Here is a 450,695-nt window from a genome sequence, read left to right as displayed (position 1 = left end):
CACGTTCTCCAAGGAGATGATCGCCGTCTACGCGGCGCTGGCCACCCGCGACATCCTGGAGAAGCCCGTCGGCGACTCGCCGGAGGGCTGGACCGAGCTCGGCCGGATCGGCACGCAGGTGGCCGCCGCCTTCACCGCGGCCGCCGCGGACGCCGGGGTCGAGGCCCTGGTGGGCGCCCGTCCGGTGCTCGGTGGCGGCATGTTCGAGCTCGTCTACCACGACGTGGGGCTGCTGGGTGACAAGGAGCGGCGCGAGTCGCTGCTGGCCGAGCTGGCCGGGGTCGGCATCCTGCTGCTCGAAGGGCATCCGTCCTTCGTGTGCCTGGCCCACCGCGACATCGACTGGGGTGACCTGCGCGACCGGGTGCGGCAGGCGTTCGAGGCGTGGAGCGCGCCCGCGGGGGCCGGCCGTGGCTGACCTCCTGCGCCTCGCCCTGGTCGGCTGCGGCCGCCAGATGCAGCAGAACCTGTTCCCGTTCCTGCAACGCATCCGCGGCCACCAGGTCGTGGCCTGCGTCGACCCCGACCTGTCGCTGGCCGCCGACGTGCAGTCGCTGGCCGGCGGCGCGACCTGCGTCTCCTCGGTGGACGAGCTCGACCTGGAGATGGTGGACGCCGCCGTGCTGGCGGTCCCGCCGGAGCCGTCCTACCTGCTGGTCCGGCAGCTCGCCGAGCGCGGGGTGGACTGCTTCGTCGAGAAGCCGGCCGGGCCGTCCACACCCGCGCTCCAGGACCTGGAGCACGTGGTGCGGCGCAGCGGGCGGCACGTCCAGGTGGGCTTCAACTTCCGCTACGCCGAGACCCTGCAGCGGCTGCACGAGCTGAGCGAGGAGATCCGGGCCACGCCGTGCTCGGTGACCATCGACTTCTACAGCCGCCACCCGTCCGCGCCGCAGTGGGGGGTGGACACCACCCTGGAGGCGTGGATCCGGCACAACGGGGTGCACGCCATCGACCTGGCCCGCTGGTTCGTGCCGTCGCCGGTCGTCCAGGTGGACGCGCACGCCATCGCCGGCGACGCCGACCGGTTCCAGATCAACCTGTTCCTGCGGCACCACGACGGCTCGCTGTCCACGCTGCGCATGGGCAACCACGTCAAGCGGTTCATGGTGGGCGTCACCGTCCAGGGCATGGACGGCAGCCGGTACAGCGCGCCGTCGCTGGAACGGGTGACGCTCGAACTGTCCGACGGCGTGCCGTACGGCCAGGAGCTGCACGCCACCCGCAACCTGGACCACGGGTGGGGGCGCAGCGGCTTCGGGCCGGAGCTCCAGGCGTTCGTGGACGCCTGCGCGCAGCGGTCGGCCGAGCCCCAGACGGGTGGCCGTCCTCCGGTCAAGGGCGTGCCGTCGGTCTCCGACGCGCTGGCCGCCTCCGCCCTGTGCGACCGGGTGATGGCCGAGCTCAACACCGCCGCGACGAACGGCCTCGGCCTGCTGACCGGGTCCGTCCGGGCCTCGGCCTAGGCCGGGCCGCCGACGAGGAGGGGGAGGAATGACCGAGCGGGCGCGACCGGCCGCGGGCGGGCGGCCGGTCGCGTCGCGGGATCCGGCCGGGTCACCTGATCCGGCCGCCGCACGGGATCCGGCCGGGTCGCGGGGGGTGGGCCGGTGGATCGCCGGTCACCTGCGCCGGCACCGGCCGTCGCTGCTGCTGTTCACCGTGGCCGCCGCGGCGGCGAGCCTGTGCTCCACGCTCGTCCCCGTGCAGATCGGCGCGGCGTTCGCCGAGGCCACCGGCCCCCGCCACGACCTCGGCGCGGTCGGGGTGGCGGCGCTGGCGGCCGCGCTGCTGGCGGCCGGCCGGTTCGTCGCCGACCTGCTGTCGAACGGCTCGATGGAGGTCGTCGCCCAGCGCGTCAAGCGGGACGTGCGCGACGAGCTGTACCGCAGCCTGCTGACCAAGCGCATGGCCTTCCACGACCAGCAGCGCATCGGCGACATCCTGGCCCGCGCCATCAACGACGCCAGACTCGTCGACTACATGCTCAGCCCCGGTGCCGCCACCGCCGCCAACGGCGTGCTGGCCCTGCTGGTGCCGATCCTGTTCATCGCCTCGCTGGACCCGCGGCTGCTGCTGGCCCCCGGCGTGCTGGTCCTGGTGTTCGCCTACGCGCTGCGCTACCACCTGCGCCGGCTCTACCCGCTGGTCATGCGCACCCGCGAGACCTTCGCCGACCTCAACGAGCGCTTCTCCACCACGCTGTCGGGCATCGCCACCGTCAAGGCCGCCACGCAGGAGGACCTCGAGCGGCACGCCCTGAGATCGGCCGCCGCCGCCTACCGGGACGCCTTCGTCCGGCGCGGCCGGGCGCAGGCGGTCTACCTGCCCGCGCTGAGCTTCGCCCTCGCCATGGTGACCGGCTCCCTGCACTCGCTCTACCTCTACTCGCAGGGGGAGCTGGCGCTGTCCCAGGTGGTGACCTACCTCGGCTGGCTGCTGCTGTTCGCGCAGCCCGTCACCATGTCCGAGCAGGCCGTGCCGGTCATCCAGGAGGGCTTCGCGGCCGCCGCCCGCATGCGGCAGATCATCGACGGCGCCCCCGGCGAGCGCGAGGACACCCGCGGTGGCACGGCCGCCGTCGATGGCACGATCACCTTCGACCGGGTGTCGCTGCGCCACGAGGGCCGCGACATCCTGCGCGAGGTCTCCTTCCACCTGCCCGCCGGCCGCACCCTCGCCGTCGTCGGCCCCACCGGCAGCGGCAAGAGCATGCTGATCAAACTGGTCAACCGCATGTACGACGCCACCGAGGGCCGGGTGCTGATCGACGGACGTGACGTGCGCGAGTGGGAGCCCGGCGCGCTGCGCCGCCAGATCGGCCACGTGGACCAGGAGATCTTCCTGTTCTCCAAGAGCGTGCTGGACAACATCGCCTTCGGCGCCCCGCACGCCGCCGGGTACGAGGACGTCCTGCGCGTCGCCAAGCAGGCGTGCGCGGACGAGTTCGTCCAGGGGATGGCCGACGGCTACGCCACCGTGCTCAACGAGGGCGGCACGACGTTGTCCGGCGGGCAGCGGCAGCGGCTGGCCATCGCCAGGGCCCTGCTGACCGAGCCGCGCATCCTCACCCTCGACGACGCGACCAGCGCCGTGGACGCCCGTACCGAATCGGCGATCACCGAGGCGATCGAGCGCGCGACGGCGGGCCGCACGACGGTGCTGGTCTCGCACCGCCCCGGCCAGATCCGCCGCGCCGACCTCATCCTGCTGCTGGACGGCGGCCGGGTCGTCGACCAGGGCTCGCACGACGAACTGATGGCGCGCTGCGCGCTCTACCGGGAGATCTACAGTGGCTGACGCCCAGGATCGGCGGCGCCCGTGAGCGACCTGTTCGCGGGCCTGCACGCCGACGCCTACGACCGCGTGTACGGCAACCGCCGCCTGCTGGCCCGCATCCTGCGGCAGCTGCGCGCCCACCGCGCCGGCATGATCGGCTCGGCCCTGCTCGTCGCGGGCTCGGTGCTGCTGACCGCCTCCGTGCCGATCGTCGTCTCCCGCCTGATCGACCAGGCCGGCGGCGGCAGCGGCCCCGGCCTGCTGCTGTGCCTGTTCGTGGTCGCGGCGGCGGTGCTGGCCTGGGCGATGAACTGGGCCCGCCAGGCGATCACCGCGCGGCTGGTGGGCGGCATGGTCTACCGGCTGCAGTGCGAGGCCGCCGACGCCGCGCTCGCCAAGGACGTCGCCTTCTACGACGAGAACTCGGTCGGCAAGGTGCTCAGCCGGGTCACCGGCGACACCGAGGGCTTCGGCTCGGTGCTCACCCTCACCCTCAACCTGATCAGCCAGCTCTTCCTGGTGGTGCTGCTCGGCGGCGTGGTGTTCTGGATCGACCCCGGCCTCGGCCTGGTCATCCTGGCGGCGCTGCCGTTCCTGCTGGGCACCGCCCTGGCCTTCCGCCGGGTGGCCCGCACGGCGGCGGCGGCCACGCGGCGGGTGATGGCCAAGGTCAACGCGAACGTGCACGAGACCATGCTGGGCATCGCGGTCGCCAAGAGCTTCGGCCGCGAGCGGGCCGTCCACGACGACTTCGACGACGTCAACCGGCTGTCCTACCGGGTCTACGTCCGGCAGGGCCTCATCTACGCGGTCATCCTGCCGGTGCTGACGCTGCTGGCGGGCCTGGCCACGGCGGTCGTGCTGTACCAGGGCGGGCGGTTCGCCGCGATCGGCAGGCTCTCGGCGGGCGAGTGGTACTTCGCCCTCCAGGCGCTCGGCATGCTCTGGCAGCCGGTCACCCAGGCCGCCTCGTTCTGGAGCCTGTTCCAGCAGGGGCTGGCCGCCGCCGAGCGGGTGTTCGCGCTGATCGACAGCGACCACGCCGTCGTCCAGAGCGGCAATGAGCCGGTGACCGAGCTGACCGGCGCGATCGAGGCGCGCGGCCTGCACTTCAGGTACGGCTCGGGCGCCGCCGTGTTCCGCGACTTCGACGTGCGCCTCGCCGCCCGCGAGACGGTGGCGGTCGTCGGCCACACCGGCGGCGGCAAGTCCACGCTGGCCAAGCTGATCGCCCGCGCCTACGACTTCCAGGGCGGCGAGCTGCTGGTGGACGGCCGCGACATCCGCACCCTGGACCTGCGGGCCTACCGGCGGCGGGTGGGCGTCGTCCCGCAGCACCCGTTCGTCTTCGCCGGCACGCTCGCCGAGAACATCGCCTACGGCCGCCCCGGTGCCGGCCGTGACGACGTCGTCCGGGCCGTCGAGCGGATCGGCCACCGCGTGTGGGACCGCAGCATGCCGATGTCCCTGGACGACCGCCTGGCCGCCGGCGGGCAGGGCGTGTCGGTCGGGCAGCGGCAGCTCATCGCCCTGGCCAGGATGTTCGTCCGCGAGCCGGACATCCTGCTGCTGGACGAGCCGACCGCCAGCGTCGACCCGCTGACCGAACGCGGCATCCAGGACGCGCTGGCCCGGCTGTGCGCGGGCCGCACGGTCGTGGTGATCGCCCACCGGCTGTCCACCATCCGGCGCGCCGACCGCGTCCTCGTGCTGCACGGCGGCGAGATCGCCGAGCAGGGCCGGTTCGACGAGCTGCTGCGCCGCGACGGCCCGTTCGCCGCGCTCTACGCCACCTACTACGCGCACCAGGAGACCGCATGACCTGCGCCCCCCATCCGGCGGAGTTCGAGCCGATCCAGCGGGAGGCGTCCGCCACGGGCGTGCGCTGCGTGGTCGGCGCCGTGCTGATCAACCCGCTCGGCGAGGTGTTCCTGCAACGGCGGGCGGCCCACGTGCGGCTCTTCCCCGGCTGCTGGGACATCGTCGGCGGGCACGTCGAGCGGGGTGAGACGCTGTGCGCGGCGCTGGCCAGGGAGATCGCGGAGGAGACCGGCTGGCGGCTGCTGCGGGTGGGCGGCCTGGTGGACGTCTTCGACTGGACCGGCGGCGACGGCGGCCTGCGCCGCGAGATCGACGTGCTGGCCACGGTCGAGGGCGACCTGACCCGGCCCGCGATCGAGCAGGACAAGTTCGACGAGGCCCGCTGGCTGGACGGCGACGCCCTGCGCCGCCTGGCCGCCGAGTCGCCCGGCTCGGGCATGGTCGAGCTGGCCCTGCGCGCGCTGGCCATGCGGCCGGTCTAGAGCTCCGGTTTGCGTACCGCGTCCAGGGCCTGTCGCAGGGTGAACCGGCCGGCGTACAGCGCCTTGCCCACGACCACGCCCTCGACGCCCAGCGGGGTCAGGGAGGAGACGGCGCGCAGGTCGTCCAGGCTGGAGATGCCGCCGGAGGCCACGACGGGCCGGCCGGTGGCGGCGCAGACGTCGCGCAGCAGCTTCAGGTTGGGGCCGCCGAGGGTGCCGTCCCTGGCGATGTCGGTGACGACGTACCGGGCGCAGCCGGCCGCGTCGAGGCGGGCCAGGGTCTCGTACAGCTCGCCGGCGTCGCGGGTCCAGCCGTGGCTGCGTACGGTGGTGCCCCAGACGTCCAGCTCGACGGCCACCCGGTCGCCGTGCCGGGCGATGACCTCCGCCACCCACGCCGGACGCTCCAGCGCGCCGGTGCCGAGCACCACCCGGCCGCAGCCGGTGGCCAGCGCCGCCGCCAGGCTCGCGTCGTCGCGCACGCCGCCGCACAGCTCGACCGGGATGTCCAGGGCGCCGACGACCTCGGCGATCCGCGCCCGGTTCGAGCCGGTGCCGAAGGCGGCGTCCAGGTCCACCAGGTGCACCCAGTCGGCGCCCGCGTCCTGCCAGGCCAGCGCCGCGTCGAGCGGGTCGCCGTACCAGGTCTCGGATCCGGACTCGCCGCGCAGCAGGCGGACGGCCCGTCCGCCGCGCACGTCGACGGCGGGCAGGAGGGTCAGGCATGTGGACACTCGTCGTTTCCTCTCCCGTGAACCCCCCTTTTCCATCATCGCGAACACTGGTCAGGAATCGAAGTCAACCTTCGGCCACCACCATCGTTCACTTGCCCCCGCCCGGCCGGACGGGAACGCTTGCCGGTGCGCGCCGCACGCCCAGTCGCCGGGGGCCGGTCCCCCTGTTCCGAGGAGGACTGCATGGTCTCGCTCGCGCTGCCCAAGGGCACGTTCCTGGAGCGTCCCGTCCTCGACCTGTTCGCCGCGGCCGGGCTGGAGGTGCGCCGGCCGTCCGAGCGCAGCTACCGGGCGAGCATCGCCTACGACGGCGGCGTCGAGGTGGCCTTCCACAAGCCGCGCGAGATCCCGCTCGCCGTGGAGAGAGGCGTCTTCGACTTCGGCGTGACCGGCACCGACTGGATCGAGGAGACCGGCGCGAAGGTCGAGCTGGTCGAGGCGAGCGGGTGCGTGCCGCCCTGGCGGCTGGTGCTCGCCGTCCCCTCCGGGCATCCCGTCGTGGACGCCGCCGGCCTGCCCGCCGGGGCCCGGATCGCGACCGGCTTCCCGAAGATCTCCCGGCAGTTCTTCCAGAGCGTGCCGCTGCCGGTGCGGATCGTCCCGTCGTTCGGCGCCACGGAGGCCAAGGTCCCCGAGCTGGCCGACGCCGTCATCGAGACCGACGGCCCCGGCTCCGCCCTGGACGAGCACGACCTGCGGGTCGTCGCCACGCTGCGCACCTGCTTCCCGCAGGTCGTCGCGAGCCCCGCCGCCTGGCGGGACGCCCGCAGGCGCGCCGCGATCCAGCGGGTCGCGCGGCTGCTGACCTCGGTCGACGGGGGAGCGGCCCACGTGCTGCTGACCGTGCGCACCACCGCGCGCGACCTGCCGCGGGTGGCCGGGGCGATGCCGGAGCGGTCCTGGCGGGCCGGCACCGGCCTGACGGAGAGCCTGGTGGTCGTGCAGGGGCTGGCGGCCCGGCGCGGCCTGGCCGAGACCATCGGCGGCATCCTGGCCGCCGGGGCGCTCGACGTCATCGAGTCGCGCGTCGGGAAGGACGTCACGCCGTGAGCCGCCGGATGATCGTGTGCGACCTCGACGGGACGCTCCTGGACTCCCGCGGCCAGGTCTCCGAGCGCACCAGGACCGCCGTGCGCCGGGCCCGCGCCGCCGGGCACGTGTTCGTCATCGCGACCGCGCGGCCGGTCCGCGACACCCGTCCGGTGGCCGCGGCCCTGGACCACGCGGCCGTCGCCGTCTGCGGGAACGGCTCGATCACCTACGACTTCGGCGGCGAGGAGGTGGTCGACTACCGCCCGCTGGACCGGCAGCCGCTCGCCGCGACGCTGGCGCTGCTGCGCGACCGGTTCCCCGGCGTGCGCCTGGGCGCCGAGTGCCGCCTCGAACTGCTCCTGGAGGACGCCTTCCACCTGCCCGAGCCGCTGGCCCGCGACGCGCGCCGGGTGCCCCGCCTGGAGCACGAGATCGACCGGCACGACGTCGGCAAGCTCATGGTCCAGCTCGAAGGCGCCGCCCGCCAGTACTACGAGACCGTGCGCGGGCTGCTGACCGGCTGCGAGGTCACCATCTCGGCCGACGTGTTCTGCGAGGTCATGCGCTCCGGCGTGACCAAGGCCGCGGCCCTGGAGTCGATGGCGTCCAGGCTCGGCCTGGGCAGCGCCGACGTGATCGCCTTCGGCGACATGCCGAACGACCTCCCCATGCTGACCTGGGCCGGAACCGCGGTGGCGGTGGCCAACGCCCATCCCGCCGTGCTCGGCGCGGTGGGCGAGGTGACCGCCTCCAACGACGACGACGGGGTGGCCGCGTGGCTGGAACGGCACGCCACGGCCGATTTCTCAGAGAAGTATTGACGCTTGTCTGACGACTATTCATGATGGTCGCTGGAGCCGGGAACGCACCGGCCAGGATCGGCCTGCGGAGGCAGGCCGCCAGGGCCCGCGCCGGGCGCGGGCGTCCCGTCTGAGAGGTGCCCCAGTGCCCCGATTAGCCGTTGCCCCTGTGCTCGTCCGCGTCCTCGCAGTCCTCGCGGTGTTGTGCTCGCTGGCCGCCTGCGGCGCCGTCGGTCCCGCCGCCGGGAAGAAGGGCGCCACCTCGGTCGGCGTGGCCTTCAGCCGCGGCGGGCGCGGTGACAGATCCTTCAACGACTCGGTGGGGGCCGGCGTCGACCGCGCGAAGGCCGAGCTGGGCGTCTCGGCCAAGGAGCTCAGCCCCAACGCCGCCGGGTCCGACCTGGAGGAGATCCTGCGGCTGCTGGCCCAGACCGGTCACAACCCGGTGCTGGCCGTCGGCTTCTTCTACGCCCAGCCGCTGGCCAAGGTCGCCCCCGCCTTCCCCCGCACCCAGTTCGTCATCATCGACGACGCCACCGTGAAGCTGCCCAACGTCACCAACGTGGTGTTCCGCGAGGAGCAGGCCAGCTACCTGGTCGGGGCGGCGGCCGCGCTCAAGTCCGCCAGCGGGAAGATCGGCTTCGTCGGCGGGGTGCAGACGCCGCCGCAGGAGAAGTTCCTCGCCGGGTACGCGGCCGGCGCCCGCGCGGTGAAACCCGGCATCCAGCTCTCCAGCGTGTTCATGTCCCAGCCGCCCGACTTCAGCGGCTTCTCCGCCCCCGACAAGGCCCAGGAGGCGGCCCGCGGCATGTACGACGGCGGCGCCGACGTCGTCTACCACGCCGCCGGGGCGTCCGGGCTCGGCGTCTTCCAGGCGGCCAAGGCGGCCGGCAAGTGGGCGATCGGCGTCGACGTCGACCAGCGCAAGACGGTCGATCCCGGGCTCGCCGGGGTGATCCTGACCAGCGCCACCAAGCAGCTCGACGTCGCGGTGCTGAGCATCGTCCGGGACGCGGTGGCGGGGCGGCCGATCGCCGGGGTGCGCGAGTTCGGGCTCAAGGAGGGCGGGGTCGGCTACGCCACCAGCGGCGGCGAGCTGGCCGACATCCAGCCGCGGCTGGAGGAGCTGCGCAAGCGGATCGTCTCGGGCGAGATCAAGGTGCCCGCCAGGCCGGCGGAGAGCCGGTGAGCCGGGCGCGGGCGGCGGGCCGGGAAGCGCTGGGCGTGCTCGCCGTCCCGGCGCTCGCGCTGCTGATCGCGCTCACGGTCGCCACCGCGCTGCTGGCCGCGGTGGGGGCCGCGCCGGGGCGGACGTACCTGACGATGCTGGAGTTCGGGGTCCGGCCGGACTCGCTCGTCTCCGCGGTGAACCGGGCGGCCGTCTACTTCTTCGCCGCCCTCGCCGTGGCCGTCACCTTCCGGATGAAGCTGTTCAACATCGGGGTCGAGGGCCAGTACCACGTGGCCGCGCTGTTCGCGGCGGTCGCCGGGGCGGCCGTGTCGCTGCCCGGCCCGCTGCACCTGGCGTTCGTCTGCCTGGTCGCCGTGCTGGCCGGAGCCCTGTGGGCGGGGATCGCCGCGGTGCTCAAGGTGTGGCGCGGGGTCTCCGAGGTGCTGTCCACGCTGCTGCTGAACTACGTCGCCACCGCCGTCGTCGCCTACCTGCTGGCCGAGGTCTTCGCCGCCGGCAGCACCTCGGGCTCGACGCGGGAGCTGCCGCCGTCGGCCCGGCTGCCGCAGCTCACGCTGCCGTCGGGCGACCAGCTCGGCTCGGCCACGCTGGGCGCGGTCGTGCTCGGGGTGGCGGTGCACGTGCTGCTCACCCGCACCCGCTACGGCTACGAGCTGAGGGCCGGCGGCCTGAACCCGGTGGCGGCGCGCGTCCAGGGCATCGACCCGCGCCGGATGATCCTCGTCACGATGGTGCTGTCCGGCGGCCTGGCGGGCCTGGCCGGGCTGCCCGACCTGCTGGGCCAGACCTACCGGTACGGCATGGACTTCCCCTCCGGCGCGGGCTTCACCGGGATCGCCGTGGCCCTGCTCGGCCGCAACACGCCCGCGGGCATCGCGCTGGCCGCCCTGCTCTTCGGGTTCCTGGAACGGTCGGCGCTGATCCTCGACATCGAAGGCATCCCCAAGGAGATCGTCACGATCATGCAGGGCGTCATCGTGCTCAGCGTCGTGGTGGCCTACGAGGTGGCGCGGCGGATGGAACGCCGGCGGGCCGAGCGGCTCGTACGGGAGAAGGCGTCCCCGGCGCTGGAGCCGTCCGCATGAGCGCGGGACGGTACCGGTGGTGGCGGGCCGCGCTCGTCCTGCTGCTGGCGATGTCGGTGGTCAGGGTGTTCACCGGCGCCGACGAGCTCACCGGGTCGGGCGTCGTGGGGGCGGCGCTGCGGCTGGCGGTCCCGATCGGGCTCGCCGGGCTGAGCGGCCTGTGGAGCGAGCGCGCGGGCGTCGCCAACCTCGGCATCGAGGGCATGATGATCATCGGCACGGTCTGCGGAGCCTGGGCCGGGTACGGGTTCGGCGTCTGGGCCGGGGTGCTGGCCGGCACGCTCGGCGGGGTCGCGGCCGGGCTGCTGCACGCGGTCGTCACCGTCACCTTCGGGGTCGACCAGGTGGTGTGCGGCATCGCGATCAACATCCTGGCGGTGGGCGTGGCCCGGTTCATGTCGGTCATCGCCTTCAGCGGCCTGCCGGGGGCGGGGGCCACCCAGTCGCCGCCGGTGAGCGGGGCGATCGGCACGGTCAGCGTGCCCGTGCTGGCGGGCGGCGGGGGCACGGCCGACCTGCTCGGCGCGCTGGAGCGCGGCCGGTTCTTCCTGGTGTCCGACCTCGCCGGGATCGTGCGGGGCTTCCTGCACGAGGTCTCGCTGCTCACCGTGGTCGCCGTCGCGCTGGTACCGCTGAGCTTCGTGCTGCTGTGGCGTACCGCGTTCGGGCTGCGGCTGCGGTCGGCGGGCGAGCACCCGGCGGCGGCGGACTCGCTCGGGGTCCCGGTGCTGCGGATGCGGTACTACGGCGTGCTGGTCTCCGGCGGGCTGGCCGGGCTCGGCGGGGCCTACCTGGTCACCGTCTCCTCGACGGTCTACCGCGAGGGCCAGACCGGCGGCCGGGGCTTCATCGGGCTGGCCGCCATGATCTTCGGCAACTGGCGGCCGTCCGGCACGGCGGCGGGGGCGCTGCTGTTCGGCTACGCCGACGCGCTGCAACTGCGCCAGGCGAGCGCGGTGCACGTGCTGCTGCTGCTCGGGGCCGTGCTGGCCTGGGTCGCGGCGGTCGCGCTCGCCCGCACGCGGCTGCGCCCGGCCGCGACGCTGGCGCTGCTCGGCGCCGCCGCCTTCGCGGTCTTCCAGGGCACCGACTCGGTCCCCACCCAGCTCGTGTACGCCACGCCGTACCTCACCACGCTGCTGGTGCTGGTCACGGTCGCCCAACGGCTCCGCATGCCGGCCTACGTCGGCATCCCCTACCGGCGAGGAGACGCGTGATGGCCGTCGACCGGGAACCCCGCCTGATGGGGTACGCCGACCGCTGGTCCGCGGCGCCCGGGGAGCCGCTGGCCGTGTACGCCTCCGGCCCGGACGGGGACGCCGACGTCACCCTCGTGGACCTCGTCCGGGAGAGCGACCTGACCCCGGCCGTGCCGGTGACGATCGCGCCGCGGCCCCTGCGGCCCGGCTCCCGGCTGGAGGCGGCCTCGGTGCCGACGCCCGCCAGGGGCGGCCTCGTCCTCTGGATCCGGCCGAAGCGGCTCGGGCCGCGCCAGGTCGTGGCCCGGCTGGGCGCCGCCGGATGGCGGCTGCTGCTCGCGCTCGACGAGGAGGGCCGGCCAGAGGCGACCGTGCTGACGCCGTCGGGGAGCATGGGCTGCCGGCTGCGCTCGGCCGTCCCGGCGGGGGAGTGGTCGCTGCTGGCCGTGGCGTGGGAGGCGGCGCCGCTGATGACCGTGCTGCATCTGAACGACTTCCGCACCACGGGGGTGAGCGCCGGGCGGGCCCGCCTGCCGCTGCCGTCCCCGTCGGGCGAGCTGCTGATCGGGGCGGGCGACGAGCATCCGTACGCGGGCCGGATCGCCCTGCCCATGCTGACCGAAGGCCCGCTCGCCATGCCCGGCCGCGTTCCGCTGACCGACCTGACCACTGGCCCCGAGCTGGTCAAACACCTCGGTCCCGAGCTGCTGGCCCTGTGGGACCCGTCCGCCGGCCCCGGCGCGCCCGTCGTCCCGGACGTCAGCGGCAACGGGCACCACGCGAGCGCCGTCAACCGGCCGCTGGCCGGGCTCCTCGGGCCGGGCGGCGACGCCCGCACCGCGCTCCAGGTCAGCCCGGAGGACCTCGACGACGCCCGCTGGCCGGTGACGTGCGAGCTGACCGTCCCGCCGGACGCCCGTTCCACCGTGCTCGGCGTCCGCCTGCGGACCCGGGGGCAGTCGTGCGTGCTGCCGGTGGTGGCGCGCCCGGACGCGGCGCGCAGGAGCCCCGTCGCGGTCGTCCTGCCCACCTTCACCTACCTCGCCTACGCCAACCACCGGCAGTCCAGCGAGGCCGAGTACTTCGGCGACTACCGGCAGGTCACCGACCGTGTGATCACGCTCTCCCCGGTGGACGCCTACCTCAACGAGCACCGCGAACTCGGCCTGTCCCTGTACGACCAGCGGCGCGAGGGCGGCCACGTCACCCACTCCTCCAGACGCCGCCCGGTGCTCAACCTCACCCCCGACTACCGCTGGTGGATGACCGGCGCGCCGCGCCACTTCGCCGCCGACCTGCTGCTGCTGCGCTGGCTGCGCGCGGCGGGCTTCGCCTTCGACGTGCTGGCCGACGAGGACGTGCACGAAGGCGGCGCCGACCTGCTGTCCGCCTACCGCGTCGTCCTGACCGGCAGCCACCCCGAGTACGTCACCGCCCCCGAACGCGCGGCCTTCGCCGCGTACGTGTCCGGCGGCGGCCGGCTCATGTACCTGGGCGGCAACGGGTTCTACTGGGTGACCGGCGTCGACCCGAGGCACCCGCACGCCATCGAGGTCCGCCGCGGCCACGTCGGCGACTGGTGGGACGACGAGCCCGGCGAGGACGTGCTGACCTCCACCGGCGAGCCCGGCGGTCTCTGGCGGCACCGCGGCCTGGCGCCGCAGGAGCTGCTCGGCGTCGGCTTCGCCGCCCAGGGCTGGGGGCCCGCCCCCGGCTACACCCGCCTGCCCGACAGCCACCGGGAGGAGGCGTCCTGGGTGTTCGAGGGCGTCGGGACCGACCCGGTGGGCTGCTGCGGTCTCGCGCTCGGCGGGGCGGCGGGGGACGAGATCGACCGGGCCGCGCCCGAGCTCGGCACCCCGCCGGACACCCTGGTGCTCGCGACCTCCGCGGGCGGCCACGGCCACCACTACCGGCCCCCCACCGAGGAGGCCGGTTCGGGCGCGCAGGCCGTACGCGCCGACATGACCCTGCGACTGCTCGGATCCGGCGGCGCGGTGTTCGCCGCCGGATCCGTCAACTGGGTGACCAGCCTCGCCTGCTGTGACGGTGACATCAGGCGAATCACCCGGAACGTCCTGTCCCGATTCCTGCAACCCGCAGCTTGTGAGGAGGAGTGACGTGACCACCGCGAGCGCGAGGCACCTCGACTACCCCTATCCCCGCACGTCGGCCGAGCTGACCGACGAGATGTTGTCCATGCCGGCCGAGGAACTGGCGGCCATCGCCCGCCACCCGCTGACCGTCTACCCCGACACCACCGAGCTCTACTACCGGCTGGCCCGGGAGATGGCCGACGAGTTACGCGCCCGCAACATGCGCGGCGAGCCCACCCGCTGGATCCTGCCCGTGGGCCCGAAGGCGCAGTACCCGATCCTGGCGCGCATCTGCAACGAGGAGCGCATCAGCTGGGCCGACGTGTTCGCCTTCCACATGGACGAGTTCCTCGACTGGCAGGGCCGGCCGGTGGACCCCTCGCACCCCTTCAGCTTCCGCGGCTACTGCGATCGCAACCTCTACCAGCTCCTCGACCCCGACCTGCGGCCCCACCCGGGGAACGTCGTCTTCCCCGACGTGTTCGACCCCGACGCGTTCGGCGCGCGCCTGCGCGGCGAGGGCGGGGCCGACACCTGCTACGCGGGCTTCGGCTACCGGGGGCACCTGGCCTTCAACGAGCCGCCGTCCACGCGCTGGCACCAGTACACCGCCGCGGAGTTCGCCGCCTCGACCACGCGCGTCGTCCCGCTGCTCGACGACACGATCGTGGCGCACTCCCACCGGGTGACCGGCGGCTACACGCAGGCGATCCCGCGGATGGCGATCACCGTCGGCATGTCGGAGATCCTCTCCGCCCGCCGGCTGCACCTGATCACCGACGGCGGCGCCTGGAAGCGGTACATCGTCCGGGTGCTGCTGCTCACCACCGAGCCGGACGTGCTGCTCCCGGTGACCTTCGCGCACCACCACCCCGACGTGCGGGTGACCGTCGACGCCGACAGCATCGCGCCCTGCGCCCTGGGGCTGGGCTCGTGACCGTCGTCGCGATCGGGGCCTACATCGTCGACCTCTACATGTTCGGCGACCGCCTGCCGGAGCCGGGCGAGAGCGTCAACGCCGCCGACTACGCCACCGCGCACGGCGGCAAGGCCGCGAACGTGGCGGTCGCCGCGGCCCGGCTGGGCGCCGCCGCCCGCTTCGTCGGCTGCCTCGGCGACGACGCCGCCCGGCCGGTGGCGCTGGCCGAGCTGCGCGCCGAGGGCATCGAGGTCGGCGAGTGCACCACGGCCGTCGGCGTCGCGACCGGGCGCAGCTTCGTCTACGTCGACGCGGCCGGCGGGCAGCTGGTCATGACCTGGCCGGGGGCCGCCGACCTGCTGCCGCCCGCCCAGGCGGCCGCCGTCGCCGCCGGCCTGCCCACCGGGTCCGTGCTCGTGCTGCAGGGGGAGATCCCGCTGGAGATCTCGTACGCCGCCGCGACGGCGGCCCCGCCGGGCGTGCGCGTCCTGCTCAATCCGAGCCCGGCGGGACCGTTCCTGGAGGGCACCGGGAAGGAGCTGCTGGCCCGCGCCGACGTGCTGGTGCTCAACGAGGGCGAGCTGGCCGCGCTGGCCGGCGAGACCCCCGGCGACCTGGACGACCTGCGCGGCAGGACCAGGGGACGCACCGTCGTCGTCACCCGCGGCGAGCACGGCGCCGAGATCGCCGACGACGGCGGCACTATGCTGATCGACGTCCCCAGCGTGCGCGTTGTGGACACCACCGGCGCGGGTGACGCCTTCACCGGCGCCCTGGCGGCCGCCCTCTGCGCCGGCACGGGCCTGGTGCGCGGCGTCCGGCTCGCCTGCCAGGTGGCGACCGTCTCGGTCACGCGCCGGTTCTGTGCCCCCAGCTACCCATCGGCCGCCGAGCTCGGCATCGCCCCGCTCCGCGGTCCGTCCGTGCAGGAGAGAACCGCGTGACACGACGTCATCCCACCCTGGCCATCCAGATCCGTGACCGGCTGCACGCCCTGATCGTCGAGCAGGGGCTGCGCCCCGGTGACAGGCTGCCGTCCGAGAACGAGCTCATGACCCTGTTCGACGTCGGGCGCACCAGCATCAGGGAGGCGTTCAAGCTCCTGGAGCAGGAAGGGCTCATCCAGGCCAGGCACGGCGACGGCCGCTACCTCACCTCGCAGCCGAGCCTGGACCGGCCGCTGACCCGCCTCGAAGGCGTCACCGAGATGCTGGCCAGCCGCGGGTTCACGGCCGACAACACCGTCCTCGACGTCGTGGCCACCGAGCCGGACCGCCACCAGCGCGAGCTGCTGCAACTGCCGCCCGGCGAGGCCATCGTCCGGCTGGAACGCCTGCGCCGGCACCGGGACGACGCGCTGCTGTACTCCATCGACCTGTTCCCGCGCTCGCTCATCGGCCGCCCCATGGACGAGGTGGACTGGACCGGCTCGCTGTTCCAGCTCCTCACCGAGCACGGCCACACCATCGCCTACGCCGTCGCCCAGGTCCGGGCGGTGACCCTCAGCCACGCCCAGGCCGAGCGCATCGGCACCCACGAGGACGGCGGCGCCTGGCTGCTGCTCCTCCAGACCCACCACGACAGCGCCGGACGGCCGGTGCTGTATTCGCAGGACTACCACAGGGGCACCGACTTCTCCTTCCACCTGGTGAGACGCCGCGACTGAGTGAGCCGCCGCCGCGTACCGACCGACCGCCGTTCGCCGACGCAGAGAGGATCATGCGATGAGTGCCATCACGCTGGAGGCCGCCCAGCCGATCCCGGCCTCCCCTTCCAGCCTCCGGGCGAGGTGCACCAGGCTGTCCGTCTTCTGGCTCGCCGAGGACGAGGTCTCCTTCTACGGGCTCCCGCCGCTGCTGATGAAGGTGTCGAACGTGGCCGGGGTCGCGGTCGTGCGCAGCTGCGCGGAGGCCCGGCTGCTGCTGGCCGGGGAGGACTTCGACGTGGCGGTGATCCCGCTCGCCGTCCTGCCGGACGTGCTCGGCGGGCGCCCCCGCCGGGCCCGCCCGCAGATCCTGGCCATGGTGCGTCAGGGGGAGGAGCTCGCCCCCTGCGTCGCCCAGCGGTACGGGCTGGCCGGTTGCCTGCTGTGGGACGAGATCAATGTCGCCGGCTTGTCGGGCACCTTCGATCGGCTGCTGCGCGGCGACGCGCCCGTCCCGTCCAGGGGCGGACCCGACCTGCCCGGCCGCCTGACCGAGCGCGAGCACATGGTGCTGGCGCTGCTGCTGCGCGGCATGAGCAACCACCAGATCGCCCGCTCGATGGGCATCTCCATCCACGGCGTCAAGCGCCACATCTCGAACCTGCTCGTCAAGTTCAACTGCTCCAACCGCACCGAGGTCGCCCTGGTCGCCCAGCGTCTCGGCCTCGACCCCGCCGCCCGCACCCCGCGCCACCTGAGCAGCACCGGCACGTAGCACGTACGACGAACCATCCCCGAACGGTCATCGAGAAACGGAGTGACAATGGACGTCCCTCTCATGGAACTCAGCGGCCGCGCCCCCGTCGTCAGGCTGCATGACATCGAGGCCGACATGGCCGCCGCCACCGACGCCATCAGGTCGCAGCTGACCGGATGGGGTTTCATGGCCGCGGAGGTGCCCGGCATCGGCGAGCGCGTCGAGGCCATGATGAACGAGTTCGCCGCGGCCTGCCGGGCGACCGGGCCGAGCCTGTCCGACTACGCCTACGACGTCGTCCCGCAGCTCGCCGTCGGCGGCACGCACGGGTTCTTCCCGTACAACTCGGAGATCCCGCGCCTGGCCAACGGCGTGCCCGACCCGAAGGAGTTCATCCACGTCAGCGGGGCCATGATCGGCGACCAGCCGCCCGGGGCGGGTGACGTGCTGCGGGCCTTCCCGGCGTTCGGCACCCGCGCCGCCGAGGTGTTCGACATCGCCTTCCGGCTGATCTCGCTCTTCGGCGAGGTCGTCCGGGGCATGATGCCGCCCGGCACGCCCGAGCTGGACCTCTCGCACGACGCGACGAACCTGCGAGTGATCCACTACCGGGACGTCGGCGACCGCGAGGTGCTGGCCCACGAGCACTCCGGCATCCAGATGCTCGGCCTCCAGCTGCCCCCGTCCGACCAGGGCCTGCAGTACGTGCTGCACGACGGCACCTGGGTCGAGCCGGTGATCGCCGGGACCGACGTCGTGCTGTGCAACATCGGCCGGATGCTCACCAGCGCCTCCGACGGGCGGTTCCGGCCGTCCACGCACCGGGTGCACACCAAGCCGATGCCCGCCGGCTACGAACGCCTGTCGTCGGTGCTCTTCGCCTACCCGCAGCACAAGGCCCGCCAGTGGAAGATGGTGGACGGCGAGCTGATGTCGCTGAACGCCACCTGGGGCGACTTCATCGACAGCCGCTTCCAGGGGCTCGGCAAGCAGTCCTGACCGCCCGGCCTCCTGGCGGCCGGGCGGGCCGTCAGGAGGCGATCAGGAGGCACTGGCCCGGACGGCCGCCCGGATCACGTCGGCGACCTCCTTCGGCCGCGACACCGCGACCGCGTGCGAGGCGCCGGCGACCTCCACGGCGGTCGCGCCGGCCCGCTCGGCCCCGAACCGCTGCACGTCGGGGTTGATGGCCTGGTCGGCGTCGGCGATGACGGCCCACGACGGCTTGGCCCGCCAGGCCGCCGTGGCCGCGCCCTCGGTGAACGCCCCGGCCGCCAGCGGCCGCTGCGCCACGGCGAGGACCCGGGTGACCTCGGCCGGCACGTCGGCGGCGAAGACCTGGGGGAAGGCGTCGGCGGCGATGGTGAACTCGACGGCGGCGCCGCCGTCCGCCAGCGGGTAGGACGCCTGCCGCAGGCTCGCGCCGAGCGGCGGCTCGGGGAAGCGGCCCTGGAGCTCGCCCAGGCTCTCGCCCTCGTCCGGGACGTACGCGGCGACGTAGACGAGGCCGACGACGTTGTCCGCCGCGCCGGCCACGGTGATGATCGCGCCGCCGTACGAGTGGCCTGCCAGCACGACCGGGCCGTCGATCTGGGCCGCGACGGAGGCGACGTACGCCGCGTCCGAGGCCAGGCCGCGCAGCGGGTTCGGCGGGGCCACCACGGGGACGCCGTCCCGCTGCAGCTCGGCGATGACGCCGGACCAGCTCGCCGCGTCGGCGAACGCGCCGTGCACGAGGACGACCGTCGGGGTGGTGCTCTCCGTCATGGGAAAAACTCCTTCTCGGGGCGAAAGGGACCGGTCGGCCCCGGTAGCGATCCAACAGCCGGGCCGCTCGCGCGCACGAGGCGGAAACGTACTTCTGCCTGTGGTTCCGCCTCGTCTTTCGGGCAGGCCGGTCGCTTGGATGGGTGACGGCCCCCCTGCTTCCAACCCCTTCTTCCTGGAGCGATCATGATCAAGCCCGTCCTGGAACCAGCCGCTCAGGCGTTCGCCGAGGCCACCGCCGAGCCGCCGTACCTCTTCCAGCTCCCGCCGGAGGAGGGACGCAAGGCCGTGAACGAGGTGCAGTCCGGCCCGGCCGAGCTGCCCGCCGTGGACGAGGAGTGGGTGACGGTCCCCGGCGGACCCACCGGCGAGGTCAGGGCCCGCATCGTGCGGCCCGCCGGCAGCACCGGCGACCTGCCCGTGATCATCTACATCCACGGCGCCGGCTGGGTCTTCGGCAACGCCCACACCCACGACCGGCTGGTCCGCGAGCTGGCGACCGGCGCCGGCGCCGCGGTGGTCTTCCCCGAGTACGACCTGTCGCCCGAGCACCGCTACCCGGTCGCCATCGAGCAGAACTGGACGGTCGCACGCTGGATCGTCACCGACGGCGCCGCCAAGGGCCTGGACGCCACGCGCGTCGCGGTGGCCGGCGACTCCGTGGGCGGCAACATGACCGCCGCGCTGACCATCATGGCCAAGCAGCGCGGCGGGCTGTCGCTGCGCCGCCAGGTGCTGTTCTACCCGGTGACCGACGCGTCCTTCGACACCGAGTCCTACCGGCAGTTCGCCGAGGGCTACTTCCTGCGCCGGGACGGCATGCAGTGGTTCTGGGACCAGTACACGACCTCGGAGGCCGAACGCGCCGAGATCACCGCGTCCCCGCTGCGGGCCACCGTCGAGGAGCTGGCCGGCCTGCCGCCGGCGCTGGTCATCACCGGCGAGGCGGACGTGCTGCGCGACGAGGGCGAGGCGTACGCCGCCAAGCTGCGCGCCGCCGGGGTGCCGGTGACCGCCGTGCGCTACCAGGGCATCATCCACGACTTCGTCATGCTCAACGCGCTGCGCGGCACGTACGCGGCCGAGTCGGCGATCGAGCTGGCGGCCGGCACGCTGCGCCGGGCCCTGCACGAGAGCTGACCTGCCGCGCCATGCCCTCCGCCTACGACCTCGACCAGGTGCGGCACGCCAACGCCACCGGGCGGGTCCCGGTCGTCTTCGTCCACGACCCGTGGTTGCTGGCCGAGAGCTGGGAGCCCTGGGCCGAGGTGTTCGGGCAGGCGGGGTTCGTCCCCGTCATCCCGGCCTGGCCCGAGGACGGCGAGCCCGCCGGGCACTTCGCCGCGTTGATCGGCGGGCTGGTGCGCCGGCCCGCCCTGGTCGGCCACGCGGCCGGCGGCCTGGTCGCGCAGATCCTGGCCGGGCGCGGGCTGGCCTGTGCCTGCGTGGCGATCAGCCCGGCGCCGTTCCGCGGGGCGCTCACGTACGGGCGCTTCCGGCACGCCGTGGCCAACGCCGTCGGCGAGGAGGAGGCCAGGCGGCTGTACGAGACGTACGCCGTCCGGGCGGCGGAGGCGGGCGAGCCCACGGGCCTCGACGGCACCGCGCCGGACCGTGGGCCGCTGCTGCTGGTCGCCGGCGAGTCGGACCGCACGGTCCCGTGGGCCGCCGCGCACGCCGCCTACCTGTGGCAGGCCCGCAACCGGCACCATCTGACCGAGATCGTCGAGCTGCCGGGGCGCGGGCACTCGATGACCGTGGACAGCGGCTGGCGCGAGGTCTGCGGCACCGCTCTCACCTTCGTCGAACGGTTCGTGGACCCCTGACCGGCCCGCTCAACCGGTGGCTCCATGCGTTGTCACAGGGGCCAGCCGGGTGAGTTCAGCGGTCACGCGGGCCGCCCGGACGGCGTCGGCGGAGGCTTCGTACAGCTCCAGGGCCTCCTGGAACGCCTCGCGCGCCTCCTTCCGCCGTCCCAGCTCGACCAGCGCCCGGCCCAGGTTCGTCAGCGTCTGGGCCGTGGCCCGGTTGATCGGGCGCTTACGCAGCTCGACCAGCGCCTCACGGTAGTGGTCGGCGGCCTCCTGCCAGCGGCCGAGCGCGAAGTAGCCGTCGCTCAGCAGGTCCAGCGCCGCCCCGACGGCGTGGGCGACGATGACCGGCGTGCCGCCGAACGCCGGGTCGCGCAGCCGTTCCAGCAGCTCCAGCCCGTGCCGTACGGTCTCCTCGATCCGGCCCAGCCGGCGCAGGCCGTTGCCGACGCTGAGCATGGCCTGGGCGTAGCCCTCGGGGTCGCCGGCCTGCCGGAAGCACTCCGCCGCCCGCCGCGCGTGCTCCAGGCCGGTCTCCGTGGCGCGCCGGTCGTCGCGCCCCCACAGCGCCCAGGTGGCGTAGGTCAGGGCCCAGCCCTGCTGGCGCACGTCCCCGGCCTCGCGGGCCAGCTCCAGCGCGCGCAGCGCGGTCCGCTCGCCCTCGTCGTGGCGGCCCTGGCAGTACGTGCGCGCCCAGGACAGGTAGTTGAGGTGCACCGCCTCCTGCACGCGGTCGCCCGTCTCGCGGGCCGCGCCGGACGACAGCTCGAACACCTCGGGCCAGTGCCCCCAGTGCATCCACAGGTCGGAGAACCAGTGCATGGCCTCGGCCACCTCGACGACCCGCGCGTGCTCGCCGGCGCGGGCCGCCTGCCGCAGCGCGGCCAGCCACGCCGCGCCCTCGGCCTGGAGCCATTCCTGCGCCTGCCGCGCGCTGTCCAGCTCGACCAGCGAGCTCCACCCGGACGGCGGCGCGCCGTAGTCCGGCTCGAACCAGCGCCCGGCGACGGTCGCGACCTCCAGCAGCCAGTCGTCCATCCGCCGCCGCGCCTGCCGCTGCGCCGTCATGGGCTCCTCGTCGGACAGCCGGGCGCGGGCGAACAGCCGGACCAGGTCGTGGAAGCGGTAACGGCCGGGGTACGGCGACTGCAGCAGCCCGAGATCGACCAGCTCCTCCAGGGCGTCCTCGGCCTCGTCCGGGCCGAGCTCGGCGAGGACGGCCGTCATCGGCACCCCGAAGTCCGGCGCGGCGGCCAGCGCCAGCCGCCGGAAGCCGCGCCGCGCGGACGCCGACAGCTGCCGGTACGACAGCGCGAAGGCCGCCGCCACCGACAGGTCGCCGGCGGCCAGCGACTCCACCCGGCGTCCCTCGTCGCCCAGGCGGGCGGCCAGGTGCCCGGCGGTCCAGCCGGGCCTGCTCTGCAGCCGGTTCCCGGCGATGCGCAGCGCCAGCGGCAGGTTCCCGCACAGGTCGGCGACCTGCGCGACCCCGTCCGGGTCGGCGTCGGCGCGCTCGGCGCCGACGATCGCGCGCAGCAGCGCGGCCGACTCCCCGGCCGCCAGGTGCGCCAGCGGCACCTGGTGCACGCCCTCCAGCCCGGCCAGCGGGCGGCGGCTGGTGACCAGCGTCATCGACGGGCCCTCGGCGGGCAGCAGCGGGCGCACCTGGGCCTCGTGCGCGGCGTTGTCCAGGATGACCAGGCAGCGCCGGCCGCGCAGCAGGGCGCGGTACTGGCCGGCGCGGTCCTCCTCGTCGGCCGGGATGCGCCGCTCGGCCACGCCCAGGGCGTTGAGCAGCCGGGACAGCGCCGTGCCGGGGTCCAGCGGGACCGGGTCCATGCCGCGCAGGTCCAGGTAGAAGCGGCCGTCGGGGAACAGGTCGGCCAGGTGGGCGGCGGCGCGCACGGCCAGGGCGGTCTTGCCGATGCCGGCGGCCCCGGAGACGGCGGCGACGACGGCGGGCGCGTCCTCGGCCCCGGAGGCGGCGACGACGGCGGGCGCGTCCTCGGCCGTGCGGGCGGCCAGGTCGCGCAGCAGGCGCAGCTCCCGTTCGCGGCCGGTGAAGTCGCCCACGCCGCGGGGCGGCTCGCAGGCGCCGGGCGCGGCGTCCTGGCGCGGGCGGCCGGCGCGGGCGGCGTCGGACAGCGCCGTGCGCCGCGGCTCGTCCAGCCGCAGCGCCTCGGCCAGGGCCTCGACGGTGCGCCGCTGCGGGCCCCGGCTGGCTCCGCGTTCCATGTCGCCGATGGCGCGCACGCTGACGCCGGAGGCGTGGGAGAGCTCCTCGATGGTCAGCCCGGCGGCGTGTCTCAGGCTCCGCAGCATCGTGCCGAACGACTCCGCCACCCGTCCCCCTCAGCATTGTGAGCGGCGAAATCCCCCGAAGCGCCGCATACCCACCTTATCTGCCGGAAAACGGGGTGAGGTGCTGGTCGATCGAGGTGTAGGTCACGGTCCAGAAGTCCTCGAAGACCTTGGGCGCCACCGGCGACGTCATCGCCACCTGGGTGAACAGCACGCCCACCAGCCCCTCCGACGGATCGGCGTAGGCCGTGGTGCCGAGCCCGCCGGTCCAGCCGAACCGGCCCGGCCGGGTGTAGAGGCGATCGGCCCGGGTGTCCACCTGCATCCCGAACCCCCAGCCGCCCGACCCGAGGAACGTCTCGGCGCCCGCCTTCTGGGCCGGCGACAGATGGTCGGCCGTCATCAGCTCGACCGAGGCCCGCGACAGGACCCGGCCGCCGTCGTGCCGCCCCTTCTCCAGCAGCATCCGGAGGAACGCGGCGTAGTCGGGGGCGGTCGAGAGCAGGCCGGGGCCGCCGCCGCCGGACGGGAAGGCCGGCGGCTCGTGCCACACGCGCGGGTCGGGCCTCGGCGTCACGCCGCCCGAGCCGTCCGGCCGGTAGGAGCCGGCCAGGCGGTGGAGCTTGCCCGCGGGCAGGTGGTAGCCGGTGTCGCGCATGCCCAGGGGCTCGAAGATGCGCTCGGTCATGAAGTCGTGCAGCGGTTTCCCGGCGGCCCGCGCGACCAGCACGCCCAGGACGTCGGCGCTCGTGTGGTAGGTCCACCGCTCGCCCGGCTGGAACATCAGCGGCAGCGCGCCCAGCCGGGCGAGCCACTCGTCAGGGCCGCTGCCGGGGCCGTCGGGGCCGCGGTCGATCCGCGGGTCGCGCATCGCGCGCACGATGGGCAGGTCGTCGCCCTCCACCAGGAGCTGTCCCGTGCCCAGCCGGAAGGTCAGCAGGTCGCGTACGGTGATCGGCCGCGTGGCGGGCACCGTGTTGTCCAGCGGCGCGTCCAGGGCGCGCACCACCCGGCGACCGGCCAGCTCGGGGACGAGGTCGTCGATCGGGTCGTCGATCCGCAGGACGCACTCCTCCACCAGGATCATCGCCGCCGCCGCGGTGACGGCCTTCGTCAGCGACGCGATCCGGAAGATCGAGTCCGCCTCGACGGCCGCCCCGCCGCCGCGCTCCAGCGTGCCCATCGGCACGACGTGCGTCTCGCCCCGACGATGGACGAGCCCGACCAGCCCCGGCACCTCGCCCCGTGCCACGAACCCGCCCAGCACGCCCCGCATCCGCTGTTCCAGTACGCTCATCGGTCCTCCTGAAGTGACGTGTCGTGACAATGACCGGACGGCCCCGGAAAACTCATCGTCATGGCGTGTCCATCCGGGCGGGTCCCGTTCGTGGTGAAGGCGTACGGCGGCCCCGCCGTACGCCGACCGCGAAGGGGAACACCGATGAAGTACATGCTGCTGATCAACGCCGGCACCTCCGACGAGCAGGAGCCGGGCGACTTCCAGGAGTGGATGGCCTACGACAAGTCCGTCCGGGAGGCGGGCATCCTGGTCTCCGGGGAGTCGCTGGCCGACCTGGTGACCGCCACCACCGTACGGGTGAGCGCCGACGGCACGCCCACCGTCACCGACGGCCCGTACGCCGAGACGCGCGAGGTCCTGGGCGGCTTCTACGTGATCGACGTGCCGGACCTCGACGCCGCCCTCGACTGGGCCGTGCGCTGCCCGGGTGCGCGCGGCGGCGGCTCGGTGGTGGTGCGCCCGGTCGCCGACTTCGATGCGTGAGATCGAGGCCGTCTTCCGTGAGGAGCGTGGCCGGCTGCTGGCCGCGCTCGTCCGCCGCTTCGGCGACCTCGACCTCGCCGAGGAGGTCACCTCCGACGCCGTCGAGGCGGCACTGAGGCACTGGCCCGCCGAGGGCGTGCCGCCCAATCCGGGCGCGTGGCTGATGACCACCGCGCGGCGCAAGGCGGTCGACCGGCTCAGGCGCGAGCAGGCACTGGCCACCCGGCTGGCCGTCCTGGCGGCCGAGGCCGAGCGGGCCGCCCCCGAAGCGCCCCCCGGCGAGGACGGCGGCCTGCCCGACGAACGGCTGCGGCTCTTCTTCACCTGCGCCCACCCTGCGTTGCCGGCCGAGGACCGCGGGGCGCTGACGTTGCGCTGCCTGGCCGGCCTGACCACCCCCGAGGTGGCGCGGGCCTACCTGGTGCCGGCCCAGACGATGGCCAAGCGCATCGTCCGGGCCAAGAAGAAGATCAGGGAGGCGCGTGTCCCGTTCCGCGTGCCCGAGGCCCACGAGCTGCCGGAACGGGTGCCCGGCGTGCTCCAGGTGATCTACTCGATCTTCACCGAGGGTTACGCGGCCAGCTCCGGACCCTTCCTCCAGCGGCTCGACCTGGCCGAGGAGGCGATCAGGCTGGCCCGGATCCTGCGCCGGCTGCTGCCCGCCGAGCGGGAGGTCGCCGGACTGCTGGCGCTGTTGCTGCTGGTGCACGCGCGGCGCGACGCCCGTGCCGGGCCTGAGGGGGAGCCGGTGCTGCTCGGCGAGCAGGACCGCGGCCTCTGGGACCGGGCCATGATCGAGGAGGGCTCGGCGCTGGTGGTGACCGCGCTCAGCGGCGGCCCGCCCGGCCCGTACGCCGTCCAGGCCGCGATCGCGGCGCTGCACGACGAGGCCCGGACCTGGCCACGACCGACTGGCCGCAGGTCGTGGCCCTGTACGACGTGCTGCTCGCGCTCGACCCCTCTCCGGTGGTGGCGCTGAACCGGGCGGCGGCCGTGGCCATGCGCGACGGGCCCGAGGCCGGGCTGGCGCTGCTGGAGGAGCTGGCCGGGGCGCGGCGGCTGCGCGACTACCACCCGTACCTGCTGGCCCGCGCCGACCTGCTGCACCGGCTCGGCCGGCTGCCCGAGGCCGCCGAGGCGTACCGCGCCGCGCTCGCAGCGGCCGGGAGCGAGCCGGAGCGCACCCACCTCCGCCGCCGCCTGGCCGCGCTGGCGGAGGCCGGGCACGAGGTTTGAGCACCGCCCTGACCAGGGAGAACTGCTGAGATGGGTGGAGCAGACGGTGACCGCTACCTGCCGATCGCCGAGCACGGCCTCATCGGCGATCTGCGCAGCGTGGCCCTGGTCGGCACCGACGGCACCATCGACTGGTACTGCTGCCCGGCCTTCGACTCGCCCAGCGTGTTCGCCTCGATCCTCGACGCCGACCGGGGCGGGGCGTTCGAGCTGGGCACCGACGTGCCGGCGCGGACCAAGCAGTTCTACTTCCCCGACACCAACGTGCTCATCACCCGCTTCTTCACCGAGGGCGGGGTGGGCGAGATCCAGGACTTCATGCCGATCATCGGCGAGCCGGGCGGCCGCGGCCGGCAGCGGCTGATCCGCCGGGTGCTCTGCGTGCGCGGCTCGCTGCCGTTCCACGCGCGGGTGGCCCCCCGCTTCGGCTACGGGGCCGACCCGCACGTCGTGCGCGAGGTCGACGGCCTGACCGTCTTCGAGTCCGCCCGGCTGACGCTCGGGCTGAGCGCCACCGTGCCGGTCGAGTGCGACGGACGCGACGTGCGGGCGTGCTTCACCCTCGTGGAGGGCGAGTCGGAGGTGTTCGCGCTGGACCGGATCGAGGCCGAGATCCCGCCCCTCGGCTGCCCGCACGTCGAGGCGGAGGAGGCGCTGACCGCCACGGTCGCGTTCTGGCGCAGATGGCTGTCGGCCTCCCGCTACCGGGGCAGGTGGCGGGAGATGGTCCACCGCTCGGCCCTGACGCTCAAGCTGCTGACGTACGCGCCGACCGGCGCGATCGTCGCCGCCCCGACCACCAGCCTGCCCGAGCTGATCGGCGGCGAGCGCAACTGGGACTACCGCTACCTCTGGGTCCGCGACGCCGCCTTCTGCGTCTACGCCCTGCTCCGGCTGGGCTTCACCGGCGAGGCCGAGGCGTTCATGTCGTTCCTGACCCGGCACGTCAGCCTGCGCCCCGCCGGCCCCAATGGCCCCCTCCAGATCATGTACGGCATCGACGGCCGCACCGACCTGCCCGAACGGCAGCTCGACCACCTGGAGGGCTACCGCGGCTCGGCCCCGGTACGCGTCGGCAACGCCGCCGCCGGCCAGCTCCAGCTCGACATCTACGGCGCCCTGCTCGACTCCGTCTACCTCTACGACAAATGGGGCAAGCCCATCTCCAGCGACCACTGGGACGCCGTCTGCGCCCTGGTCGACTGGGTCTGCGACAACTGGGACCAGCCCGACGAGGGCGTCTGGGAGACCAGGGGCGGACGCAAGAAGTTCCTGTACTCCCGGCTGATGTGCTGGGTCGCCATCGAACGCGCCATGCGCATGGCCGCCCGCCGCGGCCTGCCCGCCGACATCCCCCACTGGCGCGGGGCGCGCGACGACCTCTACCGGCAGATCATGGCCCACGGCTGGTCCGACGTGCGGCAGGCGTTCGTCCAGCACGAGGACGGCGACGTGCTCGACGCGGCGCTGCTGATGATGCCGCTGGCCAAGTTCGTCTCGCCCACCGACCCGAAGTGGCTGTCCACGCTCGACGCGCTCACCGCCGACCTGGTGTCCGACTCGCTGGTCTACCGCTACGACCCGGACGCCAGCCCCGACGGCCTGCGCGGCCAGGAGGGCACGTTCTCCATCTGCTCCTTCTGGTACGTCGAGGCGCTGGTCCGCGCCGGCCGGGTGGAGGAGGCCCGCCTGGCCTTCGAGAAGATGCTGACCTACGCCAACCACCTCGGCCTGTACGCGGAGGAGATCGGCCGGACGGGCGAGCAGCAGGGCAACTTCCCGCAGGCGTTCACCCACCTGGCCCTGATCAGCGCCGCCTTCAACCTCGACCGCGCCCTCGGCTGACCGCGGGAATCCCCGCGCGCGTGAGCGTTCAGGACTCGCCGGACAGCACGGCCGTCCCCAGGGACGCGCCGGAGATCACCCTCGCCGCGGTCGTCGTGGACGAACCGGAGCCCAGCTCGGTCAGGGCGGCCCGGTCGAGGGCGTGCACGGTGAACCGGTAGGTGTTGACCGACCAGGGGGAGCACGGCCCCTGGTAGCCGTACAGGCTGGCGCTGCCGCGGTAGTAGATCTGCCGGGCCCCGGCGGGGGCCGTCGGACGGTAGGCGTGCTCGACGTTCTGCGGCAGCGAGGTCACGTCCGCCGGGATGTCGTAGATCACCCAGTGGATGAGGTTGTTGTTGTCCAGGTCCCGCATCACCAGGGCGTAGCCGCGGGTACCGGCCGGGCCGCCGCTCCAGGTCAGGGGCGGTGACTCGTTGCGCCGGCCGGGGTCGGTCTGGCCGCCGCTGGTGCACTCGTGCACCTTCGGGATGATGCCGCCCTGGGTGAAGGCGGTGCTGGTGAGGGCGAAGGCGGTGGCGTTCGCCGGCGCCGCGGCGGCCACGGCGGCGGCCGTCGCCTCCGCCACCACCGCGAACGGCACACCCGCATGGAACCTGTCCGCCATGAACCGATATCAGGCTGAGTGGTCCGGTTTCTTTGTGATGCTGCTGGGAAGCAATGGCGCTGTCAGGCCGGGGGCACTCCTCCCCCCCACGAGGGGTGGCGACACCCGGCGCGGCAGAACGGGAGTGTGAAGCGTGGAAGTCACCGGCATCATCTCCGCCCTCATCATCGGGCTTGTCATCGGCGTCATCGGCCGGCTGGTCGTGCCGGGCCGTCAGAGCATCCCCATCTGGCTCACCATCGTGATCGGCATCGTCGCGGCCCTCATCGGCACCGCGATCGCCGCCGCGGTCGGCGTCGCGGACACCCGTGGCATCGACTGGATAGAACTGGTCATCCAGGTGGTGCTCGCCGGCCTGGGGGTCGCCCTGGCGGCGGGCCTCTACGGCAGACGCAGCGTCCGGTAGAGGGGAACGCGCCGGGATCCCGGGGTGCGGCGAACGCGCCGCACCCCGGGATCCCGCCGTTCCAGCCCCCTTTGGACGGCAGACGTTTTCGGCATGGCCGGAACCGGGGCCGGACGGAGATCGTTGTGCGGGTCGGCTGCACACATTCGATCTTCGACAGGGAGAACAAGCCGTGGTCTTCAAACGCATGCTGGGTGCCTTCGGCGTCGGCGCGCCCTCGGTGGACACCGTTCTGGCAACCCCGCGCGTCCAGCCGGGCGGCACGCTGTCCGGCGAGGTGCGGCTCAAGGGCGGCGACTTCGACGCCGAGATCGAGCACGTCACCCTCGGCCTGGTCGCCCGCGTGGAGTTCGAGCACGGCGACGGCGAGCACGCGGGGGCGGGGGAGTTCTCCCGCGTCCAGGTGTCGGGGCCGTTCGTGCTGCGCCAGGGCGAGGAGCGCACGATCCCGTTCCAGATCGGCGTGCCGTGGGAGGCGCCGATCAGCCAGATCGGCGGGCAGCCGCTGCACGGCATGGCGCTGGGCGTGCGCACCGAGCTGGCCATCGCCAAGGCGGTCGACAAGGGCGACCTCGACGAGGTCGCGGTCGAGCCGCTGCCCTCGCAGCTGCGCATCCTGGAGGCGCTGCTGCAGCTCGGCTTCGCGTTCAAGTCCGCCGACCTGGAGGCCGGCCGCCTGTACGGCGTGCGCCACGAGCTGCCGTTCTACCAGGAGATCGAGTTCTACCCGGCCGGCCGGTACGCCGGCGTGCTCGGCGAGCTCGAAGTGACCTTCGTGGCCGACCCGGCGGGGCTTGAAGTGGTCCTGGAGGCCGACAAGCGTGCCGGGCGCTACTCCGGCGACGCGATCGGCCGCTTCACCGTCAGCCACGCCGACGCCCTGCAGACCGACTGGGCCGCCGAGCTCGACCGCTGGCTGTCCGGCCTGGCCGCGCACGCCCACGGGGGCTTCGGGCACGGCGACCACCACGGCCACGGCGACCACGGGTACGGTGACCACCACGGTCACCCCGGTCACCACGGCCACGGCCATCACGAGCAGCACCACGGCGGGCCGGGCTGGGGCGCGGTGGCCGCGGCCGGCGCCGCCGGTGTGGTCGGCGGCCTGGTGGCGGGGGAGATCGTCGAGGAGATCTTCGAAGGCGACGACGACGAGGGCGGCGACGGCGACTGGTGACCCTCGACCGGTGATCCGCCCGTCACGGGCGGGTCACCCCGGTTCCGCCGCACCTTGACGTGAGGTCTGTCGCGCGGGGCGAGGTCTGTGCTGCGGAGCAAAGTGGCAGAAAAAGGAGCTTCTACTCCTTTCCACTCTTAACGTATAGCGCACCGGGGGGCTTGCGGCAAGACCCCCGTCGTGCCGCAGAATCGTCCGCCGAGGCCAGAAGCCTTGCCACGCGAAGACCGACCTCGTAGCGGAGCCACATACATGAATCCCCTGACCACCGGCGTGTTCGACCTGCCCGGCAACCTCGCCGCCAAGGCCGACCCGGCGTTGATCGCCGTCGACGAGCGACACTTCGCGGCCCTCGCCGAGAGCCTGGAGCAGTCGATCGCCGACCTGTCCGCCCGCCTCGACGCCGAACGCATGGCCCCCGGCGGCAAGGGCCGGCAGGCGCTCGACCGCGACCTGGAGATCCACCGCCTGTCCGCCCGCCTGCGGACGCTGCGCCGCTTCGGCCTCGACCTGTGCCTCGGCCACATGGTCACCGCCGACCATCCCGAACCGGTGTACATCGGACGGCTCGGCCTCACCGACAGCGACGGCCGCCGCCTGCTGCTCGACTGGCGTTCGCCCGCGGCCGAGCCGTTCTTCGGCGCCACCCACGCCAACCCCATGGGCCTGGCCAGCCGCCGCCGGTACCGCTGGACCCGCGGCCGGATCAGCGACTACTGGGACGAGGTGTTCACCGCCGACGGCTTCGAAGGCCACGCCGCGCTCGACGACCAGTCCGCCTTCATCGCCAGCCTGGGCGGCAACCGTTCGTCCAGGATGCGCGACGTGCTCGGCACGATCCAGGCCGACCAGGACGCCATCATCCGGGCCGGCTCCCGCGGCGCCCTCGTCGTGGACGGCGGCCCCGGCACCGGCAAGACCGTCGTCGCCCTCCACCGCTCGGCCTACCTGCTCTACTCCGACCCCCGGCTCGGCCACAACAAGGGCGGCGTGCTGTTCGTCGGCCCGCACCAGCCCTACCTGGCCTACGTCGCCGACGTGCTGCCCAGCCTGGGGGAGGACGGCGTGCGCACCTGCACCCTGCGCGACCTCGTGCCCGAGGGGGCGGCGGCGGCCCCCGAGCGGGACCCGGAGGTGGCGCGGCTGAAGGCGTCCGCGGACATGGTGAAGGCGATCGAGCCGGCCGTCAGGTTCTACGAGAACCCGCCCGCCAAGGGCATGACGGTCACCACGCACTGGTCGGACGTCTGGCTGAGCGCCGAGGACTGGGCCGAGGCGTTCCAGGCCGCCGACCCCGGCACCCCGCACAACGAGGCCCGCGACCAGATCTGGGAGGAACTGCTCACGATCCTCATCGACAAGCACGACCCGCATGACCGGCACGGCGATCACGAGGTGTCGCCGGAGCTGCTGCGCAGGTCGCTGCGCGCGAACCGGGAGCTGCTGGCCGCCTTCAACCGCGCCTGGCCGCTGATCGAGCCCACCGACCTCGTCGGCGACCTGTGGACGGTCCCCGCCTACCTGCGGCTGTGCGCCCCCTGGCTCGGCCCGGACGAGATCCGGCGGCTCCAGCGCGCGGACGCCCAGTCCTGGACGGTCTCCGACCTGCCGCTCCTCGACGCGGCCCGCCAGCGCCTCGGCGACCCGGAGGCGTCCCGCCGGCAGCGCAGGCAGCAGGCCGCCCTGGCCGTCCAGCGCGAGCGCATGGCCCAGGTCGTGGACAACCTGATCGAGGCCGACGACGACGGCGAGGGCCTGGTGACCCAGCTTCGCCGGGCGGACCTCCAGCGCAACCTGGTGGACGAGTCGGAGCTGCCCACCGTGGAGCCGGACCTGCTCGCCGGGCCGTTCGCGCACGTCGTCGTGGACGAGGCCCAGGAGCTGACCGACGCCGAATGGCAGATGTTGCTGCTGCGCTGCCCGTCCAGGAGCTTCACCATCGTCGGGGACCGCGCCCAGGCCAGGCACGGGTTCACCGAGTCGTGGGCGGAACGGCTGGGCCGGGTCGGCATCGACCGCGTCGAGCTGGCCGGCCTGAGCGTCAACTACCGGACCCCGGCGGAGATCATGGCCGAGGCCGAGCCGGTCATCAGGGCCGCCCTGCCGGACGCCAACGTGCCGGTCTCCATCCGGGAGAGCGGCGTCCCGGTCACCCGCGGGCCGGTCGCCGAACTGGATGCGATCCTCGACGCCTGGCTCGCCGCGAACCCCGAGGGGATCGCCTGCGTGATCGGGGACCCGGCCTTCCGGGAGCGGCCCCGGGTCCGGTCGCTGACGCCGGAGCTGTCGAAGGGGCTGGAGTTCGACCTGGTCGTCCTCGTCGACCCGGACCGGTTCGGCGACGGCGGCGACGGCGTCGAGGGCGCGGTCGACCGTTACGTGGCGATGACCCGGGCGACCCGGCAGCTCGTCGTCCTCACGACCCCCTGACGGGGGCCCGCCGCCGGGTGCGCCACGCCGTCCGCCGTCATGCACGCGCCCTGGCGGCGGCGGGGCCGGCCGGGGCGTTCGGGCGGGTGACGCGGCGGCGGCGGGCCGGCAGGCCCAGCATCGGGTTGGCGACGCCCCAGGCGGCGCTCTTGCAGACCAGCTCCTTGTAGACGGCGGCGACCCGCCCGGTCAGCACCTTGGGCACGGCCCGGTCGTCGGCGGTGACGAACTGGATCAGGCCGTCGCCCCGGCCCAGCGAGACGCACTGGTTGAAGTAGCGCAGCGGCGTGTTCGGCAGTTTCCCGCCGGTCAGCCGCGCCGCGATCGAGTCGGCGGCCTGCCAGGCGGTCGGGATGCCCGAGGCGCACGACATGCGCAGCGGCTTGCCGCCGGGGCCCATCGCCATGGCGGCGTCGCCGACGGCGTACACGTTCGGGTGCGAGACCGAGCGCATGGTCCCGTCGACCACGATCTGGCCGGTGCCGGTGACCTCCAGGGTGGTCGCCCGCGCGATCGGGTGCACGGCGAAGCCTGCCGTCCAGACGGTCACCTCGGCCGGGATGGGCTCGCCGTCGGTGGTGACGCGGCCGGCCTCGACGCCGGTGACGGCCGTGTGCTCGTGCACGCTCACCCCGAGCCCGGCGAGGACCTTGCGCACGTGCGCGCGGCCCTTCGGCGAGAGCCAGTCGCCGAGACCGCCGCGGGCGGCGAGGGCGACGTCGAGGTCGGGACGGGCCTCGGCGATCTCGGCCGCGGCCTCCAGCCCGGTGAGCCCGCCGCCGACGACGACCACGCGCTGACCGGCGTCGAGCCGGGCCAGCCGCTCGCGCAGCCGCAGCGCCCCCGGACGTCCGGCGACGTCGTAGGCGTGCTCGGCGGTCCCGGGCACGCCCTCGGCGTTCCAGCCGCTGCCGAGCGCGTAGACCAGCGTGTCGTAGGCCAGCTCCTCGGCGCCGCCCGCGCCGGTGACGGTGACGGTCCCGCGGTCGGCGTCGAGGCCGGTGACCGTCCCGAGCCGCAGCTCGACGCCGGTGCCGGCGAACATCTCGCGGAACGGCCGGGGCCTGAGGTCCTGCCCGGTCGCCACCTGGTGCAGGCGGACGCGCTCCACGAAGTCGGGCTCGGCGTTGACGAGGGTGATGGCGACGTCCTCGCGGCTCAGCCGCCTGGCCAGGCGGCCGGCGACGACGGCTCCGGTGTAGCCGGCTCCGAGGACCATGATGCGGTGCTGCATTTCCTCGCTCCTGTCTGACGCGGGTTCGCCACCTGAACCGGACGGCCCGCGTTTTCCTGACAGGATCACGGTGTGAAGCGCGTCACACCGTGTCTCAGAAGGCTGTGAACACCGGCTCCCCGTGCTCGGCGGCCGCCCAGCGCGCGGTCGCCCGGCCGAGCTTGTCGGGGTTGACCTGGTTGCGGAACGCGGCGATGCCCTCGGTGGTGACCTCTATGCACATGACGCCGACGACCCGGCCGTCGACGACCGCCACGACGGCCGGCTCCCCGTTGGCGGTCCAGGGGTAGATCTCGGGCGAGCCGCCGACTATGGCGCGCTTGGCCTTGCCGGGCTTGACCAGGCCCCACAGGAACTTCGCGACCGCGACGGCGCCCACGAACGCCTTGGCGCGGGCCGGGACCTTCCCGCCGCCGTCGCCGACCGCGATGGCGTCCTGGGTGAGCAGGCGGACGAGCGGCTCGGTCTGCCCGCTGGTGGCGGCGGCCAGGAACTCCTCGACGATCCGCCGGGCGGCGGCCTCGTCGACCTCGGTACGGGCCCGGCCGTCGGCGACGTGCTTCTTGGCGCGGTGGAAGATCTGCTGGCTGGCCGACTCGGTGATGTCGAGGATCTCGGCGATCTCCCGGTGGGAGTGGTCGAAGGCGGCCCGCAGCACGTAGACCGCCCGCTCGTTGGGGGACAGGCGTTCCATCAGCGTGAGGACGGCGTACGAGACCGACTCGCGCTGCTCGGCGGTCTCGGCCGGGCCGAGCATCGGGTCGCCGGCGAGCAGCGGCTCGGGCAGCCACTCCCCGACGTACGTCTCGCGGCGGGCCCGCGCGGAGCCGAGCTGGTTGAGGCACAGGTTGGTGAGCACCTTCGTCAGCCACGCCTCGGGCACCTCGACGCGGCCCGCGTCGGCGGACTGCCAGCGCAGGAACGTCTCCTGCACGGCGTCCTCGGCCTCCGCGGCGGAGCCGAGCAGGCGGTAGGCGATGGCCTCCAGGCGGGGTCTGGCGGCCACGAACCGGTCGACGTCGTCCGCGGTCAAAGGCATGGCCCGATCCTAGAACGTCCCCTTATGCGGTGGAACGCCCTGGCTCGACGTGTGCGTTGATCGGCGGCGGTCCCGGGTAGAAGCGGCCGATGTTCGACGACTTCGCGACCGGCGTGATCGACGTCGGCGAGACCGAGCTGTTCGTCCGGTACGGCGGTTCCGGCACGCCCCTCCTGCTGCTCCACGGCCACCCCCGCACCCACGCGACCTGGCACCGCGTCGCGCCCCTCCTGGCCCCCCACCACACGGTGGTCTGCCCCGATCTGCGCGGGTACGGCCGCTCGGGCAAACCGCCCACCACCCCCGACCACGCCCCCTACTCCAAGCGGGCCATGGCCCGCGACATGGTCGCCCTCATGCGCTCGCTGGGCCACGAACGGTTCGCCGTCGCCGGCCACGACCGCGGCGCCTACGTCGCCCACCGCCTGGCCGCCGACCACCCGGCCGCCGTCACCCGCCTGGTCGCGATGGACGGCATCCCCATCGGCGAGGCGCTGGCCAGGGCCGACGCCCGCTTCGCGGCCTCCTGGTGGCACTGGTTCTTCCTCGGCCAGACCGCCAAACCCGCCGAACGCGTCATCAACGCCGACCCTGACGCCTGGTACAACGGCAGCGCCGAGCAGATGGGCGAGGAGGCGTACGAGGACTACCGCCGGGCCATCCACGACCCGGACACCGTCCACGCGATGTGCGAGGACTACCGCGCCGGCCTGACCGTGGACCGCGCGGCCGACGACGCCGACCGCGCCGCCTCCCGCCGCCTCACCTGCCCCACCCTGTTCCTCTGGACGTCCAAGGACGACATGGAGGACCTGTACGGCGACCCGCTGGCGATCTGGCGCACCTGGGCCGACGACGTGACCGGCCACCCGATCGACAGCGGCCACCACGTGGCCGAAGAGGCCCCGGACGATCTCGCCGCCTCCCTGCTGGCCTTCCTGCGCGAATGACGCCCTGACGGGGGCGGCCGTCCCGGACACGTGATTCATGCCGTTTTCCGCGTTCACCTACATCGCCGGGCCCCTTCCGTGAGGATGGGGCTTCTGCACAGCGTGGCGAGTGCGTCACAGAACGCGATGTGGAGAGGGGCGTCATGAGTCCTGGAGCGGCTTCGCCATGCGGCGGCGGTCCTGCGAGCAGGGCGGCGACGACCAGGGTCCGCGACGTCGTGCGCGACGTGGTGGCGGCGACCGCGCCGGACGAGCTCCTGCTCGTGGACGGGCTGGCCGGGCTCGACGACGACGTCGTGATCCGGCGGCTGGGCCGGCGGGGCGCCAGGCGTGAGCCGTTGGGGTTCGGCCTGGGCGAGATCGCGGCCCTGGTGACGCCGGTGGTGTGGCTCATGGTCGACGAGGCCGCACGGCGGGTGGGGACCGCCGCCGTGGACGGCGCGGCGGCGCGAACGAAGGCCGTGCTGCGCAGGGTCTTCCGGAGGCCGGCGGCGGCCGTCTTCGTCCCTGACCTGACCCGTGACGAGCTCGCCGAGGTCCACCGGCGGGTGCTGGAGACCGCTGTGGAGCACGGGCTCGGCGACAGTCGCGCCCGGCTCATCGCCGACGCCGTGGTGGGCCGGCTCGCACTGGCCGCACCGGAACTCGACGCGCGGGAACCGGACGGCCCGGCCGACGGCGCCCCCCTGACGAAGAACCAGTGATGACGGCCACGGCCTCCGCCCCGCGGATCGACGAGCGCGCGATGGGCGCGGGCACGACCGTGCGCTTCGTGCTGCTGCTGACTCTGCTGCTGGTGAGCAGCGGTTCGATGATGCAGGTCGTGGCCCGCGGATATTTCGGCGGGTACGGATACGGCTGCCTGCTCGCCGCCGGCGGCGATCCCACCCAGGGCACCGACCGGGGCGTCTCCGCGCGGATCATCGCCAACCACGACGCCTACTGGGCCTGCGTCGATCGCTACGAGCCCGCGGCGCCCTGGTGGCTGCCCCTCCTGGGGCTCGTCCTGGTGGCGGCGGTGGCCGTGGCGCTGTTCCTGGCCCTGCCGCACTGGAAGATCCGGCGGGACCGCCTCGTGCCGCTGGACGTGATCGACCACGACGGCGAGATCGGGCGCAGGATGGCGGAGCTCGCCGCCGTGGCCGGGCTGGCCCGCGTGCCCAGGATCGTCGTGGACCTGACGGCGGTCACGACCGACGCCGTGGTGTTCGGCAGCGACCGCCGCCCCATCGTGTGCCTGCACGGTGGGCTGGTCGCCCGCAGGACCGCCGATCCCGACGGCTTTCGCGCGCGGGCGATGCACGAGTTCGCCCACATCCGCAACCGCGACCTCACCATCACCTACGCCACCGTCGTCGTGTGGCGGGTGTTCGTCGTCCTCGTGCTCCTCCCGTACGTCGTCTGGTACCTCACCGCGATCCCCACCTCCGCGCGGTCGCCGTTCTGGCCCGGCGAGACGGCGTTCACCACACGGGGCCTGCTGCTTCCGATCTGCATGATCCTCCTGGTCTATCTCGCCCGCTCGGACGTCCTGCGCAGCCGGGAGATCCACGCCGACCTCGCCGCGACGCGCTGGGGCGCCGACCTGCGCTCTCTGGCGTTCACGACGCCCGCCCCGGTCACGGGCCGGCTGCGGCGGGCTCTCGGCTCCTTCGTCGAGCTGTGGCGCATGCACCCGCGCTGGACGCTGCGCCGGGACGCCGTCACCGACCCGGCGGCGCTGTTCGGCGTGCAGGCGCTGCCCATGTTCCTGACCGGGGCCGCCGCTCCGCTCATCGACGTCCAGGTGGCGGACTACCTGCCTCCCGTCGCGAGCGGCGCCTGGCTGGGCCGGCTGCCGGCCCTGCTGGTGGCGGGTCTGGTCACCGGCGTGGCCGGGATCGCGCTGTGGCGTGCCGTGGTCCACGCGGTGCTGACCGGACGTCGGGCGCCGTCCGGTGTGCGCGCGGGGTTGTGGCTGGGCGCCGGCGCAGTGGCCGGCGAGCTGGTGCTGAACCGGGTGACGGTCCTGCGGTGGTTCCCGGACCACCCGGTGGTGCTGGCGCTGGTGCTGTTCGCCGGGGTGGCCTTCGCCTGGTGGACCGCGCAGTGCGCCGAACTGTGGGTCAGGGCCTGGCCGGGACGTACGATCCGGCCGGCCATGCTGCTGGGGCTCACGGCCGCGTGGCTGGTGCTGTTTGCGTGGTTCGTGTGGTGGCAGAGCGAAGGCGCGCTGCTGGCGAGCAGTGGAACGGTCGACCCCGCCGGGATGCGCCTGATCCTGCGGGAACTGTACGGCGCCTCGCCGGAGGAGCATCCGGCCATGCAGTCCGCGATCGGCGCGGTGTGGCCGTTCCTGACCAGCCTCGACACGCCGCTCGTCCTCTCCGCGGTCATGGCCCTGTGGGTGGTGCCCCTGCTCACCTGGACGTTCCGCCCGACCACCGCTCCGCCCTCGTGGACGCTCGGCTCGTTGACCGAGCCCGGCCGATGGGAGGCCCCGGACAAGGGGGTGCCGCTGCAGCGGCGGGTGCTGCCGGTCGTGCTGCTGGGGATACCGGCGAGCTGGGCCGCCGTCGCCGTCGTGATGGGCTACATGCACACCTGGCAGCCCCCACCCGCGGATCGAGGAGGCCTCTACGCCCTGATCTACCAGGCGTGGACGCTCGTGGCCCTGGTGGCGGCGGCCGCGGCGGCAGCCGCCGTCGCGAGCGTGCCGGCGAGCCGTCACCGGCTGCTCGTCGCGCTGATCACCGCCGAGGTCGTGGCGTTGGGCGGCCTGGCCGGCCGCTTCGTGTTCGCCGCCGCGGACGGGTGCTTCCAGCCGCTCAACACCTTGGCGGTTCGCTGCCACTGGCTGCCGGATCCGGCTTGGACGCTCGTGCAGAGCATCATGGGCTACGTTCTCGTGCTCGCCGCGGTCGCCGCCGTCATGGCGGCCGGCATCGTGTCGGCGGCCCGGAGGCTGCGGCCCAAGACCCGGCGCGCGACCCGCGACCTCCCCCCTGACCCGCGGCCGAACGGCCGGCTCGCCGCGCGGCGGGCCGCCACGGCCGTGCTCTGCGCGGCGGCGGTCGCGGCCCCCCTCGTGGCGGCCGCACAGCAGGAATCGCCCGGACCCGCCACCCTCTCCCAGGTCCAGCAGGTGGTGGGCCTCGACGATGCGGTGGTGTCCGCCGAGATCAGGCAACTGCAGGTGAAGGCCTGGTGGGCACACGGCGGCTGGGATCTGCGCGAGCGCTACAGGACCGATGTCGTACGTCTGTCCAAGAGCCTGAACGACGCCGCGCAGGCCGGGCGCGGCTCCGTCGAGCCGACGATCTTCGGCCCCCTGTGCAGCCACATGGGGGAGATCGCCCGAGACGCGGGCCGCTACTTCGATGCCCCCGACCAGGAGACCCAGGCCTTCTGGCGGACGTTCATCACCCAGGCCGGCAACGGAGGCCGAAACTGCCGGAAAAGCCTGGACGACGAGAACGGCGACCTCTTCATCACGTCCATGCACGAGCTCATCGAGGCCGGGAAGGCGCTCCAGGCGGTCACCGCCAGGATGCCGAGGTGACATCCGCCTCTCCGACCTCCGGGCGTGTTCCTGCGGGCCGAGGTCAGGGCAGGCGGTTGCGGTAGATCTGCCTGGCTTGCTCGTACAGGGCCAGGTGGTCGTCCACCTGGGCGGGGGTGTCGAAGCGGCCGGACTCGCGCAGGATCGATTCCAGCCGGTCCAGCCAGGCCAGGCACCAGCGCACGTCCGCCTCCCTGGCCACGTGGCCGCCCGCGACGTCGAGGTACACAGGGCTGGTGTGGGCGTAGGCGCCGCGCCGGTGCTGCGAGCGCGGATGCGGCCCGCCGGTCGCCACGGCCACCACGTACGTCGGTTCGTCCGCCGTCATCCTGGCCACCAGCCGCCCGGGAGGCCCCTGCGCGAGCACGCCCGCAGCGGTACGGATCTCCAGTTCCTCGACCTCCGGCCCGATCGTGGAGACCACGATCTCCAGCTCCTGGCCCGGCAGCAGCTCCAGCGTGTCGCCGGGACCGTGCCCGTTCACCGTGAGCTCCAGCCACGGCCCGGTGGTGGCGAACGTACGACCGTGCAGGATCGCCTCGGCGTAGGACTCGGCGGTGAGGGGGCCGGCGACGTTGGCGTACACACGCTCCCAGCCGGGCGGGGCGGAGGCGGTGCCGCGGCGGCAGAACGACAGCACGGCGTCGGTCCCCGCCGTCACCGCCAGCCTGTTGCCCGCGCCGATGAGCCGGCGGTACACGGCCGCCGTGGCCAGGACGGAGGAGTGGTTGAGCACATCGAGCGAGTCGATCAGGCCCAGTGCGGCGTCGGCCACGATCTCCCTGGCCGCGCAGGACCGTCCCCGATCGAGTACGACGTCCGGCGGGTCGTCGTCGCCGAACGCGGTGTGGAACGGGTGACCGTAGGAGACGATCCCGCCGAGTGCCCTCAGCTCCTCGCACGCCGCCGCGTTGGGCGGCCAGTCCGCCGTGCCGCCGAAGCCCGTGTGGTAGCGGCTCGGCAGCCCGCGCAGCCCGAACGCCGTGCAGTGGCCGAGCACGTCGTTGCGGAACTCGACGCCGATCCTGGCCAGGTGCCGGTCGTCGGACCACGGCAGGTCCTTGCCCACCCACTGCTCCAGCGCCTCCGCGTCGTAGACGCGCTCGCTCGCCACGTTGCCCGCCACCAGGTTGAGCACGTGGAGGTCCTCGCCGTGCTGCGCGGCGGCGGCCAGCTCGGGCGCGGCGGGCTCCTCGCCCATCCAGTTGAGGTGGACGTGCAGGTCGCCGCCGTACCAGCCGCTGGCGGCCGCGTCGTACAGCCGTTCGGGCGCCAGCTCCACCAGCGTCTCCGCGCCGACCTGCGGCGTGACGGTCACTTCGGCGGTGCCGTACTCCATCCCCCTGGCCACGGTCACGGTGACGGGCTCGGCGGGGACGCGGACCACGAGGTCGTCGCCGTGGAAGAACGGCCGGCGGTGCGCGTCCAGCTTGGGCGGCGCGCCTTCGGGGTACCAGCCTTGGCCGTTCGCGCTCGTCACGCTCCACCGGCACGGGAACCCCGCGCGCAACCGCACGCCGGCCGCCGCCACCCGCCTGCTCAGCGGCGTCAGGTCGACCGGCTGCCCGTCGACGACGACGGACTCGGCGACCTCGACCACCCTGGCCCCGCGCGCCTCCACCGGGTAAGGGGTGCCGTCCACGAGCACGGTGACCGGTTCGTCCCTGCTGGAGTCGAGCAGCAGCGCCGTACGAAACGGCTCGCCCTCCAGCACGATTCGCGTCACGGCCGCCACCGCGTGACCGCCGGGCGTCAGGCGCAGCACGGGCAGGTTGTCCACGACGTCGCCGGCGAGCGCGTCACGTACCACCCGGTCGGGGTCCACCTCGCCGAGGTGATCCTCCAGCTCGGCGGCGGGCAGGTCGGGGTGGCGCTCGGCCAGTTGGCGCAGTCCGGTGTTGTAGAAGTTGTAACGGCGGTCGAGGAAGACGGTCGCCCATGCCTGGACGACGTAGGACAGAGACGGTTCGCCCCAACAGGGGCCGTGCGCGTCACGGAGCGCACGGTAATCGGCCAGGGCAGCGGATACGGGACCAGGAAGTAACACATCGTCACACATCGGACACTCCTCGGAGGGGACCCACCGTCATACTGACAGGGATCTCCCTCTGTGTCCCGCTTCGCGGCGAAGAGCACGACCTCCATCCGATCGACGCGCCGGCATGTCCAGGGGCTCGCAAGGTGCTGCGCCGCATCCTCGGCCAATCCCGGCCGCCCTCAGGACGGCAGCCAGCCCGGCCACCAGGGCGGCACGTTGCCCACGCCGCAATTGAGCCCTGCCGCGCCGGTAGGGGTTCCGGTCGTCGCGAAATCGTAAAGAATCAGGCCGGCCGGGACGACCACCAAAAGCGCGGCGGTGACCCAGAAGCCCACCCGGAAAGCCGCGACGGCGGCTCTGCCGTCGGCTCGCCTCCCGAGCGCGCGGAACCCGGCGAGGAGAAGCGCGCCGCACAGGAAGACGGCCATGAAAAGCAGCCACCTGCCGCCGAGAAAACCAGGCCGGCCAGCGCCTCGCCCGCGTCGAGATCGCCGAAACAATACGAGAGCGCGCTGTCGACGAGCCGGCTGTCCGCCCACGCGACGGCTGCGGCGAGCAGCACGATCGCCACCAGAACACCCGCGCAGCCGAGGGTCCGGCGAAAATGCGCCCGCGCCTCCGTCACACCGGTCTCGGCGTACCGCATGGACCCCCTTTTCCGTACCTCATTGTCAGGCCGTGTCTTCGGTCGCTGGGAAGACTTCGCCGCGCCCGTCGCGGAGTTTTCCGGGTTCGCGAGGGGCATGAATTTCGCGGCAAACGTGATCAACTGTAGCCCGCGTCGGACGCCTGCTAGCCGCCGCCCACGCCCATGGCTCCGATCAGCCCGATTCCGCGGACCGCAGCCCGGCGAGCGTCAACATGCTTCCCGGCTGTGGCAGGCTGCACAATATTCGTCAATAGCGAGAGCGAACCCTACATACCACTGTTCCAAGAGGCCAGTGCTCTCCACTGTCTTGCGTGCACTGTCAAAGGCAGTTTGCCACCTTCCATGCGCCGATGAACCACACACAATTCCTCTGCCGACGCCGATCTGCAGGGCCCACGCGTTCACAACCGTAGCTCGGTATGGTGGAGGGCGTGCTGCACCCTGATGCGGTCCGTCTCGGTCGTGAAGCCGCTCGGCGGTTGGCATTGTCCGGGATCTGTGAGGTCAAGCCGGGTTTAACCGACAGGGAGTTCGCCTGGATCGAGATTGAGTACGGCATCGAGTTCGCCGACGATCACCGCGCGTTTCTTGCCGCCGGACTTCCCATCAACTCCGCTCGGCCGGAGGAGGGTGCCACGTGGGAGCGACCCTGGCCGGACTGGCGCGACGGTGAGGAGGAGGAACTCCGCCTTCATTTGGAATGGCCTGTGCGTGAGGTGCTGAATGATGTGCAGCGCGGTGCTTGGCTGAGGTCATGGGGAGCCCCGCCGGAGAACAGTGCGGAGGCGTTACGGATCGCGGGACAAGAGCTGGGGAGGGCGCCGAAGCTCATTCCGCTCTATGGACACCGCTTCCTGCCCGGTGGCCGCGGCACGTACGGCAGTCAGGTGCTGTCGATATGGGGAACGGACATCATCAGCTACGGCCGAGACCTTCCCGAATACGTCACCAACGACTTCTACCCGCTCGACGACGATGCAGGACTTTGGGACAAGGGAGCCGCCGTCCCAGTATGGGGCGAATTCCTTCAGGAGAAGTCCACGGAAAGCGGGCTGGAATTCTTCGACTTCCGCGGCAGGAGGGAGTGAACGACACACGTCGTAACCAGGACACGTTGCCTCACGTCGCAGCCCCGAGAAACGGCATGGCCGAGAAGAACACCGCCGAACTCGCGGTTCTCATCGATACCGGCAAAACTCACCCAGGAACCATTGTGTGGTGCCGGCGGAGGCCGCCAAGTACGGAACTCTTTCCGAATTGATGAAGCCGGCCACTAGGGGTATGTGCAGGGCGGAGGAGGCTCCTGGTAGGACAGCAGTCACCGTAATCCGATGCCCCAACCAAGAACCTCGTTGCTGTCCTGTCGTGCCGCGATTCCGCTGTCCAACCACACCCTCATCCGCTTGGCCGAACTCATCCGCACCCAGCGTGCCGCACGCGGCTCCCGGCGGCGTCGGTCGGACCCGGCCCAACAGGCCCTGCTCGTCCTGGCCCACCCGCGCAACGGCGACACCCGCGCCTGATCGGCCAACGGATTCGCCAGTTTTGCGCCATGTTTGCGAAAGCGTGGACCTGCTGGCCCGTTAGCCGACTACGTGGACGCCGCCGCAGAGCGCGCTGCCCGACGTACATTGCCGTTCGGAGAGCATGATCCAACGCCGGTGAGCGGCGGGCCGTCGTGCCATCTCATGATCGGTACACGCCCGGTACGTGCTCATGCTCGCCCTCGGTGGCAGCGGGTGGCACACCTGGAACGCAGAAGGACCTGCGTTTCCGCAGGTCCTTGGCCGTCTCGCGATGGAGATCGTGTGTGCCCCCTGTAGGATTCGAACCTACGCACCCGGCTCCGGAGGCCGGTGCTCTATCCCCTGAGCTAAGGGGGCGACGAGTGATAAGGCTATCAGCATCCGGGGACCACTCGGCACCAGATAACGCTCCTTGAACGCATCCCGCGAAAACCCCACGTGACCGGCCCGCTACGGGCTAGCTTTGCGCCCGTGAGCGACGTTCTTGGCAAAGTACTGGTCGTGGATGACGACGAGGTCATCCGGCAGCTCATCGCGGTCAACCTGAATCTTGAGGGGTTCGAGGTGTCGACCGCCACCGATGGGCAGGACTGTCTGGATCGCGTGATGGACGTCATGCCGGATGTGATCACGCTGGACGTGATGATGCCCTGCCTCGACGGGTGGGCGACGGCGGAGAAGTTGCGTACGGAGGAGGCGACCAGTCACATCAAGGTCGTCCTGATCACGGCGCGGGCGCAGGACGACGACCGGAGGCGGGGGCTGGGGATCGGGGTCGACGCGTACCTGACCAAGCCGTTCGATCCGGCCGAGCTCATTCAGGTGGTGCGGGAACTCGCGTCCGGGGCGCCGAGTTGATGGGGTTGTAGAACGGCGCCGGAGTGGTGTGCCGGAGGTGGTGGGAGCGGCGGAGATGACGCCGCTCGGGCCGGCTCCGGATGCACGTCGGCGGCGACGACCATCGACGTGAGAGGCGCGACGTGCGTAGTTCGATCTTCGGCAACCTGGCCGGCCAGCCGCTTCCCGGCGGGTTCGCGCTGGAGAACAGCAAGATGCTGCGGGTCCAGTTGCCGCACGAGGTGCTTGCCAAGCAGGGGTCCATGGTCGCCTTCCAGGGGCAGATGGACTTCGACTACGAGGGTGGCGGGCTCGGCAGGCTGCTGAAGAAGGCCGTGACGGGGGAGGGGGCCTCCCTGATGCGGGTGCGCGGCCAGGGGCAGCTCTATCTGGCCGACAACGCCGACGACATCCACCTCTTCTACCTGGAGAACGAGGGGCTGACGGTCAACGGGCGGAACCTGCTGGCGTTCGGGCCGGAGCTCAGGTGGGACATCCAGCGTGTTCAGGGGGCCGGGGTCGCGGCCGGTGGGCTGTTCAACACCACGGTGACGGGCACGGGGTGGGTGGCGGTGACCACGCACGGCACGCCGGTGTTGCTGGACGTGGCGCGGATGCCGACGTTCGTGGACGGGCAGGCGGCGGTGTGCTGGAGCACGGGGCTGCAGGTCGGGGTCAACCGCACGATGAAGGTCGGGGCGTTGATCGGGCGCGGGAGCGGCGAGGCCATGCAGCTGGCGTTCCGGGGGCAGGGGTTCGTCCTGGTGCAGGCCAGCGAAGGTGCGCCGGTGGTGCAGGCGTCCTGAGGTCGTACGGCTCAGGGGCTTGCTGGGTGTGGACAGGTAATTAGCTTATTGCCATACTGGCTCGGTGGATGTGGATCTGGTCAAGGCGCTGGCCAGTGACAAACGGCTGCTCATCCTTGAGTGGCTGCGCGACCCCGAGCGGCACTTCGGCCCGCAGCGCGACGGCGATCTCGTACGCGACGGCGTCTGTTCGTTGTTCATCGCCGAGAAGCTGGGCGTGAGCCGGCCCACGTGCGGCGAGCATCTCAAGGTGCTGGCCCAGGCGGGGCTGATCCGGGGCACGAAGATCAAGCAGTGGGTGTTCTACCAGCGCGACGAGGGCCGGATCGCCAAGGCCAAGGAGATGTTGAGCAGTGACTGGTGACCCGGCTGACGCCTACGAACGTCCCGACGCCTATGAACGTCCCGACGCCGACGAAGGCCCTGACGCCGACCGGCGGACGGATGCCTATGAGCGGCTGATCGCCGATCTCGATGCCGGCGGGGCGCGGTACCGGGTGATCGACCATCCGGCGGAGGGGCGTACCGAGCAGGTGAGCGCCCTGCGCGGGCACGGCGTCGAGCAGGCGGCCAAGTGCCTGATCGTGATGGTCAAGATCGGCAAGAAGCGCACCCGGCACGTGCTGGCCGTCGTGCCGGGCGACGCGCGGCTGGATCTGCAGGCGGTCAAGGGGCTGCTGGAGGGCACGTACGTCGCCTTCGCCGACAAGGACCGGGCGGAGGAACTGGCGGGCAGCGTCAGCGGGACGGTGTTGCCGTTCAGCCATGACCCCCGCCTTGAGCTGGTGGTCGATCCTTCGCTGCTGGAACTGCCGGAGATCTACTTCAACGCCGCGCGCCTCGACCGCTCCCTGGCGCTCGCCACCGACGACTACGTACGGCTGGCCGCGCCCCGGGTGGCCGGCATAGTGGCGGCGGCGGCGCCGGCCGCCGGTTAGCCACCGGCGGGCGTCCGGGGCAGGGCGGCCGGAGGCAGGAGGGGGCGGCGAAGGCGGTGGCCTGCGGGAACGTCGCCTAGGCGGAGGTGGCTTTCACGATCGCGAGCGGCCCGGGCGCGTGGTGCAGCATGGCCTGGCTGACCGAGCCGATGAGCATGCCCTTCAGCGTGCCGTGGCCCCGGCTGCCGACGACCAGCAGGTCGGCCCCGGCCGCCACCTCGCGCAGCACCTCGACGGGATGGCCGTGCACGACGTCCTCGATCACCTCCACGCCGGGATGGCATTGCCGGGGTATGGCGAGGAAGGTCCGCAGGGCCTCGCGGGTCTCGCGTTCGGCCTCCGGATCGGCGGGCCCGAAGCCCGAGGGACGCGGCCAGGCGAACGCCTCCACCGCGCGCAGCCGGGCCCCGCGCAGCTCGGCCTCGGCGAAGGCGAACTTCAGCGCGCGGAGGCTGCCCTCGGAACGGTCGACGCCGACCACCAGCTCACCGCGCGGAACGGCGGGCGGATCGCGGACCAGGACGACGTCAGTCCGGGCATGCGCGGCCACCCCATGGGCGACCGAGCCGAGCAGCAGCCCGCGTACGCCGCCCAGGCCACGACTGCCGACGACGAGCAGGTCGGCCTGCTCGGCGGTCTTGATCAGCGCGGCGCGGGGATCGCCGGGCACGAGTTCCGTGGTCACCTCGGCCCCCAGTTCGCGGGCCCGCCGTTCGGCGGCCGCGAGCACCTCCTTGGCGCCGTCGCGCATCCACTTGCCCACCTCCGCGTACCGGCCGGAGATCGGGCGGCAGACCCAGTCGGGCACCACGTGGGCCACGGTCAGCGACACCCCGCGCAGCACTGCCTCCTTGGCGGCCCAGTCGACGGACAGCAGTCCGGTCGGCGAGCCGTCGACACCTGCGACGATCATGGTCAGGCCACGTAACATTCCACTTCGGCGCGGCGATAGGCCAAGCCCTGTCTGGTGGACTCGTCGATGCACGCGCGCTCGGTCTTGCTGAGGAGCAGTTCGCCGCAGACCGTCACGCCGGAGTACGTCCGGCAGTCGAGTGAACGGTTGCGCCGGCCGATACGGTAGTTGTCCTTGACCGCCTGCCTGCATTTCTGGCGCAGGGCCTGTGTGTCGGCGTAGCGGCACTGGGCGGTCAGCGTCCGGTATTGCTGCTTGCTCACTTCCTGCTGCTCGATGCCGTCCCCAGAGGCGGCAGCCGGTCCGATCGTGGCGAGAGCCACGATCGCGGCCACAGCGGCGATCTTCATCATAGTTCCCCTGAGGGAGTCCGTACCGCCAGGGGCGATCGCCAAACCTGAGGCTGATCGCCATGCTGACGCTCCGGTACGACGAGCCCGCCCCCAGTTGGGAAGGACACGTCCTGCCGATCGGCAACGGAGCGCTCGGCGCCTGCGTGTTCGGGACGCTTGCGACCGAGCGCGTCCAGCTCAACGAGAAATCGTTGTGGACCGGCGGTCCGGGCAGCGCGGAGCCCGGTGGATCCGGCAACTGGCCGGCGGACCGTCCCGGCGCTCTGGACGCGGTGCGGCGGGTCATCGACGAGCGGGGTTCGATGGCGCCGGAGGACGTGGCCGCGATCCTGGGGAACCCGTCCTACAGCATGGTGGGGCACATTCCCGGCTTCGGGGCGTTCCAGAACTTCGGCGAGCTGCTGCTCGACGTGACCGGCGGCTTCTCCGGCGGCTACCGGCGCATGCTCGACCTGGAGACGGCGGTGGCCGCCGTGACCTACGAGGACGCCGACGGCGTGGTCCTCACCAGGGAATATTTCGCCTCGTACCCGGCGCACGTCATCGTCGGGAGGCTGTCGGCGGGGCCTCCGGGACGGGTGGGGTTCACGTTACGCTTCGGCACCGCACATGACGGCGGGGAGGAAGTGACCGCCGAGTCCGGACGGCTGCGCGTCCGGGGCGTGCTCGCCGACAACGGCCGCGGCCGCGCGCACGCTCGGCGTGGACGTCGAGTTCGCCGGACGGCTGCGCGCGGCGGCCGACCGGCTCGATCCGGGGCTGCGGGTCGGCTCCTGGGGGCAGCTCCAGGAGTGGAAGGCCGGCCTCGACGACCCGTCCGACCGGCACCGGCACGTCTCCCAGCTCTACGCCCTGCACCCCGGGACGCAGCTCACCGCCCCCGAGCACCTGGCCGCGGCGCGCACCACCCTCGAAGCCCGCGGCGACGGCGGCACGGGCTGGAGCATGGCCTGGAAGGTCAACTTCTGGGCCCGGCTCAAGGACGGCGACCGTGCCCTGAGCATGCTGAGCGGGCAACTGCGCGCCAGCACGCTGCCCAACCTGTGGGACACCCATCCGCCGTTCCAGATCGACGGGAACCTCGGCGCGACCGCCGGGGTGGCCGAGATGCTGCTCCAGAGCCACGCCGGCGTCATCGAGCTGCTGCCCGCGCTGCCGGCCGCCTGGCCCGCGGGCTCGTTCGACGGGCTGCGCGCCCGCGCGCTCGACCTGGAGACTAGGGCCGGGGAGAGCTGCGCGCTGTCGCCAGCACGCTGAACCACGTGCGGTGGGTGACGTTCGTCTCGTGCCAGGCGACCGCGAACCCGGCCGCGTCCAGCACCGCGAGCAGGTCGCCCGCGTCGCGGTGGACGAACCAGCGCTCGTACTCCGTCCGGTACGGCACCGGCTCCCAGCCCTCGCTGTCGCCCAGGGCGGTGGTCAGCGCGAGCACCCCGCCGGGGCGCAGCGCCGCGTGCCAGGCGCGCAGCGTGGGCTCGGTCTGCTCGGACGGCACGTGCACGAGGGCCGCGGCCGACCAGACGCCGTCCAGGGACGCCGGCGACAACGGCGGGCGTCGCAGATCGCCCAGAACGGTGGGCACGCCGTGCCCGGCGGCGAGCCTGGCCATCTCGATCGACAGGTCCACGCCCACGGTGGTCAGGCCGCGTCCGGCGAACCAGGCCGACTCGCGCCCCGGGCCGCATCCCAGGTCGGCGACCGTGGCTCCGGCCGGCAGGGCTGCGGCGAACCGGTCGCGGAAGGCCGCGAACGAGGGCGGCGGTTCGGTGAACTGCTCGTCGAACTGGCGCGCGATGCGGTCGTAGGTGGCGGTCGTGTGCGCAATGGGATCAGACATCCCCTTGATCCTGCCACGCGCGGGGTTATGATCGCGATGACCAACGCGGGAGCCCGGTGCGGACCGGGCTGAGAGGACGGCTGTCAGCCGCCGACCGCCAGAACCTGCTCCGGATAATGCCGGCGAAGGGAGTTTGCGCGATGAGCGACGCGCGCTTTTCCAAGATCTACATCGGTGACCTTCAGGTGCCGATGCGCGAGGTCAGGCTGTCGAACGGCACGTCGGTGCGGCTCTACGACACCTCGGGGCCGTCGCGTACCGACCGCTCGGCGTGGGGGTCGCCGGTCACCCAGCTCGGCGCCGCGCGGCGCGGCGTGGTGACCAAGGAGATGGAGTTCGTGGCCGTCCGGGAGGGGATGACGCCCGAGTTCGTCCGGCAGGAGGTCGCGGCCGGGCGGGCGGTCATCCCCGCCAACGTCAACCATCCGGAGTCCGAGCCGATGGCGATCGGCCGGAACTTCCTGGTCAAGATCAACGCCAACATCGGCAACTCCGCCGTCACCTCCTCGATCGGGGAGGAGGTCGAGAAGATGACGTGGGCCACCCGGTGGGGCGCCGACACCGTCATGGACCTGTCCACCGGGCCGAACATCCACGAGACCCGCGAGCAGATCATCCGCAGCTCGCCCGTACCGGTCGGGACCGTGCCCATCTACCAGGCGCTGGAGAAGGTGGGCGGGCGGCCCGAGGCGCTGTCGTGGGAGGTCTACCGCGACACCCTGATCGAGCAGTGCGAGCAGGGTGTCGACTACGTGACGGTGCACGCGGGCGTGCGGCTGGCGCACGTCCCGCTGACCGCGCGACGCAAGACCGGGATCGTCTCGCGCGGGGGCTCGATCATGGCCGCCTGGTGCCTGGCCCACCACCGCGAGAGCTTCCTGTACGAGCACTTCGACGAGATGTGCGCCCTGCTGGCCCGCTACGACGTGACGTTCTCGCTGGGCGACGGGCTGCGCCCCGGCTCGATCGCGGACGCCAACGACGAGGCCCAGTTCGTCGAGCTGCGCACCCTGGGCGAGCTGACCAAGATCGCGCACGCGCACGACGTGCAGGTGATGATCGAGGGCCCCGGCCACGTGCCCATGCACAAGATCAAGGAGAACGTCGACCTGCAGCGCGAGCTCTGCGACGACGTGCCCTTCTACACCCTCGGCCCGCTCGTCACCGACATTGCCCCCGGCTACGACCACATCACCTCGGGCATCGGCGCCGCCATGATCGCCTGGTACGGCACCGCCATGCTCTGCTACGTGACCCCCAAGGAGCACCTCGGCCTGCCCAACCGCGACGACGTCAAGACCGGCGTGATCACGTACAAGATCGCGGCGCACGCGGCGGACCTGGCCAAGGGTCACCCGCAGGCCCAGGCGTGGGACGACGCCCTGTCGGACGCCCGGTTCGAGTTCCGCTGGGAGGACCAGTTCGACTTGTCGCTCGACCCGGACACCGCCCGCGCCTTCCACGACGAGACCCTGCCGGCCGCGCCCGCCAAGACCGCGCACTTCTGCTCGATGTGCGGCCCGAAGTTCTGCTCGATGAAGCTCAGCCACGAGGTGCGGGCGGGCATGGCCGACAAGGCGGCCGAATTCCTCGGGAAGGGCGGCTCGATCTACCTCTGACCTGCGCGGTCAGCCCGGGAGCGTCTCGCCGCCGATCGGGGCCAGCACCTCGCCCGTGTAGTACGAGGACAGCCGGTCGGCGGCGAAGAACACGTACGAAGGGGCGATCTCGTCGGGGTCGGCGGCCCGCTTCATGGGCACCTGCGCGCCGAACTTCGCCACCTTCTCCTCCGGCATCGTGGCCGGGATCAGCGGCGTCCAGACCGGGCCGGGGGCGACGGCGTTGATCCTGATGCCGCGCTCGACCAGGTTCTGGGCCATCGAGTAGGTGAAGGCGTTGATCGCGCCCTTCGTCGCGGCGTAGTCGATGAGGGTCTTGTTGCCGCGCAGGCCGTTGATCGAGGAGGTGTTCACGATCGCGCTGCCCTCCCGCAGGTGCGGCAGCGCGGCCTTGGTGACGCGGTAGTAGCTGTGGATGTTGACCGCGAACGTGTGCTCCCACTGCTCGTCCGTCAGCTCCTCCAGGGAGTCGACCGGCGCCTGGTAGGCCACGTTGTTGACCAGGACGTCCAGGCCGCCCAGCTCGGAGACCGCCTGCTCCACGACCGTCGCGCAGTGGTCGCGGTCGCCCAGGTCGCCGGGCAGCAGCACGCACCGCCGTCCCTCCTGCTCGACCAGGCCGCGGGTGTGGTTGGCGTCGTCGTGCTCGTCGAGGTAGGCGATGGCGACGTCCGCGCCCTCCTTGGCGAACGCCACCGCCACCGCCCGGCCGATGCCCGAGTCACCGCCGGTGATCAGCGCCTTCTTGCCCGCCAGCAGGTCCCTGCCTTCGTAACCGCGCATCTCGTCGCGCGGCTCGGGGGACATCTCGTCCGTACGGCCCGGGTACGGCTGGCTCTGGGGTGGTGGTGTCTCCGACATGTCCGGCGATCTTCCCCTGGCGGGGTATCGGTAACGTCATGCTTCGCCCAGATCAGCGGTTGTCTCCTCGTCCGGCCCGCAGCTGACGGCCCTCGGGAAGGAACCGGGGCGCAGGTGATCAGGTGAGCTTGAGGAGGCCGGCGTCCACCACTCGGCGGCCGAAGGGGCGGGCGAGGTCGGCGAGGCGTTCGCAGTCGGGTTCGCCCAAGGCGCCGTAGGCGGGCATGGCCAGGGTGTCGGTGCGGGTTTCGAGGTGGTGGCGCAGGGACTTGCCTTCGGGGGTCAGGTCGTTGTCGGCGGTCAGGAGGCCGCGGGTGCGGAGGGTGGTCTCGGCGTGGGCCCACTGGTCGGGGGGCCAGGCGCGGCTCATGGTGAGGAACGGCTTGGCGACCTCGCCGCTGGCCGCGTGCAGGACGAGGGCTTCGAGGCCGGTGATGCCCTCGGCCAGCAGTGTCGCCACGTGGCCGTCGCCGCGGAACTCGCGCAGGAGGGTCTGGGCGTGCCAGAGCTGGAGGAGGGGGTCGTCGGGCCAGGGGAGGGCGGCGTGGGCGGCGAACAGGGGGCGGCCCTGGGGGTGGTCGCAGGCGGCCTCGGCGGCGCGCCTGGCCAGGGCGAGTACGGGGACGAGGTCGGGCAGTTCGTGGACGGCGGCCCGGCGGAGGGCTTCGGCGGCGGCTTCGTGGCGGGCTTGCAGGACCTGGGCGGGAGTGACCTGGTCCCAGGGGAGGGAGCGGCGTACGAGGTCGGGGTTGAAGTTGTAGAACGTGGCGATGACGAGGTCGGCGGGGGCGGGGCCCAAGGGGGCGGAGCGTGAGGTGAAATATCCGGACATGCCGGTGAGGCCGAGGGCGGCGTAGCGGGTGGTGGCCTCGGGAACGAAGTAGATCATTCCGTGGACGGGTTCCAGGCGGCGCCAGGCTTGGCGGGCGGTCCGGGTGAGCTGCTGGTCCATGGTCAGGTCGGGCCTTTCGCGAACGGCGACGGCGAGGGGAGTGCCTTGCGGGGACGCTTGTGGGGTGTGGAGGAGGCGGCTCGTGGTCAGGCGGTCGGAGGGGATTGGAGGGTGGTGATGAAGTTGGACATTCCGGCTAGCCATCTGTCCGGGGCTTCGGCCTTGCGGCGGTAGAAGTCGGCCACCTCGGGATGGGGCAGGATGTGGAACCGTTCGGCGGCCAGGCCGTCGATCACGGCGGTCGCCACGTCGGCGGGGTCGAGGATCGCGCCCGCCGCCCCCACCGCGCGCGCCGTCAGATGGTCCTCCTCGACGCCGCGTTCCAGCATCCCGGTACGCACGCCCTGCGGGCACAGCACGCTGACCTTGATGCCCTGCGCGGCGTAGTGGATGGCCACCCACTCGGCGAAGGCGATGGCCGCGGCCTTGGTGACGGCGTACGGCGCGTCGCCGGGGCAGCTCACCAGCCCGGCCGCCGAGCAGGTGTTCAGCAGGTAGCCGCCGCCGCGGGCGACCATGCCGGGGATGACGGCGCGGGCGGCGTGCACGTGGGCCAGGACGTTGACCGCGTACAGGGAGGTCCATTCCTGGAGGGGGGCGTCGAGGCCGGAGCCGCCGATGATGCCGGCGTTGGAGCAGAACACGTCCACCGGGCCGAAGGGGGTGGGCTCGGCCAGCGCGGCCACGTCGGACTCGACGGAGACGTCCGCGCGGACGGCCACCGCCCGCTCGCCGATCTCGTCGGCCACGGCCCTCGCGCCGGGCTCGTCCAGGTCGGCCAGCACGATCCCGGCGGCGCCTTCGGCGGCGAAGCGCAGGGCCATCGCCCGTCCGATGCCGCCGGCCGCGCCCGTCACGACGATCACCTTGTCCCGCACCCTCATGAAGACCTCCTGACCGACCAGCCGGTATCAGAACATGATTCTAATGACGACGGGCCGGATGGGAAGGGATGAGAGGTTCCTCATCCTGGCCTCAGGATGGTCTCCTCGGCGAGGCAGACGCTCTACCTCATGAAACGCGTGATGCTCATTCTCGTGGCGCTGACGGCGGCGGGGTTCCTCTCGGCCGGCTGGGTGCGGGCGGCCGGCGACGGGCCCGATCTGGGGGAGTCCGTCACGGTCTCGACCTCGCCGGGGACGCCGGTCGGCGACGTACGGCCGTTCACGTCGCCGGGAACCGAGGCGGAACCCGTCAAGCCGCCCGCGCCGAAGCCCGGAGGCGGCGATGATGATGGCGACGACGACCACCATCGCGCCTGGACCGGCGGAGACGACGATGACGACCGCGAAGACGATGACGACGAAGACGATGACGATGGCGATGGCGACGACTGAGCGGGGGGCCGGATGCGGGTGAGTGCCCGCGCCCGGATCGTGGGCTGGATGCTCGCCGTCGTCGGCCTGGCCCTGGCGGTCTCGATCTTCGCGACCTGGACCGTCCTGCTCGCCCGCCTCGACGACCGGATGAACCTGGAGTTCACCAACGAGGCCGAGAAACTGCGCAGGTACGCCGCCACCGCCCACGACCCCCGTACCGGCCGGCCGGTCTCCGACGTGCGGGAACTGCTCACCGGCTACCTGGCGATCAACGCGCCCGACCGCTGGGAGACCTTCTTCACCATGGTGGGCGGCAGGGCCGACCGGATCACCGCCGTCACGCCGCCGGCCCGGCTCGACACCGACGAGAAGCTGGTCAAGGCGCTGGCCGCGGCCACCAGGCCCGCCTACGGCGACACCGAGAGCGTCGCGGGCACGGTCAGGTACGCCGTCATCCCGGTCAGGGTGGCGGCCGACCCCCGTCCCGGCCATTTCGTCGCCGCCGTCTTCTACGACCGCCATCGGGGCGAGATCGTGGACGCGGTCGGCGTGCTCGGGCTGTCGGCGCTGGCCGCGCTGGCTCTGGCGGGGGCGGCGGGCTGGTTCGTGGCGGGGCGGGTGCTGGCCCCGGTGCGGCTGGTGAGCCAGACGGCCGAGCAGATCAGCGACTCGGCCGACCTCACCCGCAGGCTCAAGGTGACCGGCGACGACGACGTGGCCGCGCTGGCCGCCACGTTCAACCACATGCTCGACCGTCTGGAACGTTCCTTCGCCGTCCAGCGCACGTTCGTGGACGACGCGGGGCACGAGCTGCGTACCCCCATCACGGTCATCCGCGGGCATCTGGAGCTGATGGGGGACGACCCGGCCGAACGGGCCGAGACCCTCGCCCTGGTCACCGACGAGCTGGACCGGATGAACCGGATCGTGGACGACCTGCTCACCCTGGCCAAGGCCGAGCAGCCCGGCTTCCTCGCGGTCGAGGAGGTCGAGCTGGCCGACCTGACGGTGAGCGTGGTGGCCAAGGCCCGGCCGCTGGGCGACCGGCGGTGGCGGGTCGACCAGGTGGCCGAGGCGCGGATCCCGGCCGACCGGCAGCGGCTCACGCAGGCGCTCATGCAGCTGGTGGTGAACGCCGTCCGCCACACCATGGACGACGATCTCATCGCGGTCGGGTCGGCCGTGCGGGACGGGCGGGCCGAGCTGTGGGTGCGCGACAGCGGCCCGGGCGTCGCGCCCGCCGACCGGGAGCGCATCTTCCGCCGGTTCGTCAGGGGCGCGGGACGTACGGGCGGGCACGACGGGGCAGGACTGGGGCTGGCGATCGTCAGGTCGATCGCCGAGGCGCACGGAGGCGGTGTGAGAGTGGCGGACGTCCCGGCGGGGGGCGCTTGTTTCGTGATGACGTTGCCGCTGGCCAGGGCATGAACCGGATCCTGATCGCCGAGGACGAGAGCAGGATCGCGGCCTTCCTGGAGAAGGGTCTGCGCGGCAACGGCTTCGTCACGGCCGTGGTCACGGACGGCGTCGCGGCCTACGACCTGGCCGGTTCGGGCGGGTTCGACCTGTTACTGCTCGACATCGGGCTGCCGCTCAGCGACGGGTTCACCGTGCTGCGGCGGCTGCGGGAGGCGAAGGTGGCCATCCCGGTGATCATCCTGACCGCCCGGGGCGGCGTGACCGACACGGTCGCCGGGCTCGAAGGGGGCGCCGACGACTACATCGCCAAGCCCTTCGCCTTCGAGGAGCTGCTGGCCCGGGTCAGGCTGCGGCTGCGGGCCGACCGCACGCCCGAGCCGACCGTGCTGCGCGTCGGCGACCTGGCGCTCGACCTGCGGACCCGGCGGGCGCACGTCGGCGACCGCGTGGTGGACCTGTCCACCAGGGAGTTCGCGCTGGCGGAGATCTTCTGCCGGCATCCCGACCAGGTGCTGACCCGCGAGCAGCTGCTCAGCCACGTCTGGGGCTTCGACTTCGACCCCGGCTCCAACGTCGTGGACGTCTACGTCCGTTACCTGCGCAGGAAGATCGGGCCCGACCGCATCGAGACCGTGCGCGGCACCGGCTACCGGATGAGAGCCGCCTAATGGGCGCCTCACGGCTCCCTCACCGGCGAGCCGCAGGCTGGTGGACATGAGAACGAGGGGCAAGACACCGTGACGGCCGGACTGGCGATGGACCTGGCGGCGATCACCGTCCTCGCCTACGGCCTGTACTACCGGCGACACCATCGGCGCGACCTGCTGTTCGCCTACGTGGCGCTGAACGTGGGCATCTTCGCGGTGGTCTCCCTGCTGCTGGTCCAGCGGGTGGACCTGGCGGTCGGGTTCGGGCTGTTCGGGGTGTTGTCGATCATCCGGCTGCGGTCCAGCGAGATCACCCAGCAGGAGATCGCCTACTACTTCGTGGCGATCGTCCTCGGGCTGGTGAACGGCATCGCCTCCCAGCTCCCGCTGACCGCGCTGCTGCTGGACGGCGTGCTGCTGGCCGTCGTGCACGTCGCCGACCACCCCCGCCTGCTGGGCCGCACCAGGCAGCAGGTCGTGACACTCGACGTCGTGCACGCCGACCCCGAGCTGCTCAGGGCCGACCTGGAGAGCCGGTTGCGGGGCCGCGTCCTGCACTGCGTCGTCACCCAGGTGGACTACGTGCGCGACGTGACCGTGGTGGACGTGCGCTTCCAGATCGCCGAGGTGGCCCGATGAGGGACGCGGGCGCGCTGATGGCGGGCGTCGCGGCCGGGTTGCCGCCGGTCGGGCTGGACGACGTGCCGGAGCTGATGAGCCGGGTGGACCGCAAGTACGTGGTCAGCGTCCCGGCCATGGCCGAGCTGGTGGCCGAGCTGGGCGACCGGCTCTCGGTGCTGCGGATCGGGGCGTTGCGCCAGTTCCGCTACACCTCGACCTACTTCGACACGCCCGATCTGCTGACCTTCCGCCAGCACCGGCAGGACCGGCGGCGCCGCTTCAAGCTGCGCACCCGTACGTACCTGGACGGGGGCGGCCGATGGCTGGAGCTGAAGCTGAACGGCACCCGCGGCAACACCGACAAACACCGCATCCCGTACGACGCCGCGGCGGCCGGCGAGCTGACCAGCGAGGCCATGGAGTTCGTCGGCGACACGCTGAGCAGCGAGCTGAGCGTCGTCGTGCCCGACGCGCTCGGGCCCGTGCTGTCCACCGACTACCGGCGGGTCACGCTCGTCGACCGGACCGGGCAGGCCCGGCTGACCTGCGACACCGGCCTGCTCTGCCACGACGGCGGCCGCCGGGTGCCCGCCCGCCGCGACCGGGTGCTGCTGGAGTCGAAGTCGGCCGACGGGCGGGCGCTGGTGGACCGGGTGCTGCGCGGGCTGGGGGTGCGGCCGGTCAGCGTCAGCAAGTACTGCCTGGCGGTGGCCGCGCTCCGGGGCGTCCCGGCCAACCGCTGGCAACCCGTCATGCGGGGATATCTTGCGCTATAGCGGCAGGCCGCCGGTCGCTGCGCTCGTCGAACCGGTCGCCTGGTAGGCCGCGATCGTGCGCTCGGCGATGCGCATCTGGTGGATCTCGTCGGCGCCGTCGGCGAAGCGGGCCCAGCGGGCGTGCTGGAACATGCTCGCCAGCGGCGTGTCGGTGGAGTAGCCGAGCGCGCCGTGCACCTGGATCGCCCGGTCGACGATGCGGTTGAGGCTGTTCGCCACGAAATGCTTGGCCATCGACACCTCCGTACGGAAGTCCTCGCCCCGGTCGATCTTGGAGGCGGCGTGCAGCACCATGAGCTTGCACTGGTAGAGCTCCATGGCCGAGTCGGCGATCAGCCACTGCACGCCCTGCTTCTCGGCCAGCAGCGAGCCGTGGCTGTAGCGGTTGAGCGCCCGGTCCACCATCATGTCCAGCGCCGTCTCGGCCTGCGAGATCCACCGCATGCAGTGGGCGAGCCGCGCCGGGCCCAGCCGGTACTGGCCCAGCCGGTGGCCGTTGCCCCGGCCGCCGAGGACCGCGCTGTCGGGCACCCGCAGGTCCTCGATCACGATCTCGCTGTGGCCGGTCGAGCCGTGCATGGTCTCGACCTCGCGCACGTCCTTCCAGCCGGGGTTGGGCAGGTCCACCAGGAAGGCCGTGTTCGCGCCGCGCGAGCCCTCGGGCACGTCCTGCTCGGTGCGCGCGATGAGGATGGCGAAGCTCGCCCGGCGGGCGTTGGAGATGAACCACTTGTGGCCGTTGATCACCCACTCGTCGCCGTCCTTGACCGCCTCGGTGCGGATCAGGGTGGGGTCGGACCCGGCGACCTCGGGCTCGGTCATCGCGAAGCACGACATCTGGACGCCGTCCAGCAGCGGCCGCAGGTACTTCTCCTTCTGCTCGTCGTCCGCCCAGTGGAGGAGTGTGTGCATGTTGCCCTCGTCGGGGGCCTGGCAGTTGAGCACCCACGGGCCGATGCGGGTCTTGGCCGCCTCCGACTGCACCATGGCCAGCTCGACGTGGCCGAGGCCCATGCCGCCCCACGCCTTCGGCATGTGCGGCAGCCACAGGCCCTCGGCCCTGGCCCGGCGGCGGAGCTCGAAGATCGTGCGGAGGTAGGCGTCCCGGTCGCCCTCCTCCACGCCGGACATCGCGGGGATCACGGTCTCCTGGACGAAGGACCTGACCCGCTTGCGGATCTCCTCGTGCTCGGGGGCGAGAGTGAAATCGATGGCCATGACTCTCCTTCGGCAATTTCACCGATAGTACTATCGGTGAAATCAGACACAAGTCCCGTGAGGCGATCGTGACCAGCACACCGCTCAGCAGGAGCGAGGCGAAGGACCTGACCCGGCGCAGGCTGATCGAGGCCGCCCTGACCATCCTCGACGCGGAGGGCGAGACCGGCCTGACGACAGGCAAGGTCGCCAAGGCCGCCGGCATCGCGCAGTCCAGCTTCTACGTGCACTTCAAGGACATGCAGGAGCTGCTGCTGGTGCTCGCCGAGGAGGGCGGCGACCGGCTGCGCGGCGCGATGCGGGAGGCCCGGCGCCGGGCCCGTGAGGCGCCCGGCGACCTCGAACGCCACCGCGACACCTTCCGCATCCCGCTGGAGGCGATCTGCCGCCACCCCGAGCTGCTGCGCATCCAGCTGCGCGCACGGCACGACCCGTCCTCCTCGCTGCGCGACTTCGCCGCCCGTACGGCCGCGGCCTACCGCGAGCACCACGCGGCCGACCTGGCCGCGCTCGGCTACACGGCCGGCGACGAACGGGACCGGCGCCGCCTGGAGATGATCGCCGAGGGCGTCAACGCGGCCACGAACGCCCTGGCCATGGGCCATCTGGAAGGCCGCTACCCCGACCTGGACGAGTGCGCCGACATCCTGGTCGCGCTGTCCAGGGGCGCGCTGCGGCTGCTCAGGCACGAGTCAGGCGGGACGGCGGAGCGGGGTGAAGGCCCAGGTCATGCGGGGCTCGACGGCCCAGCGGAACAGCCCGCGCACCCAGGGCGTGCACAGCAGGGTGGCGGTCAGGACGCCCAGCAGGAGTGACAGCGGCAGCCCCAGCCCGAGCCGCTCGGCGCCCTTCACCACGAACCCGTGCAGCAGGTACGCGTACATGGTGGCCGAGCCCAGCCCGCTGAACCAGGTGCGCCGGGCCGGGGTGACCGCCAGGAACGCGGCCACCAGCACCGCCCCCGCCGCCAGCAGCCCCAGCCTGATCGCGGTGCCGGTGAGGTCGTCCACGCCGATGGCCGCGTTGGAGTGCCGCCACCTGATCCACTCGGTCGGCACCCGCTCGTGCACCAGCAGCGCGACCGCGAGCCCCAGCCCCAGTACGCAGAACCCGGTCAGCCGCATGGAGGGCCGCCGCAGCAGGGCGAAGTGCTCGGGCCGCACCATCAGACCGAGCACGTAGAACGGCAGCAGCGCGAACGTGCGGTTCATGGCCAGCTCGCCGGGCAACCGGTCGAGCCCGGTCAGCAGGGACAGCGCGACCGCGACCGCGAGCGGCCATCTGAGCTGCTGCCACACCGGAGTGGACAGCCGCCACAGGAACAGCGAGAGCAGGAACCAGGTGAGGTAGTACGGGTCGAGCAGGCTCAGCTCGAACGTGCCGTACAGGATCGGGCGGGGGAGCGAGTAGGCCAGCTCGAAGATCAGGTAGGGGACGGCGAGGGTGGAGAGGAGTTTGCGCGCCTTGCCCCCCGAAAACGTGAAATTTCGGGACAAATAGCCGCTAAGTACGATGAACAGCGGCATGTGGAAGACGTACACGTAGAAGTACAGGGCGTGGGCGAGCGGCGCGTCGCGCTGGTCCTCGATCAGGTGACCGCACACGACCAGCACGATGGCCAGGTACTTCGCGTTGTCGAAGAACGGGTCCCTGGCGGTGGCGGGCCGGGCGATGACGGGTGCGTTCACAGACTCCGCACCCTAGCCGCGGCCCGCCGAACCGCCGGGAAACCGGGAATGAGGGCTTACCGAAGAGCGGGTGTCACGCGCGCTCCCCGATCGCCGCCTCCCCGATCGCCGCCTCCACCGTGGCGGCCAGCGCCGAGACCGCCGGCCCGTCGAGCCGCCCGTCGGCCACGACCGTCACGACCCGCCTGGTCAGCGTGTCCTCGACGACGAGCGGACGGTCCCACGCGAGCGACTGCCCGACCCCGGGATACTCCGCCACCCGCACGAACCAGGGATCGTCGTGGGCCTGCACGAACACCAGCGTCCAGTCCCGCCCGTCCGGGCCGGTCCCGGCCATGGCCACCCAGCGGCCCCGGCTGCCGTGCACGGCCTCCTCGTCCCCTGGGAAGGTCACCCGGCCGGTCGAGGCGCCGGGCGCGCGCCAGAAGAACCCGCCGTAGCCCGCCCCGGGACGCCCCTTGGTGGCCGAGCTGTTGACCTCCAGCGGCGAGCCGGTGACGTTGGTCAGCGTGAACGCGAGATCGAGCGCCCACGCGTCGCCGACCGGCCGGGCGGTGACCGTGCGCCGCTCGCGGGCGATCAGCCGGTCGCCGGGGCCGATCCACTCCAGCTCCTCGGTGAAGCCGTCGTCGGCCAGCCGGGTGAACGCGACGTGCCGTTGCCTGCCGTGGTCGTCCAGCCAGGCCGGTCCCCGGCCCTTGACGTAGGTGCGGCCGCCCCAGAAGTTCGCGCCGCCCAGGTCGGCGATCGCCACGCCGGCGCCGAGGTGGTGCACGTGGTCGTCGGGCCGCACCTCGGTGACGGTGACGCCGCCCAGCGTGCGCACCGGATGCAGGTACGGCCGCGGCGAGTCGGTGGCGGGCAGGTCGGGCCGCCACTCGTAGGCCGCGACCGGCGCGCCCGCCACCCGCAGCTCCACCTTCGTCCACGGCGCGCCGAGCTCGGAGTAGAGCGCCAGCTCCGCGGCGCTGCGCGCGGTCAGCTCGGCGATGCCGGGCAGATACCGGTGGGTGACCGCGCCGCCGCCGTCGCGCTCCACGACCTGGTGCCGTTCGGCGATGGGCAGCGGCTCGGGGGCGAGTCGCACGGCGTCCAGGACCTGGGTGAACGTCTCGGTGCGGGAGAGGGGGACGAGCAGCTCGGCCCCCGTGCGGATGTGCGCGACGAGGTTCTCCAGCAGCCCGTCGCGCTCGTGCACGGTGGTCTCCACCGAGCCGTCCGCCCGCTCGACGCGCAGCTCGTCCAGCGTGTACGTGAGCGTCGCCCGCCCCGCCTCCCCGTGCACCACCAGGTACGGCTCGCTGCGGCCGGTCGCGCACAGCGACACCGCGATCGTGATCACCGGCCCGCCCGCGATCCGGACGCGCAGGCAGGAGGTGTCGTCGGCCTCGATCGGATGGGCGTGGTACAGCTCGGTCTCGACCGCCTCGACCGGGCCGTCCACCAGGGCCAGCGCGGTCGCGACGGCGTGCGCGAAGGGGTTGGTGAGCGCGCCGTCCACCACGTCCGCGCCGTGCAGCCTGCGCCGTCCGGCCCAGGACGAGCGGGTGAAGTACGACGAGGGCCGCTCCCACGCGCCCGCGCCGCCGATGCCGCGGACGCGGCCGAGCGCGCCGCTCGCCATCAGTTCCCGCAGCGCCGGGACCGCCCGCGAGCCGAGGCTCTGGAAGCCGACCTGGCAGGCCAGCCCGGTCTCGGCCGCCGCCGCGGCGATCCGCGCGTGCGCCTCGGGACTCGCCGCGGGCGGCTTCTCCAGCAGCACGTGCGACCCGGCGCGCAACGCCGTGACCGCGAGGTCGGCGTGCGTGTGGATCGGCGTGCAGACGATCGTGATCTCCGCGCCGGTGGCGGCGATGAGCTCGCCCAGGTCCGCCGACTGCGGCAGGGGGCCGCCGTCGAGCTCCACCGGCCGCACGTCGCAGATCCCGGCCGGCTCGACCAGCCCGGTGGCCGCGAGCCTGCGCAGGTTGTCCAGGTGATGCCGTCCGTGCCCGGTCGCCCCCGCCAGGACGACCTTCACGGGGCCCGTGCTCACGCCCATCGCAACCCCAGTCCCGCGTGGCCGCCCACGCGCAGCACGCCGTCCTCGATCCGCACCGGGTACGGCTCGGCCAGCAGCCCCAGGCGGGCGAACGAGGCGTCCTCGACGTCCTCGGCCAGCGGCGGCAGCGGCAGCGCCAGGGCGAGCTGCCCGGACACCTCGCCCAGCAGGTGCGGATGGACCGGTACGTCGAACGCCCTGGCCAGCTCGGCGATCCGCAGGAACGGCGTGACGCCGCCGACGCGCACCACGTTCGGCTGGACGACGTCGCAGGCCCCCGCGGTGAGCAGGTCGCGGAAGCCGTAGACGGTGTAGACGTTCTCGCCCACCGCGACCGGCACGTCGGTCGAGCGGCGCAGCTCGACGTGCGCGGCCACGTCGTCGGCGGGCAGCGGCTCCTCGATCCAGTGGAGGTCGAACTCGCGCAGCGCGGACAGGGCGCGCCGGGCCCGGTGCAGGTCCCACCGCTGGTTCGCGTCGATCATCAGCAGCCGGTCGGGCCCGATCGCCTCGCGGACGGCCGCCACCCGGGCCACGTCGTCGGCCAGGTCGGGACGGCCGACCTTGATCTTGACGCCGCGGTACCCGGCGGCCACCCAGCGCCGCGCCTGATCGGTCAGCTCCTCCAGGGAGTAGTGCAGGTTGACGCCGCTGCCGTAGGCCGGGACCTGCTCCCGGCGCCGGCCCAGCACGTCGGCCAGGCCGGCCGCGCCGCAGCGCAGGTCCCACAGCGCCAGGTCGATCCCGGCCAGCGCGACCGTGGTGATCCCGCCGGGGCCGGCCTCGCGCAGGTGCCGCCACAACCGGTCCCACACCAGCTCGGGATGGGCGGGCAGGCCGATCAGCGCCGCGCGCAGGTCGTGCTCCAGCAGGGCGTGCACGGCGTGCGCGCCGATCTGCGGCGTCCAGGAGAACCCGGTGCCGGTGCGGCCGTCCGCCAGCGTCACGTGGCAGACGATCACGTGGTTGGCCGGCACGTCCGGGCCCCACGGGCGGGGCAGGGGGACCGTGCGCAGCTCGGTCCGCAGGCCGGTGATCACGAGGCCGCCAGGGCGAGCCCGGACCTGATCAGCGCGTCGAGCTCGGCCAGGTGGTCCTCGGCCACGTCGACCAGCGGCGGGCGCACCGGGCCGACGTCGAGGCCGCGCAGCCGTACGCCGGCCTTGACCAGGGCCACCGGGTAGCCGGGCGCCTTGTCGCGCAGGCGGACCAGCGGCGCGTAGAACTCGGTCAGCAGCCGCTCGTCGCCGTTCAGGTACGCCACGGCGATCTCGGGGGCGAAGGCGAAGACCGCGCTGGAGTACAGGTCGACGCCGATGCCGCGGTAGGCGGGCATGGTCAGCTCGGCGGTCGGCAGGCCGTTGAAGAACAGGAAGTCCGGGTGCTTCTCGCGGACCGCGAGGACGGTCCGCTGCATCCGGTCGATGTCGCCGAGCCCGTCCTTGAGCCCGATCACGCCGGGCACGCCGGCCAGCTCGACCACGGCGTCCGGGGCGAGCACGACCGGGCCGCGCTGGTAGACGATCAGCGGCAGCTCGGCGGCGACGGCGGCCACGTACGCGGCGAAGCCGCTCGCCGGACCCTGCGTCAGGTAGGGCGGCATGAGCAGCAGGCCGTCGGCGCCCGCCGCGCGGGCCGCCCGCGCATGGTTCAGCGCCGCGCCGATCGGGCCGCCCGCCCCGGCGAACACCGGCACCCGCCCGCCCACCACCTCGGCCGCCACCCGGACGGCCCGCGCGTGCTCCGCCTCCGACAGCGCGGAGAACTCGCCGGTGCCGCAGGCCACGAACACGCCGCCGGGGCCGTGCGCCATGCCGCGCCGGATGTGCTCGGCCAGCACCTGCTCGGCGAGCGCGCCGCCGGCGTCGAAGGGGGTGACGGGGAAGAACAGCACACCGCTGAGATTCATTCGGATTCCTTGAGTTCGGTTCGCCAGCTTCGCTTGGGCTCCCAGCCGAGCAGGCGGCGGGCCTTGTCCGTGGAGAAGGCGGGAGCGGTGCCGGTGAGGGCCGCCGCCAGCTCCTCGGTGCCCGGCACGGCCTGCGGGAGCAGGTCGGCCAGCGGCTCCCTGGCCAGGGCGTCGGCCGCGCCGGCGAAGAAGACCTCGCCGCCCGGCAGCTCGGGCAGCGCCGCGACCAGCACGGCGAACAGCTCGCCCGCGTCACGCGCGTCGAGGTAGTTGAACAGCGAGACGCCGCCGATCTCCGGCTGGTCGAGCCGCTCCCTGACGGTGTGCCCCGACTGCGTGGGCGCGCCCGCCCACTCCTCGGGCGGGATGACGAAGCACGGCCGGACGGCCGCCAACCTCGTCCGGCCCGCCCGCGCGAACGTCCGCATGGTCTGCTCGGCCACGAGTTTGGACAGGTTGTAGGCGTTCCAGGGCAGCGCCGGGTGCTCCTCGTCGATCGGCAGGTACGACGGCCGCCAGCCGCCGGGCGCGCCGTACCCGATCACCGTGGGGCTGCTGGCCACCACCACGCCGGACACGCCCAGCTCCACCGAGGCCGCGCAGACGTTGAACGCGAGCCGGGTGTTCACCTGGAAGATCACTGACTCCGGCCGGCTGAACGGCGTCGCGATGGCCGCCAGATGGATCACCGACTCCGGCCGGAACCGGGCGACGACCTCGTACGCCTGGCCGGTGTCGGTGAGGTCGGCCGGTGACGTCGCGGCGGCCTCGACCGGCGTGCCGGGGGCCTGGTCCACGCCGATCACCTCGTGCCCGGCGGCGGCGAGCGTGGTGACGACGCTGCGGCCGAGGCGTCCGGCGCTGCCGGTGACGAGCACTCTGCTCACCGTGGGGGACTCCTTCAGGACTGCAAACAGTTGCACCAAACCTATGGGCCAGGCAGGGCGAGGCGTCAAGAGCTGATTTTTGACCATGGCTTCTAGCTGGGGAAACGTGGGGCCGCCCGATGGTCGGTTGGTCGGCAAGCGCTTTCATCGTGGCCATGGTGTCTGCAAGCGGTTGCGTTAGGGTGGGTGGCTGTGACTGTGACGATTCGTGATGTGGCCCGCGCATCCGGTGTGCACGTATCGACCGTGTCGCGGACGTTCTCCGCGCCGCACATGGTGAACGCCGCGACCCGGACCAGAGTGCTGACGGTGGCCGAGGAGCTGGGATACCGGCCCAACAGGGCGGCCAGGGCGCTCACGACCGGGCGCACCCACAACCTGGGCCTGATCGTGGCCGACATCGCCAACCCGTTCTTCCCGCCGCTGATCAAGGCCGCGCACGCCGCGGCCCGGCAGCGCGACTACCACCTGTTCGTGGCCGACACCGACGAGGAGCCGGCCGCCGAGGAGGAGCTGATCCAGGCGTTCTCCAAGCAGGTGGACGGCGTGGTGCTGTGCAGCCCGCGCTCGTCGAACAAGACGCTGGAGCGGCTGGCCGAGCGGGTGCCGTTCGTGGTGGTCAACCGGCGGCTGCGCGGCGCCGCCACGGTGCTGATGGACGTCGGGCACGGCGCGCGGCTGGCGGTCGAGCACCTGGCCGGGCTCGGGCACCGCCGCGTGGCGCTGCTGTCCGGCCCGCCGGGCTCCTGGACGAGCGGCGAGATCCGGACGGCCGCCGAGCGGGTGCCGGGCGTCGAGCTGGTCGTCCTCGGGCCGAACGCGCCCACCGAGCAGGGCGGCCTGGCCGCCGCCTCCGCGGTGCGCGAGGCCGGGGTGACCGGGGTGCTCGCCTACAACGACCTCATGGCGATCGGGCTGGTCGAGGGGCTGGGCGAGCTCGGGCTGAGCGTGCCGGAGGACGTCAGCGTGGTGGGCATCGACGACATCGTCCCGGGGCGGCTGAACCGTCCCAAGCTCACCACGGTCGCGATGCCCACCGCGGCGGCCGGGCGGCTGGCGGTCGACCTGCTGATCCAGGAGGTGAGCGCCACGACCTCGCTGGAGACCCGGCTGGTGGTGCGGGAGTCGACGGCACCGCCCAGATGACCTGCAAACGGTTGTACTAAATCGCAGCAATATTCGTCCTACCTCTCTGCGGTAAGCGCTTGTCACCAGGGAAAATACGGTGTCGATATATCGATAACGGCGATGTAACGCCTGCAAAGGGTTGACGGAACTTTCCCGGCAGCTATAGGAAAGCGCTATCCATTCACATCTCGCCGGAAGGTCCGTGATGACGAATGAGTTCCGTCATGGCTGACTCGGTGGCGGTGAGACTCCCGGACGCCGCGACCCCGCCCGAGCGGGGAGACCGTCGCGCGTCCAGACGTTCCCGCCGCGAGGCGCGGGCCGCCTACCTGTTCCTGGCGCCCTGGTTCGCCGGTCTGCTCGTCATCACGATCGGTCCCATCGTCGCCTCGCTCTACCTGTCGTTCACCGACTACAACCTCCTGGAGGAGGCCAAGTGGGTCGGGTTCGACAACTACGTCAAGATGTTCACCGAGGATCCCCGTTACCTGAACTCGCTGAAGGTGACGACGATCTACGTGGTCGTCTCCGTGCCGCTGCAACTGGCCTTCGCGCTCGCGCTGGCCCTGGTGCTCGACCGCGGGCTGCGCGGCCTGCCGCTCTACCGGTCGATCTTCTACCTGCCCTCGCTGCTGGGCGGCAGCGTGGCGATCGCGATCCTGTGGCGCAAGGTCTTCGGAGCCGAGGGCCTGGTCAACGCCGTGCTGGCGGTCTTCGGGATCCAGGGGCCCGGCTGGGTCAGCGACCCCGACACCGCCCTCGGCACGCTGATCATCCTGCACGTCTGGACGTTCGGCGCCCCGATGATCATCTTCCTGGCCGGGCTGCGGCAGATCCCCGCCAGCTACTACGAGGCCGCCGCGGTGGACGGCGCCGGCAGGTTCCGCCAGTTCCGGTCGATCACGCTGCCGCTGCTGACGCCGATCATCTTCTTCAACCTGGTGCTGGAGATCATCAAGTCGTTCCAGTCGTTCACGCAGTCGTTCATCGTGAGCGGCGGCTCGGGCGGGCCGGCCGACTCCACGATGTTCAACACGCTCTACCTCTACCTCAAGGGCTTCAAGAGCTTCGACATGGGCTACGCGGCCGCCATGGCGTGGGTCCTGCTGCTCATCATCGCCGGTCTCACCGGGGTGAACTTCCTCGCGTCCAAGTATTGGGTCTTCTATGGCGACACCAAGTAGGCCGCTGCCCGTCCTGTTCCGCCCGCTCAGGGGCGGCCGGGTGGTCAAGCACGTGCTGCTGATCGGGTTCGGCCTGGTCATGCTCTATCCACTGCTGTGGATGATCTCCAGCTCGCTCAAGCCCGAGGAGCTGATCTTCCGGCAGCCCGGCCTGTGGCCGAGCGAGGTCACGCTGGAGAACTACACCGAGGGCTGGACCGCGCTGAAGCACCCCTTCGGCTACTACCTGTGGAACTCCGCGGTGATCACCGTGCTGTCGGTGGTGGCGAACCTGGTGGCCTGCTCGCTGGCCGCCTACGCCTTCGCCCGGCTGAACTTCCCGCTCAAGAAGCTGTGGTTCACCCTCATGCTGGGCACGATCATGCTGCCGCACCACGTGCTGATCGTGCCGCAGTACGTCATGTTCTCCAAGCTCGGGCTGATCAACACGATCTGGCCGCTGGTCATGCCGAAGGTGCTGGCCACGGACGCGTTCTTCGTGTTCCTGATGGTGCAGTTCATCCGCTCGCTCCCCAGGGAGCTGGACGAGGCCGCCGAGATCGACGGCGCCGGCTACTGGCGCACGTTCATCAGGGTGATCATCCCGCTCTGCACCCCGGCGCTGGCCACGACGGCGATCTTCACGTTCATCTGGACGTGGAACGACTTCCTCAGCCAGCTCCTCTACCTCAACAACCCGGACAACTTCACCGCTCCGGTGGCGCTGCGCACCTTCCTCGACGCCAGCAGCGACTCGTCGTGGGGCCCGATGTTCGCCATGTCGATCGTCGCGCTCGGGCCCATCTTCGGCTTCTTCCTGGCCGGCCAGAAGTACCTGATCCGTGGTGTGGCCACCACGGGACTGAAGTAGTTCCCCCACCCCCCGACACAGACGAATCCCACAGGAGGTAGAGCCGTGAGCTCTGGCAAGAAGACGTGGTCGGCGGCCCTGCTCGCCACCGCCGTGCTGGCGGTCACCGCGGCCTGCGGCAGCGGCGGCGACGACGGCGGGAAGGTCAAGCTGCGCTTCTCCTACTGGGGCAGCGACGCGCGGCAGAAGATGACCGAGGAGGCCATCAAGAAGTTCGAGGCCAAGAACCCGGGCATCGACGTCGAGGGCGAGTTCTCCGACTTCGCCAGCTACTACGAGACGCTGTCCACGAAGGTCGCCGCCGGCGACGCCCCGGACGTCATCACCCTGGAGATCCGCGGCCTTCGCGAGTACGCCGACCGCGGCACGCTGGCCGACCTGACCGGCAAGGTCCAGACCGCCGACATCGACCCCAAGCTGCTCGGCACCGGCGGCATCGACGGCAAGCAGTTCGCCGTCCCCACCGGCGCGAACGTCTTCTCGGTGGTGCTCAACCCGGCCCTGGTGGAGTCGGCCGGGCAGAAGGTGCCCGACGACACGAAGTGGACGTGGAAGGACTACGTCGACCTCAGCTCGAAGATCACCGCCAAGGGCGGCGGCACGGTCTACGGCACCCAGCTCAACTGGAACCCCGCCTTCCTGCAGATCTTCGCCGCACAGCGCGGCGAGCCCTTCTACCAGGGCAACAAGATCGCCGTCACGCCCGAGACGATCGTGGCCTGGTGGCAGGTCATGCTGGACACGATCAAGGCCAAGGGCAGCCCCGACGCCGCCAAGACCGCCGAGGTCGGCGCGACCAGCGTGGACCAGTCGCTGCTGGCCACCAACACCGGCGCGTCCGGCATGTGGTGGAGCAACCAGCTCGGCGCGGTCGCCAAGGCGTCGGGCAAGGAGATGAGCCTGCTGCGCCTGCCCAAGGCGGAGGGCGCCACCAGCGGCGGCATGTTCCTCCAGCCGGCGATGTTCTACACCGCCTCCGCCAAGAGCGAGCACGCCGCCGAGGCCGCCAAGTTCATCGACTTCATGATCAACGACGCCGAGGTCGGCGGGATCATCCTCAGCGACCGCGGCCTGCCCGCCAGCTCGAAGGTCCTGGCCGCCGTCAAGGACAAGCTGCCGCCCGCGGACCAGAAGACGCTGCAGTTCGTCGACTCCATCAAGGGCGAGCTGGCCGACCCGCCCGCCGCGCCGCCGAAGGGCGCCAGCGCCCTGGAGGACATGCTCAAGCGGTACACCGAGGAGGTCATCTTCGGCCGGATGGCTCCCGACGCCGCCGCCCAGAAGTTCCTGACCGAGGCCAACGCCGCCCTCGGCGGCTGAGAGGACGACCATGAGGTACGCGTTCGTCGGGCTCGGGCACCGCGCGCAGCTGTACGTCGACGCGCTGCTCGGCGAGTGGCGCGACACCGGCACCGTCGTCGCCCTGTGCGACACCAACCGGACCCGCATGGACTACTACGCCGAGCGGATCGGCCACGAGGTGCCGTGCTTCGCCCCCGCCGAGTTCGGCAAGGTGCTCGAACTCGCCGACGCGGTCGTGGTCGCGACCGTGGACGCCGCGCACGCCCGCTACGTGTGCGCGGCCCTGGACGCGGGCCGCGACGTCATCGTGGAGAAACCGCTCACCGTGGACGCCGGGAGCTGCGCGGCCATCGCCGAGTCGGCCCGGCGGAGCACCGGCAGGCTGATCGTCACCTTCAACTACCGGTACTCGCCGCGCAACTCGGCCGTGCGCCGCCTGCTCATGGACGGCGCGATCGGCGAGGTGACGTCCGCGCACTTCGAGTGGACGCTCGACACCATCCACGGCGCGGACTACTTCCGCCGCTGGCACCGCGACCGGGCCAGCTCCGGCGGCCTGCTCGTGCACAAGTCCACCCACCACTTCGACCTGGTCAACTGGTGGCTCGGGGCGGCGCCGGAGACCGTCTTCGCGCAGACCTCGCTGCGCTTCTACGGCTCGGCCAACGCGCGGTCGCGGGGGCTGGCCGACCGTCCAGAACGCGGCCGGGGCGCGCCCGGCCTCGGCAGCGACCCGTTCATCCTGGACATCGCCGCCGATCCCCGGCTCAAGCGCCTCTACCTGGACGCCGAGCACGAGGACGGCTACGTCCGGGACCAGGACGTCTTCGGCGACGGCGTGACCATCGACGACAACATGGCGGTCCTGGTCCGGTACGACAGCGGGGCGCTGCTGACGTACTCGCTGAACGCCCACGCGCCCTTCGAGGGCTACCGGGTGGCCTTCAACGGGACGGCGGGACGGCTGGAGCTGGAGGTGGTCGAGCGGGCCTGGACGCCGCCGCACGCGGCGATCGACCCGAGCGCCGCGTCCAAGGAGCACGCCGCCGGGGCGTGGGAGCGGCTCACCCTGCGCCCCCACTGGGCCGAGCCGCGCGAGGTGCCGATCGAGGCGGGCGCGGGCGGCCACGGCGGCGGCGACCGGCTGCTGCTGGACGACGTGTTCCGCGGCCCGACCGGCGACCCGCTGGCCCGGCAGGCGGGCTACCTGGACGGCATCCGCAGCGTCCTGACCGGCGTCGCGGCCAACCTGTCGGCCGCCTCGGGCGCCCCCGTGCGCCTGGCGGACACCGGCACCCGCCTTGCCTGACGGGTCCGCCCCGGCGGTGTTCGGGGAGCTGGCCGAGGTCGTCGGCGGGCAGTGGGAGCTGTTCCCGTCCCTGCCGGGGCCGCAGTTGCGGGCCGCGGCCCGGCAGGCGATCGGGGTGCCCGCCCTGACCGCCGCGGACGTGCGGGTCGAGCGCACCTGGACCGACGGCGACCTGCACGGCGAGGAACTGTCGTGGACGGTCGGGTTCGGGCCGCGTACCCGGGCGTACCTGCTGAGACCGCGCGACCACAGCGGCCCACTGCCCGGCGTGGTGGCGCTGCACTGCCACGCGGGCATGAAGTGGGCGGGCAAGGAGAAGATCGCCGACGGCCCGGAAGGGCCGTCGGCCGAGGTCCGGCGGCTGCGGCGGGACGTCTACGGCGGCCGCGCCTTCGCCGGCGAGCTGGCCCGCCGCGGCTTCGCCGTGCTCGCCCACGACGTGCTGACCTGGGGCAGCCGCCGCTTCGCGCTCGACGTCCCGGAGGGGGAGGGCGGCCTCCCCGACCGGTACGACCGCGCGGCGGCCCGGCACGAGCACGTCGTGGCCAAGCACTGCGCCCTGCTGGGCACCTCGTTCGCCGGGGTGGTGGCGGGCGAGGACCTGGCCGCCGCGGCGTACCTGAGCTCCAGGCCGGACGTCGGCGAGGTCGGCTGCGCCGGCGTGTCGGGCGGCGGACTGCGGGCCGCGCTGCTCGGCGCCTTCGACCCGCGGGTGCGGGCGGTCGTGGTCGCCGCGATGGTCTCGACCTACCCGGACCTGCTGGCCGGCGGCCACGTCGAGCGGCACACCTGGATGTTCTACCCGCCGGGCCTGTCGCGGCTGGGCGACTGGCCCGACCTGGTGGCCGCCCGCGCCCCCGCCCCCCTCATGGTCCAGTACGCCCTGCGCGACGACCTGTTCCCGCAGGCCGGGATGCGCCGCGCGCACGCCCGCATCGGCGAGCGCTACCGCGACGCCCCCGGCCGCTACGAGGCCGTGTTCGCGCCGTCCCCGCACTGCTTCGACGTGCCCATGCAGGAGCGCGCCTTCGACTGGCTGGCGCGGGAGCTGGTCAGCCGCCCGCCTTCCACCGGGCGATGAGCTTGTCGTAGTCGAGCGTGGCCGGCTCGCCACGCTCGTCGGCCAGCTTCGGCGCGGGCGCGCCCGGCTGGTCGAACCAGTACTGGGCCGGACGCTCGGGGTTCAGTTTGGGCGCGCACTGGCCGCCGTAGCCCTGGCGTTCGCGCGACAGGCGTTCCAGCCGGGCCAGGATCTCGTCCTGCTGCCTGGCCAGGTTGTCCATCGACTGCTGCGGGGTGGTCTCGCCGGTGACGGCGGTGGCCACGTTCTGCCACCAGAGCTGGGCCAGCTTGGGGTAGTCGGGCACGTTCGTGCCGGTCGGCGTCCACTGCTTGCGGGCGGGGGAGTTGTAGAACTCGATCAGGCCGCCGTACTTGGCGGCGTTGTCCTTGAAGTAGTCGCTCTTGATGTCGGAGTCGCGGATGAAGGTCAGCCCGGTGATCGACTTCTTCAGCGACACCGTCTTGGACGTGACGAACTGGGCGTAGAGCCAGGCCGCGGCCCTGCGGTCCTTCGGGGTGTTGTTGAGCAGCGTCCACGAGCCGGCGTCCTGGTAGCCGAGCTTGTTGCCGTCCTTCCAGTAGACGCCGTGCGGGCTGGGCGCGATGCGCCACTTGGGGGTGCCGTCGTCGTTGACGACCGGCAGGCCCTTCTTGGTCATGTCGGCCGTGAACGTGGTGTACCAGAAGATCTGCTGGGCGATGTTGCCCTGCGCCGGGACCGGGCCCGCCTCGCTGAAGTTCATGCCGGCGGCCTCGCGGGGCGCGTACTTCTTCAGCCAGTCCACGTACTTGGTGAGCGCGTACACCGAGGCCGGGCCGTTGGTGTCGCCGCCGCGGGTGACCGACGAGCCCACCGGACGGCAGTTCTCCACCCGGATGCCCCAGTCGTCCACCGGCAGGCCGTTGGGGATGCCGGGGTCGCCGTTGCCCGCCATGGACAACCAGGCGTCGGTGAAGCGCCAGCCCAGCGAGGGGTCCTTGCGGCCGTAGTCCATGTGGCCGTAGACCTTCCGGCCGTCGACGGTCCCGTTGCCGTTGACCTTGTTGCTGAAGAAGTCGGCGATGTCCTCGTAGGCCGCCCAGTTGACCGGCACGCCCAGGTCGTAGCCGTAGGCGTCCTTGAACTGCTTCTTGATCGCCGGGTCGGTGAACCAGTCGTAGCGGAACCAGTAGAGGTTCGCGAACTGCTGGTCGGGGAGCTGGTAGATCTTCTTGTCGGGGCCGGTGGTGAAGCTGATGCCGATGAAGTCGTCCAGGTCGAGGGTGGGGGAGGTGACGTTCCTGCCCTCTCCGGCCATGTAGTCCGACAGCGGGAACACGTACGTGCCGCGCGAGTGGGTGCCGATGAGGTCGGAGTCGTTGACGTAGGCGTCGTAGATGTTCTGGTCGCCCTGGATCTGCGTCTGGAGCTTCTCGATGACGTCGCCCTCCTGGATCAGGTCGTGCTTGACCCTGATCCCGGTGATCTCGGTGAACGCCCTGGCCAGCTTCTGCGACTCGTACTCGTGCGTGGTGATCGTCTCGGACACCACGTTGATCTGCATGCCCCGGTACGGCGCCGCCGCCTTGATGAACCAGTCCATCTCCGCCAGTTGCCGGTCCTTGGACAGGGTGCTCGGGGTGAACTCCGCCGACACCCACCGCTGCGCCGCGGCCCTGCCGTCGGCCTCCTTGAAGTCGCTTTTCGGCTTCTCCTCGCCGCCGCCCGTGCAACCGGCCGCCACCAGGGCCAGCGCCGCCACGACCGCCGCCGCCACACCCACCGCATGCCTCATCGCCTGGCTCCTCTTCCTCTCAGCCCCATATCCCGATCACGACCATGACCAGCAGCGCGACGCCGAGCGCCGCCCACATGGACAGGTCGGTGACTGCAATCCACAGGGCCAGCACGACGGCCGCGCTGATCAGGCCGATGTACAGCCGGTCGCCCCGGTCGGTCTCGATCCGCAGGAACCCGCGCCTGGCCACGGGCGGCGAGATCCGCGCCCAGACGGCCATCACGCACAGGAGCAGCGCCAGCCCGGCGAACACCAGGGCCGTGGGGGCCGTCCACACCATCCACTGCACGGTCAGACCCTCCCCAGGGCGAACCCCTTGGCTATGTAGTTGCGCACGAACCAGATGACGACGGCCCCCGGGACGATGGTCAGCACGCCGGCCGCGGCCAGCAGCCCCCAGTCCACGCCCGCCGCGCTCACCGTCCGCGTCATGGTGGCCGCGATGGGCTTGGCGTCCACCGACGTGATCGTCCTGGCGATCAGCAGCTCCACCCAGCTGAACATGAAGCAGAAGAACGCGGTGACGCCGAGCGCGGACCGGATCATCGGCAGGAAGATCCGGACGAAGAAGCGCGGCAGCGAATATCCGTCGATCGCCGCGGTCTCGTCGATCTCCCGGGGGATCCCCGACATGAAGCCTTCCAGGATCCAGACCGCCAGCGGCACGTTGAACAGCATGTGCGCGATCGCCACGCCCAGATGCGTGTCGAACAGCCCGACCGCCTGGTAGATCTGGAAGAACGGCAGCAGGAACACCGCCGGCGGCGCCATCCGGTTCGTCAGCAGCCAGAAGAACAGGTGCTTGTCCCCGGCGAAGCGGAACCGCGAGAACGCGTACGCCGCCGGCAGCGCCACGACGAGCGACATGACCGCGTTCATCGAGGTGTAGACGATGGAGTTGAGGTAGCTCGAATACCACGACGGGTCGGTGAAGAACGTGACGTAGTTGTCGAAGGTCACCCGCTGCGGGATCAGCGAGAAGCTGCCCAGGATGTCCTCGTTCGGGCGGATCGACATGCCGAACATCCACAGCAGCGGCAACATCAGCGTGGCGGCGTACAGCCAGAAGACCGTGCGCGCCCACGGCAGCCGGTGGCGCGTGGGACTCACCTCCCCGACCTGGTCAGCACGGTGAAGAAGACGTAACAGGCGATCTGCACGAGCAGGAAGTACAGCAGCGAGAACGCGCCCGCCGGGCCCAGGTCGAACTGGCCGACGGCGATCTTCGACAGCAGGATGCTCAGGAACGAGGTCGCGTTCCCCGGCCCGCCGCCGGTCACCACGAACGGCTCGGTGTAGATCATGAAGCTGTCCATGAACCGCAGCAGGATCGCGATCGTCAGCACCCCGCGCAGCCTCGGCAGCTGGATGTGCCGGAACGTCGCCCACGCCGACGCGCCGTCGATCTGCGCCGCCTGGAAGTACGGCTCCGGGATCGACCGCAGCCCGGCGTAGGCCAGCAGCGCCACCAGCGGCGTCCAGTGCCACACGTCCATGACCAGGACGGTGATCCAGGCGTCGGCCGAGTCGAGCGTGTAGTTGAAGTTGACGCGCAGCACGTTGTTGACCACCCAGCCGCCGAGCCCGATGTCGCCGCGGGCGAAGATCTGCCAGATCGTGCCCACGACGTTCCACGGGATGAGCAGCGGCAGCGCCACCAGCACCAGCGCCACCGACACCCAGAACCCGCGGCGCGGCATGCAGACCGCGATGGCCACCCCGAGCGGGACCTCCACCAGCAGCACCTGCGCGGAGAACAGCAGCGTGCGCACGAGCGCGGCGCGCACCTCGGGGTCGCGGGCGATCTGCCGGAACCAGTCCAGGCCGACGAACACCCGGTCCACCGGGCTGAAGACGTCCTGGACGGAGAAGTTCACGACGGTCATCAGCGGGATCACCGCGGTGAAGGCCACCGACACCACGACCGGCAGCACCAGCAGCCAGGCCCGGTTGTTCCGCGGACGGGGATCGGCGCGCGGCCCGGCGGCCCCGGCGGCCTCTGCGGCGGCGGGCGCGGCGGCGGCCGGTACGACCTCGCCATCGGCCTGGCTGCCCGCGACGGCGGTCCGGTCGGTCACGCCTGCCCCCTTCCGTCCAGGGGTGCGAGCGAGCCGCACCTGACCTCGTCGCGGAACAGGAACGTCCGGTCCGCGGGGAAATGCAGGAACTCGACCGCGCCCGGCGTCCAGGACGAGCCCGCCTCGGTCCTGGCGATCACCGGATGGCCGCCGACCTCGGCGCGCACCAGGTCGTGCGAGCCCATGCGGTCGATCCGGGTCACCCTGGCCGCCACGCCGGGCCCGGCGGGCGGCCCGCCGACCCGGACGAACTCGGGCCGCACGCCGATCCGCACCGGCCCCGGCGGCAGCGCGCCGGCCACTGCGCCGACCACTGCGCCGGCCTTCGAGTCCCCGATCCTGACCACGTCGCCGTCGATCTCGGCGGGCAGCACGTTCATGCCGGGGGAGCCGATGAAGTGGCCGACGAACTCGTGCGCGGGCGACAGGAACAGCTCGGCCGGCTCCCCGGCCTGTACGATCTCGCCGTGGTTGAGCACGACCACCTCGTCGGCGAAGGTCAGCGCCTCGGTCTGGTCGTGGGTGACGTAGACCAGGGTGTGGCCGGTGTCGCGGTGGATCTCCTTGAGCTTGCTGCGCAACGTCCACTTCAGCGCCGGGTCCACCACGGTCAGCGGCTCGTCGAGCAGCACGGCCGCCACCTGCTCGCGCACCAGGCCGCGGCCCAGGCTGACGATCTGCTTGCGGCCCGGGTCGAGCCGGCGCGCCCGGCGGCGCAGCACGTCGTCCAGGCCCAGCATGGCCGAGACGCGCAGCACGCGCCGGCGGACCTCCTCGGCCGGGACCTTCCTGTTGCGCAGCGGGAAGGCCAGGTTGTCGTAGACGGACATCTCCTCGTACAGGACGGGGAACTGGAAGACCTGCGCGATGTCGCGGCCGGCCGTGGGGACCCCGGTGACCTCGCGGTCGTCGAACCAGATCCGGCCCACTGTGGGCGTGAGCAGCCCCGAGACGATGTTCAGCAGCGTCGTCTTGCCGCAGCCGCTCGGGCCGAGCAGGGCGTAGGCCCGGCCGCCGCGCCAGGTCCAGGTCGTCGGCCGGAGCGCCCACGTGCGGCCGCCGTCGTAGCTGTGGCCCACGCCTTCCAGGCGGATGTCAGCCATGCCGTCCCGCCCCCGCCGCCGGGGCGACCGGTAATCGGCCGCCGGCCTCGTCGAACACGAAGACGTGCCGCGGGTCCACGTACGCGGTGGCCGCCTGGCCCGGCGTGAACGGGCGGGTGCCCGGCAGGTGGGCCACCAGGTGCCGGCGTCCCGCCAGCAGCAGGTGCAGGAACGTCGCGCCGCCGGTCACCTCGGCCAGCCTGATCTCGGCGGGCAGCTCCAGCAGGCCGGGGCCGGTCCTGGCGATCGTCACCTGGTGGGGGCGGATGCCCAGCACGACCCCTTGGCCGGAGGCGGCGGCGCCCGGCGCGGGGAAGGAGGCGCCCATGACCTCGATGCGGCCGTCCCTGACCGTGCCGGGCAGCAGGTTCAGCGGCGGGTCGCTGAGTGTGGCCGCGACGGCGAGCGTGGGCGGCTCGGCGTACATGGTGGCCGGGTCGCCGACGTGCCGCACCCGGCCCTCGCCGAGCACCACGGCGGGCGCGGCGAAGGTCAGGGCCTCGTTCGGGTCGGCGGTCGAGTACAGGACGACGCCCGGCGAGCCGGTGAACATGCGCCTGAGGTCCTCGCGCAACTGCTCGCGGAGCTTGAAGTCGAGGTTGGCCAGCGGCTCGTCGAGCAGCAGCACGTCCACGGGCCTGGCCAGCGCGCGGGCGATCGCCGTGCGCTGCTGCTGGCCGCCCGACAGCTCCGCGGGCCTGCGGCCCAGCAGGTCGCCGAGGCCCATGACCGCGGCCACCTCCCGCACCCGCCGGTCGATGCCGTCCTTGCGGTACGACCGGTCCAGCCGCAACGGCGAGGCGATGTTCTCGTAAACGGTGAGGGACGGGTAATTGATGAATTGCTGATAGACGAAGGCGATCGAGCGCTTTCGCACGGAAATCGAGGTGACGTCATTTCCGTTGACCAGCACCCGCCCCGAATCGGGCGGCTGCAACCCGGCGGCGACCCGCATGAGCGTGGTCTTTCCCGAGTTCATCGGGCCGACGAGGGTGGTCAGTCCATGAGGTAGTTCCAGGTGGATGTCGTCGAGCCAGGTCTCCCCGCGCTGCCGTACGCGGACGCCATCGAGGATCAGCGTCACAATGCCCGGTCCTCTCTCCCGGAGCTTGCCCTCCATCTAACATGATCTGATTCTTTGTGCAAAGAGGGCAGTTGTTGTGACAGTTGTTCGTCAGTTGACGTGAGTTATGGGATTTGTCAGGGTGAGAAAAGTTTCATCACCAGGCTGTGGAGGTCGCGGCGCTCGGCGTCCGTCAGCGGGGCGAGCGTCTCGCGTTCGACGTCCGCGACCACCGCGCGGGCCCGTTCCAGGGCGTCCCGGCCGGCGGCGGTCAGCGAGATCCGGTAGCGGCGGCGGTCGGCGGGGTCGCGCTCCCGGGCGGCCAGCCCTTCGGCCATGAGGCCGTCCATCAGGCGGACCATGTCGCTCGGGTCGAGGCCCAGCCGGTCGCCGACCTCCCGCTGGGCGGCCGGGCCGAAGTCGTCGAGCGTGGCCAGCGCCGCGAACTCCCACAGGCTCAGCCCCGTGTCGGCGGTGAGCCGCGCGGCCAGGGCGCGCCGGTTGGCGACGCCGACCTTGTGCAGCACGAAGGTGGTCGTCCCGAGCAGGGTGGGTGGCAGTTCCATCTCGTCGAGAAGTGTAGGTTGTTCCCAATAGTTGGTGACTACCCACTAATTTCGGAGGATCAGGATGGACGCTCTCTACCCTCGGCTGCTGGTGCGCGACTTCCCGGCGAGCGTCGCCTTCTACCGGGCCGCCCTCGGGCTGGAGCCGGTGAAGGTGCTGACGGAGGCCGCCTACGCCAACTGGGACATCGACGGCCAGGCCGGACTCGTGCTCTTCGGCCGCGACCGCGTCGCCGAGGTCGTCGGCACGTCCGGGCTGCCGGCGGCGGGCGCCCAGGACGCGGTGATGCTGGTGATGCGGGTCGACGACGTCGACGGCGAGGCCGACCGGCTCGTCGGACTGGGCGCCACCGTCGCCGCGCCGCCGCAGGACCGGCCCGCCTGGGGGCCCGGCCTGCGCACCGCACATCTGCGCGACCCGGAGGGCAACCTGATCGAGCTCCAGTCGTACTGAGCGCGGGCGGGCGGTCAGGGCAGGATGGCGTCCACGTAGCCGCCGTCCACGCGCAGGGCGCCGCCGGTGGTCGCCGAGGCGAGCGGCGAGCTGAGATAGACGACCATGTTGGCGATCTCCTCGGGCTCGATCAGCCGCTGGAGCAGTGACTGCGGACGGTGCTCGCGCATGAACGCCCGCTGCGCCTCCTCCCACGGCAGCTCCCGGTCCACGAGCTGGTAGACGAACTCCTCCACGCCGCCGGTGTGCGTGGGCCCGGCGATCACCGAGTTGACCGTCACCCCGCTGCCGGCGGCCTCCTTGGCGAACCCGCGCGAGACGGCCAGCAGCGCCGTCTTGCTCATGCCGTAGTGGATCATCTCGGTGGGCGTGACGATGGCCGAGTCGCTGGCGATGTACTGGATCCGGCCCCAGCCGCGCTCGATCATGCCGGGCAGGTAGGCGCGCGTGAGGCGCACCGCCGACAGGACGTTGACCTCGAAGAAGCGCCGCCACTCCGCGTCGTCGATCTCCAGCGCCGGCCTGGCCTCGAAGATGCCCAGGTTGTTGACGAGAATGTCCACCTGCGGCAGCGAGCCGAGCACCCGCTGGAGCCCTTCGTCGGTGGCGACGTCGCCGGGCGCGGCGACCAGGCCGCGGTGGTCCATGCGCTCGATGGCCGCGGCCACCGAGCGTTCGCTGCGGCCGTTGACGCCGACGCGCGCGCCCGCCCGTGCCAGGCCGGTCGCGATGGCCGCCCCGATGCCCTGGGTCGAGCCCGTGACCAGCGCCGTCCTGCCGCTGAGGTCGATGCTCACCATGACCCCATTGTCCGTGCCGCCCCGCGGCCGACCGGCGCCGGGGCACTACCGGCCGCGGATCGGGTAGATGCCTACTCTGGTCGGTACGTCGAGGGGAGCAAGGGTGCGCCGGTTACGGTGGCTGGTCGTGATGGCGGTTCTCGCCGTCCTCGTCGTGGTCCCGGCCGGGCCCGGCGCCGGCGACGACGGGTGCCCGTCCAGGGACACGCGGGTGACCTCGCCGTACGCGATCACCGGCTACTGGGTCATGCCGCGGGCCGACGTGTGCGTCACGCGGCGGACGGTGGAGGCGATCCACTCGCTCGGCGGCGACACGCTCGTCACGTTCGGGCCGCGGTTCGACGCCGGGCCGATGGAGCCGGAGTTCGCCGCCTGCCGGGTGGACGGACGGCCCTGCGCGCGGGTGCCCGGCAAACGCGTCCGGCACGTCTACACGTACGTGACCAGCGAGGAGTTCGGGCGTTCCGTGCTGCGCTGCCCGGGCCTCGACCGGCGGATCGACAGCGGCGGGCGGGTCTTCTACCGCGTGTCGCTGGCCGCGTCGTGCGCCGCGCGCGTCCAGGACCTGGTGCTGGTCTCCACCGACGGCGACGGGCTGGGCAACCTGGTCGAGGAGGCGGCGGCGTACGGGATGCGGGTGTTCCCCGGGCTGCCCGCCGCGCCGCAGCGGCGGGGCAAGCCGTGGGAGCCCGACCTCGCGCACCTCGCCGCGCTGAACGCCTTCACCGCGCGGGTGCTGGCCGGCTACCGCGAGCGGTTCGGCGGGTCGGCCGCCTTCGGCGGGGTCTACCAGTCGTTCGAGCTGGCCATGCGCGAACGGGGGCCGCGCGACCCCGTCCTCGCCCTGTACGCGGCCCAGCACGCGGCGGTCGCAGCCGCGCTGCCCGGCCGGAAGATCCTGGTCAGCCCCTACATCGACGCCCGCAGGGGCCGCGGTTTCCCGCCCGGCCAGGTGCCCGGCGGGCTGGCCGGCATCGCCGCCACCCGCGCCGGCGCGCCCATGGCCGTCGCCGTGCAGGACGGGCGGGGCACGGGCAAGGTCCCCGTGCACGGGATCGAGGAGGGCGGGTCCATGGTCGCCCCCCGGCTCGTCCCGGTGGTCGGGCGGGTGCGCAACGCCGACGGGTACTACGGGCCCACCAGGGACTACATCGAGGCGGCGGCCGGCAGCGTGCCCGCCGGGGTCGAGCTGTGGGTCAACGTCGAGGGCTTCGAGCCAGCCCCTGCGGACGGCGAGTGCGGGCGGGTCGAGCCGCTGCCGTTGCGGGGGCGTACCAGCAAGGCCCGGCTCGACCAGCAGATCATGGCGACGGGCGGGCACGCCGCGAAGATCATCTCCTATGGCTGGGAGCCCTTCTTCACCTGCCAGGCGAGCCCGTCCACCCCGTCGCTGGCCGACGACATCGCGAACGGTGGCCGGGAGCCGATCATCGTGAACGCCTACCGCGAGGAACGGGACGGACGGCCCGGGATCACCGTCGAGGGCTACAACCTGCGCGGCGGCACCCTGCGTTTCGCCTCGCCCGGCGGCCGTGAGGTCGGCGTGGCACAGCGGTGGCACGGGCCGGGCCGCCCAGAGTCGGCGTGGGCCCCCTACGTCCCGCCCGGCCCGTGGACCTCGGTCACCGCCACGAACGCCGCCGGCCGCACCAGCACGAGCGGGTACGTCTTCCGCTAGGGTTCGCCGCGTCCGTCAGGGTTCGCCGCTTTCGCCGGGTTCGCCGCCGAAGCCGCGGAGCATGGCTTCGAGCGCGAAGACGAAGCGGCGGTCGGTCCCCGAGGACGGCTGGGCGCGCCGCGCCCGGGTGGCCTCGGCCAGCAGCGGGGTCTCCACCAGATCCGGCTCGGGGATGTCGCGCATCGCGGGCGCGGCCCGTTCGGTCCCACCGGCGACCTCACCGGCGGCCAGGACGGCGACGTGGCCGACGACGAAACCGGTCACGGCGTAGAGCATGTCCAGCGCGCGGTCCGGCGGCAGCCCCGCCGCGCGCAGCACCCGCAGCCCCTCCTCCATCAGGCGCAGGTTCCCGGGCGTGATCGCGGGACGGCTGACCACCAGGGGGACGACGTTCGGATGCGCGAGCAGCGCCCGCAGCAGCGCGTGGGCGTACTCGCGCAGGGCCTCCTGCCATGAGGCGGCCTCGGCCAGCAGCGGCGCGGCCTGCGTGACGACCTGCTCGACCAGGCCGTCGAGCAGCGCGTCCTTGCTGGCGACGTGCTGGTAGAGGGACATGGCCTCGACCCCGAGCTCCTGGCCGATGCGGCGCATGGACAGCGCCTTCAGCCCTTCGCGGTCGGCCAGCGCCAGCGCCGCCCGCAGGATGGCCTGCCGGGTCAGGCCGGCGTTCTGGCCGCGGGTGCGCTTCGGGGACATGGTGCCCTTTCTCGATTCTTACGTGGTAAGTATAGTCAAAACATACTTTGTAAGAATGTCGTCCAGAAGGGACCCATGTCATGACAGGGAAGCCGCGCGGAGCCTCCGCCCTGCTGTACGGCGGCGCCGCGCTCACGGTGCTCGTCACCCTCTTCGCCTTCGCCTACCGCTCCGGGCTGGCCGAGTACCTCAGGGCGGGCTATCCGGAGCTGGGGCCGGGGAAGATCGACGAGGGGGTCACCACGTACACGGTGATCCTCTCGGTCGTGGGGGCGCTCGGGCTGGCCGGCTGGCTCGTCACCGTCCGGGCGGCCGGGGCGGGCAGAGGGTGGGCCCGGTGGCTGGGGGCCGGGCTGTTCGTGGTGGCGTCGTGCTTCGCGCTCGCGGGCCTGACCGTCCGGGACACCAACGGCGAGGTCGGCCTGGCGCCGCTGCTCGGCTGGCTGCAGGTCCTTCCGCTGCTCCCGGGGCTGGTGGCGGTCGTGCTGCTGTGGAGGAGGGCGCGGTGATCCACGTCGCCCGGTGGCCGGGGGCGCTCAAGCGCCTGATGTACCGGGGCGGGCGGCCCGACGCGCTCATGCGGGCGATGAACCGGCTCGACGCGCTGACCTACGCCTCCCGGTGGCTGCCGCTGCCCCAGGGGGCGGTGCTCCAGGTGGTGGGACGCCGCAGCGGGGCGCTCACGTCGGTGCCCGTCGCGGTCGCCCGGCACGAGGGCGGCGAGTACCTGGTCTCCATGCTCGGGCCGGAGGCGAACTGGGTGCTCAACGTCCGGGCCGCCGGCGGCCGGGCCGTGCTGCGGCGTCGCGGGCGGGCGGCGCCGATCAGGCTGGCGGAGGTCCCGGTCGGGCGCCGCGCCGAGATCCTGCGCCGCTACGCCGCCGTGGCGCCCGGCGCGCGGCCCCACCTCGGCCTCGGCCCGAAGGCGCCGCTGGACCGTTTCCGCCGGATCGCCGCTGGTCATCCCGTCTTCCGCATCCTGTGGGCGGACGGCTCCGCCCCGGACGGCCAAGGGTCAGGTCAGGGCTGAGACGAGGATGTCGGTCAGGGTGGCCGCCTGGCTGCCGTCCTCGTCGAGGTCGGGGTCGAAGATGGTGAACTGGATCCCGGCCGCCCCGGGCAGCGCGAGCAGCCCGCGGAGCAGGCCGGCGAGCTGGTCGCCGGTCAGGCCGCCGGGGGTGGGCGAGTCGACGGCCGACAGCACGGACGGGTCGAGCACGTCGGCGTCCACGTGGATCCAGAAGCCGTCCAGGTCGTCGCGCACGAGCATGCGTTCGGCGGCCTCCAGGGGGATGTCGGTCCCGGCGACGAAGGCGATGCCGTCGGCGGCGAGCTCCTGGACGTCGTCGTCGTCCCGGACGCCGAGCACGATGACGTCCTCGTCCCGGACGTACGGGCGCAGGCCGTCGATGTCGGTCAGGTAGTCGTCGCCGCGGCCGGTCACCAGGGCCAGGTCCTCGCCGGCCGCCGCGCCGACGTGGGGCGAGTTGCCGAGGTGGCGGAAGTCGGTGTGGGCGTCGAGGTAGGCCACCCCGTAGCGGCCCGTCCTGCGCAGGGCGAGCGCGGGGCCGAGCAGGATCGAGCAGTCGCCGCCGAGCAGGACGGGGAAGCCGCCGTCCGCTCTGATCCCGGCCACGCGGTCGGCCAGCCGCCGGGTGTAGGCGGCGATGGCCGCGCCGTTGCGCACGCCGTCGCCGGGCTTCCAGGTGGCCACGTAGCGGGGCGGGACCAGCGCGCCCGCGTCGGCCGCGCCGATCCGGGCGACCAGCCCGTTGTCCCGCAACGCCCAGGGAGCCTTGTAGCAGCCGGGGATGACATCCTCGGCGAGTGGACGCAGGCCGAGGTTGGACGGCGCGTCCAGAACGGTCAGTTTTCTGTCAGGGGTTATAGTGCTCATAGTCGTGACGGTAGCAGGAGGGTGAGGGATGCGCCAGTTCATCGAGACGGGTCTCGTGGCCGTCGATCTGGCCAACACGTGGGACGAGTACCTGGACGATCCCGAGCGGCTGCCCGACGTGGCGGAGCTGCGCCGTTTCTGCCGCGAACTGGGCGAACCGCTTGAGAACGACCATGGGCTCGGCGAGGAGGACCTGCGGGAGGTCAGAGAGGTGCGCGAGCGGCTGCGGGCGGTGCTGGCCGCCGAGCCCGGCGGCCGGGCGGGGGCGCTGGCGGAGTGGGTGGCCCGGCTGCCGGCGCGGGCGGCGGTGGAGCACGCGGGCGGCGTGCCCCGGCTGCGGCTGGTCGCGCCGGACGGGGCGACGGCGGCGGGCCGGCTCGCCGTGCGGGCCGTCACCGAGCTGCTGGAGCTGGCCGCGGCCGGCGACTGGGAACGGCTGCGCCAGTGCGCGGCCACGCCGTGCACCGACGCCTTCGTCGACCGCAGCCGGCCGGGCAAGCGGCAGTTCTGCTCGACCCGCTGCGCCAACCGCGCCCACGCCCAGGCCTCGCGCGCCCGCCACCGCTGACGGCGGGCGCCGAGCAGGGTCAGGCGAACAGGGTGCGGCCCCAGTAGTCGCCCGCGTCCTGGACGCCGGGCGGGCAGGCGAACAGGCCGCTGGAGACGTGCTTGATGTACTCGTTGAGCGCGTCGTGCCGGGCCAGGTTCATCTGCACGGGCACGAACTGCTTGCGCGGGTCGCGCTGGTAGGCGATGAAGAACAGCCCGGCGTCCAGGCGGCCGAGGCCGTCGGAGCCGTCGACGAAGTTGTAGCCGCGGCGCAGCAGGTGGGCGTTGCCGTTGTTGCTCGGGTGCGCCAGCTTGACGTGCGAGTCGTCCTTGATCATCGGCTGCCCGTCGGGGCCCTTGGCGGCGAAGTCCACGGGGTCGAACTCGGCCTTCCCGCCCAGCGGCGCGCCCTCGCCCTTGTCCCGGCCGAAGATCTGCTCCTGCTCGGCGAGTGAGGCGCGGTCCCAGGTCTCGATCGTCATGCGGATCTTCCTGGTGACCATGTACGTGCCGCCCGCCATCCAGGCGGGGCCGTCCGAGCCGCTCGCCCACAGGTGGTCGCGCAGCAGGTCGGCGTCCTCCAGCTTCATGTTGTTGGTGCCGTCCTTGAAGCCCAGGAGGTTGCGCGGCGTGGCCTGGGCCCGCGACGTGGACGACGTACGGCCGAAACCGAGCTGCGACCAGCGCACCGAGACCTTGCCGAAGCCGATCCTGGCCAGGTTGCGGATGGCGTGCACGGCCACCTGGGGGTCGTGCGCGCACGCCTGGACGCAGATGTCCCCGCCCGAGATCTCCGGGATGAGCTGTTCGCCGGGGAACTTCGGCAGGTCGGCCAGCGCGGCCGGTCGTTTGCCCGCCAGCCCGAACCGGTCGTCGAACAGCGACGGCCCGAACCCGATCGTCAGCGTCAGCCCCGAGGCGGGCAGCCCCAGCGCCTCGCCGGTGTCGTCGGGCGCCGCCTCGGCCGCCCCGCCCACCGCGCCGAACGCCCCGGCCTCCTTGCCCTGCGTCAGCCGGGCCGCCGCGGCCGTCCACTCCTGGAGCAGATCGACCAGCTCGGCCTTCTTGTCGGTGATGACGTCGAAGGCGACGAAGTGCAGCCGGTCCTGGGCGGGCGTGACGACGCCCGCCTGGTGCTGCCCGTAGAACGGGAACGGATCGGACGTCGATGCGGCGTGCGCGACCGGCGGCTCCTCCAGCAGCGACCTGGTCGTCACCGCCCCCGCCCCGAGCACGGCCGCGCCCGCGGCGCCCAGCCCGAACAGCTTGCGGCGGCTCATCCGCCCGCCGGCCTGCGACAACGCCCCCACCTCCCGTTACTTGGCGATGACCGGTGCGATCTTACTGATCGGCTCGGCCAGCGCATTGATCGCGTCGGACAGGGCCTTCAGCTCGGCCTTGGACAGCTCGTCGTGCAGCTTCCAGCCGTCGCCCTTCTGGTGCGCGCCCAGCGCGGCCTCCGCGGCGGCGAACTTCTCGTCCAGCGTCTTGACCAGGTCGGGGGAGCGCTGCTCCAGCACCGGGCGCAGCGACTGCACGGCGGCCTTGGAGCCCTGGAGGTTGGCGTCGAAGTCCCACAGGTCGGTGTGCGACCAGATGTCCTCCTCGCCGGTGATCTTCCCGGAGGCCACCTCGTCGAGCAGTTCCTTGGCGCCGTTGGCCAGGTTGAGCGGGGTCAGCTCGGCGGCGTTGGACTTCTGGACGATGGTCTTGACGTCGGCGATCAGCTTGTCGGCGACCGGGCCGTCCTTGCTGATGTCCTTCTTGATCCACAGATCCTTCTCGATCCGGTGGAACCCGGTCCACTCCTCGCCGTCGGCCAGGTCGGCCTCGCGGGCGTCGATGGCCGGGTCGAGGTCGCCGAAGATCTCCGCGACCGGCTCGATGCGCTCCCAGTACGTCCGCGAGACCGGGTACAGCTCCTTGGCCTTGTCGATCTCGCCGGCCTTGACGGCGTCCACGAACTCCTGCGTCTTGACCAGCAGCGTGTCGCTCTGCGCCTTGATGTAGCGCTTGTAGCTGGCGACGGCGTCGGCGAGCTGGGCGTCGGAGGTGAGCGCCTTGTGCTCGCCGGTCACCTTCAGCGCGTTGCGGATGCCCTTGCCCACCATGCCGGGCTTGCAGACGGTCTCGTACGCGCCGGCCGGCAGCTCGGCGACCAGCTCCCTGGTCAGGCCGGGCACGATGTTCTCGACCTCGGCCATCACCCGGTCACCGGGGGCGTACACGTAGAACTCGGTCACCTTGGAGCCGCCGTTGGTGATCGTGAACGTGCTCGTGCCCGCCGCGATCTCGGAGGTCGCGACCTTGCACTCGGTGTCGGACGCGGCCACGGTGATCTTGCCGGGCGCGGCGGCCGGACCCTTGGCGGCCTCCGTGGCGGTGGTGCCCGAGCCGCACGCGGTCAGGCCCGCGAGGGCGAGCGCGCCGAAGGACAGGCTGATGGCGGTACGCATGATGCTCCTGTTCAGGCCGCGGGTGCGGTGGAGGCGGGAGTGGTCTTCACCCGCTGTGGCAGCAGGAAGAGGAAGAGGGTGGGCGCGAGGTAGACGATCCAGGCCACGGCCTCGGCGATGCTCGGCTGCGGCGTGATGTTGAGCATGCCGGAAAGCAGCGCGCCGTACCAGGAATCGGCAGGCAGGACGGCGCTGATGTCGAAGGCGTAGGAGCTCAGGCCGGGCAGGATGTTGGCTTCCTGGAGGTCGTGCACGCCGTACTTGAAGATGCCGGCGGCGACCAGGATGAGCAGCAGGCCCGTCCAGGTGAAGAACTTGGTGAGGTTGATCTTCAGCGCGCTCCTGTACAGCCCCCAGCCGATGACCACCGACGTGAGCAGGCCGAGCGCGATGCCCAGCAGGGGGTCCATGGTGGCGGTCGCGCCCTGGACGGCGGCGAAGAACAGCAACGCCGTCTCAAGCCCCTCGCGGGCCACGGCCAGGAAGGCCATCACGACCACCGCGAGGGAGCCCATCTGCAGCGCGTCGGAGAGCTTGCCCCGCAGCTCGCCGGAGAGCGCGCGGGCGGTGCGCCGCATCCAGAAGATCATCCAGGTGACGAACGCGACGGCGAGCAGCGAGGTGATCGCGTCGAACAGCTCCTGACCCATGTGCCCGAGGTTGGCGGCGGTGAAGGTCAGCAGCGCGCCGAAGCCGACGGACAGCGCGACCGCCGCGGCGACGCCCGTCCAGACCTGGGGAAGCTTGTCCTTCCTGTCGCTCTTGACGAGGAAGGCGATGAGGACGGAGACGACGAGCGTCGCCTCCAGTCCCTCGCGCAGTCCGATGAGGTAGCTGGCGAACACCGTCACTCCTGCTGGCTGAGGAAAGGCTTACCTAAATTAGGGCAGCCGAAGCATACCTAGCGCAAGCAGTGATGGCGATAGTTTGCCCGGTGGTGTGACGCACCCGACTGTATGAGCGGTTTGTCACCCGGTGAGATTGGCGGCCAGCAGGTCGAGCAGCGGCTCACGCCGTACGCACTGCTCCAGCGTGAACGAGTCGGCCAGGGCCAGCAGGTCGTCGTCGCCGAGCCCCCTGAACAGCCCGGCGTACTCGGGCAGCAGGGCCTGGGCGATGAGGATGTGCCTGATCAGGTCGTCGGTCTGGTAGCGGGCGCCCCACGGGTAGGGCGCCCAGTCCGGGAACTCGGTCTCGACCAGCCGGTGCAGCGGGGCGAGCACGTCGGCGCACTCCTCCATGGTCGAGCCCCACCGGTCCGCGCCGAGCCGCCGCTTCTTGCCGATGAACGCGCCGAACCTGTCCAGGTACGCCCCCGACGCGTGCACCAGGCCCTGGAGGCCCACGTCCTTGTACGTCCAGAGCGACCAGCCCGCGTCGTGGGCGTCGTAGATGTCGAGCTGGTCGCGCAGGACCTGGTAGCGCTGGGCGTCCCGGTCCGGGTCGCCGGTGTAGACCGGGCCGAACTCGCCCACCCACAACGGCGTGCCGGTCTCGCGCTGGAACCGGGACCGCCGGGCGAAGGTCTCCTCCAACTGGCCGCGGTCGCACCACTCGCCTCTGGTGAGCCCCGGGTACGGGCCGCCGTGGGCGAACCCGGCCAGGGCATAGTCATGCATGACGAACACCGTGTTCTCGTACATCTCCCGGAACATCGAGAAGTCGGTGGCGTAGGTGTTGCCGTCCAGGAACAGGACGTGGTCCGGGTCGGCGGCCCGTACGGCCTTGACCAGCCGGTCGTAGAACGGGCCGACCACCTTGCCCGAGACGTCGCCCGGCTCGTTCACCACGTTGTACCCGGCCACCCACGGATGACCGCGGTAGTGGTCGGCCAGCGCCTCCCACAGGTGCACGGCCCGGTCCTGGAAGTGCCGGTGCTGCCAGAACGCCGCCACGTGCGTCGGGTTGTCGCTGTGCCAGTGCTGGTTCTGGGAGCCGGGCAGGGCGTGCAGATCGATCACGCTGTAGAGGCCGTGCTCGCCCAGCAGGCCGATCACCCGGTCGAGGTGCCGGAAGCCCCTCGGGTCGATCTCCATGGGCCGGTCGTCGGACTCCCAGTGGTGGTAGTTGACCGGGATGCGCACGCAGTTCATGCCGAGCCCGGCCAGCAGCCCGGCGTCGCTGCCGGTGAAGAACGAGGTGAGCAGCCGGTCGAAGAAGAGCTCGGCCCGCTCCTCGCCCAGCACGCCGGTCACCGCCGCGCGCATCGAGGTCTCGTTGGCGGGATAGCCGGTGATGAAGTTCTCCATGTTCATCCAGCCCCCGAGGCCCACCCCCCTGAGCCGGACGGGCGTGCCTTCGGGGGTGAGGAGCCGGCTTCCTGAGACGTGGAGCATGTTCACCCTTTCGTCGCACCCGCGGTGAGCCCACCGACCAGGTGACGTTCAGCGATGGCGTAGAACCCGAGCGCCGGCACCATGGCCAGGATCAGGTAGGCGAGGACGCGGGCGGTGTCGGTGGCGTACTGGCCCTGGAACTGCTGGATGCCGAGCGGCAGCGTCCAGCTCGACTCGTCGCTGAAGACCACCAGGGGCAGCATGAAGTTGTTCCAGCTCCCCACGACGGCCAGCACGGAGACCGTCGCCATGGCCGGGCGGGCCATCGGCAGCAGGATCCGCCAGAAGAACCCGAACGGCGAGCAGCCGTCGATGATCGCGGCCTCCTCGATCTCGCCCGGGATGCTCCGGAAGAACCCCCGCAGGATGATGATCGTCAGCGGCAGCCCGAAGGCGGCCTGCGTCAGGATGACGCCGAGCGGGTCGTCCAGCAGCCCGAACGTGCGCAGCAGCACGAAGATCGGCAGGATGGCCACCGCGAACGGGAACATCAGCCCCGCGGTGAACAGCGTGAACAGCGCCTCCCTGCCCCGGAAGGCGAACCTGGCGAAGACGAACGCGGCCAGCGCCGCCAGCCCGACCATCACCACGGTCGTGGCGACCGCGATGAACGTGCTGTTCCACACCTGCCGCCAGAACGACCCCGAGCCCAGCACGTCGGTGTAGTTCTCGCTCACCCAGGGATCGGGCAGGCCGAAGGGGTTGCCGGAGAGCTGGCTGTTGCTCTTGAACCCGCCGAGCAGCGCGTACACGATCGGCGCCAGGATGAACGCGCCGACGATCCAGGCGATCGCGTGCAGGGGCAGGGTGGGACGGCGCCGCCGCGCGGGCGGCCTTCCGTGGTTCATCGGCGGCCTCCCATGGACGTCGTCGCGCCCGCCAGGTCCCGGCGCATCACCACGCGCTGGTAGACGAGGGCGAAGACGAGGCTGAGCGCGAACATCACGACGCTGATCGCGTTGGCGTAACCCACCTGGGAGCGCTTGAAGCCGAACTCCATCATGGTGACGGCCATCGTCTCCGAGGAGTGCGACGGGCCGCCGCCGGTGAGGATCCAGACCAGGTCGAACAGCTGGATGGTGTAGATGACCGACAGGAACACGCTGATCCTGATCGTCGGCCCGAGCAGCGGCAGCGTGATGTGCCGGAACGTCTTCCAGGGCGTCGCGCCGTCGATCTGCGCGGCCTCGATCAGCTCGTTCGGGATGCCCTGCCGTCCGGCCAGGTAGACCATCATGTGGAAGCCGAAGTACTTCCACGTCATGACCAGGAAGAGCGCGGGCATCACGGTGTCCGGATCGGCCAGGAACTCCGACTCCAGCCCGAACACCGACAGCAGCTGGTTCGCCATCCCGCCGTCCGGCGCGAGGATCAGCGAGAACAGCACGCCGGTGATCACCTCGGACAGCACGTACGGGGCGAAGAACACCAGCCGGTAGACCGCCCGCCCCCGGATGCGCTGGTTCAGCAGCATCGCCACGGCCAGCGAGAACGGCAGCTGGACCAGCACCGACAGCAGCACCAGGACCACCAGGTGCCACAGGTCGGTGGCGAAGATGCCGGACGACAGCAGCCTGGTGAAGTTGTCCAGCCCGACGAACTCGGTGGGCAGCCCGCCGAACCCGTTCCACTTGAACGCGCTGGCGTAGACCGCCACCAGGATCGGCGCCACCACCAGCAGGACGAAGAGCACCAGCGCGGGCAGCAGGAACAGCGCGATCGTCACCGCGCGCCCGCGCCGCCGGCCCGGCGGGGCGGGGGCCGGCGGCGCGACCGCCGCCGGCCCCCGGGTCAGCGTCGTCATTCGCTCTTGGCCACTTCGCTGATGTCCTGGCCGATCTGCTCCGGCGTCTTGGTCCCGGCGATCAGCTCGGCCACGCTGTCGTTGACCTGCTGGCCGACGGCCGGCGGGTAGGCCTGGTCCAGGTAGAGCTGGTAGCCGGAGGCCCCGGCCAGCAGGGTCGCGACCTGCTTGAGGTTGGCGTCCTTGACCGCGCTCTCCTCGCCCTTGAGCACCGGCAGCACGCCGCCCGCCGCCACGGCCTTGGTGTGCTGGTCCAGCTGCGTCATGAACTCCACGAACTCCACGGCCTGCGGGGGCGCGTCCGCGCCCACCGACAGGCCGTTGCCGCCGCCGAAGGCGTCGCCGATCGAGCCCTTGCCGCCCTCGACCGCGGGGAAGGGGAAGAAGCCCAGGTCGTCGCCGAGGCCCTTGCCGGAGTCCTTCTGCACGGCGGGCGCCCACTGGCCCATCAGCTCCATGGCGGCCTTGCCGTTGGAGACCGTGGCCGCCTGCCCGTCGGGGGTGCCGTAGCCCGCGCCGAGGAAGCCCTTCTGGAACGGCTGGAGCTCGGCCAGCGCCTTGACCTGCTGACCGGCGGCCACGAAGTCGGGCTTGGTGAAGTCGTGGTCCACGCCCGCCTGCGTGAGCGCGGGCAGGCCGGCGATGCGCATCGCCAGATAGGCCCAGTAGTAGTGGCCCGGCCACTTCTCCTTGCCGGCCAGCGCGATCGGGGTGGTGCCGGACGCCTTCAGCTTCTTGACGTCGTCGAGGAACTCCGCCCAGGTGGCGGGCGGGGCCGAGATGCCGGCCTTGGCGAAGAGTTTCTTGTTGTACCAGAAGCCGACCAGCCCGATGTCCGTCGGCAGCCCGTACGTCCTGCCGTCGAACTGGTACGCGCTCAGCGCCGCGGGGGTGAACGTGTCCAGCACGGGGGCGACGTCGGCGGAGACGTCCTTGACCAGGCCGGCGTCGATCTGCTGCTTGAGCACGCCGCCGCCCCACGTGACGAAGACGTCGGGGGCCTTGCCCGACTGGGTGATCGTGGTCAGCTTGGCCTTGTAGGCGTCGTTCTCCAGCACCGTCGCCTTGATGGTGACGTCGGGGTGCGCGGCCTCGAAGTCCTTGGCCCGCTGCGCCCACAGGGACTTCAGCGGTTCGGCGGTGGACAGGTGCCACCATTCCAGCGTCACCTTGGCGGGCTTCTGGCCGGGCTGCGAGCCGCCGGGCTGCCCGCCGCTCTCGCCACTCCCGCCGCTGCCGCATCCGGCGACGAGCACGGCGGTGGCCATGAGGATCAGACCGCGTTTCATCCAGGGGTCCCTTCATCGGGCACGAGCGGTATGAAAGTTTCGTATAGCCCCCGATAATTTCGTTGGTCGGAGCATAGGTATGTGCTGCGCGGGGCGTCAATAGCTGCCTTGGGAGCGATCCCGGTCCGAAACTTTCGGATACACTCCCGAACGTGTCAGCTAAGAGGCGCGTGACGATCGCACTGATCGCAGAAGAGGCCGGGGTCTCCATCCCCACGGTCTCCAAAGTCATCAACGGCCGGCCCGAGGTGGCGCCGGCGACCCGTCACAAGGTCGAACGGCTGCTCCAGGAACACGGCTACCAGCGGCGCGTCAGCCAGGACGACACCCCCGCCGGCCTGATCGACCTGGTGTTCGCCGAGATCGAGTCGCCGTGGGCCATGGAGATCGTGCGCGGCGCGGAGAGCGCGGCCCACGAGGCCGGGGCCAGCGTCGTCATCTCGGTGCTGCACACCCACGCCGGTCCCGGCCGCGACTGGCTCGAACGCCTGGCCGCCCGCCGCACCGACGGCGTGGTGATCGTCGCCTCGCGCCTGTCCACCGGCGTGCAGGCCCAGCTCAGCGCGCGGTCGCTGCCGTTCGTGGTGGTCGACCCCGAGGGCGAGCCGGCCCCCGGCATCGTCTCGGTCGGCGCCACCAACTGGAACGGCGGCCTGGCCGCCACCCGCCACCTGCTCGAACTCGGCCACCGCCGGATCGGCATGATCAGCGGCCCCGCCGACATGCTGTGCAGCCAGGCCCGCGTCGACGGCTACCGCGCAGCCCTGGAGACGGCCGGCGTGCCGCTCGCCCCCGAACTCGTCCGGCGCGGCACCTTCCTCGTCGACTCCGGCCACGACCAGGGCCACGAACTCCTGTCACTGGACGAGCCGCCCACGGCCATCTTCGCCGGGTGCGACCTGATGGCGTTCGGCGTGTTCGAGGCCGCCCGGCAGCGGGGGTTGCGCGTTCCGGAGGATCTGAGCGTCGTGGGGTTCGACGACCTGCCGCTGTCGAAGTCGGCCTGGCCGCCGCTGACGACCGTGCGCCAGCCGTTGCAGGAGATGGCGGCGCTGGCCACCCGTACGGTGCTGGGGATGGGGAAGGGCGAGGTGCCGGAGACGAAACGGGTGGAACTGGCCACGGAACTGATCGTCCGCGAGAGCACGGCCGCCGTGGAGTGACGGGCGCTTCAAGGGTCTTCGCCCTCCGGGCTCAGGCGCCCTTCCTCCGGCGCCTCCGGCGCACCCCCGCGCCTCCGGCGCCCTGGCGCCTCGCCCTCGACCTGCGAGGCAGCGGGCACTCACATGCCAGACGCCTGCGTGGCCGGGTGAATCCCCGCTCACTCTCCAGGAATCCGCGCACGTCTGGCCATGCGGACTGTGAACGCCACCACATGACGCGGTCGCACAGGCGAAAAGTCGCGTCGATCAATGGGTGATGGAGAGCCGCTCGGCGATCGCGACAACGGATGCGTCTGTTGATCGCGGTCGACCACCGCGATCAACGGGTCCGTATCCAGGAGAACAGCGGTCACACTGTGCGGTTGAACCGCTCGGCCGGCAGATCTTCGACACGTTCCGAAAGATTGCCCTCACCGGAGGCGCCGATCCCGGCGATCGAGAGCCGACGACGTACCGGTTTGTCGTCTTCGCCTGACATGTCGGCGTGCCGCGCATGGTCGGACGACAGCCGATCGACCAGGTGATGCAGCTCCTCGTGCGCATGTCCGGCGCTCATACCTGCGAATGTACGTCGGCGGAAGCGCCGACAGCCAACTCCTCGCCCAACAGGTCCGCAGGCAGGAGACGGCCCGTTCGACCAGCCGGCCGGCGAGCATGCGGGGCACCGGCGCTCGGACGTCAGACGATCAGAGGAACAGGTTGTCGGGGTCGTGGGTGGGTTTGAGGGAGGTGAGTCTGGTCCAGGTGGATGGGGTGTATGCCTCGGCGGCCAGGGCGGGGGCCTGTGGGCCGGCCAGGAAGTTGCGGAAGCGGAGGCCCGTGCTGGACGGGTCGGCGGGGTCCAGGGGTGGCTTCGGGTTCGTGCCCGCGAAGGCGATCGTGGTCAGGCTGTAGGCGGCCGTACGGTGGTCGATCGCGTTCGGGACGTCCGGGGCGGCGGCCAACGCGCCGCCGAGACGGCGGATCTCGACCATCGCGAAGTCCGGGTCGGCGCGGTCGAACAGATCGGGGTCGAGGGTGTGCAGCATCAGGGAGAGCTCGCGGTAGGCGGCGGGTTCCGTGGGGTCCTCGTGGACGGCGGCGATCTCGGTGTAGGGGCGGTCCCTGACGGTGTCCTCGGCCGGGTTCAGGGCGCGGAGAGGGGCGATCAGTTCCTGGGGCGTGCGGTCCGAGGGGGTGGGGGCGGGTGAAGGGGAGGAGTTGGCGTGGGCGAGGCGGACGGCGGTGAGGTGGGCGTTCGGGAGGCGGAGGAGGGCGATGGAGGTGTTCATCGTGTCCGGCAGGTCGCGGCTCCAGCGCAGCCAGGCGGTCAGCAGCTCGGACGCCCGTTCGGCCGGGAAGCGCAGCATGCCGCCGTGGATGCGGGGGACGGCGGCCAGCTCCAGCTCCATCGCGGTCACCACGCCGACGCCCGGCCGGCCGCCGCGCAGGGCCCAGAAGAGGTCCTGGTTCTCGTACGGGCTCACCGTGCGCAGGGTTCCGTCGGCCGTGACCAGTTCCAGGGACCTGACCCGGTCGGCGGCCCAGCCGAACGTGCGGCCGAGCACGGGCAGGCCGCCGCCCAGCGTGTAGCCGACCGCGCCGACCAGGGGGGAGGAGCCGTTCGGCGGGGCGAGGCCGTGTCCGGCGGCGGCGTCGATGACCTGGCCCCAGCGCACCCCGGCTGCGACGCGGGCCGTGCGGGTGGCGGGCTCGACGGACAGGCCGGTCATCCGGCGGGTGTTGATCAGCAGGGTCCCGTCCACGGGGGCGGACAGGCCGTGGCCGGTCGCCTGGACCGCCACCCGCAGCCCCGCCGACCGGGCGTGGTCGATCGCCTTCCGGACGTCGTCCGCGTCCCGGGCGCCGACGACCACGGCGGGGCGGACGGGGCCGGCGACGGTGTTGAAGCGGGCCGTCTCGTCGTCGTACCCGGGGTCGCCGGGGACGAGGACAGGGCCGTTGAAGTGGGAGAACACGCAAGCCAGTCGATCGCGGAAGCGACCGGGGAACCAGACGGGGTTCGCCCGGACTGTCATCACCGGTCGTGATGAATCGCCCGGCGGGCCAGTAGGGTCGGGTGGCGTGAGCGAGGAGCTGGAAGGGCTGGCCGTACGGCTGCGGGAGTTCGCGCGGGCCCGCGACTGGGAGAGGTTCCACACGCCGAAGAACCTGGCGATGGCGCTGGCGGGGGAGGCGGGCGAGCTGGTCGCGGAGTTCCAGTGGCTGACCGCCGAGGAGTCCGCGAGCCCCGACCCCGACACGCTCGCCCGCATCCGCGCCGAGCTCGGCGACGTGACCCTGTACCTGGTCCGGCTGGCCGACGTCCTGGGCGTCGATCTGGTGGCGGCGGCGACCGCCAAGCTGGCCGACAACGAACGCCGCTACGACGCGGCCGGCTACCGCGGCTCGGCGAGGAAGGCGCCGCCGTCCGCCTGATCGCGCGGACGAACAGCATGGCCGGAAGGCGCCGCCGTCCGCCTGACCCGGCGTACGAACGGCATGCCCCGAAAACCTCGGCGATGGCGAAGGACCGCCGGCCGGGCCGGCGGTCAAGGGACAAGGGGGCGAGCGGGCAGGAGGGGTCAGGGCGTCGGGCGGTGGTGGCGGAGGGTGAGGAGGGCGAAGACGGCCAGCCCCGCGAAGGCCACCGCGCTCACGGCCCCCACCGTGTTCAGCCCCGCCGTGAACGCCGCCCGCGCCACCTCCAGCAGGTCGGGCAGGTCCTTGGCGGCGGTCACCGCCGCGCCGATGCTCTCCCGCACCGCCTCCACCGGCAGGTGCTCGGGGAGCCGCCCGCGGTAGACGGCCGTGCCGAGGCTGCCGAGCGCGGCCACCCCGACCGCCACCCCGAACTCGCCGCTCGTCTCGGTCAGCGACGCCGCCGACCCGGCCTTCTCGGCGGGCGCGGCCGTCATGATCACGCTGTTGCCCGCGCCCATCGGCAGCGCGATGCCCGCCGAGGCCAGCACCAGCCCGGTGACGACCAGCCCGGTCCCGCCCACGCTGGGGACCTGGGTGTGCAGGAACAGCCCGACGGCGCCCAGCGCGAGCCCGGCGGCCATCACGTACGCGGTGCCGATCCGGGCGGCGAGCCGCGGCGCGACCGACAGGGCCACGATCATCGCCACGTTCTGCGGCACCAGCCACAACCCGGCGGCCAGCGGCGACAACGACTCCACGGTCTGCAGGTACTGGGTGGTCATGAGCGTGGTCCCGGCCATGACGATCCCGCCGAGCGACATGATCCCCAGCGTCGCCGCGAACGCGCGGTCGCCGAACAGCCGCAGGTCCAGCAGCGGGTTGGCGAGGGTGCGCTGCCGCCTGACGAACACCACGCCGAAGGCCGTCCCGGCGGCGACCGCGATCAGGGGGACGGGCTGCCAGCCGCCGCGCGCGACCTCCTTGAGCCCGTAGACGACCGGCAGGATGGTCGCCAGGGACAGGGCCACGCTGGCCGGGTCGAGGCGGCCGGCGTGCGGGTCGCGGTACTCGGGGAGCAGCAGCCGTCCGGCGACCAGCACGGCCGCCATGAACGGCACGCCCATCAGGAACGCCGACCCCCACCAGAAGTGCTCCAGCAGCAGCCCGCCCACCAGCGGGCCGACCGCCATGCCGAGCATGAAGCAGCCGTACCAGAGGCCGATCGCGGTGCCCATCTGGCGGCCGTCGGTGAACATCGTGCGGATCAGCGCCAGCGACGACGGCAGCAGCGTCGCCCCCGAGACGCCGAGCAGCGCCCGGGACACGATGAGCATCTCCGCGTTCACCGAGTACGCGGCGGCCACCGAGGCCGCGGCGAAGGCCACCGAGCCGATCAGCAGCAGCCTGCGCCGCCCGATCCGGTCGCCCAGCGTCCCCATCGTCACCAGGAACCCGGCCAGCATGAACGAGTAGATGTCCAGGATCCACAGCTGCTGCGGCGCGGAGGCGCCGAGTCCGGCGCTCAGGTGCGGCAGCGCCAGGTAGAGCACGCTCAGGTCGATGGAGAGCAGCAGGGCCACCGAGGCGAGGACCGCGAGGCCCGTCCATTCACGCCGTCCAGCGAGGGTGCCGGTCTTCATGTCGTTTCCCCTTTCGTCGCTCTCACCGTGCCGGAGGGCGCTTCCGGTGCGCTTCTCGTGGGCTTACGACGCCGCATAAGGTGACGGACATGCGTTTTGGGGTGCTGGGCTCGCTGGCCGTGTGGACCGACGCGGGGGAGCCCGTGACGATTCCCGGGCTCAAGGTCCGGGCGCTGCTCGCCGACCTGCTCGTCCACGAGGGCCATCCGGTCTCGGCCGACCGGCTGGTGGAGGACCTGTGGGGCGAGGAGCCGCCGGGCAACCCGGCGGGCGCGCTCCAGGTGCGGGTCTCCCAGTTGCGCAAGGCGCTGGAGGACGCCGAGCCGGGCGGCAAGAACCTGGTGGTCTCGCGGGCGCCCGGCTACCTGCTGCGCACAGATCCCGGCACGCTCGACGCGGACCGCTTCGCCGGCCTGCTGGCCCGCGCCGAGGCCGCCGACAGCCCGCGGACCAGGGCGGGGCTGCTGGCCGACGCCCTGGCGCTGTGGCGGGGGGCGGCGTACGCCGACTTCGCCGACGAGGAGTACACCAGGTCGGCGATCGTCCGGCTGGAGGAGCAGCGGCTCACGGCGCTGGAGCAGCGCGCCGAGGCCCGGCTCGAACTGGGCGAGCACGGGCTGCTGGTGGGCGAGCTGGGCGACCTGGTGGCCCGGCATCCGCTGCGGGAGCGGCTGCGCGCCGTGCACATGCGCGCCCTGTACCGGGCGGGACGGCAGAGCGACGCCCTGGCGAGCTTCGCCGAGCTGCGCGAGCGCCTGGCCGACGAGCTGGGCCTCGACCCCGGCCCCGAGCTGGTCGCGCTGCACCAGGCGATCCTGGCCCAGGATCCGGCGCTGAGCCTGCCCGCCGAGCGGCCCACCACGAACCTGCCCGCGTCCGTCAGCAAGCTCGTCGGCAGGGACGAGGCGCTGGCCGAGGTCTGCTCGCTGGTCACCGCCGAGCGGCTGGTGACGCTCACCGGCACCGGCGGCGTCGGCAAGACCAGGCTGGCGCTGGAGGCGGCGCACCGGCTGCTGGACGGCTTCGCCGACGGCGCCTGGCTGGTCGCGCTCGACGGCGCCACTCACTCGCCCGCCGAGGCGATCATGGCCGCCCTGGACATCCGGGAGGACCCGTCGGGCGGCGACGTGCGCGAGCGGCTGGCCGCGGCGTTGCGGCCGAGGCGCGTGCTGCTCGTGCTGGACAACTGCGAGCACGTGGTCGAGCAGGTCGCCGAGGTGGTCGACGCGCTGCTGGCCGCGGCGCCGGGCCTGACCGTCCTGGCCACCAGCCGGGAGCCGCTCGGCGTGGACGGCGAGGTGTTGTGGAGCGTCCCGCCGCTCGACCTGCCGGCGGGCACGGACCTGACGGAGATGGCACGTTCGGACGCCGTCCGGCTGTTCGTCGCCAGGGCCGCCGCCTCGGCCCGCGGGTTCGCCCTGGAGGCGGGCAACGCGCAGGCGGTGGCCCAGCTCTGCCGGCGGCTCGACGGCATCCCGCTGGCCCTGGAGCTGGCCGCGACGCGGGTGCGGGCGCTGGGCGTCCAGGGGGTGGTGGACCGGCTGGACGACCGGTTCAGGCTGCTGGCGTCCGGGCGAAGGGGCGCGCCCGCCCGGCAGCAGACGCTCACCGCCGTGATCGACTGGAGCTGGGACCTGCTGTCGGACGAGGAACGGGTGGTGCTGCGCCGCCTGGCCGTGCACGCCGACGGCTGCACCCTGGAGTCGGCCGAGGCGGTGTGCGCCGAGCCGGGGCTCGACGTGCTCGACCTGCTGGCCCGGCTGGTCGACCGCTCGCTCGTGGTGGTCGCCGAGGGCACGACGGGGGTCAGGTACCGGCTGCTGGAGTCGGTGTCGGAGTACTGCGTGGGCCGCCTGGCCGACGCCGGCGAGCTCGCCGACGTGCGCCGCGCCCACCTGCGCCACTACCTGGAGCTGGCCGTGGCGGCCGAACCCGGCCTGTACGGCGGCGAACAGCGGGACCGCCTGCTGCGCCTGGACGCCGAGTCGGCCAACATGCGGGCCGCGCTGGACATCGCGATCGCCGAGGGCGCCGCCGACACCGCCGCGCGCCTGGTCAACGCGCTGGCCTGGTACTGGTTCCTGCGCGGCCGGCTGGCCGAGGGCAGGCGCTCGCTGGGCGCGGCGCTGGCCGTCGCGGGGCCGGACGGCCCGGCGAGGCAGCGGGCGGCGGCCTGGCACGCCGGGTTCGCGCTCCTGCTGGGCGAGCAGGTCGCGTGGGAGCCGCTGCTGGAGCGCGTCGCCGACCCGGGCGAGCGGGCCAGGGCCGAGCTGTTCGCCGGCATGAGCGTGCCCGACATGGTCACCGGCCAGGAGCTGACCGGACGGGCGCTGGCCGCCTGCCGCGCCCTCGGCGACACGTGGGGCGTCGCCGTCGCGCTGGCCAGGCGGGCGCGCGACGCGTTCACCACGCGCGACACCGAGGCGCTGGAGCGCGACGCGGGGGAGAGCGCGCGGCTGTTCGGCGAGCTGGGCGACCGCTGGGGCATGTTGCAGGCCACCGAATGGCTGGCGGGCGCGGCCGAGATGGCCGGCGACCACGAGCGGGCGCGCCGGCTGTTCGCCGAGGGGCTGCGCATGGCCGAGGAGCTCGGCCTGTGGCCCGAGGTGGCCGGGCGCATCGCCTGGCTGGGCTGGACGGCCCTGCACGACGGCGCCTACGACCAGGCCATGGAGCTGTGCGGACGGGCGCTGAAGCTGGCGCTCGGCCAGGGTTACAAGATGGGCGAGACCATGGCCGAGATGGGCCTGGCCTTCGCCGCGCGCCGCGCCGGGCTGCTCGACCTGGCCGAGTCGCACCTGCACCACCTGCTGGCGGGCCTGCCGCGCGACCCCGCCGTCGAGCCGCCGCTGCACCTGCCGGACCTGCTGGTCGAGCTGGGCCACGTCACCGAGTTGCGCGGCGACCCGGCCGCGGCCCTGGAGCTGCACCGGGAGGCGCTGGCCGCGGCGGTCAGGGTCGGCGACCCGCGCACGGCGGCGGCGTGCGTCGCGGGCGCGGCGTCGGCGGCCGGGCCGACCGAGCGCGCGGCGGTGCTGCTGGGGCTGGCCGCCGCGGTCCGCGAGCAGATCCGGACCCCGGCCAACTCCGCCGAACGCGAGGAGGAGGAGCGGGTCACGGCCAGGGTCCGGGACGCGCTCGGTGAGCACGCCTTCGCCGCGGCGTACGAGCGGGGTGGCACGTACAAGCTGGACGACGCCCTCGGCCTGTTCTGAGGGTCGGCGTGTCGGGGGGCGGCGTGTCGGGGGTCGGCGTGGCGGGGGTCAGCGTGCGACATGCTCGGCCAGGCGGTCGAAGAACTCGTCCCAGCCGGCCCTGGCCTGCTCGGCGTGCTCCTGGTCGGTGTTGACGCCGAACTGGTGGAAGCGCATCTCGGTGCCGCCGTCCCGGTCGAGCAGGTCGAGCGTCACGACCGAGGCCGGGCCGTCGCCGGGGTTGTCGGGGTCGCCGGTGGTGAACACCAGCCGGGCGGGCTCCCGCACCTCGCGGTAGGAGCCCTCCAGCGTCGCCTCGAACCCCTCCTCGCCGACGAGCGTCGCGCGCCACCGGCCGCCGGGACGGGCGTCGAGGGTGATCCGGCCGACCGGCGTGGCCAGCATGCGGGGGCCGAACCAGCGGGAGAAGCGCTCGGGCTCGGTCCAGGCGGCGTAGACGTCCTCGCGGGGGGCGTCGAAGGTGCGGACGATCTCGTACTGTGCGGTCTGCGTCGTTGTCATGCCTCTACGATGCGGGAGCGGCCTTACGGTCCTCTTCCCGTGGCCTTAAGGTGATCTGCCGCACCGGCCGCAGGGACAGCAGCGCCAGGCAGCCGGCGACCGCGACCAGCGCGGAGAAGCCCAGCACCTCGCGGGAGCCCACCAGCGTGGCCACCGGCCCGGCCAGCGCCTGGCCGATCGGGAGCGACATGGTCGAGCCGCCGATCTCGTACGCGCTGACCCGGTTCAGCGCCTCGGCCGGCACCAGCGTCTGCACGCTCGTCGCCCACATCACCGACCAGAACGCCCACCCCGCCCCGCCCACCACGTGGCAGGCCATGATCACGCCGAGCGGCACGCCGGCCGCGAAGCTCAGCGGCTCCAGCGCGAACAGGAACATGCCGATCCCGCCCGCGACCAGCGGCCTGGCCGGCCTGATCCGCAGCGCCACCAGGCCGCCCACGATCGTCCCGGCCCCGCTCGCCGACATGACCAGCCCGTACGCGGTCTGCCCGTACGCGTCGGTCACCAGCACCGAGCCCAGCGGGATCAGCGGCCCGAACAGGGTGATCCCGAAGACCACCCAGATCAGGATGACGCTCCACATCCACGTGCGCGACCGGAACTCCCGCCAGCCCTCCCGCAGCCGCACCAGCACCGGCTCCTCGCCGGAGCCCGCCACCCGCACCCGCATGAGCAGCAGGCACGCCGCGCTGATCGCGAACCCGGCCGAGTCGGCGGCGAACACCACGCCCACCCCGGCCAGTCCGACCAGCGCCCCCGCCAGCCCCGGCCCGAGCAACTGCATGATCGCCTCGGACATGCGCAGGGTGGCGTTGGCCCGCTGCACGTCGGCCGCGATCCGCGAGATGGTGCCCGCGACGCCCGGCGTGTACATGGCGGCCGCCGCCCCGGCGACCGCCGACAGCGCCACGACCTGCCACAACTCCGGCCGGCCCAGCCCGAACAGGGCCGCCGTGCCCGCCTGCGTCGCCGTCCTGGCCAGGTCGGCGGCGACCATCATGCGGCGGGGCGTGAACCGGTCCATGAGCACGCCGCCGAACAGGATGAGCCCGGCCATCGGCACCATCCAGGCGGCCAGCGCCAGGCCGACGCCCGTGGCGCCGTAACCGGCGTCGTGCATGCCGAGCGCGGTGGCCACCGGCATCATCGCCGAGCCCAGCATCGACACCGTGCGGGCGGTGAAGAAGAGCACGAAGTCGCGCGTCCACATGGACGGCCATCATGCCGTAATAAGTAAACCTTCCTATCAATTGGGGGGTCGTGTTCCCGGCGCCCGGCGGGGCGGGCGTGCCGGGGCCGCGTGTGGCACTGTGGAGGCATGCGGATCATCCGTGCCGGCACGGTGCTCACCGGGCGTCCCGGAGAGGTCATCACGAACGGCGAGGTGCTGATCGACGGCTCGCGCATCGTCTCGGTGGGCCCCCGCGGCAGCGCGGGCCAGGCCGCGGAGACGCTCGACCTGCCCGGCCACACTTTGCTGCCCGGCCTCGTCGACGCGCACGTGCACCTCGGGTTCGACGGCACGGTCGATCCGGTGACCGGGCGCAGCGCCGTGAGCGACGGCCATCTGCTGCTGCGCATGGCCGAGAACGCCCGCAAGCTCGTCTCCGCGGGCGTCACCACGGCCCGCGACCTCGGCGGGCGCGGCTTCCTCGACCTCACCCTGCGCGACGCGATCGAGGGCGGCCTCGCCGTCGGCCCCCACCTGATCGCCGCGACCCGGCCGATCACGGTCACCGGCGGCCACTGTTGGTACATGGGCGGCGAGGCCGACGACGAGCCGTCCGTCCGCCGGGTGGCCAGGGAGAACCTGCGGGCCGGCGCCGACTGCCTCAAGGTGATGGCCTCGGGCGGCGAGATGTCGCCCGGCTCGGTGCCGAGCTGGCGGGCCCAGTACCCGGCCGCGCTGATCAGGGCCGCCGTGGAGGAGGCCGCGACGCGCGGCAGGACCGTCGCGGCCCACGCCCACGCCCCCGAGTCGATCGGCAACGCGCTGGAGGCCGGGGTCACCACGATCGAGCACTGCACGTTCCACACCCCGGCGGGCCCGGCCTACGACGCGCGGCTGGCCGACCGCATCGCGGCAAGCGGCACGTACGTGTGCCCGACCGTGCACGGCCAGTTCTGGAACCTGCGGGCGCTCGTCGGCGCCGAGCCGATGGACCGCTGGCTGGGCAACCTCGCCGCCATGCGCGGGGCCGGGATCAGGCTCGTCGCCGGGACCGACACCGGGTTCGCCATCGCCGGGCTGGACAAGCGCACCGACGACTACGTGTCAGGGTTGGAGGTGTTCGCCGAGGCCGGGTTCGGCAACGCCGAGATCGTCGAGCTGGCCACCGTACGCGCCGCCGAGGCGTGCGGGGTCGGGGCCGAGACCGGCAGTCTGGAGGGCGGGAAGCGCGCCGACGTCATCGCGGTCCGCGGCAACCCGCTCGACCGCCTGGCCGACCTGCGCGCGCTCGACCTCGTGCTGGTGTCGGGGCGTTCGGTCAGCCAGAAGCACGTGGACACCGTGACCTCGTCCGTCGGCTGAGCCGGAGGGGGAGGCCCGGCCGCTCCGGTTCCTGGCGTGGCTCGCCCGCGGCCTGTCCGCCTGACGGGACGCCGGGCGCTAGGCTGCCGCGTGTGGAGTTGAAGGATCAGGTACGCGAGCTGCGCGCCCAGGGCAGGTCTCCCAAGGAGATCGCGCGGGCGCTCAAGGTGTCGCCGTCGGTCGTCGCGCCCCTCGTGCGCGCCATCGCCGCCGAGAACGTGACGTCGGCCGAGCCCGAGGTGGTCGGCTGCTGGATGAACGTCGGCTGGAGCGCAGGGCTGGGCGTCGACCCGTCCAAGGGCTGGGTCGACGAGGCCCCGGAGTCGGGCGCCGGCGGCATGGTGTGCGTGCTTGTCGCCCGGCGCCACACCTGGGACCGGATGACCGTCTGCGGCTACCTCGCCGACGTCCACTGCCTCGGCCTCAAGAACACCATCGGCCCCGACGTGCTCGACGAGCGCGACCTGCGCAGGTTCCGCGAATACTTCTTCGGCGAGTACGCGGGCTACCAGGAGGTGCCGATCGAGCTGGCCCAGCACCTGGTCTTCGGCTCGATCGACTACGCGCGCACCCTCGGCTTCGAGCCTCACGAGGACTTCTCGCCCGTCAGCGACCTGCTGGGCAAGTGGGAGGGCGGCTCGGCCATCACCTTCGGCCGCGACGGCAAGCCCTTCTACACCCCGGGCCCGCACGACGACCCGGGCAAGGTCCTGCGCATCCTGCGCCGCACCCTCACCGACGACCAGTTCGACTACTTCATCGAAGACCCGTCACCCGCATCGTCACGTTGAGGCGCCCGGCGGCCAGGCCCGTGGCCGGGTCGCCGGTGCCCGGGTAGACCTTCGGCACGCCGTGATAGGCGAAGCGGGACGCGCCGCCGAACACGAACAGATCACCCGAGGCCAGCTCGACGTCCGTGTACGGCTTCCCGCGCGTCTCGGTGTTGCCGAAGCGGAACAGGCACGTGTCGCCGACGCTCAGGGACACCACCGGGGCGTCGGAGCGCTCGTCCTTGTCCTGGTGCATGCCCATCCTGGCCTGGCCGTTGTAGAAGTTGACCAGCGCGGTGTCGGGGTCGTAGCCGTCGTCCGGGCGGCCGTAGGCGTCGGCCAGGGCGCGGCGGCCGAGGTCGCCGAGCCACGTGGGGAACGCGGCGACCCGCTGCCCGTTCACGTCGTGGGCCAGGCGCGTGTACCGGTACGGCTGCCAGTGCCAGCCGACGCACCCCGTCCGTACCGACATCACGCCGCCGCCGGGCAGCACGGTGTGCCGGATCGGCACCGGGCCGGTCGCCCACGCGCGGCAGGCGCGCACCAGGTACTGCTGCTCGGCGAGGGTCAGCCAGCCGGGGACGTGCACCGCGCCCGGGGCGATCTCCCGCATGGGCAGGGGGATCACGATGATTCCCGATAAATCAGGTTTCGTCCTATTCGCCATGTCGTGCCGTCGGTGTCGGCTCCGCGCATGCCTTCCAGTGTCCCAGGAGCGGCCAGGGCGACCGCGCGGGCCGTGGCCGCCGAACCGTACGTCCGGCGCGGATCCCAGTCGGTGCTGCGGCGCAGGCGCTCGCTCATCCCGGCCCATCCCGCCGGCGCGCCCGCGACCACCCAGGCGTCCGGTTCGCCCGCCGTGAACCGTCTGGCCTGGCGCGACCACGACGCCGCCGTCTCCGGCCAGGCGACCACCGCGAGCACCGTCCCGTCCCAGGCGTCGGCGAACGCCTCGGCCAGGCGGGCGCCGTCCCGGCCGTGGCCGACGACGACGGCCCGCGCCCGTGGGCGCTGTGCCCGGACGAGGGTGAGCAGCGCGTCCAGCTCGGCCGTTCGCACGCCGGTCATGTCGCGTCGTGCAGGACCAGGCCGAGGGTGTGCCGCAGCCCTGAACGCACGGTGCTGACCCCGTGCCGCACCGGCGAGGCCGACCAGCCGCGCGAGGAGCGCACCGGCCGGTCGCGGGTGGTGAAGACCAGCCCGTGACCCTGCGGCAGCGCGGTCACCGTGCCCCGCGACTGGGCCCTCGGCCGCTGCTCCACCAGCAGGAACTCGCCCCCGGTGTAGTCCTCGCCGGGCCGGTCGAGCCCGATGACGACCTGCAGCGGGAAGACGAGGTCGCCGTACAGGTCGCGGTGGAGCGCGTTCCAGTCGTTCTCCCGGTAGCGCAGCAGGATGGGGGTCGGCTTGGTCTGTCCCGCCGCGTGGCACATGTCCAGCCACTCGGCGAAGTCGTCCGGCCAGGGGGCGGGCTGCCCCAGCCGGGCCGCCCAGTCGCGGGCGATCGGCAGCAGACGCGGATAGAACGCCGCCCGCAACTCCTCGACCAGCGGCGGGAACGGCCGGCGGAAGTACCGGTACTGGCCGGAGCCGAACCGGTGGCGGGCCATGTCGACCGTCGAGCGGAACCGGCCGGGCTCGTCGTACAGGCCGGAGATCTCCGCGCACTCCGCGGGCGAGAGCAGCCGCGGCGTCAGCGCGCAGCCGTGGGCGTCGAGCTCCCCGGCCAGCCGCTGCCAGTCGGCCCCTTCGACCTGCGGCGTCATGACGACACGCTCCAGAGCTGCGGCTGCAGGACGCCTTCGAGGGTGAGCAGGTCGCACTTGCGTTCCAGGCCGCCCGCGTAGCCGGTCAGCGCGCCGTCCGCGGCGACCACCCGGTGGCAGGGGACCACGACGAGCAGCGGGTTCGCGCCGATCGCCGCGCCGACCGCGCGGACCCGGTCCCGCGCCACGCCGGCGCGGGCGGTCAGCTCGCCGTAGCTCGTCGTCGTCCCGTACGGCAGCGCCGCCACCTCCGCCCACACCCGCTGCTGGAACGCCGTCCCGCGGGCGGCCAGGGGCAGGTCGAACGAGGTACGCTCGCCCGCGAAGTACTCGCCGAGCTGCCGTTCCGCCTCCCCGAAGGCGGCCGGCTCCCGGCGTCCGGGCGGCGCGCCCACGTCGAACGACACGCGGGTCAGCCGTCCCGCGTCGTCGCCGACGAGGAGAATCTCGCCCAGCGGACTGTCGATGATGGTGTGGATGTCCATACTCTCTACAACACCGGCGTGCCCGCGGAAGTCAGCGGTTTTCGGACGTCGTGGCTGGATGGGAGAGGAAGTTCATGGCCGAGTCGAGAGAGCACACCTTCACCGGCACGCAGGGGCTGAACGTCGTCCGCGAATGGCCGCACGACCGGCCCCGCTACCTCGCCCTCCTGGTCCACGGATACGGCGAGCACATCGGCCGTTACGAGTACGTCGCCGACCGTCTCGTCCGGCACGGCGCCGCCGTCTACGGACTCGACCACATGGGCCACGGCAGGTCGGCGGGCGAACGCGTGCTCGTCGAGGACTTCGAGGACGTCGTCACCGACGTGCACACCGTCGAGGAGCGCGCCAGGGCCGACCATCCCGGCGTCCCGGTCGTGCTGATCGGCCACTCCATGGGCGGCATGATCGCCGTCCGGTATGCCCAGCGCCACGCCGAGGGCCTGACCGCGCTGGTGCTGTCGGGCCCGGTGATCGGCGAGTGGGCGGTCATCCCCGCGCTGATGGCGCTCGACGAGCTGCCCGACATCCCCATCGACCCGGCCACGCTCTCCCGCGACCCGTCGGTGGGGGCGGCGTACGCGGACGACCCGCTGGTCTGGCACGGGCCGTTCAAGCGGGCCACGGTGGAGGCGTTCGCCGCGATGCTGGACACGATCGCCAAGGGCGGCACGTTCGGCGCCCTGCCCACGTTGTGGGTGCACGGCGACGACGACCAGCTCGTACCGCTGGCCGGCAGCCGGGTCGGGGTGGAGGCCGTCAAGGGCACCGACCTGACCGAACGCATCTACGCCGGCGCCCGCCACGAAGTCTTCAACGAAACCAACCGCGACGAGGTCCTCACCGACCTCCAAACCTTCGTAGACCGAGCCCTGAGCAACCGGTAACGGGGGCTGCAGCGTCCGGTGGGCCCCTGACTGCTGGGCCACCGGCAGCCAGGGGGGCTTGCTGGGCGCTGACCGGCCGGTAGAGCCACGCCTGGCTACCAGCCGCCCAGCAGAAAATGGCCCATGCACAGACCACCCCCGGCGTGCGGTGGGTTGCTGGGCGGCTGGAAGTCGGTGGTGGGTGCGTGCAGTGGGTTGTCGGGGACTGTCAGGCGACCGGTAGCCAGAGGTGGCCCTTGCCGTGGGTGCGGCTGAGCTCGATCTTCCAGCAGCCGGGCTTGGGGAAGACGAACCCGGTGCCCCATTCGTCCCCCGGCCGGTGCCAGGACGACCCGCCGTGCTCCTCGGGCCCCCAGGCGAGGCGGGCGGCGGTGCCGTCAGGAAGGGACGCCCTGACCGTCAGCGGCCCGTCCCCGGTCATCCGCCACACGATCTTGGTGGTCACCTTCCGGCGAAGCGGCAGCTTGGACACGAACAACAACCCCCACACCTCGGCGTCCGCCGACACCCCCCGCACCTCCGGAAACCCACCCCCGCCAACCACCAACGCCCCCCGACACCCCACCCGCTCACCAAACCCCACCCCAGCTCCAGGGCTCGGGCGGCCGCCGGTGCTCTGGGCGTGGGCGGGGCTCAGGCTGGGGCCGGGAAGGGCGCTGGCATCGGTGCTCAGTCCAGGGCCCGAGTCCGGAGCCGGGTCGGCCTCGGTGCTCACGTTGGGGACGGAGGTCGGCCCGGAGTGGGCGCCTGTGCTGGTGTCGGGCGCCGGGGCGGCATCGGCGGTCGGGCTTGGGCTCCCACTCCCATCTCCGCTCGGTGTGATCCCCGAAGCCTTGCTCACCGAGGAATCCGCCTCGCTTCCCGCACCTTCGAACGAGGCCCCGGTACCAGCGCTCGCACCCACCCCCGGTCCAGAACCGCCACCTCCTGCACATCCAACCCCTGCCAGCAGCACCACCACCGAAATCACCGCCATCTTCCTCATGCCCTCACCTACCCCCCACCCGCCCAAAAGGTTCCGATGGGACCCGCGTCACCCGCCTCACCCCCGCCCGCCCAAAGGGTTCCGATGGGACCCGCGCCGCCCGCCTCACCCCCGCCCGCCCAAAGGGTTCCGATGGGACCCGCGTCACCCGCCCACCCCTATCGGGCCAGAAGTTTCGATGGGACACGCGCCGCCCGCCTCCCCCCACCCGCCCAAAGGTTGGCAATTCGGGAGTAGGTGGGGAGGTCGGTGGTGGGGCGATGATTTTGGGTCTTCTGTGCGGTCTGTATGAGTCGAGGAGGCGACATGGACGAACGGGCGCGGGCGTTGACGGCAGGGGTGGCGTTGCTGGAGAGGGCCATCCATTACACCTTGGGCAGCCTGCGCGTGGTGAGCCCACGCGTTCTGTGCCGGCCCACCCCGTGCTCCGGCTGGAACCTCCAGGAGCTCCTGGACCACATGCAGGACTCCTTCGAGGCCCTGAACGAGGCCGCGCTCGGCCGCATCGCCCCCGCCCGCAGACCCGTGCCGGTCGGCGGGCCGGTGTGCGGGAACCCGGCGCTGCTGCTCAGGGACGGCGCGACGGAGGTGCTCGGCACGTGGACCGGCACGATCCAGGCCGGGATGATCGCGGTGGGGGACGTGCCCATGACGACGCCGATGGTGGCCGCGGCGGGCGCCATCGAGATCACCGTGCACGGCTGGGACATCGCGCGGGCCTGCGGTGAACACCGTCCGATCCCGCACGCCCTCGCCGAAGAGCTGCTGGACCTGGCCCATCTCTTCGTCACCGACGAGGACCGTCCGGTCCGGTTCGGCGCCCGATTGCGGCCGCCCCCGCTGGGCACCGCCCAGGACCACCTCCTCGCCTACCTCGGCCGCCGGCCGAACTGACGGCATGACCGGCCCCCCACCGGGCGGCGGCACCCCGTACGATCAAAGAGGGACACCGGGGCCCGGCATCCGTCCGGCCGGTCGCGGGCCACGCGCCTCGACCAGGTCGGCCAGCGTGATGGCGACGACCGTTCTTCGTGCGGCCGTCGCCATCACCCCGAACCGTGGCCCTCCCGGAGCTGAGCGGGACGGCCTCAGGCGTCTTCGGTGGCCGCCGATCCGACGACCTCCAGGACCTGGTCCCCGTATTTGGCGAGTTTGTTCTCCCCGACCCCGTTGACCCTGCTCAGCTCCGCCAGCGAGGACGGCGACAACGTGGCGATCTCCCGCAGCGTGGCGTCGTGGAAGATGACGTACGCGGGCACGCCCTGCTCCTTGGCGACCGCGCCCCGCCAGGCCCGCAGCCGTTCGAACAGCGGCGCCGCCTCGGCGGGCAGCTCGGCGGCCGGCTGGCCCTTCGCCCCGGACGACCCGGACGACGACCTGGACGACCGGGACGCCGGACGGGCCGTGTCGCGGCGCAACGGCACCTCCCGCTGCCCGCGCAGCACGTCGGCGCTGGCGTCGGTGAGCACCAGCGTGCCGTGGTCGGACTCCACCGCGAGCAGGCCCTGCGCGAGCAGTTGCCGGGCCACGCCGTGCCACTCGGCGTTGCCCAGGTCGGTGCCCACGCCGAAGACGGTCAGCGAGTCGTGGCCGTGCTGGAGCACCTTGGCCGTCTTCTTGCCGAGCAGGATGTCGACCACCTGCCCGACGCCGAACTTCTGGCCGCGCTCCCGCTTCAGCCGCAGCACGGTGGACAGCAGCTTCTGGGCGGCGATCGTGCCGTCCCAGGACTCGGGCGGGCTCTGGCAGGTGTCGCAGTTGCCGCAGGGCTCGGCGCCCTTCTGCCCGAAGTAGTCGAGCAGCATGACCCGGCGGCAGCCGGCCGTCTCGCACAGCGCCAGCATGGCGTCGAGGTGCAGGACCTGGCGGCGGCGATGGGCCTCGTCGCCCTCCAGGGCCATGCGCCGGTGCTGGACGACGTCTTGCAGGCCGTAGGCCATCCAGGCGGTCGCGGGCAGGCCGTCGCGCCCGGCGCGGCCGGTCTCCTGGTAGTAGCCCTCGACCGACTTGGGCAGGTCGAGGTGGGCGACGAAACGCACGTCGGGCTTGTCGATGCCCATGCCGAACGCGATGGTGGCCACCACGATCAGCCCGTCTTCCCGCAGGAAGCGGGACTGGTGGGCGGCGCGGGTGCGGGCGTCGAGCCCCGCGTGGTAGGGCACGGCCGCGATGCCGTGGTCGGCCAGGAACGTGGCGATCTTCTCCACCGACGAGCGCGACAGGCAGTAGACGATGCCGGAGTCGCCGGGGTGCTCGGTGCGCAGGAAGTCGAGGAGCTGCCGTTTGGGGTCGCTCTTGGACGTGATGCGGTAGTGGATGTTGGGCCGGTCGAAGCCGGCCACGAAATGGCGGGCCTGGTCGAGGCCGAGCCGGGTGGAGATCTCGGCGTGGGTGGCCGGGGTGGCGGTGGCGGTCAGCGCGATGCGCGGCACCTGGGGCCAGCGCTCGCGCAGCTCCGACAGGGCGAGGTAGTCGGGGCGGAAGTCGTGGCCCCACTGGGCCACGCAGTGGGCCTCGTCGATGGCGAACAACGAGATCTCGCCCTTGGCCAGCAGCCGCATCGTGGCCTCGACGCGCAGCCGCTCGGGGGCGAGGTAGAGCAGGTCGAGCTCGCCGGCCAGGAACTCGGCCTCCACGAGCTGGCGCTCGTCGAAGTCCTGGGTGGAGTTGAGGAAACCGGCCCGCACGCCGAGCGCGCGCAGCGCGTCGACCTGGTCCTGCATGAGCGCGATCAGCGGCGAGACGACGACCCCCACCCCCGGGCGCACGAGCGCCGGGATCTGGTAGCACAGCGACTTGCCGCCGCCGGTGGGCATGAGCACCAGCGCGTCGCCGCCGCCGACGACGTGGTCGATGATCTCCTGCTGACCCGCCCTGAACGAGTCGTAACCGAAGACGCGGTGGAGAGCCTCGGTGGGGGTATCCATGCGGCTACCTTACGTGGTCGTCGGCCGACGTTCCGTCAGTTCCGCCGACGGCGGACCGCGGGTCTCAGGTCGGCTCGGCGGGCAGCGCGGCCTGTCGCTCCGGCGCCCGCCCGTACCGATCGTAGGCCACCAGCGAGAGCGCTCCGAGCATGCAGGCCGCCGCCACCGAGGCCATCACCGCCGGGTATCCGGCGACCTGCGCCACCGCCGCCGACAGCAGCGGGGCCACGGCCTTGGACACCGTGACGGGCAGGGCGAGCGCGCCGCTCAGCGTCGCGTACGCGGCCGTGCCGTACCGGTCGGCCAGCAGGGCGGGACGGGCGATCGTGGCCACCCCGAACCCCAGCCCGAACAGCACCACCCCCGCGATAGCCCCCGCCACGCTGTCGCCCGCCAGCGGCAGCAGCAGCGCCGCCACCCCCTGGACGGCGAACATCGCCGCCGTGACCAGCGCCACCGGCCACCGGCTCTGCAGCCCCGTCGTGACCAGCCGCCCGGTCACCGACAACACGCCGAGCAGCCCGGCCACGCTCGCCGCGAACAACGGCGGATGCCCGAGCGCGATCAGGTACGTCACCAGCAGCACCCCCATGACCGCCACCGCGCCCGTCTGGGCCAGGAAGGCGGCCACCAGCAGCCAGAACGGCCGTTCGCGCAGCGCGGAGCCGACGATCGCGCGACGCCGGGCCGGCGGCGCGGACGCCCCCCGCCCCCGCACGGCCAGCGCGTGCAGCGGCACGGCCGTCAGCGCGTACCCGGCGGCCAGGACGACCAGCGCCTGCCGCCAGCCGTACCGGTCCACGAGGAACCCCGTCAGCGGCAGGAAGATGCTGGAGGCGAACCCGGCCACCACCGTCACGGCGAGCAGCGCGCGCGCCCGCCGGGCCGGGTCGAAACAGGCGACGATCACCGCGAAGGCGGCCTCGTAGAGCACCATGGCCGAGGCGATCCCGAGCGCCGCGCACACCAGGTAGAGCTGCGTCACGGTGCGCACCTGCGACCAGGCGAGCACCGCGAGCCCGCCCAGCAGCGACCCGGCCGTCATCAGCGCGCGCCCGCCGTGCCGGTCGAGCCAGCGCCCGACGAAGGGGGCCACCAGCGCGGACACCAGCACCGACACCGTGATCGCGCCGGTGAGCTGGGCGACCCCGGTCCGCAGGTCACGCGCCATCGGCGGGATGAACACCGAGAACGCGTAGTAGAGCACGCCGTAGCCGGCCGTCTGCGTGATCGCGAGCGCACCGACCACGCGGGCCGGCGACCTCGGACCGGGTACGGCGATCACGCCCTGGTTCGTTCCCGTTCACCAGCCGGAAATACGGTGACAAGGGTCACTCCGGGACGGAGTAGCGTCGGACGCATGAGTCTTTCCTACGTGGTGACCGGCGGCGGGCGTGGCATCGGGAAGGCCGTGGTCCAGCGGCTCCTGGGGGAGAAGGACACCGTCGTCGTCATCGATCGCGACGGCGGCTCGCTGTCCTGGACGGGCCCCCGCGTCATCCCCGTGGTGGGCGACGCGGCCGACGAGGAACTGGTCTCCTGGGCCGCCGACCGGGCCGAGGAGGCCGGCACGCTGGCGGGCTGGGTCAACAACGCGGCGATCTTCCGTGACGCCTCCGTGCACGACGCCCCGATCGCCGAGGTCAGGCAGCTGATCGCGGCCAACCTGGACCTGGCGCTGGTGGGCTGCGCGGTCGCCGTCCGCCGTTTCCTCGCGGCGGGCACGCCGGGCGCGATCGTCAACGTCACCTCCCACCAGGCCACGCGGGCGGTGCCCGGCAGCCTGCCCTACGCCACCGCGAAGGCCGCGACCGAGGGCCTGACCAGGTCGCTGGCCGTCGAGTACGGCCGGTACGGCATCAGGGTCAACGCCGTCGCGCCCGGCTCGGTGGCCACCGAACGCTACGAGGACTTCCTGGCCTCCAGGACCGCCGACGAGGTGGTGGACGTCGAGCGCCAGATGGCCAGGGTGCACCCCCTGGGCCGGGTCGCCTTCCCCGGCGAGGTGGCCTCGGTCGTGGCGCACCTGCTCTCGCCGGACGCCTCGTTCGTCAACGGGGCGACGATCCCCGTGGACGGCGGCCGGACCGTCCTCGGGATGGACCCCGAAGCGAGGGAATGAAAACCATTGCCATCCGGTTGAGAGGGGCATGAAGAAGAACCTGCACCCCTCGTACCGTCCGGTCGTCTTCCGCGACCCGAGCGCCGGCTTCGCCCTCCTCACCCGCTCGACCCTGACGAGCAGCAGGACCGTCGAGTGGGAGGACGGCAGGACCTACCCGGTCGTGGACGTCGACGTGTCGTCGGCCAGCCACCCGTTCTACACCGGCCGCAGCCGCGTCCTCGACACCGAGGGCCGCGTCGAGCGCTTCAACCAGCGCTACGGCAAGAAATGACAGCCAAGGCTTGACCCGCCCCCGTCCGTTCCGCGCCTTCCGGCCGGAACGGCCGGGGGTTTCGGCATGTCACGCCAAGGAGGCGCCGGGCGGGCATGCTGGGGCTACTGGTGGGTACAAGGCTTTCACCGGCGTGGGAGCAATGGTGATCGCGATGGGTCTCTCTGGAAGGGAACGCCGCATCCTCGCTGAGATCGAGCAGGGCCTCGAACGGGACGATCCCGAACTGGCCCGGCGCGTGGCGGCGATCAACAGGATCGAGTCCGACGGTATCGACTACCCGCAGGCCTACGGCGACCGGCTACGGGTGTGGGCGCTGACCCATGTCTGGATCATCTTCGGGGTGGCCGCCGCGGTGATCCTGCTGCTCCTGCTGGCCGTGCTCACCACCTGACCCGCCGTGCTCACCACCTGACCCGCCGTGCCCGCCACCTGACCCGCCGTGCTCCCCGGCTGACCGGGCGTGCCCGCCGCCTGACGGCCCGGCGCGCCGGCGCCTGAGCACCGCCAGGTCCACGGCGGCCACCACGGCCACCGCGGCGGCCAGGGCGGCCTCCCAGACCCACACCTGCTGACCCGTGGCCATCGCGCGGGTCACGAAGAAGACCGCCGCGGCCGCGGCGACGACCAGGGCGATCCACGACAGGACCCGCCTCGCGCGCAGCGGGCTGCGCGCCGTCACCGGCTCGGTGCCCGCGCGGTTGCGCAGCCACATCCCGCTCTCCTCTCAGGCCAGGCACCGCAGCGCGGCGGCGACCCGCGGGTCGAGCCCGTCGGTCGGCAGCCGCCCCACGGTGGCCTCCACGAACTCCGGGTACGACAGCGACGCGCTGCCCTGGTCGACGCTCACCCAGATCTGCTCGGCCGTCTGCTCCACCTGCGCCCTCGACTCCTGCTCGGCCAGCACGAAGCGCCCGACGGCGACCCGCCAGAACGTCCGGTCGTCGATCTCCTCCTGCGCCACCGGCGCGCCGACGTCGTCGGCGTGGGTGGCGTACTCGGAGTCGTAGTGGAAGGTCTGCAACCCCACCGGGTACGGGCCCGCCGCCGTGTCGATCAGCGCGTCGGGGCCGAGGGCACGCATGCGCTCGCGCGTCTCGCCGTTCTTGGTGCGCCACTCCTGGAGCACCTCCTCGACGGGCACGTCGCGGCGCTGCCGTACGGACCACTCGTTGAAGTCGTTGAACCCGGTCACCCCCTCGGCGGCCACCCGGGTCAGCAGCTCCTGCACGGTGCCGTCGAGACAGGCGTGGTTGTACGCCTCCTCACCCGCCAGATGGGCCAGCACGTCGCGCACCGACCACCCGGCGCAGCGGGACGGACGCGCCCAGCCCGCCTCGTCGAGCCCGTCGAAGAACCGGTCGAGCCGGGCCGCCTCGGTGTCGAAGATGTCGAACGGGTCGAAGTCTCTGAGCAGCTCCTCAGCCATACATCCGGACGTACCCCTCAGGCCCCGACTTTCACTGCCAGTGACCCCAGTTCCGTCCTGGCCCGCTCGTACTCGGCGCGGCACGACGGGACCCGCTCGGCCGGCACCCAGCCGCCCTTGGCGATGCGGGCGTACTTGACGGGGTCGGCGCCGTACAGGAGGCAGGCGAACGTGGCGGAGGCGGCCGTGCCCGACAGATGGTCGGCGTGGGTGTGGGCGGCCAGCAGGTGGCGGGCCTCGGCGGCGGCCACCACGTGGCCGCCGTCGCGCGCCGCGAGCGTCAGCGCGGCGAACCGGTCGGCCTGCGGCTCGTCGGCGGGCAGGCCGTTGAGCGCGGCCAGGGCGTGGCCGAGCTGGTGGTGGTAGAGGGCGGCCAGGGCGCCGTCCACGCGGGCGGCGGTGGTGCGCCGGTCGGCCTCCTCCGTCTCGGAGATGCCGGTGAGCGTGCGGTCGATCTTGGCGACCAGTGAGTAGCAGATCGTGATCCGCCGCCGGTCGCCGTTCCAGGTGGCGCGGGGTGCGTCGCAGCCGCGGGCGACGACCTGGACGCCGCCGAGCCGGGTGCGCAGCACGCCGCTGTCCTTCAGGAGCTTCCTGGCGTGCTGCTCGCGGGCCGTGCCGGCGGGCTCGTAACGGACCGAAGGGGCCGCCCCCAACGTGCTCGTCAGGCTCAGGACGAGGGCGATCAGGGGGTGGGGCATATGGGGGCTCCTGTCGGATCGACGCGGTGTCCGCGAGGCGGCGGGCCGCCTCCTTTGCAAATGGGACAGTCCATGCGGCGATCCGCTGATCGATAAACCTCTCCGGCGGCAAAAGAATCCGGAAAAGCCGGAGGCCCGGCTCCCTTCAGGGGAACCGGGCCTCGGCGATCAATCAGCGGTGGTGCCAGGAGCGGTAGACCTTGACGTAGTCGCGACGGCTCTCGGAGCTGTTGAGCTCGTCGTCACCCTCGAAGACGGCCTTGAACGTGCCGCTCTTCCAGGCGCGGGTCTTGGTCGCGAACTTGCCGCCCCAGGAGGTCTTGGCCGAGGCGACCCACTTCCAGCCGCTGGAGCCGTTGGCGCGGTAGTAGACGCTCACCTTCTCGCCGCGCAGCCCCTCCCAGCCTTCGTCATCGACCTGAAGGCGACCGGAGAAGTAGATCGAGCGGCCCTGACGGACCTTGTAGGGGTCGGCCGTGAAGCGCGTGATGCGGGTGTCGGCCTTGCCCTTCTGGATCTCGACGTTGAAGAACGCGGAGTCGGTGGCGACCTGCTTGTTGTCCTTGTCGAAGGCCACGGCGGTGGCCTTCCACTTGCCGGCGAAGTCGCCCTCGTTGAACGGGACGGCGAAGCGCCAGCCCTCGAGGTCCTTGACGTCCTTGGCACGGAAGGTGCGGACGTCGCTCTCCGGCGACACGCTCAGCGTGACCTTCTGGACGTCGGAGCTGGCCCCGATGTCGAAGTACGCGGTGGTCTCGCTGCCGGCCTTCACCACGACCGGGTTGGGGGTGATGTCACGGATCTTGAGTTCCGTGGCGTGCCTGGTAGCGGTGGCGGAGGCGGCGCCCGCGCCGGAAACCAACATGGCCCCGCCGACGAAGGCGGTGATGATTCCTACTGCGATCTTTCTCATGAGGGTGCTGATTCCTCTCCCCGTATCGACTCGAAGCCGGCGCCGGGGCGCGCCGGCTTCCTCTACTACTTTGAGGCACGAGTTGGGGAAAAGGTTCGCTAAAGATACAGAAAATATTTGATCACGGTCCTAACCAGGACTTATGCGAAAAAATCATTCGGCGTAGTCGTGACCAACTACAGTCTGGCTCATGACGGACGTCTACGCGCTGGGAGAGCCGCTCGGAGTGGTCTCCAGCGGCCGGGTGCGGCACGAGAACGAGGCCAGGCTGGACGTCTGCGGCCCCGAGTTCACCCTGGTGATCGCCCTGTCCAGGCTGGGCCACCGATGCGCGTACGCCGCCCGGGTGGGGGACGACGAGCTGGGCGCCAGGGCGCTGACCGTGCTCAGGGGCGAGGGCGTGGACGTCGAGGACGTGCGGGTGGTCGAAGGGGCGCGGACCGGGATGGTGCTCAGGGAGGCGCGCGTCGGCCGCGAGCCGGTGACCGCCCAGTACCGCACCCGCTCGGCCGGGTCCCGGCTGTCGCCCGGCAACGTGCCGATGGACCGGGTGGGCGCCGCCAAGATGCTGCACGTGACCGGCGTCACGGCGGCCCTGAGCAGGGACGCGCTCGACGCCGTGCACGCCGCCATGAGCGCGGCGCGGACGGCCGGGGTGATGATCTCGTTCTCCGTCGACTACGTGCCCGAGCTGTGGCCCTCGGTCCGGGAGGCCGAGGAGGTGCTCGGCGAGCTGGCCTGCCGGTCCCACCTGCTCTTCCTCGCCCAGGACGAGCTGGACCTGGTCAAGCCCGCGCTCACCCCCGAGCGCGAGGTCGTGGTGGACCGGGGCGCCAAGGGCGCCAGCGTGCGCGCCGACCGCATGCGTTACGACGTGGCCGTCCCGCAGGTGCCCGTCGTGGACATGGCGGGCGCGGGCGAGGCGTTCGCCGCCGGTTACATCAGCGCCGCGCTCGACGGCCTGACGCCGCAGGAACGGCTGCACCGGGGCGCGCTGCTGAGCGCGGCGGCGATGACGAGTGTGAGCGACTGGCAAGGCTTGCCGTCCAGGGCGGAGCTGTAACGCAGAATTTCGCAACGGCTTGACGTGATTGCGCAAACATTTGACTGACTATTGTCGTGCGGCGCCCCGCATTTCCTCCGTCCAATGCGTCGAAATTGCCGGAAAGCCCGTCCTGGGCGGGAGCGGGAAGGGGCGGCGGGGGTTACGTAAGTGATCGCAAGCGCTTGCGCGGTAGGCCGTATAGTTTGCGCATGACGCGACGACTCGCAGAGGTGGCGAAGAAGGTCGGGGTGAGCGAGGCGACGGTCAGCCGCGTGCTCAACGGCAAGCCGGGGGTCTCCGACGCCACCCGCGAGGCCGTGCTGACCGCGCTCGACGTGCTCGGCTACGAGCGTCCCACCCAGTTGCGCGGCGACCGGGCCCGCCTGGTCGGCCTGGTGCTCCCCGAGCTGCAGAACCCGATCTTCCCCGCCTTCGCCGAGGTCGTCGGCGGCGCGCTGGCCCAGCAGGGCTTCACCTCCGTGCTCTGCACCCGCACGGTCGGCGGCGTCTCCGAGGCCGACTACGTCGATCTGCTGCTCCAGCAGCAGGTCAGCGGGGTGGTCTTCGCCGGCGGCCTCTACGCCCAGGCCGACGCCTCGCACGACCACTACGAGCTGCTGCACGAGCGCAAGCTGCCGACCGTTCTGGTCAACGCGGCCGTCGAGCGGCTGGACTTCCCGCAGGTCTCCTGCGACGACGTGGTGGCCGCCGAGATGGCCCTGTCCCACCTGCGCGCGCTCGGCCACGAACGCGTCGGCATGGTGCTCGGCCCGAAGGACCACATGCCCTCCCGGCGCAAGCTGGAGACGTTCCAGGCCCGGGGCGGCGACCCGGGGCTCGTCGAGCACACGATGTTCTCCCTGGAGGGCGGGCACGCGGCCGCGTCCAGGCTGGTCAAGCAGGGCGTGACCGGCGTGATCTGCGCCAGCGACCTGCTCGCGCTCGGCACGGTCAGGGCGGCCAGACGGGCCGGCCTGACCGTGCCGGGGGACGTCTCGGTCATCGGCTTCGACGACTCGGCGCTGATGAACTGCACCGAGCCGCCCCTGACCACGGTCCGCCAGCCGATCGACGCGATGGGCCGGGCCGCCGTCGACCTGCTGGTGGCCCAGATCGACAAGGCCGTGGTGCCCGCCGACGAGCTGCTGTTCGAGCCGGAGCTGGTGGTCAGGGCCTCGACGGCGCGGGCTCGCGGCTGACCTCGCCCTCACGTGCGCCCGGCCCCTCCTTCCCGTACATTCGGGCAAATGTGGATCGAGCGGGCCAGGGGGCTCTACGAACGCGGGATCTACGCAGGGGACGACGCCGCGCTCACCGCGTCCGACCGTGAACTGGATGCGGTCGAGGCCGCGTTGTGCCTGGCCAGGGGCCGGGTCCTGCACGTGCGCTTCGTGCAGGATGGCGAGGCCGACCCGCGCGAGCTGTCGCTGTTCGAACGGGCCGGCGCGCTGTTCAAAGCGGTCGGCGACCGGCGCGGCGAGGGGGAGTCGGCGTTCTGGGAGGGCTGTTACCACCAGGTCGTCGCAGGCGATCTCGACCGCGCGCTGCCCCTCTTCCAGCGTGCCGGGGAACTGGCCGCCGGGACGGGCGACCTGGTCACGCTCGCGGAGGTGCTCAGGCACCAGGGGATCGCGGCCCACCGGTCCGGGCGGCTCGACGAGGCACGCGAGAAGCTGACGGAGTCGTCGCGGCTGCGCCGGGAGCTCGGGTCGCCGGCCGGGGTCGCGTCCAACCAGGTCGGCCTGATCCACATCGCGGTCGCCCAGGGGCGGCACGACGAGGCCCTGGCGCTCGCCGACGAGGCCCGCGCGCTGGCCGGGTCGTGCGGCGCCGACCGCGTCGCCGCCCACGTCGAGGAGGCCCGCGCCACCATCCCGGCCTGACCCGGCCTGACCCGGGGGCCGTGTCACGGGCACAGGCAGCGGACGAACTCCCGTACCAGCGCCGGGCCGGTGCGCCGGTCGGCGGCCAGCCAGAAGTCCCGCATCGGCCCCGCCGTGCGCGGCAGCGCGACGAACGGCTCACCGGCCAGCTCGGCCAGCCCGACCTCCGCCCGCCCGGCCAGCCGGTGCCCGGCGGGCAGCGCCACCCACCGCTCCTCGGTGCTCACCACCGTCCAGTCGTAGACGCCGTCGCCGGGGACGGGCAGCCAGGCGACCGCGACGTCCACCTGCCCGTCGCCCAGCCCCACGGTCGGGTCGGCCCAGGTGATCTGGCGGAAACGCAGCTCCCATCCCGGCAGCGCCTCCACGATGGACGGCACCAGCCCCCGCCCGATCCGCGTCTGGAACCCCACGGTCAGCGTGCGCTCCTCGCGCGCCGAGGCCACCGCGCGCCGCGCGTCCTCCCACTGCTCGATGATCCGCCGGGCCAGCGGCAGCAGCGCGGCCCCGGCGTCGGTCAGCGCGACGGTCCGCCGGTCGCGGTCGAACAGCCTGGCCCGCATGGTCAGCTCAAGCTGCCTGATCTGCCTGCTCAGCGAGGGCTGGGAGATGAACAGCCGCTCGGTGGCCGCCCGCGTGAAGCTCAACTCCTCCGCGACCGCCACGAAATACCGCAGATCCCGGATATGGGCATCCATAGCAAGAAGCTATAACAGCCGGTCTTGGACGCCCGCGACGTCCCCGCCGCACGATGGAGCTCCACCCATGAAGGAGCACGCAATGAGTGAGTTCGCAGGCAGGACCGCGCTGGTCACGGGGGCCTCGCGCGGCATCGGACGGGCCGTGGCGCGCCGCCTGGCCGCCGGCGGCGCCCGTGTGATCGTCCATTACGCCACCAACGACGACCTGGCCAGGGAGACGGTTGCCGAGATCGAGAGCGCCGGCGGACAGGCGTACGCGGTCAAGGCCGCCTTCGAGGACGGCGTGGACGCCCTGTTCGACGGCCTGCGCGACGACCGGCTGGACATCGTGGTGAACAACGCCGCCATCCTGGGCGGAGTGCTGAACTCGGTCACGCCCGAGCAGTTCGACCGGGTGTTCGCGGTGAACGTGCGGGCGCCGTACTTCGTCATCGAACGGGCGCTGCCGCTGCTGAACGACGGCGGCCGGATCATCAACGTGTCCTCGGCGGTCGTGCGCATCGCGCTGCCCGACGTCGTGTACTCCATGACCAAGGGCGCGCTGGACACGCTCGGCTTCACCCTGGCCCCGCTGCTCGGCCCGCGCGGCATCACCGTGAACACCGTCTCCCCGGGCGTCACCGAGACCGACATGAACGCCTGGCTGCGCGAGGACCACGACGGCGTCGCCGAGCGGCGCGTCACCGAGGTCACCGCGCTCGGCCGCATCGGCCGTCCGGAGGACATCGCCGACGCCGTGGCCCTGCTGGCCCGGCCGGACGCCCGGTGGATCACCGGCCACGCGCTAGACGCCACCGGCGGCTACTTCCTCGGCCCGGCGCAGGGCGTCGTGCCAGTCTGAGAACGGGCCTGAGAACGGGCCTGAGAACGGGCCCGGTCAGCGGGCGCCGGGGTCGCGCAGCCAGCCGTCGAGGACGGCGCGGGCGGCGGCCCGCTCCTCGGGGAAGCGCCGCGCCCGGACCAGCGTCCACAGGACGGCCTGCAGGGCCCGCGCCTCGGCGAACACCGCCAGGGCCGGGTCGCCGGGGTCGGCGCCGTAGGCGCGCACGGCCGCGCGGCCGTCGAGCCGCACGGTCCCGAGCAGGCAGGCCAGGTCCCAGCCCACGGGCCCGTACGTGGTCTCCTCGAAGTCGTTCCACAGCAGGCCGGTGGGCGTGACCAGCAGGTTGCCCGGATGGGCGTCGCCGTGCACGGCCTGCCCGCCGTCCGGCAGCCGGGCCGCCAGCCCGGCGCGGGCCTCGGCGAGCCGGGCCGCCACCGCCGGCTCCAGGTCGGCGGAGAGCACCCGGAGCAGGTGCCCGGTCTCGTCGAGGACCGGCCCGAGGCGCGGCAGCGCGCCGGGATAGCCGCGCAGCGCCTCGTGCAGCTCGCGCAGCGCCTGCCCGAACACCTCGGGCGTCACCGGCCGCGACCCGTCGTGCTCGACGTGCCGCCAGAACGACACCAGCGCCCCGCCGCGCTCATGCACCCGCGCGGGCAGCAGGTCGCTCGGCGGCACGACCGGCGCCCCCAGCTCGTGCAGGAACGACACGACCGCCAGCTCCCGCCGCATCGCCTCCTCGGGCCGGCGCCGGGCCAGCGCGGTGACCGTGGGCACCCGCGCCACGACCGGCGCCGGCCGCAGGTGGATCCGCAGGTTGTAGGAGTCCTTCAGCACGACGGGCTCGCGCACCGTGACGCCGTGCTGCTCGGCCACCGCGACGGCGGCGGCCACGGCCTCGCCGGCGGAGATCACCCGGGCGGCTCCGGCGGGCTCAGGCCGACTCACGGACCACCAGCTCGGTCGGCAGGATCACCGGCTCCCGCGAGCCGCCCTCGAACAGGCCGAGCAGCAGCCGGACCATGGCCGCCGCCTGCTCGGCGATCGGATGGCGCAGCGTGGTCAGCGGCGGCTCGGTGTACTTGGCCGCCTCGATGTCGTCGAACCCCACCACCGCGACGTCGTCGGGCACCCGCCGCCCGGCCTGGCGCAGCGCCTGCAGCGCGCCGACCGCCATCAGGTCGTTGCCCACGAACACCGCGTCGAGCGCGGGGTCGTCGCCGAGGAGCTGGCGCATCGCGATCGCGCCCGACTCCCGGGTGAAGTCGCCCACGGCCACGATCGAGCGGCGGTCGGAGTCGCGCAGCACGTTGCGGTAGCCGGTCAGGCGGTCCTGGCCGGCGATCATGTCCTGCGGGCCGGCGATGGTGGCGATCCTGCGCCGCCCGGACTCGACCAGGTGCCGGACGCCCGCCTCGGCCCCGCCCACGTTGTCGTTGTCGACGAACGGGATGTCGACCGGCACGGCCGGCCGCCCGTAGGAGACCACGGGCACGCGCAGGCGCGACAGCGCGGCCGGCAGCGGGTCGGCGCCGTGCATGGAGATCAGCATGACGCCGTCGACGTGACCGCCCGAGATGTACCGCTCCACCCGGGCGTGGCTCTTGGGCGAGGAGGCCAGCATCAGCACGACCTGCTTGTTGACCGCCTCCAGCTCGTAGCTGGCCGACCTGATCGCCGTGGAGAACATCGGGTCCTCGGAGAAGACCCGGGTGCCCGGCTCGCTGACGACCAGCGCGACCGAGTCGGTGCGCTGGGTGACCAGGCTGCGCGCCGCCGAGTTGGGGATGTAGCCCAGCTCGTCGATCGCGCGCTGCACGGCGTCGCGGATGTGCGGCGCGACGGTCGTCTGGTTGTTGACGACCCTGGAGGCGGTCGCGCGGGAGACGCCCGCGCGGGCGGCGACCGCCTCCAGCGTCGGGCGTCTCATGACTGCACCAAGAGGGAGAGCACGGAAAAAATCTACAGGCCGTTCCTGCTGATCACGTCGCGGTACCACAGGGCGCTGTCCTTGGGCACCCGGGTCTGCGTCGCGTAGTCCACGTGCACGATGCCGAACCTGCGCCGGTAGCCCTCGGCCCACTCGAAGTTGTCCAGCAACGACCACACCAGGTAACCGCGCAGGTCGGCGCCCGCCTCGACGGCCCGGTGCAGCTCGCGCAGATGCCCGTCCAGGTACGCCACGCGCTCGTCGTCGTGCACCCGGCCGTCCTCGACCAGGTCCTCGAAGGCCGCGCCGTTCTCGGTGACCATGAGCCCGACCTGCGGATAGTCCTTCGAGAGCCGGACGAGCAGCCGGGACAGGCCGTCGGGCACGATCGGCCAGCCCATCGCGGTGACCGGGGCGTCCGCCGTGGTGAAGCGCACGCCGTCGGAGCCGGGCCAGGCGGCGTCGGCGGGCAGCCCCGGGCCGGACTCGACCACGCACGGGTTGTAGTAGTTGACGCCGACCAGGTCGATCGGCGCGTTGATCAGCTCCAGGTCGCCGTCGTGGACGTGCGCGGTCCCGCCGTTGCGCGCCGCCGCCGCCAGGACCTCCTCCGGGTACCTGCCGTGCACCGCCGGGTCGAGGAACTGCCTGGTCAGCAGGGCGTGGACGCGTTCGGCGGCGGCCGCGTCCGCCTCGCCGGCCACCGCCGTGGGGTCGTTGACCTGGGCCGGGGTGAGCACCGGCGCGGAGTTGACCACGAGCATGATGCTGCGCGCCCCCGCCGCCCGCAGCCGGCTCGCCGCCAGGCCGTGGCCGAGCATCAGGTGGTGGGCCGCGCGCATGGCCTGGCCCGGGTCGCGGCGGCCGGGCGCGTGCACGCCGTTGCCGTAGCCGAGGAAGGCCGACACCCAGGGCTCGTTGAGCGTCGTCCAGTGGGTCACCCGGTCGCCGAGCCGGTCGTGCACGGCCTGGGCGTAGTCGGCGAAACGGTAGGCCGTGTCGCGGTTCGTCCAGCCGCCGTGGTCTTCGAGGGCTTGGGGAAGGTCCCAGTGATAAAGCGTGACGTAGGGCGAAATTTCGGCGGCTAGTAGTTCATCTACGAGCTTGTCGTAGAAGGCGAGGCCGCGCGGGTTGATCGCCCCCGCCCCCTCCGGCTGCACGCGCGGCCACGCCACCGAGAACCGGTAGGCCCGCAGCCGCAGCTCGCGCATCAGCGCGACGTCGTCCTGGTAGCGGTGGTAGTGGTCGCAGGCCACGTCACCGGTGTCGCCGTCGGCGACCTTCCCGGGGGTGTGGGAGAAGGTGTCCCAGATCGAGCGGCCGCGCCCGTCCTCCTTGACCGCCCCCTCGATCTGGTAAGAGGCCGTGGCGGCTCCCCAGACGAATTCCTCGGGAAACTTCATCCCTTAACAGCTCCTTGCATGATTCCGCCGATGATTTGCCTGCCGAACAGGGCGAAGACCGCCACGAGCGGCAGGACGCCGACCGCCGTGCCCGCCAGGCCCAGCACGTAGTCGTTGACGTAACCGCTGGCCAGCGTGGACAGAGCCACCTGGACGGTCGGGTTGTCCGGGTTCAGCACGACCAGCGGCCAGAAGTAGTCGTTCCACGCCGACATGAACGTCAGCATGCCGAGCACGGCCGCCGCCGGCCGCGCGGCAGGCAGCACGACGTGCCAGAACAGGCCCCACGTCGTGCACCCGTCCACCCGCCCGGCCTCCAGCAGCTCGTCCGGCAGCGCCCGGGTCAGGTACTGGGTCATGAAGAACACCCCGAACGCGTTGACCAGCGCCGGCACGATGAGCGCGTAGTCCGTGCCGGTCCACTCCAGTTTCACCATGAGCAGGTAGAGCGGGATGATGCCGAGCTGGGCCGGGACCATCATGGTGGCCACGGTGATCACCAGCATGGCGTTCCTGCCCCGGAACCTCAGCTTGGCGAAGGCGAACCCGGCCAGCGTCGAGAAGAACATCACCGCGACCGCGATGGAGCCCGCCACGATGACCGAGTTCAGCAGCGCAAGCCCGAAGGGCACGGTGTCGAACACGCGGGCGACGTTGGCGAGGAAGTTCCCGCCGGGCAGCAGCGGCGGCGGGACCTCGGCCAGCGCCGAGTTGTGCCGCGAGGCCACCACGACGCTGTAGTAGAGCGGGAAGGCGGAGAAGAAGGCGACCGCGATGAGGGTCAGGTAGCGCAGTCTCATGTCGTGCCGCCCTTCACCCGGCGGCTGATCAGGAAGTTGATCCCGGCGGCGACCACCACGACCAGGAACATCAGCCAGGACGCCGCCGAGGCGTACCCGAAGTCGAACTTGGTGAAGCCCTGCTCGTAGACGAACAGCGCGAGCGTCTGGTACTGGCGGTCCGGGCCGCCGCTGGCCGCGCCGCCGCCCGCGCCGCTGCTCTGGCCGAACAGCAGGGGCTCGGCGATGATCTGCATCGCGCCGATCGTGGAGACGATGACGACGAAGATGATCGTGGGCCGGATCATCGGGATGGTGATCCGGCGCAGCTGGGTGAAGCTGCTCGCGCCGTCGAGGGTGGCGGCCTCGTACAGCTCGCGCGGTACGGCCTGCATGGCGGCCAGGAAGATGAGCGCGTTGTAGCCGGTCCAGCGCCACATGATCATCACGGAGAGGGCGATGTGCGAGGTCGCGGTGCCGGCCGCCCAGTCGATCTTCCCGATGCCGACCCACGACAGCACCCAGTTGATCAGCCCGAAGTCGCGGCCGAAGAGCTGGCTGAAGATCACCACCACGGCCACCACGCTGGTGACGTTGGGCAGCAGCATCGAGATGCGCAGCAACGTCTGGAAGCGCAGCCGCCGGTTCAGCAGATGGGCCAGCCAGACGGCCAGCAGCAGCTGCGGCACGGTGGACAGCGCGCCGATGGACAGCGTGTTGAAGGTGGCGTTCCAGAAGTAGCCGTCGGCCAGCAGCGTCTGGAAGTTCTTCGCGCCGACGAACGTGTGCTCCTCCGACAGCAGGGTCCAGTCGTGCAGGCTGACCCAGGCCGTGTAGATCAGCGGGAACAGCCCGAAGGCGCAGAAGAGCAGGAAGAAGGGGGCGACGTAGGCGTACGGCGACACCCTCACGTCGAGGGTGTGCCGCACGCCACGCCGCCGGTGCCGGGTCGGCGCCGACAGCGGGAGCGTACTCATTTGATCTTCTGGACGTCCTGGAGGACCTGTGCCCACGCCTCGTCGGGCGTCTGCTTGCCCTGCTCGACCCGGCCCAGCCCGTTGCCGATCGCCACCCGGACGTCGGCCTCCTTGGGGCCGAGGTGCTGCGGCTTGAGCGCCTTGGCGGCGTCGGAGTAGATCTTGCCGATGGGGGCGTCACCGAAGAACGGCTTGGTGAAGTTCTGGATCGAGGGGTCGTCGTACAGCGCCGGGATCGACGGGAACGTGCCCTCCTCCTTGAACACCTTGGCCTGGTTCTCCTTGGAGGTCAGGAAGTCGATCAGCTCGGCCGCCTCCTTCGGGTGCTTGCTCTGCTTGGGCACCATCAGGTGCGAGCCGCCGCTGTTGCCCGAACCGCCCGGCACGGTCGCGATGTCCCACTTGCCGGAGGCGTCCTTGGCCTGCTCCTGGATGAACCCGGTCATCCAGGCCGGGCAGATGATCGTGGCGAACGAGCCCTTGGCGAAGCCGGTGTTCCACGGCGGGGTGAAGGCGGCCAGCTTGGCGGTCAGGCCCTCCTGGGTGAGCTGGTTGGACAGGTCCCACGCCTTCTTCACGTCGGGGTTGCTGTCCACGATGATCTGGTCCTGGGCGTCGTACAGGCCGACCGGGGCCTGGTTGACCATGGCGCGGAAGATCTCGCCGGGGGAGTCGACGAACTTGGCGCCGGCGACGTTCGCGGCGCCGAACTTCTTGCCGGTCTCGATGTACTGCTCCCAGGTCGGCCAGAGGGCGCTCACCGCGGCCCGGTCGCTCGGCAGCCCGGCCTTCTTGAACAGGTCCTTGCGGTAGCACATGGCCAGGCCGCCGACGTCGGTGCCGAGGCCGAGGAGCTGCTGCCCGTCCTTGCTGAGGCCCTGCTGCCACTTCCAGTCGAGGTAGTCGCCCTGGCGTTTGTCCAGCCCGTACTGCTTGAGGTCGACGAACTTGCCGGGCTGGGAGGTGAACGTGCTGATGTAGCCCACCTCGACGGCCTCGACGTCACCCGCGCCGGCGTTCGTGGCCAGGCGCTTGACCAGGTTGTTGTGGTGGTCGTTGAACTGGGTGACGGCCTCGGTGATCTCGATGTTCGGGTGGGTCTTCTTGTACTCCTCGTAGAGCGGCTTGAAGCCGAAGTCGCCGAAGAGGCCGATGGACAGCTTGATCTTCTCGCCGGGCTTGGCGCTCGCCTCGGTGGTGGGGCCGCCGCCGCCACCGCAGGCCGTCGCCAGCGCGAGCAGGGACGCGGTGAGCACGGGCAGGGCGAGCCGCCGGACACGAGGGGTCATGGAAACCCTCCTGGGGGAGAACGGGGGATGTGAGAGAGCGCTCTCTCGCCAGATTCGCGGCCGTTACGCCGCCCTGTCAACGGGGTCCGCATAACGATCGGTGTTACCAAGAGAGCGCGTTCAGAGCCGGTCGAGGGCGAGTGGGGTAGGGTGCTGCAACGTCCCGACCGGATCGAGGAGCAGCCCGCCTTGACGAGCGATCTTCCGCCCGAGACCCTGCCGGTTCCGCGCCCCGGCGCGACCGTCACGCCCGTCGTCACCCGGCTCGACGACGAGCACGACACGGTCACGTTCCTGTGGCACGGCCCCGCCCGCGAGGTGCGCGTCCTGGCCGGCAGGCTGCGTCCCGACGGCGACGACGCCCTGCTGGAGCGCGGGCCGGGCCTGTGGAGCCGCACGTTCCGGGTGCGGCGCGGCTGGCGTGCCTCCTACCAGCTCCAGGTGGACGGCGCGCAGGTCGCCGACCCGCTCAACCCTCGCCTGTGGCGGGGCTTCTCGATCGCCGAGACGACCCCGTCCTCACCGTGGCTGGTCCCCGGCCGGCGCCGCCACCGGCTCGTCCGCGAGCCCGCCGGGTTCCGGTACGAGCCCGCGCTCCCGCCGGTCGGCTCGCTGGTCGCGCTCGACGGCGAGGAGTGGACCGAGGACCTGCCCGTCATCCTCGACAACCTCATCGCGGCCGGCCGCATCCCGCCGGTGCGGGCCTGGCTGGTCGAGTCGGGCGCCGAGCGCACGGCCCGGCTCACCTGCGACCCCGGTTTCGTGGACGCCCTGCCCCACGACGGCTTCACCGTGATCGCCGGTCAGAGCCTCGGCGGGCTCACCGCCGTCTACGCCGCCCACCGGCATCCCGGCAGGTTCGCGGCGGCGGTGTCGCAGTCGGGCTCGTTCTGGTGGCCGGACGGCCCCGAGCCCGAATGGCTGACGGGCGAGCTGGCCAGGGGCCCGATGCCGCGCGTGCACCTCCAGCTCGGCAGCCTGGAGGACGACGACATGCATGGCCCGACCGAGCGGCTGCGGGCCGTCCTGGGCGCGGCGGCGGACTACCGCGAGTTCGACGGCGGCCACGACCGCTACTGCTGGCGCGACCGCCTGGGGGACGCCCTGATCGCCGCCTTCGCCGGGCTCCGGGGCGCTACGTCCGGCGGCTGAGCACGCGGCCCACCATGCGGGCGTACATGCGGCCGGGGCTCGGGGCCTCGGTCAGGAAACCGGGGAGCATCGGCAGCTCGACGGCGAAGGGGGCCAGCCGCTCGTACAGCTCGTCGGCGTCGGCCGGACGGTTCTCCGGCTGCTTCTCCAGCAGCTCGGCCAGGAGCGCGCCCAGCTCGTCGGGAAGCCCGGGGATGGCCGGCGGACGCTCCTTGACCTGCTGCTCGAACACCACGTAGTCGGTCGGCCCGGTGAAGAGCTGCCGCCCGGTCAGCATCTCGTGCAGAACGCAGCCGAGCGAGTAAAGGTCGCTGCGCGGCTCGGCCACGCCGTGCTGGATCTGCTCGGGGGCCATGTACGCCGGCGTGCCGAGGATCTGGCCGATGCGGGTGAACGTGGTGACGTCGGCGTCCCGCAGCAGCGCCAGCCCGAAGTCGAGCACCTTGACGCTGCCGTCGGGGCAGAGCATGAGGTTGGTCGGCTTGAGGTCGCGGTGGCAGATCGCCAGGGCGTGGGCCGCCGACAACACCGCGCACGCCTGGGCCGCGATGGCCGCCGCCCACGGCACCGGCAGCGGGCCGTGCTCGCTGACCACGTCGGCCACGGTGACGCCCTCGATGAACTGCATCACCTGGTAGAGCCGCTGCTCGTGGGTGCCGAAGTCGTAGAGCACGGGCGCGCCCGGATGCTCCAGCCTGGCCAGGATGCGCGCCTCGCGGATGAAGCGGCGTTCCAGCTCGTGGTCGGGGCCGCTCGGCAGCCTGAGCAGCTTCACCGCCACCCTGCGGTCGAGGTGGCGGTCGTGGCCCGCGTAGACGGCGCCCATCCCGCCCTGCCCGAGGGGGAGGTCGTCGAGCTCATAGCGGTCGCCGATGACCATTCGCCCCTCCACGCAGCCTTTCGGGAAAAACTACACCGTCAGGACTGCGGGTGCAGATGGCCGTCGGCCAGCCCGTCGAGGCCGAGCCTGATCAGCGTGCGGCCGAGGGTCGAGGTCTCGCGCAGCGCGTCCTCCAGCACGGCCAGTTGCCTGAACGCCTCCCCGTACGCCTTCTGCTCCTTCAGCGACAACCGTGGCACGCGGGTGCGGCGCACGTCGAACCTGCTGGACCCGGTGGTCACCCGGCCGCCCGCGGCCCGCAGGAAGCCGGCCAGGAAGTCGGGGTCGAGCCGACGGGCGTCGACCCGGTAGAGGGTCAGGTGGGGGCCGAGCACCGCGCCGCCCTCGGCGATCACCCGCACCCCGGAGTAGGAGGCCACCACGTCGCCCGGACGGATCACGACCAGGCCGGGCTGCATGGTGGTCAGGCCGGAGGGCGCGCCGCCGCTCAGCACGTCGTCGGCCGTGAGCACGGCCACGTCGCCCCCGTCGGCGGCCATCTTGGGCGGCGCCTGGGACGTGCTCACCAGGCCCTCCTTGATCAGGTCGCCCAGCGTCGTGGACGGCTGGTCGAGCGGCTGGTCGAGCACCTTCAGGTCGGGCGGGACGGCCGCGGCGGCCAGGAACCGGTCGCGGGCCTGCGCGAAGGCCCGGCCGACGTCGTCGCGGCGCTGGTGGCGGGCCGGGGTCATGTCGACCTCGTCGGCCAGCAGGTCGATGATGCGCACGGTCTGGTCGGAGCGGTCGTCGAGGTAGGCCAGCCAGGCGGCCTCGACCGGCGCCAGGTCGGCCGTCGCGTCGAGGATGAGCACCTCCGACGGCGGCCGCTCGCCCGCCCTCGGCCGGCGCAGCAGCCACAGGTCGGAGCCGGGCAGCGCCACCACCGCGCGCAGCGCTCCGGCGCGCAGCAGGTTGGCCCTGATCCGGCGGCCCGCCTTGCGGCTCGCGGCGGCCGGCGGCATGAGCACGGCGACCAGGCCGCCGGGCCGGACGTGGGTGAGGCAGTGCTGGACCCAGGCCAGCTCGGGCTCGCCGCGCGGCGGCAGGCCGTGCTCCCAGCGGGGGTCGCCGGTCAGCTCCTCGTAACCCCAGGCCCGCTCGTTGAACGGCGGATCGCACACCACGGCGTCGGCCTTGAGCTCGGGGAAGCCGTCGAGCCGCATGGAGTCGCCGGCCACGATGTCGGCCTGGATGCCGCGCAGCCGCAGGCGGGCGGCTGTGATGGCGGCCGAGGTCTCGCTGAGCTCCTGCCCGAGCACCCGGGCGGGCCGGCCCGGCGGCGGGTCGTCGCCCGCGGCGGGCGCGGGGTCGCCGGGAACGGCTCCGGATCGTTCCGCCCCGCCGGGAAGCGCGGCGGGAAGCGCGGCGGCCGGCGGCAGGAGCAGGGTGCCGACCCCGCAGGCCGGGTCGAGGACGGTGGCGCCCTCGACGCGGACCAGCCGCAGCATCAGTTCGGCCACGTCGTGGCGGGTGACCGAGAGCTGGCGGGAGTGGGCCTCCAGGTAACGCTCGCAGAGGAACTCGTAGGCCGTCAGCGCGCCGTGGCGCTCGGCCAGCTCCGACACGAGCCCGGCGAGCTCGGGCTCCAGCTCGCTCTTCCCGCTGGTCAGCAACGTTCCAGCCTGGGCGACCAGATGGCCCAGCCGCAGATCGCCGGCGGCTTTCAGGCGTTGCCACACCCGATCTCCCAGCGAGACCTGGTAGGACTTCCCATAGCGGCGCAGCCAGGACTCGACCTGCCGCAGCGAGAACAGCGGCTGGTTCGCGGTTCCGCCGATCGGCTGGGGGAAGTCGTCGTGGCGGCGGCGCCAGTTGCTCACCGCGGCACGCCCGACACCGGCGAGCCGGGCGATGTCCCCGGCGTTCACGGTCGGGTCGTGGCTCATGAAGGCCACAGTAGTTCACAAGAGTCTTCAGCGCATCTGCTTGTGAAGTCTTTCAACCAATGATTTACTGCTGGGTATGAAGCACAACATCCGCTATGCCGCCGGATCAGACGTGGGCCGTCGCAGGGAGCAGAACGAGGATTCCGGCTATGCCAGTGGCCGGTTGCTCGTGGTTGCCGACGGCATGGGCGGGCACGCGGCCGGCGAGCTGGCGAGCTCGGCGGCGATCGCCGTCATGCGCGAGCTGGATGCCACGCTTCCCGAGACCGGCTCGGACCTGGAGGCGGCCCTGGAGGGCGCCGTGCACGAGGCGGCCCGCAGGCTGGTCGAACTGGCCGACATCGACCCCGCCCGCCGGGGGATGGGGACCACGGTGACCGCCATGCTGTGGGACGGCTACCAGTTCGCCCTTGCTCATCTGGGTGACTCCCGCGGATACCTGCTTCGTGATGGTGCGCTCTATCAGATGACCAAGGATCACACACTTGTGCAGTCGATGGTGGACGAAGGGCGGATAACGGAGGATCAAGCCGCCGTGCACCCCCGGCGTTCCATGGTGCTGCGTGTCCTGGGCAGCGAGGGCAGGGCCGAACCGGACATGGCGCTGCGCGAGGCCGAGCCTGACGATCGTTACCTCCTCTGCTCCGACGGGCTCACCACCGTGCTCGGGCCCGAGGTCCTGCACGAGGTGCTGACCACGGTGGCAGACCCTGCGGCGGCCGTCCAGCGGCTCATCGACCTGGCGAACGAAGGCGGCTCGCCCGACAACGTCACCGTGATCGTGGCCGACGTGGTGGCGCCGGGCGCGGGCGAGGTGAGCGTCTACCGCGTGGGCGCCGGAGCCTGACGAGGGACGCACCACCCGTCACATGCGTCCCAATGCCGAAATATGGGCCCATAAATAGACACTTTCTGAATGATTCGAGCAATTTCGCGATGGCGCTACTACAGTCCATCGTGATTTGTCGGTTTTTCGGGGAGGAGTCACCCTGGACCCGATCGCGGACGCGCTGCTGAAGCAGGTACGGCAGGAACTCGGTTACAAGGAGAAGAGCGGCCAGAGCACCAAATTCGGCCAGTGGTACGCGGATCGCGTCCAGGACACCCAATACCGCAACGCGCCCTGGTGCGACATGTTCATCGCCTGGGCGGCCGACAAGACCGGCCTCGGCCCGTACGTCGGGCAGTTCGCCTGGACGCCCTCCCATGCCGCCTGGTTCATCAAGCAGAAGGCCTGGGCGCAGCGGCCCGAGCCCGGCGCGCTGGTCTTCTTCGACTGGGGCGGCGGGAAGAGCTACAAGGGCGTCGACCACGTCGGGATCGTGGAACGGGTCGAGGGCAAGAAGATCCACACCATCGAGGCCAACGTCGACCGCGTCTGGCTCAAGCGCAAGGTCAGGGACACCGACAAGGTCGTCGGCTACGGCCTTCCCCGGGTGGTCAAGGCCGCGGCCGACCAGGCGACCGAGATCCGGTCGACCGAGCGGCCGTTCGTGCCCGCGCCGCGCACGGACGCGGGCCGGTCCTCGCCGCTCGACGTCCTGGGCACGCCGCCCGCGTTGCTGGTCGCGATGGTGCTGGTGACCGTCGTGCTCTCCTTACGCGTGACCGGCCGCCGTCGTGGCGTCCACCGCCGCTTCGGCTGGCTGCGGTTCTGGAACGCGCCAGAGGGCCGCGGCGCCGGCCGGACGCGGGACGACGAGGAATGGGCGCCGCGCGTGACCGTGCTCACCCCCGCGCCGCCGCCGCGCGAGGCCGCCGGGATCCGCGTGGGCACCGCCCCCGCCGCGCCGGCCGGCCCTCCCGCGCAGGCCGGGCCGTCCTCCTCCGCCGCGCTCCGGCCCCGTGCCGTGCGGGCGGCGGCGCCCGAGGTGCCCGCCCCGCGCGACGGCCGGACGGGCGCGGGCCGTGTACCCGCCAACCGCCGCAGGCCCTACACCCCGAAGAGCTGAGGCCGCGGGGGTCAGGAGGTGAGGTCGAGGACCACCTTGACGTCGCCCGGTTCGTGGCTGAAGGCGTCCTTCGCCTGGGTGAGGGGGACGCGCCGGGTGACCAGGCGTTCGAGCCAGCTGCGGTCCGCCTGGGCCAGGGCGGTCGCGGCGTCCCGGAAGTGGCGGAGGTTGGCGTTGACGGTGCCGAAGATCGCGTCGTTCTCGAGGACGATGTCCCGGTTGATCTCGCTGACGTCCAGCCGGTGGGTGCGCCCTCCGGCCCCGAGCCCGGCCAGGCAGACGATCCCCGCCGCGGACGTGCAGGTCAGCGCCTCCATGACGAGCTGCCCCACCCCGGTGCCCTCGATGATGATGTCCGGTTTGGCGTCGGTGAAGGCCTCCAGGCCGCTGCCCACGTGGTACGTCGCCCCCAGATCGGCCACCAGCGCGGGCTTGGCCCCGCCCGCCGTCCGGTCCAGGACGTGCACCTCCAGCCCGCGCTGCCGGCCCAGCAGCGCCGCCAGCAGCCCGATCGGCCCCGCGCCGGTCACCAGCACCGTGCGCGGCTCGAACCAGGCGCGCGAGCCGATGCGCTCGATGTGCTCCCACGCCTTGGCCACCACGGACGCCGGCTCGACGAGCATGCCCACGCTCTCCAGCGACGGGTCCAGGCGCACGGCGTACCCGGCCTTGACCGTCCACTGCTCGCTGGCGTAGCCGTCGATCTCCTTGATGCCGCGCTCGGTGTAGCGGCCGTTGCGGCACATGTCGAACTCGCCCCGCGCGCAGGCCCCGCACGGCTCGGGATCAGGCCGGCGCACCACGCCCACGACCAGGTCGCCGGGGGAGAAGGCGGACCCGTCGGGCACCTGGAGCACCCGGCCGAGCGACTCGTGGCCGATGACCATGCGGCTTCTGCCGGGCGGCGCCCAGCCGTACTCGGCCGCCGCCAGTTCCCTGTCGGTGCCGCAGATCCCCAGGGCCAGCCCCTGCACGAGTAGCTCCCCTGGCCCCGGCTCCGGCTCGGGCACCTCTTCCACCTCTAGCGTCCCCTGCCGGCCCGGCTCGAACGTCAACGCGCGCATCGGCGTCACCCCCTGGGGCAGTCCTTACCCAGACCGGAAGGAGCTACGAGGACGTCCTACTATCGAAATAGTTGGACGTCCTAGTATCTTTCGCAGGAGGGTCCCCTCACAAAGGAGTGATCAGGCGTGCACGTTCCGGCGTACCCTGTTCGTTTCGTGACCGCCGCGGCGCTGTTCGACGGCCATGACGCGGCGATCAACATCATGCGGCGCATCCTCCAGACGCAGGGGGCCGAGGTGATCCATCTCGGCCACAACCGGTCCGTGGACGAGATCGTCACGGCCGCCGTCCAGGAGGACGTCCAGGGCGTGGCCATCAGCTCCTACCAGGGCGGCCACGTCGAGTTCTTCACCTACCTGGTCGAGCTGCTGCGCGAACGCGGCGCGGGCCACGTCAAGGTGTACGGCGGCGGTGGCGGCGTGATCGTCCCCGAGGAGATCGAGCTGCTGCACGAGCGGGGCGTCACGCGCATCTTCTCGCCCGAGGACGGCCAGCGGTACGGCCTGCCCGGCATGATCAACAAGCTGATCGAGGAGTGCGACCACGAGCTCGGCGACCCGCCGTCGGTCGAGGCCGTGCTCTCGGGCGACCAGGCGGCGCTGGCCCGCGCGATCACCTTCATGGAGTCCGGCCGCGCCCCCGCCGAGCTGGCCGAGGGGCTGAAGGCGGCGGTCGCCGTCCAGGAGCGTCCGGCGCGGGTGCTCGGCATCACCGGCACGGGCGGTTCGGGCAAGTCCTCGCTCACCGACGAGCTGGTCCGCCGGTTCCGGGTGGACAACGACGACAAGCTGCGCATCGCCATCCTCGCCATCGACCCCACCCGCCGGCGCGGCGGCGGCGCGCTGCTCGGCGATCGCATCAGGATGAACAGCCTGGGCCCCCAGACCTACTTCCGCTCGCTGGCCACCCGCGGGGCCGCCAACGAGGTCCCGGCCTGCCTCGACGACGTGGTCACCGCGTGCCGCGCGGCCGGCTACGACCTGGTGATCGTGGAGACCCCCGGCATCGGCCAGGGCGACGCCGGCATCGTCCCGCACGTCGACGTGCCCATCTACGTGATGACCCCCGAGTTCGGCGCCGCCTCCCAGCTGGAGAAGATCGACATGCTCGACTTCGCCGAGGCCGTCGTCATCAACAAGTACGAGCGCCGCGGCGCCGAGGACGCCCTGCGCGACGTGCGCCGCCAGCTCGTGCGCAACCGGGAGGCGTTCGGTCAGTCGCCCGAGGACATGCCGGTCTTCGGCACGATCGCCGCCCGCTACAACGACGCCGGCGTCACCGCCCTCTACCAGCACCTCAAGGGCCTGCTGCTGGAGGACGTCGGGCCGGGGCTGCTGCCCGTGGTGACCGAGCGCACCTCCAAGGCGGCCGCGGCCATCGTCCCGCCCGCCCGCGCCCGCTACCTGTCCGACATCGCCGACTCCGTCCGGACTTACCACGCCGAGACGCTGGCCCAGGCGGAGGTCGCGCGCCGCCGTCAGCAGCTCGCCGCCGTGCGGGAGCTCCTGGGCGGCGAGGACGCCCGGCTGGCCGGGCTCGCCGAGCAGGCCGAGGGCGAGCTGAGCGAGGAGACCCGCCGCCTGCTCGACGGCTGGCCCGCGATCAAGGAGGCGTACCGCAGCGACGAGCTGGTCGTGAAGATCCGCGACCGGGAGATCCACACCCCGCTCTGGCGCGAGACGTTGTCCGGCAACCGCATCCCGCGCGTGGCCCTGCCGCGCTTCAGCGACCACGGCGACCTGCTGCGTTTCCTGCGCTCGGAGAACCTGCCCGGGTCGTTCCCGTTCACCGCCGGGGTGTTCCCGTTCAAACGGGACGACGAGGACCCGACCAGGATGTTCGCCGGCGAGGGCGACCCGTTCCGCACCAACCGGCGCTTCAAGCTGCTGTCGGAGGGCCAGCCCGCCACCCGGCTGTCCACCGCCTTCGACTCGGTCACCCTGTACGGCCACGACCCCGACCTGCGTCCCGACATCTACGGAAAGGTCGGCACCTCGGGCGTGTCCATCGCCACGCTCGACGACATGAAGGTGCTCTACGACGGGTTCGACCTGGCCGCGCCCAACACGTCGGTGTCCATGACGATCAACGGCCCGGCGCCCACGATCCTGGCCTTCTTCCTCAACGCCGCGCTCGACCAGGCCCTCGACCGCTTCCGCGCCGAACAGGGCCGCGAGCCCGACGAGCAGGAGGCCCGCGACCTGCGCGCCCGTACGCTGGCCACGGTCAGGGGCACGGTCCAGGCCGACATCCTGAAGGAGGACCAGGGGCAGAACACCTGCATCTTCTCCACCGAGTTCTCGTTGCGGATGATGGCCGACATCCAGGAATGGTTCATCCAGAACGGGGTCAGGAACTTCTACTCGGTCTCCATCTCCGGCTACCACATCGCCGAGGCGGGGGCCAACCCGATCAGCCAGCTCGCGTTCACGCTGGCCAACGGGTTCACGTACGTGGAGGCGTACCTGGCCAGGGGGATGCGGATCGACGACTTCGCGCCGAACCTGTCGTTCTTCTTCTCCAACGGCATGGACCCCGAGTACAGCGTGCTCGGCCGGGTGGCGCGCCGGATCTGGGCGGTGGCCATGCGCGAGCGTTACGGCGCGGCCGAGCGCTCCCAGAAGCTCAAGTACCACATCCAGACCTCGGGCCGGTCGCTGCACGCCCAGGAGATGTCCTTCAACGACATCCGCACCACCCTGCAGGCCCTGATCGCCATCTACGACAACTGCAACAGCCTGCACACCAACGCCTTCGACGAGGCCGTCACCACCCCGTCGGCCGACTCGGTGCGCCGGGCGATGGCGATCCAGCTCATCATCAACCGCGAGTGGGGCCTGGCCAGGAACGAGAACCCGCTGCAGGGCTCGTTCATCATCGACGAGCTGACCGACCTGGTCGAGGAGGCCGTGCTGACCGAGTTCGAGCGGCTGTCGGACCGGGGCGGCGTGCTCGGCGCGATGGAGACCGGCTACCAGCGCGGCAAGATCCAGGACGAGTCGATGCTGTACGAGATGCGCAAGCACGACGGATCCCTGCCGATCATCGGCGTCAACACCTTCCGCAACCCCGGCGCCGAGCAGTCCGACCCGCACAAGCTGGAGCTGGCCAGGGGCACCGAGGAGGAGAAGCAGTCGCAGCTCGACCGCCTGCACGCCTTCCACGAGCGCAACCGGTCGCAGGCGCCCGCGGAGCTGTCCCGGCTGCGCGAGGTCGCGATGTCCGACGGCAACGCGTTCGCGGTGCTGATGGACGCGGCCCGGGTCTGCTCGCTCGGCCAGATCACCGAGGCCCTGTTCGAGGCGGGCGGCCAGTACCGCCGCAACGTCTAAGGGAGATCGCGCCGCTAGGATCGCTGGTCGGGGAACATCGCTATCAGGAGGCTTTCATGTCCGACGTCACTTTCAAGGGCAACCCGATCACCGTGGGCGGCGCCTTCCCGAAGCCCGGCGACGCCGCGCCCGCCTTCAAGCTGGTCGGCACCGACCTGTCCGAGCGCACGCTGGCCGACTTCGCCGGCAAGACCAAGGTGCTCAACATCTTCCCGAGCGTCGACACCGGCGTCTGCGCGGCCTCCGTGCGCCGCTTCAACCAGGTCGCGTCCGAGCACCCCGACGCGGTCGTGCTCTGCGTCTCGGCCGACCTGCCCTTCGCCCAGAACCGGTTCTGCGGCGCCGAGGGCCTGGACAAGGTGACCATGCTGTCGCTCATGCGCGGGCGCGAGTTCCTCGCCGACTACGGCGTGGCCCAGGAGTCGGGCCCGCTGGCCGGCCTGGCCGCACGCGCGGTCGTCGTGATCGACGCCGACGACAACGTGGTCTACTCCGAGCTGGTGCCCGAGATCACCCAGGAGCCCGACTACGAGGGCGCGCTCTCCGCGCTCAAGTAACCCGCGTTCAACCGACCCGCGCCAAGCGGCCCCGCTCAGGTGGCGCGAAGGCGCTCACGGAAATCGGCGGCCAGCTCCAGCAGGTGGTCGTCGTCGGCGGCGGTGTGCTGGAGGTCCAGGATGACCTCGTGGACCCCGGCCTCCGCCGCCTGCGACAGGTACGCCGCGATCTCGGCCACCGTGCCGCTCCGCGGCGGGGCGCCGTCGGCGGTGATCACCGGGTTGGAGCGCAGGATCATGCGCAGGGCGTCCGGGTCGCGTCCGGCCTGCTCGGCGGCGTCCCTGACCGTCTCCCACATCGACAGGAGCACGGGCACGGGCAGCGCGGCCGTCAGCCAGCCGTCGCCCCTGCGCCCGATCCGGCGCAACGCCTCCGGGGCGAACCCGGCCAGCAGCAGCGGCGGGCGGCGGGCCGGCTTGGGGTCGATGTGGCTGGGCGCGATCGTCCACAGCTCGTGCTCGAACGTCACGGGGTCCGCGCCCCAGATCGCCTCCAGGGCGTCGAGGGTGGCCTCGTAACGTTCGGCCCGGCCCTTCCACGGCACGCCCACGGCGGCGTACTCGTCGGAGGACCAGCCGAGGCCGAGGCCCGCCGCCAGCCGGCCGCCGCTCAGGTGGTCGATCGTGGCGAGCGAGCGGGCCAGCACCGGCGGCGGGTACCAGCAGGCGTTGAGCGCACTGGTCCCGAGCCGGACCGACGAGGTCACGGACGCGGCCACCGCCAGCACCGCGAACGGGTCGAGGAACACCCGATGGGCCTGCGGCACGCTGCCGTCGCCCCCGGGATAGCGGTCCTTGGGCCGCAGCGGCGTCAGCAGCCGGTCGCCCGCCCACAGGCCGGCGAACCCCATCGCCTCGGCCTCCCGGGCCACCCGCGTCACGCTGCCCAGCGCGGCGAACCTGCCGTACTGCGGGACGGCGAGGCCGAGGTCCATGGGCGCGTCCTAGACCTTCCTGGCCACGCCGCACACGATGAGCGACGACTCGGGGCGGTCCATGAAGTCGATCGTGTCCGCCTGGTCGGGATGCCACTCGGGCAGCCACACCAGACCGGGCTCCACCAGCTCGAACCCCTCGAACAGCTCCCTGATCCTGGCCCGGCTGCGCAGCGCCAGCCGCGCGGTGGCGTTGCGGTAGACCTCGGTGCCCGCGCTGACCGCGTCGGGACGGGCGTCGCTGGTGCCGTGGGACATGACCAGGTAACTACCCGGCGCCATGGCCTCACGCAGGGTCTTCAGGATCCGCTCCGGGTCGTCGGACTCCTCGATGAAGTGCATGATCGCCACCAGCAGCACGGCGACCGGCCGGCTGAAGTCGATGGTCCGCAGCACCTCCGGGTCGCGCAGGATGTCGCCCGGGTTGCGCAGGTCGCCCTCGACCACCGTGGTGTCCTCGCCGTGGCCGGTGAGCAGCGCCCTGGCGTGCACCAGCACCACGGGGTCACGGTCGACGTAGACGACGCGGGAGCCCGGGGCGACCTTGGCGGCCACCTCGTGCACGTTCCCCTGGGTCGGCAGCCCCGTGCCGATGTCGAGGAACTGCCTGATCCCGGACTCGGCGAGGTGGCGTACGGCGCGGCCGAGGAAGGCGCGGTTGGCCCGCGCCGCCGCCCGTACCTCGGGCGCCACCGTGAGGATGCGCTCGGCCGCCTCGCGGTCGACCGGGAAGTGATCCTTGCCGCCGAGGTAGTAGTCGTAGAGCCGTGCCACGTTCGGCGTGTTCGGATCGAAATCCGATGCCTCGTGCTCCAACCGTCGAGCCCCCGATCACAGAGTTTTAACGATCTTTACCGGGATTCTACGGATCTATACCGACATAAGAGTGGTGCTACGCATATTTCAGGAAAACGCAACCTAAGGTGGTGCCGTGGTCCACGATGACACAGGGGTCCCTGTGGAGGTAGCCCAGACCGTCCGGCGGATCGTGTCGCTGGTGCCGTCGCTGACCGAGTCCGTGGCGGCGACCGTCCCGGAGGCGCTGGTCGGGGCGACGGACTGGTGCACGCATCCGGCCGACCTGGACGTGGCCCGGGTCAGGGGCACCAAGAACCCCGACCTCGACGCCGTCCTGCGCCTGCGCCCGGACGTCGTCCTGGCCAACGCCGAGGAGAACCGCGCGCCCGACGTCGAGGCCCTGCGCGAGGCGGGCGTGGCGGTGTGGGTGACCAGGATCGAGACGCTGGAGCAGGCGTTCGCCTCATTGGAGCGCATGTTCGCGCACGCCTGCCGGACGGACCGCCCGGACTGGCTGGCGGAGGCCCGCCAGGCGTGGGGAGTCCCCGCGGACGGCCCGCGCCGCACCGCGATCGTCCCGATCTGGCGCCGCCCCTGGATGGTCGTGGGCCGCGACACCTTCACCGGGGACGTGCTGCGCCACCTCGGCGTGGACAACCTGTACGCCGCCCACCCCGACCGCTACCCGAAGATCCCCCTGCCCGAGCTGACCGGCAACCATCCCGACCTGGTCGTGCTGCCCGACGAGCCCTACGCCTTCAGCGCGGACGACGGCCCCGAGGCGTTCCCCGGCCTGGACTGCGCGCTGGTCAGCGGCCGCCTGCTGACCTGGTACGGCCCCTCGCTCACCGAGGCCGCCACCGCCCTGCCGCGCGCGCTGGCCTGATCAGCCGACGGCGGCCAGCGCGGCGTCCACGGCCGCGGGGGAGAGCACGTGCTCCATCACGATCACCGCCATGCCCACGATCCCGGCCCGGTCGCCGAGCCTGCTGGTGACGATCTCCAGGTTGCGCGTCGTGTACGGCAGGCTCCGCCGGTAGACGATCTCCCTGATCCCGGTCAGGTAGTGCTCCTCGGTCTGGGCCATGTCCCCGGCCAGCACCAGCACGCCGGGGTTGAGCAGGCTGACCGCGGTGGCCAGCACCACGCCCAGCGTGCGGCCCGCCTCCTGGACGCGCGCGATCGCCGCCGGGTCACCGGCCTGCACCAGGCGCACGACGTCGCGGCTGGTCTCCCGGCCCAGGTCGGCCGCGATCGCGTGCCCGCTGGCCAGGGAGGCCACGCAGCCGCGCGAGCCGCAGGTGCACACCCGGTCGTCGCTCTCCCGGATGCGGACGTGCCCGATGTTGCCCGCGGCCTCCTCGACGCCCCGGTAGATCCGCCCGTCGAGGACGATGCCGGTGCCGATGCCGGTGGACACCTTGACCAGGATCAGCGAGTCGGTCTCCCGCCAGGACGACCACCACTCGCCGAGGGCCATCGCGTTGGCGTCGTTCTCCACCAGGACGGGCACGTCGTACGTGCGCCCGACGGCCTCCCTGATCGGGTGGTCGTCCCAGCCCGGCATCAGGAACGACCTGATCACCCGTCCGCCGGTGTGGTCGACCGAGCCGGGCAGGTCGAGCCCGATGCCGCACACGTCGCCCGCCGGCCGCCCGGTCCTGTCCAGCAGGCGCTGGAACGCCTCGCGCACCCACGTCAGCACGGGCTCGGGCCCGCGGTCGATGCGCATCTCGGCGCGTTCCTCGGCCATCGGACGGGCGGCGAGGTCGGTGAGCGCCACCCTGGCGTGGGTGGCGCCCAGGTCGGCCACGAGGATCAGCCGCCGGGCGGCGTCGACGTCGAGCACCGAGGGCGGCCGGCCGCCGCCCGAGGCGCCGACGCCGGACTCGTGCAGGTAGCCGGCGGCGATGAGCCGGTCGACCCGGTCGGTGACGGTCGACCGGGACAGGCCGGTGAACTCGATCAGGTCTTTGCGGGTACGGCAGGAGCCATCGCGGATGAGCTGGAGGACCTGCCCTGCCGTCAGCATGTCTATCCCTTCTCCGCTCCTGCCGTGAGGCCCTCCGTCAGCAGGCGTTCACTGGCGAAGAACACGATCACGATGGGCAGCGTCAGCACCACGGATCCTGCCATCAGCACCGTCGTGGGGATCTCTATGCTCCCCGCCAGCTGAGAGAGCCCCAGGGAGACCGTCCAGCTCTCCCGCCGCTCCACGAGGAACAGCAGGGCGAACAGGAACTCGTTCCACGCGATCATGAACGCGTAGAGGCCGGTTGCCATGAGCGCGGGCTTGGACAGTGGCAGCACCACCCGCCAGATGGTCGACAGCCGCGAGCAGCCGTCGATCGCGGCCGCCTCCTCCACGCTCTGCGGCACGGTCTCGAAGTAGTTGCGCAGCATGTATACCGTGACGGGCACGGTCTGCGCGATATAAACCAGGATCAGTCCGACCAGAGATCCCCTGAGGCCCAGCATGGTGAACAGCACGAACAGGGGGATGGCCAGCACGATCGCCGGGAACAGGTAGACGGCGAGGAACAGGAAGTGCACCTGCCGCCGGCCGAAGAAGCGCAGCCGCGCGACGGCGTAGGCGCCCGGGATCGAGATCAGCAGCGTGGCGGCCACCGAGGCGACCGCCACGACCGCGCTGTTCCTGATGAACGTGAGGAACCCCTGCGTGGTCAGCACGTTCACGTACGTGTCCAGGGTGAAGTGCCGCGGCCACAGCGAGCCGGGCTCCAGAATGAGCTCCTGGATGTCCCGTACGGAAAGCGTCACCATGTACAGGAACGGCAGCCCGGTGACGGCGAAGAGGAACACGATGACCACGGGCCGCAGCGCCGCGAACAGCGCGCGCTCGAACCTATCCCTGCTCACGGTCGCCTCCCGAGAAGAAGCGCAGGTACACGGCCAGCAGGACGACGAGGACGACGGCCAGCACGATCGCCTGCGCGGCCGAGGCCCCGATGTCGTCGCGGGCGGTCAGGAAGTTGTAGACGCGCACGCTGACCACCTCGGTGCCGGCGCCGCCGCCGGTCAGCAGGTAGACGTCGTCGAACTTGGTGAAGGTGAACACGAACCGCAGCACCGCCAGCAGCGCCACGATGCGCCACAGCTGCGGCATGATCACGTGCCGGAAGCGCTGGGTGGGAGTGGCGCCGTCCACGACCGCGGCCTCCTCCAGCTCGGCCGGCAGCGCCTGCAGCCGGGCCAGGATGAACAGGAACGCGAACGGGAAGTACCGCCACGCCTCGAACGCGATCACCGTGAGCAGCGCGACCGGCACCTTCAGCCCCAGGAAGTCGCCCTGGGCCTGGGTGAGGAAGGCGATCGGCTCCTTCAGCCAGGTGTTCACGATGCCGTACTGGGGGTTCAGCATGGTCTCCCACAGGAAGGCCACGGCCACCACCGGCGCCACGTACGGGATCAGGATCGAGGCCCTGACCAGGGTGCGGCCGGGGAACCGGTCGCGCAGGGCGAGCGCGGTCACCAGGCCGATCGCGATCGACAACGCCGTGCCGGCCACCGTGTAGATGAGGGTGTTGACCAGCGACGCCCAGAAGCCCGGCTCGGAGATCACGTACGTGAAGTTCTCCAGCGTGTAGTGCCCGAAGACGCCGGCCCGGCGGATGTTGATCAGCCGTACGTCCTGGAAGGCCAGCATGATCGCCCACAGCAGCGGCAGCACCACCACGACCAGCGTGATGACCAGCGTGGGCGAGATCAACGCCAGCCCGGCCCGCCCTTCCCGCTGCCGCAGGGTGCGGGGTGCGCTCATTGCCGGATCCCGCGCTTGATGGTCTCCACGTCCTTCTTGGCCTGGACGGCGGCGGCCTGCGGGGTCAGCGAGCCGTCGGCCACCTGGCTGAGGGCCTTGGGGACGGGCAGCTCGCCCATCGTGGCGCCGACCAGCTTGCCCTGGCCCTGCGGGATGCCCCAGCGGGCGAAGGTGTCGGGGCTGCGGCGCAGCGCGTCGAGCACGTCGGCGGGGTAGACCTCCGACAGCGGCTTCTTGGTGTCCACGCCCGCGGGCAGCTTCTTCCACTTGTCCGCGAAGCCCTTACGGGTGGGGAACTTGCCCTCGGGCGCCATCCCGATCCAGCGCTCGTAGCCCTCGTCCATCATGTACCTGACGAACGTGGCGGCCGGATCGGCGGCGGCGCCGCGCAGCACCGCCCAGGAGACGATCTCGCCGTACTGGGCGGGCGCGCTCGCGCCGGGGCCCTTCAGCGCCGTGACCACGCCGGTGTTCTTCGCCAGCCACTCGGGGTCGGCGCGGCACTCGGCGCAGCTCGGCAGCGCGTCCTTACGCAGCCCCGCCAGCTCGTCGAGGATGAACGACGACCAGATCATCATGGCCGCCTTCCCGGAGAAGTACGTGGCCCTGGTGGAGTCGACGTCCTGTTTGCCCTTGACTGAGTAGTTCTTCGCCAGTTTTGCGTAGAAATCGAAGGCTTTCACGCACTGTGGGCTGTCTAGCGTGACATTTCCGGAATTGTCGACCAGTTGGCAGCCGTTCGCCAGCGCCACGTGCTCGAAGCTCTGCGCGGTGAAGGAGTCCTTGGGCGCGATCGCCAGCGTGATGCCCGCCACCCCACCCGCGTTCAGCTTCGCCGCCGCCGCCTCCAGCGCCTCGTAGGTGTCCGGCGGCGCCAGCCCGGCCTTGTCGAACAGGTCCTTGCGGTAGAGCAGGAGCTGGGCCCATCCGTCGCTGGGCACGGCCAGCAGCCTGCCGCCCGAGGAGTCCAGTTCGAGCGCGCGCGGCGAGAAGGAGTCTCTGCCGAGCCCGTCCACGATCCGGCCCGGCGTCTCGGTGTCCAGCAGGTCGTTGGCCTCCAGCTCGCGGACGGAGGCCAGCGGCAGCGCGCCGATGACGTCGGGGAGGTCGTCCGCGGCGGCGGCGGCCGTCACGGTCTGGCTGAACTGGTCCTCCCCGACGCCGACCAGCTTCACCTTGATCCCGGTCTTCCTGGTGAACTCGGCGATGATCTGGTTCTGCACGGCCATCCGGTCGCCGAGGTTCTCCTCGGTCCAGACGGTGATCTGGTTCGCGCCGGACTGCTGCTCGCCGCCGTCGCCGCAGGCCGTGAGGGCGGCCGAGGCCAGCAGTGCGACGGAGAGGACGGCGGTGACCCTGTTCGGCATGGCACGCTCCTCTGGTTGGGGATATGCCGCACTTACCCGTAGAAAAGGGGCAGGCACCTGGCGTAGGCGAGAACGAGACCGGTCCGTTCTCTCGCCGTGCCGCCGCCGCACGTCACCAGGGCCTTCGGTAAAAGGTTGCTCGGCGTTGCGGCAAATCTCTCCCATAACCGATCACGGACGCCCACCTCGAAACGATCTGGTCTGATGTCATTTCGGTCATCCGGCTGCTGCCCGGGCAAGCACTTCTGGCGCTTCCGGATCAGGCGGACAGACGGGGCGTGACATGTCGGTAAGGTCTCTTTCCAGAACGCGCCCTACTGGAAACCTGGATTCCATCGGCCGCGATCGACGGAAGTCGTAGACTTACGAGTGTTTCGAGCGCAACTATGGTGTGCAAACAAACACTAAATCTCTGACTTTTGTATGATCAAAAAGCGTAAGTGTGGGGTATGCGCGTCATCACCTTCCAAGAGCCAGGCCGTGTCAGCGTGAGCCTGGAGTCGCCCGCCGAACTCGTGCCGGGCTCCGTCCGGGTGCGGACCCTCTATTCCGGGGTCTCCGCGGGCACCGAGCTGACCGCATATCGCGGCACCAATCCCTACCTCACCCGTAAGTGGGACACCGAGCGCCGGCTCTTCCTCGAAGGCCAGACGCACGCCTACCCCCTGTCCGGCTGGGGCTACCAGGAGGTCGGCGAGGTCGTGGAGGCGGCTCCCGACGTCGCCGAGCCGCCCGTCGGCAGCCTCGTGTGGGGCATCTGGGGCCACCGCGCCGAGGCCGTCGTCCCCGCCGAGAAGCTGGCCGGGCACATCCTGCCGCCGGGGGCCGACCCCGTCGCGGGCGTCTTCGCCCGGGTCGGCGCCATCGCGCTCAACGCCGTCCACGCCGCCGACGTGCACCTGGGCGACCAGGTCGCGATCTTCGGCCAGGGCGTCATCGGCCTGCTCGCCACCCGCATGGCGGTGCTCAGCGGCGCCCGGGTGGTGGCCGCCGACGCCATTCCCGACCGGCTCGAACTCGCCAGGAAGTTCGGCGCCGCCGAGACGTTCGACGTGCGGTCGGGCTCGGTCGCCGAGTTCCTGCGCAAGCGCATCGAGGGCGCCGACACCGCGATCGAGCTCAGCGGCAACCACCTGGGCCTCCAGGAGGCCATCAGGAGCGTGCGCAAGGGCGGCCGGGTCGTGGCGGCCGGCTTCTACCAGGGCGACGGCATCGGGCTGCGGCTGGGCGAGGAGTTCCACCACAACCAGGTGCAGCTCGTCTCCTCCCAGATCGGCGGCGTCGCCTCCTGGCTGGCCCACCGCTGGGACGTCGAACGCCTCCAGCGCACGTTCATGGAGCTCGTGCACCGGGGCGAGGTCGAGGTCGGCGACCTGGTCACCCACCTCGTGCCGGTCGAGCAGGCGGCCGAGGCGTTCGACCTGATCGACAAGCACCAGTCCGAGGTGCTCCAGCTCGTCTTCACCTTCGAGGAGTCACGATGAAGCTCGCCGCCCAGGAGCAGCTTCTGCCCGGCCGCAGCCTGCAGGAGAAGTTCGCGTTCGCGGTGGAGGCCGGGTTCGACGCGATCGAGCTGAGGGGGAAGGGCGACTTCCACTTCGCCGGCCGGCTGACCGAGCTCAAGCGGGCGCTGGCCGACGGCGTCGTGATGCCGACGGTGTGCGTCGAGATGCCGCACTTCATCGGCGACTTCGATCCGGCCAGGCGCAAGGACGCCATCCAGCAGCTCAGGTCGCAGCTCACGGTGATCGCCGAGCTGGGCGGCATCGGCGTCATGACCCCGGCCTCGTGGGGCCAGTTCTCGCTCCGGCTGCCGCCGTTCGAGCCGCCGCGCACCGCCGCGGACGACCGCGAGGTGCTGGCCGAGGCGCTCGGCATCCTCGGCGAGCACGCCCAGCGCAACGGCGTGCTGATCATGCTCGAACCGCTCAACCGGTACGAGAACCACATGGTCAACACGCTGGCCGACGCGGTCTCGTACTGCTCGATGGACTCGATCAGGATCGTCGGCGACACCTACCACATGAACATCGAGGAGGACGACCCCTGCCGGGCCCTGGCGGAGGCGGCCCCCTACCTCGCGCACATGCAGATCAGCGAGTCCAACAGGAACCAGCCAGGCACCGGTCACCTCGACTGGGGCGCGCAGCTCGCCACGCTCGACGCCGTCGGCTTCGACGGCTACCTCGCCCTCGAATGCCGGCTGCGGGGCGAGCCCGAGATCGTGCTCCCGCAGACGGCGGCCTTCATCAGGAAATTCCTATGATCCTCCGCGACGCCGTACGCGTGCTCGTCGCCAACTGGGACGGCAGCCACACGGTTCCCTCCCGTCGTCTGTACCCCCACCAGTGGAGCTGGGACTCCGCCTTCATCGCGATCGGCAACGCCCGCTGGTCGCCGCGGCGGGCCAGGGCGGAGCTGCTGTCGCTGTTCGGCGCCCAGTGGGCCGACGGCCGGGTGCCGCACATCGTGTTCAACCCCGTCGTGCCCGAGGGCGCCTACTTCCCCGGCCCGCAGTTCTGGGGCGCCCGCGCGCCGTCCGGCTCGGCGACCTCCGGCATCGTGCAGCCGCCCGTGCACGCGCTGGCCGCCTGGAAGGTGCACCAGGCCGAGCCCGACCCGGCGTTCCTGGCCAGGATCTACCCCAAGCTCGTCGCCCAGCAGGAGTTCCTGCGCGCCTCCCGCCGCTCGCCCGAGGGCCTGATCTCGATCGTCCACCCGTGGGAGTCGGGCATGGACAACAGCCCGGCCTGGGACCTTCCGCTGCGGGCGGTCGAGACCGGCGCGACGGGCTTCGTCCGCCGGGACCTCAACACCGTCAGCGCCGACGAGCGCCCCACCGACCGCGACTACGAGCGGTACGTCGCCCTCGCCGGCGCCTACCGCGACAGCGGCTACCAGCGGCCCGGCTCATTCGAGATCGAGGACCCGCTGTTCAACGCCGCGTACGGCATGGCCGAGTCGGCGCTCGCCGAGATCGCGCAGGTGTGCGGCCACGACCCCGGGCCCCACCGGCGCGAGGCCGCCGCCGTCACCGCCGCCATGGTCGACCACCTCTACCAGGACGGCCACTTCCGCCCCCGCGACCTGCGCACCGGCCGGCTCATCCGCTCGGGCAGCGCCGCCGGCCTGGTGCCGCTCATGCTCCCAGGGCTGCCGCCGGAGATCGCCGAGGCGCTGATCGGCACGGCCCTCGACAAGTTCTCGCTCAAGGACGGCGTGCTGCCCAGCCACGCCCCGGCCACGGCCGAGTTCGACCCGGCCCGCTACTGGCGCGGGCCGAGCTGGATCAATTTGACCTGGCTGGTCTGGCAGGGGCTCCGGGACCGCCGTCCCGACCTGGCCGACCTGCTCGCCGAGGGCATGATCCACGCAGTCGCCCACTCCGGCTTCCGCGAGTACTTCAACCCGTTCACGCTGCGCGGTCACGGGTGCCGGGACTTCAGCTGGTCAGCGGCCCTCATCCTCGACGTCGTGGCTGAGCACGGCCTGGACGGCCTGCCGCCGTCGGGCCGCGAGATCGGTCAGAAGTTCGGGAGCCTCCCCGAAGCCGACGACGTCGGTGACCAGGTGCTCGCGTAGCAGCCTCCCGCGCTCCCTGAGCAGGCCGATCGTCTCGTGCGACAGGCGTTCCCGGTCCCAGGCGTGCGCGAGGCCGCGCGGCACCCGGCCGATCTGGGCGCAGCGCAGCGCCAGCCCGTTGTGGTGGAACTCCTCGCCGAGCCGCACCTCGTCGGCGCCCTGGGTGTAGAACGCGAGGTCGATCAGCGTGCCCTGCGGGCGCAGCAGCCGCAGGCCCAGGGCCAGCGCCCGCGGTTGACCGCGGCACTGGAAGACCAGGTCCGCGCCGCGGTCGCCCGGGGCGTGCCGCCAGCGGCGCTTCAGCGTCACCGCCGGGTCGTCGTCGGGGGCGGCCAGGACCTGCGCGCCGATCGCCTCGGCCACCGCGAGCCTGGCCCGGGTCTCGTCCACGACCACCACCTCGGCGGCCCCGCAGGACAGGGCGAAGGACGCGGTCAGCAGCCCCACCACGCCCGCCCCGACCACCGCGACGCGGCGGCCGCGCACGCCGTCCCCCAGGTGCTGGACGGCCGGGCCGTGCAGGTCGGCGGCCGCGTGCAGCAGGCCGTTGGCGCAGATCGGGCCCATGTGGGCGACGTAGATGCCGAGCAGCGGGTCGAGGTCGCCGGGCAGCACGACGAACCGGTCGGCCATCGGGTCGGCCACGTACGCCGTGCGGTGGCCGTAGGCCATGGCGACCCGCGCGCCCTCGGCCACGGCCCGCGTGCGGGTCTCGGCGACCACGCCCACCTGCATGTAGCCGATGCCGCGCACCGGGTACGCCACCGACGGCGTGCCCGGCAGGAACAGCCCGAGCGCCGGGTCCCAGGCCGAGGTGAGGTAGGGGTTGGCGCCCTTGAGATAGGTCAGCTCGGTGCCCGCCGAGACGCCGCTGTGCGTGGTGGCGACCATGAACCCGCCGTCGGGCAGGCCGGCCAGCTTCTCCTCGACCAGGCGCACCTCGCCGGGCGCCTCGATGCTCAGGATCGTGCTCGTCGCCTCAGTCATCCAGCATCACCGGCCTCCGTTCCGCCGCGGAGCGCGCCAGCGCGACGGCCAGGCGGTGGGTTCGCAGGGCTTCGCCGTACGGCGCGCGCACGTCGGCGTCCTTCCCGCGCACCGCGTCGATGAACGTGCGGTCCACGAGGGTCTTGGCGTGCCCGCCGTCCTCGACGGCCTCCTCGCCGTCCACGAGCAGCCGGGTCTCGCTGAGCTCCAGCGCGATGCCGTCGGCGCACACCTCCAGCCCCACCCGGTGCTTGCGGCGCAGCAGGCAGGAGGTGGCCAGCAGGCCGGTCGCGCCGCCCGCGAAGCTCATGACGGCCGACGTGGCCCGGTCGATCTCGCCGTCCACCGCGCTCCCGGCCGGTACGGCGTGCACCATCGACACCTCGCCCACCAGCAGCCGAGCCAGGTCCAGGACGTGGACCGCCTGCTCCAGGATCTGGCCGCCCGACATGCTCGCCTTCAGCCACCAGCCGACCGGCGGCACCTTGTCCAGCCAGTGCCCGAGCGCGAGCTGCACGGGACGGCCGTCGAGCCGTTCCCTGGCCCGGTCGAGGATGTCGAGGTAGCGCCAGTGGTGGCCGACGGCGGACGGCAGCCCGCGCCGGTCGATTTCGGCTGCGATGTTTTCTGCGGTTTTGAGATCGAGAGAAAGGGGTTTTTCCACAAAAATCGGGAGATTACACGACAAGACGTCGTTTTCAGGGTTACCGTGCGCGAAAGGAGGCACACAGACGTAGACAGCGTCGAGACCGCCGGCCTCCAGCAGGCCGGCATGGTCGCCGTAGGCGGGGGCGCCGTGCGCGGAGGCCAACGCCTCAGCCTTGTGGAGATCGGTGTCGGCCACCCCGGCAATCGTCACATCGGGGAAGCCGGACAGGACATCTGCGTGGCGAGCGGCGACATTTCCGGCACCAATGATGCCGACACGGGTAATTGGGGACACAACCCGACATATGCCACGTCTAGGGGTTAACAAACAAGGATGTTCGAAGGCGCATAGATCGGGCAGGGGTCGTGCCCCTATGAGATGGGGCTGACTGCATGGAGACAGATGTGCGAGCCTTGGCCAGGGCCCAGGAGTGGTGCGGCCCGCATTCCAGTACGGCCGCGGAATGGCCGGTGGATGCCTTAATCGAGGCCAAGGGCAACACAACGGTGAGCGTCGTCCTGCCGGCGCGCGACGAAGAGCGCACGGTCGGGGACATCGTCACCGTGATCAGACGTGAACTGGTGGAGCAGGCGCCACTCGTCGACGAGATCCTCGTCGTCGACTCCAACTCCACCGACGCGACGGCGGAACGGGCCCGCGCGGCGGGCGCGCGCGTCGTGGCGCAGAACGAGGTGCTGCCCCACCTGCCGCGCCTGTCGGGCAAGGGGGAGGCGCTGTGGAAGGGCCTGGCCGCCTCCCACGGCGACATCGTCGCGTTCGTCGACTCGGACCTGCTCAACTTCGGCGCGCACTTCGTGTCGGGGCTGGTCGGTCCGCTGCTGGTGAACCCGGGCACCCATTTCGTCAAGGCCACGTACGAACGGCCCTTCACGGGCGAGGACGGCGTGCCCCGGCGCGGCGCGGGCGGCCGGGTCACCGAGCTGGTGGCCAGGCCCCTGCTCAACCTGTTCTGGCCGGAGCTGGCGGGCTTTCGCCAACCCCTCGGCGGCGAGTACGCCGCCCGGCGCGACGTGCTGGAACAGGTCCCCTTCGTCACCGAGTACGGCGTGGAGTTCGGCCTCCTCGTCGACCTCCTCCAACTCGTGGGACTGGACGCGATGGCCCAGGTGGACCTGGGCTCCCGCGCGCACGGCCACCAGTCCGTGCACGCGCTCGGCCGGATGGCCGGCCAGATCATGCTCACCGCGTGGTCCCGGCTGGAACGCCAGGGCCGCGTGGTGTCCTCGGTACCCCCGGCTCACATGCTGCTGCAGTTCGGTCTCGACGGGCGGGCCGGCCTGGTGGACGTGGGAGTGGCGGAACGGCCGCCGCTCGCCTCGCTCATGCTGGAGGAGGACGTCGCGTGAAGGTGCTGATCAACGCGGGACCGTGGCTGGCGGTCCCGCCGCCCGGCTACGGCGGCATCGAGAACGTGGTCGCCACCCTGGTCCCCCCGCTGCGCGAACGCGGCGTCGAGGTCGTGCTGGCCTCCGTGGCGTCGAGCACGCTGGAGGCCGACGAGCTGATCGCCGTCTACGACGAGGGCCAGTTCGCGGAGTTGCAGAAGCCGTACAACCAGGTCATGGGGATCGCGCACGCACACCAGGCGCGGGTGGCCGCCGAGCTGCGCGGCCGCGACGACATCGACCTCGTGCACGACCACGTGGAGGTCGTCGGGCCGGCGGTGCTGGCCGCGCTGGGCGGGCCGCCGGTCCTCCACACCCTCCACTGGGACCTGCGCAAACACCCGGCGTTCTACGGCGCCTTCCCGCGCTCGATCGCGGTCAACGGGGTGTCGGACTCGCAGCTCGCCCGCGCCCCGGAGGCCCTGCGCGCGGCCTCGCTGGGCTCCGTCCATCTGGCCACGCCGCTGGCCGGCCAGGACGTCCGCGCCGAGCGCGGCGAGCACCTGGTGATCATGGGCCGGATCTGCGGGCTCAAGGGCCAGCACGTGGCCGCCCGGATCTGCCAGAAGCTCGGCCTGCCGCTGGTCGTGGCCGGCCCGGTCTGCGGCCGGGACAGCCAGGCCGAGCTGGACGTCGTCCTGCAGGACCCCTACCACCCGCTGCACAGCCACCCCGACGTGCGCTACCACCTCGACCAGGTGTCCCGCTACCTCGACGGCGACCTGGTCAGGTGGATCGGCGCGGTCGGCGGCCAGGAAAGGGACGAGCTGTACGCCTCGGCCCGCGCCGCACTCTTCCCCATCCAGTGGGACGAGCCGGGCGGCACGGCGGTCGTCGAGGCCCTGGCGCTCGGGGTGCCGCCGGTGGGCCTGCGCCGCGGCTGCCTGCCCGAGATCATCGACCACGGCCGCACCGGCTTCCTCGCCGACACCGAGGAGGAGCTGGCCGAATACGTCCAGCGGGTGGACGAGATCGACCCCGAGGAGTGCCGCCGCGAGGCCCGGCGCCGCTTCTCGCCCGGCGTGATGGCCGACCGCTACCTGGACCTGTACGACCGGGTGCTGCGCGCCGACTGATAGACATGTCCGATGATTCGCGTACTTCTGGCCGAGGACCAGGCCGTGATCAGGCACGCGCTCGCGACCCTGCTCGGCCTGGAGGCCGACTTCGAGATCGTGGCCGCGGTCGAGTCCGGTGACGCCGCCCTGGCGTCGGCCGCCGCGCACCGGCCGGACGTGGCCGTGCTGGACATCGACATGCCCGGCACCCTCGACGGGCTGGCCGCCGCGGCGGAGATCCGGGCCAGGGTGCCCTCGTGCCGCACGCTCATGCTCACCGCCTACGGCAAACCCGGCCATCTCAAGCGGGCCCTGACCGCCCAGGTGGACGGCTTCCTGCTGAAGACGGCGCCACCGGAGGACCTGGTCGCGGCGATCAGGGAGGTCACCCGGGGCGGCCGGGTGCTCGACCCGTCGCTCGCGGTCACCGCCTGGGACCTGGCCGACAACCCGCTCACGCCGCGCGAGGCCGACGTGCTGCGGCTGGTGGCGGGCGGCGCCGAGGCCCCCGACATCGCCCGGCGACTGCACCTGACCGCCGGGACCGTGCGCAACTACCTGACGGCCATCGTGGCCAAGCTAAACGCGCGCAACCGCACCGACGCCGTGCGCATCGCCAGCGAGGCCGGCTGGATCTAGCGGGGCGCGCGCGTCGAGCCGGAACCAGCCGTCCGCGGCGGCGGTCGTGAGCCGGCCGCCCAGCGTGGCCAGGCGGGTGGTGAGGTTGCCCAGCCCGGACGAGCCGCGACGGGCGGCCGCCGTGCCCGCGCCGTCGTTGCGGACGAGCAGCCCGACCTCGCCGCCGGCCACGGAGGTGGAGATCACGCAGGCGCGCGCGGCGCTGTGACGCAGGACGTTGGTCACGGCCTCGCGCAGCACGGTGCTGAGCACGGTCTCGACCTCGGCCGGCAGCTCGGGGTGCGCGAGCCGCAGGGTGACCTCGACCCCGGCCGCCGCCAGCACCTTCCCGGCCGACTCGGCCTCGGCGGCGAAGGACAGCTCGCGCTGCTCGCCGGTGACCGAGCGCAGGTCGTGTTCGGCGTGCTCGGCCATGGTGACGACGTTCTCCAGCTCCCGGACGGGGTCGGGCAGGCGGCGGGCCAGCTCGCAGGTGAGCAGGATGGCGGCCAGGCTGTGGCCGAGCAGATCGTGCAGGTCGCGGGCGGCCCGCAGGCGCTCCTCGACGACGGCCGAGCGCGCCAGGCTCTCCCTGGCCGCGTGCAGCTCCTTGGCCAGCTGGGCCAGGCGCAGGAGGCTGTAGACCACCACGCCGGTGGTGAGCGTGCTCACCGTGACGTTGACGCGGCCGGGCAGCTCGTAGAGGGAGGCGACCGTCCAGACCGCGGCCAGGATCGCGGCCGTCAGGGGCCAGGCCGTCCGCGGGCGGAAGGCGAGCAGCACCGGACCGGCGAGGAAGCCCGCCGCCCCCAGCCAGATCGGCCCGAACACCGGGATCGGGGCGAAGGTGAGCGCCGCCATCACCCCCAGCGCCACCATGTGGCGGCCGGTGACCGAGCGCAGCTGCATGACGACGATCACGGCCAGCGCCGCGACCGCGGGCGCCAGCAGCCCGGCCGGGATCTGCAGCAACGCCTTGACGCTGAACCCGACCAGCACGGCGGCCAGCAGGACCACCGAGACGTCGGGCGGCTCGCGCCGGGCCGCCGTGGGCGGGCGCGTGGCGGGCAGCACGGCCTCCACCGTGTACCGGCCCCGGCCGGACAGGCCGCGGGTGAGCGTGCCGCCCGCCGCCGCCACCTGGCGGGTGAGCCCCGCCGGGTCGGCGAGCCCGCCGGTGACGTCGTCCTCGGCCGTGCGGCGGCCGTCGTCGGCCACGCGCAGGCGCACCTGGGCCCGTTCCGGCTCCTCCCAGGTCTCGATCACGCACACCGTGGCGGTGCCGCGGCGGGCGACGTCCGTGACCGCCTCGCGCAGCACCGAGGCGAGCAGCGCGCCCGCCGGGCCCAGCGGCTCGGTGTGGGCGGCGCGCACCTCCACGCCGATGCCGGCCGCCTCCAGCAGGGCGCGGGCGGTGGTCAGCTCGGGAGCCAGGGACATCGCGCGGTAGCCGGCCGCCGCGGCGCGCGCGTCCGCCAGCGACAGCCGCGCTGTCGCGACCACCTCGCCGAGCGTCCCGGCCGCGTCCCGCGGGGCGGCCAGCGCCCGCCGCACGCCCGCGCCGATCGTGGCCAGGCCGCGGCCGAGGCCGTCGCTCAGCTCCGCGGCGATGCGCAGCCGCTCCTCGGCCACCGCCGCGGCGGCCAGCGCGGGACGGGTGGCCTCCATCTCGGCCACCCGCTCGACCAGCCGGATCAGGCCGAACACGACCAGCGACACCAGCACCGTGGTGATCGCGAGGTCCGTCGTGGAGACCGCGTCCCCGGCATTGCGCCAGTGGTGGATCACGACGCCGCTGAAGGCCACCGCGGGCGCCAGCGCCCACCAGCGCGTCACCAGCAGCGACCCGGCGAGGAAGCCCAGAATCGCGACGGACGCGCCCTGCCCCAACGTCACCGCGTAGACCAGTACGCCCTGGACGGCGAGCAGCCACCCCCACCTGGCCCGCAGCGTGAAGGCGCACTGCACGGCCAGCACCGGCAGCGCCCCCCAGGCGCCGGCCACCACGTAGACGCCGGCCAGCGAGGCCAGCACCACGACGACGATCAATCGGGCGACACGCACGCCCAGAAGCTTAGGAGAACCCCCGTGGCAGCACGGTGACCGGGCAGGACGACGACCGCAGCACCTTCATCGCCAGCTCGCCCAGGAACACCCGATGAGGCTGGGCGTCCTCGCCGGCGGCGCAGACCAGCAGCTCGCCGGGCAGCCACTCGACGTCCTTGAGCGCGGCCTGGACGTCGTGGCCCTCGGCCACCTCCGACTCGGCCTCGATGCCGGTGCTCTCCCAGGCCAGCCGTACGGCCAGGGCGAGGTCGTCGCGCAGCTTGCCCTGGTTCTCGGTGCGCAGGTCGAGGGTGATCAGCCGGAGCGGCACGTCGAGCCGGAGCGCCGCCTGGGCCACCCGCTCGACCGCCGCGTCGCACTGCGGCCGGTGGACGTAGGCCAGGGTGAGCCGGGCGGGCTCGTCGGGCGGCACGTAGCCCGAGGGCGCCAGCATCACCGCCTCCGGCGACAGGTGCAGCAGGTGGTCGGCGGTGCTGCCGACGGCGATGCGGCCGTACTGGCCGCCGCTCGCCGAGCCGACCACGATCAGGTCGGCCCTGATCCTGCTGGCCAGCACCGACAGCCCGCGGCCGGTGCCCCGGCTCTCGAACGCCATGTACTCGGCCGGGACGACGCCCAGCTCCTCACCCGCGTGCGCCAGGTTGGCCTGGGCCTCGACGGCCAGCCCCGGGCTGCCCGGGGGATAGATCGACGCCACCGTGAGCTCGCCCCCGGTCAGCCGGGTGATGGCGGCCCCGAGTGCGAGGGCGTCCCGCCCACCGGGGTCGTTGCTGTAGCCGACGATCACGTGCTCTCCGATCACGTTTGCCTCCTTACCCGCTCTGAGCTGGGAATACGCGGTCTCTGTCGATGCGTTTGCAACGGTTGGAGGCGTAAAAACAGTGAAGATCACCCTTGACACCCGTTTCAACGGGTCCCTCGGCCCGGTCACCCTTCGTGAAGCGGTTCAGCACCTCAAGGCGCACGACCTGACGTGCACGGTCCCCGCCGGCGTCGTCGAGCAGAAGGTCACCGTCTTCTCCGACTGCGTGGAGCGCGGTTTCACCCCGCTGCGCAGCGAGATCATGGCCGCGTACTACATGGCCGAGTGGGACGCCACCGCCGAGGCGTTCGACCGCGGGCTCATCACCGAAGGCGAGCTGGAGCAGAGGCGCGCCCTCCTCGTGCGCCAGTATCTTGGGTAAGGACCAGAATCGCCCTTTCGGTCGAAGCATTTGACGATCAAAGTTCATAAGGTCGTGTCCACTACCCGTTCACGGATTGGACACCTGTGTACCGCGACATCGTCGACTTCGCTCTGACCACGCCCGGGTGGCTGCACGCCCTCGCCGAGTTCGGCACGGACGCCGGCCTGTTCATCTTCGCGGCGCTGTTCCTCGTGTGCTGGTGGCGGGCCCGCCAGGCCCCCGCCCGCGACCTCGCGCTCGCCATCGCCGGGCCGGCCGGGGTGGTGGGCGCGTACATCGTGAGCGAGGGCGTGAAGCTGCTGGTCCGGGAGGACCGGCCGTGCCGCGGCGGCATCGCCACGATCGCGGCCTGCCCGCCCTCCACGGACTGGTCCTTCCCCAGCAACCACACCGTGATCGCCGCCGGGGCGGCGGGCACGCTCATCCTGGTCTGGCGCGCCCTGGCCTGGGTGGTGCTGCCGCTGGCCGCCCTGATGGGCTTCTCCCGGGTGTTCGTCGGCGTGCACTACCCGCACGACGTGGCCGGCGGCTTCCTGCTCGGCCTGGTGCTCGCGCCGCTGTTCGCGTTGCTGCTGGTCGGCGCGGTCACCCCCGCGGTCAGGCTCGCGCGAAGCCGTCTGTCGCCGCGATGAGCCGGTCGACGATGCCGGGCTCGGTCGCCGCGTGCCCGGCGTCGTGCACCACCTGGAAGTCGGCCTCGGGCCAGGCCTTGTGCAGGTCCCAGGCGGTGGCCATGGGCGTGCAGGCGTCGTAGCGGCCCTGGATGATCACGGCCGGGATGTGCCGGACGCGGTCGACGTCCCTGATGAGCTGCTCGGGCTCGAACCAGCCGCCGTGGTGGAAGTAGTGGTTCTCGATCCTGGCGAACGACACCGCCATCTTGTCCTCGCCGAACTCCGCCACCAGGCTCGGGTCGGGCAGCAGCGTGATCGTGGCGCCCTCCCACTGGGACCACGCCTTGGCCGCCGCGAGCCGGACCGCGTCGTCGTCGCCTTCGAGCCGGGCGCGGTAGGCGGCCATGAGGTCGCCGCGCTCCTCGACCGGGATCGGCGCCAGGTACGACTCCCACAGGTCGGGGAACAGGTAGCTCGCGCCTTCCTGATAGAACCAGCGCAGCTCGTGCGGGCGCAGCGTGAAGATGCCGCGCAGCACCAGCTCGGTCGTACGGTCGGGGTGCGTCTGGGCGTAGGCCAGCGACAGCGCGCTGCCCCACGACCCGCCGAACACCTGCCACCGCTCGATGCCCAGGTGCTCGCGCAGCCGTTCCATGTCGGCCACCAGGTTCCAGGTGGTGTTGGCGGCCAGCGACGTGCCCGGCGTGCTGGCGTGCGGCAGGCTGCGCCCGCAGTTGCGCTGGTCGAACAGGACGATGCGGTACAGCTCGGGGTTCCACTGCCGGCGGTGGTTGGCGCTGCACCCGGCGCCCGGCCCGCCGTGCAGCATGACGGCCGGCTTTCCGTCGGGGTTGCCGCAGACCTCCCAGTAGATCTGGTTGCCTTCACCCACGTCGAGCAGGCCGGACTCGTAGGGTTCGATGGGCGGGTACAGAGTTCTCATGTCTCGCGATCCTGCCATGGAGCAGGAGTAAGCCGAATTGTGCCGGTCCGCGCCTAGAGTGACCGTATGGACCTGGTGACGATCGACGACATCCGCGCGGCGGCCGGGCGGATCAACGGAACCGCGGTGCGCACGCCGCTCCTGAGGATGGGCGAGGCGTGGCTGAAGCCAGAGAGCCTCCAGCCGGTCGGGTCGTTCAAGATCCGCGGCGCCTACAACGCGCTGGCCGCGCTGCGTCCGGCCGGCGTCGTCACGCACTCCTCCGGCAACCACGGCCAGGCGCTGGCGTTCGCGGCGGCGCAGTTCGGCGTGCCGTGCGTGGTCGTCGTGCCCGAGGGCACCCCGGCGGTCAAGGCGGCGGCGATCGAGGGATGGGGCGCCGAGCTGGTGGTCGTGCCGCCCGACCAGCGCGAGGTGACGGCCGAGCGGCTGGCCGGCGAGCGCGGCCTGACGCTGGTGCCGCCCTACGACCACCGCGCGATCATCGCCGGGCAGGGCACGATCGGGTTGGAGATCGTCGAGGACCTGCCGGACGTCGAGGCGGTGCTCGTGCCGGTCAGCGGCGGCGGGCTGGCCGCCGGCGTGGCGGCGGCGGTCAAGGCGCTGCGGCCCGACGTCCGCGTGTACGGCGTGGAGCCCGAGCTGGCCGCCGACGCCGCCGAGAGCCTGGCGGCCGGGCACGTGGTGGCCTGGGAGACCACCCGCACGTTCCGGACCATCGCCGACGGGCTGCGCGTGAACCAGGTGTCCGAGCTGACCTTCGCCCACCTGCGCGAACACCTCGAAGGCATCGTCACCGTGTCGGAGGACGAGCTGCGGGCGGCCATGCGGCACATCGCGCGCACGGCCCGGCTGGTGGCCGAGCCCAGCGGCGCGGCGACCACGGCCGCCCTGCTGTCGGGCCGCGTCCCCGCCGGGCGCACGGTGGCCGTGCTGTCCGGGGGGAACGTCGATCCGGAGCTGTTCGCCCAGGTCTACGCCTGAGCCCAGGCGTGGCGGGTGAGGAACCCGCGCTCGCCGGTGGCGTACTCGTGGAAGGCCTGCTGCACCTCGGCCAGCTCGGGCACCACCGCGCGGACCATCGCGCCCTCCTTGTACTCCAGCTCGTAACCGGGGGAGACCTGGAGGAAGTGCCGGCCGAAGTTCACCAGGGCGACGAACGGGTTCTGCGGCGACAGGGTGGCCAGGACGTCCTGGACCAGCCCGAGGTCGGGGTCGTGCACGACCATCCCGTCGCCGGTGTGGAGCTGCATGCCCTCGTACACGCCGAGCGGGGCCACGTTGTGCACCAGGTCGCGCTGGGGGTCGTAGCAGACCAGGCCGTGCGCGCGGGCGGTGGTGAACACCTGGGCCGAGCTCTCGTCCATCGTGTCCAGGTCCATCGTCACCAGGACGTGCCCGGGGTACAGGGTGACCTGCCCGGGCAGCTCCTTCGCGACGTCGGGCACGTCCCCCTCGACGGGGTCGCTCCGCTTCACCGCCAGATACGTGGTCCGGGCCTGATCCCTGCTGATCGGCACGGGCTCGTCCCAGACCATCAACTCAACGCTCATCGGTCCATCTTGCCGAACGACCACCGTGCCGGCGCGCCACTGGGGTCAAGAGTCCGTGATGTACGGTTCAGCGCGGTTTCTCGGACTGGGGCACCAGCTCCACCGTGCAATGGGCGCACCGGCTGGCCTCGGCGGGGATGTCGGACAGGCACTCGGGGCACTCCTTGGTCGTCGCGGCCTTGTCGCGGTCGAACAGGTGGATCAGCCGCGTCATCGGGGCCACGACCAGCCAGTAGACGACCGCCGCGATGACCAGGAAGGTCAGCAGGTGGTTGAGGAAGTCGCCGTACTTGAACTGGCTGCCGTTGATCGTGAAGGAGTATTCGGCGAAGTTCGGCTGCCGGCCGCCGGTCACCGCGCCGATGAGCGGGGTGATGAGATCGGTGACCAGTGCCTGGACGAGCCCGCTGAAGGTCGCGCCGACGATGACGGCGACGGCCAGCTCGACGATGTTGCCTCGGAGTAAGAACTTCTTGAAACCGCCCATGGAGTCGGCATATTGCCGGGGGCCGCGGCCTGAAACCCCGATGGCCCCCGACAGAGCCCGATGGAGAACGTCGTGGCCGGTCAGGCCTGGGGCGCGAGCCGTTCGAGATCGAAGTGGCCGCGCCGCACGCCGTCGAGGAACGCGGCCCACTCGTCGGTGGTGAACGACAGGACGGCACCGCTGGCGTCCTGACTTCCCCGCACCCAGACCCGGTCGGCGAGCATGGTGACCTCGACGCAGTCGCCATTGTTGCACCGTTGCCAGCGTGCCTGGTCAAGGGCAGGTGGGCGTTTCATCCATTACCTCCTGAAGGCGGCTGTAGAGGTATTGAGCCGAAGGTGATTTTACCTTGACAGCCGAGGATGACCAGGCGACAAAAGGGGCAGTGCACCCGCAGGTGCCGACAAAACAAAAGGCGGGCGTCCGTGAGGACGACCGCCGGAAAAAAGCGCCGCGCGCTCAGTCGGACTGACGTATTCCATGCAGGAACGCGTCCCATTCCCGGGCGCTGAACGTGAGGACAGGGCCGGCCGGGTTCTTGTTGTCCCGCACGCCGATCTCGCCGGGTGACAGCAACGCGACCTCGACGCATTCTCCGTTGTTGCAGCGCGACGCGGCCCGCCACCGCGGACCCGCCTGGACGTCAGGGTGGTGGGACGTCATTGTCTCCCCCTCGTGCATCGACAATGGGCGCGGCGGCGGTCGGACCTCGCCGGGCGCGCTGGAACGGTGTTGTTCGGACACCGGCGATCTCACGTGGAGAGCGAAAGTGTCCCAATGGATGAACAGTAGCACCTGGCACTTGCCACGGAAGCGAGGTCCCGATGTGTCGGAGGCATCATGCCAGGTGACCGGAAAAAAGAGATGATCTTGTGATGAAGTGCTAAGCGAAGTTTGTGGCCATCTCGATAATTCGCCGCTTCGATTCCTGGATGCCCAGGGCCTCGGCCCGCAGATGGTCGATGATCTCACGAAACCGCCGGACCACCTTATCGGCCTCCAGGTAGAAAAGGCCCATTTGATGTTCCACGAAAATGGTGTCGGCGATGCCGGAGTCATGGTCGAACTCCATGAGCCGGAAGGTGCTGTCGAAACCCACGTGCGCCCCCGCCGTGAACGGGATCACCTGGATGGTGACGTGCGGCAGCTCGCTCAGCTCGATGAGCCGGTCGAGCTGTTCACGCATGGTCTGCCGGCTGCTCACGTGCCGATAGAGCACCGACTCGTCCAGCAGGACCCAGTAGCGCAGGGTGTCGGGCCGGTGCAGCCACTCCTGGCGTTTCATCCGCACCCTGACCCGGTCGTCGAGCACGTCGGGCGCGATGCGGGGCAGCCAGCCGCGGATCACGGCGCGGGCGTAGTCCTCGGTCTGGAGCAGGCCGGGCACGGTGGTGATCTCGTACTCGGTGATGGCGCTGGCCTCCGCCTCCAGGCCGAGCATCTGCCGCAGCTCGCGGTTGTCGTAGAACTGCCACCACTCCTTCTGCCTGGCGTCCTTGGCCAGCGTCATGAGCTGGGCGGACTCGGCGGAGGAGACGTCGTACAGGCGGCACAGGTCGCGCACGTCGCGCAGGCTGACGCCGCGCTGGGCGGTCTCGATCCGGCTGATCTTGGCCGGGGAGCACAGGAGGAGCTGGGCGACCTCGGCGATGCTGAGGTTCTTCTCGTTGCGCAGCTCGCGTAGGCGCATCGCCAGTTGCCGCTGCCGGAGCGTCGGGTTGGGGATGGTCATCGCCGCACACTCCCTTTCCGCGCGGTGGCCGGTCGCCCCGGAGCGTACCCCCGGGTTCGGTTTCGAAGGCATGTGCGGTAGGTAATCGTCACCGGCACGTTCCTATGGCAAGTGCCAATTCGGGGTGGGTTTCCGGTGTCGGAGGGTAAAAGTCAGCCAAGCCGTAAGAGAGGGGGATGCCCTGGGGCTGATTTGATCAAACCACCAGAGATCGAAATGCCGCGTTCATTCCCTGACGTGATGGCTCACCAGAGGCCGTCCGTCACTTAAGGCTGGGCCGACGGGGGCTCGTCGGCCCGGCTGCGACGATCGTTCGCTCCTGCCAGAGCGAGGATCGACCGTCCTGATCGCGGGGGATCGGGGACGCAGCGTCGCGTCGCCCGATCGCGGGTGCGGATCCGGTGCGCGGGGGCCGCGCACCGGATCCGTGAACCTCGCCGCACTCCCCACCGGGCCGAACACGTGAGCCGCCTTCGACACCGCGCCGTCGGAGGCGGCTCACTCGATTTTTCGGAGTATTCCGGACGGACGCGTGGGAAGGAACAGGGTGGCCTTGTCCGCCGGAGCGGGGGAACGGAACATGGGGAGAGACCGCAAGGGAGCCTCGATGATCGAGATCTGGCCTGGAGACCCCTATCCTCTCGGGGCGACGTACGACGGCGCGGGCACGAACTTCTCGCTCTACACCGAGGTCGCCCAGGCGGTGGAGCTGTGCCTGTTCGACGAGGACAACGTCGAGTCGCGGGTGCCGCTCACGGAGGTCGACGGGTTCATCTGGCACGGATACCTGCCGGGCATCGGCCCCGGCCAGCGTTACGGCTACCGCGTGCACGGGCCGTACGAGCCGGCGCGCGGGCTGCGCTGCAACCCCAACAAGCTGCTGCTCGACCCGTACGCGATGGCGATCGAGGGCGGCGTCGACTGGCACGAGGCGGTCTACGGCTACCGGTTCGGCCAGCCGGACACGCGCAACGACGCCGACTCCTCCCCGTACGTGCCGCGGTCCATCGTGATCAACCCGTTCTTCGGGTGGGGGCACGACCGGCCGCCGGCGACGCCGTACCACGACACGGTGATCTACGAGGCCCACGTGCGCGGGCTGACGATAAGCCATCCCAAGATCCCCAAGCACCTGCGCGGCACGTACGCGGCGCTCGGCCACCCCGAGATCCTCGACCACCTCACCAAGCTCGGCGTGACGGCGCTGGAGCTGATGCCGGTGCACCAGTTCGTCACCGACCACATCCTGGAGCAGCGCGGCCTGTCCAACTACTGGGGCTACAACTCCATCGGCTTCTTCGCCCCGCACAACCGCTACTCCAGCACCGGGCAGCGCGGCGGGCAGGTGCTGGAGTTCAAGGCGATGGTGCGCAGCCTGCACGAGGCGGGCATCGAGGTCATCCTCGACGTGGTCTACAACCACACCGCCGAGGGCAACCACCTCGGGCCGACGCTGGGGTTCAGGGGCATCGACAACAGCAACTACTACCGCCTGGTCGAGAACGACAAGCGCTACTACGTCGACACCACCGGCACCGGCAACAGCCTGCTCATGCGCTCGCCGCACGTCCTGCAGATGATCATGGACTCGCTCCGCTACTGGGTCATCGAGATGCACGTCGACGGGTTCCGCTTCGACCTCGCCTCCACCCTCGCCCGCGAGCTGCACGAGGTCGACCGGCTGAGCGCGTTCTTCGACCTGGTGCAGCAGGACCCGGTGTTGTCGCAGGTCAAGCTCATCGCCGAGCCCTGGGACGTCGGCCCCGGCGGCTACCAGGTCGGCAACTTCCCCTCGCGCTGGACCGAGTGGAACGGCCGCTACCGCGACACGATCCGCGACCTGTGGCGCGGGCAGGCCGCCACGCTGCCCGAGTTCGGCTCCCGCCTCACCGGGTCCAGCGACCTGTACAAGGACGACAGCCGCCGCCCGGCCGCCTCCATCAACTTCGTGACCTGCCACGACGGCTTCACCCTGCAGGATCTCGTCGCGTACAACGACAAGCACAACGAGGCGAACAAAGAGGGCAACCGCGACGGCACCGACGACAACCGGTCGTGGAACTGCGGCGAGGAGGGCCCGGCGAGCCTGGCCATCGAGTCGCTGCGTGAGCAGCAGAAACGCAACTTCCTCACCACGTTGTTCCTGTCGCAGGGCGTGCCGATGCTCTCGCACGGCGACGAGCTGGGCCGCACCCAGAAGGGCAACAACAACGGCTACTGCCAGGACAACGAGCTGACCTGGGTCGACTGGTCCGACATCAGGGAGAACTGGCTGCTGCTGGAGTTCACCCAGGAGCTCGCGGCGCTGCGGAAGAAACATCCGGTCTTCCGGCGCAGGAGGTTCTTCTACGGCAGGCCGGTCCGCGGGCTGAGCGACATCGCCTGGCTCACCCCGTCCGGGGAGGAGATGACCGACAGCGACTGGAACGTCGGCTACGCCAAGTCGCTGGCCGTCTTCCTCAACGGCGACGCCATCACCGAGCCCGACCGGCGCGGCCGCCCGATCCGGGACGACTCCTTCCTGCTGCTGTTCAACGCCCACCACGACACGATCAAGTTCACGATCCCCCAGGACTACGGCGAGATGTGGCACACCGAGATCGACACCGCGATGCCCATCAGGCTCGACGTGCGGATGGTGCGCGCGGGCGAGGCGATCGAGGTGCCCGGACGGAGTGTGCGGGTGCTGCGCCGTGTCTAGGCCGGCCTCGACGTACCGGGTGCAGCTCACCCCCGACTTCGGTTTCGCCCAGGTCGCCGAGATCGCCGGCTACCTGCGCGACCTCGGCGTCAGCCACGTCTACCTGTCGCCGGTGTTGCAGGCCACGCCCGGGTCGCGGCACGGCTACGACGTCGTCGACCACTCCAGGATCAGGGAGGAGTTCGGCGGGGCCACCGGCTTCCGCGAGATGGCCCAGGAACTGGCCGCGCACGACCTGGGCATCGTCATCGACATCGTGCCCAACCACATGAACACGATGAACGCCCAGTTCTGGTCGGTGCTCAAGGACGGGCCCGCCTCGCCGTACGCGAACTGGTTCGACATCGAGTGGGTGGACGGGAAAGTGGCGCTGCCGGTGCTCGGCGACGACACCGAGCCCGTGGTCGACGGCGACGTCCTGCGCTACCACGAGCACGCCTTCCCCCACCCGGGCCACTACCGGCTGGTCGACTGGCGCGAGGGCCCCGGCTACCGGCGCTTCTTCGACGTCTCCTCGCTGATCGGGCTGCGCGTGGAGGACCCGGCGGTGTTGTTCGCCACGCACGAGGTGATCTTCTGGCTGCTCGACGAGGGCCTGGTCGACGGGTTGCGCATCGACCATCCCGACGGCCTGGCCGACCCCCGCGGCTACCTCGACCGGCTGCGCGAGCGGACCGGCGGCCCCTGGACGGTCGTGGAGAAGATCCTCATCGGCCCGGAGCGGCTGCAGCCCGACTGGGCCTGCGACGGCACGACCGGCTACGAGGTGCTCAACCGGGTCAACGGCCTGTTCGTCGACCCCTCGGGCAAGGAACCGCTGGTCCGGCTGTTCAGCGAGCTGACCGGGCAGCCCGACGAGTACCGTCCGGTCATGACGCAGGCCAAGCGCGAGGTGCTCGACCTGTTCTTCGGGGCGGAGATCGACCGGCTGGCCAGGGTCACCGGCTGCGAAGCCGCCGCGGTGTCGGAGCTGCTGGCCGCGATGCCGCTCTACCGCGCGTACCTGGTGCCGGGGGAGGAGCCGCCGCCCGAGTCGGTGGAGATCGTCGAGCTGGCCGCCGCGGAGTGCTCGCCCGCCGTGCGGCCGCTCGTCCGGGAGGTCCTGTACGGCTCGCCGGAGGCGATCGTGCGCTTCCAGCAGACGTGCGGGCCGGTCATGGCCAAGGGCGTGGAGGACACCGCGCTGTACCGGTGGTTCCCGCTGTCGTGCCTCAACGAGGTGGGCGGCGAGCCGGACGTGTTCGGCGTCTCGGTCGAGGAGTTCCATGACTTCTGCGGGGAGATGTCCCCGTACACGATGACCACCCTCTCCACCCACGACACCAAGCGGTCGGAGGACGTGCGGGCCCGGTTGTCGGTGTTGTCGGAGATGCCGCGGGAGTGGGCGTCCGTGGTGTCGGAGTGGTCGCGGGAGCTCTCCTTCGACCCGCACCTCGACTACCTGGCCTGGCAGAACCTCATGGCCGCCTGGCCGATCTCCGCGGAACGCCTCACCGACTACCTGCTCAAGGCGGCTCGCGAGGCCAAGACCGCGATCTCGTGGGTGCGTCCCGACGCCGGCTATGAGCGGCGGCTGCGGGAGTTCGCGCAGGCCGCCGTGCGGCTGCCGGTGGAGGAGTTCACCGAGCGCATCGAGCCGTTCGCGATGTCGAACTCGCTCGGGGCCAAGCTGGTGCAGCTCATGATGCCCGGGGTGCCCGACGTGTACCAGGGCAACGAGACCACCGACTTCTCGCTGGTCGATCCGGACAACCGGCGGCCCGTGACGTACCCGCGCAAGCCCGAGACCTCCTGGGACGCCGCCAAGCTCCTGGTCACGACGCAGGCGTTGCGGCTGCGCAGGCGGCTCGGGGGCGCGGCGCCGTACCTGCCGTTGCGGGCGGAGGGTGAGGCGGCCGAGCACGCGATCGCCTTCGCCCGGGGCGAAGGCCCGCGGGCGGTGGCGGTCGCCACCAGGCTGCCGGTACGCCTCGCGCGCCGCTCCGCGGTCGCCGGCCACTCGGTGTGGGGCGACACCACCTTGACGCTGCCCGGCGGATCCTGGCGCGACCTGCTCACCGGCGAGCCGCACTCGGGGACGGTTCCGCTGGCCCGGCTGCTCGATCAGTACCCCGTCTCACTGCTGGAGCGACATGATCTTTGAGGTCTGGGCACCGAAGGCCACGGCTGTCGAGGTCGACGTTCTGGACGGACGCCGGCCGATGTCCCAGGGGGAGAGAGGCTGGTGGTGGGCCGAGGTCGCCGAGGCCGGCCACGGCACCAGGTACGCCTTCGTCCTCGACGGCGGCGGGCCCTACCCCGACCCGCGCTCCCGGCGGCAGCCCGAGGGGGTGTTCGGGCCGAGCGCGGTCTACGAGCACGACCGCTTCACCTGGTCCGACCACGACTGGAAGGGCCGCGACCTGCGCGGTTCGGTGATCTACGAGCTGCACGTCGGCACGTTCACCGGCGAGGGCACGTTCGCCGCGGCGATCGAGCGGCTGGAGCACCTGGTCGAGCTCTGCGTGGACTTCGTGGAGATCATGCCGGTCGCCCCCGTCCCCGGCGGGCGCAACTGGGGGTACGACGGCGTCGACCTCTACGCGGTCAACGAGACGTACGGCGGGCCCGACGGGCTGAAGTCGTTCGTGGACGCGTGCCATCGGGCCGGGATCGGCGTCATCCTGGACGTGGTCTACAACCACCTGGGGCCGTCGGGCAACTTCCTCCACCCCTTTGGTCCGTATTTTTCCGGCTTTGCTGGTAGCTATTGGGGCGAAGCGGTCAACCTGGACGGGCCGGGGTCCGACGAGGTCCGCCGGTACTTCGTCGGCAACGCCGTCCAGTGGCTGCGCGACTACCACATCGACGGGCTGCGGCTGGACGCCGTCCACGCGCTGCACGACCGGCGCGCCCGCCACCTGCTGGCCGAGCTGTCGGAGGAGGTCGACGCGCTGGCCTGCTCGCTCGGCCGGCCGCTGTCGCTGATCGCCGAGTCCGACCTCAACGACCCGCGCATGGTACGCCCGCTGGAGGCCGGCGGCCTGGGGATGACCGCGCAGTGGAACGACGACGTCCACCACGCCCTGCACACCGCCGTGAGCGGCGAGAGCCGCGGCTACTACGAGGACTTCGCCGACCCGTCGGCGCTGGCCCGGGTGCTGACCCGGGGCGTGCTGCACGACGGCGGCTACTCCAGCTTCCGCGACCGGGCGCACGGGCAGCCCTTCACCGGCGTGCCCGGCCACCGGCTGGTCGCCTGCCTGCAGAACCACGACCAGATCGGCAACCGGCCCGGCGGCGACCGCCTGCCCGTGTCCGCGCTCAGGCTCGGGGCCGGTTTGCTGCTGACCTCGCCGTTCACGCCGATGTTGTTCATGGGGGAGGAGTGGGGGGCCGGCACGCCGTTCCTGTTCTTCTCCGACCACGTGGAGCCCGAGCTGCGGGAGAGCGAGGGCACGCGGCGCGAGCGCGAGTTCGACGGCTTCGGGTACGCCTGGGACGCGCCGAACCCGTCCGAGGAGGAGGCGTTCCTCCGTTCCAAGCTGGACTGGAGCGAGCTGAAGGAGGAGGAGAACTGGTCCCTGCTGTGCTGGTACCGGGACCTCATCGCGCTGCGCAAGGCGCTGCCCGAGCTGTCGGACCCGCGGCTGGACCGGGTGCGGGTGGAGGCCGATCCGGCGGGCAGGTGGCTGGTCATGTGGCGCGGGACGGTGTGCGTCAGCGTCAACTTCTCCCCGGAGACGCTGACGTTGCCGCCGGCGGGCGCCACCCTCCTCCTGGCCTCGGACGACCCGGTCGCCACCGGCCCCGACGGCCTCCGCCTCCCCGGCCAAACCCTCGCCATCACCCGCACCACTCCCTGACCGGACGCCCCCGCCTCCTCGGCCAGCCCCTCGCCACCCCTGACCGGACGGCCTCCGCCTCCCCGGTGGTTGTCCACAGGGTGGGGGCCGGTCGGCGGGTTCGTCCCCAGAACCCGGTTCGGCCGCACCGCGGGCGGCCACGTTCCGGATCCTGGGTGCCTCACCACGTTTTCGAAGGCGAGGCACCTCATGAAGATCGTTCTGCCGCTCCCCGCCATGCTGACCTCACTGTTCGTCGTTGCCGTGGAGCACCTGCCGTTCGACGTCGACACCTTCGTGCCCTGGCGCGTCCCCGGGCCGTACCGGAAGGCGGCCCGTGACGCGCTCGACGCCCCGCCGTCCCTGACCGTCACCCATGTCCCCGCCCCCTGGCGACCGGCCAGCCTCACCCTCACAGGCGACGAACGACGCCGGCTTCGCCGGGCCGGGCAACACGTGCTGGTGTCCACCACCGCGCCCCCACGCCGCCTGCCAGGCAACGCGCAGACCGCCAGAGCCGTCGCCCGCGCCCTCGCCCGCCAGTGCGACGGCCTGCTGATCGACCCGTCCACCGCATCGGCCGTGCCCGCCTGCCCGAGGTCGCCGGGCGAGCCGGAAGACTTCCGCCTCGGCGACGACTGGCTCACCTGGGACGTGCAGATGCGCGACGACGCCACCTGCCCCCCATGGGACCCGTCCGAGACGGCCGCCTGCGACTGCCTGCGCGTCACCTCGCGCGGCCTGCGCCGCTTCGCGCTCCCGGAGATCACCCTCGACGGCGCCGCCTGCGCTCACAGCCTCTGCGCGACCGCCCTCCTCCGATCGGTGGCCCATCGCCTGGTCGCCGACCAGCTCGCCCACCTGCGGGCGCACCCACTGGCCAGCTGCCACGAGATCGACGACCTCCTGCGGATCCAGCCGTCCGGCGCCCTTCGGGGCGTCCCGCCGTTCGGCGTGCGGCTGACCCCGTGCGACGCCGACCTCGCTGACCTCGGCGAGCCGGGCAGCTCGGGCGCCATCCGCCGCCTGAAGGTGGGCCCCGCCCCCGGCAGCGGCCGGCTCACCTGCCTGAAGGTGGGGCCGCCGTCCGGCTTCACCGGCTCGGTCAACGACTGGCTCCGCGTCGCCGGCAGCCTCGACCTGACCTCCGCCGACCACCCCGCACGCCCGGCCCTCGCCGCCTGACCCCCGCCCCCGCGAGACGGCCAGACCCATGGAGCACGTACGTGCCTCCCGGCTCATCCGCACGTTTCACGACCCCGGCGAAGGCCATCGGGCCCGGTCCGGCGAGAGGCAGGTGGTCAGCGGTGCAGAATCCGGGTGAGGGCCTGGTCGAGCGTGGACATGGGGTCCGACGTGGGGCGAGGGGCGCGCCAGGCCACGTACCCGTCGGGCCGCACCAGCACAGCGCCGCCTTCCCGTACCCCGTACCGCTCCCGCCAGCGGCCCTCCACGTCCACCAGCTCGTCGTCCACCAGGATGCGGGTGAGCTGCACGCCCAGGCGCTCCTTGACCACGCGGCCGGCGTCCATCCAGACCTGGCCGCCGCACTTGTCGGCCAGCAGGACGAAACCCGAGCCGAACAGGTCGATGGTCGAGATGCGCTGCCCCTCCCAGTCGAGCACGACGTGCGGGGCGCGGCTGCCGGGCCGGCCGCTCGGGACGCGCGGGTCCTCCAGGAGCGAGCCGTCGTCGCCGGGCTCCTCCAGGACGGCGGCGGAGTGGTACCGGTAGCCGAGCATCGCCTGCAGGAAGTCCTCCAGGGGCTCGGGGTAGTCGGAGCGCTCGTCCACGGGCATCCGCACGCTGAGGTTGGCGAGCTGGGCGTCGGCGGTCAGGGCGCCGATCGGGCGGCGTTCGGCGTCGTAGGTGTCCAGGAAGCCGGGGCCGGCCTGCCCGCTGATCACCAGCCAGAGGCGCCAGGCGATGTCGCAGCCGTCCTGGAGGGCGGTGCTGCCGCCCTGGCCGCCGGTGGGCGGCATGGTGTGGGCGGCGTCACCGGCGAAGAAGACGCGTCCGGCGCGGAAGGTGTCGGCGACGACGTGCGCCAGGCTGAACGTCGCCGTGTCCAGCACCTGCACGTCCAGGTCCGGGATGCCGGTTCCGACGCGGATGAGCTCGACGCAGCGTTCCTCGGTGAGGGCGTCTGCGCCGCCGTCCGGGGAGGGGTTCTGGTTGATGCCGAGCACGTGCGCGCCGACGCCCGTGCCGGTCACGATGACGCCGGTGAACGCGTCGTTGTGGAGGTACCAGACGATGACCTCGCGCTCGTTCACCAGGCCGGTCAGGTCGGCGTCGAACATGATCGAGCGCATCTGCACCAGGTCGCCCCTGCCGGAGGTGGGCACGGCCAGCCGCTCGCGCAGCGGGCTCCGGTGGCCGTCGGCTGCCACGACGTAGTCGGCCCGTACGACGCTCTCCTCGCCGTCGGCGGCGCGGATCACGGCGGTGACGCCGTCGTCGTCCTGGTCGAGGGAGATCAGCTCGGTGGAGAAGCGCAGGTCGGCGCCGAGCTCGTCGGCGTAGGCACGCAGCACCCGCTCGACCTCCGACTGGGGGGCGCCCACGCGGGGCACGGGGGTGAGGTCAGCCAGGGCATCGAACTCGCCAGTGTCCTCAAAGATCATCTGCGGGTCGGGATCGGCCAGCGTCTTGGCGATCGCGATGCGCATGGAGTCGCCGATGCCGATCCAGATGTCGGCGAACGTCTGCTCGATCCCCGGCAGCGGCCGCAGCAGCTCGACGGCTCGCGGTCCCATGCCGAACGCCTTGGGCTGGATGGACGTGCTCGGGTGCCGCTCGACCAGAATGACGGGCACCTCGCGCCACGCCAGCAGCGCGGCAGCGCTCAGGCCCGCGTACCCGCCGCCGACCACCAGCACAGGCACTCGTTCTTGTCTCATTGCCTCCACCTCCAGGCACGAGTAGTATCGCGTTCTCCGATCAAGCAACACGATATGTCGCGTCTACGAAGACGGTCAAGACATATCGCGAATCCCAACATTCATCGGAGCTCTGAGGCTCCCAAAAAGAGCGCGCCGCCGTCTGGGCCCGCGGCCAAACAGCCGCTGCCCGCCTCCGCTCGCCAGTCGCGCAGCGTGCGTGCTCAGCCGGCATCCGCAGATCGTGGGCTTCACGGTACGAGGGGGCGGCCGAGAGTTCCTGTGCGGTGCGAGCTGTCGTAGTCGCAGGCCGACTATCGCCTTCCCGAACCGGACGGCCAGATGCCGATGGCCTACGGCTTCCGGGGGCGCTCAGCTGTCGAAGTGCAGGCGGGGTGTCAGCTTCGGGGCGGGCAGGCAGGCAGGCGGGCGGGCGGGCTGCGGGTCGTGTGGGCCGGGTGTGGGCCGGGTGTCGGTTCTCGCGCCGCCGCTCAGGCGCTGGCCGATGGACGGCTACTGGGGCGGTGGTCGGGTGTCGGGCATGGGCCGGGGGCGGGCGGCTGTTGGGCGGTCGCGTTCCGGTGTCAGGGTGCTGGCTGCGGGCGGCCTGGGGGAGCCGCTGGGGGTGAGGTGTCTTGCTTGGGCCCCGTGGGGGAGCGGGGTCAGGGGAGGTGGCGTTCGAGGCTTTGGAGTTTGGTGGTCATGCCGTCCGTCACGCCCGGGCGCAGGTCGGCCTTGAGGACCAGGCTGACTCTCGGGGCGACCTCGGAGACGGCGTCCACCGCGCGCCTGACGACGTCCATGACCTCGTCCCACTCGCCCTCGATCGTGGTGAACATCGCGTCCGTGCGGTTGGGCAGGCCGCTCTCGCGGACCACCTTGACGGCGCGGGCGACCGGTTCGGCGACCCCTTCGCCGACGCCCAGCGGGGTGATGGAGAAGGCCACGATCATGGCGACAGATCCCTCGGAGAACGGAAAGAGCCCGGACGAGACGATCGTAGCCGGGGCGAAGAGCCACGACGCGGGTGGGGCGTCGTGGCTGATCGCCGTACGTCGGAGTCGCGACCCGGGCCGGGCGTCGTGGCCCGTCGGTGTACGTCGGAGCCGCGGCGCGTGGGGCGTCGTGGCCGGTCGGCGTACGTCACGTCACGTCACGTGCGAGAGGTCACGCGTGGTCGTGGTCGTGGTGGTCCTCGTCCTCGTCCTCGCTCGGCCCCTCGGACGGCTCCACCCCGAGAACGGCCTCACGCGGCTCGATCTCGGTGATGTGGTCCACGAGCTGCAGCACGTGGTCCGGCTCGATCAGCCACTGCAGCGCCGAGGCGCCGGTCTCGTCGGAGTTGACGAGGTCGGCCTGCTCGGAGCGCTCCTCGTCGCTGAGGTCGGCGTCGGGATGCCGGATCTCGGCCAGCGCCGCCGCCTGCAGCGCGTTCACGTCGAGCACCTCCACGGTCAGCTCGACCGTAAGGCGCAGGTATTTCGGTTCATCACTCATGGCGACGATGCTAGGGCAGCTTCCACTCGACAGGTGCGGCGCCTTGCTGGGTGAGCAGCTCATTGGCGCGGCTGAACGGCCGCGAGCCGAAGAAGCCGCTGCGCGCCGACAGCGGGGACGGGTGCGCCGACTCGATGCGCGGCACGCTGCCGAGCATGGGCGCCAGGTTGCGGGCGTCGCGGCCCCACAGGATGGCGACCATCGGCTTGTCGCGGGCCACGAGGGCGCGGATGGCCTGCTCGGTGACCTGCTCCCAGCCCTTGCCCCGGTGGGAGGCGGGCTTGCCCGGCATGACGGTCAGGACCCTGTTGAGCAGCAGCACGCCCTGCTCGGCCCACGGGGTCAGGTCGCCGTTGGCGGGGCGGGGCAGGCCGAGGTCGGACTCCATCTCCTTGTAGATGTTGAGCAGGCTCCCGGGTATCGGCCGCACCTCGGGCGCCACCGAGAACGACAGCCCGACGGGGTGGCCGGGCGTGGGGTAGGGGTCCTGACCCACGATCAGCACCCTGACGTCGTCGAAGGGCTGGCTGAACGCGCGCAGGACGTTGGGGCCCGAGGGCAGGTACTGCCTGCCCTCGGCGATCTCGTTGCGCAGGAACTCACCCATCAAGGAGATCTGCTCGGATACGGGCTCAAGAGCCTGAGCCCATCCGGCTTCGACGACTTCATGCAAAGGACGACCGGCCATGGCCGTGAAGCTTATCTAGGTCTGGTACGGCTTGCCGCCCAAACGGGACGCGCAGGCCGTACCGGAATGATCACAACGACGGCTTGCCGGGCTGGAAGAGCCAGGCGTCGAAGAGGGCGTCGAGCTGCCTGCCGGACACGCGTTCGGACAGGGCGACGAAGGCGGCGGTGTCGGCGTTGCCGTACTTGTGATCGTTCGCCCAGGTGCGCAGGATCGTGAAGAACGCGTTGTCGCCGACGGTCCGGCGCAGGACGTGCAAGGTCGCCGCGCCGCGGTCGTAGACGGGGTCGTGGAAGAGCGCGGCGGCGCCGCCGGGGTCGGCGGTGGGCGTCTGCCAGAACTCGTCGTCGGCGGGCCTGGCGTAGACGCCGTCGAAGGACGTCTGCACGGTACGGCTGCCGATCTTCTCCAGCCAGAGCCATTCCGCGTACGTCGCGAAGCCCTCGTTCAGCCAGATGTCCCGCCATAAGGTGGGCGTCACCGAGTCGCCGAACCACTGGTGGGCCAGCTCGTGCGCGAGGAGCGACTCACCGGGCACCACGGGGTAGATGGGCCGGGTCTGGGTCTCCAGGGCGTAGCCGACGTTCGGCTCGTGGTCCACGATCCCGCCGGTGGAGGAGAAGGGGTACGGGCCGAAGAGCGAGCTGAAGTAGTCCAGGACGGGGGCGTGCCGGGCGGCGAAGTCCGTCGCCGTGCCGGCGAGTTTGGGGTCCACGGCGGTGATCACCCGGTAGCCGCCGGACCTGGTGTCGGTGAGCTGGAACTTGCCGATCGACACGGTGGTCAGATAGCTGGCCATGGGCTCGCGGGCGTCCCACACGTAGGTGGTCCGGCCGCCGGCCGACGTCCTGGCCACCAGGTCGCCGTTGGCCACCGCGACCCTGGTGCTGGGCACGGTGACCGAGAACCGGTACGTCGCCTTGTCCGACAGGTGATGGTTGCCGGGGTACCAGGTCATCGCGCCCTGCGGCTCGTTGGCGTTGAAGACGCCGTCGCTGGTCCTGATCCAGCCGTCCCTGGAGCCGTCGGGGTCGAGGACGTGGGTGGGCCTGCCGTCGTACCGGACGACGACGGAGAAGCCCTGCCCGGAGACGAGCGCGGCGGCGGGGGTGACGACCAGTTCGTCGCCGCTGCGGGTGAAGGCGGCGGGCCGGCCGTCCACGGTGACCGAGCGTACGGACAGCGAGCCGGACAGGTCGAGGTCGAAGCGGCTGAGCGCCTGGGTGGCGCGGGCGGTGACGGTGGCGACGCCGGTCAGGACGTTGGAGGAGGGCTCGTAGCCGAGGGCGAGGTCGTAGTGGCCGGCGTCGTAGCCGCCGTTCCCCTGACCGGGGAAGTACGGGTCGCCCGCCCCGGGCGAGCCCGGGGTGCCGCCGAGCGCGGCGGCGGGGGTGAGGGGGAGGGAGATGAAGGCTGCTGCGGCGAGGGCGAGAAGACGCTTCATGAACAATCATCGGAGGTCCGGAAGGACGTGTTACGGGCGCCCGCCTGCCCCCCTCGGGAGGCGGGCGCCCGCCGGGAATGGCCTACTTGACGGAACCGGCCATCATGCCCTGGACGAAGTACCGCTGGAAGGCGAAGAACAGCACCAGCGGGATGATCAGTGACAGGAACGCCCCGGAGGAGAGGATGTCGACGTTCGATCCGAACTGCCGCATCTGGGACTGCAGGGCCTTGGTCATCGGCTGGTTGTCGGTGTTGGCGAACACGAGCGCGATGAGCATGTCGTTCCACACCCACAGGAACTGGAAGATCCCCAGCGAGGCGATGGCCGGCTTGCCCAGCGGGAACACGACCTGGGCGAAGATCTTCCACTCGGGTGCGCCGTCCATCCTGGCCGCCTCCAGGAGCGAGGCCGGGATGCCGACGAAGAAGTTGCGCAGCAGGAAGATGGCGAACGGCAGGCCGAACGCCGTGTGGAACAGGACCACGCCGGGGATCGTGCCGAAGATCCCGACACCGCCGTAGAAGGCGGCGACGGGGATCAGCGCGATCTGGATCGGCACGATCAGCAGGCCCACCACGACCAGGAACGCCGTGTCCCGGCCGCGGAAGTCCATCCACGCGAACGCGTACGCCGCCATGGCCGCGATGCCGATCACCAGGATCGTGGTCGGCACGGTGATGGCCACCGTGTTCCAGAACGACGAGGTGAAGCCGCTGGCCAGCAGGTTCTTGTAGTTGGCCAGGGTCAGCTCGGCGGGCTTGGTGAAGATCGTCCACCAGCCCTCGGCGTTGTTCACCTTCACCGTGCGCAGGGAGACGACCAGCAGGCCGAGCGTCGGCACCAGCCAGAACAGGCCGAGCACGATCATGATCACCTGGACGGCCCCGCCGCCGAGGCGGTCCACGATCCTGCTCGCCACGCCCCTGCGCGGCGCGCCCGACTCCAGCCGGTGAGACGCCTTCACGGTCGCGGTCGTCATGTGTCTTCCCTTCTGAACCGGCGGATGTTCATGATCATGAAGGGGAGGACCAGGATGAGCAGGAACACCGCGAGTGCGCTGCCGAGCCCCTGGTTGTTCCCGCCGCCGAACGACACGCGCCACATCTCCAGCGCGACCACGTTCGACTGCGGCTGAACCGAGGCCGGCGCGATGATGTAGACCAGGTCGAAGACCTTCAGCGTATTGATGATCATCGTCACGAAGACGACGAGCAGCACCGGCGACAGCAGCGGCACGGTGATCCGCCGGAACACCTGCCACTCGGTCGCGCCGTCGATGCGGGCGGCCTCCAGGGCGTCCCGCGGGATGGCGGCGAGGCCGGCGGCGATCAGCACCATCGCGAACCCGGCCCACACCCAGACGAACGCGCCGATGATCGCCGGCGTGATGAGCGTCTGGCCGAGCCAGGTCAGGCCGCCGTAGCTGGCCTGGAAGTTCGACTCCGGCAGCCGTACGACGTAGGAGCCCGCGGGCAGGCCGTCGAAGCGGAACGTGCCGTCGTCGGCGGTGGTGGCGGTGCCCGCCACCTTGCCGTTCTGGACCGCCTCGACGGTGATGCCGGGCAGGCCCTTCTCCGTCGGGTCGACCGCGCCGCTCTGGCCGCCGCCGCCCTGGGTGAAGTCGAACCAGACGGTCCCGGACAGGCCGTCGCCCGAGGGGGCGCGAGCGGTCTGGGCGTTGGACGGCATGGTCTGCGGCTTGACGCCGACGATCGGGATCAGCACCGGCCGGCCCGCCTGGGCGGGCTCCTTGGTGACGACCGCGCCGTTCTCCTCGGTCACGGGAGACTCGTCGCCGCCGCGCGGCCGGGCCTCGGGGTAGCCCTTGGAGGAGGAGAACGTGTCGTGCACGGTGGTGAGCACGGCGTTGGCCAGGCCCTTGTCGGGGCTCTCCTCGTACACCAGGCGGAAGATGACGCCCGCGGCCATCAGCGAGACCGCCATCGGCATGAACACGATCAGCTTGAACGCCGTCGCCCACTTGATGCGCTCGGTCAGCACCGCGAAGATCAGGCCGATCGTGGTGACCACGATCGGCGCCACGACCACCCAGATGAGGTTGTTGCGGATCGTGACCAGCATGCCCTGGTCGCTGAAGATCGTGGCGTAGTTGCCCAGCCCCACGAACCCGCTGCCCGAGGCGTCGAACAGGCTGCGGAAGATGGAGTAGACGATGGGGTAGACCACCCAGACGCCGAGCAGCAGGGCCGCCGGCAGGAGGAAGGCGATGGCGACCGCCGGCGATGGGCCGAGGCGTCGTCTCGTACGGGGGGTTTCAGCCGGTCCTGCGGAAGGCCCGCCCGCGATCTTCGCGGGCGGGGCCGCCGGGCCGTCCAACCGTTCGGTCACGGCCTTACCTCTTTACTTCCAGGCCTTCTTGGCCTCGGCCTCGAGCGCCTCCTGGGCGCCCTTGACGTCGCTCGGGTTGCGCAGGAAGTCCTGCAGGACCTTCCACTCGCCCTTGCCGTCGGTGCCGCCGAAGGCGCTCGGGGCCAGGTCCGACATGTCGTAGCGGACGGCGTCGCCGGCGGAGACGATCGTCTGGCCGAGCTGCTTGGTCAGCTCGTCGGGGTAGTTGTCGGGGGAGACGTTCTTGTTGGGCGACAGGTAGCCGGGGAGCTTGGCCCAGATCTCGCCGCCCTCCTTGGAGGCCAGGAACTGCACCAGGGCCATCGCGCCGGGGGAGTCCTTCATGACCACGGCCACGTCGCCGCCGAGCACGACGGGGGCGGTGTCGCCGGCCTTCGGGAACGGGAAGTACTTGGCGCCCTCGCCGACCTTGGCGCCGTCCTGGGTGGCCTGGGTGGCGACGAAGTCGGCCTCGATGACCATGGCGGCCTTCTTGTTGCCGTAGACCTTGGTCACACAGGTCGGGAAGTCGGTCTGCAGCGCGCCGGAGGCGCCGTCGAGCACGAACTCCTTCTTGCCCGCGATCTGCGCGATCTTCTCCAGGGCGGTGGCGACGCTGGCGTCGGTCCAGGGGATCTCGTGCTTGGAGAGCTTGTCGTAGTTCTCCGGGCCGGCGCTGGACAGGTAGACGTTCTCGAACAGGTCGGTCAGCGTCCAGCCGGAGGCGCCGCAGAGGGAGAAGGGCGGGGTGCCGGAGTCGGCGATGGTCTGCCCGGCCTTGATCAGCTCGTCCCAGGTCGTCGGCACCTGGACGCCGGCCTCCTCGAACGCCTCGGAGCGGTACCAGACCAGCGACTTGTGCGCGGCCTTGATGAGCACGCCGTACACCTTGCCGTCGGCGGAGCCGAGCTCCTTCCAGTACGGCGTGTAGTTGGTGTCGATCTCCTGGGTGACCTCGGCGGACAGCGGCTTGAGCGCGTCCTGCTTGGCGTACTGCTGCACCAGACCGGGCTGCGGCAGGATCGCGACGTCCGGCGGGTTCTTGCCCTGGATGCGCGGGCCGAGGTAGGCGCCGGTGTCCTCACCCGTGGAGGCGTAGGTGACGGTGGCGCCGGTCTTGTCGGAGAAGGCCTTGAGCACCTGCTCGAAGTTCTTCTGCTCCGCGCCGGTCCACTTGGCCGCGACCTCCAGCTTGACGCCTTCGAGCGTCTTGGCGCCGGCGGCGGAACTGGCCGGCGCCGACTCCGAGGCGGTGGGGGTCGTCGTCGTCGGGGCGTTGCCGCAGGCGGCGACGGCTACCGCGAGCCCTGCCAGGACTACTGCTGCACTGGCTTTACGCATGGCTTGCCTCACTGGGTTCTGATGATCTCTTCGAGTTCTGACTTCATGGAGGCCGCGACGTCGTCGGCGGACTCGTTCTCGGGGTCGGCCAGGGCCTTGGCGACCGAGCTGGCGATCACCAGGCTCACCTGGTTGTAGTTGGCGCTCACCGGCCGTGGTTTGGCGGCGAGGATGCTCTCCTTGAGCACCGGCAGGTACGGGAACCGCTTGATCAGGGCCGGGTCGTCGTACAGCTCGGTCCACACGGGCGGGAAGGAGCCCTCGGTGAGGACGCGGCGTTCGTTCTCCAGGCTGGTGAAGTAGCGGATGAACTGCTGTGCGGTCTGCTGGTGCTTGGAGTAGGCGCTGACGGCCAGGTTGATCCCGCCGAGGGAGCTGGATCCCTGACCGTTGAGTCCGGGCAGCCGGGTCACCGCGAAGCGGTCGCCCAGCTTGGCCCTGGCCGGGCCGTAGGCGTGCGGCCAGTTGCGGGCGAAGGCCAGCTTCCCGTCCTGGAAGGCCAGCCGGGTCTCCTCCTCCTTGAAGGTCAGCGAGTCGCCGGTGATCCAGCGCTCCCGCAGCCCTTGCATCAGGAAGTCGAGCGCGATCTTCCCCTTGGCCGGATCGAGGGTCACTGCCGTGCCGTCGTGGTTGAGAATCTGCCCGCCCGCCGACTGCACTGCCTCGGAGAAGTTCACGGTCAAGCCTTCGTAGGCCAGGAGTTGGGCCGCATAGCCTCCGATGTCCCGCTTTTTCGTTACTTCTCGTGCTTTATCGCGAAGTTCCGCCCAGGTCTGCGGCGGCTTCTTGATGAGATCGGTCCGGTAGTAGAGCAGTCCCGCGTTGCTGGTGTACGGGACGGCCCAGAGCTTGCCCTTGTAGACGGCCGTGTCCACGACGGGCGGCAGGAACCTGTCGAGCGGGAACAACCCGCGCTCCAGGGGGATGATCCAGCCGTTCTCCGCGAACTCGGCGGTCCACACCACGTCGAGCCCCAGCACGTCGTAGCGGTTGCTCTGGGCCTGGAGGTTGGCCACCATCTGGGCGCGTTGCTCGTCGGCGGCCTCGGGCAGCTCCAGCAGCGTCACCTTCTCGGCCGGGTGGGCCTGGTTCCAGCGGTCCAGCAGGGGTTGCAGGTACGCCGTGGTGTCGCGTCCGGTGGCGAAGGTGATCGGGCCTGTGCCGCCCGTCCCCTTCTCGCCGCTGCCCTCGTCACCCGCCACCGTGCATCCGGCCGCCAGCACGACGACCAGAGCGAACGAAAGCGGGCGCAGCACTCTGTTTCCTCCACAATCAGCGGGGTTACATACGTGTTAGGTAGATGCATTCATGTTATGCACACCTGTAATCTGATGGTCAACGGATACCTACGTAACGCTCACGTAACACAAAGCGGGGAGGTGAGGCGTGCGGCTTCACCTGCTGGCGCTCCTGGCCAAGGAACCGGCCCACGGCTACGAGCTCAAACAGGCCCTTGAACAGACGTTCGGCAGCGCCTACCCCTCCCCGAACATCGGGCAGATATACGTGACGCTCGGCCGGCTGGAGAAGGACGGGCTGGTCAGGGCCGTCGACGTCGAACAGTCCAACCGGCCGAACAAGAAGGTCTACTACCTGACCGCCAAGGGCCGCGACCTGCTCACCATCTGGGTCGACGAGCCCACCGAGGGGCCCAGGGTGCGCGACGAGTTCTTCATGAAGCTCGTGCTCGCGCCGCTCACCGGCATCGCCGACCGGATGGCGCTGATCAGCCGCCAGCGCCGCCACTACCTGTCGCTCATGGGCGACCTCAACGACCTGCTCTCCCGTACGGAGCCCACCGACCGGGTGGCCCTGCTGCTGATCGAAGGGGCCATGCTGCACCTTCAGGCCGATCTTGACTGGCTGGAGCGATGCCAGGAGGATCTGGCATGAGCTCGGTCCTAAAAACGGTCAATCTGGTCAAAATCTACCAAGATGGCGCAGTGCCGGTGCCGGCCGTGCGCGGGGTGGACCTCCAGGTCGAGCCGGGCGAGTTCGTCGCGGTGATGGGGCCGTCCGGCTCGGGCAAGTCCACGCTCGTGCACATGCTCGGCGGCCTCGACGCGCGCACCAGCGGCGAGATCTGGCTCGACGGGCAGCGGGTCGACACCCTCTCCGAGAGCGCCTGGGCGCTGCTGCGGCGCAAGAAGGTCGGCTTCGTCTTCCAGTTCTTCAACCTGGTCGCCAACATGACCGTCGGCGACAACGTCGAGCTGCCCGCGCTGCTGGCCGGGGCCTCGCCCAAGGTGGCCCGCGAGCGGCGCGAGAGCCTGCTCGGCGCGCTCAACCTGGCCGACCGTGCCGCGGCCTCGCCCGCCCAGCTCTCCGGCGGCGAGCAGCAGCGCGTCGCGCTGGCCAGGGCCCTGGCCAACAAGCCCAGCCTGCTGCTGGCCGACGAACCCACCGGCAACCTCGACAGCCGCAACACGCGCGACGTGCTGCGCCTGCTCAGCGACGTGCACAAAGAGGGGCAGACGATCGTCATGGTCACCCACGACGCCCGGGTGGCGGGCCTGGCCGACCGGCTGGTGTCGCTGTTCGACGGCGAGATCGTCGACGACGGTCGCATCGCCCGCCGCCGCACCCGCACCGCCGGCGAGGTGATCGACCTCCGATGAGCACCACCCTGGCCGGAAGCCGGTGGATCAAGGCCGACCTGCGGGCCAGGAAGGGCCAGGCGGTGCTGACCGTGCTGGTCGTGGCCGGGATCGTGGCCGCCCTGATCACCGCGGCGACCCTCCTGGAGGACGGCACCAACCCGTGGCGCAGCCTGTCGGCCCAGACCGACGGCGCCCACGTCTGGGTCTACACCGACGACGACCCCCAAGTCGCCCTGGGCGGCATCGACGGCGTCACCGGCACCGCGGGCCCCTACCGCTCGGCGCCCGTCACCGTGGCGCAGGAGGGCAAGAAGGAGCCCGCGTCGCTGCGCGCGATGCCCGCCTCGCCGCCCCGGGTGGCCCATCCCGTGCTGGCCGAGGGCAGGTGGCTCGACGGCTCGCAGCCCGACGGCGTGGTCGTCGAGCACTCCTTCGCCAGGTCGCTGGGTTTGGCGATCGGCTCGCCGTTCACCGTCATCGCGCTCAACGGCGAGCGCCACACGCTGTACGTGCGCGGCATCGCCGACTCCGCCGACCAGGGCTTCTACCCCGAATGGACCCCCGGGCTGGCCTGGGTGCTGCCCGCCACGCTCGACCGCGTCGAGCCCATGCTCGGCCGCAGCGAATGGGTCACCGGGCTGCGCCTGTCCGACCCCGACGCCAGCCAGGTCGTGGCCCAGCGCGTCGTGGTGATGCTGGAGGACAAGCTCCAGCGCGTCTACACCTGGCGCGAGGTCAGGGCCGCGATGGAGCTGGACAACCGGCTGCTCGGCACGCTGCTCGCGCTGTTCGGCGTGGTGGGCATGGTCGCGGCGGCGCTCGCGCTGGCCAACGCCGCCGGCGGCCGGGTGCTCGGCCAGCTCCGCGACCTGGCCACGCTCAAGTCGATGGGCTTCACCGGCGGGCAGGTCGCCCTGCTGCTCCTGGTCGAGCACGGCGCGCTCGGCCTGCTCGGCGTCGGTCTCGGCGCGCTGGCGGGCTGGGGGGCGACGGCCGTGGTGCTCGGCACGTACTCGGCCGCGCCGGTGCCGGTGCTGGCCATCGTGGCGGGCACGGCGCTGGTCGTCCTGGGCGCGGTGGGGGTGCCCGCCTGGCGGGGGGCGCGCACGCCGCCGATCCCCGCCGTGCCGGCCTCGCCGCCACGCGGCCACCTGTCCCGGCTGGCCAGGCTCGGCCTGCTCGTACGCCTCCCGCCCGCCCTGATCCTGGGCACCCGCGACGCCTTCACCAGGCGCGTGCCGGCGTTCCTGACGGCGTTCGGCCTGGCCGTGCCGATGATGATGATCACGATCGGTCTCGGCGTCTGGGCCACCCTCGACAACTTCCTCAGCCACCCGGAACAGGTCGGCCAGCACGCCGGCCTGTACGTCCGTCCCGGCAAGCAGATGGAGTCGGCCGAGGCCCAGCGCATCGCCGAACGCGACCGCGACGTGCGCTCTGTCTACCCGGGCAGCGACGTGAACGCCCTGGCCCCGGGCGAGGCCCGGTCGGTCCGGGTACGGGCGGTCGGCAGCTCGACCGATCCCTACCCGTTCCCCGTGATGGAGGGCAGGGGCTACGCCGAGCGCGGCGAGGCGGTCGCCGGGCAGGGGCTGCTCGACCTGCTGGGGGTCAGGATCGGCGACCGGGTACGGCTGACCGTGGGCGGCTCGCCGCTGATCGTCCGGATCGTGGGCCGTACCGTCGAGCCCGACCTGGACGGCGAGGTGCTCTCGGTGGGCCTGGACAGCCTGGCCGCCAAGGACTCCGTGCCGCCCCAGTACTACGCGCTCGCCCTGCGGCCGGGCGCCGACAAGGCGGAGGTGCGCGCCAGGCTGCTGGCCGAGTCGGGGGAGAACCTCGACGTGCAGGCCGCGGTCAACCCGGCCGACCGGCTGTCGATCATCAGAGTGGTGATTGTGGCGCTGATCGCCGTGCTGGCCCTGATCGGCCTGGCCAACCTGCTCACCGCGAGCGCGATCGGCCTGCGCGACCACGCCTTCGACCTGGCCGTGCTCAAGGCCATGGGGCTGACGCCACGCCAGGTCATGGCCACGCTGGTGACCGGCACCGGCCTGCTGGTCGTGCTCGGCGTCGGCGCCGGCACGGCGGTGGGGGCGTCGGTGGTGGTGGGGCTGATCGACCTGCAGGGTCACACGAGCGGCGTGGGCGCGGGCATCGGCCGCGCGCCCTCGCCGGTGACGCTGGGACTGGCCGTGGTGACGGCAGTGGGCACGGCCCTCGCGGTGGCGCTCATTCCCGCCCGCCGCGCGGCCCGTGCCCAGGTGCCCGTCACGTCACGCTGATCTGCTCGGGGGCTGTGCTCAGTCCCCGGGCTTCAGCGCGAACCAGTAGAAGCCGTGGCCCGGCAGGGTCAGCAGGTAGGGCAGCTCACCGATCTTCGGGAAGCGCACCCCGCCGCGGGCCTCGACCGGCACCATGCCCTCGAACCTGCGCAGGTCCAGCTCGACGGGCTGCGGGAACTTCGACAGGTTGTTGACGCAGAGCATCACGTCGTCGCGGTCCTCGCGCACGTACGTGAGCACGCACGGGTTGGAGGACCACATTTCGGTGTAGGCGCCGAGGCCGAACACCGGGTGGTTCTTGCGGATCTCCAGCATGCTGCGGGTGAAGTGCAGCAGGGAGCCCGCGTGGCGCTGCTGGGCCTCGACGTTGACCGCCTGGAAGCCGTAGATCGGGTCCATGACGGCCGGCAGGTAGAGGCGGCCCGGGTCGGCCGAGGAGAACCCGGCGTTGCGGTCGGGGCTCCACTGCATCGGCGTGCGGACCGAGTCGCGGTCCTCCAGCCAGATGTTGTCGCCCATGCCGATCTCGTCGCCGTAGTACATGACCGGCGAGCCCGGCAGCGACAACAACAGCGCCGTGAACAGCTCGATCAGGTCCCGGTTGTTGTCCAGCAGGGGCGCCAGCCGACGCCGGATGCCGAGGTAGGCCCGCATGCGCGGGTCCTTGGCGTACTCCTTGTGCATGTAGTCGCGCTCTTCCTCGGTCACCGTCTCGAGCGTGAGCTCGTCGTGGTTGCGCAGGAAGATGCCCCACTGTGCCGTGTCGGGCAGCTTGGGGGTGCGGGACATGATCTCGGAGATCGGCTCGCGGGTCTCCTTCTTCACCGCCATGTAGATGCGCGGCATCAGCGGGAAGTGGAAGGCCATGTGGCACTCGTCGCCGCCGGTGGTGGGGTCGCCGAAGTACTCCACGACGTCCTCGGGCCAGCCGTTGGCCTCGGCCAGCAGCACCCGGTCGGGGTAGAGCCGGTCGACCTCCGAGCGGATCTTCTTCAGGTACGCGTGCGTCTCGGGCAGCCCGGAGCACGCCGTGCCCTCACGCTCGAACAGGTACGGCACCGCGTCGAGGCGGAAGCCGTCGATCCCCAGGTCGAGCCAGAACCGCAGCACCTCCAGCATGGCCTCCTGCACCGCCGGGTTGTCATAGTTCAGGTCCGGCTGGTGGTGGAAGAAACGGTGCCAGTAGTACTGCTTGCGCACGGGGTCGTACGTCCAGTTGGACTCCTCGGCGCCGATGAAGATGATCGGCGCGTCCGGATAGCCGGTGGGCTCGTCGGACCAGACGTAGAAGTCCCCGTAGGGCCCCTCCGGATCGTGCCTGGAGGCCTGGAACCACGGGTGCCTGTCGCTGGTGTGGTTCATGACCAGGTCGGTGATGATCCGCAGGCCCCGCTCGTGCGCGGCCTCGATCAACTGGACGAAGTCTCCCAGGTCGCCAAAATCCGGAAGGATCTTCATATAGTCCGAAATGTCATAACCGCCATCGCGCAGCGGGGACTCGTACAGCGGCAGCAGCCAGAGGCAGTCGACGCCGAGCCATTCCAGGTACCCGAGCTTCTCGATGAGACCGCGCAGGTCGCCCGTGCCGTCACCGTTGGAGTCCTTGAACCCCCGGACGAGAACCTCGTAGAACACCGCCCGCTTGTACCATCGCGGATCTTCCGAGACGAAGGCCTCAGAGATCGACTCAGGTGATGGGGATGCGTTGATCATGATGTCGCTCACAGGAAGAGATGTGGGCAGGACGAAGTCACCGGTTACCCCGGCGTTCTTAGCTGGTGACCGCGCCGCGTGGAGTCGTCATCCCTGCGAACTCCATGCCCTCGAACGAGACCGGATTTGTGATCTGGTGCCCGTTTGTTGCGGCGCTTACGGGCCGAACACTACCAGCCCGGTGGCTTTCCGGAACCCGCTTCTGCTGTGCGACGTGTAATACCCGCGAGATCCGTATGTAATCGCCCTGTTACCCAGAGTTCACTAAAAAGGTGCGGTGACGTCCGGGAGGTCGTTCTCGAAGTCGTTCAGCCAGAGTCCGAAAAGCACCAGTCCGCGCACCCAGAAACGGTCGTTCCAGCCGTTGAACCGGGTCAGCGCGTCCGGACCGCCGGCGATCACCTCGTGCAGCTCGTCGGAGAGCATCGCGGGCACGCGCCGGGCCACGACTTCGAGCATGGCGTGGGAGTACGCCCGCGCCGGCGCGGCCGTGGAACGCAGGGGAACCCGCTGGAGCGGCTGCTTGACCACGTTCGTGGACGGCAGCGCGGCCACCCTCGGGTTGGCCGCGTGCAGCACCTCGCGGTAGAAGCGGCCCTTGTCCTTGCGCGCGACGCCGACGCTGAGCGCGGCGTCGAAGAAGGCGGGATGGATGAACGGCGCCGCGAACGACGCCTCCGGCCCCACCAGGTTGACCGCCGAACGCGCGATGCCGCGCACGGTCCTGGTGTGCAGCACCGACAGCGGCAGCTCGGCCCGGTGGCCGTGGAGCATCGAGGTGGCCGCCGCGAACTGCTCGCGCACGGTCTCCTCCATCCACTGCGCGGCCGCCTTGGACAGGAACGGCTGCGCGGGCGCGCCCAGCGACAGCGAGCCCAGCAGCGCCGCCGACCGCTCGGCCTGCGTCCTGGCCTCCAGCGCGGCGCCGCTGACCATGAAGTTCTTCAGCAGCGGGCCGCCGGCCAGGCCGTCGACCAGGATGCGGCCCGAGCCGTGCACCTCCTTGGCGAACGGCGCGTACCAGGCGTGGTGCGGCGTCAGGTACTCCAGCCGGCGGGCCACCTCGGCGGCGTCGCCGGGATAGGCGGCGGCGTCCTGGGTGACGACCCGGTGCGGGATGCCCAGCTCGCGGGTGATCGCCCTGGCGAAGGCGATGTCGGTGTCGGTGCCGTCGTCGGGGCTGGTGGTCCACGACTCGACGTCGGCGCCGCGGGCCATGGCCACACTGGCCAGCAGACGCGAGTCGTAGCCGCCGCTGACCGGCACGAGCAGCCTGCGGCCGTCGTAGTCCTCGTAGACGTGGTGCAGCAGCTCGACGATCTCCTCGGGGCTGGTCCACGCCTCGTACGGCTCGGTGCGCAGCCAGCGCGGCAACCGGCGCTCGGTGGCCAGCCGGCCGTGCTCGAACACCAGCGCGCTCGACCCCGGCAGCCGCCTGACCTCCCGGTACGGGGTCGCCTCGCCCAGCGGGAACGTCACCTGGATGATCGAGGCCCAGGCGGCCCAGTCGATCTCGATGGGCACCAGGCTGAGCAGCGGCTGGATCAGCGAGGAGAAGTAGACCGCGTCGCCCTGGCGCACGTAGTAGACGTCGACCAGGCCGAGCGCGCCCGCGTGCAGCGTCACCCGCGCGCCATCACCGATCAGGCCGGGTGTCTCGTACGTCTCCGCGACCGTCATCCAGTCCTCGGCGGCGGCGGGCTTGCGCTCGCCCCACGAGAACGCGAACGCGCCGCCCGCCCGGTGGTACGGCGGCAGCGGCGCGGAGCTGAACAGCGCGGCCTCGTCCGTCTGGAGCGCGGGCCGCACCTTGGGGCCCGCGGCGGTGAGTTTGCCCAGTATGGAGGTGTCGATCCGGCCGAGAGCGCCGCATACGTAGGGTCGCACGTTGAACTGCACCGGATCTCATCCCTTCGAGACGCTTCCTGCAAAAGAGTATCCTTTGCCGGGCTGAGAGAGCGGAGGTCCGGTTGTCTACCGAGCTGGAAAGCACGCGTCGGGCGTTGCGGGAAGCTGTCGCGCAGGCCGAGCGCGCGGCCGAACTGGCCAGGCTGCTGGACGCCGCGCAGTCCAGGCTGGCGGCCGCCGAGGAGAGCGCCGAGGAGGCCAGGAAGCTGGCCGAGCAGCTGAGCGAGACCGAGGAGCGGCTGGAGGCCGAGCGGGCCGCGGCCGACAGGCTGCGCAAGGAGCTGGCCGAGCAGCGCTTCCAGGCCGAGGTGGCCAACTGGAAGCTGTCCTCGATCAAGGTCGCCCGCTGGAACCGGCTCGGCGACGCCATCAAGAGCGGCAAGAACAACCCGATGCGCCTGGCCAAGGGGCTCAAGGGCGCGGCCAGGCCGGTCAAGCGGCCCAGCGCGCCCAAGCGCCGGCCGGTGGCCGTCCAGGGGGCCAGGGAGGCGCGTCCTGGGGCGTCGTTCCAGGCCACCAGCACGACCAGGACGCTGGGCGGGGCCTCGTTCAAGCTCAAGCCGTACCGGATCCCCACCGGGCCCAACACCCGCCCGCACCTGACCGCGGCCGTCGTCGCCGATCCGCACGTCGAGGCGCTGCTGCGCTACGAATGGCGTCAGACGACCGGGTTCACGCCGCGCGACTTCGCCCGCGTGCTGCCGCTGGAGGTGCCCCACCTGCTCGTGGTGGAGTCCGTCACGCAGGGGCCGTGGCTGGAGGAGCTGACCGGCGAGCCGGGCGAGGGGCTCAGGGCCCTGCTGGGCTGGTGCGCCGAGCGCGGCATCCGCACCGTCTTCTGGCACACCCAGGGCGACGTGGCCGACTACGCCGCCGCGGCCGAGCTGTTCGAGCACCGCTTCACCACCGACATGACGGTCCCGTGGCCGCGCCTGCACTTCGGCGTGCAGCCCCGGGTGCACAACCCGCTGCCGCTGGCCGGCGGGCGGGTCGACCGGGTGCTCACGCTCGACCAGCTGCTGCCGCCGCACCTGGCCTATCCCGACGTGCTCACCTCCTACCGCTGGCCGGCCGCGGCCGACTGCCCGCCGGGCACGCCGCAGTGGCGGCTGGCCGAGATCGCCGCCTGCGGCACGCCGATCGGCACCGAGCCGGACTCGCGGCGGGCGCACGTGGCGCTGCGCCGGGCCTACGGCACGGGGACGATGACCGAGCGCGTGGACGAGCTGCTGGAGGCCGTCGGCCTGCCCAGCGCCCGCGCCACCCTCGACACCTCCGTGCTGCTGCCGATCCTCGACCCGTCGCTCATGGAGCACGCGCTGGCCCAGGTGGCCAGGCAGTCCGGCGTGGCCCAGGTGATCGTCATCGGGCCGCCCGAGGCCGAGCTGCGCGCCCGCGACGTGCTGACCGACGCCGAGGTGCTGTACCGGCGGCCCCACCCGGCCATGAGCGAGGGCGCGATGCTGGCCAAGGGCCTCGACCTGTGCGAGGCCGACCTGGTCGCGGTCATGGACCCGCGCGACGTCTACGGCCCGCACTACCTGTCCGACCTGCGGCGGGCCTTCCTGTTCAGCACGGCCGACATCGTCGGCAAGGCCGCCTTCTACGCCCACCTGCGCAAGCCCCAGGCGACCCTGCTCAAGCAGCCAGAGGCCGAGTACGCCTACCTCCCGGAGATCGCCGGGGCCACCCTGCTCGCCCGCAGGAACGCCCTGCGCGAGGTGGGCTTCGCCGACCTCACCGAGGGCTGGGACGAGGTCATGATGCGCCAGTGCCGCACCGACGGCGTCAAGGTCTTCTCCGCCGACCGGTTCGGCTACGTGCGGGTGCGCGACGAGGACCGCTGGCTGCTCGGCGCGGCCCACCTGGTCGAGTACGGCTCGGCGGAGCCGCACGCGCTGATCTGACGCCTACGCTGAGTCGATGACCGACCTGCTCGCCCAGTCGCTGGCGGAGGTGCTGGGGGAGCCGCCGGCGCCCGAGGGCACGTGGGAGCGGGAGGCCGTCTACGTGACGGCCGCCGCGCTGCGCCGCCGCGTCCCGCCGGCCGAGCTGGCCGCGCGGGTGCGGGCGGTGGACGGGGTGGCCGAGGCGCGGGCGCGGCCGAACGGCTTCCTGCGCATCGTCGTGGACGCGCCGGGACGGCTGGTCGAGTCCCTGGACCCGCCCGCCCTGCCCGAGCCCGGCTGGCCCGACTTCCCGCGCACGTGGGACAACCCCGGCTTCGTCGTCCGGTACGCCCACGTCCGCGCCTGCGCGGTGCGGCGGTGGGCCGGGGAGCTGGGGGTGCCGCTCACCGGCTTCCGGCCCGAGCTGCTCGACGGCCCCCACGACCGCCGGGTGCTGCGGGTGCTGGCCGAGCTGCCCGGACGCGCCGTCAGCCGCGACCCCGGCTGGGACGCCTTCTCGGTCCGGCTGGCGCTGGCCTACCACGACGCCCACGAGCACGCCCCCGCCGTCCCGATGGGGGACGAGCCGGTCCGGCCGGTGCACACGGCGCGGTTGCGGCTGGCGGAGGCCGTCCGGGGGGTACTGGTTGGGCCGGAAAGATTGTGATGGATCGTAAAATATCCGGCTAAAGCGCGAAAAATCGTGAAAATGTTGCTTGTGGACCTTGATCGCGTCTCGATACGTGGGCGGTGGTCCTGGAAGGGGCGGCGGTTCCGATAGCCTCGATCGGGTGAGCTTCGTCCATCCAGCCGGGGACCGGCACGCCGAGATGCTGCCCCACGAGCGCCCCCCGATGGCGCCCGCCGACCTCAACCGGATCGACCCCGCGATCTGGCCCCGAACGTCGACCCGGACCGACGGCACGCTCACGGTCGGCGGCGTCGACGTGCGCGACCTGGCCCGCGAGTTCGGCACGCCGCTCTACGTCCTCGACGAGGCCGACGTACGCTCACGCATGCGCGACTACGCCACGGCCTTCCAGGGCTCCGACGTCCACTACGCGGGCAAGGCGTTCCTGTGCAAGGAGATCGTGCGCTGGCTGGCCGACGAGGGCCTCGGGCTCGACGTCGCCAGCGGCGGCGAGCTGGCGGTGGCGCTCAGCGTCGGCTTCCCGCCCGAGCGCATCACCCTCCACGGCAACAACAAGTCCACGGCCGAGCTGACCCGCGCCCTGGAGTGCGGCGTCGGGCACATCGTGGTCGACTCCTACGAGGAGATCGCCCGCCTCGGCTACCTCGCCGAGCAGCTCGGCAAGCGGCCCAAGGTGATGATCCGGGTGACCACCGGGGTCGAGGCCCACACCCACGAGTTCATCGCCACGGCCCACGACGACCAGAAGTTCGGCCTGTCGCTCAACACCGGCGCCGCCGCCGAGGCCGTGCGCCGCATCCTCGCGCTGCCGCAGCTCGACCTGGTCGGCCTCCACTCCCACATCGGGTCGCAGATCGTCGACACCGCCGGGTTCGAGGTGGCCGCGCGGCGGCTGGCCACGCTGCTGGTGCAGATCAAGGACGAGCACGGCGTCGTCCTGCCCGAGCTCGACCTCGGCGGCGGCTACGGCATCGCCTACGTCGAGGGCGACGAGGCCCCCGACATCAAGGAGCTGGCCGACGGCCTGCGCGAGATCGTCACCAAGGTCTGCGCCGACGCCGGCCTGCCGGTGCCGCGCCTGACCGTCGAGCCGGGCCGCACCATCGTGGGGCCGGGCGGCATCACCCTCTACGAGGTCGGCACGGTCAAGGACGTCGAGGGGCTGCGCACGTACGTCAGCGTCGACGGCGGCATGAGCGACAACGTGCGCACCGCCCTCTACGGCGCCGAGTACACCGCCACCCTCGCCAGCCGCGCCAGCGACGCCGCGCCCATGCTCAGCCGCCTGGTCGGCAAGCACTGCGAGAGCGGCGACATCCTCGTGCGCGACTTCCACCTGCCCGCCGACCTGGCGCCCGGCGACCTGGTCGCCGTGGCCGCGACCGGCGCCTACTGCCGTTCGCTGGCCAGCAACTACAACTACCTGCCCAGGCCCGCCGTGGTCGCCGTCGCCGACGGCGCGGCCCGGGTGATCGTGGCGGGCGAGACCGAGGACGACCTGTTGAGGGGGCAGCTGTGAAACCGCTGAAAGTGGCTCTGCTGGGCTGCGGCGTCGTCGGCTCGCAGGTCATCAGGCTCCTGCACGAGCAGGCCGACGACCTGGCCGCGCGCATCGGCGCGCCGCTGGAGCTGGCCGGCGTGGCCGTGCGCAGGCTCGGGCGCAAGCGTGACATCGAGGTCGACCCGGCGCTGCTGACCACCGACGCCGAGTCGCTGGTCACCCGCGACGACATCGACATCGTCGTCGAGGTGATCGGCGGCATCGAGCCGGCCCGCACGCTCATGGTGGCCGCCCTCGAACGCGGCAAGTCGGTCGTCACCGCCAACAAGGCGCTGCTGGCCGAGGACGGCTCGTCCCTGCACGAGGCGGCCCGCCGGGGGGGCGGCGACCTCTACTTCGAGGCCAGCGTCGCCGGCGCGATCCCGCTGCTGCGCCCGCTGCGCGAGTCGCTGGCCGGCGACCACGTCAAGCGCGTGCTCGGCATCGTCAACGGCACCACCAACTACATCCTCGACAAGATGGACACCTCGGGCGCGTCCTTCACCGACGCCCTGGAGGAGGCCCAGACGCTCGGCTACGCCGAGGCCGACCCGACGGCCGACGTCGAGGGCTTCGACGCCGCCGCCAAGGCCGCGATCCTGGCCGGCCTGGCCTTCCACAGCCGGGTCACCGCCGACAAGGTGCACCGCGAGGGCATCACCGAGATCACCGCGACCGACGTCGCCTCCGCCAAGGCCATGGGCTACGTGATCAAGCTGCTGGCCATCTGCCAGCGCTCCGACGACGGCCGGTCGTTCGGCGTGCGGGTGCACCCGGCGATGATCCCGCGCACCCACCCGCTGGCGGGGGTTCGCGAGGCGTACAACGCGGTGTTCGTGGAGGCCGAGTCTGCCGGGCAGCTCATGTTCTACGGCAAGGGCGCCGGCGGCGCGCCGACGGCCTCGGCCGTGCTCGGCGACCTCGTGGCCGTCGGCCGCAACCGGCTGGCCGGCACCCACGGGCCCGAGGAGTCCACCTACGCCGACCTGGCCGTCCACCCGATGGGCGACACGGTCACGCGCTGCCACGTGGCGCTCGACGTGGCCGACAAGCCCGGCGTGCTGGCGCGGGTGGCCGACCTGTTCGCCAAGCACGACGTGTCCATCCAGACCGTCCGCCAGGAGGGGCACGGCGACGACGCCCAGCTCGTCATCGTCAGCCACCGCGCCACCGACGCGGCCCTCACGGCGACCATGGAGGGGCTGCGCGAGCTCGACATCGTCCGCGCGGTCGCCGGCGTGATGCGCGTGGAGGGCGACGACTGACGCCCGCCCCGCCCGGTCAGTGGGCGGGGAAGGCCAGGTCGCGCACGCGGCGGACGGCTCGTTTCAGGACCGTGCGGTCCTGTTCGCGGGCCAGCCGTACCGCCTCGCGGCGCCAGCTCTCGGCCTTCTCCCGCCAGCGGGAGGCGTCCCTGCCGTTCTTGGCGGCCTCCCGGCGCAGCTGGGCGATCTCGGCGCGCAGGGCGGCGACGCGCTTGCGGTGGAGGGTCAGCTCCTTCTCGTGACGGGCGGTGAGCAGGGCGAGCTCCGCGACCGGCGGCCTGCGCGGCGGGTAGACGTCGGGGCGGCGGCGCAGGCCCCACGACGCGCCGTCCGCCCATTCCAGGCCGTACAGGGCGTCGATGAGGTCGTCCGGGTGGTCGCCGGGGGCGGCGACCAGGGCGGCTCTGGACAGGGCGGCCGTACGGTCGAGGCGGGCGGCGACCACGCCCTGCGGGGTCTCGTGCAGGGCCAGGCACAGGCTGCCGAGGTCGTGCTCGTCCAGGTGGGCGATCAGGCGTTCGAGCGTGCCTGGGGAGAGGGTCCAGCCGGGCGGCACGGTCAGCCGGAAGGGGGCCGTCGTGCCGGCGGGGGGCCCAGGAGGCGGTTCGGTGGCCAGGCGGACCCGCGGGTCGTGTTCGAAGGTGGCCTTGAGCAGGCGCAGGTCCAGGTCGGGGTCGCGCAGGGGCGAGCGGCGTCCGGTGGACAGCGCGGGCCAGGGGCCGGTGAGGGTGAGGCGCACGTCGGGGATGGAGGAGGCGAGCAGGGCGTCCGCGGTGGCGCGGGTGTCCTCGTAGCCGCCCGCCGGCACCGCCGCCTCCACGTACGGCACCAGCCACTGCCGCCCCGGATCCGTCCGCAGATACCGCCGGTAGGGAACCCGGTCGGCCACGTAGGGGTCGTTGTACCGCTTCAACGCGGCGACGTCGCGCATCGCGGTCGGCAGGCCGACGTGCCACGCCCGCGCCTGCGGGTCCGGGACGAACACCGCCCCCGCCTGGACGAGCCGGTACCCCAGCTCGGTGTCCTCGGCCAGCACCAGCGAGGTGTCCAGGCCGCCGATCGAGCGCAGCAGCGCCGCCGGGTACGACGCCGTGGCCCCCACGTGCACCCGGGCGGCCGTCGCGCCGGACGCCGTACGCAGGCCGTCGTGGTCGTGGATGATCTGCTCGGCCCAGTCGTGCCGGTGCGGCGACAGGGGGAACAGGTCGTCCTCGGCGCCCGCGTCCAGGGCCTGGACGACCTGCTCCGGCGTGGGCGGCTCGCCGGCCGAGGTGAAGTCGATCCAGCCCAGCACCACCACGTACGGGGCCAGGTGGTGCCACCGGAGCTGGGCCTCGACGTGCCGCCGGTGCGGGACCATGTCGGCGTCCAGCACGAGGACGACGTCGCCGGCCGCGGCGTCCAGGCCCGCCTGCACGGCCCAGGCACGCCCCCAGCCGCCCGGCGGGCTGGAGATCAGCTTGGTGCCCCCCGGGGTGAGGGCGGGCAGGCGGATGGGGGTGGCGCTGCCGTCGTCCACCACGATCACGTCGAGCAGGTGCGCCGGGTAGCTCTGCGCGGACAGGGCGGCGAGCGTCAGGTCCAGGGTCTCCTGGCGGTCGTGCGCCGGGATGACGACCGTGACGGCGAGCTCCGGCTCCCAGGCCCCCAGCTCAGGCGGGTCGAGGACGCCGAAGTCGTTGCCACGGATGCGCGGGACGATCATGGGCGGCTGCTCCCCTCCAGCTCCATGAGGGCGTTCGGGCGGAACCCGCGCCACTGGCGCCGGTTGCGGCGCAGGAACGTGCCGATCGGCTCCTGCCAGGTGTGGGCGGAGGCCGGGCCGCGGCGCAGGATGTAGCCCAGGCCGTGGGTGCGGTAGATCTGGCCGCCCGCCGCCTGGAGGGCCTCCTGGAACTGGGTGTCCACCGAACGGCGCAGCGGCCGGAAGCCGCCCACGGCCTGGAACGCCGAACGTTCGACCAGGATCGTCCCGCCCGCCACGAAGCTGGTGATCTGCTCGGTGACCTGGCTGCGGTGCACGGTGACGTCGATCGAGGCCAGGTAGACGAACTCGGGCACCGTGCCGACCACCTGCGCCCCCGAGTAGGCGTGGGCGAGCAGCAGGTCGGCCAGGAAGTCGGGGCCGTACCAGTCGTCGTCGTCCATCTTGAGCAGGAACGAGCCGGAGGCCCTGGCGGCGGCCTCGTTCAGCACCTCGCCGAAGACGGCCGCGGGGTCGGCCTCGTACACGGTCAGCGGGCCGCCGAAGCCGGCCAGGGCGGCGGCGACGTCGGGGTGCTCCCGCGGGACGCCGTGCAGCGCGAGCACCACTTCGAGCTGGGCGTCGCGCTGGCGGGCGATCTGCCGCAGCGCGAACGGCACCATGTCGGCGCGCCGGGTGGCCAGCAGGACGGAGGTGAGCGGGGGAGCGGGGGCGGGCGCGCCGAGCTGCTCCCACCGCGCCGCCACGCCATGGGTGCGCAGGGCGGCCCGGCGCAGCCGGATGCTGTGCTCCTCGCGCCGCAGCTCGTCGGACAGATCGGGGGCGGCGGGCAGCAGCGTGACCAGCTCGTCCCCGAGAGCGCCCGCCCAGCGCGGCACGGCTCCGGTGACCAGCGGCACCCCGGCGGCGGCCAGACCGGCCAGCACCCGCACGGCCGCCAGCGGGCCGCTGTGCGGATGTTGCCAGCTCACCTCGACGCCGCGGATCTGCCGGAGCCTGGCCACGTCGGCGTCGGTGACCCCGCCCGACTCGGCGAACGTCGTCACGACCTTGCCGTCGAGCAGCACTGACCAGCGGCCGTCGCGCTCGGCCAGCGCGGCCATGCCCCGGGACGGCGTGGTCACGAACCCCTGGGGGTTCACCAGGCGCTCGTCCACGGGCGGGACCATCGACGGCTCGCCGAGCACGTCGGGATCGGCCAGCGGCGACCCCGCCCCGCCGGGACGCCCGATGCTCTCCCAGCTCGCGGCGACGATCGTGGGCCGCTCGACGGGAGCCTGATCCCCGGCCCAGCCGATCGCGCCCGGCTCGGCGGACCCGCCCGGCGTCAGGGCCGGGGACGCGTCCGGGGCGCGGCCGTCACCCGGCGGGCGCAGGGCGTCGCCGGCCAGGCCGCGGAGGGCGTCGTCGCCCAGCGTGCGGAGCACGACGTCGCTGCCGGGGGCGCCGACGCGTTCGGGGACCGGGCCGCGCACCTCGGCGGGCGTGGCGTTCGGGTCGCCGGGACGCCAGTCGGCCGAGCCGATCCCGGCGATGCCGGCGGCGGGCGCGGCGATCACGTCCAGGCGGTGACCGGCGAAGGCGCGGGCGGTGGCGGTCACCGTGCGGCCGGCGGGCGTCGCGGCCGAGAAGCGGGCGTCCACCACCCACACCCGGCTCCTGGGCTGGTAGACCCGCAGGTCCGTCAGCGAGCGCCAGCGGTGCGCGGGGGTCGGCGTCGGTACGGGGGCCGGGTGCGAGGCGGGGGCGTCGAGCACGCACACCACCACCCGCCCGGCCAGCGGGAGCAGCTTGTGCAGGGTCGCCACCCTGCGCAGGTCGGCGGGCGTCCTGGCGAGCACGAGGACGTGGTCGGCCGACTCCGGCTCGGCGGGCGGCTCCAGCAGGTCCCGGTCCAGGTCCACGGCGCCGGCGGGCAGCCCGGCGCGGCCCTCGCCGTCTACCAGGAAGGTGTGGCTCTCGATGCCGGCCAGGAACACCCGGGCGTCCGGCAGCTCAGCCAGCAAGGCGGTGACCGTCCGCCGCTCGGCGCTCATCCGGCGCTCCGCAGGTGCCGGATGAGGGAGCTCAGCGGCCCGGGAGCGGGGTCCTCCTGCTCCTGCGCGCGGGACAGGCGCTCGACCTCGGCGGAGAGCCGGTCGACCTGGGCGCGCAGCTCCTTGGTCTCCGCCAGCCGCCGGGCCGCCAGGGCGCGCCACTTGGCCGGGTCGCCGCCCAGCGGCGGTGGGTCGGCGGCGGTGCCGAAGCCGTGCTCGCCGCCCTCGACCCACAGGACGCCGAACAGCTCGTCCACCAGGTCGTCGGCGGGGCCGTCGAAGCGCGCGGCGCGGGCGAAGGCGGCCGTGCGCTCCAGCCGGGCGGCCACGACCCCGTCCGCGTCCTCGGCCAGCGCGACGCAGAGCAGGCCGAGGGCCTCCTCGTCGGCCAGTCGCACGAGCCTGGCGAGGGTGTCGGCCCCGAGGACCCATCCGGCGGGCAGCCGCAGCAGGAACGGGGAGGGGCCGGCGGTGACCGGTTCGCTTTCCGCGAAAGTGACGCGCGGCTCGTGGGCGTACAGGTTGTGCAGCAGCCGCAGGTCCAGCAGCGGGTCGTCGAGGCTGGACCGGCGCTCGCCGGTCAGCCGGCCCCAGGGGCCGACGACGGTGACGGCGGCGTCGGGCAGCGTGCCCGCCAGCGCCGCGTCCACGCTCGCCCGGGTCTCCTCGTACGTGGTGGCGCTCACCACGACCCGCACGTACGGCACCCGCCAGTGGCGCCGGGGATGGCCGCGCAGCCAGCGCAGATCCGGCACCAGATCGCCCAGGTAGGACCAGTTGTGCCGGTGGACCTCCTTCTCCCGCAGCATCACCGTGGACGGCCCGACGTGCCAAGCCCTGGCCTGCGGATCGGGCACGAACACCGCCCCCGCCTGGGCCAGCCGATAGCCCAGCTCGGTGTCCTCGGCCATGTTGAGCGAGGCGTCCACGCCGCCCGCCGCGCGCAGCAGCTCGGCGCGCACCGACGTGGAGGCCCCCGTGTGCAGCAGGTACGCGCTCGTCCCCGCGTCCTTCAGCATCCGGGTCGACTCCAGGGTCTTACGCGTGTACTCCGGTCGCGTGCCCTCCTCGCCGGGGGTCGTCACGAACCGGATGTCGCCGATCACCACCACGTGGTCGAGCAGGTGGTGCCAGCGCATGTGCGCCTCAAGGTGGTCGGGGGCCAGGATCATGTCGGAGTCCAGCCAGTGGATCACCTCGCCGGTGGCGGCCAGCTGCCCGGTCTGCCGGGCCGCGCCGCGTCCCCAGCCGTCGGTCACCCGTACGACGCGGGCCCCCGGCAGCTCGACCGGCGGCGTGCTGCCGTCGTCGGCGACCACGATCTCGACGAGTTCGGCCGGGTAGGTCTGCGCGGCCAGCGCGGACGCCGTGCGCTCCAGCGCCTCCTGGCAGTCGTAGGCCGGGATGACCACGGACACGCGCAGCTCGGGCGTCCAGTCCCCGATCGCGGGCGGGCGCAGCACCCCGTAGTCGTTGTGCCGGACGCGGGTCATGCCAGGCCCTTGGCCAGCGCGCGAACCTCCTCGCGCAGCTCCTCGACCTCCCGGGCCCTGGTCATGGCGTTCACGCGGTCCTCGCCGAGCGAGGCGAGGATCGCCCCGATGTCGTCGGCCCGCCGCGCGGCCGACTCCTCGACCGCCTGGACCAGCAGCTCCAGCCGGGATTCGAGGTTCTTGACCGCGGTCGTCGCACGGGCGAGCTCGGCCTCGTGCTTCTTCATGCGCAGGTCGATCCGGTGCGCCTTGCCGTCCACGCGGCGGACGGTGAGCAGCAGCAGGGCGAGGGCGGCCAGCGTGACCGCGAACGCGGCGACGGCCGCCGCCGCGCCGAGGGTGAGCAGGCCGGCCAGGACGAGCAGGGCGAGCACCCCGGCGGCGACGACTGCGAGAAGTGCGGCGGCCGCTGCCAGTCGGCGGGGCGAGAGCATCCGCGCAAACCTTTCATAGTCACGACTAGTCGGGCATAGGAGGATGGGCGGGATTATTGCCACCCTAATAAACCCTGACCACTACCGTGCCATAAGTTCCTGGAGGAAAACTGGGAACCCGGCCTCGGGGCTCATGCCGCCCACCACCCGAAAGCTGCCTGTCTGTCTACTGACGTGTAAAAACGGGCGTAAGGTAGGCGCCGATCCAGTCACGTCCGGTCGAGGAGCATCGTCCATGTCCGTCACCCCCTGCGGCTTCACGCGTACGCCGGGCAAGGGGTTCGCCCGGCTGCACTGGGCGGACGGATGGCAGGCGGACGGCGGGCCGCCCGACGTGCCCGCGCTGCGCTCCCGGCGCGGACTGGAGATCGACTGGCCCGCCGCGCCGGTGCCGCTCGACGGCCTGACGGAGCTGGCCGGCGCCGGGATCCCGCTGACCGCCCAGGACGCTCCCGCGTGGGTGCCGGGCGACCTGGCCACGCTGCTCACCGACCGCGACTGGCTCGCCGAGCCCGCCGACGGCACCGCGCGCTGCCTGGCCGACCTGCGGCGGGAGGAGCACAGCGTACGGCTGCGGCGCCTGGTCCACCGGCCCGCCCGCGCGACGGTCAGCATCGTCATGTCGACCAAGCGGCCCGCCCTGGTCGGCGCGGCGCTGGCGCAGATGGAGCGGCAGCGGGGCGTCGAGGCCGAGGTCCTGCTCGGGTTGCACGGGGTGGCCTTCGAGCAGGTGCGCGCGGCCGTCGAGGCGTGCTCGCTGCCCGTCAGGTGGGTCGAGGCGGCCCGGACGGTGCCGTTCGGCGAGGTGCTGAACCGGGCCGCCGCCCTGGCCTCGGGCGACTATCTCGCCAAGTGGGACGACGACGACTGGTACGGCCCCGGCCACCTGTCCGACCTCCTCATGGCCCGCTCGTACGCGGGGGCCGACGTGGTGGGCACGACGGCCGAGTTCTTCTACCTGGAGCCGCTGCGCGCCACGATCCGGCGGACGACGTTCGCGAGCGGAGCGGCGTACCCTAGCGAGGTTTGGGCGGATCACGTAGCTGGAGGCACCATTTTGCTCCAAAGCGCGAAATTTCGGGAAATTGGAGGATTTCCCGCTCTCCCGCGTGCGGTCGATCTGGAGTTCGTGAAAGCGGCGCAAAAGATCGGCGCGCGCGTCTATCGCACGCACGGCCTCGGCTACGTCCTGCGCAGGGGGTTCACCGAGGAGCACACCTGGCAGCTGCCCCTCGCCCATTTCGTCAGAATCGCCACGAACCAATGGCACGGCTTCCGGCCGAGCCTGCTGATGGAAACCGCATGAACAACGGCCAGAAGCCGCCGGTGCGCGGCAACGACTACCGCGTGCTGCGGCCCGCCGAGGATCTCACCCCGTCGCTCACGGTCAGCGTGATCATCCCGGCCTACGGCGGCCAGGACAAGCTGGACCTGGTGCTGGCCGGCCTCGCCCGCCAGACCTACCCGGCCGCGCTCACCGAGGTCATCGTCGTGGACAACGGCAGCGTGCCGCCCCTGCGGCTGCCCGACGTCCGTCCCGAGGGCGCCCGGCTGATCGTCTGCGACCAGCCCGGCCGCGCGAACGCCCGCAACGCCGGGCTGGCCGAGGCCACCGGCGACGTGATCCACTGGCTCGACTCCGACGTCGTCCTCACCCCGGGCGCGATCGAGGCCCACATGCGCTGGCACCACACGGCCCCCTACCTGGTGGTGACCGGCTACATCAGGTTCACCGGCGCGGAGCTGCCCGCCGAGCTCCCCGCCGACCTGGAGGAGCACTTCGAGCCGGCCGAGCCGCACGCCTGGATCGTCGACCTCGTCGAACGCACCGACGGCCTCACCGCCAACCCCCAGCGTCCCTTCAGCCTGCACGTCGGCGGCGCGACCTCGGTCGGGGCCCGCCTGATCGAGGCCGCCGGCCCCATGGACGACGAGCTGATCCTCGGCCAGGACACCGAGATGGGCTACCGGCTGGGCCAGGCGGGCGCGGTGTTCGTGCCCGAGCCGCGCGCCCGCGCCTACCATCTCGGCCCGACCATGCGCATGCGCGACAAGGAGTCCATCGACCGGGTGAGTCACGCGTTCGTGGCCGACCGCATCCCGGCGTACCGGTGGTTGCGCTCCCATCCGTCCCGCCAGTGGAAGATCCCGTACGTCACCGCCGTCGTGGACGGCACGGCCGGCTACGACAGCGTGCGCGCCACCGTGGACGCCCTGCTCGCCGGGACCGTTCCCGACCTGTCGGTGCTCCTGCTCGGCCCCTGGGACGAGGTGGGCCGCGAGCGCCGCTCCCCGCTCAAGGACCCCGGCCTCGACCTGGCCCTGGTCCACGGCCACTACCAGCACGAAGGACGGGTGCGCCTGGCCACGGCCGAGGAGCTGGACCCGGCCACGCCCTTCGTGCTGCGCCTGCCGCCCGGCTGGATCCCCGGCGAGGACACCCTCGCCCGCCTGCTCGACCTGGCCCGCGACGAGGGCCTCGGCCTGGTCGCCGTGCTGCTGCGGGAGTCGTCGCAGGGTGTCGTGGCGGCCCGCCTGGAACGCCGCTCGGCCTTCGCCAGGGCCCGCATGGTGGCCGGCGGTGAGCCCGGCGACCTCGACGACGTGGTGGACGCCGTGTCCGGCGTGTCCTGGGTCGAGGGCGAGACCTACGGGTTCACCACGGAGGCGGCGCCGCTGATCGGGCGGCGCGGGGCGTACCGGGCGCGGCTGGAGGCCCGGGCCGAGGCAGAGCGGCTGGCGGCGGAGGCCGACCGCCTGCGCGCCCAGGTGACCAAGTGGCGGGACGAGGCCACCCGGTGGCGCAGGACGGCCGTCGAGCTGCGGCGCGACGTGAGCACCCTGCGCCGCCAGCTCGCCGCCGCGAACCGCGCCCAGCAGAGCCTGCGCACCCTGCTGTCGGCCACGATGAAACGCGCGCTGGGCCGTCGCCTGCGATGAGACGAGCGCTGGGCCGCCTGCGCGGCCGACCGCGTCCCGCGGGCGGCGGTCAGTTCGGGCGCAGGGCCGACTTCAGCCGCCTGAACAGGGTGTTCTCGGCGGACTCGGCCGGGACCGCGACCGTCGCGGGGATGGTGACCGGCTCCGGCTGCGGCGGCGCGGGCCAGTAGCGGTCCGGCGGCTCGTGACGCACGCCGTGCGTGGTGTCGATGACCTCGTCGAGATCGGCGCCTGGACCGGCGAGCAGCAGCGCCCGGCCCAGCGCCGAGGTGCGTTCAAGCCGGGCCGTGCGCCCGTCGGGCAGGTCGACGACGAGCACCCCGGTCAGGTCCTTCTGCACCGACTCGACCATGCGCTCCAGCGTCGCCCGGTGCAGCGGCACGTCCACCGGCCCCCGGTAGCGGAACGGCGTGGGCGCGGGCGTGGGGGCGGCCTCGTCGATGAGCCGGATGCGTTCGTCGTGCGCGCACAGGTCGCGCATGAGCCGCAGCTCGAAGCACGGGTCCGACAACACCGCGCGCCGCCCGTCGTCGAGCCGTGACCACGGGCCCACCAGCGTCAGCACGACGTCCTGGAGCTTGCCGTCCAGGGCCGCCGTCACCGCCCGCCGCACCACCGACTCGGAGGTGTCGGTGACGTCCAGCACGATCTCCACGTACGGCACCAGCCACCGCCGCCCCCGGTCCTTGCGCAGGTCCCGGCGGAGCGGGATCCGGTGCGCCAGGTACGGCTCCACCGCCCGCACGGCCCGCTCCCGGTCGCGGTGCTGCGCCGGCAGCCCGAGGTGCACCGCCTGGGCGGCCCGGTCGGGCACGAACACCACGCCGTGCATGGCCAGCCGGTAGGAGAACTCGGTGTCCTCGCCGCGCACCACGGTCGGGTCGAGCCCGCCCACGGCGTCGAAGACCTCGCGGGGGAGGGCGAAGGTCGGCCCGGTGCACACGTGGTACGGGTTGCGGCTGCCGCGCAGCCCGTCGGTCTTGTCGATGGTCGCCTCGGTCGAGCTCGACACGGCCCCGGCCAGGTCGAACACCTCGTCCAGGCGCTCGGCGCGGAAGACCTGCCGCGCGGTGACCGGCGGCGCCTCGACGAACTTCTTCATCCCGATCGTGACCAGGTAGTCGGTCACGTGGTGCCAGCGGGCCAGGGCCTCGATGTGCTCGCGGCAGGCGACCATGTCGGCGTCGAGCCGCTGGATGATCTCCCCGTCGGCGGCCTTGGCGCCGGTGTTGACCGCGTTGGAGATGCCCCAGCCGTCGCGTACCGGGACGATCCTGGCGTTGACCGGCCGGATCTCCGGCAGCCGGACGGGCGGCGCGCTTCCGTCGTCGACGACCAGGATCTCCATGAGATGGCCCGGGTACGTCTGCGCGGCCAGCGCGGCCAGCGTCAGGTCGAGTTTGTCCTGCCCGCCGTGCGCCGGTATCACCACGCTCACGGACAACTCCGGCGACCAGGCCCCGAGCTCCGGCGGCACTACTGGTGAATAGTCGTTCTGCCTCAAAGCAGGACGCGCGTTCATGGTGACCCCCTGCCGAGACCTTATCGGGAGATGCTGAGAATTTCCTGAATAGTGGCGCTGTCCAACGACCTGTCCACTCAATGGACTCGGCTCCGCGCCCGCGCCGCGCACCCCGTACACTCGGTGGCCAACACCGCAGGTAGGGAGTCATCATGGGCAGGTCGTGGCGTGGCCTCATCGAGGAGTACCGAGAGCGTCTTCCGGTCACCACGAAGACGCCCGTCGTCACGCTCCTCGAAGGCGGCACCCCGCTCGTCCCGGCGCACCGCGTGTCGGCGCTGACGGGATGCGAGGTCTATCTCAAGGTCGAGGGGGCGAACCCGACCGGCAGCTTCAAGGACCGTGGCATGACCATGGCCATCAGCAAGGCGGTCGAAGAGGGCGCCAAGGCGGTCATCTGCGCCTCCACCGGCAACACCTCGGCCTCCGCGGCGGCCTACGCCGTACGCGCGGGGCTGACCTGCGCCGTGCTGGTGCCGAAGGGCAAGATCGCGATGGGCAAGCTGGCGCAGGCGCTCGTCCACGGGGCCACGCTGCTGCAGGTCGAGGGGTCGTTCGACGACTGCCTGGAGATGACCCGCAAGCTGTCCTCCAGCTACCCGATCGCGCTGGTCAACTCGGTCAACCCGTTCCGGCTGCAGGGCCAGAAGACGGCGGCGTTCGAGATCGTCGACACGCTCGGCGACGCCCCCGACATCCACTGCATCCCGGTGGGCAACGCGGGCAACATCTCGGCCTACTGGATGGGCTACCAGGAGTACGCCGACGACGGCGTCTCGACGAAGCGTCCGCGCATGTTCGGCTTCCAGGCCAGCGGCGCCGCGCCGATCGTCGAGGGCGCCCCGGTGACCCATCCCCACACGATCGCCACCGCCATCCGCATCGGCAACCCGGCGTCCTGGAACCTGGCCACCGCGGCCCGCGACGAGTCCGGCGGCGTCATCCAGGCGGTGACCGACCGGCAGATCGCGGCGGCGTACAAGCTGCTGGCCCAGGAGGAGGGCGTGTTCGTGGAGCTGGCCTCGGCGGCGAGCGTCGCGGGGCTGCTCCAGGCACACGCGCAGGGGCTCGTGGAGGCCGGGCAGCGCATCGTCTGCACCGTCACCGGCAACGGCCTGAAGGACCCCGACTGGGCCATCTCGGGCGCGCCCGCCCCGGTGGTCATCCCCATCGACGTGCATGCTGCCGCCGCGGCGCTCAACCTCGCCTGAAAGGCGCACGGGGAGTGAGCGAACGACGAGGGAACGGTGAATCGATGACGACGGTGCGAATCCGCGTGCCGGCCACGTCGGCCAACCTGGGGCCGGGCTTCGACGCGCTCGGCCTGGCGCTCACCCTCTACGACGACGTGGAGGCCACGCTCACCGCCGAGCCCGGCGTGCGCGTGAGCGTGGCGGGCGAAGGCGCGGGCGAGGTCGACCTCGGCGAGGGACACCTCGTCGTCCGGGCGATGCGCGAGGCGTACGCCCGCATGGGGACGCCGCAGCCCGCGGGCATCGCCCTGCGCTGCGTCAACCGCATCCCGCACGCCCGCGGCCTGGGCTCGTCCTCGGCCGCCGTCTGCGCCGGCATCCTGGCCGCCCGCGCGCTGAGCGACGGCGGCCTGTCCGACGACGAGGTCTTCGCGCTGGCCACCGAGATGGAGGGCCACCCCGACAACGTCGCTCCGTGCCTGGCCGGGGGCCTGACGGTGGCCTGGACCGACCACGCGGGAGCAGCGCGTATGGTGAAGCTGGCCCCCGACGAGAGGGTCCGTCCGGTCGTCGTCATTCCTACGACGCGGCTGGCCACGGAGACCGCTCGGGGGTTGTTGCCGAAGGACGTGCCCCACAAGGACGCCTCCTTCAACGCCGGCAGGGCCGCGTTGCTGATCGCCGCGCTGACCTCGCGGCCGGAACCAGAGCTGCTGCTCGCCGCCACCGAAGACCGTCTCCACCAGCCCTATCGCGCGCCTGCCATGCCGGAGAGCGCGCGTCTGGTAGAACGTCTGCGTGCAGTCGGCGTGCCCGCGGTCGTTTCGGGGGCGGGTCCCACGGTTCTTGCGTTTTCGTCACCGGATACGCAGGATTTGATCGCGCCAGAAGTGGGTAATGACTGGCACATCCAGCAAATGGACGTCGACCCGGTTGGTGCGAACGTTCAGTTCCCCGAGACACGCTGATGCCTCTTTAGACCTTCAGGGAATAGCCGTGTGCGCTGGTGATGTTAGGCTGATAGCCGCACCAGATGCCCCCTTGGTGGGTGCGTGCTTGTCAGCCATACATCGCTGCATCATGCTTCACGTCGCGAGGCGTGAGCAGCGCGGCTGTCTCCCCGGAATCCGTTGCCTCCGGTTGGCCCACACCCGGTTGGCCCAACGTGAGGCGGCGACGACGGGGACCTGCGCGTTCGACGCACATCGACATCTGGTTGGCGACAGCAATCTGGGGGGTGTCAGCCACGCGCCACGGTCCTGTGGCGGCCTGGACGAACCCCTCCCCAAGAGTGGCGGCCGTCCGCGACAGCCGAAGATCGCAACGTGCACCCCGACCCGGTCTGTCCCGCCGGGTCGCAAGCACCTCCGGGACGCCCGGCAGAACAAAACCGGCGCCCGACCCCTGGGAAGGACCTTTTAGTTGAGCGACACCACCGAACTCCTCTCCGACGCACCAGGCTCTCAGCCCGCGTCCGGCGACACCCCCATCCGCGCCGCGGCCAAGCCTCGTGCGCGTCGCTCCGGCACCGGCCTGTCCGCCAAGGTGCTGCCCGAGCTGCAGAAGATGGCCGCTGAGCTGGGCATCAGCGGCACCGGGCGCATGCGGAAGAGCCAGCTCATCGCGGCCATCCAGGAGAAGCAGGGTGGCGCCTCCGGAGATGGCGCTCCGGCGGCAGCCGCGGTTGAGGCGGCGCCCGTCCTGACGGAGGCCGCGCCTCCCGTGGCCGAGCGGCCCACCCGTACGCGCAGGGAACGTTCCCGCACCAAGCCCGCCGACGAGGCGGCACCGCAGGCCGCCGAGCCGGTGGCCGCGGCCCCCGAGCTCGTGGCCGCGCCGGCCGAGCCGGCCGTCGAGCAGCAGGCCCAGGTCGTGGACGCCGGTCAGGCCGACACGCGGGGCGAGCGCGAGAGCCGTCGCGAGCGGCGCAGCCGCGGCGAGCGCCGTGAGCGTGGCGACCGCGGCGAGCGCGGTGAGCGCAGCGACCGCGGTGAGCGTGGCGACCGTGCCGACCGCGGTGAGGGCGGCCGTGCCGAGGGCAGCCGCGGCGACCAGCGCGCCACGGACGCCGGCGGCAGGGGCGACCAGCGCGGCGAGCAGCGCAGTGACCAGCGTGGCGAGCAGCGCGGTGACCAGCGTGGCGGCGAGCAGCGTGGCGACCAGCGCGGCGACCAGCGCGGTGACCAGCGTGGTGGCGGCGACGACGACGACCGCGGGCGTGGCCGCAGGGGCCGCTTCAGGGAGCGCAACCGCGGCCGTGGCCGTGACCGCTTCGACAGCACCGAGCCCGTCATCGGCGACGACGACGTGCTCATCCCGATCGCCGGCATCCTCGACATCCTCGACAACTACGCGTTCGTCAGGACCAGCGGCTACCTGCCGGGCAGCAACGACGTCTACGTCTCGCTGGCCCAGATTCGCCGCAACGGCCTGCGCAAGGGCGACGTCATCACCGGCGCGGTGCGCCAGCCGCGCGACGGCGAGCGCCGCGAGAAGTTCAACGCCCTGGTCCGCCTCGACACCGTCAACGGCATGGACCCGGAGCAGGCCCGCAACCGGCCCGACTTCAACAAGCTGACGCCGCTCTACCCGCAGGAGCGCCTGCGCCTGGAGACCGAGCACAACATCCTCACCACGCGGATCATCGACCTGGTCTCGCCGATCGGCAAGGGCCAGCGCGGTCTGATCGTCTCGCCGCCCAAGGCCGGCAAGACGATGGTGCTGCAGGCGATCGCCAACGCGATCACCCGCAACAACCCCGAGTGCCACCTGATGGTCGTCCTCGTGGACGAGCGTCCGGAAGAGGTCACCGACATGCAGCGGTCGGTCAAGGGCGAGGTCATCCACTCGACCTTCGACCGTCCGGCCGAAGACCATACCACGGTCGCCGAGCTGGCCATCGAGCGCGCCAAGCGCCTGGTGGAGCTGGGCCACGACGTGGTCGTCCTGCTCGACTCGATCACGCGACTCGGCCGCGCCTACAACCTGGCGGCCCCGGCCTCCGGTCGTATCCTGTCGGGTGGTGTCGACTCCACGGCGCTCTACCCGCCGAAGCGCTTCTTCGGCGCCGCGCGCAACATCGAGAACGGCGGCTCGCTGACGATCCTCGCCACGGCCCTGGTCGAGACCGGGTCCAAGATGGACGAGGTCATCTTCGAGGAGTTCAAGGGCACCGGCAACATGGAGCTCAAGCTCAACCGCTCCCTGGCCGACAAGCGCATCTTCCCCGCGGTCGACGTCGACGCGTCCGGCACGCGTAAGGAAGAGATCCTCATGGCCAAGGAGGAGCTGCAGATCGTCTGGAAGCTCCGCCGGGTGCTGCACGCCCTGGACATGCAGCAGGCTCTGGAGCTTCTCCTGGAGAAGATGAAGGAGACCAAGTCCAACGCCGAGTTCCTTCTGCAGGTGCAGAAGACCACGGTGAGCAACGACCGCGACTAGCGGCCACGCGCCTTGAGGGGCGGCGGGGAGGTTCTCCCGCCGCCCCTTTCGCATGCCAGGGCGCCGGGGTGGGGTTAACCCCACCCGTGGATCGGACGTCTGCTCCATTCACCCCGTCCGCGGCGCCGGGCAGGCTGGGGGCATGCGATCGGTGAGGCTGAAGGACAGGGTGCCGTTCGGGCCGAAGGGGCCGTTAGGGGTGCTGGTTGACCCGATGACCTGGCGGGCGGCCCCGTACCTGCTGGTCAGCGCGGGGTTCGGGATGGCCTGGTTCGTCGTGGTGACCCTGGCCACGACGGTGGCGGTGCCGCTGGTGGTCGTCTGGGTGGGGCTGCCGCTGACGATGGCGACCGTGCTGATGTGGCGCGGCGGGGCGATGCTGGAGCGGCGGCTGATGGGGGCGGCGTTCGGGGTGCGGATCGCCGACCCGTACCGGAGCAGGCCCGAGGGCGGGCTGCTTGCGCACCTCACCTGGCTGCTGGGCGACAAGGCCACCTGGCAGGACCTCGGCTACCTCCTCATGCTCCTGCCGCTGGGCCTGGTCGAGTCCGCGTTGTCGCTGGCCCTGTGGACGGCGACGGCGACGCTGCTCCTCGCGCCCCTGGCCCGCGTCCTGTACGTCCTGAGCGACGGGCGCACCGGCCTGATCATCGACGACTGGGCGGGCGTGCTGGTCGCGGGCGCGGCCGGCGTGGTGCTGCTCGTCGTGACGGCCTATCTCGTACGGGGCATCGCCTGGCTGCACGGCACCCTGGCCACGGTGCTGCTCGGCGGCAGCGAGGAGGAGCGGCTGCGGGCCAGCCGGGCCAGGGGGATCGACGCCGCCGAGGCCGAACGCCGCAGGATCGAGCGCGACCTGCACGACGGCGCGCAGCAGCGGCTGCTGTCGGTGGCGGTGGACCTCGGACGGGCGCAGGCCAAGTTCGACGCCGAGCCGGAGGAGGCCAGGGCGCTGATCGTCCAGGCCCACGCGGGCACGAAGGCGGCCATCGCCGAGCTGCGCGACCTGGCCCGCGGCATCCACCCGGCCATCCTCACCGACCGCGGGCTCGACGCGGCGCTGTCGGGGCTGGCCGCGCGGGCCCCGGTGCACGTGGACGTCTCCGTCGAACTGACCGAACGACCGCCCGCCGCGGTGGAGAGCATCGCGTACTTCATCGTCGCCGAGGCCCTGACCAACCTCGCCAAGCACTCGGGCGCGACGGAGGCGTCGGTGGCGGTGTTCGAGGGCGACCGCGGCGTGGTCGTGGACGTGTGGGACAACGGCATCGGCGGCGCCGTCGTCACGCCGGACGGCGGGCTGTCGGGCCTGGCCGACCGGGCGGCGACCATCGACGGCGTGCTCGTGCTGCACAGCCCCGTCGGGGGGCCGACGATCGTGCGTGCGGAGCTGCCCTGCGAATGGTAGGCATGTGCACATGCGCGTGGTCATCGCCGAGGATTCCGTACTGTTGCGCGAGGGGCTGGCGCGGTTGCTCGCCGACGGCGGTTTCGAGACCGTCGCGGCGGTCTCCGACGGGCCCGCGCTGGTGGCCGCCGTCCACGAACACGAGCCCGACCTGGCGATCGTCGACGTGCGCATGCCGCCCACCCACACCGACGAAGGGCTGAAGGCGGCGCTGAGGGTCCGCGAGGCCAGGCCCGACTTCCCGATCCTGGTCCTGTCCCAGTACGTCGAGGAGCGCTACGCGGGCGAGCTGATCGGCAAGGCCGTCGGCTACCTGCTGAAGGAGCGGGTGGCCGACGTGGCCGAGTTCATGGAGGCGGTGCGCGAGGTCGCGGCGGGCGGCACGGTGATCGATCCGGAGGTCGTCGTGCAACTGCTCAGCCGCAGGCGCAGGGGCGCGCCGCTCGACCTGCTCTCCCCCCGGGAGCGCGAGGTCCTGGCCCTGATGGCCGAGGGCCGCTCCAACACCGCGATCGCCTCCAGGCTGGTCGTCACCGAAGGGGCGGTGGAGAAACACGTGTCCGGCATCTTCGCCAAGCTGGCCCTCGGGCCCGCGCCCGAGGACCATCGGCGGGTTCTCGCCGTCCTGACGTATCTGGGTCGCTGATACGGCCTGCACCCGGGGTTGGGGATGCGGGCCGTACCCGCTACCTCACGTCCACGAACTCCTGCGGCGACAGGGAGGTGCGCGTCTTGCTCGTGCCGGGCACCTTGACCTGGAAGTAGCCGTCCTTCTTGCCCTTGAAGGTCTTGCTGTACTTGCCGGTCGAGGTCGCCTTGGCGTACCCCATGAACTTGTACGTCTTGGTGCCCTTGGCCTTGAAGTACACCTCGACGATCTTGTTCTTGTACGCCTTGGTGCCGCGGTAGACCTTGCCGTAGACCTTGAACGCCCGGCCCTTGGTGACCTTGTTCGGGGCCGAGATCGTCACCCTGGTCTTGGCCTTCTTGGACGCGCCGCCGGTCGGGGCGACGACCGAGAACGACGCCTCGCCCTTGAGCGTCTGGCCGCTGCGGGTGGCGTACACCTCCAGGGTCCAGGCGCCCTCGGTGGTGTCGTCGGTGAAGTACGTGACGCCGCGGTAGTAGCTGTCCGACTCCTTGGCCAGCTCACCGAGGTCGTAGTACTCGCTGGTGGTGTCGCTGACGAGCTTGGCCGAGACCGTGCCCGCGTCCTTCACCGACGCCTCGACCGTGACCTTGGTGTCCCTGCCCTTGACGAGCTGGACGGGGTCGGGGGTGACGTTCGCGCCGGAGATGCCCTGCTTGCCGGAGACCTTGACGGTGAAGGTGCTCGGGCTGCTTCCCCCGCCCGAGCGGGCGACGTTGACGGTGAGCTTCCAGTCGCCCGCCGGGTCGTCCTTGGTGATCGTCCACTTGCCGGTGATCGTCTTGTCGGGAGCCGGCGACGGGGTGGCGGTCGGGGTGGAGGTGGAGGTGGAGGTGCTCGGCGTGAAGTCGAACGACACCGTCTTGGCCGACTTGCCGGGCGGCTCGATGGACCCGGTCACGCCGGTGACGGTGTCCGGGTTCTTGAGCTTGAGCGTGACGGTGGCGTCGACGTCCTTCTCCAGCGGGACGTACGCGCTCGCCGACGCGTCGCCCGCGAAGTCGTCCGCCAGCGCGTACGCCGAGGCCGACGCGCCGGTGGCCGAGAGACCGGCGCCTCCGAGGAGAACGGCGGCCCCCGTGGCGGCCGCGAGGAGCAGCCGCACCCTTCTCTTCATCAGTTGGGTGATCCTTTGGCTAAGTCCCATTTGTGGGAAAAGTGATGGTTTGTGCGAGGGAGCCTAGTGTGGCGCGTGCGGCCGCGTCATGAAGATCGCGGGAATGCCCCATGGCCTGGGCAGGTTGCACGATCTGGCACACTGGTAGCTGACCATTTTGCGGTTCCGGTTCACGCCACGCGTGAAGGCGACCCGGCGGCCGCAGCCCGAAAGGACAGCCATGAAGCCCGACATCCACCCCGATTACCACGTGACGCAGGTCTCCTGCTCCTGCGGCAACACGTTCACGACCCGCAGCACCGCGAAGAACGGCGTCATCCACGCCGACGTGTGCTCGGCCTGCCACCCGTTCTACACGGGCAAGCAGAAGATCCTCGACACCGGCGGCCGGGTGGCTCGCTTCGAGAAGCGCTTCGGCAAGAAGGCCACGGGCAAGTAGCTTCACCGACGCCGACCCGGCCGCACCACGTGCGCCGGGTCGGCGTTGTTGGTGAAACGGCATTCAAACCACTGAAGGACCCACGGTGAACCTCGACGAGTTGCTCAAGGAGTATTCCGAGCTGGAGCTGCAGCTTGCCGACCCCGCCGTGCACGCCGACCAGAACAAGGCCCGCACACTCGGCCGGCGCTACAGCCAGCTCACCCCGATCGTCAGCACCTACCGGGAGCTCGACACGGCCCGCGAGGACCTGACGGCGGCCAAGGAACTGGCCGGTGAGGACGACGGGTTCGCGGCCGAGGCGGCCGAGATCGAGGAGCGCATCCCTCAGCTTGAGGAGAAGCTCAAGCACCTGCTCATCCCGCGCGACCCCAACGATGACAAAGACATCATCATGGAGATCAAGGCGGGCGAGGGCGGCGAGGAGTCCGCGCTGTTCGCCGGCGACCTGCTGCGGATGTACCTGCGCTACGCCGAGCGCCTCGGCTGGAAGACCGAGATCATCGACACCCAGCCCTCCGACCTCGGCGGCTACAAGGACGTCACGGTCGGCATCAAGGCCAAGGGCGACGAGGGCGTGTGGTCCAGGCTCAAGTTCGAGGGCGGCGTCCACCGCGTGCAGCGGGTGCCCGTCACCGAGTCCCAGGGCCGCATCCACACCAGTGCCGCGGGCGTGCTGGTCTACCCGGAGGCGGAGGAGGTCGACGTCCAGATCGACCCCAACGACCTGCGCATCGACGTCTACCGCTCCAGCGGTCCCGGTGGCCAGAGCGTCAACACGACCGACTCGGCCGTGCGCATCACCCACCTGCCCACGGGCGTGGTCGTCTCCTGCCAGAACGAGAAGAGCCAGCTCCAGAACAAGGAGTCGGCGATGCGCATCCTGCGTGCCCGCCTGCTGGCCGTGGCCCAGGAGCAGGCCGACGCCGCGGCGCAGGCCGAGCGCAAGTCGCAGGTCCGCACGGTCGACCGTTCCGAGCGCATCCGCACGTACAACTTTCCCGAGAACCGGATTTCCGACCACCGCGTAGGCTTCAAGGCGTATAACCTCGACCAGGTTCTCGACGGCGAGCTCAACGCCGTCACCCAGGCACTCATCGACGCCGAGATGGCGGAGAAGCTCGCACAACACTCATGACATTTCTGCTGGACGAGATCGCTCTGGCCACCGCCCGGCTCGCCGAGGCAGGTGTGCCTTCGCCGCGCACCGACGCGGAGGAGATCGCGGCGTTCGTCCACGGCGTGCGCAGGAGCGAGCTCCACACGGTCAAGGACTCCGACTTCGACGCGCTGTTCTGGGAGGGCATCGCCCGGCGCGAGGCGCGTGAGCCGCTGCAGCACATCACCGGCCACGCCTACTTCCGCTACCTGGAGCTCGCGGTCGGCCCCGGCGTGTTCGTGCCGCGGCCGGAGACCGAGGTCATGGCCGGGTGGGCGATCGAGACCCTGCGCGCCATGGACGTGACGGCGCCCCTCGTCGTCGACCTCGGCACCGGCTCGGGGGCCATCGCGCTGTCGATCGCCCAGGAGGTCGCGCTCGCCGAGGTGCACGCCGTCGAGGTCGACCCCGCGGCCTACACCTGGGCCAAGCGCAACATCTCCGAGCTGGGCCAGGGGCGTACGCACCTGCACCCGGAAGACCTCGCCGAAGCCCTTCCCGAGCTCAACGGCAAGGTCGACCTGGTGATCTCCAACCCGCCGTACATCCCGCCCGGCGCCATCCCGCGCGACCCCGAGGTCCGCGACTACGACCCCTCCCGGGCCCTTTACGGCTCTGGCGACGACGGCCTCGGCGAGGTGCGCGCGGTCGAACGCACCGCCCGCCGCCTGCTGCGTCCCGGCGGCTGGGTGGCCGTCGAACACGCCGACGAGCAGGGCAGGGCCGTCTATCTGACCTTCCCGGAGGACAACGGCTGGCGCGACGTCCGCCTGCGCCAGGACCTCACCCGAAGGGACCGCTTCGTCACGGCCAGACTCGGCCAGGACTAGGATGCACGCCGTGGGAAGACGCTTTGACTGCTCCGACCTCGACCAGCGCGCCGAGGGCCTGATCGAGGCCGCCACCGCCGTGCGCCGCGGCGAGCTGGTCGTGCTGCCGACCGACACCGTCTACGGCATCGGCGCCGACGCGTTCATGCCGCCGGCCGTCACCGCGCTGCTCGACGCCAAGGGGCGCGGCCGCGACATGCCGCCGCCCGTGCTCGTGGGCACCGTCCGAGCCGCCACAGCGCTCGTGGACGACCTCGGGCCCTACGGGCAGGATCTCATCGACGCCTTCTGGCCCGGGCCGCTCACGCTGGTCTGCAGGGCCAACAGGGCCCTTTCCTGGGACCTGGGCGACACCAAGGGCACGGTCGCCGTCCGCATGCCGCTCCACCCGGTCGCCCTCGACCTGCTCAAGGAGACCGGCCCGATGGCCGTCTCCAGCGCCAACCGCTCCGGCGCCCCCGCGGCGACGACGGCGGAGGAGGCCGAGGAGCAGCTCGGCGACTCGGTCGCGGTCTACCTCGACGGCGGCAAGACCACCGACAACACGCCCTCGACCATCCTCGACCTCACCACGGCGGTGCCCCGGATGTTGCGCCGCGGCGCGATCCCCGTCGAGAAGCTGCGCGGCATCATCGGCTACGTCGCCACCGACGACTGACGTATACCGTCTTTGCATCCCGGCTGCGGCGACGCCACGGCCGCGATTACCGTGAGTCCCGGAACGGCGACACGTCCGGGAGTGGCCCATGGGCAAGTTCGACGGCATGGATCCGCAGCTGGTCCGTGACCTGCTGGCCGAGGTCAAGCACGCGTCCTCGGCGCTGCGCACGGCCGAGGACCAGGTCAGGGCGGTGCTGAGCCGTGCCGGGCTGTCCGCGCGGAGCACCCACCGTCCGGTCCAGGTGGCCGACTCCGCCGATCACATGGTCAAGGACGTCAACGCGCGGCTGGCCGTCCTGGAGAAGCGCGCCGACGGGAAGCTGGGCGACACGTCGAAGACGGGCGGCGGCGGCACGGCCGACGAGCCCAAGGAGTCGCCCGGCAGCCGCGACGACAAGTACGGCAACCCCCGCGCCGACGACCCGCCCAAGCACACCGACCCCGCTCACCCCGCCGACCCGAAGCCCACCCACCCCTCCACCCCGAAGGACCACGACCCGAAACCCACCGACCCACCCCCGAAAACCCCCGACCCCAAGCCAACGGACCCACCTGCGTCGAGGGACCACGACCCCAAGCCGACGGACCCGCCTGCGTCGAGGGACCACGACCCCAAGCCGACGGACCCCCCGACGCAGAAGGACCCTGACAGCAAGACCGGCGACGACGGTGCCAAGGCCGACGGTGACGGGAAGGCGTGCGACGACGCCGACAAGGACACCGGGACCAGCGGAAACGACACCAGGACCGACGACCGGACCGGTGATCGGAGCGGTGACCGCACAGACGGCAGCACCGGCGACACCCCGGCCGCCGACGACCCCAAGGCACCCGACCAGGACAGCAGACGCGACCGGGGAGCGGAAACTGACACCGGCACGGCCAACGTCCCGGCGAAGGACCAGCCGGACGACCCGCACAAGCCCCAGGTCGTGGTGGTCGACGGCGTGAAGGTCCTCCAGGTCCCCATCGACCCGCCCACGGCCGAACAACTGGAATCCCTGCTCAAGAACGTCGACAACGTGCAGCCCGCCGACATGCCGACCGTGCACGCCGACGGAGGTGCGGCGACGGCGGGCGGAGGCGAAGGGCTGTCGGTGCCGACAGGAGAGGGCGGCACGGACCCCTCGACGGCCACCTCAGGCAGCACCCCCGGCCACCACCCCGGCACCACAACCGCCACCGGCCACCCGTACGGCACCGCAACTGCCACCGGCCACCCGTACGGCACTGCAAACGCCACCGGTCACCCCTACGGCACGTCAGAAGGCACGGGCGCACACTTCGGCACCGCAGGCGACACGACCTCTCACAACGGCACCCAAGGCGATGCGGCCACCCACTCCGGCACCACCGGAGACGCCTACCGCGGCACCACCGGGGACACAGGCGCCCACCAGGGCACCCCAGGGGACGCGGGCCACGCCCATGGCACCCACGCCGACGGCACCTCCTCCACCCCGACCCGCCCCGACACCACCACAGGCACCGCCACCCAGCCCATCGGCGACACCGGCCGGGCCGACGGCGCAAATGGCCACACGGACACCGGCACAGACCGGGCCGACGGCTCCAGCGGCGGCGCGAACAGCGACACCGGCCGCTCCGACGGCGGCACCACGGACACCGGCCGCCCTGACGACACCGCCTGCGCCGACGACAAGGCCACGAACGGCACCCGCACTGACGCGGACACCGCCAACGGCAGCCGCGACGCCGGCAGCGGTGCCGGCGGCAACTCCGACGGTGGGCGCGCCGGCGTGGGGGCCGGTGGTGGTGCGGCGGATGCCGGGCGGGCTCATGGGGGGGCGGCGGACGCTGGTCGGGCCGGTGCGGATGGTGGAGCGGCTGGGCGGGGTGACGGGTCCGCTGGGGTGCGGATTCCGCCTACGGCGCCTGGGGGAGGGGCGGCCGTATCTGCTGGAGGAGACGTATCGGCGGGAGGGGACGCATCTGCTGGCGATACAGGGCGGCATGGCGCGGCTGCTTACGGCGGCGGGGGGCATGGGGTCGGGAGTCATGGTGATGGTGGGGCACAGGGCTTGGATGGCGGGGGTGTCGGTGGGAAGTGGGTGAGTGAGGGGGACGGGGTTGTGGCTGTGGATGTGTCCGCGGCCGGGCCGGAGGCGATCAGGACTTTGATCGACGACGTCCGCGACATTCAGCCGCTCGACATGCCATCCGTGGAGGTTCCGTCCGGTGAGTACGGCGAGGGTGACTGGACGCCCAGGGACATCAGGCCGGACGGTCCATCGGGTGAGGCCGATCCCGGGACGTCGGGAAGGAGCGTGTGATGTACGTCGACCCGCCCGCCCCCAGGCCCAGGAGCAGGGACGAGATGCCACCCGTCACCGCCGCGGGCCCGCTGGACAACCAGCCGCTGGCCTACGAGTTCAACCCCGACTACGAACGTCTCGTCACCGCCTGGAACACCGTCATGCCCATGCTGGAGAAGCTCAGCACGGCCCTCGACAAGGCGTACGCGCTGGCCAAGAGCCCGCAGACGTGGGACGCGCCGGTCGGCGATCGTTATGTGCAGGACATCCGGGAATGGCGGTCGAAGCTGGCTCTCTACCGTCACGCCGTGCTCACCGCGATCAGCGACCAGGCCGACGACACCCCGAGGTGGATCCCCAGCCAGACCGGCGCACCACACGCCTTCCCCTGACCTCCGCCTTCCCCGGCGCTTCACGGTTCGTGAGGTTCGCGCTCTCGGAGCTTCGCGGTCGCCGCACTCCGTCCTTCGCAGGTGAACGCGCTCATGGCTCCTGACCGACACGGCCCCCATGCCCTCGCAAGCGACTGCCCTCGCAGCGCGGTTATCTGGGCAAAACGGACATGCGGTCGTACAGTGGAGAAATGGGTGGGGAGCCGTACTACGGGCCCGACTTCGGGCGGTTGCGGCGGCAGGATCCGGAGCTGGCGCAGGTGCTGCTCGACGAGCTCGAACGCGAACGCACCGGCATCCAGCTGATCGCCGGCGAGAACTTCACCTCCCCCGCGGTCATGGCCGCCCTGGGCTCCACCCTCACCAACAAGTACGCCGAGGGCTACCCCGGCAGGCGCTACTACGGCGGCTGCGAGGTCGTCGACCGGGCCGAACGGCTGGCCGTGGAGCGGGCGTGCAGGCTGTTCGGGGCCGAGCACGCCAACGTCCAGCCGCATTCCGGCGCGAGCGCCAACCTGGCCGCCTACGCCGCCCTGCTCCAGCCCGGCGACACCATGCTCGCCATGGCGCTCCCGCACGGCGGCCACCTCACGCACGGCTCGAAGGCGAACTTCTCGGGACGATGGTTCGACGTCGCCTCCTACGGCGTGCGGCGCGACACCGAGCTCATCGACTACGACGAGGTGCGCGACCTGGCGCTGCGACGCCGGCCCAAGGTCATCGTGTGCGGCGCGACGGCGTACCCGAGGCTGATCGACTTCTCGGTCTTCCGCGGCATCGCCGACGAGGTGGGCGCGTGGTTGCTGGCCGACGTGGCGCACCCGATCGGGCTGATGGCGGGCGGGGTGATCCCGTCGGCGGTGCCGTACGCGGACGTCGTGACGATGACCACGCACAAGGTGCTGCGCGGGCCGCGCGGCGGCGCGATCCTGTGCACGGAGGAGCTGGCCGCCAAGATCGACCGGGCGGTGTTCCCGTTCGTGCAGGGCGGGCCGCTGATGCACGCGGTGGCGGCCAAGGCGGTGGCGTTCGGTGAGGCGCTGCGGCCGGAGTTCGCCGAGTACGCGGGCCGCGTCGTCGCCAACGCCCGCACGCTCGCCGGCGCGCTGGACGGGGCGGGCATGCGTCCGGTCACCGGCGGCACCGACACCCACCTGACCCTGATCGACCTGCGTGAGCTGGGCGTCTCGGGCGCCGAGGCCGAACGGCGCTGCGCGGCCGCCGGCATCACGCTCAACCGCAACGTCATCCCCTACGATCCGGAGCCGGCGGCCGTCACCTCCGGGATCCGGGTGGGCACGGCGTGCGTGACCACGCAGGGCATGGGCCCGCGGGAGATGGAAGAGGTGGGAAGTCTGCTGTCGATGTCCGTGCGCGACCCGGCCGTAGCACCCGAGGTCAGGGAAAGAGTGGCGGCGCTTCTCGCCATCCATCAGCCATATCTCAGCGAATATTAAGCTGGTCTGTGTCGGTTTCCGGTCACAGCTGGCCGGAGCATCCGGGAAACTAGGTCCGTGCGCGAATACCTGTTCATGGCGCTCATCTCGGCAGCGGTGACGTATCTGCTGGTCCCGCTGGTGCGCCGCTTCGCCATCCGCATCGGCGCCATGCCCGAGGTTCGCGAGCGCGACGTGCACACCACGCCGACGCCGAGACTCGGCGGCCTGGCCATGTACGGCGGCCTGGTGGTCGGCCTGCTGGTCGCCAGCCAGCTGAAACACACGGGCGCGGCGCTGTCGGAGTACGACGGCAAAGCCGTCACCGCGTTGATCGTCGCCGGCGGCCTGATCACGCTCACCGGCTTCCTCGACGACTGGTGGGGCATGGACGCCTTCATCAAGCTCGGCGGGCAGATCGCGGCGGCGGGCGTGCTGGTCTACTTCGACCTGCGGCTGCTCTACATCCCGCTGCCGAAGGACTGGGGCGGCTCCACCAGCCTCGACTACACGCTGAGCACGATCATCACCATCATGATCGTGGTGGTCACCATCAACGCCGTGAACTTCGTCGACGGGCTCGACGGGCTCGCGGCCGGCATCGTGTGCATCGCCGCCATGGCCACGTGGGCGTACTCGATCCTGCTGGCCCAGAGCATGAGCGTGGGGAACATCACCACGACGGCGGCCATCGCGGCCGTCCTCATCGGCACGTGCCTGGGTTTCCTGCCGCACAACTTCCATCCGGCCAAGATCTTCATGGGCGACACCGGGGCGATGCTGATCGGGCTGGTGCTCGCCTCCTCGATCGTCACGGTGACACCGCTCGACCCGGCCGCCATCGAGGACATGAACAAGGTCCCGGTGCTGCTGCCGCTGATGCTGCCGGCGGCGGTGCTGGTCCTGCCGCTGATCGACCTGATCACCGCCGTGGTCCGGCGCACGTCCCACGGCATGTCGCCGTTCGCGCCCGACCGCGGTCACCTGCACCACCGGCTGCTGGACATCGGCCACTCGCACCGCCGCTCGGTGCTGATCATGTACGCGTGGGCGTTCCTGTTCGCCTTCGGCCTGGTGGCGATGTCCCGCGAGGGCGTGCCGGTGCTGCTGTTCGTCGTGGTCATCGTGCTGGCGCTGGCGGTGCTCGTCCTGATGGCGGCGCCCCGGTGGCGGGGGAGGGGCGGCGCGCACGCCGCCCCGCGTGACAAGCAGCCCGACGACGACGGGCCGCCCACCGGCCCGATGCCGCCGATCGGCCCGGACACCCAGGTCAGGCGGCAGATGCCGCCGCAGGGCGGCCCCTCGGCGCAGGAACGCGCGAGCGCCGAGAGCAAACCGGTCATTCCTGCATTTCCGAGCCGTCCGTGATCGGGAACTAGAAACGGCAGGTAAAAGCGGTCTTCCGTGAGCTTGTGATATCTTTCACGAGCAGGGACCTCCAGACGCACATGTTCTGGAGGTAGCAAACGCTCGCTTGACAACATGCTGATGGAGCACCGATGCAGGCCAACGACGTGCGCGTACTCAAGAGCGCCGCTGTTCCGACCTTCGCGGTCGGGGTGGTCGCGGTCATCGTGGCGTTCCTCCTGGCGGGCGGCAAGGGAGCGCTCGGCGCGGCCCTCGGCACCTTGCTCGTCGGGGTTTTCTTCAGCATCAGCGTGGTAGCGGTCTCCTATGCCGCACGCGTCTCCCCGCAGATGATGGCGATCGCGGCGATGGTCAGCTACCTCGTCAAAGTCGTCGCCATCATGGTGGTGCTGTCCGCCTTCCGTGAGACCACCGCCTGGAACACCCAGGCCTTCGCGTGGTCCGTGGTCGGATGCACGCTCGTCTGGACCGGATTCGAGGTCCGCGCGTTCATGAAGACCAAGATGCTCTACGTCGACCCCGAAGCCTCGGTCCCCGGAAAGGGCGACTCATGAGGCAGGTAAAGGGATGGGGTCCGATATGACTAGTCCTCCACTCGCCTGCTATCGTCGGGGCCGCGATGAGCGCACAGGAACGCCGGCCGGAACACGACGGTCGCGACTTCTCCGATGCCATGTGGTCAGTCCCCAGCTATCTGCTCGCCGGGATGGCGGTCTATGGCGGTCTCGGGTGGTTGCTGGACCGGTGGCTCGACATGTCCGCGTTCTTCCCCATAGGCGTGGTCCTTGGGGTCGTGCTCGGCGGCTACGCGGTCTACCGGAAGTTCGGTCGCTAACCCGACGCAGCGATCGCCTCGCTGAGGAAACCCTTGTGATCCACTACGACGTTGAAGGGAACGCCGCGTGATTGCGCTGACGGTCCTCGCCCCCGAAGACAACTTCCGGGCGCCATCGCCCGATGAGCTGTTCAATTCGTTCACGCCGATCATCCCCGGGGTGACCTGGTTCACCAAGCCGGTGCTGCTGGCGATGCTCAGCGCGCTCGTGGTGATCGCCGTGTGCTGGGTGGCCTTCGCCAAGCCGAAGCTCGTGCCGAGGGGCACCCAGAACGTCGTCGAGTACGGCTACATGTTCGTCCGTGACCAGATCGCCCGGCCGTTCCTCGGCAAGGACGCCGATCGGTGGATGGGCCTGCTGGTCACGCTCTTCTTCCTGGTCCTGTTCTGGAACATCCTCGGCGTGATCCCGCTCGCGCAGTTCCCGGTCGCCTCGCACATCGCGTTCCCGGCCGTGCTCGCGCTCTCGATCTACGCGATCAAGGTCTACCTGGGCGTCAAGCACCAGGGCGGCATCGGTTACTTCAAGAACATGATGTTCCCGCCCGGCCTGCCCAAGCCGATCTACTTCCTTCTGGCGCCGATCGAGTTCCTGTCGAACATGATCATCGCGCCGTTCACGCACGCTGTCCGACTGTTCGCGAACATGTTCGCCGGTCACATGCTGCTCGCGTTCTTCAGCATGGTCGGCTTCTGGTTCCTGTTCGAGAAGCTGACGCCCTTGGGCGCACCCGTCGGCGTGGTGGGCGTGATCATGACGATCATCCTGACCGGGTTCGAGATGTTCATCCAGTTCCTGCAGGCCTTCCTGTTCGCAATGCTGGCGTCGATGTACATCGGCGGCGCGCTGCACCCGGATCACTGAGAACCACATACCGGAATATCCATGACCGGTGGGACTCCCTTCACCGGCCGTCCAGTAAAGGAAATAGCAATGAGCGTTCTCGCTGAGGTCTCCGGCAACGTCACCGCCATCGGTTACGGTCTCGCCGCCATCGGCCCCGGCATCGGCGTCGGCATCATCTTCGGTCAGGGCGTGCAGGCCATCGCGCGTCAGCCCGAGGCTTACGGCCTGATCCGCCAGAACATGCTCCTCGGCTTCGTCCTCACCGAGGCCCTCGCCCTGATCGGTCTGGTCGCGCCGTTCATCTTCGCGGGCATCTAGGACCAGAAGAATTCTGACGAAAGGCTGCACCCATGATTAAGGCAGCTACGCTCCTCGCGCAGGAAGAAGGGGCGAACCCGCTCCTTCCGCACACGTTCGAGCTCGTCGTCGGTATCTTCTCGTTCCTCGTCGTCCTCCTCGTCGTCGGCAAGATTCTCGTTCCGCGCATCCAGAAGACTCTGGCCGAGCGGACCGACGCGATCGAGGGTGGCATCAAGAGGGCTGAGGAGGCCCAGGCCGAGGCGCAGAACCTCCAGCGGCAGTACGCGCAGCAGCTCGAGGAGGCCCGCCGCGAGGCCGGCCGGCTCCGTGAAGAGGCTCGTGAGCAGGCCGCGCAGATCAAGGCGGAGCTCCGCGAGGAGGCGCAGGCCGAGGCCCGTCGTCTCGTCGAGGCCGCGCACGCCCAGATCGAGGCCGACCGCGCCGCCGCGTTCGCGCAGCTCCGCACGGAGATCGGCCGTCTGTCCACCGAGCTGGCCGGCCGCATCGTCGGCGAGTCCCTCGAGGACGAGGTCCGCCAGAGCCGGATCGTGGACAGGTTCCTCGACGAGCTTGAGAGCAGCAACGCGCAGGCGGTGCGCTAATGCGAGGTCTGAGCAGGACCTCGTTGGCAGAGGTCGAGGAGCGCTTCAACGCGGTCGCGGGCAGCGCCGACCTCGGCGCGCTCTCCGACGAGTTGTTCGCCGTCGCGGATCTGCTCGACCGCGAGCACGGCCTGCGCCGCGCGCTGTCCGACCCGGCCAGGGCCGCCGAGCAGAAGGCGGGCACCGTCCGCGCCCTGCTCGGCGGCAAGGTCTCCGAGGCGGCCCTCGCCACGACCGAGGCCGCGGTCTCGGTCCGGTGGTCGCGCGCGGGTGACCTGGCCGACTCGCTCGAACGGCTCGGCGTCGTCGCCGCCGCCGCCGAGGCGGAGGGCCAGTCCAGGCTCGACGACGTCGAGGACGAGCTCTTCCGCTTCGGCCGTATCGTCGCCGCCAACCCCGACCTCCGACGCGCGCTCGCCGACGCGGCCGCGCCCGCGGAGGGCAAGCGGCAGCTGCTGAGCGACCTGCTCGGCGGCAAGGTGGCCCCCACCAGCCAGCGCCTGATCACGCAGCTGGCGGTGCACCCGCGAGGGCGTAGCCTGGAAGTGGGCTTGGAGGAGTTCGGCCAGCTCGTGGCCCAGCAGCGCCAGCGCCTGGTGGCGGTCGTGCGCAGCGCGGTCGAGCTGTCCGACGCGCAGAAGCAGCGACTGGCCGACTGGCTGCGCACCTCCTACGGTCGTGACGTGCACCTGAACGTCGAGGTGGACAAGCGAGTGCTCGGTGGGTTCTCGGTCCGCATCGGCGACGAGATGATCGACACCACGATCGTGGGACGAATTGAAGAAGTCCGCCGCCGGTTGGCCGGCTGAGGCGCAGTGAGCGCCGAATGAATAGGGAGACAGAGTAGAGATGGCGGAGCTTACGATCCGGCCGGACGAGATCCGGGACGCGCTTGAGCGCTTCGTCCAGGCGTACGAACCGGAAGGCGCCGCGCGCGAGGAGATCGGGACCGTCGTCGACGCCGGCGACGGCATTGCCCATGTCTCCGGCCTTCCCTCGGCGATGGCGAACGAGCTGCTCGAGTTCGAGGACGGCACGCGCGGCCTGGCCCTGAACCTCGACCCCCGAGAGATCGGCGTCGTGGTCCTGGGCGACTTCAGCCACATCGAGGAGGGCCAGACGGTCCGCCGGACGGGCGAGGTCCTGTCCGTGCCCGTCGGCGACAACTTCCTCGGCCGCGTGGTCGACCCGCTCGGCAACCCCCTCGACGGCAAGGGCGCGATCGAGTCCGAGGGCCTGCGCGCCCTCGAACTGCAGGCCCCCTCGGTCGTCCAGCGGCAGCCGGTGAAGCAGCCGCTGCAGACCGGCATCAAGGCGATCGACGCCATGACGCCGATCGGCCGCGGCCAGCGCCAGCTGATCATCGGTGACCGTGGCACGGGCAAGACGGCCGTCGCCGTGGACACGATCATCAACCAGCGCGACAACTGGCTCTCGGGCGACCCCGAGAAGCAGGTGCGCTGCGTCTACGTCGCGGTCGGCCAGAAGGGCTCGACGATCGCCCAGGTGCGTTCCCGCCTCGAAGAGGCCGGCGCCCTGGAGTACACCACGATCGTCGCCGCCCCGGCCTCCGACCCGGCCGGTTACAAGTACATCTCCCCGTACACCGGTTCGGCCATCGGCCAGCACTGGATGTACCAGGGCAAGCACGTCCTCATCATCTTCGACGACCTCACCAAGCAGGCCGACGCCTACCGCGCCGTCTCGCTGCTGCTTCGCCGCCCGCCGGGCCGCGAGGCGTTCCCCGGTGACGTCTTCTACCTCCACTCCCGCCTGCTGGAGCGCTGCGCCAAGCTCTCCAGTGACATGGGCGGCGGCTCGATGACCGGTCTTCCGATCATCGAGACGAAGGGCAACGACGTGTCGGCGTTCATCCCGACCAACGTCATCTCCATCACCGACGGCCAGTGCTTCCTGGAGACCGACTACTTCAACGCCGGTATCCGTCCCGCCATCAACGTCGGTATCTCGGTCTCCCGAGTCGGTGGCTCGGCGCAGATCAAGGCGATGCGCAAGGTGGCCGGCACGCTGCGTCTGTCGCTGTCGCAGTACCGCGACCTGGAGGCCTTCGCGGCCTTCGCCTCCGACCTGGACGCGGCCTCCCGCGCCCAGCTGGAGCGCGGTCAGCGCCTGACCGAGCTGCTCATCCAGCCGCAGTACTCGCCGTTCCCCGTGGAGCGCCAGGTCGTGTCGGTGTGGGCGGGCACGACGGGTGAGCTCGACGAGGTTCCGGTCGAGGACATCCGCCGCTTCGAGCAGGAGTTCCTCGACTACCTGCAGAGCAGCCACAAGGGCATCTTCGACAGCATCCGCGAGACCAACGAGCTGTCGGACGACGCGGTGACCAGCCTCAAGGACGCCGTCACGGAGTTCAAGAAGGGCTTCACCACCTCCTCGGGCGAGCTCCTGGTCAAGGACGAGCCGGTGGCGCCGCTCGAAGCCGGCGAGGTCGGCCAGGAGAAGATCAAGAAGGTCGTCCGTCCGGCGACGGAGAAGTAGCTCATGGGTGCCCAGCTAAGGCTGCTGCGGCGGCGGATCAAGTCGGTCAAGTCGACCGCCAAGATCACGCGTGCCCAGGAGCTCATCGCCTCCTCGCGGATCGTGAAGGCGCAGATGCGGATGCAGGCGGCGCTGCCGTACGAGCGTGAGATCACTCGCGCCGTCACCGGCGTCGTCAGCAACGCGGCCAGCGTCGACCATCCGTTGACCGTGGCGAAGGAGAACCCCGCCAAGGCGGGCGTCCTCATCGTCACCAGCGACAGCGGGTTCTGTGGCGGCTTCAACGCCAACGTCCTGCGCGAGGCCGAGGCCCTGCGCGGGCTGCTGGAGAGCCGCGGCCTGACGGTGGTGCCGTTCGTCACCGGCCGGAAGGGTGTCACCTGGCACACCTTCCGCAACCGTACGATGGGCGGCCAGTGGGTCGGCTTCTCCAGGAAGCCGGCCTACGCCGACGCCAAGGAGATCGCGCAGACGCTGATCGACTCCTTCAAGGAAGAGGCGGGGATCGACGAGATCCACATCGTCTCGACCGAGTTCGTCTCGATGCTGACCCAGAACGTCGTGGTCAAGCGCGTGCTGCCGCTGGAGGTCGAGGAGACCGAGGCGACGGCCAGCGAGACGATCCCGCCGTACTTCGAGTTCGAGCCCACCGCGGGCGACGTGCTCGAATCGCTGCTGCCGCGCTATGTGGAGTCCCGCATCTTCACGGCGCTGCTGCAGTCGGCTGCTTCGGAGGAGGCCGCGCGCCGCCGCGCCATGAAGTCCGCCACGGACAACGCCAACGAGCTGATCCGCGTGTTCACCATGCAGATGAACCAGGCTCGCCAGGCCGAGATCACCCAGGAAATCAGCGAGATCGTCGGTGGCGCCAACGCGCTGGCTGACGCCGCAGCGGGGAAAGAGTGAAATGACTGCAGAGGCTGTTGAGACTGTTGAGCCCACGTCGGCCGGTGCCGGTCGTGTGGCCAGCGTCAAGGGGCCCGTCGTCGACGTGGAGTTCCCCGTCGAGGCGATGCCCGACATCTACAACGCGCTCAACGTCGAGGTGACCCTCGGCGGCGAGACCAAGACCCTGACCATGGAGGTCGCCCAGCACCTGGGTGACAACCTGGTCCGCGCCATCTCCATGCAGCCCACCGACGGCCTGGTCCGCGGTACGGCCGTCACCGACTCCGGCCACCCGATCTCGGTGCCCGTCGGCGACGTCGTCAAGGGTCACGTGTGGAACGCGCTCGGCGAGGCGCTCGACGTGCCGACCGCGTCGCTCCAGGTCACCGAGAAGTGGGGCATCCACCGGCCGTCCCCGCCCTTCGACCAGCTCGAGTCCCGTACCGAGATGCTGGTCACGGGTATCAAGGTCATCGACCTGCTCACCCCGTACGTGCAGGGTGGCAAGATCGGCCTGTTCGGTGGTGCCGGTGTGGGCAAGACGGTTCTCATCCAGGAGATGATCCGCCGTGTCGCCCGCAACTTCGGTGGCACCTCGGTGTTCGCCGGCGTCGGCGAGCGCACCCGTGAGGGCAACGACCTCTGGCTGGAGATGGAGGAGGCGGACGTCCTCAAGGACACCGCCCTCGTCTTCGGCCAGATGGACGAGCCGCCGGGCACCCGTCTGCGGGTGGCCCTGTCCGCGCTGACGATGGCGGAGTACTTCCGCGACGTGCAGAAGCAGGACGTGCTGCTGTTCATCGACAACATCTTCCGCTTCACGCAGGCGGGCTCGGAGGTCTCCACCCTCCTCGGCCGCATGCCGTCCGCGGTGGGTTACCAGCCGACGCTGGCCGACGAGATGGGTGTGCTCCAGGAGCGCATCACCTCGACGCGCGGTCACTCGATCACCTCCATGCAGGCGATCTACGTGCCCGCCGACGACATCACCGACCCGGCCCCGCACAACGCGTTCGCGCACCTCGACGCGCAGACCGTTCTGTCCCGGCCGATCTCGGAGAAGGGCATCTACCCCGCGGTGGACCCGCTCGACTCCACCTCCCGGATCCTCGACCCGCAGGTCGTGGGCGAGGAGCACTACCGGGTGGCCCAGGAGACCAAGCGGATCCTGCAGAAGTACCGCGAGCTCCAGGACATCATCGCGATCCTCGGTATCGACGAGCTGTCCGAAGAGGACAAGGTCACCGTGCAGCGGGCCCGTCGCATCGAGCGGTTCCTGTCGCACCCGATGTACGCCGCCGAGGCGTTCACCGGCCAGCCGGGCGAGAACGTCCCGCTGGACGAGACGATCGCCTCCTTCAAGGGCCTGTGCGCCGGCGAGTACGACCACCTGCCCGAGCAGGCGTTCTTCATGGTCGGCGGCATCGACCAGGCCGTGGCCAAGGCCAAGGAACTCGAGCGTCGCTGATCGCCCTACGGTAGCGGCACGGGTGGGAGAACCCGTGCCGCTACCTGATCGGAAAGGAACCTGACGAAGTGGCGAAGCTACGCGTAGGGGTTGTCTCACCCGAGCGTGAGATCTGGTCGGGCGAGGCCGACATGGTGATTGCCAAGACCGTTGACGGCGAGATCGGTATTATGCCGCAACACGCACCCGTGCTCGGCGTCCTCGTCGAGGGCGGCGTGCTGCGCGTCAAGCGGGAAGGTGAGCCCGAGCTCGTCGCGGCCGTTCACGGGGGGTTCATCTCCGTGGCCGATGATGAGGTGTCGGTGCTCGCCGAGGTCGCCGAGCTCGGTTCCGAGGTCGACGTCGCGGCCGCCCGAGACGCTCTCGACCGGGCTCAGGCCTCGATCGAGGCCAACCAGGAGGACGCCGACGCGGCGATCGAGGCGAAGCGGGCCAGGGCCCGGCTGCGCGCGGCGGGCGAAGAGGTTTAATACATACAACGGGATTCAGGGGGCGGCCATGGTGGCGACGGTTTCGGTTTTGTTGTTGCTGCTGGTCGCCCTCGTGGTCCTTCGAGGGGTGACGCTCGCCCGTTCGCGCGGCAGCGTACCCTGCCGGCTGAAAGTGGGCAGCCGAGGGTGGCAGAGCGGGGTGGCCCGCTACGCCGACGGTGAGCTCCACTGGATTCCGCTCATGGGCGTCCGACTGAGGCCGCGCCACGCGATCGCGAGGCGCGGCCTCGTCGTTTCCGCCCGGCGTGAGATCGACGGCGGCCTCTACGCCGTCGACTGCAGCGGCACGACGCGCGGGTTGTCGCTGGCGATGAGCGCCGACGCTCTCACCGGCTTCCTCGCCTGGCTGGAGTCGGCGCCGCCCAGCGCGTACCTCGACGTCGCCTAGCGGGTGCCGCCGGGCTTCCAGAGGATCTCGTTGCCGCCGTGGGCGATCCGGCAGGCGATGAAGAGCAGGTCGGAGAGCCTGTTGAGGTATTTGGCGGTCAGCGGGTTGACGTCGTCGTGGGCCTCGAGCGCCGCCCACGTGGTGCGCTCGGCCCGGCGTACGGTCACCCGGGCCAGGTGCAGCGCGGCCGTGGCCGGGTCGCCCCCGGGCAGGATGAAGCTGCGCAGCGGCTGGAGCTCGGCGTTGAGCCGGTCGCACTGCTCCTCCAGCCGGTCGATGTAGGACTGCTCCACCCGCAGCGGCGGGAACTCCGGCTCCTCCACCACCGGTGTGGCCAGGTCGGCCCCCACGTCGAACAGCTCGTTCTGGATGCGCACGAGGAGCGCCACGAGGTCGGCGGACAGGGTGCCGTGGGACAGGGCCAGGCCCAGGCAGGCGTTGGCCTCCTCGACGTCGGCGTAGGCGGCCAGCCGGGTGTCGGTCTTGGCCGCGCGGCTCATGTCGCTCAGGTTCGTGGTGCCGTCGTCGCCCGTACGGGTGTAGATGCGGGAGAGGACGACGGGCTTGTCCTTGTCGGCACGCGTCATGAGCCCAGCGTAATGACAAATGTCATCCGAACGGGACGCGCTTTCCATGTCGCGTCCATGATTTCCACGACTACCAGGGCGAACGCCGCCAAAGCCACAATCTACCCATGACGAGAGAGAGGACCTGATGCTCGAGATCAGCGAGCTGCGCAAGCGCTTCGCGGGCGGTCCCGACAACCCCGGCGGCAAGGTCGCCCTGGACGGGATCAGCTTCACGGTACGTCCGGGCGAGATGTACGGCTTCGTGGGCGCGAACGGTGCGGGCAAGACGACGACGATGCGCATCGTCATGGGCGTGCTCCAGGCCGACTCCGGTTCGGTGCGCTGGCGGGACCGCGCGCTGGGCTACGACGACCGCACGCGGTTCGGTTACATGCCCGAGGAGCGCGGGCTGTACCAGAAGATGCGGGTCGCCGAGCAGATCGAGTACTTCGGCCGGCTGCACGGGCTCGCCCCGGCGGCGGCGAAGAAGGCCGCCGACGAGCTCATCGAGCGGCTGGGGCTGACCGAGCGCAGGAGCGACGCGGTGCAGACGCTGTCGCTGGGCAACCAGCAGCGCGTGCAGCTCGCCGTGGCGCTGGTGCACGACCCCGAGGCACTGGTCCTGGACGAGCCGTTCTCGGGGCTCGACCCTCTCGCCGTGGACGCCCTGGCCGGGGCGCTCCAGGAACGCTGCAGAAGCGGCGTGCCGGTGATCTTCTCCAGTCACCAGCTCGACCTGGTGGAGCGGCTGTGCGACTCGGTGGGCATCGTCTCCGGCGGCCGGATGGTGGCGACGGGCACGGTGGCCGAGCTGCGCGCCGCCGAGGGCGACACGTTGCGGGTGGAGGTCCGCGACCCGGCCCCGGGCTGGGCCGACGGCCTGCCGGGCACGGTGACCGTCCACGGCGACCTGCACACCCTGCGGACGGCCGAGGGCGACGACCAGGAGATCCTGCGCCGCGCCATGAAGGCGGGCCGCGTCGAGCACTTCGGGGTCGAGCAGCCGACCCTCACCGAGATCTTCAAGGAGGCCGTGGCGTGAACGGACTGATGCTGGTCGCCCGCCGCGAGATCGTCACACAGGTGCGCACGAAGACGTTCCTGGTCGGCCTGCTGGTGACCGCCCTGCTGGTGGCGGCCGTCTCCTTCGCGCCGAAGATCATGGGCGGGAACGACTCGTACACGCTGGGCACGGTCAACTCCCAGCAGCTCCCGCTGAAGGCCGCCGCGCCGGACGCAGAGTTCGAGTGGCGCTCCTTCCCCGACGAGGCCGCGGCCAAGAAGGCCGTGCTGGCCGGTGACGTGGACGCGGTGCTGGTCAACGGCGACAAGGTGCTCACCGACGGCGAGATCGACAGCAAGCTCGGCGTGCTCATGCAGAGCACCAACCGGGAGATGCGGCTCGGCGCGGCGGGGGTGACGATCCCGCCGCTGCAGATGGTCTCCGTGGGCGTGGACACCCGCTACCAGGCGGCCAAGACCGGCATCGCCGTGGTGCTGGTGCTCGTGCTGTTCATGCTGCTCATGGGCCAGGTCATGATGGTGGCGATGGGCGTGGTGGAGGAGAAGGGCAGCAGGATCGTGGAGATCCTGCTCGCGGCGGTGCGCCCGTGGCAGCTGCTCGGCGGCAAGATCGTCGGGCTGGGCGTGCTCGGGCTGATCAACCTGCTCACCATCCTCGCCGTCGGCCTGGTCGCCACGTCGGTGTCGGGGTTCGCCGCCGACTTCCCGCCGGGCGTGCCGGGTCTGGTGGTCGCCGTCCTGGTCTGGTTCGTGCTCGGGTACGCGTTCTTCGCCACGCTCGCGGCCGCGTTCGCCTCGCTGGTCTCCCGCCAGGAGGAGGTGAGCAGCGTGATGTCGCCGCTGACCATGCTCATCATGGTCACGTACTTCGTGGCCTTCTACGCCACCAACGATCCCACGGGCACGCTGGCCACGGTGATGTCCTACATCCCGCCGTTCTCCTCGATGATCATGCCGGTCCGGATGGCGGCGGCCGACGTGCCGATGTGGCAGGTGGCGGCGTCCATGGCGGCGATGGCCGTGGCCGTGCTGGCGGTGTTGTCGTTCGGCGCCAAGGTCTACGAGCGGGCGGTGCTGCGCACGGGCGCCCGGCTGAAGCTCGGCGACGTGCTGCGCGCCGGCTAGATGGACGCGATCACGCGGGCGCGGCGGCTGGCCCGCGGGATGCTGAACTCGACGCTCGTGATCATGTGGGTCATCGTGATCACGGCGACGGTGTTCAGCCTCGGCTCGGGGGCGGCCGGCTGGCCGCGCCTGTTGCTCGCGACGATCGCGGCGCTCGCCTTCACCTGGCTCTACGTACGCGTCGTCGCCGCGGTCATGGAGCGCCGGTATCCCACGAGGGAGGTCGTGTGGACCGGCGCTCTGGCGTTCCTGGCGGCGGTGCTCGGCGGGGCCGACCCGATGGGCTGGGGGTTCGTGCCCATGGTCTGGCTGTCCGTGGTGGTGATCGGGCTGCCCGCGCGCCGGGCGCTGGCGCTGGGCGCGGCGACGTGCGCGGCCTGCGTCGGGCTCGGCGTGCTGTCCATGCTGACCGGGACGGGCCTGCTGGCGCCGGACGGTGACTCCTTCCTCGTCTCGCTGCTCGTCATCACCGGCTTCGACGTCTTCTGGGCCGCGGCGCTGCCCGGCACGAACAGGATGTGGGCCTGGATCTGGTCGCTGGCCGTGCAGGCCCACGACGGCCGCGAGGCGCACACCCGGCTGGCGCTGGCCGAGGAGCGGCTGCGCTTCGCCAGGGACCTGCACGACCTCGTCGGTCACCAGCTGTCCGCCATCGCCGTCAAGACCGAGCTGGCCGTACGCCTGGCAGACGCCGACGGCAGGGCCGCCAGGGCCGAGATGGCGGAGGTGAACGCGCTGACCCGCAAGGCCCTGCGCGAGCTGCGCCAGGCCGTGCGCGGCTACCGCGAACTTGACTTGACCGCTGAGCTGAATAGCGTGAAGGGAGTGCTCGAAGCGGCCGGCGTCCGCTGCGAGGTGCGGCTGCCGCACCGCGAGCTGCCCCACGGCGTCGCGCCGGTGTTCGCCTACGCGGTGCGTGAGGCGGTCACGAACGTGCTGAAGCACAGCGCCGCGACCTTCTGCGACATCACCCTGCGGTTCACCGACCAGGAGGCGGAACTGGCGGTGCGCAACGACGGCGTGGCCCGCAGGCAGGCCGACGACCTGGGCAGCGGGCTGACCGGCATGGGCGAGCGGATGGCCGCCGTGGGCGGGCGCCTGACGGCCCGTCCCACCGGCGACGGACAGTTCCTGCTGACGGCTGTCGTGTCACTCCCGATAGATGGGTAGGGGAGCAGAGCGGGGGTTTCGATCCCGGCGACCACACGCCGTGTGCGTGATTGAGGAGGTGGCATGCGCGTCCGGCGCAATCCACGAGGCCAGACTGTGCGGATCGGTGCCCGGCTCGACGCCGGCACGTCGGCCGGCGTGCGTGAGCGGCTGCACGCCGCGCTCGACGCCGGCGAGGGCGACCTCATCCTCGACCTCTCCAAGCTGGAGATGATCGACGCCACCGGGCTCGGGGTGCTGGTCGGGGCGCATCGGCGCGCGATCAGCGTGCAACGCCGCCTCGTTCTTCGGGGGGTGCCCCCGCGGATCATGCGGATCCTGGCGGTGACCCGGCTGAATCGGGTCCTGCACGTCGAGGTTCCCGCGGCCGCGGTGGCCTGAGGTCACATATCGGGGCCGGGCGCCGATCAGCCGTCGCCCGTGCCCTTTCACGAGCCGAATATAGAAGGAATGTAGATTTCGGCTGGCCCGCTATCACGGGCGTGGGCACTCGGAAAGAACTGTGAAAGTGATTATTCTGTGACCCCATCACTGCGGGTAATCGGCGGGTCACGACGGACTGAGGCTGCGGATGAAGATGTGCACCGCCACCTCGACCAGATCGTCGATGGCAGGCTGCTGGTCGGCCAGTATCCATTCGATCAGCAGCTCTTGCAGCGCGCCAATTACGCCAAGTGCCACCAGGCGCCGTTTCAGCGAGCGGGCCTGCGGGAAATCCGCCGATGCCTCCTCCACGAGCCGGGCGAAGGAGTCCACCGCCCGCTGACGCGAGGCTGTCAGGACGTCACCCGACCTGCGCACCTCCAGGTGCATGATGCGGGCCCGCCGCCAGTCGGCGGCGGCGAACTCGATATAGGCGCGAATCCCCGCCTTGACTCTTCCGTCAAGCGTGCCCGGCGCCTCCTGTAACGCTTTGGCCACAACCGCGAGGCTTTCCTCCACGCACCGCTCGTGCAGCGCCTGGAGCAACTCCTCGCGGCCGCCGAAACATTCGTAGAAGGCGCGGTTGGAGATCCGCGCCTCCGAGCACAATCTTTCGATGGTCGTCGCCGCGAAACCTGGTTTCGCGTATAGCGTGTAGGCGGCCGTCATCAGCCGCTCGCGTCTGTCCGCCAGCCTTTGCTCAGCCGACATTCCCCGGTAAGACCGGTTCACATTCCACCCGTCCAACATGATCGTGGCCCCCAGAGCACACAATTATGGACGGATGATCGGATTTGGGAAAGAGCGCGATGATTATCTTTTACGTCGTCCGTGCAAGAACGTGACAAGCCTGATCAGTCGCTCAAGCTCGTCGGGGCCCCTCCTGAAGGAGGTCAGGTTCATGCCGGGCAGGGCGAAGCGCTGGCGGGAGACCGCCTTCGGCCTGGTGAACTCGCGTAGGCCGTCGGCTCCGTGGATGCGGCCGAACCCCGAGTCGCCGACCCCGCCGAACGGCAGCGCGGGCACCCCGGCGAAGGAGATGACCGAGTTGACGGCGGTCATCCCGGTACGCATCGCCCGCGCGAGCCGCGTCGCCCGGCGGGCGTCCCGCGAGAAGATCGTGCCCGCCAGCCCGTACGCCGAGGCGTTGGCCAGCTCCAGCGCCTCCTGCGCGTCGCGGGTGCGCCGGACGGTGATCGTCGGCCCGAACGTCTCCTCGCGCACCGCCGGGGAGTCCTCGGGCACGTCCGCCACGATGACCGGGTCGACGAACGGCGCCCGTACCGAGCCTGGGCCGCCGGTCACCACTTTTCCGGACTTGGTGGCGTCGTCGATGTGCCGCCGGATGATGTCGATCTGGGCGGGCATGGTGATCGGGCCGTAGTCCTGGCCGGCCTTGACCCCGGCGGCCCGCTCCGACAGCTCCCGCAGGAACGGCTCGTACACCGCGTCCACCACGTAGACCCGCTCGACGCCCGCGCAGGTCTGGCCCGCGTTCGACATCGCGCCCCACAGGCAGGCGTCGGCCGCGGCGGGCAGGTCGGCGTCGGCGTCCACGATGAAGGCGTCCTTGCCGCCGCACTCGGCCACGAGGGGCGTGAGGTTCTCCGCGCACGCCGCCATGACCCGCTTGGCGGTGGCGGTCGAGCCGGTGAAGGCCACCTTCCGCACCCGGGGGTCGGCGGCCAGCGCCGCGCCGGTCTCGCCGAGTCCGGTCACCGTCTGCAACACCGGCTGCTCGGGCACCGACTCGGCGAACAGCTCCGCCAGCCGCACGCCCACGCCCGGGGTGAGCTCGCTGGGCTTGAAGACGACCGCGTTGCCGGCGGCCAGCGCGTACGCGATGGACCCCATGGGGGTGAACACCGGGTAGTTCCACGGGCCGATCACGCCGACCACGCCGAGCGGCAGGTATTCCAGGGTGGCGGCCAGGTTGAGCCCCAGCATGCCCGTCGCCACGCGGCGGCGGCCCAGCACCTTGGCGGCGTTGCGGGCCGCCCAGTCGAGGTGCGTGACGGCCAGCACGATCTCCAGCGTGGCGTCGCCCACCGGCTTGCCGGTCTCCTCGTGCACCAGCGCGGCCAGCTCCCGCAGGCGCCGCGTGAGGACCGCCTTGTAGTCGAGCAGGCGGCGCCTGCGCTCGCCCGCGGGCAGGGCACCCCACCACTCCGCGGCCGTCTCGGCCCTGGTCACGGCCTCGCGCACGGCCTGGGCGTCGTTCTTGGGGTGACTGCCGACGACCTCGCCGGTAGCCGGGTTCAGTGAGTCGAACGTCAGCGTGGTCATGGCGTCACGATAAACCGGTAAGCCGTCGCTTACTAGCTCCGGGGCGGGCGCAGCATCCCCCACACCGGCGGCCCGTCCGGCAGGGTGAACCGCTCGGTGACCGCGAACCCGAACCGCTCGTAGAAGGGCACGTTCGACTCCTTGCTGCTCTCCAGGTAGACGGGCAGGCCGCCGCACCTGGCCAGGCCCGCGCGCAGCAGCGCGCCGCCCACGCCGGTGCCCTGGAGCTCGGGCACGGTGCCGAGCTGGGCCAGGTACCAGTAGGGGCCTTCCGGCTTGTGCCGGGCGAACTCCTCCTCCAGCAGCAGGCCCTGGCGCAGCCGGTCGCCCATGGCCGCCACCAGGCCGGGCACGCCCGCCTCCGCGTCGGGCCGGTGGCCCGGCGGGTCCCACAGCGCGACCCCCGCCACGGCGCCGCCCCCGCTGAGCGCCGTGTCGGTGAACCCGTGCATGTGACGGGCGATCGTGGTGAACATCCCCGCCGCGCCGCGGCCGCCGGGCAGCAGCCAGCCGACCACCGGATCGTCGTGGAAGGCCCTGGCCAGCGCGTCGCCGGCGGCGTCGAAGTCGTCGGACTGCCTGATCTCCACCGGTCAGCCCTCCGCGAACCACGAGCCGTGGAAGCCCGCCGGCACCCGCCTGGGCAGCCGCACCGACGCGACGCCGGACAGGTCGCTCGCGTCCAGCACCAGCAGCTCGGACGACTCGCCGGAGGTGACGATCGACAGCAGCCACCCCTCGTCCTCGCCCGCGGCCCCCTCGGCCGGCACGAACACGGCCTCGCCGGTGGCGCCGCCGGTCTTCCTGACCTGGGCGGAGCCGTCGCGCAGGTCGTACTTGACGACGGCGTCGGCGCCCACCGTGTACAGGTGGCGGCTGGGCCGGCCGAGCAGGTCCTCGTTGAAGGTGGGGAACTCCACGCCGCGGTCGTCCAGCGCCTCCTCCGTGGCCGTGCCGGTGGCCGGGTCGAGGGTCCAGCGGTGCAGGGCGGCCGCGCCGGCGGCGCCCGCGTGCCGGGCCGGGTCGGCGGCGCCGCCGATCTGCTTCCAGACGGCCGACCACGCGCCGGGGGAGTAGCGGGCGGCGTTCAGGACGACGCGCCCCCGCTCGTCCTCCCAGGCGTTGCCGACGTGGAACACGTAGCAGGGGTCGACGTCGAACCAGCGGGTCGGGCCGCCCGTCCGGGGGGTGACGCCGATCCTGGCGCCGTAGTCGTCCTCCCACGCGTACGGCATGCCGCGGCGGTCGAGGTCGAACACCACCGGCAGGTCCAGCCAGAGCAGGTGGTGCTCGGTGACGGCGAAGTCGTGCATCATCGTCGGCCCCGGCACCTCGATCTCCCTGCTCTCCACCAGCTCGCCGGCGGCCGAGAGCCGATGGTAGGTGAGGAACGGCGGGAAGTACCCGTAGCCGAAGAAGTGCAGCTCGCCGGTGAGCGGGTCGTGCTTGGGGTGGGCGGTCATCGCGGTGGTCAGCCGTCCGCCGAAGTCGCACGGGCCCACGGTGGCCAGCTCGGGCGTCACCTCGTGCGGCAGGCCGTTCTCCACGAGCGCCAGGATGCGCCCGGCGTGCCGGACGACGTGCGTGTTGGCGGTCACCGCGGCGAGATCGACGCCGGTGTCGGAGACGAACGGCGCGTCGTCGGTGAACTTGCTGGTCCGCACCCACCGGTTGCGGTACCACTCGGCCCGCCCGTCCCGCAGCCGGACGCCGTGCAGCATGCCGTGCCCGGCGAACCAGTGGCCGGGATCCTCGCCCGGCCGCGGGTTGGGCCCGTTGCGGAAGTAGCGCCCGGTCAGCTCGGCGGGCAGCGCGCCTGTGACCTCCAGGTCGTGCGCCTCGATCTCGTCGGGGACGGGCGCCAGGTCGCCGCTGAGATACGCGGGAACGTCCATGAACACTCCAATCTCGATAGGTCGAAACTAGAACGTCCAGAAGAGACGTGTCAACACAGGAATGTCAGGCCATGGGAAATCCCGGCCTCGCCACGAGGCCGGGAGGGTCAGAAGAGGGTCGGGTTCTCCGGCTCGATGCCGCGCAGGGCGGCGTAGTCGAGGGTGACGCAGTCGATGCCCCGGTCGGCGGCCAGCACGCGCGCCTGCGGCTTGATCTCCTGCGCCGCGAACACCCCGCGCACCGGCGCGAGCAGCGGATCGCGGTTGAGCAGCTCCAGGTAGCGGGTGAGCTGCTCGACGCCGTCGATCTCGCCGCGCCGCTTGATCTCGATGGCCACCGTCGCGCCCAGCGCGTCGCGGCACAGGATGTCGACCGGCCCGATGGCCGTCATGTACTCGCGGCGGATCAGCGAGTAGCCCTCGCCCAGGGTCGTGATGTGCTCGGCCAGCAGCTCCTGGAGGTGGGCCTCCACGCCGTCCTTGATCAGGCCGGGGTCGACGCCCAGCTCGTGGCTGGAGTCGTGGATGATCTCCGCCATGGTCAGGACCAGCTTCTCGCCGGTCTTGCCGTGGGTGACCGTCCAGGTCTCGCCGTCCTCCTTGAGCTTGCACGGAGGGTTCATCCAGTTGAGCGGTTTGAAGGCGCGGTCGTCGGCGTGGATGCTGACGCTCCCGTCCGCCTTGATGAGGACGAGCCTCGGCGCCATCGGCAGATGCGCCGTGAGCCGTCCGATGTAATCCACGCTGCACCGCGCGATGACCAGCCGCATGACGGTCCACCTTAGCGGCTCTGGAAAACTGGTCGCATGGCGTTTGAAACGGTGGGAGTTGTCGGGCTCGGCACGATGGGCGCCGGGATCGCCGAGGTCTTCGCGCGTGCCGGGCTCCGGGTGATCGGCGTCGAGGCCGACGTCGAGGCGCTGGCAAGAGGGCGCGGGCACGTCGAGCGCTCCACGGCCAGGGCGGCCGACCGGGGCAAGCTGACGGACGGGCAGCGGGCCGAGATCCTGGGGCGCATCACGCTGACCACCTCGCGCGAGGACCTGCGCGAGGCCGACCTGGTGATCGAGGCGATCCCCGAGGTGCTCGACCTGAAGATCTCGCTGTTCCAGGACCTCGACCGGATCTGCAAGCCCGAGACGGTGCTGGCCACCAACACCTCCTCGCTGCCGGTCACCGCCGTCGCCGCCGCCACGGGCCGGCCCGGGCGCGTGGTCGGCATGCACTTCTTCAATCCGGCGCCGGTGATGCGGCTGGTCGAGGTGGTGGGCACGGTGGTGACCGCGCCCGGAGTGGTCTCCGAGATCTGCGAGCTGGCCAGGCGGCTTGGCAAGACCGCCGTACCGGCGGGCGACCGGGCCGGGTTCGTGGTCAACCGGCTGCTGCTGCCCTATCTGAACCACGCCGCCGTCCTGCTGGAGCTGGGCATCGCCACGCGCGACGGCATCGACGACGCGATGCGGCTGGGCGTGGGGCTGCCGATGGGGCCGTTCGCGCTGCTCGACCTGATCGGGCTCGACACCGCGTACGAGGTGATGGAGGTGCTGTTCGACGAGACGCGCGACCGCCGGCACGCGCCCTCGCCGCTGCTGCGCGAGCTGGTCACCGCCGGGCGGCTCGGCCGCAAGAGCGGCCACGGCTTCTACGGGCCGCAGGAGCCGCCCAAGGAGCCGGAGAAGTCCACGGTCATCACGTTCGGCATCGACGGGCCCGACGTCCACGGGCTCGGCGAGCGGTTGCGGGCCTCCGGGTTCGGGCCGTCCGACGCGCCCGACACCGTGCTGCGCTGCACCGACCGTCCGGTGATCGAGCACGCCGTACGCCTGTCCGACCCCACCAGGATGGTCGGCGTGCACGTCGTCGGCGACAAGGTGGCCGAGCTGGCCGGCACCGCGCTCACCTCGCCCGGGGCCGCCAAGGCGGCGCGCGACCTGATGCGGGTCGCCGGTCTGGTGCCCGTCTCGTGCAAGGACCGGGCCGGGTTCGTGGCCGACGCCCTGCTGTTCCCCTACCTCAACGACGCCGTCCGCATGTACGACGCCGGCTACGCCTCCATCGCCGACATCGACGCCGCCATGCGGCTGGGCTGCGGCTACCCGGCCGGCCCGTTCGAGATGCTGGCCTACCTCGGCCTGGCCAGGGTCCGCGACGGCCTCAGGGCCCTGTACGCCGAGTACCGCGAGCCCGCCTTCGCCCCCGCCCCCCTGCTCGACCAGCTCGTCACGGCCGGTGTGAGCGAGTTCCCCCGCTCATGAGCCCCCGCCGCGCCCGCCGGAGGGACGACTCCCGCCCTCTCGGCCTTCCCACCGGCAACGACAAGGTGGAGGAATGGCCGGACGGCGACTGGAAGGTGCGCATGCTCACGGGCGCGTCCTCGGCCAAGACCTACCGCTGCCCCGGCTGCGACCAGGAGATCCTGGGCGGCAGGCCGCACCTGGTCGCCTGGCCCGACTGGCCGGGCGGCGACGAGGAGCGCCGCCACTGGCATCCGGCCTGCTGGCGCAAGAGACTCGACCGCGGCCCCGGCCGCAGCCGCTACTAGGAGGACCCCCGTGGAGATTCGCGCGGCCACCGTGCTGCCCGCCAGGCGTGAACCGATCGAGCTGCAGACGGCCGACGGCCTGACCCTGGTCGGCGAGCTGGCCCAGCCCCTCGACCGGCCGCCCGTGGCGACCCTGGTGACCCTGCACCCGCTGCCCACCCACGGCGGGTTCATGGACAGCCACGTCTACAAGAAGGCCGCCAACCGGCTGCCCGCGCTCGCCGACCTCGCCGTGCTGCGCTTCAACACGCGCGGCACCAGCTCCGAGCGCGGCACCTCCGCAGGCGCGTTCGACGGCGGCGAGGGCGAGCGGTTCGACGTGGCGGCGGCGCTGGAGTACGCCGAGTTCAACGACCTGCCGCGGGTGTGGGTGGTGGGCTGGTCCTTCGGCACCGAGCTGACCCTGAAGTGGGCCCACGACCCCCTGGTCGAGGGGGCGATCCTGCTCTCGCCGCCGCTCCACAGGGCCACCGACGACGACCTCGACGCCTGGGCCCGGTTCGGCCGTCCGCTGGTGGCGATGGTGCCCGAGTTCGACGACTACCTGCGTCCTGAGGAGGCCCGGCGGCGCTTCGCCAGGGTGCCGCAGGCCGAGGTCATCGGGGTCGACGGCGCCAAGCACCTGTGGGTGGGCGAGCCCTACGTCCGGATCGTGCTGAACGAGATCGTCCGGCGGGTCAATCCGGAGGCGTACCCGCTGCCGACGGACATCTGACGGTCACCTCCAGCCCGCCCTGCGGCCGCGCGACCACCTCCAGCGTGCCGTGATGGGCCTGGACGACGGCGGCGACGATCGACAGGCCGAGCCCCAGCCCGTCGCCGACCGCCCGGCGGCCGCCCGCCAGCCGCTGGAACGGCTGGAGCAGCGTCGCGACCCGGTCGGGCGGGATCACCGGGCCGCTGTTGGCGACGCTGAGCGTGGCCAGGCCCGCCCGCACGCCGGTGGTCACCGTGATCCAGCCGTCCGGCACGTTGTGCCGTGTCGCGTTGTCCAGCAGGTTCACCACCAGGCGGTCGAGCAGGGCGCGGTCACCGGAGGCGGGCGCGGGCCGCAGCGCCGCCTCGACGCGCGGCGGTGAGTCCGGCCGCCGGTCGAGCGCCTGCCCGGCGACGGCGGCGAGGTCCAGCGGCTCCCGGTGGTCCAGCCCCTGCTGGCTCCTGGCCAGGACGAGCAGCGCCTCGATGAGCCGTTCCTGGTGCCGGCCGGCCGCCAGCAGGCGGTCGAGGACGTGGCGCAGCTCGGCGGCACCGGCGTCCGGGTCGGCCAGCGCGACCTCGGCCATGGCGCGTTGCAGGGTCAGCGGGGTGCGCAGCTCGTGGGAGGCGTTGGCCACGAACCGGCGTTGGGCGGTGAAGGCGGCCTCCAGCCGGTCGAGCAGGTCGTCGAAGGTGTCGGCCAGCTCCTTCAGCTCGTCGTCCGGGCCGGAGGCGGCCAGCCGCCGGTCGAGCCGGTCGGCCGTGATGCGCCGGACGGTCGCCGTCATGTCCCGCAACGGGCGCAGCACCCGGCCGGCCGTCAACCGGCCCAGCAGCACCGACGCGAACGCCATGACCACCAGGGCGATCGCCGAGTTGACCAGCAGCCTGCGCAGCCCGGCCGCCTGCTGCTCGGCCAGGTACGCCACGTCCACCCGCGGCTCCGGCACGACCTGGCCGGGCCCGCCGGGCAGCACGGGCGCGGGCGGCGCGGCCGGGAACGGCGAGTGCGCGACCAGCAGGTAGATCAGGGCGACCAGCAGCAGCCCGGCGGCCAGGAACAGGCCGCTGTAGAGCAGCGTCAGCCGCAGCCGTACGGTCCGCCGCACGCCGGGACACCTCCGTCCGGGTCCGGTGCCCGCGCGGGGCCGGCCATCCGGTACCCGGCCTGCGGCACGGTCTCGATCAGCGGCGGGTCGCGAGCTTGCGGCGCAACCGGCTGACCGTGACCTTCACGGTCTGGGTGAACGGGTCGGCGAACTCGTCCCACCCGCGTTCGAGCAGCTGCTCGGCCGAGACGACCGCGCCGCCCGCCGACAGCAGCAGCTCCAGCACCGCGAACTCCTTCGGGCTGAGCGGCAGCCGGCGCCCGTCGCGGGTGGCCACCCGCGTGGCCGGGTCGAGCCGCAACCCGCCGTGGACCAGCACCGCGGGCAGCGCCGGACGCGCCCGTCTGGCCAGCGCCCGGATCCTGGCCACCAGTTCGGCGAACGCGAACGGCTTGGGCAGGTAGTCGTCGGCCCCGATGCCCAGCCCGCTCACCCGGTCGTCGATGGTCCCGGCGGCGGTGAGCATCAGCACGCGCGCCGGATGGCCGCCGGCGGCCAGGCTGCGGCACACGTCGTCGCCGTGCAGGCCGGGCAGGTCGCGGTCGAGCACGACCACGTCGTAGTCGTTGACGGACGTGCGTTCCAGCCCGGCGGGCCCGTCCAGCGCCACGTCGACGGCCATGCCCTCGCGGCGCAGGCCGGCGGCGACGGTGTGGGCGAGCTCCTCGTGGTCTTCGACGATCAGCACCCTCATGGTCCGCCCAGCATGCCCAGAGCGGGGTTACAGCGGGGTAACCGCCGTCGTTCCCGGGCGGTTACCGGGGGCGGGGTTCGCTGGGAGCGTCGGACGAAACGGAGGAGTCATCATGAAGGGTTCGACCATCAGGCGGGTGGTCCTGGCCGCCCTGGTCTTCGCCGCCGTGGCGGGCGGGGCGGCGGCGTCGTACGGGGAGAGCGGGCCGGGCGACGGCGGGAAGGCGTTCACCGCCTGCGTGCGCGCGCACGGGCTGCCGGACCTCCCCGGGGTCACCGTCTCCGAGGACGGGCTGATCAACCTCAGCATCGACGGCGAGCGGGTGGACGCGCTGTCGGCGACGTACGGGGCGGCGGTCAGGGCGTGCGAGTCGCTGCTGCCGCGAGGGGCGAGGCTGCCGGCCGCGCCGCAGGCTCCGGCCGCGCCCGCGGCGCCCGTCCTGTCGTGATTCGGGGCGGTACGGGCATAGCGCGGGCCGGGCAAGATTTGTAGAATCTTGTTCGGTTCCGAGCGAGGAGGCAGTGTGGGCGCGTTCGACCTGTCCGGCAGGACGGCTCTGGTCACCGGGGCGTCGAAGGGCATCGGGCGGGCCATCGCGCTCGCCTACGCCGCGGCGGGCGCCGACGTCGCCCTGGTCAGCAGGTCGGCCGAGCCCCTCGCCGAGGTGGCCAAGGAGGTCCAGGCGCTCGGCAGGCGGGCCGTCGTGATCCCGGCCGACCTCACCGACCGCGAGGCGGCCGCCGCGGCCGTCGCCGCCTCGATCGACGGGCTCGGGCACCTCGACGTCGTCGTCAACAACGCCGGCGGCTCGAACTTCCTGGTCGAGTTCAAGGACCTGCGCCTGTCCGGCTGGGACAAGCTGATGCGGCTCAACCTCGACTCCGCCATGGCCGTCTGCCACGCCGTCGCGCCCCACCTGCTGGGCCGCGGCTCCGGCTCGGTGATCAACGTGGCCTCGGTGGCGGCGCGCGGCGCTCCGCTGCTCGCCCCGTACGCCGCCGCCAAGGCCGGGCTGGTGGCCCTGACCAAGACGCTCGCGGCCGAGTGGGCGCCGGCGGGCGTCCGGGTCAACGCCCTGTGCCCCGGCTGGACGGCCACCGACCTCAACCGCAACCTGTGGCAGGACGAGGCCGCCGCCGCGGCCACGGTCGCGGGCGTGCCCATGCGGCGCTGGGGCACGCCGGAGGAGATGGCCCAGCCGGCCGTGTTCCTGGCCGGGGAGGCGTCGGCGTACATGACCGGGCAGGTGCTGTTCGTCGACGGCGGGGCCACCGCGATCGGCTGAGCCCTCGTGCGCCGGGGCCCTCAGACGACTCCGGGCTCGCCCGGCGGCTCGAACACGAAGACGACGTACGTCTCGAACGACCGGCCGCCGTTGCCCGCCACGCGGCCGGCGCCCATCCTGGTGGTGCCCGCCAGGACGAGCCGGCCGAAGTCGCCGGTGGTCTCCGCCCGGCCGTCACCGGCCGCCCGGTCGTGCCAGGCGGCGACGGCGTCCCCGGCGGTGGCGTCACCGGGGTGCCAGAAGAGGCTCTCGCCCGTGCCCGCGCGCAGGCCGTCGTGCCCGGCGCTCAGGCCCTCGTGCTCGGAGCGCGAGGCGGCCCTGGACCTGGCGTACCCGACCAGCAGCGGGTCCATCGTGAGCGGGGGCGCGTGGTGTTTGGCCCGGTGGGCGTTGACCTCGTTCAGCGCCTCCTGCAGGAAGGCGTTGTTGGTGGCGTCGGGGAGGGCGGGACGGGTTCCGGCCATCGCTATCACCTCGCCTGGATTGTGCGTGCTGGGACCGCCGCAGGGCAACGTCCGGAAGCGGTCGGGCTTATCCCGGTATACCGGCATAGGTCAATAAGTGAATGTCTCCGTGAACCCGGCTACCGTGTGGTCCGTGCAGCTCTACACGAGATCGGCCGGGAGCGGACTCCCGGTTGTGCTGCTTCACGCGTTCCCGCTGTCGTCGGCGATGTGGCTGGCCCAGCGCGAAGGGCTGTCGACGGTCTGCCGGGTCATCACCCCCGACCTGCGCGGATTCGGCGGCTCCCGGCTGGGCGACGACGAGCCCTCCCTCGATCTGATGGCCGACGACGTCGCCCGGCTGCTCGACGACGAGGGCATCGACCGGGCGGTGGTCGGCGGGTTGTCGATGGGCGGCTACGTGACCATGGCGTTCTGCCGCCGGCATCCCGACCGGGTGCTGGGCGTGGTCCTGGCCGACACCAAGGCCGGCACCGACCCGCCCGCCGCCAGGGACAACCGGGAACGCATCGCCCGCGCCGTGCTGGACGAGGGGAGCGAGGTGCTGGTCAGCGAGGTGCTGCCGGCGCTCATCGGGCCCACGACCAAGGAACGCAGGGCCATGGTGTTCGGCCGGGTCAAGGGCCTGGTGCAGTCGGCCCCGCCGGGGGCCGTGGCCTGGGCGCAACGGGCCATGGCCGCGCGTCCCGACTCCTTCGGCACGCTGGGCGAGCTGAAGGTGCCCCTGCTGATCGTCGTGGGGGAGGAGGACGAGCTGTCACCGCCCGCCGACGCCGAGGCCATGGCGCGGGCCGCGCCCGAGGGCAGGCTGGAGGTCATCCCCAAGGCCGGCCACCTGAGCGCGGTCGAGCAGCCGGAGGCGTTCAACGCGACGGTGGCCGAGTTCCTCAGGACCGAGCTTGGCGGGGCAGCACGATCTCCCGGATGATCAGCGCGATGGCGGCGGCCACCGGGATCGCCAGCAACGCTCCGACGATGCCGAGCAGGGCGCCGCCGAACAGCGCGGCGATCACCGTCACGGCGGGCGTCACGTCCACCGAGCGCTTCATCACCCTGGGGTAGATGAAGTAGTTCTCGATCTGCTGGTAGACCACGAAGAAGATGGCGCAGGCGATGCCGGCGGGCAGCGACTGCAGCAGCGCGACCCCGGTGACCAGCACCGCGCCGATCGTGGCGCCCACCAGCGGGATCAGGTCGGTCAGGGCCACGACGAGGGCGAGCGCGAGCGCGTACTGGACCCCGGCGATCGACAGGAAGATCCAGGTCAGCACGCCCGCGATGACCGAGATGAGCACGTTGCCCGCGACGTAGCCGCCGATGCCGGTGAGGATCTGCTCGGTGATGGCCGTCGTGCGCGGCCGGCGCGAGGCCGGGACGAGCTTGAGCAGGTACTCCTTGATCGTGTGCAGCGAGCCCAGGAAGTACAGCATGAGCACCAGCAGCGTCACCGTGGTGAACACGCCGTTGAGCACCACCAGACCCGCGCCCATGATGCCGCTGGCCAGCGCGGGCCCGAGCGTGCTGGTCACGAACTGACGCACCTGCGCCAGCACGTGGTACTCGGCCTCGATCTGGCGGACCGTCGGATGGTTGCTCAGGTCGGTGATGTAGCCGGGCACGGCCGCGATGAACTCCGACAACTGCTGGCTGACCGGCGGCACCACGGCCAGGCCGAACAGCGCGAACGCCACGACCACCCCGGTGAACACGATCGAGATCGCCGGCCGCCTGCCCAGGCCGCGCCGCTGCAACGCCTCGACCGCCGGGTTGAGGCCCACGGCCAGGAACATCGCCACGACGATGAGGATGATCGTGCTGAGCGACTTCTCGATCATCTGGGCGAGCGCGATGGCGGTCAGCACGCCCAGCCCGCCCACCAGCCCGAACAGGAAGGGCCCGCGGGCGAACGGCTTGCCCGGCAGCCCGTAAGGCGCCGGCTCCTCGGCGGGCCCCTGCTCCTCGGTGGGACCGGACTCCCGGGGCGCCTCGGCCTCCTCGGCGGTCCTGGGCTCGGCTTCTGCGGACACGGGGGGCTCCTAGGGGGACGGGAGGTGTCGGGGAAACAGAAAGAGAGCCTAGCGACCCAAGGTCACCAGGCCCTCTCTCCAGCCGTTCGCTGCCCCCGTGTGCGGTCTCCCGTCTAGCCCGCCGTCACTCCTGCCACCACTCCGCGTCGTCCTCGCTCTTGGCCTCGACCTTGGGAGCGGGCGTCGTGGGCGGCGCGACCGGCTCGGCGGCCGGCGCTGCGATGGCCGGCTTGGCCGGGGCCGCGGCGACCGCGGGCTCCGGCTCCAGGCCCGGCAGGGCGGCGCCGCCGAGCAGCTGGCGCAGCTGGGCCAGGTGGCTGGTGATGCTGTCGCGCTGCCTGGTCAGCTCGTCGACCTGGCGCTGCATCGTGGTGCGGGTGCGCTCGGCGTCGTTCTTCGCCTCGGTGACGATCGTCTCGGCGCTGGTCTTGGCCTCCGACATGATCGTCTCGGCGCTCTTGCGGGCGTTGGCGACGAGCTGCTTGGCGTGCAGGTCGGCCTCGCGGCGCGTCTGCTCGGCCTGCTGGGTGGCCTTCGTGGCGCGCGACTCGGCCGTGGCGGCCCGCTGCTCGGCCTCGGCGACCATCTTCTGCGTGTTGGCCTGGGCGGTGGCGTGGCGCTCGGCCTCCTGGCGCTCGGCCTCCTCCCGGCGGGAGGCGAGCTGGATCTCGAACTCCGCCTCGTCCTGGGCCCGCTTGGCCTCCGACTCCTCCAGCACCCGCTGAGCCTGCGCGCGCATCTCGTCGGCCTGCCGCTTGGCGGTGGTCAGCACCTCGTCGCGCTCGCGCTTGGTCGAGGCGCGCAGCTGCGCCACCTCGCGCTCGGTGGTGGTGCGCAGCTTGGCGATCTCGCGCTCGGCGTCGGCCCGCTTCTCGGCCACCTCGTGGTCGGCGGTGGCCCGCAGCTTGGCGGCCTCGCGCTCGGTGGTGTTGGTCAGCTCGTCGGCCTCGCGGCGGGCGGTGGAACGGATCTCCTCGGCGTCCCGCTCGGCGGTGGAGCGCATGTCGTCGCTCTCCCGCGTGGCCTGGGCCCGCTTCTCGGCGGCCTCGGCCTCGGCGGCGGCCCGCAGGTCGGCGGCCTCGACCTTGGCGGCGGCCTTGATCTCGTTGGCCTCGGTCCGGGCGGCCTGCACGAGCTCGGTGGCCTGCTCCTCGGCCAGGCGCAGCAACTGCTCGATGCGGGCGCCGAGACCGGAGTACGTCGGACGCTCCTGCTCCTGCAGCTGGCGCTGGGAGTCGGACAGATCGCGCTGCAGGTTGGTGACCTGCTCCCTGGACTGGCGTAGCTCCAGGTCGAGCTGCTTGAGGTGGTCGTGCACCTGGTGCCGGTCGTAGCCCCTGAGCACGACGTCGAACTCGCGTGCCGGGGCGTCCTCGAAGAAGTTGTTGAGCTGGGCGTCGATGTCGGACTGCATGGAGGCTCGATCCTGGGTTGTCGAGACGGCTACACGGGCCGGACGGGGGGTTCGGGGCAGCCGAGCCAGGAGCCTGTGCCTCGCGGCAGGCTCCCTGTCCGGTGGGAAGCCAGCGTACTCCGCTGGTGCCACCTTCGGGCCCCGTCCAGCTTTCTGCGTGACTAGTTACTTATGTACGAAATTTCCGTTTGCTAGCGCGAGGCCGCTTGGACCAACTCGGTGAGCATTCCTCCCACATCTTTGGGGTGCAGGAACGCGATCTGCGACCCCATCGAACCGTGCCGCGGACGTTCGTCCAGCACCCTCACGCCCTTCTCGTTGATCTTAGTCATGGCCTCGGCGACGTCGGAAACCCCAAATGCCACATGGTGGACACCTTCGCCCCGTTTGGCGAGGAATTTCCCCACCGGCGAGTCGTCGGAGAGCGGTTCCAGCAGCTGGATGTAGGAGCCCCCGCCCTCGCCGTCGGCGATGTGCAGCATCGCCTCCTTGACGCCCTGCGCCTCGTTGACCTCGCGGGCCACGACGGTCAGCTCGAACGTCTCGGAGAAGAACGCGATCTTCTCCTCCAGGTCGTGGCAGGCGATCCCGATGTGGTCGATGCGCATGAACATTGTGTGGCCTACCTCCATAGCGAGCGAGCTCCTACTCGTGGGTATGGTGTCAAAGAACCCCTCGTGAGCACAGGAGGCCGCCGCCAATGTCCAGTTCCGTCATCGTCGCCGGAGCTCGTACCCCCATCGGCAAGTTGCTCGGCGCCCTGTCCGGGCTGTCCGGCGTGGAGCTGGGTGGCATCGCCATCAAGGCCGCCCTGGAACGTGCCGGAGTGGCCCCGGAGGCCGTCGAGTACGTGATCATGGGCCAGGTGCTCCAGGCGGGCGCGGGTCAGATCCCCTCCCGCCAGGCCGCCGTCAAGGCCGGCATCCCGATGACCGTGCCCTCGCTGACCGTCAACAAGGTCTGCCTGTCGGGCCTCGACGCCATCGCCCTGGCCGACCAGCTCATCCGCGCCGGCGAGTTCGACATCGTGGTCGCGGGCGGCATGGAGTCCATGACCAACGCCCCCCACCTGCTGCCGGGGCTGCGTAAGGGCGTCAAGTACGGCGGCTCCGACGTGGTCGACTCCATGGCCCACGACGGCCTGTTCTGCGCCTTCGACCAGTGCGCGATGGGCGAGTCGACCGAGCGGCACAACGCCCGGCTCGGCATCGCCCGCGACGAGCAGGACGCCCTGTCGGCCCGCTCCCACCAGCTCGCCGCCGCCGCCACCAAGAACGGCGTCTTCGAGGAGGAGATCGTCCCGGTCGAGATCCCGCAGCGCCGCGGCGAGCCGGTGATCGTCCGGGAGGACGAGGGCATCCGCGGCGACACCACCGCCGAGACGCTGGCCAAGCTGCGCCCGGCCTTCGCCGCCGACGGCACCATCACCGCCGGGTCGGCCTCGCAGATCTCCGACGGCGCGTGCGCCGTGGTGGTCATGTCGAAGGCCAAGGCCGAGGAGCTCGGGCTGCCGTGGCTGGCGGAGATCGGCCGGCACGGCAACGTGGCCGGGCCCGACGCGTCCCTGCAGTCGCAGCCGGCCAACGCCATCAAGCACGCGCTGTCCAAGCAGGGGCTGACCGCCGACGACCTCGACCTGATCGAGATCAACGAGGCGTTCGCGAGCGTGGTCCTGCAGTCGGCCAAGGAGCTCGGCGTGCCGCTGGACAAGGTGAACGTCAACGGCGGCGGCATCGCGCTCGGGCACCCGATCGGGGCCTCGGGGGCGCGGATCGTGCTGACGCTGGCGTACGAGCTGAAGCGGCGGGGCGGCGGCCTCGGGGCGGCCGGCCTGTGCGGCGGCGGCGGGCAGGGCGACGCGCTGATCATCCGCGTGCCCTGACCCGTCCCGGCCCACCCGGTCGCTGTCGTCGGGTGGGCCTGTCTCTTGCCCGCTGTGCGCGGTCGCCGGTCAGGGCGCGGTCAATGAGCCGCGCCCTCGCCCGTGTGCCGCGCGCCCGCCGGGACCAGCTCGCACACGCCGTCGGTGCACTGGCGCTGCATGCGTCCCATCGAGACGAGCTGCACCAGCGCCATCACCCAGCACGCCGGGCACCCGCGCAGGGCGATCGCGCCGGGGACGGCGAGCACCAGGCTGACCGGCCCGGTCCACGGGATCAGCGCGATCGAGGCGATCAGCGCGCCGAAGCCCAGCGCGCCGCGGGCCAGGTGACGGGGCAGTGACGTCCCCGCGGTGGGCTCAGTCATGGAGGGCTCCTTGGGACAGCAGGCCGTGCACGGTCGCACGGGCGCGGTGCAGGCGGGACTTCATCGCCGGGACGCTCAGCCCGAGGGCGTCGGCGACCATGCGGCCGCTGAGCCCCTGGACGTCCCGCATGATGAGCACCCGCCGCTGGTCGGCGGGGAGTGCCGCGATGGCCTCGGCCACCCGCGCGGCCTCCAGCCGTTCGAACATCTCCTCCTCGGCCGACTGCGCGGCGGCCGAGGAGGGCGCGGGCGGTTCGGGACGCAGCATCAGGCGGGCCCGCCTGATGCATTCGTTGCGGATGATCCGGAACATCCACGAGGCCAGCGCTCCGGACGCGCGCAGGGTGCCGATCTTGCGGTACAGGACGATCAGCGCCTCCTGGGCGGCGTCCTCGGCGTCCTCCGGCGTGGCGCACAGCGTGTGGGCGAAGCGCCGCACGTGCGGGTGGGCGCCCGACACCAGCGCGGCGATCGAGTCGGCGTCGCCGGCTCGGGCCGCGTTGATCAGCTGCTCGTCCGACCAGGCGCGCCCGCCGCCGGCCGGCCCCGGCGCCGGGGCGCCGGGCCCGGCGGCCGTGCCGAGGCGCTGCGGGTCAGCCACGTTCCTTGCTCCTTCGCCGCAGTACGACGACGCACGTGCAGATCAGTACGGCCGCAGCGCCGGCCGCGATGGCGATCACCATGATGGTCTCCCATTGTCTCGTTCCGTTGTACGGACATGAGAGGCGCCGACCCCCGAAAAGGATTCAGGAGACGCGGGTGAAGTCGGCCGTCCAGTTGGTCTCCCAGGTCGTCCCGCCGTCGGGGGAGAAGCGCTGCTCCCATCGGCACGACTCGGCGGTGATGTCCGACCAGACGTAGGCGACCTTGATCGGCCTGCCGTCGTACACGTCGTCGCAGGTGAACAGGCCGACTCCGGTGTCGTCGAAGCGGCCCACGACGGGCGGCAGGGACATGCCGGTGGAGCTGCCGGCCCAGTAGAGCGACCAGGTGCCGGCCGCCTTGTCGTACAGGCGCAGGGTCACCCCGGCCGAGCCCTCGCTGGGAAAGGTGACCTCGTCGATGTTGCCCGCGCCGTCCAGGACGCTCCAGCACCTGGTGTGGCCGGTGAACTCGTACCATTCGTCGCTGCCGGCCAGCGCCTTGCGCAGCCGCCGCTGCCGTGAGGTCCAGGTGCCGACGAAGAAGTCGAAGCTGTTGTCCATGCCCGGACGGTATGCGCCGATCCCTGACATCTTCCGTCAGTGTCCCGCCCACGCCGTACGAGCCCCCGCGACGTACGGCGTGAACGCGCGAAACCCCGGTCCGACCAGGAACGGGACCGGGGTGTCGGTGACGCTGCGCTCGGGCCGGCCAGGAATCCGGCGCCGGACGCGCCCCCTAAGGGGGCATCTCAGCCCGGCCGCGAGGGAGGTTGCGGCCGGGCTGCTTGTGGACGGTCATGAAGCCAGGAACTTGGCGAAGACCGAGCGGTGGCGACGCTCGGAACGCTGTCCCTTCAGCGCTTCCCGTACGCGCCGCTGCTCGGCGGCGGCCCGACGGAGTTCGGCGGCGTGGTGCTGCATGACGGAGTACTCGAGTTCGGCGTTCATCCGATGCTCCTGCTGTTGGTGTTTCCTTGTTCCCTGCACTCTTAAGACTCCTCCTAAGGCCCCTCCCGCCACATCGGGCGGATGTCCTATCTGCCGGGGTTCGGGCAGGTAGGGAGGTACTTAGGCAGACACGCCCATGGACTAAGGACGCCTCGGCATACCTAGGCGGGAACGCGGACGGGCCGCCCCACCCGAGGTGGAGCGGCCCGCAGGCGGGGTAAGGACGCCCGTCAGGGCTCGTCGGTGAACTTCACGGTCACCTTGGCGAACCCGAGCGACTTGAGCATGCCGGTGAGCATCGATCTGGTGTTGGCGTCGGCCCGCGCCCGCAGGTCGCTGGCCACGGCCGCCTCGGTGATCTTCTTCTCCGCCAGCAGGTAGAGCTCGCGCTGGTCGCCCGGGGAGCCCGACAGGAAGTCCTGGACGCGGTCGAGCAGGCCGCGCTGCTGAGCGAACACGTACGAGCGGCTGTTGTCCAGGTTGGGCTTCTCCAACTGGGCGCGCGGGAGGCGGACGGTGGCCTCGGTGCGCTCCTTGTTCACGGTCACCGCGCCCGCCCCCATGGCCGAGAAGTCGACGTAGGCGTCGACGCCGCCCGCGCCCACGAACAGCGTGCGGGTGCCCTTGACCGCGTCGGGCAGGAAGTTTGCGTCCTTCTCCAGGTCGACGACGACCTGGAAGGTGCCCGTGGCCGCCTCGAACCGGCTGAGGTCCTTGATGGACTGCAGCAGCACCGGCTGGCTGCGGTCGACGGTCTGCTCTCCGAACGGGTTGAGCCAGGTCCAGGCCAGCCGGCCGCCCACCACGAGCAGGACCGCCAGGACGAGGAACCCGGCCGCATATCGCCACCTGCGCCGCCGCCGGGGAGCCAGGTCCGGCGGCGTCGTCTGGGAAGTCGTCATGGGGCATGACTACCCGCTCGGCGATCATCAGTGCCACCCGCAGGGTGACATCTTCGTCCTCAGGTGCCCGGGGTGCCGGGGTCGGGATAGACCGGGTAGACGTGGCTGCTCTCGGGCGTGGCGCCGGTGGGGGGCGTGATGACGGCGGTGGGGGCCGGACCGCCGCCGAAGTGCGTGCTGGACAGGCGGCACGCCTGGAAGTCGCTGTAGAACATGCGCAGCCACTCCCTGCGCTGGTGCTCGTCGAGACCGGAGAACCAGGACGCGGCGTACTGGTGCTCGGGCAGCGGGCCGCCGGGCAGCGGCTCGCCGCGCAGCCAGGCCATCACGATCTCCCGGTAGCCGTCGGCCGGCGTGCCGGGGCAGCGGGCGGCCAGCGCGTCGATGTACTCGTAGGCCGCCTCCTCGGCGAACCCCGCCGACAGGTCGGGCACGTGGATCGGCGCCAGGCCGTTGGAGGGCTTCAGCGGCTCGTCCAGCGGCCGCTGCTCCACCCGCGTGAACGCGGCCGGCGTGCCGGCCAGGCGCGAGGCGATCTGCGTGAACACCGCGCCCAGCTCGGTCTGCCCGGCCCGCATCCCGGGGTGCAGGCAGACCGTGATCGGCCACTCCTGGCAGGCGTAGGCGATGTCCTCGGCCGCGGCCGGCTTGGGGTGGGCCAGCATCCGCGACACGCCCATGCCCGCCGCCAGCACGGCCAGCAGCGCGCACGCCAGCACCAGGGCCTGCCTGGTCACCAGCGCCGCCCAGCCGAGCAGCAGCGCGCAGGTGATGCCGAGCAGCCAGATCGTCTGGTCGAAGAACGGCGCCCCGCCCAGCCCCTGGAACAGGTCGTACGGCTCGCCCGTGCCCGGCACCAGCCGGTCGGCCAGCCCCCGGTCGTCGGCCAGCCAGGAGAAGGCGACGTAGCAGGCCAGCCCCGCGATCGGCGGCGTGAGCGCCTTGGGCACGACCCAGCCGGCCACCCACCCGATCACCGCGTAGAGCGCCAGGCCCGCCATGCCCATGCCCAGGCCGGACAGGCTGAGCCGCCCCGCCTGGTCGGTGAGCACGGTCTTGACCGCCAGCACCAGCACCGTCGCGCCGAACGAGCCCAGCACCACCACCACGATCGCCAGCGGCGCCTTGAGCGCCCGCCAGGTCGTGAGCGACCGCCCGCGCAGGGCGCGCCGCTTGCGCAACGCCACCCACGCGGCGAACGCGGCCGCCACCGGCCCGGTCATCCGCAGCGAGCCGATGACCGCGGCCAGGATGTTCTCCCACGCGTCGACGCCGGGTATCAGGACGTTCCACGCCGCGACCAGGCCGAGAGCGAGCAGCACCGCCACTGTCACGGCCGCGCTGTGCTTCAGCTCCTCGCGTGTAACGCCCGAGTGCTCACGCACCCTGTATCCCGTTGATGTTCACCAAGCACCCCCCGTGCCCTCGGCAAAGCGGAAGAATGCCAGCCCAGACCCGTCCCCACGGCAGATGGACTTGGCTTCCGCGTCACCTTACGTGAGAGAACCATAACGGAGCGTGATGATTGACGGTCGGATTCTTGGTCAAGCGGTGAAGCCTGTCGCTCCAGGTAGCCCGACGAAACCGGGACGAGAGGCACGCTACCGTAGCGCTGTGTCCCAGCCGAAGCCGCTCAATCTGCCGTTCGATCCCATCGACCGCGCCGCGGAGAGCTGGCGTGCCCGCTTCGGGCCTTCCTCCGCGATGGCCGCGGTCACCTCGATCATGAGAGCGCAGCAGATCCTGCTGTCGCAGCTCGACTCGCTGCTGAAACCCCACGACCTCACCTTCGCCCGCTACGAGGCCCTGGTCCTGCTGACCTTCAGCCACACCGGCTCGCTGCCGCTGTGGAAGATCGGCGAACGGCTCATGGTCCACCCCACCAGCGTCACGAACACGGTGGACAGGCTGGAGAAGTCCGGGTTCGTCTGCCGCCTGCCCAACCCCCGCGACGGCCGCGGCGTGCTGGCCGAGATCACCGGCAAGGGCAGGGAGGTCGTGCGCCGGGCCACCGACGACCTGATGGCCGCCGAGTTCGGCCTCACGATGTACGCCGAGGACGAACTCCGCCAGATCTTCGACCAGCTCCGCACGCTGAGGGTGGCGGCGGGTGACTTCGCGGGCCCGTCCATGCGGCAAGATGAGGAGCATGGCGGACTTCTCTAGGCCCGGGTCGCTCTACGGAGCTGTGGACCTGGGCGCGCGCAAACAGGCACTGGAGGCCCAGGCCCGGCGGGAGGCCGCCGGTCCCCAGGGGGCCACCTCGGCCTCGGTCGTCGACGTGACCGAGGAGACGTTCACGACGGACGTCATCGACCGGTCGATGACCGTGCCGGTGGTGCTCGACCTGTGGTCGCCGAGGGCACCCGGCAGCGCCCAGCTCAGCCCGGTGCTGGAGAAGGTGATCGGCGACCTGGGCGGCCGGGCCGTGCTGGCCAAGGTCAACGTCGACGCCAGCCCCCAGATCGCGCAGGCGCTGCGGGTGCAGGCCGTGCCGACCGTGCTGGCCATCTTCCAGGGGCAGGCCGTCACCGGCTTCCAGCAGGTGCTGCCCGAGCAGGAGGTGCGCCGCTGGCTCGACGAGCTGATGGGCGCGGTCGAGCAGTTCTACCAGGCCAACCCCGACGCCCGGCCGCCGGCGGCCGAGGAGGGGCCGCAGGAGCCCGCCGGGCCGCCCGCCGACCCCGACCTGGTGGCGGCCGAGCAGGCCATCGACGCGGGCGACCTCGACGCGGCCGAGGCGGCCTACCAGCGCCTGCTGGCCCGCGTCCCCGGCGACGAGGACGCCAAGATGGGCCTGGCGGGCGTCGGCCTGATCAAGCGCACCTCCGCGGCCGACCCGGCCGACGTGCAGCGGCGCCTCCAGGACCCGTCCGACGTCGACGCGCAGCTGCTGGCCGCCGACCTGGAGATGCTCTCCGGCGCGGTCGACGAGGCGTTCGAGCGCGTGGTGGCCGTGGTCAAGCGCACGTCGGGCGACGACCGCGACCGGGCCAGAAAGCACTTGCTCGGACTTTTCGACGCGTTGCCGTCAGACGACCCATCTTTGGCGAAAGCGCGTAGAGCATTGGCGAGCGCCCTGTTCTAACCTGGGGGTATGCGGGTCGTCACGATCTCCGCGACCTACGGCACGGCCGGCAGCCTCATCGGCCCGGCCGTCGCCGAACGGCTCGGCGTGCCCTTCGTCGACCGTGCCATCCCCAGCGCCGTGGCCAAGGAGCTCGGCTGCACGCTGGAGGAGGCGCTGGCCCACGACGACCGCGCCGAGCACGGCCTGGGCAGGCTGCTGTCGGGCGCCATCCGGCTGCCCACGGTCACCTTCGGCGGCGTGGACATGTACGTCCCCGGCGCGATGCCGCTGCCGCCCGAGGAGTTCGTCCGGCGCACCGAGCGCATGATGAAGGAGATGGCCCTGGCCCAGGGAGGCGTCTTCCTGGGCCGCGCCGGCGCCCTGGTGCTGGCCGACCATCCCGGCGCCCTCCATGTCAGGCTCGACGCGCCGCTGAAGCGCCGGGTCCGCCAGACGGCCACGCTGAGCGGCACGAGCGAGCGGGAGGCGCGGGCCGTCGTCGAGGACAACGACCGGGCCAGGACGGCCTACGTCCGCCACTTCTACCGGGCGGATCCGGGTGATCCGTGCCACTATCACCTTGTGCTCGACAGCACGACGATTCCCGTCCCCGCGTGTGTCGATCTCATCGTCACCGCAGCGACGGCACTGGGTTGACCTGATGCCCCCTATCCTTGGATGACTTCTTGGTCAGTCCCGAAGGAGCGATTGACGTGGCGACCGTCCCGAGTGTGTCGTACTCCATAACCGTGCGTCTTGAGGTGCCCGCAGGCGGCAAGGCCGTGAGCCAGCTCACCCACGCCGTAGAGTCGGCCGGAGGCGTGGTGACCGCCCTCGACGTCACCAACGCGGGCCACGAGAAGCTCCGCATCGACGTCACCTGCGCCGCGCGTGACACCGACCACGCGCAGGCCATCGTCGACCAGCTGGAGGCGGTCGAGGGCGTCGTCATCCACAAGGTCTCCGACCGCACGTTCCTCATGCACCTCGGCGGCAAGATCGAGATGAAGTCGAAGGTGCCGCTGCGCAACCGCGACGAGCTGTCCATGGCCTACACCCCGGGCGTGGCGCGCGTGTCGATGGCCATCGCCAGGAACAAGGAGGACGCGCGGCGCCTGACGATCAAGCGCAACTCGGTGGCCGTGGTCACCGACGGGTCGGCGGTGCTGGGCCTGGGCAACATCGGGCCGGAGGCCGCGCTGCCGGTCATGGAGGGCAAGGCGGCCCTGTTCAAGCGGTTCGCGGGCATCGACGCCTGGCCGATCTGCCTCGACACCCAGGACGTCGACGAGATCGTCCGCACCGTGCAGCTGATCGCGCCCGGGTTCGGCGGCATCAACCTGGAGGACATCGGCGCGCCGCGCTGCTTCGAGGTCGAGCGCCGGCTGCGCGAGCTGCTGGACATCCCGGTCTTCCACGACGACCAGCACGGCACGGCGATCTGCGTGCTGGCGGCGCTGACCAACGCGCTGCGCGTGGTGAACAAGTCCATCGAGAACGTCAGGATCACGATGGCCGGCGCCGGCGCGGCCGGGAACGCGGTGCTGCGGCTGCTGCTGGCCGCCGGCGCCCGCAACGTGGTCGTCTGCGACTACCTGGGCGCCGTGCACAAGGGCCGCGACGACCTCGACGACTCGCTGCGCTGGATCGCCGAGCACACCAACGCCGACGGCTACGCGGGCGACCTGCGCGGCGCGGTCAAGGACGCCGACGTGTTCGTGGGCGTGTCCGCGCCCGGCATCCTGACCGGCGACGACATCGCGACGATGGCCAAGGACTCCGTGGTGTTCGCGCTGGCCAACCCCGAGCCCGAGGTCTCGCCCGACGACGCGCGCGAGCACGCCGCCGTGGTGGCGACCGGCCGCTCCGACTACCCCAACCAGATCAACAACGTACTGGCCTTCCCGGGCGTGTTCCGCGGCCTGCTCGACGCGCAGGCCGGCGGGGTGACGCAGGAGATGCTGCTGGCCGCGGCGGGCGCGCTGGCGGCCGTGGTGACCCCGGAGGAGCTGGGCCCCAACTACATCGTGCCGAGCGTCTTCCACCCCGACGTGGCGACGGCGGTGGCCGCCGCGGTCCGCGAGAGCGCCGGCGGCCGCGCAAGAGGCTTCACCGAGGCGTGACGCACAGGGGCCGCCCCGACAGGCGCGGCCCCGCACCCAGGCGGCCCACAGAGCGCACCGTCACGGTGGCGCGCCGGTGAAGGGTCAGCGGGCGTGACATGGAAGGCCACCAGCCGACGTACGGCGGGTGGCCTGACCACGCGAAGCCGTAAAGACGAAAAGCGGAAAGGGCCGTGAGAACGAAGAGGCCTACCGGGTGACGGCGGGGATGAGGCGGTAGCTTTCCTGGAAGACCAGGTTGTGGGCGTCGGCGGCGGCGATGGCGCGCAGGGTGGTGAGCTGCCCCGCCGCGTCCGAGTGGTCGAAGACGTTCAGCGGCCAGTCGCCGACCGTGTTGCCGCGCAGGTGCGGGTGGTGGAAGTCGGCGCCGTAGTGGGCCACGATCGCGATCGGCAGGATGTCCTTGTCGCGCTGCTCCGGCCACGTGAGCGACCACATGGCGTTGAGCCCGCCCTCCTGAGACCTGGTGAGCCCGCTGGCCACCACCTGCCCCGTGCCGAGGAGCAGGTCGGCGTTGAACTCGTCCAGCGTCGCCCGCGCCACCGGGTCGAGCAGCTCGACCGCCGTGGCGAACAGGCGTTCCTTGTCCTCCCGCGCGGTGACGCCGCCGTGGACGCCGTCGCGCAGGTCGGTGAAATGCCTGATCAGGGCCTCGTTCATGGCAGTGCGCATGCCTACCCCCTTCCCCCGGGACGGGGGCGACACCCCGTGCGGCGGCGATCCGCCGCACGGGGACGCGCGGGTCAGGCGGCGAACGGCGCCGGACGCCGGTCGCGGATGCTCAGCTCGTAGATCTTCTCGTAGCCCATGGCCATGCCGAGCGCGTCGAAGTTGCGCTTGACGTGCATGCGGCAGTCGGCCGGGTTCAGGCCGCCCGCGGCCTCGACCGCCTCGGCCAGGTCGGCCGGGTCGTCGCAGACGTACCCGGTGATGCCGTCGACGAGGACCTCGCCCACGGCGCCGCCGCGCAGCGCGACCACCGGGGTGCCGCTCGCCATGGCCTCGATCATGACCATGCCGAACGCCTCCTCCCGGCGGCTGGGGAAGAGCAGGCAGTGGGCGTCGGCCAGCAGCTCGCGCTTGCGCGCTCCGTCGGCCTCGCCGACGTAGACGGCGTCGTCGCCGAGCCGGGGGCGGATGTGGCGGTCGAAGTACTCGTGCTCGGACGGCTCGTTCAGCCGGCCGGCGAGCACGATGCGCCGGCCGGCCCGCCGGGCGGCGTCGATGGCCAGGTGGGCGCCCTTGCCGGGGCTGAACCGGCCGAGGAAGAGCGCGTAGTCCTCCTTGCGCTCGCGGAAGGGGAAGCTCTTCAGGTCCACGCCGTTGTGCACGGTGCCCAGCCAGTTGAGGTCGGGGGCCTGCATGCGCTGGAACGTCGAGGTGGACACCAGGCCGACGGAGTCGCCGAGCCGGCGGTAGCGCTCGGCCTGCTCGCCCGAGGCCGGGCCGTGCACGGTCGTCACCGTCGGGATCCGGGGGTTCAGGGCGGTCACCGAGCCCGCCGGGGAGTGGTCGTGGACGACGTCCACGTCCAGGTCCGCCGGCCGGACGTCGGGGACCGCCGCCCTAGGGGCGGGTTCGTCCAGCGGGTGGGAGGGCGGCTGGGTGTAGGCGGCCAGGACGTGGGGAGACGTGCCCGACCGGCCCGCGCCGATCAGGGTGACCTGGTGGCCCAGTCTGAGCAGGGACCGCGCGAGGTCGTCCATCATGACCTTGACACCGCCGTACGAGCGGGGCGGGTTCTCGAACCTCGGGGGAGCCACCATCGCGATGTGCAGCCGGGACTTGGCGGACATGACGTCACCTCCGTAGGGGCGGCAGAAGAGGGTTCGGCCGGTAGGCGGCCCGCAGCCTCGATGCGAGGCGGCGGGTGCGCCATCTCGGATTCCCCGTGCCGGCCGCTTCGAACCTGTGAACTGCGGTGACGTTCGTCGCAGCCGCGGCGGCGGGGCGCCGCCGCGGCCGGGGTGACGGTCAGGCGAGGAGCCGCTCGATGCGGGTGCGGACGTCGGGCGTGTCGAGGCCGCGCACGGTGAGCGTGGTACGGCGGCGCACGACGTCGTCGACGGTGGCCGCCCACTCGTGGTCGCGGGCGTAGACGGCCTGGGCCCAGATGTCGGGCCCGTCGGGGTGGATGCGCTCGCCGAGCGAGGGGTCGTCGCGGATGAGCCGGGCCACGTCGAAGGCGATCGTGCCGTAGTGGGTGGCCAGGTTGCGGGCGACCAGCGGGTCCATGCGGGCGCCCGGCTCGCGTTCGGTCCACAGGCGCATGGCGACGGCGTCCGGGCTGGCCAGGCCCGGCAGCGGCACGGCGGGCAGGATGTCGGCCAGGTCGTCGCCCAGCGGCCGGCCCGGCAGGCGGGAGAGGGTCTCCAGGACGTGCCTGCCGATGTGCCGGTAGGTGGTCCACTTGCCGCCCGCGACCGACAACATGCCGCCCGCGCCCCTGGTCACGACGGTCTCCCGCTTGGCGGCCGACACCTGCCCGGGGCCGCCGGGCAGCACGCGCAGCCCGGCGAAGGCGTAGGTGATGTCCTCACGCCGGAGCTGGCAGTCACGGACGGCGTGACCGGCCTCGTCGAGGATCTGGGCGATGTCGGCGTCGGTGGCGCGCACGTCGGCCGGGTCGCCCTCGTACGCCTCGTCGGTGGTGCCGAGCAGCAGGTGGTCCTCCCACGGGATGGCGAAGGAGACCCGGTACTTGTCGATCGGCGTGGTGAGCGCGGCCTTCCACGGGTCGTGGCGGCGCATGACCAGGTGGGCGCCCTTGGAGAGCCTGATGCTCGGCGCCGCGTGCGGGTCCTCCATCCGGCGCAGGTGGTCCACCCACGGGCCGGTGGCGTTGAGGACGAGCCGGGCGTCCACCCCGAACTCGGTGCCGTCGAGGCGGTCGCGCAGCTCTGCCCCGGTCACGTTGCCGCCCGACTTGCGCAGTCCGACGACCTCGGCGTGGTTGAGCACGACCGCGCCCGCGTCGACGGCCGCGCGCACGGTCATGACGGCGACGCGGCTGTCGTTCATCTGGTGGTCGCCGTAGACGGCGGCGGCGCGCAGCCCCTCGCTGCGCAGCGCGGGGACGCGGGTCATGGCCTGGTGCGGCGTGATGACCTTGCCCATGCCGTCGCCGAACACCGACAGCGCGGAGTACAGGAAGACGCCGGCGCCGAGCTTGGCCGCGCCGTGCGGGCCGCCCTTGTAGATCGGCACCAGGAAGCTGAGCGGTTTGACCAGGTGGGGCGCGATGTCGGCGGCCAGGGCACGGCGTTCGCGGTGGTTCTCGGCGACCAGCTTGACGTTGCCGGTCTGCAGGTAGCGCAGGCCGCCGTGGACCAGCTTGGACGACGCGCTGGAGGTGGCCCCGGCGAAGTCGCCCGCCTCGACCATCGCCACCCGCAGCCCCGCCTGCGCGGCCATCCAGGTGACGGAGGTGCCGAGGATGCCGCCGCCGATCACCAGCAGGTCGTACGTGGCGCGGGAGAGCTCGTGCCGGATCTCGGCCCGGTCGGCGCCGATGGCGATGTTCATGACGTGCTCCAGTCCTACTGTTCGACCCAGTCGAGGGTGCGGGCCACGGCCTTCTTCCAATTGCGGTACTCCCGCGCGCGGACCTGTTCGTCGATCTCCGGCCGCCACTCCGACGCCTTGTGCCAGTTGGCGCGCAGGCTGTCGAGGTCGGGCCAGTAGCCGGTGGCCAGGCCGGCGGCGTACGCGGCGCCGAGCGCGGTGGTCTCGGCGACCATCGGCCTGATCACGGGGACGGCCAGCACGTCGGCCAGCGTCTGCATGAGCAGGTTGTCGGCCGTCATGCCGCCGTCGGCGCGCAGCGTGGTCAGGTCGAGGCCGGAGTCGGCGTTCATCGCGTCGACGACCTCGCGGGTCTGCCAGGCGGTGGCCTCCAGGACGGCCCGCGCGATGTGCCCCTTGGTGACGAACCCGGTCAGCCCGGCGATCACGCCGCGCGCGTCGGAGCGCCAGTGGGGCGCGAACAGCCCCGAGAAGGCCGGGACGAAGTAGCAGCCGCCGTTGTCGTCGACGGTCTTGGCCAGCGTCTCGATCTCGGCGGCGCTGGAGATCAGGCCCAGGTTGTCGCGCAGCCACTGCACCAGCGAGCCGGTGACGGCGATGGCGCCCTCCAGCGCGTACGTGGCCGGGCCGTCGCCGATCTGGTAGCCGACGGTGGTCAGCAGGCCGTGCCGGGAGACGACGGGGTCCTGGCCGGTGTTCATCAGCAGGAAGCTGCCCGAGCCGTAGGTGCTCTTGGTCTCGCCGGGCTCGAAGCAGGTCTGGCCGAACAGCGCCGCCTGCTGGTCGCCGAGCGCGGAGGCCACCGGCACGCCGGCCGCTGTGTGGCCGTAGACCTCGGCGGACGGGCGGATCTCCGGCAGCATCGCGCGCGGCACGCCGAGGGCGGCGAGCAGGTCGTCGTCCCAGCTCAGCGTGTGGATGTTCATCAGCATCGTGCGGCTGGCGTTGGTCACGTCGGTCAGGTGGCGGCCGGTCAGGTTCCACAGCAGCCAGCTGTCCATCGTGCCGAACAGCACCTCGCCGCGCCCGGCCCGCTCGTGCAGCCCGTACGCGTCGAGCAGCCAGCGGATCTTCGGCCCGGAGAAGTAGGTGGTCAGCGGCAGGCCGGCCTTCTCCTTGAACAGCCCCTCGTGCTCGGCGAGCGTGCGGGTGAGCGCGTCGGTCCTGGTGTCCTGCCACACGATCGCGGGGCAGACGGGACGCCCGGTCTTCCGGTCCCACAGGACGGTGGTCTCGCGCTGGTTGGTGATGCCCAGCGCGGCGATGTCGAGCCCCTCGGTGGCCTCGGCCATGACGGTCCGGACCGACCGCCAGATCTCCTCGGCGTCGTGCTCGACCCAGCCCGGCTTGGGGAAGATCTGGCGGTGCTCGCGCTGGGCGACGGTGACGATGTTGCCGGCCTGGTCGAAGACGATGCACCGGCTGGACGTGGTGCCCTGGTCGATGGCTGCGATGTAGTGCGGTCGAGGCACGAGGTTCCTCGCTTGGGAGTCGGGGTTCGACATTGTCGAACGATGTGAGCGATGTTACGTGTTTGCCCCGGTGTTGTTCAACCGGTCATCTGGCCAGATCGCGGGTGATCGCGCGGGCGGCGTCGCGGACGTAGGAGACGTACTCCATGGTCAGGGCGCCGTCGGCGGTCAGCCGTTCGACCGCGCCCCGGATGCCGATGGCGCCCACCACGAGGCCGCGCGGGTCCTTGATCGGGGCGGCGATGGCGACCTCGCCCTCGGTGAGCTCCTCCATCTCGGCCGCCCACCCCCTGGCCCGGACCTGCTCCAGGTCCTCCTCCAGCTTGGCGGCGTCGACCAGCGTCCGGTCGGTGTACGCCGGCAGCGGCGCGGCCGCCAGCGACTCCCCGTACGGGTCGTAGGCGAGCAGCACCTTGCCGAGCGCGCTGGCGTGCGTCGGCAGGTAGGTGCCGACCTGGAGGGTCTGCATGCTGTCGTCGGGGCGGAACACGTGGTGGATCACCAGCACGTGCCCCTCGTGCAGGGTGCCGATCCAGGCGCTCTCCCTGCTCCGCCCGGCCAGGGCGTCGGCCCAGTTGATCGAGCGGGTGCGCAGCTCGTTGACGTCGAGGTAGCTGCTGCCCAGGTGGAGCAGGGTGGCCCCGAGCCGGTACTTGCCGGTCGCGGCGTCCTGCTCGACGAAGCCGACGCGGACCAGCGTGCGCAGGATGCCGTGGAGCGTGCCCTTGGGCAGGCCCAGCGCCCTGGCCAGCTCCGCCACGCCTAGCTGGCGGGGGCCGGATGCGAGCAGCCGCAGGATCGCGGCCGCCCGTTCCACCGATTGAATCGTCTCTCCCACGGCGGTCACCCTAGCGCAGATCAGTTCGACATTGCCGAACGCTTGCGGGAAATCGGCGCCCCGCCGACCGCGAGCGCGGCGTTGGCGGGCCAGGCCGAGCGCCCTGGCCCGCAGCGGCCCCTCGGGGAACGGCGTGGTCGGCAGAGCAACGTGAACCCGGCGGCGGCCGGCGCGAAGCCGAGACCTGAACCGATCACCGGCAGCGCCACGTTCAGAATGGAGAAGTCCACGGCGAGCATGAACGGGGACCCCAGCAGGAGCACCGGAACCAGCCGTTGCGCGGACGTCATGCGATCGGATCGGGGCCGATCGGCGAGCACGGTCATGCCATCCCTCTAATGGAACGCTTGTTCCGTTAAAATGCGGCACGACGACAGCACGAAAGGGGCATTAATGGAACAAGAGTCCCGTTTGGCGGGGACTGTGCGGCCAGGGGGCCGCACCGCGCGCGTGCGCGCGGCCGTGCTGGAGGCCACTCAGGACGAGCTGGTCGAGCACGGTTTCCATGGGCTGACCATGGACCAGGTGGCGGCCAGGGCCGGCGTGGGCAAGACCACGGTCTACCGGCGCTGGGGCAGCAGGGCCGGGCTGGTGACGGACCTGATGACCGAGCTGGCCGAGCAGTCGTCACCGCACGCCGACACGGGATCCATCGAGGGCGACCTGCTGGCCAACGCCGGGGCCGTCGTGGGCGCGGTCACCGACCACCGGCTCGGGGCCACGTTCCAGGCGGTGATCGCGGCGGGCACCTCCGACGCGCAGGCCGTCCAGGCGTTGCGCGCGTTCTATCTGCGGCGCATCGAGGAGTGGGCGAAGGTCGTCGACCTCGCGGTGAAACGGGGTGAGCTGCCCGAGGGCACCGACGGCATGGAGGTGATCCGGGCGATCTCGGCGCCGCTCTACTACCGCCTGCTCGTCACCAAGGAGCCGGTGGACCTGGCGGTCGCCCGGGACGCGGCGCTGCGCACGCTGGCCGCGGCGCGGGCGGGCGCGTTCGTCCCGCGGGACGCCTGACGCGGCACGACGGGGCCTCCCGCGCGGGCGGGGTCACAGGGGGCCGTCGGGGACCGAACGGGGCCAGACGGAGCCGTACCACCACATGATCCCGCCCATCACCACAAGCCCGGCCGCCGTGGCCAGCTTCCCCCACAGGTCGGACGGCGGCCCGGTGTACGGCAGGCGGCCGTGCCTGTGCTCCCGCCCCCAGGCGCAGTCGTTGCGCACCCGGGTGGAGTCGAGCAGCGTGTCGGGGTGGGTGTCGGTGACCGAGAACGCCTCGATCTCGCGGGTGGTGCCCCGGTCGATCCGGACCGTCCTGACCACCTGCTTGCGGGCCGGGATCGAGCCGGTCGCCACGCTCCGCGCGTCCACCCGCAGGTCGAACCGGGCGAGCTGGGGGGTCTGGTTGCGCAGCGTGACCCGTACGGACCCCGAACCGCACGCGATCCGGTCGGTCGTCATCGTGAACGGATCACCCCGGTCGGGCAGCGGCCACGCCTGCGCGGACGACGGCAGCAGCAGGGCCGCGCCCACGGGAAGGGCGGCCAGGACGAGGCGTGTACCGATGCGCATGTGCTCCTCCCGAGCCCCGCAAGCGTGATCTTTGCCACAGATCGTGCCCATAAGTGCACAGAAAGTAACATGGCCGAGCCGGGGGAGCGGAAGCCCGTCACACCCCTCATGATGGAGGTATGGCGGAAGCGATCTACGTCGGCGGTTTGTTGGTGGCGACGCCGCTTCTTGACGACCCCAACTTCCGGCGTAGCGTCGTGCTGATCCTGGAACACGACCAGGACGGCGGCACGCTCGGCGTGGTGCTCAACCGGCCCAGCGACATCTCGGTCACGCAGGTGCTGCCGGTCTGGGACCCGCTGGTGACCGGGCCGCCGGTGCTGTTCGAGGGCGGCCCCGTGCAGACCGACAGCGCCCTCGCCCTCGCGGCGGTCCCGAGCGGGGAGGAGCCGCTCGGCTGGCGCAGGCTCCACGCCGGCACCCCGGCCGTCTCCCGCCTGGGCACGGTCGACCTCGACGCGCCCCCCGAGATCCTCCAGGGCGAGATCGCGCAGATGCGGATCTTCGCCGGATACGCCGGCTGGACCTCCGGTCAGCTGGAGAGCGAGATCGCCGAAGGCGCCTGGTACGTCGTCGACTCCGAGGACGGCGACACCTTCCACGGCGACCCCGGCTCGCTCTGGCGGCACGTGCTGCGGCGCCAGCCGGGCGAGCTGGCCTTCGTGGCGACCTGCCCCGACGACCCCACGATGAACTAGGCCGCCGGGCGGGTGTCCCAGCCGGGCCGCAGCGACGCCTCGGCCAGCGCGACCGCCTCGGAGATGCGCGAGACGATCTCCGGCATGGTGGTCTCCCTGCGGGGGCACTCGAAGCCGATGCGCATGGTGGACATCGCGAACGCCACGATCAGGTACGTCAGCTGATCGTCCTCGGGGGCGACCCCTCTGCGGGCGGCGACGGCCTCGGCCAGCCGGGTCTCCGTCATGGCGCCCCGGGCCACCGACTGTCCCACCAGATGCGGATATTTATCGAATAGTTGCCGCAGCTTCAGGAACCTCTCGGTGTCCTCCGGCGTTGACCCCTGCATGTCGTCCACCATGGCCCGCAGGCCGTGCATGAGCGACGTGAACGGGGGCTCGTCCGCGGGACGAGCGGCGAACTCCTCCAGCAGGATCGCCTCGCCGTGGTCGTGGAACCACAGGACGAGATGGTCCTTGCTGGTGAAGTAGCGGAAGAAGGTGCGGGGAGAGACTTCGACGACCCCCGCTATCTGCTCGATCGTGGTGGACTCGTATCCTTGTTCGAGGAACAGGTCGAGCGCCGCGTCGAGGAGCGCGAGGCGCGTCTTCTCCTTCTTGCGTTCCCGTAGACCCACAGCGGACACCCCTTCGCCACCTTTCTGTCACAGTGTGCCAGAAGTCATGCGGCGTCTTTTTAAAATCGTTTGTCATAAGTCATCGCCTGACATACCCTACCTGAGGCTTACGAGACCTATGCCGCAGTTGAGCGGTATGTGACTGAGGGGGACCTTATGGCTAACGCGAAGGCGGTCGTCGAACCGTCGTCGCCCGGCCTCGGTAAGACGGGGACAGGTGGCGGAAACCCGTGGCTGGTGCTGTTGGCGGTCAGCCTCGGCGTCATCATGGTGATGCTGGACGGCACGGTGGTGGGCATCGCCAACCCCGTCATCCAGATGGAGTTGAAGGCGTCGCTGTCCGACCTGCAGTGGGTGACCAGTGGTTACCTGCTCGCGCTGGCCGTGTTCCTGATCACGGCGGGCAAGCTCGGCGACCTGTTCGGGCACAAGCGCGTCTTCCTGATCGGCGTGACCGGCTTCGCTCTGTCCTCGATCGGCATCGGTCTCAGCCAGGAACTGGCCGACATCGTTCCCGGCGTGTCGCCGGTCGGCGCGCTGATCGGCCTGCGGGTGCTGCAGGGCCTCTTCGGCGCCCTGCTCCAGCCGGCCGCCCTGGCCCTGCTGCGTGGCGCCTTCCCCGGTGAGAAGCTGAACCAGGCCATGGGCGCCTGGGGTGCGATCATCGGCCTGTCCAGCGCCGCCGGCCCGATCGTGGGCGGCGTGCTGGTGGAGAAGGTGAGCTGGGAGTCGGTCTTCTTCATCAACGCCCCGGTGGGCATCGTCGCGCTGATCATGGGCATTTTGCTGATCAAGGAGAACCGCGTCCAGACGTTCGCCAGGATCGACTGGCTCGGCGTGCTGCTGCTGTCGGGCGCGATGTTCTCGCTGGTCTGGACGATCATCAAGGCCCCCGAGTGGGGCTGGGGCGACTCGACGACGCTGACCTTCATCGGCGCGTTCGTGGTGCTCATCGCCGCGTTCATCTTCTGGCAGAGCAGGGCCAAGCAGCCGCTGGTGCCGCTGTCGCTGTTCAAGAACGCCTCGATCTCGATCGGCACCCTGCTGATGATGATGGTCGCGTTCGCCATGTTCGGCGCGATGTTCTTCCTGGGCTTCTTCTTCCAGGGCGTGCACGGCCTGACCCCGCTGGAGGCGGGTCTGCGGATGTTGCCGATGAGCGCGGGCATGATCGTGGCCTCGCCGCTGGCCGGCATGGCGATCGGCAAGCTCGGTCCGAAGATCACGATGGCCGCCGGTCTGCTGATCACCGCGTGCTCGATGTTCCTCATGTCGCGGCTCAGCATCGACGCCTCGTTCATCGAGAGCGGCCTGCCGTTCGTGCTGCTGGCCTTCGGCCTCTCGCCGGTGTTCGTCGGGGCGACCGAGATCATCGTGGGCAACGCGCCGGTCGAGCTGAGCGGTGTCGCGGGCGGCGTGCAGCAGTCGGCCATGCAGGTCGGCGGCGCGCTCGGCACCGCGATCCTGGGCGCCGTGATGGCCGGCGAGATCGCCGACACGCTGCCCGGCTACCTCGGCCCGGCGGCGCAGGCGATCCCGCCCGCGCAGCTCCCGCTGCTGGAGAAGGCCGCCGCGTTCGGCGCGGCGCCTCCCGGGCTGCCGCAGGTGGTCACCGACGCCGTGCACCACTCGTTCATGGACGGCATGCACCTCGCCTTCCTGGTCAGCACCGGTGTCGCGGTGCTGACGGCCCTGCTGACGCTGTTCGTCAAGGCCGGGCGGAAGAGCGAGGGCGCGCCGGTCCACATGGGCTGAGCGCGTCCCGCCGGAACGGCCCCCGCCTGCGTGGCGGGGGCCGTTCCGCTGTCCGGGCCCGGTTATGCGGGGGGTGACGGGTGTCCGGGGTCGGTCATGCGGGGGTGACGGTCAGGGCGACGCGGCCCGAGGTCTTGGTGGTGACCGTCAGGATGCGCCTGGCGGCGTTCCAGGCGGCCGTGCCGCCGTCCACCCGGCCGCCGTTCGGGAAGCCGCGCTCGGGCAGGTAGATCTCGGTCGGGCCGGTCTCGTTGGCGTCGAAGACCACCTGGAGGCGGTTCTCGCCGTAGGTCACGCTGATCGGGACGCCGCCGATCGCCCTCGGATAGGCCCTGACGTACGCGCCCGGCAACGCGGTGGCCTTCCCCTTCACGTCGTACGGCCCCCAGGCGTCGGCGTCCCGCGACCAGTAGGCCATGCCGGTGCCCACCTCGTCGCTCAGCCCCTGGACCTTCCGCACCAGGTCGGACGCGCCGGGCCGGGTCATGTCCAGCCCGAACTCGCCCAGCAGGACCGGCGCCCCCATGCGCTCGGCCGTCCGCGCGATGTTGTCGCGCCACCAGCCCAGCGTGCGGTCGGTCCACTCCTTGGAGCCCGCGGCGTAGTCGTCCCCGAGGTCCAGCGGCAGCGGGTAGACGTGCGGGGCGAAGGCGATGCGCGGCGGCCCGCCGCGCGGGTCGTCGAAGCGCGGCAGCGACGACGGCAGCCCCCAGTTGACGCCCACGGCCTGCGGCTCCAGGAAGATCCAGCTGTCCTGGTCGACCGCCCTGATCCGCTCGATGCTCTTGCGGTAGAGGGTGGCCAGGGGGCCGGTCTCGAACGCCGCGCCCTGGACCGAGCCGCCCCACGGCTCGTTCATCACGTCGTACCCGAGAACGCCCGGCACGTCCTTGAAGCGGGCCGCGACCGCCGCCCACGCCTTGGCGTAGTGGTCCATCAGCTCGGGGTGCTCGCCGGTGGTGTTCCAGAAGTGGTCGAAGGCCCGGATGACGCCGGGTTCCAGGTAGTACATCTCCCAGGTGAAGTGGTCGGTGGCCACCGGCAGGCCGTCGGTGTGGGTGGCCCAGCCGGGCGCGCCGTTGCCCGCGACGCCGGTGGGGGTGATGCCGTTGCCCCACAGGTCCTGGTGCATGTCGAGCATGACCTGGTAGCCGCGGTCGGAGTACCACCGCACCCGCTCAGCCACCTTGTCCAGATATTTCGTGTCATTGGTGCCGGGGGAGGGCTCCACGGCCCGCCACTGGATGAGGAACCGCACGAAGTTGGTGCCCATGTCCCGGTACTCGCGGTCGATGTCGTCCGGGGTCAGCTCGGGCAGGGCGTCGGGGGCGCCCTTGGCGCTGCTCGCCGTGTTGAAGCCGTGCAGGATCAGCGCCCGTCCCAGGTCGTCGGTGACGTAGCGGGGCGTGGACGGGGGAGCTTCCCTGGTCGCGGCGGCGACGGCGCCTCCGGCCAGCAGGACGAGCACGGCTGTCGTCGCGAGCAACCTGGCACGCTTCATCTGATCTCCGCGGATGCCGGGAAATGGGGTCTTCCATCAGAATCATGGACGCGGCTAGCCTGCCGAACATGAGCCTTGTTCGCAATAGCCTGCCGGCGATCGTCGCCTTCTTGATCGTCCTGGGGTTCGGTCTGTTCGGCGCGGTCCTGGTCACGAGGGTCGGCTACCTGGCCGTGCCGTCCGCGGTCGGGGCCCCGTACGCGCTGCCGGGCCTGCGCGTCGTCCCCCTCGGTGAGACGACGTGGCTGCTCACGCTCGCCGACACGGTCCTGGCGCTCGCCCTGGTCGGCGCGGTGGCGGCCACGCGCGGCGGCTTCTGGCGCACCTGGGGCAGGTTCCTGGCCGCCGCGGTCGTGGTGAACCTGCTGCGCGCGGCCCTGCTCGCCACGGTCGCGCAGGCCGGGATCGGCGCCTATCTGGGCTATCTCGGCGGCGGCCTGGCCGTGGGGCTGATCTGGGGAATCGTGCTCGGCTGGCTCCCCGGGCTCGCCGCGCTGCCACGCCGGCGCGGTACGCGGGACCGCTCGCCGGCGGGCATAAACTCGATGGGGTGAGCACGAAGATCCTCCCAGAGCAGGAGACCACGCCGCGCACCTCTCACGGTGACGGCGACCACGAGCGCTTCGCCCACTACGCGGACAAGCACAAGATCACCGAGAGCATGGTGACGGGCACACCCATCCGCGCCCTGTGCGGCAAGGTCTGGGTGCCCAGCCGGGACCCGAAGAAATACCCGGTCTGCCCCGAGTGCAAGGAGATCTACGAAGGTCTTCCGTCGGGCGGCGGGGGTGACGACAAGAAGCAGTGAGTGTTGCTGAAGCCCAATCCCCTCGGGTAAGGCTACGGTCGGTAATCTGACCAGCCCATACCGTCACGGGGGGATTGCATGGCCCGGCGCGCGACCGCCGTCTCGTTGGCATGCCTGCTCGCGGCCGGGCTCGCCCCGCCGCTCCCGCTCGACGCCACCCCGACGTCGCGCTGCCAATCGTCGGCCGCGCGCCTGAGCACGCGCCCGACCGCGCGCCCGACCGCGCGCCCGACCGCGCGTCCGACCGCGCGCCCGGCCCCGGGCGTGCCCAAGGCGACCGGCCCGCGCTCGCCGCTCCCCGAGGACGTCGCGAAGGTCATGGCCGAGCTTAAGGTCCGGCTGCGCGGCGTGGCCGTGCCGGCGCGCATCACCGTGCCGACCCGGGTGGTCGTCCTCACCGACGGCCGCCGCAAGATCTCCGAGCAGGCGGTCAAGGCCCAGATCGACGTGCTCAACGCCGCCTACGCCGGCCGTAACGGAGGCGTCGACACCGGCGTGCGCTTCAAGCTGGAGTCGGTCTCCGTCAAGGAGAACGCCGGCTGGTTCACCGACCCCGTCGGCGGCGAGAAGGACATGAAGACCCGCCTGCACCAGGGCGGCGCCCAGACGCTCAACCTCTACATCGCCCAGCTCAGCGAGCTCATGCTGGGCTTCGCCAGCTACCCCTACTGGTACGCCGGCGCCCCCGCCCTCGACGGCGTCGTGATCGACTGGCGCAGCCTGCCCGGCGGCCCGATGACCAACTACGACAAGGGCTACACCGGCGTCCACGAGATCGGCCACTGGCTCGGCCTGTTCCACACCTTCGAGAACGGCTGCGACGAGCCGGGCGACGGCATCGCCGACACCGCCCCCGAGGCCCGCGCGACCGAGGGCTGCCCCGAGGGCAAGGACACCTGCGCCCACGCCGGCTCCGACCCGATGCGCAACTACATGGACTACACCCACGACCGGTGCATGTCGGAGTTCACCCAGGGCCAGGCCGACCGCATGCACGAGATGTGGACGGCCTACCGACGCAGCGCAGATGCGTAGTTTGGGGGCAATTACGATGTGCAGGTGACAGCACCGAAGGCAATCGACGCTCCCGACACCTCACCCCCGATCCTCGGGCCCCAGTACCGCACCGCCACCTTGGGGATTCTTCTGGTGGTCACGCTGATCGCCTTCGAGGGCATGTCGGTCGGCGTCGTCATGCCGGCGGTCTCGGCCGACCTCGACGCGCTCAACCTGTACGGCATCAGCTTCTCGGCCTTCCTCATCGCCAGCCTGTTCGCCAACGTGGTCGCCGGGCTCTGGTCGGACCGGCGCGGCTACCCGCTGCCGTTCCTCGTCGGGGTGGTGCTGTTCGTCGCCGGGATGGCACTGGCCGGCGCGGCCGACGCCAAGGAGCTGTTCCTGGTGGCGCGGGCCGTCCAGGGGCTGGGCGCCGGCTCCTCGATCGTGGCGCTGTACGTGATGATCGCCCGGGTCTACCCGGCGGTCGTGCGGCCCAAGGTCTTCGCGGCGCTGTCGGCCGCCTGGGTCGTGCCCTCGATGGTCGGGCCCGCCGTGGCGGGGGCCGTCGCGAAGGAGTGGGGCTGGCGTTTCGTCTTTTACGGGATCATCCCGCTGGTGGTGCCCGCGCTGGTGATGCTCGTCCCGGCGCTGCGGATGGCCTCGCCGGGTGAGGCCGACGAGAGCCCGCGCGGGCCGCGTTCGCAGCCGCTGGCGATGACGCTGGCCGCCACCTCCGCCGCCGGCGGCGCGGGCGTGCTGCTGTGGGGCGTGGACGAGCTGCACAAGCAGCCGGTGATCGGCACGGCCGCCACGCTCGGCGGGCTGGGCTTCCTCATCTACGGCCTGCACCGGCTGCTGCCGCCGGGCGCGCTGCGGTTCGGGCGCGGGCTGCCCACGACCGTGCTGCTGCGCGGGTTCTTCTCGGCCGCCTTCTTCGGGGTCAACTCCTTCATCCCGCTGGTGCTCACGTCGGTCAAGCTCTTCGACGCCAGGGCCGCCGGGATCGCGCTGACCACGGGCGCGCTCGGCTGGTCTGCGGGCTCGTTCCTGCAGAGCAGGCGGACCGCCGAGCCGCACCGGCGGATCAGGCTCGGGGCGGTGTGCGTCACGGCCGGGATCGTGATCGCGCTGTTCGCGGCGCTGCCCGCGGTGAGCGGCTGGATCGCGGTGCCGGCCTGGATCGCGGCCGGGTTCGGCATGGGCCTCGGCATGACCACGGTCAGCGTCACCGCGCTCAGGCAGTCGCCGGTCAGCGAGCAGGGCGCCAACTCCGCGGCGTTGTCGGTCACCGACATGCTGGGCTCGGCCCTGACCGTGGGCCTGGGCGGCGCGGTGATCAACTTCATCGGGCACGGCTCCGGGCAGATCGCCACCGGATTCGTGGTGATCTCGGTCCTCATGGCGCTCATCGGGCTGGCCGCCACGTTCCTGGCCGCGCGCACCCGCTGATCGTGTGATTCTGCCCCTCCCGCCACAGCGATCACGGATCGCCAGATCTTCGTCCCGAGGAGTGATAGGACAACGGGACGAGGAGGTGTCATGGAGGATGATCACCGGGTCTGGCCCCCCGCTTCCGGGCCCCGGCACCGCCGCACTCCTCCCCAGGACGCGGACTTCCCGGACGACCCCGACAGCGACGACAGTGACGACGACGGCGGCGACGACGGCGGCGACGAGGAGGCCCCCTGGCCGCCACGCCGGGGGCGCGACCCGTACGAGCGGCCGGCGTGGAACCCGCGGATCCGCAGGACCGTCCCCTTCGACCCGCCGGCCGACCCGCTGCCGCCCTCGGCCCGCCGCCACGCCACCCCCTCCGAGCCGCTGCCGCCCTCGGCCCGCCTCTACGGCACCCCCGCCGACCCCGGCCCGCTGGAGCAGGCCCCGCGGCGCGGACGGCCTCTGGCCGGCGTCCTGGTCGCGCTGGTGGCGGTGGCGGGGCTGATCGCCGGGGTGAGCGCGGTGGCGTCCCGGCTCACCGCGCCGCCGCCGCGGCCCGACCGGCTGAGCGACGCCGTGGCCGGCGTGACGCTGCGGCTGCCGCCCGGCTGGAGCGCCGGGACGGTCCCGCCGGTCACCGGCTTCTCCTCGGTCGCCAGGGACGGCAACGGCGCGCTGGTCATGGCCAGGCGGGTCGCCGAGCCCGTGCCGAATGCCAAGAAGGCCGCGGGGGAGGCCGCCGAGCTGTACTCCAGGCTGCTGCTCAAGGGCGACAAGGTCACGGTCGTCGACGACCGGGACATCCCGCAGGGACACACCCGGGCCCTGCGGGCCGAGTACCAGGACGTCGTCAACCGCCCCGCGTTCCTGCGCGTGATGCTTCTCACTCGCGCGGGCCGCGCCGTGCTGCTCGTCGGCCTGCTCCAACCCGAGGCGGCCACCGGCAGACAGGCGCTCGACGCGGTGATGACGAGCTTCAGATAAGCCACATAGCACGTAGGGAAGACCTTGGCCAGAATCCTCGGTGCACGGCACGTCTTGTCGGTGAGCCCGATTACTCTTGGGTCACTGTGAGAGAGCGAAGCACACGAACCCCAGAGGTGATGCGGTGAGCACCTTCGCCGCGTCCCACCTTTCGCCTTCCTATCCAGACCGCGCCGCGTGGGGCACCGCGCCCAAACTGCGCGCCTGGCAGCAGCAGGCGTTCGACCTGTACTTCAGGCGCGAGCCGCGTGACTTCCTCACCGTGGCCACCCCCGGCGCGGGCAAGACGACCTACGCCCTGCGCATCGCCAGCGAGCTGCTGGCCAACGGGGTGATCAGGGCCGTCACCATCGTCACGCCCACCGAGCACCTCAAGCGCCAGTGGGCCGACGCCGCCGCCCGGGTCGGCATCGGCATCGACCCGGAGTTCAAGAACAGCCAGGGCACGACCTCGCGCGACTACACCGGGGTGGCGGTGACCTACGCGCAGGTCGCGATGCACCCCGCGCTCCACCGGGCGCGCACCGAGGCCCGCAAGACACTGGTCATCTTCGACGAGATCCACCACGCGGGCGACGCCAAGTCGTGGGGCGACGGCGTGCGCGAGGCGTTCGAGCCCGCCACCCGCCGGCTCCAGCTCACCGGCACGCCGTTCAGGTCCGACGACAACCCGATCCCGTTCGTCGGCTACGAGGAGGACGCCGAGGGCGTCAAGCGCAGCGTCTCCGACTTCTCCTACGGCTACGGCCCGGCGCTCGACGACGGCGTCGTCCGTCCGGTGATCTTCCTGGCCTACTCCGGCGAGATGAAGTGGCGCACCCGCGCGGGCGACGAGATCGCCGCGACGCTCGGCACCCCGCTCACCAAGGACCAGCTGTCCCAGGCGTGGCGAGCCGCGCTCGACCCCAAGGGCGACTGGATCCGCCAGGTCATGCAGGCCGCCGACCGCCGCCTGACCGAGATCCGCCGGGGCGTGCCCGACGCGGGCGGCCTGGTGATCGCCACCGACCACGAGACCGCCCGCGCCTACGCCCGCCACCTGCGCAACATCACCGGCGAGGGCGCGACCGTGGTCCTGTCCGACGACCCGGGGGCGTCCAAGAAGATCAAGCAGTTCGCCGCCTCCCACGACCGGTGGCTGGTGGCCGTCCGCATGGTGTCCGAGGGGGTCGACATCCCGCGCCTGTGCGTGGGCGTCTACGCCACCTCGACCTCCACCCCGCTCTTCTTCGCCCAGGCCGTGGGCCGGTTCGTGCGCGCCCGCAAGCGCGGCGAGACCGCCTCGGTCTTCCTCCCCTCGGTGCCCACCCTCATGGGGCTGGCCAACGAGATGGAGGTCGAGCGCGACCACGTGCTCAACAGGAAGCCCCCGGAGGACGGCCTCGACGACAGCCTGCTGGAGCAGGCCAACCGGCAGAAGGACAACCCCGACGTCCTGGGCGACGAGCTGCCGTTCGAGACGATGGAGACCTCGGCAACCTTCGACCGGGTGCTCTTCGACGGCGGCGAGTTCGGCACCGGCGCGGAGATCGGCTCGGCCGAGGAGGAGGACTTCCTCGGCCTGCCCGGCCTCCTGGAGCCCGACCAGGTGGCCACCCTGCTCCGCAAGCGCCAGTCCGACCAGCAGGCCGCCAAGCGCAGGCAGAGCCCGGCCGAGCAGCCCAAGGAGACGCTCGCCCCGCACGAGCAGATCGCCGAGCTCCGGCGCGAGCTCAACGGCCTGGTCGGCGCCTGGAACCACCGCACGGGCCAGCCCCACGGCGTCATCCACGCCGAGCTGCGCCGCACGTGCGGCGGCCCGCCGATCGCGCAGGCCACGGCCGAGCAGATCCAGGAACGCATCGACGCCATCCGCCGCTGGGCCACCCAGCGGCGCTAGCCGCGCCCCTTCGCCGGTTCCCCGCGAACCGGCGAAGGGGTCCGGCGGGGGTCCGGCAGGGGACCCTGCGCATTTGGACACAGAGCAGTGACCTTCCGTTAGAAGGCCGGCCAGAACGGCAACAACCCTCTTGGCTGTCTTGGGATACCAGAAGGATCTTGCCCATGTCGTCTGAGGCCCCCGGCAGGTCGACGCTCACCGTCGCTTCCGGCCTCTCCCGAAACGCCGTCATCATCCGGCTCGAAGGCGAGCTCGACGTCTACGCGATCCCGATCCTGCGCGAGCACATGCAGCGCGTGTGGGAGCTGCCGGCCAAGCCGTTCCTGATCCTCGACCTCGGCGCGGTCGCCTTCTGCGACTCGATGGGCATGAACGAGCTCGTCGAGGTCATGCAGCGGTGCGAGTCGAGGGGCACCAGGCTGCTGCTCGCGGGGGTGCACGGGGTGATGGCCCGGGTGTTGTCGATCACGGGGCTACGGCACGCGTTCGAGGTGTTCACCAGGTTCGACGACGCCCTGCGGCTGGCCGTGGCGACCCTCTAGAGGCCGGTAGGGGCCGGGATCCGCTTCCCGGAGCGGCCGTCCACCGGGATGTAGCGCTCGTCGCCCGGCAGCGGGACGGTCAGCGCCGCCCGGCCGTCCTTGACGCGGACGGGAAGGGTGCGCACCCCCTGATGGTCGCCGCTCAGCGGGCCCTCGTGCACCCACACCAGCAGCCGGCGGCCCTCGGGACGGGCGATCACCTTGGCCGTCGCGCACTCGCGCGGCGCGGCCGACCACGACAGCACGAGCTGCCGCCCGACCTTGGCCCACTGGGGGATCGGGGTGCGCTCGTCGCAGGCGGGCAGCGCGGGCGCCGGCGGCATGTCGTGGGCCACGACGGCGGGGCCGCGGCCGGAGGGCACGTCGCCCATCGCGACCGTCGCGACCTCCAGCAGCGCCAGCGTCACGACCGCCCCCACCCGCGCCCCCGGACGGCCCTTGACGAGCACCCAGAGGGCGAGAGGGGTGAGCAGCAGCCAGGCCACGCCCAGGGAGATGGCAAGCATGAGAAACCTCGCACAGGATGAAGAGATATGACTCTACGTACTACTTCGACTGCGGAGAGGTTAGGTCATCCTTGAATATCACATGACCGCAGGGTTGCGCACTGTGTACCGTCCGTGATCAGGCGCGAGCGCGGCACAACCGCGGGTCGTCCCCGGCGGGGCCGGTCAGCCCGCCTTGGGCGTGCCCTCCAGCGTCACGCCCGCGGCCTCCATCTGGGCCATGGCCGACTGCGTGGTCGCCGGGGAGACGCCCGCGGTGAGGTCGAGCAGCACGCGCACGGCCAGCCCGTTGGCCGCCGCGTCGAGCGCGGTCGCGCGCACGCAGTGGTCGGTGGCGATGCCCACCACGTCGACCTCGGTCACCCCGTGCTCGCGCAGCCAGTCGGCCAGCGGCGCGCCGTCGCCCGAGGCGCCCTCGAAGCCGCTGTAGGCCGCCGCGTGGGCGCCCTTGCTGAAGACCTCCTCCACCTCCGACACGTCGAAGGAGGGATGGAAGTCGGCGCCGGGGGTGCCGGCCACGCAGTGGGCGGGCCAGGACGTGACGTAGTCGGGGGTGTCCGAGAAGTGGGTGCCGGGGTCGACGTGGTGGTCACGGGTGGCCACGACGTGGTCGTAGCCGTGCTCGCCGAGATGGCGGGTGATCGCGGCGGCCACCTCCGAGCCGCCTGCCACGGCCAGGCTGCCACCCTCGCAGAAGTCGTTCTGCACATCGACGATGATCAATGCGGTGCCCATAAGAGCACGATACGTCAGACGAACTCCGTGGGGATCGCCGCGTACCCCCTCCCGAGGTGGAGCGCGTCCTGGGGGAGCAGCGCGACGGCCGCGGCGTGGCGGTCACGGGCGGCGGACAGGGGCTCCCGGCCGACGACCTCGCCGTCGCGCACCAGCTCGTGCAGCAGGGGGATGCCGCCGTCGGGGACGCCGCCGCCGGTCGTGATCAGCTCGGTCTCGACGTGCCCGCCCTCGTCGAGCAGCCGGTACGCCTCCTTGCGCCCCCCGCGCGACGGCTTGCCCACCGACCGCTTGGCCACGGCCTCCAGCCGGCCCGCCCCGGTCTCCCGCGCCACCAGCTTGTACACCAGGGCCGCCGTGGGGACGCCGGACCCGGTCACCAGGGAGGTGCCCACGCCGTAGCCGTCCACGGGGGCGGCGGCGAGCGCGGCGATGGCGTACTCGTCGAGGTCGGAGGTGACCACGATGCGGGTGTCGAAGGCGCCGAGAGAGTCGAGCAGCTCGCGCACCTCCTGCGCGGCGGCGGCCAGGTCGCCGGAGTCGATGCGGACCGCGCCCAGCTTGCTGCCGGCCAGCTCGACCGCCGTGCGCACCGCCTGCTCGACGTCGTAGGTGTCCACCAGCAGCGTCGTGCCCACGCCGAGGGAGGCGATCTGGGCCTCGAACGCGTCCCGCTCGGAGTCGTGCAGCAGGGTGAACGCGTGCGCGGCCGTGCCCGCCGTGGGGACGCCGTACATGTGGCCGGCCATGAGGTTGGAGGTGGAGGCGAACCCGGCGATGTAGGCGGCGCGGGCGGCGGCGACGGCGGCGTACTCGTGCGTGCGGCGCGAGCCCATCTCGATGAGCGGGCGCTTGCCGGCGGCGTTGGTCATGCGGGAGGCGGCCGAGGCGATGGCGCAGTCGTGGTTGAGTATCGACAGCGTCAGCGTCTCCAGCAGCACGGCCTCGGCGAAGGTGCCCTCGACGATCATGATCGGGGAGGCGGGGAAGTACAGATCGCCCTCGCGGTAGCCGTAGACGTTCCCGGAAAACCGGTAATCGGCGAGAAACGCCAGAGTCGATTCGTCGACCACCTCCTGCTCGCGGAGAAAGGTGAGTTCTTCGTCACCGAAACGGAAGCGTTCGAGCTCGTCCAGGACGCGTCCGATGCCGGCCACGACCCCGTACCGGCGGCCGCCCGGCAGGTGTCTGGCGAACACCTCGAAGACCGCGCGCCGGTGCGCCGCGCCGCTGCGCAGTGCCGCCTGGAGCATCGTCAGCTCATAGTGATCTGTGAGCAACGCAGTGCTCATGGTCATTCTCACGACTCGAAGACTACGACCCAGATAGGGCAGACTCGGGGATGTGGGTAGCACCGCTCCAATCACCGTCGAGCGTCCGTCATCGGACGTCCGGCCCGATCTGCCATGGGTGACCATCGTCTGGAACGACCCGGTCAACCTCATGTCCTACGTGACCTATGTCTTCCAAACCGTCTTCGGCTACACCAAGGAGAAGGCGGAGAAACTGATGCTGGACGTCCACCAAAAGGGCAAGGCGGTCGTGTCCAGTGGCACGCGCGAAGAGATGGAACGCGATGTGCAGATTCTTCACTCCTACGGCCTGTGGGCGACGGTCCAGCCGGATTCGGTCAAGTGAGGCGGCGGCAGTGAGTTCGGGGTTCTCGGCCGGGCGGAACGGCTCGGTCATCGCGCAGTTCGAGGCCGCGGAGGTCTCGCTGTTGCGCTCGCTCGTCTCGATGCTGCTCGGCCTGGTCGCGCCGGGGGAGACCAGCGACGATCCGCTGGAGCGGGCGCTCGGCATCGGGGCGGCCCAGGCGCCCACCGACCCGGTGCTGGCCCGGCTGTTCCCCTCGGCCTACGAGGACGAGCAGGAGGCCTCGGAGTTCCGCCGCTACACCGAGGCCACGCTGCGCGACGGCAAGCGCGCCGACGCCCAGACCGTCCTGGACACCGCGCGACCGGGCGGCGCCGAGCTGACGCCGGAGCAGGCCCAGGCGTGGCTGCGCTCGCTCAACGACGTGCGCCTGACGCTCGGCACCAAGCTCGACGTGACCGAGGAGGTCCACGACGAGATCGCCATGATGTCCGAGGACGACCCCCGTTACCCGGCCTACGTCACCTACGACTGGCTGACCTACCTCCAAGACAGCCTGGTCCGCGCGCTCTGGTAGCTTCCGGGCATGCTCACGATCTCGCAGGAACTGGTGGACAAGATCGTCGCGCACGCGCGGGCCGACCATCCCGACGAGGCGTGCGGGGTGATCGCGGGCCGCGACGGCGTGCCCGAGCGGTTCGTCCCGATGGAGAACGCCGAGCGTTCGCCCACCTTCTACCGGTTCGACTCCATGGAGCAACTGCGCGTCTGGCGGGAGATGGACGACCGCGACGAGGAGCCCGTCGTGATCTACCACTCCCACACCGCCACCGAGGCGTACCCGTCGCGCACCGACGTGTCCTACGCCTCCGAGCCGCAGGCCCACTACGTCCTGGTCTCGACCAGGGACGAGAACGAGGTCGAGTTCCGCTCCTACCGGATCCTCGACGGAGTGATCGAGGAGGAAGAGGTAAGATTCCTCCCATGATGGTCCGGCCGGTGCAGAGCTACCTCTTCGCGCACACCCCGGCCGTCGTCGTCTACGACTGTCGCTGATCTGGAATCCGTGCCAAGCCATCGGTGTTGCCGCCGATGGGACGACGACCAGATAAGAGGAGAATGACCGCGATGGCCATCGAGGTTCGCATTCCCACCATCCTGCGCACCTACACCGACGGCGCCAAGGCCGTCGACGCCGAGGGCGCCACCCTCGACGAGCTGATCAGCAACCTTGAGTCGCGCCACCCCGGCATCAAGGACCGCCTGGTCGACCAGGGCAGCCTGCGCCGCTTCGTCAACGTCTACCTCAACGACGAAGACGTGCGCTTCCTCGGCGGCCTCGGCACCCCGGTGTCCGACGGCGACACGGTGACCGTGCTGCCCGCCGTCGCCGGCGGGTGACATGCGGTTCGACTCGCTGATCGACTCGGTCGGGCGCACGCCGCTCGTCGGGCTGCCCCGGCTGTCGCCCTCGCCCGAGATGCGCGTCTGGGCCAAGCTTGAAGACCGGAACCCGACCGGGTCGATCAAGGACCGGCCGGCGCTGTGGATGATCGAGCAGGCCGAGAAGGACGGCCTGCTCACGCCCGGCTGCACGATCCTGGAGCCCACCAGCGGCAACACCGGCATCTCGCTCGCGATGTCGGCCAAGCTCAAGGGCTACCGGCTGATCTGCGTGATGCCGGAGAACACCTCCGAGGAACGCCGCCAGCTCCTGCGCATGTGGGGCGCGGAGATCATCTCCTCGCCCGCTGCGGGCGGCTCCAACGAGGCCGTCCGCGTGGCCAAGGGCCTGGCCGCGGAGAACCCGTCCTGGGTGATGCTCTACCAGTACGGGAACCCGGCCAACTGGCGCTCCCACTACGAGACCACCGGCCCGGAGATCCTGGCCGACCTGCCCACGGTCACCCACTTCGTGGCCGGGCTCGGCACGACGGGCACGCTCATGGGCGTCGGCCGCTTCCTGCGGGAACGGGTGCCCGGCGTGCAGATCGTCGCCGCCGAGCCGCGCTACGGCGAGCTGGTCTACGGCCTGCGCAACGTCGACGAGGGCTTCATCCCCGAGTTGTACGACGAGTCCGTGCTGACCACCCGCTTCTCCGTCGGCTCGGCCGACGCGCTGCGGCGCACCCGCGAGCTGCTGGCCGCCGAGGGCATCTTCGCCGGCGTCTCGACCGGCGCCGCGCTGCACGCCGCGCTGGGCGTGGCAGGGAAGGCGGTCAAGGCGGGCGAGCGGGCCGACGTCGTCTTCGTGGTGGCCGACGGCGGCTGGAAATACCTGTCCACGGGCGCCTACGAAGGCACCCTGGAGGAGGCGGAAGACCGCCTCGAAGGCCAGCTCTGGGCCTGAGGACATGAAGAAGGGGGGCGGCCGGGACGGCCGCCCCCCTTCTTGCCTGGTCAGTTGAACAGGACCCGCAGCGAGAAGTCCGCCTCGGTGGCGCTCTGCCTGCCGCTCAGCCCGACGGCCCGCAGGACCTGCACGTTGGCCTTCTCGTCGCCCTCCATGCTCTGCAGGTACAGGTGCTCGACCTTGTCGAGGTCCACGAAGAGCGCGAAGGTGGCCTCGCCGGCGTCGGGGATCGCGGTCTGGAACGTCTCGGAGTCGCCCAGCGTGCCCTCCTCGGCCAGCTTCTTGGCGTACTCCTCGCTCGTCGCCGCCGTGAAGACGCCGTCACCGGGCACCTTGGCGAGCTGCGGAGCGGGCTGCCCACTGGCCGCCAGCGCCTTCTCGATCTTGCCGACGACCGCCTGGGCCTTGGCCGGGTCGGTGACCACGCGGACGCCCGCCTTGATCTGGTCGCCGTCCAGGCCCTGGCTGTCCACCGCGACCGTGAAGTTCTTGCCCAGCACCGTGGCGAGGTCGCCGGGCAGGTCGAGGCCGAACTTGGTCTTGGCCTGGTCGAGGAGCTGCTGCACCTCGGCGCCGCCGCCGGCCGCGGCCGACTTCTGGATCTGGGCCCACTGGCTGGTGATCAGTTGGTCCAGGCCGGAGACCGACAGGGCCCCGGCGGTGCCGGCGGGCAGCGTGCCCAGGGTGGCGGGCTGGACGTCGTCCGAGGTCACGCCCTTGGCGCCCCTGACCAGGCCGGCCAGCTCGACGTAGGCGCTGTCGAAGCGCAGCGCGCCGGCGAACCGGGCGTCCTTGATGGGCTCGATGCTCGCGGCCTGCTCGGCGGGGATGGGGGTGAGCTTGGCCAGCGCGCCCATGTCCGCCCAGAACGACAACACGCCCTGCTCGCCGACGTCGCCCATGTCGTCGTTGAACTCGCTGTTGTCGGCGAGGGTGGCCTCGCCCTTCGCGAACTTGTCGGCCAGCGCCTGCGTCGAGGACAGCAGTGCGTAGTCGTCGCGGAAGGCGATGCCGTACTTGTCGCCGTCCATGAGCTTGGCGATGCCCGCCTTGGCCTGCGCCTGGTCCTTGACCTGCACGGCCACCGCGAAGTCGGGCTCGGACTCGCCGGAGGGCACGGCGGCGAAGCCGACCCTGCTGCCCAGCCACGGGTCCACGTCCTTGGCGAAGTCGACCTTCTTCTCGCCGGTCTCGTTGACCAGGTTGAACAGGGCCTGGCGCGGGTCCTCGCCGGTGAAGGAGCCCTTGGTGACCGTGAACTTCCTGGCGAGCTGGAACAGCGCCAGCTTCTGGTTCGCGGCCGGGTCGAGGTCGAGGCGGGCGTAGGCGATCGCGTTGGCGGGCAGGACCTCGTTCGGCTGCGTGCCGCCGCCGCCGATCGCGCCCACGGCCCACACCGCGCCGCCGCCGAGCAGCACCACCGCGAGCGCCGCCGCGCCGGCGATCAGCCAGCCCTTGCGGCCGCCCTTCTTCGCCGGCTGGGGCGGGCCGAAGCCCTCGGGGCCCTGCTGCTGCCAACCTTGCTGCCCGTACTGGTCCTGCTGCTGCCAGCCCTGCTGCTGTTGCTGCTGCGCGTAGGGGTCCTGCTGCGCCCAGCCCTGTTGCTGGGCGTGCTGGTCCTGCTGCGGCCAGGTCTGCTGTTGTTGCTGTTGCCAGCCCTGCTGCGCCTGGCCGCCGTACGGGGCGCCGTAGGCGGGCTGCTGGCCGTAGGCGGATTGAGGGCTGTAAGCCGGCTGCCCGTACGAAGCTCCCTGCCCCGGCTGCGGGGCCTGCTGACCATGGGGCTGCTGGTACGGCTGCTGCGGCTGGTACGGCTGCTGCTGCTCCTGCGGCTGGTCCCAGCCTCCTCGGTACGCCGTGGTGCGCTCAGGATCCTGGCCAGGTGGGGGATTATTCGCAGACATCACTCAACTCACAATGTGGACTTTTGACCACAGAGAAGGTAGCTGATGTTGCTAGATGGCCGCTTGCAATGTGCTGAAGTCGGGATCAGGCCCGATTCAGCTCCTTTTTCAGCACATCGAGGTGGACTTCGCCATCTGTCCAGTCCGTCACGCAGGCCCAGGGGACGAACGTGCACCCGGCGTACACCGTCCGCGCCAGCGTCTTGGACAGCCAGGGGGAGCGGCCCTGACGGTCGCGGGTGAGCCCGAGCAGGACGGGCGCCCGCCGTCCCGAGACGACCAGCCCGTAGACCGTCTGGCTCTGCTGGAGGCCGCCCCTGTGCCTGTGGGCGCGGATGTCGACCACGTGACCGACCCAGATCCCGTTGGAGTCCCACACCGACTGACCGATGAGTTCGGTGACAGTTGCCATGATCGAACTGTCCCATCCGGGTGGTGTTTCCGCAGGTAGGCGCGCTGATATCGGAACGGCGTGGTGCGAACGCCGCAGCCCCGCGTAAAGTGGGGGGACTACTAGAATATAGTTCCGTACGGTGAAGGCAGGGCGGGATGACCAAGTTCGACGAGGCCACACAGGCGATCAGGGTCGACGAGACCACCTATGACGTGTGCCTCGACCCCGGATACTCCATCGGCGGCCCGCTCAACGGCGGCTACCTGATGGCCGTCGTCCTGCGCGCCGCCGTGGACGCCTCGCCGTTCGAGCACCCGGTGAGCACCACCTCGCAGTTCCTCAAGTCACCGGTCGCCGGCCCCGCCCAGGTCCGGGTCGAGCCGCTGAAGTCGGGCCGCACGGCCGCGTTCGCCAGGGCCACCCTCGTCCAGGACGGCGTGCCGCAGATCGAGAGCCTGATCACCACCGCCACCCTGACCGGCGCCGACCCCGTCTACACCGACGCGCCCTCGGTCGTCATGCCGTCCGTGGAGGAGTGCGTCAAGCTGCCCGACCCCAAGCCCGAGAACAACATGACCCTCAACGCCCAGATGGACATGCGCTTCGACCCGCCCACCATCGCCTGGCTGGCCGGCGAACCGACGGGCAGGCCGGAGTCGCGGGCGTACTTCAGGATGGCCGAGCCGCAGGACGCCGACCCGTACGTGCTGGCCCTGGCCGTGGACGCGCTGCCGCCCGTGGTGTTCTCCGCCGGCGCCCGCGGCTGGGCGCCCACCGTCGAGCTCACCTGGCACCTGCGCGCCCTGCCCGCCCCCGGCTGGCTCACCCTGATCGGCAGCGGCCGCCTCATTTCGGACGGCTGGTTCGACGAGGAGGTCGAGGTCTGGGACTCCGCGGGCCGGCTCGTCGCCCAGTCGCGCCAGCTCGCCAGGGTCGGAAGGGGCTGATGTGAGCAACCCGACAGTCGCGCCTTCATCAGGTGTGAGCATTCTTACGCGGTGTTGATCGAGCAGGTCGCCTACCCTCTAGAACGTGCCGGACGAGAGTATTGGGATCTTCGACAGCGGGGTGGGCGGCCTGACGGTCGCCCGCGCGATCATCGACCAGCTCCCCCACGAGTCGATCACCTACGTGGCCGACACGGCCCGTCAGCCGTACGGGCCGAAACCTCTCGCGGAGCTGCGCGCCTACGCCCTTGAGGTGATGGACCACCTCGTCGAGCAGGACGTCAAGATGCTCGTCATCGCGTGCAACAGCGCCAGCGCCGCCGTGCTGCGCGACGCCCGCGAACGCTACGACGTGCCGGTCGTCGAGGTGATCCAGCCCGCCACCAGGCGCGCGGTGCGCGCCACCCGCACCGGCCGGGTCGGCGTGATCGCCACCCAGGCCACCATCACGTCGCTGGCCTACCACGACGCCTTCACCGCGGCCCCCGACGTGCAGCTCACCGGCGTGGCCGCGCCCCGGCTGGTGGAGTACGTCGAGCGCGGGGAGACGATGAGCAAGGAGCTCATCGACGTCCTGCGCGACTACCTGGAGCCGATCAGGGCGGCCGGCTGCGACACGCTCATCCTCGGCTGCACCCACTACCCGCTGCTCACCGGCGCGATCTCCTACGTCGTCGGCGACGGGGTCACGCTGGTCTCCAGCGCCGACGAGACGGCCAAGGACGTCTACCGGATCCTGCACGACCGCGGACTGGCGGCGGGAGGCGAGGCCACCCCCCGGCACCGCTTCCGCGCCACCGGCGACTCCCAGCTCTTCGCCCGCCTCGGCAGGCGGTTCCTGGGCCCGGAGATCGACGTGGTCGAAGTCGCGCCAGTGGGGGGTACTACCTTTAGCGGGAGGCCCACATGAAGGTGACCATCGTCGGATGCTCGGGCAGCTACCCCGGCCCCGACAGCCCCGCGTCCTGCTATCTCGTCGAGGCCGAGGGGTTCAGGATGCTGCTCGACCTCGGCAACGGGTCGCTCGGCGCGCTCCAGCGCCACATCGGCCTCTACGACGTGGACGCCATCTGCCTGTCCCATCTGCACGCCGACCACTGCCTCGACGTCTGCGGCTACCACGTGGCCCGCACGTACGGGCCCGACGCGCCGTACCCGCCCGTGCCGGTCTACGCGCCCGAGGGGGCGCCGGCCCGGCTCGCGGCCGCGTACGGGATGCCGGACGAGCCCGGTCTGGAGACCGCCTTCGACTTCACGCCGCTGTCGCCCGGCTCGTTCGAGGTGGGGCCGTTCGTCGTCACCGCCGGCCTGGTGAACCATCCGGTCGAGGCGTACGGGTTCCGGGTGGCCAGCGACGACGTGTGCATGGCGTACTCGGGGGACACCGGGGAGTCGGCGGAGCTGGTCAAGCTGGCCGCTGGGGCCGACCTCATGTTGTGCGAGGCGTCGTTCGTCGAGGGGCCCGACCTGCCGCCCGACCTGCACCTGACCGGTCGTCAGGCGGCCGAGCACGCGGCCAAGGCCAACGCGGGCAAGCTGGTGCTCACCCATCTGGTGCCGTGGAACGACAACGCGAGGGTGCTGCAGGACGCGTCGAGGGGCGGCTACGCCGGGCCGATCGAGCTGGCCCGCAGCGGTGCGGTCTACGATCTGGCCTGAACGTCGTCGAAGTCGCGTAATCGGGGCAGCGGCGAGAACAGCAGCGGCACGAACGACACGACCCGGCCGATCATGAACACCCATAAGGCCGTCCGCACGCCGAACTGCTGGGCGACGATCCCGCCGAGCAGCGCGCCCAGCGGGACCGAGCTCCACATCAACGACCGGAACGAGGCGTTGACCCGGCCCAGCAGCCGCTCGGGGACCGTCGTCTGCCGGTAGGTGATCTGGCCGACCGTGCTCAGCGCCGCGCTCCACGACAACGCGATCGAGGTGACGGCGAAGAACGTCACCCGCCAGTCGGCCTGGGTCATCGGCAGCAGCAGGGCGAACGGCGCCGGCACGGTGAGGGAGAGCCAGGTGATCCTGGCCGTGCCGACCTTCCTGGCCAGCAGCGCGCCGAGCAGGCCCGCGGCCACGCCGCCGAACCCGCCGGACATGAGCAGCACGCCGATGAGACCGGGCGCCAGCCCCACCTCGTCGGCCAGGAACAACACCGACAGGCCGAGCACCGCGCCGACCGTCAGGTTCGTCAGCACCGAGGACGCGGCGAACATGCGCAGCAGGCGGTCGCGCCACACGTGGCGCAGCCCCACGCCGATGCCGCGCAGCAACGGCTCGGGCTCGCTCGCGGCCGGCGGCTTGTCCGGGGTCTTGATGGTGCTGAGGAACAGCGCCGACGTCAGCGAGCCCAGCGCGGTGGCGAACATCGTGAACGGCGCGCCGACGAGCTGCACCAGCAGGCCGCCGACGCCCGGCCCGGCCAGGAAGCCGCCGGAGCGCACCACCTCCAGCTTGGAGTTGCCGTCACTGAGCTGCCGGGTGCTCACCAGGCTGGGCAGGTACGTCTGGTCCGCGACGTCGTTGAACACCTGCGCCGCACCCGCCAGGAAGGCGACCGCGAACATCATCCCGATCGACAGCACGCCCAGGTGCGCCGCCAGCGGAATGCTCGCCAGCAGCACGAACCTGGCCAGGTCGGTGACCATCATCACGCGACGCCGGCGCATCCGGTCGACCCACACCCCCGCGGGCAGGCCGAGCACGAGGAACGCGGCGGTCTGCAGCGCGGACAGCAGAGCCACCTGGGCCGGCTGCGCGTGCAGCGTGACGACCGCCACCAGCGGGAGGGCCACGCGCGAGATATTCGCTCCCAGTTCGTTCCCCACGTGCGACGTCAGGAACCGGAGGAAGTCAGGGTTTCGCAACACCCCCGTTGTCATTGCGTAAGGATCCATGTGTCGGACACATTTGGTCAAGAGTGTCGTGCCGCGGAGATAGGGTGATCTGCATGTCCCGACAGGATGGCCGCAACCCCGACCAGCTACGCCCCATCACCATCACCCGGCAGTGGCTGGCGCATGCCGAGGGTTCGGTCCTCGTCGAGTTCGGCGGCACGCGGGTGCTCTGCGCGGCCTCGGTGCAGGACAGCGTGCCGCGCTGGCGCAGGGGCAGCGGGCAGGGCTGGGTCACGGCCGAATACGCGATGCTGCCGCGGGCGACCAATACCCGTAATGATCGGGAATCGGTCCGCGGCAAAATCGGCGGGCGCACGCACGAGATTTCCCGGTTGATCGGAAGATCACTTCGCGCGTGCGTCGATTACAAGGCCCTGGGCGAAAACTCCATTCTGCTCGACTGCGACGTTCTCCAGGCCGACGGCGGCACCAGGACCGCCGCGATCACCGGCGCCTACGTCGCGCTCGCCGACGCCGTCGCCTGGATGAAGGCGCGCAAGATGTGCCCCGGAGACCCGCTGATCGGCTCGGTCGCGGCCGTCTCCGTCGGGGTCGTCGGCTCGGTCCCCATGCTCGACCTGTGCTACACCGAAGACGTCGCCGCCGAGACCGACATGAACGTCGTGATGACCGGAGAGGGCGCCTTCGTCGAGGTGCAGGGCACCGCCGAGGGCGTGCCCTTCGACCGCGCGGCCCTCGACCAGCTGCTCGACCTGGCCGCCGCCGGGTGCGAGGAGCTCACCCTGATCCAGCAGGAGGCGCTGAGCGCATGAAGATCGTGCTCGCCACCCGCAACCCGGGCAAGATCGCGGAGCTGCGGCGCATCCTCACCGGGTTCGACATCGTCGGCCTGGAGGAGTTCCCCGAGATCGGCGAGGTCGCCGAGACCGGCGTCACCTTCGAGGAGAACGCGCTGCTCAAGGCGCACGCCGTCGCCAATGGCTCCGGGCTGCCGGCCGTGGCCGACGACTCCGGGCTCTGCGTCGACGTGCTCAACGGCATGCCCGGCGTCTTCTCGGCCCGCTGGTCCGGCCGCCACGGCGACGACCAGGCCAACCTCGACCTGCTGCTCGCCCAGCTCTCCGACGTGCCCGCCGAGAAGCTGTCGGCGCACTTCGCCTGCGCCGCCGCGCTCGCGCTGCCGTCCGGTGAGCACCGGGTGGTGGAGGGCACGCTGCCCGGCCACCTGATCACCACCCCGCGGGGCACCAACGGGTTCGGCTACGACCCGATCCTGGTCCCGCTCGGCCACGACCGCACCACCGCCGAGCTGTCCCCCGACGAGAAGGACGCCATCAGCCACCGGGGCCGCGCCTTCCGCGCGCTGGCGCCGATCGTGCGCGACATCGTCGGCTCGTAACCATCGCGTAAGAAACTGCTGACCACGGGCGACGTAACGTCGTACCGTGCAGAAGAACGAGACGGTGCCCGCCTGGGCCGGCGCCCTGGCAGGGCTCACGGCGGGCGCGCTGGCGCTGGGGATCGCGCAGCTCGTCGCCGGGCTCGCCGGTCCTGAGACCTTTCCGGTGGTGGCGGTGGGGGACGCCGCCGTCGATCTGACGCCGGCGCCGGTGAAGGATTTCGCGATCAACACGTTCGGGGAGAACGACAAGACCGTCCTCGTCGGGGGCGTGCTCGTGGTGCTCGCCGGGATCGCGGCGGTCATCGGCGTGCTGGCGCGGCGGCGGCTCGCGTACGGGTACGCGGGGCTGGCCCTGTTCGGGGTGGTGGGGGTGGCCGCGGTGCTCACCCGTCCGGGGGCGGCGGCGGTGGACGTGCTGCCCACGGTGGCCGGGGTCCTGTGCGGAGGGCTGGGGCTGGGGTGGCTGCTGCGGCGCGCGGGCGGTGGTCGCGGTACGGCCGCGGCGGGCCCCGAGGCCGGTGGCGCGGTCGCGGGCGCTGAGGCCGGTGGCGAGGCGGCGCCGGGGGGCGGCGGTGAGGGTGCCGTTTCCGGGGTCGGTGGCGCGGGCGGTGCCGGCGGGGGCGGCGGCGAGGGCTCCGAGGTCGGCGCGGGTGGTGAGGGGGCTGTGGAGCGGCCTGCTGTGATGCGGGTCGGGGCGGGGGAGCGCGGTTTCGACCGGCGGCGGCTGATCACCGGGGTGGCGGGCGGGATCGTGGTGGCGGGGGCGTCGGCCGCGCTGGGCCGGCAGCTCGGCGGGCGGCGGGAACTGGCCGCGACGCGGGGGAACCTGGCGCTGCCCAGGCCCGCGACGCCCGCCCGGCCCCTTCCCCCCGGTACGGACTTCCGCATCCCCGGCCTGTCATCCTTCATCACGAAAAATCAGGACTTCTATAGGGTTGATACGGCGCTCGTCGTTCCCCAGGTGGATCCGCGCGCCTGGCGGCTTCGTATCCACGGCATGGTGGACAGACCAGTCGAGATCACCTACGCCGAGCTGCTGAACCTGCCGCTCACCGAGGCCGACATCACCCTGACCTGCGTCTCCAACGAGGTGGGCGGCCCGTACGTCGGCAACGCCCGCTGGCTGGGCGTACGCATGGCCGACCTGCTGCGCCGTGCCGGGCTCCAGCCGGGCGCCGACATGCTGCTGTCCACCTCCGACGACGGCTTCACCTGCGGCACGCCCGTGGACGTCGTGATGGACGGCCGCGACGCCCTCTTCGCCATCGCCATGAACGGCGAGGCGCTCCCGTTCGAGCACGGTTTCCCCGTCCGCCAGGTGGTGCCCGGCCTGTACGGGTATGTGTCGGCCACCAAGTGGGTGGTGGACGTGAAGGTGACCCGGTTCGACCGGGACCAGGCGTACTGGACGCCACGCGGATGGGCCGCCAAGGGGCCGATCAAGACGGAGTCGCGCATCGACGTCCCGAAGAGTGGCGCCTCGCTCAAGGCCGGGCGCACGACCATCGCCGGGGTGGCGTGGGCCCAGCACACCGGGGTGGACGCCGTCGAGGTGCGGGTCGATCGCGGCGAGTGGCGGCAGGCGCGGCTGGCCGCCGTGCCGGGGCCCGACACCTGGCGGCAGTGGGCGCTCGACTGGGACGCCACGCCCGGGGAGCACACGATCGAGGCGCGGGCCACGGACGCGGCGGGTCACACCCAGACCGAACGGCAGGCGCCGCCCGCGCCCGACGGCGCCAGCGGGTGGCCGGCCGTGACGGTCCAGGTGGCCTGATTCGCGGACGTTTGCGCAGGTAAAGCCGTTCCCACTGACGGATAATCTTCCCCACTTCCCCCTCTCGGGCGCGACGGCGGCCCTACGATCGGTCGTCCAAGCAGGACAGGAGGCAGGACGTGGTCCGCGAACGCAAGTCGAGCGTCCGAGGGGTCCTTCCGGAGGGGCAGTACAACCCGGTGGTGGGAGAGGGGGTCCGGTGGCTCGACTACGAACGTGCCGCCGAGGACGTCTCCGGCGAAGCGCCCGCCACGACCGAGGTCCCCTCCTCCCGTGAGGGGTCGGCCCCCTTAACGCCCGCCGCCTCCAGCGCCCCCGACGAGGAGCCGCCGCCGCCACCCGGCCTCCGTATGCAGGCCCCTCCTCCTTCCCGCCCGTCCCCCCAGCCCGCCGCAGCCGCCGCCCCTGGTGTGGCCTCCGCTCTGGACGTGCTCACCGGTCTCGCCACCCGCCCGGCCCCGGCCCGCACCGGCACGCCGTACGGCCTGACGTTCAGCCTGAACACCCTCGACCGCCTCGCCCTCCCGGACGAACGGGAGGACGCACGTCCCGCGCTGCCGCCGACGGATGTGCCGGACGGTCCGGCGCCGCCTTCCACCGAGCCGACCGGCTGCGACGCCGACGCCGGCGCGACGACCGACGGGCAGACCGCCACAGAAGTGCCGAACGCCGGGGAGACGCGGACCGGCACGTCCGGACATCGGGAGGGACGTCCTGACGCGCCCGAGGACCGTCCGGAGGAGGCGTCGCGCACGACGGCTCACCCGGCCCGCGATCCGCACGCAGCCGCACCCGCGCCGGCCGCCCCGCACGAGATCGGCCCGAACGGAGCTGCCCCGCAGGCAGGCGCGGCACGCGGAAGCGGCCTGCGAGAAGCCGCTCCGGAGACGGGCAGCCTGCGTGCGGCCGGTCCGGACATGGGAAGCTCGCGTGCGGCCGGTCCGGACACGGGCAGCCTACGTGCGGCCGGTCCGGGCAAGGGCAGCCCGCCGGGGGCCGGGCCGGACGCGCGGGAGCAGGGGGAGTTCCCAGAAGGCGGGATCGGTGGGCCGGAGGGACCCGGGGGCGCGGTGACGCGGGGGTTCGGGGCGGCGGTCAGCGGGATGCGGCGGCTGGAGTTCGGAGAGAGGGACGGAGCCCGTGGCACGGACGGACGGCATCCGCTGGAGGCCCGGATCGACCGGGCGAGGAACCGTGCCGCCGTCGACTGGTTCGAGAGCGAGCGGCGGCCGCCGAGGCTGGCCGACAGCCGGCCGTACGGGCTGCCCGGCGGGCTGGCACAGCCCGACCCGCAGGTGGAACGGGAGCTGAGGCAGGCGCTGGAGCCCGGCGCCCGGTTCCCCGACCCGCGCGGCACCTGGGTCCGCCTGATCAACGGCGGCGGCCCGGCGGACGACCCGTTCCGGGCCTCCAACGCCGCCGACTGTGCCCTGGCCGTGCTGTCCACCTGGCACGGCGAGCCCGCCACGGCTGCCCCCCGGCTCCCCGAGTACGACGGGATCGGCCGTCCGCTGCTCACCGGCGAGAAGGGCGGAGCAGCCCGGATCGAGCGGTGGACCGGCCAGCGGTTCCAGTACGCGGGCCAGGGGCGGCACGCCTACCCCATGATCGCCCGGCGGCTGCTGGAGGCCGGGCACGGCGCGAGCGCGGTCATCGTGGTGCGCTGGCCGGGCGGCGGGTCGCACGTCTGGAACGCGGTCAACTCCGGCAGCGAGGTGATCTGGATCGACGCCCAGCGCGGGCACATGTCGGTCGAGCCGCCGTACGCGACGGTGACGGGGGTGTTCTGCATGATCCTCGACCGGCAGGGGCGGCCGCGATGAACATGGACCAGGCCAGGGCGCTGGCGGAGGAGTACGTCAACGGGACGCGCCCGCCGGACGAGCCGCTGTCGGTGGGCCTGTACGGCTTCCACGACGGGTACGTCGCCTGGATCCGGGAGCTCGACCCCGACGACCCCACCACCCTGCCGGACACGATCGGCGGGGCGTGCATCGTGATCGACAAGGCGTCCGGGGAGGTCGTGGTGCGGCCGCTGCTGGACCCCGAGACCGTCGCCGAGCTCTGGCCGGGCCGCACCCCGCGCTGACCGCGTGGCACACGCGGGGCCGGGCGCCGCCCCCATGGGGCGCCCGACCTGGCGGTACGTATGTGGCTGCGCGGCCTCGGCGTCCCCCACGACACCCGTCCCATGAGGCCGCGCAGCCCCTGCGGCGTACCCTCTATCCTGATTTTTCGCTTTTATTCGCTTTTATCAGGGATTAGCCCGTAGCCAGCGAGCCGACGATCGACGCCCTGGCCGCCCGCCGGGCCGGCACCACGGCGGCCAGCACGCCCGCCAGCCCCGAGAGCACCACGAACAGCGCGATCTGCCCGAGCGGCGCGGAGAACACCGCACCGGGCAACATCGCCCGTACCGCGGCCCAGCCGAACACGCCGCCGAGCACCACGCCGACCAGCGCCCCGATCAGGCCGAGCAGCAGCGCCTCGACCGAGAGCATCCGCCGCAACTGCGGCCGGGTCAGCCCGAGCGCCCGCAGCAACGCCGACTCCCTGGTGCGCTCGTGCACCGACAACGACAGAGTGTTGGCGATGCCGAGCAGCGAGATCAGGATCGCCAGCCCGAGCAGCCCGGTCACGATCATGAGCAGCATGTCCAGGGTCTCGTCGAACTGCCCGCGCACCTCGGTCGAGCTGGCCATCTGGACGGTGGGATGGGCCGCGATCGCGGCCTTGACCACCTGACGGGCCTGGTCGGTCGCGACGCCGTCGCGGATGTTGATCATCACGCGGGAGTCGGGCACCCGGTCGTAGTAGGTGTCGAACGGCCGCTCGGCGACGGTGAGCGGCGGCAGGGTGGAGTTCGTCCCGGCGAGGACGGCGACCACCTTCAGCGGCACGGACCCGGCCAACTCGGTCTTCACCGTGACCGTGTCGCCGACCTTGACGCCCAGGCCGGAGGCCGCGTAGTCGAGCAGCGCGACCTGCCCGGCCGACAGGCCCGCCATCGAGCCGGACAGCACCTCGGGGGTGATGGTCCCGTGGTAGGTGCCGATGTCGAAGCGCCGGTCGCCCACCTTGCCCGGGGTCTCGCGGATCTGCAGCACCGAGGCCAGCTCGGGACGGCCGCGCAGCTTCTCGGCCACCGACCTGGGCACCCCGCTGTCCTGCACCTGTCCGGCCAGCATGTAGTCGACCGGGAACTGCTCGTCGAGCTTGTTCCACACGGTCAGCCGGGTGGAGGCGCTGAGCACCGAGATCAGCGTCATCAGCGTGACGCCGATGGTGAGCGCGACCGTGGTGGTCGCGGCGCGCCGGGGGTTGCGGGCCGAGTTGTCCAGGGCCAGGCGTCCGGGCACGCCGAACAGCTTGGCCGGGACCCAGCCCACCACCGCGCTCAGCGGCCCGACCAGCACCGGCCCGAGGATCAGCACGGCCAGGAAGACCAGCGCGCCGCCGGCCATCACGACGAACAGCGTGCTCGTCTCGCCCGCCGGCAGCCCCGCCACGCCGTACGCGGTCAGGCCCGCCCCGGCCAGCAGGAACAGCCCCGCGAACACCGAGCGCAGCAGGCCGGTGCGGAAGTCCTGCTCCTCCGGCTGGGCGCGCAGCGCCGCGACCGGCGGCACGCGGGTGGCCGCCCGCGCGGGCAGCAGGGCCGCGAACAGGGTGACCACCAGGCCGACGGCCAGGCCGATCCCGACGGTGGCCGGCGTCAGCGCGACCGCCGCGTCCGTGGGCATGGGGGCGTCGAACGCGGCCAGCAGCGTCAGGGCGAGCATGGCCAGCCCGTAACCGGCCAGCAGGCCGAGCGCGGAGGCGAGCAGCCCGACCGCGACCGACTCCAGCACGATCGAGCCGAACACCTGCCCGCGGGTCGCGCCGATGCAGCGCAGCAGCGCCATCTCCCGGGTGCGCTGCGCGACCAGGATGGTGAAGGTGTTGTAGATGACCAGCGCGGCCACCATCATCGCCACCGCCCCGAACAGCAGCAGGCCGATGGTCAGCGTGCGCATCGACAGCCCGGCCGAGGCCGCCAGGTCGTCGGCCAGCTCCGTGCCGGACTTGACCTCGTACGCGTCGCCGAGCGCCGCGGCCACGGCCTGCTTCAGCCCGGGGGCCGAGCCGGCGACGTCGATCTCGCGGTAGCCCTTGGCGCCGGTCATGCGCTGCGCGGTGGCCGCGGTGAAGCCGACCGCGCCGGTGAAGGAGAGCTCCTGGTCCACCCCGGGGTCGAGCAGGCCGACCAGCCGGAACTGGTGACGGGCCTGCTTGCGGTCGAGCACGGTGATCGTGTCGCCGAGCCGCAGGCCCTGGGACTTCGCGGTGTTCTTGTCCAGCACGGCCGCCTGGTCGTCGGTGCCCGGACCGGTGCCCGCGACGATCGCGGTGCGGTCCAGCGGGCCGGGGACGATGGACAGGGCCGTGGTCGGGCTGCTCCCGACCGCCCTGCCGTCCTTGCCGAGCAGCGGCGCGGGGTCGCGGATCAGGCCCTGCGCCTCGGTCACGCCGGCCAGGGCGCGCACCCGTTCCAGGGCCTTCTCCGGCAGCACGCCGTCGCGCTCCTTGGGCAGGACGGCCACGTCCACCTTGTCGGCGTCGGCGGTGACGCGCTGGGAGAAGCCCGCCTGGATGGTGTCGTTCAGCACGAACGTGCCCGCGATGAAGCCCACCCCGAGCGTGATCGCCAGCGAGGTGAGCAGCAGCCTGAGCTTGTGCGCGCGCAGGCCGGCCAGCGCCGTCTTCAGCACCTCAGCCCTCCAGCTTCACGAGCGTGTCCAGGACGGCCTGCGGCGACGGCGAGGTGATCTCGGTGACCAGCTCGCCGTCGCGCAGGAACACCACCCGGTCGGCGTAGGCCGCCGCGACCGGGTCGTGGGTGACCATGACGATGGTCTGGCCGAGCTCGCGGACCGAGGTGCGCAGGAAGGAGAGGATCTCCGAGCCGCTGCGCGAGTCCAGGTTGCCCGTGGGCTCGTCGGCGAAGATCACCTGCGGCTTGCTGATCAGGGCCCTGGCCACGGCCACGCGCTGCTGCTGGCCGCCGGACAGCTCGGTCGGCCGATGCCCGAGCCGGTTCCGCAGCCCGACGGTGTCGATGACCCGGGCGAACAGCTCCTCGTCCGCCTGCCGGGCGGCGATGTCCAGGGGCAGCCTGATGTTCTGCTCGGCGGTCAGCGTGGGCAGCAGGTTGAACGCCTGGAAGATGAAGCCGATCCGCTCCCGGCGCAGCAGCGTGAGCTGCCGGTCGGCCAGGCCGGTCAGCTCGACGTCGCCGATGTGCACCGTGCCCGAGGTGGCGGTGTCCAGGCCGGCCAGGCAGTGCATGAGCGTCGACTTCCCGGAGCCGGACGGGCCCATGATCGCCGTGAAGGCGCCGGTGGCGAAGGCCACGTCCACGCCGCGGAGGGCGTGGACCTGGGCGTCGCCCTGGCCGTACACCTTGGTCAGGGCCTTGGCCACGACCGCGGGCGGTGCCGCGCGCCAGGACTCGGTGAGGGTCACTTTCACTCCTTGTCGCAATTTCTCGTCGCGACCAACGTTAGGAGTGGAAATTTCAGGAATTGTGGGCCCTGAGGAGGGACTTCGTGTAGAACCTCAGACGACCCCCGTCAGCCTTTCGGCCGATGCGAGGGCACGACGAGCCCCGCCTCGTAGGCGTACACGACCACCTGGGCCCGGTCCCGCAGCCCCAGCTTGGCCAGCACCCGGCCGAGATGCGTCTTCACCGTGGCCTCGGCGACCTCCAGGCGGTTCGCGATCTCCATGTTCGACAGGCCGCGGGCCACCATGAGCAGCACCTCCCGCTCGCGCGGGGTCAGCTCGGTCGCCGCCGGCAGCTCCTCCACCGGCAACTGGGCGGCGAAGCGGTCCAGCATCCGGCGCAGCGTGCGCGGCGAGACCACGGCGTCGCCCGCGTGCACCTGCCTGATGGCGTTGACCAGGTCGGCCGGCGGCACGTCCTTCAGCAGGAACCCGGCCGCGCCCGCCTTGATCGCGGCCAGCGCGTACTCGTCGAGGTCGAACGTGGTCAGGATCAGCACCTTCGGCCCGTCGATGCGCCTGGTCGCCTCGACGCCGTCCATGCGCGGCATGCGGACGTCCATGAGCACGACGTCCACCTCGACGCGGTCCAGCAGCTCCAGGGCCGTGACGCCGTCGGCGGCCTCGGCCACCACGTCGATGTCGGGCTGGGCGCCGAGCACCATCCGGAACCCGGCCCGCAGCAGCTCCTGGTCGTCGACCAGCATCACCCTGATCATCACGCCGCCCTGGCCGTCGGGAGGCGGGCCAGCACCTCGAAGCCGCCGCCGGTCAGAGGACCGGCCGACACCGCGCCGCCGTACATGCCGACGCGTTCGCGCATGCCGATCAGGCCGTGCCCGTCGGGGCTGCGCGGCGCGGCGGCGCCCCGGCCGTCGTCGGTCACCCGGACGACCAGCTCGGGCCCGCCGTAGTCGATCTCGACCCGCGCCTGGACGTGCGGGCCGCCGTGCTTGAGCGCGTTCGTCAGCGCCTCCTGGACGATGCGGTAGACGGCGAGCTGCTGCCCTTCGGGAAGCTCGCCGGGCACGCCGCCGATCCGCAGGCTGGCGGGCACGCCGGCGCCGCGTACCAGCTCTTCGAGCTGGCCCAGGCCGGGCTGCGGGGTGTAGTCGGTGCCGTCGTCCTCGTTCTCGCGCAGCACGCCGACCATCCTGCGCATCTCGGCCAGCGCGGCCCGCCCGGTCTTGGAGATGTTCCGTACGGCCAGCCGGGCCTGCTCGGGGTCGCTGTCGAGGGCGAAGCCCGCGCCGTCGGCCTGCACCACCATCACGCTGACATTGTGCGCCACCACGTCGTGCAGCTCCCTGGCGATCCTGGTGCGCTCGGCCGCCGCGGCCATCCTGGCCTGCTGGTCGCGTTCGCGCTCGGCCCGCTCGGCGCGTTCCTCCAGCCCTTCGAGGTAGCGCCGGCGGGTGTTGGCGTACAGGCCGGCCAGCCAGATGGTGACGACGAAGATCGAGCCGCTGAAGAACATGCCGAAGGTGGCGACGGACCAGTTCACCAGCGCCAGGAAGATCCCCAGCTCGGCCACCAGCCCGGCGGCCAGCGCCCACCGGAACGCGCACTCGGAGGCGACCGTCCACAGCGCCACCATGACCGCGAGGTTGGCGGGCAGCGGGTCGACGTGGGCCAGCCACTGCCCGAAGGAGGCCAGCGTGATCACCGCGTACGCCGCCAGCGGCCTGCGCCGCCACAACAGCGGCGCGATCAGCAGCACCGAGAGCGCGACGTAGCCCACCACGCCCAGGTACCGGCTGCCTCCCGCCGGGGTGAGCGAGGCGTAGGGGATCGCCAGAAGCAAGCTGAGGACGGCGAGGGGGGCGACCCGAAGGACGCTCACCAGCCCGCCGTGGCGCCTCGACCACGCCCGTACCCTGCCGAACACATCATCACGATATGTAAGCCACGCCGCGGGTTTGTCCGCCTGGAGGGGGAAGTCCGCCTACGACCCAGGTCTTACATGGGTCTTACGGGGGACCAGGCATGGTGGTACCTGGGAGCGCCCCTCGCGGGCGAGTAAAGGGAGATCGTGATGGCGGATCATGATCGAGACGCGGGTCGCGCGGTGAAGAGGAAGCACCGCGCGACCCGGCCTCCCGGACGGCGCGGCCCGCGCAACCGCCGCGTGTGCGGGCGGGGGGACTCGAACCCCCACAGTGTCTCCACCAACAGGACCTAAACCTGCCGCGTATGCCATTTCGCCACGCCCGCGATCCCGCCGAGGCGGGCTGGGAACAGCTTAGCGCTCCGGCCGTGGCCGGGCAGCCTTCCGCGACGACCGCGGGCCCCTCGCATGCGGGGCCCGCGAGCCGGGGTCAGGCCAGGCCGAGCCTCTTCTTGAGCGAGGCCACGTGGCCGGTGGCCTTCACGTTGTAGAGCGCCTGCTCGATCTTGCCGTCGGCGTCGATGACGAACGTCGAGCGGATCACGCCGATCATCTCCTTGCCGTAGAGCTTCTTCGGGCCGTACGCGCCGTAGGCCTGGTGGACGGCGAGCTCCGGGTCCGACAACAAGGGGAAGGTCAGGGCGTCGCGGGCGACGAACTTGGCCAGCTTCTCCGGCTTGTCCTTCGACACGCCGAGGACGACGAAACCCTCGCCGGTCAACTGGCTGAGGTTGTCGCGGAAGTCGCAGGCCTGTTTGGTGCAGCCGGGCGTCATGGCGGCGGGGTAGAAATAGAGGATCACCCTCTTGCCGCGCAGGCTGTCGAGGGAGACGGTGCCGCCGTCGGCGGTGGGTAGCGTGAACTCGGGCGCGGCGTCGCCGGGCGCGAGCTTGGTCTCTGTCATGGGCCCTCCTGAGTTCCTCCGGCAAACCTACCGGCCCGGCCGCTGTGCCGTACGGCACGCCGACCTGACAGACTGATCACGACCAGAACGGACGGAGCTCGCGACGGACAACGTAGCGGGCGCGACCACGCGTACGGTCGAAAGGAGAGCCATGGCTGACACCGATCCCGACGAGTTGGAGCGGCGGATCGCGCGCACGCGCGCGGAGTTGGCGCAGACGGTCGACGCCATCGCCGACCGGGTGAGCCCCAAGCGGGTCGCCGAGCGTACGGTCGTCGATGTCAAGACCCGGGCGGGCCACTTCGTGGCGTCCGTGGGGGACGCCCTCGGGGTGACCGCCCGCCCGGTCGACTACGGCGACAAGCCCGAAGGGGTGTGGGAGGACGAGCAGCCCAACCTGGCGCCGGTGCTCATCGGCGTCGGCGCGGTGCTGGTCGTCGGCGCCGCGATCGTGCTGTTCCGGCGCAGGCGCCGCCGGCGCTGAGCGCGTGTGCCGGGGCCGGGGTCACAGGAACGTCCGGCCCTCGCCCCGGTACGTCGGCACCGACTCGGCCAGGGTGTCGCCGTCCACGAGGTGGAGGGTGTCGAAGCGCTCGCACATCTCGCCGGCCTTGGCGTGCCGGAACCACACCCGGTCCCCGACCCGCAGCTCCTGGGCCGCCTGGCCCAGCAGCGGGGTCTGCACCTCGCCCGCGCCCTCGTCCTGCGCGTACCGCAGGCCGGCGGGCAGGTACGGCTGCGGCAGCCGGCTCGGCCCGGGAGGGCCGGAGGCGAGGTAGCCGCCGCCCAGCACCGTCACCGTGTCCGGCCCGGGCCGCCGGACGACCGGCAGCGCGAACAGGGCCGCCGGACGGCCGGTGAAACGCCGGTAGAAGTCGAACAGCCGCGGGTGGAAGAAACCCGACCCGGCGGCGACCTCCGTGATCGCCTTCTCCCTGACCGTCGTCTCGATCGAGCCGGTGCCGCCGCCGTTGACGAACTCCAGGTCGGCGACCTGGCGCACGGCGTTCACGACGCGGCCGCGGCGGAGGATCAGCTCGCGGGCCGAGCGGGCCTGCATGACCCGGACGACGCGGGCGAAGGCGGCGTTGCCCGGCGGGGCGTCGCCCACCCCGGCGATCTGCGCCTCGTAGGCCATGAGCCCCACCAGGCGCAGCCCCGGGCGCTTGGCGATGGCCGTGGCCAGGTCGGCGGCCTCGTGGGGCTCGCGCACGGGGGAGCGGAGCGCGCCGGCCCTGAACTTGCCGCCGAGGGCGACGTAGCCGGCGTCCAGGTCGAGGGAGAGCCGCAGCTCGGCCCTGGGATGCACGTCCGACACGGCCTTCTCGACGAAGTCGAGCTGCTCGCGGGAGTCGACGGTGATCGCGATCTCGGCGGCGGCCCGCGGGTCGGCGGCCAGGGCGGCGAGCGCGTGCCGGTCGGCCGTGGGGTAGGCGACCAGGATGTCGGTGAAACCCTGCCCGGCCAGCCACAGGGCCTCGGGGAGGGTGAAGGCCATGATGCCGCGGAAGCCGTCCATGGCCAGGATGCGTTCGAGGACCGCGCGGCTGCGCACGGACTTGCTCGCCACCCGGATCGGCTTGCCGGCGGCCCGGCGCACCAGGTCGGCCGCGTTGGCCCGCATGGCCGCCAGGTCGAGGATCGCGAAGGGCGGTTCGAGCGCGGCGGTGGCGCGGTCGTAGCGCCGGCGGTCATCCATGTCAGCAGGGTAACGGCATATCGGGCGAATGAATATGAGCGGGGTTCATATTCCTATCCGGAGCGCGGGAGAGGTTCACTTTCCTTGGTGCGGCCCGTAATGATCGGGCAAATGGGCGGCGAGGGCGCGGTCGCGGCCCCCGCGCACCCATGTACGTCTGTCGTTGTGATGACCACGCTTCAGCAGATGGTGCCCGCAGCCATCACCGCCCAGCACCACACCGGGCTGCGCAGGGCGAGACGGGCGCTCAGACCGGCGCGCACGTTGCCCGGCGCACTCGTCGCGCTCGTCCTGGCCGCCGTGCTCGGCGCGACGACCGCCGAGGTGGTGACGTCGCTGCTCGGCAAGCCGCTGGGCTGGGTCCCGGTGAACGAGGCGGTCGAGCTGGCCGGCGCGCGGACGTGGCCGCAGGTCTCCTCGGCCGCGCTGCTCACCGCCGGGGCCGGGCTGCTGATGCTGCTGCTCGCGATCGTGCCGGGACGGTCCAGGACGGTCCCGGTCGAGACGTCCGACCCGCTGATCGTCATCGGCATCACCCGCGCCGGGCTGCGGCGCACCCTGCGCGCGGCCGCCCAGAAGGTGAACGGCGTGGACCGGGCCCGGGTACGGCTGCGCCGGCGCACCATCGAGGTCACCGTCGTGACCGGGCCGGAGAGCTCGGGCGCGATGCTCCGGCAGGTCGGCACGGCGGTCGGCGACCGGCTGGCCGGCGTCGGCACGCTCGGCACCGGCGAGGTCGTCGTCCGGCTGCGCAGGAAGGGCGTGTGATGCGGCAGTACACGGGCAACCGCGTCGGCCTGGCCCTGGTCGGCCTCGCCCTGCTCGGCGTGGGCGGCTACGGCTGGCTGCGCGGCCGGGGCCTGCTGTTCGACCTGCCGCGCAACGCCAAGGTGCTGCCCGCCGAGTTCGCCCGCACGCTGGCCGCCGATCCCTGGACGTTGTGGTTGCTGGCCTTCGCCATGCTGATCCTGGCCATGCTCGCCGTGCGCTGGCTGCTGCTCAGCCTGGGCTGGGGCCGCCGGGGCTCGGCCAGCGGCACCGGCACGGCCATGCTGTGCGTGGGCCTCAAGGGCGTGGACGGCCTGGGCCGGGCGGGCGTACGGGTCGCCGACAACGGTCTGCGCGTCGCCCTGACCTGCCCCTCCGACGCGGACGTCGGCGCGGTGGTGACCAAGCTCGACCAGGACATCGTCGGCCGCATCCGCCGTGAGGTGCGGGACGACGAGACGCCTGCGGTCGTCCGCGTGCACGTCCGCCGCCAACCGGCCGAGCGCCGCTGACCAGTCAACCGGCTGCTCGTAGCTGAAGGAAGAAGGCGCGACTCGGCGCCTTCGTCGTCGAATCCGATCGGGAGGTCGTCATTCACCGCATCATCGGCGCGTTCGCCGCCGCAACCCTCGCCCTCGCGCTCACCGCGCCCGCCGCCCACGCGGCGACGGGCGACGGCTTTCCGCTGATCCCCTGCAAGATCGGGGAAGACGGCCAGATGCACTGCGTGGGCGATCACCTGCCCGGCCTGCTGGCCCAGGCGCTCAGCCCCGCGGTCGGCCTGATCTGCGTGGACAGCCACACCACCACGGTCATCTGCCGCTCGTCCGCCTGAACCCCGGCCCGCCCGGCCCCTCCTGCGCGGAGGGTCCGGGCGGACCGCCGCGTCTCTACTCGTAGTGGTAACGAGCCTGCAGGACGACGATCTCGTCGTGTGCGACCAGGTACACCAGGCGATGCTCGTCGGTGATGCGCCGGGACCAGGCGCCCGCCAACGCGTACTTGAGGGGCTCGGGCTTGCCGATGCCCTCGTAAGGATCGCGCATGACATCCTCGACGAGCCGGTTGATGCGCTTGAGCACCTGCCGGTCAGCCGTCTGCCAGTGGACGTAGTCCTCCCAGCCCTGGCTGGTGAACGCCACCTTCACCGAGCAGCCTCGTCGCCCAGCAGCTCGTGCCGCTCATGACGCCCTTGGACCGCTTCCTGATAGGACTCGATCAGCCGGCGGGCGTTAGCCGGGGAACGTAGCAGGTAGGCCGTCTCCTGCAGTGCTTCGTACTCCTCTGCGGCCACCAGGTAGGCGCTGCCGCTCTTGGACACGATCTCCACGGCGGTGCGGTCGTTGTTGACCTCTTCGATGAGGGGGAACAGACGACGGCGAGCCTCGCTGGCGGTGATGGACATGGTCGCCTCCTCCGAGTGGTACAACTTCACGGTACCACTCGGAGGCGGGTCAGCACTCGATGACGTTGACGGCCAGGCCGCCGCGGGAGGTCTCCTTGTACTTGTCGAGCATGTCGCGGCCGGTGTCGCGCATGGTCTTGATGGCCTTGTCCAGCGCCACGTAGTGGCGGCCGTCGCCGCGCAGGGCGATCCTGGCGGCCGTGATGGCCTTGTTCGAGGCCACCGCGTTGCGCTCGATGCACGGGATCTGCACCAGGCCGCCGATCGGGTCGCAGGTCAGCCCGAGGTTGTGCTCGATGCCGATCTCGGCGGCGTTCTCCACCTGCTCGGGGGTGCCGCCCATGACCTCGGTCAGCCCGGCCGAGGCCATCGAGCAGGCCGAGCCCACCTCGCCCTGGCAGCCGACCTCGGCGCCGGAGATCGAGGCGTTCTCCTTGAACAGCACGCCGATCGCGGCCGCCGTGAGCAGGAAGCGCACCACGCCGTCGTCGTCGGCGCTCGGGACGAACTTGGTGTAGTACGTCAGCACGGCCGGGATGATGCCCGCGGCGCCGTTGGTGGGGGCGGTGACGATGCGGCCGCCGGCGGCGTTCTCCTCGTTGACGGCCAGGGCGAACAGCGCCACCCAGTCCATCGCCTGCAGCGGGTCCTTCTCGGCCGACTCGGCCTGCAGCCGCCGGTGGAGCTGGTTGGCCCGGCGCTTGACCTTCAGGCCGCCGGGCAGCACGCCCTCCTTGGTGATGCCGCGCCGCACGCACTCCGACATCACGCGCCACAGGTTGAGGATGCCCGCGCGGATCTCCTCCTCGGTGCGCCCGAACGCCTTCTCGTTCTCCAGCATCAGGGCGGAGATCGACAGGCCGGTGTTCGAGCAGTGCTTGAGCAGCTCCTCGCCCGAGGCGAACGGGTAGGGCAGGACGGTGTCGTCGGGCTTGATGCGGTCGGCGCCGGTGGCCTTCTCGTCCACGACGAAGCCGCCGCCGACGGAGAAGTAGACCTTCTCGCGCACGGTCTCGCCCTGCTCGTCGCGGGCGGTGAAGCGCATGCCGTTGGGGTGCTCGGGCAGGGAGATCTTGCGCTCGAAGACGAGGTCCTGGCCCACGACGAAGGGGATCTCGTGCTCGCCGTAGAGCTTGACCGTGCCCGCGGCGCGCATCTCGGCCAGGCGGGCGTCGACGGAGTCGACGTCGACCAGCTCCGGCTTCTCACCGGACAGGCCGAGCAGCACCGCCTTGTCGCTGCCGTGGCCCTTGCCGGTCAGGCCGAGCGAGCCGTACAGGATGACCTCGACGCGGGCCACGCGGGGGAGCAGGCCGTCGTCGTGCAGCCCGCGGGCGAACTTGTGCGCGGCGGCCATCGGGCCGCCCGTGTGGGAGCTGGACGGTCCGATGCCGATCTTGAAGAGGTCGAAGACGCTGATCGCCATTGATGGCGCCCTTCAGTTCAGGAAGTGCCGGGGCCCGAGCGCGGGCCCCGGCGTTGGTGTCAGGACTCGCCTGAGGTGAGCGCCGTGTACTCCTCGGCCGACAGCAGGTCCTCCGCGTCGCCCTCCATGCGGACGCGGAACATCCAGCCGTCGCCGTACGGGTCGCTGTTGGCCAGCGACGGGTCGTCGGCCACGGCCGAGTTCACCTCGACGATCTCGCCGCCGACGGGCGCGTAGATCTCGCTCACCGACTTGGTGGACTCCACCTCGCCGACCGAGTCACCCGCCTCGACGGTCGAACCGACCTCGGGGAGCTGCACGAAGACGACGTCACCAAGAGCCTCGGCGGCGAAGGCCGTGATGCCGACGGTCACGGTGATGCCGTCGTCCACGCCCGACACCCACTCGTGCTCCTTGGTGTAGTTCAGGTCGTCAGGGATGTTGCTCACTTGTTCCTCCTGTAGAAGGGCAGCTCGACCAGGTCCATAGGTTCATGGCTGCCCCGGATGTCCACGGCCAGACCTGTGTCGGCCCCGGCGTCCACGTAGGCCATCGCGATGGGCTTGCCCAGGGTCTGGGAGGGCGCACCGCTGGTGACCTCGCCGACGACGGCGCCGTCGCGGGTGACCGGGTAGCCGTGACGCGGCACCCGGCGGCCCTGGGCGACCAGGCCGACGAGGCGGCGGCGGGGCTGGTCGTCCTTGACCGCCTCCAGTGCCGCCCTGCCGACGAAGTCACCGGGCTTGTCGAATTTCACCACTCTGCCCAGCCCCGCGTCGAACGGGGTCAGGTCGGAGCTCAGCTCGTTGCCGTAGAGCGGCATGCCGGCCTCCAGCCTGAGGGTGTCGCGGCTGGACAGACCGGCGGCGCGCAGCCCGTGCGGCTCGCCCGCGGCCTCCAGGGCGCGCCAGAGCGGCACGGCGTCCTGGTTGGCGACGAACAGCTCGAAGCCGTCCTCGCCGGTGTAGCCGGTACGGGCGATGAGCGCCTGGCGGCCGTCGACCACGCCGGGCAGGCCCGCGTAGTACTTGAGACCGTCGAGGTCGGCGTCGGTGAGCGTGGCCAGGATCTCCTGGGCCTTCGGGCCCTGGATCGCGATGAGGGCGTACTGCTGGGAGCGGTCATCGACCGCCGCGTCATACGACTTAGTACGATTTTTCAGCTCATCAGCGACCTTGTCGGAGTTCGAGGCGTTGGCCACCACCATGAACTCCTCGTCCGCCAGCCGGTAGACGATGAGGTCGTCGAGCACCCCGCCGCGCTCGTCCACGATCATCGTGTACCTGGCCCGGCCGGGCGCGAGCGCCGACAGGTGGCCGACCAGCGCGTAGTCGAGGGCCTCTCCGGCCTGCGGACCGGTCAGGAAGATCTCGCCCATGTGCGAGAGGTCGAACAGCCCGGCCGCCTCGCGGACGGCTTTGTGCTCCGCCGACTCGCTGCCGTACCGGAGCGGCATGAGCCAGCCGGCGAAGTCGGTCAGCGTGGCGCCTAGGGCCTCGTGGACGTCTCGTAGCGGCGTAGGTCGGGACATTTGTCGCACCTCAGGACAGGATTGGATGCCAGCATCCTCCCCCTCTGTCATGGATGCCTGAGAGCTTCGCCCGAGTTTTACCGGACTTTCACCTTCGGCGAGGCCCCGAGGGCCTGCTTTCCAGAGGTCACCTCCCCGTAAGAACGCCTTACAGGGCTGCCGCGCGGTCCTTTGCCTTGAGAGGTTCGCGGGGAGGGCTTGCTCCTTCAGGGACCCTGACCGGCTGTCAGGGTGCTCTCCCGCACGGTTTCGCCGGTGATGTCCGTCAGCCTAGTGCCGTCATGGGGGTGTTGTCGCGCTTCGCCCTCCGTCATCCGCGGCATCCGCGACATACCGCACGCAGCGAAAAGCGGCCGCGGCCCCGGAGAGGCGGGGTCGCGGCCGCGTTGGTGGCCGCGCGCGAGCCGGTCATGGCAGGTCAGCTCGCACGCGGCAGCTCGGGGCGGGCCGGCGGTGACCGGCCCGCGGGGGATCGAACCCGGAGATCAGGCCCGAGGGTCAGGCCCGCGCCCAGAGGGCGGGCACGTTCGGCGGCTCCCAGCCCGGCAGGCTGGTGTGCGCCTGGAGGCAGCGGTAGCTGACCCCCTGGTAGGTGACGACGTCTCCGGCCGTGTACGACTTGTAAGCCGTCCAGGTGGTGCCCTGGCCGTCCCCTCCGACGGTCAGGGTGAAGGACGCGGAGTGGTCCGCCGTCGCCCCGTCGCCGTTGATCCCTATGGTGTACGTCCCCGCCGCGACACCGCTGGTGGTGGCGATCGTGACGGTGGACGACTGGCCCGCCTGAACCGTGGACGGGCTGAAGGAGACGGTGACCCCGCTCGGCACGTTCCCGGCGGAGAGCGCGACGCTCTGCGCCTGGCCGGACGTGACCTGGGTACTGACCGCCGCGGTAGCCGACTGACCGGCCTGGACCGATGCCGACGACGGGGTCACCGAGATCGAGTAGTCGTTCTCCGTGGGCGTGCTGGTGCCCACGGCGAGCTTCCATATGGCGTACGCGATGGCGTCGGAGTTGCGGTCGAGCGCCGTGGTGTTGATGGCGCTCGGGTAGCTGTCGCACGCGCTGTGGTAGCAGCGGTCGAACGCCTGCCCGGCCGAGCCGCCCCACTTGGCGGCCTGGGCCGAGCTCTTGACCGCCCCGGCTCCCGTGGCCAGGCCGCCGACCCGGACGCCCGCGCTCTTGAACGAGGCGTGGTCGCTGCGGCCATCGCCCTCCCTGTCACCCTCGGTCTGCAGGCCGATGGTGGCGAAGTAGTCGTTGAAGGTCCGCTGGATCGCCGCGTCGTCGTCGTAGACGAAGTAGCCGGCGTTGGTCGAGGCGATCATGTCGAAGTTCAGGTACACCTCGACGCCGCTCGCGCCGCCGTTCTGCACGTAGTACCTGGACCCGACCATGCCCGCCTCTTCGGCGCCCCACCAGCCGAAGCGCACGTGCTTGGTGAGGGTGGGCTTGCGGGCGGCCAGGGTGAGGGCGTTCTCCAGGAGCGCGGCCGAGCCGGAACCGTTGTCGTTGATCCCGGGGCCGGCCGCGACGCTGTCGAGGTGGGCGCCGAGCATCACGGTCTGGTTGGCCGGGCCGCCCGGCCAGTCGGCGATCAGGTTGCTGCCGCCGCTGAAGTTCTGCACGCGGGTGGTGAAGCCAGCCGCGTCCAGCTTGCCCTTGATGTAGTTCATCGAGGCGGTGAAGCCCGGCCTGCCCGAGGCGCGGTTGCCGCCGTTGCTCGTGGCGATGGACTGCAACTGGCTCAGATGCGCCGTCACGTTCGCGACGGGGATGTCGGGCGCGGGGTCGGCGGCGGCGCCGGCCGGTCCGGCCGGCGTGGTGAGGGTCAGGGCCAACGCGGCGGTGGCCGCGGCGCCCAGCCTGAGCATGGCGTTCACGATCTGTGGCTCCTCAAGGGGGTTGGGCGGCCACCCCGGCGTGGCCGCCCAGGTCGTGCGACTTAGACCGGCTGCCAGAGGGCAGGGGTGTTGGGCGGCTCCCAGCCCGGCAGGCTGGTGTGCGCCTGGAGGCAGCGGTAGCTGGTGCCCTGGTAGGTGACGGTCTGTCCGGCCGTGTACGCCGTGTACGTCTGCCACGTGGTGCCCTGGCCGCCGCCCACCGTCAGGCTGAAGGAGGCCGAGTGGTCGGCGCTCGCGCCGTCGGCGTTCAGGCTGATCGTGTACGTGCTGGGCGTCACGCCGCTCGTGGTCGCGAACGTCACCGTGGACGACTGCCCGGCGGTGATCGTGGACGGGCTGAAGCTGACCGTCACGCCCGCGGGCACGTTGCTCGCCGCCAGGGCGATGCTCTGCGCCTGACCGGCGGTGACCTGCGTGCTGACCGTGGCGGTGGCCGACTGACCGGCCTGCACCGAGGCCGACGACGGCGTCACGCCGAAGGAGTAGTCGTTCGGCGAGCTCTGCCCGATCTGCAGGTTGTAGGTGGCCTGGCGGTCCACGTCGGCGCCGTCGGCCGTGATGGCGATCGAGTGGCTGCCCTGCGGGCTGCTCGCCGAGGTGTTGATCGTCAGCGTCGAGCTCTGCCCCGCGGTGATGGTGGCCGGGCTGAACGAGGCGGTCACGCCGGCCGGCAGGGTGCCGGTCCGCAGGGTGATCGACTGCGCCGAGCCGCCGGTCACGGTGGTGCTCACCGTGGTCGTGGTGCTCTGGCCGGGAGTCACGCTGCCGGAGGCGGGGTTCAGGTTGACCGAGAAGTCGTTGTTGCCCTGGGTGCAGGTCGGCTCGCCGGACTGGGCCCGTACGCTGACGCCGTCCCAGGCGTTCTTGACCACGTTGAACTCGGCGCAGCTGCCCGGGTACAGCGTCTTGGCGGCCTGGAGGGTGGCGACCCTGGCCTTGGCGTGCGTCCACGGCTGGGTCTTCATGTTCAGCGCGGACATGAACACCTCACCGGCCTTGCGGATGCCGATGCCGGTGATCGCGGCGCCGTTGTCGCAGCGGGTGCTGGCGGGCTTGCCCGAGGGGTTGGTGCCCTCGGCCACCAGGTAGAACCAGTGGTTCTGCGGGCCGGCCGCCGCGTGCACCTCGGTGTTCGGGATGGAGGCGCTGTAGCAGTTCGGGTGGCTGAGGGCCGACGGGTTGTACATGTTGCGGATCGGCCCGGCCCCGGAGAGGTTGACCTCCTCGCCGACCAGGTAGTCCGGCGGGTCGTTCGGGTTGTTGGCGTACGCCTCGGTGAGGGCGCCGAAGATGTCGCCGGTGGACTCGTTCATGCCGCCGGTCTCGTTGCCGCTGCCCGAGCCGCCGCTGGTGAACTGGAAGATGCCGTGGCCGAACTCGTGGCCGACCACGTCCATCGACGTGAGCTGCTGGGAGTTGGCGGAGTTGTGGCCGAAGGAGCCGTACTGGCCGTTCCAGTAGGCGTTGACGTCGGCCAGGCCGACGCGGGCCGGGTAGCCGCCGCCCTGGCCGTTGATGCCGTTGCGGCCGAGCCAGGCGCTCAGCATGTCCCATTCCCGCTGCGCGGCGTAGAGCGCGTCGACGCAGGCGGTCTCCAGGTTCGTGCCCGAGCCGTTGCCCCAGGTGTCGGTGGTCTTCGTGTACGGCGAGCCGTTCTGGCCGCCGCACGCGACGCCGCTCCTGCGGGGGTCGCGCATCGTGTACGAGGGGCTGGTGTCGATGGTGACGGTGCCGACGTAGTAGCTGTTGCCGGTGCCGTCGCGCACCTCGTCCCAGTCGTCGATGACCTTGCCGGTCAGGGCGTCCACGTAGACGTGGAGCTTGGTCTCGTGACCGGCGGCGTTGGCGCCGGTGACGAGGACCTCCCAGGCCAGCCGCGGGGTCGTCGTGGTGGCGTGCACGGACAGCACGGGCGTGGCGACGGTCTCGACCCTGGCCACCTTGGCCCTGGCCGTCACGGCGGCCTGGGCCGCGGTGACCTTCGCCTTCGTGCCGATCCCGATCTTCGTGCGCTGCCCGGTGGCGACCGTGTCGACCACCGCGCCGGAGGCGTCCGTGGCGACGACCACTTCGCCGCCGTAGACGGGCAGGCCCGCGTGCTTACGGGCGTAGGTCAGGTACTGCAGGCCGCGGACGCCTTCGACGGTCGACGTCAGCGTGAACGTGTCCTGCTCGGATGCCAGCAATGCCGCCGAGTCGGCCAGGATCGCGTTGTGTGCGGTGGCGATCGCGTTCCTGCGCTCGTCGGGGCTGGGAGGATCGGCCACCTGCGACGCTTGGGCTGTGGCGCTCGTGGCGCCCACCAGCGAGCTGGTGGTCAGGGCTAGCGCGAGCATTGCGGCAGCCCCCAACCTGAGTTTGGGGTTCACTCTCTGGCTCCTCAGGGGGGTGTGGAGTGGAAGAGCCCCGGCCGGCTGGGGATGAACACAGGGTGACACCGGGATGGCGCGATCCGGTACCCAACAAGTTTCCTATAACGCGGTGGTATGGCCCCCTGAGCTGGGATTTCGCCGGATTTTAGGGCGCAGAAAAGGTAAAGAAGCTTTCCAGTAACGGTCTCAGCAGGCCGCCGTGAACGCCTCGAAGAGCGCCGGTCCCTCGCCCGCCTCCGGGTGCCACTGGACCGCCACCGCGAACCCGCCGGAGTCGAGCTCCACCGCCTCGATCGTCCCGTCGCCGGCCGTGGCGGTGACCGTGAGGCCCCGGCCGAGCCGGTCGATGGCCTGATGGTGGTAGTGCGGGACCGCCACCGGGTCCGTGCCGAGCACCTTGGCCAGGCGGCTGCCGGGGACGGGCGTGACCGGCAGGTGGCCGAACTCGCCGGGCGCGGGGGAGTGGCCGGTGTGCCCGGTCACGTCGGGCAGGTGCTGGTGCAGGGTGCCGCCGAGCAGCACGTTGAGCACCTGCAGGCCGCGGCAGATGCCCAGGAACGGCAGCCCGGCCTCCAGGGCCGCCGCCAGGAGGGCGAACTCGGCCTCGTCCCGGAACTCCCGGACGTAGCCGGTGCGCTCGTGCGCCGCCCGGCCGTACCTGGCCGGGTCGACGTCGCCGCCACCGGCCAGGACGAGACCGTCGAGCCGCCCCACGACCTGGGCGGGATCGCCGGCCGGCGGCAGCAGCACGGGCTGCCCGCCGGCTTGGACGATCTTCTCGACGTACATGTACGGCAGCAGCGCGACGGGCAGGTCCCACACGGTGAACCGGGCGGGCTCGACGTACGTCGTGACGCCGATGACCGGACGGGTCACAGCGGCGTCACGTACGCGCCGGAGATGCCGCCGTCCACCAGGAACTCGGCCCCCGTGATGAAGGAGGCGTCGTCGCTGGCCAGGAACGCCACGGCGGCGGCGATCTCCGACGCCTCGGCGAAGCGGCCCACCGGGATGTGCACCAGGCGCCGCTGGGCCCGCTCGGGGTCCTTGGCGAACAGCTCCTGCAGCAGCGGCGTGTTCACCGGCCCGGGGCACAGCGCGTTGACCCGGATGCCCTCGCGGGCGAACTGCACGCCCAGCTCGCGCGACATCGCCAGCACGCCGCCCTTGGAGGCCGTGTACGAGATCTGCGACGTGGCCGACCCCATGACCGCCACGAACGACGCGGTGTTGATGATCGACCCCTTGCCCTGCCGCCGCATGTACGGGATGGCGTGCTTGCAGCACAGGTACACGCTGGTCAGGTTCACCTCCTGGACGCGGCGCCAGGCGTCGAGGCCGGTCTCCAGGATCGAGTCGTCGTCGGGCGGCGAGATGCCGGCGTTGTTGAAGGCGACGTCCACGCTTCCGTAGGTCTCGTGGGCCGTGGCGAACATCCGGACGACGTCGTCCTCGCTGGTCACGTCGGCCTTGACGAAGAGGCCGCCGACCTCGCCCGCGGCCTTGGCCCCGGCCTCCTCGTCGATGTCGACGCAGACGACCTTCGCGCCCTCCTGCGCGAACCTGCGCGCCGTGGCCAGCCCGATGCCGCTGCCCGCGCCGGTGATGACGGCCACCCGGTCCTGCAATCGCTGCACTGTCACTCCCAGGAAATGAAGACGTTCTTGGTCTCGGTGAAGGCCGTCAAGGCGTCCGGGCCGAGCTCACGGCCGAGGCCGGACTGCTTGAAGCCGCCGAACGGGGTCCAGTAGCGCACCGAGGAGTGCGAGTTCACCGACAGGGCGCCCGACTCCACCGCGCGGGCCACCCGCAGCGCCCGCCCGACGTCGCGCGTCCAGATGGAGCCGCTCAGCCCGTACGGGGTGTCGTTGGCGATGCGCACGGCCTCGGCCTCGTCGGCGAACGGCACCACCGACACGACCGGGCCGAAGATCTCCTCGGTGAAGGCGCGGTCGGTGACCTTGGAGGTGAGCACCGTCGGCGGGAACCAGAAGCCCCTGCCCTGGGGGCAGTCGCCCTGGAGGTAGGGCGTGCCCTCGACGAAGCCGCGGACGCGCTCCAGGTGCTCGGCGCTGATCAGCGGGCCCATCTCGGTGGACTCGTCGAGCGGGTCGCCGACCTTGACGCCGCGCACCGCCGCCGACAGGCGTTCCAGGAACTCGTCGTACACCTCGGCCTGGACGAGGATGCGCGAGCGGGCGCAGCAGTCCTGGCCGGAGTTGTCGAAGACCGCATAAGGGGCGGTTCTTGCCGCTTTTTCGAGATCTGAGTCGGCGAAGACGATGTTCGCCGACTTGCCGCCCAGCTCCAGCGTCACCCGCTTGACCTGCGCCGCCGCCTTCGCGGCGATCTCCTTGCCCACCTCGGTCGAACCGGTGAACACGATCTTGGCCACGCCGGGATGCTCGACCAGCCGGGCCCCCGCGACCTCCCCTGCCCCGGGCAGCACCTGGAGCACCCCCTCGGGGAGGCCCGCCGACAGGGCCAGCTCGGCCAGCCGCAGCGCCGTGAGCGGAGTCCATTCCGCCGGCTTGACGATCACCGTGTTGCCCGCCGCCAGCGCCGGCGCGACGCCCCACGACATGATCAGCATCGGGAAGTTCCACGGCACGATGACGCCCACCACGCCCAGCGGCTCCTGGAACGTGATGTCCACGCCGCCGGGCACCGGGATCTGCTTGCCGTGGTTGCGCTCGGGGGCGGCGGCGTAGAAGTGCAGCACGTCGCGGACGGCCCCGGCCGCCCAGCGCGCGTTGCCGATCGGGTGCCCGGCGTTGTCCAGCTCCAGCCGGGCCAGCTCCTCGCCGTGGGCGTCCACCAGGTCGGCGAAGCGGCGCAGCAGCCGCGCCCGGTCGCCCGGCGCCACCTCCCGCCAGCTCTGGTACGCCTTCGCGGCCCGCTCCACCGCCCGGTCGACCTCGGCCGCGTCGGCCAGCTCGACCTCGGCGACGACCTCTTCCGTCGCCGGATTAACGATCCTCATGCCTACCGTCACATTCGCTCGAAACCACGGAACAGCTCCCAGTCCGTCACCGCCGCGTCGAAGGCGGCCAGCTCCACGCGCGCGTTGTTCGCGTAGTGCTCGACCACGTCGTCGCCGAACGCCTCCCTGGCCAGCTTCGACCCCTCGAACAGGGCGAGCGCGTCCCGCAGGGTGTGGGGCACGGTCTCGGCGCCGGAGTCGTAGGCGTTGCCGCCGAAGGCGTCCTCCAGCGGCAGCTCCCGGTCGATGCCGTCCAGCCCGGCCGCGATCAGCGCCGACACCGCCAGGTAGGGGTTGACGTCCCCGCCCGGCACCCGGTTCTCCACCCGCAGCGACGGCCCGTGGCCCACCAGCCGCAGGGAGCAGGTGCGGTTGTCGACACCCCACTTGACGGCGGTGGGCGCGAAACTGCCGGGCACGTAACGTTTGTAGGAGTTGACGTTGGGCGCGTACAGCAACGTGAGCTCGCGCATGCGGGCGAGCTGCCCGGCGATGAACCGCGCGCCGAGCGGCGAGAGCCCGTACGGCCCCTCGCCCGCCATCACCAGGCCGCCGTCGAGGCCGCGCAGCGAGATGTGGATGTGGCAGGAGTTGCCCTCGCGCTGGTTCGGCTTGGCCATGAAGGTGATCGAGCGGCCCTCCTGGGCGGCGATCTCCTTGGCGCCGTTCTTGTAGATCGAGTGGTTGTCGCAGGTGCGCAGGGCCTCGTCGTAGCGGAAGGCGATCTCGTGCTGGCCGAGGTTGCACTCGCCCTTGGCCGACTCGACGTACATGCCGGCGCCCTCCATGTCGCGCCTGATGCGCCGGAGCAGCGGCTCGACGCGGGCGGTGCCGAGGAGGGAGTAGTCGACGTTGTAGAGGTTGGCGGGGGTCAGGTCGCGGTAGGCGCGCCGCCAGGCGTCCTCGTAGCTGTCGTCGTAGACGACGAACTCCAGCTCGGTGCCCACGTACGCGGCCAGGCCCCGCTCGGCCAGGCGGGCGAGCTGGCGGCGCAGGATCTGCCGCGGCGAGGCGGTGACCTCGCCGCCCTCCTCCCAGGCCAGGTCGGCCATGACCAGGGCGGTGCCGTCCTGCCAGGGGATCCGGCGCAGGGTGGACAGGTCAGGCTTCATCGCGAAGTCGCCGTAGCCCCGGTCCCAGGAGGACATGTCGTAGCCGGCGACGGTGTTCATGTCCACGTCGACCGCGAGCAGGTAGTTGCAGCCCTCGGAGCCGTGGTGCAGCACCTCGTCCAGGAAGTAGCGGGCGGAGAGCCGTTTGCCCTGCAACCTGCCCTGCATGTCGGCGACGGCGAGCAGCACCGTGTCGATCCGGCCGGAGGCGACCTCGCCCCGCAGTTCCTCGACGGACAGGAATCCGTTGCCCGCTGGTTCGCTCACCCTAGGTCGCTCCGATCTGCTCTGAAGCGCTTTCCCGTTGATTGGGCTAGTCTCAGACCATTGATGTGTATGCCGGGATCGCTTGTCAAGACCTGAGGACACCTTGGACGATTCGGCGCGTTTGATGACAGTGCTGCGCCCGGTGAAGGCGGGGAACGCCTTCGAGGAGACCGTGGAACGGCTGCTCCAGGCGATCAAACTGGGCGTGGTGCCGTACGGCGACAAGCTGCCGCCCGAGCGCGAGCTCGCCGTGCGGCTGGGCATCAGCAGGGTCACCCTGCGCGAGGCCATCCGCGCCCTCCAGGACGCGGGCTACCTCGACGTGCGGCGCGGCCGGTACGGCGGCGCGTTCGTCACCTATGTCCCGCCGCGGCCCGACGCGGGCGACCTGCGGCAGGCGGTGGCCGACATGGGCATGGCCGAGCTGTCGGACGCGCTGACGTTCCGGCTGGCGGTCGAGTGCGGGGCGGCACAGGTGCTGGCCGCGGCCGAGCTCACCCCCGCCCAGCGGGAGGTGCTGCCGCGCCGCCTGGCCGAGCTGGACGAGGCGCCCCTGGAGGACTACCGGCGCCTGGACACGGCCTTCCACCTGTCGATCGCCGAGCTGACCGGCTCGACGCTGCTCGCGGCGACGTGCGCCGACGCCCGCTCCCGGGTGAGCGACCTGCTGAACGCGATCCCGATGCTCCAGGTGAACATCGAGCACGCGGCCGCCCAGCACCGGGCGATCGTGGACGCCATCCTGGCCGGCGACCCGGACGCGGCGCGCCGGGCGATGTCCGAGCACCTGGAGGGCACGGCAGCCCTCCTGCGCGCCTTCCTGGCCTGAGCGTGGGCCGGGGCCGTCAGGCGGCGGTGTCCGGGGTGCGGAGCTGGAAGGTGTGGCGGGCGCCGTCGGGCCAGGTCAGCGTGATCTCGTCAGCCGTCACCGCCGCCGACGGCACCGTCAGCGTGATGTCGTCGGCCGCCGCCGACGGCGTCCCGGCCGGGGCGCCGCCCAGGACGGCCGCGCTGACCGCCCAGCCGTCCGCCGCCACCCCCTCCAGCACCGGCACGGCCGCCGGAGCTCCGAAGGCGCTGCCCTCCGGCTCGTCGGCGACGTAGGCCCGGCTGTAGCCGCGCACCGCGACCAGCTCGGAGACCAGCCCGTCGCCGTCCCGCACCCGGGCGCCGGGCCCGCCGGCCGGGTCGGCCTGGTCGGCGGACGCGACGAGCGCCCAGCCGCTCTGCCGGACCGCCGAGCCGGGCGCGACCCGATGGACGCGCACCTCGACGGCCCCCCTGATCACGCTCAGGCTCTCCACGCCGGCGCCCGCCGACGCGGCCCACGCCAGGTCGCCCGCCGAGCCCGCCCCCCGAGGGGTGATCGTGCCGCGCCCGGCGACCGTGCCGTCCGGGCCGACCACGCCGAAGTGGTTGTCGGGGACGCCCGTCGTCGGCGCGGTGTGGGTGGAGTAGGCGTAGCGGTCGTACAGGGGGTCGCCGGGGTGGTGCTGGCTGCCGTGGTTGAGCAGGCGGGCGACGTCGCCGGTGTGCTGGACGACCAGTCCCGGGCCGGGCAGCGCGGCCAGGCCGGTGGGGCCGGGCTCCTCGGGCGCCGACCACACCGGGTGGCCGGCCGGCAGCAGCAGCCCGAGGAACGCCTTCGACGCCCAGTACGGCGACGCCGAGCCGGAGTAGGACTGCAGCGAGGGCTCGTGCGGGCCGTGCCAGCCCAGCGTGAGCAGCCCCTCGGGGGAGAGCGCGCCCTCGTCGAGGAAGCGGCGCAGGACGCCGGAGGCGATGCGGCGGGTCTGGCCGGGGGAGAGCGGGGTGGCCTCCAGCAGGGCGCCGGCGAAGAGCGAGGTCGCCGAGGCGAAGCGGTAGGTGAGGGAGCGGCCGTGGTAGAGCATGCGGCCGTCCTGGTCGAAGGTGAGGGCGTAGCTCTCCAGGAAGCGGCGCAGGCGGGGCCCGGGGGAGCCCTGGCCCGCCAGGTGGGCCAGCAGGGCCGGGTAGAGGTGCATGGCCCAGCCGTTGTAGTGGTCGAAGGAGCGGTTGTCGCCGTCGGCGTACCAGCCGTCGCCGGCGTACCAGGGCTCGATGCGGGCCAGGCCGCGCTCCACCGCCGCGCCGGCCTCCTCGGCGTGCAGGCCGGCGGCCGACAGGAAGCCGCCCACCATGGCGGGGAACAGCCACCAGTTGTTGTCCACCGGCTCGTGGCGCAGCGCCCCGGCCAGGTAGGCGGCGACGCGTTCACGGGTGGCGGGGGACAGGCGGTCCCACAGGCGCTCGCGGGTCAGCCAGAGCGACAGGGCGATCGAGGCCGCCTCGACCATGGGCTGGGTGCGGTCCTCGATCGGCTGCCAGAGGCCGGGGCCGGACTCCAGGCCGCGCGCGTACGGGGCCAGCAGCTCCTCGGGGCCGCCGCCGGCCACGCGGAAGGCGGCCAGCAGGAAGGTGCGCGCGTACCCCTCCAGGCCGTCGCAGCGCGACCAGCTCTCGCGTCCCGGCAACGTGATCACGGCCCCGTCCGCGGAGCGGTACGGTTCCACCGCGGCCAGCAGCCCGTCGGCCACCGCCTCCCAATGGGCGCGGGTCCAGCCGGTGTACGGGCTGAGCGTTCGATCCTCCGGCGGAAGCGGGAACATGCGGCACTCCAAAGGGACGTCCGGTCTCGGCCGGGACCTTAGCATCCTGATCGAACGAAAGCATCCGTTCAAAAACGAAAGCACTTCCCGCTAGGATCGTAGGGTCGAGTCAGAAGGAGTCGCGGTGTTCGCCGAACAACGTCATGAACTGATCCTGCGCGAGGTGCGCGAGCGCGGTTCCGTACGCCTGGCCGAGCTGGTCGACCGGCTCAACGTCTCGATGGTCACCCTGCGCAGGGACGTCGAGCACCTGGCCGGGCAGGGCCTGGTCAACCGCGTGCACGGCGGCATCACCCGGCCCGAGTCCGCGTCCGCCCCGGCCAGGGAGCGCTCGCTGACCCTCGGCATGCTGGTGCCCTCGGCCACCTACTACTACCCGGCGGTCATCAGGGGCGCCCGCGAGCAGGCCGAACGGCTGGGCGCGCGGCTCGTCCTCGGCGTCTCGCGCTACGACGACGAGGAGGACCGCACCCAGGTCAGGCAGCTCGTGGACGGCGGCATCGAGGGCCTCCTGCTCACCCCGAGCAGGCAGCCGGACGCCTCGCACGAGGACTGGCTGGCCGAGCTGGGCGTGCCGGCGGTGCTCGTCGAACGGCGGGCCGAGCTCGGCGGGCCCGCCTCGCTGCTGGACGCGGCGGCCTCCCACCACGCCCACGGGGCCTTCCTCGGCACGCGGCACCTGGCCGAGCTCGGGCACCGGCGCCTGGCGATGGTCTCGCGGGACAGCCCGACGGCCCCCCGGGTGCGGCACGGGTTCCTCGCCGCCGTCCGCGACCTGGGGCTGGCCGAGCCCGTCCACCTCGACGTCGCGCAGGAGGGGCCCTCGCGCGAGCAGGTGGCCGACGTGGTCGCGGCGATCAGGGGCGGGGTCACCGCCATGCTCGTGCACAACGACGAGGACACGTTGCTGCTGGTCCAGCACCTGCGGACGGCCGGGGTGCGCATTCCCGAAGAGGTGTCGCTGGTCGCCTACGATGACGAGGTGGCGGCGCTCAGCGACCCCCCGCTCACGGCCGTCGCGCCCCCCAAGGCCGCGGTCGGCCGCTGTGCCGTCGACCTGCTGGTGAGCCGGATCCAGGAGGGCCCGCGGCGCCCTGCCCAGCACGTGGCGCTGCTGCCCGAGCTGAGGGTCCGGGAATCCACGGTCGCGCCGCGTCCGTAACGTTACGCATCCATTTCGTTATTGATCGATTTGTGGCCTCTCTCTAGACAACCGATCGAGTATGAGCGAATGATGCCTTATCGATCGAAAGCGATGAGGAGCCATCGATGGGACGCAAGAGCGCCGGCATTGCCGGACTGCTGGCCGGTATGAGCCTGCTCGCCGCCGCGTGCGGCAGCACGGAGCCGGCGCAGCCCGCGGGCGAGGCGGGCAAGCCCGCCGAGGTCACCTTCTGGGGCTGGGCCAAGGGCACCCAGCAGGTCGTGGACGCCTTCAACAAGTCACACAAGGACGTCCAGATCAAGTACGAGGAGATCCCCTCGGGCAACGCGGGCGGCTACGCCAAGTTCTCCAACGCCGTCAAGGCCGGCAACGCCCCCGACGTCATGTCCGTGGAGTACCCGCAGCTCCCCGACTTCGTGAACCAGGGCGCCCTCCAGGACATCTCGGCCGACGTGGCCGACGTCAAGTCCAAGTACCCGGCCGAGGTCTTCGGCCTGGTCGAGCTGGGCGGCAAGGCGTGGGCGCTGCCCATGGACGCCGCGCCGCAGGTGTTCTTCTACCGCAAGGACCTGTTCGAGAAGAACAAGATCGAGGTCCCCAAGACCTGGGACGACTTCCGCGCCGCCGCCGAGAAGGTCAAGAAGGCCGACGGCAAGTCGCGCATCGCCACCTTCTTCCCCGACGACCCGAGCGTGCTGGCCGCGCTGTCGTGGCAGGCGGGCGGCAAGTGGTTCGGCACCGAGGGCGACGCCTGGAAGGTGACGATCAACGACGAGCCCAGCAAGAAGGTCGCCGAGTACTGGCAGGGCCTGGTCAAGGACGACCTGCTGAAGGTCCAGCCGTCCTTCAGCCAGGAGTGGAACGCCGCCTTCGAGGACGACACCCTCTGGGGCTACGTCGGCGCCAACTGGGGCGCGGGCGTCATGAAGGGCAACCACGCCGGCCAGTCCGGCAAGTGGGCCATCGCGCCGATCCCGAACTGGGGCACCCCGGCCAGCGGCATGCTCGGCGGCACCACGTTCGGCGTGAGCAAGGGGTCGAAGAACGCCAAGGCCGCCGTCGAGGTCGTCAAGTGGCTGACCGGCTCGGAGGAGGCGTGGACCGCCCGCCTGTCCTCGGGCACCTCCAGCGGCTTCCCGGCCATCGCCGACCTCGTGCCGGTCGCGGCCAAGAGCTTCGACGCCTCCTTCTACGGCGGCCAGGACATCTACGCGCTGTTCGCGGAGTCGTACAAGACGGTCCAGCCCGGCTGGACGTGGGGCCCGAGCATGGTCCAGACGCTGACCACGTTCAAGGACGCCCTCGGCAAGGTCTCCAGCGGCGGCACCACCATCCCCGGCGTGCTGGACGCCGCCCAGACGGCCACCGTCGGCGAGATCAAGAGCCGCGGCCTCAACGTCGCCCAGCAGTAGCACGACGCTCGCGGCGGAGCGCCGGCTCCGCCGCGACCCACCGAAAGGCAGCTTGTGACTCCTCCAGTAGGAAGCGGTCGCGGCGGCGAGGGGTGGCGGCGGCGGGGGGCGATCCTGCTGTTCGTCGGGCCGTTCTTCGCGCTGTTCGGGGCCGTGATCGTGGCCCCGCTGGCCTACGCGGTCTACCTCAGCCTGTTCAGCGAGAAGTCGTCGGGGCTCGGCTTCGGCGGCGCGGAGACCGTGTTCGTCGGGCTCGGCAACTACCTGGACACGCTGAAGGACTCCGCCTTCACCGACGGCTTCCTGGTCATCCTCGGCTACTGCGTGCTGTACATCCCGCTGATGATCGGCGGCGCGCTCACGCTGGCGCTGCTGCTGGACTCCGGGCTGGCCAGGCTGGGCAAGTTCTTCCAGCTCGCGCTGTTCATGCCGCACATCGTGCCGGGCGTGATCGCCGGGCTGATCTGGCTCTACCTGTACCTGCCTGGCATCAGCCCCATCGTGGACCTGCTCGGCGACGTCGACTTCCTCGGCGGCGACCACGTGCTCGGCTCGGTGGTCAACATCGCGCTGTGGGAGTGGGTGGGCTACAACATGATCATCTACTTCGCGGCGCTCCAGGCCATCCCGGCCGAGGTCGTCGAGGCCGCCAGGATGGACGGCGCGGGCCCGCTGCGCGTCGCCCTCCAGGTCAAGGTGCCGCTGATCCGCGGCGCCGTGGTCACCACCGTGCTGTTCACGATCATCGGCTCGCTGCAGCTGTTCACCGAGCCGATGGTGCTCGACAACGTCAGCGACGGCGTCGTCAGCACCTGGACGCCCAACATGTACGCCTACAACGAGGCGTTCGGCAACAACGACTACGGCCAGGCCGGCGCGGCCTCCATCCTGCTCGCGCTGCTCGCCGCCGTGCTGTCCTACGCCGTCACGAAGTGGGGGAACCGCCGGTGAAGTGGATGTCCCGCGCCACGGTCAACGTGCTGCTGATCATCTCCGCGCTCTACACGCTGCTGCCGCTGACGTGGCTGCTGTTCGCCTCCACCAAGTCGCTGTCCGACCTGTACTCGACGCCCGGCTTCTCCTTCGCCGGCTTCAACCTGTTCGAGAACATCAGGGCGGTCGCGCAGGAGGGCGACGGCGTCTTCTTCCGCTGGTACCTCAACAGCGTCCTGTACGCCGGGGTCGGCGCGGCGGTCAGCTCGTTCGTCACCGTGATGTGCGGTTACGCCTTCGACAAGTACTCCTGGTTCGCCAAGGAGAAGATGTTCGGGCTGGTGCTGCTCGGCGTGCTGGTGCCGACCACCGCCACCGCCGTGCCGCTCTACCTGCTGGCCTCCAAGGTCGGCGTGGTGAACACGTTCTGGTCGGTGTTCGTGCCGGTGCTGGTCCATCCGTTCGGCGTCTACCTGGCGCGGGTGCTCTCCTCCGGGTACGTGCCCGGCGAGGTGCTGGAGGCGGCCAGGTCCGACGGGGCCGGCGAGCTGCGCACGTTCGTGTCCGTGGCGCTGCCCATGCTGCTGCCCGCGTACGTGACGATCTTCCTGTTCCAGTTCACCGCCATCTGGAACAACTTCTTCCTGCCCCTGGTCATGCTGAGCGACCAGCGGCTCTACCCGCTCAGCCTCGGCCTGTACGGCTGGGAGAAGCAGGGCAACGCCTTCCCCGAGTTCCACAGCCTCGTGATCACCGGGTCGCTGCTGTCCGTGGTGCCCCTGCTGCTGGTGTTCGTGTCCCTGCAGCGGTTCTGGAAGGCCGGGATGACGGCGGGCAGCGTCAAGTGAACGAGCTCTCGGGGGAGAACATGAACAAGCCGGTGACGGTCGTCGCCATGGCCGCCGAGGTCGCCGGGCGCATGCTCACCGGCGAGGTGCGCGCCCGGCTGGCCCGGGTGGCCGACGTCCGGGCCGAGGTCGCCGCGTTCGACGACGCCGACCTGTCGCAGGCCGAGGTGCTGCTCACCTCGTGGGGCTGCCCGCCGGTGACCGCCGAGGTGCTGGCCCGCGCGCCCCGGCTGCGGGCGATCGTGCACGCGGCCGGCTCGGTCAAGCATCACGTCACCGACGCCTGCTGGGAGCGCGGCATCGTGGTCTCCTCGGCCGCCTCGGCCAACGCCGAGCCGGTGGCCGAGTTCACGCTCGCGGCGATCCTGTTCGCGAACAAGCGGGTGATCGACATCGCCCGCGCCTACCGTGCGCGGCGGGCCAACGACGACTGGGACGCCCGCTTCCCCGGCTTCGGCAACTACCGGCGGGTGGTCGGCGTCGTCGGGGCCTCCAGGATCGGGCGGCGGGTGATCGAGCTGCTGCGGCCGTTCGACTTCGAGGTGCTGGTCAGCGATCCGTACCTGGCGGAGGACCTGGGCGCGCGCCGGGTCGGGCTGGACGAGCTGGTCGCCCGCTCCGACGTGGTCAGCCTGCACGCGCCCGACCTGCCCGAGACCCGCCACCTGATCGACGCGGGCCGGCTGGCCGCCATGCGCGACGGCGCCACGCTGATCAACACGGCCAGGGCCGCCCTGGTCGACCAGGACGCGCTGATCGCCGAGCTGACCTCCGGACGGCTGTACGCGGTGCTCGACCACACCGAGCCGGAGTTCCTGCCCGCCGAGTCGCCCCTCTACGACCTGCCGAACGTGCTCGTCACGCCGCATGTCGCCGGCTCGCTGGGCGGCGAGCTGGCCAGGATGGCCGACCTCGCGCTCGACGAGCTGGCCCGGCACGCCCAGGGCCTGCCCTTCGAGCACGGCGTCGAGCCCGCCACGCTGTCCCGGTCCGCCTGAAGCCCCCTCTGAACCGCTCTGAACTGCTCAGAGTTCGCCTGAAACACCCCCCGGAGAGGAAACATGCGCCTTCAGTTAGTCGCGGCCCTGGTCGTGGCGGCCGGACTGGTCGCCACCCCCGCGGAAGCGGCCGCCGCCCGGAACTTCTTCGTCGACTGCCAGGCGCCGGACGGCGGCTCGGGGCGCAATGCCGCCGGGCCGCTGAACAGCCTGGACGCCGTCAACGCCATCACCTTCCGCGAGAAGGACACGATCAAGTTCAGGGCGGGCACCGTCTGCGCCGGCCGGCTTGAACCCGTCGGCTCCGGCACGGCCGCGCACCCCGTCGTCTTCACCTCCTACGGCGAGGGCCCCAAGCCGATCATCCAGGGCGACGGCGGCGAGTGGGCCGTCCACCTGGTGGACAACAGCTACGTGACGCTGGAGAAGCTGCACATCACCAACCCGGCGGCCACCACGGCCAAGCGGACCGGCGTGCAGTACAACTCCACCACCCCCGAGCCGAAGGCCGGGCTGGTCCTGCGGGACCTGGAGATCTCCGACGTCGCCGGATGGGGCAACAAGACCGGGGCGAACGGCTCCTGGTTCGCCTACTCGGCGGGCATCAGCGTCCAGGCGCTGCCCGAGGGCAAGGTCGGCTACCTCGACGGCATCACGATCACCGGCAACTACGTGCACGACACGGGCGGCGGCGGCATCAAGATCAGCCGCAAGGGCACCGACTACCACCGGAACGTGCTCATCGCCCGCAACACCATCCGCGCGGTCGGCGGCGACGGCATCGTGGTGCACGCCTCGGACCGGCCGCTGGTGGAGCAGAACCTGTTCGACGAGGGCGGCGCCGGGAAATACCCGTACGTAGACGGAAATTTCGCGGGAATGTGGCCGATCAACTCTGTTGACCCGGTATTTCAGTTCAACGAGGTGACCCGGCAGCGGCCCACCATCTTCGACTCCACCGCCTGGGACTGCGACGGCGGCATCAAGGGCTCGTGCGTCTACCAGTACAACTACTCGCACGACAACGCCGGCGGCTTCTACCTCGGCTGCCAGAGCTGCACCGAGTTCCCCAACTACAAGGCCACCGCCATCCTGCGGTTCAACATCGCCCAGGACGACTGCCGCATCGCGGGCAACGCCTCCGGCGACAACACGAGCCCGCTGTGGCTGTACAACAACACGTTCTTCTGCCCGTCGCAGAAGCTCGACGTGGCCGTGCCCACCGGGAACTCGAAGATCGTCAACAACATCTTCCACGCGCCGTCCGGCACGCTGCCCGCGGCCCCCGGCATCGGCTACGACTCCAACGTCTACCACGGCGGCGTGGCCGTACCGGCGGCCGACGCCCGCGCGGTGACCGCAGACCCCGGGCTCGCCGCCCCCGGCACCGCCGACGGCGCCGCCGACGTGGACGGCTACAAGCTGCTCGAAGGCTCGCCCGCGCTCGCGTCCGGCGCGGTCGTGGACGGTCTCGGCGACCGCGACTACTTCGGCAACCAGGTCGCCGGCACGGTCTCGCGCGGGGCCTACAACGGGCCGGCCACCGCGCCGGTCGTGGCGGGCTCGGTCGAGGAGGCGTACAACAACGTCGCGGTCAGCTCCGACCTCAACCCCAACGTCGGCGGCTTCTCCACCAGCGGCCGCAGCTACTCCGGCCAGGCGCTGGAGAAGGCGGGCCTGACGCCGGGCCGGACCGTGAACGTGCTCGGCGCCGACTTCGTCTGGCACCCGCGCCCGTACGGCATGACCGACAACGTCAAGGCCGCCGGGCAGACGGTCGCGCTGCCGGGGCAGGGCGCCAGGCTGGTCCTGCTCGGAGCCGGCGGCCTGAAGGCGCGCGAGGGCGTGTTCAAGGTCACCTACACCGACGGGACGACCGAGGACAAGACCGTCAGGTTCGGCGACCAGTGGGACGCGACCGCGCCCGCCGGTGGCGTGCTCGTGGCCCGCGCCGACTACCACAACATGACGCAGACCAGCTACAAGAACCCGGCCACCGGGCAGACGCGCGAGTCGGGCGTGTCGGTGTTCGGCTACGCGGTGCCGCTCGACGCGTCCAGGACGGTCGCCACGGTGACCTTCCCGGCGGGCAGCCCGCTGGCGAACGCGGGGTTCCACGTCTTCGACATGAAGATCGCGAGCTGACGCCGTGACGAGCACCCCGGCCACCGGCCGGCCGCGCCGGGCGTCCGGCCCGCGTCCGGGGTTCCCGGCGCGCGGGCGGCTCCTGTGGGCGGCTCTCGCCCTGGCCGGGGTGCTCGTCGTCGGCATCGCGGTGTCGGGGAAGGAGGCCGGGGGCGGGGTTCCGGGGCGGGCGGCGTCCGCGGGCGTGGCGGAGGTGCTCGGGATGCGTCCCGGGGACACGGTCGTCACGTTCGAGGGGGAGCCGGTGAGCGGGGCCGAGGTGCTCAGGGCGGCCGAGACCGTGCGCGCCGAGGTGATCTCCGAGTTCGCCGCCCAGGGGCTCGGTCCTGGCTTCTGGGACCGTCCCCGCGACGGCGTCACCCCGGCGCGGCGGCTCAGGGAGCGGGCGGTGCGGGCCGCCGTGCTGGACAAGGCGCGGCGGATCTGGGCCCGCGAGGCGGGCCTGCTCGCCGACGTCAGCGAGCAGGGGTTCCAGCGCGAGCTGGCCGCCGAGAACGCCCGCCGCGCGCAGGCCGCGCGCTCCGGCCGCCCGATCCCGGGCGTGCCCTCCTACGACCAGTACACCTACGCGCAGGTGCGGGCCGCCGAGCTGGACTCGGCGCTCGGCAAGCTGCACGCGGCCACCCTCGACCTGTCCGAACGCCGCCTGCGCGACCGGTACGCCCGCACCGCGGCCCCCGGCGCGCCCTCCTTCGACCAGGTACGCGACAACATCAGGCGGCAGCTCGTCACCGAGGGCTACGAACGGGCCCTCCAGGCGAGAGCCGCCTCGTAAGCCCTCCCGCAGTGGACATACAAGGCTGTTCCGGCTCGTACCATCGACTTCTAAGGTCATGGGGAACTGGATCCAGAGCAACATCGTCACCACGGGACGGCTGCCGCTGTTCTGTTACTTCGTCACGCTCATCGTGGCGTTCATCGCCACCCGCATCAACGTCCGCCTGATCAGGGCCAAGGTCGGCTGGTTCCGCAACGTGAACGTGGGCGAGATGCACATCCACCACGTCGTGTTCGGCGTCGTGCTCATGCTCATCGGAGGCGTGACCGGGCTCATCGTCAACGGCGCTGCGCAGGCCGGGCAGGTGGTCGCCGCCTGCGTGTTCGGCGTCGGCTCCGCCCTCGTGCTGGACGAGTTCGCGCTGATCCTGCACCTGCACGACGTCTACTGGGAGGAGGAGGGGCGCACCTCGGTGGACGCGGTCTTCATCGCCGTCGCCGTGACCGGCCTGCTCCTCATCGGCCTGCGCCCGCTGACCTGGGACTACGGCACGCCGGTCAACCCGGCGGCGCTGATCGTGGCCAACCTCGCGCTGGCGGTGATCACGCTGCTCAAGGGCAAGATCTGGACCGGGATGGCGGGGCTGTTCCTGCCTCTACTGCTCGTGGTGGGCGCCGTGCGCCTGGCCCGTCCCGGCTCGCCGTGGGCCCGCTGGTTCTTCCGCGGCGGACGCTCGCCCCGCAAGCTGGCCACCGCCGTCCACCGTGAGGAACGCTGGCGGCGGCCGGTCATCAGGGTCAAGATCGCGTTCCAGGAGTTCCTGTCGGGGCGGCACGACCTGCCCTCCAGCCGGCGCGGCCGTCGGCATACTTGACCCATGACACCGCTCGCGCCCCCCGCCGCGCTCTGATGCGCTTACCGCCGTTCCCCGAGCGCCTGCTGCGGGCGCTGTCCCCGGCCGGCGAGCGGCACGGGCTGCTGCTGGCGGGCGGCCACGCCCTGCGGGCCCACGGCTTCACCGACCGCCTGGTCGAGGGCCTCGACCTGGTGACCGCCGCCGAGGGGCCCCTGCCGTCCGCCGCCGGCGACGTCGTGGCCGCGTTGCGCGCCGGCGGGCTGGTCGCGCAGGTCGCCGAGAGCGCCGCGTGGGCGGCCCGCCTGACCGTCACGGACCCGTCCATCGGGCGTGACGCCGAGATCGTCCTCACCCGTGAGGCGCTGCGCGAGCCCCCGGTGGTGTGCGACGGCCTGCCGGTGGCGGCCCCGGCGGACGTGATCGGGCTGCGGGTGCGCGACCTGCACGAGAGGGGGCTGCCGGCCGACGTCGCCGACGCGGCCTCGGCGGCGCACGTGTTCTCCTTCCGCGACCTCGAACGCCTCGCCGCCGTCCACCTCGACGACTTCTCGCCGCAGGAGCTGCTCATGCGGCTGGAGTTCGTCGAGCTCATGAGCGACGAACGCTTCGAGGCCCACGGCCTGGACGAACGGCACATCGCGGACATCCGCGCCTTCGCCCGGGAGTGGGCCGAGGACATCAAGCTGCGCAGGGCCGACGACGGCGACGCCGACTACGACGATCCCGACCTGCCCGAGGTCGACTGATCCGGCAGGCCCAGGAGCACCGGTGCGAGCGCCGGGCGCTTGCACACCCGGCCGTCGCCCGACGAGCGGCCCCGCAGGCGCCGGGCGATCCACGGCCCGGCGAACGAGCCCAGCCAGCGGGCCTCCGCCGCCGCCGTGCGCAGGCGGCCGGGCGGCGGCAGCACGGGCAGCGGCAGGTTCCAGCTGTCGTCGCTGCCGGGCAGCTCCAGCGCGTACGCCACTGATGCGGCGAACCTGGCGTGCCCCGCCGGGCTGGCGTGCAGCCGGTCGGAGCTCCACAACCGCGCGTCGGTCACCGCCGTGTCGGGGAAGGTGTCCACCAGCGTCACGCCGTGCCGGGCGGCGGCCTCGCGGACGCGGGCGTTGAGGTCGAGCACGCGCGGCAGCAGCGGCCTGGCCAGCGGCGCGATCCGGCCGATGTCGGGGAACGTCACGGTCACCACCCGCGCGCCCGCCCCGGTCAGCGCCGCGAACATGTGCTCCAGGTCGGCCGCGACGGCGGCGGCGTCGAAGCCGGGACGGATGACGTCGTTCATGCCCGCCATGACCGTGGCCAGGTCGGGACGGAGCTCCAGCGCGGCGGGAAGCTGCTCGGCGCGGATCTGGGCGGCCACCCGGCCGCGCACGGCGAGGTTGGCGTAGAGCAGGCCGGGATTGCCGCGGGCCAGGTGCTCGGCGAGCCGGTCGGCCCAGCCGCGGTGGCCGAGGACGTCGTCGCCGTCGCCGAGGCCCTCGGTCTGGCTGTCGCCGAGCGCGACGTAACGGGTGTAGGTCACGGATTCTCCTCCGGGGTACGGGCGGCGCGCTCGCCGAGCGTCCGGGCGGTGCTCAGGCACCAGTCGCGCATCTCCCGCTCCAGGCGGCAGCCCGCCAGGCAGGACAGGTACGGGCCGACCCGCTCGCCCTCGCGCAGGAACGACTCCTCGTCGCGGTCGCCGCGCAGCCGCAGCAGGGTCTTCTCGAAGAACGCGAGCTTGGCGGCGGCCTCCCCGGCGCGGTCGAGGAGCTGGGCGATCAGCGTCGCCGGGTCGAGCCGGTCGGCCGCGTGGACCTTGACGGCCAGGTCGTCGCGGAGCAGCAACGGCTTGGCCGGGGCCGCGGCGAAGGCGGCCAGCTCGTCCAGGCCGGCCGGGGTGACCGAGAACAGGCGCTTGTTCGGACGGCCGCGCTGGACCACCTCCCGGCCGCTGACCAGGCCGTCGGCCTCCAGCCTGGTCAGCTCGGCGTAGAGCTGCTGGGGGGCGGCGTACCAGAAGTTGGAGACGCCCACGTCGAAGATCTTGGTGAGCTGGTAGCCGCTGTACTCGCCGTCGAGCAGCGCCGCCAGCACGGCGTGCCGCAACGCCATCAGCGACGCTCAAGAACATGACTAGTCATGGACATGACTATAGGTCCGCCGCTGATCCCGGTGCCAGGGGCGGCGATCGCCCGTGCGTCTCCTTCTCAAGGAGGAGGCGTCAACGAAAGTTGACATACTTTGGTCGTCAACCTAAGTTGACCCTGGCGCGGCGGTGCGGATCCCGTCGCGCCGTTCGTTGGGCAATTTCGAGGAATGTCGTGAGAGGAGTTGGAGTGCTCAAAGAGCTGCTGGCCTACCTCAGGCCGCACCGGAAAGTCCTGATCGCGGGCGGTCTGCTCGGATTGATCGGCTCGGTGGCGGGGCTGGCGATGCCCCTGCTGGCCAAGTACGTCGTGGACGCCTTCGGAGAAGACCAGTCGCTGGCCGCGCCGCTGTTAGGACTGACCGTGGCGGTGCTCGTCGGAGCCGTCGTCTCGGCCGGGGGCACCTACCTCATGGAACGCACCGGTGAGGGCGTCGTGCTGGGCGCCCGGCGCAGGCTCGTCGACCGGATGCTCCGGCTCAGGGTCGCCGACGTCGACCGGCTCAAGCCCGGCGACCTGATGTCGCGGGTGACGAGTGACACGACGCTGCTGCGCGCGGTGCTGACCAACGGGATCGTGGAGTCGGTCAGCGCGGTCTTCATGCTGATCGGCGCGATCGTCATGATGGCCACCATGGACGGCGTGCTGCTGCTGGTCACGCTGCTCGTGGTGGTGGTGATCGGCGGCCTGGTCGCGCTCATCATGCCGCGCATCCAGCGGGCGCAGACGCAGGCCCAGCAGGCCGTCGGCGAGATGGGGGCCGTGCTGGACCGGGCGCTGCAGGCGTACCGGACGGTCAAGGCCAGCGGCGCGGAGGAGCGGGAGATCGCGGTCGTCGGGGAGGCGGCCGAGCGCGCCCGCGACCGCGGGCTGCAGGTGGCCGGCTGGACGTCGCTGGCCGGCGTGGCGACCTGGATGGCCGTGCAGATCGCCTTCCTGTGCGTGCTGGCCGTCGGCGGGTCGCGGGTGGCGTCGGGCGTGCTGGAGGTCTCGTCCCTGATCGCGTTCCTGCTCTACCTGTTCTACCTGGTGCCGCCGATCGGGCAGCTCGTCCAGGGCGCCGTCCAGCTCCAGAACGGGCTGGCCGCGATGCGGCGCATCAAGGAGATCGAGGACCTGCCCGGCGAGCCGGTCAGCACCGCCGTCCCGGTCGCGGGCACGCCGGTGGGCCTGCGGTTCCAGGACGTCGTCTTCCGGTACGGCGACGACCGTCCCGCCGTGCACGACGGCGTCACCTTCGAGGTGCCCGCGGGCGGGCTCACGGCGCTGGTCGGGCCGTCGGGCGCGGGCAAGTCCACGGTGTTCGCCCTGCTCGAACGCTTCTACGAACACCAGGACGGCCTCATCTCCATCGGCGGCCGGGACATCCGCGACTGGCCGCTCGGCGAGCTGCGGGCCGCGCTCGGCTACGTCGAGCAGGACGCCCCCGTCCTGGCCGGCACGCTGCGCGAGAACCTGCTCTTCGCCGCCCAGGACGCCACCGAGGACGAGCTGCGCCGCGCAGTCACCCGCACCCGGCTCGACGACCTGGTCGCCCGGCTGCCCGAAGGGCTCGACACGGCGGTGGGCCACCGCGGCGTGCTGCTGTCCGGCGGCGAGCGGCAGCGGGTCGCCATCGCCAGGGCGCTGCTGCGCAGGCCCAGGCTGCTGCTGCTCGACGAGGCCACGTCCCAGCTCGACGCGGTCAACGAGCTGCGGCTGCGCGAGGTCATCGCCGAGGTGGCGGCCGAGACGACCGTGCTGGTCATCGCCCACCGGCTGTCCACCGTCACGAACGCCGACCGGATCGTGGTGATGGAGGCGGGCGGCGTACGGGCGGTCGGCACCCACGCCGAACTCGTCGCGGACGACGACCTCTACCGCGAACTGGCCGCCACCCAGTTCCTCACGAGCTAGAGGAAAAACAGTGGGCCGCTGGACGCTACGGGGACCGTAGGCGCAGGCTTCGCCTGCTGCCTGCGGTGGACCGCTGGACGCGGTCCACCGTAGTCTTCGGGTGACAAAGGTGAATGTGTTCATTCAGGAGGGTCACCATGAGCCGCAGCGTGCGCGCACCGCGAGGCACCACGATCACCGCGAAGGGGTGGCCGCAGGAGGCGGCGCTCCGCATGCTTCAGAACAACCTGGACCCCGAGGTCGCCGAGCACCCCGAGCAGCTGGTCGTCTACGGCGGCTCCGGCCGGGCCGCCCGCGACTGGCCCTCCTTCGACGCCATGGTCAGGACCCTGACCACGCTGGAGGGTGACGAGACGCTGCTGGTCCAGTCGGGCCGCCCGGTGGGCGTCTTCCGCACCCACGAATGGGCCCCCCGGGTGCTCATCGCCAACTCCAACCTGGTCCCCGACTGGGCCAACTGGGAGGAGTTCCGCCGCCTGGAGGCGGCCGGCCTCACCATGTACGGCCAGATGACCGCCGGTTCGTGGATCTACATCGGCACCCAGGGCATCCTCCAGGGCACGTACGAGACGTTCGCCGCGGTCGCCGCGAAGCGGTTCGGCGGCTCGCTGGCCGGCACGATCACCCTCACGGCCGGCCTCGGCGGCATGGGCGGCGCCCAGCCGCTGGCCGTCACCATGAACGGCGGCGTCGCGATCTGCATCGACTGCGACCCCCGCTCGGTCACCCGCCGCATCGAGCACCGCTACCTCGACGTGCAGGCGGCCTCCCTGGAGGAGGCGCTGCGGCTGGCCTACGAGGCCCGCGACGCGCGCCGCCCGCTGTCCATCGGCGTCGTGGCCAACGCCGCCGAGGCCCTGCCCGAGCTGCTGGCCGGGGGCGCCGAGATCGACATCGTCACCGACCAGACCTCCGCGCACGACCCGCTGATGTACCTGCCGGTCGGCGTCGCCTTCGAGGACATGGGCGCCGAACGCGACAAGGACCCGGCCGGCTTCACCGAGCGGGCGCGCACGTCGATGGCCCGGCACGTCGAGGCCATGGTCGGCTTCAAGGACGCCGGCGCCGAGGTGTTCGACTACGGCAACTCCATCCGCGGGGAGGCCCAGCTGGCGGGGTACACGCGGGCCTTCGACTTCCCCGGCTTCGTGCCGGCGTACATCAGGCCGCTGTTCTGCGAGGGCAAGGGGCCGTTCCGGTGGGCCGCGCTGAGCGGCGACCCGGCCGACATCGCCGCGACCGACCGCGCGATCCTGGAGCTGTTCCCCGACAACGAGCCGCTGGCCAGGTGGATCGCGCAGGCCGGCGAGAAGGTGCACTTCCAGGGGCTGCCCGCGCGCATCTGCTGGCTCGGCTACGGCGAGCGCAACGTCGCGGGCGAGCGGTTCAACGACATGGTGGCCTCCGGCGAGCTTCAGGCGCCGATCGTGATCGGCCGCGACCACCTGGACAGCGGGTCGGTGGCCTCGCCGTACCGGGAGACCGAGGCCATGGCCGACGGCTCGGACGCCATCGCCGACTGGCCGCTGCTCAACGCCATGCTCAACACCGCCTCCGGCGCGGCCTGGGTGTCCATCCACCACGGCGGCGGCGTGGGGATCGGCCGGTCCATCCACGCCGGGCAGGTCACGGTCGCCGATGGCACCGCGCTGGCCGGGGAGAAGCTCAACCGCGTCCTGACCAACGACCCGGGCACGGGCGTGATGCGGCACGTCGATGCGGGGTACGAGGAGGCCGCCGAGGTGGCCGAGGCCCGTGGCGTGCGCATCCCCATGCGCGAGTCCTGACCCCGCCGTCGCCGTCCCCCGCGCGGCGCGGGGGATGAGAATGCCGGTGGCGGAGTGTTGGAGGTGGCGTGGCTGACGGATATCACGGTGGGCTCGGCGTGCTGCTCGACGGCCGGAGGTTGTCGCCGGTGCAGCGCAGGATCGCCCATTACCTGGGCGAGCACCTCGACGAGGCGATCTTCCTGTCCAGCGTCGAGCTGGCCGAGCGGGCCGGGGTCAGCCAGCCGTCGGTGACCAGGTTCGCCATGGTCCTCGGCTTCGCCGGCTATCCCGAGCTGCGCCAGGCGCTGCGCCCGCTGGTGCTCGGCGGCGGCGTGGTCGCGCCGCAGGAGAGCCTGCTGCGCAACGCGATCGACAGCGAGATCCGCAACCTCGCCGTGGTCCGCGAGCGGCTGGCCGCCCTCCCGCTCAAGGAGCTGGGCGAGCAGCTCGCCGCCACCGAGCCGCTGCCGGTGCTGGGCCTGCGGGTCTCCTGCGGCCTGGCCACCACCTTCGCCTACTACGCCAGGCGCATCCACCCCGACGTGCGCCTGCTCACCCACGGCGGCTCCGAGCTGGTCGAGGGGCTGCACGCGGCGCGGCGGGCGGGCGCGGAGTGGGTGGTGGCGGTGGTGCTCCCGCGTTATCCGGCCGAGGTCGTGCAGGCGCTGGAGTACGCCGAGAAGCTCGGCCTGCGCGTCGCCGCCATCACCGACAAAGCGGACTTCCCGGCCGAGGTCGTGCTCGACGGCCCGGTCGGGGACCGCCTGGTGTTCGACTCCCACGCGGCCCCCCTGGCCCTGGCCATGGCCCTGGTCGAGGCCATGGCCGACGCCGCGCCGCTGCGGACCAGGGCCAGGCTGGAGGAGTACGAGCGGATGACCGACGAGGCCGGCACGTTCCTACCCGGCGATCCTGCGTAGCGACCGCGTCGACCAGAGCGTCGTGAGCACCGCGAGCACGATGAACAGCGCGAACGCGATCGGGATCGACGAGTCGTCCAGCCGTCCGGCGAACAGCGCCCGCCCGGCCTCGACCGCGTGGTAGAGCGGGTTGACCGGCGCGATCGCCCGCATCCAGCCGGGCGCGAACGCGATCGGGATGAACAGCCCGGCCAGCAGCATGATCGGCAGCATGAACAGGTTGAGCGTCTGCGACATGCCGTTCTCGTCGCGCACGGTCAGCGCCAGCCCCTGCGACAGCCCGGAGGCGAACAGCCCGGTGGCCGCCATGAGCGCCAGCACCAGCACCAGTTCGACGCCGCCGATGCGCACGCCCATGGCCACGGCCACGACCAGTACCAGGACCGCCTGGCACACCAGCACGACCATGTCCTTGGCCACCCGCCCGAGCACGATGGCCGGCCGCCAGGCGGGGCTGACGGCGTACCGTTCGAGCGAGCCGTTGCGCAGTTCGGCGATCAGGCCGAACCCGGAGAACAGCGAGCCGAACACGGCGATCATCATCATCGACGCGGGCGTGAACATGCGCAGCGCGTCGACCGTGCTGCGGCCCGGCGTCAGGTCCTTGAGCAGCGGCGCGAACATCAGCAGGTAGAGCACCGGCTGCAGGATGCCGAACAGCGGCCAGACGGGGTTGCTGAAGGACTTCTTCAGCTCGTAGCCGGTGAACAGGGCGATGTGGCGGATCATGCGGCGGCTCCGGTGTCGCGCAGGGACCGGCCGGTCTTGGCCAGGAAGACGTCGTCGAGGGTGGAGCGGTCGAGCGCGATCGAGCGCAGGCCGATGCCCCGCTCCTCAAGGACGCGCAGCAGCGCGGGCAGCGTGTGCTCGCCGTCGTCGACGTAGACGCGCAGGGCGTCCTCGTCCAGGCGGACCTCGCGGGCCAGGGGCCTGAGCGCCTCGGCGGCCCGCTCGGGCTCGGCCAGCCGCAGCGTGACGACGTCGCCGGAGACCTCGCGCTTGAGCTCGCCGGGCGTGCCCTCGGCCACGATGCGCCCGTGGTCGACGATCACCAGCCGGTCGCAGAGCGCGTCGGCCTCGTCGAGGTAGTGAGTGCTGAGCAGCACGCTCGTGCCGGCCTCGCGGAGCTGCCTGATGCGGTCCCAGAGGTTGGCCCGGTTCTGCGGGTCGAGGCCGGTGGTGGGCTCGTCGAGGAAGAGCAGCGGCGGGGCGTGCACCAGCCCCAGCGCGATGGCCACCCGCCGTTTCTGGCCGCCGGAGAGCGTGCGGCCGGGCCGGTCGGCCATCTCGGCGAGGTCGAAGCGGTCGAGCACGTCGGCCGTGGCCTGCTTCGGGTCGGCCACGCCGTGGATCTTCGCGGCCATCATGATCTGGGCGCGGGCGCTCGTGGTGTCCTCCACGCCGCCCGCCTGGCTGACGTAGCCGAGCCGGCGGCGCACGGCCTCGGGCTCCTTGCGCAGGTCGTGGCCGGCGACGACGGCGGTGCCGGAGTCGGGCGTGATCAGCGTGGCCAGCATGCGGATCGTCGTGGTCTTGCCGGCGCCGTTGGGGCCGAGCACGCCGAAGATCTCGCCCTTCTCGACGTCGAGGTCGATGCCGCGCACGGCCTCGACGGTCTGGGAGCCCTTGCGGCTCCTGGTGGTGAACGTCTTGCGTAACTCACGTGCCTCAATGATCATTTTTCTCCTCAGGGCAGTTCGTCCTTCTCGACCCGGCCGATCGCGCCTTCGACCCAGTCGAGCTGGGCCTGGAGCATGGCTTGGGTCAGGCGGAGGTTCTCGTCGAGGTGGCGGGGCTCGCCGTAGCGCTGCTTGGTGCCGTACGCGTGGTCGATGGTCTCGATGTTCAGTCGCAGTTGCCGAATCCTGCCATGCAGGGCGCCGAGAATCTCCTGCTTTTCCATCCGGTGCATGAACGTCAGCGCGACCTGGAAGGGGTCGACGACGGGTCTCACCTCGGACCAGCTGTGCATGAGCAGCCGGTGGAACTCGTAGCGGCCGGCGTCGGTCAGCTCGTAGACGACCTTGCCGCCCTTGCCGGCCTCCACGACCGCGAGCAGCCCCTCGTCGGCCATCTTGCCCAGGCCGTGGTAGATCGAGCCGAAGGCGACGTTGGCCCAGGTGTCGGCGCCCATCATCTCCAGCCGGCGGCGTACGCCGTAGCCGTTCATGGGGCCGTCGAGCAGGGAACCGAGGATCAGGATGCGCGTGGACGCCGACATGTGCTCAAGTTTGTACTCAAATTTGTATAGCCGTCAAGGTCATAAACTCGGCACCATGACTGAACGACCGACTGCGCTGGTCACCGGCGCTTCCCGTGGTGTGGGCGAGGCCGTGGCACGGGCGCTGGGCCCCACGCATCACGTCCTCCTCGGCGGCAGGGACGAGTCCGCGCTCGCCAGGCTGGCCGGCGAGCTGCCCGACGCGCGGCCCTGGCCCGTCGAGCTGACCCGGCTCACCGAGGCCGACGTCAGCGGGGTCGAGCGGCTCGACGTGCTCGTGCACAGCGCCGGGATCGCGCTGCTCGGCCGGATCGCCGACCAGCCCGCCGGCAACTGGCGCACGACCATGGAGCTCAACGTCGTCGCGGTCGCCGAGCTGACCCGGCTGCTGCTGCCCGCGCTGCGCCGCGCCCGGGGGCACGTCGTCTGCGTGAACTCCGGCGCGGGGCAGCGGGCCAACCCCGAGTGGGCCTCGTACGCGGCCAGCAAGTTCGCCCTGCGGGCCTTCGCCGACGCGCTGCGCCTGGAGGAGCCCGAGCTGCGGGTCACCACCGTCTACCCGGGCCGGGTGGCCACCGACATGCAGCGCGGTGTGCGCGCCCAGGAGGGCGGCTCGTACGAACCGGACAAGTACCTCACCCCGGAGAGCGTCGCGCGGGCCGTGCTCGCCACGATCAACGCCGGACCCGACGCCCACCTCACCGAACTGACCATCAGACCGAGCGCGGGCCCGGCCAACTGACATCTGAATGGATCCATTCACTACAGTGGACCCATGCTTGAACCACTCGCGCACATAGGACGAGATCCCCGCTCCGGCGGATACGTGAGAGACGCCTGGTCGGCCGCCGACATGGAGCTACGCGGGTGGTTCGCGGGCGAGGCCGCGCGCCGCGGGCTCGACCTGCGGGAAGACCGCAACGGCAACCTCTGGGCCTGGTGGGGCGACCCGTCGCGCCGGCCCGGCGTGGTCACCGGCAGCCACCTCGACTCGGTGCGCCACGGCGGCGCCTACGACGGCCCGCTCGGCGTGGTGTCCGCCTTCGCCGCCCTCGACCTGCTGCGCGAACGGCAGGTCACGCCGGGCCGGCCGATCGGCGTCGCCTGCTTCACCGACGAGGAGGGGGCCAGGTTCGGCGTGCCGTGCATGGGCTCCCGGCTGCTCACCGGCGCGCTCACGCCGGAACGCGCGCTCGCGCTCACCGACGACGACGGCGACACGCTGGCCGACGTCATGACGCGGGCCGGCCGCAAGCCGGCGGACGTGGGCCACGACGCCGAGACCCTGGCCACCGTCGGCACGTTCGTCGAGCTCCACGTCGAGCAGGGCCGCGGCCTGGTGCACGAGGGCCGCCCGGTGGGCGTGGCCAGCGCCATCTGGCCGCACGGCCGGTGGCGGTTCGACTTCCACGGCAGGGCCGACCACGCGGGCACCACCCGGCTGGCCGACCGCGACGACCCGATGCTGCCCTTCGCCCGCCTGGTGCTGGCCGCCCGCGAAGCGGCCGAGCGGCACGACGTGGTGGCCACGGTCGGCAAGACCCGCGTCTCGCCCGGCAACGCCAACGCCGTCCCCGGCCTGGTCACCGCCTGGCTGGACGCCCGAGGCCCGGCCGAGCCCGCGGTCCGCGCCCTGGTCGAGGAGCTGTCCGCGGCGGCCGGCGCGGACGTGCGCGAGGAGTCGTGGACCCCCGAGGTCGCCTTCGGCGCGGCGCTGAGGGACCGGCTGGCCCGCGTGGCGGGCGGCGACACGCCCGCGCCGATCCTGCCCACAGGAGCGGGCCACGACGCCGGAATCCTGGCCACGGCGGGCGTCCCGAGCGCGATGTTGTTCGTACGCAACCCCACCGGCGTGTCCCATTCCCCCGAGGAGCACGCCGACCAGGCAGACTGCCATGCGGGAGTGGTGGCACTCGCGGACGTGCTGGAGGATCTGTGTCGCTGACCTACTGGTGCGAGCAGGCCTGGTTGCCCGACGGGGTCGCCCACGGCGTCCTCATCGAGGTCGAGGGCGCCCGGATCGCCCGGATCGGACGGGGTGAGCCCGGCTCGGCCGAGCGGCTGCCCGGCCTGACCATCCCCGGCCTGGCCAACGCCCATTCCCACGCCTTCCACCGGGCCCTGCGCGGCGCCACCCAGCGCGGCAAGGGCGACTTCTGGACCTGGCGCGACCAGATGTACGAGGTCGCGGGCAAGCTCGACCCCGACACCTACTTCCAGCTCGCCAGGGCCGTCTACGCCGAGATGGCGCTGGCCGGGGTGACCTGCGTGGGCGAGTTCCACTACCTGCACCACGGCCCCGGCGGCCGCCCGTACGAGGACCGGAACGTGATGAGCCACGCGCTCGTCCAGGCCGCGCGCGAGGCCGGGCTGCGCATCACGCTGCTCGACACCTGCTACCTGTCCGGCGGCATCGGCGTGCCGCTGTCGGGCACCCAGCTGCGCTTCAGCGACGGCAGCGCCGACGGCTGGGCGGCCAGGGCCGACGAGCTGGCCGCCGCCTACGAGGGGCAGCACGACGTGGAGATCGGGGCCGCCGTCCACTCCGTGCGCGCGGTGCCGCCGGACCAGATGCCGGTGGTGGCCGAGTTCTCCCACCGGCACGGCGCCCCGCTGCACGCGCACGTCTCCGAGCAGCGCGCCGAGAACGCCGCCTGCGCCGAGACGTACGCCGCCACGCCGGTCCAGATCCTGCACGAGCGCGGCGTGCTGGGCCCGCGTTCGACCGCGGTGCACGCCACCCATCTGACCGACTCCGACGTGGAGCTGCTCGGCCAGTCGGGCACGTACATCTGCATGTGCCCCACCACCGAGCGCGACCTGGCCGACGGCGTCGGCCCGGCCAGGGCGGCGGCCGACCGCGGCACCCCGATCACGCTCGGCTCCGACGGCCACGCCGTGATCGACCTGTTCGAGGAGGCCCGCGCGGTCGAGCTCGACGAGCGGCTGACCAGCGAGCGGCGCGGCCACTGGAGCGCCGCCGACCTGCTCACCGCCGCCACCGGCGCCGGGCACACCTCGCTCGGCTTCGCCGACGCCGGCCGGCTCATCCCCGGGGCGTGGGCCGACCTGGTGTCGGTCCGGCTCGACTCGGTGCGCACGGCGGGCATCGGCGGCCTGGAGGCCGTGGTGTTCGCGGCGACGGCCTCCGACGTGCACTCGGTGGTCTCCGGCGGCCGCAGGGTGGTCGCGCAGGGCCGCCACGAGCTCGGCGACGTCGGGCACATGCTCTCCGAGGCGATAGGAAAGGTGCGATGACCACCACGCTGATCGACGGGATCGGGCTGCTCTACACCGGCGACCCCGAGCGCGAGGAGATCACCGACGCGGCGCTGGTCGTCGAGGACGGCCTGGTGGCCTGGGTCGGCCCCGCCGCCCAGGCGCCCGCCGCCGACGAGCGCCTGCACGCCGGCGGCCGGGCCGTGCTGCCCGGCTTCGTGGACAGCCACGCCCACCTGGTGTTCGCCGGCGACCGTACGGCCGAGTTCCAGGCCCGCATGTCGGGGCAGCCGTACACCGGCGGCGGCATCAGGACGACCGTCGCCGCCACCCGCGCGGCCAGCGACGCCGACCTGGCCACGCACGCCCGCGCCCTGGTGGAGGAGATGCTCGCCCAGGGCACCACCACCGTGGAGATCAAGAGCGGCTACGGCCTGTCCGCCGAGCACGAGCGCCGCTCGCTGGAGATCGCCACCACCCTCACCGACGAGACGACCTACCTGGGCGCGCACGTCGTCCCCGAGGGCGCCGACGCCGACGACTACGTCCGGCTGGTGACGGGCGAGATGCTCGACGCCTGCGCCCCCTACGCCAAATGGGTGGACGTCTTCTGCGAGCGCGGCGCGTTCGACGGCGACCAGACCAGGGAGATCCTGAACGCCGGGATCAAGGCCGGGCTGCAGCCCCGGGTGCACGCCAACCAGCTCACCGAGGGGCCCGGCGTGCGCATCGCCTGCGAGCTGGGGGCGGCCTCGGCCGACCACTGCACCCACCTGTCGGCCGCCGACGTCGACGCCCTCGCGTCGAGCGGGACGGTGGCGACGCTGCTGCCGGGGGCCGAGTTCTCCACCCGCTCGCCCTATCCCGACGCGCGGCGGCTCATCGACGCGGGCGTCACGGTCGCGCTGGCCACCGACTGCAACCCGGGCTCGTCGTTCACCTCGTCGATGCCGTTCTGCGTGGCGCTGGCGGTGCGCGAGATGGGGATGACGCCGCTGGAGGCGGTGCGCGCGGCCACGTACGGCGGGGCCCGCGCGCTGCGCCGCACGGACGTAGGGTGGCTGCGTCAGGGAGCCCGCGCGGACCTGGTCGTGCTCGACGCCCCCTCCTACGTCCACCTGGCGTACCGGCCCGGTGTTCCCCTTGTCCACCAGGTGTTTCAGGGCGGTCTCCTCCTTTAGGAGGACGTTCAAGACCCTCCCTCTGGCGTAGCTGTTTAGGGAATCTTTGCTTCCGGCCGGACGTTGGCCGGATATAGGACGCAGCTGCGGAACGAGGTGCCAGGGGATGGCAAGGCCTACGGGGAGTCGCACGCAGGAGCAGCACGTCGCTGACCGCGACCTGCTGGGGACGTATCTGGCCGAGATCGGCCGGGTCCCGCTGCTCACGGCGGAGGAAGAGGTGGAGCTCGCCAAGCGGATCGAGGCGGGCCTGTTCGCCGAGCAGCTTCTTGACAGCGGAGGCTCCGAGCCGCGGATCGGGGACGCGGCGGACGAGGAGCTGGAACGCCTGGCCGTCTCCGGCCAGCGCGCGAAGGACGAGTTCATCCAGGCCAACCTGCGCCTGGTGGTGGCGGTGGCCCGGAAGTACTCGGGCCGGGGGATGCCGCTCATCGACCTGGTCCAGGAGGGGAACCTGGGCCTGGTTCGAGCGGTCGAGAAGTTCGACTACCGCCGGGGGTACAAGTTCTCCACCTACGCGACCTGGTGGATCAGGCAGTCGGTCGGACGGGCCATCCACGAGCAGGCCCGTCCGGTCCGGCTGCCGACGCACGCCGGCGAGCAGATGACCCGGCTGATGCGGGTGCGCCGCGACATGCTGGCCGAGTTCGACGCCGAGCCGACCGACGGCGACCTCGCCGAGATCCTCGATTTGCCGATCGAGCGGGTGCGCGAGCTGCGCCGCTGGGCGTCCGACCCGGTGTCGTTGCAGCTCGGCGTGGGCGACGAGGACGAGACCGAGCTCGGTGACATGATCGCCGACGAGACGTGGGCCGATCCCGAGCAGCAGGCCATCGACATCCTCGAGCGCGAGCGGCTCGACCAGTGGCTCACCGGCCTGGAGGGCGACACCAGCGAGATGCTGCGCTGGCGCTACGGGCTGCTCGACGGGCGCGAGCACACGCTGACCGAGGTGGGGGAGCGCTACGGCATCGGCCGCGACCGCGCCCGCCGCATCGAGCGCGACGCCCTGGCCCGGCTGCGCCGCATGGCCAACGCCGCCGCCTGACCTTTCTCCGCGTTTCCGGCCCCGCCGCCCGGCCTCCGGGCGGCGCCGCCGTTTCCGGGGCCGTGTCGCAGCGACTGAGGGCCTGCTACGGCTTGAGCACGCGGCGCAGGAACTCCTCCACGGCGGCCTCCGCCGTCGCCGTGTCGCCGCCCCTGGCGACCAGCAGGGCGCTCTCGTTGACGGCCGCCAGCAGCATGTGGGCATGCAGGTCGACGAAGTCGTCGGGGACCGCGCCGGTCGCCTGCAGGGCCGCCTTCAGCATGCCGAACGAATACCGCTCCTCCATGGCCCGCCAGCTCTCCCAGCCCAGCACCGCGGGCGCGTCGATGAGCACGATGCGCCGGATCACCGGATCGCCCGCCAGCCTGACCCAGGCCAGCGCGCCCGCCAGGAGCGCCGCCGCCGGGTCGGCGATGCCGCGCACCGCCTTGGCGATCTTGACGCCGATGGCCGACTCCGTGGCCTCCAGCACCGCCTCGAACAGCGCGTCCTTGCCCGCGTAGTGGTGGTAGAGGGCCCCGCGGCTCAGCCCCGACTCCTGGAGCACGGTCTCGATCGACGTGTCGTCGTAGCCCCGCTCGGCGAACAGCCGCGTGGCGATGGCCAGGACCTTGTCGCGGGTGGCCGCGCCGCGCTCCGCCTTGAGGTTCATGCCCTCACTCTAGACAAACCGACCAACGGTCGGTAATTTTCTAGACCGACAGTCGGTCTGTAATCGAGAGGGAGTCGGCATGGACGGCATCAACTACGTGGACGTGGGCCAGGGCCCGGTGACCCTGTTCGTGCACGGCGTGGGCACCAGCTCGTACCTGTGGCGCAACGTCATCGCCGAGCTGCGCGACGAGCGCCGCTGCGTGGCCATGGACCTGCCCGCGCACGGCGGCAGCGAGCCGCGCGCGGACCTGTCCATCCCCGCGCTGGCCGAGGCCGTGGAGGAGCTGTGCGCCGGGCTCGGCGTGGACGAGGTGGACCTCGTGGCCAACGACACCGGCGGCGCCGTCGCCCAGGTCTTCGCGGTACGCCACCCCCGGCGCCTGCGCTCGCTCACCCTCACCAACTGCGACGTGCACACCAACACCCCGCCGGAGGCGTTCAAGGACACCGTGGAGCTGGCCGCCAGGGGCGAGCTGGCCGGGCTGGTGGCCGCCGTGCTGGACCACCCCGAGCTGCTGGCCGGAACCGCCCTGGGCGCCGGCTACGAGCACATCGACGACCCCGCCGAGCTGGTGGACGCCTACCTGCGCCCGATCCTGGCCAAGCCGGACGGCGGCCGCGCCTTCGAACGCCTGCTGGCCTCGATCGACGCCGCGGACATGGTCGCCATCGAGCCGCAGCTCACCGTGCTCGCCGTGCCGACGCTGGTCGTGTGGGGCACCGGCGACGTGTTCTTCGACGTGAGCTGGGCCCGCTGGCTGCGCGACACGATCCCCGGCGTGCGGGAGGTCGTCGAGATCGACGGCGGGCGGCTGTTCTTCCCCGACGAGCGGGCCGCCGAGCTGGTCCCCCACCTGCGCCGCTTCTGGGGCCGGGCCTAAGCTCTCGATCATGCATGTCGAGACGTTGCGCCGCCATCCGGTGAAGTCGATGCTGGGCGAGGAGGTCGCCGAGAGCGAGGTGACCGAGCGCGGCCTGGCCGGCGACCGGGCCCGGGCGGTGCTCGACGTCGCCACGGGGAAGATCGCCAGCGCCAAGAACCCGCGGCTCTGGCGTGACCTGCTGACCGTCGAAGGCGCCCGCGTGCCGGGCGACGAGGAGCTGTCGAAGCTGCTCGGCCGCGAGGTGCGGCTGATCGACGTGCCGCCGGAGGGGGCCGAGCTGGAGCGCTCGGTGCCCGAGCGGGTGCTGGCCGAGGGCATCGAGGCGGAGGTGCCGTACACGGTGGGCACGCTCGGCGGGGCCTCGCCGGCGGGCACCTTCTTCGACTTCGCGCCCCTGCACCTGATCTCCACCTCGACGATCGGCCGCATCGGCGAGCTCAGCCCGCGGGGGCACGTCGAAGCCCTCCGCTACCGGCCCAACCTGATCATCAGGACGGACGCGGCGGGCTTCGTGGAGAACGACTGGGTGGGGCGCGAACTGCACGTCGGGGACGAGGTCGTGCTCCAGGTGATCGTGGCCAGCCCGCGCTGCGCGGTGCCGACGCTCGCCCACGGCGCGCTCGGCCGCGACACCGAGGCGCTGCGCGTGGTGGCCCGGCACAACCGGGTCCAGGTGCTGGAGGCCGGGCTCCAGGCGTGCGCGGGCGTCTACGCGCGGGTGCTGCGCCCCGGCCGGATCGCCCGGGGCGACCGGGTCAGGCCGACGGGCTGAGGTACTTCTCCAGGTCGTCGAGGATCTTGCCGGCGGCGGTGACGCCGATGCCGGTCATCCAGATCTCGTCGTCCACGTCGTGGGCGTGGCCGGCCTTCACCGCGGCGAGGTTCTTCCACAGCGGGCCGCCGGTCACCGTGGCCTGCGACTTGGCGGCGGCCTCGCCGTAGGCGCTGTAGAAGACGGCGTCGCCGTCGGCCTTGGCGATGTTCTCCTGGCTCAGCTTGCCGAAGCGCTTGTCGTCCTGGTCGGCCAGGCGCTGGGCCTCGGGCCGCTGGACGCCGGCGTCGCCGACCACGATGCCGCTGAACGACTCGGGGCCGTACATGCGGATCTCGGTGGGCATGAAGCGCACGATGCTCACCGAGAGCTCGCCGAACTTCCCGCCCAGCGCCTTGGCCCGCTGCTCGTAGGCCGACAGCAGCCCGGACGCCTGCTCCTTCTTGCCCAGGGCCTCGGCGTCCAGCAGGAAGTTCTCCTTCCAGGTGACGCCCACCTTCTCGGTGAACACGGTCGGCGCGATCTTGCTGAGCTTGTCGTAGAAGGCGGCCTGGCGGAACTTCGAGCCGAGGATGAGGTCCGGCTTGAGCGCCATGATCGCCTCGATGTTGGGCTGCTGGAGCGTGCCGACCGGCTTGGTGGCCGCCAACGCCGAGCCGAGGTACTCCGGCCAGGTCTGGTTCTCGCCCGCCTGGGCCGCGCCGACGGGGGCCAGTCCGAGGGAGACCATCGTGTCCAGCTTGTCGGTGTCGAGCACGACGACCCGCTTGGGGGTCATCGGCACCTTGGTCTCGCCCATGGCGTGCTTGACGGTCCGGGTGGGGCCGGCGTCCTCCGTGCCGGTCGAGGTGCCGCAGGCGGCCAGGGCGAGGACGGGGAGCAGGGCCAGAAGCCGGAGACGCATGAGGGATTCCTTGATCTATTAGGTTAGGCAATCCTAAGTATCTCATGACCGGATCGGCGCGTGTGAAGGGGCCGAAACCTACCCGAAACACCGTGCCGACGAGATTCACCGCCGCGAAACACTGCAGGTCGAGCCACGAAACCCCGGCCGAACACGCTGTGGCAACACGTCACATGTAAGGAGGGTCGCGTCGTGAAGATCGATAGCGGCACCACAGCCTGGATGCTCGCGGCCACCGCGCTGGTGTTGCTGATGACTCCGGGTCTCGCGTTCTTCTACGGGGGCATGACCAGGGCCAAGAGCGTCCTGAACATGATGATGATGTCCTTCGGCGCCATCATCACGGTCACCGTGGCCTGGGTGCTGTTCGGGCACTCGCTCGCCTTCACCGACAACGGCAGCTCGCTGCTGAACAACGTCGTCGGCGGCTTCGACGCCCTGGGCCTGCAGAGCCTGGTGGAGACGGCCACCAAGGACGACGGCACCGGCATGCCGAGCCTGGTCTTCTCGGCCTTCCAGCTGACGTTCGCCATCATCACCGTCGCCCTGATCAGCGGCGCGATCGCGGACCGGGCGAAGTTCGGCGCGTGGATCCTGTTCAGCGTCGTCTGGGCCACCGTGGTCTACTTCCCGGTCGCCCACTGGGTGTGGGGCACCGGCTGGCTCAACACCATGGGCATCGAGGACTTCGCCGGCGGAACCGTCGTCCACATCAACGCCGGCGCCGCGGCGCTGGCCCTGGCCCTCGTGCTGGGCAAGCGCCAGGGCTGGCGCAGGGAGCCGATGCGGCCGCACAACCTGACGCTGGTCCTGCTCGGCGCGGGCCTGCTGTGGTTCGGCTGGTTCGGCTTCAACGCCGGCTCGGAGCTGGCCGTGGACGGCACCGCCGGGCTGGCGTTCATGAACACGCAGATCGCCACGGCGGTCGCCGCGGGGGCCTGGCTCGTCGTGGAGAAGCTGCGCGACGGCCACGCCACCAGCCTCGGCGTCGCCTCCGGCGCGGTCGCCGGCCTGGTCGCCATCACGCCGGCCTGCGGCTTCGTGGACCCGTGGGCCGCGATGGTCATCGGCCTGGCCGCCGGGGCCGTCTGCGCCTACGCCGTGGGCCTGAAGTACCGGCTGGGCTTCGACGACTCGCTCGACGTGGTCGGCGTGCACCTGGTCGGCGGCGTCATCGGCGCCGTCTCGCTCGGCTTCCTGGCCGCCTATCCCTTCCTCGACCAGCAGAGCAAGGGGCTGTTCTACGGCGGCGGCCTCGGCCAGCTCGGGCTGCAGGTGCTCGGCCCGGTCGCGATCGGCGGCTACTCCTTCGCCGCCACCTGGATCGTCGGCAAGCTCATCGACAGGACGATGGGCTTCCGCATCTCCGCCGAGGACGAGCTCACCGGCATCGACGTCACCACGCACGCCGAGACCGGGTACGACCTCGGCACGGTCTACGCCTCCGGCGTGACCACCCCGAACGGTCCGCTCACCCCGGCACCGGCTCCCAAGAAGGTGGAGGCATGAGGCTCATCACCGCGATCATCAAGCCGTTCAAGCTCGACGACGTCAAGGCGGCGCTGGAGCAGTTCGGCATCAAGGGCATGACGGTCAGCGAGGCCAGCGGCTACGGCCGCCAGCGCGGCCACACCGAGGTCTACCGCGGCGCCGAGTACCAGGTGGACCTGGTGCCGAAGGTGCGCCTGGAGGTGCTGACCGAGGAGGACGACGCCGAGGACGTCATCGACGTCATCGTCAAGGCGGCGCACACCGGCAAGATCGGCGACGGCAAGGTCTGGTCCGTGCCCGTCGACACGGCCGTGCGCGTACGCACCGGAGAGCGAGGGCCGGAGGCCCTGTGAGAGGAGAGGCGCGCTCGTACGCCGCGGCCCGCAAGGAGCGGACCGCGGACACCGACCGCTGGCTCAAGGACCTCTTCAGGACGGCGAGCGACGGCGACCAGGTCTCCCTGGTCGCCGTCGGCAGCCTCGGCCGCGGCGAGCCGGCCCCCGGCAGCGACCTGGACCTGGTCCTGCTGCACGACGGGCGGGCCGACGTGGCGCGGATCGCCGAGCGCATCTGGTACCCGATCTGGGACTCCGGCGTCGGCCTCGACCACTCCGTGCGGACCGTGGCGGAGGCCGTGGCCGTGGCCGGGCAGGACCTCAAGGCCGTGCTCGGCCTCATCCAGGCCAGGCACGTCGCCGGCGACCCCGAGCTGACCAGGAGGGCCAGGGAGGCGGTGCTGGCCGAGTGGCGGGCCGACTCGCGGCGCAGGCTGGGCGAGCTGCGCGCGTCGGCCGACCGGCGGGCCCAGGTCAGCGGCGAGCTGGCCTTCCTCCTCGAACCCGACCTCAAGGACGGCCGCGGCGGGCTGCGCGACGTCCAGGCGATGCAGGCCGTGGCGGCGGCGTGGGTCGCCTCGGCGCCGGGACCGCGGGCGCGCGAGGCCCACGAGTTCATCCTCGACGTGCGGCACGCGCTGCACGTCGTCACCGCGCGCGGCGCCGACCGGCTGGTGCTCCAGGAGCAGGACGCGGTGGCCGGGCTGCTCGGCCTGCTGGACGCCGAGGCCCTCATGCGCCGGCTCGCCGAGGCGGGCCGGACCATCTCCCACGCCTTCGACGCCACCTGGCGCACCGTTGACAGGCTGCTGTCAGGGCCGGTCCCGCGCGGGCGCCGCCCGCTGGCCGACGGCGTGGTCGAGCACGGCGGCGAGGTGGTGCTGGCCAGGGGCGCCGACCCGCGCAAGGACCCCGTCCTGGTGCTGCGGGCCGCCGCCGCGGCGGCCGGCTCGGGGCTGCCGCTGGCGCCCGCCACGGTGTCCGTCCTGGCTGCTCAGTCGGCTCCGATGCCGGTGCCGTGGCCGGAGGAGGCGCGCGACGCGCTGGTGTCCATCCTCGGCGCGGGACGGGCCGCCGTGCCGGTGTGGGAGGAGCTCGACCAGGCGGGCGTGCTTGTCAAGCTGCTTCCTGACTGGGAGCGCGTACGGCATCGTCCGCAGCGCAACCCCATCCACCGCTTCACCGTCGACCGGCACCTGATCGAGGCCGCCGCGAACGCCGCCGGCCACGCGCGCGAGGTCTCCCGTCCCGACCTGCTGCTGATCGGCGCGCTCCTGCACGACATCGGCAAGGGCTGGCCGGGCGACCATTCGGCGACGGGCGAGGTCGTGGTCCGCGACATCGCCCGGCGCATGGGGCTGCCCGCCCGCGACGTCGAGACGCTGGCCACCGTCGTACGCCACCACCTGCTGCTGCCCGAGACCGCCACCCGCAGGGACCTCGACGACCCGGTCACGATCGAGAAGGTCGCCGCCACGGTCGGCTCCCGCGAGGTGCTCGACCTGCTGGCCGCGCTGGCCGTCGCCGACGGCAACGCGACCGGGCCGGCCGCCTGGAACGCCTGGAAGGCCGGGCTGGTCGCCGACCTCGTCCGCCGCGTCAGGTCCGTGTTGTCGGGCTCGCCGCCGCCCAGGGCGCCCTCGATCCCGCCCGAGCAGGCGGCGCTGGCCCGGCACGGCGGCGGCGCGGTGCGCGTCAACGGCGGGGCGGTCACCGTCGTCGCGCCCGACCGGGCCGGGCTGTTGTGGAGCGCCGCCGGGGTGCTGGCCGCCCACCGGATGGTCGTGCGCTCGGCGTCGGCCGCCTCGGCGGGCGGCACGGCGGTGATCGAGTTCGCCGTCGTGCCCGAGTACGGCTCGCCGCCCGACCCCGCCACCCTGGAGGCCGACCTCCGTCTCGTCCTTGCCGGCCGTCTTGACATCGAGCAGCGGCTGGCCCGCCGGACCAGGTCCGTGCGGCCGCCGCGGGTACCTGTGGCTCCACCTCGGGTGACACTGGTCGACGACGCCTCCGCGACGGCCACCGTGGTGGAAGTCAGGGCCCATGACAGGCCGGGGCTCCTGTGGCGCATCGGACGGGCGTTCGGGGAGTGCGGTCTTGACGTGAGAGCCGCCCGCGTGGAGACTCTCGGCGCGGAGGCGGTGGACGTCTTCTATGTCGTGGACCGCGCCGGTCGCCCCCTCAGCGACAGCGCGCAGCGAGCTCAAGTCCACGATCAGGTGCTGGCCGCACTGCGATAACCAACAGTGAACAACTGTCGGTCACATATGTAACGATTGTGTCCGAAATGCCTGTTAAGTCGGATGCTGCGGATACCTTGTGGACGGCTTGAACACCCGTCGTTTGAACGGGACGATTGAGGGGTAGCGAAAGCAGTGATCACGGGGAACTCCGACAGCGGCCATGCCGCGAGGCGGGACCGCGGGAAGCGGTCGCTGCCTCGCCTCGGCCTGCGGAACTGGCGCGTGAGATGGCGTCTGACGGCGCTCATCCTCGTGCCCACCATCGCCGGCGTCGTGCTCGGGGGAGCACGTGTGGTCGGCTCGGTCCAGAGCATCGGCGACTACGACCGCACGGCCACCGCGGCCGAGCAGGCCGGCCGGATCCGCGACCTGGTGCAGGCACTCGGCCTGGAGCGTGACACGGGGGGCTGGATCGGCGCCTATCCCAAGTTGCGCAAGTCGAAGGCCGGCGAACTCGGCGAGTACAAGGCCGCGGTCGACAAGCTGGTCACCAGCGTCCGCGCGGACCTCGACACCATGGACGAGTCCTACGGCGAACGCGTCGTCAAGGCCGCCGGTCAGGCCAAGTACGACCTCAACCGGCTGTCCAAGATCCGCGCCGAGGGCCAGGCCGACACCATCCGGTACGACTTCCTGACCGACACCCTGCTCAAGCTGCACGACGAGCTCGCGCTGCTGTCGGACGACTCCCAGATCATCGGCCACTTCCGCGCCCTGAGCGCGCTCGCGCAGGCCAAGGAGGAGATGTCCCGCCAGCGCGTGCAGCTGCTGAAGAACTCCTACAACGTCGAGCGCGTCGACGCCAAGGAGGTCGAGCGGTTCATCGCCTCCAACGCCCGCGAGCAGAGCGACATCGCCACCGTGGGCGCCGAGGCCGGCGTCGAGATCGGCCTGCAGCTGTCCAAGCTGCTGACCGGCAAGAACGAGTACGTCAACGTCCAGCTCACCAAGGCCCGCGCGGTCACCCTGGCCAGTGGCCGGGCCCCGGGCGTGCGGATCGCCGACAACCTGATCTCCTCCCGGTCCAACGCCCGCGAGCAGTGGTTCAACGACAACAAGGTCGCCATCGGCGTCCTGCACGAGATCGAGAAGGACCTCGCCGACAAGGTGAACCTGCGCAGCCAGGAGCTGCGCGAGGCCGAGATCCGCAACGCCATCATCGCCGGTGTGCTGATCCTGGCGCTGCTGCTGATCGTGCTGCTGCTGACCGTGGCCATCGCCCGTTCGATGGTCGGCCCGCTGCGCCGGCTGCGCACGGAGGCCCTGGAGATCGCCGGTTTCCGGCTCCCCGACGTGGTCCGCCAGCTGCGCGTCTCGGGCGAGGCCAGCACCGAGGTCCGCCCGATCGAGGTCGAGGGCCAGGACGAGATCGGCGAGGTCGCGCGGGCCTTCGACCAGGTCCACCGCCAGGCCGTGCGCCTGGCCGGTGAGGAGGCCGAGCTCCGCAGCAACATCAGCTCGATGTTCGTCAACCTCTCGCGCCGCACCCAGACGCTGGTCGAGCGGCAGATCTCGCTGATCGACGGCCTGGAGAAGGGCGAGCAGGACGGCGGCCGGCTGGCCGACCTGTTCAAGCTCGACCACCTGGCCACCCGCATGCGCCGCAACTCCGAGAACCTGCTGGTCCTCGCCGGCCACGAGGCCACCCGCCGGCGCAGCCAGCCGGCCAAGCTGGTCGACGTCGTGCGCGCCGCGCTGTCGGAGGTCGAGGGCTACGAGCGGGTCCAGGTCAAGGTCCACCGGGCCACGTCCGTGCAGGGCAGCGCCGCCAACGACCTCGTCCACCTGGTGGCCGAGCTGGTCGAGAACGCGATCCAGTTCTCCCCGAGCAACTCCCAGGTCCTGGTCTCCAGCAGCCTCATCGAGGGCGGCGGCGCGCTGCTGTCGGTGAGCGACTCCGGCATCAGCATGACCGAGGAGGAGCTGGCCGAGGCCAACCGCCGCCTGGCCGAGCCGCCCGTCGTGGACGTGTCGGTCTCCCGCCGCATGGGCCTGTTCGTGGTCGGCCGGCTGGCGCTGCGCCACGGCATCCGGGTGCAGCTGCGCAAGGGCGACGGCGCCGGCCTGATCGCCATGGTGCTGCTGCCGCCCACGCTGATCGCCGACAACATGCAGCAGCCGCTGCCGCAGCGCCCGGCCTTCGGCGGCGGGACCGTGCCGCCGCCCGCGCCGAACGGCTCGTTCCGGTCGTTCGGCAGCTTCGACTCGGTCGAGGCGAACGGGTCCAGGCCGGCTCCGGGCGACCCGGCCAGGTTCGGCACCGGGCCGTCGGCGTCCCCGGCGGCCCCGGCGCCCTCGGGGACCTTCGACAGCGCTCCCTCCGGGCCGCCGTCCTTCGACAACCCGCCGCCGCCTGCGCCCAGGCACGGGCTCGGGGCGTTCAACTCCGACCCGGGCCGTCCGGTCAACGGCTTCACGGCCGACACCGACGGCGGTTCCTACCGGCGGCAGCCGTCCTCGTTCGACTCCGGGGCCTACCCGTCGTTGTCGTCGGGCACCGGCTCGTTCCCGCCGTACCCGGCGAGCGGCGGGACGTTCCCGACGCCGCCGCCGTACGCGACGAACTACGGGACGAACGACGTACGCCGTCCCGATCCGGCGCCCTCGGTGGACGTCTCGCCGATGGAGCCGGAGCAGGAGGAGTTTCTGCCGATCTTCGCGTCGGTGGAGTCCGCGTGGTTCCGCAGGCCGCCGGGGGAGTCGGCGCCCGAGGCGTCCTCGTCCGGCGAGAACGGCGGTGAGGCGAGGCCCGCGCAAGCCGTACCCTCTGGGGAGGAAGCGTGGCAGACGGCCGCGGACGCCGGTTGGCGTGCGGCGGCCAAAGCCAGCGAGCCCAGCCTCGGCGGCGTGACCGCCGCGGGGCTCCCCAAGCGCACCCCCAAGGCCAATCTGGTCCCCGGCACGGCCAGCCAGCCCGCTCAGCAGCAGGCTCAGCAGTCGCCGCCGCCGGCGCCACCGGTCTCAGCCGACCGGATGCGCAGCCGCATGGCCAGCTACCAGAAGGGTGTGCGACGGGGCCGCCAGGAAGTACGTGGACAGGAGGAACAGAGTGAGTAAGCGTCCCGCTGGGGAGGATGCGTGACAACGCTGAGCCATGAAGCGCACCGCTTCGACTGGCTGATCACCGACTTCGTGCGCAACACTCCGGGGGTCGCGCACGCCGTGGTCGTCTCGGCGGACGGCCTGTGCCTGGCCGCCTCCGAGGGTTTCCCGCCGGACCGGGCCGACCAGCTCGCGGCGGTCTCCGCCGGTCTGCTGAGCCTGACGGTGGGCGCGTCCAGGGTGTTCGAGGGCGGCGCGGTGTCGCAGACCGTCGTCGAGATGCAGCGCGGGCTGCTGCTGGTCATGGCGATCAGCGACGGCTCCGTGCTGACGGTGCTGGCGGGTCCTGATTGTGACATGGGGCTGGTGGCGTACCAGATGACGCTGCTGGTAGACAGAGCGGGACAGGCGCTCACGCCGGCCCTGCGCGCCGAACTCCAGGCCGCCAGGACCCGGTGATGTGATGGAACTGATGGGAGAGGGCCGTGTACGGCAGTGACGGGACCGGGGACGACGAGCCCCTGTTCCGTCCTTACGCGGTGACCGGCGGCCGTTCCGAGCCGCGGTATCACCTCGCGATGGAGACGCTGATCTCGTCGATGTCGATCCCGGACGACGAGATGGCCATGCTCACCCCCGAGCAGGAGGCCATCATGCAGCTCTGCAGGACGTTCCGGTCGGTCGCCGAGATCTCGGCCCTGCTCCGCGTCCCGCTGGGCGTGGCGAGGGTGCTAGTGGCGGACATGTCAGACGAAGGTCTCGTCCGCCTGCACCAGCCACGCCTCAGCCAGGGACAGCCAGACCTCAACATGCTCGAAAGGGTGCTCAGTGGACTTCGCAGGCTCTAGCCCCGGGCTCACTTCGACGAAGATCGTCGTCGCTGGTGGGTTCGGCGTCGGCAAGACGACGTTCGTGGGGGCGGTGTCCGAGATCCTCCCGCTCACCACGGAAGCGGTGATGACCGACGCGTCCGCGGGCATCGACGACCTCGGGTTGACGCCGAACAAGCAGACCACGACCGTCGCCATGGACTTCGGCCGGCTCTCGCTCGACCGCGACCTGATCCTGTACCTGTTCGGCACGCCCGGACAGCACCGGTTCTGGTTCATGTGGGACGACCTGGTCCGCGGCGCCATCGGCGCGGTCGTGCTGCTCGACACCCGCCGCCTGGCCGACAGCTTCCCCGCCATCGACTACTTCGAAGAGGCCAAGTTGCCGTTCGTGGTGGGCATCAACGGCTGGGACGGGCAGTTCCCGCACACCGACGACGAGGTGCGCGAGGCGCTGGCGCTGGGCTCGCACGTGCCGATCGTGCGCACCGACGCGCGCAACCGCGAGTCGGTCAAGACGACGCTGATCTCGCTGGTCGAGCACGTCGTACGGCTGCGCGCGGCCCCCGTCCGCTAGCCGCCGACCGCCCACGGGACGCTCTCCAGCGAGTTGAGCACGGGCACCAGCGCCCGCTCCTCATAGTCGAAGTGGCTCTCCAGCTCGGCGGCGACGCGTTCGATCGCCGCCGGGTCGCTCGCCGCGCGCAGCTCCTCGACCAGCGCGGCGATCGCCTCGTGCTCGCGGCGCAGCCGGTCGAGCGCCTCCTTCAGCTCCGGGCGCGTGCCCTCCAGGTAGGGGAACGCCACCCGGTCCTCGCCGGAGTGGTGGAAACTCAGCGCGTCGCAGAAGGTCAGGCAGTGTGCCCGCAGGTCGTCGGTGACCGCCCCGCCCGCGCGCAGGGCCGCCAGCTCGCCCCTGAACCAGTCGTGCACCTTGACCAACTCGTCCCCGAAGGCCCGCGCCCGCTCGTCCATGTCACTATCCTTTGCCCAGACGACGACAAATTAGCTTTGCAAACAAAGCTAATTTAGACAGCAAGGTATTGGCGATGTCAACCGACGGCTTGAGCGTGGACGAAGGCATCAGGACGCTGCTGCTCCTGATGCCGCGCATGGTGGGCCGGGCCAAGCGGCTCAAGGTTCCCGAGGCGCTGCGGTCGTTGGCGCTGGCCCCCCGGCACCTGTCGTTGCTGGCCTACCTGCTGTTCGACGGTCCGACGACGGTCAACGAGCTGGCCGGACGCCTGGAGGTGGCGCCGGCCACCGTGAGCCTGATGGTGGGTGAGCTGAGCAGGAAGGGCGTGCTGGAGCGCCGCGAGGACGACGCCGACCGGCGCCGCACGATCGTCAGCATCGCCGCGGCCCACCAGGAGGCGATCACCGAATGGCTCGGCTACGGCGCCACGGCCTGGCGGGCCGCGCTCGACCCGCTGACGCCGCAGGAGCGGCAGACGTTCGTGCGCACCCTGCTGGCCTACGAGCAGGCGTTGTCAGCTCGCTGACCGGCTGTTGACCAGCACCTCGACGCCGTCGAGCACGCGCTGGAGGCCGAACTCGAAGGCGTGCTCGGGGCTGTAGGCGGCCTGCAGCGCCTCCCCGGCCGCCTGGCCGACGCGCGAGGCCGTGGGGAACATGGCGGGGTCGGAGATCCGGCTGAGGAAGGGCGCGTGCGCGGCCCACCACTGCATGTCCGTCATGCCGGTCCGGCTCTCGGCCTGGGCGGCCTCCACCGCGCCCCTCGCGGTGCCGTGCACGAAGCCGGTGACCAGCGTGATCACCGAGTCCATCTCCAGGTCGGTCAGGCCGATGCCGTCGACGGCGCGCAGCTCGTAGTCGTACTTGGCGGTGACGTTGGGGCCGAGGACCGGGCGGCTGGCCGCCACCTGGAGCAGCCACGGGTGACGCAGGTAGAGGGCGAAGTTCTCGCGGGCGATCAGCTCCAGGCGGGCCCGCCAGCCGCCCGGCACGTCCTCGGGGCGGGCGGTCTCGCCGTAGACGGTGTCGAGCATGACGTCGAGCAGCTCGGGTTTGCCCGGCACGTACGTGTAGAGCGACATCGTGCCCACGCCCAGCTTCTCGGCCACCCGGCGCATGGACAGCGCCGCCAGCCCCTCGGCGTCGGCCACGTCGATGGCGGCGCGGACGACGCGCTCGACGCTCAGCTCCGGCTTGCCCTTGCGGCTGGCCCGTTCGCTCGTCCGCCACAGCAGCGCGAGGCTGCGGGCCGGGTCGCCTTTGCCCGGGTACTCAACAGTCACCCTCGTACGGTACACCGTACGGTTGCATGCATCGATCGTATATTGTACGGTACGCTGTACGATTCGACAGGGAGGTGGCCATGTCCGCAGTGCTCGCCCAGGGCCTGCGCAAGACCTACGGCTCGAAGACGGCGCTCGACGGCATCGATCTCGACGTGCCCGCCGGCACCGTCTACGGCCTGCTCGGGCCCAACGGCGCCGGGAAGACCACCGGCGTCCGCATCCTCACCACGCTCCTTCGCCCCTCGGCCGGCCGGGCGGAGGTGGCCGGGTTCGACGTGACGGCCGAGCCCCGCCGGGTCCGCGCCGCCATCGGCCTGGTCGGCCAGCAGACGGCCGTGGACGAGATCCTGACCGGCCGGCAGAACCTGGAGCTGTTCGGCCGCCTCCACCACCTGAGCGCGCCGGCCGCCCGCGCCCGGGCCGCCGAGCTGCTGGAGCGCTTCGGCCTGACCGGGCACGACGGCCCGGCCAAGGAGCTGTCCGGCGGCCTGCGCAGGCGGCTCGACCTGGCCGCGAGCATGATCCTGGCGCCGCCCGTGCTCTTCCTCGACGAACCCACCACCGGCCTCGACCCGCGCAGCCGCGCCGGGATCTGGAACGCGGTGCGCGAGCTGGTCGCGGGCGGCACGACCGTGCTGCTGACCACCCAGTACCTGGAGGAGGCCGACCAGCTCGCGGACCGCGTCGCGGTGATCGACTCCGGCCGGCTGGTCGCCGAGGGCACGCCGGAGGAGCTGAAGGCCAAGCTCGGCGGCGACCGGCTCGACGTGGTGATCAACGACCCGGCGCGGCTCGACGAGGCGGCAGCGATCCTCTCGGCGGCCGCCGCGGGCCCCGCCGAGATCGACCGGGACACCCGGCACGTCAGCGCCCCGGTGGCCGACCGGGTGAGCGCGCTCACCCGCGTCCTGCCCGCGCTGGCGGCGTCCGGCATCGAGGCCGCCGACGTCGCGCTGCGCCGGCCGACCCTCGACGAGGTCTTCCTGAACCTGACGACCGCGGGAGGCGATCGATGACCGCACTCAGATGGGCGCTGGCCGACGGCTGGACCGTCGCCCGCCGCGACCTGATCCACTGGGCCAACCAGCCCATGACGGTGGTCTTCGGGGTGCTCTTCCCCGTGGTGATCACCCTGGCCTTCGGCTACCTGTTCGGCGGCGCGGTCGAGGTGCCCGCGGGGGCCGACTACTTCGCCTTCCTCATGCCCGGCATGTACGGCATGACGATGCTCTTCGGCCTGAGCTCCACCATGATCGCCGTGGCCTCCGACGTCTCCAAGGGCGTCACCGACCGGTTCCGGTCGATGCCCATGGCGCCCTCGGCCGTGCTGATCGGGCGGGCCGTGGCCGACCTGCTCAACTCGGTCCTCGTCCTGGGCGGGCTGCTGCTGTGCGGCCTGGCGGTGGGCTGGCGGCCCGCCTCGGCCGGGGGCGCGCTGGGCGCGATCGGCCTGCTGCTGCTCCTGCGCTTCGCCCTGTTGTGGGCGGGCATGTACCTCGGCCTGCTCACCCGCGAGCCGGGCGCGGTGGTCGCGATCCAGACGCTGGAGTTCCCGATCGGCTTCCTGTCCAACGCCTTCGTCGCGCCCGGCACCATGCCCGGCTGGCTGGGCGCGATCTCGGAGTGGAACCCGCTCTCCTCCACGGTCGCCGCCGCCAGGCAGCTGTTCGGCAACCCGGGCTGGGGCGGCGACTCGTGGGTGGCCCAGCACGCCGTGACGATGGCGGTGCTGTGGCCGGTGGCGATCACCGTCGTCTTCTTCGTCCTGTCCGTCCGCCTGTACCAGCGTCTGGACCGTTAGACCGGGTCAGGCGTGGCGGTGGAAGGCCGTGGTGTCGGGGGCGAGGGGGGTGTTGCCGAGGATCAGGTCGGCGGACTTCTCGGCGAGCATCATGACCGGGGCGTAGATGTTGCCGTTGGTGACGTACGGCATGGCAGAGGCGTCCACGACGCGCAGGCCGTCCAGGCCGTGCACGCGCATGGTGGCGGGGTCGACCACGGCCAGGTCGTCCACGCCCATCTTGCAGGTGCACGACGGGTGCAGGGCGGTCTCGCCGTCCTTGGCCACCCAGGCCAGGATCTCCTCGTCGGTCCGGACGTCCGGGCCGGGGGAGATCTCGCCGCCGTCCAGGCCGGCCCAGGCGGGCTGGGACAGGATGGCGCGGGCGTGCCTGATCGCCTCCACCCACTCGCGGCGGTCCTGCTCGGTGGAGAGGTAGTTGAAGCGCAGCGCCGGCTTGGCGCGGGGGTCGGCCGACCGGATCCGCACCGAGCCGCGGGCGTCGGAGTACATCGGGCCGATGTGCACCTGGTAACCGTGCCCGCCGGCCGGCGCCGAGCCGTCGTAGCGCACGGCGATCGGCAGGAAGTGGAACATCAGGTTCGGGTACGCGACGTCGTCGTTGGAGCGGATGAACCCGCCCGCCTCGAAGTGGTTCGTGGCGCCGGGGCCGCGCCGCAGGAACAGCCAGTCGGCGCCGATGAACGGCCGCCGCCACATCGCCAGCGACGGCTGCTGCGAGACCGGCTGCGTGCAGGCGTGCTGGACGTAGACCTCCAGGTGGTCCTGGAGGTTCTCGCCGACGCCCGGCAGGTCGTGCACCACCCGGACGCCCACGGACTCCAGGAGCGCCTTCGGCCCGACCCCGGACAGCTGGAGGAGCTGCGGGGTGTTGATCGCGCCGCCGCACAGCACGACCTCGCGCGCCTCGATGCGCTCGCCGCCGCACTGGACGCCCACCGCCCGCGTCCCCTCGAAGAGCACCTTCTCCACGTGGGCCCGCGTCCTGACCGTGAGGTTGGGACGGCGGCGCACCGGATGCAGGTAGGCGCGGGCCGCGCTGAGCCGGCGTCCCCGGTGGACGTTGCGGTCGAAGGCGGCGAAGCCCTCCTGGCGGTAGCCGTTCACGTCGTCGGTGAGGGGATGGCCGGCCTGCTGGACGGCCTCGAAGAACGCCTTGAACAGCGGGCCGCGGGCCGGGCCGCGCTCCAGCTTCAGCGGGCCGTCGTCGCCCCGGAAGGGGGAGCCGGGGTCGGCCAGGCAGTTCTCCATGCGCCTGAAGTAGGGCAGGCAGTGGGCGTAGTCCCAGGTCTCCATGCCGGGATCGGCGGCCCAGCGCTCGTAGTCGAGCGGATTGCCACGCTGGAAGATCATCCCGTTGATGCTGCTGGAGCCGCCCAGCACCTTGCCGCGCGCGTGGTAGATACGCCGGTCGTTCATGTGCGGCTCTGGCTCGGACTCGTACTTCCAGTCGTAGAACCGGCTGCCGATGGGGAACATCAGCGCGGCCGGCATGTGGATGAAGACGTCCCAGAGGTAGTCCGGCCGGCCCGCCTCCAGCACCAGCACGGACACCGACGGATCGGCGCTCAGCCGGTTGGCCAGGGCGCAGCCGGCCGAGCCGCCGCCCACGATGACGAAGTCGAAGCTCAACGCGGGATCCAGTCCTTCCACACGATCTTGTTCTCCTCCACCCACTGCCGGGCGGCCTGCTCGGCGGTCTTCTTGCCGTTGATCATCTCGGCGGCCACGGCGTTCTGGTTGTCGTTGGTCCAGGTGAAGTTGCGCACCAGCTCGTACGCCTTCCCGCCGCGCTCGGCGAACCGCCTGCTGACGATCTTGTCCAGCAGGTACGGCGGGTAGTCGCAGGCGACCCTGGCGGGCACGTCGTCGCAGCCGACCGCGTACGGGGGCAGGTTGACCTTGACCAGTTTGACCTTGGTGAACAGCCATTGCGGTTCGTAGAAATACATGAGCAGGGGCGTTCGGGTGCGCGCCGCCGTCTGCGCGGCCTTGATCAGCGCGTCCTCGCTGCCGGAGTAGACGACCTTGTAATCGAGGCCGAGGTTCTTGATGAGAACCTCGTCGTTGGTGACGAATGTCGGGTCGCCGTCGAGTACCTGACCCAAATTTCCAGTTTTGGCGGTCCGGAATAGGTGTGCGTACTTGTTCAGGTTCCGGTAGTCGGTTATGTCGGGATATTTCTTGGTCATCCACTCGGGGACGTACCAACCGATCACGCCTTTGTTGCCGGTGAGCCCGGCCGACAGCGCCACCTTCTTCTGCTCGATGTACTCCTTCTTCAGGTCGTTGTGCCCCCAGTTCTCGACGATCACGTCGACCTTGCCGGATTCGAAATCGCGCCAGGAATCGCTCTCGTTGTTCTTGCGCGTGCTGACCTTGTAACCCAGCTCGTGTTCGAGCAGGTAGGCCAGGACGGCGGCCTGGGCCTCGTACCCGACCCAGGCGTGCACGTCGATGTTGACCGTGCCCTTGGCGGCGACCCCGGTCTCGGGGGCGCCGCCGGAGCAGGACGTCAGGAGCAGGGCCGCGAGCAGCGGCCCGGCCAGCTTCTTGGTTCGCATGAGAGGTCTCCGCGACCGCGTCCGCTCCGGGGGGCGGCCGGAGGGGACGCGGTCAAGAGGGGTCACTTGGGGAGCCAGGCCTGCCACTTGGCGGTGTTGGCCTCGACCCACTTCTTGGCGGCCTGCTCGCCGGTCAGGCCGTTGTTGGTCATGTCGTTGGCGACCGCGTTCTGGTCCTCGTTGGTCCAGCTGAAGTTCTTGACCAGCTCGTACGCCTTGCCGCCGGTGTCGGCGAACTTCTTGCTGACGATCTTGTCGAGGTCCAGCTCGGCGTAGTCGCAGGCGACCTTCTTGGCGTCGGCGTCGCAACCCTCGGTGTACGGGGGCAGGTTCACCCGGGTCAGCTCGACCTTGTCGAACAGCCAGTGGGGCGTCCAGAAGTAGAACAGCAGCGCCTTCTTCTGCGCCTGCGCCTGCTCGGCCGCCTTGAGCAGGGCCGCCTCGCTGCCGCCGGTCACCACCTTGTAGTTCAGCTTGAGGTTCTTGACCAGGGCCTCGTCGTTGGTGACGTAGCTCGGGTCGCCGTCGAGGAGCTGGCCCTTGCCGCCGGACTCCGACGTCTTGAACAGGTCGGCGTACTTGTTCAGGTTCTTGTAGTCGGTGATGTCGGGGTACTTGTCGGCCATCCACTTGGGCACGTACCAGCCGATGACGCCCTTGTTGCCGGTGGAGCCCGCCGAGAGCGCGACCTTCTTCTCGTCGATGAACTTCTTCTTCAGGTCCGGATGGCCCCAGTTCTCGATGATGACGTCCACGTCGCCCGTCTCGAAGCCCTCCCAGGCGACCTGCTCCTTGATCTCCGGCAGCTGCACGTCGTACTTGAGCTCGTTCTTCAGCAGGTAGGCGACGACGTTCGCGCTGGCCTCGTAACCGACCCACGGGTTGATCGCGATCTTGACGGTGCCGGTCGTCGCCGCGCCGGAGGCGGCGCCGGCCGACGGGGCGGCGGAGCTGGGGGAGGTCTCCACCTTGGCGCCACCGCCGCAACCCACGGCGGTGAGGCCGACAACGAGCAGGCCTGCGAGCAGGCGAATCTTCATGTGCGCTTCCTCTTTCGGGGGGAAGGGCGCCTGTCGGCGCCCTGCGTGATGCGGTCGAGCATGACTCCGAGCAGGACGGTCGCGATGCCCGCCACGAAGCCCATGCCGAAATCCGTGCGCTGGGAGAAGCCGACGACCACGTCGTAGCCGAGCGCGCCCGCCCCGACCAGGCCGCCGACGACGACCATGGCCAGCGTCATCACGATGCCCTGGTTGGCGGCGAGCAGGATGGCCCGCCGCGCCATCGGCAGCTGCACCTTCCACAGCAGCTGGCCCGGGGTCGAGCCGGCCGACGCGGCCGCCTCGACGACCGTGCCGGGCACCCCTCTGATGCCGTCCTCGACCAGGCGCACCACGGGCGGCACCGCGTAGATCACCGAGGCGAAGATCGCGGTGAACCGGGTCGTCTCGAACAGGGCCAGCGCCGGCAGCAGGTAGACGAACGCGGGCATGGTCTGGGCGGCGTCCAGCAGCGGGCGCTGAACGGCCGACCAGCGCGGCGAGCGGGCCGCGGCCACCCCCAGCAACAGGCCGACCACGAGGGTGACGAGCACCGCCACCGCGACCGTGGTCATCGTCTGCATGGCGTGCTCCCACACGCCGAGCAGCGCGATCGCCAGCAGGCAGCCGAGCGCGGTCAGCGCCGGGCGTACCCCGCTCACCCGCCAGGCCAGGGCCAGCACCGCGAGGGCGACCAGCCACCACGGGGCGGAGGTGAGCAGGCCCTCCAGCGGGTTGAGCAGGAAGGCCGAGGTCAGGTCCTTGACGAACGTCGTGACCGGGTACCAGGTCGTCTCCGCCCAGCGGACGGCGTCGTTCACCGCGCCGGCGAAGGTGACCGTCAGGCCGTCGGGCCAGCCCGCGGGCAGCGCGAGCCCGGCCGCCACGCCCGCGACCACCAGCGCCGCCGCGACCGCGAGGTCCGGCCGGCCGACCGACGCGTGCGCCTCGCGGCGGGCCACCGACATGAGCATGCGGTCGAGCACGACGGCCATGACCACGATGGCCAGGCCCGCCGGGAGCATGATGCCGACCTGGGCCCGCGACAGGCCGCGGATGATGTCGCCGCCCAGGCCGGGGGCCGAGATCAGGTTCGCGATCACGACCATCGACAGCGCCATCATGATGGTCTGGTTCACCGCCAGCGCCATCGTCGGGCGGGCCAGCGGCAGTTGCACCTTGAACAACGTCTGACGGCGGGTCGCGCCGAGCGACGCCGACGCCTCGACCGCCGTGGCGGAGACCCCCTCGACGGCCAGCGCGGTGATCCGGATCGCGGGCGGGATCGAGTAGATCATCGTCGCGATCGCCCCGGCCGGCGCGCCGATGTGGAAGAACAGCACGAGCGGCGCCAGGTAGGCGAACGTCGGCATGATCTGCATGACGTCCAGTACCGGCGTCAGCACCCGGCGCACCCGCGCCGACAGCCCCGCCCAGACGCCGAGCGGCACGCCGACCGCCAGCGACAGCAGCACCGAGGCCGCCACCAGCGCCAGCGTGTCCACGCTCGACTGCCACAGGCCGAGCACCCCGAACGCGCCCACGCCCGCCGCCGCGAGCAGCGCGATGCGCCAGCCGCCGGCCAGCCAGGCCAGCGCGGCCAGGACGCCGATGAGACCCGGCCAGTTCAGGGCGGTGAGCACGGTCTGGAAGAAGGTGTAGACGCCGTCGACGAACAGCCGGATGTAGTTGAGGAAGTACAGGAAGAGCGGGCTCTCGTTGCGGTGGTCGTCGATCCATTCGCGCAGCTCGGTGACCGCCAGGAACTGCGGCGCCTCCTTGTCGTGCGGCAGCGTCCCGGTGCCGCGGAAGACCAGGTACGCCACGGCGAACAGGAGCGCGACCCCGGCGGGAGCGGCCCATCTGGGGATCTTGAGTCTGGTGGGGGCGCTGACCGCGGTGGTGCTCACGCGCCTGCCCTCACCGCGGCGTCCGCGCCGGCGAGGAAGGACAGCAGGTCCACGCGGTCCACGACACCGGTCAGCTCGTCGCCGTCCATCACCCGGATCGGGCGGGAGGAGGCCGAGGCCGCGGCGATGGCGTCCTTGACCAGGGTGGTGGCGGGGAGCTGGGGGCCGTCCAGCGGCTCGCCGGGCTCGGGGGCGCGGCAGATCCAGCGCAGCGTCAGCACGTGGCTGCGCGGCACGTCGCGGACGAAGTCGGCCACGTAGTCGTCGGCCGGCGCGCCCACCAGCTCCTCGGCCGTGCCCAGCTGCACGATCGAGCCGGCCCGCATGATGGCGATGCGCTCGCCCAGCTTGAGCGCCTCGGACAGGTCGTGGGTGATGAACACCATCGTCTTGCCGACCTCGCGGTGGAGCCGGATCACCTCGGCCTGCATGTCGCGCCGGATCAGCGGGTCGAGCGCGCTGAACGGCTCGTCGAACAGCATGACCTGGGGATCGACGGCCAGCGCGCGGGCCAGGCCGACCCGTTGCTGCATGCCGCCGGAGAGCTGGTCGGGGTAGGAGCCGGCGTACCCGTCGAGGCCGACGAGGGTGAGGATCTCGGCGGCCCGCGCGTGCCTGGCGGCCCTGGGGGTGCCCTGGATCTCCAGGCCGTAGGCGACGTTGTCGATGACCCTGCGGTGCGGCAGCAGGCCGAAGTGCTGGAAGACCATGCTGACCCGGTGGCGGCGCAGCTCGCGCAGCCGGGCGGGGGAGGCGCGGCCGACGTCCTCGCCGCCGATGCTGATGCGGCCGGCGGTGGGCTCGACGAGCCTGGTCAGGCAGCGTACGAGGGTGGACTTGCCGCTTCCCGACAGGCCCATGACGACGAAGACCTCGCCGGGGCGCACCTCGAAGCTCACGTCGCGGACGGCGGCGGTGCAACCGGTCTTCTCTCGCAGAGCGGCGGGGTCGAGGTGTCTGTCCTCGCTGTCCAGCACCTTTTGCGCCCTGGATCCGAAGATCTTCCAAAGCCCTTCGACGCTGATGGCCGCGCTGTCGGGAGAATCCCGCACCCTCGCCTCCTCGATTGCCGAGGGCTCAACATATGCGGTGAATAACGCAAATCTCAACGCTGTGACCTGTGAGAGACCTGGCTGCTCCTCCCGTGTTATGCGCTTGGAACGCACTAAACGCCCATACGCGGACATATGAAGGTATAGGGGGCTATTTCTGGTTGGGCGGATGGCGAGATGGGGCTCCAGCTTTCGTCCCACTGGGCACAGAAGTTGAATTTCGCACCGATATGTGCGGGTGGCCACCTCCGCTTAGGATGTGTTCCAATTACCCGCACTTGCTGATTTCTCCCAAGGGCCACAGCCCTGACAAATACGCCGATTCGGGCGAGGTGCGTTCGGTGACAACACAGCTGGGCGAGCGGCAGGCCGTCGAAGGCAACTGGCGCCTGCGCAATTGGCGCGTACGTGCGCGCCTGGTCGCCCTCATCCTGGTGCCGACCGCCGCCGCCGTGCTGCTGGGCGGCGTCCAGGTGCTGTCCTCGACGGGCGCCGCCGCCGACTACGACCGGACGAACCGATTAGCCGTGCTGTCGGAGCAGGTGGGCGACCTGACCCACCAGCTCGCCGGTGAGCGGGCCAAGACCGCCTGGTACATCGCCAGGAACCGGCCCGTGAACGGGCTCGGCGGCGTCCGGTCCCAGATGGACCAGGTGGACGTCGCCATCAGGGAGGTACGCGGCACCGCCCAGCAGATCCTGGCCGACGTCGAGGGCCGTACCGCCGACCAGATCGAGAACATGCTCACCCGGCTGGACGACCTGACCTCGCTGCGCGAGCAGGCGATGGACGCCGACCTGCTGCCCGGCCCCGCCGTCGACCTCTACACGACGGTGATCGGCGACCTCCTCTCCATCCACACCGAACTGATCAAGGGCAGCTCCGACGACGAGCTGTTCCGCCAGACCCGCATGCTGGACGGCCTGGCCAGGGCGAAGGAGAGCGTCTCCTACCAGCAGGCGCTGCTCACCACCGTCCTCGTCGAGGGCGCCTTCGGCCAGGACCAGCTCAAGCGCTTCCTCGGCGAGCTGTCCGCCGAGACCGCCGACCGCAGGGGCTTCGCCGCCGAGGCCACCGCCGACGAGCGCCGCTTCTTCGACGAGACCGTCAACGGCCGCAGCGCCGACCGCATGTTGTTCCTGCGCGAGCTGGTGCTCATCAGGGCCTCGGCCTCGCTGCCGCTGCGCGGGCTGGACCTGGCCAAGCGCGACGACGCCAAGGAGTGGTTCGACGCCTCCAACGTCGTCGTGGACTCCATGCGCAAGGTCGAGCAGCGCCAGGCCGCCGGGATCGTGGCGCGCAGCGCCACGCTCAGCGCCGAGGAGCAGCGGCGGGCGCTGGTCATCGCGGGCGCGGTGCTCGCGCTGCTGGTCGCCGTCCTGCTGATCACCACCGGCGTGGCCAGGTCGCTGGTCCGGCCGCTGCGCAGGCTGCGCGGCGAGGCGCTGGAGATCGCCGGGCGCCGCCTGCCGGACTTCGTCCAGCACCTGCGCGAGTCGCGCGACGGCGCGGTCGACGCCGAGGTGCCGCCCATCGGCATCTTCTCCAGGGACGAGGTCGGCGAGGTCGCCCGGGCCTTCGACGAGGTGCACCGCGAGGCCGTCCGGCTGGCGGGCGACGAGGCGCGGCTGCGGTCCAACGTCAACGCCATGTTCGTCAACCTGTCGCGGCGCAGCCAGACCCTGGTCGAACGGCAGCTCACCCTGATCGAGCGCCTGGAGCGCGGCGAGCGCGACGACGAGCGCCTCGGCGACCTGTTCAAGCTCGACCACCTGGCCACCCGCATGCGCCGCAACAGCGAGAACCTGCTGGTCCTGGCCGGTCAGGAGGCCGCGCGCAAGTGGAGCGAGCCGGTCGAGCTCATGGACATCGTGCGCGCGGCGCTCGGCGAGGTCGAGAGCTACGACCGGGTCAGCGTCCAGGCGCAGTCGGACGTCGCCATCGCCGGGCAGGCCGTCACCGACGTGGTGCACCTGCTGGCCGAGCTGGTCGAGAACTCGGTCTCGTTCTCCTCCAGGGACACCAAGGTGATCATCTCCAGCAGCCGCATCGACGGCGGCGGGCTGATGGTCTCGGTGACCGACAACGGCATCGGCATGACCCCCGAGGAACTGGCCGAGGCCAACTGGCGGCTGGCCCACCCGCCGGTCGTGGACGTGTCCGTGTCGCGGCGGATGGGCCTGTTCGTGGTCGGGCGGCTCGCGCTGCGGCACAGCATCAAGGTGCAGCTCCGCCGCCAGGACATCGGCGGGCTGACCGCGATGGTGCTGATCCCGGAGATGCTGCTCGCCGCCGTCCCCGGCGCGGTGCCCGGGCACCTGCACGGCTCGATGGCCGCGGCCGCGCACACCCCGGCCATGTCCGCCATGGGCCGCCCGGACCAGGGACGCGCCGAGCCCTTCCAGAGCGCCGACCCCTTCCAGAGCGCCGACCCCTTCCAGAGCGCCGACCCGTTCCGAAGCGCCGACCCGCTCCGGAGCGCTGAGCCGTTCCAAAGCGCTGAGCCGTACCAGAGTGCCGAACCTTTCCAGGGCGCCGAGCCGTACGCGCCGCCCACGGCCCCGATGCCCGCCTACGGGCACCCGTCGTTCGACCCCATGCCGTCGGCGTCCGAGTCGTCGTGGTTCACCTCGTCCTCCTCGCAGTCGGTCGAGCAGCCGGAGCCGCCGGCGTCCGGCGCGTCGTACCCGTCGTTCGCCACGGGGCCCGAGCCGGCCGGGGCCGAGCCGGCGGCCGGGAACGAGTTCCTGCCGATCTTCGCCTCCGTCGAGGAGAGCAGCTGGTTCAGCAGGGCCGCGCCGACCGCCGACCGGCGGGACCCGGCCTGGTCGTCGCCCGCCGACCAGGGCTGGCAGGCGGCGAACACGACCGCCGAGCCCGCCCAAGGCGGCACCACGAACTCCGGCCTGCCCAAGCGCACGCCGCGAGCGAATCTGGTACCGGGTGCCGCGGTTCCCCAGCCGCCGCCCGTGCCGGTTCCTCCGCCGTCCCCCGACCGGCTGCGCAGCCGGCTGGCCAGCTACCAGCAGGGCGTGCGCAAGGGCCGAGCCGAGCTAGAGGAGGACTGATGAAGGAACTGAGCCAGGGGGCCAGGGACATCAACTGGCTGGTGAGCGCGTTCGTCGAGGAGGTGCCCGGCGTGGCCCACGCCGTGGTCGTCTCCGCCGACGGCCTGCCGATGGCCTTCTCCCGCGGCTTCCCCAAGGACCGCGCCGACCAGCTCGCCGCCATCGCGGCCGGGCTGGTCAGCCTGACGCAGGGGTCGGCGCGGGTCTTCGAGGGCGGCGGCGTCACGCAGACCCTGGTGGAGATGGAACGCGGGCTGCTGCTGGTGATGTCGATCAGCGACGGGTCGTGCCTGGCGGTGCTGGCCGCGCCCGACTGTGACATGGGCCTGGTGGCGTACCAGATGACGATTCTGGTCGAACGCACGGGGCAGGTGCTGACCCCTGCCGTACGGGCGGAGTTGTCATCCGCGCGCCCCTGGTGATGGGAGTGGACGTTGGCATCGTGGCATGACGGGGAGCCGGAGCCCCAGCGCAGCTCGCTGGTGCGCATGTACGCCGTCACCGGCGGCAGGACGGCGCCGCGCACCGGCCTGGCCATGGAGGCGCTGGTCTCGTCGGCGACCTCGGCCCGGCTCGGCATGACCTACACCCGCGAGTACCGCGCGATCAGCGAGCTGTGCCGCCAGGTGCGCTCGGTGGCCGAGATCTCCGCGCTGCTGGCGGTGCCGCTCGGCGTGGCGCGCGTGCTGGTCGCCGACATGGAGGCGGACGGGCTGGTCAAGGTCTACCAGCCGCAGCTGGAGGCCGGGCTGCCGGACCGCAGGCTGCTGGAGAGGGTCCTGAGTGGACTTCGCCGGCTCTAGCCCAGCGCTCACCTCGACGAAGATCGTCGTGGCGGGCGGGTTCGGCGTGGGGAAGACCACCTTCGTCGGCGCGGTGTCGGAGATCGTGCCGCTGACCACCGAGGCCGTGCTGACGGACGCCTCGGCCGGCATCGACGACCTCGCGCACACACCGGGCAAGTCCACCACCACGGTCGCGATGGACTTCGGCCGCGTCTCGCTCGAACGCGACCTGATCCTCTACCTGTTCGGCACGCCCGGCCAGCACCGGTTCTGGTTCATGTGGGACGACCTCGTGCGCGGCGCGATCGGCGCGGTCGTGCTGGTGGACACCCGCCGGCTGGCCGACAGCTTCCCCGCCGTCGACTACTTCGAGGAGGCCGGGCTGCCGTTCGTCGTCGGCCTGAACGGCTGGGACGGGCGCTTCCCGCACGTGGAGAGCGAGGTGCGCGAGGCGCTCACGCTCTCACCGCAGGTGCCCATCGTGCGCACGGACGCCCGGGCCCGCCAGTCGGTCAAGAACACCCTGATCACCCTGGTCGAGCACGTGATCGGTGCCCGTCCCTACTGAGCGTTCCACCAGTACGCGGCCACCAGCTCGGCCACCAGCGTCTCGGTGAGCAGCGCCACGCCGGGGTCGTCGTCGTGCGCGTAGCGGATCGCCGCCGCGGCATCCTTCACCTCGCCGCCCACGGAGATCACCGTGGAGCCGCGCTCGCGCACCCAGTCCATGGCCTGCTCGTCGTAGCGGGAGCCGGGGAAGAGCAGCGCCCGGTAGTCGAGGGTCTTGGTGAGGTAGACGTCGACGTGCGACCAGTCGCCCGCCTCGCAGGCGTCGGCCGCGCGGCGCGGGCCCTCGCGGAACATCAGCGCCGACTGCTCGGCCGACGACAGCCGCTCGGCGGGGGCGATCGTGTAGACGCCGTCGGGCCCGTCGAGGAGCTCCATGGTCAGCGGGAGCCATTCGTCCCGGCGGTCCAGGAGGTCGCGGGTGGCCTCGGCGGCCCGGGTGAGCAGCGCGGGCAGGTCGCCGCCCGTCCCGGTGAGCCGGGCTTCGAGCGCCAGCAGCAGGGCCAGCGTGTGCTGGAACGTCCGGCAGGCCACGCCGCCGCGCTCCTCGCCCGCGCCCATGGGGACGACCAGGTCGGCCGCCTCGGTGACGGGCGAGCCGGGCACGTTGGTGATCGCGGCCACGTACGACGGGCCCCCGGCGTAGCGGGCGAGGGCGTCGAGGGTCTCGCGGCTGCCGCCGGTGGCCGAGATCGGCACGACCAGCGTGTCCGGCCCGGCCGGGTAGGTCGCCGCGGCCGAGGCGTAGTCGGCGTAGGCGTCCACGCCGGCCGCGCGCAGGCGCAGGGCCGCCACCCCGGCGGCGTACCGGGAGCTGCCCATGCCGAGGAACAGCACCCGGCGCACGCCCTCGGGCAGCCTGGCGAAGGGATCGGCCGCGCGCAGCCCGTCGGCGAGGGCGGCCAGGGCGGCGGGCTTGGCCTCCAGGTCGGCCAGGTAGAGCTCGGGATTCACGGCAGGTTCTCCTCGGGGTACCAGGTGCGCAGCACGCCCATGGGGGCGTAGCGCCAGCGGGGCAGGTGGCGGGCGGCGTAGATCAGCTCGCGGCACTCCTGCTCGACCTCGAACGGGCGGATCAGGGTCTCGTCCAGCAGGTCGGCGCGGCCGAGGCTGGACAGGCGGTCGCGGTAGGCGTCCAGCAGGCCGGCCCGGGCCCGCGCCGCCCAGGCCGCGGCGTGGGCGGGCGGGGTGCCCCGGCGCTTGACGGCGACCTGGGCCACATGCTCCAGGCTCGTGGTGAGCTGGGCGACGTCCCTGGCGGCCGGCTGGCGCACGCCGGTGTCGGCCACGGTCGGGTTGCCGTCGAAGTCGATCACGGCGTAGCCGTCGCGCCACCGCAGGATCTGGCCCACGTGCAGGTCGCCGTGGATCCTGATCACCGGGCCCGCGAAGCCCGCGCGCAGCGGCTCCAGCTCGCCGGCCAGGGCGCCGGCCCGCGTGGCCAGCCACGCGCCGTCGGCGCCGTCGGTGAGGGCGAGCGCCTCGGCCAGCGCGTCCGCGGCCCGCGCCGCCGGGTCCGCCTGCCGCGCGGACGAGCCGCCGGGCAGGGTGGACAGCGCGACGTGCAGGTCGGCGGCCAGCCGGCCGAGCTCGCCGGCGAACTCCGTGCCGCCGGACTCGGCCTCGTCCACGCACCACTCCCAGCCGTCGCGCGCCTCGGGCAGGTAGCCCGTCACCAGCGCGAGCAGCTCCTCACCGGCGTCCGAGGCGCGGGTCAGGGCCAGGTACGGGGGCGCGGTGCCGGTGAAGCCGACCTCGACGAGGTGGGCGAAGATCTCGGGCGTCGGGTGGGGCAGCGGGACCGGCGGGGCCAGCCACTTCACGACCATCCGCTCGTCCACCACGACCGAGTGGTTGGTCTGGTCGACGTGCGGCCCGAAGCCGCGCTCGGCGGCCGTCGCCGCGAGGACGGGAAGGTCATGGAACCGGCGGACGGCGAACGGGGGCGGCGGGTCGTGCGCCAGCGCCCGCAGCAGGCTCGTGGACAGGCCGTGATCCCGGTCGGAGACGGGCTCCGTCGCGAGGGCGGCGAGCCGGGGCGCAATTGAATCCCAGTTCAACAGATTGACCATCGTTCCCGATCGACGTGTGGAAGGAAGTCTCGCTCATGTTGATATCCGCTGCAACTTCGCCCTCTTCGGAGCCCGACCGCGCATTAGGGAAAAGCGCCTGCGCCGCTCAGGAGGGTACGGCCCCGCCGCCGGTGCTCGCTCCGGGCCGCCCCTGTCTCCGTGCGCGAGCGGGGTCCGCGCGGTGTCGCCGCGACCGATAAGCCGCTCTGGGCGGATCCGGATCGTTCGCCCGTTCGCTGAGCACCCGCCAGGGATCGCACGCTCCTGAGCCGATAGATTACGGCTGGAAGAGATGGCGCGAAGAGCGCGGCCCAAAGGCGGTCCGTACGCGAGGTGAGATGTCCCTCACGGACCGGGATGAGGCGACTCCGTTATTGAATCTCGATTCAACACTCTGATCAAACTTCCTGGTAGCAATGTCGGGAAAAGTCTTGCTCATGTTGATTTCTGCTGCAACACTCCTGCTCTGGTCTGCCGTGTCCAGTAAGGTCGCGCGACCCCTCAATCCTCAGCACCAGAAGGAGTAGCGGCCGTGTCCCGTAACCGGTTCACCCGTCGTCTTCCGGCCGCCGTGGCGGTGGCCGGCCTCGCGCTAGCCGTCGCGGCGTGCGGCGGTGGGTCGTCGAGCAGCTCAGACGGCACGACCGCGGCCAAGGCCGAACAGCTCCAGCCCAACGCCGACCTGACCAAGCAGTCGCTCCAGGTGACCGTCTGGCCGGGCTACACCCCGGAGGAGCTGCCTGAGAAGGTCAAGCAGCAGCTCAAGGTCAAGGAGATGGGGATCACCAACCACGACACGAACGAGCTGGCGATGGCCAAGCTGACCGCCTCCGGCGACAGCGGCATCGACGTGGCCTTCGTGTCCGGCCAGTACGCCCAGGCGCTCAACGCCCAGGGCCTGCTGGAGCCCATCCACGCCGAGCTGATCCCGAACCTGGCCAATCTCTACCCCGAGGCCACGCAGCTCTCCTACGACAAGGGCAACAAGTACTCGGTGCCCTACACCTGGGGCACCACCGGCATCTGCTACCGCAGCGACCTGGTGAAGACGCCGCCGACGAGCTGGAACGACATCCTCAAGCCCGCCTCCTGGGCCGAGAAGAAGGTCACCATGATGACCACCGAGCGCTGGCTGGTCCTGCCCGCGCTCAAGGCGCTCGGCTACTCGGTCAACACCGAGAAGGACGAGGAGATCGCCAAGGCCAAGGAGCTCCTGGTCTCCCAGAAGCCGCACCTGCTGCGCTACGACGACACCACCTTCGGCGACCGGCTGAAGTCCGGCGAGGCCATCATGGTCGAGGCGTGGGACGGCTGGTGCCCGACCACGGACGAGAAGCAGAACATCAAGTTCGTGGTGCCGAAGGAGGGCAGCGACCTCTGGGTGGACACCATGGTGATCATGAAGTCCTCCAAGAACAAGGAGGCGGCCCACGCCTTCATCAACATGATCCTCGACCCGGAGATCCACCGCTGGGCGGCCGAGAACATCAACTACAAGGTCCCCAACAAGGCCGCCATGGACAAGGTGACCATCCCCAAGGGCTCGCTGCTGGACATCAAGCCGGCGGAACTGCTCAACGGTGAGTCGATCATCGACCTGGGACAGGCGTCGACCAAGTTCAGCCGCCTGTCGCAGGAAGTCACGGCCGGATAGTCGTTGGTGCAGTGAGATCCGAGGTCAAGGCCCGGCCGGTGTCCCGTAAGCGGGGTCGCCGGCTGGGCGCGTTCGTTTTCCTTTCGCCAGGTCTGACGTACCTGGTCGTGCTCCTTCTCGTGCCGCTGGCGCTGGTGCTCAGCTACACCGTCTTCCAGCGGGGGCGCTTCGGGGGCATCGTCTACGAGTTCACGCTGGAGAACTTCCAGCGCCTGTTCGACTCCCTCTACCTGAACGTCGTCGGCGACTCGCTGAAGATGGCGACGATCGCCACGCTGATCGCGTTGCTGCTCGGCTACCCGACGGCGTACCTGATCGCCCAGCTCCCGTCGAAGTGGAAGACGATCGCCCTGGTGGCGGTCGTGCTGCCCTTCTGGACGAACTTCATCATCCGCGTCTACGCGTGGATCATCATGCTCAGCAGTCAGGGGCTGCTCAGCTCCCTGCTGGGCAAGGAGATGGAGCTGCTGTACACCCAGGGCGCGATCGTCACCGGGCTGCTCTACTCGTACCTGCCGCTCATGGTGCTGCCGTTGTACTCCTCGATCGAGAAGCTCGACCCGCAGTTGCGCGAGGCGTCGGCGAACCTCGGGGCCTCGGCGTTCACCACGTTCCGGAAGGTGACGCTGCCGCTCACCCTGCCCGGCGCGCTGACCGGCGCGATGTTCGTGTTCGTGCCGAGCTTCGGCAACTTCGTCATCCCCGAGATGCTCGGCGGCAACAAGTCCATCATGGTGGGGAACCTGATCCGCAACCAGTTCCTGGTCGCGCGCGACTGGCCGTTCGGCTCGGCGCTGGTGCTGGCGCTGATCGCGGTGCTGATCCTGCTGCTGCTCGTGCAGGCGTGGGCGGCCCGCCGTGCGTAGACCCAAGCTGCTGTACGTGCCGTTCTGGGCGACCTACGCCTTCCTGTACGTGCCGATCATCGTCCTGGTCGTCATGTCGTTCAACTCCGGCAAGTCGGCCTACACCTACGAGGGCTTCAGCCTCAAGTGGTACGGCGAGCTGGCCGCCGACGAGAAGATCAGAGAGGGCCTGGTCAACACCCTGATCGTGGCCCTGGGCTCGACGGCGATCGCCACCGTGCTCGGCACGCTGCTGGCCGTCGGCCTGGCCCGGTACACCAGGTCGAAGCTGCTCGACGCGATCTCGCTCATGCCGGCCGTGCTGCCCGACCTGGTGCTCGGGATCGGGCTGCTGGTCCTGTACGCCCTGATCAACACCTTCCTGGCCCAGTGGGACGCCCAGTTCGCGCTCGGCCTGCCCACGGTGACCATCGCGCACGCCGTGTTCTCGATGGCGTTCGTCGCGGCGGTGGTGCGCACCCGGCTCACCAACGCCGACACCTCGCTGGAGGAGGCCTCGCGCGACCTGGGGGCCGGGCCGGTGGTCACGTTCATGAGGGTCACGCTGCCGCAGCTGGTGCCCGGGATCGTCGCCGGGGCGCTGCTGGCGTTCACGCTGTCGCTGGACGAGTTCGTGATCGCCTTCTTCACGATCGGCAACGCCGAGCCGACGCTGCCGATCGTCATCTACTCAATGGTTCGTTTCGGGGTGACCCCGAAGATCAACGCGCTGGCCGCGATCCTGCTCCTCGTGAGCTTCACGGCGGTGATCGCCGGGCAGCGGATGACCAAGATCGGGAAATCACGTGCTCAGGATTGACGGGGTCACCCGCAGGTTCGGTGACGTCACCGCGCTCGACGGCGTCTCGCTGGAGATCGAGCAGGGCGAGTTCTTCGCCCTGCTCGGGCCCTCCGGCTGCGGCAAGACCACCCTGCTGCGCATCATCGCCGGGTTCGAGACGCCGGACGCCGGCACGGTCACGCTCGACGGCGAGGACCTGCTGTCCAAGCAGCCCAACCGGCGGCCGATCAGCCTCATGTTCCAGTCGTACGCGCTGTTCCCGCACATGACCGTGGCCAAGAACGTGGCCTACGGCCTGGAGCGGGAGAAGCTGCCCCGGCAGGAGATCAAGCAGCGGGTCGGCGAGGTGCTGGAGACCGTGGGCCTGTCGGCGCACGCCTCGCGCAAGCCCGCGCAGCTGTCCGGCGGCCAGCGGCAGCGGGTCGCGCTGGCCCGCTCCATCGTCAAGCGGCCGCGGCTGCTGCTGCTCGACGAGCCGCTGTCGGCCCTGGACAAGAAGGTCCGCGCGGACATGCAGCTGGAGCTCAAGCGGCTGCAGAGCGAGGTCGGCATCACCTTCGTGGTCGTCACGCACGACCAGGAGGAGGCCATGTCGCTGGCCGACCGCATCGCGGTCTTCGACAGCGGCAGCGTGCGCCAGGTGGACGCCCCCGTGGCCCTGTACGAGCGCCCGCGCTCGCCGTTCGTGGCCGACTTCGTCGGGGCGAACAACCTGTTCGAGGGCGTCTGCACCGGCCTGGACGGGATCAAGAGCGAGGAGTTCGGCATGCTGGCCGGCACGCCGCTCGAAGACCTGGCCGCCGACTCCAAGGCGCTGCTCGCGGTGCGGCCCGAGAAGATCGAGCTGGCCGACGAGAACGCGGCGCGGGGCCTGAAGGGCAGCGTCCTGGACGTCAGCTTCTACGGCGGCGTCTCGCACATCTCCGTGGACGTGCCGGGACGGGCCAAGCCCGTGCTCGCCGCGGTGCAGGGGGCGAGCACGGTGCAGCCCGGCGCCAAGGTGAAGGTGCGCTGGGAGGCCCAGGACGCCGTCATCATGGCGGTCGATCAATGAGCCAGGTCGTTGCCCGTCGCCGCCCGCGCGTACGACAGGATCAGCTCGGCCGCCTCGTCGGGGCCGATCAGCGGGTGCCTGGCGGTGATGCGGTAGCCGTAGGCGTCCTCCAGGGCCACCAGGTTGCGCGCGATGGTCACGGAGTCGGCCGTCAGCCGGAAGACCCCGAGCGCGGCCCCGGTGTCCAGGATCGCCTGGTACATCGACACCTGGCGGTCGTACAGCGAGGTGAGCAGCACGCCGTAGACCCGGTTGCGGCCCGCGGCGCCGCCCAGCTCGTTGAGCAGGCGGACGTCGGGGTCGAGCGGCCCGGTCGGCAACCCCGACCGGATCGTGACGACCAGCTTCTCGACCGGGTCGGTGAAGTCGGCCAGGCGGCGCATGCGCAGCTCGTAGAACCGCTCCATGCCCGCGTGCTGCGCCTCGACCAGCAGTTCGCCCAGGTCGGGGTAGTGGTAGAGCACGGCGCCGGAGGTCAGACCGGCCTCCTCGGCGACGTGCGAGAGCTGTACTCCGTCGATGCCGTGGCGGATGATGGCTCGGCGCGCGGCCTCGATCAAGTCGATGCGCCGGTCACTACGGCTTTTGCGCTGGGCCACGACCACCACCCCCCGTGCGTTTGGTCACCATTCAGATCGGCCGTGACCATAGTGCACTTAACTTGCGCTTCACGCTAGATGAGTATTTGAATTCCTCTTCAATTTGACGAGTTCCCCCGGAGTTCACGATGTCCCTCACCATCCTGTTCATGCCAGAGAGCGCGTACGGCCCCACGAACAACTGCATCGGCGTCGGCGACATTCTCCGCCGTCGCGGGCACCGCGTCGTCTTCGCCGCGGAGTCGTCCTGGAAGGGCAAGCTCGAAGCGCTCGGCTTCGAGGAGGACCTCGTCGACCTGGCCCCGCCGCCCGAGAACGCCGAGGAGCAGGACGCCGGCCAGTTCTGGAAGGACTTCATCCGCGAGACCGCGCCGGAGTACCGCAAGAGCACGCTGGAGCAGCTCGACACCGTCACCAAGCCCATCTGGGACTCCCTCATCGACGGCGCCAAGTACTGCGAGCCGCAGCTCAAGGCCATCATCGAGCGGGTGAACCCGGACGTGATCGTCGAGGACAACGTGATCACGTTCCCGGCGCTGCTCACGGCGGGCAAGAAGTTCGTCCGGATCGTCTCCTGCAACCCGCTGGAGGTGCGCGGCGAGAACGTCGCGCCGGTCTTCTCCGGACTGCCCGCCGGCGACCGCTCCGACTGGGCCGCCTTCCGCGCCGAGTACGACCGCACCCACCGCGAGATCTGGACCGCCTTCAACGAGTGGTGCGTCGAGCAGGGCACCGCCCCGCTGCCCGACCTGGACTTCATCCACGAGGGCGACCTGAACCTCTACGTCTTCCCCGAGATCCTCGACTACACCGACGCCCGCCCGCTCGGCCCGAGCTGGCACCGGCTCGACTCCTCGGTGCGCGAGACCGACGAGGACTTCACGCTGCCCTTCGAGCGCAGGAGCTCGCGACGAGAGAGCGACGGAGGAGCCAACGAGGAGCGAAGCGGGCGCGACCATGAGCACGAGCGCAACGACGGCTCGCTGATCTACTTCTCGCTCGGCTCGCTCGGCTCCTCCGACGTCGAGCTGATGCAGCGCGTGATCGACATCCTGGCCGGCACGCGGCACCAGTACATCGTCTCCAAGGGCCCGCTGCACGAGGAGATCAAGCTCGCCGACAACATGTACGGCGCCGAGTTCCTGCCGCAGACGAAGATCATCCCCATGTGCGACCTGGTCATCACGCACGGCGGCAACAACACCACCACCGAGGCGGCGCACTTCGGCAAGCCGATGATCGTGCTGCCGCTGTTCTGGGACCAGTACGACAACGCCCAGCGGGTGGACGAGCTGGGCTACGGTGTCAGGCTTTCCACCTACACCTTCACCGACGAGGAGCTGACCGGCGCGGTGGAGCGCCTGCTCGGCGACACCGAGATGCGCGCGAGGCTCGCCGCGGCGGGCGAGGAGATCCGCCGCCGCGACGGCCTGCGCAAGGCCGCCGACCTGATCGAACAGCTCGGCCAGTAGGGATTTCGAGGACTTTCCATGCGTGAACTGATCAACCCCGCCACCGGCCTCCCGTGCGCCGAGATCCCGGACACCCCGGTGGCCGACGTGGCGGCGGCCGTCCGGACCGCCCGGGGCGCGTTCGAGGAGTGGGCGCAGACCACCCCCGCCGAGCGCCAGCGGCTGCTGCTGCGCCTGGCCGACCTGGTGGAGGCCGACGCCGAGGAGCTGACCCGGCTGGAGGTGGAGGAGACCGGCAAGCCGGCGGCCGTCTTCAGGGACGGCGAGCTGCCCTTCGCCGTCGACAACCTGCGCTTCTTCGCCGGCGCCGCCCGCTCGCTCGAAGGGTCGGGGGCCGGGGTGTTCAGCGCCGGATACACCTCGGTGCTGCTGCGCCGTCCGGTCGGGGTGGTGGGGTCGATCGCGCCGTGGAACTTCCCGTTCGTCATGGCGGTGTGGAAGGTCGGCCCGGCCGTGGCCGCCGGGAACGCCGTGGTCATCAAGCCGGCGCCGCAGACGCCGCGCACGACGCTGCGCCTGGCCGAGCTGTTCGCCAAGGCGGGCGCGCCCGAAGGGCTCGTCCAGGCGGTCACCGGCGACGCCGAGGTCGGCCAGGCGCTGGTCACCGACCCGGGCGTGGACATGGTCAGCGTCACCGGCTCGACCGGCACCGGCCGGGCCGTCATGACCGGCGCGGCGGCCACGCTCAAGCGGGTGCACCTCGAACTCGGCGGCAAGGCGCCCGCCCTGGTCTTCCAGGACGCCGACCTGGCCGAGATGGCCCGCGGCGTGGCCATGGGCGCCACGTACAACACCGGCCAGGACTGCACCGCGGCCACCCGCGTCTACGTCGCCCGCGAGATCTACGACGACGCCGTGGAGGCCATCCGGGCGACCCTCGCCGAGATCACCGTGGGCGACCCCTGGGACCCGGCGACGGACATCGGCCCGCTGATCTCGGCCGCCCACCGCGAGCGGGTGCACGGCTTCGTCGCCCGCTCGGGCGGACGGATCGTGCACGGCGGCGCGCCCGTCGAGGGGCCCGGGTTCTTCTACCCGCCGACGCTTGTGACCGATGTCGCACAGGACAGCGAGATCGTCCAAGGTGAACTTTTCGGACCGGTCCTTGTGGCGCTGCCGTTCGACGGCGAGGACGAGGCCGTCCGGCTGGCCAACGACACCCCCTACGGGCTGGCCTCGTCGGTGTGGTCGCGCGACGTCGCACGGGCGATGCGCGTGTCCCATCGGCTCGACGTGGGCGTGACCTGGGTGAACGATCATCTTCCGATCGCCAGCGAGGCGCCGCACGGCGGCGTGAAGGGCAGCGGGTTCGGCAAGGACATGAGCCAGGAGGCGGTGCAGGAGTATTCGGTGACGCGTCACCTCATGGTCAAGCACGCGGCGCCCGTGGAGCGGGATTCGTTCCGGCCCGCCTGAAAACGTGTACGGCGATATGACACCCAAAGTGTCGCTTTGGGTGCATTTAGTGGGAAATGTACGGTTGGCCGTCTGGTACGGACTGTGTTCCAATTACCCAGCCGGACAGAATCCCATGCGCCACACGCGTGTCTGATTTCTTTCGAGCACGTACCGGCGAGAGGTAGCGAGAGTCAGTGAGGACGGAAAACCCCAGGCACACGAGGTCAGGGGAGTACACAGGCGGAAGGTTCCGGCTGGGGAACTGGCGTGTGCGCTCGAGGTTGATCGCGCTGATCCTCATCCCCACCATCGTGGGCGTGCTCCTCGCGGGCGTGCAGCTCGCCAACGCCATCGGGACGAGCTCCGAGTACCGCCGGCTGACCCAGGTCGCCGAGCTGGTGCAGCGCATCGGCGGGCTCAACCACGAGCTGGCCAAGGAGCGCACGCTCACCGCGTGGTACGTGACCGACCAGTCGAAGGCGGGGCGGTTCGTCCAGCTCAAGACCCAGCGCGCGGCCGTCGACGCGGCCAAGAAGAAGGTGCTGGCCTCGGCCAACGCCATCGACGCCGCGCACTCGGCCCGTATCCGCGACGGTGTGGAGAACATGCGCCGGTGGCTCACCGGCCTCGACAGCCTCCGCACGTCGATGGTGGCCGAGGGCACGCCCCCGCGAGCCGCGATCACCACGTACACCACCATGATCGGCGTCTTCTCCGCGATCCAGGGCGACCTGGGCGACGGCGTGAACGACGACGACCTCCAGGGTGACGTGGCCGCCCTCGGCTCGCTGCAGCGGGTCAAGGAAGAAGTCTCCAGGCAGCAGGCCATTCTCATGATCGCGCTCATCGAGCGTGAGCTGGACTACGACGACCTGTCGGAGTTCCTCGGCTCGTGGAGCCGCCAGCAGGCCGAGCTGACCGCCTTCGAGCGGGAGGCCGACCCGGCGGACCTGCGGGCGTACCAGAAGAGCATGCGCGGGCCGGACATCGACCGCGCCGACGCCATGCGGCAGCGCGCCCTGGCCCAGGTCCGCGAGTACAACCGGATCCGCGACCTCGACGTCACCTCCGCCCGCGACCTGAGCCGCTGGTACGACAGCACCACGCTGGCCGGCAACACCATGCGCAAGGTCGAGGACTCCCTGGCCACCAAGATCGTGACCAGGGCCCGCGAGCTGAGCGACACCGAGCAGCGCAACGCCATCATCAGCGGCGCGACCATCCTCGTCCTGCTGCTGCTGGTCCTGATCATCACCACCCGGGTGGCCGGTTCGCTGGTCCGCCCGCTGCGCCGGCTGCGCGCCGAGGCGCTCCAGGTGGCCACCACCCGGCTGCCCGAGACCGTCCGCATCCTGCGCGAGTCCGGCGACGGCGCGCAGATGCCCGAAGTGCCCTCGGTCGGCGTCAACACCCGTGACGAGATCGGTGAAGTGGCGCGGGCCTTCGACGAGGTCCACCGCGAGGCGCTCCGGCTGGCCGGCGACGAGGCCAAGCTGCGCGCCAACGTCAACGCCATGTTCGTCAACCTCTCCCGCCGCAGCCAGACGCTGGTCGAACGGCAGCTGCAGCTCATCGAGGGCCTGGAGCAGGGCGAGGAGGACGAGCAGCGGCTCGCCAACCTCTTCCGCCTGGACCACCTGGCCACCCGCATGCGCCGCAACAGCGAGAACCTCCTGGTCCTCGCCGGCCAGGAGGCCGCGCGCAAGTGGAGCGAGCCGGTGCCGCTGGTCGACATCGCCCGCGCCTCGCTGTCGGAGGTCGAGAACTACGAGCGGGTCCAGATCAAGATCCCGTCCGGCACGCTGATCGTCGGCCCGGCCGTCACCGACGCCGTCCACCTGCTCGCCGAGCTGATCGAGAACGCGATCTCCTTCTCGCCGCGCGAGAGCAAGGTCGAGGTCTCCAGCGTGGCCGCCGACGGCGGCGTCATGATCTCCATCAACGACCTGGGCATCGGCATGAGCCCCGAGGAGCTCGCCGAGGCCAACTGGCGCCTGGCCAACCCGCCCGTCGTGGACGTCGGCGTCTCCCGCCGCATGGGCCTGTTCGTGGTCGGCCGCCTGGCGCTGCGCCACGGCATCCGCGTCCAGCTCAGCATGCGGGAGACCGGCGGCCTGAGCGCGCTGGTGATGATGCCCGACATGCTCATCAGCGGCGGCGCCGGCATGCCGCAGCAGCCCGGCAGCCAGTACGAGGCGTTCACCACGTTCGACCCGAGCCAGTTCGGCGTCGCCGCCGCGCCCGCCGAGGCGAGCCAGAACGGCGCCCCCGTCTCCGCGCCCGACGCGGCCGACCGGGTGCTGGACACGCAGTGGCCGGGCTCGCTGCCCGCGCCGGGCACCGGCAACTGGCCGTCCTTCGCCGACGAGTCGGCCCAGGAGGAGACCCGCTGGGGATCCTTCGGCGAGGAGCCGGTCCGGGACGAGCCGCGCTGGCCGTCGTTCGCCGAGGAGCCCAAGCCGTCCTTCGGTGACGAGCCGAAGCCGTTCTTCAGCGACGAGCCGAAGCCGTCCTTCGGTGATGAGCCCAAGCCCTTCTTCGGCGACGAGCCCAAGCCGTTCTTCGCCGACGAGCCGCCCGCGGCCCAGCCCGAGCCGCAGCCGCAGGCCCAGTCCCCGTGGGGCGAGCAGCGCTGGCCGTCCTTCGCCGAGCAGCCGCCGCCGCTGCAGGACGACGAGCCCCGCTGGCCGTCCTTCGCCACCGAGCCGCCGCAGAGCGGGACGGAGGAGCCCCGCTGGTCCTCCTTCGGCTCGCCGTCCTTCGGCGACACTTCCCTCGGCCAGTCGGCCTTCAACGAGGAGCCGCCGCGGCGGTCCCTGTTCGAGTCGGTCGACCCGCCGCGCCCCTCGGCGTTCGGCGAGGAGCCCTACCGGGCGGCGTTCGGCGACCTGCCGGGGTACGGCGCGGAGGAGCCCAAGCCCGCCGACCAGTACGAGCAGAGCCGTCCGGGCGCCTACGGCCCGTTCGGCCAGGGCGACTACTCCTCCCAGGACCTGACCGGCCCGCTCCCCGTGGTGCGCACCTCGCCCCTGGAGGAGCAGAGCGAGGAGTTCCTGCCGATCTTCTCGTCCGTCGGCTCGGACTGGTTCCGCAGGCCCGACCCCGAGCAGCTGCGCCAGCAGGAGCAGGAGCCCGAGCACGAGATCACCGCCGTGCATCCGGCCGTGCCCGCCGACTCTCCGGCGGCCGCGCCGCCCGCCGCGCCGCCCGCCGCCCCGGCGGTGGGCCGGTCCGGGCTGCCGCAGCGCAGGCCCGGCCAGTCGGGCGCCGGCGCGTCGTGGTCCTCGCCCGCCGACTCCGGTTTCCAGGCGGCCCAGGCCGCCGCGCAGCCCGCCCAGGCCGGCACGACGTCCTCGGGGCTGCCGCGCCGGGTGCCCAAGGCCAACCTCGTGCCCGGTACGGCCAGTCTCGCCGAGCCGCAGCCCACGTCACCGCCGCCGCAGATCTCGCCCGAGCGGTTGCGCAGCAGGCTCTCCAGCTTCCAGCAGGGAGTGCGGCAAGGCCGCGCGTTCACCCGCGGAGAAGAGAATGAGGAGGACAAATGAGAGAGATGAGCCAGGGAGCGCGTGGCATCAGCTGGCTGATCACCGACTTCGTGAACAACGTGCCGGGCGTCGCGCACACCGTCGTGGTGTCGTCCGACGGCCTGCCGCTGGCCTTCTCGGAGGGTTTCCCCAAGGACCGGGCCGACCAGCTCGCCGCGGTCGCCTCGGGCGTGATCAGTTTGACGCAGGGCGCCGCGCGGGTCTTCGAGGGCGGCATGGTCACCCAGACCGTCATCGAGATGCAGCGCGGGCTGTTGATGATCATGTCCATCAGCGACGGGTCCTGTCTGGCCGTCCTCGCGGCTCCCGACTGTGACATGGGCCTCGTGGCGTACCAGATGACGCTGCTGGTCGAGCGCGCCGGTCAGGTGCTCACCCCGGCCGTACGCGCTGAGCTGCAAGCGGCCCGCCCCCGCTAGCGGGCGGTGACAGGAGATCATGGTGTCAGGTCAGGGTTGGGCTGGTGATAGCACTCCGCCGCATCCGGCGGCCCCTCGTCCGCAGAAGCCGAGTTCCCTGGTACGGCCCTATGCCGTGACCGGGGGGCGCACCGCGCCGCGGATGAAGTTCGCCATGGAGGCTTTGGTGTCCTCCGTGACGTCGGAATACCAAGACATTTCCCTACTGAGTCCGGAGTATCAGGCGATCATTCAGCTGACCCGGAACGTCCGGTCGGTTGCCGAGATCTCCGCCCTTTTACGCCAGCCCCTTGGTGTGGTCCGGGTGCTGATCGCCGACATGGCGTCGGAGGGCCTGATCCGCGTGCACCAGCCTGCGCTGGACGCGGGAAAGCCGGACCTCAACTTGCTCGAAAGGGTGCTCAGTGGACTTCGCAGGCTCTAGCCCCGGTCTGACCTCGACGAAGATCGTCGTGGCCGGGGGCTTCGGCGTGGGGAAGACGACGTTCGTGGGAGCGGTCTCGGAGATCCTGCCGCTCACCACGGAAGCGGTCATGACGGACGCCTCGGCCCACGTCGACGACGTCTCGCTCACGCCGAACAAGACGACCACGACCGTGGCGATGGACTTCGGACGTGTGTCGCTGGATCGCGACCTGATCCTCTACCTGTTCGGCACCCCCGGACAGCACCGGTTCTGGTTCATGTGGGACGACCTCGTGCGCGGCGCGATCGGCGCCGTCGTCCTGGTGGACACGCGCCGTCTGGCGGACAGCTTCCCCGCCATCGACTACTTCGAAGAGGCCAAGCTGCCCTTCGTCATCGGCATCAACGGCTGGGACGGCCAGTTCGCCCACGCGGAGGACGAGATCCGCGAGGCGCTGTCCGTCGGCGGGCACATCCCGATCGTCCGCCTCGACGCCCGCCAGCGCGACGCGGTGAAATCCACCCTGATCACGCTGGTGGAGCACGCGCTCACCCGCCACTCCCACACGCCGGTATAGCCCGACGCGCCCCGGGCGCGCGCACTCCGATCCGCGCGCGCCCACCGGCGCCACCTGCCTGTACGCCGTGTCCGACCCCGTCACCCGGCGCTGCACGATGGGCGCGGCCGGCCACCCGCCCCCGGCGGTCGTCATCCCGGACGGCGCGGTGACCGCAGCCGTGACCGCCGCGCCCGCGCGTCAGACGGTGGCGGCGTGGCCGCGCACCAGGCGGCCGACCTCGGCGCGAAGGTGCACGAAGTCGGGGTGCTCGCGGGTGGTGATCTGGTCGCGCGGCTCTGGCAGGTCGACCTTGAGGTCGCCGACCACGTGCGCCGGCGCCTTCGACAACACCACGACGCGGTCGCCGACGTAGACGCTCTCGTCGATGTCGTGGGTGATGAGCACGATCGTCATCTGGTGGTGGCCGCGCACCTTCAGCACGAGGTCTTCCAGGTCTTCGCGGGTCTGGGCGTCGACCGAGCCGAACGGCTCGTCCATGAGCATCAGCGAGGGCCGGTAGGCCAGCGCCCGCGCGATCGCCACCCGCTGCTGCATGCCGCCCGACAGCTGGAACGGGTACTTCTTCTCGGCGCCCTGGAGCCCGACCGACTCCAGCGCCTCCTGGGCGGCCTCGCGACGCTGCTGCTTGTCCATGCCGCGGCGGCGCAGCGGCAGGGCCACGTTGTCGGCCACCGACATCCACGGGAACAGCGAGCGGCTGTAGTCCTGGAAGACCACCGCCAGGTTGTCGGGGGTCTGCCGGACCAGCTCGCCCTCGACCCTGACCTCGCCGCCGGTCGGCCTGATCAGCCCGGCGATGGAGCGCAGCAGGGTCGACTTCCCGGCTCCCGACGGCCCGACGATGCACAGCAGCTCGCCCGCGGCGACGCTCAGGTTCAGCCCTTCGATGGCGTGGTGAGCGTTGGGGCCACCGCCGCCGTACACGTGGGAGAGGTTCTCAATCTCGAGCATGGATGTCCTAGGGGGCGAGGCCGCGAGCGGAGGACCGACTCGGGAAGCCGGAAATGTCGGTATGGCTCTACGGTGTCGGATCTTACCCTTGAGTCTTCGCGGCTGTCATGGGATGCGTACGCTCCACGACTCCCGCTCGTTCAGCGCCCGGACGTCGGCGTCGGAGATGCGCCGCTGCGCCCCGGCCATGGCGGCCAGCTCGGCCTCCGTCAGCACGTCGGCGATGTCGGCGAACCCGTCGGGCGCGCGCTCGGTCACCAGCCCGATCGTATCCTCGATGGGCAGCGCCCGATGCGCCACCACCAGCGCCGACGTGGGCGGACGCCGTTCCTCCTCGTACGCCTTGAGCGCCGTGACCGGGTCCCCGGACGTCGCCAGGCAGCGGGCCAGCACCCGCGCGTCGAGCACCGCCTGCGAGCCGCCGTTCGAGCCGATCGGGTACATCGGGTGCGCGGCGTCGCCCAGCAGCGTCACCCGGCCCTCTCCCCAGACGGGCAGCGGGTCCCGGTCCACCATCGGGTACTCCAGGATGCGCGGGGAGGCCGCGAGCAACCCCTGGACGTCGGCCGGCCGGTACCGCCAGCCGGCGAAGTGCGCGGCCACCTCCTCCAGCCGGCCGGCGCGCGACCAGTCGGCCTCCGCGACGACGCCGGGCTCGGCCACCTTGACCTCGGCCACCCAGTTGACCAGCCGGGGGTTGCGGGCCGAGATGTGATAGGTGACGAACTTCCCGGCCCGGTTGGAGCCGCCCACCAGCACGGTGGCGCCGTCCAGGACGCGGTCGGCCTCGGCCACCCCGCGCCACATCCTGATGCCGGCCCACAACAGCGGGTCGTCCGACGGGTGCAGCAGCGCCCGCACCGTGGACTGCACGCCGTCCGCGCCGACGAGCACGTCCACGCGTTCCTCCAGGAGCTCGCCGCCCTGCCGGAGCCGGACGAGGACCTCGTCACCGTCCTGCTCGAAGCCCTCCAGGCGGACGCCCGTCCGCACCGGGACGGCCCGCTGCTCGACTGCGGCCAGCAGCGCCATCTGCAGCTCGCCCCGGTGGATGCTGTACTGCGGCCAGCGGTAGCCGGCCGAGCGCCCGCGCGGCAGCGCCAGGATCACGTTGCCGTGCCGGTCGGCGAAGGTCATGAAGGTCGTCTCCCCGCCCAGCGCGGCCAGCTCGCCGGCCAGGCCCAGCTCGGTCAGCTCCCGCACGGCGTGCGGTTGCAGGTTGATCCCGACGCCGAGCGGCCTCAGCGTGGCGGCCGCCTCCACGACCACGCACTCCAGCCCGGCCGCCGCCAGGCTGAGCGCGGTGGTGAGCCCGCCGATCCCGGCGCCCACGACCATCGTCCGCACGTCGCCCCCAGTGGTCTCGATCCGGTCCCACGTGTCCCTGACGGGGAACATGACGATAAGTTTCTCGCCCTTTGCAGGCCGAAGACCAGACTTATCCCATTAACCTCGTTCCTATCTGGGTGTGAGGTGTGTGATGCGCGGATTCAGTGACGGGGAGTTCGCCTACCTGCTTGAGCACGACCTGGCGCGGCTGGCCACGGCGGGAGCCGGGGGAACGCCGCACGTCGTGCCCGTGCGCATCCATCTCCAGCCGGACCGCGGCATGATCGCGGTCGGCTCCCGCCTGCTGCCCGGCGGCGTGCGTCCCCGGCGGTACCGCCGGGACGTCAGGGACAACCCCGAGGTGTCGCTCGTCGTGGACGACTTCACCGAGGACGGGCCGCGCGGCGTCCTCGTCCAGGGGGTCGGGCGGGTCCACGCCAAGGGCGGCGAGCGGCTGAAACCCGGGTACGAGCCCGTATGGGTGGAGATCATGCCGCTGGCCGTCGCGTCGTGGGGCATCGACTCGGGCGCCTACGAGCCGCCGCGCAGCCGCCCGGTCGCCGCCGGCACGTTCACTGCTCCATGAGCCGCTGCGCGCCGAGGTGCCAGGCCAGCACCCGCCGCTCGGCCACCAGGAACAGCTCGTTGAGCAGGTAGCCCAGCACGCCGAGCAGCACGATCCCGGCCCACATCGCGGGCAGGTCGAACGTCGAGTACGCGGTGGTGAGCTGGAACCCGATGCCGTTGGAGGCCCCCGGCAGCAGCTCGGCGAAGACCATGACGATCAGCGACAACGACAGTGACAACCGCAGCCCGGCGAACATCTTCGGCAGCGCCGACGGCAGGACGACCCGCAGCAGGCGTTCGGTCCCCGACAGCCGGAACACCCGCCCGGTGTCCAGGTGCAGCGGATCGACCGCCCGCGCGCCGTCGGCGGTGTTGAGCAGCACCGGCCACACGACGCTGAACATGATGAACGCCAGCTGCATGCGCAGCCCGAAGCCGAACACCACCAGGAACACGGTGACCAGCGCGGGCGGCGGGATCGCGCGCAGGAACTGCAGCACGCCGTCGAGATAGTCGTAGACCCGCGCCGACAGCCCGAACGCCAGCCCGAGCACCACCCCGGCCACCGCCCCGCCCGCGAACCCGGCGGCCATCCGGCCCAGGCTCGGCAGGACGTCGTCCACCGCCGCGCCGGTCAGGAACAGGCTGCCGGGCGGGCCGGAGAACCACATCTGGTGCATCCGGGCCACGATCGTCGTCGGCGGCGGGAAGAACGAGCTGCCCGCCAGCCGCGTGCCCGCCTCCCAGGCCAGGACCAGCACGGCCAGCACGGCCACCCGGAACGCCGTGCCGCGCGTGCGGTCGCGCGCCGACGGACCGCGCCGGGCCCCGGTCACGACCCCTCCGTCAGCCGGGCGTGGTGCCAGCGGAAGGCACGCTGCTCGGCCGCCACCAGCAGCGCGTTGACCAGCACGCCGAACAGTCCCACCCAGAACACCCCGGCCAGGATGTCGGTCATCCTGGCCGGGACCGCGATCCCGGCGAAGAAGATGAACACGCCGATGCCCTCCCCGCGCCCGGCCACGATCTCGGTGCTGACGGTCAGGATGAGCGCCACGGACGCCGCCAGCCGCACGCCCGTGGTGATGAACGGCGCCGCCGACGGCAGGCTGACGCGCAGCAGCACCGACAGCGGGCCGAAGCCGTAGGAGCGCAGGGTCTCCTTGGCGACGGGGTCGACGCCGCGCAGGCCGTACATGGTGTTGTAGAGGATGGGCCACATGGCGGCGTAGAGCACGAGCGTGACGCGGAGCTGCAGGCCGGTGCCGATCACGAGGGCGACCAGCGGGATCAGCGCCACCGAGGGGATCGGCCGCAGGAACTCCACCACCGAGCGGGTGGCGGCGTCGATCACCGGCACGCTGCCGAGCAGCAGGCCGAGCGGCACCGCCACCAGCACCGCGAGGCCGAGCCCGAAGGCCCAGGCCAGCAGGCTGGTGCGGGCGTGGGTCAGGAAGGCCGGATCGGCGAGCAGCGCCAGGCCGCGCCCGACGATCCGCGTGGCCGGCGGCAGCACCTCGGCGTCCACCAGCCCCGACCGGCTCAGCAGCTCGACGAGGACGGCGAACCCGGCCGCCCCCGCCGCCCGGCGCGACCACCGCGTGGCGGCGCCGGCCGGACGGCGGACGACGCCCGTCGCGGTGCTGCTCACCCCGACGTCGTCGGCGACATCAACGTCTTGACGTCGATCTCCTTGCCCAGCCACTTGGCCTCCCACATCCAGTCGGCCACCCGCTGCAGCCGCACCGGGTTGTCGGAGCTGGAGAAGTAGGGGAAGGTGACCGTCGCCGCCGTGGACGCGTCGATCTGCGTGAAGTTCGGCAGCACCTTGGCCACCACCTCACGGTTGTTCTCCATCAGCTTGGCCGCGTTGTGGATGGCCCGCTGGAAGGCCGCCGCCGTCCTCGGGTTCTTGTCGTACCAGTCCTGGGTGCTGATGTATCCCGAGATCGGGAACTCCGCCGCCGGCCCGGAGGCCGGATCGAGGATCTTGCGCGCGCCCATCGACGAGGTCGCCGCGGTGACCTGCGGCTCGCCCAGGTAGGCGGCGTCGATCTGGCCGCTCTTCCACGAGGCCATGATGTTCTGGAACGTCACGGGGACGTACTTGATCGTGCCGGGGTCGATGTTGTTGGCCTTGAGCACCTGGGTGAGCGCGAGCTCCTGGAAGTTGTGCAGGACGTTGACGTTGATCGTCTTGCCCGCGAGGTCCTTCGGCGTCTTGATGGGGGAGTTGGGCAGCGCCATGATGCTGAGCGAGTCGGGGGCGGCCCGCGAGCCCTCGGCGAGCACGTGGATCTTGATCGCCCCCTTGTCGTGCGCCTGGAACATCGACACGTAGTTGCCGAACATGGCGTCGATCTCGCCGTTGACCAGCATGGGGATCGCCTCGGGGGCGGCCTGGACGACCTGCGGGGTGACGTCGAGACCCTCCTGCTCGAAGAGCTTCTGGTCGATGGCGACGTAGATGGCGGCACTGTCGATGGCGGGCAGGGTGGCGATCTTGAGCTTCGTCTTCTCCAAGGCGCCGCCGCCGCCGTTCGCGGAGGCGGAGGGTGGTGGTGCGCTGGCGGTGGTTGAGCCGCCGGTGCTGCACGCTACGGCGCCTAAAGTCACAGCGAACCCGATGATGGCGGCCTTGGCGGAGCGGCCAAGCCTCATGTCAGGGACTCCCTTCAAGACGTGGAGCCGGGGGGACCGGGTGGCTGAACTGCCCCCGGGGCTGAGTGCCTGACGAACAAGCAGGAATCGACCGTAGCACCACATTGGCAGTCATTATCAAGAAAATGACTCTTGTGGTTGCAATGTCCGTTTGCCGCTCTATCGTAAATAGAGGCGTGAGATGTCTTTGTCCGTTTTGGGAAAGAGGGTGGCGACCGAGGCGTCTGTTACTGGTGGGACTAGCTGACCTGGATCGTTCCGCGGGCAGAAAGAGGCTTGCGGAACACGTTTCGGCTGCCCGTTTTTGCAGGTAAACGGCGGTCTACCAATTTTGTCACAATTTTTGGACAATCCGGGATATAAGCCTCAGAGGGGCACTATAGGTGGTTGGTCCTGACCGGCACCTGTGCTCAAATGGCCCTCATCTCGATTGTACATATTGCCCCACGTGCATTTACCTGCATGGTCTTCGAGAATTCCCCTCCGGGGCGAGAGGTTGCGAGGCAAGTGAGAACGCAGAGCGCTGAAGCTTCCGCTGACCGCGAGCCGCACGGGCACCAGAAGCGACGGCTGCCCAAACCTGCTTCTAACAGGTTCGGATTGGGCAATTGGCACGTACGATCGCGCCTCGTGGCGTTGATCGTCGTGCCCACGGCTGTCGCGGTGGGCCTGGGCGGGCTGAACGTGATCACCTCCCTCAGGGACGCCGACACCTACCAGACACTCAGAGAGGTGGCCGAGCTCAGCGAGCAGCTCGGCGCCGTCACGCACGAACTGGCCTTCGAACGGGACGAGACCGCTCTCTACATCGCCCAAGGCCGTCCGGAGAGCCGCGCGGCCCAGCTCCGCACCACCTACAGCGGGGTCGACAACCTCATCGACGAGGCCAAGGTGCGGGCCGGCGCCCTCACCGACACCCACGCCGACTCCGTACGCCCGGTGCTGCGCCGCCTGGAGGAGATCCAGACCCTGCGCGACACCGCCGTCAAGGGCAAGATCCAGCCGCTGCCGATGATCCAGAAGTACTCCCAGATCATCGCCACCCTCCTGCAGTTCCACGACCAGGTGGGACAGGTCGCGGTGGACGACGACATCTCCCACAGCGCCAGCTCCATGGCGGCCATCGCGCGCGCGAAGGAGCAGGCGTCCAAGCAGCGCGGCATCCTGGCCAGCGCCCTGGACAAGAAGAGCTTCGACAGCGGCGAGCTCGACGCGCTCTCCGACGCCAAGGCGCGGGAGGAGAGCGAGGAGACCCTGTTCGCCACCCTCGCCAGCATCGACCAGCTGGAGCTCTACCGCGACACCGTGGTGGGCAGGGACGTCGACCAGACCGACCTGTTCCGGCTGCGGGCCATGGCCCAGTCCGTCGAGGCCAAGCCCCTGAGCATCGGCGTACGGCCGGACAAGGACGTCGGCACCTGGTTCGACGTCAGCACGGGCAAGATCGACGCCCTGCGCAGCGTGGAGAAGTCGCTGGCCTCCTCGGTCATCCTGCGTGCCCGCGCCCTGGAGGAGGCGGCCAACAGGTCGGCGCTGATCTCCGGCGTGCTCATCATGATCCTGCTGATCGTGGTGCTGATCATCATCACCTTCATCGCCCGCTCGCTCATCAGGCCGCTGCGCAGGCTGCGCCGCGAGGCCCTGGACATCGCCGGCAAACGCCTGCCGGAGACCGTGCGGGCACTCCGCGAGGCGGGTGACGGCAAGGTCGGGCCCGTCCCGCCGATCGGGGTGGACACCCACGACGAGATCGGCGAGGTGGCGCGCGCCTTCGACGAGGTCCACCGCGAGGCGGTCCGGCTGGCCGGCGAGGAGGCGCGGCTGCGCTCGAACGTCAACGCGATGTTCGTGAACCTGTCGCGGCGCAGTCAGACGCTGGTGGAGCGGCAGATCACCCTGATCGACGGTCTGGAGCAGGGTGAGCAGGACGAGCAGCGGCTGGGCAACCTGTTCAAGCTGGACCACCTGGCCACGCGTATGCGGCGCAACAGTGAGAACCTGCTGGTGCTGGCCGGTCAGGATCCGCCGCGGCGCTGGAGCCAGCCGGTCAAGCTGGTCGACGTGGCCCGCGCCTCCCTGTCGGAGGTCGAGAGCTACGAGCGCGTCGTGCTCCAGGTGCCCGACGGCGTGTCGGTGGCCGGCCAGGCCGTCAACGACGTCATCCACCTGCTGGCCGAGCTGGTGGAGAACGCGCTGTCGTTCTCGCCGCGCGAGACCCGGGTGGCGGTGTCGGGCAGCAGGATCGACGGCGGCGGCGTGATGTTGTCGATCACCGACTCCGGCATCGGCATGACCCCCGAGGAGCTGGCCCAGGCCAACGACCGCCTCACCGACTCGCCCAGCGTCGACGTGTCGGTCTCGCGGCGGATGGGCCTGTTCGTGGTCGCCAGGCTCGCCCACCGGCACGGCATCAGGGTGCAACTCCGTCCGCACAGCTCGGGCGGGCTGACCGCCATGGTGCTCGTCCCGGAGAACATGCTCGGCACGCAGCCGCCCGGGTTCGCGGGCATGCAGCCGGCGGCGGCCGAGAGCACGTCCGGGAGCGAGCCGTACGTGGGGCCGCACGCGGCGCCCCCGGCCACCGACTGGCCGCCGATCTCGGCTCCGCCCGAGGCCGACTGGCCCGCGGCCGCCTCCGCCGCGGGGGCCGACTGGCCGCCCGCGCCGCCCGCGCCGGGAGCCGACTGGCCGCAGGCGCCGCTCACACCGGCGGCCGACTGGCCGCAGGCGCCCCCGGCCGCCGGACAGGACTGGCCGCGACCCACCTACCAGATGGGCCCCGCGCACCCGTCGTACCCGTCGAACCCGGAGGCGGGGGGCAACTGGCCGCAGTGGCCGTCGGACGACGGCTGGCCCTCCGACCCGCACGGCGGCGGCTTCGACAGCCACGACATCTGGTCGCCGCCGCGCAACAACGGCGACCGCGGGCTGCCCAAGCGTCCCGCGGCCGAGCCGCCGCCACCCTGGAAGCAGGACGGCCTCCAGCGTCCGCGGCCCGACTTCCCCGAGACCGAGTCGGCGGCCACCGGCCCGATCCCGCCCGTGCCGCCCGCCTCCGCCGGGGACGACTACCTGCCGATCTTCGCCGCCGTCGAGTCGGCCTGGTTCGGGCGCGACGAGGGCGGCTGGGGCTCGACGAAGGCCGACGCCGGCTGGAGCGCCGCCGAGGCGGTGGCCGAGCCGGCCCGCGACGGCACGACCGCGGCCGGCCTGCCCAAACGGGTGCCCAAGGCGAACCTGGTGCCGGGCTCGGCCGACACCTCCGCCTCGCCCAAGGGCGTGTCCCCGATGCCCTCGGTCTCGCCGGACCGGGTGCGGAACAGGTTGTCCAGCTTCCAGCAGGGCTTCCGGGCGGCCCGCGACGACATCACCGGGGGCAAGGCGTTCCAGCCGGGCCCTCGCGGCTCCTACAACGGTGAAGCCCACAACAGTGAAAGAGAGGAGGGCGCATGAACGACCTGAGCCACGCGGCGCGCGGAGTCGACTGGTTGATCACCGACTTCGTCAGCACGGTCCCCGGTGTGGCACATGCGGTGGTCGTCTCGTCCGACGGGTTGCCGCTTGCGGCCTCGTCGGGTTTTCCGGCTGACCGGGCCGACCAGCTGGCCGCCATCGCGTCGGGGCTGGTGAGCCTGACGCAGGGTGCGGCCAGGGTGTTCGAGGGTGGTGCGGTCAACCAGACGATCGTGGAGATGCAGCGCGGGCTGATGCTGATCATGTCGATCAGCGACGGCTCGTGCCTGGCGGTGCTGGCGGCTCCGGACTGTGACATGGGGCTGGTGGCGTACCAGATGACTCTGATGGTGGATCGCGCCGGTCAGGTGCTGACCCCGGCTGTGCGGGCCGAGTTGCGCGCCAGCCAGACCAGGTGATGTAGGTGACGGACCAGAGATGGAACAGCGGCGGCTGGGCGCCTCCGCCCAAGCCACAGCCCCAGTCGCAGCTGCACCCCGACCCCGCCTCGCCCGTCCGCCCGTACGCGGTGACGGGTGGGCGGACGGCGCCCAGGGTCAAACTGGCGATGGAGGCCCTGGTGTCGTCGGCAACGGCCGAGCACCGGGAGTTCTCGCACATCACGCCGGAGTACCAGGCGATCAGCCAGCTCTGCAGGCAGGTCCGGTCCGTGGCCGAGGTGTCGGCGCTGCTGCGGATACCGCTGGGCGTGGTGCGTGTTCTGATCGCCGACATGGCGGCCGAGGGCCTGGTCCGCGTGCATCAGCCACAGCTGGACGCCGGCAGGCCGGACGTTAATCTGCTCGAAAGGGTGCTCAGTGGACTTCGCAGGCTCTAGCCCCGGCTTGACTTCAACGAAGATCGTGGTGGCCGGCGGTTTCGGGGTGGGCAAGACGACGTTCGTCGGCGCGGTCTCGGAGATCATGCCGTTGACCACCGAGGCGGTGATGACCGACGCCTCCGCGGGGATCGACGACCTGGGCATGACGCCCCTGAAGTCGACCACGACCGTCGCGATGGACTTCGGCCGCGTCTCGCTCGACCGTGACCTGATCCTCTACCTGTTCGGCACGCCGGGCCAGCACCGGTTCTGGTTCATGTGGGACGACCTGGTGCGCGGCGCGATCGGCGCGGTCGTGCTGGTGGACACCCGCCGCCTGGCCGACAGCTTCCCCGCGATCGACTACTTCGAGGAGGCGCAGCTGCCGTTCGTGGTGGGCGTCAACGGCTGGGACGGCCAGTACCCGCACAGCGACGCCGAGGTCCGCGACGCCCTCACGCTGGCCCCCCACATCCCGCTCGTCCGGCTGGACGCGCGCTCCAAGGACGCCGTCAAGAGCGCGCTGATCCACCTGGTCGAGCACGCTCTGTCGATCAGGATGGCGGTGCCGGGCTGGAGCGGCGGCAGCTGATCCGGCCCGCCGCCGCCCCTCGCGCTCAGCGGGGCCGCGCCTCGATGAGGCTGGCTCCCGAGCCCAGCTCGACGACCTCGGCCAGGCGCAGGTCCGCCCGGTCGAGCAGTGCCGTGTACTCCTCCCGGCTGCGCTCGGCGCCGCCGTCGAAGATCGCCAGCATCCGCATGTCGATGTCCTTGCCCAGGTGCGGCGCCTCGTCGTCGGGCAGCACCACCTCCAGCACCAGGACGCGGCCGCCGGGGTTCATCGCCCGGCGGACGTTGCGCAGGATCGTGACCGCGTCCTCGTCGTCCCAGTTGTGCAGGACGCTGGCCAGCAGGTAGACGTCGCCGCCCGCCGGGACCTCGGTGAAGAAGTCGCCGGTGACGACCTCGCTCCGCTCGCCCAGCCCCTCGGCGGCCAGCAGCTCCCTGGCCCGGTCGGCCACGTGCTCCAGGTCGAACAGGATGCCGCGCATGTCCGGGTTGGCGTGCAGGACCGTGGCCAGGATGTGGCCCTTGCCGCCGGCCACGTCCACCATGGTCGCGGTGGCCGGGAAGTCGTACCGCTTGGCCAGGCCCTCGGTGAAGGGGATCGCGCGGGCGGTCATGTAGTCGTCGAACAGCTTGCCCGCTCCGGGGTTGGCCGCCAGGTAGTCGTACAGGTGGCCGTAGCGGGCGGCGAAGGCCGAGCCGCCGTCGCGGACGGTCGCGGGCAGGTTGCCCATGGCGTGCCAGAAGCCCTCCTCGCCGAGCATCCTGATCGACGAGCGCACCGAGTCGGGCACGTCCGACCGCAGCGCCGTGCCGCGCTCGGTCAGGTCGAACGTGTCCGGCCCGGCGCCGCGGACCACGCCCATCCCGGCCAGCTCGCGCAGCACGCGGCGCAGCCGGGGGACGTCGGCCTCGCAGCGGGCGGCCAGGTCGGCGGTGGTGAGCGGACCGTGGGCGAGATGGTCGGCCAGGCCGAGCTCCGCCATGGTGAGCAGAGCGGCGAAGCGCGAGATGTCGGCCACGGCCCCCCAAAGGAGGTCATCCGAGTGGGGCATGGGGTCCTTCCAGAAGTCAGACGTTGCGGTTGGCCTGCCGGTGCCACACCAGCAGGCGGCGCTCGGCCAGCACGAACAGCGAGTTCACCAGGTAGCCGAGGATGCCGAGCAGGGCGATCGCGGCCCACACGCCGGGCCCGTCGAAGCTGCGCTGGGCCTGCAGCAGCTGGTAGCCGATGCCGTCCGTGCTGCCGAACAGCTCGGAGATCACCATGAGGATCAGCGCCAGCGACAGGCTCAGCCGCAGCCCGGCGAAGATCTTCGGCGAGGCGGCGGGGAGCACGACGACGCGCAGGTGCTGTGCCTTGGACAGGCCGAACACGGTGGCGGTCTCGGTGTAGGTGCGGTCCACGGCCCGGACGCCCTCGATCGTGTTGAGCAGCACCGGCCAGATCACGCCGAACACGATCGTGGCGAGCTGCATGCCGAGCTGCGCGTACTCGGTGCGCGCGAACAGCGCGACGAACAGCGGCAGCAGCAGCGGCGGCGGGATCGCCCGGCCGAACTCGAACAGCGCGTCCACGTAGTCGGTGGCCGCCTTGGAACGGCCGAGCGCCACGCCGAGCAGCACCCCGAGCAGCGAGGCCAGGATCCAGCCGCTGAACATGCGGCCGAGGCTGGGCAGGATGTTGCCGATCGCGTCTTCGGTGAGGAACAGGTGGGAGACGGGCCCGGAGAACCACATCTGGTACATGCTGGTGACGATGGTGAGCGGCGGCGGGAAGTCGCTGTCGTCGATCAGCCGCCCGAGCAGCTCCCAGACGACCAGCACGACCGGCACCACCCACAGCCTGGACAGCCGCCTCACGACTCCGACGCTCCCATCCGGACGCGGTGCCAGCGGAACAGCCGCCGCTCGCCGGCCAGCAGGACGAGGTTCGCGAACACCCCGAACGCCCCGGCCCAGAACGTCGCCGCCATGATCAGGTCCATCCGGTTGCCGCTGCCCGCCTGGATCGTGTAGACGCCGATCCCGGCCGTGCCGCCGGCCAGCAGCTCGGCGCTGACCGCGAGCACGAGCGCGATGCCGGCCGCGATCCTGATGCCGGTCGCGACGAAGGGCGCGGCGCTCGGCAGGCTGACCCGGGCCAGCACGGCCAGGCGGCCGAAGCCGAAGCTGCGCAGCGACTCCTTGGCCAGCGGGTCCACGTCCTGCATGCCGTACAGGGTGTTGATCAGGATCGGCCACATGGACGCGTACACGATGACCGAGACCTTCATCAGGCCGTCCACCGGGATCAGCAGGATCGCCAGCGGGATGATCGCCACCGAGGGGATCGGGCGCATGAACTCCAGCAGCGGCCGGATCGCCCGCTCCACCGGCGGCACCGCCCCCAGCAGCACGCCCAGCGGCACGGCCACGACGATGGCGGCGAGCAGGCCGAGCGCCCAGTTGGTGAGGGTGGTGACCAGGCCCTCCGTGAACACCGGGTCGGCGAGCAGGCGCACGGCTTCGTACAGGATGACGGAGGGCGCCGGGAAGATCACGCCGTCGCTCAGTGCGAAGCGGATGACCAGCTCACCGGCGATGAGGAACCCCGCGGCGCCGGCGGCGCCGCGGAGCAGACGCGCGGTGTTCATCAGCTTGCAGGGGCGGCGATGACCGACTTCACGTCGACCGGGCTGGTGAGGTACTTGTACTCCAGCATCAGGTCGGCGACCTTCTGCAGCCGGTTCTCGTTCAGCTCGCTCGGGTACGTGCCGAGCGTGATCACCGAGGCCGTCTTGGCGTCGATCTTGGTGTACTTCGGCAGCGTCTCCTCGATGACCTTGCGGTCACTGGAGGCGAGCTGCTGCGCCTTGGCGATGGCCCGCTGGAAGGCGGCCAGCGTCTTCGGGTACTTCTGCACCCAGTCCTCGGTGGCCATCCAGCCGGCGATGGGGAAGTCCTCCGTCTGGCCGGTCATGGTGTCGGCGAGCTTGCGGAAGCCGAAGGCGCTCTGGTTGGCGGTGATGAACGGCTCGGTCATCCAGCCCGCGTCCGCCTGCGCGGAGTTGATCGCGTTGCCCTGCTCAGGGAACGGCTTCTCCACGAACTTGACGTCGGACTCGGTCAGACCGGCGACCTTGAGCTGCGTCTCCACGGCCAGGGTGGCGATGTTCCTGAGGTTGTTGACGTAGATCGTCTTGTCCTTCAGGTCCGCCACCGTCTTGATGGGGGAGTCCTTGGGCACCATGATGTTGAACGTGTTCGGCGCGGCCTGGTACATGTCCGCGACCAGCTTGATCTTCTTGCCCTTGCTCACCGCGAGGAAGGTCGAGACGTAGTTGGTCTGCGAGATGTCGAGCGCGCCGCTCTCGATCTGCGGCAGCGCCGCCGCGCCACCGGTGATGGTGACCGGCTCGACGGTCAGTCCCTCTTCCTTGAAGAAGCCCTTTTCGTTGGCAAGATAGACCGACACAACGTCGGGCACGGGGAGGGCGCCGACCTTGATGGTGGTCTTCTCCAGGCCCTTGCTGTTGGCCGAGCTCTTCGCGGTCTCGCCGCTGCCTCCGCCGCAGCCGGCAAGGGTGAGCGCCAGAGCCACGCCGACGACAATGGCGTGACCGCGCATAGTGCGTGTCATGGGGGGTTCTCCTACCAGGGGGAAGTTCCGGAGATCGGCACGGGATGCCGGGCGTGAAGCGTACCGGAGCCGACTTCGGATCTACAGCGCTATGCCGCGTATATGTTGGTTTATCGCGAAAATATGACAAATCGGCGCTATAGATGTAAATCTGAAGATTAAGTATGTTTAGTGGCGATATGTCCGTATTGGGACGGTGGTTGCGCTCCGTGTGCACTGGTATGCGACGTGAAGGGAGTGCGATGTGGAACGGTTGAAAACCACCGAAACGTTGGCCTAAGTATGAGGTTTGTGCTCAAATTGGGCCTCGAACTTGCCTGCGATCACTCGTCCGCGTGACGAAGCCGCTGATTCCCCCTGAAGCAGGCCATGGCGAGAGGTTGCCACCAGTGAGGACAACAACGACCGGATCCGGTCGTGGCAGGGCTCCGGACGCCCCGGAAAAGGCCGCGGACGGCGAGGTGCAGCAGGCCCACCCGCCCAAGGCGGGCAGCCCGTTCGCCCTGCGCAACTGGCGCGTGCGTACCCGCCTCATCGCCCTCATCGCCATTCCCACCCTCGTCGCCGTCGTCCTCGGCGCCCTGCGGGTCACGACGTCGATCAACAGCGCCCAGCAGTACCAGGACATCAGCAGCGTGGGGACCCTGGTCGCACAGCTCGGCGAGCTCTCCCGCGACCTCGGGCTCGAACGCGACCTGGCCACCCGCCACGTCGCCACCAACCGCGGAGCCTCCGACGAGCAGCGGTTGAAGAGCCAGCACGAGATCGTCGACAAGCGCATCGCCAGCACCCTTGAGGCGGGGAAGAAGTCCGAAACGTCGCTGTCCGACCTCGGCAAGAAGTCCCTCGACCACATCCGGATCCGGCTCGGCCAGATCCCCACGATGCGCAAGGCCGTCGCCGAGACCAAGCTCGGCCCGCTGCCCACCAGCGAGAAGTACTCCGAGGTCATCGCCGAGCTGCTGCAGCTCTACGACGAGCTCGGCCAGGGCTCCACGGACGAGGAGATCATCGCCACCAGCGCGGCCCTGCGCGCCGTCGCCCGCGCCGAGGAGGAGGCCTCCAAGCAGCGCGGCCTGCTGACCAGCGCCCTGATCAGAGGTTCGTTCGAGGAGCCGGAGTACAACGCCTTCCTCGACGCCCGCTCCCGCCGCAACAGCGAGCGCGACTCCTTCCGCGCCGTCGCCACGCCCGCGCAGCGCCAGTTCTACGACAACACCGTCGCCAGCCTGAAGATCGGCCGCGCCGAGTTCTACGCCAGCCGTGCGGTGCTGCTGCACAACGCCAATGATTCACTGCGCCGGCTCGACACCTCGACCAGGGACGACACCGACCAGTGGTTCCAGTCCATCACCGAGACCGTCGAGCGCCTGCACACCGTGCAGAAGTCGCTGTCGGAGCAGATCGCCACCCGAAGCGCCGACATCGCCAGCAGCGACCGGCAGCTCGCCGCGATCAACATCGGCGTCGTGGTGGGCCTGCTCGTCCTGGTCCTCGCGATCACCGCCCTGATGGCCGGCTCGCTGGTACGCCCGCTGCGCCGCCTGCGCTCGGACGCCCTGAAGATCGCCGGCCAGACGCTGCCCGACCTGGTCAGGCAGCTGCGCAACACCGACGTCAGCCCGGAACAGCTCCAGGTCCCGCCGATCGAGGTCAACTCCAGGGACGAGATCGGTGAAGTCGCCCGCGCCTTCGACGAGGTCCACCGCGAAGCCGTCCGGCTGGCCGGCGAGGAGTCCAGGCTCCGCTCGAACGTCAACGCGATGTTCGTGAACCTGTCGCGCCGCAGTCAGACGCTGGTGGAGCGGCAGATCACCCTGATCGACGGTCTGGAGCAGGGTGAGCAGGACGAGCAGCGGCTGGGCAACCTGTTCAAGCTGGACCACCTGGCCACGCGTATGCGGCGCAACAGTGAGAACCTGCTGGTGCTGGCCGGTCAGGATCCGCCGCGGCGCTGGAGCCAGCCGGTCAAGCTGGTCGACGTGGCCCGCGCCTCCCTGTCGGAGGTCGAGAACTACGAGCGGGTCGTCCTGGAGGTGCCCGAGGGCGTCTCCATCGCCGGCCAGGCCGTCAACGACGTCATCCACCTGCTGGCCGAGCTCATCGAGAACGCGCTGTCGTTCTCCCCGCGCGAGACCCGCGTCCCCGTCTCCGGCAGCAGGATCGACGGCGGCGGGATCATGCTCTCCATCAGCGACTCCGGCATCGGCATGACCGGCGACGAGCTGGTCCAGGCCAACGAGCGCCTGACCGACGCCCCCACCGTGGACGTGTCGGTCTCCCGCCGCATGGGCCTGTTCGTGGTCGCCAGGCTGGCCCACCGGCACGGCATCAGGGTGCAGCTGCGCCCGCACGGCTCCGGCGGCCTGACCGCCATGGTCCTCATCCCCGAGACGCTGCTCGGCGCGCAGCCCGCCGCGGTCGCCGGCGCGGGCGGCAACACCGCCGCCACGACCGCCCGCGAGGACGCCTTCGCCGCCTCCCAGCCCGCCGCCGGGAGCCAGCAGTGGCCCGGCGCCTCGGGCGGCTTCGGGCTCGTCCCCGGGCACCCGTCCTACCCGTCGTACCCGTCCGAGCCGGCCGGCGGGTCGTGGCCGTCGATGCCGAACTCGCTGCCGTCGTCCATGCCGTCCGCGATGCCGCAGTGGCCCTCGACGGAGTCGACGAACACCGGCTCCGACTGGCTGCCGGACTCGTCGTCCGACGTCTGGGTGTCCTCGCGCGGGCCGGTCACCGGGGAGCACGCGCCGCCGCAGCGCGGCCTGCCCCCCGAGGAGCCCCGCCCCTGGTCGGCTCCGCCGCAGGAGACGTCGCCCGCGTCCAAGTACGACTACCCCGAGACCGAGTCGGCGGCGACCGGCCCGATCCCCGTCGTCAAGCCCGCCTCCGGCGGGGACGAATACCTGCCGATATTCGCCGCGGTGGAGTCGGCCTGGTTCGACCAGGGCGAGCCGAGCGCCACCTGGGGCTCGGCCAAGGCCGACGCCGGCTGGAACGCGGCGGCGTCCGTGGTGGAGCCCGTACGCGACGGCTCGACGGCGGCCGGGCTGCCCAAGCGGGTGCCCAAGGCCAACCTGGTGCCCGGATCGGCGGACACGGCGTCCGCGCCCAAGGGCGTGGCTCCCATGCCGTCGGTCTCGCCCGACCGGGTGCGCAGCAGGTTGTCGAGCTTCCAACAGGGCTTCCGAGCAGCGCGTGACGACATCAGCGAGGGCAGGACATACCAATCCGGCCCGAGGAACGACAGTAGGGAGGAGGGCGCGTGAATGACCTGAGCCACTCGGCGCGCGGAGTCGACTGGTTGATCACCGACTTCGTCAGTACCGTCCCGGGGGTCGCGCACGCGGTGGTCGTGTCATCCGACGGCTTGCCGCTCGCGGCTTCGTCGGGTTTTCCGGCTGACCGGGCCGATCAACTGGCCGCCATCGCGTCGGGACTGGTGAGTCTCACGCAGGGCGCGGCCAGGGTGTTCGAGGGTGGTGCGGTCAACCAGACGATCGTGGAGATGCAGCGCGGGCTGATGCTGATCATGTCGATCAGCGACGGCTCGTGCCTGGCGGTCCTGGCTGCTCCCGACTGTGACATGGGGCTGGTGGCGTACCAGATGACCTTGATGGTGGACCGCGCCGGTCAGGTGCTGACCCCGGCGGTGCGCGCGGAGCTGCGCGCCAGCCAGACCAGGTGATGTAGGTGACGGATTCCTGGAACAGCGGTGGTTGGGAGCCCCAGCCGCCGGTCAGCTCGGACCCGGCCTCGCCGGTGCGCCCGTACGCGGTGACGGGCGGGCGTACCGCGCCCAAGGTCAAGCTGGCCATGGAGGCCCTGGTCTCGTCGGCTACGGCCGAACACCGGGAGTTCTCCCACATCACCCCCGAGTACAAGGCGATCAGCCAGCTCTGCCGTCAGGTGCGTTCGGTCGCCGAGGTGTCGGCGCTGCTGCGGATCCCGCTCGGTGTGGTGCGTGTTCTGATCGCTGACATGGCGGCCGAGGGCCTGGTTCGGGTGCATCAGCCGCAGCTGGATGCGGGTAGGCCGGACGTCAACCTGCTGGAAAGGGTGCTCAGTGGACTTCGCAGGCTCTAGCCCCGGTCTGACCTCGACGAAGATCGTGGTGGCCGGCGGCTTCGGCGTGGGCAAGACGACGTTCGTCGGCGCGGTCTCGGAGATCATGCCGCTCACGACGGAGGCCGTCATGACCGACGCCTCCGCGGGCATCGACGACCTGGGCATGACGCCGCTGAAGTCGACCACGACCGTCGCGATGGACTTCGGCCGCGTCTCGCTCGACCGCGACCTGATCCTCTATCTGTTCGGCACGCCCGGACAGCACCGGTTCTGGTTCATGTGGGACGACCTCGTGCGCGGCGCCATCGGCGCCGTCGTCCTGGTCGACACCCGCCGCCTGGCCGACAGCTTCCCCGCGATCGACTATTTCGAGGAGGCGCAACTCCCCTTCATCGTGGGGATCAACGGCTGGGACGGCACGTACGCCCACAGCGACGCCGAGGTCCGCGACGCCCTCACGCTGGCCCCCCACATCCCGCTGGTGCGTCTCGACGCCCGCCAGAAGGACTCGGTCAAAAGCGCTCTGATCAACCTCGTCGAGCACGCGTTGACCGTCCGGATGGCCGTGCCAGGCTGGAGCGGCTAGGAGAGCGGATAGGCTGAAGTCTTAGACGTACATTCGCTTCGAGGACTGGCCAACCACGTGTTCGAGACGCTTTCCGACCGGCTGACATCGGTCTTCTCCTCCCTCCGATCCAAGGGTCGGCTGTCCGACGCCGACATCGACGCCACCGCCCGCGAGATCCGCATCGCCCTGCTCGAGGCCGATGTCGCGCTCCCGGTGGTCAAGGCGTTCGTCGCCCAGGTCAAGGAGCGCGCCCGCGGCGCCGAGGTCTCCCAGGCGCTCAACCCGGCGCAGCAGGTCGTCAAGATCGTCAATGACGAGCTGATCGAGATCCTCGGCGGCGAGACCCGCAGGCTCCGCTTCGCCAAGACCGCGCCGACCGTCGTCATGCTCGCGGGTCTCCAGGGCGCCGGCAAGACCACCCTGGCCGGCAAGCTGGCCCGGTGGCTGCGCGATCAGGGCCACGCGCCCCTGCTGGTCGCCGCCGACCTCCAGCGGCCCAACGCCGTGCAGCAGCTCCAGGTCGTGGGCGAGCGCGCCCAGGTCGCCGTCTTCGCGCCCGAGCCGGGCAGCGGCGTCGGCGACCCGGTCGACGTCGCCCGCCGCTCGATCGACGAGGCCAGGCGGCTCAACCACGACATCGTCATCATCGACACCGCCGGTCGCCTGGGCATCGACCAGGAGATGATGAAGCAGGCCGCCGACATCCGCGACGCGGTCCGCCCCGACGAGGTCCTGTTCGTGGTCGACGCCATGATCGGCCAGGACGCCGTCACCACGGCCCAGGCGTTCATGGACGGCGTCGGCTTCGACGGCGTCGTGCTGACCAAGCTCGACGGCGACGCCCGCGGCGGCGCCGCGCTGTCGGTGCGGCACATCACCGGCCGTCCGATCATGTTCGCCTCCACCGGCGAGAAGCTGGAAGACTTCGACGCCTTCCACCCCGACCGGATGGCCTCCCGCATCCTCGACATGGGTGACATCCTCACCCTGATCGAGCAGGCGCAGAAGACGTTCGACGAGGAGCAGGCCGCCAAGATGGCGGGCAAGCTCACCTCGGGCGAGAACTTCACGCTCGACGACTTCCTCGAGCAGATGATGATGGTCCAGAAGATGGGCCCCATCAAGAACCTGCTCGGCATGATGCCCGGCATGGGGCAGATGCGCGACCAGCTCAACTCCATCGACGACCGCGACCTCGACCGCATCGCCGCCATCATCCGCTCGATGACGCCCGGCGAGCGCCAGGACCCGAAGATCATCAACGGCTCCCGCCGCGCCCGCATCGCCGCCGGCTCCGGCGTCACGGTCAGCGCCGTGAGCAACCTCGTCACGCGCTTCTTCGAGGCGCAGAAGATGATGAAGCGGGTGGCCGGGGGCATGGGGCTGCCGGGCATGCCCGGGGGGCGCGGGAAGGCGTCCAAGGCCCAGAAGAAGGCCAAGAAGGGGCGGCGCGTCAGCGGCGACCCGCGCAAGGCGGGCCTGGAGAAGTCGGCGTCCCCGTCGCCCGACGGCGAGGGCGGCGCGCCCAAGGCCGGGGGAGTGCTGGGGAACCTGGGCGGCAAGCTGCCGCCGGGGCTCGAATTGCCGCCGGGCTTCGACCCGTCGAAGCTGAAGCTGCCCGGGCAGTAGCCGCGCCGACCGGGGCGGGCATCCGTCCCGCCCGCCCCTGCCCGGCCTGCACGTTTGCCGGGCCTGCCTGCCCGGACTGCCTGCACGTCTGCCGGGGCCTGCCTGTACGTCTGCGGGGTCCTGCCGCGTCCGCCTCCCGCGCCTGCTAGGCGGGTCCTTTTCACGTGTTGTCTGGCGTGGTCTGTCTAATACGTGGCCATCTGTCGCGCGCGTCCTTGCCGGGCGCGCCTGTCCCTCGACCACGACCTCGGGCTGGCCGACCGGCGCGTCTGTCTGTTCGCCGCGCCTGTCTGGCGCCCGACTCGGAGCCGTGTCTCTTACGCGTGCCATGGCGGGCCTCGCCCCGCACCGGAAGCTCTGGGCATCCAGGCGCGCCCTTACACCTGCGTCCCCTTGCGGTGGCGGCCCCTTACGTCGGCGCCCCTTGCGGTGGCGGCCTCTGTGCTGGCGGTCCCTGTGCTGGCGTCCCTTGCGGTGGCGGTCCTGTGCTGGCGGGTTTTGGCGCCGGTCTTTCTCGCCCCGGCGCCCTTTTCGCGCCGGTCCTTCTCGTACTACCCCTACTCGCGCCGCCTTCATGACGGTGGTTTGTGCGTCGGGGCTGTGCCGCTGTTCGCCGGTGTGTTCGCGCTCGCCCGAACGGGTGCGCGCCCGGGACCGTGGTCGGTCACCGGGCGCGCGGATGTGAGGCCGTTCGGCCTGCTCTAACGGCAGAGGAGCATCCACTGCAGAGCAGGGTCCATGAGAAGCCACCCTGAGGCGGCCGTTACGGGCATCCACATCGGCAGGCCGGTGAGCGGCGACCTCTGGGTCACCCAGGCGTCTTCGTGCGCCGGGCCGAACCCGCCGCCGTGGTCGCCGGGCCATTGATGACCGCCGGGGCCGCCGTGGTGGTGCGGCTCATGCGGGTTGTCCGGCCACTCACAAGGAGGCCAGTAGCCCTTCTCGTGCGGCTTGTGAGTCTTGTGTGGCTTGTGAGTGCAGTCATGCGTGGGCGTTGGGCTCGGCGTGGGCGTCGGCGTCACAATGGGCGTCGGGTTCGGCGTCGGTGTCACGGTGGGTGTCGGCGTGACCGTGGGTGTGGGTGTCACGGTGGGTGTCGGCGTCACCGTGGGCGTCGGTGTCACAGTCGGTGTGGGCGTCACCGTGGGTGTCGGTGTCACGGTGGGCGTAGGAGTGACTGTCGGCGTCGGCGTCACGGTGGGCGTCGGGTTCGGCGTCGGCGTGACCGTGGGCGTCGGCGTCACGGTGGGCGTGACCGTGGGGGTCACCGTGGGGGTCACTGTGGGGGTCACCGTGGGGGTGGGGGTCACGGTGGGCGTAGGAGTGACGGTGGGCGTGGGTGTCGGGGTCGCCGTGGGGGTGATCGTGGGCGTCGGGGTGGGCTGGTTGGGGACGCAGTTGACCTCCACCCGGCCGATGGTGACCTCCGTGAGCGGCCCTTCGTAGACGACGTTCCCATCGGCGTCCCGCAGGCTGGCCGAGATCGAGATCGTCATGTCCGCCTCGGCGGAGGTCGCGTCGTTCGTCGTGGCGTTGTCGGTCCGAACCACCGTCAGGATCCCGTCGTACACGCCGGGGTACCCGAGCTGCGCGCCCGTCGCGGGCACCTCCGTGGTCCCCTGGTCCACGGGCACGCCGAGCACCGTGATGGTCCCCGGCGCCGCCTGTACGGACGCCATCGCCGGAGCCGGCGGCGTGCACCGCGCGTGCGTCTCCACGTTGCCCGTGACCAGCAGCGGCTCGGACGCGTCCGGGTTGAGCTGAAGGGTGTTGACGACCAGTTGGGCGCTGGCCTCCCAGACGTCCGGCGCGTCGAGGCCGTCGGCCTGGATCTGTTCGTTGGCCAGGCTGACGAAGTCGGTGACCCCGTCGGGGTCGCTCCAGTCGCCGGTGTCGGTGCCGGGGTCGGGCCCGACGGACGCCGTGCCCCAGGTGCCGGAGAAGCCCGGCTGGCCCAGTTCCGGGATCCCGGTGATGGTCAGGCCGATACCGTTGGCGTTGGCGAACTCGCCCGCCGCGGCGGTGGCCGTAAGCCCGAACAAGGCGCCAGTGAGCAGGACGGACGCGCCGGCGGTGAGCAGCCGCGCGCGCGTGAACAGCGGATTGGTCGTGGTGGTCACCCACCCATTCCGCAGTGAAGTTGATCAAGTCGGGCGAGGTGACACGCGGCCCTTGCCGAGCCTTTGCCGCGGCCTGCCGGGACAGGTCGAAGGCACTGTCCGCGGTCTGGCAGAATGACATGTTGGAACATCGTGACCAGGTGGGTGCCCTCTCATCTCCTGCCGGCCACGCCTGTCCCTGGAACGTCCTCTCATCGTGCCCCACTCGATGAGGTGCCGTTCACCCACGCTCGAATGCAGGAGAGACCACACCAGTGGCAGTCAAGATCAAGCTCAAGCGGCTCGGCATGATCCGCAACGCTCAGTACCGAATCGTCGTCGCCGACAGCCGCACCAAGCGTGACGGCCGGGCGATCGAGGAGATCGGCCTGTACCACCCGAAGGAAAACCCTTCGCGCATCGAGGTCAACGCCGAGCGTGCGGCCTACTGGCTGGGTGTCGGCGCGCAGCCGACCGAGCCGGTGCTCAAGCTGCTCAAGCTCACCGGTGACTGGCAGAAGTTCAAGGGCGAGGCCGCCCCGGCGCCGCTGCTGGTCGCCGAGCCCGCGCCCGACCGTCACGCCCTCTACGAGGCCGCGGCCAAGGAGGCGCTGTCCGGTGGCGACACCGGCACGGCCGCCACCACGGCGCCCAAGCGTGCCAAGAAGAAGGAAGAGGCTGAGGCCGCCCCCGCCGCCGAGACCCCGACCGAGGGCGAGGGCTGACGTGCTCGAGGAGGCTCTCGAGCACCTCGTTAAGGGCATCGTCGAACATCCCGACGATGTCCGGGTCCGCGCTCGCCGCATTCGCAGCGGGCGCGTCCTGGAGGTCCGGGTGCACCCCGAGGACCTGGGCAAGGTCATCGGACGCGGCGGGCGCACCGCCAAGGCGCTGCGCACCGTTGTGAACGCCCTGGCCGACGGGAAGTACGTACGGGTCGATCTGCTCGACCTGGACGAAGCAGTCCGTTAGCGTCAGGAATTCGCGCCCTCATCGGTCCCGAAAGGGCTGATGGGGGCGCTTGCGTTAGGAGAAGGTGGATTTACGTGCAGCTGGTCGTCGGCCGGATAGGCCGTCCGCACGGTGTACGCGGCGAGGTCACCGTGGAGGTGCGCACCGACGATCCCGAGCTGCGCTTCGCCGAGGGCCTGGCAGTCGCGACCGACCCGGCGAGCGCGGGGCCGCTCGTGATCGAGAGCCGCCGCTGGCACAAGGGCGTGCTGCTGATCGCGTTCGAGGGGGTTCGCGGCCGCGACGCCGCCGAGGAGCTCCGGGGCACCATGCTGGTCATCGACTCCGCCGACGTGGAGTCGTCGGACGACCCGGACGAGTTCCACGACCACCAGCTCGTCGGGCTGGCGGTGGAGACCGTGTCCGGCGAGCCCGTCGGTGAGGTCACCGACGTGCTGCACCACGGCCAGGACCTGCTGGTCGTACGCCGGCGCGGGCAGGACGACGCGCTCATCCCGTTCGTTAAGGCCCTGGTGCCCGAGGTCGATCTGACGGGCGGGCGCCTGGTCGTCGACCCGCCAGAGGGCCTGCTGTGATGCGCCTCGACATCATCTCCATCTTCCCCGAGTACTTCGCCCCGCTCGACGTCTCGCTGATCGGCAAGGCGCGCGAGCGCGGCACCCTCGACGTACGCGTCCACCAGCTCCGCGACTGGGCGCACGACGTGCACAGGACGGTCGACGACACGCCGTACGGCGGCGGTCCCGGCATGGTGATGAAGCCCGAGGTCTGGGGCGAGGCCATCGACTCGGTGATCGGCGACGGCGCGCCGCGGGTCATCGTGCCGACGCCGAGCGGGCGGCCGTTCACCCAGGAGATGGCCCAGGAGCTGGCCGCCGAGCCGTGGCTGCTGTTCGCCTGCGGGCGCTACGAGGGCATCGACTCGCGGGTCATGGCCGAGTACGGCGCCCGGCTGCGGGTCGACGAGGTCAGCATCGGCGACTACGTGCTGGCCGGCGGCGAGGTCGCGGTGCTGGTGATGGTCGAGGCCGTCGGCAGGCTGCTGCCCGGCGTGCTGGGCAACGCCCAGTCGGCCGTGGACGACTCCTTCGCGCCGGGTTCGATGCAGAACCTGGTGGAAGGCCCGGTCTACACCAAGCCGCCGGTCTGGCGCGGGCACGAGGTTCCCTCGGTGCTGCTGTCCGGACATCACGGAAAAGTCGCCCGATGGCGACGGGACGAGGCGCTCCGGCGTACGGTGCGGAACCGGCCGGAACTGGCCGCGGCGCTCGATCCCGAGACGCTCGACAAGCACGACAGAAAGCTGCTCGACGAGCTCTCGTTTCGCGTCCGGCCAGAAGATGTGGCAAACTGAATCGCTGCCGACCATCACACGGTTGGTCCGTCATGCCCGGGTAACGGTCCCGGGTTCATCAAATCAGCAAGCGTGTCCGCCGCGAGCTCCGGCCGGGTGGACCTCCGCGTGCTCGCGAGGACTTGAGGACAGCTCTCATGCACACGAAGATCCAGGAGCTCGAGAAGGCGACCCTTCGGAGCGACGTCCCGGCGTTCCGCCCCGGTGACACGCTCGAGGTCCACGTACGAGTCGTCGAAGGCAACCGCTCCCGTATCCAGGTCTTCAAGGGTTTCGTGCTGCGCCGGCAGGGCAGCGGCGCCCGCGAGACCTTCACGGTCCGCAAGGTCAGCTACGGCGTCGGCGTCGAGCGCACCTTCCCGGTGCACAGCCCGGTCATCGAGAAGATCGTGCTCGTGACCCGCGGTGACGTGCGTCGCGCCAAGCTCTACTACATGCGCGACCTGCGCGGCAAGGCCGCCCGTATCCGCGAGAAGCGTGAGGCCACGCCCGCGAAGTAACCCCAATCTTTTCCGAAAGGCCCGTGCACCGCACGGGCCTTTCGGCTTTGCGGGGCCATTTCCTTTATGTGGAGCGACTCGTGCGTGGGTGTAACGTCGGTCGAGGCTTGTCGAGCCGTTCCATCATCTAGGCTCGTCAGCGATGACAAGCGAAGACCAGGAGTACGGCGCCTCGCGCCGCCCTGTCGAGGACGAGGTGGACGTGGTCGCCGAAGAGACTCAGAAGCCGGCAAAGGGCGACAAGGAGAAGAAGGGGTCGTTCTGGAAAGAACTCCCCGTACTTGTCGTTGTGGCCCTCGTGCTGGCCCTGATCATCAAGACGTTCGTGATCCAGGCCTTCTACATTCCGTCGGAGTCCATGGAGAACACCCTGCTCAAGAACGACAGGGTCCTGGTCAACAAGCTCGTCTACCACACCCGTGACATCGAGCGCGGCGACGTGGTGGTCTTCTCCGGCGTCGATTCCTGGGACGGCGAGTTCGAGGTCGAGGAGCCGTCCAACCCGATCGCGGGCTTCTTCCGCTGGGTCGGCACGGCCTTCGGCGTCGTCCCCGGCGAGAAGGACTACATCAAGCGGGTCATCGGCGTGGGCGGCGACCACGTCAAGTGCTGCGACTCCAAGGGGCGCATCACGGTCAACGGCACGGCCATCGACGAGGAGAGCTACCTCTATCCGGGCAATGTGCCGTCCGACCGGTTCTTCGACATCACCGTGCCGCCCGGGCGGCTGTGGGTGATGGGCGACCACCGTTCCGTCTCGCTCGACTCCCGCTCGCACACCGGCGACCAGGGCGGCGGCTCGATCCCCGAAGGTCAGGTCATCGGCCGGGCCTTCGTGATCGTCTGGCCGTTCAACAGGGCGGGCGTGTTGTCCATACCCGACACCTTCGCGCAGCCCGCGCTCCAGGCACTCGGAGGGGCCGTACCGCTGGTGGCCGGGTTCGGGCTGGCCGTACCCTTGGTCCTGGTTCGTCGGCGCCGGTTGGGGAGGAAGCGCTGATGGCCGTCACCAAGAAGGCGGAGGGCGTGGCCAAAGAGAAGAAAAAGGGCGGCTTCCGGGAGACCGTCCTGCTGCTGGTGCTCGGCGTGGGCATCGCGTTGCTGCTCCAGGCGTTCGTGATCGGGTCGTTCTACATCCCGTCGGAGTCGATGGAGAACACCCTGCTCATCAACGACCGGGTCTTCGTCAACAAGCTGGCGGGCGATCCCGAGCGCGGCGACATCGTGGTCTTCAAGGGCTGGCGCACCGGCGAGGACACCATCAAGCGGGTCATCGGCGTCGGCGGCGACAAGGTGGTGTGCTGCGACTCCAAGCACCGCATCAGCGTCAACGGCACGCCGCTCGACGAGGAGTCGTACCTCTACCCCGGCGACTTCGGCGGTGGCGACAAGTTCAGCGTCACCGTCCCGGCCGGCAAACTGTGGCTGATGGGCGACCACCGCACCGCCTCGGCGGACTCGCGGGCCCACATGGACGAGCCCGGCGGCGGCTTCATCTCCGTCGACGACGTGATCGGCAAGGCGGTCGTCCGCTACTGGCCGTTGTCGCGCGGCTACCTGTTCTCCACGCCCGAGACTTTCGACAAGGTCAAGTAAGGGGCTTTCGGTCGCGGTTTGCGGCGAATGGGGCGTACGCTTCGAGTGTCATGACAGTTGCGTTCCGCCCTCGACCGAGCGTCGTCCGGCGCGATTCCGGACTCTACGCCTACGAGCGGGCGCTGGCCCGCCGTGGGCTGACCCCGATCGCGGGCGTCGACGAGGCAGGCCGTGGCGCCTGCGCCGGGCCGCTGGTCGTCGCGGCCGTCGTCCTGCGCAGGGAGATCGACGGTCTCGGTGACTCCAAGGTGCTGTCCCCGCCGGTGCGCGAGCGCCTGTACGACCGCGTCGTCGCCACCGCCCACGTGGGCGTCGTGGTGATCCCGGCCGCCGAGATCGACGCCCGAGGGCTGCACAGGAGCAACATCTCCGGAATGCGGCGGGCTGTGGCGCAGTTGCCATGTGATCCGGAGTACATCCTCACGGACGGCTTCCCGGTGCCCGGCATGCCCGCGCCGTCCCTGGCGGTGTGGAAGGGGGATCAGGTGGCCGCCTGCGTGGCGGCCGCGTCGATCGTGGCCAAGGTGACGAGGGACCGCCTCATGGTCGAGCTGGATCGAAGGTTCCCTCAGTACGGTTTTGCCGAGCACAAGGGGTATGTCACGCCAGGACACCGTTTGGCACTGGAGAGACATGGCCCGTGCCCCGAACACCGTTACTCCTTCGTCACGGTGGCCAGGGGGATGGGTGAAAATGAGATGGGGGCCGGGGTTGCCTGAGCAGGCGAACCGGGGGACCGGTACGACAGGAGGACCGCGATGAGCGCAGAGGATCTCGAAAAATACGAAACCGAGATGGAGCTGCAGCTTTACCGCGAATACCGTGATGTCGTCGGTTTGTTCACATACGTCGTGGAGACTGAGCGTCGGTTCTACCTGACCAACTCGGTCGACCTCGACGTCCGTACGGCGGAGAACGGCGACGTCTTCTTCGATGTGAAGATGCAGGACGCCTGGGTCTGGGACATGTACCGGCCGGCGCGGTTCGTGAAGAACGTGCGGGTGGTCACGTTCAAGGATGTGAACGTGGAAGAGCTGGCCAAGGCCGATCTGGAGATGCCCAAGGAAGGGTTCTCGGGGTAGGCCGAGGGGGCGCCGTCGAGGCGGGGGCCGGTGGTGCGGCGGGTGTTGCTGGTGCGTCCGGCTGTGGCGGCGTGTTGGGCTCGGTCGAGCTTGTGCTCGCTCCTGGAGTTCCAGGGTTCTGGGGTTGAGGCGTGACCCGCGGCTGCCACGCCTCATCGGGGCACCCATCGCTCTGGGGCTATTGGTCCCAGAAAGTCTTGTGCTGGTTGACCAACGCTGACCTCATCGGCCCGACACCTTGCACCATGCATACCTGCAAGCATGCTGAGCACCGCCTCCTGCACGCCGGGAACCTGCTCCGCGCCGTGGCGCCCGCCGGGTGCTCGCTGGGCAGGTGTCGGCACACGTTGGGCCCCGCCGGCACAGCTTGGGCCCTGCCGGGACACGTTGAGACCCCTCCCGCGACACGCTGAGCGCTGCGGGCACACGCTGAGCGCTGCTCCACACGCTGGGCGCCATCAGCGCTTGCTGGGGCGTCATGCGGCTTGCGATGGTCGTCGTCGAGCGCAAGGCGAGGGTCGCCGGGGCAGGCGGAAGCATAGCCAGCTCAGGGTGGCTGACGCATGGCTCGCGATGAGAGTTGGCAGCCGGCTCAAGATGAGCGCCATCTGGCCCACGATGCAGGCGTCTGCCTGCCTCCTGCCACGCGCCCCCTGCCACGCGGTGCCCGCCTCCTGCCACGCGCTACACGCCCCTTGCCATGTGCTCAACCGCCTCCTCCCACGTGCTGGCCGTCATGTGCCGCCTCGTGGGACGGGTTCCGCGTCCTGCCAACACTGTCGCCGCCAGCCGTCCGCATCGCTTCGGGGGCCGCGGAGGGCCGCAGGGGCCGTAGGGCTCATGGTGCGCCTCCGCCCCCTGCCCTGTGCAGTGGTCGAGTGTCGTGCCACGGCGAGCCGCCCCCCAGCAGGACGGTCACACCGCACATCACACCTGATCACACAACGATCTGACCCGTTCCGTCATCCCGGTATGGATGCACAGATGACACCCCTCGATGGCCCTGCAAAGACCCTCGGTTGCGTGGAGTTATCCACAAGCCGCCGCCCACCTCTCCCCGCTATCCCCAGAATCCCGTTCGCCTCCGTCTGATCTCCCCGCCATCCGCCAAGGTCGGTGACCGAACACAGCACCGACGACGGACGAAGGGACGCCACCCATGGCCCCGAAAGACGAGCTCGGCAAAGAAGGCGAGCACCTGGCCGCGATCTACCTCGAAGCCAAGGGAATGACGATCCTCGAACGCAACTGGCGCTGCCGTCGCGGCGAGATCGACATCATCGCCCTGGACGGTCAGGTCCTGGTGGTCGTCGAGGTCAAGACCAGATCGAGCAGATCCCACGGCACAGCCCTGGAATCCGTGAACCACACCAAACTGGCGCGGCTCCGCGTGCTGGCCGCCAAATGGCTGTCGGCGCAGTCCCGGTCCTTCGAAGCCGTACGCATAGACGTGATCGCCCTTGAGCGCTTCGCGGGCAACTTCGCCCTGCGCCACATACGGGGGGCGATCTAGATGGCCGTGGCCCGGACCCGCAGCGTCGCGCTGGTCGGTGTGAGCGGCCGCAGCGTCGAGGTCGAGGCCGACGTGGGCAACGGCCTGGCCGGCATCCACCTCATCGGCCTGCCCGACACGGCGCTCAGCGAGGCCCGCGACCGGGTGCGATCCGCCGTGGTCAACAGCAGCTATCCATGGCCGGACGCCCGCATCACCGTCAGCCTCTTCCCCGCCAGCCTCCCCAAGCGCGGATCCCAGTTCGACCTCGCCATCGCCATGGCCATCCTGGGAGCCGCAGGAGTCGTCCCGGCGGAGCGCATCGCCGAGCCCTTCTTCCTGGGCGAGCTCGGCCTCGACGGCCGCATCAGGCCCGTGCGCGGAGTGCTCCCGTCCATCCTCGGCGCCGCGGCCGCGCACGAAGACGCCACGATCATCGTCCCGTCGGAAAATTCGGGGGAAGCCGGGCTGGTCCCCGACGTGAACGTGGTTCCGGTGGCTCACCTGCGCCAGCTGGTCGAGTGGCTACGCAAAGGCGACAAGCCCCCCGAACCCGAGGTCGCTGGCCGCGTCGACACGCCCAGGCCCGTGGCCCAGCCCGCCGTCGACCTGGCGGACGTCGTCGGCCAGCCCGTGGCCCGCCGAGCGTTGGAAGTGTGCGCCGCAGGGGGCCACAACCTGTGGATGGTGGGCCCGCCCGGCACCGGGAAGACACTGCTGGCCGAACGCCTTCCCACCCTCCTGCCGGACCTGGAGCTCGACCACGCCCTGGAGGTCACGGCCATCCACTCCGTCGCGGGGCTGCTGCCGCCCGACAGTCCCATGATCAACCGTCCGCCGTTCGTCAGCCCCCACCACACGGCGACGGCGGCTGCCATCATCGGGGGTGGCAGCACGGTCGTTCGTCCGGGAGCGGTCTCCCTCGCGCACAGGGGCCTGCTGTTCATGGACGAGGCCCCCGAGTTCCCTCGTCACGTCCTCGACTCGTTGCGGCAACCGCTGGAGTCGGGGCGCGTCACGGTGTCCAGATCCGCGGCGTCGGTCACGTTCCCCGCCCGGTTCATGCTGGTGCTGGCCGCCAACCCGTGTCCCTGCGCCCAGGCCGACGACCAGGCCGGCGCGACCTGCCGCTGCTCGCCCACCACAAGACGCCGATACCTGGGCCGGCTGTCCGGTCCCCTTCTCGACCGCATCGACATGAAGGTCACGGTCGCCCGTTCGTCCAGGCGTGAGCTCCTGGCGGACCGCCACTTCGTCGAATCCAGCGAAACAGTGGCCGAACGCGTCCTGCTGGCCCGCGAGCGCGCCGTCAAACGCCTGGCCCACACCTCCTGGCGGACGAACGCCGAGATCCCCTCATCCGTCCTCCACTCCGACTTCCGTCCGTCCGATGCGGCGATGAAGCCCATGACCTCCTGCCTCGACTCGGGCTCCCTCACCGCCCGCGGCCTCGACCGCACGCTGCGCGTCGCCTGGACGCTCGCCGACCTCGCCGGCAAAGACCGCCCGGAAGAAGACGAGACCACCGCAGCCCTCGGCTTCTGGCTCGGAGTACAACCGTGACCCCGGCCGTCCGCCTGCACACGAACCCGCCCATGAAGATCACCAGGAGGTCCCTGTGATTAGTCCAGAGCATGAGGCACGTGCGGCCCTCATGCGAGCCGCCGACGTGGGCGACACGGCCATGGGCCGCCTGGTGGCGCACCTCGGTGCCTCCGGCGCGGTGGAGGCGATCCGCGAGCGCGCACTTCCACCGGCCTTCACGGCCCAGGAGTCCCGGCAGGAACGTCCGTGTGACCTGTCGGGGCGGCTGAACGCCTGGTTCCTCCGGCTGGCTGCGTCGAAGCCCGCCGCCGATCTGGAGGCCGGCGAGAGGCACGGAGCCAGGCTGATCGTCCCCGGCGACCCCGAATGGCCCACGCAACTGGACCATCTCGGCCCGAGCCGCCCCCTCGGCCTCTGGTTGCACGGCACGGCCGATCTCCGCTTCGCCTGCCTGCAGTCCGTGGCCGTCGTAGGAGCCCGAGCCGCCACCCAGTACGGTCTGCACATCGCGGCCAACTTCGGCATCGGCCTCAGCGAAGCAGGCTGGTCCGTCGTCTCCGGCGGCGCCTACGGAGTGGACGGCGCGGCCCACAAGGGCGCCCTGCTGGCCGGCTCGCCCACGGTGGTCGTCCTCGCCTGCGGAGTGGACATCTGCTACCCGAGCGGCCACCAGGAGCTCTTCGCCCAGGCGCGCGAGCAGGGCGTCGTGATGAGCGAATGCCCGCCCGGCGTCCACCCCACCCGCGCCCGGTTCCTGATCAGGAACCGCCTCATCGCCGCCCTGACCAGAGGCACGGCCGTCGTGGAGGCAGCCCTCCGCAGCGGTGCCCTGAACACCGCCGGCCACGCGCTCACTCTCAACCGGCACCTGGGCGCCGTGCCCGGGCCCACCACGTCCGCGTTGTCGGCCGGCTGCCACAAGCTCCTGCGCGAACGCAAGGCGGTCTGTGTCACCACTCCGGAGGAAATGATCGAACTAGTCGGCGTCATGGGCGACGACCTGGCCCCGCAGACCCGAACGCCCATCGTCCCCCGCGACGGTCTCAGCGAATCCACCAAGAGGGTCCTGGACGCCATCCCCACCCGCGGCGGCGCCGGTCCGGCCTCGATAGCGGTCGCAGCAGGCGTCAGCATGGACATCACGCTGAGCGCCCTGGGCGGTTTGGCCGCAGCCGGATACATAGAACGAGCGGGCGGCGGCTGGCGCCTCCGCAAAACCACATCCAGCTACCCGAAAGCCCCCGAAACCATGGCCCTGGCCCCACCCCCGGCCAACGAAGCCCCACCCCCAGACCTCCCGCCACCTGCGGAAGACGACACCCCCCCACCCCACCCCGAAGAACTCGCACCTCCTACCTGACCAATCGTTGTGACGTGGGGGCATGCGACACCGCCGATGTGACAGCCACCATGAATCCAGGTGGCGAGTTCATCGGGTGAGATGGTGAAGGAAGGGGGCATGAGGGCGATCGAAAATGACTGACATGTGGGCAATGCGACGCGCAACCAAGCCGCAGCCGACGTCCGCGCCGCGCCGCGCCGCGCCTTGCTCGGCCGCTCGGACGGACGCTCGGGCGGTTGAGCTGCCCACCGCTCCCATGGCGAGCCCGAGGCATCGGCGGCACAGCAGTGACACAAGTGGCGAATGTTCGTGCGGACAGTAGGTGAAGCCTTGAACAACGACCTGAACGACAGTCTGAACCTTGACCCAAATCCCGACCTGAACCCCGACGTGAACGCAGACCTGAACCCCGACGTGAACGCAGACCTGAACCTTGATGTGAACGCGGACCCGGACCCCCACGTGAACGCGGACTTGAACCCCCACGTGAACGCGGACCTGAATCGTGACCTGAACCCCGGTCTGCACCGTGACGTAAATGCCGACGAAGTGCTTGCCGAGTTCGAGAGGTATTTGCGGTTCGAGCGAGACCTTTCCCCACATACAGTGCGTGCCTACCTCTCCGACATCACCGCTCTCCTCGACCACCTCCGTGGACGACTTGACGGCCTGGACATCAGCGAGCTGCGAGGCTGGCTGGCCGACCAGCACAGTGCGGGCAAGGCAAGAGCCACGCTGGCCCGCAGAACGGCCTGCGTCCGTACCTTCACCGCGTATTGCCACCGCCGGGGTTGGCTGGCCGTCGACCCCGGCCTGTTGTTGGGCAGCGCAAAGGCCCCCCGTCCCTTGCCTGCCGTGCTCGACCAGGAGCAGGCGCAGACCGTCCTGAGCGCGCCCCCGTCCACCGGCGATCCCAAGGACCTTCGAGACCAGGCTCTCCTGGAACTCCTGTACGCCACAGGTGTGCGCGTGGGCGAGCTCTGCGCGCTCGACGTCGATGACGTGGACCGGGACCGGCATGTCATCAGGGTCCTGGGCAAGGGACGAAAGGAGCGTTCCGTGCCGTTCGGGCTGCCAGCGCTTCGAGCTCTGGACCGATGGTGCATCAACGGGCGTCCCATCTGGGTTCGGGAACGCTCCGGGCCGGCCCTCTTCCTCGGAGTCCGTGGCGGCCGGATCGACGCCGGCACCGTACGACGGGTGGTGCACGCGCGGCTGGCCCAGACCGAGGGCGCCCCGGACATGGGCCCACACGGACTGCGGCACACCGCGGCAACCCACCTGCTCGAAGGGGGCGCGGACCTGCGTAGCGTCCAGGAACTACTCGGTCACGCATCCCTCAACACAACCCAGATCTACACCCACGTCTCGATCGACCGCCTCCGCACCGCATACCGCCAAGCCCACCCCCGCGCCTGACCACAGACACCAGTACGCCATTGCCTCTCTCACCAACCCCTCGCTCCCCGGCTGAGCGCAAGGGCCACAAGACGTCGAACCAAGCGTCCACGCAGGCATTGTGCCCGGCCGAGCCCTCCGCCAGGCGACGCAGCACGACGCGTTCGGGCGTGCTGCGCAGTTCCCACACCGACGCCAACGACCCAAGACCTGTAGCCACGTCGGCCAGAGAACCCGACGGCGCGACGATACGGCAGTGCCGTGCCGTCGATGCGCGAGGCATGCGAAGGGGCGAGAGGCAATGACGCAAAGAGCATGTTCCTGCCGCGCAGGCAGTGATGGGCTCCACAGGGTCGAGCGAGAGACCGGTGGCGACCATCTAACCGACGGTTGCTCTACCGGATAGGGGCTCGGGAGTCGAGCGCGCGGAGGTGTGGGTCACGTGCAGCGCCTTGATTGAGGACCTGATACTCCCGGCTGGCGCTGGCTTGCTGGACGTTCCAGATCACGCGCCGTCATCCCACAGCAGGACGCGTCTGTACCTGGCCCGCTCCAAGGAGGAACGGGGAACGAAGGACCGCGCACGAAAGTGGCGCGGACGGTAGAGGAAGAAGCCACACCGGCGTTGGAGGCGTATTCGCGGGCATGGTCTCCACTCACGGGCATGGCCTCCAATCAGGGGCCAGCCACCGCCTGGGAGTCTCTCACCCCAGCAGGGGGTGCGGGGGCTTCAGCGCGGGGGTAGCCACTGCTTGGGTGACTCCCCGCCCCACCGGGGGTGCAGGCTCCGGCGCGGGTCTAGCTACCGCCCGGGTGAACGCCGCCCACTGGGGGTGCGGGCTTCGGCGCGGGTCTAGCCACCGTCCGGGTGAAGTCCCGCCCCTGGGGGACGGGCTCCGGCGTGGGGCCAGCCCTCGCCCAAGTGAGTCCCGGGTTTGTTCGGTCCCCTGCTGACGAGCTCCCGCTTACGGCGCATAGAAGCGTCCCGCTTACAGAGAGCGGCGGCCATTCGGCGACTGGGCTGACCTACGGCGGCCAAGTAATGGGTGGTCGCCATTCACATGGGGCAGGTGCCTGTGCCGCTACAGGCAACCACAACCACGTACGGCGCAGGTGCTGTGCGCTCTACGTAGGCCGCGACTTGGCAGTGCGGTCCTGGTGCACCGTACTTTTCGGTGCCTGGCTCGGCGGTGAGGGGCGCAGAGGAGCAGAGGGCGCGAAGAGCAAGGAGCGCGAAGGGCGGAGAGTTCAGAGACGGTTGGGCAGGTCAGGTCGGTGTCGGTGTCGAGCGTCGGCGGTGGGTGGTGAGCGGACGGCGGTGGACCGACAGCGGTGGGCGGATGGCGACGGCGGATGGCGACGGAGGCGGCGGACGGCGGCTGGGTCTCGGGGACGGAGGGCGAACAAGGCGCTCTTATTAGTTGGGGCTTGGTCCGGATTAAGGGCGCACGCGTTTCCGATGAGGGTTGACGGTCGTGTTCACCAGCGGCGGTGAATGGGCATCTTGGCCGGCTTGCAGGAATTTGTGAATTGCTGCGGGTGGCCGTCGTGGGGCTCTCGTCGTGAGCTTGGAGGTTCTCGGTTAGGTGTCGGGTTGGGGGCTTGACGTGTAAGTCTCCGAGGGCGTTTCGGCAGGGTCAGGAGGAGCGTCGTGAGGGTGGGGTGGGGCGTCTGTGGAGTCCTTCTGATGGGGGTTTGCGGTGTTGGCCGCTTCCGCTTCTTGAGCCGTGGTGCTTCTTGTGGGGGCGTCGGCGGCGGCGTAGGGCCGTGATCAGGAGGGCGGCGCCGAGGAGGGTGCCCAGTCCGATCGCTGGGGCTGCTGGCAGTGAAGCCGCATGTGTCATGAGGCGCAGGACGGTTGCGAGGGGCCTGGCGGGGCCGCGAGTTGTGTCATGCCGCTGCTCGGGAGTTCTGGCTGATTGGTTGCGGAGGGGAAGGTCGCTGGAACGCATTTCCGGGCGTGAGGGGGTGACTGCAGGGGTGATGAGCAGGGTCTCGGGGGTCGGCTCTGAGGTGAGGGCAAGTGCCTGCAGGACGGTGGAGTAGGGGGATGGGAGCGCGTTGTGTTGGTTCGCGGATGAGTCGTGGTGCGCGAGAACTGTGAGCAGGGACGGGGGGAGAGGGACGAGAAGCGGGGGCGGAGAAGGCGCGGGGGCGTTGGGGAGCAGGTTCCGTGTCAGTGGAGCAGGCGGGTTCAGGCGCGGAAGCAGGAGCGGGTTCGGGCGGTAGAAGGCGGCGGACAGCTTGGTGAGCAGGGGGAGGGTGGGTGGGGTTGAGGTGCTGCCTGCGAACGCCTCCGAGGGGTTGGCCGAGACGTCAAGCGGAGCTTCGGAGGGCTCAAGGGGAACGGCAAGGGGTGCTTCGGAGGGCTCGGAGGGATAGGCAAGGGGTGCTTCGCCAGGCTCAGAGGGATAGGCAAGGGGTGCTTCGGAGGGTGTTTTGGGGGCCGGAGGGAGCAGGGGTGGGGTGATCTGTGGCGGGGCGGTCTTGGGCCAGATGGGGAGGAGGCGGATGGGGGCGTGGCCCAGGAGGAGAAGGGGGTCCAGGTAGCGGGCGCTTTGGATCAGGCCCCAGTGCAGGCATGACTCCTGGCAATGGCCGTGTACGGCTTGTATGACCCCCAGACGGCTGCCCATCGTGATCGGCTCGCCCTGCTTCACCGATGCGCTGATCGGCAGGTACGTCGTTCGGAGGCCGCCTGGGTGGTCGATGGTGACGACTCCCCTTCCGCCCACTGGGCCTGCGTAGTGGACGGTGCCTGAACCTGCGGCCAGGACGGGGGTGTCGGCGGTGGCGGCCAGGTCCATGCCGCGGTGTCCGGCCAGCCAAGGAGCCAAGGGCGGGGCGAAGCGGCGCAGGATGCGGGGGCTGCCGTCGAGTGGCCAGCGCCAGGCGGGTGGGGTGGCCTTCGCCAGCGGAGTCGGGGTGGCGATGGTCGTGAGCATGATCGCTGTCGCGAGCACGACCAGGGAGATCACGGCACGGCGGGCCACGTTCTGCGTGCGTGGTCTCGGCGGTGGTGGTGCTGAGCGAGGGGACAGGACAGGGAGGTGTGGTCGAGGGGGCATGGCGGGGAGTCTTGCCGGGAGCGGCCTGCGGAGGTCGAGGCGAGCGGGATTCTGTGGATACAGGAAGCGGCGGGGAGCCTCCTGTGGACAACCTGCCCTGTGCCGAGCCCGCCGCCCGCCCGGGGGGGAAAATCCAATGGACGAGGTCATCCGGGCGATGCAAGAGTCCCACCGTGAGCCTGGCCGCAGCTTTCCCCGCACCCGTCCCGCTGGCCGACGGCCTCGTTCTGCGGCAGGCACGGTCGGCGGACCTCGGCCAGATCAGCGCGCTTCTCACCGACCGTGGCGACTCCGCCGACGCCCTCGACCACCGGCTGGTCGTCGCAGACCCCGAGGTCGGCTGGTCCGCCTGCGCCGTGGTCGTGGATGGAGAGCGGGTCGTGTCCACCGCGACGCTCCTTGACGAGGAAGTGCGCGTCGGCGGCATCCGCCTACCCGCCGGCCAGGTCGAACTCGTCGCCACCGACCGCGAATACGAAGGACGCGGACTCGTACGGGCGCTCATGCGATGGGCTCACGACCGCTCCGCCGCCCGTGGTCACGTCGTTCAGGTGATGATCGGGATCCCGTACTTCTACCGGTTGTTCGGCTACGAGTACGCCATCGACATACCGTCGGCGCTGACCGTGCACACGCCCCCGGCCGGTGAGGGCACGCCCGCACTCCGCGTCGCCAGGCCCGCCGACATTGCCGCCATGGCGGCTCTGCAGGACATGGCTCAGGACCGGTTCGACGTGGCCATGCCGCATTCGGCGGCATGCTGGCGATGGCTGCTGGACCACCAGGCGAGCACCTCCTGGGTCCTGGAGCGCGCTGGCACCGTCATCGCCACCGGACGCACCACGCCTCCCGACGACGACGAGGTGCTGGTGGCCGAGGCTGCCGCAGCCAACGAGGCCGCGGCCCGCGACCTGCTCAGTGCCGTCGTCGCGCAGTTCCCCCGGAGTGAGCTGAAGGTCGTCCACCGGGCCGGATCCGTGACTGCCACCGCCTGGCAGGAGTTCCTCGACCACGAACCGCGGAAGCGGGCGGAGCAGTACTACGTGCGCATTCCGGACGTCGCGGTGCTGCTCGACCGGCTTCGGCCGCTGCTCTGGCAGCGCCTCGACGCAGCGGGGACGGACCGCACCGGCGATGACATCGTCATCTCCACCTTCGGCGCCCATTACCGGATCCCGGTTGGAGCCGATGGCCTTGGCGAGGTCGTCACAGGCGGCCCGATGCAGAGACCTGGATCCGTGAAGGGCATCGGAGTGGCCCCCGACCACCTGCCCGCCCTGTTGTTCGGCCCGCACGGGATCGAGGGGCTGACCCGCATCCGGCCCGACGTCTACACCGGAGAGGAAGAGCTGTTCCAGGCGCTCTTCCCGCCGCTCACCGCGGATCTGCTCAGCTATTACCTGCCGTATTAGGACTGTTCCAGCTTCAGGTCGCTGTTCGGCGGAGCTCGATAGGGCTGAGTGCTGCGGCTCCTGGGCGGCCATTGATGGCCGCTTCCGGCGGGGCGGCTCAGGGCGGCTGCAGGACGCTGACAGCGGTGATCGCCGGACCAGCGTCGGTGCAGGGCAGGTCGATCTCTGCCTGGTCAGCGGGGCCGCGCCATGGTGCCACCACCACGCGGCTGTTCACAGGGATCAAACCTGAGCTGCTCCAAGAGCTGCACAAGGCCACCGGAGAGGCTGCGCCAGTGACGGTTAACCACGGACGCCGGGAGGTGATGACGTCAACGGTGCGCCTGGGAAGGCGCGTCGTAGGCAGTGAGGGCGAGGGCGCCGGCCGCATGCCGTAGGGACGGCTGCAGGCGCTGTGGGCGTCCATGTGGTTGGCGAGACGGCAAGGGGCCGAGAGGGGGCGGGGTGGAGTGGCAGCGGGAGCGAGACGTTGTGCGGGCGGAGTACGGGATCTGGAGGAGTGGAGGTGGCTAGATGACTGAGTGGCGCTTGGATTCGATCAGGTTCTTCAGTGTCTCGGGGGCGGGGTTGTGAGGCGGCGCGGGTGGGGTGTGGGAGGTCTGAGGGCGGTTGGGACGTAGGGGGGAGAGCCAGATCCAGAGGCTGCTCAGGGCGATGCCCGCCGCGCTGAGAAGGATGACCGGGCGCAGGCCCATGAACTCGGCCAGCACGCCGCCCACCAGGCCGCCGACGGCCAGGACGCCCTGTACGGCGAAGGTCATGGTGGCGTTCACGCGGCCGCGAAGGGCGGCGGGGGTGTCGCGGAGGGTGATCACGCCCATGCAGGTGGCGAAGGCGACCACGATGACGCCGGTCATGACGCCCGTCAGGCCGAGGACGGTGAGCTTCACCCAGAGGGGGCCGGTCAGGAGGCCGACGGCGAGGATGTCCAGCGGGAAGAACAGGACCGAGACGAGCAGGATGCGGTTCTCGCCGTAGCGCTTGGACAGGCGAGAGGTGAGCCAGGCGCCCAGGAGGCCGCCCGCGCCGCTCAGCGCCGTGAGGAAGCCGATCATTCCCTTGGGGATGTCGAGCGTGTTGACCATGTAGAGCATGTAGACGGCGATGTACGCCATGGCGAAGAAGTTGATCGTCACGCCCGCGCCCAGGACGGCTCGGAGCGTGGGGTGGGTGAGGCTGGTTCGCAGGCCCTCGACGATGTCGCGCCACATGCTGGACGAGCGGCTGGGCTCGTTGTGCTCCGGGGTGCGGATCGAGCGGAGCAGGACGGCGGAGGCGAGGAACGACAGCGCCTCGGCCAGTACGGCGAACGGCGCGGTGAGCGTCTGGACCAGGATGCCGGCCAGGCCGGGGCCGCTCACGGAGGCCACCGAGTACGAGGCGTGGAAGCCGGCCATGGCCTCGGTGCGCTGCGACGGGTCCACGACCGCGGCGATGTAGGGGAAGTTGGCGGATTTGAAGATGACGCCGGCCGTACCGATGACCAGGGCCACGATGATCAGCCACGGCACGGTGAGGACGCCGAGCAGCCAGGCCAGCGGGACGGTGGCGGCGGCGGCGCAGGAGACGAGTTCGCAGGCGATCATCAACGGGCGGTGCCGGGTGAGACGGTCGGCGATGGCGCCCGCCTGGAGGCCGAACAGCAGGGCGGGCAGCGGGGCGGCGGCGGTCAGCAGCCCCATCTCGGCGGGTGAGGCGGTCAGCAGCGTGATGGCGGTCAGGGGGACGGCCAGCTTGGAGACCTCCGAGCCGGTGATCGAGATCGTGCGGGCGCTCCACAGCAGGCGGTAGTCACGCTGCTTGCGGAGGGGGAGTGGGGGCGTCGTGTCCATGCTGGGTCTCCGGTGGCGAGTTCGGGGGGAGCTGAAGGGGGGCCGGTCGGGCGGGTGGGGAGAGATGTGAAAGGAAGACTTCATAAGTATGAAGGGATCCCTTCAGAGTTGTAAAGGGAATGCTTCACATTTCCCGCCGGGTACCGTTGGCACATGACGCAGGACATGGAGGGGCTCAGCGATCCCAAGATGATGCGGGCGCTGGCTCACCCGGCGAGGCTGTTGATCCTCAACCGGCTCGGCGTGGAGGGCAGCGCCACCGCGACCGAGGTGGCCGAGATCGCGGGGATCACGCCCAGCGCCGCCAGCTATCACCTGCGCATGCTGGCCAAGTACGGGTTCGTCGAGGACGCCCCGCCCAGAGGGGACGGACGCGAACGGCTGTGGAGATCGACGCACAAGTCGTTCAGCGTGGGAGTGCTTCCGGACGACCAGCCGGAGGTCCGTGACGCCAAGACCCTGTTGATCAAGGCGTTCCGCAAGGAGGCCGGCGACGAGGCCGACCGGGCTCTGGCCAGCATCGAGCACGACACGGACGAATGGCGCGACGCGACACGCTTCAGCCGCACCCGGATCAGGGTCGACGCGAGCGAGCTGGGACGGCTGAGCGCGGAGATCGAGAAGCTCCTGGAGCCGTACATCGCCCACCAGCGCAGCCAGGAGGACGCGCCGAGCGGTGCCAGGATCGCGGAGGCGCAGATCAACCTCTTCCCGGTCGCCCACAGGACGTCGCCCGGGTTGCCCACGGAGGACCACGATGTGGGGTGAGCCGTACCCGGTATGTCGGTTTGACCTCCGACGGTCAGCCTGGGGCGGTGTGGGAGGTAGACTTTTCGATGGCCTGTGGCAACAGGCCGACTTCGCATGCCCCGTTGCGGACCGCACCCTCGGTCCGGGCCCCGGCCCGGCTGGAGCGGTTTTGGGGCATCAGGGCGGTAGACAACGCGCTGCCGCGGCACAACCGAGAACTGCGCCCATCCGCAGGGCGCCCAGACCTGGAGGACCATCACATGGCCCCCGTCGTCACCATGCGACAGCTGCTCGAGAGCGGCGTTCACTTCGGCCACCAGACCCGCCGGTGGAACCCGAAGATGAAGCGCTTCATCTTCACCGAGCGCAACGGCATCTACATCATCGACCTGCAGAAGTCGCTGTCGTACATCGACCGTGCCTACGACTTCGTCAAGGAGACCGTCGCCCACGGCGGCACGATCCTGTTCATCGGCACCAAGAAGCAGGCTCAGGAGGCCATCTCCGAGCAGGCCGCGCGGGTCGGCATGCCGTACGTGAACCAGCGCTGGCTGGGCGGCATGCTCACCAACTTCTCCACCGTGCACAAGAGGCTTCAGCGTCTGAAGGAGCTCGAGGAGCTCGACTTCGACAACGTCGCCGGCTCGGGGCTCACCAAGAAGGAGCTCCTCATGCGCCGTCGCGAGAAGGACAAGCTCGAGCGCACGCTCGGCGGCATCCGTGACATGGGCCGCGTGCCCAGCGCGGTGTGGGTCGTGGACACGAAGAAGGAGCACATCGCGATCAGCGAGGCCAAGAAGCTTGGCATCCCGGTCGTCGCGATCCTCGACACCAACTGCGACCCCGACGAGGTCGACTACCCGATCCCGGGCAACGACGACGCCATCCGCGCCGTCGGCCTGCTCACCAGGGTCGTCGCCGACGGTGTCGCCGCCGGTCTGATGGCTCGCTCCGGCGCCGCCCGCGGTGACGAGAAGCCGGCCGCCGCCGAGCCGCTGGCCGAGTGGGAGCGCGAGCTCATCGAGCAGGGCCAGGGCCAGGCCGCCGAGGCCGCCCCTGAGGCTGCTCCCGAGGCCGCCGCCGAGGAGGCCCCCGCTGCCGAGGCGCCCGCTGCCGAGGCTCCGGCCGAGGAGGCGCCCGCCGCCGAGGCCGCTCCGGCTGCCGACGCGACCCCCGAGTCCGAGCCGCAGGCCTGAGACACGGCCGCCGCGCCCGGCCGTGAGGCCGGGCACGGCACAGGCGCCGGCTCCGCGCCGCAGGTCGTCATCGACCGCGGTGCGGCGCGGGCAGCCGGCCGACCGAGGGTGAGCGGAACCGAGGTCCCGCGCGGGCCGAGGTTGTGAAGGGCAAGGCCAAGGTCCTGCGCGGGCTGAGGCTTGGTAGGGCAAGGTACGCGTCTCGACTGGGCAAACGGCCGAGCCGGGACGGCAAGCCGGACAGGACGGCACCCCGCCGAGGCGATAAGTCAAGGCAGGGTGGCGATCGGGCCGAGGCGGTCAGCCAAAGCGGGTTGCCAGCCGGGCTGAGGCGGTGAGCCGAGGCAGGGTGGCGACCAGGGTCGGGCGGTAGGTCAGGGCCGGGCGTCGGAAGCCGAGGCGGTGAGCCGAGGTGGATGACCATCGGGCCGGAGCGATAAGCCGAGCCTGGCTGGGCAGTATGCCGAGCGAGGCGGAGCGGAGCTCCACCGGCGGAGCCCGTCCTGCTGAGCGGAGACCTGGGCGAAAACCCGGGCCCGAGCGGAGTCCGCGCCCAGGCCGGACGAAGCCCGAGCCCAGACCAAGCCCAGGTACGAGCGAAGGTCCCGGTGGCAGCCGGACGGGTCAGGCGAAAGCCAAAGGGCCGGGCGGAAGCCCAGCCGGCACGACCCGGCACCACCGCTTGAGACCGTGCAAGACCCGTGCAAGACCGCGCACGACCGAGGCAGAACGCACGACCCGCGCACGACCCGCGCACGAAAAGGCCCTGGTGCGGCGCGCGCCTGCCGTACCGACCAGGGGCGGGCGCCCAGGGCGTCCACTCCGATCCACGACGACGACGAAATCCCACAAGGAATAAGAGCAATGGCTTCCGTGAACATGGCCGACGTCAAGCGGCTTCGCGAGATCACCGCTGCCGGCATGATGGACTGCAAGAAGGCGCTTGAGGAGTCCGAAGGCGACTTCGACCGCGCCATCGAGCTCCTGCGCCTCAAGGGCGCCAAGGACGTGGGCAAGCGCGAGGCCCGTACGGCCTCCAACGGCCTCGTCGCGCTCCAGCAGGACAGCGACTCCTCCGCCGCTCTTCTCGAGCTCAACTGCGAGACCGACTTCGTGGCCAAGGGCGAGCGCTTCCAGGAGCTGGCCGCCGGCGTGGTCGCGCACATCCTGGCGAGCAAGCCCGCCGACGTGGCGACGCTGCTCGACTCCTCCTTCGACGGCAAGACCGTCAAGGAGCACCTGGACGAGGCCAACGCCGCGCTCGGTGAGAAGATCGAGATCCGCCGCTTCGCCGTGCTTGAGGGCGGCTACATCGGCTCGTACATGCACAAGACGGACCCGGCGCTGCCGCCGGCGGTCGGCGTGCTCGTGCAGCTCGACAAGCCGAACGCCGAGGTCGCCAAGGACATCGCCCAGCACGCCGCGGCGATGGCCCCGCAGTACCTCAAGGCCGAGTCCGTCCCCGCCGAGGTCGTCGAGAAGGAGCGCAAGCTCTTCGAGGAGATGACCCGCGAGGAGGGCAAGCCCGAGGCCGCCATCGGCAAGATCGTCGAGGGTCGCGTCAACGGCTGGTACAAGGACTTCACCCTGGTCCAGCAGGCCTTCGTGAAGGACAACAAGAAGAGCGTGGGCAAGTACGCCGAGGAGAACGGCGTCGAGGTGCTCGCCTTCGTCCGATTCAAGGTCGGCCAGGCTTAGGCTTGAGCGAACTGCCAGCCCAGAGTTCCACCCAATGAAGGAGGCCGCCGCCGTGCAGGACCACCGGGAGTCAGCCCACGAATCCACACGGACGGCGGCTTCCTCATCACCCAGCCCGCAGGGTCCACTGAGGTGGAAGCGGGTGATGTTGAAGCTGTCAGGCGAGGCGTTCGCCGGAGACGACCCGCTGGGCATCGACCCGGGCGTCGTCGACCACCTGGCCGACTCGATCACCGAGGCCGTGCGCGAGGGCGTGCAGGTCGCGGTCGTGGTCGGCGGGGGGAACATGTTCCGCGGCGCCACCCTGTCCCAGGGCGGCATCGACCGCGCCAGGGCCGACTACATGGGCATGCTCGGCACGGTGATCAACTGTCTGGCGCTCCAGGACTTCCTGGAGCGGCGCGGCGTCGAGACCCGCGTCCAGACCGCCATCACCATGCAGCAGGTCGCCGAGCCCTTCCTGCCGCGCCGCGCGATCAGGCACCTGGAGAAGGGCCGCGTGGTCATCTTCGGGGCGGGTCTCGGCTCGCCGTACTTCTCCACCGACACCGCGGCGTCGCAGCGGGCCCTGGAGATCGGCGCCGAGGCGCTGCTCAAGGGCACGCAGGTCGACGGGATCTACGACTCCGACCCGCGCAAGAACCCCGACGCGGTCCGGTTCGACCATCTTGACTACGGCGAGGTGCTGCTGCGCGACCTCGCGGTCATGGACGCGACCGCGATCAGCCTGTGCAAGGACAACGATCTGCCGATCGTGGTCTTCGACCTGATGGGCGAGGGCAACATCCTGCGAGCGGTACGCGGTGAGAAAATCGGCACGCTGGTGAGTCCCGCAGGCAAATGAGGGAGCTAGCCCGACACCGCCAGCTAGTAGACAGGGAGCCGCTGTGATCGACGAAACCCTCCTCGAAGCCGAGGAAAAGATGGACAAGGCCGTCTCGGTCGCGAAGGAAGACTTCGCGACCATCCGGACCGGCCGGGTCACCCCCGCGATGTTCAACAAGATCAATGCGGAGTACTACGGCACTCCGACACCGGTGCAGCAGTTGGCCTCGTTCCACCTGCCCGAGGCGCGCATGGTCATCATCCAGCCCTTCGACAAGAGCGCGATGGGTGCGATCGAGAAGGCCATCCGCGACTCCGACCTCGGCGTCAACCCGACCAACACCGGCGACGTGATCCGCGTGACGTTCCCGGAGCTGTCCGAGGAGCGCCGCAAGGAGTACATCAAGGTCGCCAAGAACAAGGGCGAGCACGCCAAGGTGTCGATCCGGAACATCCGTCGTACGGCCAAGGAGGCCCTCGACAAGATGATCAAGGACGGCGAGGCGGGCGAGGACGAGGTCCGTCGCGCGGAGAAGGAACTCGACGACCTCACCCAGAAGCACGTCGCCAAGATCGACGAGCTGCTCAAGCACAAGGAAGCCGAGCTGCTCGAAGTCTGAGCGGCACGCCTCGCGGCCCTCGCCGGAAGGCGGGGGCCGTGGCTATGGAGAGTGTCTGTGGAAGAACGTACGGCCGGCACCGGCCCCGACGGCGGCAGCCGTACCGGAAGGAACCTGCCGGCCGCGATCGCGGTGGGTGTGGGGCTGGGTGCGCTGGTCCTCGGTACCCTCTACACGATCAAGGAGCTCTTCCTCCTGGTGGTCGTGGTGTGCGTCGGCGTGGGCGTGCTGGAGCTGACCAAGGCGTTCGCCACGCGCGGGATCAAGGTCCCGGCCGTCCCCGTGCTCGCGGGGCTGGTGGCGATGCAGGCCGGGGCGTACTGGGGCGGGCCGTTCTGGCTGCTGGGGACGTTCGCGGTGTTCGCGTTCGTGCTGCTGGTCTGGCGGATGTTCAGCGACGGCACCGACGGCTACGTGCGCGACGGCACGGCCTCGGTGTTCACGTTGTTCTACCCGGCGATGCTGGCGGCGTTCGCGGCGTTGCTGCTGGCGCCGCACGACGGCCGCGACCGGGTGCTGATCTTCATCGCGGTGACCGTGGCCAGCGACATCGGCGGATACGTCGCGGGTGTGCTGTTCGGCAGGCACAAGATGACGGTCATCAGCCCGAAGAAGACCTGGGAGGGTTTCGCCGGGTCGGTGATCGCCTGCACGCTGGTCGGCGGCTGGCTGGTGACCTGGCTGCTGGACGGCCCGCTCTGGCTGGGCGCGCTGATCGGGGCGCTGGCGGCGCTGCTGGCGACCGTGGGCGACCTCATCGAGTCGATGATCAAGCGGGACCTCGGCATCAAGGACCTCGGCACGATCCTGCCGGGGCACGGTGGCCTGATGGACCGCCTCGACTCGCTGGTGACCACGCTGGTGCCGGTCTGGCTGCTACTGACGCTGTTCCTCTAGCGCCTCCGTCGTGACGGGCGTGAGCCACAACCACCGGACGGCCTCCCCGCCGAACGCGAACCCCGACATGTCCGGCATGTCGGGTGGGTCGGCCCGCATGAGCACCCCCGAGTACTGCGACCCCAGCGGGAACGTCGAGGGCTCGTGGTACCACTTGGCCGTGTGCCCGTGGCCGAGCCAGGTCACCGAGTGCCACGGATACTGGGCCAGCCACACCAGCAGCAGCGCCGCGTCCCTGGGGTCGTCGTGGGTGGCCACGGCCAGCTCGATCCGGGCGTAGGCGTCGGGGCGGTCGATCCACTGCTCGACCGTCGGCATGCGCTGGCAGCTCATCCCCACCGTGGACAGCACGGTCGGCTCGCGGCCCGCGTGCGGCGGCCGTTCGGTGATGCCGACGGTCGGCAGGCGCTCGCCGCTGGCGTCCCAGTAGCGGCCGGCCGGGCCGAGCACCCGGTCCAGATGGCCCATGACGAACTGCTGGAACGACGGCCACGACCCCTCGCCGTGCCGCCAGCGCCAGTAGGACGCGGCGTTGGAGATACGCGGCCGCAGCCCCTCCAGCGCCTCAGACAGCGCCCACGCGAACGGCGACTCGCCCACGGCGTCACGGGCGTAGCCGGGCATGCCCCTGCTCATGTCGGCCCAGCCGGGGATGACCGCGAGCAGGTCGTCGTCCTCGTAGAGGGCGACGCCGTCGCCCTCCTCGAACCACAGGGCGGACAACTGGCCGAGCGGCCTGCGCCCCTCGGGGTGCGTCGTGTTGCCCCTCGGCATCAGCGGGGGCAGGCCGGAGTTGATCCGGGCCAGGTCGACCACGGCCGGGGCCGGGCGGTGGTTGGCCAGCCAGACCGCTCCGTGGACGGCGCCCTCCGGCGAGCACAGGTAAGCTACCGAGGAGTCCTCGTCCCGCTCGACCACGAGCGTGCGGCTGCCGTAGGGGTTACCGGCGGCGAGGACGACCTCGGTGCCACCCTCGCCAGATGCCGACCGGAAAATCGCCATACGAGATGACTGTAGATCGGGCGGTGACCCTGACGCGAGCCGTACCGTGATCAGGAATGCCTCCTCCGCGGCCGGCGTTCACTAACCTGGCCGGTGAGAAATCCCGGAAGTCCCAAGCAGAGTCCCGGAAGTCCCCCCAAGCAAAGGCAGGAACGTGTCCCAGCAGCCAGGCCAGCTCACCTTCGTCGCACCGCGACGGGCCAAGCCCGCGCGGCACCTGGCGGACCTGTCCATGGCCGAGCGCCGGGCCGCGGTCACCGAGCTGGGGGAGAAGGCGTTCCGCGCCGACCAGCTCTCGCGCCACTACTTCGAGCGCCACACCGCCGACGTCGCCGAGATGACCGATCTGTCCGCGGCGGCCCGCGACAAGCTGTCGGCGCTGCTGCCGACGCTGCTCACGCCGGTCAAGGAGCTGACCACCGACGGCGGCACGACCCGCAAGACCCTGTGGCGGCTGTTCGACGGCGCGCTGGTCGAGTCGGTGCTCATGCGCTATCCCGAGCGGGTCACGATGTGCGTGTCGTCGCAGGCCGGTTGTGGCATGAACTGCCCGTTCTGCGCCACCGGACAGGCGGGCCTGACCCGGAACATGTCCACCGCCGAGATCGTCGAGCAGGTGGTTGCCGGCGCCCGTGCGCTGGCGGCGGGCGAGGTGCCGGGCGGGCCCGGCCGGGTGAGCAACATCGTCTTCATGGGCATGGGCGAGCCGCTGGCCAACTACAAGCAGGTGATCGGCGCCGTGCGCCGCATGGTCGAGCCCGCGCCGCACGGTCTCGGCATCTCCGCGCGCGGGGTCACGGTCTCGACCGTGGGGCTGGTGCCCGCCATCGGCAAGCTCGCCGAGGAGGGGCTGCCGGTCACGCTCGCGCTGTCGCTGCACGCGCCCGACGACGAGCTGCGCGACACGCTCGTCCCGATCAACACGCGCTGGAAGGTGGCCGAGGTCCTCGACGCGGCCTGGTCGTACGCGGCCAAGACCAAGCGCCGCATCTCCATCGAGTACGCGCTGATCAAGGACGTCAACGACCAGGAGTGGCGGGCCGACCTGCTCGGCAAGCTGGTCAGGAACAAGCTCGTGCACGTCAACCTGATCCCGCTCAACCCCACGCCCGGCTCCAAGTGGACGGCGTCCCGGCCGGAGGACGAGCGGGCGTTCGTGCGCAGGCTGGAGTTCCACGGCGTGCCGGTGACCGTGCGCGACACCCGGGGCCGCGAGATCGACGGCGCCTGCGGCCAGCTCGCCGCGGCCGAGTAACCGGCCCCGGCCCGAGCGGGTAGCCGGCCCTCTTCGAGCAGGTGACCGGCCCCGCCCGGCGGCCGCCGAGGAAGGCGGCCGGCCTATCTCGTGGCGGTCGAGCGGGCGGCGAAGGTCTCGACCAGGTCGGCGATCATGGCGGCGCCCCGGCTGTTGAGGTGCACGGTGTCGGTGGTGAGCCGCAGGCCGCGGCTGCTGGAGATGGCGTCCAGGCTGCGGCCGAGCAGGAAGTGCTGCATCGCGGCGGTCTGCGCCTGGTTGCTCTCGGGACGGTAGTGGGTGCGGGGCGAGGTGCCCTCCAGGTCGGCGGTCATGCGCTCGTTGAGCGGCAGGTAGGTCACGCCCTGCTCGGCGGCGACCGTCCTGACGATCTCGGCGAACTCCTGGGTGCGGCGCACCGGGACCGAGTCCAGGTCCTCGCCGATGACCGGCGGGGACAGCAGCGCCACGCGGGCCATGGTCTCGTTCTGCAGGCGGGCGGCGATGGCCGTCAGGTTGGCGGCGTACGCGGCGGGCGTGGGGGTCTCGGCGAGCTTCCAGCGCTTGCGCAGGGCCCTGGCCCGCTTCTCGCTCAACGTGGCGTTGGCGTCGTTGGTGCCGATGAGCACGGTGACCACGTCCGGATCCTGCCGTACGACGTCGTCGAGACGCTTGAGCAGCTCGGACGACGGCTCGTAGTTGACGCCCGCGTTGATCACCGTCTCGCCGGGCAGCCGGTCGCGCAGCATGGCCACATAGTCGACGCTCACCTGTCCGCGGGTGATGCTGTCACCCAGGCAGATCACCTTCACCGTTGCCTCCTCAGTGGTGAGTGAACGCTTACTAACCTACCCTACGGCGCCTCCAGGCATACAGGGCGAGTCCCGCCAGGCACCACACCAGGGAGATCGCGGACAGTTGGGGCAGCTGGTCGAGCAGCTCGCCGGCGCCGGCCGTACGCATCCAGACCACCAGCGGAACCGTCAGCCAGTACGCGGGGGACGCGCTGAGCAGCAGCATCACCAGATAGCCGAGCACCAGCGACATGATCGAGACCGCGGGGGAGCGCAGCACGGCCCGGCTGGTGAGCGCGCCGAGCGCCGTCCCGGCGAGCACCGCCAGGGCGTGCAGGACGAGGGCCGCGCCGAGCACGTCCCGGCCGGGGCGCTCGCTCAGGCCGAGCAGGACGGCCCACGCCAGGCCGACGGCGGCCAGCGCGGCGCAGGCGACCAGGCTCGCCACGAGCCCGGCGGCCACCTCCTTGCCGCGGCCGCCCGCGGTGACCGCCGACAGCTCGCGCTGCCGGTCGGGCTCGGTGTCCAGGAGGCTCCGCGTGGCCCAGGCGAAGATGGGGATGATCAGGACGGCGCCGTCGGCCAGCACGGCGGCCTCCGTACCCTTGGGCGCGCGGCTGCCGTAGACGATGGCGAGCATGGCGAGGGTGAGCAGAAGCGCCTGATGCACGCGATGCGACCGCACATAGGCGGCCAACCGGAAGACAGCCAGAGCGATCACCGGCACTCCTTGGGCAGGCGGACGGCGTCCCGGGCCATCACGGGCACTCCTCGGGCGGGCGGACGGCGGTCAGGGCGATCACCGGCACTCCTTGGTCAGGCGGGCCAGAGCGATCATCCGGGCTCCTCGGGCGTGTGGGGGTGGTCGAGCTCGGAGGTTCGGTAGCCCTGGTCGCGCATTCTGGTCAGGAAGAGCGGGAGGTCGTCGGCGGGCAGGGTGACCGCCACGGTGGTCAGCGGGCGTTTCGGAGCGTGTGTCGCGGGGATCACAGAGGCCACCTGGGCCGCCTGGGCCACAGCGGCGGCGGGGGTGGACTCCTTGAGGTGGCCGTCCACGAGCAACCATGAGCGGAGCCCGGGGAGGCCGCGCAGGCCGCCCTGGTGGTCGCTGGTGATGACGATGCCCCCGCGCCCGGCGACCTCGGTGACGATGGCGGGCAGCGTCTCGCGGGTGTCGGCGTCCAGGCCGGCGAAGGGCTCGTCCAGGATCAGCAGGCCGGGGTCGGCCATCAGGGCCTGGACCAGGCCGACCTTGTGCGCGCTGCCCTTGGACAGCTCGCCGAGCGGCAGGCCGAGGAGGTGGCCCATGTTCAGGCGTTCGGCCCAGGGCCGCCACCGGGCGCCGCCCCGTACGGACGCCATGTGCGTCAGGTAGGAGGTCACCGTGAACGGCTGGGCCGTCGGGAAGCGGTCGGGGGCGAAGCCCACGACGCCGGGACGGTCGGTGATGTGGCCCCGCGTCGGCCGCGCGAGCCCCGCGAGGAGCCGCAGCAGCGTGGATTTCCCCGCCCCGTTGGCCCCGGTCAGCTCGATCGCGTCGCCCGGCGCGAGCTGCGCGTCGGCCTCTTCGAGGACGAAGGGCTGACGTCTTCGGTAGCGAAAAGAGACCTGTAACAGTCGCATGGTGCTGTAACGGTATATGTCAGGGCGCAGGGCCGTGATAAAAGGCCTGACCGCTATAAAGGGCCTCACCGTGAGAAAGGGCCTCACAATGGAGAAGCCCCCGGCACATCTCAGGAGGAGTGGGCTTGAACCGCTTTCCGCGCGTCATGGGTATGCGTTCAGGCTATGACCCCGTGGAAGTCGACGCCCTGATCGCGCGCATCGAGTCGACCCTGGGCAGAGGGCCGCACACGGTCGAGCCCGTCACCGCAGACGAGGTCCGCACCGCGACCTTCCGCGCCAAACGCGGCGGCTACCACGAGACCGCGGTGGACTTCGCGCTGGAGGCGTTCGTCGTGGCCCTGGAGACCCAGGTCAAGCGCCCGGTGCGGCTCGCCATGGCCGAGCCCACCGGGGAGCTGCTGCGCGAGGAGTGGTTCGAGACCCAGGCGGCCCGCGTCGAACGGGTGGCCTTCCGCCCCGGCCGCATGGGCACCGGCTACAACGAGGACGAGGTCGACGCCTTCCTCGACCGCATCGTGGCCACCCTGCGCGGCACGACCGAGTTCGCGGTGACCGCCCAGGAGGTGCGCGAGGCCCGCTTCTCGACCGTGCTGCTGCGCGCCGGCTACCTGATCGCCGACGTCGACTCCTTCCTCGAAGGCGTCGCCGAGATCCTGGAGAAACCCCGCTAGACCCGCCGCGGTCCGGCCCCGGCGCCGCCGTCAGGCCCGTTCGACGGCCGCGAGCAGGCCGCGGAGGTCGGGCAGCACCACCCGGACGACCTCGGGCCCGGCGGGCCGCTCGCCGTGCCGGTTGATCCACACCCGGCGCACGCCCAGCCGCTCGGCCGGGATCATGTCGTGGAAGTGGCTCTGCGCCACGTGCACCCACTCGGCCGGCTCGTAGGCCCTGCTGAAGTGCTCGAAGTGCGCCTCGTCCGGCTTGTAGGCCCCGGCGTCCTCGGCGGTCACCACCGCGTCGAACGGCACGGGCAGCCGCCGCAGCGTCTGGGCGATCAGGTCGCGGTCGCAGTTGGTCAGCAGCGCCAGCCGCCGGCCCGCCGCGCGCAGGGCCGACAGCTCCGCCCCGACCTCGGCGTACACCGGCCAGTAGGGCAGCGTGGCGGCCAGCACCGAGGCGTCGTCGCCGTTCAGCGGGACTGCGGTCTCGGCGCAGGCGCGGCGCAGCGCCTCGGCCATGACGTCCCGGTAGCGGGCCCGTGGCGTCTCGGCCTCGACCGCGCTCTCGTGCCGCAGGTACGCCGTCAGCAGCTCGTCCCCCCTGCCGGGCGCGATCAGCTCAAGGCTGGTGCCGATGCCGTGCCGCCAGTCGACGAGGGTGCCGAAACAGTCGAACGTGATCCATCGCATAGGTCACATGATGACCCTTCCGAGCACCTGGTCGAGCGCCCGGCCGACCTCGCCCTCGACCGCCGGTCCTTCGGCCCGCCAGGCCACGTAGCCGTCGGGGCGGACCAGGACGGCGGTGGCGTCGCCGTAGCGTTCGGCCCAGGCGTCCTCGACGTCGAGCACGTCACCGCCCACCCGGTGCACCCGCACCCCGGGCCCGGCGGCGTGCGCCCAGTCCGCGCCGCCGGGGCCGCACAGCAGGACGAAGGCGTCGTGGAACAGGTCGTGGACGCCGATGCGCTCGCCGTCCCGGTCGAGCCAGAGGTGCGGGGCGCGGGTGCCGGGACGGGCGCCCTGGGCCGTCGAGTCGCCGAACACCGTCTCGTGGGTGGCGCCGACCATGGCCGACGAGCGGTAGCGCTGTCCCAGGATCGCCGCGACGTGGTCGAGCGGGTCGTCATCAGGGTTGGGGCCGAACCTGGCCGCCTGGCTGCGTACGGTCAGGTCGGCCAGCTCCAGGGCCACCGGGCGGCGTTCGGCCTCGTAGGTGTCGAGCAGTGCGTCGGAGGCCCGGCCGGCCAGCACGGCGGCCAGCTTCCAGGCCAGGTTGTGCGTGTCCTGGACGGCCGAGTTGGCGCCCAGCCCGCCGGCCGGCGGCCAGACGTGCGCCGCGTCGCCGACCAGGAACACCCGTCCCTCGCGGTAGCGCGTGGCGACGCCCACCGCCTCCTCCCACGCGGCCCTGCTGACGATCTCCACGGGCAGGTCGCGGCCGATCAGCTCCTTGGCGGAGGCGACCAGCCGCTCGTCGGTGAAGTCGTCCGGCGACTCGGCGGCGGGGTCGTACGTCAGGGCCATGCCCCAATGGCCCGGCAGCGCGTGGGAGACCATCGCGCCCGAGGCCGTCCCGCCGGGCGCGCCGAGGATCCAGAACAGCGCCCGCTTGGTGACCAGCTCCGACAGGTCGGCCCTGAAGACGAAGGACTGGTAGGCGCGCAGGACGCCGAGCCCTTCGCGGGCGATGCCCAGCCGCTCCCTGATCGTGCCGCGGTAGCCGTCGGCGGCGATCAGGTAGCGGGCGCGCAGGGTCCGGCGCTCACCGGTGCGGGCGTCCTCGGTCACCACCGTGACGCCGTCCGCGTCGGGCTCGATCGACCTGCATATGGTGTCGAAGCGCAGGTCGGCGCCCCGGGCGCGGGCGGCCTCGGCGAGGATCGGCTCGACCGTGCTCTGGTCGGCCAGGCCGTACTCGCCCGCGGTCAGCTCGGGCAGCGCCCGGGAGGAGCCGCCCTCGAAGAGCCACTGCCATTCGCCGGCCAGCGTCGCGCAGCGGGCCACGCCCCCTTCCTCGTCGAAGGGCCGCCCGGCCTCCTTGACGGCCTGCTCCAGGCCGAGCGGCCGGTAGATCTCCATCGTGCGCGGGGTGATGCCGCGCGCCCTGCCCAGGAGCGACACGCCGGGGTGGCGGTCGACGAGCACGCAGGGCACCCCGTGGTGGGACAGGAACAGGGCGGAGGTGAGCCCGGCGTAGCCGCCGCCGACGATCAGCACGGGAATCTCGGTCATGACGCCCTCAGGGCGGTCTGTTGTGGTCATGGGGAGATAGTTGCATTGCAACTAGTCTCAAGTCAACTAGTTGTCGTGCGGCTACGATGAGAGCCATGGCTCTCGACCGCGGCTCGCCGCTCGCCCTCACCGTGCTGGCCCTGCTGCGGTCCCGGCCTCTGCACGCGTACGGCATGCAGCGCCTGCTCAAGCAGTGGGGGAAGGACCAGGTCGTCAACGTCGGCCAGCGGGCCGGGCTCTACCGCACGATCGAGCGGCTGGCAGAGGCCGGGCTGGTCAGGGTCAGGGAGACCGGCCGCGACCAGCAGTACCCGGAGCGCACGGTCTACGAGCTCACCGACGCCGGGCGCGAGCGGCTCGACGTGTGGCTCGACGACATGCTCAGCCGTCCCAAACAGGAGTTCCCGCAGTTCCCGGCCGCGCTGTCCAACGCGATGCTGCTCCCGCCCGGCGTGCTGGCCGACGCGCTGGAGCGGCGGGCGGCGGCCGTGGAGCAGACGCTGGCCGAGCTGGAGTCGAGCCTGTCGGCCGAGCAGGACCTGCCGCGCATCACGATGCTGGAGTCCGAGTACCTGCGCGAGGTGACGGCGGCCGAGGCCCGCTGGCTCCGCGCCGTCATCGCCGACCTGCGGGAAGGCCGCATCCAGTGGTCGCACGAGCAGCTGGAGGCAGTCAGCTCGGCCCGGGAGTGATCAGGTGCGGGCGCGGCCGCCGCAGCAGCGCGACGAGCACCGAGGTCACCGGCGCGGCCAGGAACGCCCCGGTGATGCCCGCGATCACGCTGCCCACCGTGATCGCGATCAGGATGACCGCTCCCGGCAGGTCGAGCGCCTTGCCGTAGACCTGCGGCGCCAGCACGTGCCCTTCGAGCTGCTGCACCGCCACCGTCACCGCGACCACGATCAGCGCCACCAGCCACCCCTTGGCCACGAGCGCCACCACCGCCGCCAGCAGCCCGGCCATGAACGCCCCCACCACCGGCAGGAACGCCCCCACGAACGTCAGCACGGCCAGCGGCAGCGCGATCGGCACGCCGAGGATCCACAACGCGAGCCCGATGAAGAAGCCGTCGACCACGCCCACGATCGCCACGCCGCGGATGTAGCGCCCGATCACCCCGAAGATCAGCACGCCGGTGTCGTGGCAGCGTGCCTTGGCCGCCTCCGGCACCAGATCGACGATCCAGGCGAACAGCCGCTCGCCGCCGTGCACGAAGTACACCGACAGGATGACCGCCAGCACCGCGCCGACGACGATCTCGCCGGCCGTCCTGACCCCGGCGATGGCGCCGCTGGTGATCTGCCTGCCCTGCTTGGAGACGTAGTCCCTGGCCTGGGCGAGCAGCCGCTGGTCGTCGAGCCCGAACCGGGCGGCCAGGCCGTGCAGGTCGCCGAACGCCTTGCCCAGGCTGGTGCGCATCTCGCTCAGGCTGTTCACCGTGGGCGGCACCAGCAGCGCGATCAGCGCGCCGGCCAGCAGCAGGCCACCGGCGAAGACGATCGTGGTGGCCAGCGCCGGGCCGAGCCCGCGGGCGGTGAGCCAGCGGGCCGGCGGGTGCAGCAGCGCCGTGAGGAAGACGCCGATGATCACGGACATGACGACCGTGCGCAGGTGATAGAGGCAGAAGAAGGCGACCGCGATGAGCGCGATCCACCCCAGCACCCGCCACGGCCTCATGTCCAACCCCCGATCGTGCCTGGTCAGTGGCCTTCCCGGCGGTGATCGGAGGCAACCCTGGTCAGGACGGCGGCCTCAGGTGCGCGCGCTGCGACCGCTTGGCCTCCTCGTACGCCGCCCGCTCGGCCGGCGCGCCCACCCCGGCCACGGGCACGTCCCACCACGCCTGCGAGGAGGGGACGTCGTCGGCCATGGGATCGGTGCGCACGTGCACGACGGTCGTCTCGCCGGACGAGCGCGCCTCCTCCAGGGCCTTGCGCAGGTCGGCGAGCGACTCCGGACGCAGCACGGCCGCGCCCAGGCTGGCGGCGTTGGCGGCCAGGTCGACCGGCAGCGGGCCGCCCGTGCGGGAGCGGTAGGACGTGCCCAGGCGGCGCGCGCCCACGCTCTCCGACAGCCGCCCGATGGAGGCGAAGCCCGAGTTGTCCACCAGGACGACGACCAGCTTGACGCCCTCGGCGACCGCGGTGACCAGCTCCTGCGCCATCATCAGGTACGACCCGTCGCCCACCAGGACGAACACCTCGCGCTCCGGCGCGGCCAGCTTGACGCCGACGCCGCCCGCGATCTCGTAGCCCATGCAGGAGTTGCCGTACTCGACGTGGTAGCCGCCGGGGCCGCTCGGCCGCCACAGCTTGTGCAGGTCGCCCGGCATGGAACCGGCCGCGCACACCACGACGCCGTCCGGGCTCGCGGCCGCGTTCACGGCCCCGATGATCGCCGCCTGCGACAGCGGGAGGCCGTCGAGCGCGTACGCCCGGTCCACCTGCGCGTCCCAGTCCCGGGAGAGCGCGGCGGCCCTGGCCGTCCAGGCGTCGTCGGAGCGCCGGCCGGCGACGGCGGCGACCAGGTCGGTCAGGCATTCGCGGGCGTCGCCGACCAGGTGCAGCCCCGACAGCTTGGCGGCGTCGAAGGCGGCGACGTTGACGTTGACGAACCTGGCGTCCGCGGCGAACAGCGACCTCGACGCCGTGGTGAAGTCGCTGTAGCGGGTGCCGATCCCGATGATCACGTCGGCCTCGCGGGCCAGCGTGTTGGCGGCGGTGGTGCCGGTCGCGCCCACCGCGCCCACCGCCAGCGGATGGCCGTGCGGCAGCGCCCCCTTGCCGGCCTGGGTCTCGGCGACCGGGATGCCGTGCGCCTCGGCGAAGGCGGCCAGTTCGGCGGTGGCCCGGCTGTAGATCGTCCCGCCGCCGGAGACGATCAGCGGGCGGGCCGCCGACCTGATCACCTGCGCCGCCCTGGCCAGCGCGGCGCGTTCGGGGCGCGGGCGCGGCACGTGCCACACCCGGCGGGCGAACAGCTCCTCGGGCCAGTCGTACGCCTCGGCCTGCACGTCCTGCGGCAGCGCCAGCGTCACCGCGCCGGTCTCGGCCGGGTCGGTGAGCACCCGCATGGCCGCCGTCAGCGCGGACGGGAGCTGTTCGGGCCGGTTGATCCGGTCCCAGTACCGCGAGACCGGCTTGAAGCAGTCGTTGACCGAGATGTCGTACGAACGCGGGTCCTCCAGCTCCTGGAGCACCGGGTTGGCGGCACGGGTGGAGAAGACGTCGCCGGGCAGCAGCAGCACCGGCAGCCGGTTGATCGTCGCGCCGGCCGCGCCGGTGATCATGTTGGTCGCGCCGGGGCCGATCGACGTCGTGCAGGCCAGCGTGGCCAGCCGGTCGGCGGCCCGGGCGTAGGCGGCGGCCGTGTGCACCATGGCCTGCTCGTTGCGGGCCAGGTAGTAGGGCAGGTCGTCGCCCGCGGTGGCCAGGGCCTGGCCGAGCCCGGCGACGTTGCCGTGGCCGAAGATGCCGAAGCAGCCGCCGAAGAAGCGGCGCTCCTCGCCGTCGCGCTCGCTCCACTGGGCGGCCAGGAAGCGCACGACGGCCTGCGCGACGGTCAACCGGGTCATGCGTGCCCTCCGAACGGCAGTCTCGGGTCGACGTCCTGGCCCGACCAGGACGAGCGGATCCAGGCGTGACGGGGATCGTCGCAGAACGCCATCGAACGCTCCTCCGCCGGCCCCGCCAGCACGTTGAGGTAGTACAGGTCGTAACCGGGGGCGGCCATGGACGGCCCGTGGTAGCCGTAGGGCACCAGGACGACGTCGCCGGAGGAGACCTCGGCCAGCGTGTCCACCTGCCCCCGCTCGGAGGAGTAGACGCGCTGGTAGCCGGGCCCGTCGCCGGCGACCTCGAAGTAGTAGACCTCCTCCAGCACGGCCTCGCCCGGGTTGGGGGTGTCGTGCTTGTGCGGCGGGTAGGACGACCAGTTGCCGCCCGGGGTCAGCACCTCGACGGCCATGAGCTTGTCGCAGTCGAACACGCCGGGGGCGCAGAAGTTGTTCACCTGCCGGCTGGCCTGCCCCGCGCCCCTGATCTCCACCGGCACCCGGGAGGCGGGCACGTGCCGCGGCGGCAGCGACCGGGTCGCGCGGGCCGACGGCAGCGCGACGCGCCCGCCGCCGCTCAACGTGACCTGGACGCCGATCGGCAGGTACGCGAAGTCGCTCGGCCCGTCGAACACCGACCCGCGCCCGGCCAGCACGAACGTCTCGCCGCCGACCTCGACCGTGCACGACCCCGACAGCGGAAGGACGATCATCTCCTCCTCTCCGGTGCCGAACGACAGCGGCGTGCCGGTCAGGTCCGCCACGCGCAGCCCGGAGTAGGTCCAGCCGGCCAGCGAGGGGGTGATCTCCACCGACCAGGGGCCGTTGGCGGCCTTGCCGTAGGGCAGGTAGGTCATGCGTGTGCCTCTCGTACCAGGGCGGCGGCGCCGTCCACCGCCGTCGCCACGTCGTCGTCGGATGGGTAGAGCAGGGCGCGGCCGACGACCAGGCCGAGCACGCCGGGCAGGGCCAGCGCGCGGTGCCAGTCGGCGTAGGCCGTGCCGATGTCGGGCGGGTCGCCGCCGAGGAGCAGGGTGGGCAGCGTGGTCGCGGCCATCACCCGGTCCATCTCGGCCACCACGGGGATCTTCAGCCAGGTGTGGGCCGAGGTGGCGCCGAGCGCCTGGGCGACGCTGATCGAGCGGATCACGGCGTCGGGGGACAGGTCGTTGCGCAGCACGCCGGACTCCGAGCGCGCCGCCCAGAACGGCTCCACCATGGCCACCAGCCGCCTGCGGGCCAGCCCGGTCACCGCGTGCGCGCACGACTCCAGGGTGGCGGCCGTCGCGTGGTCGCCGGGGTCGATGCGGCACAACATCTTGCCGCCGTCGAGGCGCATCGTGTCGATGGCCTCGGGGTCGAAGCCGGTGAACCGGTCGTCCAGCTCGAACACCGAGCCCTGCAGGCCGCCCCGGTTCATCGAGCCGAAGGCCAGCTTGCCCTCCAGCGCGCCCAGCAGCAGCAGGTCCTCCAGGACGTCGGGGGAGGCGAGGATGCCGTCCACGCCGGGCCGGGCCAGGGCCGCCTGGAGGCGGTCGAGCAGGTCGTGGCGGCTGCCCATGGCCAGCGGGCGGTCGCGTACGGACAAAGCTCCCCTGGCCGGGTGGTCGGCGGCGATGATCAGCAGCCGCTCGTCCGGCCCCGGCATCCGGCGGCGCTGCCGGCGCGCGGCGGCCGCGGCGATCTCCTCGGGGCGGGTCGCGCGGATCCGCGTGAGCCACTCGTAGCGGGCGGTCCTGGGCAGCGTGAGGTCGCTCACGTGGGCACCTCGTTCAGCAGCTCGTGCACCTCGTCGGTGGTGGGCATGGCGTCGGCGCAGGCCAGCCGGGCGGCCACGAACGCGCCGGCGGCGCCCGCGAAGCGGATCGTGCGCTCCAGCGGCCAGCCGCGCAGCAGCCCGAGGCAGACGGCGCCGCCGAACGCGTCGCCGGCCCCGATGCCGTTGACCACCTTCACCTCGACCGGCTCGGCCACGACGGTCTCGGTGGCGGTGCGGGCGAGCACCCCGGCCGGGCCCATCTTGACGATCGCCACCTCGACCCCGGCGTCGAGCAGCGCCTGCGCCGCCGCCTCCGGCTCGCGCACGCCCACGGCGGTCTCCACCTCGTCCAGGTTGCCGACGGCCACGTTCGCGTGCGGCAGCGCCTCGCGCGCCGCCGCGCGGGCGGCCGCACGCGACTCCCACAGCGCCGGACGGTGATCGAGGTCGAACACGGTCCAGCCGGAGGTGCGGGCCGACAGGGCGGCGGTGTGCGCCGCGCGGCTCGGCTCCTTGCTCAGGCCGGTGAGGGAGAACCAGAACAGCCCGGTCGCCCGGATGGCGTCGAGGTCGAGGTGGCCGGGGGTGAGGCGCAGGTCGGGCGGGTGCTCGCCGCGGTAGAACCAGATGGGGAAGTGGTCGGGCGGGAAGATCTCGCAGAACGTGACCGGGGTGGCCGGGCCCTCGATGACGCTCACGTAGGCGTCGTCCACGCCGAAGTCGCGGATGGCCCGCCGTACGTACGCGCCGAAGGGGTCGGCGCCCACCGCGGTGATCACCGCCGAGCGCAGCCCGTGACGTGCCGCCGCGACGGCGACGTTGGTCGGGCTGCCGCCGAGGAACTTGCCGAAGGTCTCGACGTCGGCCAGCCCGACGCCGGTCTGCAGCGGATAGACGTCGACGCCGCAGCGGCCGATCGTGATCAGGTCGTACAACGCACCTCCAGAGGACGCACCCTACCTCGACACTATGGCATATTGTCATGACATAAGGATGTCCGCTATGTTGTTGATGATCCTTCAGGACGGGCCCCCGTCACCTCACTTCTGTAGTGTCGGGCGGTGAGGAGGTTCGCTCATGTTCGTCCCCAACGGCGTCCATCACGAACAGCACACCACCAAGCTCTCCTTCCGCCCCGCCTCAGGCAAGGGCGGACCGGCGTGAAAGGCCACTGGAGCCTCGACGACCGGCTGGAGCGGTCGTTGCGCGAGGTCCCCTTCGAGGTGCCCGCCGGATCGGAGTCCGTCACCGTGCGGCTCGACTACGACCGGTCGCAGGGCGTGCTCGACCTCGGCTGCGGCTCGCCCGGCGGCTTCCGCGGCTGGTCGGGAGGGGCGCGCTCGGAGTTCACGATCGCCCGCGACTGGGCCACCCCCGGCTACCTGCCCGGCGTCCCCGACCCCGGAACCTGGCACGTGTGGCTCGGGCTGCACCGCGTGCCGCCGCAGGGCCTCGACTTCACCCTGGAGATCTCGGCCGCGCGCACGGCCCCGCCGGAGCCGGTCGCCGCCGAGCCGCCGCCCGGCGAACGGCCGCCGCGCCGGGACGTGCCCGACGTCGGCGGGCTGCGCTGGTTCGCCGGCGACTTCCACGCGCACACCGTCCACAGCGACGGCGCGCTCACCGTCGCCGAGCTGGCCGAGCTGGCCCGCGGCCGGGGCCTGGACTTCCTGGCGGTCACCGACCACAACACCGTCAGCCACCACCCCTGGCTGCGCGCGACCGACCGCGGCGTCACGCTCATCCCCGGCCAGGAGGTCACCACCGACCGCGGCCACGCCAACGTGTTCGGCGAGGTCGGCTGGGTGGACTTCCGGCGGCCCGCGGGCTCCTGGACCGAGCACGCCGGGCGCGCCGGCGGCCTGATCTCGATCAACCACCCGCTGGGCGGCGACTGCGCCTGGCTGCTGCCGGTCGGTGAACGCCCGAGGGTGGCCGAGGTGTGGAGCTCCGGGTGGTGGGACCGCCGCTGGGGCGCGCCGCTGGCCTGGGCCGACGCCTGGCGCGACGACGTGGTGGCGATCGGCGGCAGCGACTTCCACCGGCACGGCAGCGACGGACTGCCGGGCGCGCCGACCACGTGGGTGCTGGCCGAGGAGCCGGGCGCGGTGCTCGACGGCGTGCGCGCCGGGCGCACCGCGGTCTCGGCGGGGCCGGACGCGCCGCTGCTGCTCCGGCTGGGCGACGAGCTGCTCGCGCTCGACGCCGACGGCCTGGTGCTGGTCCGCCCCGGCGGCGCCCGCCAGGTCGTCCGCGGCGAGCGGGCGCTGCTTCCCGCGGCCGAGGGACGCCACCGCCTGGAGACCTACGAGAACGAGGTGATCGCCCTATGCGAGTGAGGAGAGTCGCGAACGCGCCGGTGAGCTTCGGCGTGTTCGAGCTCAGCGACGCGCCGCCGCCCCTGGGCCCCGACGAGATGGTCCGCGCGCTGGCCGAGGCCGGTTACGCGGGCATCGACTCCGGGCCCATCGGCTACCTCGGCACCGGCGCCGATCTGGCCGCCCGGCTGTCGGCGCACGGCCTGCTGCTCGCCGGCGGCTGGGTCGACCTGCGTTACGGCGACGCCGAGGCGTACCGGCGGGGGCTGCCCGCGCTGGAGGCCGCGCTCGACGTGTTCGCCGCCGCGCCGCAGGCGCCCGCCCTCTTCGCGCCCCGGCCCACGCTGGCCTGCTCGGGCTCGCCCGAGAGGTTCGCCAGGCCCGGCGGCAGCGTCCCCGGGCTGCCCGCCGCCGACTGGCCCGGGTACGCCGCCCGCGTCCAGGAGGCCGCCGACCGCTGCCGCGAACGCGGCCTGGAACCCGCCTTCCACCACCACCTCGGCACCTACGTCGAGACCCCCGACGACGTCGAGCGCCTTCTGGAGCTGACCGACGTCCAGCTCTGCCTGGACACCGGCCACCTGCTGCTGGCCGGCGGAGACCCGGTCGCGGCGCTGCGCGCGTGGGCCGGCCGCGTCGGGCACGTGCACGTCAAGGACGGCGACACCAGGATCCTGGCCGCCGCCCTGGACGACGGCGCCGACCTGCGCGAGCTGATGGCCAGGGGCGGCTTCACCCGTCTGGGCGACGGCGAGCTCGACCTGCCCGCGGTCGTGGCGGCGCTCGACGCCATCGGCTACGAGGGCTGGATCGTGGTCGAGCAGGACACGATGCCGGGCCGCCGCCCGGTCGGGCGGAACATCGCCGACCAGGCCGCCAACCGCGAGCGGCTGAGGGAGCTGGGCCTGTGAGGATCGCGCTGGTCGGGTGCGGGGCGGTCACCCAGGCGGTCTACGTGCCGCTGCTGTCCAGGCGGCGGGACCTGTTCGAGGTGAGCGCCGTCTGCGACCTGTCGCGCACGCTGGCCGACGTCGTCGGCGACCGGCTGGGCGCGCCCCGGCGCTACACCTCCCTGGCGAAGATGCTGGCCGACGGCGGTTTCGAGGCCGTGGTGGTGCTGGCCTCGGGCTCCCACGGCGAGACCGTGCGGCGGGCGCTGGCCGCCGGGTACGCCGTGCTGTGCGAAAAGCCGCTCGCGCTGACCCGGGCGGAGGTGGCCGCGCTGCCCGAGGGGCGGCTGATGGTCGGCTACATGAAGCAGTACGACCCGGCCGTGCGCCGGGCCGTCGCGCTGCTGGAGGAGCTGGGCGGCCCGGCGGCCGTCCGGTCGGTCGAGGTGACCGTGCTGCATCCCAGCGGGGAGTCGCAGCTCGCGTTCGCGAACCTGGCGCGGGCCGGCGACGTCGATCCCGGCGTGCTCGGCTCGTTGCGCGAGACCGAGGACGCGCTCGTCTCCCGGGCGCTGGGCCAGGCCGCCCCGGAGTCGCTGCGCAACGTGTACGCGGTCTCCCTGGGCTCGATCTGCCACGACCTGTCGCTGCTGCGGCGCTTCACCGGAGCGCCGCGGGAGATCGCGTACGTGGACAGCTGGGGGCCGGCGCCCGGTTCCGTGGAGATCTCCGGGCCGCTGCCCGTGGCGGGCCGGTTCCACATCCGCTGGCACTACCTGGACGGCTACCCCGCCTACCGCGAGACCGTCGCCATCCACCACGACGGGGGCACGCTGGAGCTGGTCTTCCCCACGCCCTACCTGATGAACGCGCCCACCACCCTCACCGTGGTCTCCGGGGCCGAGACCCGCGCCGAACACCGCCAGGTGACCGAGGCGTTCGAGGTACAACTGACGGCCTTCCATGCTTATGTGAACGATGGCAGCCCGCCGCTCACCGACGCGGCCGGCGCACTGGAGGACATCGTGACGGCTCAGCGGATCGCCGCCCGCTACGCCGTCCAGCATCGGCTGCCCATCGGAGGGGAGGCGGCGGCATGGACATAGTGGTCGTACCGCACACGCATTGGGACAGGGAGTGGTACGAGCCCTTCCAGCGCTTCAGGCTGCGGCTGGTGGACCTCCTCGACGAGGTGCTCGACACCATGGAACGCGAGCCCGCCTACCACTTCACCCTCGACGGCCAGCTCGCCTGCGTGGACGACTACCTGGAGGTGCGTCCGGAGAACCGGCACCGCGTCGCGGCGCTCGTCGCGTCCGGGCGGCTGGCGGTGGGGCCGTGGCAGATCCTGCTCGACGAGTTCCTGTGCTCGGGTGAGAACATCGTGCGCAACCTCGAACTCGGGCTGGCCGGCGCGGACCAGCTCGGCGGGGCGATGCGGGTGGGCTACCTGCCGGACATGTTCGGTCACACCGCCCAGATGCCGCAGATCCTGCGGCTGGCCGGTCTGGAGCACGCCTGCGTCTACCGCGGGGTGCCGGCGTCGGTGACGACCGACGCCTTCGCCTGGGTGGCCCCCGACGGCACCGCGATCCGCACCCAGTACCTGCCCGAGGGCGGCTACGGCAACGGCGCCCACCTGTTCTCCGACGTCAAGGGGCTGGAGGAGCGGGCGGCGGAGTTCGTCGCCACCATGCGCGCCTGGCACGGCCCGCAGGGCGAGCTGCTGGCCATGTACGGCGCCGACCACTCGGCCCCCGTGCGCGGGTTGCCGGAGATGGTGGCGGCCGTCGGCGCCCGCATGGATACCTTGTCTGGATATATCGAGAAATTTTCGGGTGACACCGCGGGGCTGCCGCAGGTCGTCGGCGAGCTGCGCTCGCACGCCCGCGCCAACATCCTGCCCGGCGTCATCTCCGCCCGCGTCGCCGTCAAGCAGGCCATGGGCCGGGCCGAGCGCATGGTCGAGCGCTACGCCGAGCCCCTGGCCGCGCTCTGGGGAGGCCCGTGGCCCGGCCGGTTCCTCGACATGGCCTGGCGGCGGCTGGTGGAGGCCAGCGGCCACGACTCGGTCACCGGCTGCGGCGTGGACGAGACCGCCCAGCAGGTCGCCGCCCGCATCGCCGAGGCCGAGCAGCTCGGGCAGGCTGTCCGCGACATGGTGACCGCGCGGCTGGCGGCGGCGGTGCCCGCCGACGGCGTGCTGGTCGTCAACCCGACGCCGGCCGTGCGCGGCGGCGTGGTGATCGCCGACGTGGCCGGCGGCAGCGGGCCCCTGGTGGGCCCCTCCGGCGCGCCGGTGCCCACCCAGCCCCTGGACTGCGCGCCGGTGCTGCTGCTGGACGAGCGCATCGACCCCCTCACCGTGCTCGGCTTCGTGCACGGCACCGAGCTGTACGGCCAGCACATCGTCGACTGGCAGGTGTTCGACGACATCCTCCTCATCACCGTGGGCAGGGAGCCGCGCGGGCCGTTCGACCAGGCCGAGGTGCGCCGCGCGCTCGACGGCGTGACCTACGTCCGGGTCGAGGCCGAGCCCCGGTCCACTGTCGCCGCCTTCGTCGAGGTGCCCGCGCTCGGCCACACGAGCCTGCGCCCCGGCCCGCCCGAGCCCACGCACCCCGCGCCGCTGGCGGAGGTCCGCAACAACCGCCACCACCAGGACTGCTGGCTCTCCTCCGACACCGGCGTCCTGCCCATCAAGGTCAGCTCCACGGTGATGGACAACGGGCTGCTGCGGGTCGAGATCGAGCCCGACGGCACCCTCGGCCTGTTCGGCGAGGACGGCCGGACGATCACCGGCGTGGGCGGCATCGAGGACGGCGGCGACTCCGGCGACACCTACAACCACGCGCCCCCCGCCGACGACCTGGTCGTGTCCGAGCCGATCTCGATCGAGGCGGAGATCATCGAAGGCGGCCCGCTCGTCGCAGCCGTGGAGATCACCCGGGTCTACCTGTGGCCGGCGGCGGGCGAGCCCGTCCCGAACACGCCGGAGCTGCCGCCGCTCGCGCGTACCGGCGCGACCGAGGACGTCGTGGTCACCATGCGGGTCGAGCTGCGGGCGGGCGAGCCGTTCGTCCGGCTGCGGGTGTCGTTCGACAACCGGTGCGCGGACCACCGGGTGCGGTTCCACGTGCCGCTGCCGAGGCGGGCCGACCATTCGCTGGCCGAGGGGCAGTTCGCGATCGTGCGACGGGAGCTCGAAGCCGAGGGCGGCTGCGGCGAGACCCCGCTGCCCACCTTCCCCGCCTCCGGCTGGGTGGCCGCCGGCGGCGTCGCCGCGCTGCTGGAGCACGTCACCGAGTACGAGCTGCTGAACGACGGGTACGAGCTGGCGCTCACGCTGCTGCGCTCGGTCGGCTACCTGTCGCGCAACCACAACAGGCTGCGCCCCGAGCCCGCCGGTCCGCAACTGCCGACCCCCGCCGCGCAGTCACGCGGGCCGCACACCGTGTCGCTGGCGCTGATGCCGTACCTGGACTGGCGGGACGTGCCGCCGCAGGCGGAGCTGTACCGGCACGACCTGCTGGTGGTGCCGGGCGGTGGCGATCGCGAGCTGACCCCGCCGCCGGCGGCGCACGGGTTGTCGGTGTTCGGTCAGGGCGTGACGATGAGCTCGCTGCGCCGCCGCGACGACTGGCAGGAGCTGCGCCTGGTGGCGCTCACCGCGTCCGGCACCGAGGCCGTGGTGCGCGGGGACTTCACCCGGGCCCGGCGGGCCGGCCTGACCGGCAGCCCCGGCGAGCCGCTGGAGACCGAGGACGGCACGCTCAGGCTGCCGCTGAGGCCGTGGGAGATCGCCACCGTCCAGCTCCGCTGACCCCGCAGCCCTAGCAGAGGCCGAGCTGGCGGGCCGCGCGCACGGCCAGCCAGACCTCCGCGAACGCCGCGCTGGACGACAGGTCGCGCCCGCTCAGCGCGGCGAACCGGCGCAGCCGGTAGGCCAGCGTGTTGGGGTGGACGTGCAGCGCCGCCGCCGCGTCCTCGACGTGGCGGTTGCGCTCCATCCACGTGCGCACCGACAGCAGCAGCCGCGAGTCGTGGGCCTCGTCGTAGGCCAGCACCTCGCCCAGCACGTGGTCGACCAGGGCCGACAGCGTGGAGGGGTCGTCGGGCAGCCAGCGGCCGGTGGTGTCGTCGCCGTAGTGGACCAGCGCCTTGCCGGACTCGGCGGCGTGCGCGGCCGCCCACACGGCCTCCCGCTGGGCGACCCGCAACGACTCGCCCGGCGGGAACGGCCGGCTCACGCCCGCGCTGACCCCGGGCACGGCGGCCACCGCCGGCCCCAGCTCGGGCGGCCCCAGCAGGTAGTGGTCGTCGCCGCGGCGCAGCAGCAGGTGCGGCAGCTCGCCCACCGCCCGGCGCAGCGCGTCGTCGGGCGCGTGCCGCACGACGAGCAGCACCGACCCGGTCTCCAGGGGCAGGCCCATCCTGGCCAGCCGACGCCGGGCCGCGGGCGGGTCGAGCACGTCCTGGAGCAGCTCGGCCAGCGTCTCGGCGCCCTCTCTGCGCAGGGTCTCGCGCTCGTGCCTGGCCATGGCGACCTGGAGGGCGGCCACGGTGGCGATGTGCTGGACCACGGCCAGCCCGGCGGGCCGCGCGCCCTCCCGCTCGAAGGCCACCAGGAACCCGGCGGGGCCGCCGGGCGCCGGCACCGGCAGCGCGAAGCCGCCCGGGATCGTGGGCGGCGCGTCCGGCTCGGCGGGCAGGACGTCGAGCGAGGGCACCGGCACGCCGGGCAGCAGCGGCCGGCCCTGCGGGGTGCACAGGTAGACGTCGTAGCCGGACAGGCGTTCCAGGCGCTTGAACAGGGTGACGGTGTCGAGGTCCTCGGCGGCCAGCCAGCGCAGCGCGCCGAACACCTGGAGCTGGGCGCCCAGCCGGTGGCTGGCGTCCTCCTGGAGCGCCGCCGCCACCTCCTGCGAGACGGCGATGAACGGCACCGCGAGCGGCACCTCCAGCACCGGCATGCCGCGTTCCTCGGCGGCCTCGAAGAACGCCCGGTGCAGCGGCGGGACGTGCAACTGGGCCGACAGGGCGAGCGCCGAGACCCCCGCGTCGTCGAGGCGTTCGAGGTAGGCGCGCTGCCGGGCGGCCGAGCGCGGCAGGCCGAGCCCGGTCGTCATGATGACCTCGGCGCCGAGCAGCCAGGGCGTCGGGTCGGCCAGCTCGCTGACGTGCGCCCACGAGACCGAGCGGGACAGCCCGGCCTCGCCGGCGAGCACCCGGAGCTGGAGAGCGGGGGAGCGGAGAAGGTCTTCGACCGTCAGCTTGTGGTCAGCCACAACACACACCGTATTACTTTGTGGGAGTAACAATTGCCGCAGGTCAGAAGCGTGACGAACACTGACGAACATGCACATCGGTCCCGTCGACTCCTCTCGGGTCCCGCGTTTCGCCGGGCCCGCCACCTTCGCCCGGCTGCCCCGGCTCGACCAGGTCGAGCGGGCGGACGTGGCCGTCGTGGGCGTGCCCTTCGACGCGGGCGTGTCCTACCGTCCGGGCGCCCGGTTCGGCCCCGCCGCCGTACGGGAGGCCAGCCGGTTGCTGCGGCCCTACCACCCGGGGCTGGACGTCTCTCCGTTCGAGCGCGTCCAGGTCGCCGACGCCGGTGACATCGCGGCGAACCCGTTCGACATCGGCGAGGCCGTCGAGACCATCGAGGCCGCGGCCGACGAGCTGGACGCCCGGCTGGTCACCATCGGCGGCGACCACACGATCGCGCTGCCGCTGCTGCGCTCGGCGGCCAGGAAGCATGGCCCCGTGGCGCTGCTGCACTTCGACGCGCACCTCGACACCTGGGACACCTACTTCGGCGCCGAGTACACCCACGGCACCCCCTTCCGCCGGGCGGTCGAGGAGGGCATCCTCGACACCGAGGCGCTGAGCCACGTCGGCATCCGGGGCCCGCTGTACGGCAAGAAGGACCTGGAGGACGACCGGCGGCTCGGGTTCGGCACCCTGACCGCCGCCGACGTGCTCCGCCGCGGCCTGGACGAGGTCATCGACGTGCTGCGGCAGCGCGTCGGCGACCGCCCGCTCTACGTCTCCGTCGACATCGACGTGCTCGACCCCGCCCACGCCCCCGGCACCGGCACGCCGGAGGCCGGCGGGCTCACCAGCCGCGAGCTGCTGGAGATCCTCCGCGGTCTGGCCGGCTGCCGCCTGATCGGGGCCGACGTGGTCGAGGTGGCCCCCGCCTACGACCACGCCGAGATCACCTCGGTCGCCGCCTCCCACGTGGCCTACGACCTCGTCAGCCTGCTGGCGATGCAGGAGAAGACATGAGCATCACCGAGATCGAGACCTACGGCGTCGAGCGCATCCCCGACGCCGACCGCACCGCCGGGCCGTTCGACCTGTTCCGGGTCGCCTTCGGGGGCGCGAACACGTTCGCCACCTGCGTGCTGGGCGCCTTCCCCATCCTGTTCGGCCTGTCGTTCTGGCAGGGGCTCGCGGCCACCGTGCTCGGCCTGGTGGTCGGGGCGCTGATCCTGGCCCCGCTGTCGCTGTTCGGGCCGCTCAACGGCACCAACAACGCCGTCTCCTCCTCGGCCCACCTGGGCGTGCACGGCCGGGTCGTCGGCTCGTTCCTGTCGCTGCTGACCGCCATCGCGTTCTTCTCGATCTCGGTGTGGTCGTCGGGCGACGCGCTGGTGGGCGGCGCGCACCGGCTCGTCGGCCTGCCCGACACCGACCTGTCCTACGGGGTGGCCTACGCCGTCTTCGCCCTGCTCGTCCTCGTGGTCTGCGTGTACGGCTTCCGCTTCATGCTGTTCGTCAACAAGATCGCGGTCGCGGCGGCGTCGCTGCTGTTCGTGCTCGGGCTGTTCGCCTTCGCCGGGGACTTCGACCCGTCCTATCCCGGGACGCTGGCGGCCGGCGACCCGCTGTTCTGGCCGTCGTTCATCGGCGCGGCGCTGATCGTGCTGTCGAACCCCGTGTCCTTCGGCGCCTTCCTGGGCGACTGGTCCCGCTACATCCCGGCCTCGACCCCGCGCTCCCGCGTGATGGCGGCGGCCTTCCTGTCGCAGATCGCCACCGTCCTGCCGTTCTTCTTCGGGCTGGCCACCGCCTCGATCATCGCCGCCAAGGCCGCCGAGTACGTCGACCCGGCCGCGCCCAACTACGTGGGCGGGCTGCTGGCGATCTCGCCGGCCTGGTACTTCGTCCCGGTCTGCCTGATCGCGCTGATCGGCGGCATGTCCACCGGCACCACCTCCCTGTACGGGACCGGGCTGGACTTCTCCAGCGTGTTCCCGCGCTTCTCCCGGGTGCAGGCGACCGTCTTCATCGGCACCCTGTCGATCGTGTTCATCTTCGTCGGGCGCTTCGCGGCGAACCTGACGGCCAGCATCTCCACGTTCGCCACGCTGATCATCACCTGCACCGCCCCCTGGATGGTGATCATGATGCTCGGCTACGTGACCCGCAGGGGCTGGTACGACCCCGACGCCCTGCAGGTCTTCAACCGGCGGCAGCGCGGCGGGCGGTACTGGTTCACCCACGGCTGGAACTGGCGCGGCCTCACCGCGTGGCTGCTCGCGGCCGCCGTGGCGCTGATGTTCGTAAACCTGCCGGGCCAGTTCGTCGGGCCGCTGGGCGACCTGGCCGGCGGCGTGGACGTCTCGCTGCCGCTGGGCCTCGCGGTCGCGGCCGTGCTCTACCTGACGCTGCTCGCGCTCTTCCCCGAACCGCGCGAGGTGTACGGCCCGCAGGGCCCGCGCCTGGTGCGCTCGGCCGACACGCCGATCCTGCCCATCGTGGACGCGGCAGAATCGATGGCGTGATGGAACTTGTCGACCTGTCGGTGCCCGTCGAGTCCGGGATGCCGGTCTATCCGGGCGACCCCGAGGTCTCGGTCGCCCCCGCGCTCACCGTCGCCCGCGACGGCGTCAACGTGCTGGGCCTGCACCTCGGCTCGCAGTCGGGCACCCACGTCGACGCCCCCTTCCACATCGACGACGCGCTGCCGGCGCTCGGCGACCTGCCGCTGTCCCGCTTCGCCGGGCCGGCCGTGGTGGCCGACGCCCGGGGGCTCGCGCCCCGGTCGCCGATCGGCGCCGGGCTGCTCGACGGCCCGGCCTGGCCG

The 450,695-nt window shown here is 71.5% G+C and carries 429 protein-coding genes, 2 tRNA genes, 5 pseudogenes and 3 riboswitches (2 of these 439 cut by a window edge); of the genes and pseudogenes, 245 read left to right on the top strand and 191 right to left on the bottom strand.

Going from position 1 to position 450,695, the window contains the following annotated elements:
• The 5 genes in view from AB0J46_RS02405 to AB0J46_RS02385 are tightly spaced (at most 28 nt apart) and all read left to right on the top strand, a layout consistent with a single transcriptional unit that may run on beyond the window.
• Positions 1-418: the 3' end of an aminotransferase class III-fold pyridoxal phosphate-dependent enzyme gene (locus AB0J46_RS02405; protein WP_364325298.1), read on the top strand. The gene continues 749 nt to the left of window position 1, outside the view; the window shows 418 of its 1,167 coding nt (coding positions 750-1,167); the start codon falls outside the window, past its left edge; its stop codon occupies positions 416-418.
• Complete coding sequence (locus AB0J46_RS02400) at positions 411-1,466, top strand: Gfo/Idh/MocA family oxidoreductase (protein WP_364325295.1); 1,056 nt, start codon at positions 411-413, stop codon at positions 1,464-1,466. The genes AB0J46_RS02405 and AB0J46_RS02400 overlap by 8 nt, the downstream gene beginning before the upstream one ends.
• 28 nt (positions 1,467-1,494) lie before the next feature.
• Positions 1,495-3,300 carry an ABC transporter ATP-binding protein gene (locus AB0J46_RS02395; RefSeq protein WP_364325292.1) on the top strand — a complete coding sequence of 602 codons (1,806 nt, stop codon included), beginning with the start codon at positions 1,495-1,497 and terminating at the stop codon, positions 3,298-3,300.
• A gap of 21 nt (positions 3,301-3,321) precedes the next feature.
• Entirely contained in the window at positions 3,322-5,100 is a 1,779-nt protein-coding gene (locus tag AB0J46_RS02390) for an ABC transporter ATP-binding protein (RefSeq protein WP_364325289.1), read from the top strand.
• Positions 5,097-5,582 (top strand): NUDIX domain-containing protein, encoded by a 486-nt coding sequence (locus AB0J46_RS02385; protein WP_364325286.1) that lies wholly within the window; start codon positions 5,097-5,099, stop codon positions 5,580-5,582. The genes AB0J46_RS02390 and AB0J46_RS02385 overlap by 4 nt, the downstream gene beginning before the upstream one ends.
• Here the strand turns inward: AB0J46_RS02385 and priA are convergent.
• A complete protein-coding gene (gene priA, locus AB0J46_RS02380; protein WP_364325283.1) occupies positions 5,579-6,316 on the bottom strand; it encodes a bifunctional 1-(5-phosphoribosyl)-5-((5-phosphoribosylamino)methylideneamino)imidazole-4-carboxamide isomerase/phosphoribosylanthranilate isomerase PriA in 738 nt (245 codons plus the stop codon). The genes AB0J46_RS02385 and priA overlap by 4 nt on opposite strands.
• A gap of 183 nt (positions 6,317-6,499) precedes the next feature.
• Between priA and hisG the strand changes: the two genes are divergently transcribed.
• The 11 genes from hisG to AB0J46_RS02325 all read left to right on the top strand — a co-directional run bounded on the left by hisG (position 6,500) and on the right by AB0J46_RS02325 (position 18,040).
• The gene (hisG, locus tag AB0J46_RS02375; protein WP_364325280.1) at positions 6,500-7,366 is read left to right on the top strand and encodes an ATP phosphoribosyltransferase; all 867 of its coding nucleotides are present in this window, start codon (positions 6,500-6,502) and stop codon (positions 7,364-7,366) included.
• Entirely contained in the window at positions 7,363-8,169 is an 807-nt protein-coding gene (locus tag AB0J46_RS02370; protein ID WP_352349628.1) for an HAD family hydrolase, read from the top strand. Before hisG ends, AB0J46_RS02370 begins: the two co-directional genes overlap by 4 nt.
• Positions 8,170-8,317: 148 nt before the next feature.
• Positions 8,318-9,337: a BMP family ABC transporter substrate-binding protein gene (locus AB0J46_RS02365; RefSeq protein ID WP_364325277.1), complete on the top strand. Its 1,020-nt coding sequence runs from the start codon at positions 8,318-8,320 to the stop codon at positions 9,335-9,337.
• The gene (locus AB0J46_RS02360; RefSeq protein WP_364325274.1) at positions 9,334-10,425 is read left to right on the top strand and encodes an ABC transporter permease; all 1,092 of its coding nucleotides are present in this window, start codon (positions 9,334-9,336) and stop codon (positions 10,423-10,425) included. The genes AB0J46_RS02365 and AB0J46_RS02360 overlap by 4 nt, the downstream gene beginning before the upstream one ends.
• Entirely contained in the window at positions 10,422-11,642 is a 1,221-nt protein-coding gene (locus AB0J46_RS02355) for an ABC transporter permease (RefSeq protein WP_364325271.1), read from the top strand. Before AB0J46_RS02360 ends, AB0J46_RS02355 begins: the two co-directional genes overlap by 4 nt.
• Positions 11,642-13,744, top strand: a complete 2,103-nt coding sequence (locus AB0J46_RS02350; RefSeq protein ID WP_364325268.1) for a N,N-dimethylformamidase beta subunit family domain-containing protein — start codon at positions 11,642-11,644, stop codon at positions 13,742-13,744. The genes AB0J46_RS02355 and AB0J46_RS02350 overlap by 1 nt, the downstream gene beginning before the upstream one ends.
• 1 nt (position 13,745) lies before the next feature.
• Positions 13,746-14,657 carry a hypothetical protein gene (locus AB0J46_RS02345; RefSeq protein ID WP_364325265.1) on the top strand — a complete coding sequence of 304 codons (912 nt, stop codon included), beginning with the start codon at positions 13,746-13,748 and terminating at the stop codon, positions 14,655-14,657.
• A complete protein-coding gene (locus AB0J46_RS02340; RefSeq protein ID WP_364325262.1) occupies positions 14,654-15,583 on the top strand; it encodes a PfkB family carbohydrate kinase in 930 nt (309 codons plus the stop codon). Before AB0J46_RS02345 ends, AB0J46_RS02340 begins: the two co-directional genes overlap by 4 nt.
• Complete coding sequence (locus AB0J46_RS02335) at positions 15,580-16,305, top strand: GntR family transcriptional regulator (RefSeq protein ID WP_352323225.1); 726 nt, start codon at positions 15,580-15,582, stop codon at positions 16,303-16,305. Before AB0J46_RS02340 ends, AB0J46_RS02335 begins: the two co-directional genes overlap by 4 nt.
• A gap of 58 nt (positions 16,306-16,363) precedes the next feature.
• Positions 16,364-17,059: a LuxR C-terminal-related transcriptional regulator gene (locus AB0J46_RS02330; RefSeq protein WP_364325258.1), complete on the top strand. Its 696-nt coding sequence runs from the start codon at positions 16,364-16,366 to the stop codon at positions 17,057-17,059.
• A 48-nt stretch (positions 17,060-17,107) separates the two neighbouring features.
• A complete protein-coding gene (locus tag AB0J46_RS02325; protein WP_357970778.1) occupies positions 17,108-18,040 on the top strand; it encodes a 2OG-Fe(II) oxygenase family protein in 933 nt (310 codons plus the stop codon).
• Between the two features lie 42 nt (positions 18,041-18,082).
• Here AB0J46_RS02325 and AB0J46_RS02320 read toward each other — a convergent pair whose 3' ends face one another.
• Positions 18,083-18,808: an alpha/beta hydrolase gene (locus tag AB0J46_RS02320; protein WP_364325254.1), complete on the bottom strand. Its 726-nt coding sequence runs from the start codon at positions 18,806-18,808 to the stop codon at positions 18,083-18,085.
• Between the two features lie 186 nt (positions 18,809-18,994).
• Here AB0J46_RS02320 and AB0J46_RS02315 point away from each other — a divergent pair, with 186 nt between their 5' ends.
• Both AB0J46_RS02315 and AB0J46_RS02310 read left to right on the top strand, forming a co-directional pair.
• Complete coding sequence (locus AB0J46_RS02315; protein WP_364325251.1) at positions 18,995-19,948, top strand: alpha/beta hydrolase; 954 nt, start codon at positions 18,995-18,997, stop codon at positions 19,946-19,948.
• An 11-nt stretch (positions 19,949-19,959) separates the two neighbouring features.
• A complete protein-coding gene (locus AB0J46_RS02310) occupies positions 19,960-20,634 on the top strand; it encodes an alpha/beta fold hydrolase (RefSeq protein WP_364325248.1) in 675 nt (224 codons plus the stop codon).
• A gap of 9 nt (positions 20,635-20,643) precedes the next feature.
• On the opposite strand, the gene AB0J46_RS02305 is transcribed toward AB0J46_RS02310, so the two are convergent.
• Positions 20,644-22,962 (bottom strand): tetratricopeptide repeat protein, encoded by a 2,319-nt coding sequence (locus tag AB0J46_RS02305; protein ID WP_364325245.1) that lies wholly within the window; start codon positions 22,960-22,962, stop codon positions 20,644-20,646.
• 55 nt (positions 22,963-23,017) lie between these two features.
• On the bottom strand, positions 23,018-24,217 hold the full coding sequence (locus AB0J46_RS02300; protein ID WP_364325242.1) for a serine hydrolase domain-containing protein: 1,200 nt from the start codon (positions 24,215-24,217) through the stop codon (positions 23,018-23,020).
• A 144-nt stretch (positions 24,218-24,361) separates the two neighbouring features.
• Here AB0J46_RS02300 and AB0J46_RS02295 point away from each other — a divergent pair, with 144 nt between their 5' ends.
• The 4 genes from AB0J46_RS02295 to AB0J46_RS02280 are packed head-to-tail and all read left to right on the top strand — an operon-like array spanning position 24,362 to position 27,784.
• Positions 24,362-24,703, top strand: a complete 342-nt coding sequence (locus AB0J46_RS02295; protein WP_352319589.1) for a YciI family protein — start codon at positions 24,362-24,364, stop codon at positions 24,701-24,703.
• On the top strand, positions 24,696-25,682 hold the full coding sequence (locus tag AB0J46_RS02290) for a sigma-70 family RNA polymerase sigma factor (protein ID WP_364325239.1): 987 nt from the start codon (positions 24,696-24,698) through the stop codon (positions 25,680-25,682). Before AB0J46_RS02295 ends, AB0J46_RS02290 begins: the two co-directional genes overlap by 8 nt.
• Positions 25,628-25,939, top strand: coding sequence for a hypothetical protein (locus tag AB0J46_RS02285; protein WP_364325236.1), 312 nt, complete (start codon positions 25,628-25,630; stop codon positions 25,937-25,939). Before AB0J46_RS02290 ends, AB0J46_RS02285 begins: the two co-directional genes overlap by 55 nt.
• A 30-nt stretch (positions 25,940-25,969) precedes the next feature.
• Positions 25,970-27,784, top strand: coding sequence for a glycoside hydrolase family 15 protein (locus AB0J46_RS02280; protein ID WP_364325233.1), 1,815 nt, complete (start codon positions 25,970-25,972; stop codon positions 27,782-27,784).
• A gap of 28 nt (positions 27,785-27,812) precedes the next feature.
• Here AB0J46_RS02280 and AB0J46_RS02275 read toward each other — a convergent pair whose 3' ends face one another.
• Positions 27,813-28,391 carry a YbhB/YbcL family Raf kinase inhibitor-like protein gene (locus tag AB0J46_RS02275; protein ID WP_364325230.1) on the bottom strand — a complete coding sequence of 193 codons (579 nt, stop codon included), beginning with the start codon at positions 28,389-28,391 and terminating at the stop codon, positions 27,813-27,815.
• 133 nt (positions 28,392-28,524) lie between these two features.
• On the opposite strand from AB0J46_RS02275, the gene AB0J46_RS02270 reads away from it, so the two are divergent.
• The 3 genes from AB0J46_RS02270 (at position 28,525) to helR (ending at position 32,404) form a co-directional block, all read left to right on the top strand.
• On the top strand, positions 28,525-28,797 hold the full coding sequence (locus AB0J46_RS02270) for a GlsB/YeaQ/YmgE family stress response membrane protein (protein ID WP_358283144.1): 273 nt from the start codon (positions 28,525-28,527) through the stop codon (positions 28,795-28,797).
• Between the two features lie 172 nt (positions 28,798-28,969).
• On the top strand, positions 28,970-29,974 hold the full coding sequence (locus AB0J46_RS02265; protein ID WP_364325227.1) for a sporulation protein: 1,005 nt from the start codon (positions 28,970-28,972) through the stop codon (positions 29,972-29,974).
• A 252-nt stretch (positions 29,975-30,226) separates the two neighbouring features.
• Positions 30,227-32,404, top strand: coding sequence for an RNA polymerase recycling motor ATPase HelR (helR, locus tag AB0J46_RS02260; protein ID WP_364325224.1), 2,178 nt, complete (start codon positions 30,227-30,229; stop codon positions 32,402-32,404).
• A gap of 37 nt (positions 32,405-32,441) precedes the next feature.
• Here helR and AB0J46_RS02255 read toward each other — a convergent pair whose 3' ends face one another.
• Positions 32,442-33,638, bottom strand: a complete 1,197-nt coding sequence (locus AB0J46_RS02255; RefSeq protein ID WP_364325221.1) for an FAD-dependent oxidoreductase — start codon at positions 33,636-33,638, stop codon at positions 32,442-32,444.
• Positions 33,639-33,732: 94 nt separating this feature from the next.
• Complete coding sequence (locus tag AB0J46_RS02250) at positions 33,733-34,677, bottom strand: RNA polymerase sigma-70 factor (RefSeq protein WP_364325218.1); 945 nt, start codon at positions 34,675-34,677, stop codon at positions 33,733-33,735.
• 89 nt (positions 34,678-34,766) lie between these two features.
• On the opposite strand from AB0J46_RS02250, the gene AB0J46_RS02245 reads away from it, so the two are divergent.
• The 3 genes from AB0J46_RS02245 to AB0J46_RS02235 all read left to right on the top strand — a co-directional run bounded on the left by AB0J46_RS02245 (position 34,767) and on the right by AB0J46_RS02235 (position 39,168).
• Positions 34,767-35,627, top strand: a complete 861-nt coding sequence (locus AB0J46_RS02245) for an alpha/beta hydrolase (protein ID WP_364325215.1) — start codon at positions 34,767-34,769, stop codon at positions 35,625-35,627.
• A gap of 143 nt (positions 35,628-35,770) precedes the next feature.
• Positions 35,771-36,331 (top strand): hypothetical protein, encoded by a 561-nt coding sequence (locus tag AB0J46_RS02240; RefSeq protein ID WP_364325212.1) that lies wholly within the window; start codon positions 35,771-35,773, stop codon positions 36,329-36,331.
• Complete coding sequence (locus AB0J46_RS02235) at positions 36,331-39,168, top strand: M48 family metalloprotease (protein WP_364325209.1); 2,838 nt, start codon at positions 36,331-36,333, stop codon at positions 39,166-39,168. The genes AB0J46_RS02240 and AB0J46_RS02235 overlap by 1 nt, the downstream gene beginning before the upstream one ends.
• Positions 39,169-39,211: 43 nt before the next feature.
• Here the strand turns inward: AB0J46_RS02235 and AB0J46_RS02230 are convergent, their stop codons facing one another.
• Positions 39,212-41,227 (bottom strand): CehA/McbA family metallohydrolase, encoded by a 2,016-nt coding sequence (locus tag AB0J46_RS02230; protein WP_364325206.1) that lies wholly within the window; start codon positions 41,225-41,227, stop codon positions 39,212-39,214.
• A 158-nt stretch (positions 41,228-41,385) separates the two neighbouring features.
• A complete protein-coding gene (locus AB0J46_RS02225) occupies positions 41,386-41,634 on the bottom strand; it encodes a hypothetical protein (RefSeq protein ID WP_364325203.1) in 249 nt (82 codons plus the stop codon).
• A gap of 652 nt (positions 41,635-42,286) precedes the next feature.
• Between AB0J46_RS02225 and AB0J46_RS02220 the strand changes: the two genes are divergently transcribed.
• On the top strand, positions 42,287-42,943 hold the full coding sequence (locus tag AB0J46_RS02220; protein WP_364325200.1) for a hypothetical protein: 657 nt from the start codon (positions 42,287-42,289) through the stop codon (positions 42,941-42,943).
• Positions 42,944-43,207: 264 nt separating this feature from the next.
• Positions 43,208-43,369, top strand: a pseudogene (locus AB0J46_RS02215) (IS5/IS1182 family transposase); the annotation flags it as partial.
• A gap of 297 nt (positions 43,370-43,666) precedes the next feature.
• Here AB0J46_RS02215 and AB0J46_RS02210 read toward each other — a convergent pair.
• Positions 43,667-43,738 (bottom strand) — tRNA-Arg (locus AB0J46_RS02210).
• A 114-nt stretch (positions 43,739-43,852) separates the two neighbouring features.
• Between AB0J46_RS02210 and AB0J46_RS02205 the strand changes: the two genes are divergently transcribed.
• The 4 genes from AB0J46_RS02205 (at position 43,853) to AB0J46_RS02190 (ending at position 45,962) form a co-directional block, all read left to right on the top strand.
• The gene (locus AB0J46_RS02205; protein ID WP_352349704.1) at positions 43,853-44,239 is read left to right on the top strand and encodes a response regulator; all 387 of its coding nucleotides are present in this window, start codon (positions 43,853-43,855) and stop codon (positions 44,237-44,239) included.
• A gap of 122 nt (positions 44,240-44,361) precedes the next feature.
• Complete coding sequence (locus AB0J46_RS02200; protein WP_358283169.1) at positions 44,362-45,024, top strand: AIM24 family protein; 663 nt, start codon at positions 44,362-44,364, stop codon at positions 45,022-45,024.
• A 64-nt stretch (positions 45,025-45,088) separates the two neighbouring features.
• Positions 45,089-45,388, top strand: a complete 300-nt coding sequence (locus tag AB0J46_RS02195) for a winged helix-turn-helix domain-containing protein (RefSeq protein ID WP_352349708.1) — start codon at positions 45,089-45,091, stop codon at positions 45,386-45,388.
• Positions 45,378-45,962, top strand: a complete 585-nt coding sequence (locus AB0J46_RS02190) for a YbaK/prolyl-tRNA synthetase associated domain-containing protein (RefSeq protein ID WP_364325196.1) — start codon at positions 45,378-45,380, stop codon at positions 45,960-45,962. Before AB0J46_RS02195 ends, AB0J46_RS02190 begins: the two co-directional genes overlap by 11 nt.
• Before the next feature lie 76 nt (positions 45,963-46,038).
• Here the strand turns inward: AB0J46_RS02190 and AB0J46_RS02185 are convergent, their stop codons facing one another.
• Positions 46,039-46,875, bottom strand: a complete 837-nt coding sequence (locus tag AB0J46_RS02185; RefSeq protein ID WP_364325193.1) for a universal stress protein — start codon at positions 46,873-46,875, stop codon at positions 46,039-46,041.
• 2 nt (positions 46,876-46,877) lie between these two features.
• Positions 46,878-47,228, bottom strand: a complete 351-nt coding sequence (locus AB0J46_RS02180; protein WP_364325190.1) for a hypothetical protein — start codon at positions 47,226-47,228, stop codon at positions 46,878-46,880.
• A gap of 59 nt (positions 47,229-47,287) precedes the next feature.
• Here AB0J46_RS02180 and AB0J46_RS02175 point away from each other — a divergent pair.
• Both AB0J46_RS02175 and AB0J46_RS02170 read left to right on the top strand, forming a co-directional pair.
• Positions 47,288-47,854 (top strand): annotated as a pseudogene (locus AB0J46_RS02175) (glycoside hydrolase N-terminal domain-containing protein); the annotation flags it as partial.
• Between the two features lie 76 nt (positions 47,855-47,930).
• Positions 47,931-48,485, top strand: a complete 555-nt coding sequence (locus AB0J46_RS02170) for a glycoside hydrolase family 95-like protein (protein ID WP_364325187.1) — start codon at positions 47,931-47,933, stop codon at positions 48,483-48,485.
• On the opposite strand, the gene AB0J46_RS02165 is transcribed toward AB0J46_RS02170, so the two are convergent.
• A complete protein-coding gene (locus tag AB0J46_RS02165; RefSeq protein ID WP_364325184.1) occupies positions 48,445-49,065 on the bottom strand; it encodes a class I SAM-dependent methyltransferase in 621 nt (206 codons plus the stop codon). The two genes, AB0J46_RS02170 and AB0J46_RS02165, sit on opposite strands and share 41 nt — an antisense overlap.
• A gap of 35 nt (positions 49,066-49,100) precedes the next feature.
• Positions 49,101-49,213: riboswitch (TPP riboswitch) on the top strand.
• Between AB0J46_RS02165 and thiC the strand changes: the two genes are divergently transcribed.
• The gene (thiC, locus tag AB0J46_RS02160) at positions 49,206-50,684 is read left to right on the top strand and encodes a phosphomethylpyrimidine synthase ThiC (RefSeq protein ID WP_364325181.1); all 1,479 of its coding nucleotides are present in this window, start codon (positions 49,206-49,208) and stop codon (positions 50,682-50,684) included. (Overlaps the previous riboswitch by 8 nt.)
• Positions 50,685-50,693: 9 nt before the next feature.
• Here thiC and AB0J46_RS02155 read toward each other — a convergent pair whose 3' ends face one another.
• From AB0J46_RS02155 to AB0J46_RS02145, 3 genes are all read right to left on the bottom strand, one after another.
• On the bottom strand, positions 50,694-51,545 hold the full coding sequence (locus tag AB0J46_RS02155; RefSeq protein ID WP_364325178.1) for an SDR family oxidoreductase: 852 nt from the start codon (positions 51,543-51,545) through the stop codon (positions 50,694-50,696).
• A 118-nt stretch (positions 51,546-51,663) separates the two neighbouring features.
• A complete protein-coding gene (locus AB0J46_RS02150; protein WP_364325175.1) occupies positions 51,664-52,497 on the bottom strand; it encodes a hypothetical protein in 834 nt (277 codons plus the stop codon).
• Positions 52,498-52,583: 86 nt separating this feature from the next.
• Positions 52,584-53,381 carry an SDR family NAD(P)-dependent oxidoreductase gene (locus AB0J46_RS02145; protein ID WP_364325172.1) on the bottom strand — a complete coding sequence of 266 codons (798 nt, stop codon included), beginning with the start codon at positions 53,379-53,381 and terminating at the stop codon, positions 52,584-52,586.
• A 129-nt stretch (positions 53,382-53,510) separates the two neighbouring features.
• Between AB0J46_RS02145 and AB0J46_RS02140 the strand changes: the two genes are divergently transcribed.
• The 5 genes from AB0J46_RS02140 (at position 53,511) to AB0J46_RS02120 (ending at position 57,279) form a co-directional block, all read left to right on the top strand.
• Positions 53,511-53,834: a hypothetical protein gene (locus AB0J46_RS02140; protein ID WP_364325169.1), complete on the top strand. Its 324-nt coding sequence runs from the start codon at positions 53,511-53,513 to the stop codon at positions 53,832-53,834.
• 12 nt (positions 53,835-53,846) lie between these two features.
• Positions 53,847-55,244 (top strand): HAMP domain-containing sensor histidine kinase, encoded by a 1,398-nt coding sequence (locus AB0J46_RS02135; RefSeq protein ID WP_364325166.1) that lies wholly within the window; start codon positions 53,847-53,849, stop codon positions 55,242-55,244.
• The gene (locus AB0J46_RS02130; RefSeq protein WP_352319662.1) at positions 55,241-55,903 is read left to right on the top strand and encodes a response regulator transcription factor; all 663 of its coding nucleotides are present in this window, start codon (positions 55,241-55,243) and stop codon (positions 55,901-55,903) included. Before AB0J46_RS02135 ends, AB0J46_RS02130 begins: the two co-directional genes overlap by 4 nt.
• 87 nt (positions 55,904-55,990) lie before the next feature.
• Positions 55,991-56,521 (top strand): DUF4956 domain-containing protein, encoded by a 531-nt coding sequence (locus tag AB0J46_RS02125; protein ID WP_357991601.1) that lies wholly within the window; start codon positions 55,991-55,993, stop codon positions 56,519-56,521.
• The gene (locus AB0J46_RS02120; protein WP_358283193.1) at positions 56,518-57,279 is read left to right on the top strand and encodes a polyphosphate polymerase domain-containing protein; all 762 of its coding nucleotides are present in this window, start codon (positions 56,518-56,520) and stop codon (positions 57,277-57,279) included. The genes AB0J46_RS02125 and AB0J46_RS02120 overlap by 4 nt, the downstream gene beginning before the upstream one ends.
• On the opposite strand, the gene AB0J46_RS02115 is transcribed toward AB0J46_RS02120, so the two are convergent.
• A complete protein-coding gene (locus AB0J46_RS02115; protein ID WP_364325161.1) occupies positions 57,274-58,497 on the bottom strand; it encodes an acyl-CoA dehydrogenase family protein in 1,224 nt (407 codons plus the stop codon). The two genes, AB0J46_RS02120 and AB0J46_RS02115, sit on opposite strands and share 6 nt — an antisense overlap.
• Positions 58,498-58,565: 68 nt before the next feature.
• On the opposite strand from AB0J46_RS02115, the pseudogene AB0J46_RS02110 reads away from it, so the two are divergent.
• Positions 58,566-58,742: pseudogene (locus AB0J46_RS02110) on the top strand (TetR family transcriptional regulator); the annotation flags it as partial.
• 447 nt (positions 58,743-59,189) lie between these two features.
• On the opposite strand, the gene AB0J46_RS02105 reads toward AB0J46_RS02110, so the two are convergent.
• From AB0J46_RS02105 to AB0J46_RS02085, 5 genes are all read right to left on the bottom strand, one after another.
• Positions 59,190-60,185, bottom strand: coding sequence for an acyltransferase family protein (locus tag AB0J46_RS02105; protein WP_364325158.1), 996 nt, complete (start codon positions 60,183-60,185; stop codon positions 59,190-59,192).
• Positions 60,186-60,258: 73 nt separating this feature from the next.
• Positions 60,259-62,220 carry a DUF6807 family protein gene (locus AB0J46_RS02100; protein WP_364325155.1) on the bottom strand — a complete coding sequence of 654 codons (1,962 nt, stop codon included), beginning with the start codon at positions 62,218-62,220 and terminating at the stop codon, positions 60,259-60,261.
• Positions 62,217-63,266 carry a mandelate racemase/muconate lactonizing enzyme family protein gene (locus AB0J46_RS02095; RefSeq protein WP_364325152.1) on the bottom strand — a complete coding sequence of 350 codons (1,050 nt, stop codon included), beginning with the start codon at positions 63,264-63,266 and terminating at the stop codon, positions 62,217-62,219. Before AB0J46_RS02095 ends, AB0J46_RS02100 begins: the two co-directional genes overlap by 4 nt.
• The gene (locus tag AB0J46_RS02090; RefSeq protein WP_364325149.1) at positions 63,263-64,135 is read right to left on the bottom strand and encodes a 5-dehydro-4-deoxyglucarate dehydratase; all 873 of its coding nucleotides are present in this window, start codon (positions 64,133-64,135) and stop codon (positions 63,263-63,265) included. The genes AB0J46_RS02095 and AB0J46_RS02090 overlap by 4 nt, the downstream gene beginning before the upstream one ends.
• Entirely contained in the window at positions 64,132-65,022 is an 891-nt protein-coding gene (locus AB0J46_RS02085; protein WP_364325146.1) for an NAD(P)-dependent oxidoreductase, read from the bottom strand. Before AB0J46_RS02085 ends, AB0J46_RS02090 begins: the two co-directional genes overlap by 4 nt.
• 192 nt (positions 65,023-65,214) lie before the next feature.
• Here AB0J46_RS02085 and AB0J46_RS02080 point away from each other — a divergent pair, with 192 nt between their 5' ends.
• The 6 genes from AB0J46_RS02080 (at position 65,215) to AB0J46_RS02055 (ending at position 71,876) form a co-directional block, all read left to right on the top strand.
• Complete coding sequence (locus tag AB0J46_RS02080; protein ID WP_364325143.1) at positions 65,215-66,168, top strand: LacI family DNA-binding transcriptional regulator; 954 nt, start codon at positions 65,215-65,217, stop codon at positions 66,166-66,168.
• 206 nt (positions 66,169-66,374) lie between these two features.
• On the top strand, positions 66,375-67,334 hold the full coding sequence (locus AB0J46_RS02075; protein ID WP_364325140.1) for a sugar ABC transporter permease: 960 nt from the start codon (positions 66,375-66,377) through the stop codon (positions 67,332-67,334).
• Positions 67,318-68,184, top strand: coding sequence for a carbohydrate ABC transporter permease (locus AB0J46_RS02070; protein WP_352319678.1), 867 nt, complete (start codon positions 67,318-67,320; stop codon positions 68,182-68,184). The genes AB0J46_RS02075 and AB0J46_RS02070 overlap by 17 nt, the downstream gene beginning before the upstream one ends.
• 45 nt (positions 68,185-68,229) lie before the next feature.
• Positions 68,230-69,504 (top strand): extracellular solute-binding protein, encoded by a 1,275-nt coding sequence (locus AB0J46_RS02065; protein WP_364325137.1) that lies wholly within the window; start codon positions 68,230-68,232, stop codon positions 69,502-69,504.
• Positions 69,505-69,514: 10 nt separating this feature from the next.
• The gene (locus tag AB0J46_RS02060) at positions 69,515-70,795 is read left to right on the top strand and encodes a Gfo/Idh/MocA family oxidoreductase (RefSeq protein WP_364325134.1); all 1,281 of its coding nucleotides are present in this window, start codon (positions 69,515-69,517) and stop codon (positions 70,793-70,795) included.
• On the top strand, positions 70,788-71,876 hold the full coding sequence (locus AB0J46_RS02055) for a hypothetical protein (protein ID WP_364325131.1): 1,089 nt from the start codon (positions 70,788-70,790) through the stop codon (positions 71,874-71,876). The genes AB0J46_RS02060 and AB0J46_RS02055 overlap by 8 nt, the downstream gene beginning before the upstream one ends.
• On the opposite strand, the gene AB0J46_RS02050 is transcribed toward AB0J46_RS02055, so the two are convergent.
• The 7 genes from AB0J46_RS02050 to AB0J46_RS02020 form a co-directional block, all read right to left on the bottom strand.
• Positions 71,848-73,632: an ABC transporter substrate-binding protein gene (locus AB0J46_RS02050; RefSeq protein ID WP_364325128.1), complete on the bottom strand. Its 1,785-nt coding sequence runs from the start codon at positions 73,630-73,632 to the stop codon at positions 71,848-71,850. The genes AB0J46_RS02055 and AB0J46_RS02050 overlap by 29 nt on opposite strands.
• A 19-nt stretch (positions 73,633-73,651) precedes the next feature.
• Positions 73,652-73,915: a DUF2160 family membrane protein gene (locus AB0J46_RS02045; RefSeq protein WP_357991604.1), complete on the bottom strand. Its 264-nt coding sequence runs from the start codon at positions 73,913-73,915 to the stop codon at positions 73,652-73,654.
• Between the two features lie 11 nt (positions 73,916-73,926).
• The gene (locus AB0J46_RS02040; RefSeq protein WP_364326154.1) at positions 73,927-74,679 is read right to left on the bottom strand and encodes a carbohydrate ABC transporter permease; all 753 of its coding nucleotides are present in this window, start codon (positions 74,677-74,679) and stop codon (positions 73,927-73,929) included.
• Between the two features lie 62 nt (positions 74,680-74,741).
• Positions 74,742-75,713 carry a sugar ABC transporter permease gene (locus AB0J46_RS02035; protein WP_364325125.1) on the bottom strand — a complete coding sequence of 324 codons (972 nt, stop codon included), beginning with the start codon at positions 75,711-75,713 and terminating at the stop codon, positions 74,742-74,744.
• Entirely contained in the window at positions 75,710-76,816 is a 1,107-nt protein-coding gene (locus AB0J46_RS02030) for an ABC transporter ATP-binding protein (protein ID WP_364325122.1), read from the bottom strand. The genes AB0J46_RS02035 and AB0J46_RS02030 overlap by 4 nt, the downstream gene beginning before the upstream one ends.
• Entirely contained in the window at positions 76,809-77,900 is a 1,092-nt protein-coding gene (locus AB0J46_RS02025) for an ABC transporter ATP-binding protein (protein WP_364325119.1), read from the bottom strand. The genes AB0J46_RS02030 and AB0J46_RS02025 overlap by 8 nt, the downstream gene beginning before the upstream one ends.
• Positions 77,901-78,016: 116 nt before the next feature.
• On the bottom strand, positions 78,017-78,445 hold the full coding sequence (locus AB0J46_RS02020) for a MarR family transcriptional regulator (RefSeq protein WP_364325116.1): 429 nt from the start codon (positions 78,443-78,445) through the stop codon (positions 78,017-78,019).
• A gap of 64 nt (positions 78,446-78,509) precedes the next feature.
• On the opposite strand from AB0J46_RS02020, the gene AB0J46_RS02015 reads away from it, so the two are divergent.
• Positions 78,510-78,899 carry a VOC family protein gene (locus AB0J46_RS02015; protein WP_364325113.1) on the top strand — a complete coding sequence of 130 codons (390 nt, stop codon included), beginning with the start codon at positions 78,510-78,512 and terminating at the stop codon, positions 78,897-78,899.
• 14 nt (positions 78,900-78,913) lie between these two features.
• Here the strand turns inward: AB0J46_RS02015 and AB0J46_RS02010 are convergent, their stop codons facing one another.
• Positions 78,914-79,696 (bottom strand): SDR family oxidoreductase, encoded by a 783-nt coding sequence (locus AB0J46_RS02010; RefSeq protein WP_364326151.1) that lies wholly within the window; start codon positions 79,694-79,696, stop codon positions 78,914-78,916.
• A 106-nt stretch (positions 79,697-79,802) separates the two neighbouring features.
• On the opposite strand from AB0J46_RS02010, the gene AB0J46_RS02005 reads away from it, so the two are divergent.
• Positions 79,803-81,377: a hypothetical protein gene (locus tag AB0J46_RS02005; protein WP_364325110.1), complete on the top strand. Its 1,575-nt coding sequence runs from the start codon at positions 79,803-79,805 to the stop codon at positions 81,375-81,377.
• Between the two features lie 15 nt (positions 81,378-81,392).
• On the opposite strand, the gene AB0J46_RS02000 is transcribed toward AB0J46_RS02005, so the two are convergent.
• Positions 81,393-82,073 carry a TetR/AcrR family transcriptional regulator C-terminal domain-containing protein gene (locus AB0J46_RS02000; RefSeq protein ID WP_364325107.1) on the bottom strand — a complete coding sequence of 227 codons (681 nt, stop codon included), beginning with the start codon at positions 82,071-82,073 and terminating at the stop codon, positions 81,393-81,395.
• Positions 82,074-82,153: 80 nt separating this feature from the next.
• Here AB0J46_RS02000 and AB0J46_RS01995 point away from each other — a divergent pair, with 80 nt between their 5' ends.
• Entirely contained in the window at positions 82,154-82,582 is a 429-nt protein-coding gene (locus tag AB0J46_RS01995) for a hypothetical protein (RefSeq protein WP_364325104.1), read from the top strand.
• Positions 82,579-83,103: a nitroreductase/quinone reductase family protein gene (locus tag AB0J46_RS01990; RefSeq protein WP_364325101.1), complete on the top strand. Its 525-nt coding sequence runs from the start codon at positions 82,579-82,581 to the stop codon at positions 83,101-83,103. The genes AB0J46_RS01995 and AB0J46_RS01990 overlap by 4 nt, the downstream gene beginning before the upstream one ends.
• Here AB0J46_RS01990 and AB0J46_RS01985 read toward each other — a convergent pair.
• On the bottom strand, positions 83,089-83,970 hold the full coding sequence (locus AB0J46_RS01985; protein ID WP_364325098.1) for an arginase family protein: 882 nt from the start codon (positions 83,968-83,970) through the stop codon (positions 83,089-83,091). The two genes, AB0J46_RS01990 and AB0J46_RS01985, sit on opposite strands and share 15 nt — an antisense overlap.
• Positions 83,971-83,998: 28 nt before the next feature.
• On the opposite strand from AB0J46_RS01985, the gene AB0J46_RS01980 reads away from it, so the two are divergent.
• A complete protein-coding gene (locus tag AB0J46_RS01980) occupies positions 83,999-84,538 on the top strand; it encodes a CGNR zinc finger domain-containing protein (RefSeq protein WP_364325095.1) in 540 nt (179 codons plus the stop codon).
• Between the two features lie 19 nt (positions 84,539-84,557).
• On the opposite strand, the gene efeB is transcribed toward AB0J46_RS01980, so the two are convergent.
• The 7 genes from efeB to AB0J46_RS01945 form a co-directional block, all read right to left on the bottom strand.
• Complete coding sequence (gene efeB, locus AB0J46_RS01975; RefSeq protein WP_364325092.1) at positions 84,558-85,820, bottom strand: iron uptake transporter deferrochelatase/peroxidase subunit; 1,263 nt, start codon at positions 85,818-85,820, stop codon at positions 84,558-84,560.
• 15 nt (positions 85,821-85,835) lie between these two features.
• A complete protein-coding gene (gene efeO, locus AB0J46_RS01970; RefSeq protein ID WP_364325089.1) occupies positions 85,836-86,975 on the bottom strand; it encodes an iron uptake system protein EfeO in 1,140 nt (379 codons plus the stop codon).
• An 11-nt stretch (positions 86,976-86,986) separates the two neighbouring features.
• A complete protein-coding gene (gene efeU, locus AB0J46_RS01965; RefSeq protein ID WP_358283236.1) occupies positions 86,987-87,820 on the bottom strand; it encodes an iron uptake transporter permease EfeU in 834 nt (277 codons plus the stop codon).
• 123 nt (positions 87,821-87,943) lie between these two features.
• Positions 87,944-89,311, bottom strand: coding sequence for a cellulase family glycosylhydrolase (locus AB0J46_RS01960; protein ID WP_364325086.1), 1,368 nt, complete (start codon positions 89,309-89,311; stop codon positions 87,944-87,946).
• A 2-nt stretch (positions 89,312-89,313) separates the two neighbouring features.
• Positions 89,314-90,159: a carbohydrate ABC transporter permease gene (locus AB0J46_RS01955; RefSeq protein WP_364325083.1), complete on the bottom strand. Its 846-nt coding sequence runs from the start codon at positions 90,157-90,159 to the stop codon at positions 89,314-89,316.
• Positions 90,156-91,115: a sugar ABC transporter permease gene (locus AB0J46_RS01950; protein ID WP_364325080.1), complete on the bottom strand. Its 960-nt coding sequence runs from the start codon at positions 91,113-91,115 to the stop codon at positions 90,156-90,158. The genes AB0J46_RS01955 and AB0J46_RS01950 overlap by 4 nt, the downstream gene beginning before the upstream one ends.
• A complete protein-coding gene (locus AB0J46_RS01945; RefSeq protein ID WP_364325077.1) occupies positions 91,112-92,404 on the bottom strand; it encodes an extracellular solute-binding protein in 1,293 nt (430 codons plus the stop codon). Before AB0J46_RS01945 ends, AB0J46_RS01950 begins: the two co-directional genes overlap by 4 nt.
• A gap of 152 nt (positions 92,405-92,556) precedes the next feature.
• Here AB0J46_RS01945 and AB0J46_RS01940 point away from each other — a divergent pair, with 152 nt between their 5' ends.
• Positions 92,557-93,567, top strand: a complete 1,011-nt coding sequence (locus tag AB0J46_RS01940; RefSeq protein WP_352349793.1) for a LacI family DNA-binding transcriptional regulator — start codon at positions 92,557-92,559, stop codon at positions 93,565-93,567.
• 349 nt (positions 93,568-93,916) lie between these two features.
• Here AB0J46_RS01940 and AB0J46_RS01935 read toward each other — a convergent pair whose 3' ends face one another.
• Both AB0J46_RS01935 and AB0J46_RS01930 read right to left on the bottom strand, forming a co-directional pair.
• A complete protein-coding gene (locus AB0J46_RS01935) occupies positions 93,917-94,123 on the bottom strand; it encodes a hypothetical protein (RefSeq protein ID WP_364325074.1) in 207 nt (68 codons plus the stop codon).
• Positions 94,124-94,253: 130 nt separating this feature from the next.
• Positions 94,254-95,525, bottom strand: a complete 1,272-nt coding sequence (locus tag AB0J46_RS01930) for an FAD-dependent oxidoreductase (protein ID WP_364325073.1) — start codon at positions 95,523-95,525, stop codon at positions 94,254-94,256.
• A 106-nt stretch (positions 95,526-95,631) separates the two neighbouring features.
• On the opposite strand from AB0J46_RS01930, the gene AB0J46_RS01925 reads away from it, so the two are divergent.
• A complete protein-coding gene (locus AB0J46_RS01925; protein WP_364325070.1) occupies positions 95,632-95,985 on the top strand; it encodes a nucleotide pyrophosphohydrolase in 354 nt (117 codons plus the stop codon).
• Between the two features lie 146 nt (positions 95,986-96,131).
• Here the strand turns inward: AB0J46_RS01925 and AB0J46_RS01920 are convergent, their stop codons facing one another.
• Positions 96,132-97,610 (bottom strand): MFS transporter, encoded by a 1,479-nt coding sequence (locus tag AB0J46_RS01920; protein WP_364325067.1) that lies wholly within the window; start codon positions 97,608-97,610, stop codon positions 96,132-96,134.
• Between the two features lie 89 nt (positions 97,611-97,699).
• On the opposite strand from AB0J46_RS01920, the gene AB0J46_RS01915 reads away from it, so the two are divergent.
• Entirely contained in the window at positions 97,700-100,825 is a 3,126-nt protein-coding gene (locus AB0J46_RS01915; RefSeq protein WP_364325064.1) for a BTAD domain-containing putative transcriptional regulator, read from the top strand.
• A 48-nt stretch (positions 100,826-100,873) separates the two neighbouring features.
• Here AB0J46_RS01915 and AB0J46_RS01910 read toward each other — a convergent pair whose 3' ends face one another.
• Together AB0J46_RS01910 and AB0J46_RS01905 are read right to left on the bottom strand one after the other, a co-directional pair.
• Complete coding sequence (locus tag AB0J46_RS01910; protein WP_364325061.1) at positions 100,874-101,326, bottom strand: SRPBCC domain-containing protein; 453 nt, start codon at positions 101,324-101,326, stop codon at positions 100,874-100,876.
• A 4-nt stretch (positions 101,327-101,330) separates the two neighbouring features.
• Entirely contained in the window at positions 101,331-102,539 is a 1,209-nt protein-coding gene (locus tag AB0J46_RS01905; protein ID WP_364325058.1) for an MFS transporter, read from the bottom strand.
• A gap of 108 nt (positions 102,540-102,647) precedes the next feature.
• Here AB0J46_RS01905 and AB0J46_RS01900 point away from each other — a divergent pair, with 108 nt between their 5' ends.
• Together AB0J46_RS01900 and AB0J46_RS01895 are read left to right on the top strand one after the other, a co-directional pair.
• Positions 102,648-103,862, top strand: coding sequence for an amidohydrolase family protein (locus AB0J46_RS01900; RefSeq protein WP_364325055.1), 1,215 nt, complete (start codon positions 102,648-102,650; stop codon positions 103,860-103,862).
• Positions 103,863-103,954: 92 nt separating this feature from the next.
• On the top strand, positions 103,955-104,653 hold the full coding sequence (locus AB0J46_RS01895; protein WP_364325052.1) for a helix-turn-helix domain-containing protein: 699 nt from the start codon (positions 103,955-103,957) through the stop codon (positions 104,651-104,653).
• Here AB0J46_RS01895 and AB0J46_RS01890 read toward each other — a convergent pair.
• From AB0J46_RS01890 to AB0J46_RS01875, 4 genes are read right to left on the bottom strand one after another with little or no spacing between them, the layout of a single operon-like run.
• On the bottom strand, positions 104,619-105,263 hold the full coding sequence (locus AB0J46_RS01890; RefSeq protein ID WP_364326148.1) for an alpha-ketoglutarate-dependent dioxygenase AlkB: 645 nt from the start codon (positions 105,261-105,263) through the stop codon (positions 104,619-104,621). The two genes, AB0J46_RS01895 and AB0J46_RS01890, sit on opposite strands and share 35 nt — an antisense overlap.
• Entirely contained in the window at positions 105,257-105,700 is a 444-nt protein-coding gene (locus AB0J46_RS01885) for a hypothetical protein (RefSeq protein ID WP_364325049.1), read from the bottom strand. The genes AB0J46_RS01890 and AB0J46_RS01885 overlap by 7 nt, the downstream gene beginning before the upstream one ends.
• Entirely contained in the window at positions 105,697-106,398 is a 702-nt protein-coding gene (locus AB0J46_RS01880) for a 2OG-Fe(II) oxygenase (RefSeq protein WP_364325046.1), read from the bottom strand. Before AB0J46_RS01880 ends, AB0J46_RS01885 begins: the two co-directional genes overlap by 4 nt.
• Positions 106,395-106,883 carry a methylated-DNA--[protein]-cysteine S-methyltransferase gene (locus AB0J46_RS01875; protein WP_364325044.1) on the bottom strand — a complete coding sequence of 163 codons (489 nt, stop codon included), beginning with the start codon at positions 106,881-106,883 and terminating at the stop codon, positions 106,395-106,397. The genes AB0J46_RS01880 and AB0J46_RS01875 overlap by 4 nt, the downstream gene beginning before the upstream one ends.
• 74 nt (positions 106,884-106,957) lie before the next feature.
• On the opposite strand from AB0J46_RS01875, the gene AB0J46_RS01870 reads away from it, so the two are divergent.
• Positions 106,958-107,770, top strand: a complete 813-nt coding sequence (locus AB0J46_RS01870; RefSeq protein WP_364325041.1) for a lysophospholipase — start codon at positions 106,958-106,960, stop codon at positions 107,768-107,770.
• Between the two features lie 208 nt (positions 107,771-107,978).
• Here the strand turns inward: AB0J46_RS01870 and AB0J46_RS01865 are convergent, their stop codons facing one another.
• Positions 107,979-108,278 carry a hypothetical protein gene (locus AB0J46_RS01865; RefSeq protein WP_364325038.1) on the bottom strand — a complete coding sequence of 100 codons (300 nt, stop codon included), beginning with the start codon at positions 108,276-108,278 and terminating at the stop codon, positions 107,979-107,981.
• Positions 108,279-109,061: 783 nt separating this feature from the next.
• Here AB0J46_RS01865 and AB0J46_RS01860 point away from each other — a divergent pair.
• On the top strand, positions 109,062-109,649 hold the full coding sequence (locus AB0J46_RS01860; RefSeq protein WP_364325035.1) for a maleylpyruvate isomerase family mycothiol-dependent enzyme: 588 nt from the start codon (positions 109,062-109,064) through the stop codon (positions 109,647-109,649).
• Positions 109,650-109,843: 194 nt separating this feature from the next.
• On the opposite strand, the gene recQ is transcribed toward AB0J46_RS01860, so the two are convergent.
• Both recQ and AB0J46_RS01850 read right to left on the bottom strand, forming a co-directional pair.
• Positions 109,844-111,682 (bottom strand): DNA helicase RecQ, encoded by a 1,839-nt coding sequence (gene recQ / locus AB0J46_RS01855; RefSeq protein WP_364325032.1) that lies wholly within the window; start codon positions 111,680-111,682, stop codon positions 109,844-109,846.
• Positions 111,683-111,746: 64 nt separating this feature from the next.
• Positions 111,747-112,931: an MFS transporter gene (locus AB0J46_RS01850; RefSeq protein WP_364325029.1), complete on the bottom strand. Its 1,185-nt coding sequence runs from the start codon at positions 112,929-112,931 to the stop codon at positions 111,747-111,749.
• A 111-nt stretch (positions 112,932-113,042) separates the two neighbouring features.
• Between AB0J46_RS01850 and AB0J46_RS01845 the strand changes: the two genes are divergently transcribed.
• The 3 genes from AB0J46_RS01845 to AB0J46_RS01835 all read left to right on the top strand — a co-directional run bounded on the left by AB0J46_RS01845 (position 113,043) and on the right by AB0J46_RS01835 (position 114,472).
• Positions 113,043-113,804 (top strand): SDR family oxidoreductase, encoded by a 762-nt coding sequence (locus tag AB0J46_RS01845; RefSeq protein WP_364325026.1) that lies wholly within the window; start codon positions 113,043-113,045, stop codon positions 113,802-113,804.
• Positions 113,805-113,832: 28 nt separating this feature from the next.
• A complete protein-coding gene (locus AB0J46_RS01840) occupies positions 113,833-114,078 on the top strand; it encodes a type B 50S ribosomal protein L31 (RefSeq protein WP_364325023.1) in 246 nt (81 codons plus the stop codon).
• Between the two features lie 154 nt (positions 114,079-114,232).
• On the top strand, positions 114,233-114,472 hold the full coding sequence (locus AB0J46_RS01835; protein WP_357970963.1) for a DUF3040 domain-containing protein: 240 nt from the start codon (positions 114,233-114,235) through the stop codon (positions 114,470-114,472).
• On the opposite strand, the gene AB0J46_RS01830 is transcribed toward AB0J46_RS01835, so the two are convergent.
• The 4 genes from AB0J46_RS01830 to AB0J46_RS01815 all read right to left on the bottom strand — a co-directional run bounded on the left by AB0J46_RS01830 (position 114,380) and on the right by AB0J46_RS01815 (position 117,121).
• Positions 114,380-114,793 (bottom strand): DUF6343 family protein, encoded by a 414-nt coding sequence (locus AB0J46_RS01830; protein ID WP_364325020.1) that lies wholly within the window; start codon positions 114,791-114,793, stop codon positions 114,380-114,382. The genes AB0J46_RS01835 and AB0J46_RS01830 overlap by 93 nt on opposite strands.
• A 12-nt stretch (positions 114,794-114,805) precedes the next feature.
• On the bottom strand, positions 114,806-115,507 hold the full coding sequence (locus AB0J46_RS01825) for a maleylpyruvate isomerase family mycothiol-dependent enzyme (RefSeq protein WP_364325017.1): 702 nt from the start codon (positions 115,505-115,507) through the stop codon (positions 114,806-114,808).
• A gap of 17 nt (positions 115,508-115,524) precedes the next feature.
• A complete protein-coding gene (locus AB0J46_RS01820) occupies positions 115,525-116,208 on the bottom strand; it encodes a DUF4344 domain-containing metallopeptidase (RefSeq protein WP_364325014.1) in 684 nt (227 codons plus the stop codon).
• Positions 116,209-116,380: 172 nt separating this feature from the next.
• Entirely contained in the window at positions 116,381-117,121 is a 741-nt protein-coding gene (locus AB0J46_RS01815) for a hypothetical protein (protein WP_364325011.1), read from the bottom strand.
• A 190-nt stretch (positions 117,122-117,311) separates the two neighbouring features.
• On the opposite strand from AB0J46_RS01815, the gene AB0J46_RS01810 reads away from it, so the two are divergent.
• The 3 genes from AB0J46_RS01810 (at position 117,312) to AB0J46_RS01800 (ending at position 120,049) form a co-directional block, all read left to right on the top strand.
• Positions 117,312-118,184 (top strand): PfkB family carbohydrate kinase, encoded by an 873-nt coding sequence (locus AB0J46_RS01810; protein WP_364325008.1) that lies wholly within the window; start codon positions 117,312-117,314, stop codon positions 118,182-118,184.
• 191 nt (positions 118,185-118,375) lie between these two features.
• On the top strand, positions 118,376-119,365 hold the full coding sequence (locus AB0J46_RS01805; RefSeq protein WP_364325005.1) for a LacI family DNA-binding transcriptional regulator: 990 nt from the start codon (positions 118,376-118,378) through the stop codon (positions 119,363-119,365).
• Positions 119,366-119,413: 48 nt separating this feature from the next.
• Positions 119,414-120,049, top strand: coding sequence for a hypothetical protein (locus AB0J46_RS01800; RefSeq protein ID WP_364325002.1), 636 nt, complete (start codon positions 119,414-119,416; stop codon positions 120,047-120,049).
• Between the two features lie 23 nt (positions 120,050-120,072).
• On the opposite strand, the gene AB0J46_RS01795 is transcribed toward AB0J46_RS01800, so the two are convergent.
• Positions 120,073-120,747: a LysR family transcriptional regulator gene (locus tag AB0J46_RS01795; protein ID WP_364324999.1), complete on the bottom strand. Its 675-nt coding sequence runs from the start codon at positions 120,745-120,747 to the stop codon at positions 120,073-120,075.
• Between the two features lie 82 nt (positions 120,748-120,829).
• On the opposite strand from AB0J46_RS01795, the gene AB0J46_RS01790 reads away from it, so the two are divergent.
• The gene (locus AB0J46_RS01790) at positions 120,830-121,591 is read left to right on the top strand and encodes an SDR family oxidoreductase (RefSeq protein ID WP_364324996.1); all 762 of its coding nucleotides are present in this window, start codon (positions 120,830-120,832) and stop codon (positions 121,589-121,591) included.
• Between the two features lie 36 nt (positions 121,592-121,627).
• Here the strand turns inward: AB0J46_RS01790 and AB0J46_RS01785 are convergent, their stop codons facing one another.
• From AB0J46_RS01785 to AB0J46_RS01760, 6 genes are read right to left on the bottom strand one after another with little or no spacing between them, the layout of a single operon-like run.
• Complete coding sequence (locus AB0J46_RS01785) at positions 121,628-122,518, bottom strand: aminoglycoside phosphotransferase family protein (protein WP_364324993.1); 891 nt, start codon at positions 122,516-122,518, stop codon at positions 121,628-121,630.
• The gene (locus AB0J46_RS01780) at positions 122,505-123,500 is read right to left on the bottom strand and encodes a LacI family DNA-binding transcriptional regulator (protein WP_358283308.1); all 996 of its coding nucleotides are present in this window, start codon (positions 123,498-123,500) and stop codon (positions 122,505-122,507) included. Before AB0J46_RS01780 ends, AB0J46_RS01785 begins: the two co-directional genes overlap by 14 nt.
• Before the next feature lie 32 nt (positions 123,501-123,532).
• The gene (locus AB0J46_RS01775) at positions 123,533-124,903 is read right to left on the bottom strand and encodes a GH1 family beta-glucosidase (protein ID WP_364324990.1); all 1,371 of its coding nucleotides are present in this window, start codon (positions 124,901-124,903) and stop codon (positions 123,533-123,535) included.
• Positions 124,900-125,703 carry a carbohydrate ABC transporter permease gene (locus AB0J46_RS01770; protein WP_352349853.1) on the bottom strand — a complete coding sequence of 268 codons (804 nt, stop codon included), beginning with the start codon at positions 125,701-125,703 and terminating at the stop codon, positions 124,900-124,902. Before AB0J46_RS01770 ends, AB0J46_RS01775 begins: the two co-directional genes overlap by 4 nt.
• Complete coding sequence (locus AB0J46_RS01765; protein WP_364324987.1) at positions 125,700-126,659, bottom strand: sugar ABC transporter permease; 960 nt, start codon at positions 126,657-126,659, stop codon at positions 125,700-125,702. Before AB0J46_RS01765 ends, AB0J46_RS01770 begins: the two co-directional genes overlap by 4 nt.
• Entirely contained in the window at positions 126,656-127,948 is a 1,293-nt protein-coding gene (locus AB0J46_RS01760; RefSeq protein ID WP_364324984.1) for an extracellular solute-binding protein, read from the bottom strand. The genes AB0J46_RS01765 and AB0J46_RS01760 overlap by 4 nt, the downstream gene beginning before the upstream one ends.
• Before the next feature lie 189 nt (positions 127,949-128,137).
• Between AB0J46_RS01760 and AB0J46_RS01755 the strand changes: the two genes are divergently transcribed.
• On the top strand, positions 128,138-129,100 hold the full coding sequence (locus tag AB0J46_RS01755; RefSeq protein ID WP_364324981.1) for an alpha/beta hydrolase-fold protein: 963 nt from the start codon (positions 128,138-128,140) through the stop codon (positions 129,098-129,100).
• Here AB0J46_RS01755 and AB0J46_RS01750 read toward each other — a convergent pair.
• Positions 129,084-129,980, bottom strand: a complete 897-nt coding sequence (locus AB0J46_RS01750) for a serine/threonine-protein kinase (protein WP_364324978.1) — start codon at positions 129,978-129,980, stop codon at positions 129,084-129,086. The two genes, AB0J46_RS01755 and AB0J46_RS01750, sit on opposite strands and share 17 nt — an antisense overlap.
• Before the next feature lie 38 nt (positions 129,981-130,018).
• Positions 130,019-131,866: an N-6 DNA methylase gene (locus AB0J46_RS01745; protein WP_364324975.1), complete on the bottom strand. Its 1,848-nt coding sequence runs from the start codon at positions 131,864-131,866 to the stop codon at positions 130,019-130,021.
• A 76-nt stretch (positions 131,867-131,942) separates the two neighbouring features.
• On the opposite strand from AB0J46_RS01745, the gene AB0J46_RS01740 reads away from it, so the two are divergent.
• Complete coding sequence (locus AB0J46_RS01740; RefSeq protein WP_364324972.1) at positions 131,943-132,713, top strand: protein phosphatase 2C domain-containing protein; 771 nt, start codon at positions 131,943-131,945, stop codon at positions 132,711-132,713.
• Between the two features lie 115 nt (positions 132,714-132,828).
• On the top strand, positions 132,829-133,818 hold the full coding sequence (locus AB0J46_RS01735; RefSeq protein ID WP_364324970.1) for a CHAP domain-containing protein: 990 nt from the start codon (positions 132,829-132,831) through the stop codon (positions 133,816-133,818).
• Positions 133,819-133,829: 11 nt separating this feature from the next.
• Here the strand turns inward: AB0J46_RS01735 and AB0J46_RS01730 are convergent, their stop codons facing one another.
• The gene (locus AB0J46_RS01730; RefSeq protein ID WP_364324967.1) at positions 133,830-134,882 is read right to left on the bottom strand and encodes a glucose 1-dehydrogenase; all 1,053 of its coding nucleotides are present in this window, start codon (positions 134,880-134,882) and stop codon (positions 133,830-133,832) included.
• Positions 134,883-135,008: 126 nt separating this feature from the next.
• Between AB0J46_RS01730 and icmF the strand changes: the two genes are divergently transcribed.
• Entirely contained in the window at positions 135,009-138,215 is a 3,207-nt protein-coding gene (gene icmF, locus AB0J46_RS01725) for a fused isobutyryl-CoA mutase/GTPase IcmF (protein ID WP_364324964.1), read from the top strand.
• Positions 138,216-138,271: 56 nt separating this feature from the next.
• Positions 138,272-138,772, top strand: a complete 501-nt coding sequence (tpx, locus tag AB0J46_RS01720; protein ID WP_364324961.1) for a thiol peroxidase — start codon at positions 138,272-138,274, stop codon at positions 138,770-138,772.
• 35 nt (positions 138,773-138,807) lie between these two features.
• On the opposite strand, the gene AB0J46_RS01715 is transcribed toward tpx, so the two are convergent.
• Both AB0J46_RS01715 and AB0J46_RS01710 read right to left on the bottom strand, forming a co-directional pair.
• Positions 138,808-139,707, bottom strand: a complete 900-nt coding sequence (locus tag AB0J46_RS01715) for a TIGR03619 family F420-dependent LLM class oxidoreductase (protein ID WP_364324958.1) — start codon at positions 139,705-139,707, stop codon at positions 138,808-138,810.
• Positions 139,708-139,716: 9 nt separating this feature from the next.
• A complete protein-coding gene (locus AB0J46_RS01710) occupies positions 139,717-140,523 on the bottom strand; it encodes an SAM-dependent methyltransferase (RefSeq protein WP_352349875.1) in 807 nt (268 codons plus the stop codon).
• A gap of 142 nt (positions 140,524-140,665) precedes the next feature.
• On the opposite strand from AB0J46_RS01710, the gene AB0J46_RS01705 reads away from it, so the two are divergent.
• Positions 140,666-141,391, top strand: coding sequence for a helical backbone metal receptor (locus AB0J46_RS01705; protein WP_364324955.1), 726 nt, complete (start codon positions 140,666-140,668; stop codon positions 141,389-141,391).
• Here the strand turns inward: AB0J46_RS01705 and AB0J46_RS01700 are convergent, their stop codons facing one another.
• From AB0J46_RS01700 to AB0J46_RS01685, 4 genes are read right to left on the bottom strand one after another with little or no spacing between them, the layout of a single operon-like run.
• On the bottom strand, positions 141,392-142,537 hold the full coding sequence (locus tag AB0J46_RS01700) for an ROK family transcriptional regulator (protein WP_364324952.1): 1,146 nt from the start codon (positions 142,535-142,537) through the stop codon (positions 141,392-141,394).
• Between the two features lie 2 nt (positions 142,538-142,539).
• A complete protein-coding gene (locus AB0J46_RS01695; protein WP_364324949.1) occupies positions 142,540-143,385 on the bottom strand; it encodes a carbohydrate ABC transporter permease in 846 nt (281 codons plus the stop codon).
• The gene (locus AB0J46_RS01690) at positions 143,372-144,286 is read right to left on the bottom strand and encodes a sugar ABC transporter permease (protein WP_364324946.1); all 915 of its coding nucleotides are present in this window, start codon (positions 144,284-144,286) and stop codon (positions 143,372-143,374) included. Before AB0J46_RS01690 ends, AB0J46_RS01695 begins: the two co-directional genes overlap by 14 nt.
• Positions 144,283-145,653, bottom strand: a complete 1,371-nt coding sequence (locus AB0J46_RS01685; protein WP_364324943.1) for an extracellular solute-binding protein — start codon at positions 145,651-145,653, stop codon at positions 144,283-144,285. Before AB0J46_RS01685 ends, AB0J46_RS01690 begins: the two co-directional genes overlap by 4 nt.
• A gap of 488 nt (positions 145,654-146,141) precedes the next feature.
• On the opposite strand from AB0J46_RS01685, the gene AB0J46_RS01680 reads away from it, so the two are divergent.
• The gene (locus AB0J46_RS01680) at positions 146,142-147,137 is read left to right on the top strand and encodes a zinc-binding alcohol dehydrogenase (RefSeq protein ID WP_364324940.1); all 996 of its coding nucleotides are present in this window, start codon (positions 146,142-146,144) and stop codon (positions 147,135-147,137) included.
• Positions 147,134-147,919, top strand: coding sequence for a sugar phosphate isomerase/epimerase family protein (locus AB0J46_RS01675; protein ID WP_364324937.1), 786 nt, complete (start codon positions 147,134-147,136; stop codon positions 147,917-147,919). Before AB0J46_RS01680 ends, AB0J46_RS01675 begins: the two co-directional genes overlap by 4 nt.
• A gap of 1,184 nt (positions 147,920-149,103) precedes the next feature.
• Here AB0J46_RS01675 and AB0J46_RS01670 read toward each other — a convergent pair.
• On the bottom strand, positions 149,104-150,222 hold the full coding sequence (locus AB0J46_RS01670) for a zinc-binding dehydrogenase (protein ID WP_358283342.1): 1,119 nt from the start codon (positions 150,220-150,222) through the stop codon (positions 149,104-149,106).
• Entirely contained in the window at positions 150,215-151,165 is a 951-nt protein-coding gene (locus tag AB0J46_RS01665; RefSeq protein ID WP_364324934.1) for a Gfo/Idh/MocA family oxidoreductase, read from the bottom strand. The genes AB0J46_RS01670 and AB0J46_RS01665 overlap by 8 nt, the downstream gene beginning before the upstream one ends.
• A 98-nt stretch (positions 151,166-151,263) precedes the next feature.
• On the opposite strand from AB0J46_RS01665, the gene AB0J46_RS01660 reads away from it, so the two are divergent.
• From AB0J46_RS01660 to AB0J46_RS01650, 3 genes are read left to right on the top strand one after another with little or no spacing between them, the layout of a single operon-like run.
• A complete protein-coding gene (locus AB0J46_RS01660) occupies positions 151,264-152,238 on the top strand; it encodes a glucosyl-3-phosphoglycerate synthase (protein ID WP_364324931.1) in 975 nt (324 codons plus the stop codon).
• Entirely contained in the window at positions 152,235-153,353 is a 1,119-nt protein-coding gene (locus tag AB0J46_RS01655) for a glycosyltransferase (protein WP_364324928.1), read from the top strand. The genes AB0J46_RS01660 and AB0J46_RS01655 overlap by 4 nt, the downstream gene beginning before the upstream one ends.
• Positions 153,354-153,365: 12 nt before the next feature.
• Complete coding sequence (locus tag AB0J46_RS01650; RefSeq protein WP_364324925.1) at positions 153,366-153,974, top strand: response regulator transcription factor; 609 nt, start codon at positions 153,366-153,368, stop codon at positions 153,972-153,974.
• Here AB0J46_RS01650 and AB0J46_RS01645 read toward each other — a convergent pair.
• Together AB0J46_RS01645 and AB0J46_RS01640 are read right to left on the bottom strand one after the other, a co-directional pair.
• Positions 153,915-156,017, bottom strand: a complete 2,103-nt coding sequence (locus tag AB0J46_RS01645; RefSeq protein WP_364324922.1) for a histidine kinase — start codon at positions 156,015-156,017, stop codon at positions 153,915-153,917. The genes AB0J46_RS01650 and AB0J46_RS01645 overlap by 60 nt on opposite strands.
• Positions 156,018-156,027: 10 nt before the next feature.
• Positions 156,028-156,822: a universal stress protein gene (locus AB0J46_RS01640; RefSeq protein WP_352349903.1), complete on the bottom strand. Its 795-nt coding sequence runs from the start codon at positions 156,820-156,822 to the stop codon at positions 156,028-156,030.
• A 79-nt stretch (positions 156,823-156,901) separates the two neighbouring features.
• On the opposite strand from AB0J46_RS01640, the gene AB0J46_RS01635 reads away from it, so the two are divergent.
• On the top strand, positions 156,902-157,204 hold the full coding sequence (locus AB0J46_RS01635) for a hypothetical protein (protein WP_364324920.1): 303 nt from the start codon (positions 156,902-156,904) through the stop codon (positions 157,202-157,204).
• 86 nt (positions 157,205-157,290) lie between these two features.
• The gene (locus AB0J46_RS01630) at positions 157,291-157,839 is read left to right on the top strand and encodes a phosphatase PAP2 family protein (RefSeq protein WP_358283356.1); all 549 of its coding nucleotides are present in this window, start codon (positions 157,291-157,293) and stop codon (positions 157,837-157,839) included.
• Here the strand turns inward: AB0J46_RS01630 and pip are convergent.
• Entirely contained in the window at positions 157,805-158,764 is a 960-nt protein-coding gene (gene pip, locus AB0J46_RS01625; RefSeq protein WP_364324919.1) for a prolyl aminopeptidase, read from the bottom strand. The two genes, AB0J46_RS01630 and pip, sit on opposite strands and share 35 nt — an antisense overlap.
• A 66-nt stretch (positions 158,765-158,830) precedes the next feature.
• Between pip and AB0J46_RS01620 the strand changes: the two genes are divergently transcribed.
• Positions 158,831-159,748, top strand: coding sequence for a threonine/serine dehydratase (locus AB0J46_RS01620; RefSeq protein WP_364324917.1), 918 nt, complete (start codon positions 158,831-158,833; stop codon positions 159,746-159,748).
• Here AB0J46_RS01620 and AB0J46_RS01615 read toward each other — a convergent pair.
• From AB0J46_RS01615 to AB0J46_RS01595, 5 genes are all read right to left on the bottom strand, one after another.
• Positions 159,739-160,317 carry a hypothetical protein gene (locus AB0J46_RS01615; RefSeq protein WP_364324915.1) on the bottom strand — a complete coding sequence of 193 codons (579 nt, stop codon included), beginning with the start codon at positions 160,315-160,317 and terminating at the stop codon, positions 159,739-159,741. The two genes, AB0J46_RS01620 and AB0J46_RS01615, sit on opposite strands and share 10 nt — an antisense overlap.
• 67 nt (positions 160,318-160,384) lie before the next feature.
• Complete coding sequence (gene mscL, locus AB0J46_RS01610; RefSeq protein ID WP_352349915.1) at positions 160,385-160,804, bottom strand: large conductance mechanosensitive channel protein MscL; 420 nt, start codon at positions 160,802-160,804, stop codon at positions 160,385-160,387.
• A gap of 80 nt (positions 160,805-160,884) precedes the next feature.
• Positions 160,885-161,100: a DUF397 domain-containing protein gene (locus AB0J46_RS01605; protein WP_364324913.1), complete on the bottom strand. Its 216-nt coding sequence runs from the start codon at positions 161,098-161,100 to the stop codon at positions 160,885-160,887.
• A 163-nt stretch (positions 161,101-161,263) separates the two neighbouring features.
• Complete coding sequence (locus tag AB0J46_RS01600; protein ID WP_364324911.1) at positions 161,264-161,467, bottom strand: DUF397 domain-containing protein; 204 nt, start codon at positions 161,465-161,467, stop codon at positions 161,264-161,266.
• A 220-nt stretch (positions 161,468-161,687) separates the two neighbouring features.
• Positions 161,688-162,536 carry a helix-turn-helix transcriptional regulator gene (locus AB0J46_RS01595; protein ID WP_364324908.1) on the bottom strand — a complete coding sequence of 283 codons (849 nt, stop codon included), beginning with the start codon at positions 162,534-162,536 and terminating at the stop codon, positions 161,688-161,690.
• Positions 162,537-163,143: 607 nt separating this feature from the next.
• On the opposite strand from AB0J46_RS01595, the gene glgX reads away from it, so the two are divergent.
• The 4 genes from glgX to AB0J46_RS01575 all read left to right on the top strand — a co-directional run bounded on the left by glgX (position 163,144) and on the right by AB0J46_RS01575 (position 170,246).
• Positions 163,144-165,237 (top strand): glycogen debranching protein GlgX, encoded by a 2,094-nt coding sequence (gene glgX, locus AB0J46_RS01590; protein ID WP_352349923.1) that lies wholly within the window; start codon positions 163,144-163,146, stop codon positions 165,235-165,237.
• A complete protein-coding gene (treY, locus tag AB0J46_RS01585; protein WP_364324905.1) occupies positions 165,230-167,380 on the top strand; it encodes a malto-oligosyltrehalose synthase in 2,151 nt (716 codons plus the stop codon). Before glgX ends, treY begins: the two co-directional genes overlap by 8 nt.
• Entirely contained in the window at positions 167,370-169,082 is a 1,713-nt protein-coding gene (gene treZ / locus AB0J46_RS01580) for a malto-oligosyltrehalose trehalohydrolase (protein ID WP_364324902.1), read from the top strand. Before treY ends, treZ begins: the two co-directional genes overlap by 11 nt.
• A gap of 189 nt (positions 169,083-169,271) precedes the next feature.
• Complete coding sequence (locus AB0J46_RS01575) at positions 169,272-170,246, top strand: hypothetical protein (RefSeq protein ID WP_364324899.1); 975 nt, start codon at positions 169,272-169,274, stop codon at positions 170,244-170,246.
• 116 nt (positions 170,247-170,362) lie between these two features.
• On the opposite strand, the gene AB0J46_RS01570 is transcribed toward AB0J46_RS01575, so the two are convergent.
• The 9 genes from AB0J46_RS01570 to AB0J46_RS01530 form a co-directional block, all read right to left on the bottom strand.
• A complete protein-coding gene (locus AB0J46_RS01570; RefSeq protein ID WP_364324896.1) occupies positions 170,363-171,964 on the bottom strand; it encodes an FAD-dependent monooxygenase in 1,602 nt (533 codons plus the stop codon).
• Between the two features lie 641 nt (positions 171,965-172,605).
• The gene (locus AB0J46_RS01565; RefSeq protein WP_352320345.1) at positions 172,606-172,896 is read right to left on the bottom strand and encodes an MTH1187 family thiamine-binding protein; all 291 of its coding nucleotides are present in this window, start codon (positions 172,894-172,896) and stop codon (positions 172,606-172,608) included.
• A gap of 214 nt (positions 172,897-173,110) precedes the next feature.
• Positions 173,111-173,440: a hypothetical protein gene (locus AB0J46_RS01560; RefSeq protein ID WP_352320347.1), complete on the bottom strand. Its 330-nt coding sequence runs from the start codon at positions 173,438-173,440 to the stop codon at positions 173,111-173,113.
• Between the two features lie 10 nt (positions 173,441-173,450).
• On the bottom strand, positions 173,451-174,128 hold the full coding sequence (locus tag AB0J46_RS01555) for a uracil-DNA glycosylase (RefSeq protein WP_364324893.1): 678 nt from the start codon (positions 174,126-174,128) through the stop codon (positions 173,451-173,453).
• Between the two features lie 70 nt (positions 174,129-174,198).
• Positions 174,199-175,572 (bottom strand): M1 family metallopeptidase, encoded by a 1,374-nt coding sequence (locus tag AB0J46_RS01550; protein ID WP_364324890.1) that lies wholly within the window; start codon positions 175,570-175,572, stop codon positions 174,199-174,201.
• Positions 175,573-175,654: 82 nt separating this feature from the next.
• Positions 175,655-176,554 (bottom strand): carbohydrate ABC transporter permease, encoded by a 900-nt coding sequence (locus AB0J46_RS01545; RefSeq protein ID WP_358283382.1) that lies wholly within the window; start codon positions 176,552-176,554, stop codon positions 175,655-175,657.
• On the bottom strand, positions 176,551-177,924 hold the full coding sequence (locus AB0J46_RS01540; RefSeq protein WP_364324887.1) for an ABC transporter permease subunit: 1,374 nt from the start codon (positions 177,922-177,924) through the stop codon (positions 176,551-176,553). The genes AB0J46_RS01545 and AB0J46_RS01540 overlap by 4 nt, the downstream gene beginning before the upstream one ends.
• A 12-nt stretch (positions 177,925-177,936) precedes the next feature.
• Entirely contained in the window at positions 177,937-179,265 is a 1,329-nt protein-coding gene (locus tag AB0J46_RS01535; RefSeq protein WP_358283386.1) for an ABC transporter substrate-binding protein, read from the bottom strand.
• Between the two features lie 8 nt (positions 179,266-179,273).
• The gene (locus AB0J46_RS01530) at positions 179,274-180,521 is read right to left on the bottom strand and encodes an ABC transporter substrate-binding protein (protein ID WP_364324883.1); all 1,248 of its coding nucleotides are present in this window, start codon (positions 180,519-180,521) and stop codon (positions 179,274-179,276) included.
• A 130-nt stretch (positions 180,522-180,651) separates the two neighbouring features.
• Here AB0J46_RS01530 and AB0J46_RS01525 point away from each other — a divergent pair, with 130 nt between their 5' ends.
• From AB0J46_RS01525 to AB0J46_RS01515, 3 genes are read left to right on the top strand one after another with little or no spacing between them, the layout of a single operon-like run.
• On the top strand, positions 180,652-181,158 hold the full coding sequence (locus tag AB0J46_RS01525; RefSeq protein WP_352349944.1) for a PadR family transcriptional regulator: 507 nt from the start codon (positions 180,652-180,654) through the stop codon (positions 181,156-181,158).
• Positions 181,155-181,883 (top strand): ABC transporter ATP-binding protein, encoded by a 729-nt coding sequence (locus AB0J46_RS01520; protein WP_352320362.1) that lies wholly within the window; start codon positions 181,155-181,157, stop codon positions 181,881-181,883. The genes AB0J46_RS01525 and AB0J46_RS01520 overlap by 4 nt, the downstream gene beginning before the upstream one ends.
• The gene (locus AB0J46_RS01515; RefSeq protein WP_364324879.1) at positions 181,880-184,150 is read left to right on the top strand and encodes an FtsX-like permease family protein; all 2,271 of its coding nucleotides are present in this window, start codon (positions 181,880-181,882) and stop codon (positions 184,148-184,150) included. Before AB0J46_RS01520 ends, AB0J46_RS01515 begins: the two co-directional genes overlap by 4 nt.
• Before the next feature lie 18 nt (positions 184,151-184,168).
• Here the strand turns inward: AB0J46_RS01515 and treS are convergent, their stop codons facing one another.
• Entirely contained in the window at positions 184,169-185,863 is a 1,695-nt protein-coding gene (treS, locus tag AB0J46_RS01510; RefSeq protein WP_358283394.1) for a maltose alpha-D-glucosyltransferase, read from the bottom strand.
• Between the two features lie 264 nt (positions 185,864-186,127).
• Positions 186,128-187,750, bottom strand: a complete 1,623-nt coding sequence (locus AB0J46_RS01505) for an asparagine synthetase B family protein (RefSeq protein ID WP_364324875.1) — start codon at positions 187,748-187,750, stop codon at positions 186,128-186,130.
• 116 nt (positions 187,751-187,866) lie between these two features.
• Here AB0J46_RS01505 and AB0J46_RS01500 point away from each other — a divergent pair, with 116 nt between their 5' ends.
• The 4 genes from AB0J46_RS01500 to AB0J46_RS01485 all read left to right on the top strand — a co-directional run bounded on the left by AB0J46_RS01500 (position 187,867) and on the right by AB0J46_RS01485 (position 193,117).
• Entirely contained in the window at positions 187,867-189,678 is a 1,812-nt protein-coding gene (locus AB0J46_RS01500) for a hypothetical protein (RefSeq protein ID WP_364324873.1), read from the top strand.
• Between the two features lie 16 nt (positions 189,679-189,694).
• The gene (locus AB0J46_RS01495) at positions 189,695-190,327 is read left to right on the top strand and encodes an anticodon-binding protein (RefSeq protein WP_364324870.1); all 633 of its coding nucleotides are present in this window, start codon (positions 189,695-189,697) and stop codon (positions 190,325-190,327) included.
• A 163-nt stretch (positions 190,328-190,490) separates the two neighbouring features.
• A complete protein-coding gene (lysA, locus tag AB0J46_RS01490; RefSeq protein WP_364326145.1) occupies positions 190,491-191,831 on the top strand; it encodes a diaminopimelate decarboxylase in 1,341 nt (446 codons plus the stop codon).
• Positions 191,828-193,117: a homoserine dehydrogenase gene (locus AB0J46_RS01485; protein WP_364324867.1), complete on the top strand. Its 1,290-nt coding sequence runs from the start codon at positions 191,828-191,830 to the stop codon at positions 193,115-193,117. Before lysA ends, AB0J46_RS01485 begins: the two co-directional genes overlap by 4 nt.
• 16 nt (positions 193,118-193,133) lie before the next feature.
• Here the strand turns inward: AB0J46_RS01485 and AB0J46_RS01480 are convergent, their stop codons facing one another.
• From AB0J46_RS01480 to AB0J46_RS01465, 4 genes are read right to left on the bottom strand one after another with little or no spacing between them, the layout of a single operon-like run.
• Complete coding sequence (locus tag AB0J46_RS01480; RefSeq protein ID WP_364324864.1) at positions 193,134-194,822, bottom strand: glycosyltransferase; 1,689 nt, start codon at positions 194,820-194,822, stop codon at positions 193,134-193,136.
• Complete coding sequence (locus tag AB0J46_RS01475; RefSeq protein ID WP_364324861.1) at positions 194,819-196,858, bottom strand: glycosyltransferase family 2 protein; 2,040 nt, start codon at positions 196,856-196,858, stop codon at positions 194,819-194,821. The genes AB0J46_RS01480 and AB0J46_RS01475 overlap by 4 nt, the downstream gene beginning before the upstream one ends.
• Positions 196,855-198,351: a glycosyltransferase family 2 protein gene (locus AB0J46_RS01470; protein WP_364324858.1), complete on the bottom strand. Its 1,497-nt coding sequence runs from the start codon at positions 198,349-198,351 to the stop codon at positions 196,855-196,857. The genes AB0J46_RS01475 and AB0J46_RS01470 overlap by 4 nt, the downstream gene beginning before the upstream one ends.
• The gene (locus AB0J46_RS01465; RefSeq protein ID WP_364324855.1) at positions 198,348-198,785 is read right to left on the bottom strand and encodes a hypothetical protein; all 438 of its coding nucleotides are present in this window, start codon (positions 198,783-198,785) and stop codon (positions 198,348-198,350) included. Before AB0J46_RS01465 ends, AB0J46_RS01470 begins: the two co-directional genes overlap by 4 nt.
• 235 nt (positions 198,786-199,020) lie before the next feature.
• Between AB0J46_RS01465 and AB0J46_RS01460 the strand changes: the two genes are divergently transcribed.
• Positions 199,021-200,091, top strand: coding sequence for a family 2 glycosyl transferase (locus AB0J46_RS01460; protein WP_364324852.1), 1,071 nt, complete (start codon positions 199,021-199,023; stop codon positions 200,089-200,091).
• On the top strand, positions 200,088-201,725 hold the full coding sequence (locus AB0J46_RS01455; RefSeq protein WP_364324849.1) for a glycosyltransferase: 1,638 nt from the start codon (positions 200,088-200,090) through the stop codon (positions 201,723-201,725). Before AB0J46_RS01460 ends, AB0J46_RS01455 begins: the two co-directional genes overlap by 4 nt.
• A gap of 49 nt (positions 201,726-201,774) precedes the next feature.
• Here the strand turns inward: AB0J46_RS01455 and AB0J46_RS01450 are convergent, their stop codons facing one another.
• Positions 201,775-203,163: a glycosyltransferase gene (locus AB0J46_RS01450; RefSeq protein WP_364324846.1), complete on the bottom strand. Its 1,389-nt coding sequence runs from the start codon at positions 203,161-203,163 to the stop codon at positions 201,775-201,777.
• Positions 203,164-203,399: 236 nt separating this feature from the next.
• Here AB0J46_RS01450 and thrC point away from each other — a divergent pair, with 236 nt between their 5' ends.
• From thrC to AB0J46_RS01425, 5 genes are all read left to right on the top strand, one after another.
• Positions 203,400-204,458, top strand: a complete 1,059-nt coding sequence (gene thrC / locus AB0J46_RS01445) for a threonine synthase (RefSeq protein WP_364324843.1) — start codon at positions 203,400-203,402, stop codon at positions 204,456-204,458.
• 44 nt (positions 204,459-204,502) lie between these two features.
• Positions 204,503-205,408 carry a homoserine kinase gene (gene thrB / locus AB0J46_RS01440; protein WP_364324840.1) on the top strand — a complete coding sequence of 302 codons (906 nt, stop codon included), beginning with the start codon at positions 204,503-204,505 and terminating at the stop codon, positions 205,406-205,408.
• Between the two features lie 454 nt (positions 205,409-205,862).
• Positions 205,863-207,881 (top strand): transcription termination factor Rho, encoded by a 2,019-nt coding sequence (rho, locus tag AB0J46_RS01435; protein WP_364324837.1) that lies wholly within the window; start codon positions 205,863-205,865, stop codon positions 207,879-207,881.
• Positions 207,882-208,023: 142 nt separating this feature from the next.
• Positions 208,024-209,289, top strand: coding sequence for a sensor domain-containing protein (locus tag AB0J46_RS01430; protein WP_364324834.1), 1,266 nt, complete (start codon positions 208,024-208,026; stop codon positions 209,287-209,289).
• Positions 209,290-209,299: 10 nt separating this feature from the next.
• Positions 209,300-209,935 carry a response regulator transcription factor gene (locus AB0J46_RS01425; RefSeq protein WP_352320392.1) on the top strand — a complete coding sequence of 212 codons (636 nt, stop codon included), beginning with the start codon at positions 209,300-209,302 and terminating at the stop codon, positions 209,933-209,935.
• A gap of 40 nt (positions 209,936-209,975) precedes the next feature.
• On the opposite strand, the gene AB0J46_RS01420 is transcribed toward AB0J46_RS01425, so the two are convergent.
• Positions 209,976-211,055, bottom strand: coding sequence for a hypothetical protein (locus tag AB0J46_RS01420; RefSeq protein ID WP_364324831.1), 1,080 nt, complete (start codon positions 211,053-211,055; stop codon positions 209,976-209,978).
• Positions 211,056-211,275: 220 nt separating this feature from the next.
• On the opposite strand from AB0J46_RS01420, the gene rpmE reads away from it, so the two are divergent.
• From rpmE to AB0J46_RS01325, 19 genes are all read left to right on the top strand, one after another.
• Complete coding sequence (gene rpmE, locus AB0J46_RS01415; protein ID WP_352320396.1) at positions 211,276-211,494, top strand: 50S ribosomal protein L31; 219 nt, start codon at positions 211,276-211,278, stop codon at positions 211,492-211,494.
• Between the two features lie 85 nt (positions 211,495-211,579).
• Complete coding sequence (gene prfA, locus AB0J46_RS01410; protein ID WP_364324828.1) at positions 211,580-212,632, top strand: peptide chain release factor 1; 1,053 nt, start codon at positions 211,580-211,582, stop codon at positions 212,630-212,632.
• Positions 212,629-213,483 (top strand): peptide chain release factor N(5)-glutamine methyltransferase, encoded by an 855-nt coding sequence (prmC, locus tag AB0J46_RS01405; protein WP_352320399.1) that lies wholly within the window; start codon positions 212,629-212,631, stop codon positions 213,481-213,483. The genes prfA and prmC overlap by 4 nt, the downstream gene beginning before the upstream one ends.
• Before the next feature lie 10 nt (positions 213,484-213,493).
• On the top strand, positions 213,494-214,141 hold the full coding sequence (locus tag AB0J46_RS01400; protein WP_364324825.1) for an L-threonylcarbamoyladenylate synthase: 648 nt from the start codon (positions 213,494-213,496) through the stop codon (positions 214,139-214,141).
• Between the two features lie 88 nt (positions 214,142-214,229).
• On the top strand, positions 214,230-216,437 hold the full coding sequence (locus tag AB0J46_RS01395; RefSeq protein WP_364324822.1) for a hypothetical protein: 2,208 nt from the start codon (positions 214,230-214,232) through the stop codon (positions 216,435-216,437).
• On the top strand, positions 216,437-216,811 hold the full coding sequence (locus AB0J46_RS01390) for a hypothetical protein (protein ID WP_352349993.1): 375 nt from the start codon (positions 216,437-216,439) through the stop codon (positions 216,809-216,811). Before AB0J46_RS01395 ends, AB0J46_RS01390 begins: the two co-directional genes overlap by 1 nt.
• Before the next feature lie 191 nt (positions 216,812-217,002).
• Positions 217,003-218,268 carry a serine hydroxymethyltransferase gene (gene glyA / locus AB0J46_RS01385; RefSeq protein ID WP_364324819.1) on the top strand — a complete coding sequence of 422 codons (1,266 nt, stop codon included), beginning with the start codon at positions 217,003-217,005 and terminating at the stop codon, positions 218,266-218,268.
• Between the two features lie 57 nt (positions 218,269-218,325).
• The gene (locus AB0J46_RS01380; RefSeq protein WP_364324816.1) at positions 218,326-219,615 is read left to right on the top strand and encodes an MraY family glycosyltransferase; all 1,290 of its coding nucleotides are present in this window, start codon (positions 218,326-218,328) and stop codon (positions 219,613-219,615) included.
• A 131-nt stretch (positions 219,616-219,746) separates the two neighbouring features.
• The gene (locus AB0J46_RS01375; RefSeq protein WP_352349999.1) at positions 219,747-220,169 is read left to right on the top strand and encodes a hypothetical protein; all 423 of its coding nucleotides are present in this window, start codon (positions 219,747-219,749) and stop codon (positions 220,167-220,169) included.
• A 65-nt stretch (positions 220,170-220,234) separates the two neighbouring features.
• On the top strand, positions 220,235-220,450 hold the full coding sequence (locus tag AB0J46_RS01370) for an AtpZ/AtpI family protein (protein ID WP_229824207.1): 216 nt from the start codon (positions 220,235-220,237) through the stop codon (positions 220,448-220,450).
• Positions 220,451-220,517: 67 nt separating this feature from the next.
• Positions 220,518-221,315, top strand: coding sequence for a F0F1 ATP synthase subunit A (atpB, locus tag AB0J46_RS01365; protein WP_352350001.1), 798 nt, complete (start codon positions 220,518-220,520; stop codon positions 221,313-221,315).
• 69 nt (positions 221,316-221,384) lie between these two features.
• Positions 221,385-221,615, top strand: a complete 231-nt coding sequence (gene atpE, locus AB0J46_RS01360) for an ATP synthase F0 subunit C (protein ID WP_188190622.1) — start codon at positions 221,385-221,387, stop codon at positions 221,613-221,615.
• A gap of 32 nt (positions 221,616-221,647) precedes the next feature.
• The gene (locus AB0J46_RS01355; protein WP_352320415.1) at positions 221,648-222,199 is read left to right on the top strand and encodes a F0F1 ATP synthase subunit B; all 552 of its coding nucleotides are present in this window, start codon (positions 221,648-221,650) and stop codon (positions 222,197-222,199) included.
• Positions 222,199-223,008, top strand: coding sequence for a F0F1 ATP synthase subunit delta (locus AB0J46_RS01350; RefSeq protein WP_364324810.1), 810 nt, complete (start codon positions 222,199-222,201; stop codon positions 223,006-223,008). Before AB0J46_RS01355 ends, AB0J46_RS01350 begins: the two co-directional genes overlap by 1 nt.
• Before the next feature lie 40 nt (positions 223,009-223,048).
• The gene (gene atpA, locus AB0J46_RS01345) at positions 223,049-224,698 is read left to right on the top strand and encodes a F0F1 ATP synthase subunit alpha (protein ID WP_364324807.1); all 1,650 of its coding nucleotides are present in this window, start codon (positions 223,049-223,051) and stop codon (positions 224,696-224,698) included.
• Between the two features lie 3 nt (positions 224,699-224,701).
• Complete coding sequence (locus tag AB0J46_RS01340; protein WP_358283441.1) at positions 224,702-225,604, top strand: F0F1 ATP synthase subunit gamma; 903 nt, start codon at positions 224,702-224,704, stop codon at positions 225,602-225,604.
• Between the two features lies 1 nt (position 225,605).
• Positions 225,606-227,054 (top strand): F0F1 ATP synthase subunit beta, encoded by a 1,449-nt coding sequence (gene atpD, locus AB0J46_RS01335; RefSeq protein WP_358283443.1) that lies wholly within the window; start codon positions 225,606-225,608, stop codon positions 227,052-227,054.
• A 68-nt stretch (positions 227,055-227,122) separates the two neighbouring features.
• Positions 227,123-227,524 carry a F0F1 ATP synthase subunit epsilon gene (locus AB0J46_RS01330; RefSeq protein ID WP_080042501.1) on the top strand — a complete coding sequence of 134 codons (402 nt, stop codon included), beginning with the start codon at positions 227,123-227,125 and terminating at the stop codon, positions 227,522-227,524.
• Positions 227,525-227,552: 28 nt separating this feature from the next.
• Positions 227,553-227,933: a DUF2550 domain-containing protein gene (locus AB0J46_RS01325; RefSeq protein WP_364324803.1), complete on the top strand. Its 381-nt coding sequence runs from the start codon at positions 227,553-227,555 to the stop codon at positions 227,931-227,933.
• Here AB0J46_RS01325 and AB0J46_RS01320 read toward each other — a convergent pair.
• Positions 227,930-228,520: a cob(I)yrinic acid a,c-diamide adenosyltransferase gene (locus AB0J46_RS01320; RefSeq protein ID WP_364324800.1), complete on the bottom strand. Its 591-nt coding sequence runs from the start codon at positions 228,518-228,520 to the stop codon at positions 227,930-227,932. The genes AB0J46_RS01325 and AB0J46_RS01320 overlap by 4 nt on opposite strands.
• Before the next feature lie 127 nt (positions 228,521-228,647).
• Between AB0J46_RS01320 and AB0J46_RS01315 the strand changes: the two genes are divergently transcribed.
• From AB0J46_RS01315 to AB0J46_RS01300, 4 genes are all read left to right on the top strand, one after another.
• Positions 228,648-229,544 (top strand): ATP-binding cassette domain-containing protein, encoded by an 897-nt coding sequence (locus AB0J46_RS01315; RefSeq protein WP_364324797.1) that lies wholly within the window; start codon positions 228,648-228,650, stop codon positions 229,542-229,544.
• Positions 229,541-230,650, top strand: a complete 1,110-nt coding sequence (locus tag AB0J46_RS01310; RefSeq protein WP_352324280.1) for an ABC transporter permease — start codon at positions 229,541-229,543, stop codon at positions 230,648-230,650. Before AB0J46_RS01315 ends, AB0J46_RS01310 begins: the two co-directional genes overlap by 4 nt.
• Complete coding sequence (locus AB0J46_RS01305; RefSeq protein ID WP_364324793.1) at positions 230,651-231,820, top strand: histidine kinase; 1,170 nt, start codon at positions 230,651-230,653, stop codon at positions 231,818-231,820.
• A gap of 63 nt (positions 231,821-231,883) precedes the next feature.
• On the top strand, positions 231,884-232,201 hold the full coding sequence (locus AB0J46_RS01300) for an STAS domain-containing protein (protein ID WP_352324282.1): 318 nt from the start codon (positions 231,884-231,886) through the stop codon (positions 232,199-232,201).
• 168 nt (positions 232,202-232,369) lie between these two features.
• Here the strand turns inward: AB0J46_RS01300 and AB0J46_RS01295 are convergent, their stop codons facing one another.
• The 5 genes from AB0J46_RS01295 to nucS form a co-directional block, all read right to left on the bottom strand.
• Positions 232,370-232,912 carry a TetR/AcrR family transcriptional regulator gene (locus tag AB0J46_RS01295; RefSeq protein ID WP_358283455.1) on the bottom strand — a complete coding sequence of 181 codons (543 nt, stop codon included), beginning with the start codon at positions 232,910-232,912 and terminating at the stop codon, positions 232,370-232,372.
• A gap of 144 nt (positions 232,913-233,056) precedes the next feature.
• Complete coding sequence (locus AB0J46_RS01290) at positions 233,057-234,529, bottom strand: aldehyde dehydrogenase family protein (RefSeq protein ID WP_364324790.1); 1,473 nt, start codon at positions 234,527-234,529, stop codon at positions 233,057-233,059.
• Between the two features lie 32 nt (positions 234,530-234,561).
• Positions 234,562-235,119: a GNAT family N-acetyltransferase gene (locus tag AB0J46_RS01285; RefSeq protein ID WP_364324787.1), complete on the bottom strand. Its 558-nt coding sequence runs from the start codon at positions 235,117-235,119 to the stop codon at positions 234,562-234,564.
• Between the two features lie 3 nt (positions 235,120-235,122).
• Positions 235,123-236,424: a carotenoid oxygenase family protein gene (locus AB0J46_RS01280; protein WP_364324784.1), complete on the bottom strand. Its 1,302-nt coding sequence runs from the start codon at positions 236,422-236,424 to the stop codon at positions 235,123-235,125.
• A 107-nt stretch (positions 236,425-236,531) separates the two neighbouring features.
• The gene (gene nucS / locus AB0J46_RS01275) at positions 236,532-237,194 is read right to left on the bottom strand and encodes an endonuclease NucS (RefSeq protein ID WP_358283463.1); all 663 of its coding nucleotides are present in this window, start codon (positions 237,192-237,194) and stop codon (positions 236,532-236,534) included.
• A 36-nt stretch (positions 237,195-237,230) separates the two neighbouring features.
• On the opposite strand from nucS, the gene AB0J46_RS01270 reads away from it, so the two are divergent.
• From AB0J46_RS01270 to AB0J46_RS01260, 3 genes are read left to right on the top strand one after another with little or no spacing between them, the layout of a single operon-like run.
• Complete coding sequence (locus AB0J46_RS01270) at positions 237,231-238,679, top strand: 3-hydroxybutyryl-CoA dehydrogenase (protein WP_364324781.1); 1,449 nt, start codon at positions 237,231-237,233, stop codon at positions 238,677-238,679.
• Entirely contained in the window at positions 238,676-238,966 is a 291-nt protein-coding gene (locus tag AB0J46_RS01265) for an ATP/GTP-binding protein (protein WP_364324778.1), read from the top strand. The genes AB0J46_RS01270 and AB0J46_RS01265 overlap by 4 nt, the downstream gene beginning before the upstream one ends.
• Before the next feature lie 10 nt (positions 238,967-238,976).
• Complete coding sequence (locus AB0J46_RS01260; protein ID WP_364324775.1) at positions 238,977-239,681, top strand: alpha/beta hydrolase; 705 nt, start codon at positions 238,977-238,979, stop codon at positions 239,679-239,681.
• Here AB0J46_RS01260 and AB0J46_RS01255 read toward each other — a convergent pair.
• Positions 239,644-240,771, bottom strand: coding sequence for an ATP-binding protein (locus AB0J46_RS01255; protein ID WP_364324772.1), 1,128 nt, complete (start codon positions 240,769-240,771; stop codon positions 239,644-239,646). The genes AB0J46_RS01260 and AB0J46_RS01255 overlap by 38 nt on opposite strands.
• 44 nt (positions 240,772-240,815) lie before the next feature.
• Positions 240,816-241,465: pseudogene (locus AB0J46_RS01250) on the bottom strand (response regulator transcription factor); the annotation flags it as partial.
• A 112-nt stretch (positions 241,466-241,577) separates the two neighbouring features.
• Between AB0J46_RS01250 and AB0J46_RS01245 the strand changes: the two are divergent.
• Both AB0J46_RS01245 and AB0J46_RS01240 read left to right on the top strand, forming a co-directional pair.
• The gene (locus AB0J46_RS01245; RefSeq protein ID WP_364324769.1) at positions 241,578-241,913 is read left to right on the top strand and encodes a hypothetical protein; all 336 of its coding nucleotides are present in this window, start codon (positions 241,578-241,580) and stop codon (positions 241,911-241,913) included.
• Between the two features lie 75 nt (positions 241,914-241,988).
• On the top strand, positions 241,989-242,750 hold the full coding sequence (locus AB0J46_RS01240) for an SDR family NAD(P)-dependent oxidoreductase (RefSeq protein WP_358283475.1): 762 nt from the start codon (positions 241,989-241,991) through the stop codon (positions 242,748-242,750).
• Positions 242,751-242,770: 20 nt separating this feature from the next.
• Here the strand turns inward: AB0J46_RS01240 and AB0J46_RS01235 are convergent, their stop codons facing one another.
• Complete coding sequence (locus tag AB0J46_RS01235; RefSeq protein WP_364324766.1) at positions 242,771-243,214, bottom strand: CAP domain-containing protein; 444 nt, start codon at positions 243,212-243,214, stop codon at positions 242,771-242,773.
• Between the two features lie 175 nt (positions 243,215-243,389).
• On the opposite strand from AB0J46_RS01235, the gene AB0J46_RS01230 reads away from it, so the two are divergent.
• On the top strand, positions 243,390-244,142 hold the full coding sequence (locus AB0J46_RS01230; RefSeq protein WP_358283479.1) for an alpha/beta fold hydrolase: 753 nt from the start codon (positions 243,390-243,392) through the stop codon (positions 244,140-244,142).
• Here AB0J46_RS01230 and AB0J46_RS01225 read toward each other — a convergent pair.
• From AB0J46_RS01225 to mce, 3 genes are all read right to left on the bottom strand, one after another.
• A complete protein-coding gene (locus tag AB0J46_RS01225) occupies positions 244,102-245,241 on the bottom strand; it encodes an AI-2E family transporter (RefSeq protein WP_364324763.1) in 1,140 nt (379 codons plus the stop codon). The two genes, AB0J46_RS01230 and AB0J46_RS01225, sit on opposite strands and share 41 nt — an antisense overlap.
• 124 nt (positions 245,242-245,365) lie before the next feature.
• Positions 245,366-246,655, bottom strand: a complete 1,290-nt coding sequence (locus AB0J46_RS01220; RefSeq protein ID WP_352350042.1) for a DivIVA domain-containing protein — start codon at positions 246,653-246,655, stop codon at positions 245,366-245,368.
• Positions 246,656-246,846: 191 nt separating this feature from the next.
• Entirely contained in the window at positions 246,847-247,269 is a 423-nt protein-coding gene (gene mce, locus AB0J46_RS01215) for a methylmalonyl-CoA epimerase (protein ID WP_352350044.1), read from the bottom strand.
• Positions 247,270-247,355: 86 nt separating this feature from the next.
• Here mce and AB0J46_RS01210 point away from each other — a divergent pair, with 86 nt between their 5' ends.
• Positions 247,356-248,537: an acetyl-CoA C-acetyltransferase gene (locus AB0J46_RS01210; protein WP_364324759.1), complete on the top strand. Its 1,182-nt coding sequence runs from the start codon at positions 247,356-247,358 to the stop codon at positions 248,535-248,537.
• 80 nt (positions 248,538-248,617) lie between these two features.
• Here AB0J46_RS01210 and AB0J46_RS01205 read toward each other — a convergent pair whose 3' ends face one another.
• The 6 genes from AB0J46_RS01205 to AB0J46_RS01180 form a co-directional block, all read right to left on the bottom strand.
• Positions 248,618-248,902 carry a hypothetical protein gene (locus tag AB0J46_RS01205; RefSeq protein ID WP_364324756.1) on the bottom strand — a complete coding sequence of 95 codons (285 nt, stop codon included), beginning with the start codon at positions 248,900-248,902 and terminating at the stop codon, positions 248,618-248,620.
• Positions 248,895-249,503: an RNA polymerase sigma factor gene (locus tag AB0J46_RS01200; protein ID WP_364324753.1), complete on the bottom strand. Its 609-nt coding sequence runs from the start codon at positions 249,501-249,503 to the stop codon at positions 248,895-248,897. The genes AB0J46_RS01205 and AB0J46_RS01200 overlap by 8 nt, the downstream gene beginning before the upstream one ends.
• Positions 249,504-249,648: 145 nt before the next feature.
• Positions 249,649-250,107: a hypothetical protein gene (locus AB0J46_RS01195; RefSeq protein ID WP_364324750.1), complete on the bottom strand. Its 459-nt coding sequence runs from the start codon at positions 250,105-250,107 to the stop codon at positions 249,649-249,651.
• Between the two features lie 234 nt (positions 250,108-250,341).
• Positions 250,342-250,494, bottom strand: a complete 153-nt coding sequence (locus AB0J46_RS01190; protein WP_352324303.1) for a hypothetical protein — start codon at positions 250,492-250,494, stop codon at positions 250,342-250,344.
• Positions 250,495-250,724: 230 nt separating this feature from the next.
• Positions 250,725-251,396: a DUF4230 domain-containing protein gene (locus AB0J46_RS01185; RefSeq protein ID WP_364324747.1), complete on the bottom strand. Its 672-nt coding sequence runs from the start codon at positions 251,394-251,396 to the stop codon at positions 250,725-250,727.
• A 59-nt stretch (positions 251,397-251,455) separates the two neighbouring features.
• The gene (locus tag AB0J46_RS01180) at positions 251,456-252,781 is read right to left on the bottom strand and encodes a hypothetical protein (RefSeq protein WP_364324744.1); all 1,326 of its coding nucleotides are present in this window, start codon (positions 252,779-252,781) and stop codon (positions 251,456-251,458) included.
• Positions 252,782-253,010: 229 nt separating this feature from the next.
• Between AB0J46_RS01180 and AB0J46_RS01175 the strand changes: the two genes are divergently transcribed.
• From AB0J46_RS01175 to AB0J46_RS01160, 4 genes are read left to right on the top strand one after another with little or no spacing between them, the layout of a single operon-like run.
• Positions 253,011-253,562 (top strand): MarR family transcriptional regulator, encoded by a 552-nt coding sequence (locus tag AB0J46_RS01175; RefSeq protein WP_358283492.1) that lies wholly within the window; start codon positions 253,011-253,013, stop codon positions 253,560-253,562.
• Positions 253,546-254,484 carry a tetratricopeptide repeat protein gene (locus AB0J46_RS01170; protein WP_364324740.1) on the top strand — a complete coding sequence of 313 codons (939 nt, stop codon included), beginning with the start codon at positions 253,546-253,548 and terminating at the stop codon, positions 254,482-254,484. The genes AB0J46_RS01175 and AB0J46_RS01170 overlap by 17 nt, the downstream gene beginning before the upstream one ends.
• 9 nt (positions 254,485-254,493) lie before the next feature.
• A complete protein-coding gene (locus tag AB0J46_RS01165) occupies positions 254,494-255,123 on the top strand; it encodes a cytidylate kinase-like family protein (protein WP_364324737.1) in 630 nt (209 codons plus the stop codon).
• 56 nt (positions 255,124-255,179) lie between these two features.
• Entirely contained in the window at positions 255,180-256,589 is a 1,410-nt protein-coding gene (locus AB0J46_RS01160; protein ID WP_352326154.1) for an NAD-dependent malic enzyme, read from the top strand.
• Positions 256,590-256,778: 189 nt separating this feature from the next.
• Here AB0J46_RS01160 and AB0J46_RS01155 read toward each other — a convergent pair whose 3' ends face one another.
• The 6 genes from AB0J46_RS01155 to AB0J46_RS01130 form a co-directional block, all read right to left on the bottom strand.
• Entirely contained in the window at positions 256,779-257,261 is a 483-nt protein-coding gene (locus AB0J46_RS01155; RefSeq protein WP_352326153.1) for a hypothetical protein, read from the bottom strand.
• Positions 257,262-257,332: 71 nt separating this feature from the next.
• Complete coding sequence (locus AB0J46_RS01150) at positions 257,333-258,385, bottom strand: glycosyltransferase family 4 protein (protein ID WP_364324733.1); 1,053 nt, start codon at positions 258,383-258,385, stop codon at positions 257,333-257,335.
• 178 nt (positions 258,386-258,563) lie between these two features.
• A complete protein-coding gene (locus AB0J46_RS01145) occupies positions 258,564-260,114 on the bottom strand; it encodes a glycerol-3-phosphate dehydrogenase/oxidase (RefSeq protein ID WP_364324730.1) in 1,551 nt (516 codons plus the stop codon).
• Between the two features lie 14 nt (positions 260,115-260,128).
• Positions 260,129-261,586, bottom strand: coding sequence for a glycerol kinase GlpK (gene glpK / locus AB0J46_RS01140; RefSeq protein WP_364324727.1), 1,458 nt, complete (start codon positions 261,584-261,586; stop codon positions 260,129-260,131).
• Between the two features lie 85 nt (positions 261,587-261,671).
• Positions 261,672-262,424 (bottom strand): IclR family transcriptional regulator, encoded by a 753-nt coding sequence (locus AB0J46_RS01135; protein WP_364324724.1) that lies wholly within the window; start codon positions 262,422-262,424, stop codon positions 261,672-261,674.
• A gap of 20 nt (positions 262,425-262,444) precedes the next feature.
• Positions 262,445-262,750: a hypothetical protein gene (locus AB0J46_RS01130; RefSeq protein ID WP_364324721.1), complete on the bottom strand. Its 306-nt coding sequence runs from the start codon at positions 262,748-262,750 to the stop codon at positions 262,445-262,447.
• A 67-nt stretch (positions 262,751-262,817) separates the two neighbouring features.
• Between AB0J46_RS01130 and AB0J46_RS01125 the strand changes: the two genes are divergently transcribed.
• On the top strand, positions 262,818-263,438 hold the full coding sequence (locus tag AB0J46_RS01125; protein ID WP_364324718.1) for a TetR/AcrR family transcriptional regulator: 621 nt from the start codon (positions 262,818-262,820) through the stop codon (positions 263,436-263,438).
• Positions 263,439-263,471: 33 nt separating this feature from the next.
• Here the strand turns inward: AB0J46_RS01125 and AB0J46_RS01120 are convergent, their stop codons facing one another.
• Positions 263,472-263,996 carry a hypothetical protein gene (locus AB0J46_RS01120; RefSeq protein ID WP_364324715.1) on the bottom strand — a complete coding sequence of 175 codons (525 nt, stop codon included), beginning with the start codon at positions 263,994-263,996 and terminating at the stop codon, positions 263,472-263,474.
• A 119-nt stretch (positions 263,997-264,115) separates the two neighbouring features.
• Between AB0J46_RS01120 and AB0J46_RS01115 the strand changes: the two genes are divergently transcribed.
• Complete coding sequence (locus AB0J46_RS01115; RefSeq protein ID WP_364324712.1) at positions 264,116-264,694, top strand: YqgE/AlgH family protein; 579 nt, start codon at positions 264,116-264,118, stop codon at positions 264,692-264,694.
• Here AB0J46_RS01115 and AB0J46_RS01110 read toward each other — a convergent pair.
• Positions 264,691-265,320, bottom strand: coding sequence for a TetR family transcriptional regulator (locus AB0J46_RS01110; RefSeq protein ID WP_364324709.1), 630 nt, complete (start codon positions 265,318-265,320; stop codon positions 264,691-264,693). The two genes, AB0J46_RS01115 and AB0J46_RS01110, sit on opposite strands and share 4 nt — an antisense overlap.
• 147 nt (positions 265,321-265,467) lie before the next feature.
• On the opposite strand from AB0J46_RS01110, the gene AB0J46_RS01105 reads away from it, so the two are divergent.
• Positions 265,468-267,066, top strand: a complete 1,599-nt coding sequence (locus AB0J46_RS01105; protein ID WP_364324706.1) for an MFS transporter — start codon at positions 265,468-265,470, stop codon at positions 267,064-267,066.
• A gap of 94 nt (positions 267,067-267,160) precedes the next feature.
• On the opposite strand, the gene AB0J46_RS01100 is transcribed toward AB0J46_RS01105, so the two are convergent.
• Positions 267,161-268,567: a cellulase family glycosylhydrolase gene (locus AB0J46_RS01100; protein ID WP_364324703.1), complete on the bottom strand. Its 1,407-nt coding sequence runs from the start codon at positions 268,565-268,567 to the stop codon at positions 267,161-267,163.
• A 68-nt stretch (positions 268,568-268,635) separates the two neighbouring features.
• Between AB0J46_RS01100 and AB0J46_RS01095 the strand changes: the two genes are divergently transcribed.
• The 7 genes from AB0J46_RS01095 (at position 268,636) to AB0J46_RS01065 (ending at position 275,216) form a co-directional block, all read left to right on the top strand.
• Positions 268,636-269,121 carry a hypothetical protein gene (locus AB0J46_RS01095; protein ID WP_364324700.1) on the top strand — a complete coding sequence of 162 codons (486 nt, stop codon included), beginning with the start codon at positions 268,636-268,638 and terminating at the stop codon, positions 269,119-269,121.
• The gene (locus AB0J46_RS01090; RefSeq protein WP_358283521.1) at positions 269,118-269,375 is read left to right on the top strand and encodes a DUF3039 domain-containing protein; all 258 of its coding nucleotides are present in this window, start codon (positions 269,118-269,120) and stop codon (positions 269,373-269,375) included. The genes AB0J46_RS01095 and AB0J46_RS01090 overlap by 4 nt, the downstream gene beginning before the upstream one ends.
• A 78-nt stretch (positions 269,376-269,453) precedes the next feature.
• A complete protein-coding gene (locus AB0J46_RS01085) occupies positions 269,454-270,410 on the top strand; it encodes a zinc metalloprotease (RefSeq protein WP_364324697.1) in 957 nt (318 codons plus the stop codon).
• 24 nt (positions 270,411-270,434) lie between these two features.
• The gene (locus AB0J46_RS01080; RefSeq protein ID WP_364324694.1) at positions 270,435-271,823 is read left to right on the top strand and encodes an MFS transporter; all 1,389 of its coding nucleotides are present in this window, start codon (positions 270,435-270,437) and stop codon (positions 271,821-271,823) included.
• Positions 271,824-271,913: 90 nt separating this feature from the next.
• A complete protein-coding gene (locus AB0J46_RS01075; protein ID WP_364324691.1) occupies positions 271,914-272,795 on the top strand; it encodes a hypothetical protein in 882 nt (293 codons plus the stop codon).
• Between the two features lie 124 nt (positions 272,796-272,919).
• A complete protein-coding gene (locus tag AB0J46_RS01070) occupies positions 272,920-274,674 on the top strand; it encodes a DEAD/DEAH box helicase (protein WP_358283529.1) in 1,755 nt (584 codons plus the stop codon).
• A 164-nt stretch (positions 274,675-274,838) separates the two neighbouring features.
• Positions 274,839-275,216 carry an STAS domain-containing protein gene (locus tag AB0J46_RS01065; RefSeq protein ID WP_364324688.1) on the top strand — a complete coding sequence of 126 codons (378 nt, stop codon included), beginning with the start codon at positions 274,839-274,841 and terminating at the stop codon, positions 275,214-275,216.
• Here AB0J46_RS01065 and AB0J46_RS01060 read toward each other — a convergent pair.
• The 3 genes from AB0J46_RS01060 to AB0J46_RS01050 all read right to left on the bottom strand — a co-directional run bounded on the left by AB0J46_RS01060 (position 275,213) and on the right by AB0J46_RS01050 (position 277,755).
• Positions 275,213-275,722: a hypothetical protein gene (locus AB0J46_RS01060; RefSeq protein WP_364324685.1), complete on the bottom strand. Its 510-nt coding sequence runs from the start codon at positions 275,720-275,722 to the stop codon at positions 275,213-275,215. The genes AB0J46_RS01065 and AB0J46_RS01060 overlap by 4 nt on opposite strands.
• 165 nt (positions 275,723-275,887) lie before the next feature.
• Positions 275,888-276,457: a nicotinamidase gene (locus AB0J46_RS01055; RefSeq protein ID WP_364324682.1), complete on the bottom strand. Its 570-nt coding sequence runs from the start codon at positions 276,455-276,457 to the stop codon at positions 275,888-275,890.
• A 14-nt stretch (positions 276,458-276,471) separates the two neighbouring features.
• A complete protein-coding gene (locus AB0J46_RS01050; RefSeq protein WP_364324679.1) occupies positions 276,472-277,755 on the bottom strand; it encodes a nicotinate phosphoribosyltransferase in 1,284 nt (427 codons plus the stop codon).
• Between the two features lie 46 nt (positions 277,756-277,801).
• Here AB0J46_RS01050 and clpS point away from each other — a divergent pair, with 46 nt between their 5' ends.
• The 5 genes from clpS to AB0J46_RS01025 all read left to right on the top strand — a co-directional run bounded on the left by clpS (position 277,802) and on the right by AB0J46_RS01025 (position 280,403).
• Positions 277,802-278,095, top strand: a complete 294-nt coding sequence (gene clpS / locus AB0J46_RS01045; RefSeq protein WP_352350112.1) for an ATP-dependent Clp protease adapter ClpS — start codon at positions 277,802-277,804, stop codon at positions 278,093-278,095.
• A 10-nt stretch (positions 278,096-278,105) separates the two neighbouring features.
• Positions 278,106-278,630: a DUF2017 domain-containing protein gene (locus AB0J46_RS01040; protein ID WP_352350114.1), complete on the top strand. Its 525-nt coding sequence runs from the start codon at positions 278,106-278,108 to the stop codon at positions 278,628-278,630.
• A 9-nt stretch (positions 278,631-278,639) separates the two neighbouring features.
• Positions 278,640-279,041 carry a M67 family metallopeptidase gene (locus AB0J46_RS01035; protein ID WP_352327704.1) on the top strand — a complete coding sequence of 134 codons (402 nt, stop codon included), beginning with the start codon at positions 278,640-278,642 and terminating at the stop codon, positions 279,039-279,041.
• A 140-nt stretch (positions 279,042-279,181) separates the two neighbouring features.
• Positions 279,182-279,454, top strand: coding sequence for a MoaD/ThiS family protein (locus tag AB0J46_RS01030; protein ID WP_352350116.1), 273 nt, complete (start codon positions 279,182-279,184; stop codon positions 279,452-279,454).
• A 1-nt stretch (position 279,455) separates the two neighbouring features.
• Positions 279,456-280,403, top strand: a complete 948-nt coding sequence (locus AB0J46_RS01025) for a cysteine synthase (protein WP_364324675.1) — start codon at positions 279,456-279,458, stop codon at positions 280,401-280,403.
• Positions 280,404-280,453: 50 nt separating this feature from the next.
• Here the strand turns inward: AB0J46_RS01025 and AB0J46_RS01020 are convergent, their stop codons facing one another.
• The gene (locus AB0J46_RS01020) at positions 280,454-282,310 is read right to left on the bottom strand and encodes a DUF3352 domain-containing protein (RefSeq protein WP_364324672.1); all 1,857 of its coding nucleotides are present in this window, start codon (positions 282,308-282,310) and stop codon (positions 280,454-280,456) included.
• 85 nt (positions 282,311-282,395) lie between these two features.
• Positions 282,396-282,722: a hypothetical protein gene (locus AB0J46_RS01015; protein WP_364324669.1), complete on the bottom strand. Its 327-nt coding sequence runs from the start codon at positions 282,720-282,722 to the stop codon at positions 282,396-282,398.
• 137 nt (positions 282,723-282,859) lie between these two features.
• Here AB0J46_RS01015 and AB0J46_RS01010 point away from each other — a divergent pair, with 137 nt between their 5' ends.
• From AB0J46_RS01010 to AB0J46_RS01000, 3 genes are all read left to right on the top strand, one after another.
• Positions 282,860-283,651: a thioesterase family protein gene (locus AB0J46_RS01010; RefSeq protein WP_364324666.1), complete on the top strand. Its 792-nt coding sequence runs from the start codon at positions 282,860-282,862 to the stop codon at positions 283,649-283,651.
• A gap of 85 nt (positions 283,652-283,736) precedes the next feature.
• A complete protein-coding gene (gene murI / locus AB0J46_RS01005; RefSeq protein WP_364324663.1) occupies positions 283,737-284,561 on the top strand; it encodes a glutamate racemase in 825 nt (274 codons plus the stop codon).
• Positions 284,558-285,310: an MBL fold metallo-hydrolase gene (locus AB0J46_RS01000; RefSeq protein ID WP_357971117.1), complete on the top strand. Its 753-nt coding sequence runs from the start codon at positions 284,558-284,560 to the stop codon at positions 285,308-285,310. Before murI ends, AB0J46_RS01000 begins: the two co-directional genes overlap by 4 nt.
• Here AB0J46_RS01000 and AB0J46_RS00995 read toward each other — a convergent pair.
• A complete protein-coding gene (locus tag AB0J46_RS00995; RefSeq protein WP_364324660.1) occupies positions 285,295-286,533 on the bottom strand; it encodes an MFS transporter in 1,239 nt (412 codons plus the stop codon). The two genes, AB0J46_RS01000 and AB0J46_RS00995, sit on opposite strands and share 16 nt — an antisense overlap.
• A 68-nt stretch (positions 286,534-286,601) precedes the next feature.
• Here AB0J46_RS00995 and rph point away from each other — a divergent pair, with 68 nt between their 5' ends.
• The 5 genes from rph (at position 286,602) to AB0J46_RS00970 (ending at position 291,774) form a co-directional block, all read left to right on the top strand.
• Positions 286,602-287,321: a ribonuclease PH gene (rph, locus tag AB0J46_RS00990; protein ID WP_357971213.1), complete on the top strand. Its 720-nt coding sequence runs from the start codon at positions 286,602-286,604 to the stop codon at positions 287,319-287,321.
• Entirely contained in the window at positions 287,318-287,908 is a 591-nt protein-coding gene (gene rdgB / locus AB0J46_RS00985) for an RdgB/HAM1 family non-canonical purine NTP pyrophosphatase (protein WP_364324656.1), read from the top strand. The genes rph and rdgB overlap by 4 nt, the downstream gene beginning before the upstream one ends.
• 46 nt (positions 287,909-287,954) lie before the next feature.
• Positions 287,955-289,685, top strand: a complete 1,731-nt coding sequence (locus AB0J46_RS00980; protein WP_364324653.1) for a molybdopterin-dependent oxidoreductase — start codon at positions 287,955-287,957, stop codon at positions 289,683-289,685.
• A gap of 119 nt (positions 289,686-289,804) precedes the next feature.
• The gene (locus AB0J46_RS00975) at positions 289,805-291,508 is read left to right on the top strand and encodes a toxin glutamine deamidase domain-containing protein (RefSeq protein WP_364324650.1); all 1,704 of its coding nucleotides are present in this window, start codon (positions 289,805-289,807) and stop codon (positions 291,506-291,508) included.
• Positions 291,505-291,774, top strand: coding sequence for a hypothetical protein (locus AB0J46_RS00970; RefSeq protein WP_352350138.1), 270 nt, complete (start codon positions 291,505-291,507; stop codon positions 291,772-291,774). The genes AB0J46_RS00975 and AB0J46_RS00970 overlap by 4 nt, the downstream gene beginning before the upstream one ends.
• Positions 291,775-291,946: 172 nt before the next feature.
• On the opposite strand, the gene AB0J46_RS00965 is transcribed toward AB0J46_RS00970, so the two are convergent.
• The 6 genes from AB0J46_RS00965 to bcp form a co-directional block, all read right to left on the bottom strand.
• A complete protein-coding gene (locus tag AB0J46_RS00965) occupies positions 291,947-294,436 on the bottom strand; it encodes an FtsX-like permease family protein (protein ID WP_364324647.1) in 2,490 nt (829 codons plus the stop codon).
• Position 294,437: 1 nt separating this feature from the next.
• The gene (locus AB0J46_RS00960) at positions 294,438-295,190 is read right to left on the bottom strand and encodes an ABC transporter ATP-binding protein (protein ID WP_352350142.1); all 753 of its coding nucleotides are present in this window, start codon (positions 295,188-295,190) and stop codon (positions 294,438-294,440) included.
• Positions 295,191-295,297: 107 nt separating this feature from the next.
• Positions 295,298-295,948, bottom strand: a complete 651-nt coding sequence (locus tag AB0J46_RS00955) for a response regulator transcription factor (RefSeq protein WP_352350144.1) — start codon at positions 295,946-295,948, stop codon at positions 295,298-295,300.
• Positions 295,948-297,072 carry a sensor histidine kinase gene (locus tag AB0J46_RS00950; protein WP_364324643.1) on the bottom strand — a complete coding sequence of 375 codons (1,125 nt, stop codon included), beginning with the start codon at positions 297,070-297,072 and terminating at the stop codon, positions 295,948-295,950. The genes AB0J46_RS00955 and AB0J46_RS00950 overlap by 1 nt, the downstream gene beginning before the upstream one ends.
• Positions 297,073-297,360: 288 nt before the next feature.
• Positions 297,361-297,443: transfer RNA gene (locus AB0J46_RS00945), tRNA-Leu, on the bottom strand.
• 104 nt (positions 297,444-297,547) lie between these two features.
• On the bottom strand, positions 297,548-298,021 hold the full coding sequence (gene bcp, locus AB0J46_RS00940; RefSeq protein WP_364324640.1) for a thioredoxin-dependent thiol peroxidase: 474 nt from the start codon (positions 298,019-298,021) through the stop codon (positions 297,548-297,550).
• A 151-nt stretch (positions 298,022-298,172) separates the two neighbouring features.
• On the opposite strand from bcp, the gene AB0J46_RS00935 reads away from it, so the two are divergent.
• Positions 298,173-298,505 (top strand): DUF3618 domain-containing protein, encoded by a 333-nt coding sequence (locus AB0J46_RS00935; protein ID WP_364324637.1) that lies wholly within the window; start codon positions 298,173-298,175, stop codon positions 298,503-298,505.
• Positions 298,506-298,526: 21 nt separating this feature from the next.
• Here AB0J46_RS00935 and AB0J46_RS00930 read toward each other — a convergent pair whose 3' ends face one another.
• Positions 298,527-299,720, bottom strand: coding sequence for an amino acid deaminase/aldolase (locus tag AB0J46_RS00930; RefSeq protein WP_364324634.1), 1,194 nt, complete (start codon positions 299,718-299,720; stop codon positions 298,527-298,529).
• Positions 299,721-299,906: 186 nt separating this feature from the next.
• Between AB0J46_RS00930 and AB0J46_RS00925 the strand changes: the two genes are divergently transcribed.
• Both AB0J46_RS00925 and AB0J46_RS00920 read left to right on the top strand, forming a co-directional pair.
• The gene (locus tag AB0J46_RS00925; RefSeq protein WP_352350154.1) at positions 299,907-300,488 is read left to right on the top strand and encodes a DUF6286 domain-containing protein; all 582 of its coding nucleotides are present in this window, start codon (positions 299,907-299,909) and stop codon (positions 300,486-300,488) included.
• Positions 300,488-301,000, top strand: coding sequence for a hypothetical protein (locus AB0J46_RS00920; protein ID WP_364324631.1), 513 nt, complete (start codon positions 300,488-300,490; stop codon positions 300,998-301,000). The genes AB0J46_RS00925 and AB0J46_RS00920 overlap by 1 nt, the downstream gene beginning before the upstream one ends.
• Before the next feature lie 378 nt (positions 301,001-301,378).
• On the opposite strand, the gene AB0J46_RS00915 is transcribed toward AB0J46_RS00920, so the two are convergent.
• The 11 genes from AB0J46_RS00915 to AB0J46_RS00865 form a co-directional block, all read right to left on the bottom strand.
• Positions 301,379-301,636 (bottom strand): Txe/YoeB family addiction module toxin, encoded by a 258-nt coding sequence (locus tag AB0J46_RS00915; RefSeq protein WP_364324628.1) that lies wholly within the window; start codon positions 301,634-301,636, stop codon positions 301,379-301,381.
• Positions 301,633-301,893, bottom strand: a complete 261-nt coding sequence (locus tag AB0J46_RS00910) for a type II toxin-antitoxin system prevent-host-death family antitoxin (protein ID WP_352329707.1) — start codon at positions 301,891-301,893, stop codon at positions 301,633-301,635. Before AB0J46_RS00910 ends, AB0J46_RS00915 begins: the two co-directional genes overlap by 4 nt.
• A gap of 49 nt (positions 301,894-301,942) precedes the next feature.
• Positions 301,943-303,319, bottom strand: coding sequence for an L-serine ammonia-lyase (locus AB0J46_RS00905; RefSeq protein ID WP_364324625.1), 1,377 nt, complete (start codon positions 303,317-303,319; stop codon positions 301,943-301,945).
• A gap of 59 nt (positions 303,320-303,378) precedes the next feature.
• Positions 303,379-303,768, bottom strand: a complete 390-nt coding sequence (gene gcvH, locus AB0J46_RS00900) for a glycine cleavage system protein GcvH (RefSeq protein WP_352324995.1) — start codon at positions 303,766-303,768, stop codon at positions 303,379-303,381.
• On the bottom strand, positions 303,765-304,850 hold the full coding sequence (gcvT, locus tag AB0J46_RS00895) for a glycine cleavage system aminomethyltransferase GcvT (RefSeq protein ID WP_358283572.1): 1,086 nt from the start codon (positions 304,848-304,850) through the stop codon (positions 303,765-303,767). The genes gcvH and gcvT overlap by 4 nt, the downstream gene beginning before the upstream one ends.
• A gap of 34 nt (positions 304,851-304,884) precedes the next feature.
• Positions 304,885-304,984: riboswitch (glycine riboswitch) on the bottom strand.
• A 20-nt stretch (positions 304,985-305,004) separates the two neighbouring features.
• Positions 305,005-305,102: riboswitch (glycine riboswitch) on the bottom strand.
• Positions 305,103-305,348: 246 nt separating this feature from the next.
• Entirely contained in the window at positions 305,349-306,722 is a 1,374-nt protein-coding gene (locus tag AB0J46_RS00890; RefSeq protein ID WP_364326137.1) for a M28 family peptidase, read from the bottom strand.
• Positions 306,723-306,793: 71 nt separating this feature from the next.
• Positions 306,794-309,088, bottom strand: a complete 2,295-nt coding sequence (locus AB0J46_RS00885; RefSeq protein WP_364324620.1) for a M4 family metallopeptidase — start codon at positions 309,086-309,088, stop codon at positions 306,794-306,796.
• A gap of 222 nt (positions 309,089-309,310) precedes the next feature.
• Positions 309,311-310,000, bottom strand: coding sequence for a gamma-glutamyl-gamma-aminobutyrate hydrolase family protein (locus AB0J46_RS00880; RefSeq protein ID WP_364324617.1), 690 nt, complete (start codon positions 309,998-310,000; stop codon positions 309,311-309,313).
• Positions 309,997-310,761 carry a 3-oxoacyl-ACP reductase gene (locus AB0J46_RS00875; RefSeq protein WP_364324614.1) on the bottom strand — a complete coding sequence of 255 codons (765 nt, stop codon included), beginning with the start codon at positions 310,759-310,761 and terminating at the stop codon, positions 309,997-309,999. The genes AB0J46_RS00880 and AB0J46_RS00875 overlap by 4 nt, the downstream gene beginning before the upstream one ends.
• A 2-nt stretch (positions 310,762-310,763) precedes the next feature.
• Positions 310,764-312,107 (bottom strand): aldehyde dehydrogenase family protein, encoded by a 1,344-nt coding sequence (locus AB0J46_RS00870; RefSeq protein WP_364324611.1) that lies wholly within the window; start codon positions 312,105-312,107, stop codon positions 310,764-310,766.
• An 8-nt stretch (positions 312,108-312,115) separates the two neighbouring features.
• A complete protein-coding gene (locus AB0J46_RS00865) occupies positions 312,116-313,486 on the bottom strand; it encodes a glutamine synthetase family protein (RefSeq protein WP_364324608.1) in 1,371 nt (456 codons plus the stop codon).
• A gap of 124 nt (positions 313,487-313,610) precedes the next feature.
• Here AB0J46_RS00865 and AB0J46_RS00860 point away from each other — a divergent pair, with 124 nt between their 5' ends.
• Entirely contained in the window at positions 313,611-314,315 is a 705-nt protein-coding gene (locus AB0J46_RS00860) for an FCD domain-containing protein (protein ID WP_364324605.1), read from the top strand.
• 16 nt (positions 314,316-314,331) lie between these two features.
• Here AB0J46_RS00860 and AB0J46_RS00855 read toward each other — a convergent pair whose 3' ends face one another.
• The gene (locus AB0J46_RS00855; protein ID WP_364324602.1) at positions 314,332-316,113 is read right to left on the bottom strand and encodes a DUF2264 domain-containing protein; all 1,782 of its coding nucleotides are present in this window, start codon (positions 316,111-316,113) and stop codon (positions 314,332-314,334) included.
• Between the two features lie 124 nt (positions 316,114-316,237).
• On the opposite strand from AB0J46_RS00855, the gene AB0J46_RS00850 reads away from it, so the two are divergent.
• From AB0J46_RS00850 to AB0J46_RS00810, 9 genes are all read left to right on the top strand, one after another.
• Positions 316,238-317,275, top strand: coding sequence for a substrate-binding domain-containing protein (locus tag AB0J46_RS00850; RefSeq protein ID WP_364324599.1), 1,038 nt, complete (start codon positions 316,238-316,240; stop codon positions 317,273-317,275).
• Between the two features lie 107 nt (positions 317,276-317,382).
• Positions 317,383-318,690, top strand: a complete 1,308-nt coding sequence (locus AB0J46_RS00845) for an extracellular solute-binding protein (RefSeq protein ID WP_364324596.1) — start codon at positions 317,383-317,385, stop codon at positions 318,688-318,690.
• 54 nt (positions 318,691-318,744) lie between these two features.
• Positions 318,745-319,641 carry a sugar ABC transporter permease gene (locus tag AB0J46_RS00840; protein WP_364324593.1) on the top strand — a complete coding sequence of 299 codons (897 nt, stop codon included), beginning with the start codon at positions 318,745-318,747 and terminating at the stop codon, positions 319,639-319,641.
• A 5-nt stretch (positions 319,642-319,646) separates the two neighbouring features.
• Complete coding sequence (locus AB0J46_RS00835) at positions 319,647-320,471, top strand: carbohydrate ABC transporter permease (protein WP_352350487.1); 825 nt, start codon at positions 319,647-319,649, stop codon at positions 320,469-320,471.
• Entirely contained in the window at positions 320,468-321,469 is a 1,002-nt protein-coding gene (locus AB0J46_RS00830) for a hydroxyacid dehydrogenase (protein ID WP_364324590.1), read from the top strand. Before AB0J46_RS00835 ends, AB0J46_RS00830 begins: the two co-directional genes overlap by 4 nt.
• A 63-nt stretch (positions 321,470-321,532) precedes the next feature.
• Complete coding sequence (locus tag AB0J46_RS00825) at positions 321,533-323,614, top strand: right-handed parallel beta-helix repeat-containing protein (RefSeq protein WP_364324587.1); 2,082 nt, start codon at positions 321,533-321,535, stop codon at positions 323,612-323,614.
• A gap of 4 nt (positions 323,615-323,618) precedes the next feature.
• A complete protein-coding gene (locus AB0J46_RS00820) occupies positions 323,619-324,389 on the top strand; it encodes a hypothetical protein (RefSeq protein WP_364324584.1) in 771 nt (256 codons plus the stop codon).
• Between the two features lie 58 nt (positions 324,390-324,447).
• Positions 324,448-325,206: a hypothetical protein gene (locus AB0J46_RS00815; RefSeq protein WP_364324581.1), complete on the top strand. Its 759-nt coding sequence runs from the start codon at positions 324,448-324,450 to the stop codon at positions 325,204-325,206.
• 35 nt (positions 325,207-325,241) lie between these two features.
• A complete protein-coding gene (locus tag AB0J46_RS00810) occupies positions 325,242-325,934 on the top strand; it encodes a hypothetical protein (protein WP_364324578.1) in 693 nt (230 codons plus the stop codon).
• On the opposite strand, the gene AB0J46_RS00805 is transcribed toward AB0J46_RS00810, so the two are convergent.
• Both AB0J46_RS00805 and AB0J46_RS00800 read right to left on the bottom strand, forming a co-directional pair.
• Entirely contained in the window at positions 325,901-326,710 is an 810-nt protein-coding gene (locus AB0J46_RS00805) for an SGNH/GDSL hydrolase family protein (protein ID WP_364324575.1), read from the bottom strand. The genes AB0J46_RS00810 and AB0J46_RS00805 overlap by 34 nt on opposite strands.
• Positions 326,707-327,282 carry a PadR family transcriptional regulator gene (locus AB0J46_RS00800; RefSeq protein ID WP_364324572.1) on the bottom strand — a complete coding sequence of 192 codons (576 nt, stop codon included), beginning with the start codon at positions 327,280-327,282 and terminating at the stop codon, positions 326,707-326,709. Before AB0J46_RS00800 ends, AB0J46_RS00805 begins: the two co-directional genes overlap by 4 nt.
• A 224-nt stretch (positions 327,283-327,506) precedes the next feature.
• Here AB0J46_RS00800 and AB0J46_RS00795 point away from each other — a divergent pair, with 224 nt between their 5' ends.
• From AB0J46_RS00795 to AB0J46_RS00785, 3 genes are all read left to right on the top strand, one after another.
• Positions 327,507-329,213 (top strand): ABC transporter ATP-binding protein, encoded by a 1,707-nt coding sequence (locus AB0J46_RS00795; protein WP_364324569.1) that lies wholly within the window; start codon positions 327,507-327,509, stop codon positions 329,211-329,213.
• Positions 329,214-329,350: 137 nt separating this feature from the next.
• A complete protein-coding gene (hutU, locus tag AB0J46_RS00790; RefSeq protein ID WP_358283617.1) occupies positions 329,351-331,000 on the top strand; it encodes a urocanate hydratase in 1,650 nt (549 codons plus the stop codon).
• Positions 331,001-331,068: 68 nt separating this feature from the next.
• Positions 331,069-331,902: a MurR/RpiR family transcriptional regulator gene (locus AB0J46_RS00785; protein ID WP_364324566.1), complete on the top strand. Its 834-nt coding sequence runs from the start codon at positions 331,069-331,071 to the stop codon at positions 331,900-331,902.
• Here AB0J46_RS00785 and AB0J46_RS00780 read toward each other — a convergent pair.
• Genes AB0J46_RS00780 through AB0J46_RS00770 form a run of 3 tightly spaced genes read right to left on the bottom strand, consistent with a single transcriptional unit; the run spans position 331,882 to position 334,123 of the window.
• Positions 331,882-332,631: an ABC transporter permease gene (locus tag AB0J46_RS00780; protein ID WP_364324563.1), complete on the bottom strand. Its 750-nt coding sequence runs from the start codon at positions 332,629-332,631 to the stop codon at positions 331,882-331,884. The genes AB0J46_RS00785 and AB0J46_RS00780 overlap by 21 nt on opposite strands.
• On the bottom strand, positions 332,628-333,581 hold the full coding sequence (locus AB0J46_RS00775) for an ATP-binding cassette domain-containing protein (RefSeq protein ID WP_364324560.1): 954 nt from the start codon (positions 333,579-333,581) through the stop codon (positions 332,628-332,630). The genes AB0J46_RS00780 and AB0J46_RS00775 overlap by 4 nt, the downstream gene beginning before the upstream one ends.
• Before the next feature lie 8 nt (positions 333,582-333,589).
• On the bottom strand, positions 333,590-334,123 hold the full coding sequence (locus tag AB0J46_RS00770; protein ID WP_364324557.1) for a PadR family transcriptional regulator: 534 nt from the start codon (positions 334,121-334,123) through the stop codon (positions 333,590-333,592).
• 55 nt (positions 334,124-334,178) lie between these two features.
• Here AB0J46_RS00770 and AB0J46_RS00765 point away from each other — a divergent pair, with 55 nt between their 5' ends.
• The 5 genes from AB0J46_RS00765 (at position 334,179) to AB0J46_RS00745 (ending at position 339,571) form a co-directional block, all read left to right on the top strand.
• A complete protein-coding gene (locus AB0J46_RS00765; RefSeq protein ID WP_364324554.1) occupies positions 334,179-334,865 on the top strand; it encodes an SDR family oxidoreductase in 687 nt (228 codons plus the stop codon).
• Between the two features lie 33 nt (positions 334,866-334,898).
• Positions 334,899-336,068 (top strand): allantoate amidohydrolase, encoded by a 1,170-nt coding sequence (locus AB0J46_RS00760; RefSeq protein WP_364324551.1) that lies wholly within the window; start codon positions 334,899-334,901, stop codon positions 336,066-336,068.
• Positions 336,059-337,381, top strand: a complete 1,323-nt coding sequence (locus tag AB0J46_RS00755; RefSeq protein WP_352326836.1) for a formimidoylglutamate deiminase — start codon at positions 336,059-336,061, stop codon at positions 337,379-337,381. Before AB0J46_RS00760 ends, AB0J46_RS00755 begins: the two co-directional genes overlap by 10 nt.
• The gene (gene hutI / locus AB0J46_RS00750; RefSeq protein ID WP_364324548.1) at positions 337,378-338,523 is read left to right on the top strand and encodes an imidazolonepropionase; all 1,146 of its coding nucleotides are present in this window, start codon (positions 337,378-337,380) and stop codon (positions 338,521-338,523) included. Before AB0J46_RS00755 ends, hutI begins: the two co-directional genes overlap by 4 nt.
• A 106-nt stretch (positions 338,524-338,629) precedes the next feature.
• Complete coding sequence (locus AB0J46_RS00745) at positions 338,630-339,571, top strand: sigma-70 family RNA polymerase sigma factor (protein ID WP_358283634.1); 942 nt, start codon at positions 338,630-338,632, stop codon at positions 339,569-339,571.
• Positions 339,572-339,656: 85 nt separating this feature from the next.
• Here the strand turns inward: AB0J46_RS00745 and AB0J46_RS00740 are convergent, their stop codons facing one another.
• The gene (locus tag AB0J46_RS00740) at positions 339,657-340,223 is read right to left on the bottom strand and encodes a TetR/AcrR family transcriptional regulator (protein ID WP_364324545.1); all 567 of its coding nucleotides are present in this window, start codon (positions 340,221-340,223) and stop codon (positions 339,657-339,659) included.
• Between the two features lie 79 nt (positions 340,224-340,302).
• Here AB0J46_RS00740 and AB0J46_RS00735 point away from each other — a divergent pair, with 79 nt between their 5' ends.
• The gene (locus tag AB0J46_RS00735) at positions 340,303-341,106 is read left to right on the top strand and encodes an alpha/beta hydrolase (RefSeq protein ID WP_364324542.1); all 804 of its coding nucleotides are present in this window, start codon (positions 340,303-340,305) and stop codon (positions 341,104-341,106) included.
• 10 nt (positions 341,107-341,116) lie between these two features.
• Positions 341,117-341,881, top strand: a complete 765-nt coding sequence (locus tag AB0J46_RS00730) for an MOSC domain-containing protein (RefSeq protein WP_364324539.1) — start codon at positions 341,117-341,119, stop codon at positions 341,879-341,881.
• On the opposite strand, the gene AB0J46_RS00725 is transcribed toward AB0J46_RS00730, so the two are convergent.
• Positions 341,865-342,785, bottom strand: a complete 921-nt coding sequence (locus AB0J46_RS00725) for an iron-siderophore ABC transporter substrate-binding protein (RefSeq protein ID WP_364324537.1) — start codon at positions 342,783-342,785, stop codon at positions 341,865-341,867. The two genes, AB0J46_RS00730 and AB0J46_RS00725, sit on opposite strands and share 17 nt — an antisense overlap.
• A 192-nt stretch (positions 342,786-342,977) precedes the next feature.
• Between AB0J46_RS00725 and AB0J46_RS00720 the strand changes: the two genes are divergently transcribed.
• The 7 genes from AB0J46_RS00720 to AB0J46_RS00690 all read left to right on the top strand — a co-directional run bounded on the left by AB0J46_RS00720 (position 342,978) and on the right by AB0J46_RS00690 (position 351,303).
• On the top strand, positions 342,978-344,294 hold the full coding sequence (locus AB0J46_RS00720; protein WP_364324534.1) for an ammonium transporter: 1,317 nt from the start codon (positions 342,978-342,980) through the stop codon (positions 344,292-344,294).
• Positions 344,291-344,629 (top strand): P-II family nitrogen regulator, encoded by a 339-nt coding sequence (locus AB0J46_RS00715; RefSeq protein WP_352321406.1) that lies wholly within the window; start codon positions 344,291-344,293, stop codon positions 344,627-344,629. The genes AB0J46_RS00720 and AB0J46_RS00715 overlap by 4 nt, the downstream gene beginning before the upstream one ends.
• Entirely contained in the window at positions 344,626-346,851 is a 2,226-nt protein-coding gene (locus tag AB0J46_RS00710) for a [protein-PII] uridylyltransferase (protein WP_364324531.1), read from the top strand. Before AB0J46_RS00715 ends, AB0J46_RS00710 begins: the two co-directional genes overlap by 4 nt.
• 225 nt (positions 346,852-347,076) lie before the next feature.
• Entirely contained in the window at positions 347,077-349,911 is a 2,835-nt protein-coding gene (locus AB0J46_RS00705) for a nitrate- and nitrite sensing domain-containing protein (protein WP_364324528.1), read from the top strand.
• 21 nt (positions 349,912-349,932) lie between these two features.
• Positions 349,933-350,355, top strand: coding sequence for a roadblock/LC7 domain-containing protein (locus AB0J46_RS00700; RefSeq protein ID WP_185844483.1), 423 nt, complete (start codon positions 349,933-349,935; stop codon positions 350,353-350,355).
• 26 nt (positions 350,356-350,381) lie between these two features.
• Positions 350,382-350,744: a DUF742 domain-containing protein gene (locus AB0J46_RS00695; RefSeq protein WP_125631446.1), complete on the top strand. Its 363-nt coding sequence runs from the start codon at positions 350,382-350,384 to the stop codon at positions 350,742-350,744.
• The gene (locus AB0J46_RS00690; RefSeq protein WP_352321413.1) at positions 350,725-351,303 is read left to right on the top strand and encodes an ATP/GTP-binding protein; all 579 of its coding nucleotides are present in this window, start codon (positions 350,725-350,727) and stop codon (positions 351,301-351,303) included. Before AB0J46_RS00695 ends, AB0J46_RS00690 begins: the two co-directional genes overlap by 20 nt.
• Here AB0J46_RS00690 and AB0J46_RS00685 read toward each other — a convergent pair.
• Positions 351,300-351,701: a hemerythrin domain-containing protein gene (locus AB0J46_RS00685; RefSeq protein ID WP_364324524.1), complete on the bottom strand. Its 402-nt coding sequence runs from the start codon at positions 351,699-351,701 to the stop codon at positions 351,300-351,302. The genes AB0J46_RS00690 and AB0J46_RS00685 overlap by 4 nt on opposite strands.
• Positions 351,702-351,775: 74 nt before the next feature.
• Between AB0J46_RS00685 and AB0J46_RS00680 the strand changes: the two genes are divergently transcribed.
• The gene (locus AB0J46_RS00680; RefSeq protein ID WP_364324522.1) at positions 351,776-352,228 is read left to right on the top strand and encodes a MarR family winged helix-turn-helix transcriptional regulator; all 453 of its coding nucleotides are present in this window, start codon (positions 351,776-351,778) and stop codon (positions 352,226-352,228) included.
• Here the strand turns inward: AB0J46_RS00680 and AB0J46_RS00675 are convergent.
• Positions 352,217-352,984: a TetR/AcrR family transcriptional regulator C-terminal domain-containing protein gene (locus tag AB0J46_RS00675; RefSeq protein ID WP_364324519.1), complete on the bottom strand. Its 768-nt coding sequence runs from the start codon at positions 352,982-352,984 to the stop codon at positions 352,217-352,219. The two genes, AB0J46_RS00680 and AB0J46_RS00675, sit on opposite strands and share 12 nt — an antisense overlap.
• A gap of 80 nt (positions 352,985-353,064) precedes the next feature.
• Between AB0J46_RS00675 and AB0J46_RS00670 the strand changes: the two genes are divergently transcribed.
• Both AB0J46_RS00670 and AB0J46_RS00665 read left to right on the top strand, forming a co-directional pair.
• Entirely contained in the window at positions 353,065-354,003 is a 939-nt protein-coding gene (locus AB0J46_RS00670) for an ATP-binding cassette domain-containing protein (protein WP_364324516.1), read from the top strand.
• A complete protein-coding gene (locus tag AB0J46_RS00665) occupies positions 354,000-354,788 on the top strand; it encodes an ABC transporter permease (protein WP_364324513.1) in 789 nt (262 codons plus the stop codon). Before AB0J46_RS00670 ends, AB0J46_RS00665 begins: the two co-directional genes overlap by 4 nt.
• Before the next feature lie 6 nt (positions 354,789-354,794).
• Here the strand turns inward: AB0J46_RS00665 and betA are convergent, their stop codons facing one another.
• The 5 genes from betA to AB0J46_RS00640 all read right to left on the bottom strand — a co-directional run bounded on the left by betA (position 354,795) and on the right by AB0J46_RS00640 (position 361,354).
• Positions 354,795-356,441 (bottom strand): choline dehydrogenase, encoded by a 1,647-nt coding sequence (gene betA / locus AB0J46_RS00660; RefSeq protein WP_364324510.1) that lies wholly within the window; start codon positions 356,439-356,441, stop codon positions 354,795-354,797.
• On the bottom strand, positions 356,417-357,352 hold the full coding sequence (locus tag AB0J46_RS00655) for an ABC transporter substrate-binding protein (protein WP_364324507.1): 936 nt from the start codon (positions 357,350-357,352) through the stop codon (positions 356,417-356,419). Before AB0J46_RS00655 ends, betA begins: the two co-directional genes overlap by 25 nt.
• Before the next feature lie 62 nt (positions 357,353-357,414).
• Positions 357,415-358,392: an ABC transporter substrate-binding protein gene (locus tag AB0J46_RS00650; RefSeq protein WP_352350246.1), complete on the bottom strand. Its 978-nt coding sequence runs from the start codon at positions 358,390-358,392 to the stop codon at positions 357,415-357,417.
• Complete coding sequence (locus AB0J46_RS00645; RefSeq protein ID WP_364324504.1) at positions 358,389-360,302, bottom strand: ABC transporter permease subunit; 1,914 nt, start codon at positions 360,300-360,302, stop codon at positions 358,389-358,391. The genes AB0J46_RS00650 and AB0J46_RS00645 overlap by 4 nt, the downstream gene beginning before the upstream one ends.
• Positions 360,299-361,354: a glycine betaine/L-proline ABC transporter ATP-binding protein gene (locus tag AB0J46_RS00640; RefSeq protein WP_364324501.1), complete on the bottom strand. Its 1,056-nt coding sequence runs from the start codon at positions 361,352-361,354 to the stop codon at positions 360,299-360,301. Before AB0J46_RS00640 ends, AB0J46_RS00645 begins: the two co-directional genes overlap by 4 nt.
• 341 nt (positions 361,355-361,695) lie before the next feature.
• Here AB0J46_RS00640 and AB0J46_RS00635 point away from each other — a divergent pair, with 341 nt between their 5' ends.
• The 4 genes from AB0J46_RS00635 (at position 361,696) to AB0J46_RS00620 (ending at position 365,775) form a co-directional block, all read left to right on the top strand.
• Positions 361,696-364,422: a nitrate- and nitrite sensing domain-containing protein gene (locus AB0J46_RS00635; RefSeq protein ID WP_364324498.1), complete on the top strand. Its 2,727-nt coding sequence runs from the start codon at positions 361,696-361,698 to the stop codon at positions 364,420-364,422.
• Positions 364,422-364,844 carry a roadblock/LC7 domain-containing protein gene (locus tag AB0J46_RS00630; protein ID WP_352321436.1) on the top strand — a complete coding sequence of 141 codons (423 nt, stop codon included), beginning with the start codon at positions 364,422-364,424 and terminating at the stop codon, positions 364,842-364,844. The genes AB0J46_RS00635 and AB0J46_RS00630 overlap by 1 nt, the downstream gene beginning before the upstream one ends.
• A gap of 66 nt (positions 364,845-364,910) precedes the next feature.
• On the top strand, positions 364,911-365,225 hold the full coding sequence (locus tag AB0J46_RS00625) for a DUF742 domain-containing protein (protein ID WP_229824241.1): 315 nt from the start codon (positions 364,911-364,913) through the stop codon (positions 365,223-365,225).
• Positions 365,206-365,775 (top strand): ATP/GTP-binding protein, encoded by a 570-nt coding sequence (locus AB0J46_RS00620; protein ID WP_358283685.1) that lies wholly within the window; start codon positions 365,206-365,208, stop codon positions 365,773-365,775. Before AB0J46_RS00625 ends, AB0J46_RS00620 begins: the two co-directional genes overlap by 20 nt.
• Here AB0J46_RS00620 and AB0J46_RS00615 read toward each other — a convergent pair.
• Together AB0J46_RS00615 and AB0J46_RS00610 are read right to left on the bottom strand one after the other, a co-directional pair.
• The gene (locus tag AB0J46_RS00615) at positions 365,769-366,728 is read right to left on the bottom strand and encodes an SIS domain-containing protein (RefSeq protein WP_364324494.1); all 960 of its coding nucleotides are present in this window, start codon (positions 366,726-366,728) and stop codon (positions 365,769-365,771) included. The two genes, AB0J46_RS00620 and AB0J46_RS00615, sit on opposite strands and share 7 nt — an antisense overlap.
• Entirely contained in the window at positions 366,725-367,834 is a 1,110-nt protein-coding gene (locus tag AB0J46_RS00610; protein ID WP_364324491.1) for a hypothetical protein, read from the bottom strand. Before AB0J46_RS00610 ends, AB0J46_RS00615 begins: the two co-directional genes overlap by 4 nt.
• 544 nt (positions 367,835-368,378) lie before the next feature.
• Between AB0J46_RS00610 and AB0J46_RS00605 the strand changes: the two genes are divergently transcribed.
• From AB0J46_RS00605 to AB0J46_RS00590, 4 genes are all read left to right on the top strand, one after another.
• The gene (locus AB0J46_RS00605; protein ID WP_357971184.1) at positions 368,379-369,500 is read left to right on the top strand and encodes a spermidine/putrescine ABC transporter substrate-binding protein; all 1,122 of its coding nucleotides are present in this window, start codon (positions 368,379-368,381) and stop codon (positions 369,498-369,500) included.
• A gap of 107 nt (positions 369,501-369,607) precedes the next feature.
• On the top strand, positions 369,608-370,366 hold the full coding sequence (locus AB0J46_RS00600; protein WP_352350262.1) for an ABC transporter permease: 759 nt from the start codon (positions 369,608-369,610) through the stop codon (positions 370,364-370,366).
• On the top strand, positions 370,359-371,165 hold the full coding sequence (locus AB0J46_RS00595) for an ABC transporter permease (RefSeq protein ID WP_352350264.1): 807 nt from the start codon (positions 370,359-370,361) through the stop codon (positions 371,163-371,165). The genes AB0J46_RS00600 and AB0J46_RS00595 overlap by 8 nt, the downstream gene beginning before the upstream one ends.
• Positions 371,152-372,201: an ABC transporter ATP-binding protein gene (locus AB0J46_RS00590; RefSeq protein WP_364324487.1), complete on the top strand. Its 1,050-nt coding sequence runs from the start codon at positions 371,152-371,154 to the stop codon at positions 372,199-372,201. Before AB0J46_RS00595 ends, AB0J46_RS00590 begins: the two co-directional genes overlap by 14 nt.
• On the opposite strand, the gene AB0J46_RS00585 is transcribed toward AB0J46_RS00590, so the two are convergent.
• Positions 372,195-372,800: a TetR family transcriptional regulator gene (locus AB0J46_RS00585; protein WP_352321451.1), complete on the bottom strand. Its 606-nt coding sequence runs from the start codon at positions 372,798-372,800 to the stop codon at positions 372,195-372,197. The two genes, AB0J46_RS00590 and AB0J46_RS00585, sit on opposite strands and share 7 nt — an antisense overlap.
• Positions 372,801-372,928: 128 nt before the next feature.
• On the opposite strand from AB0J46_RS00585, the gene AB0J46_RS00580 reads away from it, so the two are divergent.
• The 7 genes and pseudogenes from AB0J46_RS00580 to AB0J46_RS00550 all read left to right on the top strand — a co-directional run.
• Entirely contained in the window at positions 372,929-374,272 is a 1,344-nt protein-coding gene (locus AB0J46_RS00580; protein ID WP_364324485.1) for a glycosyltransferase, read from the top strand.
• 18 nt (positions 374,273-374,290) lie between these two features.
• Positions 374,291-375,688, top strand: a complete 1,398-nt coding sequence (locus tag AB0J46_RS00575; RefSeq protein ID WP_352321455.1) for an aminobutyraldehyde dehydrogenase — start codon at positions 374,291-374,293, stop codon at positions 375,686-375,688.
• 251 nt (positions 375,689-375,939) lie between these two features.
• A complete protein-coding gene (locus tag AB0J46_RS00570; RefSeq protein WP_364324483.1) occupies positions 375,940-379,215 on the top strand; it encodes a nitrate- and nitrite sensing domain-containing protein in 3,276 nt (1,091 codons plus the stop codon).
• Positions 379,216-379,220: 5 nt separating this feature from the next.
• Entirely contained in the window at positions 379,221-379,634 is a 414-nt protein-coding gene (locus AB0J46_RS00565) for a roadblock/LC7 domain-containing protein (protein WP_201760494.1), read from the top strand.
• Positions 379,635-379,653: 19 nt separating this feature from the next.
• Positions 379,654-380,058 carry a DUF742 domain-containing protein gene (locus tag AB0J46_RS00560; RefSeq protein ID WP_055507219.1) on the top strand — a complete coding sequence of 135 codons (405 nt, stop codon included), beginning with the start codon at positions 379,654-379,656 and terminating at the stop codon, positions 380,056-380,058.
• Between the two features lie 7 nt (positions 380,059-380,065).
• A complete protein-coding gene (locus AB0J46_RS00555) occupies positions 380,066-380,617 on the top strand; it encodes an ATP/GTP-binding protein (RefSeq protein ID WP_352350489.1) in 552 nt (183 codons plus the stop codon).
• A gap of 55 nt (positions 380,618-380,672) precedes the next feature.
• Positions 380,673-380,759, top strand: a pseudogene (locus AB0J46_RS00550) (hypothetical protein); the annotation flags it as partial.
• A gap of 38 nt (positions 380,760-380,797) precedes the next feature.
• Here AB0J46_RS00550 and AB0J46_RS00545 read toward each other — a convergent pair.
• Both AB0J46_RS00545 and AB0J46_RS00540 read right to left on the bottom strand, forming a co-directional pair.
• The gene (locus AB0J46_RS00545) at positions 380,798-381,571 is read right to left on the bottom strand and encodes an ABC transporter ATP-binding protein (RefSeq protein WP_357971191.1); all 774 of its coding nucleotides are present in this window, start codon (positions 381,569-381,571) and stop codon (positions 380,798-380,800) included.
• 105 nt (positions 381,572-381,676) lie between these two features.
• Positions 381,677-382,969: a flavin-dependent oxidoreductase gene (locus tag AB0J46_RS00540; protein ID WP_364324480.1), complete on the bottom strand. Its 1,293-nt coding sequence runs from the start codon at positions 382,967-382,969 to the stop codon at positions 381,677-381,679.
• An 82-nt stretch (positions 382,970-383,051) separates the two neighbouring features.
• On the opposite strand from AB0J46_RS00540, the gene AB0J46_RS00535 reads away from it, so the two are divergent.
• A complete protein-coding gene (locus AB0J46_RS00535) occupies positions 383,052-383,486 on the top strand; it encodes a pyridoxamine 5'-phosphate oxidase family protein (RefSeq protein WP_364324477.1) in 435 nt (144 codons plus the stop codon).
• Here AB0J46_RS00535 and AB0J46_RS00530 read toward each other — a convergent pair.
• The 3 genes from AB0J46_RS00530 to AB0J46_RS00520 are packed head-to-tail and all read right to left on the bottom strand — an operon-like array spanning position 383,473 to position 385,990.
• Positions 383,473-384,303, bottom strand: coding sequence for an ABC transporter permease subunit (locus AB0J46_RS00530; protein WP_364324474.1), 831 nt, complete (start codon positions 384,301-384,303; stop codon positions 383,473-383,475). The genes AB0J46_RS00535 and AB0J46_RS00530 overlap by 14 nt on opposite strands.
• Positions 384,300-385,118 (bottom strand): ABC transporter permease subunit, encoded by an 819-nt coding sequence (locus AB0J46_RS00525; protein ID WP_358283717.1) that lies wholly within the window; start codon positions 385,116-385,118, stop codon positions 384,300-384,302. The genes AB0J46_RS00530 and AB0J46_RS00525 overlap by 4 nt, the downstream gene beginning before the upstream one ends.
• Positions 385,115-385,990, bottom strand: a complete 876-nt coding sequence (locus AB0J46_RS00520) for an ABC transporter substrate-binding protein (RefSeq protein WP_358283719.1) — start codon at positions 385,988-385,990, stop codon at positions 385,115-385,117. The genes AB0J46_RS00525 and AB0J46_RS00520 overlap by 4 nt, the downstream gene beginning before the upstream one ends.
• 768 nt (positions 385,991-386,758) lie before the next feature.
• Between AB0J46_RS00520 and AB0J46_RS00515 the strand changes: the two genes are divergently transcribed.
• The 4 genes from AB0J46_RS00515 (at position 386,759) to AB0J46_RS00500 (ending at position 390,993) form a co-directional block, all read left to right on the top strand.
• The gene (locus tag AB0J46_RS00515; protein ID WP_364324470.1) at positions 386,759-389,581 is read left to right on the top strand and encodes a nitrate- and nitrite sensing domain-containing protein; all 2,823 of its coding nucleotides are present in this window, start codon (positions 386,759-386,761) and stop codon (positions 389,579-389,581) included.
• On the top strand, positions 389,578-390,000 hold the full coding sequence (locus AB0J46_RS00510) for a roadblock/LC7 domain-containing protein (RefSeq protein WP_020546542.1): 423 nt from the start codon (positions 389,578-389,580) through the stop codon (positions 389,998-390,000). Before AB0J46_RS00515 ends, AB0J46_RS00510 begins: the two co-directional genes overlap by 4 nt.
• 71 nt (positions 390,001-390,071) lie before the next feature.
• The gene (locus AB0J46_RS00505) at positions 390,072-390,419 is read left to right on the top strand and encodes a DUF742 domain-containing protein (RefSeq protein ID WP_352350491.1); all 348 of its coding nucleotides are present in this window, start codon (positions 390,072-390,074) and stop codon (positions 390,417-390,419) included.
• Between the two features lie 7 nt (positions 390,420-390,426).
• Positions 390,427-390,993 carry an ATP/GTP-binding protein gene (locus AB0J46_RS00500; RefSeq protein WP_358283723.1) on the top strand — a complete coding sequence of 189 codons (567 nt, stop codon included), beginning with the start codon at positions 390,427-390,429 and terminating at the stop codon, positions 390,991-390,993.
• Between the two features lie 25 nt (positions 390,994-391,018).
• Here the strand turns inward: AB0J46_RS00500 and AB0J46_RS00495 are convergent, their stop codons facing one another.
• The 4 genes from AB0J46_RS00495 to AB0J46_RS00480 are packed head-to-tail and all read right to left on the bottom strand — an operon-like array spanning position 391,019 to position 394,590.
• Positions 391,019-392,023, bottom strand: coding sequence for a methyltransferase (locus AB0J46_RS00495; RefSeq protein ID WP_364324467.1), 1,005 nt, complete (start codon positions 392,021-392,023; stop codon positions 391,019-391,021).
• A 16-nt stretch (positions 392,024-392,039) separates the two neighbouring features.
• Positions 392,040-392,831 carry an ABC transporter permease subunit gene (locus AB0J46_RS00490; RefSeq protein ID WP_364324464.1) on the bottom strand — a complete coding sequence of 264 codons (792 nt, stop codon included), beginning with the start codon at positions 392,829-392,831 and terminating at the stop codon, positions 392,040-392,042.
• Positions 392,828-393,604 (bottom strand): ABC transporter permease, encoded by a 777-nt coding sequence (locus AB0J46_RS00485; RefSeq protein ID WP_358283732.1) that lies wholly within the window; start codon positions 393,602-393,604, stop codon positions 392,828-392,830. Before AB0J46_RS00485 ends, AB0J46_RS00490 begins: the two co-directional genes overlap by 4 nt.
• Positions 393,604-394,590, bottom strand: a complete 987-nt coding sequence (locus AB0J46_RS00480) for an ABC transporter substrate-binding protein (RefSeq protein WP_358283734.1) — start codon at positions 394,588-394,590, stop codon at positions 393,604-393,606. Before AB0J46_RS00480 ends, AB0J46_RS00485 begins: the two co-directional genes overlap by 1 nt.
• A 389-nt stretch (positions 394,591-394,979) precedes the next feature.
• Here AB0J46_RS00480 and AB0J46_RS00475 point away from each other — a divergent pair, with 389 nt between their 5' ends.
• Genes AB0J46_RS00475 through ffh form a run of 5 tightly spaced genes read left to right on the top strand, consistent with a single transcriptional unit; the run spans position 394,980 to position 400,852 of the window.
• Positions 394,980-397,856, top strand: a complete 2,877-nt coding sequence (locus AB0J46_RS00475; protein WP_364324460.1) for a nitrate- and nitrite sensing domain-containing protein — start codon at positions 394,980-394,982, stop codon at positions 397,854-397,856.
• The gene (locus tag AB0J46_RS00470; protein WP_352350301.1) at positions 397,853-398,275 is read left to right on the top strand and encodes a roadblock/LC7 domain-containing protein; all 423 of its coding nucleotides are present in this window, start codon (positions 397,853-397,855) and stop codon (positions 398,273-398,275) included. Before AB0J46_RS00475 ends, AB0J46_RS00470 begins: the two co-directional genes overlap by 4 nt.
• 5 nt (positions 398,276-398,280) lie before the next feature.
• Positions 398,281-398,673, top strand: coding sequence for a DUF742 domain-containing protein (locus AB0J46_RS00465; protein ID WP_352350303.1), 393 nt, complete (start codon positions 398,281-398,283; stop codon positions 398,671-398,673).
• Between the two features lie 7 nt (positions 398,674-398,680).
• Positions 398,681-399,241, top strand: a complete 561-nt coding sequence (locus AB0J46_RS00460) for an ATP/GTP-binding protein (protein ID WP_352350493.1) — start codon at positions 398,681-398,683, stop codon at positions 399,239-399,241.
• A 57-nt stretch (positions 399,242-399,298) separates the two neighbouring features.
• A complete protein-coding gene (gene ffh, locus AB0J46_RS00455) occupies positions 399,299-400,852 on the top strand; it encodes a signal recognition particle protein (protein WP_364324456.1) in 1,554 nt (517 codons plus the stop codon).
• A 701-nt stretch (positions 400,853-401,553) separates the two neighbouring features.
• On the opposite strand, the gene AB0J46_RS00450 is transcribed toward ffh, so the two are convergent.
• Entirely contained in the window at positions 401,554-402,972 is a 1,419-nt protein-coding gene (locus AB0J46_RS00450) for a hypothetical protein (protein ID WP_364324453.1), read from the bottom strand.
• A 254-nt stretch (positions 402,973-403,226) separates the two neighbouring features.
• Between AB0J46_RS00450 and rpsP the strand changes: the two genes are divergently transcribed.
• The 13 genes from rpsP to AB0J46_RS00385 all read left to right on the top strand — a co-directional run bounded on the left by rpsP (position 403,227) and on the right by AB0J46_RS00385 (position 414,253).
• On the top strand, positions 403,227-403,676 hold the full coding sequence (gene rpsP, locus AB0J46_RS00445; RefSeq protein WP_352329496.1) for a 30S ribosomal protein S16: 450 nt from the start codon (positions 403,227-403,229) through the stop codon (positions 403,674-403,676).
• Position 403,677: 1 nt separating this feature from the next.
• Positions 403,678-403,923 carry an RNA-binding protein gene (locus tag AB0J46_RS00440; protein WP_020546537.1) on the top strand — a complete coding sequence of 82 codons (246 nt, stop codon included), beginning with the start codon at positions 403,678-403,680 and terminating at the stop codon, positions 403,921-403,923.
• A 74-nt stretch (positions 403,924-403,997) separates the two neighbouring features.
• Positions 403,998-404,498 (top strand): ribosome maturation factor RimM, encoded by a 501-nt coding sequence (gene rimM, locus AB0J46_RS00435; protein ID WP_364324450.1) that lies wholly within the window; start codon positions 403,998-404,000, stop codon positions 404,496-404,498.
• Positions 404,498-405,277 carry a tRNA (guanosine(37)-N1)-methyltransferase TrmD gene (gene trmD, locus AB0J46_RS00430; RefSeq protein ID WP_364324447.1) on the top strand — a complete coding sequence of 260 codons (780 nt, stop codon included), beginning with the start codon at positions 404,498-404,500 and terminating at the stop codon, positions 405,275-405,277. Before rimM ends, trmD begins: the two co-directional genes overlap by 1 nt.
• 137 nt (positions 405,278-405,414) lie before the next feature.
• Positions 405,415-405,777 carry a 50S ribosomal protein L19 gene (rplS, locus tag AB0J46_RS00425; protein WP_357707128.1) on the top strand — a complete coding sequence of 121 codons (363 nt, stop codon included), beginning with the start codon at positions 405,415-405,417 and terminating at the stop codon, positions 405,775-405,777.
• Between the two features lie 142 nt (positions 405,778-405,919).
• A complete protein-coding gene (gene lepB / locus AB0J46_RS00420) occupies positions 405,920-406,777 on the top strand; it encodes a signal peptidase I (protein WP_358283749.1) in 858 nt (285 codons plus the stop codon).
• Complete coding sequence (gene lepB / locus AB0J46_RS00415; protein WP_352330985.1) at positions 406,777-407,373, top strand: signal peptidase I; 597 nt, start codon at positions 406,777-406,779, stop codon at positions 407,371-407,373. Before lepB (AB0J46_RS00420) ends, lepB (AB0J46_RS00415) begins: the two co-directional genes overlap by 1 nt.
• A gap of 50 nt (positions 407,374-407,423) precedes the next feature.
• Complete coding sequence (locus AB0J46_RS00410; RefSeq protein ID WP_364324443.1) at positions 407,424-408,092, top strand: ribonuclease HII; 669 nt, start codon at positions 407,424-407,426, stop codon at positions 408,090-408,092.
• Positions 408,093-408,131: 39 nt separating this feature from the next.
• Positions 408,132-408,455: a DUF2469 domain-containing protein gene (locus tag AB0J46_RS00405; protein ID WP_026215037.1), complete on the top strand. Its 324-nt coding sequence runs from the start codon at positions 408,132-408,134 to the stop codon at positions 408,453-408,455.
• Between the two features lie 1,159 nt (positions 408,456-409,614).
• A complete protein-coding gene (locus AB0J46_RS00400; RefSeq protein WP_364324441.1) occupies positions 409,615-409,968 on the top strand; it encodes a YraN family protein in 354 nt (117 codons plus the stop codon).
• Positions 409,969-411,510: a YifB family Mg chelatase-like AAA ATPase gene (locus AB0J46_RS00395; protein WP_364324438.1), complete on the top strand. Its 1,542-nt coding sequence runs from the start codon at positions 409,969-409,971 to the stop codon at positions 411,508-411,510. It abuts the gene before it with no gap.
• Positions 411,511-411,601: 91 nt separating this feature from the next.
• The gene (dprA, locus tag AB0J46_RS00390) at positions 411,602-412,852 is read left to right on the top strand and encodes a DNA-processing protein DprA (protein ID WP_364324435.1); all 1,251 of its coding nucleotides are present in this window, start codon (positions 411,602-411,604) and stop codon (positions 412,850-412,852) included.
• Between the two features lie 531 nt (positions 412,853-413,383).
• The gene (locus AB0J46_RS00385; protein ID WP_364326132.1) at positions 413,384-414,253 is read left to right on the top strand and encodes a tyrosine recombinase XerC; all 870 of its coding nucleotides are present in this window, start codon (positions 413,384-413,386) and stop codon (positions 414,251-414,253) included.
• 1,616 nt (positions 414,254-415,869) lie between these two features.
• Here the strand turns inward: AB0J46_RS00385 and AB0J46_RS00380 are convergent.
• Positions 415,870-417,039 (bottom strand): M23 family metallopeptidase, encoded by a 1,170-nt coding sequence (locus AB0J46_RS00380; protein ID WP_364326129.1) that lies wholly within the window; start codon positions 417,037-417,039, stop codon positions 415,870-415,872.
• A 344-nt stretch (positions 417,040-417,383) separates the two neighbouring features.
• On the opposite strand from AB0J46_RS00380, the gene AB0J46_RS00375 reads away from it, so the two are divergent.
• The gene (locus AB0J46_RS00375; protein ID WP_364324432.1) at positions 417,384-418,712 is read left to right on the top strand and encodes a GNAT family N-acetyltransferase; all 1,329 of its coding nucleotides are present in this window, start codon (positions 417,384-417,386) and stop codon (positions 418,710-418,712) included.
• A gap of 509 nt (positions 418,713-419,221) precedes the next feature.
• On the opposite strand, the gene AB0J46_RS00370 is transcribed toward AB0J46_RS00375, so the two are convergent.
• On the bottom strand, positions 419,222-420,544 hold the full coding sequence (locus AB0J46_RS00370; protein WP_364324429.1) for an MFS transporter: 1,323 nt from the start codon (positions 420,542-420,544) through the stop codon (positions 419,222-419,224).
• A gap of 153 nt (positions 420,545-420,697) precedes the next feature.
• On the opposite strand from AB0J46_RS00370, the gene AB0J46_RS00365 reads away from it, so the two are divergent.
• The 6 genes from AB0J46_RS00365 to AB0J46_RS00340 all read left to right on the top strand — a co-directional run bounded on the left by AB0J46_RS00365 (position 420,698) and on the right by AB0J46_RS00340 (position 426,530).
• Positions 420,698-421,312, top strand: coding sequence for a helix-turn-helix domain-containing protein (locus AB0J46_RS00365; protein WP_364324426.1), 615 nt, complete (start codon positions 420,698-420,700; stop codon positions 421,310-421,312).
• A 242-nt stretch (positions 421,313-421,554) separates the two neighbouring features.
• Positions 421,555-422,490 carry a 30S ribosomal protein S2 gene (gene rpsB / locus AB0J46_RS00360; protein WP_364324423.1) on the top strand — a complete coding sequence of 312 codons (936 nt, stop codon included), beginning with the start codon at positions 421,555-421,557 and terminating at the stop codon, positions 422,488-422,490.
• Between the two features lie 864 nt (positions 422,491-423,354).
• A complete protein-coding gene (gene tsf, locus AB0J46_RS00355) occupies positions 423,355-424,188 on the top strand; it encodes a translation elongation factor Ts (protein ID WP_352323799.1) in 834 nt (277 codons plus the stop codon).
• A 145-nt stretch (positions 424,189-424,333) separates the two neighbouring features.
• Positions 424,334-425,032, top strand: a complete 699-nt coding sequence (gene pyrH / locus AB0J46_RS00350) for a UMP kinase (protein ID WP_221762026.1) — start codon at positions 424,334-424,336, stop codon at positions 425,030-425,032.
• A gap of 43 nt (positions 425,033-425,075) precedes the next feature.
• Positions 425,076-425,633, top strand: coding sequence for a ribosome recycling factor (gene frr / locus AB0J46_RS00345; protein ID WP_352350337.1), 558 nt, complete (start codon positions 425,076-425,078; stop codon positions 425,631-425,633).
• A 57-nt stretch (positions 425,634-425,690) separates the two neighbouring features.
• Complete coding sequence (locus AB0J46_RS00340; protein WP_364324419.1) at positions 425,691-426,530, top strand: phosphatidate cytidylyltransferase; 840 nt, start codon at positions 425,691-425,693, stop codon at positions 426,528-426,530.
• Here the strand turns inward: AB0J46_RS00340 and AB0J46_RS00335 are convergent.
• Positions 426,510-427,532: a suppressor of fused domain protein gene (locus AB0J46_RS00335; RefSeq protein ID WP_364324416.1), complete on the bottom strand. Its 1,023-nt coding sequence runs from the start codon at positions 427,530-427,532 to the stop codon at positions 426,510-426,512. The two genes, AB0J46_RS00340 and AB0J46_RS00335, sit on opposite strands and share 21 nt — an antisense overlap.
• Before the next feature lie 154 nt (positions 427,533-427,686).
• On the opposite strand from AB0J46_RS00335, the gene rlmN reads away from it, so the two are divergent.
• The gene (gene rlmN, locus AB0J46_RS00330; protein ID WP_352323804.1) at positions 427,687-428,787 is read left to right on the top strand and encodes a 23S rRNA (adenine(2503)-C(2))-methyltransferase RlmN; all 1,101 of its coding nucleotides are present in this window, start codon (positions 427,687-427,689) and stop codon (positions 428,785-428,787) included.
• A gap of 83 nt (positions 428,788-428,870) precedes the next feature.
• On the opposite strand, the gene AB0J46_RS00325 is transcribed toward rlmN, so the two are convergent.
• The 3 genes from AB0J46_RS00325 to AB0J46_RS00315 all read right to left on the bottom strand — a co-directional run bounded on the left by AB0J46_RS00325 (position 428,871) and on the right by AB0J46_RS00315 (position 431,183).
• Positions 428,871-429,578, bottom strand: coding sequence for an SGNH/GDSL hydrolase family protein (locus AB0J46_RS00325; RefSeq protein ID WP_364324413.1), 708 nt, complete (start codon positions 429,576-429,578; stop codon positions 428,871-428,873).
• Between the two features lie 31 nt (positions 429,579-429,609).
• Positions 429,610-430,281: a hypothetical protein gene (locus AB0J46_RS00320; RefSeq protein ID WP_364324410.1), complete on the bottom strand. Its 672-nt coding sequence runs from the start codon at positions 430,279-430,281 to the stop codon at positions 429,610-429,612.
• Between the two features lie 113 nt (positions 430,282-430,394).
• Positions 430,395-431,183, bottom strand: coding sequence for an ATP-binding cassette domain-containing protein (locus AB0J46_RS00315; protein ID WP_364324407.1), 789 nt, complete (start codon positions 431,181-431,183; stop codon positions 430,395-430,397).
• Positions 431,184-431,356: 173 nt separating this feature from the next.
• On the opposite strand from AB0J46_RS00315, the gene AB0J46_RS00310 reads away from it, so the two are divergent.
• A complete protein-coding gene (locus AB0J46_RS00310; protein WP_364324404.1) occupies positions 431,357-431,857 on the top strand; it encodes a DivIVA domain-containing protein in 501 nt (166 codons plus the stop codon).
• 30 nt (positions 431,858-431,887) lie between these two features.
• On the opposite strand, the gene AB0J46_RS00305 is transcribed toward AB0J46_RS00310, so the two are convergent.
• Positions 431,888-432,535: an HAD-IA family hydrolase gene (locus AB0J46_RS00305; RefSeq protein ID WP_364324401.1), complete on the bottom strand. Its 648-nt coding sequence runs from the start codon at positions 432,533-432,535 to the stop codon at positions 431,888-431,890.
• Positions 432,536-432,538: 3 nt separating this feature from the next.
• The gene (locus AB0J46_RS00300; protein ID WP_364324398.1) at positions 432,539-434,110 is read right to left on the bottom strand and encodes an FAD-dependent monooxygenase; all 1,572 of its coding nucleotides are present in this window, start codon (positions 434,108-434,110) and stop codon (positions 432,539-432,541) included.
• A gap of 65 nt (positions 434,111-434,175) precedes the next feature.
• On the opposite strand from AB0J46_RS00300, the gene AB0J46_RS00295 reads away from it, so the two are divergent.
• On the top strand, positions 434,176-434,772 hold the full coding sequence (locus AB0J46_RS00295) for a PadR family transcriptional regulator (RefSeq protein ID WP_364324395.1): 597 nt from the start codon (positions 434,176-434,178) through the stop codon (positions 434,770-434,772).
• On the opposite strand, the gene AB0J46_RS00290 is transcribed toward AB0J46_RS00295, so the two are convergent.
• The 5 genes from AB0J46_RS00290 to iolC all read right to left on the bottom strand — a co-directional run bounded on the left by AB0J46_RS00290 (position 434,753) and on the right by iolC (position 440,327).
• Positions 434,753-435,757 (bottom strand): AI-2E family transporter, encoded by a 1,005-nt coding sequence (locus tag AB0J46_RS00290; RefSeq protein WP_364326126.1) that lies wholly within the window; start codon positions 435,755-435,757, stop codon positions 434,753-434,755. The genes AB0J46_RS00295 and AB0J46_RS00290 overlap by 20 nt on opposite strands.
• 61 nt (positions 435,758-435,818) lie before the next feature.
• A complete protein-coding gene (gene iolD, locus AB0J46_RS00285) occupies positions 435,819-437,654 on the bottom strand; it encodes a 3D-(3,5/4)-trihydroxycyclohexane-1,2-dione acylhydrolase (decyclizing) (RefSeq protein WP_364324392.1) in 1,836 nt (611 codons plus the stop codon).
• A complete protein-coding gene (gene iolB, locus AB0J46_RS00280) occupies positions 437,651-438,490 on the bottom strand; it encodes a 5-deoxy-glucuronate isomerase (RefSeq protein WP_364324389.1) in 840 nt (279 codons plus the stop codon). The genes iolD and iolB overlap by 4 nt, the downstream gene beginning before the upstream one ends.
• Positions 438,487-439,392: a deoxyribose-phosphate aldolase gene (locus AB0J46_RS00275; protein ID WP_358283793.1), complete on the bottom strand. Its 906-nt coding sequence runs from the start codon at positions 439,390-439,392 to the stop codon at positions 438,487-438,489. The genes iolB and AB0J46_RS00275 overlap by 4 nt, the downstream gene beginning before the upstream one ends.
• Complete coding sequence (iolC, locus tag AB0J46_RS00270) at positions 439,389-440,327, bottom strand: 5-dehydro-2-deoxygluconokinase (RefSeq protein WP_364324386.1); 939 nt, start codon at positions 440,325-440,327, stop codon at positions 439,389-439,391. Before iolC ends, AB0J46_RS00275 begins: the two co-directional genes overlap by 4 nt.
• A gap of 225 nt (positions 440,328-440,552) precedes the next feature.
• Between iolC and AB0J46_RS00265 the strand changes: the two genes are divergently transcribed.
• From AB0J46_RS00265 to AB0J46_RS00250, 4 genes are read left to right on the top strand one after another with little or no spacing between them, the layout of a single operon-like run.
• Positions 440,553-441,731 carry a CehA/McbA family metallohydrolase gene (locus tag AB0J46_RS00265; RefSeq protein ID WP_364324383.1) on the top strand — a complete coding sequence of 393 codons (1,179 nt, stop codon included), beginning with the start codon at positions 440,553-440,555 and terminating at the stop codon, positions 441,729-441,731.
• The gene (locus AB0J46_RS00260; RefSeq protein ID WP_364324380.1) at positions 441,722-442,621 is read left to right on the top strand and encodes a TIM barrel protein; all 900 of its coding nucleotides are present in this window, start codon (positions 441,722-441,724) and stop codon (positions 442,619-442,621) included. Before AB0J46_RS00265 ends, AB0J46_RS00260 begins: the two co-directional genes overlap by 10 nt.
• A complete protein-coding gene (locus AB0J46_RS00255) occupies positions 442,618-443,706 on the top strand; it encodes a Gfo/Idh/MocA family oxidoreductase (protein ID WP_364324377.1) in 1,089 nt (362 codons plus the stop codon). Before AB0J46_RS00260 ends, AB0J46_RS00255 begins: the two co-directional genes overlap by 4 nt.
• Positions 443,697-446,423 (top strand): alpha-mannosidase, encoded by a 2,727-nt coding sequence (locus AB0J46_RS00250; protein WP_364324375.1) that lies wholly within the window; start codon positions 443,697-443,699, stop codon positions 446,421-446,423. Before AB0J46_RS00255 ends, AB0J46_RS00250 begins: the two co-directional genes overlap by 10 nt.
• 10 nt (positions 446,424-446,433) lie before the next feature.
• Here the strand turns inward: AB0J46_RS00250 and AB0J46_RS00245 are convergent, their stop codons facing one another.
• Complete coding sequence (locus AB0J46_RS00245; RefSeq protein ID WP_364324372.1) at positions 446,434-447,888, bottom strand: PucR family transcriptional regulator; 1,455 nt, start codon at positions 447,886-447,888, stop codon at positions 446,434-446,436.
• A gap of 70 nt (positions 447,889-447,958) precedes the next feature.
• Here AB0J46_RS00245 and speB point away from each other — a divergent pair, with 70 nt between their 5' ends.
• The 3 genes in view from speB to AB0J46_RS00230 are tightly spaced (each overlapping or abutting the next) and all read left to right on the top strand, a layout consistent with a single transcriptional unit that may run on beyond the window.
• Positions 447,959-448,891, top strand: a complete 933-nt coding sequence (gene speB, locus AB0J46_RS00240) for an agmatinase (RefSeq protein WP_364324369.1) — start codon at positions 447,959-447,961, stop codon at positions 448,889-448,891.
• The gene (locus AB0J46_RS00235) at positions 448,888-450,393 is read left to right on the top strand and encodes a cytosine permease (RefSeq protein ID WP_364324366.1); all 1,506 of its coding nucleotides are present in this window, start codon (positions 448,888-448,890) and stop codon (positions 450,391-450,393) included. The genes speB and AB0J46_RS00235 overlap by 4 nt, the downstream gene beginning before the upstream one ends.
• On the top strand, positions 450,393-450,695 hold the start of the coding sequence (locus AB0J46_RS00230; RefSeq protein ID WP_364326123.1) for a cyclase family protein. Its footprint extends 354 nt past the window's final position; 303 of the gene's 657 nt are visible here — the first part of the coding sequence; it begins with the start codon at positions 450,393-450,395; its stop codon lies off the right edge, out of view. Before AB0J46_RS00235 ends, AB0J46_RS00230 begins: the two co-directional genes overlap by 1 nt.

It is taken from the genome of Nonomuraea sp. NPDC049758 (assembly GCF_040674635.1).
In the GTDB taxonomy this organism is placed as follows: domain Bacteria; phylum Actinomycetota; class Actinomycetes; order Streptosporangiales; family Streptosporangiaceae; genus Nonomuraea.
This window is presented reverse-complemented; position numbering and strand designations above follow the sequence as displayed.

Excerpts from the sequence above, each read along its gene's own strand:
- AB0J46_RS01205 (WP_364324756.1), bottom strand. The coding sequence starts at position 248,902 with ATGACTGAGCCCACCGCGGGGACGTCACTGCCCCGTCACCTGGCCCGC.
- AB0J46_RS01740 (WP_364324972.1), top strand. The coding sequence starts at position 131,943 with ATGAAGCACAACATCCGCTATGCCGCCGGATCAGACGTGGGCCGTCGC.
- AB0J46_RS02090 (WP_364325149.1), bottom strand. The coding sequence starts at position 64,135 with ATGAATCTCAGCGGTGTGCTGTTCTTCCCCGTCACCCCCTTCGACGCC.
- thrB (WP_364324840.1), top strand. The coding sequence starts at position 204,503 with ATGACGACGGTGCGAATCCGCGTGCCGGCCACGTCGGCCAACCTGGGG.
- rph (WP_357971213.1), top strand. The coding sequence starts at position 286,602 with ATGTCCCGACAGGATGGCCGCAACCCCGACCAGCTACGCCCCATCACC.
- AB0J46_RS00260 (WP_364324380.1), top strand. The coding sequence starts at position 441,722 with ATGCGAGTGAGGAGAGTCGCGAACGCGCCGGTGAGCTTCGGCGTGTTC.
- AB0J46_RS01950 (WP_364325080.1), bottom strand. The coding sequence starts at position 91,115 with ATGACGACGCTGACCCGGGGGCCGGCGGCGGTCGCGCCGCCGGCCCCC.
- AB0J46_RS01370 (WP_229824207.1), top strand. The coding sequence starts at position 220,235 with ATGAGCGCACAGGAACGCCGGCCGGAACACGACGGTCGCGACTTCTCC.
- AB0J46_RS01955 (WP_364325083.1), bottom strand. The coding sequence starts at position 90,159 with ATGAACCACGGAAGGCCGCCCGCGCGGCGGCGCCGTCCCACCCTGCCC.
- AB0J46_RS02070 (WP_352319678.1), top strand. The coding sequence starts at position 67,318 with ATGGCGACACCAAGTAGGCCGCTGCCCGTCCTGTTCCGCCCGCTCAGG.
- AB0J46_RS00655 (WP_364324507.1), bottom strand. The coding sequence starts at position 357,352 with ATGCGAACCAAGAAGCTGGCCGGGCCGCTGCTCGCGGCCCTGCTCCTG.
- AB0J46_RS00910 (WP_352329707.1), bottom strand. The coding sequence starts at position 301,893 with ATGTCCATCACCGCCAGCGAGGCTCGCCGTCGTCTGTTCCCCCTCATC.
- AB0J46_RS02050 (WP_364325128.1), bottom strand. The coding sequence starts at position 73,632 with ATGAGGCATGCGGTGGGTGTGGCGGCGGCGGTCGTGGCGGCGCTGGCC.
- AB0J46_RS01420 (WP_364324831.1), bottom strand. The coding sequence starts at position 211,055 with ATGAAGAGAAGGGTGCGGCTGCTCCTCGCGGCCGCCACGGGGGCCGCC.
- AB0J46_RS02250 (WP_364325218.1), bottom strand. The coding sequence starts at position 34,677 with ATGCCTTTGACCGCGGACGACGTCGACCGGTTCGTGGCCGCCAGACCC.
- dprA (WP_364324435.1), top strand. The coding sequence starts at position 411,602 with ATGCGAGCCGCCGACGTGGGCGACACGGCCATGGGCCGCCTGGTGGCG.
- AB0J46_RS01000 (WP_357971117.1), top strand. The coding sequence starts at position 284,558 with ATGAAGGTGACCATCGTCGGATGCTCGGGCAGCTACCCCGGCCCCGAC.
- AB0J46_RS02275 (WP_364325230.1), bottom strand. The coding sequence starts at position 28,391 with ATGGCGGACAGGTTCCATGCGGGTGTGCCGTTCGCGGTGGTGGCGGAG.
- AB0J46_RS00930 (WP_364324634.1), bottom strand. The coding sequence starts at position 299,720 with ATGGATGACCGCCGGCGCTACGACCGCGCCACCGCCGCGCTCGAACCG.
- AB0J46_RS01495 (WP_364324870.1), top strand. The coding sequence starts at position 189,695 with ATGACCGACCTGCTCGCCCAGTCGCTGGCGGAGGTGCTGGGGGAGCCG.
- AB0J46_RS00905 (WP_364324625.1), bottom strand. The coding sequence starts at position 303,319 with ATGGCGATCAGCGTCTTCGACCTCTTCAAGATCGGCATCGGACCGTCC.
- AB0J46_RS00510 (WP_020546542.1), top strand. The coding sequence starts at position 389,578 with ATGAACGACCTGAGCCACGCGGCGCGCGGAGTCGACTGGTTGATCACC.
- rpmE (WP_352320396.1), top strand. The coding sequence starts at position 211,276 with ATGAAGCCCGACATCCACCCCGATTACCACGTGACGCAGGTCTCCTGC.
- AB0J46_RS00740 (WP_364324545.1), bottom strand. The coding sequence starts at position 340,223 with ATGAACCTCAAGGCGGAGCGCGGCGCGGCCACCCGCGACAAGGTCCTG.
- AB0J46_RS00955 (WP_352350144.1), bottom strand. The coding sequence starts at position 295,948 with ATGATCAGGGTGATGCTGGTCGACGACCAGGAGCTGCTGCGGGCCGGG.
- AB0J46_RS01480 (WP_364324864.1), bottom strand. The coding sequence starts at position 194,822 with ATGATCGTCCCGCGCATCCGTGGCAACGACTTCGGCGTCCTCGACCCG.
- atpA (WP_364324807.1), top strand. The coding sequence starts at position 223,049 with ATGGCGGAGCTTACGATCCGGCCGGACGAGATCCGGGACGCGCTTGAG.
- AB0J46_RS01660 (WP_364324931.1), top strand. The coding sequence starts at position 151,264 with ATGGAGACAGATGTGCGAGCCTTGGCCAGGGCCCAGGAGTGGTGCGGC.
- AB0J46_RS01105 (WP_364324706.1), top strand. The coding sequence starts at position 265,468 with ATGGCTAACGCGAAGGCGGTCGTCGAACCGTCGTCGCCCGGCCTCGGT.
- AB0J46_RS01055 (WP_364324682.1), bottom strand. The coding sequence starts at position 276,457 with ATGGGCACCGCATTGATCATCGTCGATGTGCAGAACGACTTCTGCGAG.
- AB0J46_RS02140 (WP_364325169.1), top strand. The coding sequence starts at position 53,511 with ATGAAACGCGTGATGCTCATTCTCGTGGCGCTGACGGCGGCGGGGTTC.
- AB0J46_RS01520 (WP_352320362.1), top strand. The coding sequence starts at position 181,155 with ATGAGCTCGGTCCTAAAAACGGTCAATCTGGTCAAAATCTACCAAGAT.
- AB0J46_RS01350 (WP_364324810.1), top strand. The coding sequence starts at position 222,199 with ATGCGAGGTCTGAGCAGGACCTCGTTGGCAGAGGTCGAGGAGCGCTTC.
- AB0J46_RS02180 (WP_364325190.1), bottom strand. The coding sequence starts at position 47,228 with ATGATGAAGATCGCCGCTGTGGCCGCGATCGTGGCTCTCGCCACGATC.
- AB0J46_RS01880 (WP_364325046.1), bottom strand. The coding sequence starts at position 106,398 with ATGACGCCGCAGGTCGAAGGGGCCGACTGGCAGCGGCTGGCCGGGGAG.
- AB0J46_RS00760 (WP_364324551.1), top strand. The coding sequence starts at position 334,899 with ATGCTTGAACCACTCGCGCACATAGGACGAGATCCCCGCTCCGGCGGA.
- AB0J46_RS00380 (WP_364326129.1), bottom strand. The coding sequence starts at position 417,039 with ATGGACCTGGCCGCCACCGCCGACACCCCCGTCCTGGCCGCAGGTTCA.
- AB0J46_RS01375 (WP_352349999.1), top strand. The coding sequence starts at position 219,747 with ATGCAGGCCAACGACGTGCGCGTACTCAAGAGCGCCGCTGTTCCGACC.
- AB0J46_RS02255 (WP_364325221.1), bottom strand. The coding sequence starts at position 33,638 with ATGCAGCACCGCATCATGGTCCTCGGAGCCGGCTACACCGGAGCCGTC.
- pyrH (WP_221762026.1), top strand. The coding sequence starts at position 424,334 with ATGTTGAAGCTGTCAGGCGAGGCGTTCGCCGGAGACGACCCGCTGGGC.
- AB0J46_RS00670 (WP_364324516.1), top strand. The coding sequence starts at position 353,065 with ATGTCCGCAGTGCTCGCCCAGGGCCTGCGCAAGACCTACGGCTCGAAG.
- AB0J46_RS02150 (WP_364325175.1), bottom strand. The coding sequence starts at position 52,497 with ATGGACCAGCAGCTCACCCGGACCGCCCGCCAAGCCTGGCGCCGCCTG.
- AB0J46_RS01805 (WP_364325005.1), top strand. The coding sequence starts at position 118,376 with ATGACGCGACGACTCGCAGAGGTGGCGAAGAAGGTCGGGGTGAGCGAG.
- AB0J46_RS00365 (WP_364324426.1), top strand. The coding sequence starts at position 420,698 with ATGACGCAGGACATGGAGGGGCTCAGCGATCCCAAGATGATGCGGGCG.
- AB0J46_RS00770 (WP_364324557.1), bottom strand. The coding sequence starts at position 334,123 with ATGTCGGCGTCCACGCGCATCCTGATCCTCGGTTCCCTGCTCGACGGC.
- AB0J46_RS01125 (WP_364324718.1), top strand. The coding sequence starts at position 262,818 with ATGGAACAAGAGTCCCGTTTGGCGGGGACTGTGCGGCCAGGGGGCCGC.
- hisG (WP_364325280.1), top strand. The coding sequence starts at position 6,500 with ATGGTCTCGCTCGCGCTGCCCAAGGGCACGTTCCTGGAGCGTCCCGTC.
- AB0J46_RS01910 (WP_364325061.1), bottom strand. The coding sequence starts at position 101,326 with ATGACAACGACGCAGACCGCACAGTACGAGATCGTCCGCACCTTCGAC.
- AB0J46_RS01475 (WP_364324861.1), bottom strand. The coding sequence starts at position 196,858 with ATGAGCGCCGAGCGGCGGACGGTCACCGCCTTGCTGGCTGAGCTGCCG.
- AB0J46_RS01245 (WP_364324769.1), top strand. The coding sequence starts at position 241,578 with ATGAAGGGTTCGACCATCAGGCGGGTGGTCCTGGCCGCCCTGGTCTTC.
- AB0J46_RS02125 (WP_357991601.1), top strand. The coding sequence starts at position 55,991 with ATGGACCTGGCGGCGATCACCGTCCTCGCCTACGGCCTGTACTACCGG.
- AB0J46_RS00315 (WP_364324407.1), bottom strand. The coding sequence starts at position 431,183 with ATGCGACTGTTACAGGTCTCTTTTCGCTACCGAAGACGTCAGCCCTTC.
- AB0J46_RS00680 (WP_364324522.1), top strand. The coding sequence starts at position 351,776 with ATGTCAACCGACGGCTTGAGCGTGGACGAAGGCATCAGGACGCTGCTG.
- AB0J46_RS01100 (WP_364324703.1), bottom strand. The coding sequence starts at position 268,567 with ATGAAGCGTGCCAGGTTGCTCGCGACGACAGCCGTGCTCGTCCTGCTG.
- AB0J46_RS00885 (WP_364324620.1), bottom strand. The coding sequence starts at position 309,088 with ATGCTCGCGCTAGCCCTGACCACCAGCTCGCTGGTGGGCGCCACGAGC.
- AB0J46_RS02165 (WP_364325184.1), bottom strand. The coding sequence starts at position 49,065 with ATGTCTGATCCCATTGCGCACACGACCGCCACCTACGACCGCATCGCG.
- treZ (WP_364324902.1), top strand. The coding sequence starts at position 167,370 with ATGATCTTTGAGGTCTGGGCACCGAAGGCCACGGCTGTCGAGGTCGAC.
- AB0J46_RS01620 (WP_364324917.1), top strand. The coding sequence starts at position 158,831 with ATGGACCTGGTGACGATCGACGACATCCGCGCGGCGGCCGGGCGGATC.
- AB0J46_RS00775 (WP_364324560.1), bottom strand. The coding sequence starts at position 333,581 with ATGATCATTGAGGCACGTGAGTTACGCAAGACGTTCACCACCAGGAGC.
- AB0J46_RS01770 (WP_352349853.1), bottom strand. The coding sequence starts at position 125,703 with ATGAGACTGCGCTACCTGACCCTCATCGCGGTCGCCTTCTTCTCCGCC.
- AB0J46_RS01875 (WP_364325044.1), bottom strand. The coding sequence starts at position 106,883 with ATGGACATCCACACCATCATCGACAGTCCGCTGGGCGAGATTCTCCTC.
- AB0J46_RS00295 (WP_364324395.1), top strand. The coding sequence starts at position 434,176 with ATGGCTCTCGACCGCGGCTCGCCGCTCGCCCTCACCGTGCTGGCCCTG.
- AB0J46_RS01980 (WP_364325095.1), top strand. The coding sequence starts at position 83,999 with ATGCGCCAGTTCATCGAGACGGGTCTCGTGGCCGTCGATCTGGCCAAC.
- AB0J46_RS01750 (WP_364324978.1), bottom strand. The coding sequence starts at position 129,980 with ATGGTCATCGGCGACCGCTATGAGCTCGACGACCTCCCCCTCGGGCAG.
- AB0J46_RS01085 (WP_364324697.1), top strand. The coding sequence starts at position 269,454 with ATGGCCCGGCGCGCGACCGCCGTCTCGTTGGCATGCCTGCTCGCGGCC.
- recQ (WP_364325032.1), bottom strand. The coding sequence starts at position 111,682 with ATGGATACCCCCACCGAGGCTCTCCACCGCGTCTTCGGTTACGACTCG.
- prmC (WP_352320399.1), top strand. The coding sequence starts at position 212,629 with ATGACATTTCTGCTGGACGAGATCGCTCTGGCCACCGCCCGGCTCGCC.
- AB0J46_RS01830 (WP_364325020.1), bottom strand. The coding sequence starts at position 114,793 with ATGTGGCTGCGCAACCGCGCGGGCACCGAGCCGGTGACGGCGCGCAGC.
- iolB (WP_364324389.1), bottom strand. The coding sequence starts at position 438,490 with ATGACCTACCTGCCCTACGGCAAGGCCGCCAACGGCCCCTGGTCGGTG.
- AB0J46_RS01425 (WP_352320392.1), top strand. The coding sequence starts at position 209,300 with ATGCGCGTGGTCATCGCCGAGGATTCCGTACTGTTGCGCGAGGGGCTG.
- nucS (WP_358283463.1), bottom strand. The coding sequence starts at position 237,194 with ATGCGGCTGGTCATCGCGCGGTGCAGCGTGGATTACATCGGACGGCTC.
- glgX (WP_352349923.1), top strand. The coding sequence starts at position 163,144 with ATGATCGAGATCTGGCCTGGAGACCCCTATCCTCTCGGGGCGACGTAC.
- AB0J46_RS01015 (WP_364324669.1), bottom strand. The coding sequence starts at position 282,722 with ATGGCAACTGTCACCGAACTCATCGGTCAGTCGGTGTGGGACTCCAAC.
- AB0J46_RS00575 (WP_352321455.1), top strand. The coding sequence starts at position 374,291 with ATGCGTGAACTGATCAACCCCGCCACCGGCCTCCCGTGCGCCGAGATC.
- AB0J46_RS02240 (WP_364325212.1), top strand. The coding sequence starts at position 35,771 with ATGAGTCCTGGAGCGGCTTCGCCATGCGGCGGCGGTCCTGCGAGCAGG.
- AB0J46_RS02245 (WP_364325215.1), top strand. The coding sequence starts at position 34,767 with ATGTTCGACGACTTCGCGACCGGCGTGATCGACGTCGGCGAGACCGAG.
- AB0J46_RS01325 (WP_364324803.1), top strand. The coding sequence starts at position 227,553 with ATGGTGGCGACGGTTTCGGTTTTGTTGTTGCTGCTGGTCGCCCTCGTG.
- AB0J46_RS01960 (WP_364325086.1), bottom strand. The coding sequence starts at position 89,311 with ATGCTCCACGTCTCAGGAAGCCGGCTCCTCACCCCCGAAGGCACGCCC.
- AB0J46_RS01800 (WP_364325002.1), top strand. The coding sequence starts at position 119,414 with ATGTGGATCGAGCGGGCCAGGGGGCTCTACGAACGCGGGATCTACGCA.
- AB0J46_RS01395 (WP_364324822.1), top strand. The coding sequence starts at position 214,230 with ATGGGCAAGTTCGACGGCATGGATCCGCAGCTGGTCCGTGACCTGCTG.
- AB0J46_RS00845 (WP_364324596.1), top strand. The coding sequence starts at position 317,383 with ATGGGACGCAAGAGCGCCGGCATTGCCGGACTGCTGGCCGGTATGAGC.
- AB0J46_RS01775 (WP_364324990.1), bottom strand. The coding sequence starts at position 124,903 with ATGAAGTTTCCCGAGGAATTCGTCTGGGGAGCCGCCACGGCCTCTTAC.
- AB0J46_RS02185 (WP_364325193.1), bottom strand. The coding sequence starts at position 46,875 with ATGATCGTCGCAGGTGTCGACGGCTCGCCGACCGGACTGCTGTCCGTC.
- AB0J46_RS00925 (WP_352350154.1), top strand. The coding sequence starts at position 299,907 with ATGGTGCCCGCAGCCATCACCGCCCAGCACCACACCGGGCTGCGCAGG.
- AB0J46_RS01075 (WP_364324691.1), top strand. The coding sequence starts at position 271,914 with ATGGAGGATGATCACCGGGTCTGGCCCCCCGCTTCCGGGCCCCGGCAC.
- AB0J46_RS00765 (WP_364324554.1), top strand. The coding sequence starts at position 334,179 with ATGACTGAACGACCGACTGCGCTGGTCACCGGCGCTTCCCGTGGTGTG.
- AB0J46_RS01130 (WP_364324721.1), bottom strand. The coding sequence starts at position 262,750 with ATGACCGTGCTCGCCGATCGGCCCCGATCCGATCGCATGACGTCCGCG.
- AB0J46_RS01220 (WP_352350042.1), bottom strand. The coding sequence starts at position 246,655 with ATGCAGTCCGACATCGACGCCCAGCTCAACAACTTCTTCGAGGACGCC.
- AB0J46_RS00290 (WP_364326126.1), bottom strand. The coding sequence starts at position 435,757 with ATGAGGCCGTGGCGGGTGCTGGGGTGGATCGCGCTCATCGCGGTCGCC.
- AB0J46_RS01600 (WP_364324911.1), bottom strand. The coding sequence starts at position 161,467 with ATGACGTCCCACCACCCTGACGTCCAGGCGGGTCCGCGGTGGCGGGCC.
- AB0J46_RS01035 (WP_352327704.1), top strand. The coding sequence starts at position 278,640 with ATGCTCACGATCTCGCAGGAACTGGTGGACAAGATCGTCGCGCACGCG.
- AB0J46_RS00825 (WP_364324587.1), top strand. The coding sequence starts at position 321,533 with ATGCGCCTTCAGTTAGTCGCGGCCCTGGTCGTGGCGGCCGGACTGGTC.
- AB0J46_RS00370 (WP_364324429.1), bottom strand. The coding sequence starts at position 420,544 with ATGGACACGACGCCCCCACTCCCCCTCCGCAAGCAGCGTGACTACCGC.
- efeO (WP_364325089.1), bottom strand. The coding sequence starts at position 86,975 with ATGCGTACCGCCATCAGCCTGTCCTTCGGCGCGCTCGCCCTCGCGGGC.
- AB0J46_RS00730 (WP_364324539.1), top strand. The coding sequence starts at position 341,117 with ATGCATGTCGAGACGTTGCGCCGCCATCCGGTGAAGTCGATGCTGGGC.
- AB0J46_RS01115 (WP_364324712.1), top strand. The coding sequence starts at position 264,116 with ATGGCGGAAGCGATCTACGTCGGCGGTTTGTTGGTGGCGACGCCGCTT.
- AB0J46_RS00855 (WP_364324602.1), bottom strand. The coding sequence starts at position 316,113 with ATGTTCCCGCTTCCGCCGGAGGATCGAACGCTCAGCCCGTACACCGGC.
- AB0J46_RS00410 (WP_364324443.1), top strand. The coding sequence starts at position 407,424 with ATGACAGTTGCGTTCCGCCCTCGACCGAGCGTCGTCCGGCGCGATTCC.
- AB0J46_RS01195 (WP_364324750.1), bottom strand. The coding sequence starts at position 250,107 with ATGGACAACAGCTTCGACTTCTTCGTCGGCACCTGGACCTCACGGCAG.
- AB0J46_RS01825 (WP_364325017.1), bottom strand. The coding sequence starts at position 115,507 with ATGGCTGAGGAGCTGCTCAGAGACTTCGACCCGTTCGACATCTTCGAC.
- AB0J46_RS02020 (WP_364325116.1), bottom strand. The coding sequence starts at position 78,445 with ATGGAACTGCCACCCACCCTGCTCGGGACGACCACCTTCGTGCTGCAC.
- mscL (WP_352349915.1), bottom strand. The coding sequence starts at position 160,804 with ATGGGCGGTTTCAAGAAGTTCTTACTCCGAGGCAACATCGTCGAGCTG.
- AB0J46_RS02155 (WP_364325178.1), bottom strand. The coding sequence starts at position 51,545 with ATGTCGGAGACACCACCACCCCAGAGCCAGCCGTACCCGGGCCGTACG.
- AB0J46_RS01715 (WP_364324958.1), bottom strand. The coding sequence starts at position 139,707 with ATGGACCTCGGCCTCGCCGTCCCGCAGTACGGCAGGTTCGCCGCGCTG.
- AB0J46_RS02130 (WP_352319662.1), top strand. The coding sequence starts at position 55,241 with ATGAACCGGATCCTGATCGCCGAGGACGAGAGCAGGATCGCGGCCTTC.
- AB0J46_RS00735 (WP_364324542.1), top strand. The coding sequence starts at position 340,303 with ATGGACGGCATCAACTACGTGGACGTGGGCCAGGGCCCGGTGACCCTG.
- AB0J46_RS01190 (WP_352324303.1), bottom strand. The coding sequence starts at position 250,494 with ATGAACGCCGAACTCGAGTACTCCGTCATGCAGCACCACGCCGCCGAA.
- AB0J46_RS01870 (WP_364325041.1), top strand. The coding sequence starts at position 106,958 with ATGGCCGAGTCGAGAGAGCACACCTTCACCGGCACGCAGGGGCTGAAC.
- atpE (WP_188190622.1), top strand. The coding sequence starts at position 221,385 with ATGAGCGTTCTCGCTGAGGTCTCCGGCAACGTCACCGCCATCGGTTAC.
- AB0J46_RS00400 (WP_364324441.1), top strand. The coding sequence starts at position 409,615 with ATGGCCCCGAAAGACGAGCTCGGCAAAGAAGGCGAGCACCTGGCCGCG.
- AB0J46_RS00335 (WP_364324416.1), bottom strand. The coding sequence starts at position 427,532 with ATGGCGATTTTCCGGTCGGCATCTGGCGAGGGTGGCACCGAGGTCGTC.
- AB0J46_RS01550 (WP_364324890.1), bottom strand. The coding sequence starts at position 175,572 with ATGAAGCGTCTTCTCGCCCTCGCCGCAGCAGCCTTCATCTCCCTCCCC.
- AB0J46_RS02395 (WP_364325292.1), top strand. The coding sequence starts at position 1,495 with ATGACCGAGCGGGCGCGACCGGCCGCGGGCGGGCGGCCGGTCGCGTCG.
- AB0J46_RS01985 (WP_364325098.1), bottom strand. The coding sequence starts at position 83,970 with ATGAGCACTATAACCCCTGACAGAAAACTGACCGTTCTGGACGCGCCG.
- AB0J46_RS02385 (WP_364325286.1), top strand. The coding sequence starts at position 5,097 with ATGACCTGCGCCCCCCATCCGGCGGAGTTCGAGCCGATCCAGCGGGAG.
- AB0J46_RS01235 (WP_364324766.1), bottom strand. The coding sequence starts at position 243,214 with ATGGCCGGAACCCGTCCCGCCCTCCCCGACGCCACCAACAACGCCTTC.
- AB0J46_RS01700 (WP_364324952.1), bottom strand. The coding sequence starts at position 142,537 with ATGCTGACGGCAGGGCAGGTCCTCCAGCTCATCCGCGATGGCTCCTGC.
- AB0J46_RS02235 (WP_364325209.1), top strand. The coding sequence starts at position 36,331 with ATGACGGCCACGGCCTCCGCCCCGCGGATCGACGAGCGCGCGATGGGC.
- AB0J46_RS01605 (WP_364324913.1), bottom strand. The coding sequence starts at position 161,100 with ATGAAACGCCCACCTGCCCTTGACCAGGCACGCTGGCAACGGTGCAAC.
- AB0J46_RS01905 (WP_364325058.1), bottom strand. The coding sequence starts at position 102,539 with ATGTGGACGCGCGACTTCGTGCTCTTCTTCACCGCCCGCACGGTGTCG.
- treS (WP_358283394.1), bottom strand. The coding sequence starts at position 185,863 with ATGATCAACGCATCCCCATCACCTGAGTCGATCTCTGAGGCCTTCGTC.
- AB0J46_RS01670 (WP_358283342.1), bottom strand. The coding sequence starts at position 150,222 with ATGACTGAGGCGACGAGCACGATCCTGAGCATCGAGGCGCCCGGCGAG.
- glyA (WP_364324819.1), top strand. The coding sequence starts at position 217,003 with ATGGGTGGGGAGCCGTACTACGGGCCCGACTTCGGGCGGTTGCGGCGG.
- AB0J46_RS01030 (WP_352350116.1), top strand. The coding sequence starts at position 279,182 with ATGGCCATCGAGGTTCGCATTCCCACCATCCTGCGCACCTACACCGAC.
- AB0J46_RS01120 (WP_364324715.1), bottom strand. The coding sequence starts at position 263,996 with ATGCGCATCGGTACACGCCTCGTCCTGGCCGCCCTTCCCGTGGGCGCG.
- AB0J46_RS01790 (WP_364324996.1), top strand. The coding sequence starts at position 120,830 with ATGAGTGAGTTCGCAGGCAGGACCGCGCTGGTCACGGGGGCCTCGCGC.
- AB0J46_RS00725 (WP_364324537.1), bottom strand. The coding sequence starts at position 342,785 with ATGCGTCTCCGGCTTCTGGCCCTGCTCCCCGTCCTCGCCCTGGCCGCC.
- trmD (WP_364324447.1), top strand. The coding sequence starts at position 404,498 with ATGCGCCTCGACATCATCTCCATCTTCCCCGAGTACTTCGCCCCGCTC.
- AB0J46_RS00480 (WP_358283734.1), bottom strand. The coding sequence starts at position 394,590 with ATGACACGCACTATGCGCGGTCACGCCATTGTCGTCGGCGTGGCTCTG.
- AB0J46_RS00745 (WP_358283634.1), top strand. The coding sequence starts at position 338,630 with ATGGCAAGGCCTACGGGGAGTCGCACGCAGGAGCAGCACGTCGCTGAC.
- AB0J46_RS01390 (WP_352349993.1), top strand. The coding sequence starts at position 216,437 with ATGTACGTCGACCCGCCCGCCCCCAGGCCCAGGAGCAGGGACGAGATG.
- bcp (WP_364324640.1), bottom strand. The coding sequence starts at position 298,021 with ATGACAGAGACCAAGCTCGCGCCCGGCGACGCCGCGCCCGAGTTCACG.
- AB0J46_RS01545 (WP_358283382.1), bottom strand. The coding sequence starts at position 176,554 with ATGACGACCGCGACCGTGAAGGCGTCTCACCGGCTGGAGTCGGGCGCG.
- AB0J46_RS01845 (WP_364325026.1), top strand. The coding sequence starts at position 113,043 with ATGAGTCTTTCCTACGTGGTGACCGGCGGCGGGCGTGGCATCGGGAAG.
- AB0J46_RS00235 (WP_364324366.1), top strand. The coding sequence starts at position 448,888 with ATGAGCATCACCGAGATCGAGACCTACGGCGTCGAGCGCATCCCCGAC.
- AB0J46_RS01095 (WP_364324700.1), top strand. The coding sequence starts at position 268,636 with ATGAGCCTTGTTCGCAATAGCCTGCCGGCGATCGTCGCCTTCTTGATC.
- AB0J46_RS02145 (WP_364325172.1), bottom strand. The coding sequence starts at position 53,381 with ATGAGGGTGCGGGACAAGGTGATCGTCGTGACGGGCGCGGCCGGCGGC.
- AB0J46_RS01305 (WP_364324793.1), top strand. The coding sequence starts at position 230,651 with ATGGACGCGATCACGCGGGCGCGGCGGCTGGCCCGCGGGATGCTGAAC.
- AB0J46_RS00685 (WP_364324524.1), bottom strand. The coding sequence starts at position 351,701 with ATGGACGAGCGGGCGCGGGCCTTCGGGGACGAGTTGGTCAAGGTGCAC.
- AB0J46_RS01050 (WP_364324679.1), bottom strand. The coding sequence starts at position 277,755 with ATGACCATGAGCACTGCGTTGCTCACAGATCACTATGAGCTGACGATG.
- lepB (WP_352330985.1), top strand. The coding sequence starts at position 406,777 with ATGGCCGTCACCAAGAAGGCGGAGGGCGTGGCCAAAGAGAAGAAAAAG.
- AB0J46_RS01300 (WP_352324282.1), top strand. The coding sequence starts at position 231,884 with ATGCGCGTCCGGCGCAATCCACGAGGCCAGACTGTGCGGATCGGTGCC.
- AB0J46_RS00540 (WP_364324480.1), bottom strand. The coding sequence starts at position 382,969 with ATGTTCCCCGTCAGGGACACGTGGGACCGGATCGAGACCACTGGGGGC.
- AB0J46_RS00780 (WP_364324563.1), bottom strand. The coding sequence starts at position 332,631 with ATGATCCGCCACATCGCCCTGTTCACCGGCTACGAGCTGAAGAAGTCC.
- pip (WP_364324919.1), bottom strand. The coding sequence starts at position 158,764 with ATGAGAACTCTGTACCCGCCCATCGAACCCTACGAGTCCGGCCTGCTC.
- tpx (WP_364324961.1), top strand. The coding sequence starts at position 138,272 with ATGTCCGACGTCACTTTCAAGGGCAACCCGATCACCGTGGGCGGCGCC.
- AB0J46_RS02000 (WP_364325107.1), bottom strand. The coding sequence starts at position 82,073 with ATGTCCCCGAAGCGCACCCGCGGCCAGAACGCCGGCCTGACCCGGCAG.
- hutI (WP_364324548.1), top strand. The coding sequence starts at position 337,378 with ATGACCACCACGCTGATCGACGGGATCGGGCTGCTCTACACCGGCGAC.
- AB0J46_RS01270 (WP_364324781.1), top strand. The coding sequence starts at position 237,231 with ATGGCGTTTGAAACGGTGGGAGTTGTCGGGCTCGGCACGATGGGCGCC.
- gcvT (WP_358283572.1), bottom strand. The coding sequence starts at position 304,850 with ATGTCCCGACCTACGCCGCTACGAGACGTCCACGAGGCCCTAGGCGCC.
- AB0J46_RS02290 (WP_364325239.1), top strand. The coding sequence starts at position 24,696 with ATGCGTGAGATCGAGGCCGTCTTCCGTGAGGAGCGTGGCCGGCTGCTG.
- AB0J46_RS01165 (WP_364324737.1), top strand. The coding sequence starts at position 254,494 with ATGCGGGTCGTCACGATCTCCGCGACCTACGGCACGGCCGGCAGCCTC.
- AB0J46_RS01860 (WP_364325035.1), top strand. The coding sequence starts at position 109,062 with ATGGACGAACGGGCGCGGGCGTTGACGGCAGGGGTGGCGTTGCTGGAG.
- AB0J46_RS01340 (WP_358283441.1), top strand. The coding sequence starts at position 224,702 with ATGGGTGCCCAGCTAAGGCTGCTGCGGCGGCGGATCAAGTCGGTCAAG.
- thiC (WP_364325181.1), top strand. The coding sequence starts at position 49,206 with ATGAGCGACGCGCGCTTTTCCAAGATCTACATCGGTGACCTTCAGGTG.
- AB0J46_RS02300 (WP_364325242.1), bottom strand. The coding sequence starts at position 24,217 with ATGAGCGTACTGGAACAGCGGATGCGGGGCGTGCTGGGCGGGTTCGTG.
- AB0J46_RS01295 (WP_358283455.1), bottom strand. The coding sequence starts at position 232,912 with ATGACGGCCGCCTACACGCTATACGCGAAACCAGGTTTCGCGGCGACG.
- AB0J46_RS01185 (WP_364324747.1), bottom strand. The coding sequence starts at position 251,396 with ATGACGACTTCCCAGACGACGCCGCCGGACCTGGCTCCCCGGCGGCGG.
- AB0J46_RS02225 (WP_364325203.1), bottom strand. The coding sequence starts at position 41,634 with ATGGCCGTCTTCCTGTGCGGCGCGCTTCTCCTCGCCGGGTTCCGCGCG.
- AB0J46_RS00860 (WP_364324605.1), top strand. The coding sequence starts at position 313,611 with ATGACAGTGCTGCGCCCGGTGAAGGCGGGGAACGCCTTCGAGGAGACC.
- AB0J46_RS01675 (WP_364324937.1), top strand. The coding sequence starts at position 147,134 with ATGAAGCTCGCCGCCCAGGAGCAGCTTCTGCCCGGCCGCAGCCTGCAG.
- thrC (WP_364324843.1), top strand. The coding sequence starts at position 203,400 with ATGGGCAGGTCGTGGCGTGGCCTCATCGAGGAGTACCGAGAGCGTCTT.
- AB0J46_RS01265 (WP_364324778.1), top strand. The coding sequence starts at position 238,676 with ATGAGCCCCCGCCGCGCCCGCCGGAGGGACGACTCCCGCCCTCTCGGC.
- AB0J46_RS01555 (WP_364324893.1), bottom strand. The coding sequence starts at position 174,128 with ATGGCCGGTCGTCCTTTGCATGAAGTCGTCGAAGCCGGATGGGCTCAG.
- AB0J46_RS00800 (WP_364324572.1), bottom strand. The coding sequence starts at position 327,282 with ATGGCGTTGCGGCACGCCGTGCTGGCGGCGCTGCTCGACGGCGAGTAC.
- AB0J46_RS02330 (WP_364325258.1), top strand. The coding sequence starts at position 16,364 with ATGAGTGCCATCACGCTGGAGGCCGCCCAGCCGATCCCGGCCTCCCCT.
- AB0J46_RS02355 (WP_364325271.1), top strand. The coding sequence starts at position 10,422 with ATGAGCGCGGGACGGTACCGGTGGTGGCGGGCCGCGCTCGTCCTGCTG.
- AB0J46_RS01150 (WP_364324733.1), bottom strand. The coding sequence starts at position 258,385 with ATGTCCGCCAAGTCCCGGCTGCACATCGCGATGGTGGCTCCCCCGAGG.
- AB0J46_RS01020 (WP_364324672.1), bottom strand. The coding sequence starts at position 282,310 with ATGTCTGCGAATAATCCCCCACCTGGCCAGGATCCTGAGCGCACCACG.
- AB0J46_RS02325 (WP_357970778.1), top strand. The coding sequence starts at position 17,108 with ATGGACGTCCCTCTCATGGAACTCAGCGGCCGCGCCCCCGTCGTCAGG.
- AB0J46_RS02120 (WP_358283193.1), top strand. The coding sequence starts at position 56,518 with ATGAGGGACGCGGGCGCGCTGATGGCGGGCGTCGCGGCCGGGTTGCCG.
- AB0J46_RS01320 (WP_364324800.1), bottom strand. The coding sequence starts at position 228,520 with ATGACGCGTGCCGACAAGGACAAGCCCGTCGTCCTCTCCCGCATCTAC.
- AB0J46_RS00495 (WP_364324467.1), bottom strand. The coding sequence starts at position 392,023 with ATGCCCCACTCGGATGACCTCCTTTGGGGGGCCGTGGCCGACATCTCG.
- AB0J46_RS02015 (WP_364325113.1), top strand. The coding sequence starts at position 78,510 with ATGGACGCTCTCTACCCTCGGCTGCTGGTGCGCGACTTCCCGGCGAGC.
- AB0J46_RS02310 (WP_364325248.1), top strand. The coding sequence starts at position 19,960 with ATGCCCTCCGCCTACGACCTCGACCAGGTGCGGCACGCCAACGCCACC.
- AB0J46_RS01430 (WP_364324834.1), top strand. The coding sequence starts at position 208,024 with ATGCGATCGGTGAGGCTGAAGGACAGGGTGCCGTTCGGGCCGAAGGGG.
- AB0J46_RS01685 (WP_364324943.1), bottom strand. The coding sequence starts at position 145,653 with ATGCCGAACAGGGTCACCGCCGTCCTCTCCGTCGCACTGCTGGCCTCG.
- AB0J46_RS01060 (WP_364324685.1), bottom strand. The coding sequence starts at position 275,722 with ATGCTTGCCATCTCCCTGGGCGTGGCCTGGCTGCTGCTCACCCCTCTC.
- AB0J46_RS00890 (WP_364326137.1), bottom strand. The coding sequence starts at position 306,722 with ATGCTCAGGCTGGGCGCCGCGGCCACCGCCGCGTTGGCCCTGACCCTC.
- AB0J46_RS00630 (WP_352321436.1), top strand. The coding sequence starts at position 364,422 with ATGAAGGAACTGAGCCAGGGGGCCAGGGACATCAACTGGCTGGTGAGC.
- AB0J46_RS01765 (WP_364324987.1), bottom strand. The coding sequence starts at position 126,659 with ATGAGTACGCTCCCGCTGTCGGCGCCGACCCGGCACCGGCGGCGTGGC.
- AB0J46_RS01560 (WP_352320347.1), bottom strand. The coding sequence starts at position 173,440 with ATGAGTGATGAACCGAAATACCTGCGCCTTACGGTCGAGCTGACCGTG.
- AB0J46_RS00665 (WP_364324513.1), top strand. The coding sequence starts at position 354,000 with ATGACCGCACTCAGATGGGCGCTGGCCGACGGCTGGACCGTCGCCCGC.
- AB0J46_RS01745 (WP_364324975.1), bottom strand. The coding sequence starts at position 131,866 with ATGAGCCACGACCCGACCGTGAACGCCGGGGACATCGCCCGGCTCGCC.
- AB0J46_RS01355 (WP_352320415.1), top strand. The coding sequence starts at position 221,648 with ATGATTAAGGCAGCTACGCTCCTCGCGCAGGAAGAAGGGGCGAACCCG.
- AB0J46_RS01915 (WP_364325064.1), top strand. The coding sequence starts at position 97,700 with ATGCGTTTTGGGGTGCTGGGCTCGCTGGCCGTGTGGACCGACGCGGGG.
- rplS (WP_357707128.1), top strand. The coding sequence starts at position 405,415 with ATGCACACGAAGATCCAGGAGCTCGAGAAGGCGACCCTTCGGAGCGAC.
- lepB (WP_358283749.1), top strand. The coding sequence starts at position 405,920 with ATGACAAGCGAAGACCAGGAGTACGGCGCCTCGCGCCGCCCTGTCGAG.
- AB0J46_RS01170 (WP_364324740.1), top strand. The coding sequence starts at position 253,546 with ATGGCGGACTTCTCTAGGCCCGGGTCGCTCTACGGAGCTGTGGACCTG.
- AB0J46_RS01575 (WP_364324899.1), top strand. The coding sequence starts at position 169,272 with ATGAAGATCGTTCTGCCGCTCCCCGCCATGCTGACCTCACTGTTCGTC.
- AB0J46_RS02350 (WP_364325268.1), top strand. The coding sequence starts at position 11,642 with ATGGCCGTCGACCGGGAACCCCGCCTGATGGGGTACGCCGACCGCTGG.
- AB0J46_RS01465 (WP_364324855.1), bottom strand. The coding sequence starts at position 198,785 with ATGCTCTCGCCCCGCCGACTGGCAGCGGCCGCCGCACTTCTCGCAGTC.
- AB0J46_RS01460 (WP_364324852.1), top strand. The coding sequence starts at position 199,021 with ATGTCCGTCACCCCCTGCGGCTTCACGCGTACGCCGGGCAAGGGGTTC.
- AB0J46_RS01820 (WP_364325014.1), bottom strand. The coding sequence starts at position 116,208 with ATGCCCCACCCCCTGATCGCCCTCGTCCTGAGCCTGACGAGCACGTTG.
- AB0J46_RS02060 (WP_364325134.1), top strand. The coding sequence starts at position 69,515 with ATGAGGTACGCGTTCGTCGGGCTCGGGCACCGCGCGCAGCTGTACGTC.
- AB0J46_RS02295 (WP_352319589.1), top strand. The coding sequence starts at position 24,362 with ATGAAGTACATGCTGCTGATCAACGCCGGCACCTCCGACGAGCAGGAG.
- AB0J46_RS01570 (WP_364324896.1), bottom strand. The coding sequence starts at position 171,964 with ATGAGACAAGAACGAGTGCCTGTGCTGGTGGTCGGCGGCGGGTACGCG.
- AB0J46_RS02320 (WP_364325254.1), bottom strand. The coding sequence starts at position 18,808 with ATGACGGAGAGCACCACCCCGACGGTCGTCCTCGTGCACGGCGCGTTC.
- atpD (WP_358283443.1), top strand. The coding sequence starts at position 225,606 with ATGACTGCAGAGGCTGTTGAGACTGTTGAGCCCACGTCGGCCGGTGCC.
- AB0J46_RS00815 (WP_364324581.1), top strand. The coding sequence starts at position 324,448 with ATGGGGAACTGGATCCAGAGCAACATCGTCACCACGGGACGGCTGCCG.
- AB0J46_RS00545 (WP_357971191.1), bottom strand. The coding sequence starts at position 381,571 with ATGCTCGAGATTGAGAACCTCTCCCACGTGTACGGCGGCGGTGGCCCC.
- AB0J46_RS01760 (WP_364324984.1), bottom strand. The coding sequence starts at position 127,948 with ATGACCCCTCGTGTCCGGCGGCTCGCCCTGCCCGTGCTCACCGCGTCC.
- mce (WP_352350044.1), bottom strand. The coding sequence starts at position 247,269 with ATGTTCATGCGCATCGACCACATCGGGATCGCCTGCCACGACCTGGAG.
- AB0J46_RS00835 (WP_352350487.1), top strand. The coding sequence starts at position 319,647 with ATGTCCCGCGCCACGGTCAACGTGCTGCTGATCATCTCCGCGCTCTAC.
- AB0J46_RS02030 (WP_364325122.1), bottom strand. The coding sequence starts at position 76,816 with ATGGCTGACATCCGCCTGGAAGGCGTGGGCCACAGCTACGACGGCGGC.
- AB0J46_RS01010 (WP_364324666.1), top strand. The coding sequence starts at position 282,860 with ATGACCAAGTTCGACGAGGCCACACAGGCGATCAGGGTCGACGAGACC.
- AB0J46_RS01840 (WP_364325023.1), top strand. The coding sequence starts at position 113,833 with ATGAAGAAGAACCTGCACCCCTCGTACCGTCCGGTCGTCTTCCGCGAC.
- AB0J46_RS00250 (WP_364324375.1), top strand. The coding sequence starts at position 443,697 with ATGGACATAGTGGTCGTACCGCACACGCATTGGGACAGGGAGTGGTAC.
- AB0J46_RS00580 (WP_364324485.1), top strand. The coding sequence starts at position 372,929 with ATGTCCCTCACCATCCTGTTCATGCCAGAGAGCGCGTACGGCCCCACG.
- AB0J46_RS02315 (WP_364325251.1), top strand. The coding sequence starts at position 18,995 with ATGATCAAGCCCGTCCTGGAACCAGCCGCTCAGGCGTTCGCCGAGGCC.
- AB0J46_RS02045 (WP_357991604.1), bottom strand. The coding sequence starts at position 73,915 with ATGGTGTGGACGGCCCCCACGGCCCTGGTGTTCGCCGGGCTGGCGCTG.
- AB0J46_RS01920 (WP_364325067.1), bottom strand. The coding sequence starts at position 97,610 with ATGAAGACCGGCACCCTCGCTGGACGGCGTGAATGGACGGGCCTCGCG.
- AB0J46_RS01025 (WP_364324675.1), top strand. The coding sequence starts at position 279,456 with ATGCGGTTCGACTCGCTGATCGACTCGGTCGGGCGCACGCCGCTCGTC.
- AB0J46_RS00405 (WP_026215037.1), top strand. The coding sequence starts at position 408,132 with ATGAGCGCAGAGGATCTCGAAAAATACGAAACCGAGATGGAGCTGCAG.
- AB0J46_RS02040 (WP_364326154.1), bottom strand. The coding sequence starts at position 74,679 with ATGTTGCCGCTGCTGTGGATGTTCGGCATGTCGATCCGCCCGAACGAG.
- AB0J46_RS01650 (WP_364324925.1), top strand. The coding sequence starts at position 153,366 with ATGATTCGCGTACTTCTGGCCGAGGACCAGGCCGTGATCAGGCACGCG.
- hutU (WP_358283617.1), top strand. The coding sequence starts at position 329,351 with ATGAGCCGCAGCGTGCGCGCACCGCGAGGCACCACGATCACCGCGAAG.
- AB0J46_RS01595 (WP_364324908.1), bottom strand. The coding sequence starts at position 162,536 with ATGACCATCCCCAACCCGACGCTCCGGCAGCGGCAACTGGCGATGCGC.
- AB0J46_RS00870 (WP_364324611.1), bottom strand. The coding sequence starts at position 312,107 with ATGAGGATCGTTAATCCGGCGACGGAAGAGGTCGTCGCCGAGGTCGAG.
- AB0J46_RS01945 (WP_364325077.1), bottom strand. The coding sequence starts at position 92,404 with ATGAAACGCGGTCTGATCCTCATGGCCACCGCCGTGCTCGTCGCCGGA.
- rdgB (WP_364324656.1), top strand. The coding sequence starts at position 287,318 with ATGAAGATCGTGCTCGCCACCCGCAACCCGGGCAAGATCGCGGAGCTG.
- AB0J46_RS01290 (WP_364324790.1), bottom strand. The coding sequence starts at position 234,529 with ATGACCACGCTGACGTTCGACTCACTGAACCCGGCTACCGGCGAGGTC.
- AB0J46_RS00560 (WP_055507219.1), top strand. The coding sequence starts at position 379,654 with ATGGTGTCAGGTCAGGGTTGGGCTGGTGATAGCACTCCGCCGCATCCG.
- AB0J46_RS00565 (WP_201760494.1), top strand. The coding sequence starts at position 379,221 with ATGAGCCAGGGAGCGCGTGGCATCAGCTGGCTGATCACCGACTTCGTG.
- AB0J46_RS00650 (WP_352350246.1), bottom strand. The coding sequence starts at position 358,392 with ATGAAGATTCGCCTGCTCGCAGGCCTGCTCGTTGTCGGCCTCACCGCC.
- AB0J46_RS01565 (WP_352320345.1), bottom strand. The coding sequence starts at position 172,896 with ATGATCGTGGCCTTCTCCATCACCCCGCTGGGCGTCGGCGAAGGGGTC.
- AB0J46_RS00810 (WP_364324578.1), top strand. The coding sequence starts at position 325,242 with ATGCGCTTACCGCCGTTCCCCGAGCGCCTGCTGCGGGCGCTGTCCCCG.
- AB0J46_RS01815 (WP_364325011.1), bottom strand. The coding sequence starts at position 117,121 with ATGAGAAAGATCGCAGTAGGAATCATCACCGCCTTCGTCGGCGGGGCC.
- AB0J46_RS01210 (WP_364324759.1), top strand. The coding sequence starts at position 247,356 with ATGTCCAGTTCCGTCATCGTCGCCGGAGCTCGTACCCCCATCGGCAAG.
- AB0J46_RS01515 (WP_364324879.1), top strand. The coding sequence starts at position 181,880 with ATGAGCACCACCCTGGCCGGAAGCCGGTGGATCAAGGCCGACCTGCGG.
- AB0J46_RS02135 (WP_364325166.1), top strand. The coding sequence starts at position 53,847 with ATGCGGGTGAGTGCCCGCGCCCGGATCGTGGGCTGGATGCTCGCCGTC.
- AB0J46_RS01780 (WP_358283308.1), bottom strand. The coding sequence starts at position 123,500 with ATGAGACGCCCGACGCTGGAGGCGGTCGCCGCCCGCGCGGGCGTCTCC.
- AB0J46_RS01615 (WP_364324915.1), bottom strand. The coding sequence starts at position 160,317 with ATGAGCGTTGAGTTGATGGTCTGGGACGAGCCCGTGCCGATCAGCAGG.
- tsf (WP_352323799.1), top strand. The coding sequence starts at position 423,355 with ATGGCTTCCGTGAACATGGCCGACGTCAAGCGGCTTCGCGAGATCACC.
- AB0J46_RS00920 (WP_364324631.1), top strand. The coding sequence starts at position 300,488 with ATGCGGCAGTACACGGGCAACCGCGTCGGCCTGGCCCTGGTCGGCCTC.
- AB0J46_RS00485 (WP_358283732.1), bottom strand. The coding sequence starts at position 393,604 with ATGAACACCGCGCGTCTGCTCCGCGGCGCCGCCGGCGCCGCGGGGTTC.
- AB0J46_RS02115 (WP_364325161.1), bottom strand. The coding sequence starts at position 58,497 with ATGGCCATCGATTTCACTCTCGCCCCCGAGCACGAGGAGATCCGCAAG.
- AB0J46_RS01835 (WP_357970963.1), top strand. The coding sequence starts at position 114,233 with ATGGGTCTCTCTGGAAGGGAACGCCGCATCCTCGCTGAGATCGAGCAG.
- helR (WP_364325224.1), top strand. The coding sequence starts at position 30,227 with ATGAATCCCCTGACCACCGGCGTGTTCGACCTGCCCGGCAACCTCGCC.
- AB0J46_RS00995 (WP_364324660.1), bottom strand. The coding sequence starts at position 286,533 with ATGACAACGGGGGTGTTGCGAAACCCTGACTTCCTCCGGTTCCTGACG.
- AB0J46_RS00715 (WP_352321406.1), top strand. The coding sequence starts at position 344,291 with ATGAGGCTCATCACCGCGATCATCAAGCCGTTCAAGCTCGACGACGTC.
- AB0J46_RS02230 (WP_364325206.1), bottom strand. The coding sequence starts at position 41,227 with ATGTGTGACGATGTGTTACTTCCTGGTCCCGTATCCGCTGCCCTGGCC.
- AB0J46_RS02280 (WP_364325233.1), top strand. The coding sequence starts at position 25,970 with ATGGGTGGAGCAGACGGTGACCGCTACCTGCCGATCGCCGAGCACGGC.
- AB0J46_RS01470 (WP_364324858.1), bottom strand. The coding sequence starts at position 198,351 with ATGACCCGCGTCCGGCACAACGACTACGGGGTGCTGCGCCCGCCCGCG.
- AB0J46_RS00300 (WP_364324398.1), bottom strand. The coding sequence starts at position 434,110 with ATGACCACAACAGACCGCCCTGAGGGCGTCATGACCGAGATTCCCGTG.
- AB0J46_RS01065 (WP_364324688.1), top strand. The coding sequence starts at position 274,839 with ATGTCGTCTGAGGCCCCCGGCAGGTCGACGCTCACCGTCGCTTCCGGC.
- AB0J46_RS01315 (WP_364324797.1), top strand. The coding sequence starts at position 228,648 with ATGCTCGAGATCAGCGAGCTGCGCAAGCGCTTCGCGGGCGGTCCCGAC.
- AB0J46_RS01885 (WP_364325049.1), bottom strand. The coding sequence starts at position 105,700 with ATGACCGGCGTGCGAACGGCCGAGCTGGACGCGCTGCTCACCCTCGTC.
- AB0J46_RS01810 (WP_364325008.1), top strand. The coding sequence starts at position 117,312 with ATGACGGACGTCTACGCGCTGGGAGAGCCGCTCGGAGTGGTCTCCAGC.
- AB0J46_RS01155 (WP_352326153.1), bottom strand. The coding sequence starts at position 257,261 with ATGCGCACTGCCATGAACGAGGCCCTGATCAGGCATTTCACCGACCTG.
- AB0J46_RS01935 (WP_364325074.1), bottom strand. The coding sequence starts at position 94,123 with ATGAGCGCCGGACATGCGCACGAGGAGCTGCATCACCTGGTCGATCGG.
- lysA (WP_364326145.1), top strand. The coding sequence starts at position 190,491 with ATGCTGCCCCACGAGCGCCCCCCGATGGCGCCCGCCGACCTCAACCGG.
- AB0J46_RS01455 (WP_364324849.1), top strand. The coding sequence starts at position 200,088 with ATGAACAACGGCCAGAAGCCGCCGGTGCGCGGCAACGACTACCGCGTG.
- AB0J46_RS01690 (WP_364324946.1), bottom strand. The coding sequence starts at position 144,286 with ATGAGCGCACCCCGCACCCTGCGGCAGCGGGAAGGGCGGGCCGGGCTG.
- AB0J46_RS00935 (WP_364324637.1), top strand. The coding sequence starts at position 298,173 with ATGGCTGACACCGATCCCGACGAGTTGGAGCGGCGGATCGCGCGCACG.
- AB0J46_RS02075 (WP_364325140.1), top strand. The coding sequence starts at position 66,375 with ATGGCTGACTCGGTGGCGGTGAGACTCCCGGACGCCGCGACCCCGCCC.
- AB0J46_RS00305 (WP_364324401.1), bottom strand. The coding sequence starts at position 432,535 with ATGCGATGGATCACGTTCGACTGTTTCGGCACCCTCGTCGACTGGCGG.
- AB0J46_RS01900 (WP_364325055.1), top strand. The coding sequence starts at position 102,648 with ATGCGGATCATCCGTGCCGGCACGGTGCTCACCGGGCGTCCCGGAGAG.
- AB0J46_RS00535 (WP_364324477.1), top strand. The coding sequence starts at position 383,052 with ATGCGCGGATTCAGTGACGGGGAGTTCGCCTACCTGCTTGAGCACGAC.
- AB0J46_RS01995 (WP_364325104.1), top strand. The coding sequence starts at position 82,154 with ATGACAGGGAAGCCGCGCGGAGCCTCCGCCCTGCTGTACGGCGGCGCC.
- AB0J46_RS00970 (WP_352350138.1), top strand. The coding sequence starts at position 291,505 with ATGAACATGGACCAGGCCAGGGCGCTGGCGGAGGAGTACGTCAACGGG.
- AB0J46_RS01730 (WP_364324967.1), bottom strand. The coding sequence starts at position 134,882 with ATGCGCGCGTTGACGTTCGAGCCGGGCCGGCAGGGGACGCTAGAGGTG.
- AB0J46_RS01535 (WP_358283386.1), bottom strand. The coding sequence starts at position 179,265 with ATGCGTAAAGCCAGTGCAGCAGTAGTCCTGGCAGGGCTCGCGGTAGCC.
- AB0J46_RS01145 (WP_364324730.1), bottom strand. The coding sequence starts at position 260,114 with ATGAACATCGCCATCGGCGCCGACCGGGCCGAGATCCGGCACGAGCTC.
- speB (WP_364324369.1), top strand. The coding sequence starts at position 447,959 with ATGCACATCGGTCCCGTCGACTCCTCTCGGGTCCCGCGTTTCGCCGGG.
- iolD (WP_364324392.1), bottom strand. The coding sequence starts at position 437,654 with ATGACCCGGTTGACCGTCGCGCAGGCCGTCGTGCGCTTCCTGGCCGCC.
- AB0J46_RS00395 (WP_364324438.1), top strand. The coding sequence starts at position 409,969 with ATGGCCGTGGCCCGGACCCGCAGCGTCGCGCTGGTCGGTGTGAGCGGC.
- rpsB (WP_364324423.1), top strand. The coding sequence starts at position 421,555 with ATGGCCCCCGTCGTCACCATGCGACAGCTGCTCGAGAGCGGCGTTCAC.
- AB0J46_RS01280 (WP_364324784.1), bottom strand. The coding sequence starts at position 236,424 with ATGGACGTTCCCGCGTATCTCAGCGGCGACCTGGCGCCCGTCCCCGAC.
- AB0J46_RS00625 (WP_229824241.1), top strand. The coding sequence starts at position 364,911 with ATGTACGCCGTCACCGGCGGCAGGACGGCGCCGCGCACCGGCCTGGCC.
- AB0J46_RS01795 (WP_364324999.1), bottom strand. The coding sequence starts at position 120,747 with ATGGATGCCCATATCCGGGATCTGCGGTATTTCGTGGCGGTCGCGGAG.